Raw genomic sequence first — 459494 nt, forward strand, 5'->3', positions numbered from 1 at the left:
GGGGCCCCGGACCACCGGCCGGGCCAGGACCACCGGCCGGGCCAGGACCGACCGGGTGGCTGACCACGGCGGTACTGCCGCTGTCCCGAGCCGCCTATGCTGGCCTGAGGAGATCTCGCCGCAGTCCCTCGGTGCGCGTCACCGGGCCGCACCGCCCCGATCGCCCTCCGCTACCCCGTCAGGAGCCCGTCCACGATGACCCAGTTCCCCGCCGTGCCCACCTCCGGCCGGTCCGGTCCGGTCCGTGTCGGCGAGCGAGCCGCCCGTACCCTCGTCACCGAGCTCGCCCGCCGCAACGACCCGAAGCCCGCCCTGCTGGTCGGCGCGACCCCGGGAGCCGCGGTTCTCGCCGCCGCGTTCGAGTCGCTGCTCCCCGGCGACCAGCTCACCGTCGTACCCGCCGCCACGGTCACCGGTGCCGAGCTGCGCGAGCACGTGGCGGCCCAGGGCCGCTGGGTCGCCGACCGGGTACGCGTCGTGGACACCCTCGCCGAGGCCGACGCCGCCGAGGTGGTCATCGCGGCCGAGCCGCTGACCGGCACCGCCGACGAGGCCCGCGGTGTCGTCGACAGCCTGACCAAGTACCTGGCCGACGGGGCGGTGCTCTGCCTGGCGGTGCCCGCCGGGCCGGGACGTACCGACGGTGCGGCCGACGAGCTGGACCGGCAGGGCGTCCTCTTCGGCGTCGGCGTCGACCTGGTGCTGCGCAACCCGCCGCCGGTACGGGTGTACCGGTTGCGTTTCACGCCTGCCGCGGTCGGTCAGGCCGCCCAGCTCGCCCCGGCGTACCGACCGTCGAGCGTGCCGCTGACCCGCGGCATGCACCTGGACTCCAACGGGGTGGCGGCGGCCGGGATCGCCCTCGGGTTGGCGGCGGTGGCCCGGCTGACCCGGCCGAAGTCGAAGCTGTGGCTGGTGCCGGCGCTGGCCGCCGGGCCGGTGGCCGCCTTCTTCCGGGATCCGGAGCGGGACGTGCCGGAGGATCCCACCGCCGTGGTGGCCCCCGCCGACGGCCGGGTCCTCTCGGTACAGCGGCTGCACGACGAGCGGTTCGGCCCGGGCGAGTGGCTCCGGGTCGCGGTCTTCCTGTCGGTGCTGGACGTGCACGTCAACCGTTCCCCGGTGGCCGGCAAGGTGGTCGACTACTTCGTCGCCGACGGCGGTTTCGCCAATGCCATGAAGCCGGAGGCGGAGCACAACGTCGCCGCGTACACGGTGCTTGACACCGAACGCGGCACGGTGGTGGTGGCGCAGCGTACCGGCCTGATCGCCCGTCGGATCGTGCAGCGGGCCCCGGTCGGCGCGCTGCTGGCCCGGGGTGAGCGGTTCGGGCTGATCCGGTTCGGCTCCCGGACCGACGTCTACCTGCCGGTGGAGGCCGCCGAGCCGCTGGTCGGCCCCGGCGACAAGGTGATCGGCGGATCCACGGTCGTCGCCCGCTGGCGCTGAGACCGCGAGGACGCCGAAGGGGGCACCGCTCGCGCGGTGCCCCCTTCGGCGTCAGGGTCGTCGTCGGCTCAGGCCGCCCGGCGCTGGCGCAGCCGGGTGCTCAGGCCGCCCGGCGCTGGTGCAGCCAGAGCAGCGGGCCGCTGGCCAGGTAGCCCACCACGATCAGGGCGAAGGTGAGCCGGACATCGATCAGCGCACCGGTCACCGGCACCAGCAACACCCACGGCGGCAGCTTGACCAGCCGGGCGAGCTTGGCGTACGGGAAGCTGGAGACCATCGTGAACGCCAGCACCGCCACCCCGGCCACCTGCACCACGGCCGGCACCGGCAGGCCGATCAGGACCGCGAGCGCCATGACGGCGGCGGCCATCGTGGTGGGCACCCCGCAGAAGAACCGGCCGTCCTTCGGCGAGACGTTGAACCGGGCGAGCCGGATCGCCGCGCAGGCGGCGACGAGAGCGGCGGCCACCGCGGCGGCCGGCATGGGCGCCGAGCCGGCCAGCGAGGCGTAGACCACCACGGGCGCGGCGAGACCGAAGGAGCACATGTCGGCCAGCGAGTCCATCTGAGCGCCGAACGGGCTGGCGACACCGAGCTTGCGGGCCAGCATCCCGTCGAGGCCGTCGAAGGCCACGCAGGCGATCAGGAGCGCCGCCGCGATGCGTACGTCGCCCTGCATGGCCACGAAGATGGCGGTGATGCCGAGCATCAGGCTGGCCAGGGTGCACGCGTTGACAAGCGCGAACTTCATCCGACGGCTGGTGGTGCGGGCACCGGGCAGCAGCGGGATCGAGATCGCGGGCGACTCGTCGTCGACCGGTGTGCTGGGCGCGAGGGCCGGGCTGACCGGCGCGACGGCTGTCGCCTCGGTGTCCAGCGGCGGGACGGTTGTGGTCTCGGTCCGCGGGTAGCGGCCCAGACCGTAGCGGCGACGTGACCGTTCGAGATGACGCGGCTCGGGCAGCATCAGGTCCGTGCTGCCGGACGGGTCACCGTTCTGACGACCGACCCGTACCAGCAGCACCTGTCGGGCGAACGTGCTGCTGCGGCGCAACGGGCCCGCCCAACGACGTCCTGCGGGGCGCGGACTGTCAGTCGTACGACGCCGGCGCCAGGGGGCTCTCGGCACTGTTCCTCCATCACCGGATCGGCTCACCGCCACGGGGGGCGGGTGTCCGGCTGTCTCGTGCCGGACCTTCTTCTGGCCCGGCAGCCGTTTCAGCGGAGTACACAATCGCACAGGGAACGGCGGTTGGCGATAGCTGCCGGCGGTACTTATACCTCCCGTAACCGCACGAACCGCTCAGTTCTTCCCCTGTCGGGCAACCTGCCCGGTTTTCGCGCTGGTGTCCACGGTGATCGGACCGATGTTCGCGGCAAAAAGCCCGTTTTCACCAACAACTTTCACCTGCCGACTCTACCGGAGGTGGGCCAGATCGGCCTGTCGGGTGTACGCCGGGTCCGGTGTCCCCCGATCGCCCGGCTGGCGACTCCGGTCAGCCGCAGCCCGCCCACCTGCTGCGGGGTGAACCAGGCGGCCCGGGCCGTCGAGCCGCCGGCCGCCTCGGTCACCACCGCCTCGGTCGGGGTGTCGATGATCACTCGGAAGACCACCCGGACGCCGTGCCAGTCCAGCGGCCGGCCCTCGGGACCGACCGCCGCCGGGTCGTGCAGATTGTCCACGTCCAACAGCTCCAACACCCGCCCGAACTGGCCGGTCTCCTCGACCAACTCCCTCAGCAGCGCGGTGACCGGCTGCTCGCCGTGATCGGTACCGCCACCGGGCAGGTGCCAACGGCCGGCACTCGGGTACCCCTCGGCGATCATCGTGAGCAGGATCCGTCCGGCCGGGTCGGTGACCAGCCCGTACGCCGCGAAACGCTGCCGTTGGTCGGCCACGTCCCGCCCCGCCCCGGCACTCACCGGCACCGGCGGTGGCAGTGGCACCGGCGGTGGCAGCGCGGTGACGGGCAGGCCGAGCAGGTCGGCGGTGAACGGCATCAGCGGCACCCGGCCCGCCTCGTCCGGGGTGAACCAGGCGGCCTCGGCCACCCCGCCGTCGGCATCCACGCGCAGTACGCCGGGGCCGGCCTCGGCGTCGAAGAGGATCCGGTCGACGTGGCAGGTGCGGTCCGGCAGCCGGACGAGGTCCGCGACGGCGGCCCGGGGCCCGAGCACGTGGACGGTGAGGCCGGTTTCCTCCGCGACCCTGCGGACCAGCGCGTGCGCCGGGTGCTCGGCGTGCCGCGGTCCACCACCGGGCAGCTGCCACACGCCGGGAAAGTGGCACCGGGCCGAGCCCCGGACCAGCAGCACCCGGTCACCGTCGCGTACCAGCCCGTACGCCCCGATCCGCCGAACCGACTCCATCGGTGCAACCCTCCCCGCCCGTCCCGCCCCGTCGCTCAAGAGGCTAACCAGGGTCGAGGCCGGCGTGCCGCCCGGTCCGCTCCCCGACCGGCGGGCAGGGAGGGTGGGGACGGGCGGGGAGGGGGTCAGGTGAGCTGCGCGGCCTGGACGGCCTCGGCGGTGACCTCGGTCAGGCTGGTGGTGGGCAGCGCACCCAGCTCCTCCCGGGCGAACCAGCGCGCCTCGCAGGTGGAGCCACCGACGTCGGTGACGGCGCAGGGCGCCGGCTGGTCGACCATCACCCGGTAGAAGGCGCGGACGCCGTGCCAGTCGATCGGGTAGCCCTCCGGGCCGAGTGAGGCGGCGTCCCGGTGGCTGGCGACCCCGAGCAGCTCCACGAGTCGTCCGGTCTGCCCGGTCTCCTCGACCAGCTCCCGGATCAGCGCGGCACCCGGCTGCTCGCCGTAGTCCGTGCCGCCGCCGGGCAGGTGCCAGCAACCGGCGCCGGGGTAACCGTCGGAGACCCGGGTGAGCAGCACCCGGCCCGCCGGGTCGGTGGCCACCGCGTACGCGGCGAAACGCTGCGCCCGGTGCAGCCCGTCGGGGCCGGGCACGGCGTAGAAGGAGGGGAACTCGGGGGCCTCGTCGGGCACCACGTCGGCCGAGGAGGCGGGCAGGCCCAGCGCGCGGGCGGTGAACGACCGTAGCGGGAGCAGCCGGGCCTCGTCGAGGGTCACCCAGCGGACCAGGTCGGTCGGGCGGTCCACCCGCTCGGTGAGCGTGCCGCCGCGCACCGAGACGCGGTAGATCAGCCGGTCGGTGTGGATGGTGATGCCGCGGTCGGCCAGCGCCCGCATGTCGGCCAGCACGTCGGCCAGGCCGGAGACGGCGACGGAGAGGCCGGTCTCGGCGGCGGTCTCCCGGACGACCGTGTGGTTCGGGTCCTCGCCGTGGTCGACGGCTCCACCGGGCAACGACCAGGTGCCGGGGGTGCCGGAGCGCTCCGATGCGCGGACCAGCAACACTCGGCCGAGGGAATCAGCACAAACTGCGTATGCCGCGATCCTGCGGAGCGGCTCCAGCAAGGTGGTCACGGGGGGAAATTCTCCCCGGATGGCGTTACCGCAGCGGAACAGAGTCGGATTCCTGACTCTAACCTCGGCATTGAGGATCATTCAGGGTATGGCACGTCGGGGACCACTCAGGGTCGGGATCCGGGCCTTCACCGAGGTCGGCCCGGCTGCCGGCGTGGACCGTGGAGACATGACCTCGACGCACGCACCTCAGCCCCCGTACAAGCAACTCCGACGCCCGACGACCGACCGCATGCTGGCCGGGGTGGCCAGCGGGGTCGGCCGCTACTTCGCCGTCGACCCGACGCTGATCCGAGTGGTCTTCGCCGTGGCGACCCTGCTCACCGCCGGTGTCGCGGCGCTCGCGTACCCGGTGATGTGGTTCCTGATGCCCGAGGAGCCGGCGGGCGCGCCCGCCTGGCCGCACCAGACGGGCACCGCGCCACACCCGACGGGCCCGCCGCAGTGGCCCACCCCGGGCCCGTTCGGGCAGTCACCGCACGACCCGCCGGCCGCGCCGCCGGCAGCCACCACCCCACCGTCGGCGGCTACCGCGCCGGTGCCGCCGGCCGGCTGACGGTGGTCACTCCCACTCGATGGTGCCCGGCGGCTTGCTGGTCACGTCCAGCACCACCCGGTTGACCTCGGCGACCTCGTTGGTGATCCGGGTGGAGATCTTCGCGACCACCTCGTAGGGCAGCCGGGACCAGTCGGCGGTCATCGCGTCCTCGCTGGAGACCGGGCGCAGCACCACGGGATGCCCGTAGCTGCGCCCGTCACCCTGCACCCCGACGCTGCGCACGTCGGCCAGGAGCACCACCGGGAACTGCCAGACGCCCCGGTCCAGGCCCGCGGCGGTCAGCTCCTCGCGGGCGATCAGGTCGGCCTGGCGGAGCAGGTCGAGCCGCTCCTGGTCGACCGCGCCGATGATCCGGATGGCCAGCCCGGGGCCGGGGAACGGGTGCCGCCAGACCATCGCCTCGGGCAGGCCCAGTTGCAGGCCGAGCGCGCGGACCTCGTCCTTGAAGAGCGTACGCAGCGGCTCGACCAGGGCGAACTTCAGATCCTCAGGCAGCCCGCCGACGTTGTGGTGGCTCTTGATGTTGGCGGTGCCGGTGCCGCCACCGGACTCCACCACGTCCGGGTAGAGGGTGCCCTGCACCAGGAACTCGACGTCGCCGTGCGCGGCGACCTCCCGGGCGGCGGCCTCGAAGACCCGGATGAACTCCCGGCCGATGATCTTGCGCTTCTGCTCCGGGTCGGTCACCCCGGCCAGCGCACCGAGGAACCGGTCGGCCGCGTCGACCACCTTCAGCTTGATCCCGGTGGCCGCGACGTAGTCCTTCTCCACCTGCTCGGCCTCGCCGGCACGCAGCAGCCCGTGGTCGACGAAGACGCAGGTGAGCTGGTCACCGACGGCCCGGTGGACAAGCGCGGCGGCGACCGCGGAGTCCACCCCGCCGCTGAGAGCGCAGATGACCTCCTTGTCGCCGACCTGCGCCCGGATCCGGGCCACCTGCTCGTCGATGATGTTCTCCGGCGTCCAGGTGGGCTCGATGCCGGCGATGTCGTACAGGAAGCGGGTGAGCATCTCCTGGCCGTGCGCGGTGTGCCCGACCTCGGGGTGGAACTGCACCCCGGCCCGGCGACCGGCCAGGTCCTCGAAGGCCGCCACCGGCGCGCCCGCCGACTCGGCGGTCACCGTGAAGCCCGCCGGGGCCTCCGTCACGCAGTCGCCGTGACTCATCCAGACCGGCAGGTCCGCCGGCAGGTCCCGGAGCAGCACCCCGGGGTCGAGCAGCCGGGGACGCAGCGGGGTGCCGCCGTACTCCCGGTTGCCGGTCCGGGCGACCGTGCCGCCGAGCGCCTGCGCCATCGCCTGGAAGCCGTAGCAGATGCCGAAGACCGGCACGTCCGAGGTGAAGACGTCGGCGTCGATCCGCGGGGCACCGGGGGCGTAGACACTGGACGGGCCGCCGGAGAGGATGATCGCGGCCGGATCCTTGGCCAGCATCTCGGCGACCGGCATCGAGTGCGGGACGATCTCGGAGTAGACCCGCGCCTCACGTACCCGCCGCGCGATGAGCTGGGCGTACTGGGCTCCGAAGTCCACCACCAGGACAGGGCGAGGCGTGCTCATGGCGAGAAAGCCTACCCACAGCCGTTCCCCGGGTGGCGGGTGGCGTCGGATCGGGGAAACGGTGGCGTCCTGACCCTGGTTCTGCGAAAGCAGCACCCCACCGTGGCGGTTTTCGGGCGATCATGTCGGTTGGGCGCGGGGGAACCTCGACGCCGGGGGCGCTGCCGCGCCCGTACCGGAGAGGAGGCCCGGTGGCGTACCAGGTCTGGTCGTCCCACCGGCGGTGGTGGGTGGGGCTCGCGGCGTTGGCCGTGGTCGCCCTGCTCGCGGCCGGCACGGTGGTCACCGCCCGGCTGGTCGGCGGGTCCGGCGACAGCACCGCCCGGCCCACCGTCGGCCCGGGTGGTACCCCGACGCCGTCACCCACGCCCAGCCCGACGCCGCCACCGGGTGCCGACCTGACCGGGCCGTTGACGTTCCTGATCGTCGGGGTGGACACCCGGGTCAGCGTGCCCGACTGGGAACCGCACGCCGACGCCGTGCTCTTGCTGCACGTCGAGCGGGCACTCGACCGGGCGTACCTCTTCTCGCTCCCCCGCGACCTGCTGGTCGACATCCCGGCCTACCCGGTCGCCGGCTACCGGGGCGGGCGGACGAAACTCACCCACGCGATGAGCTACGGCAGCCGGGTGCCGGGCAGGCGCGAGCGACCCGACACCGCCCAGGGGTACGAGCTGCTGCGCCGGACGGTCACCGACTACACCGGGTTGCGCGTCGACGCCGGGGCGGTACTGACCTTCAACGGCTTCGACAAGCTGGTGGACTCCCTCGGCGGGGTGGACCTCTACATCGACCAGCGGACCGTCTCGCTGCACCGCAAGCCCGACGGCAAGCACCGGGATCCCGGTCCCGGCGGGTACGTCGGCCCGCAGATGGTCTACGAGAAGGGTGAGCGGCACCTCAACGGCTGGCAGGCGATCGACTACGCCCGCCAGCGGTACATCACCGGTGGCGACTACGCCCGGCAACGCCACCAGCAGCAGCTGATCCGGGCCCTGGTGACCAAGATCTACGACCAGGGCCTGGCCCGGCAGCCGGACCGGGTGGAGCAGGTGGTCGCCGCCCTCGGCGACACCCTGATCTACACCGGCGGCCCGCGGATCGTGGACGTGGCGTACGCCCTGGGTGCGCTGCCGCCCGACGCGCTGACCCTGGTCGGGCTGCCCGGCGACTCGGTCGGCAAGGGCAGCGGCTACCGGGGCGAGCAGCTCACCGACGTCGGCCGGTCGTTCCTCACCGAGCTGCGCGCCGGCCGGGTCCAGGAGTACCTCGCCGACCATCCGAAGCTGCGGGTGACCAACTGAGCCCCCGACGGTGAGCGGGGTTCCCCTCTCGACCGTAGGCGTTAAGCGGGGGCCCTTCCTTACTTCGGGGGTGGGGGGCGTTGGGTGCCGTAGAGCCAGGCGTCGAAGAGGTCGTCGAGCTGCTTGCCGGAGATCCGCTCGGCAAGCGCCACGAACTCGTCGGTGGTGGCGTTGCCGTCGCGCTTCTCCTCCGGCCAGGCCTTGAGGATCCGGAAGAAGGCGTCGTCGCCGACGGCCAGCCGCAGCGCGTGCACGGTCATCCCGCCGCGCTGGTAGACCGACTCGCTGAACAGGTTCTCCGGGCCGGGCCGGCCCGGCGGGGTGCGCCAGACCTGGGCGGACGCCCCGGCGTACCGGGCGTCGAAGGTCTGCTGCGCGCTGCGTCCGCCGTCGTGCTCCACCCAGAGCCACTCCGCGTAGGTGGCGAAGCCCTCGTTGAGCCAGATGTCGGACCACCTGGCCAGCGCCACGCTGTTGCCGAACCACTGGTGGGCCAGCTCGTGCGCGACGACCTCGGTGTTCTCGCCCCGGTTGAAGAAGCTCGCCCCGTACACCGGGCGGCTCTGTGTCTCCAGCGCGTAGCGGATCCGCTCGTCGGCGACGACCACCCCGCCGTACGCCTGCACCGGGTACGGCCCGAAGACGGTCTCCAGGTAGTCGGCGACCTCGACGGTGGCCGCGATCGACCGGTCGGGCGCGCCCTTGGGCAGCTTGGTGCTGACCGCGTGGTACACCGGGCGTCCCTTGTGTTCGCCGGTGGTCAGCCGGAATTTGCCGATCACCACCGTGCTCAGGTAGCTGGCCATCGGCACCCGCTCGGCCCACTTCCAGGTGGTCCAGCCGTCCGCGCTGGTCCTGCCCCCGGGCACGCCGTTGCTGACCGCGGTCAGCCCGTCCGGCACGGTGATCTCGAAGTCGTACGTCGCCTTGTCCGACGGGTGGTCGTTGACCGGGAACCAGGTGCTCGCCGACTCGGGCTGGCCGAGGGCGATGGCACCGTCGGAGGTGTGCAGCCAGCCACCCTCGCCGAGGACCTCGTTGTCGATCGGGGCCGGCTTGCCGTCGTAGCTGATCTCGGCGACGAAGCCGTTACCGGCGGTCAACCCGGTGGCCGGGGTGACGACCAGCTCGTTGTCGGTGCGGGAGTGCTTGGCCTCGGCACCGTCCACGGTCACCTTCCGGACCGTCAGGCCGGCCAGGTCGAGGTTGAACGCGGAGAGGTTGGCGCTGGCGGTGGCCTGCACGGTGGTGGTGCCGCTCAGCTCGTCCCGCGACGGGTCGTAGCGGACCCGCACGGTGTACTTCCCGACGTCGTACCCGCCGTTGCCGTACGTGGGGAAGTAGTCGTCGCCGGCCCCGGCGGCACCGGGTTCGAAGTCCCGCGACGCAGCCGACGAGGTGGTCGGGGCCGGTCGCTCGTCCTGCTCGGGGGCCGAGTCACAGCCGCTCAGGACGAGCGCGCCGACCAGCAGCAGGGCGCACCCGCGCTTCGCGGGTGCGTCGGGGCTGCCGTCCAGCCGTGGAACTCCCATCGAATCCTCCCCTGGCGGCACACCCGCGTCGGCGGTGACGTCGGTCCGGGTCAGCCTAGTGACCCCGGTGCCGGCTGCGGCGCGGGACCGGCCAGGCCGGGGCCGGTTTCCACCGGCAGCCGCCGGGTGCGGTGACGGAGCCGTCACGCGGCATAGTCGACGGTCCGATTCGTGGCAGTCGTCAGCATCCGTACCACCGGTGAACAGGCTTTCGTCAGGAAAGACAAAAGTTTGCTCCAATGGAGCCTTTCTTTTCGCAGCCGGCCGTGGCTATGGTCTGTCCCCAAGATGTAACGCGGACGCAACACTCTACTCGGACGCGCTACGACGACCTGGTTCACCGACCTGGTCGCCCCATCCCCCGGGGCGGCGAGCGTCCACCCGTGGCGGCGGCGTGGACCACCACCTTGTCAACCACATCGCGGACCGATGGTCCCCACCGGACACCTCCAGGGACCGGACGGCGCTCGGCGGCGCCTTCGACCTGTCCGCCGTACAGCTGCTGAACACCCCTCGACGGCTCCGGCCGTCACGGACGCTCGACGGCTCTGGCCGTCACGGAAGGTGCAGAAATGCCGGACCAGCCCGCTCACGACCCGTTCACCACAACCCCCGACGGCCGGCTCAGCCGCCGCCGGCTGCTGGCCGCCTCCGCCGGTGCCGCCGCCGCGATCGGCGCCGTCGGCCTGCCGGTCCTCGGCACCGCCGCCCCCGCCCTCGGCGCCGCCAAGGGCAGCGACCCGGACGCCGGCAGCAGCGGTCTGCGGGCCGCGCCGCTGATCCCGCCGACCAACCGGGGCATCATCCTCTACTCGGTGCGGGACCGGATCTCCGCCGCACCTGACGACAGCGGCGTGCCGTACGGCTTCGAGCGGGTCCTCGCCCGGCTGGCCGAGATCGGCTACAAGGAGATCGAGTTCGCCGGCTTCAACCAGAGCACCGAGATCCTGGGCCGGCAGATCACCCCGGCCGAGATCCGCAAGATCCTGGACGACAACGGCCTGGTCGCCAACGGCTGCCACACCTCCATCAACGCGACCAGCTTCCAGCAGCAGCTCGACATCGCCGAGACGCTGGGCATGAAGAACATCGGCACCGGCAGCGCCCCGACCAACAGCGCCTACAAGGCCGACTGGGACGCCGCCGCCGACGTCTGGAACGAGCTGGGCCGCCAGGCCAAGGCCCGGGGCATGCGGCTGTACACGCACAACCACGACGCGGAGTACAGCTTCCTGCTCGACGCCGGCCCCCGGGACTCCTCGGGCCGCCAGACCCGGTCCTCCGGCATCCGCCGGCTGGAGTACTTCTTCGGCCAGACCGACCCGCGCTACGTCTTCTTCGAGCTGGACATCTACTGGGCCTACGTGGCCCGGTTCAAGCACACCAAGTTCATCAACGCGAACGGGGTGGAGAAGACCAGCCTCTTCGACCCGATCCTCAACGTGGCCGACCGGACCAAGCGGTTCCCGCTGTTCCACGCCAAGGACGGCGACCGCCGTACCGACCTGGCCAACGGGTACGAGATGACGCCGCTCGGCGACGGCGACATCAACTTCCAGCAGTTCTTCCAGACCATCGGCGAGCGGCACTTCCACCACGCCAACTGGGAGATGGACACCGCCCCGGGCGGTACCGAGAACCGGGGTCAGTCGCTGGACTTCGCGGCCAAGAGCTACGAGAACATGGCCGACCTGAGCATCTACCTGCAGAAGTGACGTCCCGGCGGGGGTCGGCGCACGCCGGCCCCCGCCCGGGTGACCGGTCGGCCCAGCCACCGGTACGGATCCGCGCCGTCGGCGGCACGCGTGGGTCCTGTCCCGTGCCGCACGGCGGCGGCACCGAACCACACCCCGTGCCGCACGGCGGCGGCACCGAACCCCATCCGAGGTTCACCCCTCTCGCACCCGCGCCACCGGCGGTATCGCCGGTGATCCCGCGCGCCTGCCGACCCCCGGAGGAACCATGAAACACACGACCGGCCGACGATGGCTCGCCATCGCCGCTGGGTTCATGCTCACCGCCTCACTCGTCCCGCCCAACGCCGCCGCCGCCAACCCGGAGGCCGCCACGCCGCCGGAGGACATGGTCGCCGCCGAGAACGGCCCGGCCGCGCTCCGCTCCGACGTCCGGCAGCCGGCAGAGGACTTCCAGGTCCTGGTCTTCACCAAGACCGCCGGTGAGCGTCGCGCGTCCATCAAGGACGGCTCGCTCCTGCTGCGCAACCTGGGCAAGAACAACGGCTTCACCACCACGGTGAGCGAGGACGCCGCCCTCTTCACCACCGAGGAGCTGAACAAGTACCGCGCGGTGGTCTTCCTCAACACCACCGGTGACATCCTGAACTCCACGCAGGAAGCGGCGTTCGAGGAGTACATCAAGACCGGTGGTGGCTTCGTCGGCGTACACGCCGCCGCCGAGACCGAGCCTGACTGGGAGTTCTACCAGAACCTCGTCGGGGCCAAGGCCACCGGCGCGTCGGCGGTCGCCGAGGCGCTGATCGACGTCGACGACCGGGCGCACCCGGCCACCGAGACGCTCCCGCGCCAGCTCCAGCACACCGACCGGTGGTACAACTTCTCCGCCAACGTCCGGGGCAAGGCACACGTGCTGGCCACCGTCGACGAGAAGAGCTACACCGGTGGCTCGATGGGCTTCGACCACCCGATCACCTGGTGCCAGGACTACCAGGGCGGACGCTCGTTCTACACCGGGCTCGGCCACACCCCCGAGACCTACCGGTACAACCCGTTCCGCAAGCAGATCCTCGGCGGCATCCGCTGGGCCGCCGGCGTGGTCGAGGGCGACTGCGGTGCCACCGTGTACGGCAACTACGAGAAGGTCGTCCTCAACGACCAGCCCGGCGAGCCGATGAACCTGTCGGTGCTGCCCGACGGCCGGGTGCTGCACAGCACCCGTGGCGGTGAGGTCCGGCTCTACGACCCGGCCACCGGCGCCAGCCCGGTGATCACCACCATCCCGGTGTACACCCACGACGAGGACGGTCTCCAGTACGTCACCATCGGTCCGGACTTCGCCAAGGACAAGTGGGTCTACATCTACTACGCGCCCAAGATCCCGGGCACGAACGAGGGCACCGCGCCGGCCACCTCCGACGATCCGACGACCTGGGACCCGTACAAGGGCTACAACCAGCTCTCCCGGGTCAAGTGGGTGGAGGACCCGACCCCGCGCCTCGACCTGACCACCGAGCAGCAGATCCTGCGGGTGGACACCGACCGGGGCGCCTGCTGCCACGTCGCCGGTGAGATCAAGTTCGACGGCAAGGGCCTGCTGTACCTGGTCACCGGTGACGACACCAACGCCAGCGGATCGGACCAGTACTCCCCGATCCTGGAGATGCCCACCCAGGGCCCGGCGTACGACGCCCAGCGCTCCTCGGCCAACACCAACGACCTGCGCGGCAAGGTCATCCGGATCAAGATGAAGGACGACGGGACGTACAGCATCCCGCGCGGCAACCTCTTCCCGCCGGGCACCGAGAAGACCCGCCCGGAGATCTTCCTGATGGGTCTGCGCAACCCGTTCCGGTTCGACGTCTCCGCCGAGGGCTTCCTGTACATCGGCGACTACTCCCCGGACGCCCGGCTCCCCAACCCGGACCGTGGCCCGGAGGGCACCGGCCGGTGGATCGCCACCAACAAGGCGGGCAACTACGGCTGGCCGTACTGCAACAGCCCGGACCTGCCGTACATCGACTTCGACTTCGCCACCCGTACCCCCAAGGGCGCCTTCGACTGCGCCGCGCCGATCAACGACTCGCCGCGCAACACGGGTCTGCGGGAGCTGCCGAAGGTCGAGCCGGTGCAGTTCTGGTACACCTTCAACGCCACCACCCCGTGCCCCGAGGCGTACCTGCAGACCCCGGCCCAGGCCTGTGACTTCAAGTGGCCGGTGATCGGCACCGGCGGCGTCGGCCCGATGGGCGGGCCGATCTACTCCTACGACAAGGACCTGGAGTCCGAGGTCAAGTTCCCCGAGTACTACGACAACGCCGTGGTCTTCGGTGAGTTCACCCGCGACAAGATCTACATGATGCGGACCAACGGCCGGGACCGGCTGTTCGACGTGGAGGAGTTCCTCCCGGGCGTCGTCTTCGACAACCCGATGGACATGGAGTTCGGTCCGGACGGCTCGCTCTACGTCCTGGAGTACGGCGACGGCTTCTTCCGGGCCAACCCGGACGCCGCGCTCTCGGTGGTCCGGTACGTCAAGGGCACCCGGGCCCCGGTGGCCGATCTCGAGGCCAGCCCGACCTCGGGTCAGGCCCCGCTGACGGTGAACTTCGACGCGACCGAGAGCTACGACCCGGACCCGGGTGAGTCGATCTCCTACGCCTGGGACTTCACCAGCGACGGCACTGTCGACTCGGCCGACCCGGTCACCTCGTTCACCTACACCCAGAACGGCACCTACACGGCCCGCCTGACGGTGACCGACTCCAGCGGCAAGACCGCGGTGCTGACCCGGCAGATCACGGTCGGCAACACCGCGCCCACGGTGACGGTCACCTCGCCGGTGTCGGGCAGCTTCTTCTCCTGGGGTGACGACATCCCGTTCGTGGTCACCGTCACCGACCCGGAGGACGGCGAGATCGACTGCAGCCGGGTCACCGTCACCTTCGTCCTCGGCCACGACGACCACGGCCACCCGGACGGCTCCACCACCGGCTGCACCGGCACCATCCCCAGCCCGGCCGACGGCGCCGACCACGCCGGTGGTTACCTGTACGGCGGAATCAGCGCCTCCTACACCGACCTCGGTGGCGGCGGCCAGGGCGCGTTGACCGAGGTGGGTCAGGCGATCGTCCAGACCAACCGTCAGCAGGCCGAGTTCGCCCAGATCAAGCAGGGCGTCACGCTGGCCAACACCAACGACACCGGTGGTGGGCAGCACGTCAACGGGATCGACCCGGGCGACCACATCGCCTTCCGGCCGATCAACCTGGGTGACGTCAACTCCGTGACGCTGCGCCACTCCGGTGGCTCGGCCGCCACCGCCGGCCAGCCCCGGGCCGCGGTGGAGCTGCGGCTCGACGCGCCGGACGGGCCGCTGGTCGGCTCGGCGACGCTGAACGCGACGGCGGGTAACAACGCGTTCGTCGAGACCAACGTCGCGGTGGACCAGCCGACCGGATCGCACACGCTGTACCTGGTCTTCCGCAGTGTCGAGGGCGGACCGACCAGTGCCCTGTTCAACCTGAACTGGGTCAACTTCAACGAGGGCTGATCCTCCTGAGGTAAGCCGCAAAGAGCCGGCCCCGCCGAAAGGCGGGGCCGGCTCCTTCGTGTCGCGGTCCGCCCGGCCGACGCCCGGCGGACCTGCGGTCAGCGGTCCAGGACCAGGCTGACCTTCTGGAACTCCTTCAGGTCGCGGTAGCCGCACTTGGCCATCGCCCGCCGGACCGCGCCGAAGAGGTTGAGCTGGCCGTCCGGCTCGTCGGCCGGGCCGAAGAGCACCCGCTCCATCTCCCCGAGCGGCTCACCGGCCACCTCGAACGCACCCCGGGGCAGCGACGGGTGGCTGGCCGCCGAGTGCCACCAGGCACCACCGGCCGGGGCCTCCGCGCAGAGCGACAACGGCTCACCGAGCATCACGGCGTCGGCGCCGCAGCCGAGCGCCTTGGCGATGTCGCCGGAGGTCCGCAGGTCACCGTCGGCGATCAGGTGGACGTACCGACCACCGGTCTCGTCGAGGTAGTCCCGGCGGGCCGCCGCCGCGTCGGCGATCGCGGTGGCCATCGGCACCCGGATGCCGAGCACCGACTCGGTGGTGGACCACTCGTCGCCGCCGATGCCGATGATCACCCCGGCCGCGCCGGTCCGCATCAGGTGCAGCGCGGTCTTGTAGTCGGTGCAGCCGCCGACGATGACCGGCAGGTCCAGGTCGGCGATGAACTCCTTGAGGTTCAGCGGCTCGTCGGTGGTGGAGACGTGCTCGGCGGAGACCAGGGTGCCCTGGATGACCAGGATGTCCACGCCGGCGTCCAGGATCACCGGGGCCAGGGCCAGGGTGTGCTGCGGGGAGACCCGGACGGCGACCGTACCGCCACCGGCCCGCAGCTCGCGGACCCGCTCGGCGATCAGGTCGGGGCGGATCGGCTCGGCGTAGACCTCCTGGAGGCGCTTGGTGGCGCGGGCCTCCTCGTCGAGGCCGGCCAGCTCCTCCAGCACCTTGGTCGGGTTCTCGTACCGGGTCCAGAGCCCTTCGACGTTGAGTACGCCGAGCCCGCCGAGCTGGCCGAGCCGGACCGCCGAGGCCGGGCTCATCGTCGCGTCCGAGGGGTGCCCGACACAGGGGATGCCGAACGGGTACGCGTCGAGCTGCCAGGCGGTGGAGACGTCGTCGACGTCCCTGGTACGCCGGCTCGGCACGATGGCGATGTCGTCCAGGTGGTAACCGCGCTGCGCGGTCTTGCCCAGCCCGATCTCGACCACGTCACGCATGGGGACTCCAGGTGGTTGGGGGTGGTGGGGTCAGCGGGTGTGGTAGTTGGGCGCCTCGACGGTCATCTGGATGTCGTGCGGGTGGCTCTCCTTGAGCCCGGCCGCGGTGATCCGGATGAGCTGGCCCCGGGTGTGCAGGTCGGGAAGGTTCTCCGCGCCGGCGTACCCCATGGCGAGCCGCAGCCCGCCGATGAGCTGGTGGGCCACCCGGGACAGCGGTCCCCGGTAGGGCACCTGGCCCTCCACGCCCTCCGGGACCAGCTTGTCGTCGCTGAGCACGTCCTGCTGGAAGTAGCGGTCCTTCGAGTAGGACTTGGCCTGGCCCCGGGACTGCATCGCGCCGAGCGAGCCCATCCCCCGGTACGCCTTGTACTGCTTGCCGTTGACGAAGATCAGCTCGCCGGGGCTCTCCTCGCAGCCGGCCAGCAGGCTGCCGAGCATCACCGTGTCCGCCCCGGCCACCAGGGCCTTGGCGATGTCGCCGGAGTACTGGATGCCGCCGTCGGCGATGACCGGCACGCCGGCCGGGCGGGCGGCGCGGGCCGCCTCCATGATCGCGGTGATCTGCGGCACGCCGACCCCGGCGACGATCCGGGTGGTGCAGATGGCCCCCGGGCCGACACCTACCTTCACCCCGTCAGCCCCCGCGTCGACCAGGGCCTTGGCCCCGGCGTAGGTGGCCACGTTGCCGCCGACGATGTCGATCGTGACGTCCTTCTTGAGCTGGCGGACCATCTCCAGCACCGCCCGCTGGTGGCCGTGCGCGGTGTCCACGATGAGCACGTCCACGCCCGCGTCGACCAGGGCCCGGGCCCGCTTGTACGCGTCCTCGCCGACCCCGATCGCGGCGGCGACCCGCAGCCGGCCGGCGTCGTCCTTGCTGGCCTCCGGGTACTGCTCGCTCTTGGTGAAGTCCTTGACCGTGATCAGCCCGCGCAGCCGACCCGAGTCGTCGACGATCGGCAGCTTCTCCACCTTGTGCTGGCGCAGCAGGGCCAGCGCCTCGTCCTTGCTCACCCCGACCGGGGCGGTGACCAGCGGCGTCCGGGTCATGATCTGGTGGACCGGGGTGGCCGGCTCGGAGACGAACCGCATGTCGCGGTTGGTGACGATGCCGACCAGCTGCCCCTCACCGTCGACCACCGGCACACCGGAGATGCGGTACCGCCCGCAGAGCTGGTCGACCTCGGCCAGCGTGTCGTCGGGGCTGGCCGTCACCGGGTTGGTGATCATGCCGGACTCGGAGCGCTTGACCAGGTCGACCTGGAGCGCCTGGTCCTCCAGGGAAAGGTTGCGGTGCAGCACGCCGATGCCGCCCTGCCGGGCCATCGCGATGGCCATCCGCGCCTCGGTGACCGTGTCCATCGCGCTGGACAGCAGCGGCACGGTGAGCCGCACGTTGCGGGTGAGCCGGGTGACCGTGTTGACCCGGCTGGGCACCACGTCCGACTCGCCCGGCTGCAACAACACGTCGTCGAAGGTCAGCCCGAGCGGCACCACCCGCGCCGACCCGGCGGGCAGCTCCGGAAGATGGCCGCCCAGCTCGCCTCGATCGGCGTCGGCCGGAAGATCGGTGCTGGGCGAATTCTCCACGATTGCTCCCCTGAGCTGCTCGAACGGGCTTCAGCGAGGTGGCGCGCGGGCGGTACGGGCCCGCAGCGGCGGCGACACGTCGGTTCATCGTACCCAGTGACCTGCGGGCCCCGGGCCGGCGGCGGGGTGCCGGCACTCCACGTCGCCGTACCTGCCCGGGGAGAGCATCGAGCCGAGGTTGGGTCTACGGTGAGGAGGTGCACGAGGAGCCCATCGACCCGTTCAACGGCGACCCGGCCGATCCCGCTGCCGGGCTGCACGATCCGGGCGACGACGCCCCGCTCGACCCGCTGACCGAGGTCGAGCGGCAGGACGTGCTGGAGGACCTGGCCGACCTGGAGATCTACCAGGCGCTGCTGGCGCCGATCGGGGTCCGTGGGCTGGTCATCGAGTGCGAGGACTGCCGCGAGCCGCACTACTTCGACTGGGACCTGCTCCGGGGCAACCTGCGGCACCTGCTCAGCTCGGGCCGGCCCCGGGTGCACGAGCCGGCGTTCGACCCCGACCCGGACCACTACGTCACCTGGGACTACGCCCGGGGCTACGCCGACGGCGTGCACGACACGTTGACCGAGGGCACCGACGACGAGCCGGAGAGCACCGACTGATCCGTCCCGGCCCGGCCGACGGTGAGCTGAGCCGCCCTCGCGGGCTGTGGGGCTGAGCCGCCCCGGCCGACCGTGGGCTGACAGCGCCCCCCGGTTGACAGTGTCCGCCGGGTGACGGGTGTCCGCAGGGTGACGGGTGTCCGCCGGGTGACGGGTGTCCGCCGGGTGACGGGTGTCCGCCGGGTGACGGTTTGCGGCCGTTGTCGGGTCAGGCGACCAGGCCGGCACGGAAGCCGGCGGCCACCGCATGGGCCCGGTCCCGGGCACCCAGCTTGCGGAACAGCCGGCGGGCGTGGGTCTTCACGGTGTCCTCGGAGACGAACAGCTCCCGGCCGATCTCGGCGTTGCTCTTGCCCTCGGCCATGCCGAAGAGCACCTGCAGCTCCCGCTCGGTGAGCCCCACCGGGTTCCGGGCCGTCCGCCCCGTCGACCCGGGCCGCTGCCGGCTTGGCGTCGCCTCCCCCTGGGTGCCCTCCTCGGCGGCCTCGCCCTCGTCGTCCCCCCGCTGCACGGGTACCACGCCGGGGCTGCCGGCCGGGTTCTCACCCGGCCTCGACTGGGTAGGCCCGGTGCCGGCAGCCGGCGGCGGCGCGGCCGTCGGGCCCCGGCCGTCGACCCGGGTCGAGCCGCCGACGGTCGCGGTGTCCCGGACCGGATCGGTCACCCGGCTACGGGTCGCCCGACCAGGTACGGAGAGCAGCAGCAACGCCTTGGTCACCGCGCTGGTCAGATCGTGGTCGGTGCCCTGGATCAGGCCCCGGGCTCCGGCGCTGATGGTGGCCGCCGCCGCCTCCGCCTCCTCGGCACCGAGCAGCAGCACGGCGGCCTGCGGGGCACGGGCGAGCACCCGGCGGACGAAGCCGGCGCTGTCCGGTCGGGTAAGCGCCGTGTCGGCCAACACCACGTCCGCCGGCCGCTCGGCGAGCCGCAGCATCGCCTCGGAATCGGAGACGGCGGTCCGGACGATCGAGGTCAGGCCGAGACGCGCCGCGGCGGCGATCAGATGCTGGGCGGCGAGCGGTGTCCGAACGCACACGAGAACGGTACGCACTGTGTCTCCTCTCCGCACACGAGCAGACCATGGCGGGGTCGCCTCGGGAGGAGGTTCCCGGCAATCCTCCCAACTTTTCGGACTTATCGGTCATATGCCGCAAGTCGTTTCGGGTTTTCGATCACAGACGTGTGAGTGGTGAGTCATTCGGGTACCGGTGGTGTCAAGCCGGGGACGGTGCGCCAGCGCGGCCCGCCGCCCGGGGCCCGGCAGAAGGAACGCGCGGTGCCGCGCGGAAGGAGGGGTGCTGATGTCCAACGTACGTAGACTGCCCGGACCCATCGTCGATCTGTGGGACTGGCAGCGACTCGGCTCCTGCCGAGGACGGGACAGCGCCCAGTTCTTCCACCCCGACGGTGAACGTGGCTCGTCCCGCCTGCGGCGCGAGTCCGGTGCCAAGTCGGTCTGCCGGGCCTGCCCGGTCCGCGCCGAGTGCGCCGCGCACGCCCTGTCGGTGCGCGAGCCGTACGGCGTCTGGGGCGGGTTCAGCGAGTCCGAGCGGCTGCGCCTGCTCGCGATGGGCTGGGAGGACCTGGCCGACCGCCGGCACGCGCGGGTCGACGTCGCCCGGCTGGAGGCCCGCCTCGGCAGCGCCCACAAGTCGACCGTGCCGGCCCAGGCCACGCTGCCCGGCCAGTCCTCGCTCGCCAACGCGGCACCGCTGCCGGGCCCGACCCCACTGCCCAACCAGGCCACGCTGCCCAACCAGGCCAACCTGTCAGGCCAGGCCACCGTGCCCAGCCAGCGCAGCGTCGCCTGACCGACCACCCACCCGCCCCACCTGTAAGGAAGGGCACCTTGTTAACGCCTTCGGTAGAGAAGGGAACCCCTCTCACCGCAGGCCGTTAACAAGGGGCCCTTCCTTGCGTCCAGGGTTGCCGGCGCTGGACTCGGTCCGAACCCACCCCGCCCGTCCGGTGGCGGGTGACGCCTGCCAGGATCCGGCGGATGCGGATCGACATCGCGGCACCAGACCTGCTCTGGGCACGTTGGGGCGCGCTCGCCGCCGCCCTGACCGCCCTCGGCCACCCCGATGTGTACTGGTGTGACGCCGACGGCGCCCACCATGACGACCACGGCGGCAACTGGGCCCGGTTGGTGCTCGTCGAGGGTGGCCGGGCGGTCCTCTTCGGCTACGACCACGAGTACAGCGACACCGCCGGCCTGAGTCCACCCCTGGACCTGCTCGCCGGGGCGCCCGGCTGGCTGCCCTGGCCGGAGCTGGTCCGGCACGCCGCCGACGACCAGCTCGGCTACGTCTACTGGTACGACGGCGGCCACTGGTCCCGGGTGCCGTACCCCGAGTCGCAGGTGGCCGACGGCCTGCCGGAGACCGCCGGTGCCGTCCTCGACGATGCCCGCGCCCGGCAGGAACTGGGCGAAGTGGTCTTCTCCTGGGGCGGTCACCAGCCGGCGGACCTCCCGACGGAGCGGGCCGAGGTGGCGGTGGCGGCCGGTCGCCTGCTCGACGCCGCTGCCGGCGGCGTACTCGACGGGGTGGTGCTGGCCGGGCTACTCGGCCGGATCGATCCGACCGGCCCGGCTGACGGCGGACCTGGGGCGACCGGCCCGGCCGACAGCGGACCTGGGGCGACCAGCCCGGCCGACAGCGGACCTGGGGCGACCGGCGGGGTTGACCTGGCCGCCGGTCTCGCGGTGGCCGCCCGCGCCGGGCTCCGGGCGGACGGTGTCCGGCCGGTGGTGCCGGCGGCGGCCGGGCCTCCACCCCGGCGGATCCGGCGGCTCAGCGAGGACCAGCACGACCGCCTGGTATGGACGGCGATGCGGCAGGCCGAGGAGACCCCCCGCCCGGTCCCCGCGCCCACCCTGGAGCTGACCGCGCTGATCGAATGGGCCCGCGATCGCGCCCCGTCCACGCTGTCCTTCCAGGTCACCGACACCTCACTGAGCCAGCACCGGGACGGGGCGACACCCGCTGGCCGGCCCGGCGACGACGACTGGGCGGCCTTCCGAAAGGCCGGTGACCTGGTCCGTCGGCTCCGGCAGGCCGAGGCCGACCCGGCGTACGGCTGCTGGATCTTCCTCCGCGTCGCCGCCAGCGCCGACGGGGTCACCGTGACCCGGTGCTACGACTCGTGGCCCCGCTGGATCCCGCACGAGGACCGGGGCGGGCCCTGGCGCAGCCACCTGCGACCCGAGGTGGAGCGTCGGGCGGCGGCCTACCGACCGGCCTGGTCGGTGCTGCTGGATCCGGAGGTCGCCTACCTCGGCCCGCCGCCGCCCTTCGACACACTCCCCGTCGACTGAACCGGCCAGCCGCCCCGCTACTCGGCCGGGCTTGTCGGCCGGCCTGGTTCGGCGGCCTGGTTCGGCGGCCTGGCCCATCGGCCTGGCCCATCGGCCCGGCCCGGCGCTTGGTCCGTCCGCGTCGGTTGGTCCGTCGGTTGGTCAGCGCCCGCCGGCTGGCCTGGCCGGTTGGCCTGCCCGTCGCTCGGACCGTCCGCGTCGGCTGGTCCCTCGGATGGTTCGTCGGCTGGTCCGTCGGATGGTCAGCGGACGGTCACCCGGACCGTGTGCCAGCCGGTGGCCCCGTCCGGGGCGACCGGCCGGCGACGCTCGGTCTGGGTCTCCCCGGCGCTGTCGGTGGCCCGTACCTGCAGGGTGTGCTCGCCCACGGTGGCCGTCCAGCGCCACGACCACTGCACCCAGGTGTCCACCGACACGGCCGGGGCCAGCTCCGCCTCCTGCCACTGACCCTCGTCGAGGCGTACCTCCACCCGGCTGATGCCCCGGTGCTGCGCCCAGGCCACCCCCGCCACCGTCACCTGTCCGGCGGTAAGCCGGTTGCGCGGGCGGGGCGTGTCGATGCGCGACTGGGTCTTCACCGGCCCCTGCGCCGACCAGCCCCGCGGCACCCAGTACGCGTCGAAGTCGGCGAAACTGGTCAGCTCCAGCTCGGTGACCCACTTGCAGGCCGAGACGTAGCCGTACAGGCCCGGCACCACCATCCGGACCGGAAAGCCGTGCTCGACCGGCAACGGCTCGCCGTTCATCCCCACCGCCAGCAGCGCGTCCCGCCCGTCGCGCAGCACCGCGGTCGGGGTGCCGCAGGTCCATCCGTCGACCGAGCGCCCCACCACCTGGTCCGCACCCTGCTCCGGTTGCGCCTCGTCGAGCAGCTCCCGGATCGGCACCCCGAGCCACCGGGCGTTGCCGACCAGGTCCCCACCCACCTCGTTGGAGACGCAGGCCAGGGTGACGTACCGCTCGACCATCGGTCGGGCCAGCAACTCGGCGAAGCTCAACTCGATCGGGTTGCGGACCCGGCCGTGGATACGCAGCCGCCAGGTGTCCGGGTCGACCTGCGGCACCACCAGCGCGGTGTCGATCCGGTAGAACCCGATGTTCGGCGTGACGTAGGGGGCGAGTTGCGGCACCGACAGGTCCGCTCCCGCCGGTACCGCCGGCGCGGGCCCCACCGGCGCCGGTAGCACCACCGCCGCCCGGGCCTCCGACACCCCCCGCTGGCCGGCCAGCCACCGCCCGGCGAGCCCACCGACGGTCGCCGTGCCGATCAGCCAGCCCGCCCCGGTGAGGAAACGCCGCCGCCCCTCCACCGACATTCCCGCCGGGGCGGCCGGGGTCGCCGCGTCCGGTGGGGGTGCTGTCGCCGGTGACGAGGCCATCGCCGGTGGAGGTGTCGCCGTCGGTGACGATGTCGCCGCAGGTGGAGGTGCTGTCGCCGGTGGGGGTGCTGTCGCCGGTGGGGACCAGGGCCAGGGGTCGGGTTGCAGCGGGCCGGCGATCAGCAGCCAGAGCGCCAGCGCGCCGAGCCCGCCGCCGAGCAACGACGGCAGCGCGTCGGCCGGGCCCGCACCGGCCCGGGTCACCGCCGCGCCCACGCCGAGGGCGGCGAACACCCCGATGCCGGCGAGGCCGGCCACCAACCACCGGACCGCCAACACCCCGATCAGCGCGGCGAAGACGCCGAGCAACAGCGCCGTCCCCACCAACAGAGCGATCTTGTCGTACGTGCCGAAGAGCGCGATGCCGAACTGTTTCGCCGGCTCAGGGACGTGGTCCACCACCAGGCCCCCGACCGCGACCAGCGGAGCCGACCGGGGACCGGTGACCACCGCCACCAGTTCCGCCGAGCCGATCGCCACGACGGCGGCGGTGATCCCGGCCAGGGCCGCGTACCCGCGGGAGATGACAGTCACCCGACCGAGTCTGACCCACACTCCGCCGAGCGTCGACTCCCCGGAACGGCCGGTGATGACCCGCTCGCCCCGGTCACCGCGCCCCTGGTCCGCAACCGACCAGATTCTGGCCCATCCGAGAGCTGGACCAGGCAGCGGCCGACCCGGCCCGGTGAGAGCCGCCCTGATCCGTCGAACGCCCCGACCCCCGCCGTCGTTTCGCGGCTGAGGCGCGTTGCTGTCTCCGTACCCGACCGGCTTGGAGATCTTGGACACTTACCGTTCTATTTGGACGGTAAGTGTCCAAGATTCACCTCGGGGCCCGCTTCGGGCGGTGACGAGGGTACGTGCGTCGGTGGGGTGGCCGGGCAATAGAGCGGTTCTGCACTGATTTGCCCCTTTTTTACGCTTATGGGGTCTCTGCGCAACAAGAGTGACCTGGAAGAAGCCGGCCGCTGGAGGGGCACTTTGCTTCCAAGATCTTTGCACCGCCCGCCCGCGGTGCAAGGAAGGGCCCCTTCCTAACCGGATGAGCGTTAAGAAGGGGCCCTTCCTTGCACCTGCGGCGGGTGTTGGGTGCCGGGGTGCGGGTGGATCAGAAGCCGGGGCCGTGCTGGTGGCCGTGGCCGTGCGAGTGGCCGTGGCCACCGGCGGCGGCCGGCTCGGCCTTCTCCGGCTTCTCCACGACCAGGCTCTCGGTGGTCAGCAGCAGCCCGGCGATCGAGGCGGCGTTGGTCACCGCGTTGCGGGTCACCTTCACCGGGTCGATGATGCCGGACTTGGCCAGGTCGACGTAGGAGCCGTTGGCGGCGTCGAGACCCTGGCCCCACTTCTCGCCGACGACCTTCTGCACCACGACGTAACCGTCCTGGCCGGCGTTCTGCGCGATCCAGCGCAGCGGCTCGACCAGCGACTTGCGCACGATCGAGACACCGACCTTCTCGTCACCGGTGAAGCCGAGGTCGTCGTCGAGCACCGGCAGGATCTGCGCGAGCGCGGCACCGCCGCCGGGCACCGTACCCTCCTCGACCGCGGCCTTGGTCGCGGCGATGGCGTCCTCGATGCGGTGCTTGCGCTCCTTCATCTCGACCTCGGTCGCCGCACCCACCTTGATGACCGCGATACCGCCGGAGAGCTTCGCCAGCCGCTCGCCCAGCTTCTCCCGGTCCCAGTCGGAGTCCGAGGCCTCGATCTCCTTGCGGATCTGGGCGACCCGGTCGCTGACCTCGCTGGACTGGCCGCCACCATCGACGATGGTGGTGGTCTCCTTGTCGACCACGATGCGCCGGGCGGAGCCGAGCGCCTCCAGGCCGACCTGGTCCAGCTTGTAGCCCAGCTCGGGGGCGACCAGCTCGGCACCGGTGGCGATCGCCAGGTCCTGGAGCATCGCCTTGCGGCGGTCGCCGAACCCGGGGGCCTTGACCGCGCAGACCTTGACGGTCTTGCGGATGGCGTTGACCACCAGGGTGGAGAGCGCCTGCCCGTCGACGTCCTCGGCGATGATCAGCAGCGGCTTGCTGTCGGAGAGGACCTTCTCCAGCAGCGGCAGCAGCTCCTCGATCGCGGAGATCTTCTGCGTGGTGATCAGGATGTACGCGTCCTCCAGAACGGACTCCTGCGACTCCGCGTCGGTGACGAAGTTGGGCGAGATGAAGCCCTTGTCGAACTGGAGCCCCTCGGTGACGTCCAGCTCGGTGTGCAGGGCGGAGCCCTCCTCGACGGTGATGACACCGTCGCGGCCGACCCGCTCCATCGCCTCGGCGATCAGCTCACCGATGGTGGAGTCCTGCGCGGAGATGGTCGCGACGTGTGCGATCGACTTCTTGTCGTCGACCTCCACGGCCCGCTCCAGCAGCGCCTCGGAGACCTTCTGGGCGGCAGCGTCGACGCCACGCTTGAGCCCGATCGGGTTGGCCCCGGCGGTCACGTTGCGCAGACCCTCGCGGATCATCGCCTGCGCCAGCACGGTCGCGGTGGTGGTCCCGTCGCCGGCGACGTCGTTGGTCTTGGTCGCCACCTCCTTGACCAGCTGCGCGCCCAGGTTCTCGTACGGGTTGGTGAGCTCGATCTCCTTGGCGATGGTCACACCATCGTTGGTGATCGTCGGCGCACCGAATTTCTTGTCCAGGACGACGTTGCGCCCGCGCGGGCCGAGAGTGACCTTGACCGCGTCAGCGAGGGCGTTGACACCGTGCTCCAGCAGGTGTCGGGCGTCGTCCGAGAAGCTCAGGATCTTCGCCATGAATGTCCCTTCGAAGCGTGCTGCCCCGGCCCGGCGAGCCGGACCGGGGCAGCGACACTGATTCGGTTGGTTACTTCTCGATGACCGCGAGGACGTCGCGGGCGGAGAGCACCAGGTACTCCTCGCCGGCGTACTTGACCTCGGTGCCGCCGTACTTGGAGTAGAGGACGGTGTCGCCGACCTGCACGTCAACCGGGATCCGGTTGCCGCTGTCGTCGACCCGGCCCGGGCCGACGGCCCGGACGACGCCCTCCTGGGGCTTCTCCTTGGCGGTGTCGGGGATCACGATGCCGGACGCCGTCGTGGTCTCGGCCTCGTTCGCCTGGACCACGATGCGGTCCTCGAGCGGCTTGATCGCAACCTTGGTCGCGGTAGTCACGGGCATACCCTCCTGGGGTATTGGTTTCGTAGCCGGTCGAGAATCCGACCAGCGTCAATCTGCCTCATGCCACCGGGCGGGACCGTCGTCGCGGGTGCCGGTCCGCCTGGCGTGAGCACCCGTGCCGGGAAGGCCCGGGAGCTGGCACCCTCATGGCGAGAGTGCTAATCGCAGGTTATTCCTCGGCTAGCACTCCGTCAAGGAGAGTGCCAATCCGCCACGGTCGTGTCCGCCACTGTTCCCCCGCCGGCCACCCGCTGCGGAGATCCGAGGACCGGGCCCGGCAACGGTGGGAATCGGCGACGGCCGGCTCGGCGGTCATGGGACAGCCCGCGACAATGGCCGGGTGGATCTGGAACAGCTCGCCGCGCTGCGTACCCCCGAGGGGTCGGCGGCACTGGCCACGGCCGCGCGACTGGCCGGCGGTGACCCGCTGCGCGCGGCGGGTGCGCTGCGGGCCACCGGCGTACCCGCCGGGTTGGCCGCCGCCGCGCTGACCCAGGCGGAGCTGCGCCGCCGGGCGGTCGGCAAGTTCGGCCCGGTCGCCGCCGGGATGTTCTTCACCCGGGCCGGTCTGGAGCAGGCCACCCGGTCGGTAGTCGCCCGACGACGGGCCGAACGGTTACGGGCCGTCGGGGTGGACACCCTGGCCGATCTGGGGTGCGGCCTCGGTGCCGACGCACTCGCCGCCGCCCGTGCCGGCATCCGGGTGTACGGCGTGGAGGCCGACCCGCTCACCGCCGCGCTGGCCGCCGCCAACGCCGAGGCCGCCGGGCTGGCCGACCTGTTCACCGTGACCTGCGGCGACGCCACCGCCTTCGACGTGTCCGGGGTGGACGCGGTCTTCTGCGACCCGGCCCGTCGGCGGGCCGGCACCGGCCGACGGATCTTCGACCCGAACTCCTACTCGCCGCCCTGGGACTTCGTCACCGGTCTGGCGCACCGGGTGCCGAACACGGTGGTCAAGGTGGCCCCCGGCCTCGACCACGCGCTGATCCCGGCCGACGCGGAGGCGGAGTGGGTGAGCGTCGACGGCGACCTGGTCGAGGCCGCCCTCTGGTGTGGCCCGCTGGCCCACCTCCCCCGCCGCGCCACCCTGCTGGGTAAGGAAGGGCCCCCTGTTAACGCATACGGTCGAGAAGGGCACCCTTCTCACCCCAGCGAGCGCGAGGCCGCGCGGCAGCACGGCGGGGGCGAGGCGGCGCGGCAGCACGGCGGGGGCGAGGCGGCGCGGCAGCACGGCGGGGGCGAGGCGGCGCGGCAGCACGGCGGGGGCGAGGCGGCGCGGCAGCACGGCGGGGGCGAGGCCGCGCGGCAGACGGTGCACCAGTTGGGCGGTAGCGGCATGGCGGAGGCGGCGGTCGGGCCGGTACGGCGGTTCCTCTACGACCCGGACCCGGCGGTGGTCCGCGCCCACCTGGTCGCCGAACTCGGCGCCGAACTGGATGCCACGCTGGCTGACCCGAGCATCGCCTACCTGTACGCCGACACCGCCACGGTGACCCCGTTCGCCCGCTGCCTGGAGGTGACCGACGTGCTGCCGTTCTCGTTGAAACGGCTGCGTGCGCTGCTGCGGGAGCGACGGGTCGGCCGGGTGGAGATCCTGAAGCGTGGTTCCGCGTTGGAGCCGGAGCAGCTCCGCCGCGATCTGCGGCTCACCGGGGACCAGCCGGCGAGCCTGGTGTTGACCCGGGTGGCAGGTGCCCCGACCACCCTGTTGTGCCGCCCAGTGACCTGACCGGCGACCCAGGGTTGATCGCGCCGGGATGACATCCATGCTGCCCTTCCCATCACTCCCGGGATGGCGCACCCCCGGCTTTGATCCACTCGGTTGGGACGACATGGCGGTATCCGGGCCCGGCTGACCCCGCCATATCGCCCCAACCGAGTGGATCAACCGGCCACGCCACCCGCCGGGCGCGCCACCCGCCGGGCGGGTCGATCGAGGCGGAATCGGCGAGCGGCGGCAGGTCCACCGGTCTAGCCTGTCGGGCATGGCGGGACAGGGCACCCCGGCGACGGCGCTGCTGACCCGGCGGCGGATCGCTCACCGCACCCACGCGTACCGGGTCGCGCCGGATGCGCCGAACTACGGCGCGGTGGTCGCGCGGGCCCTCGGGGTGCCACCGGAGCGCCTGTTCAAGACCCTGGTCACCGAGGTCGACGGCGCGCTGGTGGTGGCGGTCGTACCGGTCACCGGCGAGCTGAGCCTCAAGGCCCTCGCGGCGGCGGTGGGCGGCAAGCGGGCCGGGCTGGCCGAGCGTACGGTCGCCGAGCGGGCCACCGGTTACGTGCGTGGCGGGATCAGTCCGCTCGGCCAACGCAGGCAGCTGCCCACGGTGGTGGACTCCTCCGCGCTGACCTTCGACACGGTCTACGTCAGTGCCGGCCGGCGCGGGCTGCAACTCGAACTCGCCCCCGCCGACCTGGTCGCCCTCACCGGGGCCACCATCGCCCCGCTCGGCTGACCGTCGCCCAGGGCCACCAACGCCCCGCCCGGCTGACCGTCGCCCAGGGCCACCAACGCCCCGCCGGGCAGCCGGGCAGCCGCCAGCGCCCCGCCGTGAAGCCGGGCAGCCGCCAGCGCCCCGCCCGGCAGCCAGGCAGCCGCCAGCGCCCCGCCCGGCAGCCGGGCAGCCGGCAACGCCCCGCCCGGCAGCCATCTACACCCCGCTCAGCTGACCGCAGCCGAGGCCGCCAGCGCCCCACGGCATGGCCCCCACGCTCCGGCCGGCCCGGTCGGGGGCCTGAGCAGGGCGCCGCGACGCCGGGAGCGACCCGGTTAGCTGGGTGGTTTCCGGGGCACGGCGGTGGCGTTGCTGAATTGTTACCGCCGCCAACAAATTCATGACCTCGGCGGTCTTGTGCGTGACGTGTGACGCGAAATACGTTGCCGGACACAACAAACCACACCCGGCAACCCCACCCCCGAAAGGAACCCCGCAGATGCGCAGAGGGATCCTCACCATCGCCGCCGTGGGCCTACTCGCCACCGGCGGTCTCACCGCCTGTGGCGACGACTCCGGCGACACCGAGGCCGGCGGCAACGAGAAGAAGCCGAAGATCGGCGTGATCCTGCCGGACAGCAAGTCCTCCGCCCGCTGGGAAACCGCAGACCGCAAGTTCCTCCAGGCCGCCTTCGAGGCCGCCGGTGTTGATTACGACATCCAGAACGCGCAGAACGACAAGAACGCCTTCCAGACCATCGCCGACCAGATGATCACGCAGGGGGCGACCGCCCTGATGATCGTCAACCTGGACTCCGGCACCGGCAAGGCCGTGCTGGACAAGGCCAAGGCGCAGGGCGTGGCGACCATCGACTACGACCGGCTCACCCTGGGCGGCTCCGCGCAGTACTACGTCAGCTTCGACAACGAGGCCGTCGGCAAGCTCCAGGGTGAGGGCCTGAGCAAGTGCCTGGCCGACCAGGGCACCAAGAACCCGGTCATCGCCTACCTGAACGGCTCGCCTACCGACAACAACGCCACCCTGTTCAAGAACGGGTACGACTCGGTGCTCAAGCCGAAGTTCGACTCCAAGGAGTTCGTCAAGGGCCCCGAGCAGTCGGTGCCGGACTGGGACCCGGCCCAGGCGACCACGCTGTTCGAGCAGATGCTGACCCAGACCAGCGGCAAGATCGACGGGGTGCTCAGCGCCAACGACGGCCTCGGCAACGCGGCCATCTCGGTGCTGAAGAAGAACAAGCTCAACGGCAAGGTGCCGGTGACCGGCCAGGACGCCGACCTGCAGGGTCTGCAGAACATCCTCGCCGGCGACCAGTGCATGACCGTCTACAAGGCGGTCAAGCAGGAGGCCGACGCCGCGGCCGAGCTGGCCATCGCGGTGGCCAAGGGTGAGCGGAAGGAGACCGGGCAGACGGTCAAGGACCCGGAGAGCGGTCGGGACGTTCCCGCCCGGCTGCTGGAGCCGAAGCTGATCTACAAGGAGAACGTCAAGGACGTGGTGGCCGACGGCTACGTCGAGAAGGACAAGCTCTGCGCCGACTCGTACGCCAAGCTCTGCGCCGACGCCGGCATCAGCTGACCGTACGCCCAGCCTCGCACCGAGGCTGACCGTACGCCCAGCCTCGTACCGGGGCTGACCACCCTTCGACGCAGCGCCGCCCGGCACGGTCACCCCGTGCCGGGCGGCGCCCCGCCGGAGGGCTCTGGAAGACCTCCCCTCCGTGACGAAGGAGACCCCCGTGTCCGCGACCCCCCTGCTGGAGCTACGCGGGATCGACAAGAGCTTCGGTCCCGTCCAGGTCCTGCGTGACGTCGCCCTCTCCGCCCACGCCGGGGAGGTGACCGCACTGGTCGGCGACAACGGCGCCGGTAAGTCCACGCTTGTCAAGTGCATCAGCGGCATCTACCCCACCGACGCCGGCGAGTTCCTCTTCGACGGCCGGCCGGTGAGCATCAACAGCCCTCGGGACGCCGCCGGGCTGGGCATCGAGGTCGTGTACCAGGATCTCGCGCTCTGCGACAACCTCGACATCGTGCAGAACATGTTCCTCGGTCGGGAGAAGCACAGCGGTCTGGTGCTCGACGAGCCGACCATGGAACAGATGGCCGCCGAGACCCTCGCCGGACTGAGCGTCCGGACGGTCAAGTCACTGCGTCAGCACGTCTCCAGCCTCTCCGGCGGGCAGCGGCAGACCGTGGCGATCGCCAAGGCGGTGCTCTGGAACAGCAGGTTGGTGGTCCTGGACGAGCCGACCGCGGCGCTCGGCGTGGCGCAGACCGCCCAGGTGCTGGAGCTGGTCCGCCGGCTGGCCGACAACGGCCTGGCCGTGGTGCTCATCTCGCACAACATGAACGACGTCTTCGCCGTCTCCGACCGGATCGCCGCGCTCTACCTCGGCCAGATGGTCGCCCAGGTCAGGACCACCGACATCACCCACTCCCAGGTGGTCGAACTGATCACCGCCGGCCGCTCCGGCAACCTCGGGCTCACCGCCGACGCGGCCCCGGGCGGCAACGGCACCGGCGCCCAGCCCGTCGCCACGAACCCAGGAGCCACGCGATGACCACCACCGTCGTCAAGCAGGAAGGCCCGGCGGCGGTCACCCCCGCACCGACCGTCGGCGCCCACGTCCGCAACTACCTGAGCCGGGTACGCGGTGGCGACATCGGCGCGCTGCCCGCCGTACTCGGGTTGGTGGTGCTCTGCACCGTCTTCTCGATCATGCGTCCCACCTTCCTCACCGCGGGCAACTTCGCGAACCTCTTCACCCAGGGCGCGGCGGTCACCCTGATCGCGATGGGGCTGGTCTTCGTCCTGCTGCTCGGTGAGATCGACCTCTCCGCCGGCTTCGCCAGCGGGGTCTGCGCGGCGATCCTGGCAAACGTCGCTACCGTGCTCGGCTACCCCTGGTACGTGGCGGCGCTGGCCGCCGTCGCCACCGGCGTGGTGATCGGCACCGTCCTCGGCTTCCTGGTCTCCAAGATCGGGATCCCGTCCTTCGTGGTCACCCTCGCCGGCTTCCTGGCCTTCCAGGGCATCGTGCTGCTCCTGATCGACCAGGGCAGCAACATCGCGGTACGCGACGACGTGCTGCTCGCCATCGCCAACCGCAACCTCACCCCGCTGCTCGGCTGGGTGCTGTTCGCGGTGGCGGTCGCCGGGTACGCGGCGGTGCAGCTCAACCGGTACCGCAGCCGGGCCGCCCGGGGTCTGGTCACCGACCCGATGCCGGTGGTGCTCGCCCGGATCGGGTCGGTGGCGCTGGTCCTCGGCATCGCCGTGTTCATCCTCAACCAGGAGCGCAGCCGCAACGTCCTGGTCACCTCGCTCAAGGGCGTGCCGATCGTGGTACCGATCATCGCGGTGCTGCTGATCTTCTGGACCTTCGTGCTCCAGCGCACCAGCTACGGGCGGCACGTCTACGCCGTCGGTGGCAACAAGGAGGCGGCGCGCCGGGCCGGCATCAACGTGGACCGGATCCGGATCTCGGTCTTCATGATCTGCTCCGGGATGGCCGCCGTCGGCGGTATCGTGGCCGCGAGCCGGGCCAACTCGGTCGACCCCAACACCGGCGGAAGCAACGTGCTGCTCTACGCCGTCGGCGCGGCGGTGATCGGCGGCACCAGCCTCTTCGGTGGCAAGGGCCGGGTGCTCGACGCGGTGCTCGGCGGTGCGGTGGTCGCCGTCATCGACAACGGCATGGGTCTGCTGGGCTACAGCGCCGGGACGAAGTACGTGGTGACCGGGGTGGTGCTGCTGCTCGCCGCGAGCGTCGACGCGCTGTCGCGGCGCCGCTCGGCCGCCACCGGCACCCGCTGACCACCGGCGAACCCGAAAGTACCCCAGAGCGATGCGCACCGGACCAAGTCAGGACGAGATCCGTCGACAGAACCTCGGTGCCCTGCTGCGGTACGTGCACGTCCACGGCGCGACCAGTCGAGCCGAGCTGACCAGCCGGTTGGGCCTGAACCGCAGCACCATCGGCGCGCTCACCGCCGACCTGGCCGGGGCCGGGCTGGTCAGCGAGGGAGCGCCCAAGGAGACCGGCCGGGCCGGACGACCGTCGCTGGTCGTCCGGCCCGAGTCGGACCGGGTCTACGCGTACGCGTACTCGATCGAGACGGACCGGCTGCGGGCCGCGCGGGTCGGTCTCGGCGGTGAGCTGCTCGACCGCCGGGAGCTGGACCGACCACCCGGCCTGCTCGTCGACGAGGTCGTGCCGCTGCTTGCGGCGGCGGTCAAGGAGATGCAGCAGAGCGTGCCGGCGGGCTCGATCCGGGTCGGTACCGGGGCGGCGGTCTGCGGGATGGCCCGCCGCGACGACGGGCTGGTCCGGCTCAGCCCGCACACCGGCTGGTCGGACGAGTCGCTGACCACCCGGCTCCGCGACGAACTCGGCGGCGGCCTGCCCGTGGTGACCGGCACCATCGCCGACCTGTCCGCCCTGGCCGAGCACGTCCGGGGCGTCGCGGCCGGCTACCACAACGTCATCTACCTGTACGGCGACGCCGGGATCGGCGCGGGCATCATCGCCGGCGGCCGGCGCATCACCGGCCACGGTGGACACGGCGGCGAGGTCGGCCACATGGTGGTCAACCCCGGCGGCCGGGTGTGCAGCTGCGGTTCCCGGGGCTGCTGGGAGACCGAGGTCGGCGAACTGGCCCTGCTGCGGGCCGCCGGCCGCGCCGGCCTCTCCGGCCAGGCCGCGGTGCTGGCCGTGGTGGACCCGGCGGCCCGCGGCGACGCCAACGCCCAGTCCGCGGTACGTCAGGTAGGCGACTGGCTCGGCTTCGGCGTCGCCAACCTGGTGAACATCTTCAACCCGGAGCTGGTCATCTTCGGTGGCACCATGCGCGACCTCTACCTCGCCGCGGCGGCGCAGGTCCGCAGCCGGTTGAACTCCAACGCGCTGGCCGCCTGCCGGGAACACGTCCGGCTGCGCACCCCGAAGCTCGGTGACGACGGCGCGTTGATCGGCGCCGCCGAACTCGCCTTCGAACGGCTCCTCACCGACCCGCTCGACGTGGGTTGACACCCGATCGCCGCACGCTGAACCTCTCGGCCCTCTGGTGCGTACCACTGGGCGGACGGCAGCCGGCGGCTGCCCGGACACCCCGCGTTTCGGTCCGGACCGAGGAGGCACCGCAGACATGGCACCGCTGGAATCCGCACACCGTCGGCCAGGACACCGGACCCACCGGGTGGCGGTGCTTCTCATCGCGCTCGTGGCGGGCATCGCTGTGCTACCCGGGGTCGCGGTCGCCGTACCCGCGCCGCAGCAGGCCCTCAACGCCGCCGACCAGGCCCTACTGGTCGGGGTCCGGCTCGCCGGCCTCTGGGAGATGCCGGCCGGACAGATGGCCGCCGACAAGGGCCAGTCCCCGGTCGTCCGGGAGATCGGCGCCGAGATCGCCAAGCAGCACGAGGAGCTGGACCGGCTCACCGTGGAGGCGGCCAACAAGCTGGGCGCGACGATCCCCTCTGACCCGACGGCCCAGCAGAAGGCCTGGCTGCTGGAGATGCAGAACAACAGCGGGGCCCGCTTCGACCAGATCTTCGTCACCCGGCTCCGGGAGGCGCACGGCAGTATCTTCCCGGTGATCGGCGCGGTCCGGGCCGCCACCCGCAACGCCACCATCCGCAAGCTCGCCGACGACGCCAACAAGTTCGTCTCGGCGCACATGGAGATGCTGGAGCGCACCGGCCTGGTCCGCTGGGAGCAACTGCCGCCCGCCGTGCTGCCCGCCTCGGGCAACGACTCGCTGATCGCACGGGCGTCGGCGAACACCGGCACCGGGATCGGGGTCAGCAGCACCGTGGTCTGGCTGGTCTTCCTGGCCGCCCTGGCCACCGGCGGCATCGCCACCTGGCGGGTGCTACGCCGCAACTGACGAACCGCACGTCACCAGACCACACTCCGGGCCGGGCCCCGGCGCGATTCGGGCGCGCCGGGGCCCGGTCGCGTCCGGGCCAACCGGGCCGGCGGGCCGGGAGCCCGACGGTCAGCGGTCGACCTGGGTGAAGTCCCAGGAGTGTGGCGGGCGGGCCACCAGCCGTGCCGGCGGCTCCGGCAGGCCCCGGGGGCTGCTGCGCCACTTCGAGATCACCACCACCCGGTGGTCGGTGGAGGAGAAGACCTCGCTGGCCACGTGCAGTGGATCGTGCTCGAACTCGGGCAGGGCGGTGTCGCAGACCCAGGTGATCAGGTCGGCGACGCCGTACGGCTCGGCCCGTGCCTCCCACATCCGGACGATCACGTCGGCTCCTCCTCCGTTCACACGCTGACCACGGTCAGTGGCATGGCCGAATCGGCCGGCAGGTCCAGCCGGCTCGGCGCGACACCGGCGGCCACCAGGTGCGAGCCGAGCGCCGCGACCATCGCCCCGTTGTCGGTGCAGAGCTTCGGCCGGGGCACCCGTACCCGGATGCCGTGCCTGGCGGCCCGTTGCTCGGCGAGGGCCCGCAGCCGTGAGTTGGCCGCCACTCCCCCGCCGATGACCAGGGTGTCGATGCCGTGGGTCCGGCAGGCGTCCAGCGCCTTGCTGGTCAGCACGTCGCAGACCGCCTCCTGGAAGGACGCCGCCACGTCGGCCACCGGCACCGGCTCACCGGCGCGCTGCCGGGCCTCGACCCACCGCGCCACCGCCGTCTTCAGGCCGGAGAAGGAGAAGTCGTACCGGTGCGCGGCCAGGTCCTTCGGGGCGGTCAGGCCGCGCGGGAAGCGGATCGCCTCGGCGCTGCCGACGCGGGCCTCCCGGTCGATCGGGGGGCCACCCGGGAACGGCAACCCAAGCAGCCGGGCCACCTTGTCGAAGGCTTCGCCGGCGGCGTCGTCGATGGTCGCGCCGAGCGGGGTGACGCCCCGGGCCAGGTCGTCGACGAGCAGCAGGGACGAGTGCCCGCCGGAGACCAGCAGGGCGATCGCCGGCTCCGGCAGCGGGCCGTGCTCCAGGGTGTCCACGGCGACGTGCGCGGCCAGGTGGTTCACCCCGTACACCGGCTTCTCGGCGGCCACCGCGTAGCCCTTGGCGGCGGCCACCCCGACCAGCAGGGCGCCGGCCAGCCCGGGACCGGAGGTCACCGCGATCGCGTCGATGTCGGCGATGGTCACCCCGGCGGAGGTCAACGCCCGGTCCATGGTCGGCACGATGGCCTCCAGGTGGGCGCGGCTGGCCACCTCGGGCACCACCCCGCCGAACCGGGCGTGCTGCTCCACGCTGGAGGCCAGCGCGTCGGCGAGCAGGGTGTGCCCGCGCACGATGCCGACCCCGGTCTCGTCGCAGGAGGTCTCGATGCCGAGGATCAGCGGTTCGTCAGCCATGCCCGTCGGTCCCTTCCCCGGTCGGTGTGGTGACCCGCTGCATGACCAGCGCGTCGGTGTTGCTCGGTTGGTAGTAGCCCCGGCGTACGCCGATCGGCTCGAACCCGTACCGGGCGTAGAGCCGCTGCGCGGGCGCGTTGTCGGCGGCGACCTCCAGCAGCGTGCTGCGGGCGTCCCGGCGGGCCGCCTCGGCGAGCAGCGCCTCCAGCAGGAGCCGGCCCACGCCCCGCCGCTGCGCCCGGCGGCGTACCGCGATGTTCTGCACCCAGGCCTCGTCGGGTGGGGCGACGGCGAGCCCGGCGTAGCCGAGCAGCCCGTCGTCGTCCACGGCGACCAGGTAGTGGTGGCCGTTGGCCAGCTCGCCCCAGAACATCCCGGCCGACCACTGCTCCGGGCCGAAGAGGTCCGCCTCGATCGACAACACCTCGTCGATGTGCCACCAGCGGAACCGGCCCAGGCGTACGCCGGTGGCACTCACGGCAGGACCGGCTTGCGGCTGGCCGCCGCCACCGCGTCCGGGCGGCGCAGGTAGAGCGGGGTGAGGCGCTCACCTTCCGTGCCGGCGCGGATCCGCTCGGCGGCCAGCAGCGCCAACGTGGTGGCGTCCGGGTAGCGCGGCTCGGCGCGTACCGGCAGGCCGAGCGCGTCGGCGTAGCGGTGCGCGCCGTCGCCGGCCGCCAGGCTCACGCCGAGGTCGCGGGCGTGGGCGGCGGCGACGGTGGGGGTGTCCACCGCCGGCCCGGCGATCCGCTCGCCGGTGCCGTCGTAGACCGCCCAGTAGATCTCCCGCCGGCGCGCGTCGCTGGCGGCCAGCACCGGCTCGCCGGTCGCCGCCGGGTGCCCGATGCCGTCCAGCGAACAGACCCCGTAGGTGGGCACGCCGAGCACCTGACCCATGGTGGCGGCGGTGACCAGGCCGACCCGCAGCCCGGTGAACGGCCCGGGGCCGAGCCCGGCGACGATCGCGCCGAGGTCGGCCGGGCGGGCGCCGGCCTCGGCCAGCACCGCGTCGACCTGCGGCGCGAGCAGCTCACCGTGCGCCCGGGCGTCGACCGCACACCGCGACGCCCGGGACGCGACACCGTCCGCCGAGACCTCCACCAGCGCCGCGGTCACCGCGGGGGTCGAGGAATCCACCACCAGTACGAGCACGGCTGCAACCCTAGCCGGCCCACCGCCGCCCCCGGTGACGCCCCACGGCGTTGCCGGGTGGTCAGCCGGCGGAACGGGCCCAGTCGACGGTCGGCAGACCGGCGTCGGCGAGGGCCTTGTTGGTCGCGCTGAACGGACGACTGCCGAGGAACCCGCGCGGATTCATCGGGCTGGGGTGGCCGGCCTCCAGCACCACGTGCTGCGGGTTGCCGACCAGGGTGGCCTTCTTGCGCGCGTACCCGCCCCAGAGCAGGAAGACCACCCGGTGCTCCAGCGCGTCCAGGGCCCGGATGGTGGCGTCGGTGAACTCCTCCCAGCCCTTGCCACCGTGCGAACCGGGCTTGGCCTGACGCACGGTGAGCACGGAGTTGAGCAGCAGCACCCCCTGCGCCGCCCAACCGCTCAGGTTGCCGCTGGTCGGCTTCGGCACGCCCAGGTCCTCGCCCAACTCCTTGAAGACGTTACGCAGCGACGGCGGCACCGCGACGCCGTCGCGCACACTGAAGCTGAGCCCGTGTGCCTGCCCGGCCTTGTGGTAGGGGTCCTGGCCGAGGATCAGCACCCGGCAGTCCTGCGGCGCGCAGAGCCGGTACGCCGAGAAGAGGTCCTCCACCGGTGGGAAGACCGTCTCGGTGGCGTACTCGTCGGCCACGAACCGGCCCAACGCGGCGGTGCCCGCCGGGTCGAGGTGCGGGGTCAGGACGGACTGCCAGGCCTCGGGGAGGTGCGCCGGCAGGTCGAGGGGCGGGACGTCGTCGGGCATGGGCCACCTTTCGCGCGAACGGTTCGGCTACTTCCTACCAGCCGGGTCCGACACCGTTACGCGGGGCGGTTGAGTACCCGTACCCAGCAAATTGGGTTCATCAGCGGATGCGCCGACCGCTCCGAGCTGGCCAAATGGACGGCATGACTCTCCAGGTGCACATCACCGGCTGCGCCTCGTACCTGCCCGGCGAGCCGGTGGGCAACGACGAACTGGTCGGGCTGCTCGGCGACGACGGCAGTTCCGCCGCGGCGGCCGTACGACGTCGGGTGCTCGCCGCCAACGGCATCCGGTCCCGGCACTACGCCCTCGACGCCGTCGGCCGGACCACCATGCTCAACGAGGAACTGGCCGCCGAGGCGGTGCTGCGGGCCGTCAAGTCCAGCGGTCGGGACGTCCGGGAACTCGGTCTGCTCGCCACCGGGACCACCCAGGGCGACGTGCTGGTGCCGGGCTTCGCCTCGATGGTGCACGGTCGGCTGGACGCCGGTCCGTTGGAGACCCTCTCGGCGGCCGGGGTCTGCGCGTCGAGCATGGCCGCGTTCCGGTCGGCGGTGGCCAGCGTCCGCCTCGGTGAGCACGACCTGGCCGCCGTCGTCGGCTCCGAGCTGATCAGCCGGGCCCTCAAGCAGAGCCGGTACGCCGCCGGCGCGTCCGGGCAGCGGGTCGGCTACGACGCCCAGTTCCTGCGCTGGACCCTCTCCGACGGCGCCGGGGCGGTGGTCCTCGAACCGGGTCCCCGACCGGACCGACCGAGCCTGCGGGTCGACTGGACCCACCTGGTCTCGCACGCCCACGAGCACGCCACCTGCATGCGCGCCGGGCTGGCCGACCGGCCCGGCGGGCAGCCGGCGGCCGGTGACACCTGGCTGGACCGGGCCACCGCCGCCGAGGCCGAGCAGGCCGGCCTGCTCCGGCTCCGCCAGGACGTACGGGCCCTGCCGGACCTCTTCACCGCCGGCGTCGGCGAGTACGTGCGGCTGGTCCGGGCCGGCCGGTTCGATCCACGCGAGGTCGACCACGTGCTCTGCCACTACAGCTCCGAGCACTTCCGGGCGGACATCTTCCGGCTGCTGCGCGAGGCGGACCTGATGATCGACGAGAAGCGCTGGTTCAGCAACCTGTCCACCCGGGGCAACACCGGCGCGGCGAGCATCTTCGTGATGCTCGACGAGGCGTGGCAGAGCGGGCGGTTCGCGCCCGGCGACCGGATCCTGCTGGTGGTACCCGAGTCCGGCCGGTTCTCGTTCGCCTTCGCCCACCTGACCTGCGTCGGCCCCGCCGACCGTCCGACCCCCACGTCCCGTTCCGGCCGTACCGGGCAGACGGCGACCGGGGCGACGGTGTCCGGGGCGACGGTGGACCGACCGGTGGCGACCGGCCAGACGGTCGGCCAGACGGGGACGGTCGAGGCGGCGACGGTCGAGGCGGGCGCGGTCGAGTCGCCGCTCGGGTCGCCTCGGGCCGACGACGACGAGGTCGTCCGGTGGACCGTGCTGGAGCTGGCCGGGGTCTGGGCCGACCTGGAGTCCCGGCTGCGCCGGGTGCCGGTGCTGCGCCGCCTCGACACCGGCACGGCCACCCTGGCCGACTACCGCCGGCTGCTGCTCACCCTGCGCCCCCAGGTGGTGGAGGGCGGCCGGTGGATCTCCCGGGCCGCGTCGAACTTCTCCGAGGAGTTGTTCGAGCTGCGCAGCGCCGCCCTGCACCACGCCCTGGAGGAGCACCGCGACTTCCGGCTGCTGGAAGAGGACTTCCAGTCCGTCGGCGGCGACCTCACCGAGATCCGTACCGCGCCGAAGAACGCCGGCTCGGAGGCGCTCTCCGCCTTCATGTTCCACCAGGCCAGCCAGCCCGACCCGGTGGACCTGCTGGGCGCGATGTTCGTCATCGAGGGCCTCGGCACGGCCAAGGCGGCCCGCTGGGCGGGCCAGCTGCGGGAACAGCTCGGGCTCGCCGAGGAGCAGTTGCGTTTCCTGCTCTACCACGGCGCCAACGACGACGACCACTTCGCCGCCCTGCGGGACGTACTCCGCTCGGGGTTGATCGACCGGCCCCGGGCCGAGCGGATCGTCCGGACGGCCCGGGTGGTGGCCCGGCTCTACGCTCTGCAGCTGGAGGAGATCGATGACTGAGCGAACCGGTACCCGCCGGAGGGAACCCTCGGTGTGGCAGGCGATCATGGCCGATCCCACCGTGCCGATCGGCCGGCGCACCCTGGAACTCGTCGTCGCCGACCAGCGGCGCTGGTCGCGGAGCTGGCTCTACCCGTGGGTACGGATCATGTCCCGGCTCGCGGTCACCCTGATCGGCGTGGTGAAACGGCTGCTGCCCTGGCAGCTACGCGCGCACGCCACGATGGACACCCTCTGCGTCTGGTTCCTCCGCCGGTTCGTCTCCCCGGAAGCCGGTGAGCTGCTGATCCGGCACTTCGTGGTGGAGACCCGCCTGCTCAACTTCGTGGTCCGCAACGCGGGCGTACCCGGGCTGCGGGAGGTGGAACTACTCCCGACCAACCTGCGGCAGCTGGGCGACCGGGCGGTGATCGAGCACGACCTCAACGTCTACGACGTGCTGATCGGCCTCGGCGACGCGGCGACCCCCCAGGGCGGACTGCTCCGCTACCTGGACCGACGCGGCGGCCCGCTGGACACCTCGATGCTCACCGTGCCGCCGCTGGACGCCGAGCCCGGCCGGCGTCGCCTGCTCAACCTGGACATCCAGACCGCGCTCTGCCTGATGAACATCCCCTTCGCGCTCTGCCTCACCCGGTCCGAGTACCGCCGGGCGGTGCACTCGATGCGGCTGGACACCTCGCTGCTGGCCCTGCTCACCCAGATCACCGGTGATCCGACGTTCCTGTCCTGGCGGCCGGCCGGCCCGGTGCTGCGGGTCGACTCCACGATCGACGTGCCGCAGGCGGTCTACGAGCACGCGGTGATCTGCGAGTACGCCTTCGCCCGGCTGATCGCCCTGGACACCGAGGTCACCGCGGCACCGACGACCCGCCCCACCCGCCGGCAGCGACCGTCAGAGCCGGGCCTGCGCAGTCGGCCGGTCCACACCCGGCACCGGGGCTGACTCCCGCCGACGGCTGCGGCTGCGGCTGCGGCTAGGCCGTGTTTCGTAGGGCGGCGTTGTTGGGGCGTGGCGGTGGTCGCTAATGGGAGAGGTCTCCGGTAGTTGGTTCAGCGACCAAGCTGGAACTTCACACCGGAGACCTCGTGCCGAGCGTAGCGGCAGCGAGGCGACATGACCTGACCGACGTGCAGTGGGCGGTCCTCGAGCCGTTGCTGCCTGCGGGAACGGGTCATGCTCGGCCGCGCAGATGGACCATGAGAGTGATCATCGACGGGATCCGGTGGCGGGTCCGGACCGGATCACCATGGCGGGACGTGCCCGCGTCCTACCCGCCGTGGCAGACCTTGTACCGGTGGTTCCGGCGCTGGCAGCGCGACGGCGTCTGGGCGCAGATCCTCACCTCGTTGCAGGCCATGGCGGACGCGGCGGGGTTGATCGGCTGGACGGTGAGCGTGGACTCGACCATCAGCCGTGCCCACCAGCACGCCGCTGGGGCCCGCCGTGACGGGCAGGCGCAGAAGGAGCCACCCGGTGGTGTGCAGACCGAGCCGGCAGATCACGGCCTCGGCCGGTCAAGGGGCGGCTGGACCACCAAGACCCATCTGGCCTGCGAGCAGGGCCGCAAACTGATGGCCATGGTGGTGACCGCCGGACAACACGGCGACAGCCCACAGTTCATCCCCGTACTGGCCAAACTACGTGTCCCCCGCGCCGGTGGCGGCCGGCCCCGGACCCGCCCCGACATGGTGCTGGCCGACAAGGCGTACACGTCCAAAGCCAACCGAGCCCACCTACGATCCCGGGGCATCCGAGCGTGCATCCCGAGCAAGGCCGACCAGGACGCGCACCGCAAGGCCAAAGGGTCCAAAGGCGGACGTCCACCCGCCTTCGACCCCGAGGTCTACCGCCTGCGTCACGCCGTGGAGTGCGGCATCAACCAGCTCAAACACCACCGCGCCATGGCCACCAGATACGACAAACTCGCCGTGCGCTACGAAGCCACCCTCACCATCGCCGCCATCAACCAATGGCTCCGCGCACTACGAAACACAGCCTAGATCCCGGCTCCAGTACCGCCTCGCGGCCGGTCGGCTACACCGCAACACCCCGTCCGCCTCGGTGTGACCCGGCACGGTGAGGTCGTTGAGGAGGATGGCCTGGTCGATCGGATTGTCGCGGAGGCAGCATGATTCGCACGCTCACCGCCGCTGTGCACCAGGAAGAGGACTGGTACGTCGCCCGCTGTCTGGAGCTCGACGTCGCCAGCCAGGGTGAGACGCTGGACCACGCGCTGACGAACCTACGCGAGGCAGTCGAGGTGTACCTCGACGAGGTCGCCCAACCGACCATCGAAACGACTCCGCTGGTCACCTCGTTCCAGGTCGGTCGGGCGGCGTGAGCCCCGCCCTCGCTGACCTTCCGCTACGGAAGGTCGTAGAGGCCTGAAGAACGCGGGCTTCGACCACGTACGCACAAAGGGCAGTCACGCGGTGTATCGAAACGGTGCCGGGAACGTCGTGGTGGTGCCACAGCACGCAACGATCAAACGCGGCACTCTGGCGTCGATCCTCCGTCAGGCCGGACTGACGCCGCATGAGTTCATCGGTCTGATCCGCTGACGTCAGGGCACTTGACGCAGTGGTAGGGCTCGCGTCGGCGTCAGGGCAGGTCGCGCAGGCGGTGGGCCCAGTCGCCGCCGACCGGCTCCAGTACCGCCTCGCGGCTGTCGTCGTCGTGCCGGTCGAGGCGGATCCGCAGGTGGGCGTCGGTCAACTGCTCGACCAGACCCTCCCCCCACTCGACCACGGTCACCGAGTCGTCCACCGAGGCGTCCAGGTCGAGGTCGTCGATCTCGGCACGCGGGTCGGCCGCGTCGCCCAGCCGGTAGGCGTCGGCGTGCACCAGCGCCGTGCCGCCACCCCGGGCCGGGTCCGCCCGGTGCACCCGGGCGATCACGAAGGTCGGCGAGGTGATGTCGCCGAGCACGCCGAGACCGGCCCCGATGCCCTGGGTCAGCGCGGTCTTACCGGCCCCGAGCGGACCGGTGAGCAGCACCAGGTCGCCGGGGCGCAGCAGCCGGGCGAGCCGGCGGCCGAAGTCGTACGTGTCGGCCGGCGTCGGCAGCCGCACGGCGTCACTCACAGATCCTCCCTGACACTCACAGGTCTTCCTCCGTTCACGACTGCGGGGCTCGCAGGTCCTCAAGGAAGCGTTCCAGCGCGGCGTTCACCTCGTCCGCGTGTTCCAGCATGACGACGTGCCCACTGTCGTTGATCTTGACGTACTCGGCGTGCGGGATGCGCCGGACGATCTCCTCGGAGTGGACCACCGGAGTGATCATGTCCTTGTCGCCGACCACCACCAGCACCGGGGCGCCGGCCAGCGCGGCCAGTGCCGGGTAGCGGGAATGGGTGGCGATGGTCCGCAGGTAGCGGGTCACCGTGTCGGCCGAGGTCCGCGAGTTCATCGTCTCCACGTACGACACCAGCGCGGGGCTGGGGTCAGGGGTGCCGAAGCCGTACCTGCGGGTGAGCAGCCAGGCCACGTTGGAGGTGGAACGACGGGCCTTGTCGATCACCGTGCCGCCGTACCGGGTGGCGTTGCTGACCATGTGCAGCACCGGCGCGCCGACCCGCCCGAGCAGGGCCGGCGCGACCAGTTTGGTCTCGGCCAGCAACCCGCCCGAGGTGGCGATCAGCACGGTGCCGGCCACCCGGTCGGCGAAGAACTCCGGGTAGAGCTCGGCCAACGCCATGATCGTCATCCCGCCGAGCGAGTGGCCGACCAGCACCAGCGGTCCGCTCGGTACGGTCCGGTCGATCACCCGACGCAGGGTCTGGCCGAGCGCGGTCAGGTCGTACTCGCCGCTCTCCAGGCGACCGGAGCGGCCGTGCCCCGGCTGGTCGTACGCGACGATCCGGTGCTCGCCGCGCTCGGCGAGCAGCTTGCGCTGGAAGTGGAAGGTCCCCATGTCCAGGCAGAAGCCGTGCACCAGCACCACTGTCGGGTTGCCCTCGACCGGCCGGGTCGGCTCCACCACCTCCACGTGGATGTCGGTGCCGTCCGGCATCTCCAGCCGGTACGCCTCGTCGTAGCGCAGCTGGTCGAAGACCTCGTCGGCGTACCTGTCGACGGGGTTGGCCTTGAGCCGGCGGACCAGGGCCCGCTCGGTGGCGACGCCGGCGGCGAGCCCGGCGGCGGCCACCCCGACCGCCGCGCCCACCATGCCGGCGACCTTCCCCGCCGCGCTGCGTGGGCGGGGCAGGCGCAGGCGTGGCGTGCTCACGGTCGTTGCCCGTCGTAGCCGCGCGGCACCCGGACCCCGCCGAACCGGGTCACGATCTCGTAGTTGATAGTGCCGACCGCCTCGGCCCAGTCGTCGGCGGTGGGCTCGCCGTCGGCTCCGCTGCCGAAGAGGGTCACCACGTCACCGGCGGCCACCGGGTCGTCGCCGCAGTCGAGGACGAACTGGTCCATGCAGACCCGCCCGGCGATGGTCCGCCGCCGACCGCCGAGCTGCACCGGGCCGACGTTGGAGGCGTGCCGGGGCACCCCGTCGGCGTAGCCGAGCGGCACCACGGCCAGGTTCGTCTCCCGCTCGGTCAGGTAGGTGTGCCCGTAGGAGACCCCCGTCTCGGCGGGCACCCGCTTGGTGAGCATGACCCGGGCCCGGGCGGTCATCGCCGGACGTAGTCCGAAGCGCTCACCGGCCACCGGCGACAGCCCGTAGACGGCGATCCCCGGCCGGACCAGGTCGAAGTGGGTGTCCGGGCGGGTCAGGGTGGCCGCCGAGTTGGCCAGGTGCCGGTAGCGGGGGCGCAGCCCGGCCCGCTCGACCATGGCCAGCCCCTCGTGGAAGACCGCGAGCTGCCGGTCGGTCGTCGGGTGGCCGGGCAGGTCGGCGTAGACGAAGTGGCTCCACACCCCGACCACCTCGACCAGGCCGTCGGCCTGCGCCTTGGCGGCGGCGTCGAGCAGCTCCGGCCAGTCGGCGGTGGTCGCCCCGCCCCGGGACAACCCGGTGTCGATCTTGAGGTGCAGCCGGGCCGGCCGCTCCGCCCGACGGCTCGCCTCGATCATCTCGTCGAGCTGCGCCAGGCTGGCCGCGCCCAGGTCGACCCCGGCGGCCACCCCCTCGTGCAGCGGCAGCCCCGGGGCGAGCAGCCAGGCCAGCACCGGCACGTCGATGCCGGCCCGGCGCAGCGTCAGCGCCTCGTCGAGGGTGCACACCCCCAGCCAGTCCGCCCCGGCGTCGAGCGCGGCGCGGGCGGCCGGGATCATCCCGTGGCCGTACCCGTCGCCCTTGACCACCGCCATCAGCTCGGCGCTGGTACCCGCCCGGAGCTGGGCCACGTTGTCACGGATCGCGTCGAGGTCGACGCGTACCTCGGCCTGCCACATGCCCCCACCTTACGTCCAGCATGATCCCCCAGCCCGCCGGTAAGGAAGGGCCCCCTGTTATCGCTTTCGGTATAGGAAGGGTCCCCTGCAAACAGACACCCACGGGTCAGCCGAGCCCGGCCAGCACCGGGCGCAGCGCCGCCGCCACGTCGGGCGCGGTCACCGGCCCACCCCGGGCCGCGGCACGACCGGCCAGCCCGTGCAGGTACGCCGCCGTCGCCGCGGCCCGGTCCGCCGGCACCCCGGCGGCGAGCAGCGACCCGAGCAGTCCGGCCAGCACGTCACCGGTCCCCCCGGTGGCCAGCGCCGGGCTGCCGGTCGGGTTCACGTACGCCCGGCCGTCCGGCATGCCGATCACCGTACGATCGCCCTTGAGCAGGACCACGGCGTTCATCCAGGCGGCCAGCCGCAGCGTGGCGGCGACCCGGTCGGCGCCCGGTTCCTCGCCGCAGAGCCGGGCGTACTCCCGGTCGTGCGGGGTGACCACGATCGGCGCGTCCCGGCTGCGCAACTGGTCGGCCATGCCGCCGTCCACCAGCAGGGTGAGCGCGTCGGCGTCGAGCACCACCGGCACCGGCGCGGCCAGCACCGCACGCAGTTCGGCGGCGGCCTCCGCGCCGGTGCCCAAGCCCGAGCCGCAGACCCAGGCCTGCACCCGCCCGGCATCGGCTACCCGCTCGGTGGCGATCACCGACGGGTGCTGGTGGACCACCTCGGCCCGCGCGCTCCCGGCGTACCGGACCAGGCCGGTCGGGCCGGCCAGGGCCCCGCCGACCGAGAGCACCGCCGCACCCGGGTACGTCGCCGAGCCGGTCGCCACCCCCACCACGCCCCGGGTGTACTTCTCGCTCGCCGGGCCCAGCGCCGGCCACCAGTCGCGTACGTCCGTGCCCTCGACCACCTGCAGGGCCGGGGTACCGCGCAGGAACGGCCCGAGCCCGATGTCGACCAGTTCCACCTCGCCGGTCAGCGCGGCGGCCGGCCCGACCACCAGCGCCGGTTTCCACGCGCCGAACGCCACGGTCACGTCGGCGCGGATCGCGTTCGGCCGGCCGGCGGCGGTCAGCGGCACGTCACCGGTGTCCACCGCGACCCCGCTGGGCACGTCCACCGCGACCACGGTCGCCCGGTCACCGTCGCGGCCCAGGTGCCGGGGGAGGCTGGCGGCCAGTTGCTCGGCGGGCTCCCGCAACCCGCCGGTGCCGCCGATGCCCACGATGCCGTCGAGCACCAGGTCGACAGTTGCCGGTGGGCGGTCCACCACCCGGCCACCGGCCAGGCGCAGCGCGGTCAGCCCCTCCGCGTGCGCCCGGGCGGGGTCGAGCAGCAGCGCCGAGACCGCCGCTCCCCGCCGAGCCAGCTGCGCCCCGGCGAACAGGGCGTCACCGCCGTTGTCACCGGAGCCGACCAGCAGCAACACCCGACCGCCGTACACCCCGCCCCGGTCGGCCAGCAGCAGCGCGCAGCGGCGGGCCAGGCCGGTCGCCGCCCGGCGCATCAGGGTGCCCGCCGGCAGGGTGGCCATCAGCTGCGCCTCGGCCGCCCGTACGTCGGCCACCCGCCACACCGGTCTCATGCCTGTGCTCCCGTCCGGTCCAGAATCGTGCGGTCCGCCGGTCAGCGTTCCGCTACCACCGCGCTCCCTCGGTCAGCGTTCCGCTACCACCGCGGTCCCTCGGTCAGCGTTCCGCGACCACCATCGCCGAGGCGATCCCGCCGTCATGGGACAACGACAGATGCCAGCGGTTCACCCCCCGCTCGCTGGCGGCCGACGCCACCGTGCCGGAGACCGTCAGCCAGGGCCGTCCGTCGGGGTCCGGCACGATCTCGCAGTCGTGCCAGCTCAGCCCGGCCGGCGCGCCGAGGGCCTTGGCCACCGCCTCCTTCGCCGCGAACCGGGCGGCCAGGGATTCCGGCGAGCGTGGGTTGCCCGAGGCGGTGTACCGCTCGCCCTCGGTGAAGAGCCGGTCGGCCAGCAGCGGGGTCCGGGCCAACGCACGGGCGAACCGGTCCACCAGAACCACGTCGATACCGACAGCCACGATCACCCAACCCACCCTACCGGCGGCAAAGCGCCGCAGATTACCCACCGGGTCCGCCGGAGGCAAGACCTGTGGAAAACCTCGCGGTACGACCACCGCCGGTTGTCCACAGGCGGTACCGCCGCTCCGGCGTACCGCCTAGCGTCATCGGTCGGGACGAAACAAAACGAGTCGATCCGACACAGAGCGATTCGAGCTGACGACCGGGCGAGGGTGCCGGAAGCCGGAGCGGTCGGGTCGACGCCGGGAGCGAGGAGTCGGTCAGATGGGCGAGGAGCCGTTCGAGGTGCACCCGGGCCTGCTGCGTGAGGTGGCGGGTGGGCTCACCGACCAGGCCCACCGGCTGGCGTACGGGCTGGCCGGGGCCCCGGGGTTGGTCGTGCCGGCACCCCGGTGGTCGGCCGCGGCGGCCCTGGCCGAGCTGGAGTGGGCGGTGCACCGCTGGTGTGGCGGGGTCGGTGCCCGGTTGGCCGAGAGTGCCGGGGCGCTCGGCACCGCCGCCGACGGTTACCAGGCGGTGGACGACCGGGCCGCCGGTCGCCTGACCCGGTTCTCCCGGTGAACTCCTACGCACGGCTCTGGGCGGCCGACCCCGAGGGCTGGCGGGGCGCCGGCGCCGCCTGGGGTGGGCTCACCGGCCGGTTCGACAGGTGGGGCGGTGAGCTGGCCACCGGTGCCGGTCGGTTGCGCGGCGGCTGGTCCGGTGATGCGGCGCGGGCTGCCGACGGACGACTCACCGGGTTGCGCGTCGAGCTGACCTCGGTCGTTCCCGCCCTGGTCGAGGCCGACCAGGTGCTCGCCGAGCTCGCCGGGCGGTTGCGCGCGGCCAAGGCCCGGCTGGCCGCCGCGGTCGAAGCGGCCGATCGCGGCGGGTTACGGATCGACAGGCACGGTCGGGTGTCGGCCGCCCCGTTCGGAGCCCTGCCGACAGCCCAGGTCGGGCCGGCGGTGGCGCAGGTGTCGCAGGCGGTGGGTGCCGCGTTGGCCATCGCCGATGCGGCCGACCGGGAGGCGACCCGGCGACTGGTCGAGCTGGCCGGTGCGGCCGGGTCGGGATGGAGCGCCGAGCCGCCGCCCTGGCGGCCGGGCCCGGACGCCGAGCCGGCCCTGGTCCGCCGGTGGTGGGCCGGGCTCACCCCGGCCCAGCGTCGCTGGCTGGTCCGGCACGAGCCCGGCCGGGTCGGCGCGCTGGACGGGGTGCCGGTGGCCGACCGGGACCAGGCGAACCGGCTGCTCCTCGCTGACCGGCGCGCGGAGCTGCTGGCCGAGCGGGGGCGGCTGCTGACCCGGTTCCCGCGGGGGCCGGCCGAGGTGGCCGGGTTACGCCGGGTGGCGGCGGCACTTACCGGGTTGAGCGCCCTGACCGACCGGTTGTCCGCCCGGGAGACCCCCCGGGCGTACCTGCTGGGTCTGCGCACGGGCGGGGAGGGGCGGGCGATCGTCGCGCTGGGCAACCCGGACCGCGCCGAGCACGTGCTCACCTACGTGCCGGGCATGACGGCGGGGCTGGCCGACGCCACCGGTGAGCTGGGGCGGGCGGGCCGGGTGCAGGCCAGGTGCGCCGCGCTCGCCCCCGGCGCCGAGACCGCCGCGGTGCTCTGGCTCGACTACGACGCGCCCGACTTCCTGCACGAGGCGTTCCGGGCCACCCAGGCCCGGGACGCCGGGCCGGCCCTGCACCGGTTCCAGGACGGGCTGCGGGCCACCCACGAGGGGCCGCCGGCCCGGCAGACCGTGCTCGGGCACAGCTACGGGTCGACGGTGGTCGGCACCACCGCCCGGGACCACGGGCTCGCCACCGACGCCCTGGTCTTCGTCGGCTCGCCTGGGGTCGGCGTGCAGCACGCCGGTGAGCTGCGGGTGCCCGCCGGGCAGGTGTGGTCGAGCACCGCGCCGGACGACCCCATCCGGCTGGTCCGCCCGCCGGACGACCTGCTCCGGCGGGCGGCGTCGGCGGTGCCCCCGTTCGGCCCGGTGGGCGGCCTGGTCGACCGGCCCGACGGCGGGCTGTGGTTCGGCCGTGACCCGAGCGACCCGGGGTTCGGCGGGCGGACGTTCGGCAGCGACCGGTCCGGTCACACCGGTTACTGGGAGGCCGACAACCCGGCGCTGGACGGCATGGCCCGGGTCGTGCTCGGCCGCTGACCTGGCCCCGCGTCGACGGACGCGCCGCCCTACTCCACGGTCACCGACTTGGCCAGGTTGCGCGGCTGGTCCACGTCGTGGCCCCGGGCGGCGGCGATCTCGGCGGCGAGCACCTGCAACGGCACCGTGGTCATCAACGGCGCCAGCAGCGTCGGGGTACGCGGCACGTAGATCAGGTGGTCGGCGTAGCGCCGGACGGCCTCGTCGCCCTCCTCGGCGATCACGATGGTCCGCGCACCGCGGGCGCGTACCTCCTGGATGTTGGAGACGACCTTGTCGTGCAGCATGCCCCGGCCGACCGGCGACGGCACGATGCAGATCACCGGGGTACCCGCGTCGATCAGGGCGATCGGGCCGTGCTTCAGCTCACCGGCGGCGAACCCCTCGGCGTGCATGTAGGCCAGTTCCTTGAGCTTGAGCGCGCCCTCCAGGGCCACCGGGTAGCCGACGTGCCGGCCGATGAAGAGCACCGTCGGCTCGGACTTGATCTCCCGGGCCAGTTCGCGTACCGGCTCGATGCGGGCCAGCAGCTCGCGCAGCTTGTCGGGCATCCGGTGCAGCTGCTCCACCACGGCCGCGACCTCGTCGGCGAACTTGATCCCGCGTACCTGGGCCAGGTGCAGGCCGATCAGGTAGCAGGCGACCAGCTGGGTGAGGAACGCCTTGGTGGAGGCGACCGCGATCTCCGGCCCGCCGTGGGTGTAGAGCACGGCGTCGGACTCGCGCGGAATGGTGGAGCCGTTGGTGTTGCAGATCGCCAACACCCGGGCCTTCTGCTCCTTGGCGTGGCGCAGCGCCATCAGGGTGTCCATGGTCTCGCCGGACTGGGAGATCACCACGATCAGGGTGGACCGGTCGAGCACCGGGTCGCGGTAGCGGAACTCGCTGGCCAGCTCCACCTCGCAGGGGATCCGGGTCCAGTGCTCGATGGCGTACTTGGCGACCATGCCCGAGTGGTACGCGGTGCCGCAGGCGACGATGAAGACCTTGTCGACGTCGCGCAGGTCCTGGTCGCTGAGGCGTACCTCGTCGAGCATGATCTCACCGGTGTCGGTGAGCCGGCCGAGCAGCGTGTCCGCGATGGCCTGGGGCTGCTCCTCGATCTCCTTGAGCATGAACCAGTCGTAGCCGCCCTTCTCGGCGGCGGAGGCGTCCCAGTCGATGTGGAAGTCCTTGCCGCTGGCGGGGCGGCCGGTGAAGTCGGTGATCTCGATGGTGTCCCCGGTGATCAGCACGATCTGGTCCTGGCCCAGCTCGACCGCCTCACGGGTGTGCTCGATGAAGGCGGCCACGTCGCTGGCGAGGTAGTTCTCCCCGTCACCCCGGCCGACCACCAGCGGCGAGTTGCGTCGCGCGCCGACCACCGCGCCGGGCACGGCGGCGTCCACGGCCAGCAGGGTGAAGGCCCCCTCCAGCCGCTGGCAGACCGCGCGCATCGCGGCGACGAGCAGCTGCGGGCCGTCCGGCTCGCCGGCCGCGCGCAGCTCGGCCAGGACGGCGGAGAGCAGGTGGGCGGCGCACTCGGAGTCGGTGTCGCTGGTGAACTGGACGCCGTCGGCCTCCAGCTCGCCGCGGAGCTTGGCGAAGTTCTCGATGATGCCGTTGTGGATGACCGCCACCCGGTTGTCGGGGGCGAGGTGCGGGTGGGCGTTGCGGTCGGTGGGGCCGCCGTGGGTGGCCCAGCGGGTGTGCCCGATGCCGGTGTTCCCGTCGGCGATGCCGACCGTGCCGGCCGCGCAGGAGCTGGGGTCGGTGGCCCGCTCGGCGAGGACCTTCTCGAGGTTGGCCAGCTTGCCGGCCTTCTTCTCGGTCAGCAGCTCGTCGTCGCAGACGATGGCCACCCCGGCCGAGTCGTAGCCGCGGTACTCCAGCCGCCGCAGCCCGTCGAGCACGATCCCCAGCGCCGGCCGACTGCCGGCATAACCCACGATTCCACACATGACCCGCAGCCTAACCCAGTTTCGCTCATGGCAACTGTTCGAAAGCCGGCCAAACGAACAGCGAAATTGAGTGATTGGGAGCACCCCGTGGCCCGCCCGGACAAACGTCCGAGCTCGTACGCCGCCGGTCGCGACGGGTGTACGGGTCCGGGGAGGGGTCGTACCCTGACGGGCGTGACGACGACCGCGAACGATCCACTGGTGGCCCGGATGCGGCCGTTCGGGACGACCATCTTCGCCGAGATGTCCGCTTTGGCCGCCCGCACCGGCGCGGTCAACCTCGGGCAGGGCTTCCCGGACACCGACGGCCCGTCGGAGATGCTCGCCGCCGCCGCCGAGGCGCTGCGCGGCGGCCAGAACCAGTACCCGCCAGGTCCGGGCATCCCGGCGTTGCGCGCGGCGGTGGCCGGGCACCAGCGTCGGTTCTGGGGCCTGGAGTACGACCCGGACGGCGAGATCGTGGTGACCGCCGGGGCCACCGAGGCGATCGCGGCAGCCATCCTCGCCCTCTGCGAGCCCGGTGACGAGGTGGTCTGCTTCGAGCCGTACTACGACTCGTACGCCGCCTCGGTCGCCCTGGCCGGTGCGGTCCGGCGGCCGGTCACCCTGCGTCCCGGCGACGACGGTCGGTACGGCTTCGACCCGGCGGCGTTGCGCGCCGCGTTCGGCAGGCGCACCCGGCTGGTGCTGCTGAACTCCCCGCACAACCCGACCGGCAAGGTCTTCACCCCGACCGAGTTGGCGCTGATCGCCGAGTTGTGCCAGGAACACGACGCGTACGCCGTCACCGACGAGGTGTACGAGCACCTGGTCTTCACCGACGCCGACCACCCGCACGTGCCGCTGGCCACCCTGCCCGGCATGCGCGAGCGGACCCTGCGAATCTCCTCGGCCGGTAAGACCTTCTCCTGCACCGGCTGGAAGATCGGCTGGGCCAGCGGACCGGCGGCACTGGTCTCGGCGCTGCTGCGGGTCAAGCAGTTCCTCACCTTCGTCAACGCCGCACCGTTGCAACCGGCGGTGGCGGTGGCGTTGGCCCTGCCCGACGCCTACTACACCGGTTTCCGGGACGACCTCCAGCAGCGTCGGGACCAGTTGACCGCCGGCCTCACCGGGGCCGGGTTCGAGGTGCTCACCCCGGAGGGGACGTACTTCGTCACGGCCGACATCGCCGGGCTGGGCGGCCGGGACGGCATCGAGTTCTGCCTGTCGCTGCCGGAGCGCTGCGGCGTGGTCGCTGTGCCCACCCAGGTCTTCTACGACGATGTCGAGGCGGGTCGACGGCTGGTCCGGTTCGCCTTCTGCAAGCGCCCGGAGGTGCTGGCCGAGGCCGTCACCCGGCTACACCGCCTCACCTGACCCAGCCACCCGCACCGGTCACCACCTGCGCCTGCGCCCGGCCGCCAGGTGAGGCGGCCGGGCGCAGGTGGTGAGAAGGGTGCCCCGCTATACCGAAAGCGTTAACAGGGGGCCCTTCCTTACACGGGGCTGGCGGTGCGGACGTGGGTGGCGATGCGCTCGGCGACGGTACGGGCGGTCTCCTCGGTGGCCGCCTCGACCATCACCCGGACCAACGGCTCGGTGCCGGAGGGGCGCAGCAGCACCCGGCCGGTCTCGCCCAGCTCAGCCTCGGCGCGGGCCACCTCGGCCCGTACGGTCGGGTCGGCGGCGCCGACGGTGCGGTCGGAGACCGGCACGTTGATCAGCACCTGGGGCAGCTTGGTCAGGACGGCGGCCAGCTCGGCGAGGGTCCGGCCGGTGGCGGCCATCCGGGCCATCAGGTGCAGCCCGGTCAGCACGCCGTCGCCGGTGGTGGCGTGCGCCGGCATCACGATGTGTCCGCTCTGCTCACCACCGAGGGCCAGGCCGGAGGCGCGCAGCTCCTCCAGGACGTACCGGTCGCCGACCTTGGTCTCGACCAGCCGGATGCCCTCGGCGGACATCGCCAGGCGCAGGCCGAGGTTGCTCATCACCGTGGCCACCAGGGTGTCCTCGGTGAGGGTGCCGGCCTCCCGCATGGCCAGGGCGAGGATCGCCATCAGCTCGTCGCCGTCGACCTCGACGCCGTCGGCGGTGACCGCGACGCACCGGTCGGCGTCGCCGTCGTGGGCGATGCCGAGGTGCGCGCCGTGCTCGACGACGGCCGCGCGCAGCGCGTCGAGGTGGTTGGAGCCGCAGTCGTCGTTGATGTTGAGGCCGTCCGGTTCGGCGTGGATGGCCACCACCTCGGCGCCGGCCTCGCGGTACACCACCGGGGCGACCTCGGAAGCCGCGCCGTTGGCGCAGTCGACCACTACCTTCAGCCCGTCGAGCCGGTGGGCCAGGGTGCCGACCACGTGCTGGACGTAGTGGTCGGCGCCGTCGAGCAGGTCGTGCACCCGTCCCACCCCGGCGCCGGTCGGCCGGTCCCAGGCGCTGGTGGCGTTGGCCGCCACGGCCGCCTCGATCTGGGCCTCGATCTCGTCGGGCAGCTTGTGCCCGCCGGCGGCGAAGAGCTTGATGCCGTTGTCAGGCATCGGGTTGTGCGAGGCCGACAGCATCACGCCCAGGTCGGCCTTGGCCTCGGCGGTGAGGAAGGCCACCGCCGGGGTGGGCAGCACGCCGACCCGGACCACGTTGGCCCCCGCGCTGGTCAGCCCGGCCACCACGGCGGCCTCCAGCATCTCGCCGCTGGCCCGGGTGTCCCGGCCGACCACGGCCAGCGGTGGGTGGCTGCGGTCGGACTCGGCGAGTGTGTGGGCGGCGGCGACCGCCACCACGAGCGCCAACTCGGGCGTGAGATCCACGTTCGCCCGTCCCCGTACGCCGTCCGTGCCGAACAACCGCCCCATACCCGCCAACCTCCGATGAAACCGCCAATATATGGACAAACGAAACGGCCGGTCCACCTCCCGATGGTAGGGGGGTGAACCGGCCGCTCGTCAGAAGAACAACGCGCTGCTGATGATCAGCGCTTCGAGTACTGCGGGGCCTTGCGGGCCTTCTTGAGACCGTACTTCTTGCTTTCCTTGACCCGGGCGTCCCGGGTGAGGAAGCCGGCCTTCTTCAGCGCCGGGCGGTCGTCGGGCTCGTTGACGATCAGCGCCCGGGCGATGGCCAGCCGGAGCGCACCGGCCTGGCCGGTGGTGCCGCCGCCACGCAGGTTGGCGATGACGTCGAACGCCTCGGGCTTCTCGGCGGTGACCAGCGGGTCCTTGATCAGCTGCTGGTGCACCTTGCTCGGGAAGTAGGCCTCAAGCTCCCGGCCGTTGCAGGTGATCTTGCCGGTGCCGGGGACGATCCGTACCCGGACGATGGCCTCCTTGCGGCGGCCGACGGTCTGGATCGGGCGGTCACCACGCGGCGCGCGGGCGACGGGCGCGGGCGCCTCGGTGGCCTCGGGGGCGACCTCGGTCTCGGTGATGTCGGTCATGCTGTTTCCTTCGCCCTCGCTCACTGCGCGATCTGCTTGATCTCGAACGGCACCGGCTGCTGCGCGCCGTGCGGGTGCTCGGCACCGGCGTAGACCTTCAGCTTCTTGATCAGCTTACGGCCCAGCTTGTTGTGCGGGAGCATCCCCTTGACGGCGAGCTCGATGGCCCGGTCGGGACGCTTGGTCAGCAGCTCGTCGTAACCGACCTGCTTGAGGCCACCGGGGTAACCGGAGTGCCGGTAGGCGATCTTCTGCTGGCGCTTGTTGCCGGTCAGCGCAACCTTGCCCGCGTTCACGATGACGACGAAGTCGCCCGTGTCGACGTGCGGCGCGAAAGTCGGCTTGTGCTTACCGCGCAGCAGCGTGGCGGTGTGGGTGGCCAGGCGGCCCAGCACGACATCAGAGGCGTCGATGATGTGCCACTGACGCTCGATCTCACCCGGCTTCGGGCTGTACGTACGCACAGGTCTACCTTGTCTCGTCGTCGGTCTGGGGTCGCGCGCCGAGGTGGACCAGCGCGCACGAACGACCAAGCGTACCTGAAACGGCACGCCACTGGATGTCGTACAACAGCAGGCAACGATACCCGGCGCCCGGTCGGCAGGTCAAAACGGGTCCACCCTTACCCGCCGAGGGGGTGCGGTGAGAGGAGTCTCACACCCCGGCGAGCCGGGTCCGACCGGGCCGCAGGTACACCACCCAGGTGAGCACGACGCAGAACCCGTACCAGCCGATGAACGCCAGGTAGGCGGCGTCGGCGTTGCCCGAGGTCAGGAAGGACTGCCGGAAGGCCACGTTGACCAGCACCCCGCCGGACGCGCCGACCGCACCGGCGATGCCGATCAACGATCCGGTCATCCGCCGGGCCCACCGCTCGGCCGCCGCCGGGTCCCGCCCGTGCTCATCGGCGGCCCGGGCCCGGAAGATCGCCGGGATCATCTTGTACGTCGAGCCGTTGCCGACCCCGGAGAGCACGAAGAGGGCCAGGAAGCCCACCAGGTAGAGCCCGAAGGACCGGTCCCGGGCGGCGTACAGCACCAGCGCGGCACCGGCCGCCATCGCGACGAAGTTCCAGAAGGTGACCAGCGCGCCACCGAGCCGGTCGGCCAGCTGACCGCCGAGCGGCCGGACCAGCGAGCCGATCAGCGGTCCCAGGAAGGTCAGCCAGGCGGCGTCGACCGGGGTGGGGAACCGCTCGGCGAACTGGAGCTGGAGCACCTGACCGAAGGCGAAACCGAAACCGATGAACGAGCCGAAGGTGCCGATGTAGAGCAGCGACATCACCCAGGTGTGCCGGTCGGCGGCGGCGGCCCGCAGCGCGCCGGGCGCGTTGCGCGCCGCCGGGATGTTGTCCAGCCAGCGGGCCGAGGCCAGCGCGGCCAGCACGATCAGCGGCAGGTAGACCGCCGGCACCAACCGGGGGTACGCCGCACCGGCGGTGGCCAGCACCGCCAGCCCGACCAGCTGCACCGCCGGTACGCCGAGGTTGCCGCCGCCGGCGTTGAGCCCGAGCGCCCGCCCCTTGAGCCGGTCCGGGAAGAACAGGTTGATGTTCGCCATCGAGGAGGCGAAGTTGCCCCCGCCGACCCCGGTGAGGCAGGCCAGCACCATCAGGGTGGAGTAGGAGACCCCGGGCTCCAGCAGCACCGTCATCGGCACGGTCGGCACCAGCAGCAGCAACGCGCTGACGATGGTCCAGTTCCGCCCGCCGAACCGGGCGACCGCCAGGGTGTACGGCAGCCGCAGCACCGCGCCCAGCGCGGCCGGTACGGCGGTGAGCAGGAACTTGCCGGCCGGGTCGATGCCGTACTCCGGGCCGAGGAAGAGCACGGTCACCGACCACAGGCTCCACACGGAGAACCCGACGTGCTCGGCGAAGATCGACACCCACAGGTTGCGGCGGGCGACGGGTGCCCCGGTGGTACGCCAGAAGGTCGGGTCCTCGGGTCGCCAGTCGTCGATCCGGTGCCGGCGACTGGTTCCCGGTGCCTCGGCGTCGGCTGCTGTCGGGGTGCGGGCGAGGGTGCTCACGACGGCTCCTCCTCATCGATGTGACCAGGACGAACGCTAGGGAGAGCGAATTTCCGCCCGGTGCCCGTCGCGGGTCGGCCCGGCTACGGAGAACGCACCGCCGCGCCGGGCCGGTGGTGAGGACGCAACGACGACGGTGCGGACCTCGGCGGCCCTGCCGCAGGCGGCAGCGGGGCTCAGAGCTGCTGCAGGATCCGCAGCGCCCGGCCGACGCGCTGCATCGTATCGGCGTCGGCCACTCCGACACAGGCGGTGAACCACTTCTTCATCGGCGAGGAGAGCCGGTCGGGCATGACCACCTGCTCGCCCATCCGCACCGCCAGCGGCGAGTCCCGTAGCAGCGCCTCGTCGACCACCTCGGCCACGATGACGATCGGCACGTCGGTGGCGTTGTAGACGTCGGAGCTGACGACCAGGCCGTACCGCTCCCGGGCCCCTTCGATCCGCCAGACCTCGCCCCTGCGCAACACCTACGCCCCGTTACGCGGCACGGGGGTGGCCGCCGAAGAGCGCGTCGTCGACCAGTTGCACCTCGCGGGCGTCGGCGAGCGCGGCGGACTCCAGGTCGAGACCGGCCCGCCCCACGGCGGCGGCGTGCGCGGTGAAGACCTCACGCAGCGCCTTCTCCCGGGCGGCCAGGTCCATCCAGGCCGACAGCGACAGCCCTTCCCGCTTGGCGAACCGGCGCGCCTGCTCGATCGTCTCGTCCGAGAACGACAACGTCACCTTGGCGGTCATGCCGCTGAGGGTACCCAGCGGTACGACCGTCAGTCATCCACCACCGGGTCAGCGGCGGCGGCCGGTCAGGGACCGGCGGCCGGTCAGTGGCGGTGGCCGGTCAGTGGCGGTGGCCGCCGAAGACGGCGAAGCGCCACTGCTTGAAGAAGCAGTCCACGTCGACCAGGCCCGCCGCTTCGAGCCAGGCGCACTGCGCGGCCACGGTCGCCGGCCGGTCGTGGCGCATCCGTCGGCGGGCGGCGGCGATCTCCTCGGCGTCGGAGCCGAGTTCGGTGATCCGGGCCGTCCAGACCTCGTCGTAGCGTCGGTCCAGCGCCGGGGTCGGGCCGGCGACCTGCTCGGCGTTGACGAACACACCGCCGGGGGCCAGCGCCTGCCCGGCCCGCCGGTACAGCTTCCGCTTGGCGTCGTCGTCGAGGTGGTGGATGGCCAGCGCGGAGACCACCGCGTCGTACCGGCCGGCGGGCAGCGGGTCGGTCAGGTCGGCGGCCACCACGCGGTGCGCCACGCCCCGGGCGGTGAGCTGCCCGGTGGCCACCGCGAGCATGCCGGGCGCGGCGTCGACCAGGGTCGTCCGCACGCCCGGCACCGCCGCGGTCAGCAGCAGCGAGAGCAGGCCGGTGCCCGCGCCCAGGTCCAACACCTCGGGGGTACGCCCCTCGGCCAGCGCCGCCCGCAGCGGCGGTGCGGCCACCTCGACGGCGGCGCCGTAGAAGTCGTCGAAGCAGGGCACGAGGCGACGCCTGGCCGCGTCGTAACTGCCCGCCACGGCGTCGAACGCATCCGCGACACTCATCGATCCGTCACCCACCCCAGCTCGATCTTCTCATCAAATGAGACAACTTTCCCACATTGTAAACCAGGCGAACCGGCCTGTTTCCCACGTGCGGTGTGAGCCGCTCTTGACAGGACCGAAACAAGGCAGACCCGGACCGGAAACCGCCCACCGGCACGCTTTGCGGACATGACAGACGGTGCACGCCCGGCGACACCAGCGGGAACCACGACCCGCGACGCCGCCACGCACTGCCCGTACTGCGCCCTCCAGTGCGCGATGACGCTGCGTCAGCGCGGGCAACGCGTCGAGGTCCTCCCCCGGCAGTTCCCGACCAACCTCGGCGGTCTCTGCCAGAAGGGCTGGACCGCCGCCGAGCTGCTCGACCACCCGGAACGGCTGACCACCCCGCTGCTGCGCGACACCGACGGCCAGCTGCGCCCGGCCGACTGGGACGCCGCCCTCGACCGGGTGGCCGAGGGGATCCGTGACGTCGCGGACCGGCACGGTCGGGACGCGGTCGCGGTCTTCGGCGGCGGTGGGCTGACCAACGAGAAGGCGTACGCGTTGGGCAAGTTCGCCCGGGTGGCGCTGGGCACCCGGCACATCGACTACAACGGACGCTGGTGCATGTCCTCGGCGGCGGCGGCCGGACTGCGCGCCTTCGGCGTCGACCGGGGCCTGCCCTTCCCGGTGGCCGACCTGGGCCGGGCGCAGACCGTGCTGATGGTCGGCGCGAACCCGGCCGAGACCATGCCACCGTTGATGCGCCACCTGACCGAGCAGCGCCGTCGGGGCGGCCGGCTGATCGTGGTGGATCCCCGGCTCACCGCCACCGCCCGCCAGGCCGACCTGCACCTGCAGCCGCTGCCCGGCACCGACCTGGCGATGGCCAACGCGCTGCTGCACATCGCGCTCACCGAGGGCCTGCTCGACCGGGCGTACGTCGCCGAACGGACCACCGGCTTCGACGAGGTGCGCCGGACCGTGGCCGGGTACTGGCCGGCCGAGGTGGAACGCCTCAGCGGGGTCCCGGTGGCCGATCTGGAGGCCACCGTACGGGCGCTGGCCGGTGTGGACCGGGCGGTCATCGTCACCGCCCGGGGCGCCGAACAGCATGCCAAGGGCGTGGACACGGTGACCGCGTACATCAACCTGGCGCTCGCCCTCGGGCTGCCCGGCCGCCCCGGCTCGGGGTACGGCTGCCTGACCGGGCAGGGCAACGGCCAGGGTGGTCGGGAGCACGGGCAGAAGGCCGACCAGCTCCCCGGGTACCGCCGGATCGACGACCCGGTGGCCCGCGCGCACGTGGCCGGGGTCTGGGGCGTCGACCCCGACTCGCTGCCCGGTCCGGGGGTGCCCGCGTACCAGCTGCTCGACTCGCTCGGCACCGCCACCGGCCCGAAGGCGATGCTGGTCTTCGGCTCCAACCCGGTGGTCTCCGCGCCCCGGGCGGCCCGGATCACCTCCCGGCTGCGCGACCTGGACCTGCTGGTGGTGGCCGACTTCGTCCGCTCCGAGACGGCCGAACTGGCCGACGTGGTGCTGCCGGTGGCCCAGTGGGCCGAGGAGGACGGCACGATGACCAACCTGGAGGGTCGGGTGCTGCGCCGCCGGGCGCTGCGCGAGCCACCCCCCGGCGTCCGCACCGACCTCGACATCCTCGCCACCCTCGCCACCCGCCTGCAAGGAAGGGCCCCCTCCTATCGTTTTCCGGATAGCAGGGGCCCCCGGCAAACCGGTTTCCCGACCGAGCCACGCGAGTGGTTCGAGGAGCTGCGCCGGGCCTCGGCCGGCGGGCCGGCCGACTACGCCGGGGTGAGCTGGGAACGGATCGAGGCCGACACCGGGGTCTTCTGGCCCTGCCCCGACCCGGACGGCCCGGACAGCCCCCGGCTCTTCGCTGACGGCTTCCCCACCCCGGACGGGCGGGCCCGGTTCCGGGCGGTGACCCACCGGCCGGCCGCCGAGCCGGTCTGCGCCGAGTACCCGCTGCACTTCACCACCGGCCGGGTGCTGGCCCAGTACCAGTCCGGCGCGCAGACCCGCCGGGTCGAGGCGCTGCGTCGGGCCGCTCCCGGAGGCTTCGTGGAGCTGCATCCCGACCTGGCCGACCGGCTCGGCGTCACCGAGGGGCAGCCGGTACGGGTGGTCTCCCGCCGGGGTGAGCTCTGCGCCCCGGCCCGGCTCAGCCCGACGATCCGCCCGGACACGGTCTTCGCGCCGTTCCACTGGCCGGGTGCCGCCCGCGCCAACTCGGTCACCAACGACGCGCTGGATCCGGTCTCCGGCATGCCCGAGTTCAAGATCTGCGCGGTCCGGCTGGAGCCGGCATGAGCATCGTGATCGTCGGGCACGGGATGGCCGGGGCACGCCTCGCCGCCGAACTGCACGCGCGGGGCGACGACCGTAAGGTCACCGTGTTCGGGGCCGAGCCGCACCGGGCGTACAACCGGATCATGCTCTCCACCCTGCTCGCCGGGAAGATCGACGAGCCGGACGTGGAGCTGACCGAGCTGGCCGGCCAGGGCGTGGACGTGCGCAACGGCCTGCCGGTCAGCGGGATCGACCGGGCCGCCCGCGAGGTGTGCACCGCCGACGGCGACCGGTTCGGCTACGAACACCTGGTGCTGGCCACCGGGGCCCGCGCGGTCGTGCCGCCGCTGCCGGGGCTGGACCCGCTGCCGGACCGGGTGGTGCCGTTCCGCACCCTGGACGACTGCCGGCGGATCCTCGCCGCCGCCCGGCACGCCCGCGACGTACTGGTGCTGGGCGGCGGGCTGCTCGGCCTGGAGGCCGCCCGGGGGTTGGCCGCCCGGGGCCTGGCCGTCACCGTGGTCCACCCCCACCCGCACCTGATGGAACGGCAGCTCGACCCGACCGCCGGCGCGGTGCTCGCCGGCACCCTGGAAGCCCTCGGGGTACGCACCGCGCTGGCGGTGCCGGCGGTCGGCGTGACCGCCGACGCCGACCGGGTCCGGCTCGACCTCGCCGACGGCCGTTCCCTCTCCGCCGACCTGCTGGTCCTCTCCTGCGGGGTACGCCCCGACACCGCGCTGGCCACGGCCGCCGGCCTGCGGGTGGCCCGGGGTGTGGTGGTCGACGACCGGTTGCGCAGCAGCGATCCGGCGATCTCGGCGATCGGCGACTGCGCCCAGCCCGACGGGGCGCTCACCGGCCTGGTCGCCCCGGCATGGGCCCAGGCCAGGGTGGTCGCCGACCTGCTCACCGGCGCCGACCCGGCGGCCCGCTACCGGCCCCGGCCGGTGGTGACCCGGCTCAAGGCCGCCGGCATCGATCTCGCCGCGATGGGCGACGTCACCGGCCCGACGCTCACCGGCGGCACCGGCGTCACGTCGACCACGCCCGGCGGTCCCGGCGGCGCGACGACACCCGGCGGCACCGGCGACGCGACGACACCCGGCGGCGACGGCGGCGCGACGACACCCGGCGGCACCGTCAAGGACGACCACGACGGTGTGGAGGAGCTGACCTTCACCGATCCGGCCCGGGGCACGTACGCCCGACTGCGCATCCGTGGCGACCGGCTGACCGGGGCGATCCTGCTCGGCGAGAACCCGGCGGTCGGCACGGTGGTGCAGCTCTTCGACCGGGGTGCCCCGGTGCCGGCCGACCGACGGTCGTTGCTGCTCGGCCGGGCGTACGGCGGCGGCGCGGCCACCCCGGCCACCTCGCCGGCGCTGATGCCGGACGCGACCACGGTGTGCCAGTGCAACGACGTCAGCAAGGGCGCGTTGGTGGCCTGCTGGCGTTCCGGTGCCCGGACCGGCGACGAGCTGTCGGCGACCACCCGGGCCGGCACCGGCTGCGGCGGCTGCCGCGACGCGCTCGCCGGCATCGTCGACTGGCTGGCCCAGTCGGACCCGGCGCCGATCCGATGAACCAGGTGACAGCCCGACCCAGTGGAGGTGCAGGGATGGTGAGTGGCGACAGACTGGTCGTCGTCGGCAACGGCATGGTCGGGCAACGCTTCGTCGAGGCGTTGCGGGCCCGCGACCCGCAGGGGCGTTGGCAGGTGACGGTGCTCGCCGAGGAGATCCGACCGGCGTACGACCGGGTGCGGCTGTCGGCGTGGTTCGACGGGGTCGACGCGGAGCAGCTCAACCTGTACACCGCCGACGACGGCGTGGACCTGCGGCTCGGCGAGCCGGTCACCGGGATCTACCGGGACCAGCGGGTGGTCACCACGGCGGCCGGCGCGTACCCGTACGACGCGTTGGTGCTGGCCACCGGCTCGTACCCGTTCGTGCCGCCGGTGCCGGGCACCGATCTGCCGGGGGTCTTCGTCTACCGCACCCTGGACGACCTGGCCGCGATCCGGGCGCACGCCGCCGGTCGGCGGACCGGGGCGGTGATCGGCGGTGGGCTGCTCGGGCTGGAGGCGGCGAACGCGTTGCGCCTGCTCGGCCTGACCACCCACGTGATCGAGTTCGCGCCCCGGCTGATGCCGGTGCAGGTCGACGAGGCCGGTGGGGCGATGCTGCGCCGGTACGTCGAGGAGCTGGGGGTGCGGACCCACCTGGGGGTGGCCACCACGGCGCTGCGCCCCGGCGCGGACGGCACCGTCGCCGCCCTCGACCTCTCCGACGGCAGCGTGGTCGACGCCGACCTGGTGGTGGTCGCCGCCGGCATCCGCCCCCGCGACGAGCTGGCCCGCGCCACCGGGCTGGAACTCGGCCCGCGCGGCGGGGTCCTGGTCGACGCCACCTGCCGCAGCGCCGACGAGCGGATCTGGGCGGTCGGCGAGTGCGCGGCGGTGGACGGCACCTGCCACGGCCTGGTCGCCCCCGGGTACGCGATGGCCGAGGTGGTCGCCGACCGGCTGCTCGGCGGGGCGGCCACCTTCGCCGGGGCGGACAGCGCGGCGAAGTTGAAGCTGCTCGGGGTGGACGTGGCGTCCTTCGGCGACGCCCACGGGCGCACCGAGGGCTGTCTGGACGTCACCTACACCGATCCGGCCAGCCGGTCGTACGCGAAGCTGGTCCTCTCCGACGACGCGCGGACGCTGCTCGGTGGGGTGCTGGTCGGGGACGCGAGCGCCTATCCGACGTTGCGGGCCAGCGTCGGTGGGCCGCTGCCCGGTCCCCCGCTGGCGTTGCTGGCCCCGGCCGACGGCGGCGGCGCGGGCGCGGCGACGCTGCCCGGCACCGCCCAGGTCTGCTCGTGCAACGCGGTGACCCGCGACGACGTCGACGCGGCGATCGCCGGCGGCTGCGCCGACGTGCCGGCGTTGAAGGCGTGCACCCGGGCCGGGACGAGCTGTGGTTCCTGCGTACCGATGCTCAAGCAGTTGCTGGACGCCGCCGGCGTGGCGCAGTCCCGGGCGCTCTGTGAGCACTTCGACGCCAGCCGGCAGGAGCTGTTCGACATCGTCCGGGTCCGGGGCGTGCGGACCTTCTCCCAGCTGATCGCCGAGCACGGCCGGGGCCGGGGCTGCGACATCTGCAAGCCGGTGGTCGCCTCGATCCTCGCCTCGCTGGGCAACGGGTACGTCCTCGACGGCGAGCAGGCCTCCCTGCAGGACACCAACGACCACTTCCTGGCCAACCTGCAACGCGACGGCAGCTACTCGGTGGTGCCCCGGATCCCCGGCGGGGAGATCTCCCCGGAGAAGCTGATCGTCATCGGCGAGGTGGCCCGGGACTTCCAGCTGTACACCAAGATCACCGGTGGGCAGCGGATCGACCTGTTCGGGGCCCGGGTGGAGCAGTTGCCGCAGATCTGGCGGCGGCTGGTCGAGGCCGGTTTCGAGTCCGGCCACGCCTACGGCAAGGCGCTGCGCACGGTGAAGTCCTGCGTCGGCGATACCTGGTGCCGGTACGGGGTGCAGGACTCGGTGGGCCTGGCCGTCGCGCTGGAGCTGCGCTACCGGGGGCTGCGCGCCCCGCACAAGCTCAAGTCGGCGGTCTCCGGTTGTGCCCGGGAGTGCGCCGAGGCGCGCAGCAAGGACTTCGGCGTCATCGCCACCGAGACCGGCTGGAACCTCTACCTCGGCGGCAACGGCGGCTTCCGGCCCCGGCACGCCGACCTGTTCGCCACCGACCTCTCCACCGAGGAGCTGGTCCGCACCATCGACCGGTTCCTGATGTACTACATCCGCACCGCCGACCGGCTGCAACGCACCGCGGCCTGGATCGAGGCGCTGGACGGCGGGCTGGCGCACCTGCGCGCGGTGATCGTGGACGACTCCCTCGGGCTCTGCGCCGACCTCGACGCCGCGATGGCCCGGCACGTCGGGTCCTACTCCGACGAGTGGCGGGACACCCTCGCCGACCCGGAACGGCTGCGCCGCTTCACCTCCTTCGTCAACGCCCCGGAGGTCCCCGACCCGTCGATCCGCTTCGAGACCGTGCGGGGTCAACCGGTGCCGGGCCGCGCCGCGCCGGAGCCGGCCACCGCCGGTGGCCGCCGGCAGCCGGTCACCTTGGGCATGCCGGAGGTACGGCGGTGAGCCGGGCGACCGTACTGACCTGGACCGTGGTCTGCCGGCTGGACCAGCTGGAGCCGGACCGGGGCGTCGCCGCACTGGTCGACGGGGTGCAGGTGGCGCTCTTCCGGACCGCCGACGAGCTGTTCGCGCTGGACAACCGGGACCCGGTGAGCGGCGCGTACGTGCTCAGCCGGGGCATCGTGGGCAGCCGCGGCGGCACGCCGACGCTGGCCTCACCCCTGCACAAGCAGGTGTACGACCTGCGTACCGGCGACTGCCTCGACCTGCCCGGGGTGCGCGTGCCCCGGCACGAGGCGCGGTGCCGGGACGGCCTGGTCGAGGTGCGGCTGCGACAGGAGGAATGATGCGCGAGGAACTGGCCGGCTTCACCATCGGGGTGACCGCCGACCGGCGGCGCGACGAACTCGCCGCGCTGCTGCAACGGCGTGGGGCGCGGGTGGTGCTCGCCCCGGCGCTGCGGATCGTGCCGCTCACCGACGACACCGAGCTGCGCGAGGCGACCCGGGCCTGCCTGGACCGGCCACCGGACATCGTGATGGCCAACACCGGCATCGGCATGCGCGGCTGGTTGGAGGCGGCCGAGGGCTGGGGCCTGGCCGAGCCGCTGCGCTCGGTGCTGACCGACGCGTACCTGGTGGCCCGGGGTCCGAAGGCCCGCGGTGCGATCCGGGCCGCCGGCCTGCACGACCAGTGGTCGCCGGCCTCGGAGAGCTGCGACGAGGTCGTCGACCACCTGACCCGGCGGGGGGTGGCCGGGCAGGTCGTCGCGATGCAGTTGCACGGGGACCGGCAGCCGGAGTGCACCATGGCGCTGGAGGCCGCCGGCGCGACCGTCATCGAGGTGCCGGTCTACCGCTGGGCGCCGCCCACCGACCCGGCCCCACTGCACCGGCTGATCGACCTGGTCGCCGGCCGGCTCGTCGACGCGGTCACCTTCACCTCGGCACCGGCGGCGGAGGCGCTGCTGCGGGCCGCCGGCGACCGTACCGACGCGGTGCTGGCGGCGCTGCGCGAGGACGTCCTGGCCGCCTGCGTCGGCGCGGTCACCGCCGAGCCGCTGCGCAGACACGGGGTGCCGGTCAGTGCGCCGGGCCGGGCCCGGCTCGGCGCACTGGTCCGCACCATCGTCGACGAGCTGCCCCGGCGCACCACCACCCTGAAGGCGGCCGGGCACCTGATCACCCTGCGTGGGCACGCCGCCGTGGTCGACGGGGAACTGCGCCAGCTCGCCCCGGCACCGATGGCGGTGCTGCGGGAGCTGGCCCGCTCCCCCGGCCGGGTGCTGTCGCGTACCGCCCTGCTGCGCACCCTGCCGCGCGGCGCGGACGAGCACGCGGTGGAGATGGCGGTGGCCCGGCTGCGCGCCGGTCTGCACGCCCCCCGGGTCGTGCAGACCGTGGTCAAACGCGGCTACCGGCTGCGCGTCGACTGAGCCCGGTCACCGGCCGGCCGGGCGACCGGGCGCACCTGGTCCTCACCACCGCCGGGGACGACCAGCCCGACCAGGGCACGCAGGAACGCCGAGGCGTGGTCGGCCTCGTCGAAGGAGATCTCCCGGAACAGCGCCGCCGCCTCGGCGTCACCGGCCGCGGCGGCGTGCCGGGCGAACGACGGGTACATCACGGTCGCCTCGTACACCTCACCGTCGATCGAGTGCCGCAGGTTGTCGGTGTTCGTGCGGACCAGGCCGTACAGGTTGGCCGTCTCGGCGAAGTGCTCACCCAGCTCCTGGTTGGCGGTGTTGGTCCAGAGTTCGGCCAACCGGGGCACCCCGGCGGCACGGGCGTAGAGCGTGTACTTCGCGTACGCGAACGCCTCACCGCGCAGCGTCTCGTACAGGTTCTCCCGGGTCTGGCCCGAGCACTGCGGCTGCACCGCCCGGATCGGGACCGGCTCGACCACCTCGCCCGTCGGGATCTCCGCCCCGGACCCGGGGTCGGTGATCGCCTCCAGCGCGGTGCGGAACCGCCCGGCGTGCGCCGCCTCGTCCCCGGCCAGTTCGGTGAAGAGGGCCACCGCCGGCGCGCAGCCGTCCCGGCGGGCCTGCGCGGCGAAGTCCGGGTAGGAGACGGTCGCCTCGAACTCCTCGCCGGCGATCGACTCCTCCAGATTCTCGACGTCGCTGCCGACGAAGCCGATCAGCTCGGCCTCGGCGGTGAAGTGGTCGTCGAGTTCGGTCGCGGCGGTGGCCCGGAACAACGCGGCGACCTCGGGCTCCCCGGTCCGCTCCGCCTCCTGCGCGTACGCCAGGTACGAGGCGTGGGCGAACGCCTCCCCGTGCATCGCCGTCAGCGTGTTCGCCCGGGTATCCGGGCTGACGTCGGCCGCGTACGCGACCTGTGGGCCGGCGAGGACCGTCAGTCCGGCAGCCATGGCACAGACACCCTTGACCATTCGCATGGATTCCTCCAACGGTTCACGCGATCAAACGATCACGCAGAGTCACGTAGCCGGAATCGTAAGTCTTCCCTGGTCAGCAGGGATACGGCCGGTCGACGGCCACAGCGTGCGGGCGGCGGAGCACACGCGGCACACCCGCCGGAAACGACAAATGGGAATTCGCGGGTCCGGTCCACGGCCGACGACCCGGGGAACGGGCGCAGCCCCTGCCGGCCGAGGCCGACAGGGGCTGCGGGAGTACCCGGGTTCAGCCGACCGGGGCGGGGAAGCCTCGGCCGTGCTCGGCCTCCAGGCGCATCATGGCGTGTTCCACCACGGTCACCAGCACCTGCTTGACCGACTCCCGGTCGCGGGCGTCGGTCCAGACCAGCGGCACGTCCGGCGAGATGGCCAGCGACTCCCGGACCTCCTCCAGCTCGTACTGCGACGCGCCGTCGAAGTGGTTGAGCGCCACCACGTACGGCAGCTTCCGGTTCTCGAAGTAGTCGAGCGGCGCGAAGGCGTCGGTGATCCGCCGGGTGTCCACCAGGACGGCGGCACCCACCGCGCCCCGGATGATCTCGTCCCACATGAACCAGAACCGGGTCTGGCCGGGGGTACCGAACAGATAGAGGATCAGGTCCTGGGCCATGGTGATCCGGCCGAAGTCCATGGCGACCGTGGTGGTCTCCTTGCCCGGCACCTTGGACGGGTCGTCGATACCGACGCCGGCCGCGGTCATCACCGCCTCGGTGGTCAGCGGAGTGATCTCCGAGATCGCACCGACCAGGGTCGTCTTGCCCACGCCGAAGCCACCCGCGACCACGATCTTCGCCGAGACGATTCCCCGGTTCTGGCGGGCCCCGGCGGGGTCATAGCCTGCGAAGTCCACTTAGCACCCTTCCAAGGATTTCCATTCGCTCCTCGAACCCGTCGGCGGGAGCGGCAGTGTGTAGCGTCAGCAGACCCTCGGCCACCATGTCGGCGACCAGCACCCGGGCGACGCCCAGCGGCATCCGGGTGTACGCGGCGATCTCCGCCAACGACTGCGCCCGCCCCTCACAAACCGAGGCGATCCGGTGCTTGTCGTGTCCGGCGAACCGCGACTCGGCGACCGCGGTGGGACTTGCCGTGAGCACCGCTTCGAGCGCGATGTCCTGGCGAGGCTCGGTACGGCCACGGGTGACCGCGTACGGCCTTACCAGCGCACCCCTCGGGTCCGCGCGCCGTTGGTCCACTCCGCGATCACCTCCTCTCGTCCGACACCGGATGGTGCCGGTTCACCTACGCGTGGGCGGGGGCACCCGTGCCGCCGGGTGCCCCGGCCCACCGCCTCATGATCGAACAGCATCCCGGGGCAGCGGCACCAGTGCCGCACCGACCCGTTCCACAAGCAGTGCCATTTCGTAGCCCACCTGACCGACGTCGCAACTGCGCGCGGCGAGCACGGCCATCGACGAGCCGTCACTGATCGACATCAGGAACAGGTATCCACTGTCCATCTCGATCACGGTCTGCAGCACCCCGCCGGCGCTGAACATCCGCGCGGCCCCCTCGGTCAGGCTGACCACGCCGGAGGTGATCGCCGCGAGCTGGTCCGCCCGGTCGCCCGGCAGGTCCCGCGAGGAGGCGAGCAGCAGCCCGTCCGCCGACACCGCCACCACGTGGGCGATACCCGCCACGCTGTCGGCGAAGTTGGTCAGGAGCCAACCCATGTCCTGCATAGCCGCTGGCCTGTTCATCGGCTCGTCTCCTTGGTCGAGGTGCTGTCCTGGTCGGCCCCGGCGGTACGTCCACGTTGGACGCCCCGATGGTAGGCGGAGAGCAGACCGCGTACTTCGTCCGGCGTACGCCGGCTCCGGTCCCGCCCGCTCTTGGGCTCGATCCCACCGGGAACGAGCTGGGCCTGCGGTACCCGCTTCGGCAGACCGGACCGGGTGGTTCCGGAGGGGGCCGGCTCGGCCGCCCGGCTGGCCCGGGACCAGCCGTCGTCGGCCGCGGTCCGCCAGGCCTCCGGCTCGATCGGTGCCGCCGCGGGCGGGGCCGGCGGCGGCGTGGCCGCAGCCGGTACGACGGGGGGCGCCGACACCGGAGGGGCCGTTGCCGCCGGGGGCGGCGTGTACGTCGGCGGTGCGCTCTGCGCCGGCGGCGTCTCGACCGCGCCCGGGGTCCGGGTCGGCAACGGCGGCCGGACCGGGGCGGCCGGGGCGGGGGTGGCGGCCGGTCGGGCACCGGCGCCCGGCGGCTGGTCGAAGCGGGGTCGGGTGAAGATGGCCGTCTCGTCGTTGCCGTGGGAACGGAACCAGACCGCCTCCATCTCCCGGAAGATCGGTGCCTCGGCGGGCTGGTCCCGCCGGCCGATGACCGGTGCGGCGGGCATCGCGTTGGACACCGGCGCGGCCGGGGCCGGCGGCGCGGCCGGCAACCCGGCGGTCGGACCCAGCGGCAACGCCGGCGCGGCGGGCCGGGGCGGCTCACCGGTCGAGCCGCGCCGGGGCAGCGGATCGATCGTGGGGTACGCGACCGTCGGCGAACCCACCGACACCCCGTTGGTGCCGGGGAACGCCGGCTCGGCGGGGGCGGACCGCGTCGGCTCCGGTGCGACCGGCGGGGTCGTCAGCGACCGGCCAGCGGCCTGCACCGGCGGTGCCGAGTCGCGCGCCTGGGTAGGAGTCTGCCAGGTAGGCGTGGGGGTGCTGGTCCGCCACTGGTCGGGCAGGGTGGCCGCCGAGGTCCGACCGGCACCGGCGAGCGAGTCGCCGAGGCTCACCGGGTTCAGCGGGCTCTGCTCGATCATCGGCTGGCGTGGCCGGCCGCCTACCTGGTCGCGGCCCCGGACGTTGGGCAGCACCACGGTCGCCGCCGGCAGCGTCACCTGGGCCACCGTGCCGCCCTCGACGTTGCGCCGCAGTTCGACCCGGATGGCGTACCGCGAGGCGAGCCGGCTCACCACGGCCAGACCCATCAGCCGGAACGCGGCGACATCCACCGTGGGCGGCGCGGCCAGCCGCTTGTTGAGCGAGTCCAACTGGTCGTCGCTGAGGCCGAGCCCCCGGTCCTCGATCTGGATCAGGACGTAGTCGCGGATCCGGCGACCGTCGGCCACCACCGTGGTGTTCGGCGCGGAGAACCGGGTGGCGTTGTCGAGCAGCTCGGCCACGAGCCGCACCACGTCGTTCACCGCGTGCGCGGCGACCGAGACGTCGGTGTCGACGGTGCCGAACTCGATCCGGTTGTACTGCTCCACCTCGGACTGGGCGGCGCGCAGCACGTCGACCAGGAGCGCGTCGTCGCGACGCGGCACGGCGGAGTCGGCACCGGCCAGCACCAGCAGGTTCTCGTCGTTGCGGCGCATCCGGGTGGCCAGGTGGTCCAGCTCGAAGAGCCGGGCCAACCGCTTCGGGTCCTCCTCGGAACGCTCGATGGCGTCCAGCTCACCGATCATCCGGTCGACCAGGGTCTGCGAGCGCCGGGCCAGGTTGAGGAACATCGCCGAGACGCTGGTCCGCAGCGCGGCCTGCTCGGCCGCGACCCGGACCGCCTCCTGGTGCACCACGTTGAAGGCCAGCGCGACCTGCCCGACCTCGTCGCGGTTGTTCAGCTTGATCGGGTCCCGGACCTGCCGGACGATCTCCTCCACACCGCCGTCGCCCACGTTGTTGATGTTCTGCAGCCGGGCGACCGCCTCCGGCAGGTCGTGGTTGGCCACCGAGAGGGCGCCCTCGCGCAGTCGGCGCAGCGACTGGTTGAGCGAGCGGGCGAGCACCACGGCCAGGCTGACGGCGATGATCAGCGTGAGCAGCACCAGCACCGACTCGACGATGGCCTGCCGGATCACGTCCGAGCGGACCTGTGCGGCGTCGGCGAGGAGGTCTTCCTGCAGCCGTACCTCGGCCCAGCGCATCAGGTCGTTGACGGCACCGATGGCGTTGGCCGCGTCGGCGGCCGAGACCAGCGGGCGCTGCCCGACCGAGCGGCTGATGTCGGAGGCGACCCCGTCGGCGAGCACCACCGCGTCACCGGAGACCGAGCTCTCCACCAGGGCGCGCTGGGCGGGGTCGGCGGCGAGCGAGAAGGCGAGCAGGGCTTCCTGCTGGCCGGTGAGGGTGGCGACGAAGGAGGAGAACTGCTCCTCGTCCAGGCGGCCGCCGACCAACGCGGTGAACGCGACCGACTCCTCCTCGGCGACGGCGCCCTTGGCCCGGCTGAAGGCGGCCACCGCGCGACGGCTGTCCGCGAGCCGCTCCTCGCCGGGCAGCTGGGCCAGCGTCTGACCGTACGAGACCAGGTCGGCGTAGATCACGCCGTAGCGCAGTGCCGCCGCGGCCACCGGCAGCTGCCGCTGGGCCAGCACCTCCTGCCGGGTGCTGCTCAGCGTGTCCAGGTGACTGTCGATGGTGTCGAGCCGGTCGCGCACCGCATCCGGTACGTCGCCGATCCGGCTCCGCTCGTCGCGGTACTCGGTGATCCGCTGGTCGGTACGGCGTACCCGCAGGTTGTACTCGTCGGGCGACTGGCCCGGCCGGGCCAGGAACGCCGAGGCCGCCATCCGCTCCCGGTGCATGTCCTGGGCCAGGGCCGAGACGTCGACGGAGAGCGCGGTGAGCGACTCGATGCGGTTGGCCTCGACGGCGCCCTCGCCGGTCGAGATGAGCCGGATGGTGGCCAGTGCGATCACCGCGGCCACCGGAACGACCAGGATCAGTGCCAGCTTCGACCGGATCCGGGCGTCCCGCAGCCGGGGTAGCCGACTCCGCAACCCGCCCTTGCTGGCCTCGCCGCTCTCGGGCAGGGTCGTAGGTCCGGTGCTCACGACATCGCCTCCGTCGTTTCTTCCACGCCTGACCCGCCGACCCGTGCCTGGTGCAGCGGACAGCGCCGCGCGCGGCACGGCCGCGATTTCATCAGAGAAGATCCGGTTTGGAAAGCCGGGATGAGAGACAGGAGGGTCGGGCACGACCCGACGTACGCACCGATCACCTGATACCGCCAATTCTCTACCGCCCCTGAGCAGGGCATATGATCCAGAGTGGTCGGATGAATCTGCAAAGTGAGCGTTTGTGAACGCTCGATTACCCCAGTATGTGGGACGGTCATCCCGAAACGCCGCCTGGTACCCGCGCTTGACCACAGGGCCCGGCATTGGCAAGGTTTTGCAGGCTTCGCGCACACCGTACGGCACATGATCCCCGATCCTCCACCGAGGACGGCAGAACCGGCGGTGACCGGGCCTCGGCCCGCGCCGCACCCTGGAGGACTGAGTTGAGCCCCATCCGCTCCGCGACCATCGCGGCGCTCGCATCGGCCGTCCTGGCCACCACGCTCACCGGCTGCCAGTTCGGCGCCGCGGAGCAGGACACTTCTCCGATCGTCATCGCCGCGGACCTGGAGATCTCCGGTGCCGCCGCCCCGGTCGGCAAGGCGTACCAGCGCGCCCTGGAGCTGAAGGTCGAGCAGCTCAACGCCTCTGGCGCGCTGGGCGGCCGGCAGATCGACCTGCGGGTGAAGGACAACCGCTCCGATGCCGCCGAGTCGCTGCGCAACATCACCGACTTCAGCAAGGACGGCAAGGTCAGCGCCATCATCATGGGCGGCTGCAACGAGTGCGCGGTCGGCGCGGTCCGGGCCGTCGGCGACGGCCGGATCCCCACCATCGCCCTCGCCGCGTCCAGCGAGGTCACCAACCCGGTGGCCGAACGCCGGTACATGTTCAAGCTGGCGCCGAACGCGGCGGACAGCGCCGCCGTGCTCGTCGACGAGCTGGGTAGGTCGGGCATCCGCCGGGTGGCGCTGCTGCACAGCGACGACAACTACGGCCGGGAGGGGCTGACCGCGCTCCGCAGCGAACTCGACAAGGCCGACATCCGGTTGGTACGGCGGTCCGCGGTGCCGACCACCGCGACCGACCTGAACGAGCCGGTCCGGCAGCTGACCTTCGGCAACATCGACGCCCTGGTCGTCTGGACCACGCCCGAGCAGGCGACGCTGGTCACCAACAGCGCCCAGCAGGCCGAGTTCCAGGGCAACCTCTACTTCGACGTGGTGGCCGGTGGCGACCTCTTCCTCGGCACCTCGACGCAGGCCAGCGCCCGGTCCACGCTGGTCTTCAGCCAGACGATGGCGATCGACGACGTGATCGCCACCACCCCGGCCAAGGCCGCCCGTCGGCAGTGGTTCCAGGACTACACGGCCCGGTTCGGCGGATACCACGGCTTCTCCTCGTTCGCCGCCGACGCGGTGCAGCTCATCGTGAACGCCGAGCTGCGGCGACCGGCCGGGACGCCCGGCCGGGTGGACCGGGACGGCATCCGCGACGTGCTGGAGACCTCGCAGCTGGACGGGCTCTCCGGCCCGATCCGGATGACGCCTGACAACCACTCCGGGCTGATGCCCCAGGCCCTCACCACGCTGGTCGCCCGGGGCGGCCGTTGGCGACTGGCCGGCTGACCCGCACGCCGTACGGCACCCGGCTGGCCGGCCTCCGTCCGCGGAGGCCGGCCAGCCGTAGGGTTCTCACCTGGCACCGGTGGACGGCCGCCCGGTCAGCGGTTCGAGGTGGTCTCGCGCACCCACGGCAGGGCGAGCCGTTCGACGACGACCAGCGCCGAGTAGAGCACGATGCTCACCAGGGCCACCAGCATGATGGCCGCCCAGGCGGTGGCGGTGTCGCCGATGCCGGCGTACTGCTGGATCACATAGCCGAGCCCGCCCTCGCCGGCCTGGAACTCGCCGATCACCGCTCCGATCGCGGCCAGCGGCATGGCGACCTTGAGCCCGACGAAGATCTGCGGCAGCGCGGCCGGGAACCGCACCTTGCGGAAGGCCTGCCACCAGGAGGCGTTCCAGGACCGCACCAGCTCCGCCAGGTCGGCCGGGGTGGTGGTCAGGCCGGTGGCGGTGGCGAGCACGATCGGAAAGAAACAGAGCAGGAACACCATCGTCAGGATGGGCCGCTGCCCCCAGCCGAGCGCCACCACCAGCAGCGGCCCGAGGGTGATCTTGGGCACTGCGTTGACCGCGACCAGCAGCGGGGTGAACATCCGCTCCACGGTCCGGGACGCGGCCAGGGACAGTCCGATCAGGATCCCGGCCGCCGCCGAGAGCGCGAAGCCGATCAGGATCTCCATTGTGGTGGTACCGGTGTGCTCCAGCATCTGCGCCGGCTTCTCGACGAACGCGGCCAGCACCGATCCCGGGGTGGGCAGCGCGGCCGGGTGGACCAGTTCCAGGCGGGAGACCAGCCACCACAGGCCGAAGGCGATCAGCAGGCCGGCCACCGGCAGCAACGTCGCCGAGGTGCCGGCGCGGAGCACCGCACCACCTCGTGCCGCCCGTCCCTCGGGGCCCGGGATCTGTGCTGTCCCCGGCGGTGTGGCCACCGCCGGGGACCGGACGTCGGTCATCTTGCACTCCTCAACCTCCGGCCCGACGGCCGGCACGGCAGGGGGGTACGCGCCGCCGGGGACACCGGCGGGGCGTACCCCCGTGTGACGGACTCTGATCAGGCCTTCGGCGCGAGGCTGAAGTCGATGATCTGGTCCGGGGTGATGTTCTGCTTCAACTGACCGGCGCCCTGCAGGATGGCGATGCTCTTGGCCACCCGGCCGTTGTCCAGGGTGCCGAGCGCGGTGCCGGAGTTGCTCGACCGGACGTACCCGGCCATCAGCTGCAGCTCGGCGGCGGCCGCGGCGGGCACGCTGGCCTCGACGTTCTTCTTCAGGATCTCGCCGGCCTCCTGCGGGTTGGCCAGGGCGTACTCCAGGCCCTTGAGCAGCGCGCCGGTGAACCGCTTGACCTTCTCCGGGTCCTCCTTGGCGATCTTGCTGGAGGTGATCAGCACGTTGCCGTAGAGGTCCTGCATCACGTTGCTGTACGGCAACATGACTGCCTTCTTCTTGGTGACCGTCTCGATGGTCGGCTGACCGACGACGAACTGGCCGATCCCGTCCACGCCACCCGAGGCCAGGGTGCCCATCAGGGTCTGCGCGTCACCGTTCACCCACTGCACCTTGGTGACGTCGACGCCGGCCAGCCGGGCGTAGGTCGGGAAGAGGTTGCGGACCACCGAGCCGGGGGTGTCGGCGAGCTTCTTGCCCTCCAGGTCCTTCGGGGAGGCGATGCCGTTGCCCTCGACCGTGGCGATGCCGGCCATGGTGCGCTGCTGGATCGCGGCCACCGCGACGAAGTCCTTGGCCAGGCCGTTGCCGACCTGCAGCAGACCACCGGTCAGGTCGATCGGGCCGAAGTCGGCCTTGCCGGCGACGACGGTCTGGATCACGCCACCGGTGCCCTGACCGGCCTGGATGTCGACGTCGAAGCCGGCATCCTTGAAGAAACCCTTCTCCTTCGCCACCCAGGCGTAGGAGTCCCGGCCGAAGTTTCCGAACGAGGTGAGATAGGTCACCTTCTCTAGTGACTGGCCGTCAGCACCCTGCGCCTCTCCGGAACCGTCCGAGCCACCGCTGCACGCGGTCACCAGGGCGAGGGTGGTAGCCAGCGCAGTGGCGGCGACCGTACGGGTCAGCCTTCTCATCAGTGCACCATGTCCTTTCCCACCAGGCGGGTTGTCCACCTGGGAGGGTCGTCGAGCCACGCCGGGTCGACCCAGGGGGAGATCGAGGCCGGCGATAGAGGGGGACGCTTTCGCGGGCACAGCGTACGAGACTCCCACCTCACGGTCACCAGTCACATCACGTTGCGAAACGAAAAACTTACCGGAGTCCACCCCGGACTGTTCTGATCCAACTCGCCTCGCTACCCTGGCCGGACCTGAGAACATCGCAGCTCAAGGAGGCTGGCCGGGCATGATCCGACTTTCCGGGGTGTCCCGAACCTTCACCGGGCGCACCGGTCGGGTCGAGGCCCTGCGCGGCATCGACCTGCACGTCGCCGAGGGCGAGTTCGTCGCGGTGCTCGGCCGCTCAGGCTGCGGCAAGTCCACTCTGCTGCGGATGGTCGCCGGCCTGCTGCCGGCGACCGCGGGCGAGATCACCGTGGGTGACAAGCCGATCACCAAGCCGCGCCGGGACATCGCCATGCTGTTCCAGCGGCCGGCGCTGCTGCCCTGGCGCACGGTGCTGGACAACGTCCTGCTGCCGGTGGAGATCTTCGGGTGGAGTCGGGCCAAGCACCGCGACCGCGCCCGGCAGCTACTGGAGCTGTCCGGCCTGGCCGGCTTCGAGAAGCGCCTGCCGCACGAGCTCTCCGGCGGCATGCAGCAGCGGGTGTCGCTGTGCCGGTCGCTGATCGGCGAGCCCCGGGTGATGCTGATGGACGAGCCGTTCTCCGCGCTCGACGCGCTCACCCGGGAGGAGCTCTCCGGTGAACTCCAGCGGGTGCACATGGAGACCCGGGCGACCATCGTCTTCGTCACCCACTCGATCGACGAGGCGGTGCTGCTCGCCGACCGGGTGGTGGTGCTCAGCCCGCGTCCCGGCCGGATTCGCAAGGTGGTCGAGGTGGACATCCCGCGCCCCCGCTCGCTGGGCCGCAACGCGCACCTGGCCGACGTGGCCCGGGTCAGCGCCGACCTGCACGAGCTGCTGATGGAACGGCACGCTCCCGACGAGGTCGCCGCGGTGGCGTCGGCCGGAGCGGAGGCATCGTGACCATGCGGGTGAGCATCTTCACCGAGCCGCACCGCGGCGCCAGCTACGACGACCAGCTCCGCTTCGCCCAGCTGGTCGAGGCCGGCGGGTTCGAGGGTTTCCTACGCGCCGACCACTACCAGTCGATGGGCGCCGAGCAGCCCCTGCCCGGTCCCACCGACGCCTGGCTCACCCTGGCCGCGCTGGCCCGGGAGACCAGCCGGATCCGCCTCGGCACGCTGGTCACCTCGGCCACCTTCCGGCTGCCCGGTCCGCTGGCGCTGATGGTCGCCCAGGTCGACCAGATGAGCGGCGGCCGGGTCGAGCTGGGCATCGGCGCCGGCTGGTACGAGCGGGAACACACCTCGTACGGCATCCCGTTCCCGGCCGTCGGTGAACGCTTCGACCGGCTCGCCGAGCAGCTCGAAGTGATCACCGGACTGTGGCGTACCCCGGTCGGCGAGACGTTCAGCTTCACCGGCGACCACTACCGGCTGGTCGACGCCCCCGCCCTGCCGAAACCGGTGCAGACGCCCGGCCCCACGGTCATCGTCGGTGGCAAGGGCCCCAAGCGCACCCCGGAGCTGGCCGCCCGCTTCGCCGACGAGTTCAACATGCCGTTCCGTACCGTCGCCGACACGGCCGCCACCTACGAACGGGTACGCGAGGCCTGTGACCGGGTCGGCCGCGCCGAGTCCGGGCGGGAGCCGCTGGTGCTCTCCGCCGGGGTAGTGGTGGCGATCGGACGTACCGACGCCGAGGCCGAGCGTCGGGCCGCCCCGCTGCACGTCAAGAGCGCGCTGCCGCCGGAGGACCCGGTGGTCGGCTCCCCCGCGCAGCTGGTCGACCGGCTCGGCGAGTTCGCCGCCGTCGGCACCACCCGGGTGCACCTGCGCCTGATCGACCTCGCCGACCTCGACCACCTGGAGCTCATCGCCGCCGAGGTGCTCCCCCAGTTGAACGGAGTCCGATGACCGACGTCAGCCAGGAGACCGAACTCGGCCCGGTCGGCCAGGAGATCGTGTACGAGAACGACCGGGTCCGGGTCTGGCACATCCGGCTGGAGCCGGGCGAGCGGCAGCCGTTGCACCGCCACGACCACCCGTATCTGGTGATCGCCGTACAGGGCGCGAAGAACATGGTGCAGACCGTCGACGGCACCCGGATCGACGCCGACGAGCCGACCGGTGGGGTGGTCTACCGCGATCCGGGTGCGGTTCACATGCTGACAAATGTCGGAGATACGACGTATCTCGCCCGCCTGGTCGAGCTCAAGTAGACCCGCCGCCGGACACCGCCGCGCCGCGCTTTCGCGGAGGTGGCGGTAGGTCCCACCGGGCCGTAACGTGCCGGACATGGCGTTTCGGACCTGGGGCAGGCTGCTGCTCGCCGCCGTCGGGGTGAGCGTGTTGACCGGCGCCGGTCAGCTCGGCATCGGGTACGCGTTCGGCATCATCCGCCTCACCGGCGTGCCCGTCGGCGACACCGTCAACCGGTGGCCCGCCCAGCTCGTCTGGGTCGGCTGGTGCGCGGCGCTCGCCGCCGCCGCCGGTGCCGCCCTCGCCGACCGGCTGCGCCGTGGCCGTGGGTTGCCCGCCAGCACGCCGGTGCACCTGTCGATCGCCGGTGTCGCCGGGCTCGGCGCCCTGGTGGTCGCCCCGCTCTGCATGCAACCGGCACGTAGCGCCCGACTCGACGGGGTCGACCCGGTCTGGGCCGTCGCCGTCTGCGCCGTGCTCGGTGCGGTCGTCGGCACCGCCGCCGCGCTCGCCCGGCAACTGCACCCGCCGCTGGGCTGGAACGTGGCGTCCACGGCCGGCCTGCTCTGGCTGCTCGCGCTGCTCTCGGTCGTACCGTCGATCTTCACGACCGGACCACTGACCACCGTACGGCTGGGCGTGCTGGAGCCGTCCTGGCTCGACGCCGCCGCCGCGCAGCGCCTTGCCCCGCTGCTGCTGCCCGTCCTGGCCCTGCTCGTCGGCGCGACCACCGGCGGGCTGGCCCGCCGGCATGGCCACCCGCCCCTGGTCGGCGTCACTACCGGAGTGGCCGGTCCGGTGCTGGTCGCCGGCGCCTATCTGGCCGCCGGCTCGGGTGCCGCCGTCGACCGGTACCAGGCCGCGCCGTACCTCGGTGCCCTGATCGCGGTCGCCACCGGCGCACTCGGTGCCACCGCGGCCGCCCTGCTGCCCTGGCCACCGACCGCCGCGTGGCGACCCGCCCTCGCCACCGCCCGGCGGCCCTGGTCGGCCTTTGCCACCCGGTCCGGCCAGGCGATCGAACCCACCGACATCCTCCAGCCCCTGCCCACCGCCACCGACCCGCCCACCGGCCCGACTACGGCGGCCGGCACCGACAGCCCGGCCGACCTGGTCACGGTCGGCACCGGATCAGGCCGGTCCACCGGTACGGCGATCGGTGATGATCCGGCGCTCGGCACCGGTGAGGGACCCGGGCCGGGGCCCCGCTCCGGCGACCCGTCGGTGCGGCCGGCACCTGCCCACTGGGACTGGCCGACCTCGGCCAGCACCGTCACCCCCCGTCCGACCCACACCGCCAGCTCACCCGAATCGCCGACCCCGGCTGCCCACTTCCCGCCGGCCGGCGAGGCTGTGACCAGCGGTACGTCGGACAGCGCGGCGGTGGCCGGCGAGGTTACGATCAGCGCAACGACGACCAGCGAGGCGACGATCAGCGAGCCCCCGACCACCGAATCCCCGGCCCCCGAATCTGCGGCCCCTGTGTTCCCGGCGCCCGAGTCCCTTCGCGAGGGGCCCACGGGCGGTGAGCCCACGGGTGACGGCTCTCCCGTCAGCGGTGCGCCCATGCCCGCCGAGCCCACGTTGACGGATGCCACGTTGACGGATGCCACGCTCGCCGATTCCACGTTCGCCGGGCCCGGTACTGTCGAGGAACCGGCTACCGAGCCCGCCACCAGCGGAATCGCCGCCGCTGAGGCCGACACCGTCGACCCCGGTGCCGTCAAGCCCACGGTGGCCGGGACCGCAGCCACCGAATCCGCCATCAGCGCAGAGGTTTCCGCCGGTGCCGCGACCGACGACGACCGGAGCCCAGCGGCCGCAACGGCGGGTTTCTTCTCCGGGCCCGGTGTCGAGACGGGACCGGTCGACGAGCTGGACCGGCCGGAACTGACCTGGCCGGCCCCCACCGGGGTGCCACTCGAACCGGCCGACGCCGCCGAGGTCGCGCCGTATCCCCGGCACCAGGTCGCGCGGCTGCCTGACCTGAGCGGCGTCAGCTCCTGGAACGCCTTCGTCCCGCCCCGCCGAACGGAGTGGCGGACGACCACACCGGACGCCACCGTCCCGGGAACCACCGTCCCGGGAACCAGCAGCCCGGACACCACCCTCCCGGGAACCAGCAGCCCGGACGCCACCAGCGCGGACACCACCAGCCCGGACACCACCAGCGCGGACGCCACCAGCGCGGGGAGCACCCCACCGAAGGCCGCCACGCCGCTGGCCGGTCCGGCAGCGGGTAGCGCACCGGCAGTCCCGGGTACGCCTACCCAACGCCCGGCCGAGCCGGGAACACCGGGCGCCGCGACCGGAGCGCCGGACACCGCGACCGGAACCGCCGAGACCTCGGCCGGACCACGGACGGGCCGGACCACGGTGGCCGGTGCCCGTGCCGGGGAGTCCGACACCGCTGACGCCGCCACCGAGCAGGACTCCGACGTCGACTCGGGCACCGGCCGCTTCCGTAACCGGCGGGGCCTGTTCGGCCTGATCCGGAACCGGACGGAGAAGGCCGCCTCCGCCGACCAGCCGGACGAGCGTGCGGAGCCGGCACTGCCGGCGCCCGACGAGGAGTACGTCGACTGGGTCGCCGGCCTCAGCCGCCCGGCCCCGGAGGACGGCCAGCGCTCACTGCGTTCCCCCGGCCGCCACCACCGCGACTAGACCCCCAACTCCCCTGCCAAAGCAGGCCCCGAGGTGAATCTTGGACACCTACCGTTCACATAGGACGGTAAGTGTCCAAGATCTACAACCCGGTCGGGTACGGAGCGAGAGCGAGGGTCCCGACGATCAAGAAGGTAACGGGGCGGACGTCAGGCGAGCGGCAGGTAGACGCGGGACCCGGCGGACTGGAACTCCGCCGACTTGTCCCGCATGCCACGGGCGGCGTACTCCTTCAGCTCCTGGGTGATCTTCATGGAGCAGAACTTCGGGCCGCACATCGAGCAGAAGTGGGCGGTCTTCGCCGGCTCCGCCGGCAGTGTCGCGTCGTGGTACGCGCGAGCGGTCTCCGGGTCCAGCGACAGGTTGAACTGGTCCTCCCACCGGAACTCGAACCGGGCCTTGGACAGCGCGTCGTCCCAGGCCTGCGCGCCCGGGTGGCCCTTGGCCAGGTCGGCGGCGTGTGCCGCGATCTTGTACGCGATCACGCCCGCCTTCACGTCGTCCCGGTCCGGCAGCCCGAGGTGCTCCTTCGGCGTGACGTAGCAGAGCATCGCCGTGCCGAACATGCCGATCATCGCCGCGCCGATGGCCGAGGTGATGTGGTCGTAGGCGGGCGCGATGTCGGTGGTCAGCGGGCCGAGGGTGTAGAACGGGGCCTCGTGGCACCACTCCTGCTGGAGGTCCACGTTCTCCTTGATCTTGTGCATCGGCACGTGCCCGGGGCCCTCGATCATCACCTGCACGTCGTACTCCCAGGCGATCCTGGTCAGCTCGCCGAGGGTCCGCAGCTCGGCGAACTGGGCCTCGTCGTTGGCGTCCGCGATGGAGCCGGGGCGCAGTCCGTCGCCGAGGGAGAAGGTCACGTCGTAACGGGCCAGGATCTCGCACAGCTCACGGAAGTTGGTGTAGAGGAAGTTCTCCTCGTGGTGCGCCAGGCACCAGGCGGCCATGATCGAGCCGCCGCGCGAGACGATTCCGGTGACCCGGTCCACGGCCAGCGGCACGTACGGCAGCAGCACCCCGGCGTGCACCGTCATGTAGTCCACGCCCTGCTCGGCCTGCTCGATCACGGTGTCCCGGAACACCTCCCAGCTCAGCTTCACCGGGTCGCCGCCCACCTTCTCCAACGCCTGGTAGATCGGCACGGTGCCGATCGGCACCGGCGAGTTGCGCACGATCGCCTCGCGGGTCTCGTGGATCCGCTTGCCTGTCGACAGGTCCATCACGGTGTCCGCGCCCCACCGGGTGGCCCAGGTCAGCTTCTCCACCTCCTCGGCCACCGAGGAGGTGACCGCCGAGGTGCCGATGTTGGCGTTCACCTTGACCAGGAACGCCTTGCCGATGATCGCCGGCTCGCACTCCGGGTGGTTGACGTTGAGCGGCAGCACCGCCCGGCCGGCGGCGATCTCGTCCCGGACGAACTCCGGCGCCAGCCCCTCCCGGATGGCGACGAACTCCATCTCCGGGGTCACCACGCCGGCGCGGGCGTAGGCGAGCTGGGTCGGCCGTCGGCCGTCCCGGCCCACCAGCGGCGTCCCCGCACCCCGTGCCGGAGCCACGTCGGCGCGTTCGGCGATCCACGGTCCACGCAGCGCCGGCAGCCCGACCTCCGGGTCGGAGCCCGGCCCCGACGTGTCGTAGAGCCGCAGCGGCGGGTTGTCCCCGGCCAATTCCACCTCGGCGAACGGCACCCGGACGTCCGGGCGGGACCCCTCGACGTAGACCTTGCGACGTGCCTGCATGACAGCCTCCCTGTCGATCAGTAAGGACGCGACGACGGGGCCGACGACCAGCCGAAGTGGTCCAACGGACCGGCTCCCGCGCCCAACTTCCAGTCCCGCCCACCGCTCAGCGCGCGGGCGACGTACTCCTTGGCGGTGGCGACCGCCGTCGGCACCGGGTCACCGGCGGCCAGCCGGACGACGATCGCCGCCGAGAACGAACAGCCGGTGCCGTGGTTGTTGCCGGTGGCCACCCGCGGTCCGCGCAGCAGGGTGGTGCCCCCGGCGTCGACAAGCACGTCCACCGACTCGCCGTCGGCGTCCACGTCGCCTCCGGTGACCACCACGTGGGCGGGTCCCCGGGCGGCCAGCGTCTCGGCGGCGGTGACCATCTGGTCGACAGTGGTCACCGGAGCGCCGGTCAGGGCCGCGGCCTCCGCGCAGTTCGGGGTCACCACCAGCGCGTACGGCAGCAGCCGCTCGACCGCCGCGGTGATCCCGAGCCGGTGTCCGCTGGTGGCCACCAGCACCGGGTCGACCACCAGCTGCGGCAGCCGCCCGGCTCGGGCGGCATCCGCGATCGCGTCGGCGACGGCCGGGGTGCCCAGCACGCCGGTCTTCACCGCCCGGACGGTGAAGTCGGCGAGTACGCTGTCGAGCTGCTCGACGACGGTCTGCGGGGGCAACGGCAGCACCCCGTCGACGCCCCGGGTGTTCTGCGCGGTGACCGCCGTGATCACGCTGGTGCCGTACGCGCCCAACGCGGCGAAGGTCTTCAGGTCGGCCTGGATGCCGGCACCCCCGCCGGAGTCCGAGCCGGCGATGGTGAGGACGGTCGTGGGGGTCACTCTGTTCCTCCGCGGGACGGGTACGGGCCGGGTACCTGCCGGACGGCGGCACCGAAGGCGTGGGTGAGGCGGGCCGCCGACTCGGCCGGATCGTCGGCGCGCATCACCGCGGCGAGCACCGCCACCCCCGCCGCGCCCGCCTCGACGGCGGCGGTCACCTGCTCGGGTGTCTGGATCCCGCCGAGGGCCAGCACCGGTACCGGGGCGGTCCGGACCAGCTCGGCGAGTCCGCGGGGACGCAGCGGTGGGCCGTACCCGGGTTTGCTGTCGGTCGGCCAGACCGGCGACAGGGTGACGTAGTCCTCGCTGGTCAGCGCGGCCAGTTCCGCCGCGTCGTGGCAGGACCGGCCGACGAGCCGGACCGGCGGTGGCGGGTACGGGCCGGCGGCGGGCAGGTGCACGGCGTCGCCGTCGAGCGCGTCGGCCCCGGCGACGACGAGCGTCCCGCCCACCTGGTCGAGGACCGGGCGCAGCGCGACCGCGAGGGCGACCCGCTCGGTGCGGGGCAGGTCCCTCTCCCGCAGCACCACCCACCGCACGCCCCCGGCCACCGCCGCCGCGACCACCTCGGGCAGCGGCCGTCGCGCCACCCGCCGGTCGGTGAGCACCACCACCCCCGACGGCACGGCGACGCCCGGTCCGGCGGCACGGGTAGGCGGGGTCACAGCTCGGGCCGTCCCTCGTCGGGGGTGGACGGCAGGGCGTGCGAGCGGCGGGGGATCCGGCCGGCCTGGTGGGCCAACCGGCCGGCGGAGATCGCGTACCGCATGGCGGTGGCCATCGCCACCGGGTCGACGGCCCGGGTGACCGCGCTGGCCAGCAGCACCGCGTCACAGCCCAGCTCCATCGCCAGCGCGGCATCCGAGGCGGTCCCGACACCGGCGTCCAGGATCACCGGTACGTCGACGCTCTGCCGGATCAACCGGATGTGGTGCGGGTTGCCGATGCCCAGGCCGGAGCCGATCGGCGAGCCGGCCGGCATCACCGCCGCGCATCCCACGTCGGCCAGCCGCCGGGCGAGCACCGGATCGTCACTGGTGTACGGCAGCACGGTGAACCCGTCGGCGACCAGCTCCTCGGCGGCGTGCAGCAGCTCCACCCCGTCGGGCAGCAGCGTCCGCTCGTCGCCGATCACCTCCAGTTTGATCCAGTCGGTGTCGAAGGCGTCCCGGGCCAGGTGGGCCACCTTGACCGCCTCGGCGGCGGTGTAGCAGCCGGCGGTGTTGGGCAGCAGCTGCACCCCGCACCGGTCGAGCAGGTCGAGCAGTCCACCGGCGGTGCCGGGCGCGGTGTCTACCCGGCGCAGCGCCAGGGTGACCAGGCCGGTGCCGGAGGCCCGGATCGCCTGCTCCAGCACGTGCAGGTTGGCCGCGCCACCGGTGCCGAGGATCAGCCTCGACCCGAAGGTCCGGCCACCGAGGACGAGGTCGGAGTCGTTCGACACCGCGCTCACCCGCCCTGCGCCGCGCTGAGCACCTCGACCCGGTCGCCGTCGCGCAGCGCCGTGTCCGGCCAGCCGGTACGCGGCACCACCTCGCCGTTGACCGCGACGGCCAGGCCGCGCTGCTGGGTGGTGACCTCCCGGACCAGATCGGCCACGCTCAGGCCGACGTCGACCGTCCGGGCCGCACCGTTCACCGTCACGTCCATCTCTCCTCCTCGATCGATCGGGCGTCACCGACCGCGACAGCCGCCACCGACCCAGCCCGCACCGACACCCCCGCCGGTGCAAGGAAGGGCCCCCTTTTATCGCTTTCTGAGGTAAAAGGGCCCCTTCCTAACACGACAGGCCCCGGAGCAGCTCGGCCGGGACCGACGACGAGGCAGGTGCCATCGACCCGACGGGTACGGTGAAGCGGTCGGCGCGGAACGGGGCGAGCAGCGGGTCGGCGACCCCGGTGGTCACCAGGTCGGCGATCAGGTCGGCGGTGACCGGGGTGAGCACGATGCCGTGCCGGTGATGCCCGGTGGCGGCGACCACGTCCGGCCGACCGGGCAACGGGCCGAGTACCGGGGCGTTGTCAGGCGTGCCGGGGCGCAACCCGGCGACCGTCTCCACCAGGTCGTACTCGGCGAGCTCGGGGACCAGGTCGACGGCGGCGCGCAGCAACCGCAGCACCGCGCCGGCGGAGACGGCGGTGTCGGAGCGCTCCTCGACGGTGGCGCCGACCACCACCTCCCCGTCGGCGCGGGGCACCAGGTAGACCGGCTCGCCGTCGGCGTACCCCCGGATGACGTGCCGGAAGCCCGGCGGAGCGCCGTCGGGCGCGCGGAGCCGGAGGATCTGTCCCTTCACCGGGCGGACCGGCAGCCCGGTCAACGCCGCCGCGCCGGTGCCGGCCGCCACCACGGTCACCCGACCGGGCCGCCGGGACAGCGCGGTGACCCCGCTGTCGACGATCTCGACCCCGGCCCGCTCGGCGGCGGTGCGCAGCGCGGCGACCAGCCGACGCGGGTCGACCTGGTGGTCGGTGGCGGCGAACGCCCCACCGCGGACCCGCAGGCTCAGCGCGGATTCGCGTCGGCGCAACTCCGAGGGGCGCAGCGGCGTGATCGGTAACCCCAACCCCTCCTGGTACGACCAGAGTCGTCGCGCCTCGGCCAGGTCGTCGCCGGTCAGCCCGACCACGAGGGTGCCGTCGGTGCGGTAGCCCAGGTCGACGCCGGTGGCCCCGGTCAGCTCGGCGGCGAATGCCGGCCAGCGGCGGGCCGAGTCGGCCAGCAGCCCGGTCAGCTCGTCCTCGCCGAAGTGCGCCTCGACGACCGGGGAGAGCATCCCGGCCGCGACGTGCGAGGCCCCCGACCCGGGCGCCGGATCGTGCAGCCTGACCCGCACCCCGCGCTGCGCACACCGCCACGCCACCGCCAGCCCGATCACCCCACCCCCCACCACCACCACCTCCTCGGGTGCAAGGAAGGGCCCCCTGTTATCGCTTTCTGTTGTAAAAGGGCCCCTTCCTAACACGACGGCCCCCGCACCACGCCCCGCACCACGCCCCGCAGCACGACGGGCAGCACGACGGGCCCGGCAGCGCGACTCACGACAGGCCCCGGAGCAGTTCAGCCGTGACGCGGGCCGGATCGGCGGCGGCGGAGAGCTCCCCCACCACCGCCACCCCGTACGCCCCGGCGGCCCGCAGCGCCGGCACCCGGGCCACGGTCACCCCGCCGATCGCGATCACCGGTACGTCGACCGCCGCGACCACGGCCCGTACGCCGGTCGGGCCGATCGGGTCGGGCAGCCCGTCCTTGGTGGAGGTGTGGTGGCAGGGGCCGACCCCCAGGTAGCTGGCCCCGGCGGCGACGGCGCTGCGGGCGGTGACCGGTTCCCGGGCGGTGGCCCCGAGCACCGCCTGCGGGCCGAGTACCCGACGGGCCGCGTCGACGGGCAGGTCGTGGGCGCCGACGTGCCCCCCGGCCGCGCCGATCGCCAGCGCCACGTGCAGCCGGTCGTTGACCAGGCAGGTCGCCCGGTACGGCGCGCAGAGCGCGAGCACCCGTCCAGCCAGGTCGTACGCCTCGCGGTCGGTGGCCTCGTCGGTCACCCGGACCTGCACGACGAGGTCGCTGCCGGCGACGCCGAGCGCGGCGCGCAGCACGGCCAGCGGGTGCCGCCCGGGGCGGGTGTCGGTGATCAGATGCAGTCGTCCCAGGGACGGCACGGCAACACTCCTCCCTGCGCCGGCATTACCCGGATCAGGTTCGACGGTCGGGGGCTGCAGCCCCCCTCTCAGCCCGGTACACCGGGCTCCCGTGGGTTCGTCGGGTGTCACCGTACGTCGTTTCCGCCGCTCCGCCAACCCCCACCCTGCCGCTCCGCCGGCTCCGACCCACAGTGAAAGCCGCCGCCACCCCCGCAGCGAAAGCCGCCGCCACTCCGCAGCGCCAGCGGCCTCCACTGAGGGCGGTCGGCCAGGTCCGGACCGCCGCCTGAAATGACAAAGATGGCGATCTGCATTGACTTGCACCAATTTCAGGCACAGTTGTTATCGAAACGTAACAACCAGGAACCTTGCTGGAAATTGATCGACGAACGCAAATTGAGGTGAATCGATTCGGCTTCGCGCCGCCGCGTACCCTCGCCCGCCCGGAACGAGCACTCGGATCGACTCGGAGTGACCCATCCACCACTCCAGCCCGTCCCGTACGGACAGAGGAGAACTCCGTGTCCCGATCTCGTCGTGGACGAGCAGCGCTCAGCCCCCTGCCGGTGGCGCTGCTCGTCCTCACCCTCACCCTGGGCGGTGCCCCGGCCCAGGCGAACACCGCCGCCGAGGCCAGCACCGTCCAGGCCAGCAGCACGATGACCGGCACCACGACAGCCGGCAGCACGACAGCCGCCAGCACGAAGGCCGAGCCGGCGGTGGCTGCCGCGGCGGACCCGTACGCCGTGCTGGTCTTCTCCAAGACCGCCGGTTTCCGGCACGACTCGATCCCGGCCGGGATCAGTGCGATCCAACGGCTCGGCGCGGCGAACAACTTCACCGTCACCAGCACCGAGGACGCCGCCGCCTTCACCGACGCCAACCTGGCCCGGTTCAAGGCGGTCATCTGGCTGTCGACCACCGGTGACGTGCTGAACGCCACCCAGCAGGCGGCCTTCGAGCGCTACATCCGGGCCGGTGGCGGCTACGCCGGCGTGCACGCCGCCAGCGACACCGAGTACGACTGGGCCTGGTACGGCCAACTGGTCGGCGCGTACTTCAACAGCCACCCGGCCAACCAGACCGCCACCGTGAAGGTCGAGGACCACCAGCACGAGTCCACCCGGCACCTGCCGGACCGGTGGTCCCGGTACGACGAGTGGTACAACTTCCGCACCAACCCCCGGGCCCGGGGCGTGCAGGTGCTGGCCTCGCTCGACGAGCGCAGCTACAGCCCCGGTGCCGGTGCGATGGGCGCGGACCACCCGATCGCCTGGTGCCAGAGCTTCGACGGCGGCCGGTCCTGGTACACCGGCGGCGGGCACACCCAGGACTCCTTCACCAACGCGGAGTTCCTGCAGCACCTGCTCGGTGGCATCCAGACCGCCGCCGGGGCGGTGCACGCCGACTGCGGTGCCGGTCGGGCGGCCAACTTCGAGAAGGTGACGCTGGACAGCAACACCAGCAACCCGATGGAGCTGGACATCGCCCCGGACGGCCGGGTCTTCTACATCGAGCGCGACGGACGGGTGCAGATCATCCAGCCGGACACCAACCGGACGGTCACCGCCCTGCGGTTGAGCGTCTTCGGCGGCAACGAGGACGGTCTGCTCGGCATCCGGCTCGACCCCAACTTCGCCAGCAACCGCTGGGTCTGGCTCTACTACGCGCCGAGCGCCGGCGGGTCCCGTAACCACCTGTCCCGGTTCACCGCCAACGGTGACACCATCGACCCGGCCAGCGAGAAGGTCGTCCTGCAGATCCCCACCCAGCGCAACACCTGTTGCCACATGGGCGGGAGCATGACCTTCGACTCGGCCGGCAACCTGTACCTGGCCACCGGGGACAACACCAACCCGTTCGACTCCGGCGGGTTCAGCCCGCTGGACGAGCGCAGCGGGCGGGCCGACTACGACGCGCAGCGTACCGCCGGCAACACCAACGACCTGCGCGGCAAGGTGCTCCGGATCCGGCCGCAGGCCGACGGCACGTACACCGTCCCGAGCGGCAACCTCTTCGCCCCGGGCACCGCCCGGACCCGGCCGGAGATCTACGCGATGGGCCTGCGCAACCCGTTCCGGATCGGCATCGACCGCAAGACCAACGTCCTGTACGTCGCCGACTACGGCCCGGACGCCGCCACCGCCAACCCGAACCGGGGTCCGGCGGGGCTGGTGGAGTGGAACATCGTCGACCGGCCGGGTAACTTCGGCTGGCCGTACTGCCACGGCAACAACCAGGCATACAACGACTACCAGTTCCCCTCCGGCCCGAGCGGCGCGAAGTTCAACTGTGCCGCGCCGGTGAACAACTCCCCCAACAACACCGGCCTGACCAACCTGCCGGCGGCGATCCCGGCGACTGTGGACTACGGCTACGGCGGTGACGCCCGCTTCCCGGAGATCGGCGGCGGCGGCGCGCCGATGGCCGGCCCGGTCTACCGGTACGACCCGAACCTGTCGTCGCGTCGGCAGTGGCCGGCGTACTTCGACGGCAAGGCGATGTTCGGTGAGTGGAACCAGTCGCGGATGTACACCTTCCAGGTCGCCAAGGACGGCAAGTCCCTGGTGGATATCAACCGGATCCTCGACCAGATGAGTTTCGTCCGGCCGATGGACTTCGAGTTCGGCCCGGACGGGGCGCTCTACCTCATCGAGTGGGGCAGCGGCTTCGGCGGCAACAACGACAACTCGGGTGTCTACCGGATCGACTACACCGCCGGGGCCCGCGCCCCGATCGCGGTGGCCGCCGCCACCCCGACCTCCGGCGCACCTCCCCTCAGCGTCACCTTCTCCAGCGCCGGCTCCCGGGACCCCGACGGCGGCACGCTCAGCTACGCCTGGACCTTCGGCGACGGCGGCACCTCCAGCCAGGCCAATCCGACCCACACGTACACCCGGTCCGGCAGTTACACCGCGCAGCTGCGGGTGACCAACCCGGCGGGGCGTACGGCGGTGGCGAACGTGCCGATCACCGTCGGCAACACCGCGCCCACCGTCACCATCGAGTTCCCGCCGGACGGCGGCTTCTACGACTGGGGCGACCAGGTCGCGTACACCATCAAGGTGACCGACCCCGAGGACGGCACGATCGACTGTTCCCGGGTCAACCTGCAGGTGCTGCTCGGCCACGACGAGCACGCCCACCCGCTGGAGCAGCGCACCGGCTGCACCGGCACGGTGCAGACCCAGCTCGCCGACGGGCACGGCGCCGAGGCCAACGTCTTCACCGTGCTGGAGGCGACCTACACCGACCGGGGCGGGTCGAACGGTGCGGAACCGCAGACCGGTCGGGCCCTGGAGATCCTGCAGCCCAAGCGGAAGCAGGCCGAGTACCACAGCGCCACCGGCCGGGTGGCCGGTGCCACCGGCGGCGGCGACCCGGGCGTGGTCCGGGAGGCCGGTTCCGACAGCGCCGGCGGCGGGCAGAACATCGGCTTCATCGAGGACGGCGACTGGTGGTCGGTCAGCCCGGCCAGCCTGACCGGCATCACCTCGGTACGCCTGCGGGCCGCCTCGGCCTCCTCCGGTGGCCGGATCGAGGTACGCGCCGGAGCCGCCGACGGCCCACTGCTCACCTCGGCCACCGTGCCGGCGACCGGGGCCTGGCAGACGTACACCGACGTCACCGCGCAGATCCCGAACGGCGCGGCGGCCCAGGGCAGCCTCTTCTTCGTCGCCCGGGACCCGAACCGGGGCACCGGCAGCCTGTTCAACGTCAACTGGGTGGACTTCGTCGGTCCGGGGATCAGCGGCAACTCGCCACCGACGGTGACCGCCTCGGCCACCCCGACCAGCGGGACCGCCCCGCTGACCGTGGCCTTCACGGGTACGGCGACCGACCCCGACGGCGACACCCCGTTGACGTACGCCTGGAGCTTCGGTGACGGTGGTACCGCCAGCACCCTCAACGCCAGCCGGACCTACACCACGCCGGGCACCTACACCGCCACCCTGACGGTCACCGACAGCCGGGGTGCGCGGGGCCAGGCGAGCGTGCAGATCCGGGTGGACGGCACGGGCACCCCGTCCTGCCAGGCGCTGCGCTCCGACGAGTTCACCGGCACGTCGCTGGACCGGCAACGGTGGTCCGGTGGGGTGCGGGAGAACCCGTCCTCGACCTCGGTCACCGGAGGCGTGTTGCGCCTGCCGACCAGCGCGGGTGACCTCTACGGCGCCCGCAACGACGCGACCAACCTGGTGCTCCAGCCCGCACCCAGCGGGGCCTGGCAGGCCACCACCCGCCTCACCCTGGCGGCCCGCGCCGACTACCAGCAGGCCGGCCTGCTGGTGTACGGCAACGACGACAACTACGCCAAGCTGGACCTGGTGTACGGCGGCAGCCGGCGGGTGGAGTTCATCCGGGAGAGCGGCGGTACGCCCCGCAACGAGTCGACCGACAGCACCGCGGCACCTACCGGTGACACCGTCCATCTGCGCCTGACCAGCGACGGGACGAACCTGACCGCGGCGTACTCGGCCGACGGGCAGACCTTCACCACCGTCGGCCGGTCTGCCGCGTTGGCCGGGATCAGCAACCCCCGGATCGGGCTGTTCGCGCTCAACGGCGGCACCACGGCACCGGTGGTCAACGCCGACTTCGACTGGTTCCGGATCACCCCGGACACCTCGACCGGCACGGTGCCGTCGGACGAGTTCACCGGCAGCAGCCTGGAGAAGTGCCGGTGGAACGCGGTGGTCCGGGAGGACACCGCCCGCTACCGGATGACCGACGGGTCGTTGCGTATCGACGTACCCACCGGTGACATCTACGGCACCGGCAACACCGGGCCGACGAACTTCATCCTGCAGAACGCCTCCACCGGCAACTGGACGGTGCAGACCCGGGTCGACGGCAGCACCTTCAACGAGCAGTACCAGCAGGGCGGCCTGTTGGTCTACGCCGACGACGACAACTACCTGAAGTTGAACTACGTCACGGACAACGCCGCAGGTCAGGCGGTTTCCCGCCGGATCGAGTTCCGTAGCGAGGTCGGCGGGGTGGTGCAGAGCACCCAACCCCAGGCGACCGGGCTGACCCAGGGGGTCTGGCACCTGCGGCTGTCGCGCAGCGGCACCAGCTACACCGCCGTTTACTCGGCCGACGGCACGAGCTGGACGACCCTGGGCACGTTGACCAGCACCGCCGTCGGAACCGCCCCGAAGGTGGGGCTGTTCACCCTGGGCGGCAACCAGACCGCGCCGAAGACGGCCGCCTTCGACTACTTCCGACTCACCTCCTGACCGGACCGGACGGCTTCACCGGTGCCCGCCCCCATCAGCGCCACGGGGGCGGGCACCGCCCGTCGACCCGGCCGCTCGTCTGCTTTGGAGGCACTCGCGGCTATTGCGGCGTAGCGTTACGCAACCGTTACCGGGCTGCACCTTGCCGGACATGGAGAGATCGGAACTAATTTGTTCATCGATTCGACAGAATCGCGGTCCGGTGGGTCGGCGCCCCCTGGTCAGCACTGTCGGGTCAGCTCGGAGCGGTCTTCGGCGGTCCGCTCCGACACCCGTCGTCCAGCCCGGACAGAGGAGACCTTGTGTCCCTATTCCGCCGTATCAGATCGTCGCGGGGCCCCCTCCCCGCGGCTCTGCTCACCCTCACCCTCACCACCACGCTCATCGGCGCGCCGGCCCAGGCCGCGCCCACCACCGCACTCACCGCCGCGAAGGCGGCCCCGGTCCTGGCCGCGCCCGCAACCCAGGCTGCCGAGCCGTACTCGGTGCTGGTCTTCTCCAAGACCGCCGGGTTCCGGCACGGCTCCATCCCGGCCGGCATCGCGGCCATCCAGCAGCTCGGCGCGGACAACGGTTTCACCGTCGACACCACCGAGGACGGCGCCGCCTTCACCGACGAGAACCTCGCCAGGTACAAGGCGGTCATCTGGCTATCCACCACCGGTGACGTGCTCGACGCCGGGCAGCAGGCCGCGTTCGAGCGGTACATCCAGGGCGGCGGCGGATACGCCGGCGTGCACGCGGCGTCGGACACCGAGTACAGCTGGGAGTGGTACGGCGACCTCGTCGGCGCCTACTTCTCCGGCCACCCGGCCAACCAGACGGCCACCATCAAGGTCGAGGACCACGCACACGACTCCACCGCGCACCTGCCGGAGCGCTGGTCCCGCTACGACGAGTGGTACAACTTCCGCACCAACCCGCGCGGTGACGTGCACGTGCTGTCCAGCCTGGACGAGACCAGCTACAACCCGGGCGCCGGCGCGATGGGCGCCGACCACCCGATCGCCTGGTGCCAGGAGTACGACGGCGGGCGGTCCTGGTACACCGGTGGCGGCCACACCAACGAGTCGTTCGCCGAGCCGGAGTTCCTCCGCCACCTGCTCGGGGGCATCCAGACCGCGGCCGGGGTGGTCGACTCCGACTGCGCCGCCTCGAAGACCTCCAGCTTCGAGAAGGTCACGCTGGACAGCAACACCAGCAACCCGATGGAACTGGACATCGCGCCGGACGGCCGGGTCTTCTACATCGAGCGCGACGGCCGGGTGCAGATCGTCAAGCCGGACACCGGCAACACGGTCACCGCGCTCACCCTGAGCGTCTTCACCGGCAACGAGGACGGCCTGATCGGCATCCGGCTCGACCCGGACTTCGCCACCAACGGCTGGGTCTTCCTCTACTACGCGCCCGCCGGCGGCGGGCCGCGCAACTACATCTCCCGGTTCACCGTCACCGGTGACACCATCGACCCGGCCAGCGAGAAGATCGTGCTGCAGGTCGACACCCAACGCAACACCTGCTGCCACGCGGGCGGAAGCATGGTCTTCGACTCGGCCGGCAACCTGTACCTGGCCACCGGGGACAACACCAACCCCTTCGAGTCCAGCGCGTACACCCCGATCGACGAGCGGCCGGGACGCCAGGACTACGACGCGCAGCGTACCTCCGGCAACACCAACGACCTGCGCGGCAAGGTGCTCCGGATCCACCCGGAGGACGACGGGACGTACACCGTCCCGGAGGGCAACCTCTTCCCACCGGGCACCGAGAAGACCCGCCCCGAGATCTACGCGATGGGCTTCCGGAACCCGTTCCGGATCGGCATCGACCCGGCCACCGACGTGCTCTACGTCGGTGACTACGGCCCGGACGCCGGCTCGGCCAACCCGAACCGGGGCCCGGCCGGGCTGGTGGAGTGGAACATCGTCGACCGGCCCGGCAACTTCGGCTGGCCGTACTGCCACGGCAACAACCAGGCCTACAACGACTACCAGTTCCCCTCCGGCCCCAGCGGCGCCAAGTTCGACTGCGCCGCGCCGGTGAACAACTCCCCCAACAACACCGGCCTGACCGACCTGCCGCCGGCCATCGCGGCCACCGTCGACTACGGCTACGGCGGGGACCCGCGCTTCCCGGAGATCGGTGGCGGCGGCGCGCCGATGGGCGGCCCGGTCTACCGGTACGACGCCGACAACCCCTCGCCGACCAAGTGGCCTGCGTACTTCGACAGCAAGGCCATCTTCGGCGAGTGGAACCAGTCGAAGATGTACACCTTCCAGGTCGCCAAGGACGGCAAGTCCCTGATCGACATCAACCAGTTGCTGGTCGGGATGACCTTCATCCGGCCGATGGACTTCGAGTTCGGCCCGGACGGGGCGCTCTACCTCATCGAGTGGGGCAGCGGCTTCGGCGGCAACAACGACAACTCGGGTGTCTACCGGATCGACTACGTCGCCGGTGACCGGGCCCCGATCGCGTCGGCCACCGCCGATCCGACCTCCGGGGCGGCCCCGCTGACCGTCACGTTCTCCAGTGCGGGTTCCCGGGACCCCGACGGCGGCACGCTCACCTACGCCTGGGCGTTCGGTGACGGGCAGACCTCGACCGAGGCCAACCCGACCCACACCTACGCCGAGGCCGGCAACTACACCGCGCAGCTCACCGTCACCAACCCGGCGGGGCGTACCGCGGTAGCGAACGTGCCGGTCACCGTCGGCAACACCGCGCCCACCGTCACCATCGAGTTCCCGCCGGACGGCGGGTTCTTCAACTGGGGCGACCAGGTCAAGTACACGATCAAGGTGACCGACCCCGAGGACGGGGAGATCGACTGCGCGAAGGTCAACCTGCAGGTGCTGCTCGGCCACGACGAGCACGCCCACCCGCTGGACCAGCTCACCGGCTGCACCGGCACGGTGCAGACCCAACTCGCCGACGGGCACGGCGCCGAGGCCAACGTCTTCACCGTGCTGGAGGCGACCTACACCGACGCCGGCGGCACCGGCGGTTCCGCCCCGCTCACCGGTCGGGCCCTGGAGATCCTGCAGCCCAAGCAGAAGCAGGCCGAGTACTACAGCGCCACCGGCCGGGTGGCCGGTGCCACCGGCGGCGGCGACCCGGGCGTGGTCCGGGAGGCCGGTTCCGACAGCGCCGGCGGCGGGCAGAACATCGGCTTCATCGAGGACGGCGACTGGTGGTCGGTCGACCCGGCCGACCTGACCGGCATCGAGCAGATCCGGTTCCGGGTGGCCGCACAGGGCGCCGGCGGTCGGATCGAGGTACGCGCCGGAGCCGCCGACGGTCCGCTGATCACCACGGCCACCGTGCCGACCACGGGTGCCTGGCAGACGTACACCAATGTCACCGCGGAGGTGCCGACGGACGCCGACACGGGCGGGTCGTTGTTCTTCGTGGCCCGGGACCCCGCCGGGGGTGCCAACAGCCTGTTCAACGTCAACTGGATGGACTTCGTCGGCAAGGGCGTCACCGACAACGCGCCGCCGACGGTGACCGCCACGGCCACCCCGCTCACCGGCACCGCGCCGGTCGAGGTCTCCTTCACCGGTACGGCCACCGACACCGAGGACGACACCCCGTTCACGTACGCCTGGGACTTCGGTGACGGCGGTACGGCGGACACGCTGAACGCCACCCACACCTACACCGTGCCGGGCACGTTCACCGCCACCCTGACGGTCACCGACAACCGGGGCGCGAAGGCGTACGCGACCGTCCAGGTCAAGGTGGAGGCGCCGAACACCTCCTGCTTCGGTGCCCGCTCGGACGACTTCCTCGGCAACGACCTGGACAAGGACCGCTGGACGGTGGTCCGGGAGAACCAGCTCTACTCCGTCTCCGGGGGCGCGCTGCGGCTGCCCACCGCCGTCGGTGACCTGTACGGCACCCGCAACGACGCGACCAACCTGGTGCTCCAGCCCGCACCCAGCGGGGCCTGGCAGGCCACCACGAAGGTCACCGTCCCGACCACGGCCGACTACCAGCAGGCCGGCCTGATCGTCTACGGCGACGACGACAACTACGCCAAGGTTGACCTGCTGTACGGCGGCAACCGCAAGGTGGAGTTCATCCGGGAGACCGCCGCGACGCCGCGCAACGAGGGTGCCGACGCGACCGCCTGGTCCGCCGGTGACACCGTCTACCTGCGCATGATCAGCGACGGGACGAACCTGACCGCGGCGTACTCCGCCGACGGGCAGACCTTCACCCCGGTCGGCCGCTCGGCCGCGCTGGCCGGCATCACCAACCCCCGGATCGGCGTCTTCGCCCTCAACGGCGGCACCACCGCGCCGGTGGTGGACGCGGTCTTCGACTGGTTCCAGGTCACGCCCGACGCTCCGGCCGAGCCGGTGACCCCGTCGGACGAGTTCACCGGGAACAGCCTGGACAAGTGCCGGTGGAACGCGATCGTCCGCGAGGACGCCGCCGCCTACCGGGTGACCGACGGCGCGCTGCGCATCGACGTGCCCAACGGTGACATCTACGGCACCGGCAACACCGGACCGACGAACTTCATCCTGCAGAACGCGCCGGCGGGCGACTGGACGCTGGAGACGAAGGTCGACGGCAGCCTGCTGAACGAGCAGTACCAGCAGGCCGGTCTGCTGGTCTACGCGGACGACGACAACTACCTCAAGTTCGACTTCATCGCGGACAACACCGCCGGGCAGGCAGTCTCCCGCCGGATCGAGTTCCGCAGCGAGGTCGGCGGGGCGGTGCAGAGTCCGCAACCGGAGGCCGCCAACCTGCCCCAGGCGGTCTGGCACCTGCGGCTGGCCCGTAGCGGCAACAGCTACACCGCCGCCTACTCGGCCGACGGCCAGGAGTGGACCACGCTCGGGACGCTGACCAGCACCGCCGTGGGGGCCACCCCGAAGGTGGGTCTGTTCACCCTCGGGGCCAACCAGACCGCCTCGAAGACGGCGTCGTTCGACTACTTCCGGGTCACCACCGGACAGGTCGACGACACCGCGCCGGTGACGACGGCCGAGGTGTCCGGCACCCCGGTCGAGGGCTGGTACACCGGCCCGGTGACGGTCACCCTGACCGCCACCGACGCCGACTCCGGCGTCGAGCGCACCGAGTACCAGCTCGACGGGGCCACCGAGTGGACCGCGTACACCGAGCCGGTGGAGATCACCGGGGACGGTGAGCACGAGCTGCGGTTCCGCTCGACCGACGAGGCCGGCAACGTCGAGGAGACGAAGACGGTCACGGTCAAGATCGACGCCACCGCGCCGGTCAGCTCCGCGCAGTTCGCCAACGCGAACGACGAGGGCTGGCACGACGGTACGGTCCCGGTGGTGCTCAGCTCGACCGACGCCGGTTCCGGGGTCAAGCTGCTGGAGTGGTCGCTGGACGGTGGGGACTGGACGCCGTACACCGAGGCGGTCCAGATCAGCGGGGACGGGCAGCACGAGCTGCTCTACCGGGCCACCGACAACGCCGGCAACGTGGAGGCGCTGAAGTCGGCGATCGTCAAGATCGACGGCACCAAGCCGACGCTGCTGGTCTCCGGCATCGCCGACGGTCAGCTCTACGGTGACAGCCAGGACGTACGGATCTCCTGGCAGGCGGTCGACTCGACCTCCGGCATCAAGACCGTCACCGGCGTGCTGGACGGCAGGACGTACGCCAGCGGGACGCTCCAGGCCATGTACGAGCTCACCCTCGGCATGCACGAGCTGACCGTGACCGCTACCGACAAGGCGGGCAACAAGACCACCTCGACGGTACGGTTCTTCGTCACCACCTCGTTCCGCGACATGCAGAACCTGATCGACCGGTTCAAGGCGACCGGGCGGCTCTCCAACAAGGCCCACCGCCAGCTGACCAACAAGCTGACGGCGGTCCGGACCTCGGAGGCTGCCGGCAACGACAAGCGGGCGGTCCAGCAGTTGACCGCGTTCCGTGCCCTCGCTGCCGACACCGCCCTGGTGACCGACGCCGAGGTTCGGGAAGCCCTGGTCCGGGACGCCGACGCCATGATCGTCCGGCTCGGTGGCACGGCCAGCAAGGCCGGAGTCAAGGCGAACGACGGCAACAAGGTCGACGGCGCTGGCCGCCTCGGGGAGGATCCGACCCGGATCGCCCCCGACGGCAAGCTCTGACCGACCCCGGGGTGCCCGTCCACTGCCAACCGGCGGTGGGCGGGCACCCCGCTCGTTTCCCCCGGACCCTTCTTCCCGCCCGCCCCGCCCTGACCAGCTCGTTTCACCTGAGGAGCGACATCATGCGTACCCGCTGGGGTTCCGCCACCGTCCTCGCCGGCCTCTGCCTGGCGGCTCTGACCGCCACCCCCGCGCCGCTGGTCACCACATCCACGATGCTGGCCGCCGAATCCACGACACTAGCGCCTGAATCAGGGAGAGTGCCCCCTCGATCTTCAGCCCTGGAATCGGTGGCCACTCAATCGGGGATGTTGGCCTCTGGATCAGGAACAGCGACCACTCAATCCACGATCCTGGCCCCTGAATCAGGGACGGTGGCCACTCGGACCGGGATGCTGCTGGTCGACGGGGTCGACGGGGAGCTGAAGCTGGTGGTGGCCGGGGACGGGGCGACCGGGATCACCGTCCAGGCCCGCTACGCCGACGACGACCGGCCATTGGACCATATGGTCCGGCTGGTGGTGACCGCCACGGGCGAGGGCGGACGTTCGCTCGGTCCACTGCAGATCGAGCCCTCCGGCGAGGGCCAGGGCTTCTACACCACCGGCCCGGTGCTTACTCCCGGCCGTTGGCAGGTGACAGTCACCGGGCCGGCCGCCAACCCCGGTAGCGCGACCGCCGAGGTCGAGGCCCGCCCGGCGGCCAGTCCGCCCCCGGCACCCGCCGTCGACAGCCGGCAGGCCGCGGTGGAGAACGGAAGTGGCCTGCTCCGGACCGTGGGACTGGCCGTGATCGTGCTCGTCGTCCTGGCCGTGGCCGGCATCCTGCTGACCGCCCGCCGCCGTGGTCACACCCCGGCCACCACTGACACCGCAGCCACCACCGACACCGACACCCGCACCACCGACCGCGCAGCCACCACCCCCGGTGCCACCCCCGGCACCACCGCTACCGCTACCGCTACCTCCACCGGCACCGGCACCGGCACCGGTGAGCGCACAAGCCCACACGCCACCCACCCGGACACCGCCGAATAGGACAGCACCGTCCCGATGCCGCCGTAACCGGTCAACGCCGTACCCGGTCAACGCCGTACCCGGTCAGAGTAGGGCGCGCAGGGCGGCCAGGTCGGCGGCGTCCGGCCGCCAGGCCCCGGCCTCGGCGTTGGCGCGTACCTGGTCGGCGGTGGTTGCCCCGGCGATCACCGAGGTCACCGCCGGCTGGGCGGCCAGTCCGCCGATGGCCACCTGGAGCATCAAGAGTCCCCGCTCGGCCGCGTACGCCTCGATCGCCTCGATGGTGTCCCAGTCGGCGGCGGCGAGGCGCTCGGCGTACCGGCCGCCGCCGGCCAGCCGGGTGCCCTCCGGGGGCGCCGAGCCACGCCGGTACTTGCCGGTGAGCAGCCCGTCGGCGAGCGGGAAGAACGGCAGCAGCCCGAGGCCGAACCGCTCGCAGGCCGGCACCACCTCCGCCTCGACGCCACGCTCCAGCAGGCTGTAGTGGTTCTGGGCGCTGATGAACGGGGTCATGCCGCCGGTGCGGGCGGTCCAGTCGGCATCGGCGATCTGCCAGCCGGTGAAGTTGGAGTTGCCCAGGTAGCGGACCTTGCCGGCGCGGACCAGGTCGTCCAGCGCCGCCAGGGTCTCCTCGATCGGCGTACCCGGATCGGGCTGGTGCATCTGGTACAGGTCGATGTGGTCGGTGCCGAGGCGGCGCAGCGACGCCTCCACCGCGCGGGCGACGTACCGGCGGGCGCCCCGGGCGTCGAAGTCCGGGCCGTTCATGCCGTGCATGTCCATGCCGAACTTGGTGGCCAGCACCACGTCGTCCCGGCGGCCCTTGAGCGCCTGGCCCAGCACCTCCTCGGAGGCGCCCTGCGGCTCGCCGTAGATGTCCGCGGTGTCGAAGAGGTTGATCCCCGCGTCGATCGCGGCGTCGACCACCGCCCGGGTGCCGTCGAGGTCCAGCTTGCGGCCGAAGTTGTTGCAGCCGATGCCCACCACGGACACCACGAGCCCGGAGTCGCCCAGCCTGCGATATGCCATCTCAGTCACCGCACCACCCTATGCGAGGTGTTAGGAAGGGGCCCCTGTACAACGTTTTGCGATAACAGGGGGCCCTTCCTTTCAGCTCACCAGGTGGGGGTGGGGGTTTCGACCACCTCGTTGTCGTCGCCGAAGAGCAGGAAGCGGTCGAAGGTGCGGGTGAACCACCGGTCGTGGGTGACCGCGACCACCGTGCCGTCGAAGGCGGTCAGCCCGGCTTCGAGCGCCTCGGCGGAGGCCAGGTCGAGGTTGTCGGTCGGCTCGTCGAGCAGCAGCAGGGTCGCCCCGGAGAGCTCCAGCAGCAGCACCAGGAACCGGGCCTGCTGACCACCGGAGAGGGTGCCGAAGCGCTGGTCGCCCTGGCCGGCCAGCTCGTATCGGCTGAGCGCCGCCATCGCGGTGTGCCGGTCCATCCCGGACCGGTGCTCGTCGCCCCGCCAGAGGATCTCGACAAGCGTCCGGTCCATCAGCTCCGGCCGGTCGTGGGTCTGCGAGAAGTGCCCGGGACGGACCCGCGCGCCGAGCCGGGCCACCCCGTCGTGGGCCACCGGGGCGAGCGCCGCCGCGCCGTCGACCGGCCCGTTGGCCGGGTCCGGGTCGGTGCCGCCGCGGGCCAGCAGCCGCAGGAAGTGCGACTTGCCGGTGCCGTTGGCCCCGAGCACCGCGACCCGGTCGCCGTACCAGAGCTCCAGGTCGAAGGGGTAGGTCAGGCCGTCCAGCTCCAGCTGCTCGCAGATCACCGCCCGCTTGCCGGTCCGCCCGCCGGTCAGCCGCATCCGGATGTCCTGCTCCTTCGGCGGTACGGGCGGCGGCCCGGCCTCCTCGAACTTGCGCAACCTGGTCTGGGCGGCCTGGTACCGGGAGGCCAACCCGTCGTTGTACGCCGCCTTCTGCTTGTACATCAGCATCAGCTCACGCAGCTTCTGGTGTTCCTCGTCCCAACGTCGGCGCAGCTCGTCGAGGCGGGCGTGCCGGTTCACCCGGGCGGCGTGCCAGTCGGCGAAGCCGCCCGGGTGCACCCAGGCGCTGCCACCCTCGACGGTGACCACCCGGTCGGCGGTCTGCGCCAGCAGTTCCCGGTCGTGCGAGACGTAGAGCACCGACTTCGGCGACTCCCGCAGCCGTCCCTCCAGCCAGCGTTTGCCGGGCACGTCGAGGAAGTTGTCCGGCTCGTCGAGCAGGAGCACCTCGTCGTCGCCGCGCAGCAGCAACTCCAGCGCGAAGCGCTTCTGCTGGCCACCGGAGAGGGTCCGGACCGGTCGGTGCCCGACCGCGTCCCAACCCTGGCCGAGCACGATGGTGGCCACGGTGTCGAAGAGCACCTCGGCGTCGTACCCGCCGGTCTCGCCCCAGGCGGCCAACGCGTCGGCGTACGCCAGTTGGGCCTTGCCGGCGGCGGTGCTGTGCGGGCCGCGCGCCTCGGCCGCCCGCATCGCGGCCTCGGTGTCGGCGAGTCGCCGGCCGGCGGCACGCAGGGCGGGTGGGGTGAGGGAGAGGGCCAGGTCGGCGAGGGTGGTGTCGTCACCGATCATGCCGATGAACTGGCGCATCACGCCCAGCCCGCCGGCCCGGGAGATGCTGCCGGTGGGCACCGGCAGGTCACCGGCGACCATTCTCAGCAGCGTCGTCTTGCCCGCGCCGTTCGGCCCGACCAGGGCCACCTTGGCCCCCTCACCCACCCGGAACGACACGTCCCGGAAGAGCTCCCGGCCGTCGGGCAGGACGTGCCCGACCGCTGCCACGTCCACGTATCCCACGTGCGAATCCTGCCCGAGTCGACCACCCGGGCGACATCGAATTACCGGGTGACCCGCAGCACCCGGTACCCCTTCTGGCTGGCCTGCCGGCCGACCTGCCACCCCTGGTCGACCAACCAGCGCTGCAGCGAGTCGCCGCCGAGGTGACGGGCGACCACCAGCCAGCCGACCCCGGCCGGGGCGAGCCGCGGCAACCAGCGTCCCAACAGCTCGTGCAACTCCGCCTTACCGATCCGGATCGGCGGGTTGGACCAGATCTGGGCGAAGGCGACGTCGTCGGGTACCTCATCCGGCGCGTGGACCCGTACCCGGTCGGCGACGCCGACCCGCACCGCGTTCGCGGCGGTGAGTTCCCGGGCCCGCGCGTTGACGTCGACCGCCCAGACGGTGGCCGACGGGGCACACGAGGCGAGCACGCAGGTGATCGGCCCGAACCCGCAGCCGAGGTCGAGCAGCGCGCCGGAGGTGGCGGCGCTGGGCAGGTCGGCCTTGCGCAGCAGCACCCCGGTGCCGGGGTCGAGCCGGGCGGCGGAGAAGACCCCGCCGGCCGAGGCCAGGGTCCAGTCCCGGCCGGCGGCGCTGAATTCCACCTCACGGGGCGCGGCAGCGGTCGTCGGCTCGGCGGTGAAGTAGTGGTCCCCGGTCGTCACGTCCGGCATTCTCGCACCGGGTGCCCGACAGCCCCTCGGGTGTCCCCGCGTGGTCGCTTGATTTTTCCGATTTATCCCCTAATGGGGCAATGGCCCCTACGCTACACATCATGGTCTATCGGTATGAGTCCGGTGAGGACAGCCACCTGGAGCACCCGCGGCCCGGCACCGAGCTTTCGGTGATCTCCGCCGGCCCGCCCGCCCGCCCCGGGCCCTCGCCGTCCCGTTTCCCCACGCCCACGCTGCCCCGGTCGAGCCGTCCGGCAACCGTCGGCCACCCGTCGGCATCGATGCGCGCCGCCCACTCCACCACCTACCGGGTACGCGGCCCGCAGTCCGCCGCCGAACCGTACCCGGCCGACGCCGCGCACCCGGCCGAACCGTATCCGCCGCAGACCGCACACCAGGCCGAACCGTATCCGCCGCAGACCGCACACCAGGCCGAACCGCTTCCGCCGCACACCGCGCACCAGGCAACCCAGTTCCCGCCGCGGGTCTCCCACCACACCGAGCCGATCCCGCCGCACACCTCGGGCCGTCCGGTCGCGCAGCCGCTCGGGCCGTCCCGCACCCGCTCGTCGGGCGGGCGGAACTGGCAGGTCCTCGTCGGTGGCGTCGCGGTGCTCGCGCTGCTCGCCCTCACCGGCCTGGGTGCCGCCGCCCTCGTCGTCGACAGGTCCTCGCCACCGACGGTGACCCCGGTGGCCGGCCCGGCCGCCTCCCCGTCGGCGAAATCCGAGCCACCGCAGGGCATCGACTCCCGGGAGACCGATCCGGCACCGCTGACCGCCAAGGAGGTCTTCGGCAGCCAGACGCTGACCCTCGGCTCCAGCGGGGCCTCGTACCAGGTGCTCAAGACCCAGTCCAGCGGCAGCTGCGCGGTCGCGGCCACCGACGAGATCGCCGACCTGCTGAGTCTGCTGGGCTGCAGCCAGGTGGTCCGGGCCACCCTGCGCTCCCCCGACGGCGAGCACCTGGCCACCGCCGGGCTGTTCAACCTGACCGACCTGCACACCGCCGAGCGGGCCAGGGACCGGATCCGTGAGCTCCTCGACGACCGGCAGGGACGGCTGCGGGGCATGCCCGCCGACGACGACGAGACGACGGTGCTCGCCACCGCCCCGGCCCGCGTCGGCTGGCAGGTACGCGGCCACTACCTGGCGTACGCCGTGGTCACCCGGGCCGACGGCGCGGCCGCCGACGCGGACGACCAGACGGTACGCAGCGTGCTGTTCGACCTGATCGAGCTGCACCTCAACCAGGACGTGCTGGAGCGGCGGGCCAACGCGGGGGCGGCCAACCAGCCCACCGCGAGCCCCACCGAGCGCGCCGGGTCGCCGGCTGCGGACCCGGACCTCACCGAAGACCGCGACGACGGCAACGGGTACGACCCGGAGGGCGCAGACCGCTCCGGCGACCAGGACTGAGCCGGGCTCTCCGGAGCCGGCGGTTCAGGCCTCGGCGGGGACGCGGAGCCGACGGGTGAGTTCGGCCCGCCGGGCGTACTCCGTCGGGTCGGTCGGGTAGCCGACCTCGACCAGGGTGAGCCCGTGCGCCGGGGCCACGGTGACCTCGCTGGACCGTTCCCGCCGGGTCAGCAGGCCGGCCGGCCACTCCACCGGCCGGCGGCCGTCCCCGGCGACCAGCATCGCGCCGACCAGGCTGCGCACCATGGCCTGGCAGAACGCGTCGGCCTGCACGGTGGCCACCAGCACCCCGTCGGCCTCCCGACGCCAGTCCAGCCGGGTCACCTCGCGCAGCGTGGTCGCGTTCTCCTTGCGCCGGCAGTACGCGGCGAAGTCGTGCTCCCCCACCAGTCCGGCCGCCGCGGCGTTCAGCGCGGTCAGGTCCAGCGGCCTGGGCCAGGCCAGGATCTCGTGCCGGCGCAACGGCTGGGCACCGTACGGGGCATCGGTCACCCGGTACTCGTAGCGGCGCCAGGTGGCCGAGAACCGGGCGTCGAAGTCGGCGGGCACCTCGGTCATCGTCCGGACCCGCACGTCGGTGGGGAGCAGCCGGGCCAGCCGGCGCAGCAGTGACCCGGCCCGCTCCTGCCACACCTCGGTGGGCAGCTCCAGGTGGCAGACCTGGCCGGTGGCGTGCACCCCGGCGTCGGTCCGTCCGGCCACCGTCAACCCGGTCGCGGTACCCGGGCCGAGCACCAGGTCGAGGTGTTCGGTCAACACCCCGGCGACCGTACGCCGGTCGGGCTGGGCGGCCCAGCCGGAGAAACCCGTGCCGTCGTAGGCGACGTCCAGTCGTACCCGGGTCCGCTCGTGCACCTCGTACCTCCGCCTCACGGTTCGGGCCCGGCACCCCACGAAGGGGTGCCGGGCCCGACGAAGCCTGTGCTCAGGCCTTGTTCTCGTTGACCTCGTCGCTGTCCTCGCGGGCGGCGGCGGTGTCACCGGAAGCCGAGACCGGAGCCTCGGCGTCCTGGTCGGTGTCGGTCTTGGCCTGCGGGGTCTCCTCCGCCGGCGCGAGCGCCTCCACCTTGTCCTGCTGCGCCGCCTTGCGGGCGGCGGTCTTGTTGTTCGCCTTCGGCTCGGCGACCTGGAGCTCCTCGACCAGCTCGATGACCGCCATCGGAGCGGCGTCACCCTTACGCGGGCCGATCTTCACGATCCGGGTGTAGCCACCCGGACGGTTCGCGTACCGCGGCGCGATCTGGTCGAACAGGGAGTAGACCACGTCCTTGTCCTTGACGACGCCCAGCACCCGCCGACGGGACGCGAGGTCGCCCCGCTTGGCCTTGGTGATGAGCTGCTCGGCCAGCGGACGCAACCGCCGGGCCTTCGTCTCGGTGGTCTTGATCTTGCCGTGCTGGAACAGCGCGGTGGCCAGGTTGGCCAGCATCAGCCGCTCGTGCGCGGGGCTGCCGCCGAGGCGGGGGCCCTTGGTGGGCGTGGGCATGCTAGGTGCTCCTCAGGTGTGGCGGCAGCGCGGACTAGAGCTGCTCGGTCTCGCGGTAGTCGTCGGTGTCGTATTCGGCCTCACCGAAGGCGTCCACGACGTGCGCCGGGTCGAAGTTCGGGGCCGAGTCCTTCAGCCCCAGACCCATCCCGGCGAGCTTCATCTTGACCTCGTCGATCGACTTCTGACCGAAGTTCCGGATGTCGAGGAGGTCGGCCTCGGTGCGCCCGATCAGCTCACCAACGGAGTTGATGCCCTCGCGCTTGAGGCAGTTGTAGGAGCGGACGGTGAGGTCCAGCTCCTCGATCGGCAGGGCCAGGTCCGCCGCGAGCTGGGCGTCCTGCGGGGACGGCCCGATGTCGATGCCCTCCGCGGTCTCGTCCAGCTCCCGGGCCAGCCCGAAGAGCTCCACCAGCGTCGAACCGGCGGAGGCCAGCGCGGTACGCGGGCCCATCGACGGCTTGGTCTCGACGTCGATGATCAGCCGGTCGAAGTCGGTACGCTGCTCGACCCGGGTCGCCTCGACGCGGTACGTCACCTTCAGCACCGGCGAGTAGATCGAGTCGACCGGGATCCGGCCGATCTCCGCGCCGGCCTGCTTGTTCTGCGCCGCCGTCACGTAACCGCGGCCCCGCTCGACGGTCAGCTCCATGTCGAGCCGGCCCTTGCCGTTGAGGGTGGCGAGCTTGAGATCGGCGTTGTGCACCGAGACCCCGGCCGGCGGCTGGATGTCGCCCGCGGTGACGTCACCGGGGCCCTGCTTGCGCAGGTACATGCTGACCGGCTCGTCGTGCTCGGAGCTGACGCAGAGCTCCTTGATGTTCATGACGAGCTCGACCACGTCCTCCTTGACCCCGGGGATCGTGGTGAACTCGTGCAGCACACCATCGATCTTGATCGAGGTCACCGCGGCACCCGGGATGGACGACAGCAGCGTACGCCGCAGCGAGTTGCCCAGGGTGTAGCCGAAGCCCGGCTCCAGCGGCTCGATGGTGAACCGGGAACGGGTCTCGTTGATCGCCTCTTCGGAGAGAGACGGTCGCTGGCTGATGAGCATTTCTTCTCTTCTCTTCCGGGACGCCCGCTATTTGACGTCCACGACAAAACCTGTTCCGGTGGCCCGCCCGAGCAGGCGGGCCACCGCAACGAGCCGCTACTTGGAGTAGAGCTCGACGATCAGCTGCTCCTGGACCTGGGTGTCGATCACCTGGCGGGCCGGGAGCGAGTGCACCAGCACCTTCATCTGGCTGGGGATGGCCTCGAGCCACGCCGGAACGGTCTTGGAACCGGCCTGGGCCTGCGCCACGACGAACGGGGTGAGCTCCTTGCTCTTGCCCCGGACCTCGATGATGTCGTGCTCCTTCACCCGGAACGACGGGATGTCGACCTTCTTGCCGTTCACGGTGAAGTGGCCGTGCTTGACCAGCTGCCGGGCCATGTCCCGGGAGTGGGCGAAGCCGGCCCGGTAGACCACGTTGTCCAGCCGCGACTCGAGGATCTGCAGCAGAACCTCACCCGTCTTGGCCTTCTTGCCCACGGCCTCCTCGTAGTAGCCGCGGAACTGCTTCTCCAGCACGCCGTAGACCCGACGGGCCTTCTGCTTCTCGCGGAGCTGGAGCAGGTACTCCGTCTCCTTGGTGCGGCCGCGGCCGTGCTGTCCGGGCGGGAAGGGCCGGGACTCGAACGGGCACTTCGGGCCATCGCACTTGCTGCCCTTGAGGAACAGCTTCATCTTCTCCCGCCGGCAACGGCGGCAGTCTGCACCGGTGTAACGAGCCATCTCTCTCTACCTCTCAGACCCGACGACGCTTCGGCGGACGGCATCCGTTGTGCGGCTGCGGGGTGACGTCGGCGATCTGGCCGACCTCGAGGCCCACGGCCTGCAGCGAACGGATGGCGGTCTCCCGGCCGGAGCCGGGGCCCTTGACGAACACGTCGACCTTGCGCATGCCGTGCTCCATCGCCCGACGCGCGGCGGCCTCGGCGGCCAGCTGCGCGGCGAACGGGGTCGACTTGCGCGAGCCCTTGAAGCCCACCTGGCCGGCGGAGGCCCAGGAGATGACCGCACCGGTCGGGTCCGTGATGGACACGATGGTGTTGTTGAAGGTGCTCTTGATGTGCGCCTGCCCGTGGGCGACGTTCTTGCGTTCCTTGCGCCGGACCTTCTTGACAGCGGCTCCGGCACGAGCCTTCGGTGGCATAAGTCTGTGCGCTCCTAGTTGACTTTCCGCAGCGGGTTGCGGCCCGGCCCGCCTCGGCGGCGGCCGCTCCCGTCATCCGGTTAAAGAACTACTTCTTGCCGGGCTTCTTCTTGCCGGCGACGGTCCGCTTCGGGCCCTTGCGGGTCCGCGCGTTGGTCTTGGTCCGCTGGCCACGCACGGGCAGGCCCCGGCGGTGCCGGATACCCGCGTAGCAGCCGATCTCGACCTTGCGGCGGATGTCAGCGGCGACCTCGCGGCGCAGGTCGCCTTCAACCTTGTAGTTGCCCTCGATGTGGTTCCGGAGCTGGACCAGCTCCTCGTCCGTGAGGTCCCGGGCGCGCTTGTCCGGCGAGATGCCGGTGGCGGCGAGCGTCTCCAGGGCACGGGTACGACCCATGCCGAAGATGTAGGTGAGCGCGATCTCCAACCGCTTCTCGCGGGGGATATCCACGCCGACTAGACGTGCCATGTGCGGGCGTACTCCTCGTGATGTGTGACGGAGGTGTGGACCCGTCCCTCCCCGCTACCGTCCGCCCCGTGCTGCCGGCGCGACCGCGCCGACGACCGGGAACGGTCGCTGCCCAAGCGGGCCCCGGCCTCCGACCGGGGGTCAACCACGAGAACGTACGCACTGCGTACCGCGCTCGGGGCTGGAACGAGCTGGTGAGGTGTTGGCTGGATCTGCCACGCCGGGACGAACGCTCGACCGACCGTCACCGGCCGGTCGGGCGGATCAGCCCTGGCGCTGCTTGTGGCGCGGGTCGGTGCAGATGACCATGACCCGGCCGTGCCGGCGGATAACCCGGCACTTGTTGCAGATCCTCTTGACGCTCGGCTTGACCTTCACGGTTGCCTTACTTCCCATCTGGCCCTGGACCGCGACGAGGCGCGGCCCGGACGTCGAAGACGGACACGGGACGCCCCGGCCGTCGTCAGGCTCGGTTACTTGTAGCGGTAGACGATGCGCCCGCGAGTCAGGTCGTACGGCGACAGTTCGACGACAACTCGGTCCTCCGGCAGGATACGGATGTAGTGCTGCCGCATCTTGCCGCTGATGTGAGCCAGGACCTTGTGGCCGTTCGCGAGCTCCACCCGGAACATGGCGTTCGGCAGGGGCTCGATGACCCGACCCTCGATCTCGATGGCTCCGTCTTTTTTCGGCATGTCCTCCGCTGTCCTGACGTCGGTTACTCCGGACGGCTCACAACGTCTTACACGGGCGACGGATGCAAGATCCGCCATCCCGCGCCAGCCGCGGCTCCGGCCCCACCGAAGCGCAGGGTGGGCATGCCGGAGTGGACGCTGTGCGCCGATCTGAAAGTGTACGCCCGCCCACCTGCGGACGCCAAACCGGCCACCCCGGTGTCCCCCGAACCGGACACCGCGGCCGGATCAGGCGTTGACTCCGCCGTCCCGCCGGTGCTCCCACCCGTCCGGGCGGAGCTGCGGGTCGTCGCCGGGTGGGCTGATCGCCGGTGCCTCCGGCAGCGCTTCCCGCCCCAGCGCCCGCCGCTCGGCCTTCAACTCCCGCCGGCGGGCCCGCTTCTCGGCCTTGCGCACCCGCTTGCGCTCCTGCTTCTCGGCCCACCGCTGCGGCTCACCCGTGCTGAGCCCGATCCCGGTCTGGACCAGCAGGACCACTCCCCACGGCCCGGCCACCCAGCCGGGCCAGAAGTAGAGCACGTCGCCGGAGATCACCGAGATCATCGCCCAGACCACCAGCGAGATGCCGACCGCGGTCAGGTACGGCTCCCAGTTCTCCGCCAGCCACCGCGCGGTCACCGACCGGCCGGCTGTCGACCTCCCGGGGACCACCGGGTCGGCGGGGACGGGCCCGGCCACCGTGGCACCACCGGGAGCCGCCGCGACGGGCAGGTCGATGACCACGGCATCCAGTTCGCCGTACGTCCGGGCGGTGTACGTCCGCTGCAACCGCTCGTCGTACTCGTGCAGGTCCAGCCGGCCCTCGTCGAGCGCCACCCGCAACCGGTCGGCCACCGCCTGACGGTCCGCGTCGGCGGCCCGCATCCCGTCGCGTTCGTCCATCCGCCAAGCATGCCACCGCCGGGCCACCCGGCCGCGCGGTGCGGCACCGCGCCCCGCGCCGGCCGGTCGGTCAGTCAGGCGGCCGGGGAGGTGGCGGGCTAGCGGGCGGTCACCAGGTCACCGAGCCGCTCCCGACCGCCGTCCGGCGCGGTCAGCACCCACACCCCGTCGGGCAGGATCGCCATCGAGTGCTCGACGTGCGCGGCGACCGACCTGTCCCGGGTCACCACCGTCCAGCCGTCGGAAAGCTCCACCGTACGCGGCGATCCCATCGTGATCATCGGCTCGATGGCCAGCGCCATCCCCGTCACCAGCCGGGGCCCCTTGCCCGGCCGGCCGTGGTTGAGCACGTGCGGGTCCTGGTGCATCTCGGTGCCGATACCGTGGCCACCGTAGCCGTCGACGATGCCGTACCGGCCGGCCTTGCGGACCGCGTTCTCCACCGCGTGGGAGATGTCGGTCAGCCGGCCCTTTCCGCTGGCCGCACCCCGCGCCGCGGCGGCGATCCCGGCCCACATCGCGTCCTCGGCCACCTCGGCCATCCGCAGCAGCGCCGGGTCGGCCTCGCCCACGCCGACCGTGATCGCGGCGTCACCGTGCCAACCGTCCAACACCGCACCGCAGTCGATCGAGATCAGGTCACCGTCCCGGAGCACCTGCTGCGGGCCGGGGATGGCGTGCACCACCTGCTCGTTGACCGAGGAGCAGATCGAGGCCGGGAAACCGTGGTAGCCCTTGAAGGACGGGACCGCCCCCGCCTCGCGGATCGTCGACTCGGCGATCGCGTCGAGATCGGCGGTGCTGACCCCCGGTGCCACCGCCTCCCGCATCCGCCGCAGGGCATCGGCGACCACCAGGCCGGCGGCCCGCATCTTCTCGATCTGCTCGGGGGTCTTCAGCTGGATGTCCAGCTGGTGACGGCGCATGGAGGGTCAACCTTTCGTTGCCGGAACCGCGGCCGACGCCGCGGGCCGTTGCCTCAGCCGCAGTGCCCGCCCACACGTACGTGGCCGGACCGCAAGCGTACGTCGCGCGTGGTCGCCGCCGCAGCGGTAGTCGGTCCGCGTCGGGGCCGGTCCGGAGACTCAGCCGCCGTACGAGCGCAGCGCGTCGATGGCCCGCACGGTGACGTCCTCCACCGGACCGGTGGCGTCGATGCCGACCAGCTTGCCCTGGGCGCCGTAGTAGTCGACGAGCGGAGCGGTCTTCTCGGCGTACTCCCGCAGCCGGGCGGCGATGGTCTCCGGCTTGTCGTCGTCCCGCTGGAACAGGTCGGCGCCGCACCGGTCGCAGATGCCGTCCCGGGTGGTGGCGTCGAACTCGACGTGCCAGATCTTGCCGCAGCCCCGGCAGGTACGCCGGCCGGAGAGCCGCCGGATCACCTCGTCGTCGTCGACGACCAGCTCCAGCACCAGGTCCAGCGCGGTGCCGAGATCAGCGAGGAGCTTGTCCAGCGCGGCGGCCTGCGGCGTGGTCCGCGGGAAGCCGTCGAGCAGGAAGCCCTCGCTGGCGTCCGGCTCGGCGAGCCGGTCCCGGACCATGTTGATGGTCACCTCGTCCGGGACCAGCTTGCCGGCGTCCATGTACCGCTTGGCCTCGACCCCCAGGGGCGTGCCCTGGGAGACGTTGGCCCGGAAGATGTCCCCCGTCGAGATCTTCGGCACCGAGAGGTGCGCGGCGATGAACTCTGCCTGTGTGCCCTTGCCCGCACCCGGCGGGCCAACCAGAACGAGTCGCATCTACCGCAGGAACCCTTCGTAGTTCCGCTGCATGAGCTGGCTCTCGATCTGCTTCACGGTCTCCAGACCGACACCGACCATGATCAGCACAGCGGTACCGCCGAACGGGAAGTTGACGTACTGCTCGCTGTCCAGCCAGATGAAGAAGAAGTTCGGCAGGATCGAGATGATCGCCAGGTACAGCGCGCCCGGCAGGGTGATGCGGCTGAGGATGAAGTCGAGGTAGTCGGCGGTCGGCTTGCCGGGGCGGATGCCCGGCACGAAACCGCCGTACTTCTTCATGTTGTCCGCGACCTCGGTCGGGTTGAACGTGATCGACACGTAGAAGTACGTGAAGAAGATGATGAGCAGGAAGTAGACCGAGATGTAGATCGGGCTGGTCGGGTTGACCAGGTTGTTCTGGATCCACGCCTGCGTCTTGCCCGGGTCGTTCTGGTCGAAGAACTGCAGGGCCAGCTGCGGCAGGTAGAGCAGCGAGGAACCGAAGATGACCGGGATGACACCCGCCTGGTTGACCTTCAACGGGATGTAGGTCGAGGTGCCGCCGTACATCCGCCGGCCGATCATCCGCTTGGCGTACTGCACCGGGATCCGGCGCTGCGCCTGCTCGATGAAGGTGACCGCGGTGATGACCACCAGGACCAGCGCGATGACCAGGGCGAACATCTCCCAGCCCTTGGTCTGCTTGATCTGCCAACCCTCGCTGGGCAGCCGCGCCGCGATCGAGGTGAAGATCAGCACGGACATGCCGTTGCCGACGCCCCGGTCGGTGATCAGCTCGCCCAGCCACATGACCACGCCGGTGCCGGCGGTCATCGTCATGACCAGGACGGTCAGGGTCAGCCAGTCCGGGATGCCCGTCCCGGTGGGGATGATCGGGAACTGGTCACACTGGTTGTTGAAGAGCTGACCGCTACGGGCCAACGCCACGAACGCCGAGGCCTGGAGCACGCCCAGACCCAGGGTCAGGTACCGGGTGTACTGGGTGATCTTCGCCTGGCCGGCCTGGCCCTCCTTGCGGAGCTGCTCCAGCCGGGGGATCACCACGGTCAGCAGCTGCAGGATGATCGACGCGGTGATGTAGGGCATGATGCCCAGCGCGAAGACCGAGAGCTGCAGAAGCGCGCCACCGGAGAAGAGGTTGAGCAGGTTCAGGACACCCGTCGCGCCGTTCTCCAGCGTGTCGAGGCAGCGTTGCACGTTGCCGTACGAGACGCCGGGGCTGGGGATAGTGGCACCGAGCCGATAGACCGCGATGATGCCTACTGTGAACAGCAGCTTCTTGCGCAGGTCAGGCGTACGGAACGCACTGAGAAAGGCGGACAGCAACTTCTTCCTCCTGCGCGAGGCGGGCCGCCGGTGAACCCTGGCGGGGCGGGGTGGGTGCCGGGCAGACGCCCGATATCCATAGCTGGGACAGGACTCTAACAGTCCTGTCCCCGTCTGGGCAGGTGTGCCCGGCTACATAAATCGATTCCGATGTTACCTGGCCCACATGGTCCGGGCGCACCATGGCGCCCGCCAGTTCGACAACTGACGGGCGCCACGGGTCCGGACCGTTCTACAGCTCGGTGACGCTGCCACCGGCGGCGGCGATCTTCTCCTTGGCCGACGCGCTGAACGCGTGCGCCGACACCTGGAGCGCCACCCCGCCGAGGTCCCCGGTGCCGAGCACCTTGACCGGGTGACCCTTGCGGACCGCGCCGGCCTCGACCAGCTCGACCGGGCCGATCTGGCCGCCGTTGGGGAACAGCTCGGCGAGCCGGTCCAGGTTGACCACCTGGAAGACCACCTTGAACTTGTTCTTGAAGCCCTTCATCTTCGGCAGGCGCATGTGGATGGGCATCTGCCCACCCTCGAACGCCGGCGAGATGTTCTTGCGGGCCTTCGAGCCCTTCGTACCGCGACCGGCGGTCTTGCCCTTGGAGCCCTCGCCCCGACCCACCCGGGTCTTGGCGGTCTTGGACCCCGGCGCCGGACGCAGGTGGTGGACCTTGATCGTCATTACTCGACCTCCTCGACCTTCACGAGGTGGCTGACCGTGAAGATCATGCCTCGGATCTCCGGCCGGTCCTCCTTGACCACCACGTCGTTGATCCGCTTGAGACCGAGCGAACGCAGCGACTCACGCTGGTTGCGCTTGGTCCCGATCTCGGACCGGAGCTGGGTGACCTTCAGGCGTGCCATCAGGATGCCACCCCCGCCCGCGACGCCAGCATGGCCGCCGGCGCGACGTCCTCCACCGGAAGACCACGACGGGCCGCGACAGCCTCCGGGGACTCGAGCCCCTTCAGCGCCGCCACCGTGGCGTGCACGATGTTGATCGGGTTGGACGAGCCGAGGCTCTTGGAGAGCACGTCGTGGATGCCGGCGCACTCCAGCACGGCGCGCACCGGACCACCGGCGATGACACCCGTACCGGCCGAGGCCGGCTTGAGCAGCACCACACCGGCGGCGTCCTCGCCCGTGACCGGGTGCGGGATCGAGGCACCGATCCGCGGCACCTTGAAGAAGTGCTTCTTGGCCTCCTCGACGCCCTTGGCGATCGCCGCGGGCACCTCCTTGGCCTTTCCGTAGCCCACACCGACGGTGCCGTCGCCGTCGCCCACGATCACCAGGGCGGTGAAGCTGAAGCGACGACCACCCTTCACGACCTTGGCGACGCGGTTGATCGCGACGACCCGCTCGAGGTGCGGGGTCTTCTCGACGGGCGCGTTTCCGCGGCCGCCCTCACGGCGGTTGTCGCGGCGACCACCCTCGTTGCCACCGGACCCGCCGCCACGGCGCTGTTGACCTGGCATCAGCAGCCTTCCTCTCTCTCGTGACGGGGTTTCTAGAACTCGAGCCCGGCTTCGCGGGCGGCGTCGGCAAGCGCGGCGACCCGCCCCGCGTACCGGTTGCCACCGCGGTCAAAGACGACCTTCGAGACGCCGGCGGCCTTGGCCCGGTCGGCCAGGAGCGCGCCGACCTTGCCGGCCAGGGCGCTCTTGTCGCCCTCGGTGCCGCGCAGCGACACGTCCAGGGACGAGGCCGACGCCAGGGTGTGACCCTTGTTGTCGTCGACGACCTGGGCGGTGATGTGCCGCAGCGAACGGGTGACCACGAGGCGGGGACGCTCGGCGGTGCCGCTGACGTTCTTGCGGACCCGGAAGTGCCGACGCGCACGCCCGACGGCGCGCTTGGCGGCAACGCCGCGGCGGCGCTTGAGCAGCGTGGCGCTCACTTCTTACCTGCCTTTCCAGCCTTGCGGCGGATGACCTCGCCCTGGTACTTGACACCCTTGCCCTTGTAGGGCTCCGGCGGGCGGATCTTCCGGATGTTGGCGGCGACCTCACCGACCTGCTGCTTGTCGATGCCGGCCACGTGGAACAGGGTCGGCCGCTCCACCGTGAAGGTGATGCCGTCCGGCGCGGGGACCAGCACCGGGTGCGAGAACCCGAGCGCGAACTCCAGGTCCTTGCCCTTGGCGGTGACCCGGTAACCGGTACCGGCGATCTCCAGGCTCTTGCGGTAACCCTCGGTGACGCCGACGATCATGTTGGCGACCAGGGTACGGCTCAGGCCGTGCAGTTCCTTGGCCTTGCGCTCGTCGTTCGGCCGGTTCACCAGCAGCTGGCCGTCCTCGGCCCGCTCCGCGGTGATCGGCGCGGCGAGCGTGTGCGACAGCTCGCCCTTCGGGCCCTTGACCCTGACGGTCTGCCCGTCGATGGTGATGTCGACGCCGGAAGGTACCGGGATCGACTTACGTCCAATACGCGACATTTCTACCTGTCTCCCGTTACCAGACGAAGGCGAGGACTTCCCCGCCAACGCTCCGCTTGCGGGCCTGCCGGTCGGTGAGCAGCCCCTGGGACGTCGAAATGATCGCCACGCCGAGGCCGCCGAGCACCCGCGGGAGCCCGTCCGACTTGGCGTACACCCGGAGACCGGGCTTGGACACGCGCTTGATGCCGGCCAGGCTCCGCTCGCGGTTCTGGCCGTACTTCAGCTCGACGACCAGTCGCTTGCCGACGGCACCCTCCTCGGGCTCCTCGACCGACCAGGTGGCGATGTAGCCCTCGGACTTCAGGACCTCGGCGATGTTCGCCTTGATCTTGGAGTAGGGCATCGTCACCTGGTCGTGGTACGCCTGGTTGGCGTTACGCAGACGCGTGAGCATGTCTGCGATCGGGTCGGTCATCGTCATGGATATCGTCAGCCTTTCTCGCCGGGGTTCCCGGGGCTCCAAGCCCCGGGCCTACGGCGAAGAGCAATACATGATCGGTGCAAGGGCCCCGGCGTGAGCCGGGGCGCGTTCGCCCTTACCAGGAAGCCTTGGACACGCCCGGCAGCTCACCGCGGTGAGCCATCTCCCGGATGCACACCCGGCAGAGACCGAACTTGCGGTAGACCGCCTTGGGGCGCCCGCACCGCTGGCAGCGGGTGTACGCGCGAACCGAGAACTTCGGCTTCGCGGCCGCCTTGAGGATCAGCGCCTTCTTGGCCATCTCAGTTCTCCTTGAACGGGAAGCCCAGGAGCTTGAGCAGCGCCCGGCCCTCGTCGTCGGTCGTGGCGGTCGTGACCACCGTGATGTCCATGCCCCGCTGCCGATCGATCTTGTCCTGGTCGATCTCGTGGAACACCGACTGCTCGGTCAGACCGAACGTGTAGTTGCCGTGCCCGTCGAGCTTGCGCCCGTCCAGACCGCGGAAGTCGCGGATACGCGGCAGCGCGATCGACAGCAGCCGGTCCAGGAACTCCCACATCCGGTCGCCCCGGAGGGTGACCTTCGCGCCAATCGGCATGCCCTCACGCAGCTTGAACTGCGCGATGGACTTGGTCGCCCGCCGTACCTGCGGCTTCTGGCCGGTGATGGTGGCCAGGTCCCGGACGGCGCCGTCGATCAGCTTGGCGTCCCGGGCGGCCTCGCCGACACCCATGTTGACGACGATCTTGACCAGCCGCGGCACCTGCATGGGGTTGCCGTAGCTGTGCTGCTCCTGCAGCTTGGCCACGATCTCGTTGCGGTACCGCTCCTTGAGGCGCGGCATGGTCGTGGTTTCGGTAGCCGTGGTCATCAGAGGTCCTTACCGGTGCTACGCGCGATGCGGACCTTCTGGCCACTGTCGTCGATACGGTAACCGACCCGGGTCGGCTTCCCCTCGGAGTCCAGGATCTGCACGTTGGAAACGTGGATCGGGGCCTCCTGGGTGACGATGCCACCGGTCTTGGCGCCGCGCTGGGTGGTGCTGACGCGGGTGTGCTTCTTGACCCGGTTCACGCCCTCGACCAGGACCTTGTCCTGCCGCGGGTAGGCCTGGATGACCTTGCCCTTGGCACCCTTGTCCTTGCCGGCGATGACGATGACCGTGTCGCCCTTCTTGATCTTCATGCCCGCGCCTCCCTGCGGTCGGCGCGCGCCTGAAGCTTGCACCTACTGAGCCTGTCGGTTCGCTCACGTCGCTCGCTCACGGTCACAACACCTCCGGAGCGAGAGAAATGATCTTCATGAACCGCTTGTCCCGCAGCTCCCGACCCACCGGGCCGAAGATACGGGTACCGCGCGGGTCGCCACCGTCCTTGATGATGACGGCGGCGTTCTCGTCGAAGCGAATGTACGAGCCGTCCGGCCGCCGCCGCTCCTTGGCGGTGCGGACGATGACGGCCTTGACGACGTCGCCCTTCTTCACACCGGCACCCGGGATCGCGTCCTTGACCGTGGCCACGATGACGTCGCCGATACTCGCGTAGCGCCGACCGGAGCCACCGAGAACCCGGATGCACAGGATCTCCCGGGCACCCGTGTTGTCGGCGACGCGCAGTCGCGACTCCTGCTGAATCACGTCTATCTCCTATGTCTGCCGGTTCTCCGGCCGCCTGCCGCAGCCGGAGCCTGGCGGAACCTGCGCCCGACTGACGCCGGGCGAGTTCGAGCCTTCGCTACTTGGCCTTTTCCAGGATCTCCACGATCCGCCAACGCTTGGTGGCGGAGAGCGGCCGGGTCTCCATGATCAGGACCCGGTCGCCGGTACCGGCGGCGTTCTGCTCGTCGTGCACCTTCAGCTTGCTGGTCCGGCGCATGATCTTGCCGTACAGCGCGTGCTTGACCCGGTCCTCGACCTCGACGACGACGGTCTTGTCCATCTTGTCGCTGACCACCAGGCCCTCACGGACCTTACGGCGCGCCCGCACGGGAGCCGCGGTGGTGTTGTCGGTCTCGCTCATGATGCAGTCACCTCAGTCGGCGCAGCCGAGAGCCCCAGCTCGCGCTCACGCATGATCGTGTAGATCCGGGCGATCTCCCGACGGATGACCTGCAGCCGCCGGTTGTTGTCAAGCTGCCCGGTTGCGGCCTGCACGCGGAGGTTGAACAGCTCCGCCTTGGCCTCCCGCAGCTTCGTGACCAGCTCCTCCTCGGAGAGCTCACGCAGCTCGGAGGCCTTAACGCCCGCTGCCATCAGGACTCACCCACTTCGCGCGTCACAATTCGGCACTTCATCGGGAGCTTGTGGATCGCGCGACGCATGGCCTCGCGCGCGATCTGCTCGTTGGGGAAGGACATCTCGAACAGGATCCGTCCCGGCTTCACGTTGGCCACCCACCACTCGGGCGAACCCTTACCGGAACCCATCCGGGTCTCGGCCGGCTTCTTGGTCAGGGCCTGGTCCGGGAAGACCGAGATCCAGACCTTGCCACCACGCTTGATGTGGCGGGTCATCGCGATACGCGCCGACTCGATCTGGCGGTTGGTCACGTACGCCGGCTCCAGAGCCTGGATCCCGAACTCGCCGAAGACCACCCGGTTACCGCCCTTGGACGCGCCACTGCGGTCCGGGTGGTGCGGCTTGCGGAAGCCCTTCGGGGGCTTGCGCGGCATCAGCATCTGTCAGCCCTCCTGCTGCGTTTCTGCCGGCTGAGTGGCGACCGCGGCGACAGCGGCGCTGTCGACCGGCTCGCCGCTCGGCGTCTCGGCCTGCTGCGCGACCGTGGTCGCGGCGGCGGCCCGGCCGGCCTCGGTACCGCCGGAGGTCGTGCCGGACGAACCGGACCGACCACGACGCGGCCGCTCGGGGCGGTCACCGCGGTCCCGGCGCGGGCGCGACGGAGCCTCGGCCGGAGTCTCCCGACCCGGCACCGCGTCACCCTTGTAGATCCAGACCTTCACGCCGATCCGGCCGAAGGTGGTACGGGCCTCGAAGAAGCCGTACTCGATGTTGGCCCGCAGCGTGTGCAGCGGCACCCGGCCCTCGCGGTAGAACTCGGTCCGGCTCATCTCGGCACCACCGAGGCGGCCCGAGACCTGGACCCGGATGCCCTTGCAGACCGGGTTCTTCATGGCCGACTGCATCGCCTTGCGCATCGCCCGACGGAAGCTGACCCGGCTGGAGAGCTGCTCGGCCACGCCCTGGGCAACCAGCTGCGCGTCCGACTCGGGGTTCTTCACCTCGATGATGTTCAGCTGCACCTGCTTACCGGTGAGCTTCTCCAGCTTGCCGCGGATCTTGTCGGCCTCCGCACCCTTACGGCCGATGACGATGCCCGGCCGGGCGGTGTGGATGTCGACCCGGACCCGGTCGCGGGTGCGCTCGATGTCGACCTTGGAGATACCGGCCCGCTCCAGCCCACTGGACATCATCCGGCGGATCTTGACGTCCTCGCCGATGTAGTCCTTGTAGAGCTTGTCCGCGAACCAGCGGGACTTCCAGTCGGTCGAGATGCCGAGCCGGAACCCGTGCGGGTGAACCTTCTGACCCATTACTCGGCGCCCTCCGTCTTGCTCTGCGTCTCCGCCGGCTCAGCCTGCTTCGTCTCGGCCGGCTCAGCCTGCTTGGCCTCCGCCTGCTTCACCGGAGCGGCCTTCTTCGCCGCGGACTTCTTCGGCGCAGCCGGCGCGACAGCCTCGACCGCCACGGTGATGTGGCAGGTCCGCTTGCGGATCCGGTACGCCCGGCCCTGGGCCCGCGGCTGGAACCGCTTCATCGTCGGGCCCTCGTCGACGTACGCCTCGCTGACGAGCAGCGCGTCGGGGTCCAGCCGCTCGTTGTTCTCCGCGTTGGCGATCGCGCTCGCGAGCACCTTGTACACCTGCTCACTCGCCGCCTGCGGCGCGAACTGCAGCACCGTGAGCGCCTCCTTCGCGGGCAGGCCGCGGACGAGGTTGACCACCCGGCGCGCCTTCATCGGCGAAATGCGCACGTGTCGCGCAATCGCCCGCGCGCCCGGAAGCACCGGAGCGTCGCCCTTTCCTGGCATCGCTGTAACCCCTTGATCCTCTATCCGTATGCCCGCGGCTTCAGCGCCGGCGGCTCTTCCGGTCGTCCTTCTCGTGACCCTTGAACGTACGGGTCAACGCGAACTCGCCGAGCTTGTGCCCGACCATCGCCTCGGTCACGAACACCGGGACGTGCTTACGTCCGTCGTGCACCGCGATCGTGTGCCCCAGGAAGTCCGGGGTGATCGTCGAGCGCCGCGACCAGGTCTTGATGACGTTCTTGGTGCCCTTTTCGTTCTGCAGCTCCACCTTCTTGAGCAGGTGGCCGTCCACGAACGGGCCCTTCTTCAGGCTGCGAGGCATCTTCTATCTCCCTCAGCCGCGCTTACGCGTGGCGTAGCGACGGCGGACGATCAGCCGGTCACTCGGCTGGCCCTTGCGACGGGTACGGCCCTCGGGCTTACCCTGCGGGTTGACCGGGTGGCGACCACCGGAGGTCTTACCCTCACCACCACCGTGCGGGTGGTCGACCGGGTTCATGGCGACACCACGGACGGTCGGGCGCTTGCCCTTCCACCGCATCCGGCCGGCCTTGCCCCAGTTGATGTTCGACTGGTCGGCGTTGCCGATCTCGCCGATGCTGGCGCGGCAGCGCACGTCGACCCGCCGGATCTCACCGGAGGGCATCCGCAGGGTCGCGTACGCGCCCTCGCGGCCGAGCAGCTGGATGCCGACGCCGGCCGAACGGGCCAGCTTCGCGCCACCGCCGGGCCGCAGCTCCACCGCGTGGATGGTGCTACCGACCGGGATGTTGCGCAGCGGCAGGTTGTTGCCCGGCTTGATGTCCGCGCCCGGACCCGACTCGACGGCGTCGCCCTGCTTCAGGTCCTTCGGCGCGAGGATGTAGCGCTTCTCGCCGTCGGCGTAGTGCAGCAGCGCGATCCGCGCGGTGCGGTTCGGGTCGTACTCGATGTGGGCGACCTTCGCCGGTACGCCGTCCTTGTCGACCCGCTTGAAGTCGATCAGACGGTACTGGCGCTTGTGCCCGCCACCGTGGTGCCGCGCGGTGATCCGGCCGTGGACGTTACGTCCGCCCTTCTTCGGCAGCGGAGCCAGCAGCGACTTCTCCGGCGTGGACCGGGTGATCTCGGCGAAGTCGGCGACGCTGGAGCCGCGTCGGCCCGGCGTCGTCGGCTTGTACTTACGGATAGCCATTGTCTACACCCCTCAGCTGACCGGGCCGCCGAAGGCCTCGATACGGTCACCGTCAGCCAGCTTCACGATCGCCCGCTTGGTCGCCTTGCGCTGACCGAAACCGGTCTTGGTGCGCTTGCGCTTGCCCTGGCGGTTGAGCGTGTTGACCGTCAGGACGCGGACGTTGAAGATCTGCTGGATAGCGATCTTGATCTCAGTCTTGTTCGCGTCCGGGTGCACCAGGAAGGTGTACCAGTTCCGGTTCAGCTCGCTGTAGCTCTTCTCCGAGACGACCGGCGCCACGATGATGTCGCGCGGATCGGCAATCGTGCTCACTTGCCACCCTCCTCGGTGGTCTCGGCGGGCACACCCAGGAACTCGTCCAGGGCGTCCTTGGTGAAGACCACGTCGTCGGCCACCAGCACGTCGTACGTGTTGAGCTGGCCGGCCTCGATCAGGTGCACCCGCGGCTCGTTGCGCAGGGACAGCCAGTTCAGCTCGTCGGTGGCGGCCAGCACGACCAGCACCCGGCGGGCCTCGGTCACCTTGAGCAGCGTGGCCAGGGCAGCCTTGGTCGACGGCTTCTCGCCCGAGACGAACGCCTCGACCACGTGCACCTGCCCGGCGCGGGCCCGGTCGGAGAGGGCGCCACGCAGGGCGGCGGCCTTCATCTTCTTCGGGGTCCGCTGACTGTAGTCGCGCGGCACGGGACCGTGGACCACGCCACCGCCGGCGAACTGCGGCGCGCGGATCGAGCCCTGCCGGGCCCGACCGGTGCCCTTCTGCTTGTACGGCTTCTTGCCGCCACCGGCGACCTCGCCGCGGGTCTTGGTCTTGTGCGTGCCCTGCCGGGCAGCCGCGAGCTGAGCCACCACTACCTGGTGCATCAGCGCGACGTTCGCCTGGACGTCGAAGATGTCGGCCGGCAGCTCGACGGAGCCGCTCTTGCTGCCTTCGACGGTGAGGACGTCAACGGTGGTCACTTGGCCACACCGCCCTTCTTCACCTTGGACTTGGCCGCCGAGCGGACCAGGACCAGCGCGCCCTTCGGGCCGGGAATGGCACCGCGGACGAGCAGGAGGTTGTTCTCGGTGTCGACCGCCTGGACGGTCAGGTTCTGAACGGTGTAGCGCACGCCACCCATCCGGCCCGCCATCCGGGTGCCCTTGAAGACGCGACCCGGGGTGGCGCAGGCGCCGATGGAGCCCGGCGAACGGTGCTTGCGCTCGACACCGTGGCTGGCGCGCAGACCGTGGAAGCCGTGCCGCTTCATCGGGCCGGCGTAGCCCTTGCCCTTGGTCTTGCCGGTCACGTCGATGACGGCCCCGGCCGGGAACGCCTCGACCGTGACCTCCTGACCGAGCGAGTAGTCGGCGGCGTCGTTGGTGCGCAGCTCGACGATGTGCCGGCGCGGCGCCACGTCCGCCTTCGCGTAGTGCCCGCTGACCGGCTTCTTCACCTTGCGCGGGTCGATCGTGCCGTACGCCAGCTGGACCGCTGAGTAACCGTCCTTCTCGGCGCTACGAACCTGGCTGATGACGCACGGGCCGGCCTGAACCACGGTCACGGGCACAACCTTGTTGTTGTCCCAGACCTGGGTCATACCGAGCTTGGCGCCCAGGATCCCCTTGACTTGCCTGTCCATTTGTCCGGTCCCTACAGCTTGATCTCGATGTCGACGCCAGCCGGCAGGTCGAGGCGCATGAGCGAGTCGACCGTCTTCGGGGTCGGGTCGATGATGTCGATCAGTCGCTTGTGCGTACGCATCTCGAAGTGCTCGCGCGAGTCCTTGTACTTGTGCGGCGAGCGGATGACGCAGAAACGGTTGATCTCCGTGGGCAGCGGCACCGGGCCCGCGACCTGCGCCCCGGTACGCGTCACCGTCTCGACGATCTTCCGAGCCGAGGAGTCGACGACCTCGTGGTCATAGGCCTTGAGCCGGATGCGGATCTTCTGTCCCGCCATGGTGGCTTCTGTTCCTTCTCTCGATGCCGCTGTGTTGCGGGTGCCCGTACCGGCTGGCACAGGCCCTCTTCGCCGACCCCCGCGGTCGGGCGTGTCGCGCCCAGTGGCCAGGCTCCGCCCCGGGATACCGGAGCGATCTGACCGCGCGTGGGTCAAGGCGCCGATCGCACTACCGCGACCTGAACGCCGTGCGAGGGTGGTTGGCAACCAGGGGTCGCCAACCACCCTACGCCCGACTGTCCCTCCGCCCGGCGATTCGGCAGAAACCGAACTCGGACGGCGAACCGTCGTTACGCAACCTGACTAGTATGCCGCAACACCGGCGGCGACGCTAATCGGGGTTACCCAGGTCACTTGACGATCTTGGTGACGAACCCGGCGCCGACGGTGCGGCCACCCTCGCGAATCGCGAACTTGAGGTTCTCCTCCATGGCGATGGGCTGGATCAGCTTCACCGACATCGAGGTGTTGTCACCCGGCATGACCATCTCGGTGCCCTCGGGGAGGGTGACGACACCGGTGACGTCCGTGGTACGGAAGTAGAACTGGGGACGGTAGTTCTGGAAGAACGGGGTGTGCCGGCCACCCTCCTCCTTGGAGAGGATGTAGACGGTCGCCTCGAACTCCGTGTGCGGGGTCGTGGTGCCCGGCTTGATGACCACCATGCCGCGCTCGACGTCCTCGCGCTTGGTGCCCCGCAGCAGCAGGCCGACGTTCTCACCTGCGCGGGCGTCGTCCAGGGTCTTGCGGAACATCTCGATCGCGGTGACCTTGGTCTTGAAGCCCTTCTCGCGGATGCCGACGACCTCGACGTCCTCGTTCGGGAGCAGCACGCCACGCTCGACACGACCGGTGACGACGGTGCCACGACCGGTGATCGTGAACACGTCCTCGACCGGCATGAGGAACGGCTTCTCGGTCTCGCGCTCGGGCTGCGGGATCGCGGTGTCGACCGCGCTCATCAGCTCGAGCAGCTTCTCGGTCCAGACCGGGTCGCCCTCGAGCGCCTTCAGCGCGGAGACCTGGACGACCGGCAGGTCGTCACCCGGGTACTCCTGAGCCGAGAGCAACTCGCGGACCTCGAGCTCGACGAGCTCCAGGAGCTCCTCGTCGTCGACCATGTCGCTCTTGTTGAGCGCCACGACGATGTACGGCACGCCGACCTGACGGGCCAGCAGCACGTGCTCGCGGGTCTGCGGCATCGGGCCGTCGGTCGCCGCGACCACCAGGATCGCGCCGTCCATCTGCGCGGCACCGGTGATCATGTTCTTGATGTAGTCGGCGTGCCCGGGGCAGTCGACGTGCGCGTAGTGCCGCGCCTCGGTCTGGTACTCGACGTGTGCGATCGAGATCGTGATACCGCGGGCCTTCTCCTCCGGCGCCTTGTCGATCTCGTCGAACGGCGTGTACGGGTTGAGGTCCGGGTACTGGTCGTGCAGGACCTTGGTGATGGCCGCCGTCAGCGTCGTCTTACCGTGGTCGATGTGACCAATGGTGCCGATGTTGACGTGCGGCTTAGTCCGCTCGAACTTAGCCTTCGCCACTGGTGTCCTCCTGTGGACTTCTTGGTTCGTACGCCCGGCACGCCTACTCGGCGCTCAGGACTCTGTCGACAGCCTTTCCGGCCTGGCGGCCGGAGAGCCTTGTGGGTTCTGCGGCGGTGAAGCCTACAGGCCCGGTCTCACGCAACCCGACCGTGGGGGCCACGGGCGGAAGGAACCTCCCGCGGCCACCGACGGATCATCGGATCTGCTCAGGTGAGTCACTCACCCGTCGCCTTGGCAATGATCTCCTTCGCGACGCTCTGGGGAACCTCGGCGTAGGAGTCGAACTGCATGCTGTAGCTAGCCCGGCCCTGGGTCTTCGACCGCAGGTCGCCGACGTAGCCGAACATCTCCGACAACGGCACCAGAGCGCGGACGACACGGGCGCCGTTGCGCTCCTCCATCGCCTGGATGATGCCGCGGCGGGAGTTGAGGTCGCCGATGACGTCACCCATGTTCTCCTCCGGAGAGGTGACCTCAACAGCCATCATCGGCTCGAGGAGTGCGGGATCGGCCTTGCGGGCCGCCTCCTTCATCACCATCGAGCCGGCGATCTTGAACGCCATTTCCGACGAGTCGACCTCGTGGTACTGGCCGTCCAGCAGCGTCAGCTTGACACCCACCAGCGGGAAGCCGGCGAGAATGCCGTACTGCATCGCGTCCTGGGCCCCGGCGTCCACCGACGGGATGAACTCCCGCGGGATACGACCACCGGTGACGGCGTTGGCGAACTCGTAGGTCGGAGCGTCGTTACCCAGCGGCAGCGGCTCGACGCTCACGATCACGCGGGCGTACTGGCCGGAGCCACCGGTCTGCTTCTTGTGGGTGTACTCGATCTTCTCCACCTTGCGGCGGACGGTCTCCCGGTACGCCACCTGCGGCTTGCCGATGTTCGCCTCGACGTTGAACTCGCGGCGCATCCGGTCGACCAGGATGTCCAGGTGCAGCTCGCCCATGCCGGAGATGACCGTCTGACCGGTCTGGTCGTCCAGCTTGACGCGGAAGGTCGGGTCCTCCTCGGCCAGCCGCTGGATGGCGGTGCTGAGCTTCTCCTGGTCGGCCTTGGTCTTCGGCTCGATGGCCACCTCGATGACCGGCTCGGGGAAGGTCATCGACTCCAGGATCACCGGCTTCGCCGGGTCGCAGAGGGTGTCACCGGTGGTGGTCTGCTTCAGACCCTGCACCGCGATGATGTCGCCAGCCTTGGCGGAGCTGCGCTCCTCCCGCTTGTTGGCGTGCATCTGGTAGATCTTGCCGATCCGCTCCTTGCGGTCCTTGGTGGAGTTGACCACCTGGGAGCCGGACTCGACCACGCCGGAGTAGACCCGGACGTAGGTGAGCTTGCCGAGGTGCTTGTCGGTCTGGATCTTGAAGGCCAGGCCGGAGAAGGGCTCGGAGGTCGAGGGCTTGCGCAGCAGCGGGGTCTCGCCGTCGGTCGCCGTACCCTCGATCGCCGGGATGTCCAGCGGCGAGGGCAGGAAGTCGATGACCGCGTCGAGCATCGGCTGGACGCCCTTGTTCTTGAACGCCGAACCGCAGAGCACCGGGTTGGCCTTGCTGGCGATGGTGGCCCGCCGGATGGCGGCCTTGATCTCCTCGGCGGAGATCTCCTCGCCCTCCAGGTACTTCTCCATGACCGAGTCGTCGACGTCGGCCAGGGTCTCCATCAGCTTCTCGCGCCACTCGGCCGCGGAGTCGGCCAGGTCGGCCGGGATCTCCTCGATCGCGTAGTCCTCACCCTTCTGGGTCTCCCCACGCCAGGTGAGGGCGCGCATGCCGATCAGGTCGACGACGCCGATGTGGTCGCCCTCGAGCCCGATCGGGATCTGGAGCACCAGCGGGGTGGCGTTGAGCCGGTCGATCATCATCTGCACGCAGCGGAAGAAGTCGGCACCGGTCCGGTCGAGCTTGTTGACGAAGCACATCCGCGGGACGTCGTACTTGTCGGCCTGGCGCCAGACGTTCTCCGTCTGGGGCTCCACGCCGGCGACACCGTCGTAGACCGCCACCGCACCGTCCAGCACCCGCAGCGACCGCTCGACCTCGACCGTGAAGTCGACGTGGCCGGGCGTGTCGATGATCTGGATCGTGTGGCCCTTCCACTCACACTTCGTGGCGGCGGAGGTGATGGTGATCCCCCGCTCCTGCTCCTGCTCCATCCAGTCCATGACGGCGGCGCCCTCGTGGACCTCACCGATCTTGTACGTGATGCCGGTGTAGAACAGGATCCGCTCGGTGGTCGTGGTCTTACCGGCATCGATGTGCGCCATGATGCCGATGTTGCGTACGTTGGCGAGCGCGTCTGCGGCGGCCACTTCAGTCCCTACTTATCGTCGTCCCGACACAACTGGTGTTGGTTCCGGCGCCGGTCCGGCGCCGGAACCAGGCTGTTACCAGCGGTAGTGCGCGAAGGCCTTGTTGGACTCCGCCATCTTGTGCGTGTCCTCGCGCCGCTTGACGGCGGCACCCAGACCGTTGCTCGCGTCCAGCAGCTCGTTCATCAGCCGCTCGACCATCGTCTTCTCCCGGCGGGCCTTGGAGTAGGTCACCAGCCAGCGCAGACCGAGGGTGGTCGCGCGCGCCGGGCGAACCTCGACCGGCACCTGGTACGTGGCGCCACCGACCCGGCGGCTGCGCACCTCGAGCGTCGGCTTGACGTTGTCCATCGCCCGCTTCAGGGTGACGACCGGGTCGGTGCCGGACTTCTCGCGGCAGCCCTCCAGGGCCGCGTACACGATGCGCTCGGCGAGCTGGCGCTTGCCGCGCAGAAGGATCTTGTTCACCAACTGGGTGACCAGCGGCGAGTTGTACACCGGGTCAGCGACCAGCGGCTTCCGCGGAGCGGGTCCCTTACGCGGCATGTCAGCTCTTCTCCTTCTTCGCGCCGTAGCGGCTGCGCGCCTGCTTGCGGTTACGGACACCCTGGGTGTCCAGCGAACCGCGAACGATCTTGTAACGCACGCCGGGGAGGTCCTTCACCCGGCCGCCGCGCACGAGCACGATCGAGTGCTCCTGCAGGTTGTGACCGACGCCCGGGATGTAGGCGGTCACCTCGATCTGGCTGCTGAGCTTGACACGAGCGACCTTGCGGAGCGCCGAGTTCGGCTTCTTGGGGGTGGTGGTGTACACGCGGGTGCACACCCCGCGCCGCTGAGGACTACCCTTCAGCGCCGGGGTCTTGGTCTTGGTCGTCTTGGCCTGGCGGCCCTTTCGGACCAGCTGCTGGATGGTGGGCACCGGGTTTCTCCGCTCCCTTCGGCCGCGTTCGCGGCCGCGCCGTTGCTCGTTGGCCGTCCTGCTGGGCGACCCTCCTACATTCCGGCCGGGGCCACCTCGCGGAGGTCCCGGCACCCGCGGTCGGGCGTGTCGCCCTCGCACGGCCCGGTGTCGGCGCTCACCCGCGCACCGGAGTGTTACCACCGCACCCGCGAATCACCGCCGGTACGGGTATGTGGCTTTGTCGTGTCGTCGCGCGATCACCGGGTCACCGGGTCCGACGCACACACGAGTTGCCCAGGCAGGCCTGAGCACAAGCGGAAATAGTACCTACCACAGGGGCACAGGTCAAAACGGAACGGTCCCGACCGGCCCGTCAGCCGGCCCGACCTGATAGCTCCGTCGAGCTGACAACGGCCCGAGCGCTCGGCTCGTCGTCCCCGCCCACCCACGATGGGCACCCACGACCGCAAGTGTAGCCGCTTGCCCCGCTGCCGGCTCAGCACCCCCGAGCCGGGCAGCCGAGCCGGTCAGGCGTAGGTGACCAGCAGGGCCACCGTCAGGCCGAGCAGACTGAGCAGCGCCCCCACCCCGCCACAGCTGATGCCGGCGATGGCGACGCCTCGACCGGTGAAGTGCACCGCGGGCGGTGCCGCCGGGCGACGGATCTGTCGCAGCCCGAGCAGACCCGCCACGGTCGCCCCCGCGCCGGCCAGGAAGCCCAGCAGGGTGAACGCGCCGGCGGCCCAGGCACCGCCCAGCTCCTGCGCGGCGATGCCCAGGCAGCCGACCAGCAACGACACCAGGATCGAGGCGATCCCGGCGACCAGCGCACCCACCGCCAGGCCGGAGGTCACCGGCGCGACGTCGAGGTGCACCACGCCGAAGGGCGTACCGGGCACCGGGTCGACCCGCTTCGGCGGCCGGAGAGCGTCGGGCGGTGGCGGTGGCACCCCGGGCCGCCCCTGGCCCGCACCCCCGCCGCCGGGCGGCGCCGGCGCCCACTGCTGGCCCACCGCTGCCGGCGGCCACTCCCCCGGCGGCGGTGCGGGCTGCCACGGCGACTGGGGCGCCGGTGGGGCGTACCCGGCCGGTGGGGCGTACCCGGCCGGTGGGGCGTCCGGGCGGGCCCACTGGCTCGGTCCGGCCGCCGGCTCGTCGGGTGACCCGGCGGACTGCCGCCCCGGCTCTGCTCCGGACGGCCACGCCGGTTCCGTCACCTGGTCCTCCTGTCGGAAAGTACAGCCTGTCGGGAAGTACGGCGGGTCGGGAAGTGTGGCGGGTCGGGAAGTGCGGCGGCCGTGCGGGGCGGCGACGGTCACCGGCCAGGTTACCGCCGCGGGCGGTACCGGTCCGCCCCGGTCGGGCGGCGTCACCCGGTCGCTCAGTCGATGTTCGGGGCGAAGTCCTGCCCCGTCGGGGCCTCGGCGAGCCGGACCAGCCCGGTCACCACCGCCGCGACCAGGGTCACCGCCACCAACACCAGGCCCGCCCAGGCCAGGCGTTCGCCCCGCCGTAGCCAGGCCGCGCCGGTGAGGAACCCACCCGAGGCGTACGCCTCCCGGCGGGCCTGGCGGGCCAGTTGCAGGGCCAGCGTGGCCGGGACCACGCCCCCGACGAAGAGCCCGGTGAGCGCGCCGACCAGCCCCAACGCGAAGACCGCACGGGCCTTCGTGGAGCGGACCGGTTCGGGGTCGAGCGGGTGGCGCGGCGGCTGGGGCGCGACGGGCACCGGCCCGGGTGCGGTCGTCATGTCTCCCATCATGCCCGCCCGCCCCGACGGTGTCGGCCGCAGTGCCGACGAGGCCCCCGGCAGGTGCCGGGGGCCTCGTGGTGAATCAACAGATCTAGCGGTACGACCCGAAGTCGAAGTCGTCCAGCGGAACCGCCTGCCCGCTGGCCGGTCCGAAACCGTAGTCGGTCTCCGGGTACCCGGTCATCGAGTAGACCTTGGCCTTCGCCTCCTCGGTCGGCTCGACCCGGACGTTGCGGTACTTGCTGATGCCGGTACCCGCCGGGATGAGCTTTCCGATGATCACGTTCTCCTTCAGGCCGATCAGCGAGTCGCTGCGGGCGTGGATCGCCGCGTCCGTCAGCACCCGGGTGGTCTCCTGGAAGGAGGCCGCCGACAGCCAGGAGTCGGTGGCCAGCGACGCCTTGGTGATACCCATCAGCACCGGACGACCGGCGGCGGGCTCGCCGCCCTCGCCGACGAGCCGGCGGTTCTCCGACTCGAACAGCGCCCGGTCGACAAGCACGCCCGGCAGGAACTCGGTCGAGCCGGAGTCGATGACCGTCACCCGCTTGAGCATCTGGCGGATGATGATCTCGATGTGCTTGTCGTGGATGAGCACACCCTGCGAGCGGTAGACCTCCTGGACCTCCTGGGTCAGGTGGACCTGGACCGCCCGCGGGCCGAGGATGCGCAGCAGCTCGTGCGGGTCGATGGTGCCCTCGGTGAGCTTCTCGCCGACCTCGACGTGGTCGCCGTCGTGGGTCCGCAGCCGGACCCGCTTGGAGATCTTGTCGTAGACGATCTCGTCGCTGCCGTCGTCCGGCACCACGATGATCTTCCGGGACCGCTCGGCGTCCTCGATCCGGACCCGGCCCGGGGTGTCGGCGATGGGCGCCTTGCCCTTCGGGATCCGGGCCTCGAAGATCTCCTGGACCCGCGGCAGACCCTGGGTGATGTCCTCACCCGCGACACCACCGGTGTGGAAGGTACGCATCGTCAGCTGCGTACCCGGCTCACCGATCGACTGGGCGGCGATGATGCCGACCGCCTCGCCGACGTCGACGGTCTTACCGGTCGGCAGCGACCGGCCGTAGCAGGCACCGCAGACGCCCAGCTTCGACTCGCAGGTGAGCACGCTGCGTACCCGCACCGTCTCCACCCCGGCGGCGACGATCCGGTCGACCCCGATCGAGTTGATGTCCTGACCGCGCTCGGCGACGACGGTGCCGTCCGGCCCCTTGATGTCGTCGGCCAGGGTCCGCGCGTGCACGCTGGTCTCGGCGTGCTCGTGGACGTACAGCTTGCCGTCGCGCCGCTCGCCGATCTGCATCGGGATGGCCCGGTCGGTGCCGCAGTCCTCCTCGCGGATGATGACGTCCTGCGAGACGTCCACCAGACGCCGGGTCAGGTAACCCGAGTCGGCGGTCCGCAGCGCGGTGTCCGCCAGACCCTTACGGGCACCGTGCGTGGAGATGAAGTACTCCAGCACGGACAGACCCTCCCGGTACGACGCCTTGATGGGTCGCGGGATGATCTCACCCTTCGGGTTGGCCACCAGACCACGGATCGCGGCGATCTGACGGAGCTGGAGCAGGTTACCGCGGGCACCCGAGTTGATCATCTTCCACAGCGGGTTCTCCTGCGGCAGCGCCGTGTCCATCTCCTTGGCGACCTCGTTCGTCGCCTTGGTCCAGATCTCGATGAGTTCGCCGCGTCGCTCCTCGGCGGTCATCAGACCACGCTGGTACTGCTTGTCGATCCGGTCGGCTTCCGTCTCGTACCGCTCCAGGATCTCCCGCTTGCGCGGCGGAGCGATGACGTCCTCCATGCCGATCGTCACGCCGGACCAGGTGGCCCAGTGGAAACCGGCCTCCTTGAGCCCGTCCAGGGTGGCCGCGAGAGCCACCTTGGGGAAACGCTCGGCGAGGTCGTTGACGATCGCGGAGAGCTGACCCTTGCGGATCTCGTAGTTCACGAAGCGGTAGCCGTGCGGCAGCGTCTCGTTGAACAGCACCCGGCCCAGGGTCGTCTCCACCGTCAGCGGGTCACCCTCGACCCAGCCCTCCGGGGAGACCCACGGCTGGGCACCGGCGCCGTTGTCGACGCCGACCACGCCCCGCAGCCGGATCTTCACCGGGGCCTGCAGGTGCAGCTCGCCGCTGTCGAACGCCATCCGGGCCTCGGCGTCGGAGCTGAACGCCCGACCCTCTCCCTGCTCACCGGGGGTGAGGTGGGTGAGGTGGTAGAGCCCGATGACCATGTCCTGGGTGGGCATGGTGACCGGCTTGCCGTCGGCCGGCTTGAGGATGTTGTTCGACGACAGCATCAGGATCCGCGCCTCGGCCTGGGCCTCGGCGGACAGCGGCACGTGCACCGCCATCTGGTCACCGTCGAAGTCGGCGTTGAACGCGGTGCAGACCAGCGGGTGGATCTGGATGGCCTTGCCCTCGACCAGCTGCGGCTCGAAGGCCTGGATGCCCAGCCGGTGCAGGGTCGGCGCCCGGTTGAGCAGCACCGGGTGCTCGCCGATGACCTCTTCCAGCACGTCCCACACGACCGGCCGCTGCCGCTCGACCATCCGCTTGGCGGACTTGATGTTCTGCGCGTGGTTGAGGTCCACCAGCCGCTTCATCACGAACGGCTTGAACAGCTCCAGCGCCATCTGCTTGGGCAGACCGCACTGGTGCAGCTTCAGCTTCGGGCCGACCACGATGACCGAACGGCCGGAGTAGTCGACGCGCTTGCCGAGCAGGTTCTGCCGGAAGCGGCCCTGCTTGCCCTTGAGCATGTCCGACAGCGACTTCAGCGGGCGGTTACCCGGACCGGTGACCGGCCGGCCCCGACGGCCGTTGTCGAACAGCGCGTCGACGGCCTCCTGGAGCATCCGCTTCTCGTTGTTGACGATGATCTCGGGCGCGCCCAGGTCGATCAGCCGCTTGAGCCGGTTGTTCCGGTTGATCACCCGGCGGTACAGGTCGTTCAGGTCGCTGGTGGCGAAGCGGCCACCGTCGAGCTGCACCATCGGCCGCAGGTCCGGCGGGATCACCGGTACGCAGTCCAGCACCATGCCCAGCGGGGAGTTGCGGGTGTTCAGGAACGCCGCGACGACCTTCAGCCGCTTGAGCGCCCGGATCTTCCGCTGGCCCTTGCCGGAGCGGATGGTCTCGCGCAGGCTCTCCGCCTCGGCGTCGAGGTCCATGTTCTGGACCAGCGCCTTGATCGCCTCGGCGCCCATGGCACCGGTGAAGTACTCGCCGAACCGGTCCCGCAGCTCGCGGTAGAGCAGCTCGTCGGTGACCAGCTGCTTCGAGTCCAGCTTGCGGAAGGTGTCCAGCACCTCGTCCAGGCGGTCGATCTCGCGCTGGGCCCGGTCGCGGATCTGGCGCATCTCGCGCTCTCCGCCCTCCTTGACCTTGCGCCGGACGTCCGCCTTCGCGCCCTCGGCCTCCAGCTCGGCCAGGTCGGCCTCGAGCTTGGCGGCCCGCTTCTCGATCTCCGAGTCACGGCTGTTCTCGGACTGCCGCTTCTCGGCCAGGATCTCGTTCTCGATGGTCGAGAGGTCCCGGTGCCGCGCCTCGGCGTCCACGCTCGTGATCACGTACGAGGCGAAGTAGATGATCTTTTCGAGGTCCTTGGGGGCGAGGTCCAGCAGGTAGCCCAGCCGGCTCGGCACGCCCTTGAAGTACCAGATGTGGGTCACCGGAGCGGCCAGCTCGATGTGCCCCATGCGCTCCCGGCGAACCTTGGAGCGGGTCACCTCGACGCCGCAGCGCTCACAGATGATGCCCTTGAACCGGACCCGCTTGTACTTACCGCAGTAGCACTCCCAGTCCCGCTGCGGACCGAAGATCTTCTCGCAGAAGAGCCCGTCCTTTTCCGGCTTCAGGGTGCGGTAGTTGATCGTCTCAGGCTTCTTGACCTCGCCATGCGACCACTGACGGATGTCGTCTGCGGTGGCGAGCCCAATGCGCAGCTCGTCGAAGAAGTTGACGTCGAGCACTTGGTTATCCCTCACATCAAGTCAGCTCGGTTGATGGTTCGGCGGATCGGGTGCGGCGGCGGGTAACCGTCGCCGCACCCGGCCCGATCAGACTTCGTCGACGCTGCTCACACCCTCGTTGGGGCGGCGGGAGAGGTCGATGCCGAGTTCCTCCGCCGCCCGGAACACCTCGTCGTCGGTCTCGCGCATCTCCAGGGCGACACCGTCGCTGGAGAGCACTTCGACGTTGAGGCAGAGCGACTGGAGCTCCTTGAGCAACACCTTGAACGACTCCGGAATGCCCGGCTCCGGAATGTTCTCGCCCTTGACGATCGCCTCGTAGACCTTGACCCGGCCCAGGACGTCGTCGGACTTGATGGTCAGCAGTTCCTGCAGGGCGTACGCGGCACCGTACGCCTGCATGGCCCAGCACTCCATCTCACCGAAGCGCTGACCACCGAACTGCGCCTTACCACCCAACGGCTGCTGCGTGATCATCGAGTACGGACCGGTCGACCGGGCGTGGATCTTGTCGTCGACCAGGTGGTTGAGCTTCAGGATGTAGATGTAACCGACCGCGATCGGGTCCGGCAACGGCTCGCCGGAGCGACCGTCGAAGAGCCGGGCCTTACCGCTGGAGCCGATCAGCTGCTTGCCGTCCCGGTTGGGCAGGGTCGACGCGAGCAGACCGGAGATCTCCTCCTCGCGGGCACCGTCGAAGACCGGGGTGGCCACGTTGCTGTCCGGCACGGACTCGTGCGCCTCGATCGAGCGCAGCTGGCGCTTCCACTCGGCGTCGTCACCGTCCACGCTCCACCCGGTCTTGGCCACCCAACCGAGGTGGGTCTCCAGGACCTGGCCGATGTTCATCCGGCTCGGCACACCGAGCGGATTGAGCACGATGTCGACCGGGGTGCCGTCCTCCAGGAACGGCATGTCCTCGATCGGCAGGATCTTGGAGATGACACCCTTGTTGCCGTGCCGGCCGGCGAGCTTGTCGCCGTCCTGGATCTTCCGCTTCTGGGCGACGTAGACCCGGACCAGCTCGTTGACGCCCGGGGGCAGCTCGTCGCCGTCCTCGCGGGAGAAGGTACGCACGCCGATCACCGTGCCGGTCTCGCCGTGCGGCACCTTCAGCGAGGTGTCCCGGACTTCCCGGGCCTTCTCACCGAAGATCGCCCGCAGCAGTCGCTCCTCCGGGGTCAGCTCGGTCTCGCCCTTGGGCGTGACCTTGCCGACCAGGATGTCGCCGGGGACGACCTCGGCGCCGATCCGGATGATGCCGCGCTCGTCGAGGTCGGCGAGCATCTCCTCGCTGACGTTCGGGATGTCGCGGGTGATCTCCTCCGGGCCGAGCTTGGTGTCCCGGGCGTCGACCTCGTGCTCCTCGATGTGGATCGAGGTGAGCACGTCCTGCTGCACGAGGCGCTGCGACAGGATGATCGCGTCCTCGTAGTTGTGGCCCTCCCAGCACATGAACGCCACCAGCAGGTTGCGTCCGAGCGCCATCTCGCCCTCGTCGGTGCAGGGACCGTCGGCGATGACCTGGCCGGCCTCGACCCGGTCGCCCTCGAAGACCACCGGCTTCTGGTTGACGCAGGAGCCGGCGTTGGAGCGGCGGAACTTGTGCAACAGGTACGTCCGGCGGTGGCCGTCGTCCTGGTGGATGGTGATGTAGTCGGCGCAGAGATCCTCGATGACACCACCGACCTCGGCGACCACCACGTCACCGGCGTCGACCGCGGCACGGTACTCCATGCCCGTACCCACCAGCGGCGACTCGGCCTTGACCAGCGGCACCGCCTGGCGCTGCATGTTCGCGCCCATCAGGGCCCGGTTGGCGTCGTCGTGCTCGAGGAACGGGATCATCGCGGTCGCGACCGAGGTCATCTGCCGCGGCGAGACGTCCATGTAGTCCACGGCGCCCGGGATCACGTCCTCGGTCTCGCCACCCTTACGGCGACACAGCACCCGGTCCTCGGCGAACGTGCCGTCGGCCCGCAGCGGGGCGTTGGCCTGCGCCTTGACGAACCGGTCCTCCTCGTCCGCGGTCAGGTAGTCGATCTGGTCGGTGACCCGACCCTCGATGACCTTCCGGTACGGCGTCTCGATGAAGCCGAACGGGTTGACCCGGGCGAAGGTGGAGAGCGCGCCGATCAGGCCGATGTTCGGGCCTTCCGGCGTCTCGATCGGGCACATCCGGCCGTAGTGGGACGGGTGCACGTCGCGGACCTCGAAGCCGGCCCGCTCCCGGGACAGACCACCCGGGCCGAGCGCGCTCAGCCGGCGCCGGTGGGTCAGGCCCGCCAGCGGGTTGGTCTGGTCCATGAACTGGGACAGCTGCGAGGTGCCGAAGAACTCCCGGATCGCCGCCACCACCGGGCGGATGTTGATCAGGGTCTGCGGCGTGATCGCCTCGACGTCCTGCGTGGTCATCCGCTCCCGGACGACCCGCTCCATCCGGGACAGGCCGACCCGGACCTGGTTCTGGATCAGCTCGCCCACGGTACGCAGGCGACGGTTGCCGAAGTGGTCGATGTCGTCGGCCTCGTAGCCCTCCTCACCGGCGTGCAGCCGGCAGAGGTACTCCACGGTGGCGACGATGTCGTCCTCGGTCAGGGTGCCGGTGGTGATCGGCACGCCCACTTCGAGCTTCTTGTTGAACTTGTACCGACCGACCTTGGCGACGTCGTACCGCTTCGGGTTGAAGAAGAGGTTGTCGAGCAGGGTCTGGGCGTTCTCGCGGGTCGGCGGCTCGCCAGGGCGCAACTTCCGGTAGATGTCGAGTAGCGCCTCGTCCTGACCGGCGATGTGGTCCTTCTCGAGCGTGGTCATCATCAGCTCGGACCAACCGAACCGCTCACGGATCTGCTCGGCCGACCATCCGACGGCCTTGAGCAGGACGGTGACGGCCTGCCGACGCTTACGGTCGATGCGGACGCCGACCGTGTCGCGCTTGTCGATGTCGAACTCCAGCCAGGCACCCCGGCTCGGGATGACCTTGACGCTGGACAGATCGCGGTCGGAGGTCTTGTCCGGCTCCTTGGAGAAGTACACGCCCGGCGAGCGGACGAGCTGGCTGACCACCACGCGCTCGGTGCCGTTGATGATGAAGGTGCCCTTCGGCGTCATCATCGGGAAGTCACCCATGAACACCGTCTGGCTCTTGATCTCGCCAGTGGTGTTGTTGGTGAACTCCGCGGTCACGAAGAGCGGAGCGCAGTAGGTCAGGTCCTTCTCCTTGCACTCCTCGATCGAGGCCTTGACCTCGTCGAAGCGCGGCGCCGAGAAGGAGAGCGACATGGTGCCGGAGAAGTCCTCAATGGGACTGATCTCGTCGAGGATCTCCGCGAGACCCGAGCGTGCGTGCGGGTCGTCCGCCGACCGGCCCTGCCAAGCCTCGTTGCCGACGAGCCAGTCGAAGGACTCGTTCTGGATGGCGAGAAGGTTGGGGACCTCGAGGTGTTCGGTGATCCTGCCGAAGGAAACTCGGCGGGGTGCGAAAGCGCTCGACGTACGACTGGTCTTCGCAGGGCGGGAAGCTGCCAAGATGCGTCCTTCCGAGGACCGGTGCTGCAGAACGGCTGGTACGCGTGCACTCCAATGACCCCACCGGAATTATCCAGAATCGGACATTCCGAGCAGGGGTCAAGTCGGAAGGCAGCGCAAACTAGCAGTGTAGCCGAACGGCTAACCGCTGTCCAGCCCAACCCACAGGTCGTCGCGGAGCGGTCCTCGGAACCCGCCGAAGCAGGGGTCCCGCGGGCGCTCGGAACGCGTCGTTCCTGCGGGCCGCCCGTGGTGTCACGGCCAACGGTGTCGCGGCGTGCGTCGCCGCTGCCACACCGGTGCCGCTGCCATTACCCACGTGATGGCCGTTGCAAGCGCGGAAGGTCTTGCTGTGTCTCAGCGTGCCTGTCGGGCCGGTGTCACGTCAAGGGCCGGCCCTACGGGTGAGAACTTCTTTCCCGCCGTGGACGTTCCCCGGACGTGACCCGGCTGCCCGATGCCCGGCACCGATGCCCTGGTCACGCCGCCGGCACCCGGGTGGACACCAACACGGCGGGCGGTGACCCGTTCCCGGATCACCGCCCGCCGTGACACGGTGTGCGCCGGCTCACGTCAGCCGGTCCACCGCGTCTGGTGGAACTCAGGTCACTTGAGGGTGACCTTGGCACCCTCGCCCTCGAGCTTGGCCTTGGCCTTCTCGGCGGTCTCCTTGTTGACCTTCTCCAGGATGGCCTTCGGCGCGGACTCGACCGCGTCCTTGGCCTCCTTGAGGCCCAGGCCGGTCAGCTCACGCACGACCTTGATGACCTGGATCTTCTTGCCACCGTCGGCCTCGAGGACGACGTCGAACTCGTCCTTCTCCTCCTCGGCGGGGGCGGCGGCACCACCGTCACCGGCGGCGGCGGCAACCGCGACCGGAGCCGCGGCGGTGACCTCGAAGGTCTCCTCGAACTGCTTCACGAACTCGGAGAGCTCGATCAGCGTCATCTCCTTGAACGCGTCGAGCAGCTCGTCGGTGCTGAGCTTCGCCATGTCTGGCGTCCTTTCTAAAGGTTGACTGAGAACGTGGGTACGCCGCGCGGCCTTCAGGCCGCCTCGGCGCCCTCCTGCTCGCGCTTCTTGTCCGCCAGGGCGGCCGCCGCGCGGGCGGCCTTGGAGAGCGGAGCCTGGAACAGGGCCGCGGCCTTGCTCAGGTTGCCCTTCATCGCGCCGGCCAGCTTGGCCAGCAGCACCTCACGGGACTCCAGGTCGGCGAGCTTCGTGACCTCGGCCGCGGAAATGGCCCGGCCCTCGAAGACGCCGCCCTTGATGACGAGCTTCGGGTTGGCCTTCGCGAAGTCGCGAAGCCCCTTCGCCGCCTCGACGACGTCGCCCGAAACGAAAGTCAGCGCGGTAGGACCGGTGAACAGCTCGTCGAGGCCGGAGATGCCCGCGTCCGTCGCGGCACGCTTGGCCAGCGTGTTCTTCGCGACCGTGTAGCTGGTCTCCTTGCCGAGCGTGCGCCGCAGCTGGGTGATCTGGGAAACCGTCAGACCGCGGTACTCGGTCAGCACGGTGGCGCCCGAGCTACGGAAGCTCTCGGTCAGCTCCGCGACGGCCGTGGCCTTGTCGGCCCGGATCGGCTTGTCCGCCATGTCCCTCCTCTCTCGTTGCTCGAGGCTGGTCACCGTCCCCGGCGGGTGCCGGGGACGGTGGCGGAGGCATCGCGGCAACAGAAAAGCCCCGGCGCAGGGCGCACGGGGCGAGGTCGGCGGAGATCATCGCGGTCTGCCGACCACGAGATGCTGCCGAAGTTCGCTTGCCGCCCTGCGCGGGTCGCCCGTCTTCGCGGGACCTTCGACCATGCCGGAGCATGGTGACCAGCGGTCTCTGGGTGGATCCTCATACACAACAACATGTACGACGCTGTGCAGCTTACGCGGCGTCATGCCGTTCCACCAAATGCTCCGACGTGTCCCCGCTCACGTGCCCGGACGCCGGACGCGGCTTCCGTCGGCCCTGCCCTGCCCGCGGCGCACTGCGGGGCGAGACGAAGCGGGGCCCCGCCACAGGTGGCGGGGCCCCGGTCATGCGACGTCGCTCAGGCCTCGGCCGAGTCCTCACGCAGGTTCTTCACCACGTTGGGGTCGATCGGGACGCCCGGCCCCATGGTGGTGGTCAGGGTGACCTTGCGCAGGTACTTGCCCTTGGCCGCGGACGGCTTGGCCCGCAGCACCTCGTCCAGGACCGCAGCGTAGTTGTCGATCAGCTGGGTGGCCGAGAAGGACGCCTTGCCGATGATCAGGTGCAGGTTCGAGTGCTTGTCCACCCGGAAGGCGATCTTGCCGCCCTTGATGTCCGTGACCGCCTTGGTGACGTCCATGGTCACCGTGCCGGTCTTCGGGTTCGGCATCAGGCCGCGCGGGCCCAGGATCCGCGCGATCCGGCCGATCTTGGCCATCTGGTCCGGCGTGGCGATCGCCGCGTCGAAGTCCAGCCAGCCACCCTGGATCCGGGCGACCAGCTCGTCGGTGCCCACCTCGTCCGCGCCCGCCGCGACGGCCTCCTCGGCCTTCGCGCCGGCGGCGAAGACGATCACGCGGGCGGTCTTGCCGGTACCGTGCGGCAGGTTGACCGTGCCACGGACCATCTGGTCCGCCTTGCGGGGGTCGACGCCGAGGCGCATGGCGACCTCGACCGTGGCGTCGAACTTGGCGCTGGTGGTGTCCTTGGCGAGCGTGATCGCCTCAGCCGGGTGGTAGAGCTTCGAGCGGTCGATGGCCTCGGCGGCCTTGCGGTAGGTCTTGCTGCGCTGCATGTCTGGTGTGCTCCTGTGGTTTCTGGCGGGCCGCGGTCACCGCGTGCCCTCCCACGGTCGGATCTGGTCTGCCGGCGTCAGCCGGCGGCTGCCCCACTGCCGACGTTCCGGCAGCGGGGCCTGATCACCGACGGCTGTCGGTCGGCCCGGTTGCCGACGCTCGGCCGGCGGGCCGGTCGAGCGACGTCAGTCGGCGACGTTCAGGCCCATCGACCGGGCGGTGCCGGCGATGATTTTCTCGGCGTGCTCGATGTCGTTGGCGTTGAGGTCGGCCATCTTCTTCTCGGCGATCTCCCGCAGCTGCGCGCGGGTCACCGAGCCGACCTTCTCCTTGTGCGGGACGCCCGAACCCTTCTGCACACCGGCGGCCTTGGCCAGCAGCCGGGCGGCGGGCGGGGTCTTCAGCACGAAGGTGAAGGACCGGTCCTCGTACACGCTGATCTCGGCGGGGACGACGTCGCCCCGCTGGGACTCGGTCTGCGCGTTGTAGGACTTGCAGAACTCCATGATGTTCACGCCGTGCTGGCCGAGCGCGGGGCCGACCGGCGGCGCCGGCGTGGCCTGGCCCGCCGGCAGCTGAAGCGTGAACGTCTTGACGAGCTTCTTCTTCGGAGGCATGTCACTTCCTGGGGCTTGAAACTGGGGAAAGCGCCGGCCGCGGGCGCGCACGGTCAGCACGATGCGACGACGGCGACGTTCTAGGGTAGCGCAGCATCCGCCACCCCTTACGCCGAGGTACGGCCTGGGGCCGGGACAGACGCGCCGGCGGTGGGTCACCCCACCGCCGGCACCGGTCAGATCTTGGCGACCTGGTTGAAGTTGAGCTCGACCGGCGTCTCCCGGCCGAAGATCGACACCAGCACCTTCAGCTTCTGCTGGTCGACGTTGATCTCACTGATCGTGGCCGGCAGCGAGGCGAACGCACCGTCGGTGACCGTGACCGAGTCGCCGACCTCGAAGTCGAGGACCCGGACCTCCGGCTTGGCCTTCTTCTGCTCGGTCTCGACCGCCGGGGCCAGCCACTTGAGCACCTCGTCGAGGCTCAGCGGTGCCGGCCGGTCGGCCCGGTCGGTCGCCCCCACGAAGCCGGTGACCCCGGGGGTGTTGCGGACGCAGGAGTAGGACTCGGCGGTCAGCTCCATCCGGACCAGGATGTAACCGGGGAAGACCTTGGCCTGGATCTGGGAACGCTTGCCGTTCTTGACCTCGACCTCCTCCCGGGTCGGCACCTCGACCTGGTAGATGTAGTCCTCCATGTCGAGGGACGTGATCCGGGTCTCGAGGTTGGTCTTCACCTTGTTCTCGTAGCCGGCGTACGAGTGCACCACGTACCAGTCGCCCGGCGCGTAGCGCAGCTTCTGCCGCAGCTCGGCAACCGGGTCGTAGTTCTCGTCCGGCTCGGGCTCGGTGGTCGGGAACTCCGGCTCGCTGGCGGCCTCGACCGACTCGTCACTCGCCGCCGTCGCCACCGCGGACTGCTCGTCCTCGGGTCTGGCGGTCTCGTCGTACTCAGGCACGCTCGCTCACTTCCGTCACTATCGGCTCAGTCGGCCGGTCAGCTGGGGTTACCGAAGACCCACAGCACGCCCTTCGCGAAGGCGAAGTCAAGCCCGGCCACGATCGTCAACATCACCGTGACGAAGACGACCACCACGGCGGTGTAGGTCAGCAACTCCTTGCGGGTCGGCCAGATGACCTTACGCAATTCGGCCACGACCTCGCGGAAGAACCGCGCCACGCGGCCGAACGGGCCGACCCGGTCGCCGTCGGACTTGGTCTTCGGCCGGCTCTCCGACGACTCGACCCGAGCCTTGGACGAGGTCGCACCAGCACCGCTGGCAACCGGCTCTTTAGCACCGGTGGCGTCGTCGCCGGCCACGTCGTCGCTGGCGGTCTCGTCGACGACGTCCTCGTCGTGCTGACGGTCGTCGCCGGCGTCCTCGCCGCGCCGCTTGTTCTCGGCCACTTCGCCCTCCGTCGCGGGAAATCGGGGTCGCACGCCGGATGGGCGTACGCGGCGCTGGTCACGCCAGCCGGACCACACCGTCCCGCGACGGGCCGCGGCCGGCGGACCGACCGGGTGGGTCCGTTGCTCGGAACCACCCCGCCGATGCCACCACCACGGGCCGGACGCCGCCGGAGGCGGCGCGACCCACGGAACGGTCAGGCCTGAGGCGCAGGGGTGACAGGACTTGAACCTGCAGCCTGCGGTTTTGGAGACCGCTGCTCTGCCAATTGAGCTACACCCCTGTGCGGCAACACTCGCCCCACCCGGCCACAGCAGACCGAGCAGGGGTCACATGCCCCACGGCGGACCAGTGTACGGGTACCGGCACCAGTTTCCCAACCGGTCTGGCCGCCACGCGTGGCGGCCCGCCGTCAGCGCCGGGTCCGTACCGTCGCCCGGGCCTGCGAGAGCACCTTCTCACCCTGGCATACCGCGGTCACGTCGAGCCTGGTGAGGCCCTCGTCGGTGACCTCACGGACCTTCGCCGACACCTCGATCTCGGTGCCCTGCTCGTCGTCCGGGACGACCACCGGGCGGGCGAACCGGACGTTGTACTCGACCACGGCGTCGGGGGCACCGGCCCACTCCGCCACGGCCCGGCCGACCAGGGCCATGGTGAACATCCCGTGGGCGATCACCCCCGGCAGCCCGACCTTCGTCGCGACCCGGTCGCTCCAGTGGATCGGGTTGAGGTCACCCGAGGCGCCGGCGTAGCGGACCAGATCCGCGCGGGTCACCCGGTACGTCCTGACCGGCAGCTCCATCTCAGCCCTCCCCACGTACGACGAACTTTGACCAGAGCGTGACCACCGGCTCGCCGGCGGCGGTGGCGATCTCGGTCCGGGTGGTCAGGAAGTCGTGCCCACCGCGCTGGGTGATCTCCTCGATGGTGGCCCGGCAGACCAGCTCGTCCCCGGCGACCACCGGGCGGGTGTAGACGAACCGCTGGTCGCCGTGGACCAGCCGGGAGAAGTCGACGCCGAGCTGCGGGTCGGTGAAGATCTGCTGGCTGGCGCGCTCGGAGACCACGACGGGGAAGGTCGGCGGGGCCACCACGTCGGGGTGGCCGAGCGACCGGGCGGCCTCCGGGTCGTGGTGGGCCGGGTCGTCGGCGCCGATCGCCGTGGCGAACTCGCGGATCTTTTCTCGGCCCACCTGATAGGGGGCGGTCGGCGGATAACTCCGGCCGACGAAGGACGGGTCCATGGGCATGTCGAGAACCTACACGGAACGCACGAAAGCCGATCCGGGGGCGGACGGGCGGGGAATCCGCGCATCCGTACCGGATCGGCGATCGGGTGTATCGGGCCGGCCGGCTCGCGCCGGCCGCAGGTCAGCGGGTCTCGCGGTGGACCGTGTGCTTGCCGTCCCGGGGGCAGAACTTCTTCAGCTCGATGCGGTCCGGGTCGTTACGGCGGTTCTTGCGCGTGATGTAGTTGCGCTCCTTGCACTCCACACACGCCAAAGTGATCTTCGGCCGGACATCGGTAGCCTTCGCCACGGCGGAGTGCCTTCCTCGCTAACGGAAACAACTACGGCGCATCAGTGTACGCGCTGACGGCCTGGACATGCAAAGCGGGCGCCCAGTGGCGCCCGTCCCATCGACCACCGGGAACGGACCTGATGGCCGAAAGTAGCGGTGGCCGGACTTGAACCGGCGACACAACGATTATGAGCCGTTTGCTCTACCATCTGAGCTACACCGCCGTGGGTGGGTCCAGCCGGACCCGTTGAGCCCCCTTACGGAATCGAACCGTAGACCTTCTCCTTACCATGGAGACGCTCTGCCGACTGAGCTAAGGGGGCCTGCGCGATCTCCCCGTGGGGCGCGCAGGGGTAAGAGTACACGGCCCGCCCCCGCAGGTGAAATCGGATCCCCCGGCCACCGTCGCCGGAAGCTCCGCCCCTGGTCAGAGCGGTTTATCGGCCGCCTCAGTGCACCGCGCGCAGCCGGGGCAGATCCACCGCCGCGGCGGTCTCCGGCTCGATCTGGGCACCGAACCAGGCGGCCAGCCGCTCGTACGGCAGCGGCCGGCTGAACAGGAAGCCCTGCCCGATCTCGCAGCCGATGTCCTGGAGCAGCTCCAGGGTCAGCTCGCTCTCCACCCCCTCGGCGACCACGGTCAGCCCGAACTGCTGGGAGAGGGTCACCACCGCGTTGACGATGGCCAGGTCACCCGGGTCGGTCGCCATGCCCTGGACGAACGAGCGGTCCACCTTCACCTCGTGCACCGGCAGCCGGCGCAGGTAGGCAAGCGAGGTGGCCCCGGTGCCGAAGTCGTCCACCGAGAGCCGTACCCCGAGGTCCCGCAGTCGACGCAGGGTGGGGATCGGCCGGTCGGTGCCGTCGAGCACCCCCGACTCCCGGATCTCGAAGGTGAGCCGATGCGGTGGCACGCCGTACTCGGCGAGCAGCTCGCGTACCTGGTCGGGGAAGTGCCGGTCGGTGAGCGTACGGGCGGAGAGGTTGACCGAGACGGCGAGCGGCTGGTCGGCGTGCGCCCAGTCCCGACTGCGCCGCAGCCCCTCCCGCAGCACCAGCTCGGTGAGCCGACCGAGCTGGCCGGTGTGTTCGGCGACCGCGACGAAGTCCTCCGGCGCGACCGCGCCGTGCGCCTGGTGCTCCCACCGGGCCAGGCACTCCACCCCGACCAGCCGGCGGTCCCGCAGCGTCACCTTCGGCTGGAAGTAGACCTGCACGTCCCCGTCGTCCAGCGCCCGGCGCAGGTCGCCGGCGAGGCCGAGCCGGTGCAGCGCCCGCGACTCCAACGCCGGGTTGAAGACCTGCACGTTCCCGGGTACGGACTTGGCCGCCATCGCGGCCAGGTCCACCCGTTGCAGCAGGGTCACCGCGTCGCTGCCGTGATCCGGGTGTACGGCGACCCCGACGGCCGTGTCGACGTCCAGGGTCAGCGCGTCGAAGACCATCTCGTCGCGGATCTGCTCCCGCAGGCTGGCGGCCAGCTCGACGGCGGCGTCCACGTCCTCCAGCCGGAGCGTGACCAGGAACTCGTCCCCGCCGGCCCGGCCCACCAGGGCGGCCGACGGGGCGCTGGCGCGCAGTCGCTCGGCCACCTCGGCGAGCACCTTGTCCCCGGCGGCGTGCCCGAGCGACTCGTTCACCTGCCGCAGCCCGTCCACGTCGAAGAGCAGCACGGCGACCACCTCGCCGGGGGCCCGGATCTTCACCGCCTCGCCGAGCGCCGCGGTGATCCGCCGCCGGTTGGGCAGCTTGGTCAACGTGTCGTGGTACGCGTCGTGCCGGAGCTGGTCGACCAGCCGGGAGTTCTCCAGCGCGACCGCGGCATGCGCGGCGACCGTCTCGAAGACGGGGATGTCGTCCGCGGTGAAGTGGTTGGTGTCCCCGAGCCGGTTGACCACCTCCAGGGTGCCGATGACCACCTGGCCGGAGCGCAGCGGGAGGATCACCACGTCCTTGATCCGTTCGACCCGCAGGCTCGCCCGCAGGTCGACCTCCCCGCGCAGCCGGGCGCCGACGGCGACCATCCGCGCCTCCCGCAGGGCCCGTTCCCGAAGCTCGGTCGGCGCCATCGCCACGTCCAACAGGCCGGCGTCGTCGGCCCGGGCGGTCAGCAGGACCTCCGGGTGCCGGCCCTGCGCGGGCAGCCAGAGGGTGGCGTACTCCGCCTGCATGACCCCCCGGACCCGGTCCAGCAGGGCGTCGACCAGGGTCCCGTCGTGCCCGCTCTCGGTCATCGCCCGGGTCAACTGGTAGAGGTCACCGAGCGTCCGGTGCTGGCGCAGGAACTGGGTGTAGGAGCGGTAGACCAGGCCGAGCGCCAGCGCGAAGGCCACCAGCAGGACGATCCCCCACCGGTCGGTGACCAGCGTGATGAGGACCAGCAGGCCGATCACCACGTTGATCAGCCCGGCCAGCAACGCCGGCGGCGAGGTACGGATCAGGTGCCAGCCGGCCTGCCAGCCCTGCACCACGGTGTTGACGGCGGCGACCGCCGCCAGGGTGACGAAGTGGTAGACACCGGTCGCCACCAGGAGCACGCCCCAGGTGGCCGGTCCGACACCCTCGTGCTCGGGCAGCGCCAGCAGGGCTATCTCGGCCAGCGACGTCGCCGCCGCGGCGAGGACGACGTTGAACCAGAACTTGACAGGCGCGAGCCGCCGCCACATCTGCACGATCAGCGCGGCCGACGTGTAGGCCAGCACCACGGAGAGCGGTGGCAGCAGATAGAAGGCCACCACGAGGGGAATCTCGGCAAGAATCACGCCGAACGCCTGCCGGCGGACGACGATACTGATGATCGGCAGTACCGCACCGATCATCACCACGAGCATTGCCAGGGTGGCTGGCCACTCCCCGACCGCCGGATCGGCCACCAACGCGAGAATCGTCGAACAGACGACCGCGATGACGGCCAACAGGCCAGTGATCAGCCAGGCGTTCTCGGTCGACCGGGATGACCGGGGCCGGCGTGCGACCATACCGTTCCCTCCGCCAGCGACGTCGAGCCGCGGCCAACCACCCTGGGCTGGCCCTGTGGGTATTACCGGAGCACCGAACCGCCAAGCGGCGCGGCCCACTCCCAGCCACCCTGAACATCAAAGTTCGCTCCGCCGGCCAGGACGGCCACAGCGGCGAGAGCGAGCAGGCAGCCAGCGAGACGGCTGACCCTTCGAGCAGACATGGTCGCTCCTGTCACGAGTACGTCGGAGTGAGTGAAGGTTCCACGATGGTGCCACACGGCCAGCAGGCGTAAAAGCGGAGAACGCCGCAGCCTGGCACCGTAGCCGGCTAAATCATCCGTTCGATGTCGGAGCCCGTCCCTCCGGCCCAGATCGCGTCACCGCAGGTCCGCCCCTTGCTACAGAACATGCAAATTGCGACCAGCACCTCGAACCGCGCGGATCCCGGCTCTGCTGCAGCTGCATCTGCCACCGCATCTGCAGATGCACCTGCACCACAGTGGACGGAACGCTTTAGTGGCATTATGACCAATTTGTACGATGATCTGGCTACGACGGCGCGGCGAGCCCCGCGCGCCGCATTGCTCCCGGTCATCGAATGAACCGCGACAGCGCATCTCCGGGCCCGGGACCCGCCCTGCCACTACCACGTTCAGTTGGCAGAGCAGGCCCCAACGGACCATCCTCGTCGTCGCGGGAGTACACACGCTCGGCTCGGTCGGCGCGGTCGACTACCTCACCCGCAATCTGCCCGATCTCTATGCCCAGGTCGGCACCCACTGCTTCTCTATGGTCGTCCGCAGCGAACACGACGGTGACACGGTGACCAGGAGCGAACTCGCATGCCCGCCACGAATCCACGCCCAGACGTAGTCACCGCCGAGCGGGCCGGACGAGACCGCCCCACCGAAGACCGCATCTTCACCACACCCGACGCCGTCATCGTGCTCGACGGCGCATCGCAGCCGGAAAAGACCAGCCGCGACGGCGGATGGCTGGCCGAGCAGGTCGGGCAACACCTTCGTCAACTCCTGACCGAACACCCCCGGGCCGATCTGACCGACACACTCGCCGAGGCGATCGGCCACGTCCGCGACGGGCACACCCTGCGACCCGGCAGCGGGCCGTCGACGACGGTGAGCATCGTCCGATGGACCAGCGACGACATCGACGTTCTGGTGCTCGGCGACAGCCCCGCCATCCTGCTCACCCGTGGCGGCGAGATCCACCAGGTCCGCGACGACCGGCTCTCCCGAGTCGCCTCCGACCAGCGGGCAGAGCTGTACAACGCCGTACGACGACGGGGTGGGTTCGGCTTTCAGCACGTCGCGGAGTGGACGGCGCTGGTCCAGGCGCAGCAGCGCGCCCGCAACACTCCGGGCGGCTACTGGATCGTCGAAGCCGACCCGGAGGCTGCCCGCCACGCTGTCCGTGCGAGTTGGCCGGTCAGCGACATCGCGGCCGTACTGACGATGACCGACGGCATGGATTCGTACCGGGTGCCGGCAAGTTGGACAGCGGCTTTCGCCCTCGCCGACGAGCACCCGACACTGCTCGTCGAGGCCGTGCACCAGGCCGAGGAGAATGATGCCGACGGACGACGTTGGCCCCGCAGCAAGCAGCATGACGACAAGGCGGTAGCCCTGATCCGGTTCAGGTGACCAGAGCGAGACTCATGGTTTACGACGGATTGCAGGACGTCCGTGATCTAGGCCGACTCAACGCGTACGATCTGGTGTTTCAGTCCCGCCGCCGGCCGCCAATCGACGCGCGGACCACTATCCGCCCATGCCCACAGTGAGTCAGTAGGAGCTCATCCAGCGGAACGCCGAGACGATCACCGCCAGGGTGGCGACGCCCCACACGATGTTCCGGCCGGTGCCGGCCCAGAACAGGTAGGCGACCTGAGCGACCACGAAGACCGCCGTCAGGGCCAGGTCGACGAAGAGCAGCACGATGGTGAGCGCCAAGCGCATCAGGAACCAGACGAAGCCAAGTCCGCACCACTTGCCGATGGTCGAGTCGTCGTAGGCCCAGCGGGTGAACACGAAGGGCTTGTACAGGGAGGAGTCCCAGCCCTTGTCCCACTTCGCGCCCACCTTGGACCAGTACGATTCGCCACCCTCCTTGACCGTCGCTTGATCCACCCGCTTGAACTGCACCTTCTTGACCGCGCCGTCGGTGACATCGATCAGGACTTGCCCGTCTTTCACCTGGATCGTGGTGGTTCCGTTGACGACCACGGTGAGCTGATCACCGCCGGCCTGAACCCTGAAGACCTGATCAAATCCGGACTTTCCCTTGCTGCGGTCGCGAAGCAGGACGTATATCGCATCCTTACCGCGCGACGGAAGGGAGTAGTCGGCACCGACCGAGAACTCACCGATCGGAGTGACGACACTCGGCGTCTCACCCTCGACAGCCACGCCGTTCGGTCCGACCGTCAACGCCACCGGCAGCAGCACGGGCTTGTAACGGACCTTGCCGGAGGTCTCTGGGTCACAGCCGGTGAGAACCAGGCACAACAGTACGAGGCTCACCCACACAGCATGATCGCGGGTCGAGCGCCGGCGCGGAGACGGCAAATCTGGCGGACGAGGCGTCAGCGATACCCCTTGCCGAGTAACGGCACCTACGGTCAACGCACACCGTCCACTTGACCTGCACAGATTGACGCCAGAGCAGTTACTGCACGCAGCCGCATGGTTACGAGTGTCTCGCAGGTGGTCAAGACGCGCTGCGCCCTGTGGCATCGCCCTCATCGAAGCGCGTCACCGATCTTATCGTTCATGGTGTCGCCGCCGTCGATCGTCGACGGAACGCGGGAGTGCCACACGGACCGCCCTCGGCCAGGGCCGGGGGAGTGTCAACCGAACCCGGGGCAGTCCCGCCAGCGAGATTGAGCGGGACTGAGTGAGACTCAAAGAAGAGGCCCCTGACCGGCGTTCGCGCTGGTCAGGGGCCTCTTCTTGCACCTGGTGGCGGGTAGAGGATTCGAACCTCTGAAGCTTTCGCGACGGATTTACAGTCCGCTCCCATTGGCCGCTCGGGCAACCCGCCAGGGCGTACCACCACGCTGTGCGCGGCGGCGGATGCAAGGATAGCGGTTGCTCCCGGCCCCGGCGCAACCGGGTACGGTCGGTGGGTCTGCCGCTGGCACCAGTGGGCAGGGATACGTGTACGAGACCGCCGGACAGCAGGAGCATGAGCATGGCAGCGAACCCGTCGTTCGACATCGTCAGCAAGGTCGACCGCCAGGAGGTCGACAACGCCCTCCGCCAGGCGGAGCGGGAGCTGTCGACGCGGTTCGACTTCCGGGGCACCGGTGCGGAGATCACCTGGTCGGGCGAGGAGGCGATCAGCCTCCAGGCGGAGACCGAGGAGCGGGTCGTGGCCGCCCTGGACGTCTTCAAGGAGAAGCTGGTCAAGCGGAACATCTCGCTCAAGTCGCTGGACGCCGGCGACCCGAAGCCCTCCGGCAAGATCTTCAAGCTGGACTGCAAGGTCGTCCAGGGTATCGAGTCGGAGAAGGCCAAGGCGATCAGCAAGAAGATCCGGGACGAGGGCCCGAAGGGTGTGCAGGCGCAGATCCAGGGCGACCAGCTGCGGGTGACCGGCAAGAAGAAGGACGACCTGCAGGCGATCATCGCCCTGCTCAAGGCCGAGGACTTCGGCATCGCCCTCCAGTTCACCAACTACCGCTGACGGGTTCACCACCTACCTACCGCCGACGGCGGAGCCGCCCAAAGATCTTGGAAGAAACCGGCCCATACGGACGGGCATAATCTTCCAAGATCTTTAGCCTGTTCCAGACACCCCACAGGCGCGCAAAAAGGGCAATCAGGCGCAAAGCCGGCAGCGATTTCCGGTCGGCCGCGCCACCCCATGCGCCCCCATCACCGCCGAAGCGGGCTCCGAGGTGAATCTTGGACACTTACCGTTCTATTTGGACGGTAAGTGTCCAAGATCTACCCCGATCGGGCTCGTCCAAGATCTTCAGGACCCGTCCAGGCTGACGAGGGCCAGGCAGGCCAATAAAGCCAGGCCAGCCGACAAGGGCCAGGCCAGCCAACAAGGGCCAGGTGGCTCAGGCGGGCTCGGGGGTGAGGGTGTCTTCGGGGCGTACCGGGGAGTGTTTTTCGGCTCGGGTGAGGGGGCCGGCCGGTAGCGCGGCGACCAGGGCTCCCACCGCGACCGTCGCGCCGGCGAAGAGGAACGCGCCGGGGACGCCGCCGCCGTGGTCGATGATCAGGCCGGCGCCCGCGCCGCCGGCCGCGCTGGCGCCGACCGACATGGTCACCACCCAGGTGTACGCCTCGTTCAGCATGCCGTTCGGGGTGATCCGGCCGACCAGGGTGTTCTCCAGGGTCAGCGCCGGGGCGATCAGCGCGCCTCCGACGACGAGGGCCACGCCCAGCGCGAGGGGTCCCGGCATCATCGCGAAGACGGCGAACGAGCCGGCCACCCCGGCGAGCAGCCAGGCGAAGAGGCGGGTCATGTTGGCCGCCGGTGCCCGGGTGCCGAACCAGACTCCCCCGACGGCACTGCCGATGCCCCAGACGGCCAGCAGGATGCCGGCCAGTCCCTCGGCCGCGCCGTCGCCGGCCTGGGAGCCGGCGTGGGCGCTGGCGAAGGCGGGGACGGTGACGCCGGCCGCGCCGAAGGCGGCACCGATGCCGGCGACGCAGACCAGCAGGGCCGGGAAGCCGGGTACGGCGAGCGGGCCGAGGCCCCGGGCGTGGTGCTCGCGGGCGTGCGGGCGCCAGCCGCGCATGACCCGGCCGAGCGCCACCACGAGCGTGCCGCCCAGGGTGACCACGGCCGCGCCGAGCAGGGCGGTGGCGGCGTCGGCGAGCAGGACGAAGGCGGCCACCAGCAGGGGCCCGAGCACGAAGACCAACTCGAAGAGGGTGGTCTCGGCGGCCAGGGCGGTGTTACGCAGGTGGTACCGGCCGGTGGCGGGGGCGGTGAGGTCGTTCCAGGCGCCCCGGATCGCGGCGGTGAGTGGCGGGTACGTCGCTCCGGCCACCGCCGAGGCCAGGTAGATCCAGGTCAGCGCCGCCGGCCCGGAGCGGCTGGCGAGCAGCAGCCCGACCAGGGCCAGCGGGTGGGCGACGGCGGTGAGCAGCAGGACCGGGGTGGGGCCGACCCGGTCGGCGATCCGGCCGGCGACCGGGCTGAGCACCGCACCGGAGAGCGCGTAGAGACCGCCGGCGACGGCGGCGAGCGAGTAGCGTCCGGTCACCTGTTCCACGACGAGCAGCAGGGCCAGCGGTGTCATGCCGATGCCGAGCCGGCCGACGATCCCGGTGACCAGCAGTACGGGTGCGCCGGGGATCTGCCACACCCTCAGGTAGCGACCGAACGCGGCCATGCGGACCCCCTGGTAATGAGCGAAAGACCGTACGACCCTAACGCCGGGGTGGCGTCGGGCGACATGGTTTTCTCGCTCACACACACTCCGCCCGCGTCCGGCCCGGGCCGGACGCGGGCGGAGGACGGTTGGTCGGTCGGTCGCCGCGGGGCACCGTCCGGACCAGCGCTGGAGGCTGGACTGGCGCGGTAGCCGATCAGCGCTGGACCGGCGCAGGAGCTGGTCAGCGCTGGAAGCGGACCGGCCCGCTGTTGGCTGCCATCTGCTCCAGGCGGCGTACCCGCTCCTCCATCGGCGGGTGGGTGGCGAACATGGCGGCCATCCCACCACCCTTCTTGAACGGGTTGTCGATCATCAGGTGGGCGGTGCTGGTCAGCTGGCCCTCGGCGGGCAGCGGCCGCAGTTGGGTACCCGCGTGGATCTTGCGAAGCGCGCTGGCCAGGGCCAACGGGTCACGGGTCAGTTCGGCGCCGGAGGCGTCCGCCTGGAACTCCCGGCTGCGGCTGATCGCCAGCTGGATCACCGTGGCGGCCAGCGGGCCGAGGATGATGGTGACCAGCAGCACCAGCGGGTTGGGGCCGTTCTCGTTGCGGCCGCCCAGGGGGATGAACAGGGCCAGGTTCGCCAGCATGGTGATGATGCCGGCCAGGCCGGCGGCGACGCTGGAGATCAGGATGTCCCGGTTGTAGACGTGCGACAGCTCGTGGCCGATCACGCCGCGCAGCTCGCGGTAGTCGAGGATCTCGGTGATCCCCTGGGTGACGCAGACCGCGGCGTTCTGCGGGTTGCGGCCGGTGGCGAAGGCGTTGGGCTGCGCGGTGGGGCTCAGGTAGAGCCGGGGCATCGGCTGGTTGGCCTCGGTGGCCAGCTCCCGCACCATCCGGTACAGCTCGGGGAACTGCGCCTCGCTCACCGGTTGCGCCCGCATCGAGCGCAGCGCGAGCTTGTCGGAGAAGAAGTAGGTGACGCCGTTCATCACCAGCGAGACGGCGACGGCGACGACCAGTCCGCCACTGCCGCCGAACCAGTAGCCCACCGCCAGGATCAGCGAGGTGAGCAGGCCCAGCAGGGCGGCGGTCTTCAGACGGTTGTGGTGCACGATCACTCCTTCGGTGCACGGATCGGACGCTCGATACCGCTGACCGGTGCAACAGACCGGTACCCCACAACAGTCCGTCTAATGACTGTGAGTTACCTGAGAGCGGTGAGCTCCAGCACCAGTTGGGGAGCCAGGCCGACCAGCACGGCCAGGACCGTCGCCACCGCCAGCGCGGCCAGCACCGAGGCCGCCGGCCGCCCCGACGACAACCCAGCGTGATCGTCGCCCGAGGCGGTCACAGGAGCCGACGCGGCGGGGGCGTACAGGGTGGCGGTCAGGCGCAGGTAGTACGCCAGGCCGATCACCGCGTTCAGCGCCACCACCACGGCCAGCGCGGCCGAGCCGCCGGTCAGCAACGACCGGACCACGGTCACCTTGGCGAAGAGGCCGGCCAGCCCCGGCGGCAGCCCGGCCAGCCCGACCAACGCCAGCCCGAACGCCGCCGCGACCCACGGATGCCGGCGGGCGGCACCCCGCAGGTCCCGCACCGTGCCGCCGTCCGCGCCCGCCGGGCGCAGCGCCACCAGCGCCGCGAACGCGCCGAACTCCAACAGCACGAAGAAGACCGCGTACGCCACCGCTGCCGCGTACGCCACCGCGGCGGCCTCCCCGGTGCGGCCGGTGGTCAGCGCGAGCGCCCCGAGCGGGGCCAGGATGTAGCCGGCCTGGGCCACCGACGACCAGGCGAGCAGCCGGACCGTCCGGCGTTGGCGCAGCGCCACCAGGTTGCCGACGGTCATCGTCAGCACCGCGAGCAGAGCCAGCACCGGCCCGGTGACGGTCGCCGGCAGCGCGTACTGGACCACGGCGAGCAGGGCCACCACGCCGCCCAGCTTCGAGGCGGTGGAGAGGTACGCGGCCACCGGCACCGACGCGCCGTCGTAGGTGGCCGGCGCCCAGGCGTGGAACGGCACCGCGGCCACCTTGAAGGCCAGCCCGAGCACCACCAGCGTCACCGCGGCGGTGGCCAACGGCAGCTCGGTCAGCTCCGGGCGCTCGGCGAAGACCGCGCCGAGCCGGTCCAGGTGCAGTCCACCGGTGACCGCGTAGAGCAGCGCCGCGCCGAGCAGGGTGAGCGTGGTGGCCACCACGCTGACCACGAAGAAGGTGACCGCCGCCTCGGCGCTGGCCAGGCTGCCCCGCCGCAGCCCGACCAGGACGTAGATCGGCAGGGTGAGCGTCTCCACCGCCACGATCAGGGTGATCAGGTCGCCGGCCGCGCCGAGCACCACCCCGCCGGTCATCGAGGCGGCCAGCAGGAAGGTGTACTCCCCCGTCGGCGACCGGCCGGCCCGCAGCAGTGGCCCGGAGAGCCCCAGCACACCGAGGGTGAGCAGGGCGAACACCCCGGCCACCAGGGCCGCCCGGTCGTTCATCACCCAGGAGCAGTCGGTGCCCACGCAGAACGTCCGCCGGGGCTCGCCGACGCCCACCACGACGGCGGCGAGCACCGTGCCGACCGCCCCGAGGGCGGCCACCGCCACCGTCACCCGGTCCCGCGACACCAGCAGGTCGGCCAGGAGCACCAGCACCGCCGTACCGGCCGCCAGGTACGCCGGCAGCAACGCCACGTGGTCGATGCTCTGCACCACACTCATGATCTACTCCTCCACCTTATGGTGCGAGCACCTCGACGAGGGCGGTCACCGGGGCGGCGGCCACGCCGAGGACCAGGGTGGGGGCCAGGCCGATGGCCAGGGCGAGCAGCACCAGCGGCGTCCAGGCGGTCAGTTCCGCACCGGCCAGGCGGGGCTCCAGCGCACCCACCGCCGGGCTGGGTCGGCCGTGGGTGACCCGGCGCAACAACCGCAGCAGGTACGCCGCGGTCAGCGCCCCGCCGACCGCCGCGAGCACGCCGAGGGTGATCCAGAACGCCCCACCCCGCTGTACGGCGGCGATCACCGCCAGTGCCTCCCCCCAGAAGCCGGCCAGGCCGGGCAGGCCGAGCGAGGCGACGGCGGCGAAGCCGAGCAGCCCGGCCAGCCGGGGCGCGGCGTCGCGCAGCCCGGACAGCTGCGCCAACGATCCGGTGCCGGTACGGTCCTTGACCGCCCCGGCCAGGAAGAACAGCAGCGCGGTGAGCACCCCGTGGGCGATGTTGCCGATCAGCGCCGCCTGGATGCCGGTGGCGGTGAGCGTGGCGATCCCGAGCAGCACGAAGCCCATGTGCCCGACGCTGGAGTACGCGATCAGCCGCTTCAACTCGTCCTGGGCCATGCAGATCAGGGCCCCGATCAGGATGGCGGCCACCGCCAGCACCCCGAGCACCGGGGCGACCTGCCGGGCGCCCTCCGGGGCGACTCCCACCGCGACCCGGATCAGGCCGTACGTGCCCATCTTGAGCAGTACCCCGGCGAGCACGACGCTGCCGACGGTGGGTGCCTGGGTGTGCGCGTCGGGCAGCCACGAGTGCAGCGGCCAGAGTGGGCTCTTCACCGCGAAGGCCAGCCCGAGCAGGATGAACGCGGCCAGCTGGGTGCCCCGGGACAGCCCGTCGCCGCCGGTGAGCGTGACCAGGTCGGCGGTGCCGGCGGCGGTGACCACGAGGTAGACCCCGACCAGCAGGAGCACCGAGCCGAAGAGGGTGTAGAGGGCGAACTTGCGACCCGCCGCCCGGGCCGCGTCCCGGGCCGACCGGCCGTCCCCGGTGGCGCTGCCGCCCCAGCCGACGATGATCGCGTACATCGGCAGCAGGACGACCTCGAAGAAGAGGAAGAAGAGCACCAGGTCCAGGGCGAGGAAGGTGCCCAGGATGCCCACCTCGACCACCAGCAACAGCGCCACCAACGCCCGGCCGCTGCCACCGGCCGGCACCTTCCAGACGGTGTACCCGCAGCAGAGCAGGGTGAGCAGGGCGGTCAGCACCACCAGGGGCCAGGAGATGCCGTCCACGCCGAGGTGGAACCGCAGCTCCAGGCCGGGCACCCAGGGCAGGTCGAGCTGGTGCCAGGGGCGTACCGCCGGGGCGTCGGCGGCCCAGGCCGTCCAGGTCCGCTCCCCGGTGGCCAGCAGCACCGCCGCGAGCAGGGTCAGGCCGGCGAAGACCGTACCGACCAGGCGGGCCGCCCGGTCCCGGGGCCACGCGGCGACCACCACCGCGCCGAGGGCCGGCACCGCCAGGACCGCGACCAGCAGCAACTCCCCGATCCTCATCCGGTCTCCTCGGCTCGCGACCGGCCGACCCGGCCAGTTGGTCGCCGGCCGGCCCGGCACTGGACCGGACCGCGCCCGGCCGGTCGGCACCGGACCGGCCGGCCCCGGCCGACCCGGCGCGGTGACGCGTTCGCGGTGGTCATGTCAGTCCGCCGATCACGATGGCGGCCAGGCCGAGCAGCAGCGCGCCGGCCAGGACGCCGGCGGCGGCCCGGGGCAGCGCGGCGCGGTGCAGTTGGGCCAGGCCGCCGCCCAGGCCCCGGGCACCCCGTCCGGTGCCCTCCACCGCGCCGTCGACCACCACCAGATCGGCGGTACGGGCCAGTCGGGCGAGCGCCCGGACCGGGCGTACCACCAGGGTCTGTTGGAGGTCGTCGAGGCGGAAGCCGGCGGCGAAGAGCGACCCCAGCGGACCGAGGGCGCGGGCCGGGTCGGCGGCCGGGTCGCCGCGCCAGCCGGCCCAGGCCAGCCCGGCCCCTACCAGCAGGAGCACGGTCGGCAGCAGCAACGCCGGCCCGAGGTGGACCAGCTCCCCGGCGGAGGCTGAGGCGGAAGCGGAGGTGCCGGCGGCGTCAGCGGTGGCCGGGGTGAACAGCCGGTCGGCGAAGGCCGGCCAGAACGCGGCCAGCCCGAGCAGCGCGGAGGGCACCGTCAGCAGCAGCACCGGCCAACGCAACACCGCCGGCGGGTCGTGCGGGTGCAGCAGCGGATCCCGCAGCTCGCCGAAGAAGACCCGCAGCAGCAGCCGGGTGGCGTACCAGGCGGTGACCACCACCCCGAGCAGCCCGGCCAGCCAGACCAGCCACGCCACCCAGCCCTGCGCGGGGCCGGTGCCGTCCAGCGCGGCGGTCTGGGCCACCGCGAGCACGCCGTCCTTACTCCAGAAGCCGGCCAGCGGGGGCACGCCGGCCAGCGCGCCCAGCCCGACCAGGGTGCACCAGAAGGTCACCGGCATGCTGCGGCGCAGCCCGCCCATCCGGGACATCGACGCGGTGCCCAGCGCGTGGATCACCACCCCGGCGGCCAGGAACAGCAGCGCCTTGAACGCGGCGTGGGTGAGCAGGTGGAACAGCGCCGCCGGGGGTGAGCCGACGGCGAGGGCTCCGGTCATGTAGCCGAGCTGGGAGACCGTCGACCAGGCGAGTACCCGCTTGAGGTCGTCCTGGGCGGTGGCCGCGAACGCGCCGAGCAGCAGGGTCACCGAGGCCATCACGCCGAGCACGACCAGCGCGGTCGGGCTGGCCGCGAAGAGCGGCCAGAGCCGGGTGAGCGCGTACACCCCGGCGGCGACCATGGTGGCGGCGTGGATCAACGCGGAGATCGGGGTCGGGCCGGCCATCGCGTCCGGCAGCCAGGTGTGCAGCGGGAACTGGGCGCTCTTGCCGGCCACCCCGGCCAGCAGCAGCAGGCAGGCGGCGGTGAGCGTGGTGGTGCTGTGCGAGTGGGCGAGCACGTCGGCGATCCGGAAACTGCCGGCGCTCACCCCGAGCAGCGCGATGCCGAGCAGGAAACCGACGTCGCCGACCCGGGTGACCAGGAACGCCTTCATCGCGGCGGCCGGGGCCTCGGGCAGCCGGCGGTCGTGGGCGATGAGCAGGTACGAGCAGATGCCCATCACCTCCCAGCCGACCAGCAGCATGACCAGGTCCCCGGCGACCACCACGGTCAGCATGGCGGCGGTGAAGAGGCTGATCTGCGCGGCGTACGGCGGGTACCGGTGGTCGACCTCGCCGTCGTCGGCGGGCCCCGACCGCAGGTAGCCGACCGAGTAGACCTGCACGGCCAGGGCGACGGCGGCCACCGCCACCGCGACCAGCGCGGCGGCACCGTCCAGGCGTACCCCGAGGGTGATCGTCAGGCCGCCCAGCTCCAGCCAGGTGGTGCTGGTCTCGGTCGGGCCGTCCAGGCCGACCAGCAGGGCGAGAGCGACGGCGAGGGCACCGGCCGCGCCGGCCACCCCCAGCCCGATCGCCACCGGCCGCGCCGGCCCCTCGCCGCGCGCCGCCGCGCCGCCGGCCGGACCCGGCGACGAGCCAGCCGCGCCGCGTGCAGACCCCGCCGCGCCGGTCGCGACGCGCGACGCGGGCGGCAGGAGCAACCCCGCCAACCCGGCGACCAGGGGTACGGCCGGCAGCAGCGCCCCGAGCAGTCCGTTCACCGGTCAGCCTCCCCGTGCGTGCCGGTGCCGCTCGTGGCCGCCTCGGTCGAGTGTGCGGTGGCCTCCAGCTCAGGGCCCTCGGTCAGCGGCACCTCGTCCACCGCGACGCTGGCCCGCAGCCGGTAGAACTGGAGCACGATGGCCAGCCCCACCCCGATCTCGGCGGCGGCGAGCACGATCACGAAGAGCGCGAAGACCTGACCGCTCTGCGGCAGCGTGGCCCGGACGGTGGTGTCCGCGGTGATCAGGACCAGGTTGACCGCGTTCAGCATCAGCTCGACGGCCATCAGCACCAGCACGGCGTTACGGCGGCGCAGTACGCCGTAGACGCCCAGACCGAACAGGAGCGCCGCGGTTACGTACGGGATGACCGGCCTCACCGTCGCCGCCCCCGACCGATGTCCGGGCGGGACAGCACGATCGCCCCGATCAGGGCGGACAGCAACAGCACCGAGAGCACCTCGAAGGGGAGTACCCAGCTGCGGAAGATCTGGTCGCCGAGCCGTTCGGCGGTACCCGCCTCGGGCAGGTCCACGGTCGACCACCGGTACGCGTCGACCATCAGCACGGTGAGCCCGAGTCCACTGCCGCCGCCGATCAGCGCGGCCGGCCAGCCCGGCCGGTCCAGGTCGTCGGAGGCGCCGATCGGGGCCCGGGTGAGCATCACCGCGAAGAGCAGCAGCACCACCACCGCGCCGACGTAGATCAGCACCTGCACCCAGGCGACCAGCTCCGCGCCGAGGACCAGGAAGATCCCGGCCACCGCGCCGAGGCAGACCACCAGGTACAGGCCGGCCCGGACCAGGTGGCTGGTCCCCACCACCAGCGCGCCGGCACCGACGGCCACCGCGCCGAGGGCCAGCAGTAGCACGTCCACCCCGGTCACGGGGCGGTGCCCTCGTCCGGACCCGGACCCTCCTGACCGGACGTCGCCGGGCGGGCTGGGGGCGTACCTCGGGGGGCGGTGGGGCGGGCGGGGGGCGCGGTGGGGGCGGCGGCCTTGCGCGCGGCGGCGGTCTCCTCCTTGGCCGGCTCGCCGTTGCGGTCGTGCGCGGGCGGCGGTGGCACGGTGGCCATCCACTCGCCCAGGTGGTCCTTGTCGTGCAGCAGGTCCTTGATGTCGTACTCGGCGTACTCGAACTCGGGTGACCAGTAGAGCGCGTCGAAGGGGCAGACCTCGATGCAGATGCCGCAGTACATGCAGAGCGAGAAGTCGATGTCGAAGCGGTCGAGCACGTTGCGCTGCCGGGGGCGGGCGGCGCCGGGCACCGCCACCTCCTCCTTGTGCGAGTCGATGTAGATGCACCAGTCCGGACACTCCCGGGCGCAGAGCATGCAGACCGTGCAGTTCTCCTCGGACAACGCGATCACCCCCCGGGAGCGGGGTGGCAGCTCGGGGGCCACGTCCGGGTACTGCTGGGTGGTCGAGCGGCGGGTCATCGTCTTGAGGGTGACCGCCAGTCCCTTCGCCAGGCCGGCGCCGGGCAGGCTGCGCTCGCTACGTTCGCCGGGCAGGCTGCGCTCACTGCGGTCACCGTGCTCGCTCATGTCGACCATCCTGCCCTGTGTGCCCGGCGCGCGCGACCACCACCCGACTCTTCGCGGCGGTACCGTACCGGTGGGGAGAACGACGCACCGGACGTGACCGCTGTGAGGAGTGACCGTCGATGACCGCCGCGCTGTCCAGCGAGCCGCCCGAGGGCGGGTGGACGACGGACGACCTCGACGCCCTGCCCGACGACGGGCGTCGCCGGGAACTGCTCGATGGAGTGCTGCTCGTGTCCCCCTCCCCCACCGCCGCCCACCAGACCATCGCCATGCGACTCGGCGTCGCGCTGGAGTCGGAGAGCCCCGACGACTACCAGGTGACCCAGGGGGTCGAGGTACGGATCAACCGTTCCCGCTGCTTCATCCCGGACGTCCTGGTCACCACGGCGACGGCGGCCCAGCGTCGCCCGGCCCGGTACGAGCCGCACGAGGTGGTGCTCGCCGTGGAGATCGTGTCACCGAGCACCCGCTCGATCGACCGGGTGCTGAAGCCCACCCTCTACGCCCAGGCCGGCATCCCGTTCTACTGGCGGATCGAGACCGAGAGCGGCGAGCTGGTGGTGCACACGCACCGGCTCGACCCGGTGGCCGAGGTCTACGCCGAAACCGGCCGGTGGACGAAGTTCGTCGACACCGGGGAGCCGTTCCCGGTGAACCTGTCCATCGCCCGGCTCACCCCCCGGTACCTCTGAGCCCACTGCCGGCGCCCCGGCGGTGGGCGGCCAAGGTCTCAGCGGCGGGCGGCCAGCCGGGTGAGGTGGGTGTCGATCTCGGCGCGGGCCTCGGCCGGGCTGAGCGCGGCGTAGAGCAGCCGTAGCGTCACCCCGTCCAGCACGGTGGCCAGCTCCCCGGCGGCCTGCGGCACGTCGACGTCGGCGGCGATGCTGCCGTCGGCGCGGGCCAGGTCGATCAGGCGGGCGAGGTTGGCGCGTAGCTCGACGGCGTTCTCCCGCATGATGGCCGCGATCTGCTCGTCGATCAGCGCCTCGGCGGTCAGCATCAGCCAGACCCGCGACTCGAAGATCCGCTCCTCGTCCAGCGGGACGAGCTGGACCACGGCCAGCCGCAGGGTCTCCAGCGCGCTCGGCCCGGTGGGCAGCGCCCGGGCCCGCCGGACCACCCGGTCGACCAGGTACGCCATGGCGGCCCGGACCATCAGCTCCCGGGTCGGCAGGTAGTGCTGGGCCGTCGCCAGCGGCATCCCCGCCTCGCCCGCGACGGCCCGGACGGTGGTGCCGGCCACGCCGGTACGGCTCAGCACGGCGCAGGCGGCCGCCCCGAGTCGGCTCCGACGCTCCTCGTGGTCCACGACCTTCGGCATGTCATGATCGTACGTGATCGGTCGCTTGACCGATATAGGTCAAGCGACTAATCTCCTCGCCATGACCGCCGACCTTGCCCCGAAAAGCCCCGCTACGACCCCCGGCTTCGCCCGGTTCACCTGGCCCGATCTGGCGATCGTGCTCGCGGTCGGCTTCGGTCTGGCCAACGCCCCGGTGGCGAACTTCCTCGCCCGGGGCCCGGCCGCCCTGGGCGCCTCCGAACTGCTCGCCAGCGGCCTCGCCTGGCTGCTGATCAACGGGGTCCAACTGCTGGTCGGCCTCGCCGTGACGTACCACCGCTTCGGCGAGATCCGCCGGCCGCTGCTGCTGACCCGGCCCACCGCCGGCAACCTGCGCGCCGCGACCTGGTGGGGGCTGGCCAAGGCCGCGCTCACCCTCGGCCTGCTCCTGGCACTGCCGGCGGCGCTCACCGCGGACGGCGGCGGCGAGGGCGGCTACCCGCCCGGCAGCCTGCTCGCCCAGTTCACCTTCGCCTTCTTCTTCGGCGCCATCGCCTCCCCGATCTACGAGGAGGTGCTCTACCGGGGCGTCTTCTTCCAGGGCCTGGCCGCCCGGCTCCCGGCGCTGGCCGCGATCGGGATCTCCGCCGGCTTCTTCGCGGTGATGCACCTGCCCCGGGTCTTCAACACCATCAGCGCGCTCTTCGCCGGCCTGCTCTTCGCCTGGCTGCTGCACCGCTACCGCAACCTCTGGGTGCCGATCCTCGCCCACACGGTGAGCAACGGGACCCTCATCGTGCTCGCCTTCGCCGCCCAGGTCGCCTGAGCCCCGGCCTTCCCGCCGTCCGCTGCCCGTACCGCGCGGTGAACCCTGGCCTGAGCGGCCCGAGCCTGCAGCACCGCGCGGCCTGAGCCCGTACCGCGCGGCCTGAGCCCGCGCCGCGGCCTGAGCGGGCCGGCCGGTGCCGGGTCGGCGGGGGCGTGGCCGAGGTCGCGGTGGGCGTTGCCGGGTCGCTGGGTAAGGGATCGGACATGATGGGACCGACTGGACCTGCAACGGTGGAGGACGACGCAATGGCGGAGAGCAACGGCGCGGCGACGCAGACCGGCGGCAAGTACGTCGAGCCGGGCGGCGAGTTCACCCGAGACCAGCGGTACATCGCCACCCGGATCACCGCCGACGGGCGGGACGGGTACCCGGTGGAGCCCGACCGGTACCGGCTGGTGGTCAGCCGGGCCTGCCCCTGGGCCAACCGCATGATCATCGTACGGCGGTTGCTCGGCCTGGAGGAGGCGCTGCCGATGGCGGTGGCCGGGCCGACCCACGACGCCCGGAGCTGGACCTTCGACCTGGACCCGGACGGGCGGGACCCGGTGCTCGGCATCGAGCGGCTGGGCGAGGCGTTCTACGCCCGGTTCCCCGACTACGACCGGGGGATCACCGTGCCGGCCATCGTCGACGTGCCGACCGGGCAGGTGGTCACCAACGACTACGCGCAGATGACCCTGGACCTCTCCACCGAGTGGACCGCGTACCACCGCCAGGGCGCGCCGCAGCTCTACCCGGAGCACCTGCGGGCCGAGATCGACGAGGTAAACAAGGTGGTCTTCGCCGACGTCAACAACGGCGTGTACCGGTGCGGGTTCGCCGGCAGCCAGGAGGCGTACGAGAAGGCGTACCGGCGGCTCTTCGAGCGGCTGGACTGGCTCAGCGACCGACTCACCGAGCAGCGGTACCTGGTCGGCGACACCATCACCGAGGCCGACGTCCGGCTCTTCACCACGCTGGTCCGCTTCGATCCGGTCTACCACGGCCACTTCAAGTGCAACCGGCAGAAGCTGAGCGAGATGCCGGTGCTGTGGGCGTACGCGCGGGACCTCTTCGCCACCCCCGGCTTCGGCGACACCATCGACTTCGACCACATCAAGCGGCACTACTACGAGGTGCACCGGGACATCAACCCGACCGGGATCGTGCCGCTCGGCCCCGACCTGGTCAACTGGCTCAGCCCGCACGGGCGCGAGGCGCTCGGCGGCCGGCCCTTCGGCGACGGCACTCCCCCGCCGCCACCCGCCCCGGCCGAGCAGGTCCCCCCCGCACACACCCCACTCGCCTGACCCCCCACCCCGAATGCAAGGAAGGGCCCCTTCCTAACGCTTTTTGTATAGGAAGGGGCCCTTCCTAACCACGCGGCACCGCCAGCCGGGGCGACCACTGAGAGCCATCACACATTCACCTTGCGTGTTCAATAGTTAACACGGCCGTCAATCGAACCTGGTCGACTTAGGGGGTCCGGCCCGGTGACCCACCGCCGGAGTCGGATCGGTCTGTCCATTGTGGACTCCCTGAGGAGGATCGAGCCTTGCGCAAGCTGGGTAGCAGAACCGCACGTCTGGGCGTACTCGCCGGGTTTCTCACCGGCGTACTCGTCGCCACCACCGCTCCCGCGAACGCGGTGCCGGGCACCGCGGAGCCGGGTCGGGCCACGCCCGCCCCGCTGCTGGCCGCCGGTGCGCCGGCCGCGCCGGACCGGTACGTCGTGGTGCTCTCCGAGAAGCCCGCCGACACCGCCCGATCCAGCCAGGCCGCCCGGTCGATCACGGTGGCCGAGGCCGCCGGCGGCACGGTACTCAACCGCTACACCCAGGTCCTCGACGGGTACGCCGCCCACCTGCCCCCGGCCGCTCTCGCAGCGGTCCGCAACGACCCGGCGGTGGCGTACGTCGAGCCGGACACGGTCGTCCGGGGTGGTCCGGTCAACCGGGTGTCGACCCCCCAGGCGGTGCAGCCGAACCCGCCGTCCTGGGGGCTGGACCGCATCGACCAGCACTACCTGCCGCTGAACAACAGCTTCGGGTACACCACCACCGGCAGCGGCGTCACCGCCTACGTCTTCGACTCCGGCATCCGCGCCACCCACGTCGACTTCGGCACCCGAGCCGCCGGGGCGTACGACGCGGTCGGTGACGGCAACGGCACCAACGACTGCCACGGGCACGGTACGCACGTCGCCGGCACCATCGGCGGCACCACGTACGGGGTGGCCAAGGCGGTGACGATCCGGGCGGTCCGGGTCCTGCAGTGCGACAACTCCGGCTGGACCACCGACCTCATCGAGGGCCTCGACTGGGTCGCCGCCAACCACGCCGCGGTCTCGGTGGCCAACTTCAGCCTCCAGGGCTACGGCACCGCCCCGAGCGTGGCCGTCGAGAACCTGATCGACTCGGGCGTCTACCCGGTCTTCATCGCCAACAACTTCAACACCGACGCCTGCACCAACGGCCCCCGGTCGACGCGCGGCATCACCGTGGCGGCGACCGACAGCACCGACAACCGGGCCTCGTTCTCCAGCTACGGCAGCTGCGTCGACGTCTTCGCCCCCGGGGTGGACATCACCTCCGCCGGCATCGCCTCGAACACCGCGGTCGCCGCCGGCTGGGGCGGCACCTCGATGGCCGCCCCGCATGTCACCGGCTGGCTGGCCCGCTACCGGCAGTCGAACCCGACGGCCACGCTGGCGACGGCCAAGTCCGCCCTGATCGCCGCCGCGACCACCGGCGTGGTGATCAACCCGGGCCCCGGCTCCCCCAACCGCCTCCTCTACGCCGCCCCTAGCTTGTAAGGAAGGGCCCCCTGTTAACGCTTTCGGTATAGAAGGGGACCCTTCTAACGCCTAACGGGCACCGCCTCAGCACACGGCACCGCCTCAGCGCACGGCACGGTGTGGCCTGGCCGAGGGAAGCCACCTCGGTCAGGCCACCCGCCCGCTGCCATCCGCCCGCTGCCGGTCGCGCGACCCGCTGCCGGCGTGAGAAAGGTTCCCCTCTATACCGGAAGCGTTAACAGGGGGCCCTTCCTTACAGGGCGAGGCGGACGGCGGCGGTGAGGACGAGCTGGGCGAGGGCGGCCGGCACCAGCACCAGCCAGCAGAGCCGCTGCAACTGGTCCTCACGCAGCCGCGGGTACGACACCCGCAGCCAGATGATCACGAAGGAGACGGCGAAGACCTTCAGCAGCGTCCAGAGCCAGCCGAGCTGGGCGTCGGCGAACGGCCCCTGCCAGCCACCGAGGAAGAGCACCGTGGTCAACGCGGCGATCACCACGATCCCGACGTACTCGGCGAGCAGGAAGAAGGCGAACCGCAGCCCGCTGTACTCGGTCATGTAGCCGAAGACCAGCTCGGAGTCGGCTACCGGCATGTCGAACGGGGGACGCCGGATCTCGGCCAGCCCGGCGACGAAGAACACGATCATCGCGGGGGCCTGCCAGAGCAGCCACCAGGGCTGCCACGCCTCGACGATCCCGGAGAGACTCAACGTGCCGGCCGCCATCGCCACCGACGCGGCGGCCAGCACCAGGGGCAGCTCGTAGCCGAGCAGCTGCGCCGCCCCCCGCAACCCGCCCAGCAGGCTGTACTTGTTGGCCGAGGCCCAGGCGGACATCAACACCGCGAGCACGCCGATGCCCACCACGGCCAGCACGAAGAACAGACCCACGTCCAGCGGCTGCCCGACCAGACCGCCCGGCCCGAGCGGGATCACCAACAACACCAGCAGGTACGGCACCAGCGCGACCACCGGCGCGAGCCGGAACACCGCCCGGTCGGCCTCCCGGGGAGTCAGGTCCTCCTTCTGCACGAACTTGACCCCGTCGGCGATCAACTGAGCCCAGCCGTGGAAGCCACCGGCGTACATCGGGCCGAGCCGACCCTGCATGTGCGCCATCACCTTGTGCTCGGCCTGCCCGACCAGCAGCGGCAGGGTGAGGAAGGCGACCAGCACGCCGACCACCCGGATCAGCAGCTCCAACCAGGCCGGCATCAGTCAGTACCCCCGTCGTCAGCCGGACGTCCGGTCGGGGGCCGACGGGCGGGTGGTTCTTCTCCGGCCGGCCGCGCCGGACGTTCCCCTCCGGCCGGACGCTCGCCCGGAGCCGGACGCTCGCCCGAGGCCGGGCGGGCCAGACGCTCGCCGGGAGCCGGACGCTCGCCCGAGGCCGGACGCTCCGCACGATCGCCCGGAGCCGGGCGGGCCAGACGCTCGCCCGGAGCCGGACGCTCGCCCGAGGCCGGACGCTCCGCACGATCGCCCGGAGCCGGGCGGGCCAGACGCTCGCCCGGAGCCGGACGCTCGCCCGAGGCCGGACGCTCCGCACGATCGCCCGGAGCCGGGCGGGCCAGACGCTCGCCCGGAGCCGGACGCTCGCCCGAGGCCGGACGCTCCGCACGATCGCCCGGAGCCGGGCGGGCCGGACGCTCGCCCGGAGCCGGACGCTCGCCCGAGGCCGGACGCTCCGGACGGTCGCCCGGGGCCGGGCGGGCCGGACGCTCGCGGGCGGGGCGGGCGGGGGTGCCGCCGCGCGGGCCCTCGCCCGCGCCGGCCGCCCCCGCCGGGGTGGGGACCGTGCCCCACTCCCCCGGTGCCGGTACGCCCGGCGGCCGGATCGGACGACGGCCGCCGCCGGCCTGGGACTCGCCGGGCTCCTTGGCGCCGGGCCACGGCTTGGCCACCCGGGAGGCCAGCACGAACTCCTTGCGCAGCGGATGCCCCTCGAACCCGGGCGGCAGCAGCAGCGGCTTCAGCCCGTCGTGGCCGGCGAAGTCGAGGCCGAACATCTCGTGCGTCTCCCGCTCGTGCCAGGCCGCGCCGGGGAAGATGTCGACCACCGAGGCCACCGTGGGGGCGTCCCGGGGTACCCGGGTACGCAGCAGCACCCCGTGCCGCAGCCGGGTCGACCAGAGGTGGACCACCACGTCGAAGCCGCCGGCCAGCTCGTCCACCGCCGACAACCAGTCGAAGAAGTCGCAGCCCAGCTCGGCGTCGGAGCGAGCCGCCCGCACCGCGTCCCGCCAGCTCGTCAGCGGTACGTCCACCGTCGCGCGGGCGTACCCCTGACCGCCGGAGACAGTGGCGGTGGCCTCGACGGGCGCGAGGAGCGCCACCACCCGCTGGCCGACCTCTTCCGGAGTCATGCGCCGATCCTATGGCCCGCGCGGCCCCGGGTCGCGGCACACGTCCCGGCGGAAAGCCGAATCGGAATCGGCAAAAGCGGCGTATCCGGGGCGAGGGCGGGAAGAATCCAGGGCGTGCAGGCCGTGACCGTCACCCCAGGAGTCCCCGGATCGCTGCGTCTCGTCGACGATCATCCCGAACCGAGCAGCGACGAGGGCGCGATCCTGGTGCAGGCGTTGGCCGTCGGGGTCTGCGGCACCGACCACGAGATCATCGAGGGAGCGTACGGCGAGGCCCCGCCCGGCGAGCGTGACCTGGTCCTCGGGCACGAGTCGCTGGGCCGGGTACTGGAGGACCCGACCGGCACCCTGCAACCGGGTGACCTGGTCGCCGGCATCGTCCGGCATCCCGACCCGGTGCCCTGCCCGAACTGCGCGGTCGGCGAGTGGGACATGTGCCGCAACGGCCGGTACACCGAGCACGGGATCAAGGCGCTGCCCGGTTTCGCCCGGGAACGCTGGCGGGTGCAGCCCCGGTACGCCGTCGGGTTGGATCCGACCCTCGCCGAGGTCGGCATGCTGCTGGAACCGGCCAGCGTGGTGGCGAAGGCCTGGGACCACATCGACCGGATCGGCGCGCGGGCGGAGTGGCAGCCGCGCAGCGTACTGGTCACCGGGGCCGGACCGATCGGCCTGCTGGCCGCGTTGCTGGCCAGCCAGCGGGGTCTCGACGTACACATGCTCGATCTGGCGGCCTCCGGTCCGAAGCCGGAGCTCAGCGCGGCGCTCGGCGCCACCTACCACAACGAGCCGGTCAACCAGCTCGACTTCGAGCCGGACGTGGTGGTCGAGTGCACCGGCGCGCCGGTGGTGGTGCTGGAGGCCATGTGCAAGGCCGCGCCGACCGGGATCGTCTGCCTGACCGGGGTGTCCAGCGGCGGCCGGACCATCGACTTCGACGCGGGCGCGCTCAACCGGGCCCTGGTGCTGGAGAACAACGTGGTCTTCGGCTCGGTGAACGCCAACCGGCGGCACTGGGACCTGGCCGCCGCCGCCCTGGCCCGCGCCGACCAGGGCTGGTTGGCCTCGCTGATCACCCGGCGGGTGCCGGTGAGCCGCTTCGCCGAGGCGTACCAGCAGGGGCCGGACGACATCAAGGTGGCCCTGGAGTTCGCCCGCTGACCGCGCCGGGAATACCCGCCTCGTCGGTAACCGACGGCGTCCTCCCGACATAGACAAGGGTATGAAGGACGTCAACGACCGGGGGACAGACTGGTTCCGCGGGCTCTACGCGCTGCATTTTCCGGACGTCGTCCGATACGGCCTGCGTCGACTCGACGGCATGGCAGCGGCCGAGGAACTCGCCCAGGAGGTCTTCCTGGTGACCTGGCGCCGGCGCTGGGAGGTACCGCTCCCGGCGTTGCCCTGGCTGTACGGGGTGGCCCGCCGCCTGTTGGCCAACCACTGGCGGGCCCAGCGTGTCGCGCCACCGGTGGCCGAGCTGACCGAGCGGGTCGCGTTGGACCGGCAGGACGGTGTCGTACGGCTGATGGATGTCCGCTCGGCGCTGGGCCGGCTCTCCGACGACGATCAGGAGATTCTTCGCCTGGTGGGGTGGGAGCAACTGTCGCCAGGCGAGGCAGCCCTGGTCCTGGGCTGCCACCCGACCACGGCCAAGGTGCGGTTGCACCGGGCCAGACGACGACTCAAGGCCCTGTTACGGGATCGACCCGAACAGGCATCGACGATCACGGGTGATCTGGGAGCGGTGCGATGAACCGGCGGATACCGGAGATGCTGGCGGATGCCGACCCGGCACGTGGGGTCGACGTGGGACCGGGTGACGTGGAGGCGCTGCTGGATCGCGCCCGTACCGACGTCACCTCGTACGCTCCGGTCGCGCCGGCCCGGTGGCGGCCGTCTCGGCTCGTACCGCTCGGGGCGTTTGCCCTTGTCCTGGTCGCGGCAGCGGTGTTCGCCGCCCTGCGACCGCCTGTCGTTTCGCTCACCCCGGGCACGCCCGGCATGCTGCCGGAGCCCACGGCGGTTCCGGCGCCCTGCCTGGTGACGATCGCCGACAGGTTGCAGGCCACCCGGTACGACGGCACGTCGGGACGGTACGAGTACCTGCACCTGGCAAGGTCGAGCGGGATGTCGATGGAGCTGCCAGGCGGTGGTGGCCGGTTCGCCTCCGCGCGGTATCCGGAGGAGACCACCCGGTGGCTCGCGGAGGACGGGTCCGGACGGGTGCACGAGGTCCGGGGTGCCCTGGCGTACCCGGACGAGGAGTCGCAGCAGTTCTTCTCGGCGAATCCGGGTCTGCGGCCCCGGACCGGGACGACAACGACGGTACTCAGTCCGGGCGAGGTCGCCCTGCTCCCACTGCCCGCCGCCGACCCGGACGCGTTCGATCAGGCGTTGTACCAGCCACGGGACAACGGCCCGTCGCACGCACTCGTCGGCGTCGCCGACCTGAACCGGGAACGGATCCTGGACGCCGCGCACCGGAGGGCTGTGTTGAGGTTCCTCGCCACCACTGACGGCGTGGTGTGCCGGGGTGAGCAGACGGATCCGGAGGGCCGCCCCGGCGTCGTGGTCTCGGCTGACCGGGGCCGCGGCCCCCGACCGAGCCCTGGTTACCAGGGCCGCGAGTATCTGCTCTTCGACCCGCACACCGGTGAACTGTTGGCCGACGGCAGCGGGGCGGACGCTACCGGCGCCGTGACCTGGTCGACCCGGTACCTCGAACGGGGACGCACCGACGTGCTCGGCTGAACCGTGAGAAGGGGCCCCTTCTCTACCGAAAGCGTTAAGAGGGGGCCCTTCCTTACACCTAGAGTTTGCCGTTGCGGAAGGCGTCCACGAAGAGCTGGTGGTCCTCGCGGGCGCGCAGGCCGTACGCGTGGGCGAACTCCACCAGGTGGGTGACGAAGCCCGGCTCGTCGGCCTCGACCGCCGCCACGATCGCCTCCTCGGTGGAGTAGTCGACCAGGTCGTGGCTGGACTCGTCGTCGGCGACCGAGTGCATCCGGGCCACCGCCCGGCCCAGGTCGGCCAGCACCCCGGCCAGTTCCTCCGGTTCGTTGACGTCGGCCCAGTCCAGGTCGGCGGCGTACGGGGAGACCTCGGCGACGAGTTGTCCGGCCCCGTCCAGCTCGGTGTAGCCCAGCCACGGGTCGGCGTGCGCCTGCAGGGCCCGCTGCGACTCGGCGGTGCGGTGCCCCTGGTGCCGGAAGTAGCCCCGGACCCGTTCGTCGTGGATGTGCCGGGCCACCGCCGGCACCTGGGCCTGCTTCATGTAGATGACGACGTCGTTCTCCAGGGCCTCGGTGTGCCCCTCCAGCAGCAGGTTGTACGACGGCAGCCCGGCCGAGCCGATGCCCACCCCCTTGCGTAGCACCACGTCCTTGATCTGCGCCGCGACCGGCCGCAGTGCCGCGCTGGACTCGGGCAGGGTGCCCAGGTACGCCTGGAAGGCGGCGCAGACCTTCTCCCGGGTCGCCGCGTCGATCTCGTAGATGCCGTCCCGGACGGTGAACCGGCGTTCGTAGTTGTCGATGGTGGTCTGCTGCTTCAGCAGGTCGACCCGGGTGTTCAGCCGGGCCTGCTGGAGCACCCGGCGCAGCACCCCGTCGGCGTTGTCCAGGGTGATCGAGCCGATCGCGTCGTCCCCGCCGTTGACGATGCCCCGCAGCTCGGTCAGGTACGCCTCGGCCAGCCCGGTGACCAGGTCGCTGATCACCTGGTCGGAGAGGGCTTTGGCGTACCCGATCAGGGCGACGCTGGCGGCGAGCCGCTTCAGGTCCCAGGTGAACGGCCCGACGTAGGCCTCGTCGAAGTCGTTGACGTTGAAGACCAACCGCCCGGAGGCGTTCATGTACGTGCCGAAGTTCTCCGCGTGCAGGTCGCCGTGGATCCACACCCGGCTGGTCTGCTCGTCGAGGAACCGGTCGTCGGCGAAGTCACCGAGCTGGTCGGCGTAGAAGAGCGCGGCACTACCCCGGTAGAAGGCGAACGGTGAGGCGGCCATCTTCCGGAATTTGCGGCGGAACGCCGCCGGGTCGAGCGCCATGGACGTGCCGAACTCCTCGATGAGCACGTCGACAAGGTGGGCGGAGCGTTGGTCCGCAGTCTGGTTCATGGCCGCACGCTAACCCCTGCCCGCCACCGGCTCGATGAGGCCACCACTCAGCCCGGCCGGATAGGATCGCCGTCCGCTTCGCCAGAGATTCGCCAGAAAGGGGTTGCTTCGTCGTGTCCGCTGCCAGCACCGAGGAGAACCTACGCGGGCTGCTGGACCGCCACGACCTGGCCGGGGTGCGACGCTGGCTCGACGCGTACCCGCCGCATGTGATCGCCGACGAGCTGGCCCGGCTCGACCGGGCCTCGGCCGGCGTGCCGTTCCGGCTGTTGGACAAGGATCGGGCGCTGGCCGTCTTCGAGGAGCTGGAGCCGGTCGACCAGCAGGCCATCCTCGCCGGGCTGCGGGACCAGGCGTTCCACGACCTGGTCGAGGCGATGGACCCGGACGACCGGGCCCGGATGCTGCGCGAGGCCCCGGCGAAGGTCGCCCAGCGGGTGCTGGCCGGCCTGTCGGCGCACGAGCGGGAGCTGACCGCCACGCTGCTGGGCTACCCGGCCGGCTCGGTCGGGCAGATCATGGCCCCGGAGGTGGTGGCGCTGCCGGGCCGGCTCACCGCCGGTCAGGCGTTGCACCTGGTACGCGAGACGGGCGCGGCGGCCGAGACCATCTACACCCTGCCGGTGGTCGACCCGGGCCGCTGCCTGGTCGGGGTGACCGGCCTCCGCGAGATCGTGCTCAGCCCGGCCGACCGTCCGGTCGCCGAGCTGGTCGACACCGACGTGCCCCGGGTGTACGCGACCGAACCGGCCGAGCAGGCCGCCCGGCTGATGCGCGAGACCAACGCCCTGGCGCTGCCCGTCGTGGACAGCGAGGACCGGCTGGTCGGGCTGCTCACCATCGACGACGCGGTGGAGGTCATCGAGGCCGCCGACACCGAGGACGTGACCCGCCAGGCCGCGTCCGGACCGTGGCCCGGTCACTACAGGTCGGTGAGCGTGTGGCGGCTGGCCCGGTCCCGTGCCCCGTGGCTGCTGCTGCTCATCGTCGCCTCGGTGTTGACGGTCAACGTGCTCCAGGTCTTCGAGAGCACCCTGGAGTCGGTCACCGCGCTGGCCTTGTTCATTCCGCTGCTGGTCGGTACCGGCGGCAACGCCGGCGCGCAGGCCGCCACCTCCGCCGTACGGGCGCTGGCCGTGGGCGAGCTGCGCGGCTCGGACCTGCCGGCGGTGATCTGGCGGGAGGCCCGGGTCGGTCTGCTGCTCGGCGGCCTGCTCGCCCTGGTCGGGCTCACCCTCGGCACCGTCCTCGTCGGCGGCGACGTCGCCCTGGTCGTCGGCCTCTCCCTGGTGGTCATCTGCGCCTGGGCGGCCACCGTCGGCGCGACCATGCCGATGCTCGCCAAGCGCCTGCGCATCGACCCGGCCGTGGTCTCCGCCCCGATGCTCACCACCCTGGTCGACGCCACCGGACTGATCATCTACTTCCTCGTCGCCCAGGCCGTCCTCGCCCTCTGACCGTCGACGTCACCTCGGCACCCGGACACCACCCCGCGCCGGCACCTGAGCGCCATCACGGGCCGACACCTGAGCGCCATCACGGGCCGGCGTCCGCGCGAGCGGCGCACTCCGGGCCGGGAGGCGGCGGGCCACGGTTGCCGGCGGGCCAGGGCTGAGCCACCGCAACCCCGCCCGCAACACGTACAACTCACGCTTGGCGACCGCCTCACCCTCGACGTTCAACTGGTACGCCTCGATCCAGGTCCAACCGTGGTACGTGTGCCGGTCGGTCAGCTGCCGGATCACCCGCACCACGATCGGTCGGACGAACTGCACGCTCGCCGCCCGGGTCAGGTGCAGCACGTCTCCGCCCTTGATCGCCCGCTCCGTCACCAGCGGCTGCGCTTCCGGAGCCAACCCGGGGCAGGCCGGCCGACCGGGAGGTAGCACCGGTCCGGGGAGCTGAACCGGTCCGGACAGGGTGCCCGCAGCCCGCACGAGCAGCGCCGCCACCACGATCGCCACGTCCGGCGATGCACCGGACCAAGGGGTACGAGTAGTGACTTTCGGACGATTCGCATCAACACAGCGTCACGCAGATCCGGTCACGCGTCAAGTACCCATGACGGGTAGTCGTAAGACAGGTTGACACGAGACCGCCGATCGAGTTTCTAACGTCGGACCATGACGCGGCTTCGACTGATGGGCACGCACGAGATCCGCGTACGCCTGGGCGGGATCAGCCGGCAGCGCGTCTACGAGTTGACGATGCGCCGCAACTTTCCCGAGCCGGTCGCCGAACTGGCCCAGGGCAAGGTATGGCTAGCCGAGGACGTCGACCGTTGGATCGCGGAGCATCGCCGCGAACTCACCGACAGCGAGGGCGACTCCTGACACACGACCTCACAAATAGATCGTGGATGGAAAAGGCCCCCATAGGGGCCTAAAAATTCCAAGATCTATCGCACGGGCAGCTCAACGTGTCACGCGCGCCAGCCGAGGGGCAGCGGGACTACGCTGCAGGGTATGGAACCGCTCCGCTCCGTCACCGGCTCACGGAGAGCATACGAGGCCCGCCCCGGCCGGCGAGCCGTCGTGGTTTCCAGCCTGGACGAGCTACGCGGCCCGGTCACCGGCACCGTCGAACTACCGCACCGATTGTTCTGGCAACCCGACCGACGGATCGACCTTGACGAGCCAGGTCTACTCGCCTGGATGTACGAAACCGTGCTCACCGAGGCTGCGCACTCCGACGAGCTGCGCGCCTGGTTACATGGGCCGACTCTCATCGGGCTCTGGCCGCAGCTGTATCTGCCCCGGGGTGTACGCCGGGCGTGGGAGGAGCACCACCCAGCGTTGCGCGCCCGGGAGATCGCCGCCTGATGGCACCCACACCCACGCCGGACCCATCCCAACACGCTGTGGCTCGGATCGCGCTTTCCGTCGCCAGCCGCCACGGGTTCGCCCTCGCGGGCGGGCAAGCTCTGATTGCCCATGGCATCGGTGCCCGCCCCACCGAAGAAATCGACCTGTTCACCGACCAGGACGGCGGTGTCGCCGCCGCTGCTGAGCTGGTCCGCAGCGCCCTACTCGACTCAGGTTTTCACGTCGAGACGATTGCCGACCCCACCGAACTGGATGACGTCTTCTACGGCTTCGAGCAGGAGATGACGGAATTCGAGGTCCATCGCGACGACCAGGCCGTACGCCTACAACTCGTGCGCTTCGCCCGCACCAACAGCCCTGTCGTGTTCGGCATCGGGCCCGTGCTGCACCTCGACGACGTCCTCGGCACCAAGGTCGCTGCCATGGTCACCCGAGCCCAGCCCCGCGACTACGTCGACGTCGCAGCGGCTTTACGCGACTGCACCAGAGATGACCTGATCGCGCTCGGCCGCCGCGCCGATCCCGATCTCGCGGACGACGAGATCCACGACTGCATGCGACGTCTCGACCGATTGCCGGACAGCGTCTTCGCCCTCTACCGCCTCAGTCCGACGCAGATCGAGACGGTTCGCGGGTCCTTTGCGGACTGGCCCCGGTCAGCCCGGCTCTGAGACCTTCGGTGCTCAGTCGGAGGCCGGATCTCTCCGGTCAGCGGCTCCGCTGGACGGAGGGCGGACCGGTGGGGCGGTCAGCGAGTCGACCGGGCGGGGCACGGCGACCGCCCCCGGGGCCGGCACCGGAGCGGCTGCCTCCGAGGGAACCGGCTCGGTGGATTCCAGGGCGCTGACGTCGGCCGACGGGGCGAGCGGGTCGACGCGGGGCACCCCGCCGAGGCCGGACTGCTCGGCGGCGATCTTCTCCTGAAGGCGCAGGATGCCGTGCAGCAGCGCCTCCGGCCGGGGCGGGCAGCCGGGCACGTAGACGTCCACCGGGATGAGCTGGTCGACGCCCTTGGTGACGGAGTACGAGTCCCAGTACGGGCCGCCGCAGTTGGAGCAGGCGCCGAAGGAGATGACGTACTTGGGCTCCGGCATCTGGTCGTAGAGCCGCTTGATCGCCGGGGCCATCTTGTCGGTGACGGTACCGGAGACCACCATCAGGTCGGCCTGTCGGGGGCCGTGCGCAAACGGGATCACGCCGAGCCGGATGAAGTCGTGCCGGCCCATGCTGGTCGCGATGAACTCGATGGCGCAGCAGGCCAGGCCGAAGTTGAAGACCCACAGCGAGTACCGCCGGCCCCAGTTGAGCACGAACTTGATCGGCTCGCCGAGCACATCCGGCAGCTGCACGAGCGCACCCCTCTCCTGTCCCCGACCGACAGTGAACCACAGCGGGCGGCCGCCGTCGGCCGGCCGTCAGTACGTCGGGCGTTGCAGCAGGCTGACGAACTCGACAAGCAGCCGCTCCCGCAGGGCGGGCGGTGCCGCGTCGAGCAGGGTGTTCACCGCCGCCATCCGCTCCGGCACCACCGCACCGCCCGCCCCGCGATCACCGCCGTCCGGGTCACCCGGGCCCACGCCGCCCGCCGACCCGACCGCACCGCCCGCTCCCGGACCGCCGAAGCCGAGGCCGGTGACCAGGGTGGCTACCAGGTCGGGGGTGAGCGCGTCCGGGGTGAGGGTGCCGGTGAGGGTGAGCAGTTCGGCGGGGAGCCGGACCGGGCCGGCGGCGCGGGTCGCCGCCACCGCGGCGGTCAGGTCGGGGCCGAAGGCGGGCACCGTCGGGGCCACCGAGGCGGTCACCGTGAGGTGGACGCTAGCCGGCAGGTCGCCGTACCGGAACTGGGGTTGGGTGTGCCAACCGCGCACCGTCAGCTCGTCGACCAGGGTGAACAGGTCGAGGGTCGGGTCGGTCGAGGTGAAGCAGACGACGGTGGACTCCGGTTCGGCGAGCAGCCGCAGGCCGTCGACGCGCCGCACCGCCTCGGCGAGTCCGGCGACTGCCTGGCGGGTCTGCCGGGCCAGCGAAAGGTAGCCGGCGTCGCCGAGGTGGCGGAGGGTGGCGTAGGCGGCGGCGATCGGGCCGCCGGAGCGGGTCGAGGCGATCACCGGGTTGATCATCGTGTAGCCGGGCCAGTCGGCGAAGGCGAAGTACTGCGGAGCGCGCAGGGTCGCGTCGCGGTGCAGCAGCACCGAGACGCCCTTCGGGGCGTACGCGTACTTGTGCAGGTCCACCGAGATCGAGGTGACGCCGGGCAGGCTCAGGTCGAACGGGGGTACCGGCGCGCCGAGGCGGCGCAGGTAGGGCAGGGTCCAGCCGCCGAAGCAGGCGTCCACGTGGCAGCGCACCCCGCGTTCGGCGGCCAGCGCCGCGATCTGTTCGACCGGGTCGATCACGCCGTGCGCGTACGAGGGGGCGGAGCAGGCGACCAGGACGGTCTCCGGCCGGATCGCGGCGGCCACGTCGGCCGGGTCAGGGCGCAGCGTCCGGGGTGAGACCGGCACGGTGTCCAGGGCCACCCGCAGGTAGTGGGCGGCCTTGGCGAACGCCGCGTGCGCGCTGACCGGCACCAGCAGGCGGGGCTCGGTGATCTGCGGGTTGCCGTCGCGGGCCGCCTTCACCGCGAGGATCAGCGACTCGGTGCCGCCACTGGTGAGGTTGCCGACCACCTCCGGCGCGGCCGTGCCGGGACCGCCGCCGAGCAGCCGGGCCGCCGCGCCGACCAGGGCGTTCTCCATGGTCAGCAGGGACGGGAAGGCGGTCGGGTCGAGCCCGTTGACGTGCGCGCTCGCCGCGTGGGCGGCGGCGGTCAACTCGTCCAGGCCGGGCACCGCCGGGTCGTAGACGTAGGCGAAGAGGCGTCCGCCGTGGGTGGCCCGGTCGGCCCCGCGCAGCGCCCGCAGCTCCGCCAGCACCCGATCCGCCGGTACGCCCTCAGCCGGCAACGCCGGCCGCTTCTCGTCGGTCATGTGGGGGAGCCGCCCTTCGGGGTGTCGGTGACCGCGCGAGCCAGGTCGGCGGCGGTGAGGTGGTACCCGCGTAGTGCAACGGCGGCCAGGCCGACCAGGAGCGCGGGCAGGACGGTGAAGCCGAGCAGGATGCCCAGCCGGGCGGTGTCGGACTGGGCCACCGGGCCGGTGGACGACGAGGCGTACCCGGAGATCTGCAGGACCAGGCCGAAGAGTCCGGGGCCGAGCGCCAGGCCGAAGGTCTCCCCGGCGGTCCAGAGGCCGGTGAAGACGCCCGCCTGCCGGCGGCCGGTGCGGGCGGTGTCGTAGGCGATGCAGTCGGGGAGCATGGCCAGCGCGAAGACCTGCTGGCCGGCGTACCCGCAGCCGATCAGGGCGACCAGCGCGTAGGTCGCCACCGCCGGCAGCACCGGCGCGGCGACCAGCGCGAACGCCGCCACCGCGAAGATCACCGAGGCGGTGACCAGTGCGGCGCGCTTGCCCAGCCGGGCACCGACCCGGGTCCAGACCGGCATGACCAGCAGCGCCGGCCCGACGAAGCAGGCGAAGAGGACGGTCGGCCCGGTCGCCGGGTCGCGCAGGATCTGGGCGGCGAAGTAGTTGACCCCGGCGAGGATGGTCGCCACCCCGACGGACTGCACCACGAAGCAGACCAGCAACGCCCGGAACGCCCAGTTGCGTCCGGCCACCGCCAGCTGGGCGCGCAGCGTCGGCTCACTCTCCGCGACGGTGCCGGTCGGGGCGGCGCGGGTGCCGAGGAACGCGCCGAGCGCGCCGACCGCGATCAGCGCCGCGACGAACAACCCCATCCACCGGTACCCGGCCAGGCCGTCGCCGCCGGCGGTCACCACCATCGGGGCGAGCGCCCCGGAGACCAGGATGGCCAGCGCCAGCACCGCGATCCGCCAGCTCATCAGCCGGGTACGTTCGGCGTAGTCGTCGGTCAGCTCGGCCGGCATCGCCACGTACGGCACCTGGAAGAAGGCGAACGCGGTAGCGGTCAGCAGGAACGCCACCGCGACGTACGCCCCGGCCGCCGGCCCGGTGCCGAACAGCCCGGCGAAGATCGCGGCGAACGACACCGCGAGCGCCAGCCCACCGAAGAGCAGGTACGGGCGGCGGGCACCCCAGCGGGTGCGGGTCCGGTCGGAGAGCCGCCCGACCACCGGGTTGACCAGCACGTCCCAGGCCTTCGGCCCGAGCACCAACAGGGCGGCCACCCCGGCGGCGACCCCCAGGGTGTCGGTCAGGTACGGCAGCAGGAGCAGCCCGGGGACAGTCCCGAAGGCACCGGTGGCCAGCGAGCCCAGGGCGTACCCGAGATGGACCTGGCGGGGCAGCGGACCCGGCGGCGCGTGCATGAGTTTGAATCTTACTCACGTTGTTCGTTGCGTCACATCCTCCGGGCCGGGCAGCCAACGTAGCTCGACCCGGCCCGGCGAATCCCCCACTACGCATGCGGCGGGGCCGTCAATAGCACTCCGCGGCGACCACGCAAAGCCCCTGACGCGTCGAGAAGGACCTCATCTGTGCGGCCGTCAACCCGACCCTTGGTCCGGCGGTCACCCAGGAGCTTTCGTTGGAGCGGTCAACATCGCTCGCGCCACCCGCCAGGCCAACCGCCGCCCACACGGCCTCATCGCCGCCGTGATCTGCAGTTACCGCAGAACGCAAGGCCCCTGGGGTGCTCGGACAGGTCCGGTGCGCGGATGCTGGGCGGTGAACCGGCGGGGGTGAAGGCACGTTAGGTGGTAGGCAACGAGACGACATCCGACCAGAAGGTGTGACCACAATGGGTAGAAAATGGACCGATGAACAGTACGCTCAGGCTCTCAACAGCCGCAGACCAGGCGACCTCCCCAAGCAGAACGACACCGATCCAGTGGAACTCGGCGGCCAGCCGGTGGAGGTCCCCACCGGCAGACTCCTGGCCAACCTCCGGGCCGAGGGTCGGGTCGACGGCCGCACAGATCCGGCCCTCTTCGACGCACTCACCCGGCACGGAATCAACCCCATCAGGAACCCGGCAAAAGACCCCGGCCGTTGGTACATCCCTCCCTCCGGCGCACTCATCAGGTGGACGGATGACATCTACGCGAAGGCTCTCAACAGCCGCAGACCAGGCGACCTCCCCAAGAACAGCGACACCGATCCAGTGGAAATCGGCGGCCAGCCGGTGGAGGTCCCCACCGGCAGACTCCTGACCAAACTCCGGGCCGAGGGTCGGGTCGACGGCCGCACAGATCAGTCCCTCATCGACGCATTGGCCCGGCACGGAATCAACCCCATCAGGAACCCGGCAAAAGACCCCGGCCGTTGGTACATCCCTCCCACCGGCGCAGTCATCAAGTGGACGGATGACATCTACGCGAAGGCTCTCAACAGCCGGCCGCCAGGCGACCTCCCCAAGAAGAACGACACCGATCCAGTGGAAATCGGCGGCCAGCCGGTGGAGGTCCCCACCGGCCAACTCCTGAACAACCTCCGGGACAAGGGTCGGGTCGACGGCCGCACAGGTCAGGTCCTCTTCGACGCACTCACCCGGCACGGCCTCGACATCGTCCATTCCCCGGAGCACCGCCGTTGGTGGGTTGAATCGCGGGCATCGGCGCCAACCCGACCCGCAGGCGTCACTCTCGGTGATATCGCGGCGATGACCGGCCCCCACCACAACGGCACGGGAAGCTCCTCCACTGCCCGGGCAGCAGGTGATGACCCCTCAGCGGCCTTGGCACGCAAGAAGCAACGCAGATAGGTGGGCGCGGCGGTCGGGGCGGGTAGCCGGCACGTACACGTCCACCGGGATCGGCTGGTTGACACCCTTGGTCACCGAGCCGCCTGCGTGGCCTACCCCTCGTACGGATCCCAGGCTGCCGACATCTCCACCCCGGCGGCCCGCAGCGGCGTGCCCTCGGCCCGCAATCGGGCCCGCGCCTCGACCTCGTGCCCCGGCGGCAGCCGCCCCGACGAGGTCACCACCCGGTGCCAGGGCACCCCGCCACCGTGCCGCGCCATGATCGAGCCGACCAGCCGGGCCGAGGCCCGCCCGGAGCGCTCGGCCAACGCGTCGGCCACCGCGCCGTACGACATCACCCGGCCCGGCGGGATCCGCTCCACAAGGTCGAGCACCGCCTCGACGTACTCCTCAGGGGTCACGACCGGCCACGATATGGGAACCGGCGCGGGACCACGCAGCGCCACCACGCAGAATGGTCGGGTGCGGGAAGCAGTCACGACGGCCCGGCGGGTCGTCGTCAAGATCGGATCATCCTCGTTGACCACCGCGACCGGCGGGCTGGCCACCGACCGGGTGGACACCCTGGTCGACGCGCTCGGCGCGCTCGCCGCGCAGGGACGCGAGGTCGTGCTGGTCTCCTCCGGCGCGATCGCCGCCGGGCTCGCCCCGCTCGGCCTGCCCCGGCGACCGCGCGACCTGGCCACCCAGCAGGCCGCCGCCAGCGTCGGGCAGGGCCTGCTGATCGGCAGGTACGCGGGCAGCTTCGCCCGGCACGGGCTGACCGTCGGGCAGGTGCTGCTCACCGTCGACGACGTGACCCGGCGGGCGCACTACCGCAACGCGTACCGGACCCTGCGCAAGCTGCTCGACCTGCGGGCGGTGCCGATCGTCAACGAGAACGACACGGTGGCCACCGAGGAGATCCGGTTCGGCGACAACGACCGGCTGGCCGCCCTGGTCGCCGCCCTGGTCCACGCCGACCTGCTGGTGCTCCTCTCCGACGTCGACGCCCTCTGGACCGGCGACCCGACCCGACCCGGCTCGACCCGGATCCGCGAGGTACGCGACGAGCGCGACCTGGCCGGGGTGACCGTCGGCGGGGCCGGCCGGTCCGGGGTCGGCACCGGCGGCATGGTCACCAAGGTCGAGGCGGCCAGGATCGCCACCGGCTTCGGCATCCCGGTGGTGCTCACCGCCGCCCCGCTCGCCCCGGCGGCACTGGCCGGCGAAGAGGTCGGCACCCTGTTCCACCCCGGGCGGACCCGCCCCACCGCCCGGCTGTTCTGGCTGGCCCACGCCACCTCACCCCGGGGCCGGCTGCACCTGGACCCGGGCGCGGTGCAGGCCGTGGTCGACCGACGCAAGTCGCTGCTGCCGGCCGGGATCACCGCCGTGGACGGCACCTTCACCGCCGGCGACCCGGTGGACCTGGTGGACACCGCCGGCGACCCGGTGGCCCGGGGGCTGGTCAACTACGACGCGGTCGAGCTGCCCACCCTGCTCGGCCGCTCCACCGCCGACCTCGCCGCCACCCTCGGCCCCGGCTACGAACGCGAAGTAGTCCACCGCGACGACCTCGTCCTGCTGTAAGGAAGGGCCCCTTGTTAACGCTTTCTGTTGTATAAGGGGCCCTTCCTTACACCCCCGTCAGTGAGCAACCCACCGCAAGGAGTGCACGATGAGCGTCACCGAGCAGGCTCGACGGGCCCGGGAGGCGGCCGGCGCGCTGGCCGTCGCCACGCGTACCGCCAAGGACGGCGCGCTGCACGCGATGGCCGACGCGCTGGTGGCGCGTACCCCGGAGATCCTGACCGCGAACGAGGCGGACCTGGCGGCCGGGCGCGAGGCCGGGCTGTCGGCGGCCATCCTGGACCGGTTGAAGCTGGACGGGCCCCGGGTGGCCGGAATCGCCGAGGCGCTGCGGCAGATGGCCGCGCTGCCCGACCCGGTGGGTGAGGTGGTCCGGGGCTCGACCCTGCCCAACGGGCTGGAGCTGCGGCAGGTCCGGGTGCCGTTCGGGGTGGTGGGGATCATCTACGAGGCCCGGCCGAACGTGACCGTGGACGCCGCCGGCATCTGCCTGAAGTCCGGCAACGCGGCCCTGCTGCGCGGCTCCTCCTCGGCGGCCCACTCCAACGCGGCGTTGGTGGCGGTGCTGCGGGACGCGGTCGCCGGTGCCGGGCTGCCGGCCGACGCGGTGCAGCTGCTCGACGCCACCAGCCGGGACTCGGTCAAGGAGCTGATGCGTGCCCGGGGTCTGGTCGACGTGCTGATCCCGCGCGGTGGCGCGTCGTTGATCCGCACGGTCGTGGAGGAGTCCACCGTCCCGGTGATCGAGACCGGGGTGGGCAACTGCCACGTGTACGTGGACGCCGCCGCCGACCTGGCCAAGGCCGTCGCGATCACGCTGAACTCCAAGACCCAGCGGCTGTCCACCTGCAACACCGCCGAGTCGCTGCTGGTGCACGCCGACGTCGCGGACGCCTTCCTGCCGGCGGTGCTGGCCGCCTTCGCCGAGGCCGGGGTGACCGTGCACGGCACCCCCGAGGTCGCCGCGCACTCCGCCGCGGTGGTCGCGGCCACCGACGAGGACCACCGCACCGAGTACCTGTCGGCGGACATCTCGGTCGCCGTCGTCGACTCGCTCGACGCCGCGATCGACCACATCAACAGGTACGGCACCGGGCACACCGAGGCGATCGTCACCGACTCGCAGTCGGCCGCCCGGGAGTTCGTGGCCCGCGTCGACGCGGCGGCGGTGATGGTGAACGCCTCCACCCGGTTCACCGACGGCGGCGAGTTCGGGTTCGGCGCGGAGATCGGCATCTCCACCCAGAAGCTGCACGCCCGGGGCCCGATGGGGCTGCCCGAGCTGACCAGCACCAAGTACGTCGTCACCGGCGACGGCCACCTGCGCGGCTGAGCCGGGCGGGTCGGTGGCGGCGTGCCCCGACCCGCCGCCGCTGTCGGCTGCCCGACACCTACTTTGATCAACAAGTGGTCGAATGTCCCGATGATCACCCCGACTCCCCTCATGGGCATCGTGACCGGTTACTGGGCATTCAAGACGCTTGCCGCCGCCGTCGAGCTGGATCTCTTCGGCCGGCTCGCCGGCGCACGCGTGATCACCCGTGCCGAGGCCGAACAGGAGTTCGGGCTGCCCGAGCGGCCGGCCGATCTGTTCCTCGCCGCGTGCGCCTCGCTGGGCCTGCTGGAGAAGGCCGGTGACGGGTACCGCAACACCGAGCTGGCCGAGCAGTTCCTGGTGCCCGGCCGGCCGCACTACTTCGGTGGGCAGGTGCGCTACTGCGACGAGCGCACCTACCTGCCGTGGCACCGGATCACCGAGGCGCTGCGTTCCGACAAGCCCCTCACCTGGGACCCCGCCACCCAGGAGTCCCTCTTCACCGATGTCGACGAGAAGATGCTGGCGCTGTTCTGGGCGGCGATGTACTCGACCTCCAGCTTCACCGCGCGGTCGTTGGGTGAGGCGTACGACTTCGGCGGGCACCGGCGGCTGCTCGACGTCGGTGGCGGGGCCGGGGCGTTCCCGGTGGCGCTGTGCGGGCGGTTCCCGGAGCTGACCGCGACCATCTTCGACCTGCCGCACGTCTGCGCGATCGCCGAGACCAAGATCGCCTCGGCCGGGCTGACCGACCGGATCGGCACCACCGCCGGGAACTTCCTCACCGACCCGGCCCTGCCGACCGGCCACGACGTGATCCTGCTCAGCATGATCCTGCACGACTGGGACGAGGCGCAGAACCGCTCGATCCTGGCCAAGTGCCACGCCGCGCTGCCACCGGGCGGGACCGTGGTCATCTCCGAGCTGCTGCTCAACGACGAGCGGACCGGACCGCCGGCGGCCGCCCTGATGGGGCTGAACATGCTTGTCGAGACCGAGGGCGGGCGGAACTACTCGGCCGCCGAGTACGGCACCTGGCTCACCGACGCCGGCTTCACCGACGTGCGTACCGTCACCTTCGACGGACCGGGCGCCAACGGCGCGGTACTGGCCACCCGCGCCTAGGTTGGGGTCCAGCATCCCGGCCTCGCACCTGCGAGGGACGACGGAGGGACGAACACCGTGCCGAAAAGCAGAGACGAGACAGCCTGGCGGAACTGGGAACGCCATTATGATGAATTGGCCGACCGAGGCGCTTTCCAGCGCGATTCCACCGGGAAGTTACACAGCAAAGGAATACAGAACGCCGAAGAAAGGACCGTCGCCAACGAGATCGTGAGCTACAACAATCCGAAAAGGGTAGCGTACGGCGGCGGCAAAAGTATGCCTGAACTCCTCCGGCAGAAGCTGATCGATAATGGGCACGTTCCAGATGTCCCACGGAGGACTGGCAGCGCAAATAAGGTCCACCGGACCCGAGAGGAGTGGGCGCTGGCCATGCGCGAGGCCGGCCGGCAGCCGGTCCCCAAGAAAATCAGCGTGCTGCCAGCGTATTGGCCGGTCGAGGTGGAAGGGATCGGTCTCGTCGACATCGGGCCCCGACTTCGGGAGATCCGAGCCGGCCGCATTCAGCCATCCGATTCGGAGTTGATGGTCATGCATCAGAACGGATGGGACGACTTCGCCCCGAGGGAGGGTACCGCGGCGCACCTGCGGTACCAGGCACTGAAGAACAATGCCCCCGTCGCCCTTCCCATGCAGGGATCGTCCGCCGCGATCGGTCCACCGCCCCCCGGGCACCCGTCCGACCCGCACCTGAGCGACTATCCTTCGCCGACGGCGACCGCCCTGGTCGCCAGCATGACCTACGGCCATGGCTACGGCGCCCAGCCCTCCTCAAGTTCCGCCCCACCACCACCCTGGGACCAGGGCCCGGCCCAAAATCAGGGCAGAAGCAGACTGGGGGGCTGAGAGATCCTGCCGCTGACCGCGGTGGGACGGTCAGCGGCAGGCGCGGATGGCGGCGAGGGTGGTGTGCACGTCGAAGCGGTGCCCGTCGTCGCTGTCCCAGCCGCCGTCGGCGCGCTGCGTCTCACCGAGCCGGCGGCGGGCGGCGGCCAGCAGCCCCTGCTGGTCGTCGAGGCCGACCCGGCGCAGCGTGGCGGCCAGCCAGGCCACGTCGGCCGGGGACATCTCCGGCAGCCGCGCGCCGAGCACGGCCTGGATCCCGGCCGCCGGCTCGGACATCCGTTGCCGGTGCAGCACGGCCGCGCTCAGCCAGCCCGCGGCCAGGAACGACGGCCAGCTGCCGTCCGGGGCGAGCTGCCCGGCCAGGGTCTGCGCGGCGGCCTGCACCACCCCGGCGTACGCGCCGCCGACCCGGTCGTCCAGCGGCCCGGCGGCGCGGGCGTCGAGGCCGGCCACGGTGAGCCAGAAGCCGGCGTACGCGGTGAGGTAGAGCCGGGCCGCCGGGTCACCGGGCCGGGCCCACTCGGGTGCCGCCTCGGCCAGCGCCGGGTCCTCTTCCCAGCCGCCGTCGGGCAGTTGGCGGGCGGCGAGCCAGTCCAACGCCCGGCGGGCCGCCGGACGGCCGAGCGCACCGAGGTCGTCCAGTTCGGTCAGCCGGAAACAGGTGGCCTCCACCGAGGCGGCCTCGCCACCCTGTACGGCCGGCCAGCCACCGGCGGGGAGCTGTCCGTTCTCGACGGTGTCGAGCAGCTCCGGTGCCGGCTCCGGCCCGCCGCGCAGCCCGGAGAGCCTGGCCCGGTCCACCACGTCGCCGTGTGCCACGACGAACCCGACTGCCGCTTCCAAGTCGACCACGCAGGCCACGCTACCGGCGCAAACACGATTCCGCCTCGGCTAGCGTGGCCGATACTGCCGCCGGTCGGCCCCGGCTGACCAGCGGCGCAGCGGCGCAGCGCCGCAGCGGCCGAATCGACCCGCCGCACCGTGGGCGGCGACAGCAGGGGGCAGTGGCATGGTGCCAGGCAAGGACTGGAACACGTGGTTCGAGGTCTACCAACGGATGCACGAACGGGGTTCCATCACCCGAGAACCCGGTGGCCGAATGATGCTGGTCAACATCGCGGGCTAACCGGAACTCGCCGTCCGAAGGGACCTGTACGCGTACAACAACCAGCCAGCACACCGCATGTACGGCGGCCCCAAGACGATGCCCGAGCTTATTCGGGAGCAGCTCATTCAGAACGGCCACCTACCGAGGGTGTCCCGGGCGGTCGTCGGGGCGAAAAAAACATTCCACCAGCGGGAGATCTACGCCCTGGCCATGGACGTACTCGAAGAGGAGGTTCGCCGCAATGGCGCGCAGCGGCCCACCAAGTCTTACCCCCCGGTACAGGTCGGAGAGTACGGGCTGGTCGACTCCGCCCACCGACTCTCCAACATCAGGGACGGCATCGTCAAGAATCCATCCGACTCGGAACTGATGAAGATCTACCAGAAGGGGTGGGAGTACTTCGCCCCGAAGGAAGGGACCTACGCGCGACAGCGGTACGACGAGCTCAAGGCGAACGCTCCCGACCTCTCGGCGCCCGATCGGCAGCGACCGGCAGCGGGGCAGCAGCCGGACCACACCGTGATCGCCCAGGCCGCGCGCCTCGGCTACGGACCCGGCTCCGGTGCCCAGCCCTCGTCGAGTTCCGCCCCGCCACCGCCGGAGTGGGGCCAGCGCCCCTCCCCGGGCCGGGGCGGACCGGGCGGCCCCTGAGCCGGCGACGCCCCCGGAGCTGTGAGAAGGGGCCCCTTCTCGACCGTAGGAGTTAAGAAGGGGCCCTTCCTTACCGGGTCAGTACGTGGGCAGCGACGGGTCGATCTGCTTGACCCAGGAGAGCACCCCGCCCTGCAGGTGGACGGCGTCCCGGAAACCGGCGGCCTTCAGCGCGGCCAGCGCCTCGGCGGAGCGCACCCCGGACTTGCAGTGCAGCACCACCTGCTTGTCCTGCGGCAGCCTGGCCAGCGCCTCGCCGGAGATGATGTCGCCCTTGGGGATCAGGGTGGCCCCGGGGATCGAGACGATCTCGTACTCGCCCGGCTCCCGGACGTCGACCAGGAAGATGTCCTTGCCGGCGTCCTGCCAGTCCTTCAGCTCGGCGGCGGTGATCGTCGAGTCGACCACCGCCTCCTGGGCCTCCACCGAGACCGCGCCGCAGAAGTCCTCGTAGTCCTCCATCAGGTCGGTCAGGGTGGCGTTCTCCCCGCAGAGCACGCAGTTCGGGTCCTTCCGGACCTTGATCTTGCGGTACTCCATCTCCAGGGCGTCGTAGACCATCAGCCGGCCGACCAGCGGCTCACCGACCCCGGCGAGCAGCTTGATCGCCTCGTTGACCTGGATCGAACCGATCGAGGCGCAGAGCACCCCGAGCACGCCGCCCTCGGCGCAGGAGGGGACCATGCCGGGCGGCGGGGGCTCCGGGTAGAGGCAGCGGTAGCAGGGGCCGTGCTCGGCCCAGAACACCGACGCCTGGCCGTCGAACCGGTAGATCGACCCCCAGACGTACGGCTTGCCGAGCAGCACCGCCGCGTCGTTGACCATGTACCGGGTGGCGAAGTTGTCGGTGCCGTCGACGATCAGGTCGTACCGGGAGAAGATCTCGCGGACGTTCTCCCGGTCCAGCGCGGTGTTGTGGATCTCGACGTTGACCAGCGGGTTGATCTCGCGGATCGACGCGGCGGCGGACTCGGCCTTGGACCGGCCGACGTCGGAGACGCCGTGGATGACCTGCCGCTGCAGGTTCGACTCGTCGACGGTGTCGAAGTCGATGATGCCGAGCGTGCCGACCCCGGCGGCGGCCAGGTACAACAGGGCCGGCGAGCCGAGGCCACCGGCGCCCACGCAGAGCACCCGGGCGTTCTTCAGCCGCTTCTGCCCGGTCACCCCGACGTCCGGGATGATCAGGTGGCGTGAGTAACGGCGGATCTCGTCAACGGTCAGCTCGGCGGCGGGCTCGACGAGCGGGGGCAACGACACGGTGGACTCCCCGGGATCGGCTTCGGTGTGCCGCGCCATTGTTGCTCGCCGGGGCGGGCATCGGCCATGAGCAGGGCCACGTCGTCCGACATGCGGGAGCGGGAATAACGTCAGATGCCCGGTACGGGCTCCCCGGCGTGGCGCACCCCGTCGAGGTACGGCCAGGCGTTGGCGACGCAGCCGTCCAGCCCGTACGTCTGCTGCTGCATCACCGGGGCCGGCTCGCCGGGGCCGGGGCAGGCCTCGTGGCCCGCGCCCAACTCGTGGCCGATCTCGTGGTTGACCACGTACTGCTGGTACGTCTCCACCGGCGCGCCGTAGTCCGGCACCGCCTCCAACCAGCGGGCCAGGTTGATGATCACCTGTCCGGGCAGCCGGCAGGAGGTGTACCGCTCGGTGCTCAGCCCGCCCCGGGCACACATCCGCTCCGAGGTGACCGGGGTGGCCAGGTAGACGGTGAAGTCGGCCACGCTCGCTTCGGCGACCCGTTGCACCCGCAGGTCACCCGAGGCGATCCAGCTGCGCGGGTCGGCCAGCACCTCGTCGACCGTGCCGGCGAAGGCGGCCACGTCCTGACCGGCGCCCTGCTCGACCGCGACGTGGTAGCGGCGTACCCGGCCGCCGGTGCCCCGTACCGGGGACTCGCCGTCGGCGGTGACGAAGCCGCCGGTGCCGACGGACGGTGTCGTGGTCGGCGGCTGTTCGCCGGTGGCACCGTCGTCGCTCCCGCCACCATCGTTACCGAGGCCACCTTCGTTACCAGGGTCACCGTCGTTACCAGGGTCACCGTCGACACCAGGGTTGTCGTCGCCGGCTCCTCGGGTGTGGTCGTCGCCGGTGCCGGCACCGTGGCCGAACCGGTCACCGGGGATCAGCCGGGCCGGGTCGAGCGCGGGGCCGTGCAGGCCGGGCAGTGGACCGGTGAGGGCCACCGCCGCGAGCAGCAGCGTGCCGGGCAGGACCGCCCATCGCCACCCGCGCCCGGCCGAGGCGCGGGCGTGCCGACCACGCCGCGCGGACCACGCCCGGAACCGGTACGCCCGGCCCGGTCGAGGACCCCGGCTGCCGTGCCGGGGTGACCCGGCGCGGTCGGAAGGGGACGAGAAGCTCACCCGGCCAGCGTGCCACGCTTTCCGGACTTATGACCGCTTTTGCCGCGAAAAGCGCGAGGATGTTTCACCTGACCCAGTGGTCAGAGCCGGGGACCGGCGTACCGCTTTCCGTCCCGATACGGCCACGGGTTGGCCAGGCAGCCCTTGAGGAAGATCGTCTGCTGCATCATCACCGGCGCCGGTCGCCCCGAACCCGGGCAGCGTTCGTGCCGGTGCCCCAACTCGTGGCCGACCTCGTGGTTGACCACGTACGTCCGGTACACGCCCAACGGCACCTCGGCACTGACGAAGTGCGGCACGGACGACCGCCAGCGATCCAGGTTGATGATCACCTTGCCGGGGGCCCGACAGGACGTGTATGGGCGGCCACCGATCCGGATGTCCACCCCTCCGGCGGCACACATCCGGGCCGCCGTACGGGCCGTGGCCAGGTAGACCGTGAAGTCGTGGGCGGCCGACCCGGGGACCTGGCGCAGCCGCAGCCGGCCGCCGTCGATCCAGCTGCCCGGCCCGACCAGCGCGGTGTGCACGGCGGCACCGAATCCGCCCGCGTCCTCCCCGGCACCGTGCTCCACGGCGACCCGGTACCGCCGCAGCTCACCGGAGCGCCCCAGCACCGCGCCCCTCCGGTCGTCGTACCCGAAGGTGCCCCGCCCCTTCGCCGGGGTGGGCCCCGCCAGCCGCAGCACCGTCGCGGGGTCCGGCGCGGCCGGTCCGACGATGCCCGCCGGTTCCCCGATACCGTCCGGTTCCCCGATACCGTCCGGTTCTACGATGCCCGCCGGTCCGACCAGGCCCGCCGCGCCGGGCGACCCGGCCGACTCGGGAACTACCGCCGGACCCGACGGTGCCGCTCGCCACTGCTCGGCGGTGCGTACCTCCGCCACATCAGCCGACTCGGGCCGCTGCGCGACCACGAGGATCGCCGCGCCGACCGCCAGGGCCAGCACCAGCAGCCCCGCCGCGGTCCGTCGCCGCCGGAGACCTGGCGGTACGACACTCCCGGCGGATCCACCCGCCGTCGGTGCTGGTGCCGGCGGTGGAGTTGTCGTCGGCGTCGCGGTCGGAGTCGGCGCGGCGGGTGGGCGAGGGGTGGCAGGCACCCGGTCAGCCTGCCACGGTCACCCGATCACCGGGATCTCCGACGCGGCGTGCCGTCGCGGCCGACCGGTGCCCCGCCGGCCGCAGCCGGCACGGGATTCAGCCGGCCGCAGCCGGCACGGGATTCAGCCGGCTGCGACGGAACTGGCGGAGGTTCAGCCGGCCTGGCCTGCCCCGGCCCGACCTGGCCGCACCCGGGCCGGCCCGGTCTCTTCCGGCCCCACCTCGGCCGGCCCCACCTCGGCCGGTCCGGTCTCGGCCGACTCGGTGAGGAAACTGAGCGCGGCGCGGGCGACGACCCGGGGCACCTCCAACTGCGCCACGTGACCGACGCCCCGCAGCATGATCAGTCGGCTGTCCGGAATCACCCGGGCCGTCTGCGGTCCCACCAGGGGATCGACCAGCCGGTCCTGGAGCCCGCCGATCACCAGCGTGGGGGCACGGATGGCCGCGGCCAACCGCCACAGCGAACCGGACCCCGGCAGGTACGACCGCAGGAAGCTGCTGACCAGGCCCCGGAACGTCCGGACGTACGCGGCGGCGTAGTGCGCGGCCTCGTTGCGGATCCGGATCTCCTCCAACGCCTCCGCCCGGCGCTGGTCGCTGATCCGGCTGAGGTCGGCGACGCACGCCTCCATCGCCTGCCGGGCCATCACCTCCGGGGCGATCCGGGCCAGCCGCCAGGCGGCCAACTGCTCGCCCCGGGGGATCGCCAGCAGGGGCAGCATCCGGCCCTGCAACGAACGGCGGAAGTCCAGGAAGGGCAGCGCCGGGGAGATCAGCGTCAACGTCCGGACCAGGTCCGGGCGGAGCCCGGCCACCTGGACGGCGACCGAACCGCCAAGCGAGTTGCCGAACAGGTGCACCGGCCCACGTCCGGTGTGCTCGATCCAGCGGACCACCCGGTCGGCGAAGGACGGGATGGTGTACCGCAGGCCCGGCTCACTGCGCCCGAAGCCGGGCAGGTCGATGGCCTGGCCGTCGAGGCGGTCCGCCAGCAGCCCGGCCAGGTCCGTCCAGTTCTGCGAGGAGCCGCCGAGACCGTGCACGTAGAGCGCCGGCTCCGCGTCCGGCCCGGTGGCGGGGGTCTCCCGCACGTACGTGACCGAGCCGTCGAGGCGTACCGGGCGACCGGGCCACGGCGGCGGGGTGCGGTGTTCGGGCAGGAGATGATCCGGCCAGAGGGTGGCGCGCTTCATCACTCCAGTCTGCCCGGGCCGCGCCCGGACGGCACCACGGCCCAGCCCCGGCCCGGCAACATCACTCGCGATCCGGCAAGCCACCCAGGATCCGGCAGGCACCGCCCAGGATCCGGCAAGCACCGCCCGGGAGCCGGCAAGCACCGCCGCGTGGTACCGGTCGACCCGCCGTCGGCTCAGGCCAGCAGAGCCTCCAGCCGCCGGTTCACCGCGGCCAGGGTGGCGCGTACCACCGCCTGTCGGGGGTCCCCGGCCACCAGGGCCGAACCGGCGAGCTGCTCCACCCAGCCGTCGCAGACCAGCAGCACGACCACGGTGGCCACCTCGCAGTTGCCGAACGGCACCACCGCCGCGTGCTCGACGAAACACCGGCCACGATCGCCCACCTGGTCGTCACCGCGTAGCAACTCGTCCACGGCCGCACCGGCCGCCACCGCGCAGAGCCGCAGCACGTACCCGTCAACCGCCGGGCCGGTGGCGAACCCGGCCGAGCTCTCCCCCGCCGCCAGCAGGCGTACCTCGACGTTGGCATCGAGGCCGAACGTGCTGACCTGCACGTGATCGATGATCACCCGGGGGCCGGGCACTCCGCCCGTGTCCAGGGGCCGGGACGGGGCGGTCTCGGTCGTGGTCATCTGCCCACCGGAGTACGACGCCGCGAGCGTGGCCGGGCTTCCGGTGGCCATCCCCTCCGGCACCGGCGAGGCCGTGGCGTGTTCGGTACCGGCCCGTCCCCGGCTGCCGCCCGAGCGCCGACGACGCGCCGTCTCCGCGCCGGCCACCGGCTCCACTCCGCCCGGTGCCTGCGGTCCGCCCGGTGCCTGCGGTCCGCCCGGTGCCTGTGGTCCGCCGGCCACTGCCGACCCGACCGGCGGTACCGATCCGGCAGGTGCCTCGTCCCGGGACCGGACCGGGCCGGCCGGCCCGGCGCCACCCGCAACCGCCCCTGCCGGTCCACCCGGTACCCCCGATCCGCCCGGCATCGCCGGCCCAGCCGACATCGCCGATCCAGCCGACATCGCCGATCCGCCCGGTACCGCCGTACTGGTCGGCCCTGTCGTTCCGATCTGCGGGCCTGGTCCGGCCGTCGCGTCCGGGGCAGTCGCGGGCGTCGAACCAGGTGCTGCCGCCGAACCGGTCGGGGGGATCGTGCCGCTCGGGGAGATGGTGCCGGTCGGTGGCGTCGTGCCGGTCCACGAGGCCCGGCCGGTCGTGGACGGCGGCGGGCCGCCCGGTGCCGCCGGACCAGCCGACGACGGCGTACCGGCCGGCTCATCCCCCCAGGCCGGTTGCCGGGGCTCCAGGGTACGACGGCGCACCGGTGGTGGCGGCGGGCCCGGCAGCCCGGGCAGGTCCTGCGGGGCGGCGGCCAACCCCATCCGATCCTGGAGCAGCCGAGCCACCTGCCGGCTCACCTCGGCCGGGTCCGCGCCGTCGGCGAGGTCCAGCCGGAGGCTGTGCGCACCGGCGGGGGTACGCCGCAGCGAGGCGTCCCGGACCCCGGCGACCCCTCGGACCGCGTCCAGGATCGCGTCGACGTCGAACCCCTCGGGCCGGTCCCGGGGCGGGGCGGGCTCGTCGTCCCGGCGCAGATGGGTGGCGATCCGGGCGAGTTCGGGAGATTCGGCGGGTGGGTCCACGGCTGGCGGCTCCGGCACTACGGGCACGTCCGGTTCGGCGGGGACGCGCTGCGGCAGCATCGCCGACGTACGGTCCTCGGCGGGCGGCTGGGCCGCAGGTGCCGGTTCGGGGGCCGATCGACGCGCCGCGTAGGGGGGTGCGCTCGCGGGTGCGGGCGCGGAACTGTTGCGATCGAGGCGTCCGATCCCGCTCGTGACGGAGTCGACGAGCGGGGCCGAGGAACGGTCTTCCCCGTACGCACGGGGATCGGGCTCGATCCGGTCGGGACGCCGTTCCGGCTCGCCCGGTTCCGGACGGAGGCGGAACGGCCGGACCACCCGGTCCTCGGCGTGCGCCGGGTCGGCAGAGGTCACCTCGGTGCTGGCCGGCGGGGCACTGGCCGGAAATTGGCTGGCCGGCGGCCCACTGGCCGGAGACGAGCCGGCGGAGAACCCACTGGCCGGTGGCGCGCTGGCCGGAGACCTGCCAGCGGGAGGCGCGCTGGTCGGGGGTGCGCCGGCAGGCGACGGACCCACCGGTTCGTCGAGCGCCCACGGCGGGGTTCGAGATTCACGCGGGGCGGGCGGGCGGTACGCCGACCAGGAGTCCGGCTCCGGCCGGGCGGACTCGTAGTCCCGGGAGTCGTACCCCGCTGACGACGCGTGCCCGGGCCGCGGTTCGTACCCCGCCGGCGACTCGTACCCGGGTGGCGGTTGGTAGGCGACCGGCGACCCCGGGCCCACGGCACCCAGCGGCGGCTCGTCAGCGGTTGGGTCGTAACCACGGGGTGCATCAGAGCCACGGGGTGGGTCGTAGGCGCGGGCCGACTCCGAACGGACCGCCTGGTAGGGCCGGCTCGGTTCGGAGCGTACCGGCTCGTACGGTCGGTGCACCTCGGCGACCGGCGGCTCGTACCGCCGGCCGGGCTCGGTGCCTGCCGGCTCGTACGGTCGGACGACCTCGGCGGCGGGACGCTCGTACGGTCGATCCGGCGGTTCACCGGTGACCGGGGGGCGTTCCCGCGGCGCGGACAGGGACGGGTACGACCGGTCGGGGTCGGCCGTCGGCGCCGGGCGTTCTGCCTCCGGCGCCCACTCGGCCCCCGCCTCGGATCGGGTACGCCCCGGCCGCGCGGCCCGACGGCCGGCCGGCTCGTCGCTCTCCCGCGCCCAGGGCGGTGCCCATCCCTCGCTCCAGCTGGGTCGGTTCCAGTTGGGACCGTCCCAGGATGGCTCGTCCGCTGCCGGGGTCGGCGGTCGGTCCTGCGCTGTCGGGGTGAACTCTTCCGCGTGGTCCTGGTCCTGAGCCCACCGGCTCGACCGGGCGGCCAAAGACTCGTCGGAGGCGTGCCGGGGATTCGTGGAGTCCTCCTCTTCCGCGGCGGCTGACGCCCCGACGGTGTGGTCACCAACCGGGGCGGGGCGTTGGGCCGGCACCGCCAGTCGGTCGCCTCCGTCGGCGTCCCGGCGCTGCTCGGCACGCGGACCGGGCGGCGCGCTCACCGGGAGCCGAGCACCCGGAGGGGCACTCACCGGAGCCTGACGCGCACTCGGCGGCCCGCTCACCGGGGCCTGGCGTGCGCCTGGCGGCGCGCTGACCGGGGTGTGGCGCGCGCCTGGCGGTGCGCTGACCGGGGCGTGGTGACCGTTCGACGACTCACCGCCGGGGTGTCCGAAGCCGTTCAGGTGATGACCGTTGGACCTCGTCGGCGGCTTTTCGTCGGATCGGCCGGGAAGTGGTGCGGGCAGGTCTGCGTACCGGGGCGACGAGCTGGCCCAGCCGGTGGCCGGATCGGACCGCTGCCACCGGGTGCCGTGCTCCCGGTCACCCGGGGAAGCCTCATCCGCGGGCCAGCCGGCGGTGAAGGGCGCCCACCCGCTGCCGGAACGGGCCAGGTCGTCCTGCTGACCTGTCCCGTCGCCGTGCTCTCCCGGGATGGCGGCTCCGGGTTGCCCTGTTTCACTCACCGCGCGCTCCTTGGTCGCCCTCGCTGAGGCTACCGTGTGGTGACAGTGGCGATAAGTTACAGCGGCGGGCCAATTCCGGAACGGGGTCGCACCCCGACCGGTTCGGGTGGTTGATGCCGGCTCGTACGGAGAAACTCGGAGGTTCCCATGACCGCGTTGGGGAACGGTGCCCAGACAGCCGGTCGACCCACGCGCCTACCTCGGTCGGCGCGGCGTAAGCAGCTGCTCGCGGCGGCCCAGGAGGTGTTCGTCGCGCAGGGGTACCACGCGGCGGCGATGGACGACATCGCCGAGCGGGCCGGGGTTTCCAAGCCCGTGCTGTACCAGCACTTTCCGGGCAAGATGGACCTCTACCTGGCATTGCTGGACACCCACTGCGACGCGATCGTGGCCAAGGTGCACGACGCGATGCGCAGCACCACCGACAACAAGGAGCGGGTCGGCGCCTCGGTGCAGGCGTACTTCGACTTCGTCGACCACGAGAGCGAGGCGTTCCGCCTAGTCTTCGAGTCGGACCTGCGCAACGATCCGGCCGTCCGGCAGCGCGTGGAGCGGGTCGAGCAGGGCTGCATCGCGGCGATCACCGACACCATCATCTCCGATACCGGAGTCAGCCGGGCCCACGCCGAACTGCTCGCCTCGGGCCTGGTCGGCGCGGCCGAGACCGCTGCCCAGTTCTGGCTGGCCGGGGGCCGGCAGGTGCCCAAGGCCGAGGCGGAGGCGTTGGTGACCGCCCTCTCCTGGCGCGGCATCGCCAGCTTCCCGTTGCAGGGTGAGCCGGCCTGAACCACGTCAGCCCGAACACCGGCTGCCCGAATCGGATAGCCTTCGTCCGGCGGTTCTTTCGCCCCAGTTGAGGAGGAACAGTGGAGGTCAAGATCGGCGTGCAGTACGCGCCGCGCGAGCTGGTGTTGGAGAGCGCTCAGTCGCCGGCCGAGATCGAGCAGATCGTGACCGAGGCCATCGCCCACGACGGAACGCTGTCCCTGACCGACGAAAAGGGCCGACGGATCATCGTGCCGGTCGGCAAGGTCGCCTACGTCGAGATCGCCGAGGCGTCGCCCCGCGCGGTCGGATTCACCGTTCGCTGATTCGGTCCGGGGCCCGGTCACCGGGCCCCGCCCCGGCCCCCCTGCCCGGCTCGGCCGCACCCCTGCCCGGCCGCACCCCCTGCCCGGCCGCACCCCTGAACGGCCGCACCCCCTGACCGGCCGCACCCCCTGACCGGCCACACACCTGACCGGCCCGGATAGGGGCTTGAAGATGCTGGCAGGAAAGTGCCCCCGAGGGTCGAATCCTCCAAGTCACCCTCTCTGCCGCAGACACCTCCCATGCGTCAAAACGGGGCAAACCTGCCCTGCGCCCCCACCCCCACCCGCCGCCTAACGCCCCCGTCACCACCCGAAGCGGGCCCCGAAGTGAATCTTGGACACTTACCGCTCAAATAGAACGGTAAGTGTCCAAGATCTACTCCCCGATCGAGTGCGGAGAGAGCGAGTCTCCTTAGTTGCGAAGGATGGCGGGAGCGGGAGGGCGGGCGGGAGCGGGAGGGAGGGAGGGCGGGAGCGGGAGTAGGGGGAGGGAGCGCGGGGGGCGGGAGTAGGGCGGCGCACGAGGCCGCACGGAGGCCGCATCCACGCCGCATCGGAGGCCGCACGGAGTTGCCACCGTGGATAAGGCCAGATCCGGGCGGCTCAGGTAGTATGGAGCAGTTGCCGTGGGCGCCGATTCGGTCGAAGCACTGCCTACGGCGCGCGTGCGGCCCGGTCCGGCTCGGCGGTTCAGCCCCCGACCGTGTGGCCCGCGCCATACCGAGAGCGCCCTGAGGACATGACGGGGCGCACCACGAGAGGGCACCCCGACATCCATATGAGCGAACAGAACGAGACCCACACAGACGATCCCAAGATCCACGACGAGATCCCAACCGAGCAGACCCAGGCCAAGCAGGGCAAGGCCGAGCAGGTCCAAGCCGAGCAGGTCCAAGCCGAGCAGGGCAAGGCCGAGCAGAGCCCGGCCGAGCAGGTCCAAGCCGACCAGGCCAAGGCCGAGCAAGCACAGGCCGAGCAGGGCAAGGCCGACGGCATCGACGCCCCGGACACCGAGGCGCAGGAGTTGGCTCCCACCGCCCCGGTCCGCCCGGAGGCACCGACCTTCGCCGAGCTGGGCGCCCGCGAGGAGACCGTGGCGGCCCTGGCTGCCGCCGGCATCCACCGGGCCTTCGCCATCCAGGAGTACGCGCTGCCGATCGCGCTGCGCGGCACCGACCTGATCGGCCAGGCACCGACCGGCACCGGCAAGACCCTCGGTTTCGGCGTACCCCTGTTGGAGCGGGTCTTCGCCCCCGGCGAGGGCAGCGACGGGGTGCCGCAGGCGCTTGTCGTCGTCCCCACCCGTGAGCTGGGCATCCAGGTCGCGAAGGACCTCGCCGCCGCCGGCCGGACCCGGGGCGTCCGGGTGCTGCCGATCTACGGCGGGGTGGCGTACGAGCCGCAGATCGACGCGCTGCGCAAGGGCGTCGAGATCCTGGTCGGTACCCCGGGCCGGCTGATGGACCTGCAGAAGCAGAAGCACCTGCGGCTGGACCGGATCCGCGCGCTCGTCCTCGACGAGGCGGACCGGATGCTCGACCTGGGCTTCCTCGACGACGTCGAGAAGATCCTGGCGATGCTGCCGGAGGATCGGCAGACCATGCTCTTCTCGGCCACCATGCCGGACCCGATCGTCACCCTGTCGCGGCGGTTCCTGCGTCGCCCGGTGACGATCCACGCCGGCCACACCGCCGAGACCGGCCCGTCGCCGCAGACTCAGCAGCTGGCCTACCGGACCCACTCGATGAACAAGATCGAGATCGTGGCCCGCATCCTCCAGGCGGAGGGGCGTGGGCTGACCATGATCTTCACCCGGACCAAGCGGGCCGCCGACCGGGTGGCGGAGGACCTGGACTTCCGGGGCTTCGCCGTCGCCGCCGTCCACGGTGACCTGGGCCAGGGGGCCCGGGAGCGGGCGCTGCGGGCGTTCCGGGCTGGCAAGATCGACACTCTGGTCGCCACCGACGTGGCCGCCCGGGGCATCGACGTCAGCGGGGTCACCCACGTCATCAACTACGACTGTCCGGAGGACCAGGACACCTACACCCACCGGATCGGTCGTACCGGTCGGGCCGGTGCCACGGGTGTCGCGGTGACCTTCGTCGACTGGGACGACATGCCCCGGTGGCGGATCATCGACAAGACCCTCGGGCTCGACATGCCGGAGCCGCCGGAGACGTACCACACCTCTCCGCATCTCTACTCCGACCTGGCCATCTCCACCGAGATGACCGGCACGCTGCCGACTGCGGAGCGGACCCGGGCCGGGCTCTCCGCCGAGGTCGAGGAGGACCTCGGTGGTGGGCGGCCCCGACGGGGTGACGGCCCGGGCCGGCCCCGTCGCGGCGAGAGCCGCAGTGAGGGCCGTGGCGAGGGCCGCCGTGAGGGTCGTGGCCGGCGCGGCCGGGGTGACGCCGAACGCGGCGGCGAGCACGGTGGCACGCCGATCCCCGACGCCGCCGGTACGGATGCTGGCGAGGAGGGCGGCCGGACTCCGCGTCGCCGTCGTCGTCGGCGCGCCGGTGAGGTGGTCCCCGCCGAGCAGGGCACGGTGACCACGGCCACCACCGGCGTGGCTCCGCTCTTCGTCAGCCCGGCCGACCACGCCGGCGCAACGCCGGCCGCCGAGGGCACCGCCGGCCCCGAGGCCAGCGGCAGGTCCGAGGGCGGTGCCAGGTCCGAGGGCGGTGGCAAGCCGCGCCGTCGGCGTCGTCGCCGCAGCGGCGGCGGTGGCTCCGACGCCCCGGCCGAGGCGACCGCCGACTGACCACCGACTCAGCTGATTCGACGTCCCCCGTACCCGATGGGTGCGGGGGACGTCGCGGTCCGGCCCCGCTCCGGGGTACGCCCGACCGACGGGGATGGGTCCGGCCCCGCTCCGGGGTTCGCCTGGCCGACGGGGATGATGGAGCGATGCCGGAACCGTTGGACGCCGCCCTGACCGAGGTACGGGCGTTGCTGCTGGACCCCGCCCTGACCCGGGCGGTCGCCGCGGGCCGTCGTCGCGGCCGCCGGCCGTCGGTGGTCCGGGCCGAACTGCGTCCGGTGACCCTGAAGGCGGGACCACGGTTGCAGATCGCCACCTCCGACGGCTCCCGCCCGTACACCCGGAACGTGGCGTCCGGTCCGGAGGCCGACGCGGCGGTGGACGCGTTGCTGGCCGAGCCGTTCGGCAACTGGCACGTGGAGACCGCCGACGCGACGGTGCAGGTGCGGGTGACCAAGTCCGGCGAGGCCCAGGTGCACCGGTCGGCGGCGAGCCGGCCGCCGACCGAGCCCGGCGGCCACGACCGGGCCAAGGAGTACCTGCTCGACCCGGGGGATCCGCTCTTCGCCGAGATCGGTGGTTCGGCGGCCAAGCGACGGCAGGTCGACGCGTTCCTGCGGGCGCTCGCCGCCACGCTGCCCGACGAGCTCACCGGTCCGCTGCGGGTGGTCGACCTGGGCTGCGGCAACGCGTACCTGACCTTCGCCGCCTACCGGTACCTGACCCGGCGGGGGCTCGACGTCGAGCTGGTCGGGGTGGATGTCCGGGAGGACCAGCGGCGACGCAACTCCGAGCTGGCCGAGCGGCTCGGCTGGGCCGACCGGGTCAGCTTCGTGGCCGGTACGATCGCCGACGCCGTCGTCACGCCCGCCCCCGACCTGGTGCTCGCCCTGCACGCCTGCGACACCGCCACCGACGAGGCGCTGGCCCGCGCGGTGCGCTGGTCGGCCCGCTGGGTGCTGGCCGCCCCGTGCTGCCACCACGACCTGGCGGTGCAGCTACGGGCCCGGCCGACGCCGGCCCCGTACGGGTTGCTGACCCGGCAGGGCATCCTGCGGGAACGCTTCGCCGACGTGCTCACCGACGCGCTGCGGGCGGGGCTGCTGCGGCTGCACGGGTACCGGGCCGAGGTGGTGGAGTTCGTGGACTCGCAGCACACCCCCCGCAACCTGCTGATCCGGGCCCGCCGCACCGGTGGGGAGCCGACCGCCGACCACCGCGCCGAGTACCGGGACCTGGTCGACCAGTGGCAGGTCACCCCCCGCCTGGCGACCCTGCTGACCACTCCCGAGACCGGAGCCGCGAGCGGGAGCGGAGGCGGGAGCAGGGCCGGAGCCGGAGCCGCGAGCGGGACCGGAGCCGGGAGCGGGAGCGACGACAGCTAGCGGGGCAGGCTAGCGGTGCCGGTCGGTGCGGCTCGGCGTCCGACCTCCGTCGGGGGGCGAGGTCGGGAACGGCACGACGGTACCGCTCGACTCGGCGTCACCGGCCGCCGCGAAGGCGTTCCAGGAGATGTCCACCAGCAGCCGCTTCAGCTCGGCGTGCCGGAGCGCGGCGTTGCGTTGCAGGGCCAGCCGGGCACCGAGCACCACACCGACCAGCGTGGTGGTGATCGCCCCGGTGGCGGCCAGGAGCTGGACCCCGGTCACCTCGTCGCCGGTGAGCACCGCGATCAGCAGCCACGTCCAGCAGGCGACGGCGAAGACCCCCGCCTTGGCCACGAAGAAGACGCTTACCGCACCCGGGCGGTGCGGCGGTTGACGGTCGGACTCGGCCATGCTGCTCCTTCTCGGGCACGATGCGGCCCCGCGGCGGCACCACCGCGGCGAGGACCACCGCTGCGGGACCACCGCGGCACGACGACAGGCCTCAATAGTGCCGGTCACCCGAGGGTTCCGCACGGCTACCCACCGCTGATTCGGGCCGGTGGGGGCCCGGTTCCGGACAATAGGTTCGGTCGGTCGGTTGCCTCCACCGACGGCCGTACTACCCTCGAAGACGCACCGTCCGGTGCTCGGCTGGCAGGAAGAAGACCTCACAGGGATGGGTTCGGCACAGGTTTCGCCGCAGAACGCGTTCGCCCGCTTCGTCCGTCGCGCCATCGACGACGCCCGCGAGACACGCGGCTGGACCGTGACCGACCTGGCCACCCACACCGGCGTGGGCCGCTCCACCGTGTTCCGCTGGTTGGCCGGCGACTGGCAGGACTACCCCGAGCTGGCCAAGGTGCGCAGCTTCTGCACCGCCCTGGACCTGCCGGTCACCGCGGCGTTCCGCGCGCTGGGCCTGCCCGAGGCCGGCCGGGTCGGTGGCCAGCGGCGGGGCGAGGAGGCCCCGGTGGAGGCGGACGTGCGGGTGATCCTGGACCGGCTGGCCGATCCGACGATCGCCGCCGAGGAGAAGCACCACATCCGGGACCTGCTGCGTTACCTGGCCCACCGGCCGGTCGGCGGGCGGGCCGACGACGTCAGGCGACGGTCAGCGTGAACTCGGCGGTCCGCACCTCGCCGGCTACCTGGAAGTCCAGGTAGAGCCGGTAGCTGCCGGGGCCGGGCGCGGTCACCCAGAACTTCACCGCGCCGGCGTCCAGCTCCGGCTCGGGGTGCACGTGCAGGTAGCCGAGGTCACCCGACCGCAGCGCCACCAGGTGGCCGTACGCGCCGAGGTACCGCTCCAACGTCGGCACCGCGCCGTCCGCACCCTCGATGGTGAAGACCAGGGGTACGGCGACGCCGGGCTTCGGCTCACCCTGGTAGGAGACGGTGAACCCGTCCGCGATGGTCTGCTGGGCCGGCGCGGGCAGCGGCACCGGCGCGTACTGCCCCGGGGCGGTCAGGTCCACGCCGAGGGTGACTGCGGTCTGGAGTCCGTCGTCGGCGACGGCGGTGAAGTCGGCGTACATCCGCCAGACGCCCGGCTGGGTCAGGGTCAGCGGGATGGACCAGGTGCCGTCGGGGGCCATCGTCGGGTGCAGGTGCTGGTAGCCGCTCAGGTCCCGGCGGACCACGATCAGGTGCAGCGGCTTGTCGTGCACCACAGCGAACCGGGTGACCGGCTTGCGCTGCCCGTCGTGCACCTGGAAGCGCAGCTCACCGGCCTGCCCGGCGGGCAATTCCGGGGTCGACGGGACCAGGGTGTAGCCGGCCGAGGTGACCGACAGCCCGGTGGCGTCGTCCGGGTCGGCCCCGTCGTGCTGGTGCGCGCCGGTGCCGGGGGCGTGGCTGTGCCCGCCGCCCGCCGCCGCGCCGCCGACCGTCCCGCCGGCCGGGGTCATCGGGCCGGCCACCGTCTCGCGCGGGTTGATCCGCCCCAACCCGAACCCCAGGAGTACGGCCAGCAGCAGCCCGCCCACCACCAACGCCATCCGTACGGTCGAGGGGTCGACCACGGTGGGGGCCACCGTCCCGGCCGGCTCGGAGGCCGAAGCGGGGACGGGGGCCTCGTCCTCGACGGTGCTGGGCTGCTCAGGCATGCCGCCACGGTACCGCCACGACGTGCGGTGGCCGGAGGTGGACGGCGGCCGGATCCGTCGGCCGACCCCGGTGGGGCTGGCGAACGCACCACCGGTCTCGTCGCGCCTACCTCGCCGGCGCGCTTCGCATGTTCGGCTCCGAACGCGTCCGGTGCGGCACCGCCCCGGCCGACGCCAGGCTCTGCTGCGGGGAGCCCGCCGCGGGACCGACGTACGACAGCCGGGCAGCGGCGAGATCGGACACGGCCGGGCGGTTCTCGTCGGGGCCGGCGGCCCGGTCCCGCCCGACTGCCGACGTCGACGGGTTGACGGGTGCCGGCCGTACCAGGGACCGCTGTTCGAAGTTCGCCGCCACCCGCAGGGAGTGGACGGTCGCATCGGCCATGTCCCAGGCTGCGGTACGGGTTCCCGGGCCTTCGGAGGCTCGACCCGACAGGAACGCAAGCCCCTTCTCTGCCCCGTCCAGGGCGGCGATGTTGCGGCGCAGCACCTCACCGACAACCTGCTGGGCGTGGTGGACGGTCTGCAGGTCGCCGCGTTGGGGTTCGCCGGGATTCTTCAGCTTCTGGTCGATGACCTCAAGAAGACGATCGTTGACGGCCTTCAGCTTCTCGGTTTCCGGCACGAACTTCGCGAATGACACCCGGGCCAGTTCCCGCCCGACCGCCTGCTGGACACCGGCGATCTTTTCCTTGGTCGCGGCACTCGTCGGGGCGGGTTCTTCCCGGCGTACTCCGGGCTTCGCCGCCGCCAGCGCCCACATGGCTGCGCTGGAGGTTCCGCGCAGCTCATCGATGGTCTGCAGGTACCGCTCGATCTTCCCGACGCGGTCGACGTGTGGCTGGATCGACCGGGCGAGCCGGCGCGCCCCACCCAGGATCTCCTGCTGGAGGGCGCGGATCGTCTCCCCCTCCGGGCCCAGGCGGTCCGCCGTGGGCATCAGCCGCCTCAGCACCCTCGGCAACGGCAGGAGGTCGCCGGTTACGCGGTAGCCACGATCGTCCGTACTTCCACTGGCGATTGACGTGTCGGATTCGTAGCCCGCATCGAGGTCCCGACGGTCCTGCCCGGTGCCGACCTCCCGTCGGGCCGGCTCGAGTTCTCGGATCTGCCCACTGATCGCCCTGACCGAACTCTCCAGGGACTGCTGCACGTAGAGGTTTCCGACAGCGCCGGCGTTGACCCCGTCGAGGGCGTGTGCCGAGTATTCGACGGCGCCGGCCAGCTGACCCAGCCTCTTCCGGATATCGAGTTGGTTCTTGCGGACCATCCGCAGGTCGGGATGCCGGACCTCCGTCCCGGGCCGCCCGCCGGATTCCTTGATCGCCCGGTCCAGGCGGTCGAGCAGCGCCTCGTTCCGCTTCTTGGCGGCCTCCACCTCCCCGGCCAGCGCCCGGGGATTCGAATCCTGCCAGTGTTCCGCCAACCGTTCGGGGAGCTGGCCGAACCGCCGCTCGCCCCGCTCGCCGATGTCGCCCACGCTGCCGCGCCGGGTGAAAGGTGACTCGTCGCGCCCCAGGAAGTACGCGTCGATGACCCTGTGGTCCAACTCCTTGGCGTAACCGACCAGGCGGTCGAGCTGCAGGGTGAGTTCGCCCAACTGCCGGTGGATCTCCGGGCCGGCCGGCCCGAGGTCGAGCGGTGCCGCGCTCCGCGCCGGCGACTCGACTGTCTGCTCCGGGATCCGCAGCACCGTCACGACCGAGTCGGCGTCGCTGTCGCTGTGGGCCATCTCCACCTCCAGTAGATTGCCGTCGGCTCGATCTACGGAGCGCCGCAGCGACCGTTCGGTAACTTGACGTCGACGATCTGTGGAACTTGTCACAGTCGTCGATGGCCCGGCTCAGCCGGCCACGGCGAGGGTGAGGGGCAGCACCCCCGGCGCACCGGCCTGACGCAGCAGGCGGGCGACGAGGGTAAGGGTCCAGCCGGTGTCGGCCAGGTCGTCCACGAGCAGTACCGGCCCGTCCAGCCCGGCGAGGGCGGCGGCCAACTCCGCATCGACGGTGAAGGCGTCGTGCAGGGCGCGTACCCGCTGGGCGCTGTTGCCGCGCGGACCGGTGCCGGTGGGCGGGCCGACCGGGGCGACCTGGCCGAGCAGCGGGAGCCGACCGACGGAGGCGATCCGCTCGGCCAGCGAGCCGACCAGCGTCGGCCGGCGGCGGGAGCCGACCGCGACCACCCCGACCGGGCGGGCCGACCACCGGTCGTCGCCGTGTGCCCAGGCCTTGAGCACCTCGACCACGGCGGCGGCCACGTCGTCGGGGACCGGCCCGTCGGCGGCGTCCGGCCCGAGCAGGCCGCGCAGCCGGCCACCCCAGCCGAGGTCGGAGAGCCGCCCCACCGCCCGGCCGGGCAGCGCCTGCTCACCGGGCGGAATCCGACCCTTCAGCGGTACGCCGACCGCGTCCAGCCCGGTCGGCCAGAGCTTCTTGGGCGGCAGGTCGACCCCGGGTCGGCCGAGGAAGGTCCGCGCGGCGGTCAACGCGGTGTCGGAGACCGCCGGGGTGAACAGCGGTTCGGCACAGCGGTCACACCGGCCGCAGTCGGCCGCCTCGGCGTCGTCCAGGCATTCCCGCAGGTAGCGCAGCCGACAGCCGGGTGTGGCGGCGTACTCCCGCATGGCCTGCTGCTCGGCGGTGCGGGCCTGGGCGACGCGCCGCAACCGGGCCTCGTCGTAGACCCAGGGCTCGCCGGTGGCGAGCCAGCCGCCGCGCACCCGGCGGACCGCGCCGTCCACGTCGAGCACCTTGAGCATCAACTCCAACCGGGTACGCCGCAGGTCGACGATCGGCTCCAGGGCCTGGGTGGACAGTGGCCGGTCGGGGTGCAGTGCGGCCAGCACGGCCCGCACCTGCTCCTCGGGCGGGAAGGCGAGCGAGGCGAAGTACCGCCAGATCGCGGCGTCCTCGACCCCGGGCAGCAGCAGCACCTCGGCGTGCGCCACCGCCCGACCGGCCCGGCCGACCTGCTGGTAGTAGGCGATCGGCGACGACGGCGCCCCGAGGTGCACCACGAACCCGAGGTCCGGCTTGTCGAAGCCCATGCCCAGCGCGCTGGTGGCGACCAACGCCTTGATCTTGTTGTCCAGCAGGTCCTGTTCGGCGGCCCGCCGGTCGGCGTCGTCGGCCTGCCCGGTGTAGGAGGCCACCGACCAGCCGCGCGAGCGGAGGAACTCGGCCGTCTCCTGGGCCGCCGCGACGGTCAGCGTGTAGACGATCCCCGAGCCGGGCAGCCGGTCCAGGTGGTCGGCGAGCCAGGCCAGCCGGTGCGCCGGGCTCGGCAGATCGAGTACGCCCAACCGGAGCGACTCCCGGTCCAGGCTGCCCCGCAACACCAGCACGTCCGGCCGCCCGCCGCCCCCGCCGGCCGCCTCGGTGCCGGTGGTCGGTCCGGTGCCGGTGGCCGGTTCGGTGCCGCCGCTCGGCTCGGTGCCGCCGCTCGGCTCGGTGTCGGTGGTTGGCTCGGTGCCCAGTTGTTCGGCGACGTCGGCGGTGACCCGGGCGTTGGCGGTGGCGGTGGTGGCCAGCACCGGGGTCCGCTCGGGCAGCCGGCCGAGGAAGGTCCGCAGCCGCCGGTAGTCCGGCCGGAAGTCGTGGCCCCAGTCGGAGACGCAGTGCGCCTCGTCCACCACCAGCAGCCCGGTGGTGGCGGCGAGCCGGGGCAGCACGCTGTCCCGGAAGTCCGGGTTGTTGAGGCGTTCCGGGCTGATCAGCAGCACGTCCACCGCACCGGCGTGGATCTCGCCGGTGATCTCGTCCCACTCGTCGAGGTTTGCCGAGTTGATGGTCCGGGCCCGGATGCCGGCGCGGGCGGCGGCCTCGACCTGGTTACGCATCAACGCCAGCAGCGGCGACACGATCACCGTCGGCCCGTACCCACCGGCACCGTCGGTGGCGCCGGGACCGTCGGAGGCGTTCGCGGCTTCGGAGGTGCTGGCACCGTCGGTGGCGCGGAGCAGGGCGGTGGCGACGAAGTAGACAGCCGATTTGCCCCAACCCGTGCGCTGCACGCAGAGCACCCGCCGCCGGTCGACCACCAGCGCCTCGATCGCCCGCCACTGGTCCTCGCGCAGCCGGGCGTGCTCACCGGCCAGCCGACGCAGCACCGCCTCGGCTCGCTCACGTACCGCCGTCCGATCCACACTCATCCGGCATTCCTACCAGCCGACCCGACCCCGGCAAGCCCGGCCAGAGTGTTCCGGGTCACAGATGAATGGCTCGTTAACCCTCGAACCACCCACCATCGACCTCCGTAGTTCGGATGCGTCCGGTCGCTCACCGACAGCAGCCCAGCCCGACGCCTCACCTGACCGAGCGGAGCAGCCAGTGGACAGGCCCAAGAGTTCGTACCCGATCGCGGACGCTCGCAACAGCCAGTACGTGACGGCGGCGTTCCTGCGGGTAAACGCGGAGACCGGCTTCGAGTACTCCCGGGAGAGAAGCGCCGAGAACGCACTGACCGCCCTGGGCAAGATCCAGGCGGTGCGAGGAGACCTCGACAAAGAGATGGAAAGGGATCCCCGCCCAGGCAAGTCGCCTCGGTGGGAGCGGCTCTACGAGACCGACGACCACATGATGACGGCCGAGATCCATCAGAAGAGGGTCGTCGAGCTGCTGTACCAGAACGAGCCGCACAGCAGGCTCCAGCACCACCAGGACAAGGCGATCGACGCGACCTCGCAGGCGTTCCGGATGACGCCCGGTGGCATCAGCCAGTCGACGGTGAGCACGGCGGCGGGGCTGGCCTCCCCCACGCCCGCCGGCCACCGGCCGGCCGGATCTGGCGATCACGGGAGCAGCGCGACTCCTGCGGCACCCGCGCGAACCGAACGTTGGTTGACCCCGCCTTCGAACCGGCCCGGCAGGAGTGCCGGATGAGACCCCCGAACCCGATGGAGTCGGCGATAGGTTCGGCACAGGCAGTGGTACGGAGCGCGCAGAACGCCGCCCAGGTGACCGAGGCCGGCGGCTCGGCGCTCACCACCGCGCTGGAGCAGATCGAGCAACGTCTGGGCCGCTTCACTACCGAATTCGAAGCGGCTCGGCAGACCCTGCCGCCCGCGGGTACGGACCGACGGCTGGACAGCGCGCTACGACAGGCCGAAGAGGGTCGTCGCAACGCCACCGAGGAGTTGGCGAAGGCCAGGGCGGGGGCGAACGACCCGACGAAGTTCGAGGTGACGCTGGCAGGCGTGGGGCAGGTCGCCGTGGATCTCGACGGCGCGGCCCAGGCACTCACCGGGGCCGGCGAGCACCTCGCCGCGCAGGCCAGGCGGGAGACCGGGCCGACAGTCGTCGCCGCTCCGCCGACGGTGACCGAGGCGGCGCTGCTGGGCAGCCCGCACCGCCCGGATGCCTCGTCGCAGGCAGGCCGGGACGGTGGATACGCTTCCCGCCCGGCCGGTCACGCCCCGGCACCACCGGGCCGGACGAGAGGCAAGACCTGACGAGGACGTGGAGCAGGTACGGCGGCCCGGCGAATCGCCGTACCGCTGTGCGCCAGTAGGACATGGGGCCGGTCCGACGTCAGTGACGCGATCGCCGATTGTTCGACGATGATCCGGGTGCCGGGTCGTACGGCGCATACCCAGCCGGCGCATGCTGCGACCTGGCAGCGGGCGGAACAAGGGCGGCAGCTGTGGCAACACCACCGGCCTGACCAGGCCAGGCCGACAGCCCCGAAACCCCCAACCCCTGCACCAACTCCGGATCCAAATCCAAATCCATCTCCGGCTGCGGCTGCGGCTGCGGCTGCGGCTGCGGCTGCGGCTGCGGCTGCGGCTGCGGCTGCGGCTGCGGCTGCGGCTGCCGCTTCGGCATGCTACCCGCCGGCCCCCGCCCGAAAGCGCCGGCCGCAGACTGAGACTCGATCAAATCGCTCGTCGCCACCGGACAATCCTTCGGATAACCACGATGCCGAATATTGCTCAGGATCTGGTTGAGATCCACCTCCATGTCGCCCACCGGAACCTTCGTGGACGACGGTTGCCCGAAACGGTTGGCGACGTGATACTCGACAGCGGCATGAACAACCGCCCAACCCGACTCACCCCGCCTGGCACTACCTCCCCTGGAGAAGGCACCCATATCGCGGTACAACTCGATCAAATCTCTCGTCGCCGCCGGACAAGCCTCCGGAAAACCCTGCCGCCGAATATTGCTCAAGGCCTTGCTGAGATCGACCTCGATGCCGTTCACCGGCACCTCCGTGGACGGCGGTTGCCCGAAACGGTTGGCGACGTGATACTCGACAGCGGCATGAAGATCCGCCCAACCCGACTCGCCCCGACGCCCACTTCCCTTGGGGAAGGCACCCATGTCGCGGTACAACTCGATCAAATCTCTCGTCTCCACCGGACAGGCCTTCGGAAAACCAAGACGCCGAATATTGGTCAGGATTTGGCTGAGATTGACCTCGGTGCCGTTTACCGGCACCTTCGTGGACGGTGGTTGCCCGAAACGGTGGAGGAAGTGGTACTCGACAGCGGCATGAATATTCGCCCACCGTTGGCTCTCCGGATTTTTCGGCATGACCACTCGACGGGCCGGACTCACACACGGTTCAACCCGCACCGAACCCCCCAAAGTGACACTCGCCACACCCAGCACGGGGACCCGTCCAACACAACGACCCCCAGCATCCACGTTCAGTGACGCGACCGCCCATTGTTCGACGACGACCCGGGTGCCGGGTCGTACGGCGCATACCCCGACGGCGCATACCCAGACGGCGCATACCCGGCCGGCGCATGCTGCGACCCGGCAGCGGGCAGAACAAGGGCGGCAACTGTGGCAACACCACCGGCCTGACCAGGCCAGGCCGACAGCCCCGAAACCCCCAACCCCTGCACCAACTCCGGATCCAAATCCAAATCCATCTCCGGCACCGGCTGCGGCTGCGGCTGCGGTTGCCGCTTCGGCATGCTACCCGCCGGCCCCCGCCCGAAAGCGCCGGCCGCAGACTGAGACTCGATCAAATCGCTCGTCGCCACCGGACAATCCTTCGGATAACCAGTTAGCCGAATATTGGCCAAGACCTGACTGAGGTTGACCTCGATGTCACCCACCGGCACCTTCTTGGACGGCGGTTGCCCGAAACGGTTGGCGACGTGATACTCGACAGCGGCATGAACATCCACCCAACCCGACTCGCCCCGCGCGGTCCTGCCTCTGTTGGGGAAGGCACCCATATCGCGGTACAACTCGATCAAATCCCGCGTCTCCGCCGGACAAGCCTCCGGAAAACCGTGCCGCCGAATATTGCTCAAGGCCTTGCTGAGATTGACCTCGATGTCGCCCACCGGCACCTTCGTGGACGGCGGTTGCCCGAAACGGTGGAGGAAGTGATACTCGACAGCGGCATGAATATTCGCCCACCGTCGGTTTCCCGGATTGTTCGGCATGACCACTATACGGGCCGGACTCACGCACGGTTCAACCCAGACCGGACCACCCAAAGTGACACTCGCCACACCCAGTACAGGCGGCCCGTCCAACACGACGGCCCTCAGCGCCCACGTTCAGTGATGCGATCGCCGATTGTTCGACGACGATCCAGGTGCCGGGTCGTACGGCGCATACCCAGACGGCGCATACCCGGCCGGCGCATGCTGCGACCCGGCAGCGGGCAGAACAAGGGCGGCAGCTGTGGCAACACCACCGGCCTGACCAGGCCAGGCCGACAGCCCCGAAACCCCCAACCCCTGCACCAACTCCGGATCCAAATCCAAATCCATCTCCGGCACCGGCTGCGGTTGCCGCTTCGGCATGCTACCCGCCGACCCCCGCCCGAAAGCGCCGGCCGCAGACTGAGACTCGATCAAATCGCTCGTCGCCACCGGACAATCCTTCGGATAACCACGCTGCCGAATATCGCTCAAGATTGTACTGAGATCAACCTCCATGTCGCCCACCGGCACCTTCTTGGACGGCGGTCGGCCGAAACGGTTGGCGACGTGATACTCGACAGCAGCATGAACATCCGCCCAACCTGACTCGCCCCGCTTGGCAGTGCTCCCCATAGGGAAGGCACCCATATCGCGATACAACTCGATCAAATCCCTCGTCCCCACCGGACAAGCCTTCGGAAAACCCTGCCGTCGAATATGGTTCAAGACCTTGCTGAGATTGACCTCGATGTCGTTCACCGGCACGGCCTTGGATGGTGGTTGCCCGAAATGGTTGGCGAAGTGATACTCGACAGCGGCATGAACATCCACCCAACCCGACTCGCCCCGCGCGGCCCGGCCTCCCTCGGAGAAGGCACCCATATCGCGGTACAGCTCGATCAAATCCCTCGTCTCCGCCGGAAAATCCTTCGGAAAACCACGCTGCCGAATACTCCTCAAGGCCTGGCTGAGATCAGCCTCGGTGCCGTTCACCGGCACCTTCGTGGACGGCGGTTGCCCGAAATGGTTGGCGACGTGATACTCGACAGCGGCATGAACATCCACCCAACCCGACTCGCCCCGCTTAGGGAAGGCACCCATATCGCGGTACAACTCGATCAAATCCCTCGTCTCCGCCGGACAAACCTTCGGATAACCACGTTGCCGAATATGGCCCAGGATTTGGCTGAGATTGACCTCGGTGCCGTTTACCGGCACCTTTGTGGACGGTGGATGCCCGAAACGGTGGAGGAAGTGGTACTCGACAGCGGCATGAATATTCGCCCACCGTTGGCTCTCCGGATTTTTCGGCATGACCACTCGACGGGCCGGACTCACACACGGTTCAACCCGCACCGAACCCCCCAAAGTGACACTCGCCACACCCAGCACGGGGACCCGTCCAACACAACGACCCCCAGCACCCACCTTCAGTGACGCGACCGCCCATTGTTCGACGACGACCCGGGTGCCGGGTCGTACGGCGCATACCCAGACGGCGCATGCTGCGACCTGGCAGCGGGCAGAACAAGGGCGGCAGCTGTGGCAACACCACCGGCCTGACCAGGCCAGGCCGACAGCCCCGAAACCCCCAACCCCTGCACCAACTCCGGATCCAAATCCAAATCCATCTCCGGCACCGGTTGCGGCTGCGGCTGCGGCTGCGGCTGCGGTTGCCGCTTCGGCATGCTACCCGCCGGCCCCAGCCCGAAAGCGCCGACCGCAGACTGAAACTCGATCAAATCGCTCGTCGCCACCGGACAAGCCTCCGGAAAACCGTGCCGCCGAATATCGCTCAAGGCCTGGCTGAGATTGACCTCCATGTCGCCCACCGGCACCCTCTTGGACGGTGGTTGCCCGAAAAGGTTGGCGACGTGATACTCGACAGCGGCACGAACATCCGCCCAACCCGACTCACCCCGCCTGGCACTACCTCCCCTGGAGAAGGCACCCGTATCGCGGTACAACTCGATCAAATCCCGCGTCTCCGCCGGACAAGCCTCCGGAAAACCGTGCTGCCGAATATTGCTCAAGGCCTTGCTGAGATTGACCTCGATGTCGCCCACCGGCACCTTCGTGGACGGCGGTTGCCCGAAATGGTTGGCGACGTGATACTCGACAGCGGCACGAACATCCGCCCAACCCGACTCGCCCCGACGCCCACTTCCCTTGGGGAAGGCACCCATATCGCGGTACAACTCGATCAAATCCCGCGTCTCCACGGGACAAGCCTCCGGATAACCCTTCCGTCGAATATTGCTCAAGGCCCGGCTGAGATCGACCACGATGCCGTTCACCGGCACCTTTGCGGACGGTGGTTGCCCGAAACGGTTGGCGAAGTGATGCTCGACAGCGGCATGAATATTCGCCCACCGTTGGCTCTCCGGATTGTTCGGCATGACCACTCGACGGGCCGGAACCCCGCACGGTTCAGCCCGTACCGGACCACCCAAAGTGACAGTTGCCACACCCGCCGCGACATCCACCGCCGTTCCTGATCACCAAGGCGCCGAAACCGATGGTTCCGAGGACCGCGCCCGTCGGGAGAACCATCGAGGTCAGCAGTCGCCTGGGTGGCCGGCGCGTCCGGTGCAGCGTCGGCCGTTGCCGAGGAGTCGGTCGCAGAAGATCCGGTGGTGTACGCCCTGTTCGTCTTCGTACGACACGGTGGTTTCGGTGCGGTCGACGTTGCCGAGGAAGCTGACGGCGCGGGTGATGACGCGGGCGTAGCGGCGGGCGGTGTCGAGGTTGTCGGCGACCACGGGTAGGTGGACGACGAAGCGTTCGGTGCTCATCGGTTGCCCCCGGGGGTGAACTGGGACTGCCAGGTGCGTAGCGCCGTCTTGATTCGGGTGTTCTCCTCGGTGGCGGTGGTCAGGGCGTGGCGGGTGGTGGCGAGTTCGCTGGCGACGCGGTGGAGGTGGGCGTACACGTCGGTGGGGTGGAGGCCGCGGCGGACGGTGCGGAAGTGTCGGTTGCGGATCTGGGTGATGGTGAGGCGGGGGCAGGAGTCGGCGCGGTACCAGCCGTCGTGCGGTGATCGGCGTCCGGCGGGTGGTGCCGGTGGGTGGTGCGGCGTGGGTGGTGTCGGTGGGTGGGTGGCTCGCCGGAGTCGGGTGAGCAGGGTACGCATGACGCCGCCTTCCTGGGCCGGGGCCCGTGTGTCGTGGGTGGAGGCGGCCCGGTCCGGGGCGGGGGAAGCGGACCGGGCCGCCGGCCCCGTGACCGCAGCCCTGATCGGCGGTACGGCCCCGGAGCCAACCTGGTTGTCCACGCTCGGAAGGGTTTGCCGAACCAACCGGAGCCGGACACTCAGGAACCTACTACAACAGTTACAGCAGGTCGACCCCGGAGCGTCATGTCGAACTTACTTGTTGCAGCAGCTCTAGCAAGTCGGGCATGATCAGTGGTGCCGAACCGACCGGAGTCCTCACCATGCCCACAGCACAGCCGTCGTTCCGCCGCATCGTCGACGAGATCGTCGCCAAGATAGCCAGTGGCGAGCTGAAGCCCGGCGACAAGCTGCCGTCGACCAGCCAGCTCGCCGTCCAGTACGAGGTCAGCACTGGCACGGTCTACCGTGCGCTCTCCCTGCTCCACGATCGGGAGTTGATCATCGGTCAGCCCGGCCGCGGCACCTACGTCGCGCAGCGGCCGGAGCGGTAGGGCCAGGACCGGACCGACCCGCCGTACCCGGTCCACCTGCCACCGGGGAGTCACCCGCCGTCGCCGGACGACCGGGGCGTCGTCGGCGTGAGACCGCGATCACCTGACCTACGATCGAACCGAGGGGCCATCGCGCCCGTCGTGAACCGGGACGACGCGACAGGCGACGACGATCGCCCCGGTGAAGGGTTCGACGAATGCAGTACGACACACAACCGCTGGACGAGTACCTGAGCGCACTGGAGGCGAATCTCGCCAAGTCGGAACAGGCACGCCGAAGCAGTGGCCAGATCGCCTACCCGGCCGAGACCCCGCCCCCGTCCACCAGCCAGGTTCTCGGATCCTTGACCGACATTGCCCGAGCGCGCCAGCGAGCTGCCGCGACCGAGCTGACCACCGCGGCGGGCTACCTCGCCGCCACCGACAAACAGCTGTCGGAGCTGCCGCCGGCGCGCATGACACCGTTCCAGCTCGACTCGGCCCTCGAGAGCCGACGGAGAGCCGAGGCCCCGCTGCGCGTCGCGCTCGACGCCCAGGACACCGCCCAGAGCCAGATCTGGGAGGCGGTCCACACGCTGCGCTCCGCCGACCCGGGCAGCGCGCAGCCGTTCGAGGCCGCAGCGCACCAACAGATCAAACTGATCCGCGAGTTGGTGGCGGTCACCCGCGAGCTTCACCACGGCCCGGACCTGGAGCCTCACCGCGACCCGGCCAGGGAGGTCGCCGCGTCCCGGCAACCCGCCGCAGCCGGACGCGAATCGCAGTTTGCGATCGACGCCGCCCTGACTGAGCACTGGAACAACGGGGCCCGCCTGCAGCGGGAAGCGCGCCTCCCTGGCCTGCCCGACGCTGCCCGTGCCGCACAGCAGCACATCCGCGTGAACCTCGCGGAAATCAAGGCGCTGACGGAACGGCAGCGGCAGGCAACCGAGCAGTTCACGACGCTCAGCCAAACCGTCCTGAGCCGGCAGGCGGCCCTCCTCCGACCGGCGCAGCCCACCCAGCCGACGACGACGAACAGTTCCACCCCGGCCAACCAGGCCTTCCACCTGCCCAACCGACAGGCCAAGGCGATGGGACCACGATGAGCTACCCGGACCGGAACCAGCAGGACTTCCCCATCCACGAGCCCAGGACCCCGCAGACCACCCGAGGCATGGTGCGGGACCACGGCGTGGATGCCGTGCGGCAGAACCTGCTCCCGGCGGATCGCCAAGCCTTCGACGAGGCCAACCCTCGGAACGAAGCCCTGCGGGCCGCCCAGGACGTCAGAGAGCACCGCCGGGAACTGGAACGACACGACGCGAGGACGATGGCGGACCTGCCGCGCAACGCCACCGAAGAGCAGGTCCGAGCGGTACGCGAAGCAGCAGCACCGAGCCGCGGTTACACCGAGGAGGACCTGGCGGAGGTCCAACAGGTGGTACGGAGCTACCGGAACAACCTCATCGAGCACGTCGACAACCGCAACCTGCTGCCGGGCGTCATCACCCGGTCGCAGCTCTACAGCACGCCAGCACCGAGTGTGGCGGACGTCGCCCCCCTCCAGTCGCCGGGCGGCAGCAGGTCGAACCAGCAGCCCCGGTCCGGGCACAGCGACAGCAGCCCCCGTCCGCCGCTGGGCGAGTCCCGGGGCGACCGACTCCAGGCCCGGCCCCCGTCCAGGTGACCCCCCCCGTGACCGATGTTGACCACCAGGGAAGAGGCGACGATGAGTTACCCCAACAGCGGGTCGGACTTCGACATCCACATCGACTGGCGGGATCGTTCGCTACGCCACGACTACACCATCGAAGCCATCCGGGATGCTCTGCCAGCTGACGTACGGAACGACTTCGACCGGGTGCACCCGTGGAGTCTGGTCGAGCAGAGCGACGCGCAGGCGGCGGAACGCCGGGCCGCGCTGGCAGACTTCGACCGGAGACAGGTCCCTTACGAACAACTCGATGCCTTCATGGCCGCCAGGCAAGAGCTGGTCAACCTCCAGACACAGGCCGACAAGCACGCGAACGACAGTCGCCACGAGTACCGGGAGAACCTGATCAACTACGTCAGTAGTCGCGGTGTGACCCTGACCTTCAGGGAGCCGTCGAGGCTGCCCCAGGAGGCGGGGGCGGGTTTCGCGCCGTACGCCACGCTGGAGTCCCCGAGCCAGGGTCGACGCGACCGGCCTCGCCGTGAGGGCGGCAGCGGACAGGCCAGCAGGCCGCCGATCGAGCCGCCCCCGCAGCGGCGCGGCCAGTTCCGCTGAGGAGAGCCGGGCCCTCGCTGGTGGCCCTCCCGCCACCGGCTCCGCCACCACTGTCCACTTGAGACAGTAATCACACGCAACCCCTGCCGCATCGAGGAATCATCGCCCCGGTCACGTCGCTGCCAATAGGAAAGGCAACGAGACAGGGGGATAAGTCGATGACTCACCCGAACCCAGAAGGCTCGTACGGTCAACAACCTGCCGCACCGCAACCACGCAACGGGCAGGAGCTGCTTGCCCAGTACGACTACCTCACGGTCCGCGACTACGGCATGACTCAGGAGCAGCGAGACCGCTACGACCGGCAGTACTACCCGCCGGTTGAGCGGGCGAACCAGCGCCTGGACAACGCCCACACGGCTCTGGAGGACTACCAGGGGTGGATGGAGATGTACCCCACGAACTCCTCCCGCGAGCGTCAGCAGCGGGCCGAAGAAGTCCAGAACCGGACCATGGAGGTCCGGAATGCCCAGCAGAACCTTATAGCCACGCAGGATGGGTACGAGCGGAACATCGTCCCCTTCATCGACCAGAACAACCTGGCCGGGCAGATGCACAACAGGATCGCCACCGGCACCTGGAGCCCGACGATGTCGGAGGTGGCGTCGCTGCGCAGCCCGGGACGCGGCAGTCAGTCCCCGGACAACAGCAGCACCCGACCGGCCCTGGCACCAACCTCCGGGAACGTCCGCCGAAACGCCCGCGGAGGCGGAGGCGGAGGGTAGCACCGGCGGTGCGCCCGACGACCGGCCGACGCCAGGTCGCCGGCTGAGCGGTACGGACGGAACGGTCGGGCCGGCCCGTCGATCCGGTGGGGCGGATCGACGGGCCCGCTGGTTCAGCGCCGCCGAGGTGAGACGGCGGCCACCGAGGCTCCGGTCGAACCGGGAGCCGTCGTTCCCGTCGTACGAGGCGGTGCTCCGAGGGGTGAACCGACCGGGCGGACGGCACTTCATGCGACTGAGCCCGCCAAGCGAATCCGCCGACCATCGTCCCGACAGGAGCCGACCGGAGTGAACCGAGACGACCAACAAACGGCCAGTACCGGGCCCCCGCGGAAATGCCGGCCAGTCGCCGGGCCCGACGATCGTGACCGACCGATGTCCCCAGGCGCGTACCGCCCCGGGGTTGCCGCCTTCCGCCGCCCGACGGCCCTACACCTGTCGTAACCGATCCCCGGCGCGCCGGGTGCGCAACTCGGCGAAGGTGCCAGAGCAGACAGGTCGCCGTTGAGCGCGAGGGTCGGCGGCTGGCCGGCAGATGAAACCCGGTCGGCGAAGCCCGGCGCGCGGCACTGCGAGTTTGCCGAAAGATCGAACCGATCAAGGTGACCGGACGTTGTGCGGAGGACCAACGGCCGAGTGACGCGGCCCCGGTCCGCCGTCGGGCCCCGTCGTCAGATCAAGGAGCCGCCCACGACGGCGGGAATCGACGGAAGCGCTATCTGGAGGAGAACGAGTGCCGGAAATACCACCGACGGAGATCGCTTATGTACAGCATCTCCTGGACGGACGTCGGGCACAGTTGCGGCAGGATCTGACCGCGCTGCCCGCGACCCTGGCGAAGCTGTCACCTGACGAAAGAAACCTCAACAGGTACGAGGAGCTTCTCGAGAGGTACCGCTTCGTCGACGAGATGCGAAACCGCAAATTTGCGGATCGGCCAGCGTACGACTCACCGGAGTCGCTGCGCTTCGATGCATACCAGCGGAACCTCCGGGCCGAGGTCGACAACCCGCTGCGGCAGTTCCTGCAGTCCGCCCGCGACCACGCCCGACAGAACCCGCACCTGGTCACCCCACCCGAGCAGGAACTCTTGGGGCGAGCCGCAGGCGTTTTCGCGCAGGTACATGCCATGGAGAACGACCTGCGGGACGCCCGTCTCAAATTCGGCCGTGCAGCTGCGACGGCAGCTCGGGAGGGGTTCGTCCCGGTAAATCAGGTGGACGAGTTCGTCCGATCTGCTGGCACCAGCACCATGAACGCGGAGCGGGTCTTGGACCCCGAGGATGCCATTCAGGATTCCGATCTCGACACCATGCGCGGCCAAGTGGCAAACCTCGCTCGGGCGGTCGGTGGAGGAAAGTGCGGAAATTACTCGGCAGAGATCGTAACCCTGGTCCAATCGCAACTGTACGACAGTAGACGGAACATCGGCGACCAGATCACCGTCATCGACTTTTTGGCCGCCAGGGGCCAGAACGGCAAAGACGTCGGTTTCGATCACGTCGCCCCGGTCATCGGCCCGCCTTTCCACCCGGAGTCCGTCGTGGTCGACGCCTGGACGAAGGAACCCACGGTGACCAGCGTCCTCAACTACTCGGTCGCGCAGATGCGTGCCTTCGACCGCGAGTCATTCGATCGGGCGGACGGCCGAGACTACAAAGCTATCGCCGCGCGGGACCACTCACCGGAGGCGTGGCTCCGGGACAATCCGCCTGAGCGGATCTCGTTGGACCCGGCTGCGGCGAGCCGGTTCCGCGAGACGATGGCATCCCACCCCCACGCCGACAGCGTCTACGACATCCAGCACGGCTACTACAACCGCATGGCCAACCCCGCTGCGGGGCGGGCGCTGACCCTGGAGAACTTCGAACTCACCGCCGCCAACGGGTTCGCGCGTTCCCGAAGCCAGTCGCCGGCACCCGCTCTCAGCGAGGTCCTGCAACAGACCAGCAGCTTCCTCCAGAACCGGAGCAGCCAGGGGGCGCCCGCGTCCAGCTCGGCGGCACCACCCGCGCCCACCCAGCAGAACCGAGGGACGTCGCCACGCAGGTAGCAGCCGCCGGGGCCGCCCGGAGTTGCCGGCCGCCCACAGCCCTCCCTCGCAGCTGTAAGGAGGGGACCCTTCTCGACCGTATGCGTTAAGAGGGGGCCCTTCCTTGCAGTTTGGGGGGCGGGGGCGGGGGCGGGTGGACAAGATGGGCTGGTGCGCCGGTTCTTCCGTCATCCGGTCCGGCTGGTGCCGGTGGGGTTCCTGGTGGCGATCCTGCTCGGCACCGGCCTGCTGATGCTGCCCCAGGCCTCCGCCGAGTACGAGTACACCCCGTTCACCGTGGCGCTCTTCACCGCCACCTCCGCCGTCTCGGTCACCGGCATGAGCGTGGTCGACACCCCCACCTACTGGAACGAGTTCGGGCTGATCATGATCACCGTGCTCACCCAGGCCGGCGGGTTGGGCATCCTGACCGGGGCGGCCCTGGTGATCCTGGTGGTGGCCCGGCAGCTCGGCCTGCGCAACCGGCTGCTGGTGCAGGCCGAGACCGCCGAGTACGGCCTCGGCAACGTCCGCGGGCTGCTGCTGCGGATCGCGGCGATCGCCCTGGTCAGCGAGGCGGTGATCACGCTGGTCCTGGCCGGTCGGCTCTGGCTCGGCTACGACTACCCGCCCGGTCGGGCCCTCTGGTACGGCCTGTTCCACGCCGTCCAGGCCTTCAACAACGGCGGGTTCGCGCTCTACCCGGACAGCATGCTCAGGTTCGCCCGGGACGCCTGGGTCTGCCTGTCGGTGGCCGCCGGCACCATTATCGGTGGGCTCGGCTTCCCGGCCATCTTCGACGCCAGCCGCACCTGGCGACAGCCCGGCCGCTGGGGGGTGGCCACCAAGCTGACCATCTGGGGCAGCCTGGCGCTGCTGGTGGTGGGCTTCGTCGGGCTGCTCGCCGCCGAGTGGGGCAACCCGCACACCATCGGCCCGTACGGCTGGGCGGACAAGATGCTCACCGTCGGCACCCAGGACGCGGTGCTGCGTACCGGCGGTTTCGAGTTCATCGACATGGCCGCCCTGGACGAGGAGAGCTATCCCCTGCTCCTCGGGCTGATGTTCATCGGTGGGGGCAGCGCCAGCACCGCCGGCGGGATCAAAGTCGCCACCTTCTTCCTGCTCGCCTTCGTGATGTGGGCCCAGCTCCGCGGTGAGCCGGACGTCACGGTGGGCCGCCGCCGGGTCGCCAGCACCAGCCAGCGGCAGGCACTGACCGTGGCGCTGCTCAGCGTGGCGCTCGTCGCCGCCGGCACGACCGGGCTGGTGGCGTTGGCCGAGAACGTCCGGGACTACCGGGCGTTGTTCGAGGTGACCAGCGCGTTCAGCACCACCGGGCTCAGCGTCGGGCTGGCCACGACCCTCGGTGAGCCCGGTCGTCTGGTCCTCACCGTCCTGATGTACGTCGGCCGGGTCGGGCCGCTCACCCTCGGCTCGGCGATCGCCCTGAACACCCGACGTCGGCTTTACCGGTACCCGGAGGAGCAACCCATTGTCAGCTAGGCGCAGGCGGGACACCGAAGGGGTGGTGGTGATCGGGCTGGGCCGGTTCGGTTGCCACCTGGCCACCTCGCTCACCCAGTTGGGGCACGAGGTGCTGGCCATCGACCGCAATCCGGACCGGGTGCAGAAGTGGTCGCCGACCCTCGACCGGGTCGTGCAGGCCGACGCGACCGAGGTGGGGGCGCTGCGGCAACTCGGGCTTGCCGACTTCGCACGGGTGGTGGTCGCCATCGGGGCGTCGGTCGAGGCCAGCGTGCTCAGCGTGCTGGGCCTGGCGGAGCTGGGCGTACCGCAGATCTGGGCCCGGGCCACCTCGGAGCAGCACGCCCGGATCCTGGCGGCGGTCGGTGCCCAGCAGGTGATCTTCCCCGAGGCGGAGACCGGGGAGCGGGTGGCGCACCTGATCGTCAGCCGGATGCTCGACTACATCGAGTTCGGCGACGACTTCGCCATCGCCAAGGTCCGCGCGCCGGAGGCGCTGTTCGGGCGGACCTTGCGCGAGCTCGGCCCGATCGACAGGTACGGGGTGATGGTGGTCGGCGCCAAACTGCCCGGGGAGCCGTTCCGGTACGCCGCCGGGGACACCGTGCTGGCCCCGGGCAGCATCCTGATCGTGGAGGGCAGCATCGAACAGGTGCAGCGCTTCGCCGCCCTCACCTGATCGATACCGGTCAACGGCCACCCTTGGCCGGCTTGGCACCACCGGCGCCCTTCGCGGCCGGCTTCGGGTCGGGCTTCTGCGGAGCGGCGGACTTCTTGGCCTCGCTGGCCTTCGGGTCCGGCTTCTTCGGAGCGGCCTTCTTCGCGTCAGCAGACCCCTTGGCGGCGGCCTTCTTGGCCGGCTGCTTCTTGGCGGCGGAGCCGCCTGAGCCGCCTGAGCCGCCCGAGCCGACGGACTTCTTCGTCGCGGCCTTCGACTTCGCCTTGGCGGCCGGCGGCTTCGTCGCCGGTGCCGTGCCGGCCACCCCGGCCACCTGCACCCCGCACCGGGTCTCGCCGAGGCGGAACTCCACAGGCAGCGGGTTCACCCCGGTGTAGGTGCCGGTCAGGGCGACCTTCTCCGACTTGCCCGGCGCCACCGCCGGCCGGTTGGCAGCCGGCCGGACCAGCACCGTCTCGCCCTGCTGGCGAACTGTCGGGGCGGGCCGGGTCAGCTTCTGCTCGGCCGGGAAGCTGAAGTGCACGGTCCAGTCGCGCAGCTCCCGCCGGCCGGTGTTGGTGAGCGTCAGGTCGGCGGCGAACTCCCGGCCGTTGTCCGACCGCAGGGTGTAGGCCACCGCGCAGCTCACCGGCGGCTCCAACCCCATCCGGGCCTCCGTCGGCTGCTCCGCGCCCCCACTGGCCGGGCTGTGCTGCGACGCCACCCCCCACATCGCGGCGGTGACCGCGACGAACCCGGCCGCGACCAGCCCGGCCTCCACCCGCCGCCGCCGGGCGCTGACCCGAGGGCCACCGCTCAGCCTGCCACCGCTCTGGCGGCCACCGTCCAGCCCGCCACCGACCGGTAGGCCGTTGACCGGCCCGTTGTCGACCGACCCGCCCATGAGCCGCCGGCCGATCAGCCCGCCGCCGGCCCGCCGGCCGAGCAGCCCGCCGCCACCGTGCCGACCGCCGCCGGCCCGCCGGCCGAGCATCCGCCGGCCCCGCCGGGCCTCGGTGAAGGGCAACGCGTCGGTGTCGACCCGCCAGGGCAGGATCGTGGTACCGGCGTTCGCCAGCACCCCGGGATCCACCGAGGCGGCCGGCGAGACCGGCACGATCGCCGGCACCCCGGCAGCGTCGGCCAGGGTACGGGCCAGCTCGGCGGTGCCCGGCCGGTCCTCGGGGCGCTTGGCCAGACAGCGCCCGACCAGCTCGGTGACCGCGTCCGGCAGGCCCGGCACGGGTGGCAGCGGCTCGGGATCCTGGAACATGTGCGCCCGCAACAGCTGGGTGGTGCTGGACGCGTCCCAGGGCAGTCCGCCGGTGAGCATCCGGTAGAGGAGCAGGCCGACCGCGTACACGTCGGTGGCCGGCAGGACCTGGCCGTCGTCGAGCCGCTCCGGGGCGACGTACGCCGGGGTGCCGAAGACGGTGCCGTCGGCGCCCTGCTCGCTCACCCCGACCAGCGCGGAGATGCCGAAGTCGACCACCTTGACCCCGGTCGCGGTGAGCATCACGTTGCCCGGACTGACGTCCCGGTGCACCACCCCGCGGGCGTGTGCGGCGGCCAACGCCGAGGCCACCTCGGCTCCGATGGTCACCGCCTCCCGCCAGGGCAGCCGGGCGTCCCGGCCGAGCCGGGCGCTCAGCGGGACGCCGTCGACCAGCTCCATCACCACGTACGGCACGGTCAGGCCGACCTGCACCGACTCGCCGTAGTCGTACACGCCGGTGATGTTGGGGTGGGCCAGCCGCGCGGCGGCCTGCGCCTCGATCCGGATCCGGTGCCGGAAGGCCCGGTCGCTGGCCAGCCGGGAGGCGAGCACCTTCACCGCCACCTGCCGGCCGAGCACCTCGTCGTAGCCACGCCACACGACGGACATGCCGCCCGCGCCGAGCTGCTCGACCAACCGGTACCGCCGACCGAGCAGCTGTGCGCCGTTACGGACCACTCCACCCATGGTCGGAGGAGTTGCCCGACAAGCCCCGGGCTACACCTGGATGATGGCATTCGGTCAGGGATGTCACCTGATCAGGCGGTGTCGCCCCGATCCGCCGACGCCTACCCGGTCGGCCGGCCCCGGCGGGGCGCAGCTGGTCAGGCGGTGGCCAGCAGCTGGTCCACCGGGGCGTAGTCGTCGGTGAGCACCAGCGCGTCGTCCACGAACTCGGCCAGCTCCGCCCCGGACAGCAGGCGTACCGGCTCGGTCAGGGTGCCCAGCTGGTTCTGCAGCGCGGGCAGCGGCAGCGGTGAGTCCGAGGCGACGATGACGAAGTTGCTGCCCTGCCGCCCGGCCAGCGAGGCCGGCGGGGCGATCAGCGCGACGTGCTCGAACTCGGCCGCGACGGTGGCCAGCTCGGCGCGGATGAACCGCAACGGCGGATAGTCGATGACGTTCTGCACGTAGGTACCGCCGGGGCGCAGCACCCGCCGGATCTCGGCGGCCATCTCCCGGGTCGCCAGGTGCCACGGCACCACGAGGTGCCCGAACGCGTCCCCGACCACCAGGTCCCGGCTCGCGCTCGGCTCGGCGGTGAGCAACATCCGGGCGTCACCGACCCGCACCCGGAACTGCGGGCCGGTCCGCAGGTCCAGCTCCGCCCGGCTCAGGTCGACCAGGCCACCGTCGATCTCGAACACCAGGTTGTCGGTGCCCGGCCGGGTGGCCGTCAGGTACCGGGGGATGGTGAACCCGCCCCCGCCCAGGTGCAGGGCGTCGACCCGGTCCCCCACCGGCGCGACCACGTTCGCCGCCGCGCCGAACCACTTGGTGTACTCGTACTCCAGGTGGGTCGGATCGGCCAGGTCGATGTACGAGTGCTGGGCGGAGTTCAGCAGCAGGGTCCGCCCGCTCTCCCGCGCCGGGTCGGCCTCCACGCTCGCGCAGTGGTACGCGGTCTCGATGTCGCACGGGTTCGGCGCGATCGTGGTCAGCCCCGCCCCGACCAGCCCCAACACCGTCAACGCCACCCGGGTACGCGCCGGACCGGGCAGCCGGCCCGCCTGGTCCTGCCGGCGCAGGTGCACCCAGAGGCCGATCCCGACCACCGCCAACGCGACCGCCGTGGCGAGCACGATCGTCGTGCTGGTGAGCGTGGCCACCAGCACGAACCCGGTGGCCAGGGTGGCCGTGATCCCACCCAGGGTGCCGATCCCGGAGAGCTTGCCGACCACCTGGCCGGTGCGGCGCAGGTCAGCGAGCTGGAGCTTGACCACCAGCGGGGTGATCGCCGAGAGCAGCATCGCCGGCACGAAGACGGCCAGCGCGGTGAGCAGCAGTACGGCGCTCTCCGCGCCGCCGCGCAGCGACTCGCCGGCGTACCTGACGATCGGCAGGGTGACCGCGGTGGCGATGGCCGAGAGCACCAGCGCCGGGGCCAGCAGCGGACGCGGATCACGCCGGTCGGCGATCCAGCCGCCCGCCCACGCCCCGTACGCGATGGCGGCCAACGCCACCGCGATGACCGAGCTGGTGACCTGGAGGGTCACCCCGACGTACGGGCCGACCAGACGCAGGGCCACGGTCTCCAGCACCAGCACGGCACCGCTGGAGAAGAAGACCAGGAAGGCGGCGAGACCCGCCGGCAGGGCGCGCACCGGCGGCGGACCGGCCTCGGCCGGTGGATCCACCACCTCGGGAGTTGAGCTGCTCATCGCTGCGATGGTACGCACCCGGACGGACGCATCAGTGCATCGAGGTGTGAACGTGGTTCGTGTGGTCGGCGGCCGGGCTGCCGCTGCCGCTGTAGGACCGCCAACCGGTGCCCGGGTGCCAGATCTGCCGGTACCAGATCACGTAGAGGATGCCGAGGCGGCTGGCGTTGCGGACCTGCCAGGCGGCCAGGCTGTCGCCGTACGACTTGTCCCCGCCGGTCGCGGTCTTGTCCTGGAAGCCACCGGCGGCGGCCGAGAAGTCACAGGCCCGGCCCTTCGGGTGCTCGCCCGACCCGCCGCTACGGAAACACGACGCGTACCGCTTGTAGCCGGCCGCCTTGGTCTCCTGCAGCATGTTGAGCGTCCGGGGGGTGATGCAACCGTTGGCCGGCGTCGGGTCGTTCACCGAGCAGGACTCCCCCGGCCACGACCCGTCGGAGTTACGCGGCGCCGGGCGGGCCGAGGAGGAACTTCCGCCGCTGAACCCGGCGCTGGTGCCGGTGCTGACCGCGGCGAGCGCCCGCTCGGCCTCCTTCTTCTTCTTCGCCATCGTGGCGACCTGCTTCTGCTGCTCCCGGACCTCGGCGTCGATCCCCTTCTTGGCCTCGGCAGCCTCGGCCCGGGTCTCGATCAGGGTGGCCAGCCGCTTGCTGTCCCGCTGGGCCATCACGTCCAACGCGGCCACCCGGTCCAGGAAACTGTCCGGGGTGTCGGCGTTGAGCAGCATCGCCGGGGCGGTCAACCGACCCGTCCGGTACGACTGCGCGGCCACCTCGCCAACCTGCTCGGTCAGCCCGACCAGCCGCTGCTCGACCGTCTTCAGGTCGGCGGTCAGCTTCTTCTGCCGCTTCTGGGAGGCCTCCAGCTTGTTCTTCGCCTCGATGTGCCCCTTGGCGGTGCTCTCCAGGGCGTCCCGCAGCTTCTTCGTCCCGCCCTCGTTCGGCTCGGCGTACGCCGGCACCGCGCCGACACCGAGCAGCACCGTCACGGCGGTCAGCAGGGCGACCAGCAGCCGGCCGCCCCGACGCCGGATGACCATCGTCCTCGGCACGAGAGTGTCCTTCCGTCAGCCGTCGGTGGCCCCGCATCGGCAGGGCCGAGATGGCGATCGATCCGATCGAGGACCCCGCCCGGCGCCGTCCGGCGGCCCACTGGCGGTGACCGCAGGTCACGATACCGGACCTCGCGCCCCGGACCCGCCCGCAGAACCCTCCCCCCGCAAAACATCAACCCAACGCACTCCCCCCCTCACCGTAAGGAAGGGCCCCCTGTTAACGCTTTTGGTCGAGCGGGGCACCCCTCTCACACCTCGGGTCGGGGTAGCACGGGGCGAAGCGAGGCCGGCGGGGGCGGGTCAGTCGGCGAGGAGCGCCGCGTGGGCCTCGGTCCAGACGTCCTCGGAGATCGCGACCAGCAGGCCCTGGTGCTCGTCGGCCGGGTGGTAGTCGGTGCCGTCGAAGCGACGGGCGACCCCGCCGGCCTGGCGGACCAGCAGCGTGCCGGGGACGTGGTCCCAGGGCAGGGTACGCCAGAAGAGGACGAAGTCCCGCTCACCGGTGAGCAGGTCGAGGTACTCCCGACCGGCGCAGTGCTGCCCGGGGAGCAGCCCGCCGAGCCGTTCACCGCCGGCGGAGACCCGGGCCCGGGTGGCCGGCGGCAGGAACCAGGTGGTCGCGCTGCCGCGCAGCCCGCCCGGCGTACGCCCGGTGGTGCGTGGGGTGACCGGCTGGCCGTCGAGGCGGGTGCCCTCGCCCACCCGGGCGACCGCGAGGTTGTCGGCCAGCGGGTCGAGGATCCAGGAGGCGACCGGATCGCCGTCGGTCAGCAGGGCCACCATCAGCGCGAACGGTCGCTTGCCGGCGGCGAAGTTGGAGGTGCCGTCGACCGGGTCGACCACCCAGACGTCACCGGTACTCCGGACGTGCCGCAGCAGGGTCGGGTCGTCGGCGACCGCCTCCTCGCCGACCACCACCGAGCCGGGGCGCAGCCGACGCAGGCCGGCGGTGATCGCCTCCTCGGCGCGCTGGTCGGCGATGGTGACCAGCTCGCCGGGGGCCTTCTCGGTGACGTCTGCGGCGTCCAGCTTCCGGAACAGGGGCAGGACGATCTCGGCGGCGGTGTCCCGCAGCAGCTCGCCGACGTCGTCCAGGAGCAGGTCAGCCACGCGGCGGCAACTTGACCACGCTGACGAAGAACTCGTCGATCTGGCGTACCACGGAGATGAACCGCTCGAAGTCGACCGGCTTGGTCACGTAGGCGTTGGCGTGCAGCTGGTAGCTGCGCAGGATGTCCTCGTCGGCCTGCGAGGTGGTGAGTACCACGACCGGGATCCGGCAGAGGTGCTCGTCCTTCTTGATCTCCTCCAGCACCTCCCGGCCGTCCCGGCGGGGCAGGTTCAGGTCGAGCAGGATCAGGTCCGGGCTGACCGCGTCCGCGTACCGGCCCTCCCGACGCAGGTACGCCAGCGCCTCGGCGCCGTCGGAGACGACGGTCAGCCGGTTGCGGAGCTTGTGCTCCTCGAACGCCTCCTGGGTCATCAGGACGTCCCCCGGGTCGTCCTCGACCAGCAGCACCTCGATCGGGCTCTTGCCGTCCGCCGGCGCGGTCATCGCACTGTCTCCTTCGTGCCGTCCGTACCGCCGTCGCCTGAGGCCCGCGCGGTGTCCTTCCGTGCCGTCTGCCGCCCCACCGGCCCAACCGACTCCGGCCCGGCCGACTCCGGGTCGGCGGCCGTCGAGCCGGTACCGCCAGCAGTCGCCCCGTCCGCACCGGTCCCGCCCGGCGCAGCCGGGCCACCCGGGGCTGCCGACTCACCTTCCGCAGCTGCCTCACCACCGGTCGTACCGTCGGCGGTTGTCTTCACCGTGGCGGCCTCGACGTCCTCGGCGGTGGCCGGGACGGTGAACCGGATCGCCGTGCCCTGCGGGCTGTCGGTGTCGACCCAGACCCGGCCACCATGGTATTCCACGATCTTCTTGACGATGGCCAGACCGATCCCGGTGCCCGGGTAGGCGTCCTTGGAGTGCAGCCGCTGGAAGATCACGAAGATCTTGTCGGCGAACTCCGGCTCGATCCCGATGCCGTTGTCCTGGCAGCTGATCTCCCACTCGCCGTCGACCAACTTCGCCGAGACGTGCACCTTCGGCGGTACGTCGGGACGCCGGAACTTGATCGAGTTGCTGACCAGGTTGGCCAGCAGGTTGGTCAGCAACGGCTCCTCGCCCCGGATCACCGGCAGCTCGTCCCAGGTCAGCTCGGCGTCGGCGTACTGCCGGGCGGCCTCGGTCTGGCCGGCCACGTCCCCCATCACCTTGTTCAGGTCGACCTCGGTGAAGCCGGTGGTGAGCCGCCCGATCCGGGAGAACGCCAGCAGGTCGTTGATCAGACGCTGCATCCGCTGCGCACCGTCCACCGCGAAGGCGATGTACTGGTCGGCCCGCTCGTCCAGCTGCCCCGCGTACCGGCGTTGCAGCAACTGGCAGAAGCTGGCCACCTTGCGCAGCGGCTCCTGCAGGTCGTGCGAGGCCACGTAGGCGAACTGCTCCAGGTCACGGTTGGAGCGCACCAGCTCCTCGGCCTGCTTCTGGAGCTGGCTGTTGACCCACTCGATCCGCTCCCGGGCCTCCCGGACCTCGTCGAGGTCCCGGGCGATCTTCTGCCGCATGGCGTCCACGTCGTCGGCGAGCCCGAGGAACTCCGGCGGCCCCGCACCACTGATCCGGTGCTGGTAGTCGCCGTCGGCGACCTCCCGTACCTGACCGGCCAGCGAGGTCAACGGTCGGATGACCATCTTCTCCAGCGACAACAGCAGCACCGCGCCGGCCACCGCGACCACCACCGCCGCGATGATCAGGAGCAGCACCAGCAGGTCACCGGTACGCTCGATGTTGGCGACCACCGTCGCGCGGGCGGTGAGGATCTCGGCCTGCAACGCGTCGATCGCGGACCTTATCCCGTCGAACCGCTGCCGGGCCTGGTCGTTGAGGAGCGCCTGACCGGCTGCCGTACCGGCGGTCTCCGTCGTGTTGATCACCGGCTCGGCCACCAGCCGCCGCCACTGTTCGGCCTGCTCCTCGACCGCGCGGAGCTCCTGCGCGATCTCCGGGTAGTCGTCGATCAGCTCGGTCATCTCGGCGGTGACGGTCCGCTCCTGGCGCACCCCCTCCTCGTACGGGACGAGGTCGGCCCGGTTGCCGCTGACCGCGTACCCGCGGATCGAGGTCTCCTGGTCGAGCAGGGCGCTGAGCAGCTGCTGCCCGTGCACCCGCAGCGGGCCGGTCTCGGTGAGCGCCGCCTCGGTGTAGTTCCGGTTCTGGGTGGCGACCACCGCCTCGGCCCCGGCCAGCGCGACCAGCGCCACCCCCACCACGGTGAGCATGGCGACCACCCGGCGGCGCAGGGTCCAGCCACGTCCGGCCCCGGTCACCGCCCACCACCCCGACTGACCAGCAGCATCGCCACGTCGTCGGCGAGCGGACCGCCGTTGATCTGCTCGGCCCGCCCGACCAGCCAGGCGGGCAACTCGGACAGCGGCACCGCGTGGTTGGCCGGCTCGTCCAGCAGACCCACCAGGCCGGGCACGTCCAGCCGCTCGTCGCCGCCGTCCACCCGCCCCTCGATCAGGCCGTCGGTGTACATCAACAGGGACCAGTCATCGGTGTCGAACTCCAGGTCGAAGGCCACGGGCCGGCGGGGTCGTACGCCGAGCAGCAGTCCGCCCGGTGCCGGCACCGGCGCGACCTTACCGCCGGCGAGCAGCAGCGGTGGCGGGTGCCCCGCCAGGCGTACGGTCGCCCGGTTGGCGGCGAGGTCCAGCCGGGCGGTGGCCACCGTCGCGAAGATCTCCTGGAGCCGGCGCTCACTCATCAGCACCTGCTCCAACGCCGGCAGCACCTCGTCGTCGGGCACCCCGGCCAGGATCAGCGCCCGCCAGGCGACCCGCAGCTCGACACCGAGGGCGGCCTCGTCCGCCCCGTGCCCGCAGACGTCGCCGACGATCAGGTCCACCCGGTCCGGCCGGGTCTGCACCACGTCGTAGAAGTCCCCGCCGATCAACGCGGCGTGCCGGCCCGGCCGGTAGAAGGTGTTGACCCCGATCTCCTCGGTGGACATCAGCGGCTGGGGCAGCAGGCCGCGTTCCAGTCGGGCCGACTCGGCCTGGCGCAGCTCGACCTCACGCAGCCGGCGGGCGTTCTCGTCGGCCCGTTTCCGCTCCACCGCGTAGCGCAGCGCGCGGGTCAGCAGGACCCCGTCGACCTGCCCCTTGACCAGGTAGTCCTGGGCTCCCTCGGCAACCGCGACGATGCCCAGGTGCTCGTCGGAGCGGCCGGTCAGCACACACACCGCCGCACCGCTGGACATCTCCAGCACCTGCCGCAGCCCGTCCAGACCCTGCGCGTCGGGCAGCCCCAGGTCGAGCAGGACGCAGTCCACGCCCATCACCCGCTTGCGGGCCTCGCTCAGGCTGGTGGCCACCAGCAGGTCGATCATCGAGTTGGTCTCGGCGAGCAGCTCACCGACCAGGAAGGCGTCGCCCTCGTCGTCCTCGACCAGCAGCACCCGCAACCGCTCACCCGGCGGCAGGTTGGGGTGGGGCCCGTAACCGCCGTGCGGGTACGACGACTCGACCGCGGGACCGGCCCGGCCGGCCATCCGGGGTGACCGGGTGGCCTCCGCGAGGCGCGGGAGATCGCTGGTGATGTCAGGCTCCTTCCGAGTCCTCGCCGAGCATGTATTAGACAACGGTCGCACACAACGCGCCCGCGCCGGCACCGGCATGTCCCGCAGTGGGCCAGGATGGTGCCCACCCCCACCCCCGAGGAGACCCAGTGGGCGTACCCCGTACCCACGCCGAGGACCGGGCCCTGGCCCGACCCCGCAACCGTCCGCTCGCCGCGCTGCTCGCGCTCCTCGCCCTGGTGGCGGTGGGTGCGGGCAGCCTGCTCGACCTGCGTACCCCGACGCCCCTACCGGCCGACGCACCGGTCGACCAGTTCAGTGCCGGCCGGGCGTTCCCGCACGTCGAGCAGGTCGCGGCCGAGCCGCACCCGGCCGGCAGTCCGGCCAACGACCGGGTACGCCAGCACGTCGAGGGCACGCTGCGCGCGCTGGGCCTGGAGACCGAGGTGCAGGACCTGGTCGCCCCGGAGGCCGGCCAGCTCAGCGGGGCGGCTGCCGGGGCCACCCTGGCCCGGGTACGCAACGTGGTGGCCCGGCTACCCGGCACCGATCCGACCGGTCGGGTCTTCCTGGTCGCGCACTACGACTCGGTGCAGACCGGGCCGGGCGGCAACGACGACGCGGCCGGCACCTCGGCGATCCTGGAGGTGGCCCGCGCGCTGACCAGCGGAGACCGCCCCCGCAACGACATCGTCTTCGTGCTCACCGACGCCGAGGAGGCCTGCCTCTGCGGCGCGGCGGGGTTCGCGGCCGAGCATCCGCTGGCCGCCGACGGTGGCGTGGTGATCAACCTGGAGGCGCGCGGCTCCACCGGGCCGGTGATCATGTTCGAGACGTCCCGGGACAACGCCGCCCTGGTCGACGTCTTCGGCCGGGCCGCACCCCACCCGGTCGGCACCTCCTTCGCGGTGGAGGTCTACCGGGCGCTGCCCAACGACACCGACTTCACCGCCTTCCTCGACGCCGACTTCGTCGGGTTGAACTCGGCGTACATCGACGGTGGGGCGATCTACCACACCCCGCTGGACACCCCGGCCGCGCTGGACCGGGGCAGCCTGCAACACCACGGCGACAACGCGCTCGGCCTGGCCCGGGAGTTCGGCCGGATCGACCTGACCGACCTGGGCGCCGACCACGACGCCACGTACTTCCCGGTGCCGGGCGGACTGGTCCGCTACCCCGGCTGGCTGACATGGCCGCTGGCGCTGGCCGCGCTCCTGGCCGTCGCCGCGCTGGGCTGGTTCGCCCGACGGCGGGGCCGGGCCACCGGACGCCGGCTCGTCGCCGCCTTCGGGTTGGCGCTCGCCCCGCTCGTCGTCGCCCCGCTGGGCGCGCAGGGGCTCTGGCTGGGCATCACCGCACTACGTCCGGGCTACGCCGAACTGCTCGACCCGTACCGGCCTACCTGGTACCGCCTCGCCGTGCTCACCCTCGCCGTGGCGGTGGTGTCCGGCTGGTACGCGCTGCTGCGCCGGTGGGCCGGACCGGCCGCACTGGCCGTCGGCGTACTCGGTTGGCTGGCCCTGCTCGGGGTGGTCTTCGCGGCGCTGGCCCCCGGTGGGGCGTACCTCTTCACCCTGCCGGCCCTGGTCGGCGCGCTCGGCGGCCTGATCGCGCTGGCCACCCGGGTCGACGGCCCGTGGCCGGTGATCGCGGCGACCGTCGTCGCGGCGGTCGGCGTGATCGTGCTGCTACCCACCGCGATCCTGCTCTTCCCGGCCCTGGGCATGGCGATGGGCGGGGTGGCCGCGCTGGTCACGGTCCTGCTCGGCTTCGCCGCGCTGCCCGTGGTGGACCTGCTGCACCCACCGGCCGGCGGCGCCCGCGGCCTGACCGCGCTACGCCACCGCCGCCTGGGCCTGCTGCCCACCCTCGCCGCCGGCCTGGCCGCCGCGATCTTCGCCGGGGTCGGCCTGGCCGTCGACCGCTTCGACGCCGACCACCCCGTCCCCACCCACCTGATGTACGCCCTCGACGCCGACACCGGCACCGCCCGCTGGCTCAGCCGCGAGACCGACCCCCAACCCTGGACCGCCGGGTACGTCGCCGACACCGGCCCGGTCGACGGCTTCCCCGGCCTCGGGGCGGGCGACCTGCGCACCGGCCCGGCCCCCGCCGCCGACCTGCCCGCCCCGAAACTGGAGGTACTCGCCGACACCGGCACCGGTCCGGCCCGCACCCTGCGGCTGAAGCTCACCCCGCAACGCCCGGTCCGGCTGGCCAGCCTGCACGTCGACCTGGACACCGCAACGGTCACCAGCCTCACCGTGGCCGGCCGCCCGGTGCCGCTGGGCCGCCCGGAACACCGCTGGAACCTCGGCGTCGTCTTCCACGCCCCACCACCGGAGGGCATCGAGATCACCCTGACCGTCTCGTCCAAGCCGGGCCGTCAGCTGGCACTACGCGTGATGGACGGCAGCGACGGGCTGGACGCGCTACCCGGCTTCCGCCCCCGCCCGCCCGACGTGGGCGTGGTCGGCTCACACAGCTCCGAACTCCTAGCCATAGCCCGCACCTACTCGGTGTAAGGAAGGGCCCCCTGTTAACGCTTTAGGTAGAGCGGGGCACCCCTCTCACACCCCGGGACGAGGCTCGTCGGTATGAGGCTGGGGTTCGTCGGGCGTCGGGGCGAGGCTGGCCGGGGCTCGTCGGGGTCGGAGCGGGGTTGGCCGGGGCTCATCGACGTCGGGTCGGGCTGCTACGGGCTCGTCGACGTCGGCTGCGCCCGGCCGGACCGCCGGTGTCAGGGCCGGGATTCAGCGGCTCGGGAGCAGGGCCGGCCGGACCGCCGGTGTCAGGGCCGGGATTCGGCGGCTCGGGAGCAGGGCCGGCCGAAGTCATGGCACTTTCATCAGAGGCGAGCAGGACCGCACAACGGTGACCATGCACCCAAAGGCATAGACGAAATGAAATGCCCAGCTCCGAAGGAGCGACGAAAGTGCGCTTCCCACAAAGGGCCGAACCACCCATCGCGCTGACCAGAACACCCGACAGGCCAGAGAAACACGGCACAAACACCACCAAGATCGCCCTCAACCACTCCGGGTGGCGCGAGACGGGTGGGTGGGGCGGTTCCCCTCCTGCGTGAACGCGTTGCCGACGTGCTTTTTTGGGGATGTGGTGGTCTCGGGCGGGCCGCATGCAACTACATCCCCGAAATTGCGCGGGGAGGGTGGGTGGGAGGGAGGGAGCAAGGGAGGGAGGGGCGCTATTTCCAGCGGAAGTGGACGAAGAGGCGGCCGAAGTTCTTGGAGTCCTTCTCCACCCGGTGGTAGAGCTGTTTGACGTCCTTCTGGTCGAGGAACCGCAGCACCCGCTTCTTGAGCTGGCCGGAGCCCTTGCCCGGGATGATCTCGACGAGAGTGGCCTTCTTCGCCACCGCCTCGTCCATGATCCCGCGCAGCGCCCGGTCGATGTCCTGGCCCCGGTTGAAGATGTCGTGCAGATCCAGCTTGAGCTTCATACCCCGCCCACCGTCATGCTCCGCCCACCGTCCGCTCAGCTCCGCCGCGTGGCAGGCCGGTGGAACCGACCCGCCACGACAGGCGGCGTTCAGCCGCCCTGACGACCCATGGTAGGGCCGTTGACCCGGGACTCGACCCGGCGCAGGGCGGTGAGGTAGTCGTCGTTGGTGCCGTGCATGGCAGCTGCGATGCGCAGGTGCCGCAGGGCGTCCGCCGGCCGGTTCAGCCGCTCCAGGGTACGGCCCAGCACGTGGTGGGCGTAGTGGTCGGCGGGGTCCCGGTCGACCATCTCCCGCAGCTGCTCCTCGGCCCGGCTGAGCTGGGCGGACTGGAAGTACGCCCGGGCCAGCAGCTGCCGTACGGAGGAGTTGTCCGGCTCGGCCGCGACGATCGGCTCCAGCAGCCGGGCCGCCCCGGTCGCGTCACCGGCCTCGAAGAACACGGTCGCCCGCCGGTACTCGGCCAGAAAGTCCATCCGACCCACCTCCTGGTGTCCAGGTCGCCACTTCACCGACGCTGGCACAACATCGCCCCGACCGCGAGTGTTCCCGCAAGGGAACTTGCCGGGTCAGGAGGTCGGGTCGTACCGGTCGGCGGCCAGGCCCCAGGCGCGGACCCCGCCGACGATGCCGGCGGTGTTCGGCACCACCACCACGTCGTCGCCCATCCGGGCCAGTTGCTCGGGGCGGATCAGCCGGGAGTTGCCGCCGCCCAGGTAGAGCCGGTCCCAGCGGAACACCGGCCGCAGCCCCTCCACCACCTGCCGGATCCGGCGGGACCAGAAGGCGTCGCCGAGGCGGCGGCGTTCCGGCTCGCCGACGTACGTGTCGTAGGTGGTGCCCCAGCGCACCGGGGCGTGGGACAGCTCCAGGTGCGGGGCGAGCACCCCGCCGTCGAAGAGCGCGCTGCCCAGCCCGGTACCGAGGGTCAGGACCAGCTCACAGCCGGTGCCCGCGACCACCCCGGCGCCGTGCACCTCGGCGTCGTTGAGCACCAGCACGGGTACGCCGAACGCCTCGGCGAGCGCCGACCGGGCGTCGTACCCGGACCACTCGGCGAAGAGCGTCGGATCGGTCCGGGAGCGGGGGCCGGAGCGGGTCACGTAGTGCGGGGTGGCCACCACCACGCCGTGCCGGATCATGCCGGGCATCCCGACGGTCACCCGGTCCGCCGTGGGCAGCCGGGCACCCAGCTCGGTCAGGGTCCGCACGAAGAGTTCCGGCGGCAGCGGGTACGGGGTGGGCACCCGCAACGGCCGGGCCCGCATCGTCCCCGCGCCGTCGAGCACCGAGGCCTTGATCCCGCCGCCCCCGCAGTCGATCGCCAGTGTGGTCACCACCCCGGTGAGTCTGCCTCGTGTCCGGTGGACACCGACGACCGGTGGCCGAAACCCGCTGGCGTGGACCGTTAGGCTCGGGATTCTGATGAGTGCCACGATGATCGTCAAGGACCTCGCCGCCGGGCACGGTGACCGGCCGCTCTTCGCCGAGTTGGAGCTGGTGGTCGCCCCCGGTGACGTGGTCGGCCTGGTCGGGGCGAACGGCGCCGGCAAGTCGACGCTGCTGCGTACCCTGGCGGGGTTGGCCCCGGTGGAGGTCGGCAGCGTCGCGTTGAGCCCGCCCACCGCGACCGTCGGGCACCTGCCGCAGGAGCCGGAGCGACGGCCCGGCGAGACGGTACGCGACTTCCTGGCCCGCCGGACCGGGGTGAGCGCCGCGCAGGCCGCGCTGGACGCCGCGACGGAGGCGCTGACCGTCGGCGCGGCCGGAGCCGACGACGGGTACTCGGCGGCGTTGGAGCGGTGGCTCGCCCTCGGCGGCGCGGACCTGGCCGAGCGGGCCGAGCAGGTGAGCGCGGACCTGGGTCTCACCGTCGACCTGGACCATCCGATGACCGGGCTCTCCGGCGGGCAGGCGGCCCGCGCCGGGCTCGCCTCGCTGCTGCTCAGCCGGTACGACATCTTCCTGCTCGACGAGCCGACGAACGACCTGGACCTGGCCGGACTGGCCCGGCTGGAGGAGTTCGTCACCGGGCTGCGGGCGGGCACCGTGCTGGTCAGCCACGACCGGGAGTTCCTCACCCGGACGGTGACCCAGGTGCTGGAGCTGGACCTCGCCCAGCAGCAGATCCGGCACTACGGCGGCGGTTACGCGGCGTACCTGCAGGAGCGGGAGGTGGCCCGCCGGCACGACCGCGCCGAGTACGACGAGTACGCCGACACCCGGGCCGCCCTGCAGGCCCGCGCCCGCACCCAACGGGCCTGGATGGAGAAGGGCGTGAAGAACGCCCGGCGCAAGGCCACCGACAACGACAAGATCGGCCGCAAGTTCCGCGCCGAGGCGACCGAGAAGCAGGCGGCGAAGGCGAAGCAGACCGAACGGCTGATCGAGCGGCTGGAGGTGGTCGAGGAGCCGCGCAAGGAGTGGGAGCTGCGGATGGAGATCGCCGCCGCACCCCGCGCCGGCGCGGTCGTGGCCACCTGCCGGGGCGCGGTGGTACGCCGGGGCGACTTCACCCTCGGGCCGGTGGACCTGCAGATCGACTGGGCCGACCGGGTGGCGGTGACCGGGGCCAACGGGTCCGGCAAGTCCACCCTGCTCGGCGCGCTGCTGGGGCGGCTGCCGCTGGACGCCGGACACACCGCGCTCGGCCCCGGGGTGGTCGTCGGCGAGGTCGACCAGGCCCGGTTGCTCTTCCTCGGCGACCAGCCCCTACTGGAGGCCTTCCGGCTGGCCGTACCGGACCTGTCACCGGCGGACGCACGGACCCTGCTTGCCAAGTTCGGCCTGCGGGCCGGACACGTGCTGCGTCCGGCGGCCACCCTCTCCCCCGGCGAGCGGACCCGGGCGGCGCTGGCGCTGTTGCAGGGGCGTGGGGTGAACCTGCTGGTGCTGGACGAGCCGACCAACCACCTGGACCTGCCGGCGATCGAGCAGCTGGAGACGGCGCTGGCCAGCTACCCGGGCACGCTGCTGCTGGTCACCCACGACCGCCGGATGCTCGACGCGGTGCACACCACCCGCCGCCTGCACGTCGACGCAGGCCGAGTCACCGAACTGGTGTAAGGAAGGGCCCCTTGTTAACGCTTTCGGTAGAGAAGGGTTCCCCGCTCACCGCAGCCCGTTAACAAGGGGCCCTTCCTTGCAATGGGGGGAAAGTGGGTTGAGGGGGGCATGTCGGGCGGGTTACCGGGTATCGGGCCGGCCGGAGGTGGCCATGGTCGCGCTGTCGCAGAGTCCGCCCTCGGCCGAGCGGCTGCGGGCGGTCGACGGGTTCCTCGCCGAGGCGTGGGTGGAGCAGGTGGCGTACGACGCCCGGCTGCGTGACCTCGGGGTCCAAGTGCGCTTCGACCGGGGGGTGGCGCACCTGACCGGCGAGGCGGTCGACGCCGGGCAGCTGCGGCTGGTGCGGGAGCTGGTGGGCCGGCTCGCCGGGGTGTACGGGGTCTGGGGGCGGGTCGGGGTGGCCGGGCGGGCGCCGGTCGTGGTGGACCTGGGCTGCGGCGGCACCAAGCAGTACCCGGGCAACCTCGGGTTGGACATCTTCCCCGCTCCCGGGGTGGACGCGGTCGCCGACCTGTCCGGGTCGTTGCCGCTGGCCGACGACTCGGTGGACGTGCTCTTCGCGGTGCACATCCTGGAGCACCTGATCGACTTCCTGCCGCTGGTGGACGAGTGTCACCGGGTGCTGCGGCCCGGCGGCGTCCTGCATGTGATGAGCCCCTGGTGGGGGCATGTGAACGCGGTCGCCGACCCGACCCACGTCCGGCTGCTGGACGTACAGACAATCAAGGGGATCTGTCTGCAACGGCCGCCGGGCAGCCCGCGCTGGTACCCGCTGCACGCCGGCTGCGACGGGGCCAGCATCTTCGCCGATCTCACCCCGCTGGCCCCGGACGCCGACCCACCCTCCCCCACCCACCTGGCCCGCTTCTTCTCCTGAGCAGCGACCGATGCTCACGGAACAGCGCCCGACCCTCGCGGAACAGCACCCGACCATCGCGGAACAGCGACCGACCATCGCGGAACAGCGACCGACCATCGCGGAACAGCGACCGAGCCTCCCGAGCAGCGACCGACCCTCGCTGAACGAGGACAAACCAGCGTCACCAGCCACTGGGACGCAACGACGAACATCTCTCTCGGCGCGGTACAACATCCGGACGGGATGACCACGCAGCGGCGAGAGAGGTGGTACGCGGTGCGGAACGCGCAGCTCACGATCGACCCGGCCTTCGCGGTGGGGCCGGCCGACCGCCGGCTCTTCGGCTCCTTCGTCGAACACCTGGGCCGCTGCGTGTACGGCGGGATCCACGAGCCGGGCCACCCCCGCGCCGACGCCCGGGGGCTACGCGGTGACGTGCTGGAGCTGACCCGGGAGTTGGGTGTCTCGGTGGTCCGCTACCCGGGCGGCAACTTCGTCTCCGGCTACCGTTGGGAGGACGGCGTCGGTCCGGTAGCCGACCGGCCGCGCCGGCTCGACCTGGCCTGGAAGACCGTCGAGACCAACGCCTTCGGCCTGGACGAGTTCATGAGCTGGGCGGCGACCGCCGAGGTCGAGCCGATGATGGCGGTCAACCTCGGCACCCGGGGGGTGCAGGAGGCCTGCGACCTGCTGGAGTACGCCAACCATCCCGGGGGCACCGAGTTGTCGGACCGACGTCGCCGGCACGGCGCCGAGCAGCCGTACGGGATCCGGCTCTGGTGTCTCGGCAACGAGTTGGACGGTCCCTGGCAGGTCGGCCACAAGACCGCCGACGAGTACGGCCGGCTCGCCGCCGAGACCGCCCGCGCGATGAAGCTGATCGACCCGTCGATCAGCCTGGTGGCCTGCGGCAGCTCCGGCCGGGGAATGCCCACCTTCGCCGCGTGGGAGGCGACCGTGCTGGAGCACACGTACGAGCACGTGGACTACATCTCCGCGCACACCTACTACGATCCGTCCGACGGTGACCGGGCCAGCCTGCTGGCCTCGGCCGTGGACATGGACGCCTTCATCACCGAGGTGGTCGCCACCGCCGACCACGTGGCGGCCCGGCAGCGGCAGACCCGCAAGCTCAAGATCTCCTTCGACGAGTGGAACGTCTGGTACCAGTCCCGGGTCCAGGCCGACCTGGACCGGCGCGGCTGGGTGGAGGCGCCGGCGCTGATCGAGGACGATTACACCGCGGTCGACGCGGTGGTCGTCGGCGACCTGCTGATCACCCTGCTCCGGCACGCCGACCGGGTCGGGGTGGCCTGCCAGGCGCAACTGGCCAACGTGATCGCCCCGATCCGGACCCGTACCGGTGGGCCGGCCTGGCGGCAGAGCATCTTCCACCCGTTCGCGTTGACCGCCCGGTACGCCCGGGGCACGGTGTTGCGCACCGAGCCGGTCGGCCCGACGTACGCCACGAAGCGGTACGGCGACGTGCCGGTGCTGGACACCGTCGCGGTACGGCACGACGAGACCGGCGAGCTGGCGGTCTTCGCGGTGAACCGGGACGAGACCGACCTGCGCCTCGACGTCGACCTGCGGGGCCTACCGGCACTGGCCGGCACCGCCCACACGGCGATGACCGCGCGGGACGATCCGGCGGCGGTCAACACCGAGGCCGAGCCCGACCGGGTGGTACCCCGCGACCTGCCCGTACCGAAGGCGGACGGCGGCCGGTGCACCGTACGCCTGCCCGCGCTCTCCTGGAACCTCCTGCGCTTCACCCCACCTGAGGGGTAAGGAAGGGCCCCCTCTTAACGCCTACGGTAGAGAGGGGTTCCCTTCTCACCGCCCGCCCCGCCCCGCCCCGGCCCGGCCGGGCCGGGGCGGGGCGGGGCGGGCCGGAGCGGGTGCCCCGGCCCGGGCGGAGTCAGTGCTCCTGTCGGGCGAGCCGGTTGCGGCGTCGGCCGTACCCGACGTAGATGAGCCCGCCGAGCAGCAGCCAGGCCAGGAAGCGCAACCAGGTCTCCACGGAGAGGTTCAGCATCAGGTAGACGCAGGCCAGCGCGGAGACGATCGGCAGCACCGGGGAGAACGGCACCCGGAACGGACGCTTGAGGTCGGGGCGGCTGCGGCGGACCAGCGGCACCGCGATCGAGACGATCACGAAGGCGAAGAGCGCGCCGATGCTCACCAGGTCGGCCAGGGCCGACAGGGGCAGGAAGCCGGCGAGCACCGCCACCAGCACCGTCATCGCGATGGTCACCCGGTACGGGGTGCCCCAGCGGGGGTGGATCGCGCCGATCCCCGTCGGGATCAGGCCGTCCCGGGCGATGGCGTAGCCGATCCGCCCCATCGCCACCAGTTGGACCAGGATCACGCTGGTCAGCCCGGAGACCGCGGCGATCGACACGAGCACCGCGGCCCAGCCTGCGCCGACCGCGTTGAAGGCCGCCGCGATCGGCGCTCCCCGGTCGATCTCGGTGTACGGCACCATGCCGACGATCACGAAGGAGACGCCGATGTAGAGCACGGCGGAGACGGCCAGCGTGCCGAGCACCCCGAGCGGCAGGTCCCGGCCGGGCCGCCGGGTCTCCTCGCCCAGGTTCGCCACCGCCTCGAAACCGGTGTACGCGAAGAAGACCACCGCCGCCGCGCTGAGCACCCCGGCGATGCCGAAGACCGACGGCTCCAGTCCGAAGAGCACCTGGGTCAGCGGCTGGGTCAGGCCGGACTCGTCGCCGGGTGGTGCCTCGGCCGGCGGGACGAACGGGGTGAGGTTGGCGGCGGAGATGAAGAACAGCCCGGCGACCACGACGAAGATGCAGATGGCGACCTTCACCACGACCAGCACGTTGGTGATCCGGGCGGACTGCTGGATGCCGATGGTGGCCACCACGCCGAGCAGCAGCACGATGGCGATCGCGCCGACGTTGACCACGCTGCCCTCTTCACCGAACCAGGCGGTCGGCAGGCCGAACAGTTCGGCAAGGTACCCGGACCAGCCCCGTGCGACCACCGCCGCGCCGAGGGCGAACTCCAGCAGCAGGTCCCACCCGATGATCCAGGCGACCACCTCGCCCATGGTGGCGTACGCGTAGGTGTAGGCGCTGCCGGCGGTCGGCACGCTGGCGGCCAGCTCGGCGTAGCAGAGCGCGGCCAGCAGGGCGACCACCCCGGCGACGGCTCTGGGCGATCACGTCCTTGATCGGTTTGGTGCGCAGCACGGACACCGCGAACACCCACCCTCCCCACCGTGGCCACCCCCGTGGTGGCCGGTGACCGGCGTTGCTACCCAGCCGCCCGGTCCACCAATCACCACTGTCGATATCGATGCCGACGGGACCGGACGCGCCGCGACGAAACGTCGCTTTCCGCGCATGTCACCAAGTTCTTTCCCGGCGGAAGATCCATGGCAGGCGATGCAACAACCTGGTCATCATCCGGTGACCCGCCGGTAACACCACACCCCCGCCGCCCTCGGGAGGTTCCCATGTCCCGCCGCCTCGCCACCCGCCTCGCCGCCGCCACCCTGGCCGTGCTGGGTGCGGTCGCCGTCGCCTCGCCCGCAGCCGCCGCCGTCACGCCCCAGCAGAAGCTGACCGTGCTGTCCAGCTGGACCCAGACCAGCGCCACCAGCTACGGAAACTGGAACTCCGCCCGCCTCAACCAGGCCGCCTGGGCGGGCTACTCCTTCAACTGGACGACCGACTACTGCTCGTCCAGTCCGGACAACCCGCTCGGGTTCAAGTTCGACCTCTCCTGCTACCGGCACGACTTCGGCTACCGCAACTACAAGGCCGTCGGCCAGTTCCCCGCCAACAAGGCCCGCCTGGACAGCGCCTTCTACGAGGACATGAAGCGCTCCTGCGGCACGTACAACTCGGTGGTCCGGCCGGCCTGCTACAGCCTGGCCTGGACCTACTACGAGGCGGTCCGGATCTTCGGCTCGGTCGCCGCGGTGCAACAGTCCGACCTCGACCGCGCCGCGCGGATGAAGGCCGACGCCGAACGGAAGGCCGCCGCCGAGCGACAGGCCGCCGCCGAACGGAAGGCCGCCCCGCGCGGCTGAGGCGCACCCCGGGGCCGGCCGTCCCGCCGGCCCCGGGCCGTCGAACCCGGGCCCGTCCGCGCCACGCCCGCCGGCACCGGCCCGCCGACCCCAACCAGCGGTACGACGGGCAGGCTCAGGGCAGGATCGGCGGCGCGGTCTCGGTGTCGAAGCGCAGCGAGTCGGCGGCCAGGTCGGGATGCTCCACCCGCAGCGCCAGCTCCGCCGCCTCCTCCAGGCTCAGCTCGCTGCCCTCGGTGTAGGTGGCGTCGAAGACCGTCTCACCGAGCAGCGCCCGGACCTCCGCCTGCCGGGCCGTCCAGTACTCGTCGTGGATGCCGGGGGTGGAACGCAGACTCGCCCGGGTCGCGTGCGCCGCGCCGAAGAACCGGGCCGCGAGGTGCGGTTCACCACCGGCCGCGCAGCGTACGGCGATCGCGTCCAGGGTGTCGCAGGCCCGGCCGTGGAAGCCGTGACTGATCCGGGAGCGCAGCGCCACCAGCAGGTGCTCGTGCGCGGCCACCAGGTCGCCCCGGGCCAGCGCCACCATGCCGAGCAGCATGTCGACCGACCGGCGGCCCCGCTCCACCGGCCGACCCGCCTCGATCGGGCGGGCCGCCCCCAACAGCTCGGCCGCCTCGTCCAGGGCACCACGCCGCCAGAGCAGCTCGGCCAGGCTGAAGACGGCGAAGAGCGCGTCGGCGACCACCGCCTGCTCGTGTGCCCAGTCGATGACCTCCCGGCAGACCCGTTCCGCCTCGTCGAACTGCCCCATGTCGATCAGCGGCGCGGCCCGACCGGCCAGTACCCGGGCCAGCAGGCCCGCGTCGCCGGCCTGCCGGGCCGCCGCCTCGGCGCGCTGCGAGAAGCGCAGCTCCTCGGCGACCTCACCGTCCGCACCGGCATGCAGCGAGTGCATGTGGTACGCCGCCGCCAGCTCGGCCTCCGGAATCTCCTCCCCCGTCTCGGCGATCCGCCCGTAGAGCCGGAACAGCCATAGTCGACCCTCCCGGGCCAGGCCCCGTTCCCGCCACCACTGGTCCAGCCCGCCGGCCAGCCGCAACCCGGCCCAGGCGCTGCCGCCGGTGGCACACCAGCGCAGCGCGGCCCGCAGCTCACCGGCCAACGGGTCCAGGGAGCACAGCGACAGGGTGACCGGTAGCCCGTCCGGGCCGAGGTGGGCCCGTTCCAGGGCATGCGTCGACCAGGCGACGTGCCGTTCCCGGGCGGTCCGCTCCTCACCGGCCTGGGCCAGCCGGCGGGCCGCGTACGCCCGGATCGGATCGAGCATCCGGTACGTGCTGCCGGCGGCCCGGGGCTCGGCCAGGATCATCGACTTGTCGACCAGCACGGAGAGCGGGTCGAGCGGATCGTCGTTCAGCAGCCACTGCATGGTGGGCAGGTCGACCGGCCCGGCGAAGACCGACAGCCAGCGCAGCAACCGGGCGGCCCGTGGCCCCAGGGTCCGGTACGACCAGGTGACCGTGGCCTGCATGGTGACGTGCCGTTCGGCGGCGGACCGGCGGACCGCCCGACTGGCGGCGGTGGCCGGGACACCGCCGGCTGCGGCGGCCACCAGGTCGACGGTGTCCTGCTGGTTGCCGGTCCAGTCCCGCCCGTGCGGGCCCGGATCCGGGTCCTCACGGCCGGCGTCCAACGTGCTGAGCACGTCGTCGAGACGCTCGGCGAGCTGACCGGCGGAGAGCACCCGCAGCCGGGCCGCGGCCAGCTCTATGGCCAGCGGCAGACCGTCCAGCCGCTGCACCACCCGCCGCAGGTCGGCCGTTTCCGCCGGGTCCGGCTGCCGACCCCCCCGGGCGGCCATCGTCCGGTCCAGCAGCAACGCCACCGCGTCGCTCTGCGCGCCGTCGGGCCTCGGATCCACCGACAGCGGCGGGATCCGCCACACCACCTCGCCGGGCAGGCCGAAGGATTCCCGGCTGGTGGCCAGCACCCGTACCCCGCCGCTGCCGGCCAGCAGCCGGGAGATCACCTCGGCCGAGGCGGCGGGCTGGGCGTCGCAGGTGTCCAACACGACCAGCATGCGGCGGGCGGCAGCGTACTCGACAAGGGTGTCCACCATCGGCCGGCCCGGCTCGGGACGCAGGCCGAGCACGGCGGCGACCGCGAAGGCCACCAGGCCCGGGTCGGTCACCGTGGCGATGTCGACGAACCAGACCCCGTCCGGGTACGCCTCGACCATCCCGGAGGCCAGCTCCACCGCGAGCCGGGTCTTGCCGGCGCCCCCCGCCCCCAGCACGGTGACCAGGCGGTGCCGCTGCATGAGCCGGAACAGGTCGGCCCGTTCGGTCTCCCGGCCGACGAACGAGGTGACCTGGGTGGGCAGGTTGTGCGTCACCGTGTCGGCGGTACGCGGACGGGGGAACTGCCGCTCCAGACCGGGGGCCACCAGCTGGAACAGCCGCTCCGGGTCGTCGAAGCCGCGCAGCCGGTGCAGGCCGAGGTCGATCAGGGACGCCCCGGCCGGCAACGGGTCGGCGTGCCGGGCGGTCGCCGCCGAGCAGAGCACCTGTCCACCGTGGGCGGCGGCGGCGACCCGGGCGGCCCGGTGCACCTCCGGGCTGGCGTACTCGCCGTCGCCGGGCTCGGCGTACCCGGTGTGCAGCCCCATCCGCACCTTCGGGGCGGAGTCCGGAGTGGGCCACTCGTGCCCGGCCAACGCGAGCTGCGCGGTCAGGCACGCGGTCAGCGCGGCGGTCGCGTCCGGGAACGCGATGAAGAACGAGTCGCCCTCGGTGAGCAGCTCCGCCCCGTCGGTGGCGGCGAGCGTGTCACGCAGCAGTCGGCGGTGCTCACGCAGCACCGGGCGGTAACCCGGCCCGAGCATCTGGGCCAACCGGGTCGACCCCTCGATGTCGGTGAACACGAAGGTCACCAGCCCGCTCGGGAGGTCGATCGGTGGCGACATGCGTGGAACCTCCGCACCTCACGTCGGTGTCGTGCTCTCCGGGGTCACCGGTATCCGTCGGCTCGACGGTTACCGGTTCAGACCCAAAGGTGCCACTCGGCCTGCTTCCGGGCAAGGTCAGCGGGCCGACAACTGACCACTGGGGACAGTGGAGATCAGCAACCGCACCCGCCGCCGCAGCATCCACCCCCGCCCGCGGCGGGCGCGGAACCGGTCGGGCCGACTCCGCCCCGACCGGTCACCGCGACCGCAGAGAGCAGCTTGACCGTGTCGTCGTGCCCGGCTGGGCAGGCCGCCGGTGCGGCTGCCTGCGCCATCGGGCGGTTGACCTCGAAGGTGTCGCCGCACGCGCGGCAGCGGAACTCGTACCGGGGCATGACACCCAGGGTACGACCGCACCTGACTATCGCTGCGACATGGGTGATACTCGACGGGTGGCGGACGGTGAGGAAGATTCGACGACCCGGCCCCTGCGTGCGGCCGTACCCTCGGCCGAGCCCGGGGCCCAGGCCCCGGAGCCGGCGTCGACGCGGGTGCCCCGCCCCCGACGCCCGTGGCTCGACAAGCTGTGGCACGAGCGTCGCTCCACCGCCCCAGGCTCCGACCCCGGCCCGACGGTGAAACCCGAGCCGACCTCGACCACCGCACCCGCCCCGCTCACCACGAAGGCCGACACCACGAAGGTCGACAGCCCGAAGGTCGACAGCGCGCCGGTGGCCACCGGGACCGACATCGCGCCGACCGGAAGCACGTCGCCCACCACCACGGCCGGCGACGCCAAGGCCAGCGACCACGCGGCGGCACGCAACACCAAGGCCGGTGACGCCAAGACCGGCGACGCCAAGACGAGCGACGCTGAGACCGGCGACGCCAAGACCGGCGACGCTGGGGGTACGAAAGCCGGGGACGCTGCGGCCGGTGGGGATGCGCCGGTGGCCGGGGCGGTCGGGGCCGTACCGCCGGTGGTGAAGCCCGGGGACCCACCGGCCGGTGCCGCCGGCGCAACGCCGAAGGGCGGCCGACGGCGGCGGATGCAGTTCGCCCACGCGATGCGGGTGCCGCCACGTCAGGCGGCGGTCACTGCGGCCCGCGCCACCCGGGAGTGGTCGCAGCGGCCCAGCGGTCGGCTCACCCTGCCCGGGGTGTTCCTGCTCGCGCTGGTCGGTGCGACGGCTGCGGCCGGCGCGCTGCTGGTGCCGGCCGCGACCCGGGACGCCCGGCCGGTGGCCGCCGACGTCTCCGTCGACCCGACCGGCGGGTGGCCGGGACTGCCCGGTGCCACCGCGGTACCGACCGCACCCGGCGGTACGCCTCTGCCCGGCCTGCCCGGCGCCACCGCCGGTCCCGGCCTGCCCGGCGCCGGTCCGGGCCTGCCCGGGGTGACCCCGGGCCCCGACGGGGTGCTGCCGTCGGGACCGGCTGCCGGTCCGGTGGCCACCGGACGTCCCGCCGACGCGCTCACCGCCTGGGCCCAGACCACCGGCGCGAAGGTGGGCATCTCACCGGTGGCCATGCAGGCGTACGGCTACGCCGAGCTGGTCCTCGCCGAGACCGAACGCGGCTGCGGGCTGAGCTGGACCACGCTGGCGGCGATCGGGTTCGTCGAGTCCCGACACGGGCAGGCCAACGGGGCGACCCTGAAGTCCAACGGCCGGGCCGAGGACCCGGTGATCATCGGCCTGCCGCTGGACGGCAACGGTGGCCGGATGCGGATCGCCGACACCGACCAGGGCCAACTCGACGGGGACACCACCTACGACCGGGCGGTCGGTCCGATGCAGTTCATCCCGACGACCTGGGAGGAGATCGGGGCGGACGCCGACAACGACGGGGTCAAGGATCCGCACAACCTGCACGACGCGGCGCTCGCCGCCGGCCGCTACCTCTGCAAGGGTGGCCGGAACCTGACGATCCCCGGTGACTGGTGGGAAGCGATCCTGTCCTACAACGACGTCCGCCGGTACGCTCAGGACGTCTTCGACACGGCGAACCGGTACGGACAGGCCAGCCGCACCTGACGTGCGTTCCGGTGTACTTTGGCGGACCGGAGGCTTCCGTCAGCCACCCGATGCCGGCAAGCTGTAGGCGTGATGGTGCGCGAGTGGGATCCCAGGTCCGCGTCCTCCGCCGAGATCGCGTCGCTGCTGGACACCCTGAACGCGGTCCTGGCGACCGACCTGCCGCAGGACCCGGCCTGGTCGGGGGCGTCCATGCGGGAGTATCTCGCCGAGGTGATGCCGGGCGAGCGGCGGATCTCCTGGATGGTCCAACCCGAGTCGAGCGACGAGGGACCGCCCGGTGCGGTCCTGGGGCACGTCCACGTGCTGCTCCTCGGCGACATCGGGGTGCTGGAGCTGCTGGTCCATCCGTCGGTACGCCGCACCGGGCTGGGCCGCCGGTTGGTCCGGCTGGCCGCCCACCGGGTCTATCAGGAGGGTTTCCAGTCGATCGGGGTCGAGGTGGCCGGCGACACCCCGGCGATCGGTTTCTACACCTCGCTCGGCTTCAGCCGGGACTACGTCGAGACCCGCAGCGTGCTCGAACTCTCCGGGGTGGACTGGCCGGCGCTGGCCGACATGGCCACCGGCGTCGGGACGGGTTACCAGCTCCAGTTCCACCCGGGCGGGCCGCCGGACGAGCTGATCGAGGCGTACGCCAAGGCCAAGGCCGAGGCACGCGACGTCGAGGATGGTGAGCTGCGGCCCAGCTCGTACGATCCGCAGCGGCTCCGGGACAGCCTGGACTGCCTGCACCGGCGCGGGATGCAGCCGTACATCGTGCTGGCCCTGCACGAGCGGACCGGTGAGGTGGCGGGGCTGACCGAGGTGGTGGTGCCGGCGCAGCATCCCACCCGGGCCGACCAGTACGACACGATCGTGGCGCTGGAGCACCGGGGCCACGGCATCGACCGGGCGATCAAGGCGCGGATGCTGCTCGAACTCCGCTCGGCCGAGCCGCAACTGACCGAGGTGCAGACCTGGAACGCCCAGGCCAACGAGGCGATGTTGAAGGTCAACGCCGAGCTGGGCTACCAGCCCGACCGGGAGTGGTGCGAGTACGGCGCGGACGTGGGGGCCCTGGTGCACCGCCTGGACGCCCGGGGCTGACCCGGCGGCCCGGGGCGCGGCTGACCCGGGTCGACCCGGCGGCCCGGGGCTGACCTGCCGGCCCGGGGCGTGGGCGGCCCCGGGAGCACCGGCGGCGCGCCGGGGGTCAGTAACGCTCGCGGAGCAGCCGGGCGGCCTCGGTGGCCCAGTAGGTGAGGATGACGCCCGCACCGGCCCGCCGGATCGAGGTGAGCGTCTCCAGGATCACCCGTTCCCGGTCGATCCAGCCGTTCGCGGCGGCGGCCTCGACCATCGCGTACTCGCCGGAGACCTGGTAGGCGGCGACCGGGACGTCCACCGCGGCCCGGACCGCGGCGACCACGTCCAGGTAGGGCAGGGCCGGCTTGACCATGACCAGGTCGGCGCCCTCGGCGACGTCCAGCGCCACCTCGCGCAGCGACTCCCGCAGGTTCGCCGGGTCCTGCTGGTAGGTGCGCCGGTCGCCCTCCAGCGCCGACTCCACCGCGTCCCGGAACGGACCGAAGAACGCCGAGGCGTACTTGGCGGCGTAGGCCAGCACCGCGACGTCGGCGTGCCCGGCCGCGTCGAGCGCCCGGCGGACCACCCCGACCTGGCCGTCCATCATCCCGGACGGGCCGACCACGCCGACCCCGGCGGCGGCCTGGGCGACCGCCATCTCCGCGTAGGCGGCCAGGGTGGCGTCGTTGTCGACGTCACCGTCCGGGCCGAGCAGGCCGCAGTGCCCGTGCGAGGTGAACTCGTCCAGGCAGAGGTCGCTCATCACCACGGTCGCGTCACCGACCTCGGCGACCACGTCCCGGATGGCCACGTTCAGGATGCCCGCCGGGTCGATGCCGCCCGAGCCGGTGGCGTCCCGCTCGGCCGGCACCCCGAAGAGCATGATCCCGCCGACCCCGGCCTGGACCGCCTCGACGGCGGCCTTGCGCAGCGAGTCCCGGGAGTGCTGGAACACCCCCGGCAGCGAGGCGACCGGCCGTGGCTCGGCCAGCCCCTCCCGGACGAACATCGGCAGCACCAGCTCGGCCGGGGCCACCCGGGTCTCGGAGACCAGCCGGCGCACCGCCGGGGTGCGGCGCAGCCGGCGGGGCCGGATCTCGGGGTACGGCATGCGGACCTCCGTGAACGACTAGCGGAACCTGAGGGCTGGAGCCTGAAGGCTGGTGGAACCTGAGGGCTAGCGGAACCTGAGCGCGGTGGGGCCCTGCACCTTGGAGCCGCGACGCTGCTTGGCCGGCATGGCGGCCAGCTTCTCGCGCAACTCCACGGCGTAGGCGGCGAGCGCCTCCACCAGGTCGGGGACCGAGGCGTGCGGCGGCTGCACGTCGACCCGCAGGCCGAACTCGGTGGCGGTCTCCGCCGTCTTGGGCCCGATGACAGCGACCACGGTACGCGCGTGCGGCTTGCCGGCGATACCCACCAGGTTGCGCACGGTGGAGGACGAGGTGAAGAGCACCGCGTCGAAGCCACCCGACTTGATCGCGTCGCGGATCTCGGCCGGCGGCGGCGCGGCCCGCACCGTCCGGTACGCGGTCACGTCGTCGACCTCCCAGCCCCGCTCGGTGAGGCCGGCGGCCAGCGTCTCGGTGGCGATGTCGGCGCGCGGCAGCAGCACCCGGCCGACCGGGTCGAGGATCTCGTCGTGCGGGGAGAACTCGGCAAGCAGCCCCTCGGAGGACTGCTCACCGGCCGGGACCAGCTCGGGCTGGATGCCGAAGGCGCGGACCGCCTCGGCGGTGGCATCCCCGATACAGGCGATCTTGACGCCGCCGAAGTGCCGGGCGTCCAGACCGTGCTCGGCGAACTTCTCCCAGACCGCCCGCACCGCGTTGACCGAGGTGAAGATGACCCAGGCGTACCTGCCGTCGACCAGACCCTTGACCGCCCGCTCCATCTGCGCCGGGGTCCGCGGCGGCTCCACCGCGATGGTCGGCACCTCGCACGGGATCGCCCCGTACGCGCGCAGCCGGGCACTCATCACCCCGGCCTGCTCCTTGGTCCGGGGGACCAGCACCTTCCAGCCGTACAGCGGGCGGTTCTCCCACCAGCTCAGCTTGTCCCGCTGGCCGACCCCCGCACCGAGGGTGAGCACCACCCGGCCGGTGAAGCCGAGCGCCGCGGCGACGAAGCTGTCCACCGTCGAGGCGGTGGTGTACTGGGTCTCCCCGGTGCCGTCGCCGGTCACCCCGACCGCGGTCGTCCCGTCGACCCCGGCGGCGAGCAGACCGTCGCGGATCGCGGCCAGGTCACCGGCGTCGACCGCCAGCGCCAGCGAGCCCCGGGACACCGCGGCGGCGAGCGCCTCGAAGTCCAGCGTGGCGACGTCGGAGACGTCGGCGGCGGTACGCACCCCGGGCAGCGGCACACCGGCGTAGGTGGCCACCCCCTCGGCCTGGCTGACCCCCGGCACCACCTCGAAGTGCGCGGCGGTACGCGCCACCGCCTGCACCTCCTTGACCACCGAGTCGTGCCCGAACGGGTCGCCGGCGACCAGGTGCACCGCGTTCAACCCGGAGCGGGCCGCCGAGATCAGCACCTTCGCCACGTCCCCCGGCACGCCCTCCGCCGGGCTGAACTGGGTGTCGGGCCGGGCCTGGGTCCGCACGGCGGTGAGCAGCGACTCGGGGACCCCCCGGTCGTACACCACCTGGTCGGCGTCGACCAGGGCGTCGAACGCCCGGCGGGTCAGCAGGCCCGGGTCGCCGGGTCCAGCCCCGACGAACGCGATACGGCCTGCGGGCTTACGGGTGCGGGTCATTCTGTGCTCCCAATGTGCTGGGTCCCCGGGGCGGCAGGTCCGTCCTGGCCGAGGATCGAGTCGGCACCGAGGTCGAGGAGTTCGGCGGCGAGGGCCTTGCCGATCTCCGCCGCCTCGGCGGGCGTACCGGTGCGGGACAGCCGGAGGTCTCGGGTGCCGTCCGGGCTGATCACCGCCCCGCGCAGGTAGATCTCCTCGCCCTGCTCGCCCTCGGCGAGCACGGCGTAGGCGGCGACCGGGGCGGAGCACCCGGCCTCCAGGGTGGCCAGCAACGCCCGTTCCGCGGTGACCGCGGCGCGCGACGGTGCGTGGTCGAGCACGGTGAGCAGCTCCACCAGTTCCGGGTCGTCGGCCCGGCACTCCACCGCCAGCGCGCCCTGGGCGGGCGCGGGCAGCATCAGCATCGGGTCGAGCGTCTCGGTGATCTCGTCGGCGCGGCCCAGTCGGGCCAGCCCGGCCCGGGCCAGCACCACCGCGTCGAGATCGGCCTGTGGGCCGAGCACCCGCCGCAGGCGGGTGTCGACGTTGCCCCGGATCGGGGTCACCTCCAGCTGCGCCCCGAGCGCGTGCAGCTGGGCGGCCCGACGCAGCGCGCCGGTGCCCACCCGGGCTCCGGCCGGCAGCTCGGCGAGAGTACGTCCGCCCGTGGCGACCAGCGCGTCGCGCGGGTCCTGCCGGGGCGGCACCGCCGCGATGTGCAGTCCGGCCGCGTCCGCGGTGGGCAGATCCTTGTAGGAGTGCACCGCGAAGTCGATGGTGTGCGCGGTGAGGGCGTCGCGCAGGGCGGAGACGAAGACACCGACGCCGAGCGAGGCCACCGGTGCGGTCGAGCGGTCCCCGGCGGTGACCACCTCGACCAGCTCGACCGCGCGCCCGGTGGCGGCGGTGAGGGCCTCGGCGACCTGCCCGGACTGGGCCATCGCCAACGCGCTGCCCCGGGTACCGAGGCGCAGCGGCCTGGTCATCGTTCACCTCCGAAGTGCGGGACGGTGTCGGTGGCGACCACGTCGGGGACGGGTTCGGTGTCGGCGTCGACCACGTCGGGGACGGTGCCGACCGGTGCGGTCTGCGGCACCTGAAGGTCGAACAGCTCGCGCAGCAGGGCCGTGTACTGGTCGCCGCCGGGCTCCGCGGCCAACTGCCGCACCCGCACGGTGGGCTGGTGCAGCAACCGCTGGACCACCCGGTGCACCGTACGCGCCACCTCGGCCCGCTGCTCGTCGCTGAGATCCGGTCGACGCTGCGCCAGCCGCCGCAGTTCCACGCTGACCACGTCGTCGGCCCGGCCCCGCAACGCGGCCACGGTGGGCGCCACGTCGGCACCGCGCAGCCAGGTGAGGAAGGCCTCGACCTCGGCGGCGACGATCCGCTGCACCGCGGCGGTGTCGTGGGCGGCCGGGCCGTCGGCCAGGACGGCGGCCATCCGGTCGATGTCGATCACTTCGACGCCGGCCAGCTCGGCGACGCCGGGCTCCACGTCCCGGGGAACGGCCAGGTCGAGCAGGACCAGTGGCCCCCGGGCCGGATCCCGGTCGGCCAGCGCCCGAGCGACCACGGCCCGGGTGAGGACCGGTTCGGTGGCCGCCGTGGCGGCCACTACGATGTCCACTGTGGAGAGCGCTGCGGTCAGGTCGGCGATCGGCGCCGCGTTAGCCCCGTACGACTCGGCCAGCCGGACGGCCCGGTCGGCCCCCCGGTTGGTCACCGTCAGCGGACCGGCGCCCAGGCGGGAGAGGGTCGCCACGCCGAGGGCACCCATCGCGCCGGCCCCGACCACCAGGGCCGGCCGGGCGGCGAGGTCGCCGTCGAGGTGCCCCGCGGCCAGCCCGAGCGCGGCGGTCACCACGCTCTGGCCGGCCCGGTCGATGCCGGTCTCGGCGTGCGCCCGCTTGCCCACCCGCAGCGCCTGCTGCATCAGCTCGTGCAGGAGCCGGCCGGCGGTCTCCGCCCCGCTGGCCCAGTGGTACGCGTCACGCAGCTGGCCGAGGATCTGCGCCTCGCCCACCACCATCGAGTCCAGGCCGGCGGCGACCCGGAAGACGTGCTCGACCGCGGCGGCGTCGAAGTGCACGTAGAGATGGTCGGCGAGCGCGGCGGGCAGGCAGCCGGCCTGCTCGGCGAGGACCGCGCAGATGTCGTCGAGGCCACCGTGGAAGCCGGACACGGCGGCGTACACCTCCACCCGGTTGCAGGTGGAGACGAGCACCGCCTCGGCCACGAACGGCTGGGCGACCAGGCGGTCCAGGGTGCGGGTGAGGTCGGCGGGACCGACCGCTACCTGTTCCAGGACGGCGACCGGAGCGGTGCGGTAGGACGCACCGACGACAAGCAGTCTCACGTGCCGATCGCCTCCTGGGTGTCGGGGGCCGCGAGCCCGCCGGGCAGCGCGGTGAGGGTGGACCCGCCAGCGGCGGCCAGTCCGGTGCGGGACGCCTTACGGTGCTCGTGGAAGGACAGGATCTGCAACTCGATGGCGAGGTCGACCTTGCGCACGTCGACCCCCGCCGGCACCGAGAGTACGCACGGAGCGAAGTTGAGGATGCTCGTCACGCCGACGGCGACGAGCTGGTCGGCGACCGCCTGGGCGGCGGGGGCCGGGGTGGCGATCACCCCGATCGCGATGGCCTCCTCGGCGGCGATCCGGGGCAGCTCGTCGACGTGCCGGACGACCAGCCCGTTGATCTCCTCACCGACGCGTTGCGGGTCGGCGTCGAGCAGGGCGGCGATCCGGAAACCCCGGCTGACGAAGCCGTCGTACCCGGCCAGGGCGTGACCGAGATTACCCACCCCGACCAGGGCGACCCCGCGTCGCTGGGTGAGCCCGAGCACGTACTCGATCTGCTCGATCAGCAGCGCGACATCGTAGCCGACGCCCCGGGTGCCGTACGAGCCGAGCTGGGAGAGATCCTTGCGGAGCTTGGCCGAGTTGACCCCGGCGGCCGCGGCGAGCCCTTCGCTGGAGACCGTCTCGTGTCCGCTTTCGGCGAGGTTGTGCAGGGCCCGGAGGTACTCGGGGAGTCGCGCGACCGTCGCTTCGGGTAGGTCCGGAAGCGACGGTACGACACCGGCGCGGCCGGACGCGCCAGGGTGACGATGCTGACTCATGAGACTCCGTGCGGTGCGATCCTCTGCCGGCTTTCGTCGCCGGCCGTTTCGGGACTCCCGCCTGCAACCGGTCTGGCCGGCTGTGCTAGCAGGGCGCGTCGGACCTCAAGAGTAGGCGCTTGTGAAGACGTGCACAAATCGCGATCTTGCTGATCGGCCACGGTCGAGCCGTCCGGACCCCATTCCACAAGATCGATCACACCGACCGTAGACCCCGGCGGACCGGCCCATGGACGGCCGGGACGTCGCTGGCCAGAGTGCGGCGGGGCCTGGCTCGCCAGAACTGCGGGCGAGGCCCTGCCCGCTAGAGCTGCGGAGTGGTGAGGTCGCGCAACAGCCGCTCCTCCTCCACCCGCCAGTAACCGTGCTCCTTGCCGTCCAGCAGGACCACCGGCAGTCGCTCGCCGTACTCCCGTTCCAACTCGATGTCGCCGCTGACGTCCTTCTCGATCCACTTGTCACCGGTCACCGCCACCACCCGGTCCAGCGCCGCCTTGGCGTCGTCACACAGGTGACAGCCGGGGCGGGTGATCAGGGTGAGCCGGGCGTCGGTGGACATCGGTTACCTCCGGTGGCGGACGGTCGTCGGCCGAGTGTGGCACAGCACCGGCCCGACAGTTCGTGCGAACCCCGCACAGGCACCGCGAGCAGGCACGATTCACGTATCAACCACCCCGGGAAAGTCAAACGCCCCCGACGGACAAACGGTCCGGCGGGGGACCGACAGGGACGGAATACTTCCGCTCTGTGTAACGGACTTACCACGCACGGGTGACGTCGGCCCTTATCATCACTCGGGTCGACTCACCCCATTTGCCGTGAGTTGACACCCCTCAGCCCGAGGAGGCCCCCGTGCCTGTGAGCGCATTGAACCATCACCTCATGGGGATCTGCCGTGCGTCGGCGTACCCCGGAGCAGTGCTACCCGACCGACCGGTCGGCCCCGGCGCGGTGCCGCGCGTCGTGGCCCGGTACGCCGGGACCGGACCGGGAGACGCCCGGTGACCGCCTCGGGCTGGGTCGAGCCACCCACCGGGCTCAGCGCCCCGGCGGTGCGGGCCGCCCTCAACGAACGGCTGGTCGCGGCCCGTACGTCCGTGGACGACATGCTCAGTCGCCCGGCGCACGAGGAGGACGCGGCCCGGCAGTCTCGCAACCGACCACATCACAACGAGTCCGCTGCCCGACCCGGGTTACCCGGCGGGAACGCCAAGCCGACCGGTGGTGGTCGGGTGGCGGTCCCCGCCCGACCGACCATGCCCGTGCAGGGGCGTCGGGGTAGCGAGCAGCCGCCCCCGGCCGACCCGGCCGCCGCCGAGACCACGGTCCTGCCGGCGGTACCGGCCGCCGACCCCACCCCGGGCCAGAGCAACGGCAACGGCAACGGCAACGGCTTCCCGAGCCGCCCGGACCCCTCCGACCCGGCCACCGCGGTCTGGAGCCTGGTCGAGCGCGCCCAGGCCGGTGAGTCCGAGGCGTTCGGCCTGCTCTACGACCGGTACGTGGACACGGTGTTCCGGTTCGTCTACTTCCGGGTCGGCAACCGCCAACTGGCCGAGGACCTGACCTCGGACACCTTCCTGCGGGCGCTGAAACGCATCGGCAGCGTCACCTGGCAGGGCCGGGACCTGGGTGCCTGGTTGGTCACCATCGCCCGGAACCTGGTCGCCGACCACTTCAAGTCCGGCCGGTACCGGCTGGAGGTGACCACCGGCGACGTGCTCGACGCCGACCGCGAGGACCGCGGGCCGGAGGGCAGCCCGGAGGCGGCGGTGGTCGAGCACATCACCAACGTCGCCCTGCTCAGGGCGGTCAAGCAGCTCAACCCCGAGCAGCAGGAGTGCATCGTGCTCCGGTTCCTGCAGGGCTTCTCGGTCGCCGAGACCGCCCGCGCGATGGGCAAGAACGAGGGCGCGATCAAGGCCCTCCAGTACCGGGCGGTACGGGCGCTGGCCCGGCTCCTGCCGGACGGTTTCCAGCCGTGACCCCTGCTCCGACGGGCGGCCGGACGACCGGGGCGATTTCGTGACCCCGGGTCCCGTAACCGGGACCCGGGGCGCACCGTTTTTCCGGGTGCGACCGGTGGTTGCCTCGGCAGCCCGCCGGGCCCCATGGTCCGGCAGCACCGCCGGCAACGGCCTCGTACGTCGGTGTTCCGCTGCCCCCGGTCGCTGGTAACGACCACGGCCGACCGGCCGTGAGCAGCGAGAGGGGGTGCCTGCGGTGGACACGGACCTCTTCTTGCGTCGACGCGCTGAGCGCTTCGCCCAGCTTCTCGACGAAGCCAACGGCGGCCGTCGGCACCACGTCCGGTCCCGGGTGGACGATCAACTCACGACGCTGGTCGGGGTCGGGCGACAGCTCGCCGCCGACCCCCCCGTCGTCGAGGTCGACCCCGGCTTCCGGACCGGCCTGCGCGCGATGCTGATCGCCACCGCCGAGCGGGAGGGGATCGGTGCGACGGTGATCGCGCCCGCCGAGACCGTGCCGGCCCGGCGGCAGCCGACCGCCGCCGCGCCCACCCGGATGCCGCTGCTGCCGGCGGTCACGGCACGCCGGGCCCGGGCCCGGTTGGCGATCTTCGCCGGTATCGCCGCCGGCGCCATCGCCGTCTCCGGCATCTCCGCGGCCAGCGAGAACGCCGTACCCGGTGATCCCCTCTACGGCATGAAGCGCTCCACCGAGCGGGCCCAGCTCGCGCTCGCCAGCTCGGACCTGAGCCGGGGCCAGCTCTTCCTCGACTTCGCCCGGACCCGGACCGACGAGGCCGCCACCATGCGCGGCGACAAGATCGGGTTCGACCGGGTGCTCGACGACATGGACGACGACACCCGCGAGGGCCTCCGGCTGCTCTTCACCACCGTCGCGCAGCGCGCCGATCCGGCCGGTCTGGCGGCGGTGGACAGCTTCCGCAGCGGGCAACGCCGATCGATCAACGGCCTGTTCCACGGTGCCTCCCGCACCGAACGGGAACGGATCCGCCAGTCCGTCGCCCTGCTGGACACCGCCGGGAAGCGCGCCGACGCGTTCCGCGAGGCGATCGGCTGTGGCCTGCCGATGACGGCCCACACCGACAGTCTCGGTCCCGTCCCCGCTACCTGCCGCTGACCAGCGGCCGACCGACACCTCGGTCGGCCGCCGGCACAGCGGCCGGCGGACCTGCCGGGGCGGGCCCGATCCGGCCCGCCCCGGCACCGCCCGCCCCGCCCACCGCCCGCCCCGGCCCACCGCCCGCCGGGCGCTCCCGCCCAGCGCGCTCCCGACGGTCCCGCTCGTCGCCAGCTGGGCGTTCCGGCCCGCCGGCCGGGGGCCTGTCGTCGCGGTCCGGCCGGTTGCCTCGCGGATCACGCTAGGCTCTCAGGTGCAGGCCTCGCGGTCGTCGAGCGGAGGGAGCTGACGGTGGCCGACAACGGCAAGGTCACGATCAGCACCGACGTCCACGGGCACACCGCCGGTTGGGCCGAGAGCGGGCTGGCGCCGCCGGCCCCGCCGGAGGCCGACCCGGGTGCCGCGGCCTTCTTCGACGTGGACAACACCATGATGCAGGGCGCCTCGCTCTACTGGTTCGCCCGGGGAATGGCCGCCCGCAAGTACGTCACCACCGGCGACCTGGCCCGGTTCGCCTGGCAACAGCTCCGGTTCCGGGTGCTCGCCACCGAGCACGCCGGGGACATGTCCCAGGCCAAGGAGGCCGCCCTCGCCTTCATCGAGGGCTGGCGGGTAGCCGATGTGGAACGCCTCGCCGAGGAGATCTTCGACGAGCTGATGGCCCCCCGGATCTGGGCCGGTACCCGCCGCCTCGCCGAGCGCCACCTCGCCGACGGCCAGCGGGTCTGGCTGGTCAGCGCCGCCCCGGTGGAGATCGGTCGGGTGATCGCCGCCCGGCTCGGGCTCACCGGCGCGATCGGCACGGTGGCGGAGGTCGCCGACGGGGCGTACACCGGCCGGCTGGTCGGCGACCTGATGCACGGGCCGGCGAAGGCCGAGGCGGTCGGGCAGCTCGCCACCGTCGAGGGGCTGGAGCTGTCCCGCTGCGCCGCGTACAGCGACTCCGCCAACGACCTGCCGATGCTCTCGGCGGTCGGCCGGGCGGTCGCCGTCAACCCCGACGCCACCCTGCTGCGCCAGGCCCGCCGACGCGGGTGGGAGGTGCGCGACTTCCGCACCGGCCGCCGCGCCGTGAAGATCGCGGTACCGTCGACGGCCGCCGCCGGGCTACTCGCCGGAGCGGTCACCGCCGGGCTGGCCCTGAACCGACGCCTGCGCACCAACTGACGGGCTCAGGGGCCGAACGGGTCCGGGCGCCGTTCGAGTAACTGGTGCACGGTCTGCTGGATGGTCTCCCGCACCTGGTCGGCGAGGTTGAAGACCACCAGCGGATCGTCGGCGGCTTCCCGTAGGTGCGCGGTGGGGATCGGCGGGCAGAACTCGATCAGCCACTTGCTCGGCAACGGCACCATGCCCAACGGCCCCAGCCAGGGGAAGGTAGGCGTCACCGGGAAGTACGGCAGCTTGAGCAGCCGGGCCAGCGGCTTGATGTCGGCGAGCATCGGATAGGTCTCCTCCGCCCCGACGATCGCCACCGGCACGATCGGGGTGCCGGTGCGCAGGGCCGCCGAGACGAACCCGCCCCGACCGAACCGTTGCAGCTTGTACCGGTCGGAGTAGAGCTTGCCGATGCCCTTGTACCCCTCGGGGAAGACCCCGACCAGCTCACCGGCGCCGAGCAGGCGCTCGGCGTCCGGGTTGCAGGCCACCGTGGCACCGGACTTGCGGGCCAGCTCGGAGACCACCGGCATCCGGAAGACCAGGTCGGCACCGAGCAGGCGAAGAAAACGGCGGGCCGGATGCTGGTCGTGCAGGGCGGCGGAGAGGATCAACGCGTCCAGCGCCACCGTGCCGGAGTGGTTGCCCACCACCAGCCCGGCGGTGTCGGCCGGGACGTGTTCCATCCCGGTGACCTCGGTGCGGAACCAGTCCCGGTACAGCAGGCGCAGCAGCGGGTGGAGGACCTTGCCGGTCAGCTCGGGGTCGAAGCCGAACTCGTCGACCTCGTAGTCACCGGAGAGCCGTTTGCGCAGGAACGCCAACCCGGCGGCCACCCGCCGGTCCCAGTCGTCCGCCGGCCGGTCCGGCACCGACCGGGACGTCCCACCACCGGGCTGACCTTCCGCCACCCCGTTGCCACCCGGGTCCGCGCTGACCGCCGGGTCCGCGCCGGACGCGGCAGACGGCTCCGCCCCGGACACGGCGGCCGGCTCCGCGGCGGCGGTCGGCTTCGCGGCGGCCGGCTCCACGGCGGTCGGCTCCGCGGCGGCCGGGTCCGCGGTGAGGCGGTGTCCGTTGCGGCGCGCCGGCTCCGCGTCCGGTTCCGCCACGGTCAGCGGTACGTCGAAACGTCGGCCCCGGGTGCCGTCCCCCGACTGCCCCGCCCCGGTCACGAGCGCTCCCGTACGGCTGCTCGCACCTGGCGGATGCCCTCCAGGACGGACTGTTCCGCGGCGGCCAGCCGGTCCCGGGTGACCAGCACCCCGCCCTGGTGGGCGCGGATGAAGTCGTCGAAGGCGGCGGCGGTGCTGCGCGGCGTGAAGGCGTACTCCTGCTCCAGCCGGCTGGTGTCGACCACCCGGCCGTGCACGAAGAGGTCGACCTGGTCGAGCCCGTAGCGGCCGAAGCCGAGGCTGCGGGCGAGCGCGGCGGCCCCGGAGAGGCCGGGCTCCAGCACCGGTACGGCGACCCGGCCGGCCCGGCGGATCGCCTGGGAGAGTGAGAGCACCCCGGAGCCGGCGACGTTGTAGGTGCCGGGGTGGTCCTCGACGATCGACCGGTACAGCACCTCCAGCGCGTCGTCGAAGTGCACGAACTGCAACCGGGCGTCCCGGCCGAAGATCGTCGGCACCAGCGGCTGGGAGAAGTACCTGGTGAGCGTGGTGTCGGCGGTGGAGCCGATGAACGGGGCGAAGCGCAGCACCGTCGCGGTCACGTCGGGCCGACGGCGCCGGAAACCCCGGACGTACCCCTCGATGTCGAGGATGTCCCGGGCGAACCCGCCGCGCGGCACCTCGCGCGGCTCGGTGTCCTCGGTGAAGACGGCCGGGTCGCGGAACGACGCGCCGTAGGCGGCGGTCGACGAGCGGACCACCAGCTTGCGCAGCCGGGGCGCCCGCTGGCAGGCGGCGAGCAGCTGCATGGTGCCGATGACGTTCTGGTCCTTCATCGCCGCCCGGCCGCCGTGCTGCTTGTCGGGCGCGCTGACCAGGGCAAGGTGCACCACCGCGTCGACGTCCAGGTCGCCGAGGAGTCCACCGAGGTCACCCGGTACGACCCGGACCCGCTCCACCCGGTCCAGCACACCTGCCAACTCGGCGCTGGGCGGGGCCGAGTCCACCCCGATCACCCGGGCCACGCGGGGGTCGGCGGCCAACCGGGCCGCGACGTGTGCGCCGAGGTACCGCCCGACGCCGGTCACGACGACGACCCCCGGCACGCCTGACTCGGCACCGGGGGTCATGTCGTGCACCTGACCCGGCAGCCGGGACCGAGCCGGGAGTTCCGCGGCCTGATCACCTGAGCCTCCGGGGATCGACAGTAGGCAAGTGTCACCGGGAGCCGGGCCGAAGCCCGGCACCGGTCACTTGCCGAGACGACGACGCTGGACGCGGGTCTTGCGCAGCAGCTTGCGGTGCTTCTTCTTTGCCATGCGCTTGCGACGCTTCTTGACCACCGAGCCCATACGACAGCCTTTCGATGCAACGTGCGGGGCGGACCGGAAGACACCATCGGGTGGCGTCGGCGACCGCTTACGGACAACGAACCGGACCTGCCAGGTGGCATCGGGGCACACCGCACTGCGGTCTCGGTCGAGTCCCAGGGTAGCCGCAGACGATCAGCAGGACCAACGCGCCCCCGTCGATGCCCGTTACGTCGCCCTCCACCACACCGACCGTCACTCTCGGTGACGAACCCGTCCGGTAAGGTCAGGCGGTTTCCTGGAACGCACCCCGGAGGTACTCGTGCACCGCGTGCTCCGGCACCCGGAACGAGCGACCCACCCGGACGGCGGCCAGCTCACCGCTGTGCACCAACCGGTAGACGGTCATCTTCGACACCCGCATCACCGTCGCCACCTCGGCAACGGTGAGGAACCTGACGTCCGACAGCCGACCGTCGGACTGCGATCCGGCCATGGCCCACCGACCCATCCCATGCCCGGCGCGCGCCGTACCGACGGCTCCCCCACCGGCCCGGCAACGCGCGTGTTACCAGTACCGTAGCGGGACGGCTGTGACCGGCGCGATCCCTTCCCCAACTCATCCCCCCGTAGTGCAAGGAAGGGCCCCCTGTTAACGCTTACGGTCGAGCGGGGTACCCCACTAACAGGCCAGGAAGGGCTCAGCCCATCCCGCGAGGGGCAGCAGCACGTCGAGCGGCGGCAGGGCGGGACCACTGCCCGGGCTACCGACCAGGCCGCTCGGCGACGTAGGTGCCTCGGCCGGGCTGCCCGGTGATGAGCTCCCGGTCGTGAAGCAACGAAAGCGCACGCGAGGCCGTGTTCATGTGGACCTGGTACGCCTCGGCGAGGTCCCGGGTCGAGGGCAGCTTGTCGCCGGGCTTGAGTTCACCGCTCTTGATCTGCGTCCGGCTCCGGTTGGTTCGGCAAACCCTTCCGAGCGTGGACAACCAGGTTGGCTCCGGGGCCGTACCGCCGATCAGGGCGACACCACCCACGCCGCACCACCCACCGGCACCACCCGCCGGACGCCGATCACCGCACGACGGCTGGTACCGCGCCGACTCCTGCCCCCGCCTCACCATCACCCAGATCCGCAACCGACACTTCCGCACCGTCCGCCGCGGCCTCCACCCCACCGACGTGTACGCCCACCTCCACCGCGTCGCCAGCGAACTCGCCACCACCCGCCACGCCCTGACCACCGCCACCGAGGAGAACACCCGAATCAAGACGGCGCTACGCACCTGGCAGTCCCAGTTCACCCCCGGGGGCAACCGATGAGCACCGAACGCTTCGTCGTCCACCTACCCGTGGTCGCCGACAACCTCGACACCGCCCGCCGCTACGCCCGCCTCATCACCCGCGCCGTCAGCTTCCTCGGCAACATCGACCGCACCGAAACCACCGTGTCGTACGAAGACGACCAAGGCGTACACCACCGGATCTTCTGCGACCGACTCCTCGGCAACGGCCGACGCTGCACCGGACGCGCCGGCCACCCAGGCGACTGCTGACCAAAACGCTGGCCCGATTACCACTTCCCACAGCCTATCCGGCTCGGAACTCCAGAAAATACTCACAATTATCTTCGTCCCACACCAGCAAACACGATGCCATCAAGCCCAGGAGATGAATACCGGAGATCGGGAACGAGTCCCCCCGCAAATTTGGATGCCACCCAACATACCCAGCAACCACATCGTCATCGATGAGTTGCGGCATGCGAACCTCTGACACCAGCGCATCGCCCCGACGCTCAAACGCGAGAAGAAACCAACTCATCGAGGGCACGCCCGTCCCGCACTCGGTCCCTTGATACGACCTTGTGAATCCATCATCGATCACCGACAGACCGCCACCCCTTTGGTCCGGAATACCTGACATAACGCACTTTGCTTCCAGGTACGCTCCCCGACGCCCATTGCTTCGCCGCTGCGTTCTGGTGCGGTTGCGCCGATAGCCGCCGTGCACTCTTGACGGCAAACCCGCGCAGCCAGTCAAAGCCGACTTGGTCTCCGGCTTGCCCGGCAAGCTTCGTGGCCCCTCCGAAGGCCGCACCTCCGGTGGGATCGGTCGCGACCACCCGGGTCATCGCGTGCGGCGGGTGGTGACCGCCAGGAACTCGACGAGTTGGGCGGCGGTGGCGGCCGGCTGGTCGGCGTGCGGGTAGTGACCGGAGTCGGCGATCATGCGGGCCTCGGCGGTGCGGAACCGGCGGCGGGCGGCCCGCGCCTCGGCACCCGGGTCACCGAAGTCCGGGTCCCTCGTCCCCATCAGGATGAGCACCGGCTGGCGTACGGCGGCGGCCCGCTCGGTCCAGTGTGGCGCGACCGGCGCGACCACCCCGCGTACCGCGGCCATCCGCCCGCGCAGCCCGGCCACCAACCGCGCCCGGTACGCGGCGTCGTCGGGCGGCCGGGCGGCCGGGAAGAGCGTGCGGTGGAACCGGCCGAACAACCGGGGGCTGCGCAGCACGACGGCCTGGGCCAGTCGCCGCACCAGGTTCGGCCTCGGTACGGCGACGAACGGGGCCACCTGCACGATCCCGTCGACCAGGTCGGGGGCCTCGACGGCGGCGAAGACCACGGCCGCACCGCTGGACGAGCTGCCGACCAGGGTGGCCGGGCCGCCGAGGGTACGTACCACGGCCAGCAGGTCGCCGCCGACCTCGGCCGGGGCGTACGACGGCCAGTGCGGGCTGGATTCGCCGTGGCCCCGTACGTCGACCGAGGCGACCCGGTAACCGGCCCGGACCAGCAGCGGCACCAGGTGCCGGAAGGAGGCGCGGTCCTCCCCCATGCCATGGGCGAGGACCACCAGGTGGCCGGCCCCGTGCACCTCGTAGGCAATGGTCCCGTCGCCCCGCGCCAACCGCATGCCGGAGGTTACTTCTTCGAGGCGAGGGCGCGGCCGAAGAAGGCCAGGTTGGCGGGGCGTTCGGCGAGGCGGCGCATCAGGTAGCCGTACCAGTCCTGGCCGTAGGGCAGGTAGGTGCGCACGGTGTGGCCCTCCGCGACCAGCCGGGCCTGCTCCTCGGGTCGGATGCCGTACAGCATCTGGAACTCGAACCGGTCCGGGCCCCGGTCGAACCAGCGGGCCCGGTCCTCACCGATGGCGATCATGCGCGGGTCGTGGGTGGCCAGCATCGGATAGCCGTCGCCGGCCATCAGGATGTTCAGGCAGCGGACGTACGACTTGTCGACGTCCCGGGCGGCCTGGTAGGCCACCGACTCCGGCTCCTTGTAGGCGCCCTTGCACAGCCGGACCCGGGAACCGGCGGTGGCCAGGTCACGACAGTCCGACTCGGTACGCCGCAGGTACGCCTGGAGCACCGCGCCGGTCGACGGATGGTCCTCGCGCAGCCTGGCCAGGATGTCCAAAGTGGAGTCGGTGGTGGTGTGGTCCTCCATGTCCAGGGTGACCGTGGTGCCCGCCTCCTGGGCCGCCACGCAGACCGCCTTGGCGTTGTCGTAGGCCAGCTGTTCGTCGACCCGCTGGCCCAGCGCCGAGAGCTTGACGCTGACCTCGGCGGCCGGGGTGAGCCCGGCAGCCCGCAACACCCCCAGCAGGGTGCGGTACTCGTCGCGGGTGGCGGCGGCCTGCTCGGCGGTGACCACGTCCTCACCCAGGTTGTCCAGGGTGACGGTCAACCCGTCGGCGACGAGCTCCCGGGTCGCGCGCAACGCGTCGTCGGTGCCCTCCCCGGCGACGAACCGGCGGACGACGTCCCTGGTGAACGGGGCCGTCGCGACGAGCCGCTCGACCCGGGTCGAGCGGGACGCGGCGAGAATGACCGAACGGAGCATGAGCCGAGCGTAACCCTCGGCGGGACCCCCCGCCCCCGGGGCAGCACGCTTGTAAGGAAGGGCCCCCTGTTAACGCCTTCGGTAGAGCGGGGTGCCCCTCTCACCGGCCGGGGACCCATGTCACGGCCGGGACGTGTCGGCAAGCCCGTCGGCGCGGGGCGCAGGACCGGACCACGCCGCGCAGGACCGGACCACGCCGCGTAGGACCCGCCAGGCTGCGCAGGACCGGACCACGCCGCGTAGGACCCGCCAGGCTGGGCAGAACCGGACCACGCCGCGTAGGACCGGACCACGCCGCATAGGACCCGGCCAGGCTGGGCAGGACCAGGCCAGGCTGGGCAGAACCGGGCGGACATCGACGTATCGCTACCTTCGCCGGACATCGACGGGCCGGTGTTCCGCACGTCGTCTACCGTTGGGGGGTGAACTTCGACGCGTACGCCCGGACCGGCGTTGACCTGGTCAACGCCCGGCTGGACGACCTCGACACCGTACGGGGTCTGATCCCGGACGAGAACGCCTGGATGCGTGACGAAATCGCGGACCGCGATCTGACGATCTTCCGGCGGGCCCAGAAGCGATTACGTGACGTCTTCGAGTACGGCACCGCCGGGCGGGACGCCGAGGCGGTGGCCGAGCTGAACGCGCTGCTGGCGGCGTATCCGGTGCAGCCACGCATCTCCGGTCACGACTCCAGTGACTGGCACATGCACGTGACCGGTCGGGGCGCGTCGGTGAGCGCGGAGTACCTGGCCGGCGCGGTGTGGGGTCTGTCGGTGTGGCTCTGCGAGTACGGCAGCGCCCGGTTCGGGGTCTGCGCCGACGAGCGGTGCGGCAACGTCTACCTGGACACCTCGTCGAACTGCTGCCGGCGGTTCTGCTCGGAGCGCTGCGCCACCCGCTCCCACGTGGCCGCCCACCGCGCCCGCAAGCGCGCCGCGGTCGGCGAGCAGCCCACCGACTCCCTCACCCCCGCCCGCTGACCCACCCGACCGGCCCGGTCGGGAACCACAAGGCCACGCCCTGCGGTCCCGATCAACCCGGCCCCTCCCGCGAGCCGACGGCCCCTCCCGCGAGCCGACGGCCCCTCCCGCCGGTGAGAAGGGCACCCCTCTCTACCGAAAGCGTTAACAGGGGGCCCTTCCTTACACAACCTCAGACGTCGGCGGGGGACGGGGCGGTGAGGTTGGCGCGGGCGAAGTCCAGCGCCTCCCGCAGGTCGGACTCGCGGTCCGCCCGGCTGCGGACGCCCCGGGTGGAGACCTCGACCGCTACCGAGCCGGTGAAGCCCCGGCCGGCCAGCGACCGGAGCAGCTCGGCGCAGGGCTGGTTGCCGCGTCCGGGCACCAGGTGCTCGTCGCGCCCCTCGCCGGTGCCGTCACCTAGGTGTACGTGCGCCAGGCCGTCCCCCATCCGGTCGGCCATCGCCAGGGCGTCGGTGTGCGCGGCGGCGGAGTGCGACAGGTCCAGGGTGTACGAGGCGTACCCGACCTCGGTGGGATCCCAGCCGGGGACGTACGGGACGAACTGCCGGCCGGCCATCCGGACCGGGTACATGTTCTCCACCGCGAAGCGGATCCCCTCGTACCGGCCGGCGATCTGGTCGACGCCCTCGGCGAACCCGCGGGCGTACTCGCGTTGCCAGCTGAACGGCGGGTGCACCACGACGGTGGAGGCCCCCAGGGTCTCGGCCATCTCGGCCGAGCGGCGCAGCCGCTCCCACGGGTCGGGGCTCCACACCCGCTGGGTGACCAGCAGGCACGGGGCGTGGACGGAGAGCACCGGTACGCCGTAGTGGTCGGCGAGGCCGCGCAGCGCGCCGGCGTCCTGGCTGACGGCGTCTGTCCAGACCATCACCTCGATGCCGTCGTAGCCGAGCGCGGCGGCCAGTTGGAAGGCCGCAGCGGTCCGTTCGGGGAAGACGGAGGAGGTGGACAACAGCACCGGGACGCGGGTAGTCACACCGTCGAGGGTAACGCGCGCCCGTTGCGACATCGTGACGAGAGGTCACAAACTGTGGCACCACGCCCACCGAGGGTCACATCGGTCCGAGTTGGTCCAGTCGGCGCAGGATCACGCCCTCGCGCAACGCCCACGGGCAGATGTCCACCGCGTCCACGCCGAGCCGGCGCATCACCGCCTCGGCCACCACCGCGCCGGCCAGCAGCTGGTGGGAACGGCCGACGCTGACCCCCTCCAACGCGCTGAGCTGCGCCGGTGGGATGTGCCGGATGAAACCCGTCACCTGCCGCAGGCCGGTCCGGGTCAGGCTGCGCCGGGCCCAGAGGCCCGCGCCGGAGGGGGCCGCGCCGGCGAGCCGGGCCAGGGTACGGAAGGTCTTCGAGGTGGCCACCGGCCGCTCCCAGCCCACCCCGGCCATCCGGGTCGCCACCGGGTCGAGCAGGTCGTCGACGTACGCCCGGAGTTGCTCGACCTGCTCGGCCGAGGGCGGCGCGGCGGCGTCCGGGGTGATCCGCAGCCGGTCCCGGGTCAGCCGGCCCGCGCCCAGCGGCAGCGACACGGCCACGTCCGGGTCCTCGTCGATGCCCGCCGCGATCTCCAGCGAACCGCCGCCGATGTCCAGCACCAGCAGCCGGCCGGCGGACCAGCCGAACCAGCGCCGCACCGCGAGGAACGTCATCCGCGCCTCGTCGTCACCGGCGAGCACCTCCAGCCGTACGCCGGTGGTGTCCCGGACCCGGGCGAGCACCTCGGCGGCGTTGGTGGCGTCCCGGACGGCGGAGGTGGCGAAGGCGACCAGCTCACCGGCGCCCAGCGCGGTGGCCGAGTCACGGGCCGCCGCAACCGCCTTGACCAGGGATTCCGCGCCGAACTCGGTGAGCGCCCCGTCGGGGCCGAGCTGTTCGGCCAGCCGGAGTACCACCTTCTCGGAGTGCGCCGGCCAGGGGTGCGCGCCGTGATGGGCATCCACCACCAGCAGATGCACCGTGTTCGAACCCACGTCGAGGACACCCAGTCGCATGCTGGCACCCTATTCGCCGGCTGTCCGGATCGCGCGGGCGTACCCTGGTCCGGTGACGATCGAGATCCGGGCGCTGGTCGACGACCCGCAGGAGCCGCGCAGCCGGGAGGTCGGGCTGGACTTCCCCCGCGAGTGGATCGAGTTCGTCGATCCGGCCGACGGCAGCCACCTGGTCCGGGCCGACCTGACCTGGCTGCTCTCCCGCTGGACCTGCATCTTCGGTCAGGGGTGCCACGGCATCGTGGCGGGCCGCGCCGCCGACGGTTGCTGTTCGCACGGCGCGTTCTTCACCGACTCCGACGACGAGCGCCGGGTACGCGCCGCCGTCAAGCGGCTCACCCCGCAGACCTGGCAGCACTACCGCCGCGGCTTCAAGAACTGGACCGAGAACGACACAGTCGACGGTACGACCCCGGCCCGGCGGACGGCCACCCGCAGCGCCGACGGCCCGTGCGTGTTCCACAACGACGCGAGCTTCCCCGCCGGTGGCGGCTGCGCCCTGCACGCCCAGGCGTTGCGCGACGGGGTGCACCCGCTGGAGTACAAGCCCGACGTCTGCTGGCAGCTGCCGGTCCGCCGGGACCAGGACTGGCACACCCGGCCCGACGACACGAAGATGCTGGTCACCACCCTCGCCGAGTTCGACCGGCGGGGCTGGGGCGCGGGCGGGCACGACCTGCACTGGTGGTGCACCTCGTCCACCGACGCGCACGTGGGCACCGAGGCGATGTACGTCTCGTACGCCCCGGAGCTGACCGCGCTGATCGGCGCCCCGGCGTACGCGAAGCTCGCCGAGCTCTGCGCCGCCCGGCTCCGGCAGGGCCAGGTCGCCCCGCACCCGGCCGGCGGCTGAGCCCTCGGCGCGACCGCGCCGGGCAGCTCGCCCAGGCCACGGCCGGTGGCTCGGCCTACGGCTCGAACTTGTAGCCCAGGCCCCGGACGGTGACGATGTAGCGCGGCGCGGACGGCTCCGGCTCGATCTTGGAGCGCAGTCGCTTGACGTGCACGTCCAGGGTCTTGGTGTCCCCGACGTAGTCGGCACCCCAGACCCGGTCGATCAGCTGCCCCCGGGTGAGCACCCGGCCGGCGTTGCGCAGCAGCAGCTCCAGCAGCTCGAACTCCTTCAACGGCAGCTGCACCGCCGCGCCGTCGACGGTGACCACGTGCCGCTCGATGTCCATCCGTACCGGGCCGGCGGCCAGCGTCGGCGCACCGGACTCGCCGCCCTCGTTGGTCTGTCGGCGCAGCACCGCCCGGATCCGGGCCACCAGCTCGCGGGGAGAGTACGGCTTGGTCACGTAGTCGTCGGCCCCGATCTCCAGGCCGACCACCTTGTCGATCTCGCTGTCCCGGGCGGTGACCATGATGATCGGTACGTGCGAACGCTGCCGCAGCTGCCGGCAGACCTCGGTGCCGGACATCTCCGGCAGCATCAGGTCCAGCAGCACGATGTCGGCGCCGGTCCGGTCGAACTCGGTAAGGGCGGAGGTGCCCGTCGGCGCGACGGAGACGTCGAAGCCCTCCTTGCGCAGCATGTACGACAACGCGTCGGAGAACGACTCCTCGTCCTCGACGACCAGAACGCGGCTCACAGGGTGTTCCTCTCCATCGCTGTCAGGCCTGCCGTAGCTCGGCCGGACCGGGTTCGATCCCAGCCGACGAAAGTGTCGCCGCCAGGTCCTCCGGGGGGCGGGCGGGCAACCGGAGGGTGAACGTCGACCCACCCCCAAGAGTGCTGGACACCTCGACCCGTCCGCCATGGTTGCTGGCGATGTGCTTGACGATGGCCAGCCCGAGCCCGGTACCGCCGGTGGAGCGGGAGCGGGCCTGGTCGGCGCGGTAGAACCGCTCGAAGATCCGGTCGACGTCGTTGGGGGCGATGCCGATGCCCTGGTCGGTCACCGCGATCCGGATGTCGTCGTCGGCCGCGCAGGCGACCACCCGTACGACGGTCTCCTCGGCGGAGTAGTTGATCGCGTTCTCCACCAGGTTGGCCACCGCCGTGGCGAGCTGGGTGTCACTGCCGTGCACGGTCAACCCGGGCTCCGCCTCCACCTGCACGTCCACCCGGCGGGCGGCGGCGCTGGTCCGGGTCCGGTCCAGCACCTCGGCGAACACCCACTCCACGGTGACCGGCTCCGGCGGCGGCTGCGGCTCGGCGCCCTGCAACCGGGTCAGCTCCAGCAGCTCCTGCACCAGCCGGCCGAGCCGGGTCGACTCGTGCTGGATCCGCTCGGCGAACCGCCGCGCCGCCACCAGGTCCTCGGACAGGTCGGGCACGTCGGCACCGGCCGGCTCGGTGGCGTCCAGCAGCGCCTCGGCGAGCAGTTGCAGGGCACCGATCGGCGTCTTCAGCTCGTGGCTGACGTTGGCCACGAAGTCCCGGCGTACCCGGGCCAGCCGGTGCGACTCGGTCACGTCCGCCGCCTCGACGGCGACGAACCCGCCGCCGATGCCCATCGCGCGCAGGTGCACGCCGAGCGGGTCCGGGCCGGCGGTGGCGCGGCCACGCGGCAGGTCCAGCTCGATCTCGCGCCGCACGCCCGTGCGCCGCACCTGCCCGGCCAGGGTACGGATCAACGGATGGGCGGCCATCGTGCCGGGCCGGGCACCCGCGCGCAGCAGACCCATCGCCCGGGCGGCCGGGTTCACCAGCACCGGTACGTCGTCGGGGCCGAGCACCACGACACCGGCCCGCAGCGAGTCGATCGTCCTGCGGCCGAGTCCGGAGACCTCGACCTGGTGGTCGTCGGCGATCGTGGGCCTCCCCCTGCCGAAGATCGAATCCCTGCCGGACCGGACGGTCGCACCCGACGCGGCTCGGCCACGCCGCGTCGACCTCACCCTGGGCAGCAGCAACCCGGCGACCAGGCCGACCGTCAGGCCGACGGCCACCGCGACCGGTACCGCCCACTCCACCTGGCGATCGTAGGGTCATTGTTCACCTGAGGGCCCGCAGGCAGGGACGAATCACGCTCACTTCCGGAAGAGTTAACCCTTCGGCTCCGCACAGTTCATCGGGGCACCATCGGGACCCGTGGTGACCGACCTACCGTGGTCGCGCACCTGTACGACCACCCCCGCCGGCGCCGGCCCCCGGCCTCGGCGGCACCGACCACGGGACGTGACCATGCGCAACGAGTTCCACGCCGACCTGCAGACCGTCAGCCAGCTGCTGGTGGAGCTGGCCCAGGAGGTACGGGCGGCGATGCGGCAGGCCACCAGGGCCCTGCTGACCGCCGACCGTCGGGCGGCCGAGGCGGTCATCGCCGGGGACCGCGACATCGACCACCGGTACCGCGACGTCGAGGAACGGGTCTGTGAGCTGCTGGCCCGGCAGGCACCGGTCGCCTCCGACCTGCGCGCCATGATCACCGCACTGCACGTCGCCGCCGACCTGGAACGCATGGGTGACCTCGCCGACCACGTGGCCAAGACCGCGCTGCGCCGGCACCCCTCACCGGCCGTACCGGCGGAGCTGCGGCCGGTCTTCACCGACATGGCCGGGGTGGCCGACCGGATGGCCGAGAAGATCGCCACGGTGCTCGCCAGCCCCGACGCCGAGCTCGCCGCCGAGCTGGACCGCGACGACGACGCCATGGACGAGCTGCACAAGGGCCTGTTCGGGGTGGTGCTCGGCGCGGACTGGCCGTACGGGGTGGAGACGGCGATCGACGCCACCCTGCTCGGCCGCTTCTACGAGCGGTTCGCCGACCACGCGGTCAACGCCGGCGAACACGTCGTGTACCTCATCACCGGCCACCCCACCCCCTCATGAAGGAAGGGCCCCCTGTTAACGGCCCCGGGTGAGAAGGGTGCCCTTCTCTACCGAATGCGTTAACAGGGGGCCCTTCCTTACACCTCAGCGGCCTTGGTTGGCTACGGCGGCGGCGGCTTCCTTGGCTGCGGTCGGGTCCAGGTAGGTGCCGCCCTGCGTGATCGGGCGCAGGTGCGCGTCCAGGTCGTAGCGCAGCGGGATGCCGGTCGGGATGTTCAGCTTGGCGATCTCGGCATCGGAGACCTGGTCGAGGTGCTTGACCAGGGCACGCAGCGAGTTGCCGTGCGCGGCCACCAGCACGGTACGGCCGGCCAGGATGTCCGGCACGATCGAGTCGTACCAGTACGGCAGCATCCGCTCGACGACGTCCTTGAGGCACTCGGTACGCGGCATCAGCTCGGTGGGCAGCAGCGCGTACCGGGGGTCGCCGACCTGCGACCACTCGTCGTTGTCGTCGATCGGTGGCGGCGGGGTGTCGTACGACCGGCGCCAGAGCATGAACTGCTCCTGGCCGTACTCCTCCAGGGTCTGCTTCTTGTCCTTGCCCTGCAGGGCACCGTAGTGGCGCTCGTTGAGCCGCCACGAGCGGCGTACCGCGATCCAGTGCCGGTCGGCGGCGTTGAGCGCCAGCTCGGCGGTGCGGATCGCCCGGCGCATCAGGCTGGTGTGCACCACGTCCGGCAGCAGGTCGTGCTCGCGCAGCAGCTCGCCGCCGCGCCGCGCCTCGGTCTCCCCCTTGGCGGTCAGGTCGACGTCGACCCAGCCGGTGAAGAGGTTCTTGGCGTTCCAGTCGCTCTCGCCGTGCCGCAGCAGGACCAGCGTCCCGACGGTGGGCCCTTCGCTAGCAGTCATGCCGGTCATCCTGCCCGAAGGCCGGAACGGACATGCGGGCAGTGCCGGGTGACGACCACCACGTGGACAGCGAAGGTGCCGGACGCGGACCACACGGGGTGACCGGACGCGACGACGCCCACCACGGTGGTGACCGTGGTGGGCGTCGTACCCCTCGCTGTGCCCGGCGGCGGCGGGCGACTCTCACCCCCGTAAGCGTCGCCCGCTCGCGCCGCCGGTCCGACAGGTGGAACCGTCCCCCAACGGTTTGACCCACCCGCCCCATCGCGTACCGCTCGGTGCGCGGATCTGCTCGATCCGCCGCTCCCCCGAACGTTTCCGAGCGGACGCGGTGCAATAAAGTTAGTTCGCCCAGTTTGCGGATTCAACCCGGATCGACTGTCTCGCCGATCACATACCGCCTCGTCCGGCCTGGGCCCTTCCCGGCTGACCTGCGGATACCCGGCCCGTCCCGAGGTAAACGCCTCACCCGTCGGAACGTTGCGGAGACTCGGTCCGGAAGAAGTTGCTCTGCCGTCCGTCGCGCAACTGCTCCTGGAAGATCAGGTTCAGCCGACGGCTGTCGAAGGTGCGGAACCACTCGTCCCAGGTGATCTCGCGGATCCGGCTGCTCTCCCGGTACCCCGGGAAGTTGAAGGTCAACACCCCCGGCCGGCCGGCGCGCTCGGTGCCGGCGATGGTCGCCGGCTTCGCGCTCCGGGCCCGGGCCCACCGGCGGATCACCTCGTGGTTGGTGGTGACCAGGCTCCGACCGGGACGCTCCGGCTGGTCCGCCGGCGAGCCGATCCGCTGGGAGGACCGCACCGAGCGGGAGGTCGCCGGCCCGGTCCGGATCCCACTGGCCGACCCGGTGGCCGCTCTGCCGGCCGACGTCGACCTACGCGCGGGTGCCGACCTGCCGGCCGTCGTCTTCCGCGTCGTCGAGGCCGCAGCCGGCCGGCGGGCCGAGGCCGAGGCGACCTTGCGGGCCGACGCCGGAGCGACCTTGCGGGCCGACGCCGGAGCCGCCTTGCGGGTACGGGCCGGAGCGGCCTTGCGGGCCGACGCCGAGGTCGCCTTGCGGGCCGACGCCGAGGCGACCTTGCGGGCCGACGCCGGAGCCGCCCTGCGGGCCGACGCCGAGGTCGCCTTGCGGGCCGAGGCCGGGGCGGCCTTGCGGGTACGGGCCGGGGCGGCCTTGGCCCGCGTCGACTTCGCTCCCGTCGTCGCGCGGGCACCGGAACGCGCGGCCCGGCCGGCCGGGCCGGTGCTGGTGCGCCCGGCACCGCCGGACCGGCGCGCCGAACGCATCGCGCGGGCCAGGGCCTTCACCAGCTCCGGCTTGCGCAGCCCGGAGACTCCGGAGACCCCGTGTCGGCGGAGCCGGATCCGGAGTTCGTCGACCCGCATCCGCGCGATCGCGGTCTCGGAGATCTCCGGGGTACCCGGTGTCCGGTTGCCCACCTGCCGTTTCGTCCTGGTCGCGGTCCCACCGCGACCTGAGCTGTTGCGCTGAGCCATGGGTGTTCACGCTCCTCGACAGTCCGACTGGGTCACGGTGGAGGCGAACCACGCCACACCGCGCGCTGCCGCATACCCGCGACCAACCCGTCGAACCCGCCCGGAGAGCGTCAGTTACCGGTGTCCGCGCCGGTGGAGGGCTCGAAGAGGTGGGCGAAGGCGGCCAGGTTCGCGGTGGACTCGCCCCGCTTGACCCGCCACTGCCACTCCCGCCGGATCGCGGTGCCGAAGCCGATCTCCAGCATCGAGTCGAACGACTCGTCGGCGTAGGTGAGCACCGAGCCGAGGAGGCGGTCCATCTCGTCGGCGTCCACCCCGCCCAGGTTCACCCGGCCGGTCAGGTAGACGTCGCCGACCCGGTCGATGGAGAAGGCGACCCCGTACATCCGGGAGTTGCGTTGCAGCAGCCAGGCCCAGAGCTCCTCACGCCGCTCGTCCGGCTGGCGCATGACGAACGCCTCGATCCGCAGCGCGTGCTCCCCGACGATCAGGTTGCAGATCGTCTTGAGCTTGTGGGTGCCGGGCAGGGTGACCGCGTACGTGGCGTCGCCGGTGGCCTCCCAGTCCAGCTCCCGCTCGGTACAGACCGATTCGATCAGGGCGGCAACGTCGCTCTTCGCGCTCATCGGCCCCACTGTACGACCGACCGCCGGGTCACCAGGAGCAGGCGAGGGCGGGGTCGCCGGCCAGTCGGGCGGCCCGTCGGGCCCGGTGCTCGACGATCGTCTCGCCGTAGACCTGGAGCAACCCGGCGGCGGTGTGGTGCCAGGAGAAGTTGCGGGCGTGCCGGGCGGCCCCCCGGGAGAGGGTGTCCAGGCGGGAGACGTCCGGCAGTAGCCGGCCGAGCGTACGGGCCCAGTCGACCGGGTCGTGTCCGTCGATGAGCACCCCGCTGACCTGGTCCCGGACCGCGGTGACCAGTCCGCCGACGGCGGCGGCGAGCACCGGCGTACCGCAGGCCTGGGCCTCCAGGGCGACCAGGCCGAACGACTCGTTGTACGAGGGCACGGCGACCAGGTCGGCGGCCCGGTACACGGCGGGCAGCCCGTCACCGGTCTGCGGCGGCAGGAAGCGCACCCGCGCGCTGATGCCGAGGGACGCGGCCAGTTCGATCAGGGCGGTCGGCCGGTCCAGGCCGCTGCCGCTCGGGCCACCCACGATCAGCACGGTGAGCTGGTCGGCGAGGAGCGGGTCGCGGTCCCGCAGCGCCGCAGCCGCCCGGATCAGCACGTCCGGGGCCTTCAGGGGCTGGATCCGCCCGACGAACGCCACCACGTGGCCCTGTTCCGGCAGGCCGAGCCGGCGGCGGGCGGCGGCCCGGCCCGCGGCGCGACCGACCGCCGGTGGGCGGAACCGGTCCAGATCGACGCCGGGCTGGACCACGACCACCCGGTCGGGGTCGGCGTCGTAGCAGGCGATCAGGTCACCTGCCTCGACCCGGGTGTTGGCGACCAACCGGTCGGCCTCGGCGACGACCTGCTCCTCGCCGATCACCCGGGCCTTGGGCTCGGGGCGGTCCCCGATGGCCAACCGGGAGTTCTTGACCTTGGCCAGGGTGTGCGCGGTGTGCACCAGCGGCACCCCCCAGCGCTCCTTGGCCAGCCAGCCGACCTGGCCGGAGAGCCAGTAGTGCGAGTGGATCAGGTCGTAGTGGCCGGGCGGGCGGGCCGCCTCGGCCCGCAGCACCCCGGCGGTGAAGGCGCAGAGCTGGCCGGGCAGCTCCTCCTTGGTCAGCCCCTCCAGCGGGCCCGACATCACGTGCCGGACCTGCACCCCCGGTGCGACCTCGACCACCGGGGGCAGGTCGCCGGAGGTCGCCCGGGTGAAGATCTCCACCTCGACGTCGGCCTCGGCCAGGCGGCGGGCGATCTCCAGCACGTAGACGTTCATTCCGCCGGCGTCACCGGTGCCGGGTTGGTGCAACGGTGAGGTGTGCAGCGAGATGGTGGCGATCCGTCGAGGCCGGGGCCACGGTCGGGCACCTCGCTGACGCCCGACGCCGGTGTGCGTCTCCGCCATGTCCGCTCCTTTTGTCACGGTTTCATGCCGTCCGCGTCGACCGGCGCTTTTCGGACAACGTCCGCGCTCACCTTCATCTTCCCGGTCCGGTGCCGGTGATGCGTCGGGGCCACCGCCAGGCGTGACGGACCTCATCGACCGGCGCACCCCGCCCGGCGGTGGATTCCGGCGGCACCGAGCAGAATGGCCGGATGACCCCCGTCGCGATCGTCACCGGAGCCTCCAGCGGGATCGGCGCCGCCACCGCCCGTCGGCTCGCCACCGAGGGCTTCCACGTGCTCGCCGCCGCCCGGCGTACCGACCGGTTGGCGCAACTGGTCGCCGGCATCGTCGAGGCCGGTGGCGCGGCGACCGCCGTGGCCTGCGACGTCACCTCCGACGAATCGGTGGCCGCACTGGCTACGGCCGCCACCGCGGCGCCGGGCCCGGTGACCCTGCTGGTAAACAACGCCGGCGGGGCACGCGGTCTCGACCCGGTCGAGTCCGGCTCGGTCGGCGACTGGCAGTGGATGTACGACACCAACGTGCTCGGCACGCTGCGGGTCACCCAGGCGCTGCTGCCCGCGCTGGAGGCCTCCGGCGCCGGCACCATCGTGATCGTCAGTTCCACCGCCGGCTTCACCGTGTACGAGGGCGGCGGCGGCTACAGCGCGGCCAAGCACGCCCAGACGGCGGTGGCCGGCACGCTCCGGCTGGAGCTGTCCGGCCGGCCGCTCCGGGTGATCGAGATCGACCCGGGCATGGTCCGTACCGACGAGTTCAGCCTGCACCGGTTCGACGGCGACACCGAGCGGGCCGACGCCGTCTACGCCGGGGTGCCCGACCCGCTGGTCGCCGACGACGTCGCCGACTGCATCGCCTGGTGCGCGACCCGGCCACAGCACGTCAACGTGGACCGGCTGGTGGTCCGCCCGCTGGCCCAGGCCGCCCAGCACAAGGTGCACCGGATCTGAGGTGCCCGCGTTGACCCGACAGAGCCCCGTTGGGGTGGTGACCCGGGGGACGACCAACCCGAACCGGCTGCGCCGGGTGGACAACTGGATCGTCGAGAGCTGTGGTGACGTCGTGGCCTCGGCCGCCGACCCGCTGGTGGTCGACCTCGGTTACGGCGCCACCCCGACCACCGCCGTCGAGCTGCGCGCCCGGCTCGCCGCGCGGGTCCGCGCCGACGTGCGACTGGTCGGCCTGGAGATCGATCCGGTACGGGTGGCCGCCGCCGAACCGGCCGCCGAGCCACCCGGGTTGACCTTCGCCCGGGGCGGCTTCGAGCTGGCCGGGTTGCGCCCCTGCCTGGTCCGCGCGTTCAACGTGCTCCGCCAGTACGACGAGAGCGAGGTTCCCGCCGCCTGGCAGACGATGACCCGGGCACTGGCCCCCGGTGGTCGACTCGTCGAGGGCACCTGCGACGAGCTGGGCCGGCTCGGCGGTTGGCTGCTGATCGACGCCACCGGCCCACGCACGCTGACCCTGGCCGCCCGCCTCGACACCCTGGAGTCGCCGGCCCGGTTCGCCGAACGCCTACCCAAGGCGTTGATCCACCGCAACGTGCCCGGTGAACGCGTACACGACCTGCTCCGGGCCATGGAGGAGGCCTGGCGGGCCACTGCCGGGTACGCCCCGTACGGCCCCCGGCAACGCTGGTCGGCCACGGTCGGTACGGTCCGGGCGGCCGGCTGGCCGGTGCTGGACCGCCCGCGCCGCTGGCGCCTCGGGGAGATCACCGTCCCCTGGCACACCGTCGCCCCGAACCCGTAGGCCGGGGCCAGACGGTCAGGCCGGGGTCAGACGGTGCAGTTGATCAGGACCGGCTCGGGGTGCAGGGTGACGCCGAACCGCTCGTGCACGCCGTCGCGGATCCGGCGGGCCAGGGTGACCAGGTCGGCGGTACGGGCGGTGCCGCTGCGGTTGGTGAGCGCGAGGGTGTGCTTGGTGGAGATGGCCACCCCCGCCGGACCCGGGTGCCCCTTGGCGAACCCGGCCTTGTCGATCAGCCAGGCCGCGCTGATCTTGACGACGTCCCCGGTGCCCGGCCACGCCGGCGGCTCGCCGAACTCCGCCGCACGCGCCCGGAACAGCTGGTACGCGGCCTGGTCGAGGACCGGGTTGGTGAAGAACGAGCCGACCGAACGGGTGTCCGGGTCGCTCGGGTCGAGCACCATGCCCTTACCGGCGCGCAGCCGCAGCACGGTGGCCCGCGCGTCGGCCAGTGGCACCCGCTGACCCACCTCGACCCCGAGGGACCGGGCCAGCTCGGCGTAGCGGACCGGGCCGGACAGCGGTGAGCGGGTCAGCCGGAAGTCGACCGAGAGCACCGCCCAGCGGTCGCTGTACTTGAAGATGCTGGACCGGTACGCGAACCCGCAGTCCGCGGCGGCGATCCGGCCCAGCTCGCCGGTGTGGCGATCGTACACCTGGACGCCGGTGATCGTCTCGGCCACCTCCTGGCCGTACGCGCCGACGTTCTGGATCGGGGTGGCCCCGGTGGAGCCGGGGATCCCGGAGAGGCACTCCAGTCCGGACCAGCCGTTGGCGAGAGTCGCGGCGACCAGCTCGTCCCAGGGCTCGCCCGCCTCGACCCGTACGGTGACGGTCTCGGGGTCCTCGGCGACCACCCGCAACCCCCGGGAGCGGACCAGGACGACGGTGCCGGGGAAGCCCTCGTCACCGATCACCACGTTGCTGCCGCCCGCGAGAATGAGGACCGGCTCGTCCCGCGCCTGCGCTTCTCGTACTTTTTGTACGATTTCACCGGAGCTGGTGGCGGTCTCGATACGAGCCGCCGCTCCGCCGAGGCACAACGTGGTGAATTTCGCCAACGAACACGCGTCGGCAGGTTGGATTTCAGGGGTCGGCTGGGCACTAACGTCGGACACGCCTTTCACCCTAGGCTGAAGAGGACCCGTGGCACCCACTGGTGGCCCGGTCGCCCAGGAGGACGCATGAGCAGACTGCACGGCACGAAGGACTTCTGGATCGGCGCGCTGCGGGCCGAGGGCCCCGCGTTCGCCGCCGCCGTGGCGGAAGCACCCCCTGAGACACCGGTCCTGTCCTGCCCCGGCTGGACGGTGAACGACCTCACCCTGCACCTCGCCGGGCTCTACCGGTGGGTGCACTCCTTCGCCGGCTCCGGTGCCACCGCCGCGCCGCCGCGCCGCGAGGAGACCGAACTGCCGCCGGGCACCAGCGCGCTGCAGCTCTGGCAGCAGTCGTACGACCAGCTGATGACCCTCTTCGACGGCCTCGACCCGGAGGCCCCCGCCTGGAACTGGGCCCCGCAGCCCAAGAAGGCCGGCTTCTGGCCCCGCCGGATGGCCCACGAGACGGCGGTGCACCGCTGGGACGCCCAGCTCGCCATCGCCGCCGGTGACCCGGTCGAGGCGAAGCTCGCCGCCGACGGGGTCAGCGAGGTGCTGGACACCTGGCTGCCGGCCGGCCGCCGGGCGAAGACCGGCCAGTGGCGCGGGGTGGTCCAGCTGACCGCCACCGACGCCGCCCAGGAGTGGTACCTGCGGCTGCGCGGCGAGGGGGTGGCCCTGCTGGACACCGACACGATCCTCGACCACGACGACCACCACGCCCGGGTGCAGGTCTCCGGCACCGCCAGCGACCTGCTGCTGGCCCTCTGGGGCCGGATCGCCTTCGACACCCTGTCCGTGACCGGCGACCCCAGCCTGCTGCCCGGTCTGCGTACCGGGTGACCGCCGGTACCAAGGGGTGATCTCCCGCACCGGGCGGTGAGCCGGGCTGGGATCATCGACGACCATGGCGCAACGTCCCACGTTGGAGGAGGTGGCCCGGCGAGCCGGGGTCTCCCGGGCCACCGTGTCGCGGGTGGTCAACGGCTCGACCACGGTCGCCGGGCCGATCCAGGAGGCGGTCCGGCGGGCCGTCGCCGAGCTGGGGTACGCCCCGAACCTGGCCGCCCGGAGCCTGGTCACCCACCGGACCGACTCGATCGCCCTGGTGATGCCGGAGGCGGCCACCCGGGTCTTCTCCGACGACCAGGTCTTCCCCGGCATCATCCACGGGGTCAGCCAGGAACTGGAGGCCGCCGACAAGCAGCTCGTGCTGATGCTCGCCGGCTCACCGGCCGGGCACGCCCGGGTACGGCGTTACACCACCGGTAGGCACGTCGACGGGGTCCTCTTCGCCTCGCTGCACGGTGCCGACCCGCTGCCCGGCACCCTGGCCGCCCTCGGTATCCCGACGGTGTGCAGCGGCCGTCCGCTCGGCGAGCAGTCGGTGCCGTACGTGGACGTGGACCACGCGGGCGGGGTGGCCCGCGCGGTGGCCCACCTGATCGACTCCGGCCGGCGGCGCATCGCCACCATCGCCGGGCCGCAGGACATGGTCGCCGGCATCGAACGCCTCACCGGGTACCGGGACGCACTCGCCGCCGCCGGGCTGCCGACGCTGGTCGCCTACGGCGACTTCACCCGGGACTCCGGGGCGGCGGCCATGCGGGAACTGCTCGACCGGCGACCCGACCTGGACGCCGTCTTCGCCGCCTCCGACCTGATGGCGCACGCCGCCCTGCGCACCCTGCGGGACAGCGGGCGGCAGGTGCCGCAGGACGTGGCGGTGGTCGGCTTCGACGACATCTCCTCCGCCGCCTACACCGAACCGCCGCTGACCACCGTCCGGCAGCCGATCCGGCAGATCGGCCGGGTGATGACCCGCCTCCTGCTCCGCCTGGCCGCCGGCGAACAGATCGACCAGGCCACCATCCTCCCCACCACCCTCATCCCCCGCGCCTCCACGTAAGGAAGGGCCCCCTGTTAACGCTTTCGGTATAGCGGGGTCCCCTTCTCACCTCCGGCAGCGGGCACCGCGCGGAGCGGGCGGGCGGGCGGACACCACAGGGAGCGCGCGCGGGCGGACACCGCGGGGAGCGCGCGGGCGCCGCGCGGGAAACGGGTCGCGGGAAACAGGGCGCGGGAAACAGGCGCGGGAAACGGGGCGCGGGAAACGGGGCGCGGGTGGGTGGTGGTCGCGGTTAGCCTGCCGGGGTGCCGGATGCCGTCTCGCTGCTGCGCGTACCCGAACTGAGCGACACCGCCCAGTACGCCTACCTGGCCACCGTCGCCCCGGGATCCCGGCTGGTGTTCACCGCCGGTGCCTGCCCCCTCGACTCCACCGGGGGTGTCGTCGCCCCCGGCGACCCGGTCGGCCAGGCCCGGCAGGTCATGGCGAACCTGGTGACCGCCCTGGCGGCGGCCGACGCCCGGCTCACCGACGTGGTCAAGACCACCGTGTACGTGGCGTCGAGCCGGCAGGCCGACCTGGTGTCGGTCTGGCGGGTGGTCCGGGACGCCTTCGGGGACCACGATCCGCCCAGCACCCTGCTCGGGGTGACCGTGCTGGGCTATCCGGACCAGCTCGTCGAGGTCGAGGCGGTCGCCGCGGTCCCGGCGAGGCCCTGACCCGACCGACAGGGACGCTGCCATGACGACCACCGACCGGCCTGACGTACTGGTCCGGGTCGCCCGGGCCGACGACGCACCGGCGGTCGTGGCGTTGCGGGCCCGGGTCTACCCCTTCCTGGTACGCGGGGTCGCGACTACCCGGCGTACGATCGTCGATCCGCCGCCCGGTGAGCAGCTGGCCGCCCTGGTCGCCGAGGTGGACGGGGAGGTCGTCGGATGGGTGTCGGCGTACCGCAACGGGCGTACCGCCCGCGGTGACACCGGCGAGGTGTCCACCCTGCACGTGCACCCGGAGCGACGGGGCCGGGGCATCGGCGGCGCACTGCTGGGGCGGGCCCTGGGCCACCTCACCGCGTTGGGCGTGCGCACGGTCCGGGCCCGGGTGCTGCCCGACTCGCTGCCGTTCGCCCGGCGGCATGGCTTCGACCCCGGTCGCGAGCAGCGGTACTCCGCGCTCGACCTGCGACCCGCACCGCCGTCGCCGGTCGCCCCGACCGGGGTACGCCTGCTCCGGCTGGCCGACGTCGACCCCGGGCAGGTGTACCGGGCCGAGGCGGCGACGGTCGCCGACGTGCCCGACGACGTACCGGCCGACACGTTGACGTACGAGTTCTGGCGGTACGACGTCTGGGACGATCCCGGGCTGGACCACGACAGCAGCACGGTCGCCTGGGTCGACGGCGGGGTCGCCGCGTACAGCCTGGTGCAGGTCGACGGCGACCGGATGTGGTCGGACTACACCGCCACGGTTCCCCGGTACCGGGGGCGTGGGCTGGCCCGGCTGGTCAAGCAGGCGGCGCTGCACCGGGCGGCCCACGCCGGCGTCCGGATCGCGTACACCGCCAACGACGAGGCCAACGCGCCGATGCTGGCGGTCAACACCCGGGTCGGTTACCGGGCGGTGGGCAGCCAGTGGTCCTGTCTACGACGGCTCGACTGACCGCTGCCCGCCCCGGCTCAGCACGGTCGGTTGGCCGAGACTCCGGCGGGCCAGCAGCGCCGCGCCGGCCACCGCCGCCGGCATGATCAGGACCGCGCCGAGCGGGATCAGGAAACAGAGGAAGACCGCCACCCCGAAGCCGAGCGCGGTGGGCCGGTCCGCCTTGAGCGCCGCCCGACGCTGCGCCAGTCCCTTGCCCCGGCGGTAGAAGGGCGCCCCGACCAGCTCGGTGGCGAGCAGCCAACCACCGATGGTGGCCCCGACGACCGGTACCACGGTCTGCCCAAGCACCGGGATGAACCCGGCGGCGAAGAGCGCGATACCGATCGGTACCGAGATCGCCAGCAGCCGCAGCGAGTCGGCGGTGCTGCGCCGCAGTGAGGCCCAGAACGGCACCTCCACCGCGTCCGGGGTGCCGCCGCAGCGCTGCTCCACCCGTTCGGAGATCTTCTCGTAGAACGGGTCGCCGACGACCAGGGTGACCGCGGTGAAACCGAGCACCCCGACCATGCCGGCGAGCCCCAGCAGGGCCAGTCCGGCGATCACCCGGGTCAACCGCCGGGCGGTCGCCGACCAGTCGTCGGCGAACGGGGTGACCGCCGCCGTCCAGTCGTCGACGAAGTAGATGAGCGCGAAGAAGGCCAGGCCGAAGAGGACGGCGGTGATCAACGCCGGGATGACGCCGAGCAGCATCAGGCCGGGGCTGCGGACGTAGAGGCCGAGCCCGCGCAGCAGCAGGCCGGCCCCGGCGAAGAACCGGCCGACGGCGCCGGTGACCGGCGCGGTGATCCTGGGTGCGTTCACGAGGGGGGAGCCTAGTTCCCCCCGGCCACCACCGCCGCCGACCCGACCGACCCACGGGCCGACCGCCCGCACCCGCCGGGCGGCTGCGGCATCAACCAGTTGGTTGACCGGATCGCTCCACCCCGGGCGGTGGCGGGTCCCGCCGGCTGGTCGATCCGCCCGGCCGCCGCGCCCGGCAGGCTTTCCCCAGGTACGACGACAAGCGCGGGGAGGCGGCATGGCACCGGTCATCGAGGTGACGGACCTACACAAACGGTACGGCGATCTGGTGGCGGTGCGGGACGTCTCGTTCACGGTGGACGCCGGGGAGATCTTCGGCGTACTCGGTCCGAACGGGGCCGGCAAGACCACCACCGTGGAGTGTGTCGCCGGCCTGCGCGTACCGGACGGGGGCGGGGTGTCGGTCCTGGGGGCCGACCCCCGCCGGGACGCGGCCCGGCTCCGGCAGGTGGTCGGGGTCCAGTTGCAGGAGAGCCAACTGCCCGACCGGCTCCGGGTCGCCGAGGCCCTCCGGATGTACGCGTCGTTCTACCGCGACCCGGCCGACCCGGAGCAGTTGATCGAGGAGTTGGGGCTCGGCGCGAAGCGGAACACCCCGTACAAGAGTCTCTCCGGCGGGCAGAAGCAGCGGCTCTCCATCGCGCTGGCGCTGGTCGGTAACCCGCAGATCGCCATCCTGGACGAGCTGACCACCGGGCTGGACCCGCAGGCCCGCCGGGAGACCTGGGAGCTGATCGAACGGATCCGGGACCGGGGCGTGACGATCGTCCTGGTCACCCACTTCATGGCCGAGGCGGAACGGCTCTGCGACCGGGTGGCGGTCATCGACGGTGGCCGGGTGGTGGCGCTGGACACCCCGGCCCGCCTGGTCTCGGCGGTGGCCCCGGAGCAGCGGGTCCGGTTCCGGCCGTCGGCGCCGGTGGACGACCGGCTGCTCACCGCCCTGCCCGAGGTCGCCTCGGTACGGCACAGCGGGGCGCACCTACTGGTGACCGGCACCGGTGACCTGCTGCACGCGGTCACCTCGGTGCTGGCCCGTAACCAGATCGTCGCCGCCGACCTGCGGCTGGAACAGTCCACCCTCGACGACGCCTTCGTCGAGCTGACCGGGCACCGCCCGGCCGAGTGAGGAGAGGCACCGTGTCCGCCTTCCGGCAGATCCTCAAGACCGAGACGAAGCTCTACCTGCGGGACGTACCGACGGTGTTGGCCGTGGTCGGCATCCCGGTCCTGGTCCTGGTCGTCCTCGGGTTGATCCCCGCGACCCGGGAACCGAACCCGGACTTCGACGGACAGTCGTTCGTCACCTACTTCGCCCCGTCGCTGCTGGTGATCACCCTGGCGGTGGCGGCGGTGAACGGCCTGCCGACCATCCTGGCCACCTACCGGGAGCGCGGGGTGCTGCGTCGGCTGGCGACCACGCCGGCCAGCCCGGCGGCGCTGCTCGCCGCCCACCTGGTGGTCACCCTGGTGGCGATCCTGGCCAGCGCGGTGCTGCTGGTGGTGGTCGCCCGACTCGCCTTCGGGGTGCCGCTGCCGAAGCATCCGTTCGGCTTCGCCGTCGCCCTCGTGGTGGGTACGGCGGCACTGCTGGCGCTGGGGCTGCTCGTCGCGGCGCTGGCCCGGACGACCCGGGCGGCGCAGGCCATGGCCGTACCGCTGTTCATGGTGGTGATGTTCTTCGGTGGGGTCTACCTGCCCCGGTTCCTGCTGCCCGACTTCCTGGCCACCGTCGGCGAGTGGACGCCCCCGGGCGTGCAGGCGCTGCTGGACTCCTGGACCGGGACCGCCCCACAGCCGTTGCCGCTGGTCATAATGGCGGTCATCGCCGTGCTCGCCGGCACGGTCGCCGCCAAGCTGTTCCGCTGGGAGTGAGCCGGACGTGACCAGCGCCGCCGAGCAGGTCGCCGGGCTCGCCGCGTGGCAGGCCCACGAGGCCCGACTGCACCGCGTGGTGCCGTACGCGGGACTGGTCCTGGGGTCGGTGTTGAGCATCTTCGCGGCGGCCCCCGGCAGCCTCCCGCTGACCGTGTCGCTGCCCGTCGCCCTGGTGGCCGCCGGCTGGGTCGGCTGGTTCGTCGACCTGCATCCCGGCTGGCGGCAGCGGCGCCGGCTGATGGCCGGGTACTACCTCGGGCTGCTCGCGTTCGCCGCCGTGCTGATCGTCGCCAGTCCCTGGTACGGCTTCTTCGCCTGGGCCGGTTTCCTGCACGCCGGCCTGGCGCTACGCGGCCGGTGGCGGCTCGCCGGGGTCGGCGCCTGCGCGGTGCTGGTCGCCACCGCGCAGAGCGCCGGCCCACCCGACTCCCTGGCACACTGGCTGCTCTGGGCGGTGCTGGTGCTGTTCAACGTGGGGGTGGCCGGCGGGGTCACCTGGTTCAGCACGCTCAACGACCGGCAGCACGCCCTACGCAAGAAGCTGGTCGAGGAACTCGCCGAGGCGAACCACCGGCTGGCCGAGACCATGCGGGAGAACGAGGGGCTGCACGCCCAGCTGCTCACCCAGGCCCGGGAGGCCGGCGTGCTGGACGAACGGCAGCGGATGGCCCGGGAGATCCACGACACCCTGGCCCAGGGGCTCACCGGTATCATCACCCAGCTGGCCGCCGCCGGCCAGGCCCGGGACCGGCCCGCCGACTGGCAGCGGCACGTGGACACCGCGGTCGCGCTGGCCCGGGAGAGCCTCACCGAGGCCCGCCGCTCGGTCCGGGCGGTACGCCCCGAACCGCTGGAGACGGCCCGGCTCCCCGAGGTCCTGACCGACCTGGTACGCCGCTGGTCGACGATCAACGAGGTGCCCGGTGAGGTGCACACCACCGGTACGCCCCGCCCCCTGCACCCGGAGGTCGAGGTGACCCTGCTGCGGGCCGCCCAGGAGGCGCTGGCCAACGCCGCCCGGCACGCCGATCCGACCCGGGTCCGGCTCACCCTGTCGTACATGGCCGACGAGGTGACCCTGGACGTACGCGACGACGGCAAGGGCTTCGACGACGACGGCGATCGGACCACGGCGGACGGTGGCTTCGGGCTGGCCGCCATGCGGCAACGGGTGACCGGGGTGGGTGGCCGGCTGGCCGTCGAGTCCGAGCCGGGCGTCGGGACCGCCGTCTCGGCCAGCGTGCCCGCTCTACCAGGCGCGGTCGGATGATCCCCGGCGGCCCGGCCGGGGACCGGCAGGCGGGTCCCGGCGGCCCGGCCGGGGACGGTGGGACGGGTCCCGGCCGCCCGGCCGGGGACGGTGGGACGAGTCCCGGCCGCCCGGCCGGGGACGGTGGGACGGGTGCCGGCTCCGGTGGTGGTGCCGGGCCGGATCCGGTACGCCTGCTGATCGTCGACGACCATCCGGTGGTCCGGGACGGCCTGCGCGGCATGTTCGCCGGCGACCCGGGGTTCGAGGTCGTCGGCGAGGCCCGGGACGGTGCCGAGGCGCTCGCCCTGGCCGCCACGTACCACCCGGACGTGGTCCTGATGGACCTGCGGATGCCGGGCATGGACGGAGTCACCGCGATCGGCCGGCTGGCCCGGTCCGCGCCGACGGTCCGGGTACTCGTGCTGACCACGTACGACACCGACGCCGACGTGCTGCCGGCGATCGAGGCCGGGGCCACCGGGTACCTGCTCAAGGACGCGCCCCGGGACGAGCTGGTCCGGGCGGTACGGGCGGCGGCCCGGGGCGAGTCGGTGCTCTCCCCCACCGTCGCCGGACGGCTCATGGGCCACCTGCGCGCCCCGGCCGCCGAGCCACTGAGCCAACGGGAACTGGAGGTGCTGACCCTGGTGGCCCGGGGCTCGTCGAACCGGGAGGCCGCCGCCCGACTGTTCATCAGCGAGGCCACGGTCAAGACCCACCTGCTGCACGTCTACGCCAAACTCGGCGTCAACGACCGGGCCGCCGCAGTCGCCGCCGCCTACGACCGCCGCCTCCTAACCCCCCGCTCCTGGTAAGGAAGGGCCCCTTGTTAACGCATTCGGTAGAGCGGGGCACCCCTCTCACGACCGCCCGTTAACAAGGGGCCCTTCCTTCACAATGGGTGGGTGCGGGCGGCCAGGTTGATCTCGATGGTGTTGCTGTTGCAGGCGCGGGAGACGATGACCGCCGCCGAACTGGCCGAGGAGCTGGAGGTCTCCGAGCGGACCGTGTACCGGGACGTGTTGGCGCTCTCCGCGGCCGGGGTGCCGGTCTACGCCGACCGGGGGCCCTCCGGCGGGTACCGGCTGCTCGGCGGGTACCGCACCCGGCTGACCGGGCTCAGCCGGGACGAGGCGGAGGCGCTTTTCCTGGCCGGGCTGACGGGGCCGGTCAGCGAGATGGGGCTCGCCGAGGCGGTTGCCGCCGCCGAGTTGAAGCTGCTCGCGGCGCTTCCGCCCACCCTGCGCGACGCTCCGGCCCGTACCGGTCAACGTTTTCACCTCGACGTACCGGGCTGGTTCCGGGAGTCCGCCGCACCACCGTGGTTGACCGAGCTGGCGCGGGCGGTCTGGCAGGACCGGATCGTCGCGCTGCGCTACCGGCGCGGCGACCGGGAGGTGCTCCGCAGCGTGCAGCCGTACGGCCTGGTGCTCAAGGGCGGGATCTGGTACCTCGTCGGGCGGGTCGGCACGGCGCTGCGGACGTACCGGGTGGACCGGGTGACCGACGTCGAGGTGGGTGCGGAGACGTTCGACCGGGACGAGGGGTTCGACCTGGGCGCGCACTGGCGGGAGCGAGCCGCCGGGTTCCTGCGGCAGATGCTGTCCGAACGGGTCACCCTACGGGTCAGCCCGACCGGCGTACGGATGCTGCACCACCTGGTGGACGCCCCGTTCGTCTTCGCCGAGGCGGTCGCCGCCGCCGACGGGCCCGACGGGCAGGGCTGGGCGGTGCTGCGGCTGCCCGTCGAGTCCGTGGAGGTGGCGTACCACCAGTTGTTGGGCCTGGGCCCGGAGGTGGAGGTGCTGGACCCGCCCGAGTTGCGCGACCTGTTCGCCGACGCGGCCCACCGGTCAGCACGACTGTACGGAGTTTGAAGCGCGGCTTACGGAGCGGCAGTAGCCCGCGGCACTACGCACCGGCGGTAGCGCGCGGCACTATGCACCCGGCAGTAGCGCGCGGCGCTGAGCACCCGGCGGTAGTGCGCGGCACTGCGGAGGTTAGAAGGGGCCCCTTCTATACCGAAAGCGTTAACAGGGGGCCCTTCCTTACCGGTAGCCGGTGGGGTTGGCGGGGTGGCCGGGCTCCTGGACCTCCAGCATGTAGCGCCAGGCGTCGGGGCGGCTGCCGTCGAGGTCGGTGAAGCCGTACACCTTGGCCAGCTCGCCGCTGGACGTGGACCGCCCGTTCCACCGGGCCCGGTCGGGGTCGGCGGCGAGGGCGGCCACCGCCCGGCCGACGAAGGCGGGGCTCTCCGAGATGACGAAGTGCGGCTCCCTGGCGGCGGCGTCCCGCCAGTTGCTCTCGGTGACACCGAAGTGGTCGAGCATCGCCTCAGACCGTAGCCAGCCGGGGGTGACCGCCACGGCGGTGCAGCCGTGCGGCTCCAGCTCCTTGGCCTGGGCGAACGCGAGCCGGTTCACCGACGTCTTGGCCAGGTCGTAGAAGACCGAGAGGCGGTAGTTGGCCTCGTTGTACTCGGTGGTGCCGTCGCCGATCTCCACCAACATTCCGCCCGGGTTGCGGATCAGCAGGGGCAACGCGAAGTGGCTGGTGATCAGGTGGGTGTCGACGGCCAGCCGGAGGGTGCGCAGGCCGGCGTCGAGTGGCTGTTCCCAGACCGGCCGCTCCCAGGTGATCAGCGGGTCGGCCCCCCAGATGTCGTTTACCAGGACGTCGAGCCGGCCCTGTTCGGCGTCGATCCGCTCGACCAGGGCGCGTACCTGGTCGGGCTCCAGGTGGTCGACCACGACGGCGATGCCGGTGCCGCCGGCGGCGGTGACCAGTTCGGCGGTCTCCTCGATGGTCTCCGGCCGGTTCAGCTCGGAACGGCCGGCCCGGCTGCTGCGTCCGGTGGCGTAGACGGTGGCGCCGGCCGCCCCGAGCTGAACCGCGATCTGTCGGCCGGCGCCCCGGGTCGCCCCGGCGACCAGGGCCACGGCACCGGTGAGTGGTTGTGCTGTCATACCGGCGACGATGCCAGGGGTACCTGACAGACCACGTCAGTCTTTGTGCGCGGCCTCGTTGAGAAATTCGGAGATCCTGGCGCGCAGGTCGGCACGTTCGGACCAGAGCACCCCCGGTCGGTCGTACACGTGCAGCTCGGCGCCGGGCAGGGCGGCGGCCAGCTCCTCGGCGACCGGCACCGGGTGCAGGTCGTCACCGGCGCAGCCGATCACCAGCGCCGGCGCGGTGACCGCCGACAGCGCCGCCCGGTCGGGCAGGGGCACCTGGTCGGCGAGGGTGGCCAGGCCCGGCGCGAGACCGTCGCGCAGCAGGTGGTCGAGGCGTTGACGCAGGTACGACCAGCCGGCCGGGGTGTTACGCACCGCCGGCGGCAGCTCGACCGAGACCACCTCGGCGACCACCGAGGCGTCCCCGCTGGCGACCGCGTCGAGCAGGTCGGTGATCCGTTCCCGGGCCACCGCGCCGCGCGGCTGGTCGAGGGCCGCGGGCAGGAAGAGGACCAGCCGGTCGAAGCGCTGCGGGCTCTCGGCCAGCAGCCGGCAGAGCGCTCCCGCGCCCAGGCTCGCCCCGAACGCCCGCGTCGCGCCGCCCAGGTCGGCGATCGCGCGCAGGTCCCGGGCCAGATCGTGGTACGTCCAGGTGCCCGGCGGCGCGTCGGAACGGCCGTGTCCCCGGAACTGGAAGAAGATCCGGCGACCGGTCACCCCGCTGCCGAACGGCCGGGTGGTGGCGATGCCGTTGCCCAACCCGTGCGCGAAGACGGTGACCGGCGTGCCGGTGCCGGTGGTCAACTGCTCCAGGCGTACGCCGTGTGGCGTGGTGACCAGGTCGGTGTCCGGATCGGGCAGGGCGGGTCGACCGGTACGCGGGCCACCAGGGCCGGGGCCGGCGAGGCGCGGGCCGCCGTCGGGCGGAGGCGGCCAGCGGAAACCTCTCACCAGGACCCTCGACCGCCGTCGCTCAGGTCGCGCAACCCGACCCGGACGTCCAGCAGGTAGATGAGGCCCGCCGCGATGCCGACCAGGCCGAAGAGGCTGATCGGGCCGAAGCCGAGCAGGGTCAGCACCAGGCAGACCGCCAGGATGGCGATCCAGCCCCCCTTGGGCAGCGTGCCGATGGCGGGGAACGCGTCGGACCGCTGGGTGATGGCGTGCACCAACGCGACACCCTGGACGATCAACGCGAAGACGAGCAGGATCAGCTCGATCACGTCGCGGACGTGGAGAAAGAAAATCGGCGCGGCGTAGGCCATGCCGGCAAGCTTATGCCGACGACCCCGGAAACGTCCCACCTGACGCTTCCGGGGTCACCGGTGTGACGCTGCTATTCGGCGGCCGGGCGGGTCCGCTTCGTACCCTTGGCGGGCTTCGCCGGGGCGGTGTCCCCGGCCGCCGCACCGGCAGCCCGCGCCCGGGTGGTCCCGGTGGTGGCCGACCTGCCGGCCGACTTGCCACCGCTCTCCGTCGTGCCCTTGGTCGTGGTGGCCTTGGCCCGCGTGGCCTTGGTCGTGGCGGACTTCGAGGCGTCGGCCTTGGCAGTGGCGGACTTGGTGGTGTCGGACTTGGTTTTCACGGCCTTGGTGGCCGTGGTGACCCGGGTCCGGCCGGCCTTCGCGGCGGCCGGCTTGGCGTCCACCACCTCCGCCACGGCGGCCGGCGTGGGCACCTCGCCCGGCGCGGCGGCTGGCGCGGACTTCCCAGCCGGCGCGGTGGCCGGCTTCGTCGCGCTGGTGTCGACGGCGCTCTCGGTCGCCTCGATGTCGGCGTTCACCGTCTCGGCGGCCTCCAGCACGCCGGTGCCGACGACCCGTTCACCCCGGGCGACCAGCGCACCGTACGCGGCCAGCGCCCGCTGCTGGGCGGTGACGAACGCCACGGCCGCGTTGCGGGTGGCCGCCTCGCGCAGCCGGTCCACGTCCGCCGCGTGCCGCAACCGGTCCAGGTCGGCGACCTCGCGCAGCCGGACCGGGTCCGCCACCTCACGCAACCGGTCCGGATCCGCCAACTGTCGCAGCCGGTTGACCTCGGCCATCCCGCGCAGCCGGTGCTGGTCCACGGTCTCCCGCAGCCGGTCCAGGTCGACGGCCTCCCGCAGCCGGTCCAGGTCGGCCGGGGAGACGCCCTTCTCGCGGAGACCGGCGGCGGTCTGGTTGGCCGTCCGGAACGTCTCGGTGGCCTTCGCACGCAGCTCGAATCCGGTGACGACGGCCTTGCCACCCAGCTCGGCGGCGACCCGACCGCCCAGGTCGGACACCACCGTCGGCAGCTTGCGCAGCTGCTGGTACGCCAACTCGCCGGCGCCGGCGGCGGCGTAGAGCGGGGCCGGGATGCGGTTGGTCTTCGGCTGGGTCATCACTTCTCCTCCTCGGCCGCCGAGGCGGCCTGCTCGTCGGTCTGCTTCGCGGACGTACCGCGGGTGGTTCGGCCGGCTGCCCCGATCGGGCCCGACGCGGCGGCGGAACTGGCCGTTTCGGCCTGGCTGGACGGTTCGGCCTGGCTGGACGGTTCGCGCTGGTCCGACGTGGGGGCGGGTGCCTGGCCGGCCTCGCTCACCGCCACCGACTCCAGGACCGCCTCGGTCGGCGTACCCGCCGGGGTGGTGGGTCCGGTCGCCGCCGGCGTCACGGTCGCCGGAGCCGACGGCGCGGCAGCCGGCACCACGGTCTCCCCGGGCGTCGCGGCCTCGGCCGGCGCCGCCTGGGCCGGCGCCGCCTGGGCCGACGCTGCCTCGGCCGACGCTGCCTCGGCGGGCGCTGCCTCGGCGGGCGCTACCTGGGCCGACGCTGCCTCGGCGGGCGCTACCTGGGCCGACGCTGCCTCGGCGGGCGCTGCCTCGGCGCGGACCGTCTCGGGCCGCGCGACGGGCGTCGCCCCGGACTCCGTGGCCGCGGGCTGTGCCACCCCGGATCGCGCGGCCTCGGACTGGGCAGCCTCGGACTGGGCGGCGGCGGTGGCCTCGGCGAGGCGGCTGTTCTCCCGCCGGAACGTCTCGTAGATCTGGGTCAGCGACTGCTTCTGCGCCATCGTCAGATCGGCGTCGACCGCGATCGCCGCGAGCACGCCCTGCCCCTCCTTGTCGTCGAGGAGCCCGGCCCGCAGGTACATCGCCGGCGTGGAGACCCGCAGCGCGCTGGCGAGTTGCTGGAGCACCTCGGCGCTGGGCTTGCGTAGCCCGCGCTCGACCTGGCTGAGGTACGGGTTGCTCACCCCGGCCTGCTCGGCGAGTTGACGTAGCGAGATCTTCGCGTTGTGGCGCAGGTCGCGAATGAATCCGCCGACGTCGGGAAGGTCCTTTCCAGTGGCCATGACCTCGACGCTAGCGACCCGCGCTAGCTCCTGCAAGCAAAACGCTAACCTCAGTTAGCAAGGTCTCAGGGCCCGCCGGATCCCGCCCTTGCGAACCACCCGATCGGGTACGTACCGTCCACCGGTGCCCAAGATCGACGTCAACGGTGCCCGGCTCGGATACGACGACACCGGTACCGGAACACCCCTGGTGCTGCTGCACGCCGGCATCGCCGACCGGCGGATGTGGCGGGAGCAGCTTCTCGCCCTGGCCGACCGGTACCGGGTGATCGTGCCCGACCTGCGCGGGTACGGGGAATCCGAGCTGCCGCAGACGGAGTTCGCCCACCACGACGACGTGGCGGCGCTGCTGGCCGCGCTCGACATCCCACGGGCGGTCCTGGTGGGCTGCTCGTTCGGCGGGGCAGTGGCGATCGACACCGCGCTGGCCCACCCGGAGCGGGTCGCCGGCCTCGCCCTGTTCGGTACCGCCGTCTCCGGGCACGAGTGGTCCGAGGAGACCAACGACCTCTGGGAGGAACTGGTAGGCGAGGTCGACCCGGCGGACCTCGCGGCCAACGCCGCCGCGGAGGTGCGGTTCTGGGTGGTCGGCCCGGGCCGACGCCCCGAGCAGGTCGATCCGGGACTCCTCGCCCTCGCCGAGGAGATGGACCGGCGCGCCCTCGCCGCCGAGCTGGCGCTCAGCGCCGTCGACCTGGCCGAACTCGACCCACCGGCGATCGGGCGCCTCGCCGACCTGCGGGTACCGGTGCTGGTCACCGCCGGCGCGGCGGACGTACCGGAGATCAGCCGGCTCGCCGACCGGATCGCCGCCGAGGCCCCGTACGCGCTGCGCCGCCCCGACGTCCCCGACGCCGGCCACCTGCTGCCCCTGGAACGCCCCGAGGCGGTCAACCACATCCTGCTCGACTTCCTCACCGGCATCGACCGGGCCTGAGGCGAGGAGCCCGGGTACGTCACCGGAGGGGCCAGGCCGCCCCACCGGCACGACCCGGGTACGTCACCAGAGGGGCCGGACCGCCCCCACCGGCACGCCGCCGCCGAAGAGGGGCAGTTCGGCGTACTCCTGCAGGATCGGAGCAGCCACCCCGAGCCGGTGCAACGCCGAGACCAGCACCGGCATCCGGGGCCGCCCCGCCCCATCGTCGATTTTGAGGGCGACCGCTCCGACGTCCGGCAGTGCCACGGCGATCACGCCTTCCGCGCCCACCTTCGCCAGCGCACCGGGCACGCCCCGCATCAGCCGGGTGTCCTCGGCCTCGGTACCGCCGACCAGCTCGGGGTGGGCCCGCATCGCGTCGGCGACGGCCCGTTCGGCCGAACCCGGCTCGGCGTGGACCAACCGCAGGTACGCGCCGGCCAGCCCGGTCAGCGAGAACGCGTGCACCGGCGCACCGCAGCCGTCGACCCCGACCGCGGCGACCTGCTCACCGGTGAGCTCCTCGACGGTGGCGCGCAGCCGTTGCTGCAGCGGATGCCCCTCCCGCCAGTACCCGTCCAGCGGCCACCCGGCGGCGAGGCAGGTGAGCAGCATCCCGGCGTGCTTGCCCGAGCAGTTCATCTGCACCCGGGTCGGCCCACCGCCGGCCCGCAGCACAGCCTGCCGGGCGGCCTCACCGACCGGCAACTCCGGTGGGCAGTGCAGCGCCGACGGCTCCAGCCCGCCCCCGCGCAGCAGCCCGCCGACCCGGGCCAGGTGGAACTCCTCCCCGGCGTGACTGGCCGCCACCAGCGCCAGATCGGCCGGGTCGGTCAACCGCAGGCCGGCCCGGAGCATCCCGACCGCCTGCATCGGCTTGCTCGCCGACCGCGGAAAGACCGGCGAGGTCACGTCCCCCGCACCGGCCAGCACCGCACCCGCGGCGTCGAGCACCACCACCGAGCCGCGGTGCGACCCCTCCACGAAACCGGAGCGGACCACCTCGGCCAGCGGCACGCCACCCTCATACGTCTTCGCCACAAGCCAAAACGCTACCCACCGCCCCCGCACCCCCCGCACCCAAGGTAAGGAAGGGCCCCCTGTTAACGCTTTCGGTAGAGCAGGGTTCCCCTCTCACATCGCCAGCGCCCTGGTGCCCGACTTCGCCGAGCGCGACGACGGGAGCCCGGAGACAGCGGTGGCAACGCAGCGTCAGAGGCCGAGCAGGGCGCGTGCCCCGGTGGTGTCCAGCGGGGGACGCTGGGCCAGTTGGGCGAAGCCGACCGCGCGGGCGACGAGCTGCATGTTCGACTCGACCGGCCGTCCCTTGGCGTACGTCACGGTGTCCTCCATGCCGACCCGCAGGTGCCCGCCGGCCGACAGGGAGGCCAGCAACACCGCGATGGTGCTGCGACCGATGCCGGTGGCCGAGAACGTGGTGCCCTCCGGCAGGTCACGCAGCGCCTGGCGGCACGCCACCAGCGCCTCGGTGGTGCCCGGCATGCCGCCCGGCACGCCCATCACGAAGTCGACGTGCACGTGCCCACCGGCGGGCAGACCGTACCGGTCGAGCAGCCGCCGCAACGTGCTCAGGTGACCTAGATCGAAGATCTCGTACTCCGGCACGATGCCGCGCTCCTGCATCCGGGTGTGCAGGTCCACGACGAACTCCCACCGGTTGAGGAAGACGCCGTCGCCGAAGTTGACCGTTCCCATCGTGCAGGAGGCCATATCCGGCGCGGCGTCCAGGACGGCGAGCCGGGCGGCCTCCGGGTCGGTGACCGCGCCCCCGGTGGAGAGCTGCACGATCAGGTCCGTGCTCTCGCGCAGCGCGGTGACCGTCTCCCGCAGCCGGCCCGGGTCGAGCGTCGGCCTCGCGTCGTCGTCACGGACGTGGACGTGGATCACGGCGGCGCCGAGCGCCTCGCACTCCCGGGCGGTCAGCAGTAGCTCGTCGAGGGTCACCGGCAACGCCGGGACCTCCGCCTTCGCCGACTCCGCACCGGTCGGGGCAACCGTGATCAACGTCCCTGTCGTCATGCCGGCGATCCTAGACGCCCCACCCGGAGCCGGCCTCCCACCGCACCGCCCGTACGGAGCCGCCACCCACCACGGCCCCGGCCCGCGCCGCGCATCCAGCACCCCCGCCGCAAACTCAGCCCGCCCGGCGTTAGAAGGGGCCCCTTCCTATACAGAAAGCGTTAACAGGGGGCCCTTCCTTACACAGGGTCGATGGCGGCGGCGGTTTGGGCGACCAGGAGGTGGGCGTCGTCGGGGACGTTGCGCTTGAGCACCGCCAGGGCGACCTGGCCCAGCTCGTAGTGGTGCACGGCGGTGCCGACGAAACCGACCGGGCGGCCGTCGAGGGTCACCGGGGTGCCGGCGGCCGGCGGCTGGTCGGTGGTCACTCCGTCCAGGTGCAGCAGTACGAGTCGACGGGGCGGCCGGCCGAGGTTGTGCACCCGGGCCACCGTCTCCTGCCCCCGGTAGCACCCCTTCTCCAGGTGTACGGCGCGGGCGATCAGGTCCACCTCGGCCGGGATGGTCCGGTGGTCGGTGTCCACCCCGATCCGGGCCCGACGGGCGGCCACCCGGACCGCCTCGTACGCCCACAGCCCGGCCACCGGCACTCCCGCGTCCCGCAGGTCGGCGGCCACCTGTGCCATGGTGGCCCGGGGCACCAGCAGGTCCACGCCGAGCGGCACCCGTCGGGCCCACCCGCCGGCGGGCAGCGGCGCGACGGCGTACCGGACGGTCGGTCGGGCCGGCAGCTCACCGGTGCGGAACTTCGGACCGGGCACCGCGACGGCGTCGGGCTCGGCCAGCCCGCTCACGCCCAGCGTGGTGAGCGCACCGGTGGCCTGCGGCCCGACCAGGCTCAGCAGTGCCCACTCGGCGGTGGCGTCCCGCGGCTCGACCTTGCTGAAGAACCGCATCCGCTCCAGGTACGCCAGCAGGCCGGCGGTCATCCCGGGCTCGGTGTCCAGCCAGGTGGTCTCGCCGTCCTCGGCGACCATGGCGTGCTGCTCGACGTGCCCGTGCGGGGAGAGCACCAGCAGCTCGGTGCCCTCACCGGCGGTCAGGTCGGCCAGGTGCTGCGAGGTGAGGGTGTGCAGCCAGCTGGCGCGTTCCTCGCCGGGCACCGCGATCACTCCCCGGTGGGACCGGTCGACAAGTCCCACCCCGGTGGAGAGGGTCCGCTGCTCGCGCATCGGGTCGCCGTAGTGGGCGGCCACCGGCTGCACGCCGGCGGCGGCGTGCGCCGGGTCGGGCTGGTCCCGGGTCTGTTCGTCGATGGCCTCGGTGCTCACCGCTCCGGCGATGTCGATCATTTCTGGACCCCGTTCTGGCAGCGTACGCAGACGCCGAAGAGTGACACGTGGCCGATGTCGACGACGAACCCGCGCTCGGCGAGCAGCTGGTCGGCGAGCGGGCCGAAGTGCGCCGGGTCGACCTCGTCGACCGCCCCGCACTCCCGGCAGACCAGGTGCACGTGCTGGTGTTCACCGGCCGCGTGGTAGGTCGGCGAGCCGTGCGAGAGGTGGGTGTGGGTGACCAGGCCGAGCCGTTCGAGCAGCTCCAACGTCCGGTAGATGGTGGTGATGTTCACTCCGGCGGCCACCTCACGGACCGCCGTGTGCACCTGCTCCGGGGTGGCGTGCCCCAGGTCCAGCACCGCCTGGAGGACCAGTTGGCGCTGCGGGGTCAGCCGCAGCCCGCGGGCCCGCAGCAGGTCGGCCAGGGAGGATTCGGACACCGTCCGATCATAGTTCGGCCCACGCCGGGCGGCCGGCCCGCGCAACGCTCCCGCCGGGCCACCGGACCGTACGGCGGGGGCCCGGCGAGGCTCGGCGAGCGGACCGGACCGTACGGCGGGCGGACCGGACAGCGGGCGGACCGGTGCGGCGAGCGGACCGGACAGCGGGCTGACCGGTGCGGCGGTACCGGTGGCACGCCGGTACGCTCGGCGGTCGTGACGGCGGCGCGGGTGGCGGTGCTCGGTCGGGGGCTGGTACCCACCGGTGAGCCGGTGCTGCGCGGCGACGACCTGGGCGTACTGCACGGTGACGGCCTCTTCGAGACGATCCACCTGCGCGCCGGTCGGCCGTGGCTGCTCGACGAGCACCTGGACCGGTTGGGCCGGGCCGCCGTCCGGATGGCCCTGCCACTGCCGCCCCGGGAGGCCCTGGTCGAGCTGCTCGCGGCGGTCGCCGCCGGCTGGCCGGTCGAGGTCGAGGGGGCGTTGCGCCTGGTCTGCACCCGGGGCCCGGAGGGCGGCGGCCCACCGTCGGTGTTCGCCACCCTGGCTGAGGTCCCACCGGCGGCGCTGCGGGCCCGCCGCACCGGCATCGACGTGGTCACCCTCGCCCTGGGGGTACCGGCCACCGTCCGCCCCGACCTGGCCTGGCTACCGTCCGGCGTCAAGTCCACCTCGTACGCCGTCAACAGCGCCGCCCGCCGCTGGGCCGCCGGGCACGGCGCCGAGGACGTGCTCTGGGTCTCTACCGACGGGTACGCCCTGGAGGGGCCGAGCGCGAACGTGGTCTGGCTGGTCGGCGACATGCTGTGCACGGTGCCGGCAGACCGGACCGGGATCCTGCCCGGGGTGACCGCCCGTTGGCTGCTCGACCAGGCGCCGACGATCGGGCTCAGCCCCGCCGAACGCCTGGTCACCCCAGCGGAGCTGCGGGCCGCCGACGCCGTCTGGTTGACCTCGTCGGTGCGGGGCCTGGCCGAGGTCCGTACCCTCGACGGCCGGCGTCTCCCCCGCGCCCCGCAGGCCGTCGCCGACCTGGTCCACCCACCCACCTGACCGCCGACCCCGACAGGTGTCGGGCCTCGCCCGCCGTTGATCGACTCGGGAAGAGGCGGCGCGGAAGCGGGGAGAGGCGGCGCGGGAGCGGTGGGTGGTGGGTGGTGGCGCGGGAGCGGTGGGTGGTGGGTGGTGGCGCGGGAGCGGTGGGTGGTGACGGTCAGCCCGCGACGCGGACCAGTCGGGCGGAGAGGTGCGGGGAGAGCGGATGGCCCACCCCGGCCATCTCCTGGGCGTAGAGCAGGGCACCGTCGACGATGCCGAAGAGGCGCTGCCCGGCGGTGACCTCCTTGGCGGTCGCGGTCCGGACCACCGCGTCGGTGACGAACTCGATCTGGGTGCCCTTGCGCTTGCCGACGTGCAGCTCCATCACGCCGGTCGGCACCGACATCAGCGCCTCCAGCTCGTCGGTGACCCGGTCGCCGTCCAGCACCGGTCGCCACCAGCCGACCTCCCGCCCGGCCGGGCGTACCGGCTGGCTCTGCTCGTCCAGCAGCCAGGCCCGGGACTCGTAGAACAGGAACGGCCGGCCGTCGTGGCTGATCCGGATCTCCTGCGCGAAGTCGAAGTCCTCGATGGTGGGGAAGCCGCCCCGGCCCCGGCCCCGCCAGACACCGACGTACGGCAGCAGAGCGTCCAACGAGGGGTGCAGCTTGGGACCGACCCGCAGGTCGTGGCTCTCCTCGTACGGGTACGGGTCGACCGGTGGCGCGTTCAACCACGGCGGCTGCAACGGATTCGCGTCACTCACAGGTTACTCTCCGTTCGCGACTGCGGGGCTCGCAAAACCGGCTCGCTCCTCGCGCTCACAGGGCCATCTTCATTCGCGACTGCGGGGCTCGCAAAACCGGCTCACTCCTCGCGCTCACAGGGCCATCTTCATTCGCGACTGCGGGGCTCGCAAAACCGGCTCGCTCCTCGCGCTCACAGGTTGCCTCTCGAAATGCGGACCGCCAGGTAGACCAGGCCGCCGGCGAGCGCGCCGAGACCCGCGACCAGCAGGCTGACGAACCCGATCTCGGTGACCATGCCGGCCATCCTATGCTGGGCGCCATGGCCCGCACTCTCGTCGTCAAGGCCACCGCCGGGGCGGACGCCCCGGAGCGGTGTGCCCAGGCTTTCACGGTCGCAGCCACCGCCGCCGCGGCCGGAGTGGACGTCTCGCTCTGGCTGACCGGCGAGTCCACCTGGTTCGTGCTGCCGGGGCGGGCCGCGCAGTTCGAGCTGCCGCACTCGGCGCCCCTGGCCGAACTGCTGCACGTCGTCCTCACCACCGGCCGGGTCACCGCGTGCACCCAGTGCGCCGCCCGCCGGGACATCGGCCCGGACGACGTGCTGCCGGGGGTACGCATCGCCGGTGCGGCGGTCTTCGTCGAGGAGATCATGGCCGACGACACCCGGTCGCTCGTCTACTGATCCCGAGCTGGGCTTTCGTCCCGCGGGAGAGTGTCGATACCGGCCCGGCGCGACGCCCGGCTGCCTACCATTCAACGGTGACCGAGGCGACGGAGAGGTTCTTCGCATCGTTGCCGGAACGTGCTCCGGCGGTGCTGCGCAGCCCGGTCCACGGCACCATGCAGATCGACCTCGACCACGGCGAGCAGACCGAGCACTGGCAGGTCGTGCTGGCACCGGGCAAGGCCGAGGTACGCCGGGGGCAGACCGAGTCGGACACCACCTGGTTCTGCTCCGCCGACCTCTTCGAGCGGCTGGTCACCGGTGAGCGGCAGAGCATCGCCGCGATGTTGCGCAGCGAGACCACCATCGTCGGCAACGTCGTACTCTTCCTGGCCTTCCGGGGGTTCTTCCCGAGCCCGCCGGGTACCCGCGACCCGCGGGACACCGCCCGGGAACTCCGCGACCGCGAGCAGCGGGCCAGCTCGGGTGGGCGGGACCGGTGAAGGAACGGGTACGCATCCTGGACGGCAACACCTTCCTGGTAAGTGACCGGGTAGGTGACATCGAGCCCTCCGTGGACTTCCCGACCGGGATGTTCTCCTTCGACACCCGCTTCCTGTCGACCTGGTTGCTGAAGCTGGACGGTCAGCGGCTGCACGAGTTGTCGCTCGACGACACGGAGTCGTACCAGACGCGGTTCTTCCTGGTCCCCGGCGAGCCGACGCACTACCTCGACGCCAAGGCCTCGGTGATCCGGGAGCGGTCCATCGGCGGCAGCCTGGACGAGCAGCTAAGCGTCTTCAACCACACCCGGGCCGAGGTCGGTTTCACGGTCCGGATCGAGATGGGCGCCGACTTCGCCGACCTGTTCGAGATCAAGGACCTGCAGCACAAGAAGGGACGGGTCACCGCGATCCCCGGTGTGAACGAGCTGCGGCTGGCCTACCAGCGGGAGACCTTCCGTCGGGAGGCGATGATCAGCAGCACCGCGCCCGCCGAGGTCGACGAACGCGGGATGACCTTCCGGATCCGGGTCGGGCCCCAGTCGGAGTGGAACACCCGGCTGCGGGTGGTGCCGGTCATCCGCAGTTCCCGGGGTCAGGACTTCCGGGCCGTGCTGCCGATCGCCGGGCTGCGCGACGTCGAGGCCATCCGCAGCGAGCAACGGGAGTTCGTCGAGCGGGCGCCCAAGCTCGGCTGCGACTGCGGGCCGCTGGCCGGGGCGTACCGGCGCAGTCTGGACGACCTCTCCGCGCTGCGGTACGAGTCGATCTCGCTCGGGGTCCGGCTGGTCGCCGCCGGGCTGCCCTGGTTCATGACCCTCTTCGGGCGGGACAGCATCTTCACCTCGTTGCAGGTGCTGCCCTTCCTGCCGGAGCTGGTGCCGCCGACGATCACCCTGCTGGCCGGTCTGCAGGGCACCCGGCTGGACGACTTCCGGGACGAGGAGCCGGGCAAGATCCTGCACGAGCTGCGCTACGGGGAGACCTCCGGCTTCGAGGAGCAGCCGCACTCGCCGTACTACGGGGCCGCCGACTCCACCCCGCTCTTCGTGATCCTGCTTGACGAGTACGAGCGGTGGACCGGCGACGACCAGTTGGTCCGGCGGTTGGAGACCTCGGTGCGGGCCGCGCTGGCCTGGATCGACAGCTACGGCGACCTGCTCGGCACCGGCTATGTCTGGTACCACAGCCGCAACCCGGGCACCGGGCTGGAGAACCAGTGCTGGAAGGACTCCTGGGACGGCATCCCGTACCGCGACGGGCGGCTGCCGGGTTTCCCCCGGGCCACCTGCGAACTACAGGGGTACGCCTACGACGCGAAGTTGCGCGGTGCCCGCCTGGCCCGGACCTTCTTCGACGATCCCGAGTACGCCGACCGGCTGGAACGGGAGGCGGCGGAGTTGAAGGCCCGGTTCAACCGGGACTTCTGGGTGGCCGACGGTGGGTACTACGCGCTCGCCCTGGACGCCGACGGCGCGCAGGTGGACGGGCTCTCCTCCAACCTCGGCCACCTGCTGTGGAGCGGGATCGTCGACGAGTCCCGCGCCCCCCAGGTGGCCGAACACCTGCTCTCCCCGGAACTCTTCTCCGGCTGGGGCATCCGGACCCTGGCCACCGGCCAGGCCCGGTACAACCCGATCGGGTACCACGTCGGCACGGTCTGGCCGTTCGACAACTCGTTCATCGCCTGGGGGCTGTGGCGGTACGGCTTCCGCAGCGAGGCCGGGCGGCTCGCCGAGGCGGTTCTCAGTGCGTCCCGCCACTTCGGCGGGCGGCTGCCGGAGGCGTTCGCCGGGTACCCGCGCGAGTTGACCGACTATCCGGTGGAGTATCCGACGGCGTGCAGCCCGCAGGCCTGGTCGGCGGGTACGCCGCTGTTGCTGCTGCGGGTGATGCTCGGGCTCCAGCCGCAGGGTGAGCATCTGATCATCGATCCGGCGGTGCCGGAGGGGATGGGTCGGATCGAGCTGCTGGACATCCCCGGCCGCTGGGGGCGGGTGGACGCCCTCGGCCGCAGCCGGAGCCCGCGCGACCCCGACCGCGGCCACTGACCCGGCCGAGGCCGGGCGGAGCCACTGACCCGGCCGAGGCCGTGCAGAGCGACCGCAGGAGGACGGGTCAGCCGGCGCAGCCGGTGGTGGCGGCGAGGCGTACCCGGTCGTCGAGGCGCTCGGCGACGACGGTGGTCGGGCCGCTGCGGTAGGCGTACACCTCGGGGGTTTCCAGCAGCACGGCGTCGGAGGCCAGCGGGGCGAGCGCGACCGTCGGGTCCGGGCCGGGGCCGGTCTCGGCGCGGACGGTACGCAACTGACGGTCGCCGCCGGGGCAGGCCGCGGTGAGCACCTCCCGCGCGACCGGGGCCTGCTCACCTAGGGCGGTCAGGGCCTTGAGCAGCGCCCCGTCCTGCGGACCGGCCGGCGACGCGGCGGGGGGCAGGTCGCCGCCGACCGGACGGCAGCCGGTGTCGGCGGTCAACCGGAGCCGCCCCGGGCCGCTCGGCTCGCCCTCGACGGTGACGAACTCACCGGCGTCGGCGTAGAGCCGCAGGCCCCGGTCGCTCACCCGGACGCCGGCCCGGTAGTCGGCCGGCAGCCCGGCGGCGATCCGCTCCAGCAGGGGGCGCAGCTCGCTGTCGGAGGCGACGAGCAGCTCTACCGTCCGGCGCAGGGTCGCGCCGTCGTCGAACGGGGTGATCCGGCAGCCCCGGTCGAGCCGGTCCGGGCCGAGCAGGACCACCGGTACGTCCCCCGCGGCGGCCACGATCTCGCCGACGGCCCGGTCGACCACCGGCCCGGCCTGGGCCAGGGTGCGCTGCTCGCGGACGGTCGGCTCGTCGTCACTCACCGAGCGCCAGGTGAGCGCGGCCAGCAGCACCGCCCAGACGACAGTGGCGGCCACCAGCCAGCGCGGCCAGCGGGGGGCCGGCGGCGGTGCCCAGCGCGGGCCGGGCGGCGGCCAGGGGGGCGGGTTGTGCCCGGTCGGAGCGGCGACGTTCACCTGGTCATCGTGTCACGGGCCGGCGACGGTACCCCGCCTGCGGTCGCCTCCGGCGGGATCGACGGGACAGCACATCGACGGGGCTCACAGGTTCCGTTTCGTCGATCCATTCTGACCGATTGTCGACAGACACCAGCCATTGATCGATTTCTCTCGGAGCAAGAACATGACTCTGGGCGGCACCCCGCCCGCCATCGTGGGGAGGCACAGTGTTCGACAGAACCACCGGACGGTCCACCCTGTTCAGAGCGTCGGTCGCCGTCGCGGCGGCCGTGCTGGCGCTCACCGCGCAACCCGCCGTCGCCACGGCGGCCCCGGCACCGACCGCCGGGCACGCCGAGGTCGACCGGGAGGTGGTCCGGCAGCTCGACACCACCGGGACCGCGACCTTCCTGGTCTACCTGCGCGAGCGCGCCCCGCTTGCCGACACCGCGAAGCTGCGCGACGCCGACGGCCGGGCCCGGGCGGTGCACCGCCTGCTGACCAGCACCGCCGAGCGGACCCAGCAGGGCCTGCGGACCCTGCTGGACGAGCACAAGGCCTCGTACACCGCGTACTGGATCGCCAACGCGCTGCGGGTCCGGGGCGACCGGGCGCTGCTCGACCAGATCGCGGCCCGTCCCGAGGTGGACCGGGTCGCGCCGACCCGCAGCTACCCGCTGGTCCGCCCCGAGCCGGCCGGCACCGACCGCTCCGGCGTCAAGGCCGTCGAGTGGGGGCTGAGCAACATCCGCGCCCCACAGGTCTGGGGCTCCTTCGGCACCCGGGGCGAGGGCGTCGTGGTCGCCAACATCGACAGCGGCGTGGAGTACGACCATCCGGCGCTGGTCGGCTCGTACCGGGGCAACCTCGGCGCGGGCGGGTTCGACCACGCGTACAACTGGTTCGACCCGGCCGGGATCTGCCCCGGCACCGCACCCTGTGACAACAACGACCACGGCACCCACACGATGGGCACGATGGTCGGCGACGACTCCGCCGGCAACCAGATCGGGGTGGCGCCCGGCGCGAAGTGGATCGCCGCGAAGGGCTGCGAGAGCAACTCCTGCTCCGACGCCAGCCTGCTGGCCGCCGGTCAGTGGGTGCTCGCCCCGACCGACGCCAACGGGCAGAACCCCCGCCCTGACCTGCGCCCCGACATCGTGAACAACTCCTGGGGCGGTGACGGCGGCGACCCGTGGTACCAGCAGACCATCGCCGCCTGGCGGGCCGCCGGCATGTTCCCGGTCTTCTCCGCCGGCAACGACGGTCCGGCCTGCGGCAGCGCCGGCTCCCCCGGCGACAACGCCAACGCGTACGCGGTCGGCTCGTACACCTCCACCAACGCGATCTCCAGCTTCTCCGGACGGGGTGACGCCACCGACCCGGCCGGGTTCAAGCCGAACATCGCCGCACCGGGCAGCAACGTGCGCTCCAGCGTCCCCGGGGGCGGGTACGCCGCGTTCAACGGCACCTCGATGGCCGCGCCACACGTCGCCGGGGCGGTCGCCCTGGTCTGGTCGGCCGCACCGGCCCTGCTCGGGGACGTGGCGGCCACCGAGGCGCTGCTCGACGCGACCGCCGTCGACACCGACGCCACCACCTGCGGGGGCACCGCCGCCGACAACAACGTCTTCGGCGAGGGGCGGCTGGACGCGTACGCGGCGGTCGAACAGGCCCCGCGCGGCGCGACCGGCCGGATCACCGGCACCGTCACCGACGTCGCCGACGGCGACCCGCTGCCCGGCGCGACCGTGACCGCCGGCGCGCGCACGGCCACCACCGACGCCGCCGGCCGGTACGCGCTGACCGTGCTGGCCGGTGAGGTCGCCCTGACCGTGAGCGCGTACGGCTTCACCGACCAGAGCGCGACCGTCACCGTCGCCGAGGGCGCCACGGTGGTGCGCGACTTCGCCCTGCGGGCCACCTCGACGGTCACCGTCTCCGGTCGGGTCACCGACGCCTCCGGGCACGGCTGGCCGTTGTACGCCTCGATCGAGATCGCCGGCCGTCCCGGCGCACCGGTCTTCACCGACCCGGTCACCGGCCGGTACTCGTTCACCGTGCCGGGCCAGGCCAGCTACCGGCTCACCGTCACCGCCCGGTACCCGGGTTACCGCAGCGTGCAGCGGGAGCTGACGGTTGCCGACGAGGCGGCCACCCTCGACGTCGGCGTACCGGTCGAGGCGGCCTGCACCGCCGCCGGCTACACCGGCAGCCTCAGCGCGCCACTGCTCACCGAGGGCTTCGACGGGGCCACGAAACCGGCCGGCTGGACGGTCACCAACCGCACCGACAAGGGCGGCTGGGCCTTCGACGACCCGGGCCGGCGCGGCAACCTGACCGGTGGCGGCGGCACCTTCGCCATCGTCGACTCCGACAAGCTCGGTGCCGGCAACACCCAGGACACCGACCTGATCTCCCCGCCGGTGGACCTCTCCGGGGCCGGCGCGCCGGTGCTGCGCTTCAACAGCGACTGGCGGGCGGTCGGCATCAGCGACACCGCCGACCTGGACGTCTCCACCGACGCCGGGGCGAGCTGGACGAACGTCTGGCACCAGACCGCCAGCCGGCGCGGGCCACGGGTCGAGGAGGTCCCGTTGACCCCGGCCGCCAACGCGGCGAGCGTCCAGGTGCGGTTCCGGTTCAAGGGGACGTTCGCCTGGTGGTGGCAGGTGGACAACGTGCAGTTCGTCAACCGTGACTGCACGCCGACCCCGGGCGGACTGGTGGTCGGCACGGTCACCGACCGCAACACCGGCTCGGCCGTGGTCGGGGCGACGGTGACCAGTGACGACCGGCCCGAGGACCGGGCGGTCACGGTGGCCACCCCGGACGACGCGAACCTGCCGGACGGGTTCTACCACCTCTTCTCCGGGCTGACCGGGGCGCACCCGTTCACCGCCACCCGGACCCCGTACCCGCCCCTGACCCGGTCGGTCACCGTCGTCGCCGACGACACCAGGCGGGCCGACTTCGCCCTCGCCGCCGGCCGGCTCACCGTCACCCCGGCCACCGTCGAGTCCCACCAGCCGTACGGCAGCACCCGGAGCACCCGGGTGACCGTCCGCAACACCGGCACCGCCCCGGCCACCGTCGAGTTGCTGGAACGCGGTGGCGGCTTCGAGACGCTGAGCGCCGCCGAGGGCGCGCCCCGCCGGGACGTCCCGGTCAAGGGGATCAGCAAGGCCCGCACCGGCACCGGGTACGGCGGCGGGGTGGTCCAGGCCGACCCGGCCGAGGCCTGGCAGCCGATCACCAAGCTGCCCGCGGCGATCTTCGACAACGCGGCGGCGAACCTGGACGGCCGGATCTACTCCGTCGGCGGTGGCGGCGGCACCGGCCTGGAACGCAAGGCCTGGGTGTACGACCCGGCGGCGGCCACCTGGGCGGCGCTGCCGGACCTGCCCAACGCCCGGTCCAAGCCGGTCGCCGCAGCGGTCGCCGGCAAGCTCTACGTGCTCGGCGGGTGGGGTGCCGACGACGACCCGGTCGCCTCGGTCGACGTCTTCGACCCGGCCGCCGGCACCTGGAGCACCCTGGCCGGGGCGGTCAACCCGGCACCGGCCGCGGCGGCCGGCGGCGCGGTGGTCAACGGAAAGATCCACCTGGTGGGCGGCTGTCTCGACGCCACCTGCACCGACTCGAACCGGCTGGTGGTCTTCGATCCGGCGGCCGGCACCTTCGCCACCCGGGCGGCGTACCCGCACAGCGTCTCCTGGGTGGGCTGCGGCGGGGTCGGTGGCGCGGTCTACTGCGCCGGTGGCACCGGTGCCACCGAGTACACCGACGCCTGGCGGTACGACCCCGGTGCCGACACCTGGACCCGGCTGGCCGACCTGCCGGTGGACCTGTGGGGTACGCAGGCCACCTCGGCCGGTGGGCTGCTGGTGCTGGCCGGCGGGGTGACCGGCGGGTCCACCGCCGTCACCAACTTCACCCTCGGCTACGACCCGGTGGCCGGCGCCTGGCAGGACCTGCCGAACGTCGGGTTCGCCCGGTACCGGGGCGCGGCGGCGTGCGGGGCGTACAAGATCGGCGGTTCGCCCAGCTCCTTCGTCGGCTCGGCGGACAGCGAGCGGCTCGACGGGCTGGCCGACTGCACCGAGGCCACCGACCTGCCCTGGCTGAGCAGCGACCCGACCAGCTTCACCCTGGCCCCCGGGGCGTCCCGGACGGTGACCGTCACGCTCACCGCCACGGCGGCGGCGGGCGTCATCCAGCCCGGTGCCTTCACCGGTGAGCTGGGCTTCGTCGCCAACACCCCGTACCCGGTGTCGCCGGTCGCGGTGGAGATGAACGTCGCTCCCCCGGCCAGCTGGGGCAAGATCCAGGGCACCGTCACCGGGCAGACCTGCGGCGGTGAGACGGTCGGGATCCCGGCCACCGTCCGGCTCAACCTGGTCGACTCGACCACCGGGTACACGCTGACCGCCGACCCCCGGGGCCGGTACGTCTGGTGGCTGCCGCGCGGCCGGTACGACGTGATCGTGGCCAAGGACGGCTGGGTGCCCGAGGTGCACCGGACCAGGATCGACGCGGGCATCACCCACTCTCTCGACGTCGACCTGACCCCCGCCTCCACCTGCACCCGAGCGACCGGCCGGTAAGGAAGGGCCCCTTGTTAACGCCTGAGGTATAGCGGGGTTCCCCGCTCACCCTCGACCGGGGCGGTGAGCGGGCGGATGTTCGGAACGCGTGGCCGTCGACCCTGACCAGGGTCGGCGGCCACCGTCGTTGTGGGCCGAGCGGCCCCGGCACGGCTCGGCCGAACGGCTCAATACCGAACTCACACTTGGCGGCTCGCGGATTATCACTTAGCGTTACCAGCGCGCCCCAACGTGAGTGGTGCTCACAAACCCCCTTTGGCCTGTGGAATGAGCCTTCCATGCGGGAAGCTTTCCTGATCACCTCGATCACTCTGGGTGCTGTTGTCCTGTTGTTGATCGTCGTCGCGTTCCTCTACGGACTGATCCGCCCCGAGCGGGTCGAGCAGGCCCGGCACCGCGCCCCCGCCCACCCCCGGTACCGCCCGGTGTCCGGCGTCGACCAGGTCGCCGTCCTGATCGCCTGCCGCAACGGCGCCGCCACCATCGCCGGCACGGTCCGCGCCGCCCGCGCCACCGGCGCACCCGTGTACGTCGTCTCGGACGCCTCCACCGACGACACCGCCGCGCTGGCCCGTACCGCCGGGGCGCAGGTGCTGGAGCTGACCGAGAACGTCGGCAAACCCGCCGCGCTGCACGCCGCGTACGCCGGTTTCGGGCTGGGTGCGGCCTACCGGGCGGTGGCCATCCTCGACGACGACGTGTTGATCGCCCCGGACTTCGTCACCGTCGCCCTGGCCGAGCTGGAGACCGAGGTCGCCATCGTGGTCGGGCACAACGTGACCTGGTGGCCGCCGGAGCACCGGTGGAACATCTGGCTGGCCAAGCGCGCCTACAGCTACTGGATGTACCAGGCGGTGATCCGCCGGATCCAGAGCCACTTCAACGTCATGAACTGCATCTCCGGCTCCAACTCGATCTACCGCACCGAGTTGTTGGACGTGCTGCTGCCGCAGCAGCCGCCGTACATCGTCGACGACACGTACTGGGTGCTGGAGACCCACCGACGGCACCTCGGCAAGGTGGTGTACGCGCCCCGGGCGGTCGCCCAGCTCCAGGATCCGACCACCGGCCGGGACTGGTACCGGCAGAACCTGCGCTGGCTCTGGGGCACCTTCCAGGGCATCATCGGCCACCGGGTGGGCCGCCGCAACAGCCGCTTCGACCACGCGTACCTGCTGTTGATGACGCACTGGACGCTCTACGTACTCGGTGGTCCACTGACCCTGTGGCTGCTGGCCACCGCCGGTCCCGGGCTGGTGCCGGGCCTGTTGCTGCTGCTCGCCGGGCAGTCGCTCTGGGTCGGGCTGGCCGCCTGGCGGCTGCGCCGCCCCCGGTTGCTGCTCTTCCTCCCCGCGATCACCCTGGCCGACCTGCTCTACCGGGTCGTCCTGGTGCACGCGCTGGTGAAGGCGATCCGGCAGCCCACCGTCGAGCGGTGCGTCTGGGCCTCACCGGCCCGCATCGCCGTCCCGTCCGGTACGAGCGTGTGAGGGGGTGAATATGTCCGCGAACCAGGATCTCCCGCTCACCGGGGCCTCGACGGCGGCAGCCGGTCTGCTCGGCGCGCTGCTGCTCGGTGTCGGTGCCCTACTGGTCACCGTCGCCAAGTGGGGCGCCAAGACGCGCCGCCGCTCCAGCTGACCGATCGCGTCCAGGGCCCGTCAGGCCCTGGACGCCCCTTCCGCCATGCGCGCACGCCATCAGACCCGGCAGCCCGGCAGCCCGGCAGCCCGGCAGCCCGGCAGCCTAAAGATCTTGGAAGGAATCGGCCCGAGGGGCATTTTTCTTCCAAGATCTTTTGGTGTCGCGGGTCAGGGTTTGCGCAGCCAGGTGCTGGGGTCAGTCACGAAGACCCCCTTACCCTGGTACCGGTCGACAACCTCCAACGCCTCCAACCGGATGTACACCTGCTGAATGGTGGACGCGCCGACCCGGTACCGCACACGAAGTTGGGCGATCGACGGCAGCTTGTCGCCGGGTTTCAGTTTCCCACTACGAACGTCGTCCATGATCGCGTTCGAAATCCGCAGGTAGTCGGGCATAGCAGGCATGACACTCCTCGCGTGGCACCACGAATTCGATCACGCGGAGCCAGCTCGGACAAGTAGCCGTAGGGACACGCTTACTCTGGGTTGACTATTCCGGGATGTGCGAATAAGTTGGCTGCCGAGCCCCCCTCGCGTGGCAACGGGTGGTGCTCAGCCCACGGCCGGGGTGGGTCCACCATGGCCCCACCCCGGCCCCGACGACCGCGCCCGGCCAGGGCAACCACCCACACCCGGGTACGCGGTCCGCGCCGAAGGGCGATCGACGATGTGCAACCCGTTCCGGTACCCCCGACCGCGTCCACGACACGACCGGCAGCGCAGCGGCACCTCGGGAGGCCGGTCGTGACCGTGTTCGACGAGAGCGAGCCATCCCGATTCGTCGTTCATCTCACCGTGCGGGTCGCCGACCTGAGCGCCGCGCACGTGTTCGCCCGGGCGGTCACCCGCTCGCTGTCGTACCTGCCGGAGTTGGTGCTCGGCGAGACGACGCTCTCCGCGGAGGGCCTACCGAACGTGCAGCACCAGGTCTTCTGTGACCGCCTGTTGGGCAACGGCCGCCGGTGTGTACTGCGCCCGGCCCACTACGGCGACTGCGCCCGCCGCCTCCCCCGCTGACCGCCCCGCATCCCACCAGCCGATCCACACGATTCCGGGGCAGATCACCGCGCTGACCAACCCGCGCCAGCCACAGCGTTGATCGACCCGGGGCCGGCCACGGCGCTGATCGACTCGGTTGAGCCGATATGGCGGCATCAACCGGCCCCGGACACCGCCATTTCGGCCCAACCGAGTCGATCAAGCTCGTCCGGCCGAGCCCAGGGAGCCCACAGAGCCCACGACACCCGGGCCGGGCGGTCAGAAGCGTCCGCCGCCGCCCCGCCGGCCACCACCACCGCTGCGCCCGGAACCACCACTGCGCCCACCGCTGGAGCCCCCGCTGCGCCGGCCGCTCGAATACCCGCCGCTGCTACGCCGGGAGCGGCTGCTGCTCCCCCCGTACCCGCCGCCCCAACTGCCGCCGGACGACGAGTTGCCGGAGAGGATGCCGCCGATCAGCGCCCCCCAGAAGGCGTCCGAACCGGAGCCGCCGCCACCGAACCCACCGGAGCCACCGAACCCACCGGAGCCACCGAACCCACCGGGCCCGCCCGACCAGCCGGAACCCCCCTGCGACCAGGCGTTCGCGTCGGAGCGGGCCGAGCGGCTGGCCCAGCCGGCCAGTTTCGCCGCTTCCTGGGCGGCGGCCAGCGCGGTCACCGGGTCGGCCTCGGCCAGCGCCCGCGCCCGGTCCAGGTGCTGTCCGGCGTCGGCGAGCCAGACCCGGGACTGCTGACCGACGGCCGCCCGCCGGGTGTGCACGAACCGACTTGCCGCGTCGATCTCGGCCGCCGCCGTCTGGATGCTCCGGCCGAGCAACGCCTGCGCCCGCCGTACCCGCTGGGCCGCCTCGATCGAGCTGGCCAGCGCCCGGTCCAGGGCGGCGTCCGCCTCCTCCAGCCGGTGCAGGGCCGCCTGCGGGTCCGGGGTCGCGCCGGCAAACTCCGCGCGTACGGCCGCAGCCACCTGCTCCGCCCCGGTCACCGCGGCGGTCAACTCGGCCTGCCGCTCCGGCGGAAGAGCAGCACCGGGTACGCCGCCCGGCAGGACCGGCCCACCGACCTGACCTCCCGGCGCACCGAGCCCGCCGGAAGGCGTACCTGGCGCACCGAGCCCACCAGAAGGCGTACCGGCTGCGCTGGAAGGCGTACCCGGCGCACCGAGCCCGCCGGAAGGCGAGCCCGGCGCACCGGCTGCGCCGGAGGGCGTACCCGGAAGGGGTTCGGGGTTGCCGGCGAGCAGGGCGCGGCCCTGGGTGATCTCGGTGTCCAGCTCGGCCAGCAGGGCGTCGGCGGCCTCCCGGGCGGTGGTCAGGTCGCCGTCGAGCCGTTCGATCCCGTCCAGCAGGGTCTCCACCTGGCCCAACGCCTCCTCGGTGGTGCGTACCCCGAGGGCGGCCCGGGGCAGGTCCGACTCACCGGCGGCGGCACCGGCGGCGTCCAGTGTGGTGCCGGCGAAGGCCAGCCGTTCCCGGGCGCCGGTCAGGTCGTCGGCGACGGTGGCCAGTGCCGTGGGCGCGTACCGGCGGTGCAGGTCGACCATGGTCGCCTCGGCCCGCTCCACCCGCTGGTCGAGGGTGGTCCGCCGGGCGGCCAGCTCGGTCAGGGCCTCGGGTACCCGAAGCTCGATGGCCCGCAGTTTCTCGAACGCCTCCGCTTCGGCGTCGAGCACCTGGTCGGCCCGCTCACACCGCTCGACGATCTCCAGCAGCCGCTGCCGGCGGGTGGCGTCGTCGACGTTCTCCTCCTGGTCCAGGCTGATCCGCAGCCGGAACGCCTCGGCCAGCTCGGTGCGCGCCTGCGCCACGGCGGCGGTGAACGCGGCGGTAGCCTCCGGACCGTACTGCCCGGTGGCCAGGGTCAGCTCCTGCTCGCTGGCGCGCAGCTCGTTGTCCAGCTCGACCAGCAGGCCGTTGGCCCGCGCCGCGATCTCGTCGGTCCGGGCCCGGGCCAGCTCAGCCGCCGCCCGCGCCTGCTTGCGCCGCCGGTGCCGGGGCACCAACCACAAGGCCAACAACCCAATAATGATCAACACCAGGGGTACGAGCACCAACGCCACCGAGCCGGCCCGTTCCCCACCCGACGGGGTGTCCGGCGGGCCGGGCTGGATCGCCGGCGCCGGGATGCTGTCCCCGTCGACGGCCGCCCGGTATCCGTTGGCGGCTCCGATCGCCGCGCCGGCCCAGTCGTTCGCGCCGAGCGCCGGCTCGATCGCCACCCGGGCCACCTCGTCGAGCTGCCCGTCGGTCAGCGGATAGTTCTGGTCGAACGAGTACGCGTACGACCGGTCCCGGGTGGCGACGGCGAGTAGCGCGTCCCGGGTGCCCAGGTCGCTGCGTTCGGCGGTGTCGTCGGCCCAGTTCTGCCCGCTCCGGCCGCTGAACGTGTGCACGTAGACCACGAAGAGCTGGAGCCCGGTCCGTTGGCGCAGCTCCTGGAGCGCCTGCTGCACCTCGCCACGGCGGTCGCCCAGCACGTCCGCCTCGTCGACGAGCTGGCTGTCGAGCCGCATCGGCCGCTCGGCCCGTACCCCGGCGGCCACCACCGCACCGCCCCGACCCCCACCGGTCCCGGTGGCCGCCGCGCTCCCGCCGGACGCGGACCCAGCCGGCACGGACCCGTCGGACGCGGCGGGAGCGGACACTCCGCTGGTCGCGGACCCGGTGGCTGCGGCCGGCAGGGCCGGCACGGTCGAACCCAGGATCAGGACGCTCACGAACAGGGCCGCCCGGCGCAACATGAACATTTCCCCAGGTTAGACGCCCAGCTCAAGCTCTCCTGCCGCCCGCCCGGGGAGGAGTCCGGGTGGTGGGCACGGCGGCGGTCACCCCAGTGGCGATGCGGGGCACATCCCGCCGCCGGTGGTCGGCGGCGACGTGGGCACGCAGACGGCTCGGGCCGGCCGCCCCGGTGAGGGGGTGGCCGGCCCGAGCCGCGTAGACCGTCAGCCGGTGGTGAGAAGGGTGCCCCTGTAGACAGAATGCGTTAACAGGGGGCCCTTCCTTACGCCTGGACGGTGATGGTCACCTCGTTGATGCCTCGGGCGGCGGTGACGGCGGTGTCGCCGTTGCCGTGCCGGGAGAGCGCCCGCAGGGTCCAGTTGCCCGGCGCGGCGAAGAAGCGGAACTGGCCGGCCGGTGAGGTCACCACCTCGGCGGTGAACTCACCTGTGGAGTCGAGCAGGCGCACGTAGGCACCCGGCACGACCTCACCGGAGTCGGCGGTCACCAGACCGGTGATGACGGTTTCCTTCTCCAGGTCGAGGCTGGCGGGCAACGGCGCGGCCTGGTCGGGCGCGGCGCAGCCGGCGGCGGTGGGAGCAGTCATGGCGATCAGGCCTCCCCGGGCTCGTCGCCGAGCGCCACCGGCACACCGACCAGCGAGCCGTACTCGGTCCACGAGCCGTCGTAGTTCTTCACGTTCCGGTGACCGAGCAGCTCCTGCAGGACGAACCAGGTGTGCGAGGAGCGCTCACCGATCCGGCAGTACGCGATGGTCTCCTTGCCGTCGTCCAGCCCGGCGTCACCGTAGATCTTGAGCAGGTCGTCGTCGGACTTGAAGGTGCCGTCCTCGTTGGCGGCCTTGGACCACGGCACGCTGATCGCGGTGGGGATGTGCCCGGCGCGCTGGGCCTGCTCCTGCGGGAGGTGGGCCGGGGCGAGCAGCCGACCGGCGAACTCGTCGGGGCTGCGCACGTCGACCAGGTTCTTGACCCCGATGGCGGGGACGATCTCGTCGCGGAAGGCCCGGATGGTGTTGTCCGGCTCCTGCGCGACGTAGGTGGTGGCCGGGCGGGTCACCGCGTCGGTGACCAGCGGACGGGCGTCCAGCTCCCACTTCTTGCGGCCGCCGTCGAGCAGCTTGACGTCGCCGTGGCCGTAGAGCTTGAAGTACCAGTACGCGTACGCGGCGAACCAGTTGTTGTTGCCGCCGTACAGCACGACGACGTCGTCGTTGCTGATGCCCCGCTCGGAGAGCAGCGCCTCGAACTGGCTCTTGTTGACGAAGTCCCGCCGGACCGGGTCCTGCAGGTCGGTCTTCCAGTCGAGCTTGATGGCACCGGCGAGGTGGCCGGTGTCGTAGGCCGAGGTGTCCTCGTCGACCTCGACGAAGACGACGCCCGGGGCGTCGAGGTTCTTCTCGGCCCACTCGGCCGAGACGAGTGCGGTGTCGCGACTCATCAGATCACTCCCTGGTGAGGATGGATGGTGAGCCTGCGCGCGGAGATCGTGGTTGCCTCTGTCACACCACGCGCGGGACCCATGGGACGGACGGATCACGGGTTCGTGCGACGGCGCCGCTGCCGGGCGTTGGGAAGCAGGAAGGGTACGCGGACCCTGCGTGCCGGTGGCCGCTAGGCGACCTTGGACAGCCCCGCCGTCAGATGACGGGGCGACACAGGCAGGTGGCCACGCGGCACAGGTCGACCGCGCGCCGTTTGGTGAGGAGCGTCCCCATGAGCAGGGAGCCTACCAGCGATCCCGCCGAGCACCAGGGGCCCGACCACCATCCGGGACGCAGCTCACCACGGGCCACCTGGCGGGCGGTGGACGCTCAGCCGGCGGTCTGGTTGATCGGTACGTCCCGGGCGTCGGCGGTGACCGCGAGCCCACCGGGCAACGGCCGGACCTCCCGCACGGTCAGCCCGAAGGGCAGCTCCGGCAGGGGTACGGCGATGGAGATGCCCTGGGCGTACTGGTTGAGCAGGCTACGGGCCAGCGGTACGGCGGGCAGCCCCTCGGCGTCCAGGTCGTTGACCTTGAGGGACACCTCGCCCTGCTCGCTGACGACCACCTCGACGACGCCGTTGACGGTCAACCGCTGACCGAGGATGTCCACCGGCGCGGTGACGGCGAGCTGCCCGTCCCGCTCGCCGAGCTTCAGCCCTGGCCGGTCGAGCAGGGCGGCGAGGCTGTCGTAGCTGATCGTGCCGGTGCCGTCGACGGTCCGGGCGACCACGTCGCCCTGCCCGGTGCGCAGCGTGTCCAGCGAGGCGCGCACGTCCCGGGCGTCGACGTCGAGCTGGGGCAGCCGGACCGCGTTGCCCTGCACCGAGCCCTGCACGTCGCGCAGGCGGATGGAGATGCGGTCGTACCGGCCGGCCACCACCTGGTCGAGGAAGGGGAAGCCACCGACCTCCACCTCGGGGGCGGCGGACTCGACCTGCTGGTTGGCCACCTCCTGGCGGACCTGGTCGGCGATGGTCCGCTCGGCGACCGCCACGGCGACCCGGTCGGCGACGGCCAGCAGCCCGCCCAGGACCAGCAGCAGCACGACGAGCGTGACGAGCACCTTGCGCCCACGTCGCCGGGGTCGTACCTGCCTCGCCGGGTAGCTGTCTGCCACGCCGCCTCCTGTCGTCGTCGTGCCGGTCTTACCCGAGGTGAGGAAACCTCAACCGTCCGGTCAGAGCAACAACCGACACATCACGTACGCGGCCGGCGCGGCCATCGCGAACCCGGCGAGCGGGCCCTGCAGGTGCCGGGCGATCCACATCGTCGGCAGCTCACCGGCCATCAACCGGCCCGCCTCGGCGTACCCGACGGCCAGGTCGGCCAGGACGGCGGTGACCGCGGCGACCAGCCCGAACAGCGCGGCCCGGACCGGGGTGAACGGGGTCACCAGGAAGCTGCCGAAGACGGCGCTGACCAGCGTACCGACCATCGCGCCGATGACCACGCCGGCGGCTCCCCGGGGGACCTGGGGGGCCAGTCGGGGCCAGGGCAGCACCGCGTCGGTGAGCCGGGCGACGGTGAGCGCGACACCGGCCGCGGTCAGGCAGACGGTGATCGCCTGGGTGCCGGCGGGGATCCGACCGAGCAGGATCAGGATGGCGAAGGCGGTCACCCCGAGCACGGTCGTCACGGTGGTGCCGAGCGAGTCGGTCAACCGGGCCCGGTCGACCCGGCGGAAGAGCTGACCGACCACGGCCAGGACGCAACCGGCCACGACGACGACGCCCAGGGGCAGCAGGGCGGCGTCGGCGGAGCGTACCGCCATGACGTCGGCCGCCACCGCGACGCCGGCGCCGACTGCGGCGACCACCAGCAATGCCGGCGGGCGGACCGCCATCGTCCGGGCCAGGATGTAGAGCAGTTGTACGCCGAGCACGATGATCGCGAAGGGCAGCCGGTGTCCCGGCCCGGCGGTCTGCGCGCCGAGGACCAGGCCGACACCGAGCAGCGCGGCGAAAGCGGCGACGGTGAGCGAGAGCGGCCGGCGGATCTCGACCGGCGGTTCCTCCTCCTCGTCCTCCATCTCGACCTCGTCGTCGGCTCGGCGGGCTGGTTCGCTGCTCTTGCGGAACCGCCGGGGTCGCCCGCGCCCGCGCCGCTCGTCGGCGGCGTCGTCGTCGGGACCGGTACGCGCAGCCGGCGGCCGACCGGCCGGATCGTCGTCGTCGTCGGCCCACGGTTCGCGACCGGTCTCGGGCGAGGTGGAGGGATACACGCCCCGATCGTGCCAGACTTGTGGACCGTTCCGGGGAGCACGGTTTCGGCCAGGTTAAAACCTGTTCCGCGATAAGGGGCAGAACGCGCAAAGAGGATAAGCCTGGAGGGGTCGGCGAGGGTCGTCGGTTAGGCTCAACGCGTTACCCGCCCGCCAGCGACGCCGGGACCAGACGTCAGTCTCTGACGCCGGGCCAACGTCAGTTCTCAGCGCCGCGTCCTGAGGGACGCCGCTGGTCGCGTGCGGTCAGTGACCGCCGGGACGGAGGTGATCGTGTGGAGATCCTGCTGCTGGTGACCGCACGCGCAGGCGAACCATCCGCGGTTCTGCCGGCGCTCGACCTGCTACCACACTCGGTCCGCACCGCGCCACGCGACGTGCGCACCCTGGTCGCCGGGCCCAGCCCGGACGCGGTGCTGGTCGACGCCCGCTCCGAGCTCAGCGAGGCCCGGGCGACCTGCCGGATGCTGCACGCCACCGGGCTCGGCGTGCCGCTGGTGGCCGTGGTCACCGAGGCCGGCCTGATCGCACTCAACGCCGACTGGGGCGTGGACGACGTCATCCTCGCCTCGGCCGGGCCGGCGGAGGTCGAGGCCCGACTGCGGCTGGCGGTCGGCCGGTTGAGCAACACCACCTCGGGTGCCGGCGGCTCGATCCGCGCCGGCGAGCTGACCATCGACCCGGACACCTACGCCGCCCGACTCAAGGGCCGCCCGCTCGACCTCACCTACAAGGAGTTCGAGCTGCTCAAGTTCCTCGCCCAGCACCCCGGCCGGGTCTTCACCCGCGACCAGCTGCTGCGCGAGGTCTGGGGCTACGACTACTTCGGCGGCACCCGCACGGTCGACGTGCACGTCCGGCGGCTGCGGGCCAAGCTCGGCTCGGAGTACGAGTCGATGATCGGCACGGTCCGCCAGGTGGGTTACAAGTTCGTCGTGCCGCCCTCGCGGTCGCTGCCGGACGTGGAGCACGCGCCCATACCAGTCTGACCCTCCGCTCGGGAGGTTATACCGATACGCCCCTTTCACGAATCTAGTCGGTTTTATCCTGACTATCGGATTCGTGAGAGGGGCGGCGGTGTACACGTTCAGCACGGGGGTCAGGGCCACAGTCTCGGGACAGGGCACCTGATGCGGCCCACGGTGCCCCGGTCGGCCGGCGCCGGCCGGACCGCCAGCGTCCTCACCCTGCTGGTGCTCGCCCTGCTGGGCTCGGCCTACGCGCTCGGCCGCACGCTCGTGCCGGACCCGACCGGGCACCAGCCGCCGGTCCTGGGGGCCGGGGCCACCGGCCCGCAGTACGCCGACCAGCCTCCGGCCACCGGCACCGGCGCTCCGGCCCCCACCAGCCCGACCGGGCCGACCTCCGCCCCCTGGGGTGAGGCCGGTCAGGAGGGTGGCCCGACCACCGTCGAGGAGGGCCCGTACGGCACCCAGGTCACCAGCGGCACCGCCGAGGTGGCGCTTACCTTCGACGACGGCCCCGACCCCAACTACACCCCGCAGGTCCTGCAGGTGCTGCGTGAGTACCAGATAAAGGCCACCTTCTGCGTGGTCGGTGAGAACGCACAGAACCATCCGGACCTGGTCCGGGACATCGTGGCCGAGGGGCACACCCTCTGCAACCACTCCTGGAACCACGACGTCCTGCTGGGCAAACGCTCCCCCGACGTGATCCGGGCCGACCTGATCCGCACCAACCAGGCCATCCGGGCGGCGGCCCCGAACGCCCCGATCGTGTGGTTCCGGCAACCCGGCGGCGCCTGGACGTACCCGGTCGTCTCGGTGGCGCAGGAGCTGGGCATGGTCCCGCTGCACTGGAACGTCGACCCGTCGGACTGGCGCGCGCCGGGAGCGAACCGGATCGCCACCGTGCTGCACACCTACGTTGCCCCCGGCGCGGTGGTCCTGTTGCACGACGCCGGTGGCAACCGGCAGGGCACCGTCGACGCGCTGCGCTCCGCCCTGCCGACGCTTACCAGCCGGTTCCGCTTCACCGCCCTGCCCACCGGCGCGACCTGACCGCCGCTACCGTGACGGGGTGAGCACCGAGCCGACGACCGACCAGGTGAACCGGGCCGACCGGTTGACGCCCGCCGAGGTGACCGAGGTGCTCGCGCTGGCGCGCGCCGCCGGTGACACCGACGGGGCGGACCCGCTGGACGAGCACGTCCTGCTGCGGCTGCGCGACCCGGCCGCGCCCGCCACGCACCTCACCGCCCGTGCCGCCGACGGCACCCTGACCGGGTACGCCCACCTGGACACCACCGACGTGACCACCGGTACCGGGGTGGAGCTGGCGGTCCATCCGGCGTACCGGCGTCGGGGGGTCGGCCGGGCACTGGCCCGGGAGGTGCTCGCGGCGGCCGGTGGTCCGCTGCGGGCCTGGGCGCACGGTGACCACCCGTCGGCCGCCGCGCTCGCCGTGGACCTCGGCTTCACCCGCGCCCGGGTGCTCTGGCAGCTGCGCCGGTCGCTGGCCGCGCCGGTGGACCCGCCGCGGCTGCCGAACGGGGTGGCGCTGCGCGCCTTCCGGCCCGGCCTGGACGACGCCGCCTGGCTCGCGGTCAACGCCCGCGCCTTCGCCGACCATCCGGAGCAGGGCCGCTGGACCCGGGACGACCTGCGCACGCGCTTCGCCGAGCCGTGGTTCGACCCGGCCGGGTTCCTGCTCGCCGTGGAATCCGCAAGCGACCGGCTGCTCGGCTTCCACTGGACCAAGGTGCACGAGCGTCCCGGCTCGGCCCGTACCGGTGAGGTGTACGTGGTGGGCGTCGACCCGGCGGCGCACGGCGGCGGGCTGGGTCGGGCGCTGACCACCGCCGGCCTGGCGTACCTGCGGGACCGGCGCGGCCTGGACCGGGTGATGCTCTACGTCGACGAGTCCAACACCTCCGCCATGGCCCTCTACCGACGGCTCGACTTCGCCCCCTGGTCCGCCCACGTCAACTACCACCACCGGTGACCTCGGCACGGATCTGACGCCAGCGGCGGGCCTGCTCCGGGCCGAGCCAGTAGAAGGTGCCGGTCTCACCGTCCAGGGAGCTGGGGACGTACCGGTTCAGCGGCAGGCCGAGATCCCGGTAGCCGGGGTGGGACCGCAGCATCCGGCTCACCCCGGCCAGCGCGCCACCGAGCTGCTGTCGGGGCACCCGGATGGTGGCGCAGACCTCCTCGGCGGAGAGCCACTGCCCGGGTCGGGTGGCCAACAGGTCGAGCATCCGCAGCACGGTGCCGTGGCTCTTGGACCGGCCGCTGGCGAACCGCCGCAGGTCCGCGACCGGCCACTGCACGGACTCCGGCGGCTGGGGGCGGGGTTGCCGGGGCACCGGGCGCACCGCCTCGCCCCAGCCGTCCAGCTCGGCCAGGAGCGCCGCGACGTGCGGCAGGTACGCCGCCGGCACGGCGATGTGGACGAGTTCGGGGCCGGCCCCGTCAGGCATCGACCGGTCAGCCGAAACGGCCGGTGATGTAGTCCTCGGTCCGCTTGTCCCCCGGGTTGGTGAAGATCCGCGAGGTCTGGTCGAACTCGACCAGGCGGCCGTGGCGTACCTGCTTCTCGTCGACCTCGGCGGTGAAGAAGGCGGTGTAGTGGCTGACCCGGGCGGCCTGCTGCATGTTGTGCGTGACGATGACGATCGTGTACGACTTCGACAGCTCGTACATCAGGTCCTCGACCTTGCTGGTGGCGATCGGGTCCAGTGCCGAGCAGGGCTCGTCCATCAGGATCACGTCCGGCTTGACGGCGATCGTCCGGGCGATGCAGAGCCGCTGCTGCTGACCACCGCTGAGGGCCAGCCCGCTGCTCTTGAGCTTGTCCTTCACCTCGTCCCAGAGGGCGGCCCCGGTGAGCGCCTCCTCGACGTGGTCGTCGAGCTTGCCCTTGATCCCGTTGATCCGCAGCCCGTACGCCACGTTGTCGTAGATGGACTTGGGGAACGGGTTGGGCTTCTGGAAGACCATGCCGATCCGCCGCCGGACCTGGATCGGGTCCACGCCCTTGGCGTAGATGTCCTGCCCGTGGTAGCTGACCGTGCCGGTGACCCGGGCACCGGGGATCAGGTCGTTCATCCGGTTCAGCGAACGCAGGATCGTCGACTTGCCGCAGCCGGACGGGCCGATCATCGCGGTGATCTGGTTCTGCCGGATCGGCATCGAGGTGCCCCGGACCGCCTCGTAGCTGCCGTAGTGGACGCTGACGTCGGCCAGGTCCATCACGGTGGTGCTGCCGCCCGGGTTGTCCAGGCCGGCGTCCTGCCAGCCCGCCGAGGGTGCGCTGACGGAGACCGAGGGGTGCGAGGTGACGGTACCGGCGGGGGTGTTCGTGGTGGCCATGGTTCAGCGCTCCTTCAGGGCGAATCGGTTGGCGATGATTCGGGCGACGACCGTGAAGACGACCACGATCACGATCAGGGTCAGCGCCGCTCCCCAGGCCCGGTCCTGGGCGCCGACGAAGGGCTGACTGGCGTTGCGGAAGATCTGTGCCGGCAACGCGGTGTTGGAGCCGTCGAAGAGGTTGGTGTTGGTGGAGAAGACGATGCCGGTGACGATGACGATCGGCGCGGTCTCGCCGGCCGCGCGGGCCACCGCCAGCAGCGAACCGCTGGTGATGCCGGAGATCGCGGCGGGCAGCACCACGGTCAGGATGGTCCGCCACTTGCGGGCCCCCAGCGCCAGGCTGGCCTGGCGCAGCTCGTCGGGGACCAGCCGGAGCATCTCCTCGCTGCTGCGGATCACCACCGGCAGCATCAGGCAGGCCAGCGCCAGCGCCCCGGCGAAGCCGCTGAACTTGCCCACCACCAGCACCCAGGCGATGTAGATGAACAGCCCCATCACGATCGACGGGACACCGGTCATCACGTCGGCCATCAGCCGGATGATCCGGGCCAGCGGCTTCTGCTTGCCGTACTCGTTGAGGTAGATCGCGCCGAAGACGCCGAGCGGGATGGCCATCAGCGAGGCCGCGCCGGTGATCAGCAGGGTGCCGACGATGGCCGGGCCCATCCCCGGGCCCTCCCGGCGGTACGAGTTGGGGATGTCGGCATTGAGGAAGTCCAGGCTCATCACCCCGGCGCCCCGGCTCAGCACGGTCCACATCACCAGGCCCAGCGGGATGATCGCCAGGACCAGGGCGAGGTAGATGCCGCCGGAGGCGACGTGGTTGACGATCCGCCGTCGCAGCGACAGCGCGCCCCGGCTCAGGTCCGGCGCGCCCCGACCACGGTCGGTGGCGGGCGGCGTCGCGGTGGCGGTCACGCCACCCCTCCCCTCATCTTGGCCTCCGCCCGGCGGACGATCCGCTGGGCGACCAGGTTGATCAGCACGGTCATCGCGAAGAGCACCACGCCGAGCCCGATCAGGGCGGCGGTGAACGTGCCTGTCGACTCGCCGAACTGCTGCACGATCACGGCGGCCATGGTGTTGCCGGGCTCGAAGACGTTCGCGGAGATGTTGGTGGCCCCGCCGACGACCAGCGCGACGGCGATGGTCTCGCCCATCGCCCGGCCGAGGCCGAGCATCACCGCGCCGGTGATCCCGCCGAAGCTGTGCGGGAAGACCGCGCCCCGGATCATCTCCCAGCGGGTGGCACCGAGCGCCAGGGCGGCGTCCTTGTCGGCCTGCGGCACGGTGCCGAAGACCTCCCGGCAGATGGAGGTGATGATCGGGGTGACCATGATGGCCAGGATCAGCCCGGCGGTCATGAAGTTACGCCCGCTGGCCGCCTCACCGAAGACGCTGCCGAGCACCGGGATGCCGCCGAGCAGGTCGTGCGTGCCCCGGTAGAAGTCGACGAGCACGGGGGCGAGGACCAGCACCCCCCAGAGCCCGAAGACCACCGACGGTACGGCGGCCAGCAGGTCGATCACGGTGACCGCGGTGGTACGCAGCCGGCGCGGGGCCAGCTCGGTGATGAACAGCGCGATCCCGATGGAGACCGGGACGGCGATGATCAGCGCGATCAGGGAGGTGACCGCGGTGCCGTACATGAAGGAGAGCGCCCCGAAGACGGCCGCCCCCTCGGCGGGGTTCGGGTCCCAGGTGCTCTCGGTGACGTACCGCAGGCCCATCTCGGCGAAGGCCGGCCAGGCCTCCCGGACGGTGGTGATCAGGATGAGGGCGAGGATCGCCAGCACCAGCAGCCCGGTGCCGAGGGTCCACCAGGAGAAGGCACGGTCGGCCAGCAGCCCACCCCGCTGCGGGGCCAGGCTGGGCCGGGTCTCGGGTTTGCGCTCTGTCAGGGTCATCTCGTCTCCAGCGGTCCGGGGTCTCCAGCGGCTTGCCGAGCCGGGGTGGCTCCGGCTGGCCGGGCGGGGACGGGGCCTGGTCGGCCCCGCCCCCGTCCGGCATCGCCTCGGGCGATCTCGGTCCTGATCAGCTCTGGATCTTCTCGACCTGGGCCAGGGCCTTCTCCTTCAGCGACGCGGGCAGCGGCGCGAAGTCGACGTCCTTGGCCAGGTCCTGGCCGTCGTTGAGCAGGTACGTCACGAAGGCCTTGACCAGTTCGGCCTTCTTCGGGTCGTCGTAGCTGGTCTTGACCAGCAGGAAGGTCGGGGCGGTGATCGGGTACGCGTTGGCCCCGGCCGCGTCGAGCGGGTTGTAGCTCAGGTCCTCGGCGACCTGCGCGCCCTCCAGGCCGGCGGTGGTCCCCTCGATCGACGGCGCGACGTACTGGCCGTCCTTGTTCTTGATCGCGGCGAACGTCAGCTGGCTGGCCACGGCGTCGCTCAGGTCGACGTACCCGATGCCGCCGTCGGCCTGCTTGACGATCTGCGCCACGCCGGTGTTCTTCTCGCCGCCCTGGGTGTTGGACGGCCAGTTCACCGTGTCACCGCTGCCGAGCTTCCAGGTGTTCGGCGCGGCGGCGGCGAGGTACTTGGTGAAGTTGCTGGTGGTGCCGGAGCCGTCGGACCGGTGGGCCACCGTGATCGGGGTGGCCGGCAGGCTCACGCCGGGGTTGTCGGCGGCGATCGCCGCGTCGTTCCAGGTCCTGATCTCCGACTGGAAGATCTTGGCCAGGGTGTCCGGGCTGAGCTGGAGCTTGTCCACGCCCGACAGGTTGTAGCTGACGGTGATCGGCGCGGCGACGGTCGGCACGTAGAGGTAGCTGCCGGCGGCCGGGCCGTCAGTGTCCTTGACCAGGCTGTCGGTGCCGGCGAAATCGGTCAGGCCCTCACCGAACTGCTTCTTGCCGGTGCCGGAGCCGGTGGCGTTGTAGTTGATGGTGACGTTCGGCGCGGCCTCCTTGAAGGCCGTGATGACCTCCTGGTAGTACGCGTCGGGGAAGCTCGCGCCGGAGGCCTTCAGCTCACCGGAAAGGTCGGCGTAGTCGCCTCCGGCGTTGTTGCCGGCGCCCGGGGTGTCGCTGTCGCTGTCGCTGGTGCCACAGCCAGTGAGCGCGAGTGCGGCGAGCGCTACGCCGGCGAGGACGCGCCGCGAGAGCACGTTGCGGTTCACCTCAGAATTGCCTCTCTCTAGGGGTCGTCGGGTCTTCCTCGACCTGACGCCACCGACGCTAGGAGCGGCAGGTAGCCGGATTCCCGGCACTTGGTGAACCGCAGGTGAACAGGTCCCCCGGCCCAGGTGGCCGGCAACTGAGGACGAAATGTCAGGAACATGAACGTACTGACGCGTGTGCCCGGCCCGGCGCTCCCGGCTCTCCCGCCCGGCGCTCCCGGCTCTCCCGCCCGGCTCTCTCGCCCAGGTCTCCCGGCGCGGCGCGGGCCGCTCGTCGATACGGGACCTCGTGGATCGTTGCCTACGCTTGGGGGCATGAGCCGGTACACGCACCTGGCAGACTTCGACCAGTTGGCAGGAATGTTGGCGGTGGCCGGGCGGGAGCTGTGTCCGGTGATCCGGTCGGCGAGCCGGGCCCTGCTGGAGGCCGACGCCGAGGCCGCACGGGCGGTACGCGCCGAGGTCGCCGCCGCCCGCGGACTGCACGACCGGATCGAGAGCTGGGTGCCGGCGGTGCTGGCCCGCCGCCAACCGGTCGCCTCCGACCTGCGGCTGCTCGTGGCCGGGCTGCGGATGAACGGGGACATGCGCCGGATGGGGGTGCTCGCCGGGCACATCGCCGGGGTGGCCCTCAGCCGGTACCCGGACCCGGTCCTGCCGGCCCAGGTGCGCCCCACCTTCGTGGCGATGGCCGACGCGGCGGCCCGGCTTGCCGACAAGGCCGCCCTGGTGATGGCGACCCGGGACCGGGTGGACGCGATCCAGACCGGCCTGGACGACGACGAGCTGGACGCGCTGCAACGCTCGCTCTTCACCGTGCTCACCGACGACTGGCCGTACGGCATCCCCGCCGCCGTCGACGTGGCGATGCTCGGCCGCTACTACGAACGCTTCGCCGACCACGCCGTCGGGGTGGCCCGCCAGGTCGCCTACCTGATCGACGGCAACCGCTGAGCCAGCCGCAACACCTCCGCCGGCACCGCACCGCCGCGCAGTACGGCGGCGAGCACCGTACCCGCGAACGGCCGGGACCGCAGCTCGTCCGGGGCGGTCCGGTCCAGCTCGACAAGCGTCCGCCCGGCCGCCGGCACGTCACCGACCAGCAGGAACGCCCGCGCCACGTCGACCAGGTACGCGCCCCGGTGTTCGGCCGGCAACCGCCGCCACTCCGCCAGTAGGGCGGCGCGGTCGAGCAGCTCCTCGGCGCGGGACCGGTCACCGCAGTTGGCAGCGGCGAAGGCCCCCTCGACCAGCAGCGTTCCGCGTACCGACAGCTCGGCACCGGACGGTGACCAGAGTTCGGTGCCGGGCAGCGCGTCGGCGGCGGCCACCGTCGCGGCGAGCGCCAACCGGCCCCGGCCGAGGGCCCGCAGCGCCGCGCCGAGCGGGATCGCCGCGACGGCGGCGCGCAGGGGGTCACCGGCGGCCATCGTCATCGCCCGGTCGGCGGCCAACCAGGCCAACTCGGCCGCGCCGAGTTTCACCAGCACCGCCGCCGTCACCCGGTACACCTCCCCCGCCGGCTCGGCCCGGACCGGCCGGACCGTGTCCAGCAACGCCGGCAGCGTCCGCAACAGCTGCGGATAGTGCGCGTGCTGGTAGGCCAGCCAGGCGTGGGCCACCTGCCGGTCCAGCTCGGCGGCGGTCGGTGCCGGCCGAACGGCCGGAGCGCTGTCGTACCGGGCGAGCGCGGCGCGTACCTCCTCCACGCCGTCGGCGGCGGGAGTCACGGTCGGCGGCTCGGGGCGACCGAGCAGCAGCACCGGGTCGACCCGCAGCACCCGGCCCAGATCCTGGATGACCGAGTACCGGTCGAGGGTGCGGATCCCCCGCTCCACCTTGTCCACCCAGCTCTTCGACTTACCGAGCCGGTCGGCGAGCATCTGCTGGGTCAGCCGCCGCCGGATCCGCCACTGCGCCACCCGCCGCCCGATCGGCAACTCCCGCAGCTCACCCTCGATCACGCCGCCACCGCCTCGTCCATCGCCGGCCACCGGTTCGCCGGTCACCGGTAGAGGGCGTACCGGTCGCACCACCGGGTCTGCTCCGACTGCCAGCGCCGCAGCGCCTCCTTGACCTGGTACGCCTCACCGCGCGCCCGCTCGGCCGCCTCCTGCGCGGCGGCCAGCTCGCCCGCGACCCGGTCCACGAAGCGCCGCACCTCCGCCGGGTCCAACCCGCGTCGACCGAACCGGGTACGCCCGAAGCGCCACTGCCGCACCTGCGTCGGCAGCAGCGGTACGCAGTTCCGCGACCGGTACACGGCCCCGGTGGTCCCGGCGGCGCTGTCGGGCCGGCCAGGGGCGACACCCCGTCGATGCCGAGCGGGACGACGGCGGGTCAACCACCCGAGAACCTGTCTCACGTTTCCACCTTCCGAGACGTGTGGTGAAGGGCAGCTCCGGCCACGGAAGCTTCGGTTCTCGTAGCCGGAGCGCCTACTTTGAGTCCTCATTGGTTTGCCGACCGTGAGGACTGGAACCAACCTGCCATGGCTATCTATTGCTAGTCAAGCTCTCTCCATGGATGGTTCACTCTCACTGCCGACCGTGAGAGGAACAACCAGTGCCACCGCAGTACGCCTACCAACGCGTTGCCGACGACCTGACTCGACGGATCGAATCCGGGGAGTTCCCGCCCGGGTCCCGACTGCCCAGCCGGGCTGAGCTGTGCACGGAGTACGAGGTCTCCAGCTTCGTCGCCGACCGGGTCTTCCTCATCCTCAAGATGAACGGGCTCACCGAGTCGCTGCCCGGTGCCGGGGTGTACGTCAAGGAGAGCAGCCAGCCTGCGGGCTGAGCCCGACCCGACACCCCTGAGGAGGCACCGGCCGTGGACCTGGTTGCCCTGTCGGACATCGCGAGGATGCTTGGCGACCCGTCTCGGACCCGAACGACCGAGATCACGAACCGGAAGGGCTTCCCCGACCCGGTGGCGACGGTGGCCAACGGGCGGTTGCGCATCTGGCGGCGAGCCGACGTCGACCGCTGGATCCGGGAGCACCGACCCCACCAGGCGGACTGACCGATGCCCGGTGCCGGGGTCTTGTCAGGAAGTGAGCCCGGCTGGCATCGACGTACCCACCGCCTATCGTCCGACCATGGGCCATCGAAGAAGAAGACTGTACGGCGCACAGGAGCTTCGTGAGCGCCTGGGTGTCTCTCGCACCCGCGTACTCCAACTCGTCGCACGACCCGACTTTCCAGCACCGTACGAACGCTTGACCGGTGGGGCGATCTGGTTGACGGAAGACGTGGAACGCTGGATCGCCGAGCACCAGCCGTGGAAACTCGACGAGAACCCCGACGAAGAACCGTGAGCCCGAAGGACGTAGGCATCACAGGCAGCCTCAGCCGTCATCGTCGGAGGTCGGCCAGAGCTGCCGCTCGATGATCTCCCGAGCCCGCTCGTCCTCGGCTTCCAGCCGCCGCTTCCGGGACTGCTCTTCGCTCGTCCGCCGAGGTGCCTGCCGACCTTCCCGGTCGTCAGTACCACCGTGCTCATCCATGCCGAGCCACCCTTCTCCAACCCACGGCGAAAGTGTGACTACCCTCGGTTAGTCAACTCCACTATGGGGGTTGACTACCGGGCGCCTGAGATGGTCGTCGACGTGCCTCGTCATCCACTGCTGCGCGTGATGGGTGCCGCTGAGATCGCGGAGTACCTCGGCGTGTCCCGGCAGTGGGTGGAGGTGCTCAGCAAGCGCCGGGACTTCCCCGAACCGTCGGCGACGCTGAAGGCCGGTCGCATCTGGCGTACCGAGGACATCGAGCAGTGGGCGGCCGAACACCGCCCCCAACCCGAGCCCGACGAGTCCTCCTAGCCAAACCCGTCATACCGAACCACCAGAAGGGCGCTGTCCGAGTCAGCCGGTCTTCCGGCAAATCAGGTCGGTGGTGGAAGCTCACCAGGTGACGTCAGCCCATTCTCTTCGGCCCACCTGGCGAAACCGCCCGGACCGAATGGCAACCGGTACGAGTTCTCCAAGAGGTCGTCGGCGACCGCTGAGACCAGCGGCACCGTGAGCAGCTTTTGGCGTATCGCGTCACATAACAGTCCCAGCGTGCGGCGGATCTCAACTTTCCGACTCTTGGCAGCGTTCACCGCCACCCGGTCGTCGACAACGGCCACCGCGCCGGACAGCGTCTCGGCCAATGCCAGCACGCCACATTCACCTATGTTCCGCCCGTCGGATCCGACGAGGCGCCGTTCGTAGTAGGTGAATGCGGTCAACTGATCCGTACTGTTGAGCGGGACGACCTCGATCCAGTCGGCGTCCAGGACGCTTGACAAGTACCCGTGTTGCACGACGCCGTTTCGCAACTCGGCTTCGACGACATCGGGAATCACCACCCGTGCGTCTCGAAGCACGACCTTGAGTATGTTGAGCCACTGGCTCTTGGCGAAGTGGCTCAGTGGACCGGTGTCGAGAACATAGACGGGGCGGTCGTCGGTCACGAGGTGACGGCCCAGATCTCGGCGTCGGACAGCGGCGGCCGGTCGGGCAGCGCGTCCTCGTCGAAGGTGCCCAGCAGCAGGCTGAGTGCGCGGTCGACAGTCACGGTCTCACTTCGATACAGCCGCAGGACTGCTTGCTCATAACTCCGGGGCAGCGCCACGGGCTCCAACTCGCGGGCGACGACCAGGTTCTTCTCGACGATGTCGGCCTTCTTCGTGCGAGCCTGCCGGACGTTGTTGGCCTGCGCCCCGTCGACGAGACCGAGTTCCTCCAGCCGTCGGGCGAGGGTCGCCATGTCCACCTGATAGTGGCTCCCAGCGCGGACCGCCGCATCCCGCAACGTCTCGTCGGCGTTGTCGGTCCAATGCGCCCATCGCCCTCGGAGATCACTCTCGGGGAGAAGAAGGGCGCGGGCGAAGCGATCCAGGCGGGCCTCCAGCGCGTCGGCCTCGGCCGTGGCCACCCGCCAGTCCGTGGTGTACGGGTCCGCGATCAGGTAGTGGCCCAGCTCGTGAGCGAGCGCGAGCCGACGTCGACCGACCCGCAGATCGCCGTTGACGACACTCACCCCGCCGGTTCGCAGGAGCACAGTTCCCGCGTCGGCTCCCTCACCCAACGGCACCGCGAAGGGCAGCAACCCCACCTCGGTGACCAGCTGGGACAGCTTCTGCGCGGGCTCATCGGAGCCGAGCTTCAGCAGCGTACGCGCCCGGACGGCCAACTCGTCCGCAGCCGCCATCGAGGTGGGCGTCGGCAGTGCCGCCGGCTGCGCCGCGACGAGTTCGGGCACCTCGCCGGCGACGAACTCGACGTCCCGGGCGAGCCGGTCCAACTCGTCGTCGACAGACTGGGTGGCCAGTCCAGACCTGCCGGCACGGTAGGAGACGATAGCGGGCGGCCCTGGGTCGACGAACCACTCCACGCGACGCCGCAGTTCCCTGGCGATTCCGACCAATTCGACTGCGGACACTCCCCGCATCCCGTTCTCGATCTTCGCAAGCGCGCTCCGGGCCAGGCCAACGGCCGCAGCCAGCTGAGCCTGGGTCAGCCCGGACTCTGCCCGTGCCTCCGCGATCCGCTCCCCCAACCCCATGTGTTCGATTCTAGAACATCACCTCGGCTCTGGGTCAGTCGACTGCTCACGAATCCATTCGGGCCACGCCGAACGTGAAGCCGCATGGGGCGAACCGGAACCGGTCCGCGTACGTAGAGCGAGCGGGAAGTAGACCAGCGGTGAGGGAGAACGGGCTGTGCCTGGGGAGAACGAGTCGTCGAGCGAGGAAGATCGGATCAGGCGTGACCTCGGCAGGTTGCGGGAAGTGCTCGCCGATGACGTCCGGCGGGACTTCGACGGGTTGCCGGCGGACGTCCGCCGGGAGGCGGTGCAGATGCGGCACGTCGTGGCAGCCCTCGACGCACTCGACAAGCACACTCACGATGTGAGCGTGGACCCCCGCGATTTCCGATATTCGCCTCACGATCTGCTCCGCGCACGGTTCCAGCGCACCGCCGCGCCGGAACTGTTCCGGCACCAGCACCGGGAGCTGAACCGGTACGTACGGGAGTGCATCGACGCCATGACCGGCGCACAGCCCGGACCCGCCACGCCGCCTCCGACGACGACGGCGGCCACCGCCGAGTACGCCGCACTGAGCATCGCACCGGCAAGCCGGGACGGTCGGCAGCCGCCGGTCAGCCCACCGCCGGGCTTCGAGGGTGTCCCCCGGCAGCAGCGCTCCGATCAGGGTCGGGACCACCGACCGGGGGCCCGCCGAAGCGGGCCCTGAGGCCGGTCTCCGAGGTGGTGGCGGCGCTCAGTCGAGCAGGAAGCGGGGCGTCTCGCCGTCCAGGTCGACCAGGCGGGGCATGACCGGGGTGGCCGGGTCGCGACCGGCTGCGGCGCGTACCAAATGGGGTAGGTCTGCCGACGCCGCGACCTCAGCGAGCGTCACCCGGGTCGGGGGGAGCATGGTCAGCTCCCCGGCGTCGGCCCGGCGGACCGCCTCGGCCGGCGGCAACCACAGCGTGTGGTCGGCCTCACCGGAGACGTCCCGGGTCCGCTGTCCCGGCGGCAACAACGCCACGAAGAAGTACGTGTCGAAGCGGCGCGGCTCGAACTCCGGGGTGACCCACCGGCTCCACGGCAGCAGCAGGTCCGACCGGAGCGTCAGGCCCCGACCGCGCAGGAACTCGGCGAACCCGGTACGACGCTGCTCCAGGGCGACCCGGTCGGCCTCCCAGTCGTCCCCACTGACGTCACCGACCACGGCGGCCGGCGCACCACCGACCAGCCCCGCCCCGACAGCCCGCGCACCACCGACCAGCCCGGCACCGTCGACCGGCGTGCCGGTGACAGCGCTGGTCGGGGTCGGGCCGGCGAGCAGGACCCCCGCCTCCTCGAAGACCTCCCGGGCGGCGGCGCAGACCACCGCACGGGCCGCCTCGGCGGGCAGCGCCAGCCGTCGACCCCACTGTTCGGGGGTGGGGCCAGCCCAGCCGGGATGCGTCTGCGCGTCCGACGGGTCGACGCCGCCGCCGGGGAAGGCGTACATCCCGCCGAAGGTCATCGCGGCGACCCGGCGGATCAGGTACACCTCGAAACCGGCGACGGCCTCCCGCAGCAGCAGCACCGTCGCGGCGACCCGGGGTACGGCCGGCACGCCCCCCTCGGCACGGAACCGCCGCGCGTGCTCGATCAGCCTCGCCGGGGCGGCGAAGCTCAGCGGCGGGCCGGCGGAGCTGTCACGATCGGAGATCATGACGCGAGCCTAAAGGCCGGCAGTCCCCCACCCACCAAGCGTCCCCCACCCGCCGACGCGGGACCCCAAGTGAATCTTGGACACTTACCGTTCTATTTGGACGGTAAGTGTCCAAGATCTAGACCCGATCGGGTACGGAGCGAGTGCGGCGGGGGGTGCGACGAGGCAGCCATGCCGCAAAAGGGGCAAGTCGCTGCTAGGGGGTTCGGTTCTGCGGGCAGATCCTTCTCGGTGCCGCTGGGAGCGCTACCGTGACCTGGGCTAGCGTCGCGGCATGACACGTTGGGGCATTCTCGCCACCGGAAACATCGCCGCCCGCTTCGCCGCCGACCTGAAACTGGTGCCGGGGGCCGAACTGGTCGCGGTCGGCTCGCGCAGCACCGCCAGCGCCGAGACCTTCGCGCGGACGCACGACATCGGGCGGGCGTACGGCTCCTGGGCCGAACTCGCCGCGGACGACGACCTGGACGTGGTGTACGTCGCCACCCCGCACTCCGCCCACCACGAGGCCACCACGATCTGTCTCGACGCGGGCCGGGCGGTGCTGGTGGAGAAGCCGTTCACCCTCGACCTGGCCGACAGCACCGAGCTGGTCGAGACCGCCCGCGCCAAGGGGATCTTCCTCATGGAGGCGATGTGGATGCGCTGCAATCCGGTCGTACGCCGAGTGTGTGAGCTGGTCGCCGACGGCGCGATCGGGGAGCTGACCACCGTGCGGGCCGATTTCGGGGTCGCCGGGCCGTTCCCGCCGGAGAGCCGGATGCGGGCCCGGGCCCTCGGTGGTGGGGCCCTGCTCGACCTGGGGGTGTACCCGGTGAGCCTGGCGCACCTGCTGCTCGGCGTGCCGCAGCACATCCGTTCCTGGGCGAAGATCAGCCCGGAGGGGGTGGACGAGAACACCGGCATCGTCTTCGGCTACGACAACGGCGCGGTCGCCACGCTGGGCTGCGGCATCCTCGGACACACCCCGGCGAACGCGGTGATCGGCGGGACCACCGGCCGGATCGAGCTGGCCGACCCGTTCTTCCGGCCCGGCACGGTGACCGTGCACCGGGCCGGGGCCGAGCCGGAGACCATCGTCGCCGAGCACGTCGGGTCGGGCTACCAGGACGAGGCGGCCGAGGTGCAGCGCTGCCTCGCCGAAGGGCTGACCGAGAGCCCACTGGTCCCGCACTCGACCACGCTGGAGGTGATGGGCCTGCTGGACACCGTCCGCGCCCAGATCGGCGTCACCTACCGCTGACCACCCCACCCCCAGGCTGACCACCGCCCGGGCAGACCACCGTAAGGAAGGGCCCCTTGTTAACGGGCCGGCGTGAGAGGGGAACCCCTCTCTACCGAAAGCGTTAACAAGGGGCCCTTCCTTACACCCGTCAGCTGAAGAGGGGGCGGACGGCGAAGTACATCAGGGCGCCGATGCTGCCGGCGGCCGGGAAGGTGAGGATCCAGGCGCCGACGATGTTGCCGGCCACGCCCCACCGGACGGCGGAGAGCCGCTTGGTGGCGCCCACGCCCATGATGGCCGAGGTGATGGTGTGGGTGGTGGAGATCGGTGCGCCGAGCACCAGGGCGTTGAAGTAGAGCACGCCGCTGGCGACGGTCTCGGCGGCGAAGCCCTCCGGCGGACGCAGGTCGATGATCTTGCGGCCGAGGGTCCGGATGATCCGCCACCCACCGGCGTACGTGCCGGCGGCCAGCACCGCCGCCGAGGTCCAGAACGCCCACTCGGGGATGTGACTCGGGTCGTCCTGGTACCCGCCGACGAAGAGGGCGAGCACCACGATGCCGATGGTCTTGGCGGCGTCCTGCATGCCGTGGCCTACCGACATCGCGGCGGCCGAGGCGGTCTGCGCCCAGCGGAAGCCGCGGTTCAGCTTGGCCGGCTGCCCCTTCCGGAAGATCCACAGGACGGCGATCATCGCGATGTAGCCGAGCACGAAGCCGACCATCGGGGAGAGCACCATCGGGATGATGACGTCCCGGCCGATGCCGTCCCAGAGGACCGTGCCGGAGGCGGCGATGGTGGCCCCGACCAGGCCGCCGATCAGCGCGTGCGAGGAGGACGAGGGCAAGCCGAAGTACCAGGTGATCAGGTTCCAGACGATCGCGCCGATCACCCCGGCGAAGACGATGCCGAGGCTGGCCCGGCCGGTGGGGAGGCTGACCAGCCCGCTACCGACGGTCTTGGCCACCTCCGCGCCGAAGTGCGCGCCGATGAAGTTGCCGACCGCGGCCATGGCCAGTGCGACCCGGGGGGTGAGCGCCCGGGTGGAGATGCTTGTCGCGATCGCGTTGGCGGCGTCGTGGAAGCCGTTGGTGTAGTCGAACACCAGGGCCACCCCGATCACCGCCAGCACGGCGATGAGTTCGGGACTCACGGGGCTCAGGACTCCTTGACCGCGATGGTCTCGACGGTGTTCGCCACGTGCTCGAAGGCGTCGCAGGCGGCCTCCAGCTCGTCGGCGACCTCCTTCATCTTGAGCACCGTCAGCGCGTCGTACTCGCCGGAGAAGAGCCGGACCAACAGCATCCGGTACGCCTGGTCACCCTCGTTCTCCAGCCGGTTGCACTCGATCCAGTAGTCCTCCAGGTCCTTCATCGCCTTCAGCCGCGGCATCGCGTCGGCGGTCAGCTTCGCCTGCTGGTCGAGGACGTTCACCAGCTCGTGCATCTCCCGGGGCAGCGAGGGCAGCTGGGTGAGGCCGTAGAGGTAGAGCAGGTTGCCGACCGCCTCCAGGTGGTCCATCACGTCGTCGAGCAGCGACCCGAGGCGGTAGATGTCCTCCCGGTCGAACGGGGTGACGAACGTCGAGTTGATCTTCTTGTAGAGGTCGTGGGTGATCTGGTCGCTGTCGTGCTCGACCTCGGTGAGCCGCTCGCTCACCGACTGCACCTCCACCCCCGGCAGGGCCAGCTCGTTGAGCAGCTCGGTGCCCTTCACCAGGTTCTGCGCCGCCCTGGTGAAGAGCTCGTAGAAGGCGCCCTCGTTCGGGCGGAAGGAAAACTTCACAGCACGGACCTCGTCGTGTCGGGTGATAGGGGTGGCCGGCGTCCGCAGGGGTGCCTGCAAGTGGAGATGCTAGGAGGCCACCGATCGAGGTCTACGCCGGCCCACCCCTGATCAGACGCCATTCATTGGCCGTTCACCTGCCGTTCATCTAGGCTGCGGAGCCGCCGCCAGCTCCCCCGCCAGCCGCTGGCGTTCCCGGGCCACGTCGAAGTCCGCCGCCGGATACCCCAGGGGCAGCTCCGCGAACGTCTCCCGGAGCAGGTGGGCCACCGCCCAGTCCCGGTACCACTTGCGGTCCGCCGGCACCACGAACCAGGGTGCGGCCTCCGTGCCGCACCGGCGCAACGCCTCGGCGTACGCGGCCTGGTAGTCGTCCCAGCGGGCCCGGGCGTCGACGTCGGCCGGCTGGTACTTCCAGTGCTTGCGCGGGTCGGTCAGCCGCTGCATGAGCCGCTCACCCTGCTCGGCGTGGGAGATGTGCAGCATCACCTTCACGATGCTCACCCCGTCGGCGGCCAGCTCCCGCTCGAAGGCGTTGATCTCGTCGTACCGGGTCCGCCAGGTCGCCTCGTCGACAAGCGACTCCACCCGGGCGATCAGCACGTCCTCGTAGTGTGACCGGTTGAACACCCCGACGTACCCGGGCGGCGGCAGCGCCCGGCGGATGCGCCAGAGGAAGTCGTGCCGCAGCTCCTCGTCGGTAGGTGCCCCGAAGGACCGGATGTGCAGGCCGAGCGGGTTCATCGCGCCGGCGACCCGCTTGATCGTGCCGTCCTTGCCGCCGCAGTCCATCGCCTGCAACACCAGCAGCACCCGCCGGCCCGGACCGGCCTCGGCCGGCAGCCCGGCGGTCCGCGCCTGGGCAGCCGCCGTGGCGAAGAGCATCTCCTGCTGCCGGGCCAGCTCCGCGCCGACCTGCCGGACCTGCCCGCGGGCCCACCCCTTGCGGTCCGCGCCGGTCACCGCCACGCCGGGCAGCCCGGGGGTGGACCGGGCGTCGATCGTGGCGAGGTCCACCGGCGTCGCGGCCGGTGCGACCCGCAGCAGCTCACGCATGCTCGCGCCGACAGGGGGCAGGATCTGCGATCCGACAGGTGCGCTCATCCTGCGATCATGACCCACCGTCGCACCCCCGGCGACCGGTGCGGGCGAAGGCGGGGCCGGCGGGCCTCAGACCACCAGGGCCAACCATTTCCGGTACGCCGTGGCGAACGGCTCGGTGCCGTCGCCGAGCGCGCCGAGCAGCCACCGCGCCGCCGCCTCGGCCTCGGTCACCAGGTCGTCGGGGTAGCCGAAGCGCTCCCGGTGCTCGGCGAACTCGTCCTCGTCGCGCAACTCGACCAGCCCGGTGCTCCGCCGGCGCACCACGTCGAGGTCCAGGTCGACCAGGTGGACGGTGTGGTCGGCCTCCCAGCGGGCCGGGGTGGCGATGTCGCAGTAGACCTCGCTGGTGCGCGGCTGCGGGTTGAACATCCCGGTCCACCAGGCGTGGTGGGGCACCAACAGGACGAACGGGATCTGCTCGACGGAGGGGCGGCCGTGGTAGATCGACTCGGTGCCGGCGGTCACGCCCACCCAGACGCCGAGGTCGTCCTCGGCCAGCCGGCGGGCCGGGTAGTCCCGGTGCATGGTGCCGTCGTACTTGCGGTAGATCACACGGACGACGTCACTCGGCATGAGTCCCCACCCTAGCCGATAACCACCCAGGAGTCGCTTGCCGAAAACAACCGGACAGTGCGGTTCAGGTCACCCGTTGATGCCGTACGGTGACCCGCCCACACCCGGACTGACGCGACCGGTGTCGGTGCCGACCGGTACGGTCGCATCGTGACTCCGCCCCCCGCCGCCACCGGATCCGCCACCGCGAGGGGTCGGGGCTCCCGTCGCCGGGGCAACCGGGTAAGTGGCCCGGACCTGCTCGCCGCCGCCGTCGGCGCGGTGCCCGGCGGGGCCGCCCGCCCGGGTCAGCAGCAGATGGCCGAGGCGATCGCCGCCAGCGTCGACACCGGTGAGCACCTGCTGGTGCAGGCCGGCACCGGCACCGGCAAGTCCCTGGCGTACCTCGCCCCGGCGTTGACCGTGGACGGGCCGGTGGTGGTCTCCACCGCCACCCTGGCCCTGCAGTCCCAGCTCGTCGAGCACGACCTGCCCCGGCTGGCCGACGCGGTCACCCCGTTGCTGGGTCGCCGGCCGACCTTCGCCGTGCTCAAGGGCCGGCACCACTACCTCTGCCTGGCCCGGTTGGACAACTCGACCGAGGACGAGCCCACCGACACCCTCTTCGACGCCCCGGCGGAACGGCCCGGTGGCGGGACGAAGTGGTTGGGTGAGGCGGGTCGCCTCGGCAAGCAGATCCAGCGGCTGCGCGACTGGGCGATGGAGTCCGACACCGGCGACCGCGACGAGCTGGACCCCGGCGTGGACGACCAGGCCTGGCGGCTGGTGTCGATGCCGGCGCGGGAGTGTGTCGGCGCGGCCCGCTGCCCCTTCGGCGACGAGTGTTTCGCCGAGGCGTCCCGGGCCCGGGCCCGGGAGGCCGACATCGTGGTCACCAACCACAGCCTGCTCGCCGTGGACATGCTGGCCGGCCGGCACATCGTGCCGCCGCACAAGCTGCTCATCGTGGACGAGGCGCACGAGCTGGCCGACCGGGTCTCCTCGGCCGCCCAGGCGGAGCTGACCCCGGAGTTGATCGACCGCTCCGGCCGGCGGGCCCGGCCGCTGCTCAAGCCGGAGACCGCCGAGGCGTTGACCGAGGCCGGCGACGCGCTGGCGGTCGGGCTCGGTGAGACCCCGGCCGGGCGGCTGACCGGCGGGCTGCCGGCCGCGCTGCGTGAGGCGTGCACGCTGCTCGACGCGGCCACCCGCAGCGCCCTGGAGGCGCTCGGCGACGTCAAGGCCGACGACCCGGACCCGGTGCGCAAACAGCAGGTCAAGGCGGTGCTCGACGAGCTCTCCGGCACCGCGCAGCGGCTGCTGGAGGAGGCCGAGCACGACGTGGCCTGGGTGGAGAAGCACGACCAGGGCTCGCGGCGGGCGCTGGTGGTCGCCCCGCTCTCCGTCGCCGGCACCCTCGCCACCCACCTGTACGACGAGCGCACCGTGGTCGCCACCTCCGCCACCCTGGCGCTGGGCGGCCGGTTCGACACGGTGGCCCGCGCGTTGGGGCTGGAGACGTCACCCCCGGCGCCCCCCAGCCCGGCCGCCACCGCGTTGGCCCGCACCACCGACGGTCGGCAGTCCCGGGGCGCTCCGGCCGCGCCGGACGGGTCGGGCTCCGCTGCGGCGGTCACCCCGGTGACCGAGGGTCCGGGGTGGCGCTCGCTCGACGTGGGTTCCCCGTTCGACTACGCCCGGCAGGGCATCCTCTACGTCGCCGCGCACCTGCCCCGGCCCAGCGTCTCCGGGCTGCCCGAGGCGGCCGGCGCGGAGCTGCTCACGCTGGTGCGGGCGCTCGGTGGTCGTACCCTCGGGTTGTTCTCGTCGCGACGGGCCGCGCAGCAGGCCGCGGAGCTGCTGCGGGCGCAGACCGACCTGCCGGTGCTGCTGCAGGGCGAGGAGGCGCTGCCGCTGCTGGTCCGCCGGTTCCGGCAGGAACGGGAGAGCTGCCTGTTCGGGGTGATGTCGCTCTGGCAGGGCGTGGACGTGCCCGGCGACTCCTGCCAGCTGGTGGTGATCGACCGGCTGCCCTTCCCCCGCCCCGACGAGCCGCTCGCCGCGGCGCGGGCCGCCGCCGTGGACGCCGGCGGCGGTTCCGGATTCGCGGCGGTGAGCGTGCCGATCGCGGCGGTCCGGTTGGCCCAGGGGGTGGGCCGGCTGATCCGGGCCACCGGCGACCGGGGGGTGGTCGCGGTGCTCGACTCCCGGCTGGAGACGGCCCGGGGCTACGGGCCCTTCCTGCGCCGGTCGCTGCCGCCGTTCTGGTACACCACCCGGCCCGAGGTGGCCCAGGGGGCGCTGGAACGGCTGGCCAAGAGCTGACCCGCCCCCGCTGTGTCGGGAGCGGGTCAGCGGACGGTCAGGGGGCCTGGGAGGCCACCACCACGGCGTCCGGCGGGGTGTCCGGCACCCGTCGGGCGGCGAGCCGGCGCACGGCGGTGTTGAGCACCGCGATCAACGGCACCGCCACCAGCGCGCCGACGATGCCGGCCAGCACCACCCCGGCGGTCACCGCGATGACCACCGGAAGCGGGTGGATGGAGACCGCCCGGCCCATGATCAGCGGCTGGAGGACGTTGCCCTCCACCTGCTGCACGCCGATCACCGCGGCCAGGATGATCAACGCGGTCACCGGACCGCTGTCGACCAGCGCCACCAGGACAGCGACCGCCCCGGAGAGGGTGGCACCGACGATCGGGATGAACGCGCCCAGGAACACCAGCGCGGTCAGCGGGAAGGCGAACGGGATGTCGAAGGCGACCAGGAAGATGCCGATGCCCACCGCGTCGATGAAGGCCACCAGCACGGTGGCCCGCACGTAGGCCACCAGGGTCTCCCAGGAGGCCCTGCCGGCGTCGTCGACCTTCCACCGGGCGGCGACCGGCAGCAGCCGGACCAGGAACCGCCAGATCTTGTTGCCGTCGCGCAGGAAGAAGAACATCGCGAAGAGCACCAGCAGCGCGCCGGTCAGCATCTCGACCACGGTGGCGGCCGTGGCCAGCGCACCGCTCGTCAACGAGCTGGTGTTCTGGTTGACCCAGCTCTGGGCCTCCTCGATGTACCGGTTGAGTTGCCCGTCGGAGAGGTGCAGCGGCCCGTCCCGCAGCCAGTCCTGGATCTGCCGGACCCCCTGCGACGACTTCTCGCTCAGCTCCGGCACCCCCTTGATGAACTCGTTGACCACCAGGGTCAGCGTGCCGACCACCCCGGCCAGGCCACCGACCAGCACCACCGCCGTGGCCAACGACCGGGGCACCCGGGCCCGCAACAGCCAGCCGACGGCCGGCGCGAGCAGCGCCGAGAGCAGCAACGCGATCGCCAACGGAATGATCACGATCCGGACCTGGCCGACGATCCGGATCAACGCCCAGAGCACGACGCCGATGACGATGAGCCGCCACGACCAGGCGGCGGCGATCCGCAGCCCCTTCGGCACGTCCTCGTCGTCCCGGCTGACGGTGGAGGCCGCCGGCGGCGACGCGCCGACCACCGTCGTGGCGGGCGAGGCCACCGGACCGGGCGAGGTCGGCGAGGCCACCTCCGCCTCGTCGGGAAGATCAGGAGAGGGGGTACGCGCGGCACGGATCGACTCCCGACCCGACTCGTACGCGCGGCGCAGCCGCCCGCGTATCCGCTCGAAGCGGCTCAAGCGCACCTCCTGGGCAGTGGTTCGGGCAGGATGGTTCGGGCAGGTGGTTCGGGCAGCCCCCGACGACAGGCAGACAGGGTACGTCCGCCAGGGCCACCGTAGGGCAGGTGAGCCACACAGTGCCCAACCCGAGGTGAACCGTAACCCCGCAGGCCCGCCGGCCCGGTATCGCGCGGCACGGTACCGTCTGCGACGTGACCTCGGACCCGAACCTCGACACCGGCCTGCCGATCCGACTGCTGCACGACCGGGTGCTGGTCCGGACGGAGGGTGCCGACGGCGAGCGGCGGTCCAGCGCCGGCATCGTCATCCCGGCGACCGCCGCCGTGGGCAAGCGGCTGGCCTGGGCCACCGCGGTCGGCGTCGGGCCGCACGTACGCTCGATCGTCGCCGGCGACCGGGTGCTCTTCGACCCCGACGACCGTTCCGAGGTCGAGTTGCACGGCCGGGCGTACGTCCTGCTGCGCGAACGCGACGTACACGCGGTGGCCGCCGAGCGGGTCGAGGAGAACTCCACCGGCCTGTACCTCTGACCCGCCCGCGCCCGTCCACGGGCGCCCGTTGATCCCCGCGCCCGTCCACGGGCGCCCGATGGTCCCCGCGCCCGTGCCGGGCGTTGTTCGCCACGCGCCCGCGCCCTCGCGCCGTTTGCTTCGTGCTCCGCTGGGAAGCCAGGCTCATCCGCCGGCCCTGGGGAGGGACGATGCCGGTAGTCATCAAGAGAGTGCTGGCCTGGGGAAGTCTCGCGTTCCTGATCTACTTCATGGCCTTCCGCCCGGAGGCGGCGGCGCAGATGTTCAAGTCGATCGGGGTGGCCCTGGTGGCGATGGCCCAGGGCCTCGGCGACTTCCTCACCGGCCTGATGACCTGACGGTCCCGGCCCACCGTCACCGGTACCAGCCGGGGTGCCCACCGTGCCCCGGGTGACCGCCGCCGTAACCCGGGGCACCGCCGTGACCTTGGTGAACGCCGTAACCCGGATGGCCGCCGTAGCCCGGATGGCCGCCGTAGCCGTGGTGGACCGGGGGCGGGGTCAGCACCACCGGGATCGGCACCACCGGCTCGTCCGGAGCGGCCACCGCCCGCTGTGAGCCGTCCGGGAAGCGCAGGTGGTAGCGGTCGCCGTCCCAGAGACCGACCGGGGCCTGCGGATCCCGACCGACGAAGAACGACCGGTACCGGGCGATCGAGTCGAGCAGTTCCCGCTCCTCCTGGGCGGTGCGTTCCCGGTCGGCCGGTTTGACGTCCAGCCCACGCCGCATGCCGTCCCGCAGCAGGGCCAGCCGGGTGGCGGCGAACTGGTATCCCCGCATGGCTCGTACCCCGCCGTCACCGGCCACCCGACGGGCCCAGGAACGGGCCGCGTGCCGGCGGCCCAGACTGCCCAGCGCGGCCACCTCGGGCGGGGTGAGCCAGCCGGCCCGCACGTAGTCCGGCAGCGTGCGCTCGGTCAGCCGGCCCTCCCAGGCACGCACCCAGACGGCCACCCCGACCATGGCGAAGAAGATCGGGAACATCACGCCGACGAAGCCGAACAACGCGATCGCCGGCCGCCCGACGGCCGCACCCAACGTGGGCAGCAGGTTCCAGGCGCCGTGCAGCATCATCGCCAGCAGCAGACCGGCGGCCGGGGCCAGGAACCGGACCCGCCGGTCGGCCGTCCGGGCGGCGATGCCCAACCCGACACCGGTCATCGAGGTGAACAGCGGATGGGCGAAGCCGAAGAGCAGGATCCGGACGATGAAGATGGCGATCACCTGCTGCGCGCCGGTGGCCGGGCCGTACTCGTCGACGCCGGTGGCATAGCCGTACCCGCCGAGGTAGAGGATGTTCTCCACCATCGCGAAGCCGACCGCGGAGAGCCCGCAGTAGACCAGCCCGTCGGTGATCCCGGACCACTCCCGCCGCCGGAAGACCAGCAGCAGGATCGGCCCCAACGCCTTGGTCAGCTCCTCGATGAAGGGTGCCACCAGCACGGCGGTCAGCGCGGCCGGCAGGCCCCAGTCGGCGAACCGGGCGGCGAAGAACTCGTTGACCGTCAGCGAGGCGGCGGTGGAGACGAACGCGCCCCAGGCGAAGCAGAAGATCAGGTACTTGAGCGGTTCCGGCTCGTACCGGTCCAGCCAGAGGAAGCAGGCGACCAGCACCGGCACCGGCAGGATCGCCGCCACCAGACCGATCAGCAGCGCCTCCGCGCCCAGGCTGGCCCCCAGCGTGATCACCATGAACAGCGCGCACGCGGCGATCAGCAACACCACCCCGGCCAGGACCAGGAACCGTCGCCAGCCCAACCGGCGGCGGGGCATCGACCCGGCGTCCCCCGGCGGGGTGCCCGGCGACCAGCCCGACGGCGGCCCACCACCCGGCGGAGCCGACTGCGGGCCGGACCAACCCGGCGGAGCCGACTGCGGGTCGGACAAACCCGGCGGGGCGGACTGCGGGCCGGACAAACCCGGCGGAGCCGACTGGGGGGCGGCGGACCACCCGGGTGGAGTCGACGAAGGCGGGGTGACGGCCATGCGGTCAGGGTAACCATCCCGCGCCGGACCGGCCGGCCGCATTCGGCTCCACCGCATCCGGCTCACCCCAGCGGCGGCGCGGTGGGCGGGGCCGGCGCGGGCCTGCCCTCGGCCGGGCCGCTGGCCGCCTCGGGCTCACCGAAGGCCTCCCGGACCAGCCGGTTGGCCTCCTGCTGCTCCACGCCGGAGGCCACCAGCAGGTCACTGGCGGTGGTCCGGACCTGGGCGATCACCACGCTGCCGGAAAAGCCGACCCCCATCGCGTACGCCCGGCCGGCCTCGCTGACCGCCCGTAGCGAACGCTCCCGGGCCCGCTGCGGCTCCTCTCCGACGGCGAACTCGTGCTTGAGCAGACGTACCGAATCGGCCAGGTGCCCCACCGCGTCCGGCATCGGTTCCGGCACCGCCTCCTCGTCCTCGATAAGCGTCACCGACCGGCGGATCAGGGTGCCGCTGTTGCGCATCGCCCGGTCGATCGGATCCGCCGCCTCGGCGTAGTGGGTCAGCTCGTTGCGCCGGTGCCAGCGGGCCGGCGAGATCGTGATGGTCTCCTTGGCGCCGTCGATCGCGTCGACGAAGTCGGTCAACTCCGCCTTGTTGTCCCGGAGCCGCTCCAGGGCGGCGTGGGCGGCGTCGCTGTTGCGTTCGCGCAGCGCGTCGGCGGTCCGGTCCAACTGGTCGGCGAGCAGGTCGAGCGCCGGCCGGGCGGCCCGGTTGATCACCCGTAGCGGGTTGAGCGGCAACAGCAGGGCGGTCACCAGCAACGCGGTTCCGCCGCCGACCAGGGCGTCGACGAACCGGGGGATCTCCAGGTCCGCCCCGGACGGGCTGAGCGTGACGATCAGTACCGCGGTCGCGGCGGCCTGGATCACCACCGCCACCGAACCGCCGAAGAAGATGGTCACCAGGATGGCCAGGGTGACGATCAGGCCGAGCTGCCAGGCACCGGTACCGAGCAGGTAGATCAACAGGTCACCGACGGCCACTCCGAAGCCCACCCCGAGGATCACCTCGAAGGTACGGCGCAGCCGTTGCCCGACCGAGGCGGCCAGGGTGCCGACCGCCGAGATGGGGGCGAAGACCGGTTCCGCGTTGCCCAGCAGCTCGTGGGCGATCAGCCAGGAGAGCGCGGCGGCCAGCCCGGCCTGGAAGGCGAGGATCGAGGTGGCGCGCAACCGGTGCCACCGGTCGCGCAGGGTGGTGTGCCCCTGGTGCTTCAGGTGGGACATCGCCTTGGCGATCCGGTCCGAGTCGGCGTCCGGCATGCCCTCGGCGGGCACCCGCCACAGCCACGATATTCCTCGGTTCCGGGCCACGGCGGGGACTACCCGCGTTGCTGCCGGCGAATCCTCGCCCGCGGTGCCGGTGGGGCAGACTCGCAGTCGTGGGAGACCTGATCCAGCGGTGGCGGGCGGCGGCCCGCGGTGCCGGCGCGCCGGACACCGCCGAGCTGACCGCCGCGGGCGACCGGTTACTGGCCCGCTGGCGGGAACCGCACCGGCACTACCACACCGTCGGGCACCTGAGCGCCGTCCTCGACGTGGTCGACCGGTACGCGGACCACGCCGGGCACCCCGACCTGGTACGGCTGGCCGCCTGGTGCCACGACGCGGTCTACGACCCGCGCGCCCCCGGTGACACCAACGAACGCGACAGCGCCGCGCTGGCCGGCACCCTGCTGACCGAGGTCGGGTTGCCGTCGGCGGCGGTGGCCGAGGTACGCCGGCTGGTGCTGCTCACCGCCGGGCACACGGTCGCCGCCGGCGACCGCGACGGCGCTCTGCTCTGCGACGCCGACCTGGCGATCCTGGCGGCCCCACCACCGGAGTACGACCGGTACGCCGCCCGGATCCGCCGGGAGTACGCCCACGTCCCCGACCCGGCGTTCCGGGCCGGCCGGACCCGGGTGCTGACCGCCCTGCTCGCCCTGCCCACCCGGTACCGGCTGCCGGAGCCGGCCCGGCACTGGGAGCACCGCGCCCGGGCGAACCTGACCCGGGAACTCGTCATCCTACGGGGGTGAGTGTGGGTAGCCGGGTGGGTGCGGAACTCCTGACCAGGTGCTTCGGTCGACGCAGACCGGATTCGCGGAGCAGCCGGACCAGTTCCCTGCTGGGCAGCACCCGGGCGCCCAGCCAGACCGCCATCTCGAACCGTTCGGCCGGGATGTCGTAGTGGTCCCGGTCGAAGGCCCGCCGGGGCGCGCCGAGCATCTCGGCGAAAACGTGCAGCTCGGCCAGGGAGACGTCGCTGATCAGATGCGACCACAGCCGCCCCCGCCAGGGCCAGGCCGGCCGGTCCAGATACACCACGGCGTCGAATCTAGCCGGTGGAGCCGTACCGCTTCGGACCACCGGAGGTGATCAGGGCGTGGGCGAAGCGCCGAGGGGCGGTTAGCCTTCCCGGCATGGCCGGAACCCCCCTGCTGGACGAGCTGCGCGCCGCCCTCGGCACCGACGCGGTGTTGACCGACCCGGACCTGCTGCGGACCCACCAGCGCGACGAGGCGGACCTCTGTCCGGCCGGTACGCCCCTGGTGGTGGTCCGGCCGCGGGACACCGGGGAGGTGGTGGCGGTGCTGCGCGCCGCCGCGCGGCACGGCGTACCGGTGGTGCCGCAGGGGGCCCGGACCGGGCTGGCCGGGGCGGCGAACGCCGTCGACGGCGCGGTGCTGTTGAGCACGGCCGCGATGACCGAGATCCGCGAGATCGACCCGGTGGCCCGGATCGCCGTGGTGCAGCCGGGAGTGGTCAACGCCACGCTGGCCGGCGCGGTGGCCCGGCAGGGCCTCTACTACCCGCCCGACCCCGGATCGTGGGAGTCGTCCACCATCGGCGGCAACGTGGCCACCAACGCCGGTGGGATGTGCTGCGTCAAGTACGGCGTGACCGGCGAGTACGTCCTCGGCCTGGAGGTGGTGCTCGCCTCCGGTGAGGTGCTGCGCACCGGCCGCCGGACCGCCAAGGGCGTCGCCGGGTACGACCTGACCCGGCTCTTCGTCGGCTCGGAGGGCACCCTCGGGGTGATCACCGAGGTGACCGTGGCGCTGCGGCCGGCCCCGCAGGAGTCGCTGACCCTGGTCGCGGTCTTCGACTCCACGGCCGCGGCGGGTACGGCGGTGGCCCGGATCGCCGCCGACGGGCTCACCCCGAGCCTGCTGGAGCTGCTCGACCAGATCCACCTGCGGGCCATCGAGGCGTACCAACCGATGGGGTTGCGTACCGACGCGCAGGCGTTGCTGCTGGCCGCCGTCGACACCGGCTCCCGGGCCGCGGACGACCTGGCCCGGATCGCCGAGGTCTGCACGGCCGCCGGGGCCGCCGAGGTGTACTCGGCCACCGACGCGGTCGAGGCGGCGGCCCTGCTCCAGGCCCGGCGGCTGGCCCACGCGGCGATGGAACGGTACGCCGCGCGGACGTACCCGGAGGGCAACGGCGGCCTGATCATCGACGACGTGGCGGTGCCGCGCGGCGCGCTGGCGGAGCTGCTGGACGGGGTGGCCCGGATCGCCGCCGAGTGCGCCGTGCCGATCGGGGTGGTCGGGCACGCCGGTGACGGCAACATGCACCCGAACATCGTGGTGGACCGGGCCGACCCGGCGAGCGTCGAGCGCAGCCGACGGGCCTTCGACGAGATCATGCGGCTGGGGCTGGCGCTCGGCGGCACCTGCACCGGCGAGCACGGCGTCGGCCTGCTCAAACGGGACTGGCTGGCCCGGGAGATCGGCCCGGTCGGCGTCCGGGTGCACCAGGCGGTGAAGGCCGCGCTCGACCCCACCGGCCTGCTCAACCCCGGCAAGGTCCTCTGACCCGGTCGGCGACCACCCGATCCCGGACAACGGCCACCCGGGCCCGGCCAGCAGCAGAGCCCCGGTCAGCGGCGGGGCCCCGGTCAGCGTGCGGACGGGAGTTCGGCCGGATCGCCGTCGGTACCCCGGTCGGCGGCGAAGCCCCGCACGTCGGGCGCGCCGAGCCGGGCCGCGTCGGCGGTGGCGTCGTCCGGCATGGTCTGCGACTGCCGCTCCGCCGCCACCCGGGCCCGGTAGTGGTCGACCTCGCGGGCCCGGGTCTCGGCGTCCCAGCCCAGCACCGCGCCCATCAGCTCGGCCGTGTGCTCGGCCGACTCCAGGCCGCGGTGGGCGGTCTCGAACGAGATCCGGGTACGCCGGGTCAGCACGTCCTCCAGGTGCAGGGCGCCCTCGGCGCGGGCCGCGTACGTCACCTCGGCGGCGAGGTACTCCGGGGCCCCGGCCAGCGGGGAACCGAGCAGCGGATCGGCGTCGATCAGGGCGAGCAGCTCCAGGGTGAGGGTGCCGTACCGCTCCAGCAGGTGCTCCAGCACCCCGACCGGCATGCCGTGCCGGCGGGCCAGGTCGGCCCGGTCCCGCCACATCGCCGCGTACCCGTCCGCGCCGAGCAACGGCAGGTCGGCGGTGCGCGACCGGCGTACCCCGCCGAGCCGGCGGGCGGCCTGGTCCACCACGTCGGCGGCCATCACCCGGTACGTCGTGTACTTGCCCCCGGCGACCACCAGCAGCCCCAGCATCGGCTCGAAGACGGCGTGCTCCCGGGAGAGCTTGGAGGTGCTGTCCGCCTCGCCGGCCAGCAGCGGGCGCAGCCCGGCGTAGACGCCCTCGATGTCGGCGGTGGTCAGCGGCCGTTCCAGCACCGTGTTGACCTGGTCCAACAGGTACGCGATGTCCCGCGCGGAGGCCGCCGGGTGGGACCGGTCGAGCCGCCAGTCGGTGTCGGTGGTGCCGATGATCCAGTGCCCACCCCACGGGATGACGAAGAGCACCGAGGTGGGGGTGCGCAGGATCAGCCCGGTCTCCCCGGTGATCGCCGAGCGGGGCACCACCAGGTGCACCCCCTTGGAGGCCCGGACCCGGATCCCGGGCCGTACCCCGACGTCGTCGAGCATCCGGGACAGGTCGTCGCTCCACACACCGGTGGCGGCGATGACCGTGCGGGCGCGTACCTCGAACTCGGCGCCCGCGCCGTTGGGTGCCTCCAGGTCCCGGACCCGGACCCCGGTGACCTCCCGGGCCTGCCGGATCAGCCCGACCGCGCGGGCGCTGGTGACCACGGTCGCGCCGAGGCTGGCGGCGGTGCGGGCCAGGGTGACCACCAGCCGGGCGTCGTCGACCTGCCCGTCGTGGTAGCGGATCGCGCCGGCCAGGGCGTCGGCGCGCAGGCTCGGGAAGAGCCGCCGGGCGCCCTCCCGGCTCAGGTGGCGGTGCAGCGGCATCCCCCGGTCACCGCCGAGCAGGCCGGCGAAGGCGTCGTACGCCGCGACACCCAACCCGTAGTACGCCCGTCGCCAGGCACGGGCGGGCAGTCCGCGGGCACCCGGCTCGCCGGGCAGCGGCACCAGGATCGGCACCGGCCGGACCAGGTGCGGAGCCAGCCGGGTGGCGAGCAGGCCGCGCTCGGTGAGTGCCTCGTGCACCAGCCCGAACTCCAGCTGCTCCAGGTAGCGCAGGCCACCGTGGATCAGCTTGCTGGACCGGCTGGAGGTGCCGGCGGCATGATCACGGGCCTCGACCAGGGCCACCTTGAGCCCTCGGGAGGCGGCGTCGAGAGCAGCCCCCGCCCCGGTGACACCACCGCCGATGACCAGCACGTCGAACCGCTCGGCGCGGAGGCGACGCAGGTCGGCGGCGCGGCGTTGCGGGGAGAGTTGGCCGGCCAGGGCGCGGGAGAGGTTGGGGTCACGCACCCGTCCACGGTAACCGTCCCGGGCGAGCGGCAGCAGGTGCCGTCCGGCCCGTACTGTCGGAGAATGGAGGCCGGCCACCCACCACCCGCAGGTCCGCCCGCGTCGCCCGGCCCGGTGCCACCCGGCGGTCCACCCACGCCGCCCGCCGGCCCGATGCCGCCCCCCGGCCCGCCCGCCAGCCCGGTGCCGCCCGGGTGGCCGCCGACCGCCGGCCCGATGCTGTCCGGCCCGATGCCACCCGCCAGCCCGATGCCGCCCGGCCCGATGCCGCCCGCCGGGCCGGTACCGCCCGGGTGGCCACCGACCGCCGGGCCAGGACCGGGCCGGTCGGGTTCCGGGCCGTGGCCGGTGGTGCTGGCGGCGCTGGTCGGGCTCTGGACCGTCGGGTTCGTCGTGGTCGGTCAGGCCGGCGGCTGGCTGGTCGACCAGGTGGTGCTCGCCACCGGCCTGCACCGGCTGGTCGGGCTCTGGCCGGGTCTGGCCCTGGGCACCGTGGTCGTGCTCGGCACGCCCACGCTGCTGCTCGCCCTCTTGCCACGCTCCCCGGCGGTCCGGGCCACCGGCCGGGTCTGGCTGGCCGGCACGCTGAGCCTCGGCGTGCTGCTCCTGCTGCGGGCCGTCCCGCCCGTGCACCACGAGGCCTACCTGGCCCTGCTGGCCGGCACCGCCGCGCTGCTCGCCCTGGTCGGCGGCCGTGTCCTGCGCCGCGCCGGACTGCCCGCCGGGCCCGGCCGATCCGCCGGAACCCAGCAGCCCGCCGAGCCCCGCCAGCCCGCCCAGGTACAGCAGCCCGCCGAGCCCCGCCAGCCCGCCCAGGTACAGCAGCCCGCCGAACGCCACCGTCCGGCCGGGCCATGGCGACCGGGGGCGGTCACCCTGCTCGCGGCCGCTGCCGGGTTGCTCCTGCTGCTCCCCTGGGTCTGGGTGGGTGCCCTCGGTGGCCTGCTGGAGACGGCCCTCGCCGCCCTGGCGGCGGCAGCGGTCGGTGCCCTGGCCGGGGTGCTGCTCGATGCCGGCTTCTGGGCCCGGTTCACCGTCGGCACGCCACCCCGGGCGGCCCGGTTGGTGCTGGTCGGGGGCCTGGTGGCCGGGGTGGCCCTGCTGCTGCTGGCGGCCGGTACCGGCCAGTCCGGTGCGCAGCTGCCGGCGCTGTTCACGCTGCCACCGGTCGGATTCGTGCTGGCCGCGCTGCACGCGGCGGCGCTGCGCTCGGGCCGACCGTCCGGCTCCGCCGCGACCCGCTGGCTGGTCGGGCTCGGCGTGTTCGGTCCGCTTGCCTACGCCGACCCGGAGGAGATCACGCTCCTGCTGGCCGACTCCCGCGACGTGCCGTTCTGGGTCGCGGTGGCGACCGCGGCCGGGCTGGCCGTCGCGGTCGCGCTGGCCATCGGGTACGGCGTCGTGCTCGGCCGGGCCCGCCGTGCCCACCCGGCGCGGCGGGTCGCCGTCGCCGCCGTCGCGGTCGGGCTGGCCGCCGTCGCGGTGGTCGGTCTCGGCCCCGGCCAACCCGGGCTGCACGGCGAACGGCTGCTGGTGGTGCTGCGCGAGCAGGCGGACCTGACCGACCTGCCGGCCGCCGCGCCGGGTCGTGCCGGCCGGGACGCCCGCGTCACCGAGGTGCACCGCCGACTGGTCGACACCGCCGAGCGGACCCAGGTCGACCTGCGCCGGGAGCTGCGTCGGCTGCGGCTGGCACCCACCCCCTACTACCTGGTCAACGCCATCGAGACCGACGGCGGGCCGGCGGTACGGGCCTGGCTGAGCCGCCGGCCCGAGGTGGCCCGGGTACTGGTCAGCCAGCGGCTGCGACCGCTACCGGCGGCGGTACCGGCCAACCGCGGCGACCAGAGCGCGCCGGCCGGGCCGGCCTGGAACATCTCGCTGATCGGTGCGGACCGGGTGTGGAGCGAGTTCGGGGTGACCGGTGCCGGGGTGGTGGTGGGCAGCTCCGACTCCGGGGTGGACGGTGCCCATCCGGCGCTCTCCGCCGGCTTCCGGGGCGGCGACGACTCCTGGTACGACCCGTGGGCCGGCACCCCGGCCCCGACCGACCGCAGCGGACACGGCACCCACACGCTGGGCAGCGCGGTCGGCCGCAGCGGGATCGGGGTGGCCCCCGACGCCAGGTGGACCGGCTGTGTCAACCTCAACCGCAACCTCGGCAGCCCGGCCCGGTACCTGGACTGCCTCCAGTTCATGCTGGCCCCGTTCCCGGTAGGCGGGGACCCGTTCCGCGACGGTCGCCCCGCACGCGCCCCGGACGTGCTCACCAACTCGTGGGGATGTCCGCCGATCGAGGGCTGTGACCCGGGGCTGCTCCGGCCGGCCACCGCCGCGCTGGAGGCGGCGGGCATCTTCGTGGTGGCCGCCGCCGGCAACACCGGCCCGTCCTGTGGCTCGATCGAGGACCCGCCGGCGACGTACCCGGATGTGTTGACCGTCGGTGCGGTGGACCGGCAGCGGCAGGTGACGATCTTCTCCAGCCGGGGGCCGGCGGCCGGCGGCGCGGCCAAGCCTGACCTGGTCGCGCCCGGCGCGGGGGTGCTCTCCGCGATGCCCGGCGGCGGATACGCCACCCTGGACGGCACCTCGATGGCCACCCCGCAGGTGGCCGGCGTGGTGGCGCTGATGTGGTCGGCCAACCCGGACCTGGTCGGCGACGTCGACCGGACCCGGCAGCTGCTGCGGGACACCGCGACCCCGGCCCGGCCCGACCCCGACCAACCGGCCGGCGGGTGCCCGGGTGCGGACCGCGCCGGTGCCGGCGTGATCGACGCCTACGCCGCCGTCCAGGCCGCCCGGGGCTGACCCGGCTGAGCTGTGCGGCTGGCCCGGGCTGGGCTGCCCGGCTGCGGGCTGGCCCGGGCTGGGCTGCCCGGCTGCGGGCTGGCCCGGGCTGGGGCTGCCCGGCTGCGGGCGACGGTGTGGGGGCTGGACAGCGGAAGGGGCGGGCCGCTGACGCGGCCCGCCCCTTCCGGCGTTCGTGGAGCTGGACTCAGAAGTCCATCTCCCCGCCACCCGGAGCAGCCGGGGCGGCCGGGTTCTTCTCCGGCTTGTCCGCCACGACGGCCTCGGTGGTGAGGAAGAGCGCCGCGATCGACGAGGCGTTCTGCAGCGCCGACCGGGTCACCTTGGCCGGGTCGATGATGCCCGCGGCCAGCAGGTCGACGTACTCGCCGCTGGCGGCGTTGAGGCCGTGCCCGGCGTCCAGGTTGCGGACGCGCTCGACGACCACGCCACCCTCCAGACCGGCGTTCACGGCGATCTGCCGCAGCGGGGCGTCCAGCGCGATCTTGACGATCTGCGCACCGGTCGCCTCGTCACCGGCCAGGTCCAGCTTGTCGAAGGCGGTCTTGCCGGCCTGCACCAGCGCGACGCCACCACCCGGGACGATGCCCTCCTCGACGGCGGCCTTCGCGTTGCGAACGGCGTCCTCGATGCGGTGCTTGCGCTCCTTCAGCTCGACCTCGGTGGCCGCGCCGACCTTGATCACCGCAACGCCACCGGCCAGCTTGGCCAGCCGCTCCTGCAGCTTCTCCCGGTCGTAGTCCGAGTCGCTCTTGTCGATCTCGGCCCGGATCTGGTTCACCCGGCCCTGGATCTGGTCGGCGTCACCGGCACCGTCGACGATGGTGGTCTCGTCCTTGGTCACCACGACCTTGCGGGCGCGGCCCAGCATCTCGATGCCGGCGGCGTCGAGCTTGAGGCCGACCTCCTCGCTGATGACCTGGCCACCGGTGAGGATGGCGATGTCGGTCAGCATGGCCTTGCGGCGGTCACCGAAGCCCGGCGCCTTGACGGCGACCGACTTGAAGGTGCCCCGGACCTTGTTGACCACCAGGGTGGCCAGGGCCTCGCCCTCCAGGTCCTCGGCGATGATCAGCAGCGGCTTGCCCGACTGCATGACCTTCTCCAGGATCGGGAGCAGGTCCTTCACCGACGAGATCTTGCTGTTCGCGATCAGGATGTACGGGTCGTCGAAGACGGCCTCCATACGCTCCGGGTCGGTCATGAAGTAGGCCGAGATGTAGCCCTTGTCGAAGCGCATGCCCTCGGTGAGCTCAAGCTCAAGCCCGAAGGTGTTGCTCTCCTCGACGGTGATGACGCCTTCCTTGCCGACCTTGTCCATCGCCTCGGCGATGATCTCGCCGACGCTGCTGTCACCAGCGGAGATGGAGGCGGTGGAGGCGATCTGCTCCTTGGTCTCGACGTCCTTGGCGAGCTTGGACAGCTCCTCCGAGACGCTGGAGACCGCGGCCTCGATGCCCCGCTTCAGGGCCATCGGGTTGGCGCCGGCGGCCACGTTGCGCAGGCCCTCACGGACCAGGGCCTGGGCCAGGACGGTCGCCGTCGTCGTGCCGTCGCCGGCCACGTCGTCGGTCTTCTTGGCGACCTCCTTGACCAGCTCAGCGCCGATCTTCTCGTACGGGTCCTCGAGCTCGATCTCCTTGGCGATGCTCACACCATCGTTGGTGATGGTGGGGGCACCCCACTTCTTCTCGAGCACGACGTTGCGGCCCTTCGGGCCGAGCGTCACCTTCACGGCGTCGGCGAGCTGGTTCATGCCCCGCTCGAGGCCGCGGCGCGCCTCTTCGTCGAACGCGATCATCTTGGCCATACGGCGTTGTCCTCCTGGACACTCACGGGCCACCCGAGTGTGAGTCCCGGATGGGCCGCCTGGTGTACGCACCTTGGGACGTCGCCGTCGAGTGACAGCGACATCCTTCGGCCGGGCCGGATAGCCCGCGACGACCGGCCATGTGCCGCGTACCGTCTCCAACGGCGTACGACCGTGGCCCTACCGCCCCGACCATTGGCACTCACCGTACGCGAGTGCCAATGACTTGTTTAGCACTCTCCCCTGCCGAGTGCAAGCACGATGCCGCCGATCAGACCGGATCCGGGCCCTCGCCCAGCCGGACTTCAGGCGCTTGACCTGCGCGGATTCCGCTCCTGGTCAGCCGAGTTCGGCTGCCAGTCGGGCGCTGTTCACCGGCGCCTCGTGGATCCGTTGCTCGGCGTAGGTCACCACCAGCCCGACCAACTGGATGAGGTGGGCCGGCAGACTCAGCAGCGCGGAAAGGGAGACCACCACGATCGCGCCCACGGTCAGCTGCGGGGAGGTCATCGGGTCGTCCCCGAACGGCAGCATGCCCACCGACTCCAGCAGGTCGAGAAGCACGGCGATGCCGAAGACCACGGCCCCCAGCAGTGCCACCCGCCCGAGCATCATGCCGAACCGGTCGTGGAACATCCGGAAGGACCGCCCGATCGGGTTGCTCCGCTCGAACAGGTAGACCGGCCCGGCCAGGCTCAACGCGGCGGCCAGATAGATCCCGGGCAGAATGCAGAAGCAGACTCCCACCAGGATCAGCAGACCCAGCACCAGGGTCCAGCCCCACAGCCCCAACGCCCGGCGCAGGCCGTAGCGCAGGGCCGTGGCGAAGTCCACCGGTTCGCCGGCCGCCTGCCGGGCGATCACCCAGCTACCGGCCGCCCAGCCGATGCTCTGCACCAGACCCACCAGCACGGTGGCGGCCAGCAGGGTGATGCCGAAGACCACCATGTCCCGGGTGAACCCGTCGGGCAGCACCGGCAACGCACCGGGCGCCGGCTCCTCGATCCCGAACGTCGGGTCGAGCAGCAGCGTCACCACCGAGATGATCAACGTCGGCAGCACCTGGGTGAGCAGCGTCAGGGGCAGCAACACCGGCCAGCCCCGGCGTACCGCGCCGACGCACCGGGAGAACCAGCCGCCCAGGCCCGCGCCGGGCGGGTTGACAAGCAGATCCCGCGGGTCCCACCCACCGGGCTGCCCGGGCCCGGCATAGGCCTGCCCGGGGTAGGGCTGACCCGGGTACGGCTGACCCGGATAGGGCTGCCCGGGATACGGCTGACCCGGGTAAGGGTGCCCGGGATACGACTGACCCGGGTAAGGGTGCCCCGGGTACGCCTGCCCGGGGTAGGACTGCCCGGGGTGGGACTGCCCGGGGTGGGACTGCCCGGGGTGGGACTGCCCGGGGTGGGACTGCCCGGGGTGGGACTGCCCGGGGTGGGACTGACCCGGGTACGGCTGGCCGGGGTGTTGCTGCCCGGGATACGGCTGGCCGGGGTGTGCTGGCGGGTTGCCCCCGTACGGTGGTTGGCCGGCGGGGGAACCGGCACCGGGCGGCGTACCGGGTGGGTAGCCCCCGGCCGGCGGGACCACGTGGGCCGGGGGGCCCGGTACGGGCGGCTCCGGACTGGACTGCCCCGCCCCCGACGGTCCGTGCGCCATCGCCCCCGGACCGAGCTGGCCCGGCCCACCAGTCCTCGACCCGGCCTGACCCGGGCCTGCCGCCCCTGCCCCGGCCTGGCCCGACGCTGCCGCCTCCGGCTGACCCGACGCGCCCGCTCCAGGCCCGGCCGGCGCACCAGCGCCGGGCTGACCCGACCCCTGCGGGCCCGGGACGGAACCGTCCGCCCCGGAACCGGATCGATCCAGCCCGCCAGGGTCCGCACCGGCCTGTCCCGGCGCATCCAGACGCGAGCCGGACCGGCCCGGCGCACCCGGGTCGGGGTCGGGCGCGGAGGGGTCCGAGCCCGGCCAGACCGCAGTCGGATCCAACGGAGGCCGCGGAATCGAACTGTCCGGCGACTCGGACGACTGCGGCCCCGGCGACCCCGGCACGGCGGCACGCCCCGGCTCGAAGTGCTCCGGTCGCGATCGGTCGGTCATGGGGCCTCCTCAGCAACGACGGCTGGATCGGCTCATGATCCTCCACAACGCGCGCAACAACCGCATCACCGGTGTGGTGGAATCACCGCCCCCGATGGCCGAGGGCGGTGTCGGAGTGAGGCGGTCAGGCGACGACCCGTACCCGCTCGGCCTGGGGCCCCTTCTGCCCCTGGGCGATCTCGAACTCCACCCGCTGGCCATCGTCCAACGCCTTGTAGCCGTCCATCTCGATGGCGGAGAAGTGAACGAAGACGTCCTGTCCGCCGTCGACGGCGATGAAGCCGTAGCCCTTCTCGGCGTTGAACCACTTCACGGTGCCCTGTGCCACGGTGCACTTCCTCACTCTGCGCGGCGCTCCACAACCTCGCGGACGCCGGGCACGGCCGAGCGTCCGGATCGCCCCCTTTTCGATCGATGCGAACCGACGAAATCTGGCGATCGAAATCGCACGGTACACGAACCATCACGCTGGCGCACGACCGCAAAAGGTGCAAATCACTACGATCACCGACCCGACCCGCATCGGTGTGCATCGTTGCGGTATAGATCCCAGATGACCACCTTCCCGGCCGCCACCGGCACCCGTGAAGCCACCGTCCGCCGGGTACGGCCCGAGGACGCGGCCCGGATGCGGGCATTGCGGTTGGAGATGCTCGCCGACTCGCCCCTGGCCTTCCTGGAGACCCTCGCCGAGGCGGCTGCCCGATCACACACCGAGTACGCCGAGCGGGTCGAGTACTGCTCGACCGGCAGCGAGTGGGCCCAGTTCGTCGCCGATCCCACGCCACCCCGGGCCCCTCGGCCCGCTGGTGCGCCGACCGGAAACCGGACCGGGAACCGGCTCGTCGGGAACCGGCTCGTCGGGCACGCCGGCGGGACCGCACTGCCGGACGAGCCCGAGGTGACGGTGATCTACGCCGTCTACGTCACCCCGGCCTGGCGGGGCAGCGGACTGCTCGCGCAACTGGTGGACCGGGTGGCGGACTGGTCACGGGCGTGTGGCCGGCCGGACCTGATGCTGGAGGTGGTCGTGGGCAACGACCGGGCGCTCCGGGCCTACCAACGGCTGGGCTTCACCGACACCGGCGTACGGGTGCCCCACCCGAAGATCCCGGCCCTGACCGAGCTGCAACTCCGCCGCCCCGCCTGAGGTGTAAGGAAGGGCCCCCTATTAACGCTTCCGGTAGAGAGGGTGCCCCTTCTCACCACCCTTGCCGCCAGCCCGGGTGCCAGCGCGACACCCCTTGATCGACCGGTGCCGGGTGCCCGGTACGCCGGTAGCACCACGTCGCCGATCGTCCCGGACCCGCATCGCTTCCGAGCGATGCCGTGTTCCCTGCCGTCGTTGCCAAGCCCGCACCGTCCACCTGCCACGAATCCGGCAGGTGGACGGTGAGAAGGGCACCCCTCTATACCGGAAGCGTTAATAGGGGGCCCTTCCTTACACCTCAGGTGGGGCGGCGGGACTGGACGATGCGGAAGCGGTTGGCCACGTACGCGCCGTCGGTGAGCGCGGCGTTGGCCGCCGGGTTGGCGCCGCTGCCGTGGAAGTCGGAGAACGCCGCCGACTGGTTGACGAAGACGCCGCCGGTCAGGTTGCCGGACAGGTGTACCCCGACGTCGACCGCGACCGCCTCGGCGGCGTCGAGGACCGCCTCGTCGGTGGAGTAGACCGCCGCGGTCAGCGCGCCCTTCTCGCCGACGGTGGTGCGCAGGATCTCCAGGCTGTGCGTGGTCGAGTCGGTGGCGATGACGAACGAGATCGGCCCGAACCACTCCCGCCCGTACGTGCCGGTGTCCTCGGCGGTGAGCTTGACGATGGTGGGCGTCCGGACCACCGCGTCCGGGAAGGCGGGGTGCTCGACGGTCCGCGAGGCCAGCACGGTCTCGCCGACCCCGGTCACCTCGGTGAGGCGTTCCAGTACCCCGTCGTTGACGATCGCCCCGGTCAGCTCGACCCCCCGGGCCGGATCAGCGGTGATCTTGCCGACCGCCGCGGCGATCCCGGCGGCCACCTCGTCGAAGCTCTTGTGCCCCTGGTCGGTGTCGATGCCGCCGGCCGGGACCAGGATGTTCTGCGAGGTGGTGCACATCTGCCCGCTGTAGAGGCTCAGCGTGAAGCCGAGGTTGCGACACATGCCGGCGAAGTCGTCGGTGGAGTCGACCACCACCGCGTTCAGCCCGGCCTTCTCGGTGTAGACGGCCGCCTGCCGGGCGTTCGCCTCCAGCCAGTCGCCGTACTCGCTGGAGCCGGTGAAGTCGACGATCTTCACGGCCGGGTGCAGGGCCAGGTCGGTGGCGAGCTTCTCGCCGGGGGCCTCCGGGGCGAGCAGCACCAGGTTGGGGTCGAAGCCGGCCTCGGCGAGCACCTCCCGGGCGTACCGCACGGTGATGGCCAGCGGCAGCACCGCGCGCGGGTGCGGCTTGACGACCACCGGGTTGCCGGTGACCAGCGAGGCGAACAGTCCCGGGTACGAGTTCCAGGTCGGGAAGGTGTTGCAGCCGATGACCAGCGCCACCCCACGCGGTACCACGTGGAACGTCTTGGTCATCCGCAGCGGGTCACCCTTGCCGGCGGCCTTCTCCCAGGCTGCCGTGCGCGGGTGCCGGCTCATCTCCGCGTACCCGTAGGCGACCGCCTCCAGCGCCCGGTCCAGCGCGTGCGCGCCACCGGCCTGGAAGGCCATCACGAACGCCTGCCCGGTGGTGAACTGCACCGCGTTGGCCAGCTCGAAGACGTGCTTGTGCAGCCGGTCGAGAATCTCCAGGCAGACCCCCGCGCGGGTCTGCGGGCCGGCGTCGCGCCAGGCCGGCAGCGCCGCCGAGGCCGCGGTGACCAGCTCGTCGACCGACGCGTGCGGGTACCGCACGCCGAGCTTCAGCCCGAACGGGCTCGCCTCGGTCGCGATCCGCTCGCCGCCGCCCGGTTGGTCGAGGGGAAAATCACCATCCAGGTACGCCTCGAAGGCGGCGTGGCCGTCGGCGGCGGCGGTCTCGCCGTACACCCGGGGGCTGGGTGACTCGGGGTAGGCAGACCAGTACGCCCGCTCGGTGATCGCGGTCAGCGCCCGCTGGAGCGTGTCGGCGTGCCTGCTGTACAGGGGATGCGGGGTCTCCGTCATGCCCGCCATCATGCCTGAGCCCTCCACCCAACGGTAAGGCCGCAAGGAAGGGCCCCCTGTTAACGCATGGGGCGGATTCTCGGGGCACCCTTCTCACCCATAGGTGCCGACAGCGCGCCGTTCTCGCGCGAGACCAGCCCCGGCGGCCACGCCGCGCGGAAAGGGCCGCCATGCCGCGCGAAGAGACCGCCACGCCGCGCGGAAAGGGCCGCCATGCCGTCCGGCGAGACCGCCACGCCGCGCGAGAAGACGCCACGCCGCGGGACCAGCAGGGCCGCCACGCCGCACGACAAGGCCGCGATACTGCGCGGAACTGCGGTCAGAGGGTCAGTTGCCAGTCGGTCCAGTTGTCGACGGGGCGGTAGCCGAGCTGTTCGTTGATGGCGATCATGTGCTGGTTGGTAGTCGCGTTCCAGGTGTCGACCACGCGCAGCTGCGGCTCGTGGGTCATGGCGTACCGCAGATTCTCGATCTTGACGATCAGCCCGAGCCGGTGGCCACGGTGGGCCGGGTCGACGAGGGTGATCTGCTGGAAGGCGTGCCACGACGCGTCCGGGTCGACATCCAGCAGCGTCCAGGCGACCACCCGGCCGCTGGCGACGTGGACGACGCCCTGGTGGTAGCGGCGGCGACCCCGGGCGTCCAGCGCCCGTTCGGCGCCCCGGACCCGTTCGGCGTCCACCGCCTCCGGCTCCCACTCCAGGTCCCCGAGCGGGGCGTCCATCATCAGCCGCCCGTCGAGGTAGGCGATGTCGGCGACGTACTCCTCGGGGGTGTTCTGCCGCCAGCCGACCAGGCGGTAGCCGTCGGCCCGGGTCCAGGCCTCGGCCAGGGCGGCGTCCAGCGCCGCCTGCTCCACCGTGGTGACGTCGAGCCGGCGACGCGCCTCGACCAGGACCGGGGCCGCACCGGTCGAGGCGGCGAAGGCGCTGCCGGCCGGCGACCGGGACGGGCCACCGGGTAGGGCGTCGACGGCCATGCCGACCAGCCGTTTCCGGCCCCGCTCCCGCAGCAGGCCCAGGGCGTGCGCGTGCAGGGCGCGCCCCACCCCACGACGTCGGTACGCCGGGTGCACGACCAGGTCGATGGTGGCGTTGTCGGTGTTGTCCAGCTGCGGCAGCTCGACGGCGTAGTAACCGGCCGGTACCCCGTCCAGCCGGGCCAGCGCCCAGACCGGAAGGTTACCGGGCATCGGATGTCGCAGGGCACCCTCGAAGCGTCGGCGCACGACGGGCAGGTCCGGCAGGTCCGCGTCGCCGGCGGCGACCCCGATCCGGTACGCCTCGTCGATCGTGGCCTGGTCGTGGGCTTCGATGGGGGTGATGGCGATGCTCATGGCTGTCGAGGGTGCGGCCCGGAACGACTTCGGGCCAGCGAATTTCTCGCTGGCCCGAAGGAGGTTGGTCGGGAGGGACGATCGCACAACGCCTCCGGCGTTGGGTCGTAAGAGCTTCAAAAGTCTTCGGCGAAACGCCCTCCCGCACCGAGCATTTTGCGCCGCCTGGTTCCTGCCGTCAAGTCCTCGGAGACTGGTTTCCCGTACGGAGGGCAAAAAGTCGGTTACCCGCCGGAACAGCCGGATCTTCGGACCGGCCGGGGCCGGCCCCGCTCAGCCGAGCAGGCCGGCATCCCGGGCAGCACGCAGCGACGGCTTGATCCGGTGGGTCGGGCCGACCTGACCGGCGACCGCGTCGATGGTCTTCAGCCCCTCGCCGGTGTTGAAGACCACGGTCTCCGCCGTCGGGTCGAGCCGACCGGACTCCACCAGCTTGCGCAGCACCGCGACGGTCACCCCGCCGGCCGTCTCGGCGAAGACCCCGGTGGTACGGGCCAGCAGCCGGATGCCCTCGCGGATCTCGTCGTCGTCGACGTACTCCATCCAGCCGCCGGTGCGGCGGACCGCCTCCAGGGCGTAGAGGCCGGCGGCCGGGTCGCCGATGTTGAGCGACTTGGCGATGCCGGTCGGCTTGACCGGCACGATGGTGTCGGTCTCGCCGTGCAGGGCGGTGGCGATCGGGTTGCAGCCGGCCGACTGGGCGCCGAAGACCTTCCAGCCGCCGGCCGGCGCCTCGACCAGGCCGATCTCGACCAGCTCGCTGAACGCCTTGTCGACCTTGGTGAGCAGCTCACCGGAGGCCATCGGGATGACCACCTGGGCCGGGATCCGCCAGCCGAGCTGCTCGGCCACCTCGTACCCGAGGGTCTTGGAGCCCTCGGCGTAGTACGGCCGGACATTGACGTTGACGAAGGCGGTGTCCTCGAACTCGTCGGTCTCCACCAGCTCGCCGCAGAGCCGGTTCACGTCGTCGTACGAGCCGTCGATGGCGACCAGCTCGCCCCCGTACACGGCGGTGGTGACGATCTTGCCGGGCTCCAGGTCGCCAGGGATGAAGACGACCGAGGGGACCCCGGCGCGGGCCGCGTGGGCGGCGACCGAGTTGGCCAGGTTGCCGGTCGAGGCACAGGCGAACCGGGTGAAGCCGAGCTGACGGGCGGCGGTCAACGCGACCGAGACCACCCGGTCCTTGAACGAGTGGGTCGGGTTGGCGCTGTCGTCCTTGACCCAGAGCGGCGCGGTGATGCCCAACTCGGCGGCGAGGTTACCGGCGGCGACCAGCGGGGTCAGGCCCGGGTCCAGACTGACCCGGGTGGCCGGGTCCTGCCCGGCGGGCAGGAGTGCGGCGTACCGCCAGATGTTCTGCGGGCCGGCCTCGATCTGCTCCCGGGTGACGGCGGCCAGCGCGGCGGCGTCGTAGTCGACCTCCAGCGGCCCGAAACACTCGTAACAGGCGTGCTGGGCGGCCAACGGGTAACGCGCCTGACAGGCCCGACAGACCAGGGCGCGGGCGGGGCTGTTGGTGGTGTCGAGGCCGGAGGTGGCGAGGGTCGACGTCATGTCGAGGAAGTCCTCTCATCTTTCCCCGCATCGCACCCTGCGGCGGGGACGGAATTGGCACCTGCCCGCGATCCGACTCGTCGTCGAGCGTGCGGGTGGTTGCCGGGGCGTCGTCGGGCCGTATCCCTCAGCCCCTCTGGATGAGGTATTCAGTTGTGCCCCCGAGTTTACGACGGGGTGGGGCAACCGCCACCCGAGGTCCCACCGGGTGAGCAGCGCCGCTCGACCGAGCCGATCATGTCCACACGTACGGTGTCAACACGGCGACTCGAAGTGAGAGCCGGATCCCACCGGTCCACAACCTGCACGAACAGCGCCCCAGCCCGTGATGCGTCCTACTTCAATCCCCGCCCCTGGGGCTGCGCCTGGTTACTGCCGGGCCGCGGTGGCGGTCCCATGAGACCCGGGGCGGCGGCGGTGGTCGGGGCCTGCGGGTCTCGGTAGCCCGCCACGAAGGCAATCATCTGCTGCTGCGACGCAGGCCCGGCCGATGGCCCCGGAACCGACTGCCGACCAGAGGACTGCTGCTGGGCGAAGTACCTGTCCGTCTCTTCACGGATCTGTGCTGTCGCCTGCGCGACGTACCCGATTGGTCGAGGAGTGTCGATGTGCTTCGCCACTGTCGAGTTGAGGGCAAAGCGAGCATTGACCCGTTCGATCTGGGCGTCCGTCAGTGCCAACTGTCCGGCGGGCCCGGCCAGACTGCGGTCGGCGCGCTCCAGCCGGTCAAGAGCCTCGATCACATCCCGCTGCTGGGTGATCATCAGGGCACCGTCCAGCGTCATCGAGGTCTGCAGGGCAACCTTGGTCGCTGGGTCCAGGTTTGCAACCATCCGGTTCACGGCGCGGGTGGTGGGGTCCTCGTCTGCCATCGGCCTTCTCCCAACTCGTAGCGGTTTGGTCCTACTACGTCGACTGTCGCCCATGGTTCAACTGACCGGGCAACATTCCGGGCGGGTGGCCCGTACCAGCCGCACTTCGGTTGGCCTGGCCTTTCTAGGCTGACGAGGTGACCTACCCTCCCCCGCCCGGCACGCCCGGAGGCCCGCCGAAGGCCGCCGGGCTCGGCCGCACCGCCAAGCTCCTGATCGTGGTCGCCGCCCTGGCCACCCTGCTCTGCTGCTGCGGCGGACTGGCCGGCGGCGGATTCTGGCTCTACCGCACGGTGCAGGACGCCACCGCCGGCCCCCGCGACGCCCTGACCGGCTACCTGGCGGACGTGCGCGCCGGCAACTACCCGGCCGCCTACGACCGGCTCTGCGAGCTCCTGCGCAACCGCACGACCGAGGAGGAGTTCACCCGGGAGCGGGCCGCCGAGCCACCGCGCGGTGCCGACCGGATCACCAACACCACGGTACGCACCAGCAACGGCCGCTCCCGGGCAGAGGTGCACGTGGTCTCGGACAACGGCCCGGCCGAGGTCTTCCAACTGGTCCACGAGGGCGACCAGTGGCGGGTCTGCAGCTGACCGCCGCCCCACCGCCCCGTCGGCGGGCGCTGGGCACTGGGCACCGGACGTCTTCTGATGTCGGCGATGATCCGCCGTGGCCCGGCGGCCGGTGAAGGTCCCACCGGCCGCCGGGCCCGACCGCGCGCCATCCGGCTCACCCGTCTCCGCGCCGGTCGGGCCCGGGTGGTCACGGGGTGGCGAGGGCCTCGGTGGGCGAGAGCCGGCTGGCCCGGATCGCCGGGTAGAGCCCGGCCAGCGCGCCGATCGCGATGGTCGCCCCGATGCCGCCGGCCACCACCCAGAGCGGTACCACCGTCGGCCACCCCTGCGAGCTGGCGTAGCCGGCGGTGACCAGGCCACCGAGCAGCACCCCGCCCACCCCGCCCAGGGCGGACAGCAGCAGCGACTCGGCGAGGAACTGGGTCCGGATCTGCCCCCGGGTGGCGCCCAGCGACCGGCGCAGCCCGATCTCGGCCCGCCGCTCGATCACCGAGATGACCATGGTGTTGGCCACCCCCACCCCGCCGACCAGCAACGCCACCGCGCCGAGCCCGAGCAGCAGGCCGGTGAACGCCTCGTCGGTGGCCTGCTGGGCGGCGAGCGCGTCGGACGGCCGGGAGACCTGGATCTCGTTGGACTGCTCCGGGTTGGCCGTCGCCGCCAGCACCGCCCGGACCGCCTCGACGTGCTGCTCGGCCGAGCGGGTGTAGATCCGGGTCGGGTGCCCGTCCAGGCCGAGGTAGGTGGTCGCGGCCGACCAGCCGACCAGCGCCGACGAGTCGAGTTCCGGGGCGAGTGGGACCGGCCGCAGGATGCCGATCACGGTGAACGACCGCCCGTGCAGGTAGACCTGGGTGTCCGGCCCGGCCGCGCCGAGCCCGAGCCGCTCGGCGGCCACCGACCCGAGGACCGTGGCCGGGTATTGCGCGGTGGCCTCGTTGAGCCAGGTCCCGCTCTCCAGCGCGCCGCCGACGGTGTCGAGCAGGTCCAGCTCGACCGCCTGGGTGCCCAGCCCGCCGGTCTCCGCCGCCGGAATCCGGTCCGACCGGTAGACCGGGGTGTCGCCGAGCTGGGCGGTGGCCGACACCTGGCGTACCGGGCCGATCCGGCTGATCATGCCGGCCGCCTCGACGGGCAACTGGGCGTCGGCACCGAACAGGGTGCTGCCCGGGGCGACGGTGAGCAGGTTGGTGCCGAGGGCGGCCAGCGTCCGGTCCAGGTCGGCCCGGGACGACGAGGAGATGCCGACCACGCTGATCATCGCCGCGATGCCGATGGCGATGCCCAGGGCGGACAGGAACGCCCGCAACGGCCGGGTACGCAGCCCCACCCCACCGACCCGCAGCACGTCCCGTGGGCTCAGCCGGGCCGGCCGCAGCCGCTCCGGCCGCGCGGCACCGGCCCGCCGCGCCGAGCCGGTCGGCCGCAGCGGTGTCGTGGTCATCGCGGTACCCCCTCGGTCGGGGCCGCGGAGTCGACCACGATCAACCCGTCGCGCATCTGCACCTGCCGGGGCAGGCTCGCCGCGATCTCCCGGTCGTGGGTGATGACCACCACGGTGGTGCCGGCCGCGTGCAGCTCGTGCAGCAGCTCCATCACCCCCGCACCCGAGCTGGAGTCGAGGTTGCCGGTCGGCTCGTCGGCCAGCAGCAGCGGCGGTTCGCCGACCACCGCCCGCGCGATCGCCGCCCGCTGCCGCTCACCGCCGGAGAGCTGGTGCGGCCGGTGGTCCAGCCGGTGTCCCAGGCCGACCCGCCGCAACGCGACCTCCGCCCGCCGCCGCCGCTCCCGCCGGGCCACCCCGGCATAGAGCAGGCCGTCCGCCACGTTCTCCACCAGCGGTACGCCGGCAGCCAGGTGGAACTGCTGGAACACGAAGCCGATCCGGCTGGCCCGCAGGGCGGACAGCTCCCGGTCGGACAACCGGGCGGCGTCGTACCCGTCGATGTGGACCGCGCCCGAGCTGGGCCGGTCCAGCGTGCCGATCACGTTGAGCATGGTGGACTTCCCCGACCCGGACGGGCCGACGATGGCCACCAGGGCGCCCCGGTCGATGGTCATCGACACCCCGCCGAGGGCAGCGACCGTGTCGCCGTATCGTTTCGTCACGTCACGCAGTTCGACCACGCGGTCGGGTGGGGCGGTCAGGGGTGGCTCAGTCACCGGGCATCCCCACGGTCAGCCCCTCGGTGACCTCCTCACCGGAGACCTCCACCCGGCCGTCCGCGAAGAGCCCGGTCCGCACCGCGACGATCCGGGTGCCGGTCTCCTCGACCACCTCCAGTCCGTACCCGCCCTCGGCGAGGGTGAGCAGCGCCGCGACCGGCACGGTGAGCACGTCGGCGCGTTCCGAGGCGACGAAGCCGACGTCCACGGCCGCCTTGTCGTAACCGGCCAGCACCTTCGGGTCGTCCCCGGTAACGGTGACCTCGATCTTGGTCTCGGTCTGCGCGTCCTGGCCGGTCGATGCCGCCGAGGTCTGCACCACCGTCTCGACCGTGTCGACCTTTCCGGTGCTCCGGGTGCCGTCGGGCAGGGTGACGGTCACCTTCGCGCCCTTGACGGCCAGCCGCTGGTCCTCGACGTCGAGAGTGCAGGTGACCTGCCGGGCGGTGCCGGTGGTCGAGAGGACCACCTTGCCCGCGCCGACCGTGTCGCCCACCTCGACGCCGTGGCTCTCCACCCGTACCTCGCCCGGGGCGTAGACGATCCGGGCCGGGTCGACCTGGCCGGTCTCCGGCAGGCCCAGGTCCTCCTGCCACTCCCGGACGGCGGCGGCGGTCGCCGAGGTGAAGTCCTCGTCGACGGTGAAGCCGGTGTACCCGAGCGCGGCGAGGTTCCGCTCGAACTGCTTGACGTCGTTACCGCTCACCCCGGAACGCAGCGTCCGGTACGCCGGCAGACCGCCGTAGAGCAGCACCACCGGTTCGTCGTCGACCCGGTAGAGGGCCTTGCCCCGCTTGACCGTCGCGCCACCCCGGGCCAGCCAGGTGACCGTCCCGCTCAGCCGGCTGTCCCTGGCGCGCGGGGTGCCGTACCCCAGCTCGCCGTTCTTGGTCTCCCGGTCCACCAGGCTCTGCCGGGTGACCTGGGTGCTCGACGGTGGCCGCCGGTCGACCGACGCCGCCCGGTCGGCCTGGCCGTCGGTGGCGAAGGCGACCGCCGTCCCGGCGGTCGCCACGACGAGCACCGCCACCGCGCCGGCCAGGAGCGCGGGTCGTCGGCGGCGTCGGGACGGTGCCCCGTCGGGTTCGGCGGCGGCCACCTCGACGGGTCGGGGCGCGGTGCTCATGACGCCCCCCGACGGCCACCGAAGTTGGGTACGGTCTCCTGGCACTTGTCGAACGCGGCCCGCACCGCGGGGTCGTTGAACTCGATGCCGGCCGGGCCGGGCTGCATGCGCCCGTCGGGGGCCGGGTCCGGGAAGTTCGGTACGCCGTTCTCCCGCATGCACTTGGCCAGCTTGCGGACCTGCTCGACCTGGCTGGCGTCGAGTTCCCGGGGCTGCCCGCCGTTGGGGGCGAACTCGCGGCACTGCTCGAAAGCCGCCTGCATCTTGCTCCGGTCCACCTCCGCCCCGGAGTTGAACCGTGGCCCGTTCTGCCCCGGCTGCGGGTCCGGCACGTCGAGCCCCTGCTCCCGCAGACACGCGGCGAACTTGAGCCCACGCTCGTCGTCGCTCATCGCGGCGGCGGAGGGCGAAGGCTGCGCACCGCCACCACCACCTGCGGTGGCCACCCCGGAGTCGCCGGAGTCGTCGGCCTGACAGCCGGCCAGGGCCAGGACCGCCACCACGGGCAGGGCCAGGAACAGGCCCCACGGATGTCGTCGCATCGATCGTCACTCCCTTCCCGCCGGCAGAGAACCGGCACTGGGGGACAACTCAACTCCTCGGGCTGTATCCAGGGCATAAGCGTGCTGTTTATTCGGTGGTTACGCCGCCATGGGTGAGGATGGCCCGGTGCGCGTACTGGTATGCGAGGACGAGAAGCTGCTCGCGGATGCGATCGCCGAATGGCTGCGTCGGGAGTCGTTCGCGGTCGACGTCGCGTACGACGGCGACGCGGCCCTGGAACGCATCGGCGTCAACGGGTACGACGTGGTGGTGCTCGACCGGGACCTGCCGGTGGTGCACGGCGACGACGTCTGCCGGGCCCTGGTCGACACCGAGCGGGACACCCGGATCCTGATGCTGACCGCCGCCGCCGCCGTCCGGGAGCGGGTCGCCGGCCTGGCCATCGGTGCCGACGACTATCTCACCAAGCCGTTCGCGTTCGTCGAGCTGAGCGCCCGGGTGCACGCGCTGACCCGGCGCACCCGACCGGCCGTACCGCCGAAGTTGACCCGGGCCGGGATCGTCCTGGACCCGGCCCGACTGGAGGTCACCCGCGACGGGCACCTCGTACCACTGTCCCGCAAGGAGTTCGGTGTGCTGGCCGAGCTGCTGCGGGCCGACGGCGCGGTGGTCTCCGCCGAGGAACTGTTGGAGCGGGCCTGGGACGAGCACATCGACCCGATGACCAACGTGCTGCGGGTCACCGTGATGAAGCTGCGGCGTAAGCTCGGCGATCCGCCGGTCATCGACACGGTGCCGGGAGTGGGGTACCAGATCCGATGAGAAAAGCGACCATCCGCGCCAGGCTGACGCTCATCTACGGCGGCCTGTTCCTGCTCGCCGGCACGGTGCTGCTCGCCGTGACGTACGTGCTGGTCGACCAGCGACTCGCCCACGGCTTCGGGTTCACCATGCGCGGAACGGGTGGCCGGGAGTCGGTCTCCTTCCCCCAGGGTGCTCAGATCAACGCCGACCAGGCCGAACACCTGCGCGACATCGTCCGACAGGTGCAGGAAGACGCCCGGCGGGACGCCCTGGACTCGCTGCTCACCCAGGGCGGGGTGGCCCTGGCCGTGGTGACCCTCGTCGCGGTGGCCTTCGGCTGGCTGGCCGCCGGCCGGGCGTTGCAGCCGTTGCAGCAGATCACCGGCACGGCCCGCCGGATCGCCGGGGCGGACGGCGCCGGCCGGGGGCTGCACGAACGGATCGCCCTGGCCGGCCCGACCGACGAGGTGAAAGAGTTGGCCGACACGTTCGACCTGATGCTCGAACGGCTCGACCGCTCCTTCGACGGGCAACGGCGCTTCGTCGCCAACGCCTCACACGAGCTGCGTACCCCGTTGGCGATCAACCGGTCCCTGGTCGAGCTGGCGATCACCCGCCCGGACGCCCCGGCGGAGCTGCGGCAGCTCGGTGAGACCCTGCTGTCGGTAAACGAACGGCACGAGCGGCTGATCGACGGGCTGCTCACCCTCGCCGACTCCGAGAACGCGCTCGCCGAACACGCCGAGGTGGACCTCGCCGAGATCGCCGGTCACGTAGCCGAGCAGACCGCCCGGTCGACCGCGCTCGGCGTCACCCGCGAGCTGGCTCCGGCCCGTACCGTCGGCGACCCGGTCCTGCTGGAACGGCTCACCCAGAATCTGGTGGAGAACGCGGTCCGGCACAACATCGGCGCGGACGGCTGGCTCTCGGTCGCCACGGCCGTGGTCGACGGCCATGCCACCCTGACGGTCAGCAACAGCGGGCCGGTGGTGCCGGGGTACGAGATCGAGACCATGTTCCTGCCCTTCCGCCGGCTCAACCGGGAGCGGGTCGCCGGTCACCGGGGCTTCGGCCTGGGGCTGTCCATCGTCCGGGCGGTGGCGCGGGCACACGGCGGCACGGTACGGGCGACCCCCCGCCCCGACGGTGGCCTGGTGGTCACCGTCTCCCTCCCCACCACCGCCTGACCGCCCCCGCCCCGCCCCGCCCCGTCCCCGTCCCCGTCCCCGTCCCCGGAATGGTGTGAATCTTGGACACTTACCGTCCAAATACGACGGTAAGTGTCCAAGATTCACACCGGCACTCGCTTCGAACGGTGAGTGGGCGGTTGAGGGACGTATCCGAGCGGTGCGGGTCATCCTCGGCTACTGCCAACTAGGACGAGCCAGCGCCCGCGCCGTTCCGGACATAGACGCCTCGACCTTGATGGCCCTCCACCAGCCCTTCGGCACGTAGGACGAGCATCGCTGAGCGGATCACCTGGGTCGACACTCCGTACTGCTGGCACAGCTGGGAGATGGACGGCAACTTGTCCCCAGGCTTCAACTCGCCGGACCTGATCCGGTCCCGGAACTCTGTGGCGATTCGCTCGTAGAACGGCGTGACAGACATCGTGGTGCTCCCTCGTCGGCACCACAATCTGACCATCTCAGGCTTGTGACATCAAGTTCTTGGAATGCCAGGCTTGCGCTAGAGACACTAGGCATCATCTCTTGTCGAAGAGGCAGCCCTCTTCGGCAAAACAGGGCATGCCCTCGCCCTCGGGTGCCCCCATCCGAGGCGGTGTCGGGGCGGCGTAACCCCTCCAGTCGATCAGCCAGACCTACGGCTGACATCGCCCCGACACCACTGCCCCGGAAGGCTCGTCGAGCTAGGAGGAGCGACAGATGGCAGCAACGACGTCACCACAAGAGGCATCACCCGGCCTGTCGGAGGTCGAGCGGGTGGGTGGGGAGTTGCGGGAGGCGTACCTGGCGGTGGCGGCGGCCGGGGCGGCGCTGGAACGGACCGCCGCCGGTTGCGCGCATCCGGCGATCCGGCAGGCCAGACGCTGCGGCGAGGACGCTCTCGACCTGGCCGCCGAGGCCGAGCGGATGCTCTCCGACGGGGCGCACCGGCTGCGCGCCCACACCGGGCACCAGGTGCCGGCGAGCATCGGGGCGCTGATCGAGGTGCTGGAGACCACCCGGAGGCAGCTCGACGCGGCAGCCGACCAGGTCCGGGAGTTCCCGGCGCGCGTCACCACCGCCAGGCAACAGCTGCTCGACTCCGCAACCGCCGGAGAGGCCACCGACCGGGTGGCCGAGAAGTGGGAGCAGGCGGCCGGCGAACTGGGCCTGATGACCGCCAGCCTGGCTGCGGCGGCGGGCGCGCTGACGACGTACACCAGGGGTCTGTCCGCCCTGACCAGCTGACACCGGAGCACGGCCCGGACCGCCGGGCTCCGACCGGCACGCCACGCGCGGGCCGCGCCGGCCGACCCCGCCCGCCCCGGTGCCACCGCGACGGGCCCCGAAGGCGAGGAGAATCATGATCCACCGCGCCAGGCAACGACTGCTTCCGCAGTACGTCCGCGCCGCCACCTTCGACAGTCGGTGGCGCGGCCTCGACCCCGACCAGGTGTACGCCTACCTCGACCAGGTCGCCGACGAACTGGAACGACTAACCCGTGACCTCGCCACCACCACCACCGAGGGCGAGCGTATCCGGGGTGCCCTGCGCCAGTGGGGTTCCCGGCACCACGGCTGCCACCACCCGAGACCGACCAACAACCGGTGGTCCCGGTGACCGGCCCGCACTGGATCATCCATCTGCCCACCACGCTGACCAGCCGCGACCAGGCGATCGCCCTGGCCGGGGCGTTACGCCGCTCGCTCGGTCACGTCGACGCGCTCGACTTCGGTGAGACCAGCGTGTCCGAAGAGGACGCCCAGCAGCTGCGTACCCGAGTCTGGTGTGACGCCCGGGTCGTCGGTGCCGGCCGCTGCCCCCTGCCGCACGCCCACGACGGCCCCTGCCGGGCCTGATCGAAGCCGGCCCGGCAGCGGCCACGCTCAGGCGACCACCGGGCTGGGTTGCTCCACCGCGCCGGGTCGGGCCACCGCCCGACGCTGCCGGAGCAGGTTGTCGACGGCCCAGCGGCCGGGGCCCAGCGCGGCGATCAGGACGAACGACCAGCAGAAGAGCGCCGCCAGCTCACCGCCGTTGTGCATCGGGAGCAAAGCGTCGGGCTGGTGCACCACGAAGTACGCGTACGCCATCGAGCCGGAGGCGAGCAGCGCGGCGGGCCGGGTGAGCAGGCCGACGAGCACCAGCCCACCGCAGAGCGCCTGGATCAGCGCCGCCCACCAGCCTGGCCACTCACCGATCGGCACCGCGTTGCCGGTGCCCCGGCTGCCGCCGAAGACGCCGAACAGGGACGCCGCGCCGTGGAAGAGGAACAGCAGACCGATGACCATGCGGAACAGGGACAGCGCCGGCTGGGCGAACCGATCGGGGTTCATCTGACACCTCCGTGACAGGAATCTGACCTGGAGTTGACAGAATGCCGCGCCGATTTAACCGCGTCGATGTAATCCCTCTCCGTGGGAACGCTCCCACGCATAGTGTGGGACGGACAGACCGGCAAGAAGGGGCCCCTTCTCTACCGGAAGCGTTAAGAAGGGGCCCTTCCTTACACGTCAGCTGGTGATGTCCTTGCGGGTGAAGCGCCAGAAGGCCAGGCCCCAGAAGATGGTGGCGTAGCTGATCGCCGAGACGGTTCCCCGGACCAGGTCGTCGGTCTGCACCGGGGTGGAGAGCAGGCCCAGCCAGGCGTTGGCGTAGTGGGTCGGCAGGAAGTCACGCACCGCGCCGAGCGCGGTGATCTGGTCCAGGATGCTGGACAGGATCCAGAGCAGCACCGCGCCGCCGACCGCGCCGAGCGCGGCGTCGGTGACCACCGAGAGCAGGAACGCCAGACCCGCCACCACCAGCAGTACGACCGCCAGGTAGCCGAGCACGGCGAGCAGCCGCAGCAGCCCCTCGCCCGGGTCGAGCTGGGCGGCCACCGTGCTGCGCAGCGGCGACCAGCCGTAGCGCAGGGTGCCGATCAGCAGGGCGGTGCCGGCGAGCAGCAGCAGCGACAGCCCGGAGTAGGTAAGCGCGACCAGCAGCTTCACCGCCAGCAGCCGGGCCCGGGGCACCGGCACCGCCAGCAGGTACCGCAGGCTGCCCCAGCTCGCCTCGCTGGCCACCGTGTCGCCGCAGAACAGCGCCACCACCACGACCAGCAGGAAGGACGCCGAGACGAAGATCGAGAAGAGGGTGAAGTTAAGCCCGCCCGAGGTGGCCAGCTCGACCAGGCTGGAGAACTCGCCCCGACCATTGTCGTCGTCGCCGCCGGTGTCGAACTGGAACGCGATCAGGATGATCAACGGCAGCAGCACCATGAAGCCGAGCGCGAGCTGGGTCCGGCGGCGCGCGGCCTGCCGGCGGAACTCCGCGCCGAACGGCAGGGTCGCCGCCGGCCGGTAGCCGGCCGCCGCGCCGGAGGGCGCCTCGGTCGCTTTCGCCCGGGTGTCGGCACCCGTCGGGGACTCGCCCATCACCGGTCTCCGCTTCCTCGTGAGTTCTCGCCGACCAGGGTGAGGAACGCGTCCTCCAGGCGACGTCGGGGCACCACCCGGTCCACGCCGATGCCGGCCCGGACCAGCTCTGCGACGACCTCGCTGCGCGCGGTGTCGTTGGTGTCGACCACCAGCCCGTCGGTGCCCTCGGGCAGGACCCGGACCCCCGCCAGGCGGTCCAGTACGGCCCGGGCGGCGACCGGGTCGGTCACCTCGAAGAGGGTGCTCGGCGACTCGCCGACGATCTCCTCGACCGGGCCGGAGGCGACGATCCGCCCCTTGTTGACCACCACCGCGTGGGTGCAGGTCTGTTCCACCTCGGCCAGCAGGTGGCTGGAGACCAGCACCGCGCGGCCGTCGGTGGCGTACCGCTGGAGCACCCGGCGCATCTCGGCGATCTGCGGCGGGTCCAGCCCGTCGGTCGGCTCGTCGAGCACCAGCAGCTCCGGCAGGCCGAGCATGGCCTGGGCGATGGCCAGCCGCTGCCGCATGCCGTGGCTGTACTTACGGGTCTTGCGGTGCACCGAGTCACCCAGGCCGGCGATCTCCAGTGCCTGCTCGAAGTGCGCGTCCTCCCACGGCCGTCCGGTGGCCCGCCAGTACGCCTTCAGGTTCTCCAGCCCCGACAGGTGCGGCAGGAACCCGGGCCCCTCCACCAGCGAACCGATCCGGGACAGCACCGGCGAGCCGGGCACCAGCCGGTGGCCGAAGACGTAGATCTCCCCGGCGGTGGGCTGGGTCAGCCCCATCAGTACCCGCAGCGTGGTGGTCTTGCCGGCGCCGTTCGGCCCGAGCAGGCCGACCACCTGACCGGGGTGCACCTCGAAGTCGACGTTGGAGACGGCGACGAAGCCGTCGGCGTACTCCTTGCGTAGCTGCCGGACGGCCAACGGGGTGTCGGCGTACTCCGGGTGGATCGAGGTGTCCTGGCGACGGTGCCGGCGGCGCAGCACGGCGACGACCACGACGAGCCCCACCACGATCGCGGCGAGCAGCCCGGCCAGGATCCAGCGCCAGAGCACCGCCTCGGTCGGGATCGGGTCGGCGTCCACGGTGGGCAGGCTCACCGGCGCGTCGCCCAGCGCCACGGTGTGCAGGGTGGGCTCGGTCGGCGTGGTGTACGCCTGGTCCGAGGTGGCCACCACCAGCCGCAGTCGGTGGCCGGCCTCGACCCGGTGCACGATCGCCGGCAGGGTGACGGTGACCGGCTGGGCCCCCTCGGCGGTCGCCGGCAGGTCGGTCAGCCGGATCGGGGCGACCAGTCCGCTGGGCAGCGTGGCCGCCCCCTCCGGATCGACGTCGTAGAGCTTGGCGAAGAGCACCGCCTCGCCGCTGGCCGAGCCCACCCGGAGCTGCACGGTCGGCGAGCCGACCACGTCGACCGCCTCGGGCAGCGCCTCGGACTCGAACCGGGCGTGCTGGCCGGGAATGTCCCCGGCCACCCCGCCGAGCAGGGAACTCAACGAGCCGGCGAACGGCACCGAGGAGATCGCGGCGGGGTTGCCGCCGGGCGGGTTCGCCACCGGCTGCGCCGGTCCGGCCAGCGCCACGTCGCGGCGGGCGGTCCCGGTCAGCCCCGGATAGTCGGTACGGCGGTACCCGGTCGCCACCAGCCCCCGGTCCATCGCGTCGAAGCCGGCGATCCGGGAGAAGGTGAAGTCGTCGCCGGGGGCGTCCCCCTCGCTCGCGACGTAGTGGTCGAGCCACTGCGCGGTCAGGAACTTCACCCGGTCGGAGTCGGTCTGCGGGCCCTGCCCGCCGTCGTGGCCGCCGGTGAACCAGGCGAGCCGGACCGGGGTGCCGTTCGCGGCGATCCCCCGGGCGTTGGCGTCCGCCTCGGCCAGCGGGAAGAGGGTGTCGGCCGCGCCCTGCACCAGCAGGGTGGGCGCGGTGATCCGGTCCAGCACCCCGGCCGGGCTGGAGCGCCGCAACAGGTCGACGGCGGCCTGGTCGGCCCGTCCGGTGGTGGCGATCCGCTGGTACGCCGCGCAGACGTCGGCCGCGAACCGGCCGCAGGAGACGTCACCGATGGCCGCCGTGGTCGGTGCCCCCGGTGCGGTACCCGGGCCGCCGCCCGGTGCCGGGCTGGGCGGGCCGGCCGAGGCGGGGGCGCCCTCGGGCTGCTCGGCGGCGGTGTTGCCGGAGATCCCGGCCGGGCCGGAACCGACGCTGCCGCCACCGCCGAAGAACAGGCCGGCCCAGCCGGACTTGAAGACGCCGTCGGTGGGCTCGCCGCCGGTGCTCTCGGGCAGGAAGGAGCGGGCCAGGTCGTTCCAGGTGATCATCGGGACGATCGCGTCGACCCGCTGGTCCTGGGCGGCCAGCAGCAGCGCCAGCCCGCCGCCGTACGAGCCGCCGACCACCCCGACCCGGGGGTCGCCCTCGGCGTCGGTACGGATCTCCGGCCGGGCGGCGAGCCAGTCCAGCAGTCGCTGGCCGTCGCGTACCTCGTGGTCGGGGCTGTCCAGGTGGATCTGGCCGCCGCTGCGGCCGAAGCCCCGGGCCGTCCAGGTGAGCACGGCGTACCCCCGGTCGGCGAGGTCCTCGGCGTCCAGGCGGACCGACTGCTTGGTGCCGCCGAAGCCGTGGGCCAGCAGCACCGCCGGGACCTTCCGGTCGGCCGAGGCGTCCCGCGGCAGGTACAGCGTGGTGTCCAGGTCGACCGGCTCGTCGCCGGTGGGGCCGGAACGCACCGTCACCATCGCGGATTCGGTCCGGAAACTCGGCCGGTCCGGCCAGACCGCCCAGACCACCAGGGCCGCCAACAGGGCCACGACGACCGACGTGGCAACGGCCCGGCGGCCGGTGGGCAGGGCACGGCGCAGCCGCGCGGCCGGGAACGGCGATCTCATGCGGCACACGGTACGGCGCGCAACCTGAGCGTTGGCTGAGATCCGCCGTACGTCCGCCCCGATCGGCCGATCGTCAGTCCCAGGAGGTCGACCGCCCAGCGTCGCCCGGCGTTCCCTCGGCGCGAGTTCGGATCCCGTGAATTCACGTGATAAGGCGGAAATCATCTTTGATCATGTGATGTCGCCTGGAAGAAGACACGTACCGTGCCGAGCCGGTGAACCTTGCGTGACACCACCGCAAGTGACGCGAAACTGACTGGTCAACGCCACTTCCGACGATGCCTGGTCGATTAGTTTCCGGTCCGGCGCACGGGACCCGATTCGTCGACAGCACCGTCTGCGAACCCGCGCCGTCGCCGGAGGAGACCACCATGACCGTTCCCGCTCAGCGGGTCCGTCGACTTCCCTGGGCACCGGGCCGGCTGCTGCCGCTGCTGCTCGCCGCGGCGCTGCTGCTACCGGTGGTGTTCCTCGCCGTCCAGGCCGACCGGCTGCTCGACGCCGACCGGGAACTGGCCGAGCGGGAACGATTCGGCGTCGAGTACCTGCGCGCGCTCGGACCGGTCACCGAGGCGGTCGTGCAGGCGCAGTCCGCGGCGGTCGCCGGCCAGCCGGCCAGCCGGGACACCCTGAACCGGGCGGTCGAGGAGGCCGCCGCGGTGGACGCGCGGGTCGGCGGGGAACTGCGCAGCAGCGAGCGCTGGGCCGGTCTGCGGGCCAAGCTGGAGGCGCTGCCCGAGCGGGCGCTGGCCGATCCGGAGGCCGCCTTCACCGCGTACGGGGAGGTCACCGACCTGATCCTGGCCCTGCACGACAAGGTCCGCGAGACCGCCGGGCTGGTCCAGGATGCCGGCACCCACTCGTACTTCATGCAGGACGCCGTCGGGGAGGAGATGCCGGAGGCGATGGTCGCCGCCGGTCGTCTCGCCGACCTGGCGGTGCTGATCGGGCAGCGACCCGCCGCCGAGCGGACGACCTCCCTCGGTGAGCTGGCCACCATCCGGTTCACCGCCCTGCAGCCCGCCGGTGCCCTGGTGCGCAACCTGCAGTCGGCGGTGGAGGACACCGCCAGCACCGACTTCGGCGCGAACGTGCTCGCCCCGCTGGACCGGTACCAGCGGGCCGTCGCGACGCTGGCCGCCGTCTCCGTACCGCAGGGTCGCCCGGCAACCGTCGACGCGGCGCGGATCGCCACCGCCCGGACGCAGGCGCAGAGCGCCGCCCGGGAACTCCAGCCGGTCATCCTCGGCGAGATCGACCGGATCCTGACCGACCGGATCGACGGACTGGAGCGGGAGAACTGGTTGGTGTACGGGGCCGCCGGGCTCGCCGGGCTGCTGCTGGTGGTCCTCGCCGCCACCGGCTGGGTGTCCCCCGACAGAGCCCCGTCGGCGGCCGACGACGCCACCGGCACCAGCGACCCGGCCGGCACCGTCGGCGGCGGATCGAGCGGCACCGGATCGGGTGGCACCGCCGTCGACAGCCCGGGAGGCAGGTCGGGCGGCACCGTCAGCGGCGGGTCGGACCGGTGGGCCCCGTCGACCGGACGGGCCGGCCGGCAACCGACCGAGCCGGCGCCCGGCGGGCAGCCGGTCGGCCAGCCCCGCGAAGCCGACCGGTGGAGGCCCTTCGATGCTGCTCGGTAGGCTCCGGATCCGGGGCAAGCTCGCCCTGCTGGTGACCATTCCGCTGCTCTGCATGGCCGTGCTGACGGTGCCGGTGACCTGGGAACGGGTCGCCGCCGCGCAACGGGCCGACGAGATCGCCCGGACCGTCCAGGTGGCCGGCCGGGTCGGCTCACTCCTGCAGCGTCTGCAGCGCGAGCGGCTGTTCGCCATCGGGGTACTGCTCGGGCAGACCCAGCGCACCGAGCTGGTGCAGGCCATCGCCGAGGTGGACGACCGCGTCACCGACCTGCGCGCCGAACTCGGCGACGAGTTGCCGGCCGAGGTCGGCATCGCCCTGAACGGGGTACGGCAACTGGCCGAGGTACGCACCGCCACCCTGGCCGGTCGGGCCGACCCGGAACAGGTCATGGGCGGGTACGCGCCGGTGCACAAGGCCCTGATCGACGCGCTGCGGCTGCCCTACGACGTGGACACCCGCACCCCGGCCGGGCAACAGGTGCTGGCACTGGACAGCATCCTGCGCAAGAGCGAGGGGCTCAGCGCCGGCGCCACCCTGATCGTGCTGGTCGCCGCCCGCCCCAACCAGCAGACCGCGATCGCCTTCGTGGCCAACATGGCCACCCTGACCCTGGAGAGCCAACGGCTGCTCGGCCTGCTCACCAAGGAGCAGCAGACCCTGGTGACCTTCGAGGGGAACGCCGTGGCCGAACGGACCAGCCCGGAGTTCCTCGACCAGAGCGCCCGGGACCCGGTGGCCGCGATCGCCGGGCTGGAGGTGTCGACGCTCTTCGACTCCATCTCGTCGATGATCACGCTGGGTCAGTTCGTGGAGAAGAAGCTCGTCGCCGACGTCACCACCGAGGTACGCGCCGACCGGCAGCAGGCGCTGACCACGGCGTACCTGGTGGGTGGGGTGACCACGCTGATCCTGGTCGCGGTCCTGCTGCTCAGCGCGGCCGTCGGCCGGACGGTGGCCCGGCCGCTGACCCGGCTCACCCGGTCAGCCGACCGGGTCGCCCGGGTCGCCGAGTCCGAGCTGGTCCGGGTCACCGACGACGAGACCGAGGCCGCCCAGCCGGTCCGGCTGGACCCGATCGACGTGGGGGCCCGGGACGAGATCGGTGACCTGGCCCGCGCCTTCGAACGGGTCCAGACCACCGCCGCCCGGCTGGTGGAGCGGCAGGTGGCGAGCCAGCGCAACGTGGCCCAGATGTTCGGCCACGTCGGTCGGCGTACCCAGAACCTGGTCGGCCGGCAGCTCGCACTGATCGACCGGTTGGAACGGCAGGAGACCGACCCGGGCCGGTTGGAGCACCTGTACCGGCTCGACCACATCTCCAGCCGGCTGCGCCGCAACGCGGGCAGCCTGGTGGTGCTCTCCGGCGCGGCCGGTGCCGACGCGCACGTCGCGCCGGTGCCGTTGGCCGACGTGGTCCGGCTGGCGCTCGGTGAGATCGAGGACTACCCCCGGGTGGACGTGCAGATCCCGGGCGGGGTCGCGGCGGCCCCGGCAATCGTCGGTGACCTGGTGTTGGCGCTGGCCGAGCTGATGGAGAACGCCACCGTCTTCTCGCCGCCGCACACCCGGGTGGTGGTCGCCGGTGAGCTGACCGACGACGGCGCCCGGCTGACCGTGACCGACCACGGTATCGGTATGAGCGAGCAGCGGCTGGCCGAGGAGAACGCCCGGCTGACCCGGCGGGAACGGCTGGACCTGGCCCCCACCGAGGTGCTCGGCCTCTTCGTGGTGGGCCGGCTGGCCCGCCGGCACGGCTGGACGGCGACGCTGGTCCCGACCACCGGCGGCGGGGTGACCGCCACCCTGGAGATCCCCCGGTCCGCGCTGGCCTACGGCACGGGTCAGCCCACCGCCGTCGCCCGGGCGGCCCTGCCGGCCCGCCCGGGTGCCGCCCCGGTCGACCGGGCGGGTCCGGCCACCCCGCCGCGCCGGCAGCCGGCAGCGGATTCCCCGGCCGGCGCCGGACGGGCGCTGGTCGCGGGCACCGCCGAGCCGCCGGGCGGGCCGGTGATCGACGCCACCGCGCTGCCCGGGTTCGACCCCACGTTGCTCACCCGGGCCACCCGGGCCACGGCAGACGGCGAGTCCTGGGACGCCTTCGGCAAGGTCCTCGACCCACCGGCCGGCACCGGCCGCCCCACCGACGCCGACCAGCCCACCACCCCTGGCCAGCCCACCGCCCCTGGCCAGGCCCTCGCCCCTGGCCAGCCCGCCGAGACCGGCCAGCCCACCGGCGTCGACCGGCCGGTCGCGGCCCGGCCAGCCACGGCCCGGCCCGGCCCGGTCGGCTCCCCGACCGCCGGTGCGGTCCGGCGGCGGGTGCCGGGAGCCAGCCTGACCCGGGCGACTCCGGCGGTCGGACCGGTGGACGCCACCGGGGCCGACCCGGCCGCCGCGCGGGCCCTGATCGAGCAGTTCGAATCGGGGGTACGCCGAGCCGAGCTGACCCGCTCGGAGCCGGGCCCGCAACCCGACGAACCGGCTGCCCCACCGAAGCGGTCCATCCTGAGCCGGCGGGTACCGGGAGCCAACCTGACCGTCGGACCGCCCCGACAACCACCCAGTGAGAACCCGGGCGACCCGGCCGAGGTCCGCGACCTCATCAACGCGTTCGAGACCGGTGTCGCCCGGGCTCTGCGCGAAGTCAGTCCCGACCGCAGCAACCACGAAGGGCCACCACGTTGACCAGCCCCTACCTGCACGAAAACATCGATCACCAGAACCACTCGGTAGGTGAGCTCAGCCCGGAGGCACGAACCTTCAACTGGTTGCTGGACTCGTTCACCTCCAGCACGGCCGGGGTGCTGGAGGCGATCGCGGTCTCCTCGGACGGGCTGCTGATGGCGATGTCGGCGATCAAGGACCGGTCCAACGCCGAGCGGCTCGCCGCCGTGGTCTCCGGCATGACCAGCCTGGCCGGCGGCGCGGCAAGCTGGTACGAGTTGGGTGGACTCAACCGCGTCATCGTGGACATGGCCGACGGGTACCTGCTGATCAGCGCGATCAGCAGTGGTTCGGTGCTCGGGGTGGTCGCCGACCGGTCGGCCAACCTCGGCACCGTGGCGTACGAGATGACGCTCTTCGCCGGACGGGCCGGCGGAGCGCTCAGCCCGCGACTGATCGCCGAGTTGAAGAACGCCGTCCAACAGTGACCCCGGACGTCCCCGACGAGGAACCGGAGCCCGAACCGTCGATCCGGATCCGGCCCTACCTGCAGGCCCCGCCCCCGGCCACCGACGGTGCACCGCCGTACGGCGCACGACCGGTCCGGCCCGCGGAGGGCAACCGGCCGTACCCGGCCGCCGAGGGCAACCGGCCGTACCCGGCCGGTGACGACCCGGGTCTGTTCCCGGCCGACGAGGGCCCGGCGCCGTTCCCGGTGGTGGGCGACTCGACGCCGGACGCGCCGGACCCGGTCCTCGGCCACCGCAGCGAGCTGCGCCCCTTCGTGCTCACCGCCGGTAGGGTGACCGGCGCCGACCCGGAGATCGGGCTGGAGACCCAGGTCACCACCCGGGTGGCCGACGGTGCCTGGGGGGTCGACCCGATCGCCCGACTCACGCCGGAACTCCAGGCGATCATCGCGGTCTGCGTCGAACCGACCTCGGTCGCGGAGATCTCGGCCCGGACCCGGTTGCACCTCGGTGTCACCCGGGTCCTCGTCGGTGACCTACGGGCCGCCGGCCATCTCGACGTGCACGTCAGCGATGTCCCGGACGTCCACGACCCCGACCTCATCCTGCGAGTGATTGATGGACTACGTGCGATCTCCTGAATGGCCGGTCACACCGCCGGGCGGGCTCGTCGCGAACGGCGCTCCCGGCCGGTACGCCACACCGAGCGGCCCGGCCACCGGACGGGCCGCCCTGCCGAGCCCGGAGCCGCCGACCGACCGGGCGGTGCTGCCCGTGCCCGGGGCGCCACCGCCGTACCGGTCGGCGGCCACCGCCGCGCCCGGCACCGGCCGGTCCGGACCGCCGCCGATCCCGGTCAAGATCGTGGTTGCGGGCGGCTTCGGGGTGGGCAAGACCACCACGGTGGGTGCGATCTCCGAGATCGTCCCGCTGACCACCGAGGCCGAGATGACCAGCGCCGGGATCGGGGTCGACGACCCCGGCATCGGCTCGGACAAGACCACCACCACGGTGGCCATGGACTTCGGTTGCGTCACCATCGACCGCAGCCTCAAGCTGTACCTGTTCGGCACGCCCGGTCAGGCCCGCTTCGGCTTCATGTGGGACGACCTGGCCCGGGGGGCACTCGGCGCGCTCGTGGTGGTGGACAGCGGGCGGCTCGACGACTGTTATCCGGCGATCGACTACTTCGAGCGGGCCGGGTTGCCGTTCGTGGTGGGGGTGAACGCCTTCAACGGCCGGCTGGAGCACGACCTCGACTCGATCCGGTGGGCGTTGGCCATCGGTGAGCAGGTGCCACTTGTGCAGTTCGATGCCCGGGACCGGCTGTCGGTACGGGACGCCCTGCTGGTGGTCCTGGACCGGGCGCTGGACCGGGCCACCCGGGACACTAGAGCGTGAACTGCCCGGCCGGGCCGTCGTGGAAGAGGTGAGTCGTGCGAGGCGATCTGGACGAGACCCTGGCCCGGATGGCCCGGCGCGAGGAGGCACTCCGGCGGGCCAACGATCCGGTAGGTGGCCGCAACGCCCGACCGGGAGCCGAGCGGCACGATCCGGTTCCCGGACCGCCCACCGAGCGGGACGAACCGGCCGGCTCCGGCGTGGCCACCGTCGGCGGCCCGGATCCGGTGCAGGCGGTCGTCGAGGCGGTGAGCCGGGTGGTCGCCGCGCATCCGGGAGTCGCGGTCAGCCTGCGGGTGGAGCACGCCGGGCAGGCGTACCCGGTGCGGGTCGGCTGGTCCGACCGGGGTGTGACGGTGGGTACCGAGAACGAGGCCGTGCCCCCGCCGGTGTGGCCCATGCCGGCGCGGACCGAACCGGCCTGGACGAACGCACCGGAGGGCGCCGCACCCGATCCGGCGGCCCGGCTGGCCGAGATGATCCGCCGGGACCCGTCGCTGCTGCGCGACGACGGCGGTCCCCGGTGACCGGGCGGCCGGTGACCGGGCGACCGGTGCTGGCGGCGGCTACTGTCGGGCGGTGGCGCAACCCGACCTGACTCTTACCGCGAGCCTGCGACCAGCGGCGCTGGACGCCCGACGGGGCATCGTCCGGCTGCACCCGGAGGTGCTGACCGCGTTGGGGCTACGCCCCGGCGACCCGGTGCGGCTGGCCGGCCGACGGACCACCGCCGGCATCGTGGCGAAGGCCGAACAGACCGCCAGCGCGGCCCTGCTCTACGCCGACGACCTGATCCTGGGCAACCTCGGCATCCGCAACGGCGGGCAGGTCACGGTCAGCCCGCTCCCGGTCACCGCCGCCCGTCGGGTGACGGTCACCGGCGCGGCAGAGGTCGCCGCGGTGGTCTCCCCGGAGATGCTGCGCCTCGCCCTGCTCGGCAAGGTGGTCACCGTCGGCGACGACGTGTCGCTGCTCCCCCAGGACGTGTCGCCCGACGCCGCGGTCCGCACCCTGGTCGAGGCCGCCCGCCGCAGCCTCGCCAACACCGTCGGGTACGCCTGGACCAGCACCCTGCTCACCGTGGTGGGCGCCGAGCCGGAGACCGGGTCGCTGGTCACCATGGACACCATGGTCGGCTGGGAACACGGCCCGACCACCCACGGCTCGACCGGCCCCGGCACGTCGTCGCGGACCGGCGTCGGTGCCGGCTTCGGGGCAGGTTCCTCGTTCGAGGCGGGCTCGCTGGCCGGGGCGGGCTCCTCGTCCGGGGCCGGCGCCGCAGGCGGAGCTGGTGCCACGGCCGAGGCTCAGCTGGCGGGGCTCGCCGGCCGGCGCGGCACCGTGGGCGTGCAGAGCACCGTGGGCGCGCAGGGCGGCGTGTCGCCGGGTGCCGAGGAGACGGCTACCGAGTGGGCGCCCTCGATCGACGAACTGCCCGGCCTGCGCGGCCAGGCCGAACAGCTCACCGAGCTGCTCGATCTCGGCTTCCACCACCGGGAGGTGCTGGGTCGGCTGGGCACCACGGTCTCGCTCGGCGTACTGCTCAGCGGGCCGGCGGGCTCCGGGAAGTCGGCCCTGGTCCGGGCGGTCGCCGCCGGGGTACGGGCCCGGGTCCGCCCGCTCTGGGCACCCGAGATCGCCGCGCTGAGCAACCAGGCCGCCGCCGAACGGCTACGCGCCGCCGCCGCCGAGGTGACCGCCGAGGGACCGGCCGTGCTGCTGGTCACCGACGTGGAGGCGCTGGCCCCCGCCGACGAGCCGGGCCCGGTGGCCACCGTGTTCCGGCAGTTGCTCGGCGAGATCCTGCGGGCCGGGGTGGCGGTGGTCTGCACCACCGGCCGTCCCGAGGCGGTCGACCCGGGGCTACGCGCCCCGGACCTGCTCTCCCTGCGGATCAGCGTGTCGCTGCCCGACTCAGCGATGCGCCGGGAACAGCTGAGCGTGCTCACCCGACAGGTCGCGCTCGCCGAGGACGTACGGCTGGAGGAGGTCGCGGGGCGTACCCCCGGGTTCGTCGCCGCGGACCTGGCCGCGCTGGTCCGGGAGGCCGGGGTACGCGCGGCGCTGCGGCAGAAGACCGAGACCACCCCGACGGTGGCGATGGCCGACTTCACCGCCGCGCTGGAGGTGGTCCGGCCGACCACCATGGCCTCCTCGACGCTGGAGGTCGCCAAGGTCACCCTGGACGACGTCGGTGACCTGGTCGAGGTGAAGGAGCAGCTGACCGAGTCGGTGCTCTGGCCGCTGACCTACCCGGACACCTTCGCCCGGCTGGGCGTGCAGCCGCCGCGCGGGGTACTGCTCTACGGGCCGCCGGGCTGCGGCAAGACGTTCCTGGTCACCGCGTTGGCCGGATCGGGTCGGGCCAACGTGCTGTCGGTCAAGGGCGCGGAGCTGCTGTCGAAGTGGGTGGGCGAGAGCGAACGGGCGGTCCGGGAGCTGTTCCGCCGGGCCCGGGAGGCCGCGCCGACCCTGGTCTTCCTGGACGAGGTGGACGCTCTGGCCCCGACCCGGGGTCAGGCCACCGACGGGGGCACCACCGACCGGGTGGTCGCCGCCCTACTCACCGAGCTGGACGGGGTGGAGTCGCTGCGCAACGTGGTGGTGGTCGGCGCCACCAACCGGCCCGACCTGATCGACCCGGCGCTGCTGCGTCCCGGCCGGCTGGAGCGGCTGGTCTACGTACCGCCACCGGACGCCGAGGCCCGCGCGGCGATCCTGACGGCCGCCGCCCGCAACGTGCCGCTCGCCGAGGACGTGGAGTTGGCCGCGCTCGCCGAACAGCTGGACGGCTTCTCGGCGGCGGACTGCGCCGCGCTGGTCCGGGAGGCGGCGCTGGCCGCGATGCGCGAATCGCTGACCGCCTCGACGGTCACCGCCGCACACGTGGCCGCCGCCCGCGACAAGGTCCGCCCCTCCCTCGACCCCGCCCAGGTAGCCGCCCTGGCCGCCTACGCCACCCGACGCGGGTAAGGAAGGGCCCCCTGTTAACGCATTCGGTATAGCGGGGCACCCCGCTCACCTCGGTCCGGGGGATACCCGCTGGCTTGTCCCGGCGTCGGGGGCAAGAATCGCGTGGTGACGCTGCACCAGGACGAGGTTCCCATCGACGAGACGATCGTCAGGTCGCTGCTGGCGGAGCAGGGCCCGCAGTGGGCCGGTCTGCCACTGTCGCCGGCGGGTGCCGGCACCGACAACGTGATGTACCGGCTCGGCGAAGAACTGCTGGTACGGCTGCCGCGTACCGCCGAGAAGGCCGGACCGTTGCGCAAGGAGCAGCAGTGGTTGCCGCGGCTGGCGCCGCTGCTGGCGTGTGTGGTCCCCGAGCCCCGGCACGCCGGCACGCCCACCAGCGCGTACCCGTTGCCGTGGTCGGTCTACCGGTGGATCGACGGCACCGAGGCCGGACCGGACACCGTCGCGGACTGGTCGTCCTTCGGCAGCGACCTGGCAGCCGTCGTCCGCGAGCTGCACGGCATCGATCTGATGGGGGCGACCCGCACGGGCGACCTGGGCGGGTACCGGGGAGGCAGCATGCGGGCCTGCGACGAGTGGGTCGGCAGCGCCCTCGCCGACTGCCGGGCCCTCGTCGGCGGGGAGCTCGACGTCGAGACCCTGCAACGGTGGTGGCGGGCCGCGCTCACCCTGCCCGAGCCGTCCGGGCCGCAGGTCTGGTTGCACAGCGACCTCAAACCCACAAACCTCCTGGTACGCGCCGGCAGGCTGCACGCGGTCATCGACTTCGGTGGCCTGTCGATCGGTTTTCCCGACGCCGAGCACGCCCCGGTCTGGGATCTACCCGCCCCGGCCCGTCACGCGTACTGGGATGCCCTCGCCCTGGACGAGCTGACCTGGGCCCGGGCCCGCGCCTGGGCCATCGCGGTCGCCGCCAGCGGCATCCCGTACTACTGGCACCGCAACCGCCTGGCGGCGATCCTCGACCACTGAACTCAGTCATCTCCCGTAAGCTCGCCTCGTGACGACCCAGGGAGGGCAGACGGGGCAGGTCATGCGTGACTCCACCCTGGTCACCCTGTCGGATGTTCCGGTCGATGCGGTCGAGCACGGCGGGGTGGGGTTCGACGACCTGGACGGCCTCGATCTCGGCTCACCCAGCCCAACTGACCTGCCGCTGTTCCTGCAGCAGCACGAGAACGAGAAGGCCCGTAAGCGGGCCACCGAACGTCGGCGCTACGCGCGGGTACGAGCTGCGCTCAAGGGCGAGGAAGCCGACCCGGCGGTGGCCCTACGCCGTACCCCTCGGGACGACACCGATCCGCAGGTCGTCACCGCACGGGCCGCCCTGCGACGGCACCTGGCCCGCAAGGAGGCCGCACGCGACGGCCAGGACCCCGATCCGGGTGCGGCGCTGCGCCGCAGACCCAACGGCGCAACGCCCGAACCGAGCGGCGTTCGCCGTCGTCAACGACGTGACGACGACGACCCGAAAGTGGTCGCCCGGCGGGCGACGATGCGACGACACTTCGCGCGCAAGCGAGCCGCACTCACCGGCGATCCACCCGACCCGGACATTGCCCTGCGCATCAAGCGGCGCGACGCTGGCGCCGGCCCGGCGTCCGCCCCGAGTACCGCCACCGCAGAGCGGCCGGAGAGCACCACGCCCGTCGCTCTCGCCGCCGCCCTCACCAGCCCCGGGCAGAACCGGACCGGCTCCCGGCCCGCCCCGGCCAGGCCCCCGCAGTCGGCTGCGACGCCGAGCGGCACGGTGGGTCGCCGGATGTCTGTCGGACGGTGAGGTTGGCGGCGGCGATCCGCATTCAGGGCTGCGGGGTGTCCAGGGAGATCTCGGCGTGCACCCGGTCGCCGTCCTCGCGGAGTTTCGCGCCGAGTTTGCGCAGTACCGCGAGGGCGTGGACGTTGTCCGGGGTGGTCTCGGCGACCACGGTGTGCATGCCGGCCGCCGCGGCGGCGTGGAGCAGCTCCCGTAGGGCTGCCGCGCCGAGGCCCTGACCGCGGGCCGAGCGGCCGAGCCACATCCCGGTCTCCACCGTCCCGGGCCCGTCGCGGCGGGCCATCCGGACCATGCCGACGACCTCACCGGCGGCGAGGATCGCGTACATCCGGGTGCGGGTGGGGCCGTCCAGGCCGCCGAAGCTGGCCCGGTGGAACTCGCGGAACGCGTCCCGGCGGGCCAACGACCAGCCGGCCGGAGCGGCCACCGGGGGCATGACGTCCTCGGGGTCGGCCTCGGCCGCCGCCACCGAGAGCAACGGCTCCAGGTTGCGCTCGTCCACCGGCTCCAGCCGTACCGCACCCGCCACGTGCCGCAGTCTGCCGCGCCGGGTCGCCGTCGTCCACCCCGACACCCACCGTCTGCCGGTACGGCGAGGGTGATACGGCCGGTCGGACCAGGCGTGTTCCCCCTCACCCTCCGGTGGCAAAAGCCGATTCACGGATTAACCTACTAACCCGATAGGCATTATCGGAAGTCATGTCCGTTCCCGAAACACACCGACGAGGACCCCACGTGATCGAGTTGGACGGGCTGCGCCGGACGTACCGCGCCAAGGGGCGCCCGGTCGTCGCGGTCGACGGCGTCGACCTCGCCGTACGCGCCGGTGAGGTCTTCGGCGTGGTGGGCCGCAGCGGAGCTGGTAAGAGTACCCTCCTGCGCTGCGTCAACCTGCTGGAACGCCCCGATGAGGGCCGCGTCACGGTCGACGGGGTCGAGCTGACCGGGTTGGCCGGTGACCGGCTGCGCGCCGCCCGGCAGCGGATCGGCATGATCCACCAACACTTCGCACTGCTCAGCTCGCGTACCGCCGCCGGCAACGTGGCCTTCGCCCTGGAAGTGATGGGCGTGGGCCGGGCGGAACGGGCCCGTCGGGTGGCCGAACTGCTCGACCTGGTCGGGCTCGCCGACCGGGCCGACGCCTACCCGGCGCAGCTCTCCGGCGGGCAGAAGCAGCGGGTGGGCATCGCCCGCGCCCTCGCCGGCCGCCCCAAGGTGCTCCTCTCCGACGAGGCCACCTCGGCGCTGGACCCGGAGACCACCCGGTCGATCCTCGGCCTGCTGCGCGACCTCAACCAGCGCCTGGGCCTGACCATCCTGCTGATCACCCACGAGATGGACGTGGTGAAGCGGCTCTGCGACTCGGCCGCCGTCATGCGCGACGGCCGGCTCACCGAGTCCGGCCCGGTCACCGAGCTGATCGCCCGACCCGGTTCGGAGCTGGCCGCCGAGGTGTTCCCGCTCGGCCCGCCGCCGGTCCTGCCGGACACCACGGTCGTCGACGTCACCGTCACCTCCGACGACCAGCCCTTCGTCGCCGACCTCGCCCGCCGGTACGACCTGGACGTACGGATCCTGGGCGGCGCGGTGGAGCAGCTCGCCGGTGGCCGGGCCGGACGGCTACGCCTGGCGCTGCCCGGCAACCCCGAACAGACCGCCCCCGCCGTGGCCCACCTGCGGGCCACCGGGCTGACCGTGGAGGTGCCGGCATGATCGCCCCGGACCTGGTCGAGCTGCTCTGGCAGGGGCTGCGCGAGACGGCGTACATGGTGGGGGTGGCGGCCCTGCTCGCGGCGCTCGGCGGGCTGCTGGTCGGCGTCGGACTGGTGCTCACCGATGCCGGCGGCCTGCTGGCCGCCCGGCCGGTGAACGTGCTGCTCGGCATCGTGGTCAACATCGGGCGTTCGCTGCCGTTCATCATCCTGCTGGTGGCGATCATCCCGTTCACCCGGGCGGTGGTCGGCACCACCATCGGCACCACCGCGGCGATCGTGCCGCTGACGGTCAGCGCGATCCCGTTCTACGCCCGGATCGTGGAGACCGCCCTACGCGAGGTGGACCGGGACGTCGTCGCCGCCGCCCACGCGATGGGCGCCAACCGCCGGCAGATCGTCGGCAAGGTGCTGCTCCGCGAGGCCCGGCCGGGCCTGGTCGCCGGGCTCACCCTCACCGTGGTCGCGCTGATCGGCTACTCGGCGATGGCCGGGGTTATCGGCGGCGGCGGCCTCGGTGACCTCGCGCTGCGCTACGGCTACCAGCGCTTCGAGAACGACATCATGATCGCCACCGTGGTGCTGCTGGTGGCGTTCGTCCAACTCGTCCAGATGGTCGGCGACATCCTCGCCCGCCGCCTGGCCCACCGATAGACCAACTCCGAAGAAGGGCACCCATCGTGCGACGCCTCACCGCAGTACTCGCCGCGACCACGCTCGTCCTGGGCCTCGCCGCCTGCGGATCCGACGACTCCGACAGCAGTGCGGCGTCGCCGGACGCCCCGCTGAAGGTCGGCGTCAGCCCGGTGCCGCACGGCGAGATCCTCACCTACATCAAGGACAACCTGGCCGCCGGAGCCGGACTCAACCTGGAGATCGTCGAGTTCACCGACTACGTGCAGCCCAACCGCGCGCTCGAGGAGAAGCAGCTCGACGCCAACTACTTCCAGACCGTGCCGTACCTGGAGACCGAGAAGCAGGCCAAGGGCTACCAGTTCACCGCGCTCTCCCCGGTGCACATCGAACCGCTCGGCCTGTACTCGAAGAAGACCGAGACCCTGGCCGAGCTGCCGGAACGCGCGGTGGTGGCGATCCCGAACGACCCGACCAACTCCGGCCGGGCGCTCAACCTGCTCGCCCAGCACGGGGTCATCACCCTGCGCGACGGGGCCGGGACCTCCGCGACCCAGCGGGACGTCACCGACAACCCGAAGCAGCTCCAGTTCCGGGAGCTGGAGGCGGCCCAGCTGCCGCGCAGCCTGGACGACACCGACGCCTCGGTGATCAACGGCAACTACGCCATCGAGGCCGGGCTGAAGCCGGCCACCGACGCGCTCGCGCTGGAGAAGGCCGAGAACAACCCGAACGCCAACCTGGTGGTGGTCCGCGACGGCGACCAGGACGACCCGCGCGTGGTGAAGCTGGAGGAGCTGCTGCACTCCGCCGAGGTCAAGACGTTCATCGAGGGCAAGTACCAGGGCTCGGTGCTGCCCGCCTTCTGATCCGGAGCGGGAGGTCCGCCCGCTGCCGGGTATCCGCACCGGCGCCTGGGCACCCCGCCGCCCCTCGGACATCGGCCGGAGACGGGAAAGCCGCAACTATCGGCTGCCGATCGATGACGGAAGGTAACGTCAGTCTCGGTCGGCAGCCTCGCCGCGGTTCGGCGGGAAGCCAGTTCGTCGCGACGGGGGGGAGAACGCAGATGCTGGAGCGGCTGCACGAGTCCGGGTTCAAGGCCGAGCACGCATACCTGGCGGGTTTCGTCAGCATCGGTCTCTCCTTCACCAGCTGGTTCCTGTCGAAGCACCTGGAGCGGGCCGGGGTCTCACGGGCCGACCGCTGGGGCATCTTCATCGGCGAGTGGGCCCCGACGTTCTTCGCGATCGGTAACGGCCTACGCAGCTACGAGAAGCACTGACGGTCAACGACGCCGGTTGCGGGCCCGCGAGGAGCGCAACCGGCGCAGCCGGCCGATCAGCAGCGGCTCGGCCGCGAGCGCGGCCGGATTGTCCAGCAGCCCGTTGAGCAACTGGTAGTAACGGGTCGCGGAGAGGCCGAAGGAATCCCGGATCGCCTGCTCCTTCGCGCCGGCATGCCGCCACCACTGCTGTTCGAACGCGAGGATGCGCATCTCCCGCTCGTTGAGCGCGGGGGCGGGCTCAGCGCCCGCCGAGGTCGAGGTCGCCTCGACGGTACGACCGGCAGTTTGCGCGACCTCGGCGCTGGCCGCGGGAACCTGCTCGGCGTCGGGGGCGGTGCGGGGTGGTGGGACGCTGACCCCGGTGGTCGGAGCGGCGTCGGGGGGCTGCATGGCGCTCCTCACGAGAGACGGGACCGGCCGGCACAGGCCACGCCAACCGGTGATGACCAGCGTAACCAGGGCAGACCCCGAACGCATCAGCCGGCACGGCGGGACGCCGCCAGGCGGTTCCCCGGTCGATCAGGGAACCGCCTGGCGCCAACTGTCAGGCGATGTCGCGCCGACGCATCGTCCAGAGCGCCGCGCCGAGGATCACCACCAGGCCGACGGTGAACAGGACCGAGGAGTGCTGCCAGGTGACGTCGAAGGTGGCCGGCTCACACTCACCGGTATAGCTGGCACTGCACGCCTGCCAGTCCTGCAGGGTGACCTTCTGCTGCAGCCAGGCCACCGCGTACGTCGGCAGCAGCCACGCCTCGACGAACCGTACGTTGGCCATGGCGAGCAGGATGCCCAGGCCGGACTGGCCCACCACCACCAGCCCGATCGCCCCGCCGAGGGCCATCGCGGTGTGCCGGCCCAGCGAGGCCAGTCCGAATCCGCACGCCGCCACGACCAGCACCAGCAGCAGTGCGCGCAGCCCGGTCAGGGCGAACGACTGCCACACCCCCGAGGTCATCTGCTCGGTGCTGCCCCGGAAGGTGGCGGTCAGCCACAACCCGGCGGTCCAGAGCAACGCGGTGGGCACGGTCACCGCCAGCACCCCGGTGAGCAGCGCCGCCAGCTTGGTGAGCAGTACGGTCAGCCGTCGCGGTCGCCACAGCAGCAGGTTCATCATGCCGCCGCTGCTCCACTCCGCCCCGACGAACGACGCCCCGACGGCGAACCCGACCATCGCCAGGATCCCGGTGAACGCCACCGCCAGTTCCTCGAAACTGCCGCGCAGGTCGAACGTGGCGGGCAGGAACCACTCCGTCTCGAAGCTCTCCCGGGGCGGTGCCTCGATGGCCGCGCAGTCCGGCGGGTACCGCTCGTCGTCGGCACCGCTGGCCCTGGCCCGCTCGCAGTCGGCGCGTTCCCGCTCGGCCCAGCGGACCTGCTCCTGGTAGTTCTGCTCCGCCTGTCGTTCGGCCCGCGCGAGCTGCTCCGCGCCGATCTTCTGGTTGGTGGCGAACAGCCCCACCACCACCGCGGCCAGCACCAGCAGGCCGAGCAGCGTCATGTACCGGGTGAACCGCCGCTTGACCAGCCGGCGCAACTCCGTACGGTAGAGGCTCACGCGCCCCACCCTCCCCCCGCGCCGCCGACCTTCGTGGACTCGTCGACCTGCCGGTGCTGACCGGGAACCGGTGCCGTGGCGGTCAGTTCGAGGAAGACGCTCTCCAGGTCCACGGCGACCGGAGCCAGCTCGCTGACGTAGAGGCCCTGCTCGGCCAGGAGCCGGCTGACCATCGCCGGCTTGTCCACCCCGGCCAGCATCAGGTGGTCGGGGTGGCCGGTGACGGTGACTCCGGCGCGTACCAGGGTGTCGGTGGCGACGGGCAGGTCGCTGGCGGCCTCCAGGCGGACCCGGAGCGCGGCGGTGGAGTGCTGCGCCAGCACCTGCTCGACCGGGCCGAACGCGACCCGGCGGCCCAGCGAGATGATGGTGACCGAGTCGCAGATGAGCTGGATCTCGCCGAGGATGTGGCTGGAGAGCACCACCGTCATCCCGGACTCGGCGAGGTTGCGGGTCAGGGTCCGCATCTCCCGGATGCCGCCGGGGTCGAGGCCGTTGGCGGGCTCGTCGAGGATCAGCAGCTTCGGGTTCTTGAGCAGTGCCGAGGCGACCGCGAGGCGCTGCTTCATGCCCAGCGAGTACGTCTTGACCCGCTCGCCGGCGCGGTCGCGCAGCCCGACCAGTTCCAGCACCTCGTCGACCCGCTGCTGCGGCACCTCGCCCGCGCCGGCCAGCAGCGACAGGGTGTCCCGGGCGGTGAAGTGCGCGAAGAACTGCGGGCTCTCCACGATCGCGCCGACCTGGCCGGCGACCGCGGCCAGCGCCGCCGGCACCTCGTGGCCGAGGATGCCCATCCGGCCGCCGTCGGGGCGGATCAACCCGAGCAGGGTACGCAGCGTGGTGGTCTTGCCCGACCCGTTGGGCCCCAGGAAGCCGTGCACCTGGCCCGCCTCGACCCGCATGTCGAAGCTGTCGAGCGCGTGGCGGGTGCCGCGTCGACGACTTCGGTACGTCTTACGGAGTCCCTCTATCTCCAGGACAGCCGGCAAGGCTGCACCTCCCCCGATCAAGCGTTGGTGACGACGGACACCATACGCGGTATGCAGGTGATGGCAATACTCGGTATGCATCGGCGCGTCGGGGAGGAGTGAGCGGGGTACCCGGCTCTACCGAAAGCGTTAAGAAGGGGCCCTTCCTTAACGGTCAGGCGCAGATTACGGTTACGCCGGCGTTGCGGAAGCTCTCCACCAGCTCCGGGGCCGCGCCGGCGTCGGTGATCAGGGTCTCCACCCGGTCGACGGGGCAGATCCGGGCGAACGCGTGACCGCCCAGTTTGGACGAGTCGGCGATGATCACGACGCGCTTGGCCCGGGCCACCATGAGGTTGTTCATCGCCGCCTCGCCCTCGTGGTGGGCGGCGGCGCCGAGCTGCGGGTCGATCGCGTCCACCCCGAGCAGGGCGACGTCCAGGGTCACCTCCCGCAGCAGCGCCCCGCCCAGCGGGCCGACCAGCTCGAAGGACTTGGGTCGGACCACCCCGCCGGCCACCACCACCTTCATCCGGGAGCGGACCAGCAGCTCGTTGGCGATGTTCAGGGCGTTGGTGACCACGGTCAGCTGGGCGCCCTCGGCACTGGTGTTCAGGTCGGGGCGGACGGCCAGCGCCCGGGCCACCTCGGTGCTGGTGGTGCCGCCGTTGAGGCCGACCACGGTGCCGGGGGAGACCAGCGCGGCGGCGGCGGCCCCGATCCGCTGCTTCTCGGCGGAGTGCTTGGCGGTCTTGTACCGCAGCGGCAGGTCGTACGAGACGCCGTTGGCCACCGCCCCACCCCGGGTACGCGTGATCATCTGCTGCTGGCCGAGCTGGTCGAAGTCCCGCCGGATGGTGGCCTGGGAGACGTCCAGCCGCTCGGCGGCCTCCTCGACGCTCACCCGGCCGTTCTCGGTAAGCATCTCCAGCAGGGCGTTCCATCTGGCGTAGCGGTCCACCCCGGGGCCTCCCAGTGACGGCGCGTTCGGTGATTGCTCGCGTGCACAGTAGTGCGCGAAACTAGCCGGGTGCAAAACCCTGACCTGCGCGATCGGTCTCCCGGTTGCCACGGTCACCCCACTTCGCGCAGAATAACGCGCGAAAGACGGTGGTATTGAACCGTATTGCGCACTACCTCCGTGATGAGGAGAGTCCCTGATGGCGTACGCCGCCGGCCGGCCCGAGGACGTCGTCGTCGCGCTCGACGTGGGCGGCACCGGGATGAAGTGCGCCCTGGTCCGCCCGGACGGCACCGCTGTGCACACCGAACGACACCCCACCGACGCCGGGCGCGGCCCCGACGCGGTGATCGCCACCATCCTGGACGTCGCCGAGGCGCTGGCCCACCGGGCCCGGGCCGGCGGGTTCACCCCGGTCGCGGTCGGCCTCGCCGTCCCCGGGGTGGTGGACTCCGCCCGGGGGGTCGCGGTCTGGTCGGCGAACGTCGGCTTCCGGGACGTACCCCTGCGGGAGCTGGCGGAGAAGCGGCTCGGACTGCCCGCCGCGCTCGGCCACGACGTGCGGGTGGGCGCCCTGGCCGAGGCCCGGCTCGGGGCCGGCCGCGACGCCGGGCACGTGCTCTTCGTCGCGGTGGGCACCGGCATCGCGGGCGCGCACGTGGTCGACGGGACGGCCGCCGCCGGCGCGCACGGCGCCGCCGGGGAGATCGGCCACATCCTGGTACGTCCCGACGGCCCGCCCTGCGGCTGCGGGCGCGTCGGCTGTCTGGAGGCGATCGCCTCGGCCGCCGCCATCGCCCGCCGGTACGCGCAGCTCTCCGCCCCGAACGGGGCGGACGATCCGGCACGGACGGCCGGCGCGGCGGCACTGCCCGGGGCGAGCGAACCGACCGGCGCGGCGGGCCAGCCCGCGGTGAGCACCGCCGAGGTGGCCGCGCGGGCCGCCGCCGGCGAGGAGCTGGCCGGGTGGGTCTGGCGGGAGGCGGTCGAGGCGCTCGCCGACGGCCTGGCCACCGGGCAGGCGCTGCTCGACGTGCGGACCATCGTGCTCGGCGGCGGCCTGGCCCGCGCCGGCGACCAGCTCTTCACGCCGTTGCGCGCGGCACTGCGGGACCGGCTGACCTTCCACCGGGAGCCGCACCTGGTGCCGGCCGCTTTGGGCGACCAGGCCGGCTGCCTCGGCGCGGCCCTGCATGCCCTGGACGTCCTGCACGCCGGCGGGCCGGCCGGCTCGTCCGCCGGGGCCGGCGACACCCTCGACACCGAGCAGACCAGACCCAGCGACGACAGACAGGAGCCCTTATGACCCTGCGGGTGAACGGCAAGGTGGTGACTCCGACCGGGGTGATCCGGCAGGGGTGCGTGGAGATCGACGGAGACCGGGTCACGGCGGTCGCCGAGTACCCGTCGGCGCGCGACGGGCACTGGATCCTCCCCGGCTTCGTGGACATGCACACCCACGGCGGTGGCGGGCACACCTTCACCACCGGCGACGCCGACTCCGCCCGCCAGGCAGCGGGGTTCCACCTGCGCCACGGCACCACCACCCTGCTGGCCAGCCTGGTCAGCGCGCCGTTCGAGCAGCTGCGGGCGGCGACCGTGGCGTACGCGCCGCTGGTCGACGAGCAGGTGCTGGCCGGCATCCACTTCGAGGGCCCGTACCTGTCGGGTGAGCGGTGCGGGGCGCAGAACCCCGAGTACCTGCGCGACCCGTCCACCGAGGAGCTGGCCGAGCTGATCGAGCTGGGCGCCGGCGCGGTCCGGATGGTCACCCTCGCCCCGGAACGCGAGGGGGCGCTGGCCGCGATCAGCCTGCTCACCGGGCACCGGGTGGTCGCCGCGATCGGGCACACCGACGCCACGTACGAGCAGACCCGGACGGCGGTGGCGGCCGGGGCGAGCGTCGGCACCCACCTGTTCAACGGGATGCGCCCGATCCACCACCGTGACCCCGGCCCGGTGACGGCGCTGCTGGAGGCGCCGCACGTGGTCTGCGAGCTGATCCCCGACGGGGTGCACCTGCACGACGCCACGCTGACCTTCGCCACCTCGGTCGCCGGCCCGGAGCGGACCGCCCTGGTCACCGACGCGATGGCCGCCGCCGGCATGCCCGACGGCAGCTACGAGCTGGGCGGCCAGGCGGTCACCGTCGTCGACGGCACCGCCCGGCTCGCCGGGGCGGGGGCCGGAGCCGGGGCGATCGCGGGCAGCACGTTGACCATGGCCGGTGCCCTGCGGCACGCCGTCGCCGCCGGGCTGCCCATGGTCGACGTGGCCCGGATGGTGGCCACCACCCCGGCCCGGGCGATCGGCCTCGGCGACCGGGTGGGCGCCCTCCAGGCGGGGCTGCGTGCCGACCTGGTGGTGCTGGACGACAACCTGGACGTGGTACGGGTGATGCGGGCCGGCGCCTGGGTGGACTGAGCGCCGGCTCAGCCCGTGCCGGTGAGGTCGACGCCGAGCACCGCCTGCTCGTCGGGGCGGTGCACCAGCACGTCGGCCAGGAAGCCCTGCACCGCCGGGGCCATCCCCACGTCCCGGCCGGCCTGCTCCGACAGCAGCCACTTGTGCTCGATGATCTGCGCGAAGAGTTCCTGCGGCTCCAGCTTGCGGCGCAGGTGCGTGGGCACCGCCCGGACCACCGGCTCGAAGACCTCGGTCAGCCACCGGTGGGCGGCCTGCTGCTCGTCGATCGGGTCACTCTCGGCGCGGTAGGCGTCCAGGTTGTTCAGCAGCTTGCGGGCCTGGTTCTCCTCCGCGTCGAGGCCGGTCAGCCGGAGCAGCCGCCGGGTGTGGTAGCCGGCGTCGACCACCTTCGGCCGGACCAGGTACCGCCCGTCGTCGATTGTCGACATCGCCACCTCGGCGACGTCGAACCCCAGCTCGTTGAGGCGACGGATCCGCCCCTCGATGTCGTGCCGGGCCTCCCGTTCGATCCGCTGCTCGTAGGTGATCTCGTGCCAGAGCCGCTCGTAGCGTCGGACGACCTCCTCGCAGACCACCTCCGGGTCGATCGACTCGTGCAGCAGCCCGGCGGCCTGCAGGTCCAACGCCTCGCCGAAGATGTTGACCCGGGCGATCTCCAGGTCCTCGCCACGCTGGCCGTTGGAGAGCGACCGGTGCAGCGCCCCGGTCTCCGCATCCACCAGGTACGCGGCGAACGCCCCGGCGTCCCGGCGGAACAGCGTGTTGGACAGCGAGCAGTCACCCCAGAAGAAACCGGTCAGGTGCATCCGGACGATCAGCGCGGCGAGCGCGTCGAGCAGCCGGCCCATCGTCTCCGGGCGCAGCGTGTGCGAGAAGAGCGCCCGGTACGGCAGGGAGAACTGCAGGTGCCGGGTGATCAGCACCGGGTCCAGCGGCTCCCCGTCGTCGCTCTGCCGGTCCGCCACGATGGCGATCGCCTCGACCGAGGGGAAGTCGATCCGTTCCAACGCCCGCAGCAGGTCGTACTCCCGCTCGGCGACCCGCTCGCCGGTCTCCTTCACGGCGTAGACGTACTCGCCGAGCCGGACGAACCGGACGATGTGCCGGGAGATGCCCTGCGGCAGCGCGACCAGGTGCTGCGCAGGCCACTGCTCCAACGGCGTCGACCACGGCAGGTCGAGCAGCGCCGGGTCCACGAGGGCTGAGGTGATCCGCACGCAGACCAGTTTGACGGCTGACCGCAGACATCGCCCTCAATCGTGGTTCGGCACACAGCCACGCACCCGGTCACCGCCCGACCCCGGCCGCCCGGCACCGCCCACCGACCGGGGCCGGTAGCGTGGTCGGGTGCGAGACACCCCGACGGTACGACCCGGAGCCCGGCTGCGCCCGGTCCGCCCGGCCGGGTGGTGGTTCGACGTACTCCTGCTCGTCGGGTTCGTGGCGATCACCGTGGCGCTCGCCAACGGCCTGCTGTTCGGGCTGGACCGGGCGGTCGACCAGTGGGCCGCCGGGCACCGGCCGCCGGCCGCCTTCCACACCGCGGTGGTCTTCAACTACCTGGGGCAGGGTGGCCCGTTGACGCTGCTCGGGGCGGGGCTGGCGGTGCTGTTGGCGGTCCGGCTCCGCTCGGTGCGCCCGCTGCTGGTGCCGGTCGCCGCGTTCGCGCTCACCACGTTCACCATCGGCCCGCTGAAGGTCTGGACGGCCCGCCCCGCGCCGAGCGCCAGCGTCAAGGAGCCGTACCTGCCGGTCGAGCGGACCCTGCCGCTCTTCGCCGACGACCTACCGGTGCGGTTCGCCCAGTCGTACCCGTCCGGGCACGTGGCCAATGCGATCGTCTGGTACGGCGTGCTGGCGCTGCTGCTCGCCCCGCTGCTGGCCACCCTCGGCCGGCGGATGCCGCCCCGACTGGTGCTGGCGTTGCGGATCGGGCCCCCGGTGGTGGTCCTGTTCACCACCACCTACCTGGGCTGGCACTGGCTTACCGACTCGGTCGCCGGGCTGCTGCTCGGGCTGCTGCTGGACCGGCTACTGCACCGGGTGCCCTGGGACGACCTGCCGCTGCCCGGGCGGTTACGGGAATTCGACCGCCCGTTCACCACCGCGCCTTAGCCTGCCTCCGTGACACAGTTGGCCCGCCGGTTGGGCGTACCCGACGCGGTGGTCGTCGGGTTGGGGGCGATGCTCGGCGCGGGCGTCTTCGTGGTCTTCGCCCCGGCCGCCGCCTCCGCCGGGGCGGCCGGGCTGCTGGTCGCGCTGGTCCTGGCCGGTTTCGTCGCCTTCTGCAACGCCACCAGCTCGGCCCGGTTGGCCGCCCGCTACCCGGAGTCCGGCGGCACCTACGTGTACGGGCGGGAGCGGCTGAACCCGTACGCCGGTTTCCTGGCCGGTTGGGGGTTCGTGGTCGGCAAGACGGCCAGCTGCGCGGCGATGGCGCTGACCATCGGGGCGTACCTCTGGCCGGGGCGGGCCCGGCTGGTCGCGGTCGGGGCGGTCCTGGTGGTGACCGGGGTGAACCTGCGCGGCATCGGCCGGACGGCGGCGGTCACCCGCATCCTGGTCGCGCTCACCCTGGGCGTGCTGGCCACCGTGGCGGTGGTCGGGCTGACCGGCGGCGACTTCGGCGCGGACCGCCTCGGCGACCTCGGCGGCACCGGCGTGCGCGGCGTGCTCACCGCCGCCGGGCTGCTCTTCTTCGCCTTCGCCGGGTACGCCCGGATCGCCACCCTCGGCGAGGAGGTCCGCGACCCGGAACGGACCATCCCCCGGGCGGTGCCGCTGGCGCTGGCGCTGGTCCTGGTGATCTACCTGGTCCTGGCGGTGGTGGCACTCGGGGTGCTGGGCGTCGACCGGCTCGCCGGGTCCGCCGCCCCGCTGGCCGAGGTGGTCGGCGTCGCCGGGTTGCCCGGTCTGGCCTGGCTGGTCCGGGTCGGGGCCACGGTCGCGGTGACCGGGGTGCTGCTCTCGCTGCTCGCCGGGGTGTCCCGGACCCTGCTGGCGATGGCCCGCCGCCGCGACCTGCCCGGGGCGCTGGCCGCCGTGCACCCGCGCCACCGGGTCCCGCACCGCGCCGAGCTGACGGTGGCCGCGGTGGTGATCGTGGTGGTGGCCCTCGGTGACGTCCGGGGCGCGATCGGCTTCTCCGCCTGCACGGTGCTGGTCTACTACGCGATCACGAACGCCGCGGCGCTGACCCTGGGCCGCGATCCGGCCCGGCGGCTGCCGGTACGACTGCTCGCCGTGTCGGGGCTGGTCGGCTGCCTGGTGCTGGCGGTCAACCTACCGCCGGTCAGCGTGCTCGCCGGCTTCTGCGTGCTCGCCCTCGGCACCGCCTGGTACGCCCTCACCCGTCACGCCGTCTCCCGGGGGTGACCGGTGCCGGCGTAGGTCAACCAGGCCACCCGCCGGCTGTCATCGACGAGATACCAGATCCGGCCGCCGCCGGTCACCTCGTACTGCCAACGCTCGCATACCTCGCCCTTCCAGAGGCCCGAGCCCAGTGAGCCCTTCAGGCGGTGGTGCCGATCGGGAGAGACCCTGGATCGGGGATCCGTCCTGATTGTCTCGAATGCCCGCCGGAGGTTCGTCGGTGCCTGGCGAGCCAGTTGCTCCCACCCTTCGGCCGCAGCCGCACTGGCGAAACGCAACTCGAACTCGTTCCCGACGGCCGGCGGGGCGGCCCGGTCTCCCCGCTTGGGACTCACTGACGGCCCTCCGGCACGGGCACCGGTCCGAGGTCGCCGTCAGACTCCCGGGTGACCAGCTCAAGCAGGGTCGGATCGGCGTAGACCTCGGCGGTGTGTCGCCACTGGGTCAGCAGCACCGCGACCGGGTTGAGCGTCTCCAACGAAGCTGCACCCTGCGCCACCGCGATCAGCTCGTTGAGCAGTTGATCCACGTCCTCGGCAGGCAGGAACGCCACCCACGGGAGGGCCTCACCCAGTACCCGACGGACCACCTCGTGCGACTCCGAACGCACCAGCCCGGCCAGCAGCCGCGAGGTGAAATCGATGACTACCGCGTCGCGCTCAAGCTGGTCGGCGTGGGTGAGGGCAAGATCGCTGGCGTCCCGCCGCCGGAGCCGTAGCGCACGGACCGACTGGAGCCGGTCGGCGGCAGCCGCCGGCCGATGCAGGAACTCACTGAAGGGAAGTTCCTCATACGCCGCCGTCATGACCTCCACACTACCGTGGAAGTCGCTCGTCACGGAGCTTCCGGACGAGTTCGGTCGGGGCCCGGGGTGCGGGGTGCGGGTGGGGTGGAGGGAGTCGGCGGGAGCACCGGCGGGGGTGGAGAGGTCTGCCGCAGCAGCCAGCTCAGCCCGGCCCGGCGGGCCACCACGGTCAGCCGGTCCCCCGCGTTGATCACCATCCGGGCGTCGGGTGACCAGTCCACGCCGGACTGGCCGACCTGACCGGCCGGGGTGTGACCGATGAGGCGTACCCCCTCGGGTTGGTCGACCTCGGCCAGCGGGGCCCCGTCGAGCGCGGCACCGGCAGCCACCGGCACCTCGGCGACGACCAGCACGTGCCGCTCCAGCGGGATGGTGGCGATCACCACCCGGTTCAGCAGGGCACCGGTGAACGAGGGCGCGGCCAGGTAGGAGACGCTGCGGGAGATGCCGATGTCGAAGGCGCTGGAGATGCGTTCGGCGAAGTCGTCGTCGAAGAGGCGCAGCACCACCCGCAGGTCGTCGTTGACCGCCCGGCCGTTCAGCGCGGCCTGCAGGTTGGCCACGTCGTCGGTGGAGACCACCACCAGCGCCTGGCAGGTCTGCACCCAGGCCGCGCGCAGGGTCTCCTCCAGCGCCGCGTCCCCCTCGATCAGCGGCACCCCGAGCCGGCGGGCCAGAGCGGCACCCCGGGCCTCCGGGTCCTTGTCGATCGCCACCACCTCGACGCCGAAGTCCCTGAGCTGGGCCATCACCCGGGTGCCGACGTTGCCCAACCCCACCACCACCACGTGGCCCGAGCGTTCCGCCTCGGCCCGCCCGGCGTGCAGGGCCAGCCGGGCGTTGACGATCCCGTCGACCACCACGGCGGTGATCAGCGGGATCAGCGCCAGTCCGGCCAGGTTCAGCACCACCTGCATGATCTGCGCGGCGGCGTCCTTGCCGGTGTCCGGGTCGGCGCCGCTGAGCGTGGTGACCAGGGTCAGGTAGAGCGCCTCGCCGGGCGACACCTCCTCGGCCCGGGAGATCAGGTAACCGAGCAGCGCGATGACGCCCAGCACCGCGATGGTGGCGATGCCGAGCTTGCGGCTGGCGAAGCTGCGCAGCGCCCGTACCGTCATCAGCAGCGGCCGGCGACGGCGGGCCGCGACCAGCCGACGGGCGGCCAGCTCGGTGCCGGTCGGCTGGCCGGTCGCCTCGGCCAGCACCACGTCCGCGGTGGACTCGTCGGCGGGCAGCACCCGGACGAACCGGGGGTCACGCATGTCGGCCACCCCGCACACCACGTCCTCCGGCCGGACGTCGGCCCGCCGGGCCACCTGCAGGGTGCGCCCCTGGTGCCGGAAGTACGTCGGGGCGACCTCACCGAGCGCGGCGGCCACGAACGCCGGGGCGGCCATCGACGCGTCGGAGAGGACCGCCGAGGAGGGGAAGAGCTGCCGTACACCGCCGGCCAACCGGGTGTTGAACATCCGCAGGACCAGCCGGACCTCCGGGTCGACGGCCTGGGCACAGTACGCGGCGTGGATGTTGCCCACGTCGTCCTGGTGCAGCAGGGCCAACCCGTCCGCGCCGACCAGCCCGGCCCGACGGAACGTCTCCTCGTCCAACCGGTCGGCCCTGACGATCCGGATGCCCCGTACCGAGCGGATGTCCGGGCCGTCGGAGCCGCCCCGCTGCGTCACGACCACGGTGACCCGGACGGTGCCGGCCCGCAGCTCGGTGGCGAGCAACTGCTTGACCACGTGGTACGCCAACGCGTCCTGGCCGCAGACCACGTAGTGCGGGCGGGGGTCGCCGTTACCCCGCCGCCGCCACCCCGACTCGACCGCCCGGCGGGCGAGATCCCGCAACGGCTCCGACATGCGCCGCATCCTAACCCGAAGGAAGGGCCCCCTATTAACGCATTCGGATGTACAAGGGACCCTTCCTAACGCGTGCGGCAGACTGGAGATCCAACAGCGGGAAGGTGCACATGACACTGTCGCAGCAGCTCGGGCGGCTCATCGGGGTACGCGAACACCAGGTCGACCCGGGTGGCGGCGGCCCGCGCCGGGTCCGGCACCCGGTCGAGGCGGTGGTGGTCGGCGGCGGTATCGCCGGCATGTCGGCGGCGGTGGTGCTCGCCGAGCGCGGCGTACGGGTGACCGTGTTGGAGGCCGCGCCGACCCTCGGTGGGCGACTCGGCGCGTGGCCGGAGACGCTTGCCGACGGCACCCGCCAGATGAACGAGCACGGCTTCCACGCCTTCTTCCGGCAGTACTACAACTGGCGGTCGATCCTGCGTCGGATCGATCCCGGACTGGGTTTCCTCAAGCCGATCCCGGGCTACCCGATCCTGAGTGCGCAGTGGCCGACCGAGGAGTTCGGCAAGTTGCCGCCCGCCCCGCCGCTGAACCTGCTCAGCCTGCTGGCCCGCAGCCCCAGCCTGCGCCTGGGCGATCTGCGGCAGATGGACCGGGACGCCGCGTTGCCGTTGCTCACCTACGATCCGGTGCGCACGTACGCGGAGCTGGACGGCACCACGGCCGAGGAGCTGCTCGACTCGTTGAAGTTGCCGGACCGGGCCCGGGCGATGCTCTTCGAGGTCTTCTCGCACTCGTTCTTCAACCACGAGGCGCAGATGTCGGCCGCCGAGATGGTCGCCCAGTTCCACTTCTACCTGCTCGGCAACTCCGAGGGGCTGGCCTTCGACTGCCCGGACGAGGACTACGCCACGGCGATCTGGCAGCCGTTGACCCGGCACGTCGAACGGCACGGCGGACAGGTGCTCACCGGCTCGGCCGTGACCACGCTGCGTCGCGACGGTGACCGGTGGCAGGTGGAGAGCGCCGACGGCACGACGTACCCGGCCGGGCACGTGGTGCTCGCGGTCGACCCGCCGGCCCTGGCCGCGCTGGTCAAGGCCTCCCCCGGGCTGGCCGACCAGGCACCCGGGCTGGTGGAGCGGATGCCCGCGTTCGGCACCCCCGGTCCGCCGTACGCGGTGGCCCGGTACTGGCTGGAGGGGGACGTCTCGCAGCGGCGGGCGGTGTTCAACGGGGTGTCCCGGCAGGCCACCCTGGACTCGGTGACCCTGTACCACCGGCTGGAGAACGAACCGCGCATCTGGGCCCAGCGCACCGGCGGATCCGTGGTCGAGCTGCACGCGTACGCCTGCGAGCCCGGGGTGCCGGCCGAGGAGCTGGCCGAACGGATGCGGGCGGAGCTGGGCGTCCTCTGGCCGGAGTTCGCCGGCCTGCGGGTCCGCGAACTGCGGGCCCGGGTGGAGGCGCAGGCCCCCGCCTTCACGCCGAACAGCCACGCCACCCGCCCCGGGGTACGCACCGACGCCGACGGCCTCTATCTGGCCGGCGACGGCATCGCCACGGATTTCCCCAGCGCGTTGATGGAGCGGTCCGCGGCGACCGGGATCATCGCGGCGAACCACATCCTGCGGGCCGAGGGCGGCGCGGCCGAGCCGGTCCGCTCGATCCGCCCGCGCGGCCTGCTCGCCGGCCGCAGCTGAGCGGGGCACCCCCTCGGCGAATACTCATCCCATTTGCCGGAATTTTACTACCATCGGAGGGACGGAGACCGAGTCAGCGCCACCGGGGGAGAGCGCGTGAACCTCACCGGCCAGCGCCGGCTGGGCCTGCCCACCCGGGTCGACGACGCCAGCGGCGGGCGGCCGGCGGTGACCGGTGGTGGCGGGCAGCCGGCACACCGCGACGATCGGGCCGCCGTGGTCACCGCGCTGCGCCTCGGCTGGTGGCTCGCCGACGCCTTCCACCAGGTACGGTGCCCGGACGCCACACCCCGACCGGGTACGCCGACGCCCGGCCGCCGGCCGCACAAGCTCTCCAACTTCACCGAGATGCCGGTACCGCAGCGGATGCGGATGTACCTGGACGGCGTCGACGTGGCCCTGACCGAGCTCGCCGGACTGACCCGACCGGGTCGTCCCGTGCCGTCGACCGCAGCCACCTGGGCCCGCCTCGACGCCGCCGATCCGGCGATCACCGCAGGCCCGGCGGGTCCGGCCGCCCCGGAACACCCGGCCGACCCGGTGACCACCGGCTGGGCCGGGGACATGTTGGAACTCCTCGACGAGTTGAACCTCGCCGTGCTACAGACGGCAGCCGAGCGGGACGACGAGCTGGCGGCCCTCGGCGCCGAACTGCGCGACCAGGGCGAGCTGTGGCGCGGCGTGCTGACCGGCGGCCTGCACCCCCGCGACCTGCTCGACGAGGACGACTACGCCCAGGTCGCCCGCAATCTGATCATCCGGGACCGCCGGCTGGTGGTCCAGGCGGCCCGGGGCATCTTCGTACCGGTGCTCGTACCGCTGCTCGCCGTGCTGCTCGTCGTGGTCGGGGTGAGCGCGTTCGCGGCCAGCGGTTCGCCGACCACCCGGGGCGCGGTGGCCCTGGTCGGGTTGGGCGCCGGGCTGGCGGCGATCTGGCGGTCCGTCTCGGCGTCGGCACTCGCCGTCGCCGGTGAGGTCAACCGACCGCTTGTCGACAGCGAGTTGACGGTACGGATGGCCGACCGGCTGAGCCGGCCGCTGCACCGTCCCCCGGCGACGACCACCCCGACCAGCAGCGGCCCGTCCACCGGCCGGGTCCGGTCCCACACCAGGCCGCGCGGTAAACCTGCCGGTGCTGTGCCCTTCATCTATGGTCGCCGCCGGTCCGACGGGTGAGCATGGCTGACATGACTCGTGCACTGATCGCGCTGACCAGCCACCGCCAGCTCGGCGACACCGGTCGGGAGACCGGCTACTTCGTCGGCGAGGCCGCCGAACCGTGGGAGGTCTTCCGGGCCGCCGGCTACCAGGTCGACCTGGTCTCGGTGGCCGGCGGGGAGCCGCCGGTCGACGGACACGACCCCGACGACCAGACCCAGCAGACCTTCCTCGCCACCGCCGGGGTGACCGACACGCCCGCCGCCGCCTCGGTGGATCCGACCGGATACGACATCGTCTTCTTCGCCGGTGGCCACGGCACCATGTGGGACTTTCCGGACAACCCGCACCTGGCCCGGATCGCCACCTCGGTGTACGAGCGCGGCGGCGTGATCGGCGCGGTGTGCCACGGACCGGCCGCGCTGGTCAACCTCACGCTCTCCGACGGCCGGCACCTGCTGGCCGGCAGGCGGGTGGCCGGGTTCACCAACGACGAGGAGGCCGCCGTCGGCCTGACCGACCAGGTACCGTTCCTGCTCGCCGACAAGCTGGTCGAGGCCGGTGCCCGGCACGTGCCCGCGCCGAACTTCACCGAGCAGGTGGTCACCGACGAGCGCCTGGTCACCGGCCAGAACCCGCAGTCCGCCCGGGCCACCGCCGAGGCCGTCGTGCAGCTGGTCGGCAGCTGACCGGCCGGCCGACGGCCGTCAGAACCGCAACTCCGGCGGCAGGCCGGTGCCGCGCAGTTCCCACGGCAGGTGCCCGGTGTCGTTGAAGGCGAGCAGCGTCGGCGGCCGGTCCGGCCGGTACAGGATCGCGGTCAGCCCGCAGTTGTGGCTGTTCAGCCCCAGCCAGCGCGGCGGCGGGGCGGCCAGGGCGTGCCGGACCAGCCAGGCGATCAGGAAGTTGTGCGTGATCACCAGCTCCCGTCGGTCACCCTCGGCAGGTACCGACGTGAACCGGCGGACCGCCTCCGCCGCCAGGCCCGGCCCGTCGGTCCGCTCCCGCTCGGAGAACCCACTCAGAAACTCCGCGTACGCGGGCGGCAGACCGGTCGGGTCGGTGTCGTCGGGCAGGTAGTCCCCGGCCAGCTCCGAGGCGTACCCGGGCAGGTCCGGCCGGGCGGAGACGACCAGCTCGGCGGTCTCGGCGGCCCGGCGTAGCGGACCGTGGCAGACGGCGTCGAGCGGGAGGTCGCGCAGCCGCTCGGCGAGAAACCGGGCCTGCCGCCGGCCCCGCTCGGAGAGGCCGGTGTGCGCGGGGTCGACCGCGGCGGAGCCGCCGGGCGGACGGTCCTGCTCGCCGTGCCTGGCCAGGTAGAGCAGACGACTCGGCACGGACACCTCACGCGGTCGGGAACCGTCGAGCGTAGTCCGACCCTGCCGTGCGCAGGGACCACCGGCGGGTGGCGGAGTGTGAAGTTGAGCCCCCGGCCGGGATCGAACCGGCGACATCTCGCTTACAAGGCGAGTGCTCTGGCCAGCTGAGCTACAGGGGCGCGATCGGAGCAGGATCGCCCCCGAGCCGATCGTTCGCCCGTCAGCATAGCGACTGACGTCGCGATATCCCGCCTTGCTGACCCGTCCCACCACCGGAAACGTCGATTTCCCGATCCGGTGTAACGGATCGTGAACCATCGACGCTGCAATTGCACCGTGCGATTGATGCCACGCCGTGCCCGAGTGCCCGAAATGCCCCTGGCAAAAGTCCCATCGACGAACTCTCTCCTTGGCAGGTGGGCGAAAGCCGTTTACCGTGCAGTGACACGGACGACACCTCGGTGCCGTCCGTGGACCGGTGCGGGCACCGTGCCGGTCGCTCCTTCACTCGGATCGTCCGGCACGTTCCTGCCGGTGAGAGGAAGCACCCCTTCATGGCTACGGTCACGTACGCAAAGGCCTCCCGGATCTACCCGGGCACCGAACGGCCCGCGGTGAACCAGCTCGACCTCCAGATCGGCGACGGCGAGTTCCTCGTCCTGGTCGGCCCCTCCGGTTGTGGTAAGTCCACCAGCCTGCGCATGCTCGCCGGCTTGGAGGACGTCGACGACGGTGCCATCTACATCGACGACCGCGACGTCACCCACCTGCCCCCGAAGGCCCGCGACATCGCGATGGTCTTCCAGAACTACGCTCTGTACCCGCACATGTCGGTGTACGAGAACATGGCGTTCGCGCTCAAGCTGCGCAAGACCCCGAAGTCGGAGATCGACCGGCGGGTGAAGGAGGCGGCGGCGCTGCTCCAGCTGGAGGAGTACCTCAGCCGTAAGCCGAAGGCGCTCTCCGGTGGTCAGCGCCAGCGGGTCGCGATGGGTCGGGCCATCGTCCGCGAGCCGCAGGTCTTCCTCATGGACGAGCCGCTGTCGAACCTCGACGCCAAGCTGCGCGTGCAGACCCGTACCCAGATCGCCTCGCTGCAGGCCAAGCTCGGCGTCACCACGGTCTACGTGACGCACGACCAGGTCGAGGCGATGACCATGGGTCACCGGGTGGCGGTCATGCTCGACGGTGTCCTCCAGCAGGTGGACACCCCCCGGGCGCTCTACGACACCCCGGCCAACGTCTTCGTCGCCGGCTTCATGGGCTCCCCCGCCATGAACATCAAGACCGTGCAGCTCAGCGACCGGGGTGCGGCCTTCGCCGAGATGCTGATCCCGCTCACCCGGGAGCAGGTCGAGGCGGCCCGCGCCGAGGGTGGCAACGACAAGGTCACCGTGGGATTCCGTCCGGAGGACTGCGAGATGGTCAGCCCGACCGAGGGCGGTATGCCGGTCGTGGTCGAGCTGGTCGAGGACCTCGGCTCCGACGCCAACATCTACGGCCACGCCGCCCTGGAGGGCGCCAACGAGCGCTTCGTGGTCCGCACCGACCGGCGGAACATGCCGAACATGGGTGACACCGTGTTCGTCAAGCCGCACGCCGGCCGCAGCCACGTCTTCAACGCCGCCTCCGGCCTGCGGATCTAGTAGCAGCACCGACGAGGGGGCGGTCCACGGTACGTGGTGGACCGCCCCCTTCGTCGCACCCGGATGACGTCGGCGGGCCGCCCCCAGACCTGGGGACGGCCCGCAACGGCACTGCTCTGAAGTCACACCCGCAGGCGCGGGCTCAGGCCTCCACGGCCCGGCGGCGGGCCACCTCGGCGAGGGTCACGGCGGCGGCGACGCTGGCGTTGAGCGACTCGACATCGGAGACCATCGGGATGCTCACGGTCAGATCGCAGGTCTCCCCGACCAGGCGGGACAGGCCGCGCCCCTCCGAGCCGACCACCACCACCAGCGGGCCGACCGCGGCCTCCAGGTCGTACAGGTCGGTGTCGCCGTCGGCGTCCAGACCGACCACCATGAAACCGGCCTCCTGGCAGGCCTTCAGCGCGCGGGTCAGGTTGACGACCTGGGCCACCGGCACCCGCGCCGCCGCGCCGGCACTGGTCCGCCAGGCGGTCGCGGTGATCCCCGCCGCCCGCCGCTCCGGTACGAACACGCCCTGCGCGCCGAAGGCGGCGGCCGACCTGATCACCGCGCCGAGGTTACGGGGGTCGGTCACCCCGTCCAGCGCGATCAGCAGCGGGGCGGTCTGCTCCAGCGAGGTCGCCACCAGGTCCTCGAACGACTCGTACGCGAACGGCGGCACCTGCAACCCGATGCCCTGGTGCAGCACACCACCGGTCATCCGGTCCAGCTCGGCCCGGCTGACCTCCAGGATGGCGATCCCCCGGTTGGCGGCGGTCCGGACGATCTCGTTGATCCGGTCGTCGGCCTCCAGGCCCTGGGCGGTATAGAGCGCGGTCGCCGGCACCTGGGCACGCAGCGCCTCCAGCACCGGATTCCGGCCGACCATCAGCTCCGGACCGTCCTTGCTCGGGTTGGACCGGCGTCCGGGCGCGACCCGGGGACCGGACCGACCGGGGGCACCGCCCCGGGACGCGGCACCACCCCGGGACACGGCACCCCGGCCGCCGGGAACGCCCCGGCCACCGCCCCGACCCCAGGTGGTGTCCTTCGAGCCGGGCTGGCCGATCTTCGGGGCCCGGCCCTCCTCGGCGGCGGCCCGCCGCTCCTTCTCCTGCTTCCAGGCGGTGCGCTCGGGCAGCTTCTCGGTGCCCGAGTACCCCTTGTGCCACGGCCGTTCGTCGGCCGGCAGGGTCCTGCCGCGCCCGGCCAGGGAATCCCGGTTCTTGCCCCCGGAGCCCTTGACGGCACCCTTCTTCGACGTCAGTCGCCGGCCACGGCGCTGCGAATTGCCGGCCATCAGTCCTGCTCTCCAATAGTCCAACGCGGCCCCTGCGGGGTGTCCTCGACCACCACACCGGCCTGCTTGAGCTGGTCACGTACCGCGTCGGCGGCGGTCCAGTCCTTGCGGCTGCGGGCCTGGGCGCGCTGCTCAAGGGCCAACGCGACCAGGGAGTCCACCACGTCGCGCAGGTCGTCCGTCCGGCCGCCACCGGTCCAGGCCGGGTCGAGGGGGTCGACCCCGAGGATATCCAGCATCGCGCGGACGTCGGCCAGCGCGGTGCGTACGGTCACATCGTCGCCGGCGGCCAACGCGTTGTTGCCGTCCCGCAGCACCTCCTGGAGCACGGCGAGCGCGGCGGAGGTGTTCAGGTCGTCGTCGAGCGCGGCGACGAAGCCGGCGGGCAGTTCCCCGAGCTGCCCGGCGCCGACGCGTTCCGCCGCCCGCTGCACGAACCCCTCGATCCGGCGGTAACCGCCGGCCCAGTCCCGCAGGTTGTCCTCGGTGTAGTCGATCCGGGACCGGTAGTGCGCGGCGGCGAAGTAGTACCGCAGCTCGACCGGGCGGACCCCCAGCGAGGCGACGTACGCCAGGTCGAGGGCGTTGCCGGTGGACTTGCCCATCTTGGCCCCACCGAGGCTGAGCAGCCCGTGGTGCACCCAGTACCGGGCGAAGGGCAGCCCGGCCGCCTGGGACTGGGCGATCTCGTTCTCGTGGTGCGGGAAGGTGAGGTCCAGCCCGCCACCGTGGATGTCGAACTCGTCGCCGAGGTAACGCCAGCACATCGCCGAGCACTCGATGTGCCAGCCGGGCCGGCCCCGACCCCACGGCGACGGCCAGTAGGCGTCGGTCGGCTCGTCGGCCTTGACCCCCTTCCAGAGGGCGAAGTCCCGCGGGTCGCGCTTGCCCCGGTCAGGGGCGTCCCCGGCGGACTGCATGTCGGCCGGGGACTGGCCGGAGAGCGCACCGTACGCCGGCCAGGAGGCCACGTCGAAGTAGACGTCACCGGAGCCGTCGGTGGCCGGATAGGCGTGCCCGGCGGCGATCAGCGTGGCGATCAGCTCGTGCATCTCCGGGATGTGCCCGGTCGCCCTCGGCTCATACGTCGGCGGCAACACGTTCAGTGACCGGTACGCCTCGGCCAGGACCAGCTCGTTGGCGTACGCGATCGACCAGAAGGTGCGACCCTGCTCCTGGGCCTTGGCCAGGATCTTGTCGTCGATGTCGGTGACGTTGCGGATGAAGGTGACCTCGAAACCCTTGGCCGTCAACCAGCGTCGCAGCACGTCGTAGTTGACCCCGGAACGAAGGTGGCCGATGTGTGGCGGGGCCTGGAGGGTGAGGCCACACAGGTAGACCCCCACCTTGCCGGCTTCCCGGGGGACGAAGTCCCGGACCGTTCGAGTGGCGGTGTCATACAGGCGTAGCGTCACCGTACAAGGGTAGCCGTCCGTGCATTTCCCGGTTGGCCCGAGCCGGCCTGCGCTGCCCGACCGGCCAACCCGGCCGTACGCTGCGTGCTGTGGACACGACGGCCTCCCCCGGCGGACCCGGGCATCCGGCGGACCCGGCCGACCCCCGGCCCGGAGCCGACGCGACCCGGCCCGGAGCCGACGCGACCCGGCCCGGGACCGACGCGACCCGGCCCGGGACCGACGCGACCCGGGTTGGAGCGGACGCGACCCGGCCCGGAGCCGACGCGACCCGGCCCGGGACCGACGCGACCCGGCCCGGGACCGACGCGACCCGGCCCGGGACCGACGCGACCCGGGTTGGAGCGGACGCGACCCGGAGCCGAGCGGACGCGGCTCGGGCCGGCACCGACGCGGCTCGGAGCGGCACCGACGCGGCCCGGGGCGGGGAGACGGCGCAGACCCTGGACCGGGGGCTTCGCCTGCTGCACCTGGTGGCCGACGCGCCGGCCGGGCTGACCGTCACCGAGGCGGCGAACCGGTTGGGCATCGGCCGGGCCGCCGTGTACCGGCTGGTCGGCGCGCTGACCGGGCACGGCATGCTGCGCCGCGGCGACGACGGCCGGCTACGCCTCGGGGTGGGGGTCCTGCACCTGGCCCGCCGGGCTCAGCCCCTGCTCGCCGAGGGGGCACTACCCGCCCTGCGCCGCCTCGCCGAACAGGCCGGAGCGACCGCCCACCTCACCGTGGTGGAGGCCGGCGAGGGGGTGGCGCTCGCCGTGGTGGAGCCCAGTTGGACGTCCTTCCACGTGGCGTACCGGACCGGGGCGCGGCACCCACTGGACCGGGGCGCGGCCGGACGGGCCATCCTCGCCGGGCGCACCGGTGACCCCGCCCCGGTGAGCAGTGCCGGCGAGTTGCAGTCGGGGGCGTACGGGGTGGCCGCACCGGTGCTCGGCGTAACCGGGCTGGAGGCGAGCGTCGGGGTGGTGTCGCTGGCCCCGCTGGCGACCGAGGTGATCGGCGCCCAGGTGACCGCCGCCGCCCAGGCCATCGCCACCGCCCTCGCCTGACCAGCCCACTCCCATCCTCACCTGACCACCCGCACCGTCACCCTGACCACCCGCACCGTCACCTGACCACCCGCACCCTCGCCCGACCAGAGGCACCCGCACCCTCGCCGGACCACCCGCACCCTCGCCCGACCAGCCGCACCCTCGCCGGACCAGCCGCAGCCCTGCCTGACCAGCCGCGACTTCGCTTGACAACCAGCCGCTCGCTTGGTCAGCCCACCCTCGCCCCAACCCTGACCGACCGCACGAGACCCGGCCGACCGGCCGGCCGGCGAGGTGCATGATCGACTCGGTTGGGCAGAAATGGCTGGGTCGGAGGCGCCTTGATGCCGCCATATCGGCCCAACCGAGTCGATCAAGAGCACGATCACCGGCCTTATACCACGATTCGGGACACCGAGGCGTGTTGTCCACAGGGGGCTGCCGGTCGGAGGTCGCCGGCTGTCCACAGGGCTGGTGCGGGACGACCGGTGGGCCCGAGGCTGGGTTCATGCCACCCGTACCGCATCGCCCCGCCGCTCTCGCCTGGCAGGTCTTCCGTGGCTCGGACGCGCTCCGGGGCAAGCTGCTCACCCGGTCACAGTTGCGCGGCGCTTCCTGGATTCACCTGTGTCAGGACGTCTACGCCGACACCCGCCTCGAACGGGATCACGCTCTCGCCTGCCGGGCGGTCCTGCTGACGTTGCCTGCCGGGACGACGATCGCCGGTCCGTCAGCGGCGTACCTGCACGGGGTGAAGCACGCGGCCCGATTCGACGACGACGTGCACGTTCTCGTACCCCGCGAAACGCGGGTACGTTCCCGCCGCGGCCTGCGGGTCCACTCCACCGCGCTCGGCCTGTCCACCACGCCCGGTCCCTCCATCACGCCGGGCTCGTCCACCGCGCTCGGCCCGTCCACCGCGCTCGGCCTGCCGGAGCCCGCTCCGCTCAGCTCGGCGGCTCCCGTCCCCCGGCGGGCACCGGTCACCCCCGGCGCCTCGGCGTGCGGGCTCACCTGGCCCTGGTCCAGTCCCACGCTCGCCTCCTGGGAGACGGCAGCCTGGCTTGAGCCGGTACGGGCGGCCGGCATCATCGACACCCTGCTCGGCAACGGGCTGACCACCCGCGTCCAGCTCACCGGGATCGGGAGGCGCCTCGCGGGCCGGCCCGGGGGCCGGCGGGCCCAGCTTGCGTTCGAGCTAGTCGATCCGGCTGCCCAGTCGCCGCCGGAGTCACACCTGCGGGTCCGACTGGTACTGGCCGGCCTACCTCGGCCGGTGGCGCAACATCCGGTACGCCTGCCCTCCGGCGCGGTGTTGCACCCCGATCTCGTCTGGCCGGAGTTCCAGGTGGCGGTGGAGTACGACGGCCAGTGGCACGCCGATGCCGAGCAACTGCACCACGACCGTCGACGCCTCAACCAGCTGCTGACCGCCGGGTGGATCGTCCTGCACGTGACCAGCCGTCGACTACGGTACGACTTTCCCGCCGTCGTTCGGGAGATCCGCGCCGCCCTCGCCCTGCGCGGCTCGCAATGTTGATCGACTCGGTTGGGTCGATGTGGCGGCATCAAGGCCGCTCCGACCCAGCCATTTCCGCCCAACCGAGTTGATCAAGAGGCTGATCGTCGGCAGGCGGGGTTGCGCGCCTCGTACTCCACCTCGCCGTGTTCCGTACCCGGGATCGGGTCGTCGAAGTGCAGGTGGAAGGTACGCACGTAGCGCAGACCGGCGCGCTCCAGCACCGCCCGGGACCGGGTGTTGACCGCCATCGTCTGCGCCCACACCCGTCGTACGCCCACCGTGTCGCAGGCGTACCGGAGCAACGCCCGGGACCCCTCGGTGGCCAGCCCACGCCCCCAGGCCACGCGGCGGAGCCGGTAACCCAACTCCGCCGCCACGCCGTCCTCGCCCCGATCCCGCACCGGGCCGCCGGACGGCACCGTGCCGCCCTGCACCGCGCCGGACGGAACCGGGTCAGACGGAACCGGGTCGATCAGCGTCGAGCCATCGAATGTCGAGCCATCGGGCGTCGGGTCGAGGGCGAGCCAGCCCAGGAACTCGCCGGTCACGCGGTCCTCGGCGGCCCAACGCCCGAGCCCGGGGTGGCGCTGGTACTGGTCGAGCAGCCGGGGCAGCTGCTCGTCCCGGACGACCTCGACCGGGGTCGGCCGCCCGCCGGTCAGGTAACGCATCACCTCCGGGTCGGCGTCCAACGCCACCAACTCGTCCACGTCGTCCACGGTGAGGCGACGCAGCCGCAACCGCTCCGTCTCCAACCGCACGACACTCCCCGTCCCGGACTCGGCGATGCTCCCCGTACCAGCCGATCCTGCCACCGCCAGCGTGCCAGTGCCGAGGGGTTTTCGGCGGCGCACCGACGACCCCGACGCGGGGATCGGCCTATATCACATTCGATGCACTTCCGGTCGGTTGTCCACAGGGGACGCACCGGGGGTGGCATCGGTTATCCACAGGGGGTTCCGGTGGACGGGTGGGCACCCGCACCCTGTTCGGTATGCCTCGCATCGCCAACCGGCCGACCCCACTCGCCTGGCAGGTCTTCCGTGGTTCCGAAGCGGTCCAACGCAGCCTGCTGACCGAGCACCAGCTGCGCGGCTCCGCCTGGACGCAGGTGCGCCACGACGTCTACGCCGACGCCCGACTCGACCGCGACCACGCCTTGGCCTGTCAGGCGGTGGTGCTGCGACTGCCGCCCGGGGTGATGATCGCCGGCCCGTCGGCCAGCTTCCTGCACGGCGTCGACCACGCTGCCTCGTACACCGACGAGGTGCACGTCCTCGTACCGCGGTCGGTGCGGGTCGGCACCCAACGCGGCATCCGCGTCCACTCCTCCCCCCTCGACCCCCCGAGCCCTGACCCGTCCCGATCCGGCGTGCCCGGCTCCCGTCCGCAGCACGCCACCCTGCTGCGGTCCGGCCCGACTGAGGCGGCCTGGGAGACGGCCGTCTGGCTGGAGCCGGTCCGCGCGGTGGGCATCGTCGACACCCTGCTCGCCCGCCACCTGACCGACGCCGACGCACTCCGGGCGATCGTCTCGGCCAACGAGGGACGACCCGGCAACCGGCGGGCCAGCTGGGTGTTCGACCTGGCCGATCCCGCCGCCCGGTCGCCGTCCGAGTCGCACCTGCGGATCCGGCTGGTCCTGGCCGGGCTCCCCCGCCCGGTGGCCCGGCATCCGGTGCGGCTGCCCACCGGCCGGCTGCTGCATCCGGACCTGGCCTGGCCGGAGTTCCGGGTCGCCGTCGAGTACGACGGGCAGTGGCCCGCCGACGCCGACCGGTCGCACCCGGATCGGGACCGCCTCCAGCAGTTGGCCGCCGCGGGCTGGCTCGTCCTGCCCGCCCCTGCCCACCGGCTGCACCGCGACTTCCCCGCGCTGGTACGGCAGGTACGGTCCGCCCTGACGGCTCGTGGCTGGCGCACCACCCGTGGCCGGTGAGCCAGCGCAGCCGGTCGCCTACGGTTGCCGGCTGCGGCCGGCGCACGCCGACCGGCCGGACGGGACGGATGCGGGACTCCTGAGGTCAGGCTTCGGGCCGGGCCAGCGCCGGGGTCGACGGCGGGCCGGCGGGGACGGCGGGGGCGTTGTCGATCGCCGGCGCAGTGCGCAGTTCGGCCAGGCGGACCACGGCGACGCCGACCACGATCAGCGTGCCGCCGAGCAGTTGGACCACGGTGGGCAGTTCGTTCAGCACCAGCCAGGCGATCAGCACCGCGAAGAGCACCTCGGTCAGTCCCACGAAGGATGCCAGCCGGGCCCCCAGGATCCGGGTGCCGGCGACCCCGGCCAGGTACGCGACGACGGCGGCGAGCAACGCCAGCCCGGCGATCGGCACCAACCAACTGGTACGCCAGCCGGCGAAGTCGACCTGCCCGAAGGTCGCCTCCAGGGAGAGCAGTCCGGTCGCCCCGAGCAGCCCCAGCGCCGCCGCGCCGGTGGCCATGCCGAAGCTGGCCAGGGTCACCGAGGGCAGGTCGTCGTCGATCCGGCCGGCGAGCACGAAGTATCCGGCCAGGCCGACCGCCGCCCCCAACCCCCAGAGCACCCCGACCGGGTCGAGCCGGGTGCTGCCGGTCAGGTCCAGCACGAACACCAGGCCGAGCAGGGCGAGCACCGCACCGACCACGGTCAGCCGGCGGGGCCGCTGGCCGTGCGCCAGCCACATCCAGCCGACCACCAGCACGACTCCGAGGTACTCCAGCAGCAGGGCCACCCCGACCGGCAGGTACCGCACCGCGTTGAAGAAGCAGGCCTGCGCGGTCGCCACCCCGAGCAGCCCGAAGAGACCGATCGGGACGAGGTTGCGCCGCAGCACCGGCCACCGTCCCCGCAGGGCCACCAGCGCGGGTACGGCGAGCACGACGGCGGCGATGCCGACCCGGGCGATCACCGCCGCCTCGGCGGACCACCCGGCGTCGATCAGGGACCGGGCGAAGGTGCCGGAGGTGGCGAAGGTGAGCCCGGAGAGCAGCAGCAGACCGAGGCCGAGCCCGGTGGCGGGACGGGGACGCATCGAATCTCCTCGACTCGGCAGTGTCATGAGTGAACTAGGATTTCGATGATGACGGTAGACGGCCCTCACGACAGGAGTCAACGTGCTTTTCGCTCATGACACCGAGGCTGCCCTGATCAGCGCCGCCGCCCTGGTCAACACCATCGACGAGGGCGAGGGCCTGCCCGACATCTCCGCGCTGGGTCGCTTCCTCGCCGAGCACCGCTACAGCGGCCGGCACGACCGGACCGAGGCGGAACTCCGGTCGGTACGCGAGCTGCGGCCCCGGCTCCGCCGGATCTGGTCCGCCGACGAGGACGAGATCGTCGGGATCGTCAACGGGCTGCTCCACGAGGCGAAGGCGTTGCCACAGCTCATCCGGCACGACGACGAGCCGTACCATCTGCATGCCGTGCCCCGGGACGCGCCGCTGGCCCGGCGGATGGCGGTGGAGGCCGCGATGGCCCTGGCCGACCTGGTTCGCAGCGGCGAGCTGAGCCGGCTGCGCCGCTGCGCCTACCCGGACTGTGACAACGTGCTGGTCGACCTGTCGAAGAACCGGTCCCGACGGTTCTGCGACGCCGGCTGCGGCAACCGCGCGGCGGTCAACGCCTACCGCGCCCGCAAGGCCGCCGCCGATCGCCCCTGACCAACCCGCCCGACTCAGGGGTGGGTCATCCGGAGCACGTCGAGCGCCTCGTCGAGCTGCTCCTCGGTGAGCTTGCCGTTGTCGACGTGTCCCCGGGCGAGCACCACCTCGCGGATCGACAGCTCCTTGGCCAGCGCCTCCTTGGCGATCGACGCCGCCTCGTCGTACCCGAGGTGACGGTTGAGCGGGGTGACGATGGACGGCGACCCCTCGGCGTACCCCAGACAGACCGCTTCGTCCGCGACCAGGCCGACCACCAGGCGGTCGGCGAAGAGCCGGCTGGACGCGGCCAGCAGCCGGATCGACTCCAACAGGTTGCGCCCCATCACCGGCAGCATCACGTTCAGCTCGAAGTCGCCCTGCGAACCGGCGAACGCGACCGTGGCGTCGTTGCCGACGACCTGGGCGCAGACCTGGCGCATCGCCTCGGCGACCACCGGGTTCACCTTGCCCGGCATGATCGACGAGCCGGGCTGCAGGTCGGGGATGCGCAGCTCACGCAGGCCCGCCCGGGGCCCGGAGCCCATCCACCGGATGTCGTTGGCCACCTTATAGAGGCCGACCGCGACGGTACGCAACTGCCCGGAGGTCTCCACCAACGCGTCCCGGGCGCCCTGCGCCTCGAAGTGGTTACGCGCCTCGGTCACCGGCAGGTCGGTGGAGGCGCGCAGCTTGGCGATCACGGCGGCGGCGAACCCGAGCGGGGTGTTGATGCCGGTGCCGACGGCGGTGCCGCCCAACGGCAGCTCGGCCAGCCGGGGCAGGGCCGACTCCAGCCGCTCGATGCCGTACCTGACCTGCGCGGCGTAGCCGCCGAACTCCTGACCGAGGGTGACCGGGGTGGCGTCCATCAGGTGGGTACGCCCGGCCTTCACCACGGTCTCGAACTCGGCCGCCTTCGCCTCCAGCGCCCCGGCCAGGTGCTCCAGCGCCGGCAGCAGGTCCCGGGCCACCGCCTCGGTGGCGGCCAGGTGGATCGAGGAGGGGAAGACGTCGTTGCTCGACTGGGAGGCGTTGACGTCGTCGTTGGGATGCACGTCCCGGCCCAGCTTCCGGCCGGCCAGGCTGGCGATCACCTCGTTGGTGTTCATGTTGGACGAGGTGCCGGACCCGGTCTGGAAGACGTCGATCGGGAACTGGTCGTCGTACCCACCGGCGGCCACGTGCGCGGCGGCGGTGGCGATCGCGGCGGCCACCTCCGCGTCGATCACCCCCAGCTCGCCGTTGACCTCGGCCGCCGCCCCCTTGATCTGGGCCAGCGCCCGGATCTGGGCCGGCTCGATGCCCCGCCCGGAGATCGGGAAGTTCTGCACCGCGCGCTGCGTCTGCGCCCGCCACAGCGCGTCGGCGGGCACCTCCACCTCACCCATCGAGTCGCGTTCGATCCGGTATGCCGTTGCCTCTGGAGTCGTCACGCATACCATCCTGCCGCGCCCACCGGCGGCACGCAGATGATCGCACCGACCGATCAGGTCACACCGGTCGGCGACGCTTCGGGGCGGTTCCGTTGAGGAGAACGCCGCGACGAGCTAATCTGCTAGATAGCTATAGCTGATGGAAGTGGACCCGGCAGCCTTCCGGACGGTGGGTGGGCCGGGTCTCGCGCTGTCCGGGCTCAAACTTCCCGACCTTGCCTGATCATGGATCAGCCACCACCGGCCTCGCCGGACTCCACCCCGCCGGCCCGCAGTATGCGTCGCACCTGTTCACGGCCGTAGCCGGTGACCCGGGCGATCTCGCCGACCCGCCGCCCATCCCGGTACGCCGACACGATCTCGGCGGCGAGCCGTTCCCGCACCTTCGGCACGTCCGCCCGGGCCGACGCAACCTCAGCGAGCCCATCCTGCACCCGCTGGCGCGCCGCCCGGTATGCCTCCGAGGCTGCCTCAAGCTCAGACATCCGGTTGGCGTGCCGCTTCGATGTTCAGGGCCTCCGGGCTCCTTCAGGCGTTGTCCTCTGCGCTCCGGATGATCTGCCGGATCCGCTCCCGGCTGTACCCGGTCGCGGCCACGATGTCCACCTGGCGTGCCCCGTCCCGGTCGGCGGCCCGGATCGCCTCGGCCAACTCGGCCCGAGCGGCCTCCACCCGGGCGCGAGCCTCCGCGATGAGGCGGGCGGCTCGCTGCTCCGCACCTGGCACCCCAGCCTGCGCCGCACGCAGCTTCCGCACCGCCGATTCCAGGTCAGCCACTTGGCCATCGTCCCCGCCTAAGCCCTAGGCCAACTCAAATGTCCCCCACATAGGCCTAGTTACCATGCTGCCATTTGGCCAACCTTGCTGTGCAATAGTTGGCATTGGCTCAGCCCCGCGAGCATGGAGGAGGGCATCATGGAAACCGGCGAGATACTGGCAGTAGGTCCACGGGAGTTGCCGCAGAACGGCACGGTTCAGGTGTGGGTGGACGCCGGCAGCGGCAGCAGCGGACAGCGCATCGTCGTCCCCGTCACGAGCCTTCAGCCGGACGACAACGACCACGGGGAGGGCAAGACTGCCCTATACATCCTTCGGATGCACCCGTAACAGCACTGAACCTGCCCGCGCACCCCGCAGACTCACACCACGACGCTCCTCGGCGCGCACGTTCCTGGAAATAGTGGCCTCGATCAGCCTGGAGGCCACTACTTCCGCGATCTAGCGAGCCCCACGCAGGTGCGGGGGTGATCAGGGTCAGCGGGTGGCGATGGTGAGGACGGGTTTGGTTACTTCGGCGAAGAAGTCGTTGCCCTTGTCGTCGACCACGATGAAGGCCGGGAAGTCCTCCACCTCGATCTTCCAGACCGCCTCCATGCCCAGCTCGGCGTACTCCAGCACCTCGACGTGCTTGATGCAGTCCTGGGCCAGTCGGGCGGCCGGGCCACCGATCGAGCCGAGGTAGAAGCCGCCGTGCTGCTGGCAGGAGCGGGTCACCTGGCCGGAGCGGTTCCCCTTGGCCAGCATCACCTGGGAGCCGCCGGCGGCCTGGAACTTCTCCACGTACGCGTCCATCCGGCCGGCGGTGGTCGGGCCGAACGAACCGGAGGCGTACCCCTCGGGGGTCTTGGCCGGGCCGGCGTAGTAGACGGCGTGGTCGCGCAGGTACTGCGGCATCGGCTCACCGGCGTCGAGCCGCTCGGCGATCTTGGCGTGGGCGATGTCCCGGGCGACGACCAGCGGGCCGGTCAGCGACAGCCGGGTCTTCACCGGGTACTTCGACAGCTCGGCGCGGATCTCGTCCATCGGCCGGTTGAGGTCGACCCGGACCACGTCGGAGGCGTCCAGCGTCTCGTCGGTGACCTCGGGCAGGAAGCGCGCCGGGTCGGTTTCGAGTCGCTCCAACCACACCCCCGACGGGGTGATCTTGGCAACCGCCTGCCGGTCGGCGGAGCAGGAGACCGCGATGGCCACCGGGCAGGACGCACCGTGCCGGGGCAACCGGACCACCCGTACGTCGTGGCAGAAGTACCGGCCGCCGAACTGCGCGCCGATGCCGAAGTTGCGGGTCAGCTCCAGCACCTGCGCCTCCAGCTCCAGGTCGCGGAAGCCGTGCGCGCTCATCGAGCCCTCGGTGGGCAGCGTGTCCAGGTACTTCGCCGAGGCGTACTTGGCGGTCTTCAGGGCGTACTCGGCGGAGGTGCCGCCGATGACCACGGCCAGGTGGTACGGCGGGCAGGCCGCGGTGCCGATCAGCCGCAGTTTCTCCTCCAGGAACTGCATCATCCGGGTGGGGTTCAGCAGCGCCTTGGTCTCCTGGTAGAGGTACGACTTGTTGGCCGAGCCGCCGCCCTTGGCCATGAAGAGGAACTTGTACCCGTCGGGGTGCCCGTCCGGGTCCTCGGCGTAGAGCTCCACCTGGGCCGGCAGGTTGCTGCCGGTGTTGCGCTCGTCCCACATGGTCAGCGGGGCCAGCTGCGAGTACCGCAGGTTCAGTTTCGTGTACGCCTGGTAGACGCCCCGGGAGATCGCCTCGGCGTCGCTGCCGTCGGTGAGCACGTGCCGCCCGCGCTTGCCCATCACGATCGCGGTGCCGGTGTCCTGGCACATCGGCAGCACGCCACCGGCGGCGATGTTGGCGTTGCGGAGCAGGTCGAGGGCGACGAACCGGTCGTTCGGCGAGGCCATCGGGTCGTCGATGATCGCCCGGAGCTGGGCCAGGTGCGCCGGGCGCAGGTAGTGGGCGATGTCGTGCATCGCCTCGGCGGTCAGCGCGGTCAGCGCCGCCGGCTCCACGGTGAGGAAACGACGCCCCCCGGGGCCGTGTACGACGTCCACGCCCTCGTCGGTGACCAGGCGGTACTCGGTCTGGTCCGGGCCGGTCGGCAACAGGGGAGCGTAGGAGAAGTCGGCGGCACTGCTCATGAGGCGAAAGCCTAGGCCAGTCGGATCGATCAGTCCCACCCGCCGGGTGGGTCCTGGGACGCCACGCTGATCCGTACCGATCGGTGGGATCGTTCTGCGGCCTTCGGGCCCCGCGGGATCAGCCGTCCTTGTCCCGTTCGGCCTCCGGACACGCCTCCTGCTTCGGGCCGCAGTCGCGCTGGTCACCCTGGCCGCCGGGCGCGTCGGGGCCACCGGGTGCGCCGGGTGCGCCGTCACCCGCGCCCGGCGCGCCGCCGCCCGGCGGAGCGTTCGACGCGCCGAACCGGACGTACCCGATCTCCCGGCCCTCACCGATGATCATGCCGCCGGGCCCCACCGCCAGCGCGTTCGCCGCGGTCCGCAGGCTCACCAACTCCCGCCCGGTGCGCGGCTCCACCACCGCCAGCCGGGAGGGTTTCTCGTCCGAGACCACCGCACCGTACGGGGTGAGCATGGCCCTGGTCCGGTCGTTGGCGGGTCGGGTCCAGCGTTCCCGGTCGACGTCCAACTCCCGGCCGACGATCGAGCGCTGGTCGGCGCTGCGGGTCACCGTGTACCGGTCGTCGACCGCGAGCAGCTTCTCGTCGACGGCGTTGACCTGCAACAACCGACCGCTGTACCCGTCGAGCACCGCCTCCCGGCCGTCGGAGCCCATGCCGATCAGCACGTTCCGGGCGCCCTGCGGATCCTCCCGCTGGGCGCAGCCGGCGCTGTCGGCGGTACGCAGGTTGATCCCGGTCCGCCGCCACACCTGCTGGCCGGTCGCCGGATCCCCGGCGGTGACGGTGAACAGGCAGGCGCCCTCGGCGGAGCGCGCGGTGATCCGGACCAGCCGGCCGCCGACCACGGAGAGTCGTTCGTCCCGGCCGGGTTGGACGTCCTGCAGGACCCGGCCGGTAGCGGTGTCCACCACGTGCACCCGGCCGTCGACCGGGAAGCCGAGCAGCGGCGGTACCGGCTCCGCGCCGGCCACCCCGTCGTCGACCCGGGTGGCGGTGAGCCGGCGGGTGTCCAGCACATCCGGGTTGTCGGCCAGCCAGGAGGTGCTGACCCCGGGCAGGAACGCCGTCCACAGTGGCTGCTCGCCGCGCGGCTCCCAGGCCGACAGGGTGCAGTCGGTGGCCCCGGCACAACGCGCGTCGAGCAGCAGGTTCTGGTACGTCCAGACGGCCACCGCGTCGTCGACCCGGCGACGTACCGCACCGGTGTTCGGATCGAGCAGGTCGTACCCCTTGACCAGGAGCTTGCCCACGGCGACCACCGCGTCCCGGTCGCCGCCGGCCACCGCGGCCCAGTCCGCCTTACGCTCCCAGAGTTGTACGCCGGTGGCCAGGCTGCGCGCCTCGACCCGGGTACGCTGCTCGACCACGACGGCGTCCCCGGCGATGGTCACGCTCTGCGGGGTACCGCCGATGCGCTCCTGCCAGATGACGTCCGGCTCGGAGATGGGCTTGCTGCGCTTGACCCAGTCCCACATGCCGGGGAACGGGTTCCAGAGCCCGGTGGCGGCCAACACCACCACCGCGACGAGGGCGAGCAGCAGGACGCCCTTGACGCCGGGGCCCTTCTGGTTCGCCACACGGACACGGTAGTCACGATCACCGCCACGCCCGACACCCGCACGCCCGTGTCGCCACCCTTTCTCCCCCGCCCCGGGTGTAAGGAGGGGGCCCTTCCTATACAAAAAGCGTTAGGAAGGGGCCCTTCCTTGCAGCTGGGAGGCGGAGCGGACCAGGGGGAGGGTGCGGTACGGGATCGCCTCGGCCAGGGCGATGATCGTCGACGCCCGGGTGATGCCGGCGAAGGAGACGATCTGGTCGATCACCCGTTGCAGGTCGGTGTTGGAGCGGGCGACGATCCGGCAGAGCAGGTCGCTGGAGCCGGTGATGGTGTGCGCCTCCAGCACCTCCGGGATGACCGCCAGGTGCGTGGTGACCGGGTCGTGGCCGTGCCGTTGACTGATCTCCAGGGTGACGAAGCTGGTCACCCCGAAGCCGATCGCGGCCGGGGAGATGTCCGGCCCGAAGCCGCCGATCACGCCGCGCCGGGTCAGCTTGTCCAACCTCGCCTGGACTGTGCCCCGGGCCACCCGGAGTCGACGGGAACACTCCAGCACCCCGATCCGGGGCTCCTCGGCGAGCAGCGCGATCAGGAGGGCGTCCACCTCGTCCAGCTGTACAGACTGCTCAGTGGTCATGGGTGAACATCGTACCGATTGCGCAACCTGACCAGGAGGAACGCTGACAGTTGCCCAGCCGGGCCCCGACCGCGATCCTCGCCACAGAGGTACCGGACGGTCGCCCACGAGGTGACCGGCGAGGAGGGAGTGCGCGATGACCCAGGCGATCGACCGACCCCAGTCGACCGGAGAGGTCGACGTCGACGAACTCGTCGGCGCCGTCGACCACGACATCAGCCGCGACCCGTTCCCGGTCCGGGGGCTGGACCACCTGACCTTCGTGGTGGGCAACGCCAAGCAGGCGGCGCACTACTACTCCACCGCGTTCGGCATGACCTGTGTCGCGTACCGGGGGCCCGAGCAGGGCTACCGGGACCACGCCGACTACGTGCTGACCAGCGGTTCGGCCCGGTTCGTGCTGCGCGGGGCGGTCAGCCCGACCGCGCCCGAGGTCGAGTTCGTCACCCGGCACAGCGACGGCGTGGCCGACATCGCGCTGGAGGTGCCCGACGTCGACGCCGCGTACGCCCACGCCACCGCACAGGGCGCGACCGGCCTGCTCGACCCGCACGACGTCACCGACGAGAACGGCACGGTCCGGATGGCCGCCATCGCCACCTACGGCGACACCCGGCACACCCTGGTCGACCGCTCCCGCTACACCGGGCCGTTCCTGCCCGGCTTCGTGGCCCGGGGCCCGATCGTCGACCGGCAGCCCATGATCGACGCCAAGCTGCAGCCCAAGCGCTTCTTCCAGGCCGTGGACCACGTGGTCGGCAACGTGGAGCTCGGCCGGATGGACGAGTGGGTGGAGTTCTACAAGCGGGTGATGGGCTTCTCCAACATGGCGGAGTTCATCGGCGACGACATCGCCACGGACTACTCGGCGCTGATGAGCAAGGTGGTCGCCAACGGCACCCGCAAGGTCAAGTTCCCGCTCAACGAGCCGGCGGTGGCCCGCAAGAAGTCGCAGATCGACGAGTACCTGGAGTTCTACCAGGGCCCCGGCGCCCAGCACATCGCGGTGGCCACCAACGACATCCTGGCCAGCGTCGACGCCATGCGCGCCGCCGGTGTCGAGTTCCTGGAGACCCCGGACTCGTACTACGACGACCCGGAGCTGCGGGCCCGGATCGGCAACGTCCGGGTACCGATCGAGGAGCTGAAGGCCCGCAAGATCCTGGTCGACCGGGACGAGGACGGTTACCTGCTGCAAATCTTCACCAAGCCGGTGCAGGACCGACCCACGGTCTTCTTCGAGCTGATCGAACGGCACGGCTCCCTCGGTTTCGGCAAGGGCAACTTCAAGGCCCTCTTCGAGGCGATCGAGCGGGAGCAGGAACGACGCGGCAACCTGTGACCCCGGTAGGGCCCGCATGTTCGACGTGTCGGGCCCGTCCCGGCACCCGCGCCGTCGCCGGTGGGCGATCCACCACCGGCGGCGGCGCACCGCTGCCCGGCCTGCCCGTCGGCGTCGTCGTTAAGGTGTGCAGGTGAGCGAGCACAGCGAACGGACCGTCCGGACCAGCGCGACGCCGGCCGACGGCTACGCCGGGGTGGCGCCGTGAGCGTCGCCCCCGGCTGGTACGTCGACCCCGCCGACCGGGACACCCGACGGTACTGGGACGGTGGCGGCTGGATCGGCGCACCCATCCCGGTCGACGCCGAGGTGCCGGAGGGCCCACCCGAGCCCGAGCCGGAGCCCACCCCCGCCCAGGAGTCCACCTCGGGCGGCCCGGCCAGCGGTCCCCCGGCAGCGACCGGCAGCACCGGTACCGGGTCCGGTTCCCCGCAGTACGGCCCCGGCCAGCCCGGAAGCGGTCCGGCGCCGGGCGGCGCTGGTCCGGCACAGGGCGGCCCGGCCTGGCCCGGAGCTGGCTCCCCACCGGCCGGCCCCAGCTGGCCCGGAGCCGACGCGACCGGCCCTGGGCAGGGCGGTCCGGGGCAAGGCGGCCCGGGGCAGGGCGGGCCGGGGCAGGGCGGGCCGGGGCAGGGCGGGCCGGGGCAGGGCGGGCCGGGTGGTCCCGGCTGGCCCGCACCGGGCCCGGGGCAGCCGCCCTGGACCGGACCGGGGACACCGCCCGGCTGGCCGCAGCAGGCCTGGCTGAGCCGGCCGCCCGAGCCCCGGCCGCACGGCTTCCCGTTGGCCGGGCACGGCGCCCGACTGGTGGCCCGAGTGATCGACTTCGGTGTGCTGTTCGCACTGAACGCCGTGGTGAACGGCTGGTTCGTCTGGCGCTACATCCAGGAGGTCACCCCGTACTGGCGGGAGGTGATGAGCCGGGCGATGGCCGGCGACTCCTCCACCGACGGGCTCCCCCAGCCCGGTGACCAGGCCGGTGGCCTCCAGGTTGCCATCCTGCTGATCGCCACCGCGCTCTGGTTCGCCTACGAGGTGCCGGCGATGGCGGCCAGCGGGCAGACCTTCGGCAAGAGGGTGGCCCGCATCCGGGCCGTGCCGATGGCGCAGGACCAACCGCTCGGCTTCGGCCGGTCGTTGCGCCGGTGGAACACCCTCGGCCTGCCCACCCTGCTCTGGTACTGCTGCGGGCTCGGGCTGATCCTCCAGCTCGTCGACGCGGTGTCCCCCCTCTTCGACCATCCGCTGCGGCGGGCCCTGCACGACAAGCGCGCCCAGACCGTGGTGATCCAGGTGCCCCCTGCCACTCCCCCGACCGCGCCCACCCCCCCGGGAGAAACCCCATGACGGAGACCTCACGTCACCAGCCGGCGCTGCGGCTGACCCGTGCCGACCTCGACGTGCTGCCCAACTACGTACCCGGTCGCAGCCCGGCCGACCTGGCCCGTGAGCTGGGCCTGCCCGAGGCGATCAAGCTGGCCAGCAACGAGGTCCCCTACGGGCCACTGCCCGGCGTGGTGGAGGCGGTGACCGAGGCCGTCGCCGGCACCCACCGCTACCCGGACATGGGGGTGGTCGCGCTACGCGAGGCGCTGGCCGAGCGGTACGACGTCGACGTCGACCGGATCGCCACCGGCTGCGGTTCGGTGGCGCTGGCCGAGCACCTGGTCCGGGCCACCTGCCTGCCCGGGGACGAGTTGCTCTACTCGTGGCGCTCGTTCGAGGCGTACCCGATCATCGCGGCGACCAGCGGCGCGACCAGCGTGCGGGTGCCCAACGACGCCGGCCACGGGCACGACCTCGCCGCGATGGCGGCGGCGGTGACCGACCGGACCCGGATGGTGCTGGTCTGCAACCCGAACAACCCGACCGGTACGGCGGTCGGCCGCGCCGAGCTGGACCGGTTCCTCGACACCGTCGGCGAGGACGTGCTGGTCGTGATCGACGAGGCGTACCGGGAGTTCGTCACCGACCCGGCGGTGCCGGACGGGCTCACCTACCTGGACCGGCCGAACGTGGTGGTGCTGCGCACGCTGTCCAAGGCGTGGGGGCTGGCCGGGCTGCGGATCGGTTTCCTGGTCGCCGCGCCGGCCGTGGCGGCGGCGGTACGCAAGGTGGTCACCCCCTTCTCCACCAGCCTGGCCGCCCAGGCCGGCGCGCTCGCCGCACTCGCCCAGGCCGACGAGGTGCAGCGCCGCTGCGCGCTGATCGTGGCCGAGCGGGAGCGGGTCACCGAGGCGCTGCGCAAGCGCGTCCCGGACGTGCCGACCAGCCAGGCGAACTTCGTCTGGCTGCCGCTCGGCGACCGGGCGGCCGAGTTCGGCCGGGCCTGCGAGAAGCGTGGCGTGATCGTCCGCCCGTTCGCCGGCGACGGGGTCCGGGTCACCATCGGCACCCCGGCCGAGAACGACGCCTTCCTGGCCGCCGCCGAGTCCGCCCTCACCTGACGTGCAAGGAAGGGCCCCTTGTTAACGCTTTCGGTAGAGCGGGGCACCCCGCTCACCCCGCCCCGTTAACAAGGGGCCCTTCCTTCGCGCAGGGGGCGGTCAGGTGGCGGCTAGGACGAGGGCTTCGCCGGTGAGGAAGTAGCGCTGGTCCTCGGCCTCCGGGGCGACCGGCGGCTTCAGCCGCTCCACGGCCAGGTAGCCGTCCACCGCGTACGCGTAGCCGGGTTCCCAACCGAGGCCGTCGCGCCCCACGGTGAGCACGAACCGGGAGCGCTGCGCGCCGGTGCTCGGGTCCAGGGTCACCAGCTCGCTGGTCTCGGTGAGCAGGTGGACCCGGCCCGGCTGGGCCGCCAGGATCCGGACCGACCCGAGATCGGCCCGACGCCAGAGCTCCTCCCCTGTCCGGGGCGAGCGCCCGGTGACCCCGCCGGGGATCACCCCGACCACGTGCTCGCCGACGAGTTCGGTGTCCGGACGGTCCAGGGCGGGGGCCGCGACCGGCTCGCCGGCGCCGAGCAACCAGCCCCGGCCCGTGCCGTCGCCCTCGGAGGTGGTGCGCAGCCCTCGGCACTCCGACCGGGGGGACTGGCAGCCGGTCAGCGTCGCCACCAGGGCGTCGGTGGTGCCGGGCGGTCGCCACCGGGTGGCTACCGCGCCGGTCACCGCGTCGCGCAGCTCGACCGCCGGCTCGTCACCGCAGGCGTCCACCGTGGCGACCTGCCCGGCGAGCGTGGTGCCCAGGTCGGTGCGGCACTCGGCGGTCGCGTCGGCCCGCCACAGCTCCCGGCCGTCGGCCAGGTCGAACCCGCGCTGCTGCCGGTCCCCGGTGACCACCAGCACCGGGCGGCCGTCGGTGCCCCGGGTGACGTGCAGCCCGCGCGGGTCCCAGACGGTCGCCGCACCGGTGCGCCGGACCCGCCGGTCCTGCCCGGGTGCCCGCTCCGGCCCGGCGTGCTCGGCCGCCGGTTCCGGTCCGTCGGCCCGCCAGCTCACCTGTCCGGTACGCGCGTCCAGCGCCACCAGCTTCCCGTCCGACCACCGGCTGAGCACCGTCGTGCCTTTGGCCAGGACCCCGTCGAGCCGGGCCGGCCAGCGCCGGTACGACCAGTACGGGGTGCGCCGGTTCTTGCCGGTCACCGGCTGGTCGGCGTAGACCTGCCGGTCGGCGGCGTACACCCGGAGGCGACCGTCGACGATCAGCGGGGCGACGGGCAGCCGGCCGATCACTCCGACGTCGGAGTTGGCGACGTCCGGGTAGGCCGCCTGCGCGGGGGTGCTGACCTCGGCGGGCGCGAGCACCCGGTACGCCGTGGCGGCCACCACGACGGTCACCAGCAGCGCCCCGGCCACGACCACCATCCGTCGCCGGCCCTTCGCGAACCCCATGCGCACCTCCGCCCGGCACCCTACCCAGCGGAAGTCGCCGGCTGGGCCGGCGGGCCGGACAACCCCCCGGGTCAGGCCGCTTCGACGGTGCCGGCCCGGTCGACGGCGGCGGCCAGGTCGGCGAGGTCACGGCGCAGGGTGCCCTCGACCGCGCGGGCGGCCAGGCCGCCGAAGAGCAGTCCGATCACCCGGCCGTACCCGGCGGTGGGGAGGGCCTGGTGCTCGACGGTGACCGCCGTGCAGCCCCGACGACGGCGACGCACCTGCCGCAGGGCCCAGGTGGTCCGGTAGTCGACCCCGGTGCCGGGCGAGCTGAGCACCAACCGGTCGGGTGCGCGGGCCTCCAGCACGAGAAACTCCTCGGCCAGGGTGCCGCCGTCGGGACGGGAGCGGACCTCCCGCCACGCGGTGCCCGCGCCCAGTCGTCCGGCGGTGAGCACCTCGACCGCGCCGACGGCGGTGAGCCAGTCGGCGCGGACGGACAGGTCGACCAGGAGACGCCACACGTCGACGGGGGGTGCCGCGATGAACCCGGTGACCGTGACCGTCGACATGACACCTCCCGTGTCGTCCACCGTACGGTGGGTGCGCGTGACGCGGGGGGCGGGTGTGGGGATTCCGCCGCTCGGCGTGGCGGGCTCTCCCCGTTCGGCCGGCGGCGGAACGGGGTCAGCGGCGGAACCCGCCGGCCCGGATGCCGCCGACGAAGGCCGACCAGTCCAGCGGGCCGATCTCCAGGCTGGGCCCGCTGCGGTCCTTGGAGTCGCGCACCCCGACCACCCCGAGGGTGGCGACCAGGTTGTCCGCCACCTCCACGCAGAGCCCCTGGTCGTTGGAGCGGCTGCTGGTCCGCCAGATGGCACCCGTGAGCTCGTTCATCGTGTTGCTTCCTCTCCGATCGAAACGGCACCGCCACGCCCGGCGTTCCGGGCGGGGTGCCCGGGTACCGGCGCGTGGCTGGCGATGAGTCCGGTCGATCAACGAGAGGAGCCACGGTCCCCGGTCGCACCCGATGTGCGACCGGGCGGGTCAGCGGGCCGGGCGGATGGTCCCGGTCACCTCACCGAGGGCGATGGTGGTGCCGTCCGGCCCCGGCGCGGTGGCCCCGATGGTCACCGTGTCACCGTCGGCGAGGAAGGTACGACTCTGGGTGCCGACCGTGACCGGCTCGGTGCCGCCCCAGGTCAGTTCCAGGAACGACCCGACCTGGGTACGTTCGGGGCCGGAGACGGTGCCGGAGGCGTACAGGTCGCCGGTGCGCAGCGACGCCCCGTTGACGGTCAGGTGGGCCAACTGCTGTGCCGGGGTCCAGTACATGGTGGCGAACGGTGGCTCGCTCACCCGTTCGCCGTTCCACTCGACCGTCAGGCGCAGATCCAGCCCCAGGTGGGGCACGTCCCGCAGGTAGTCGACGACCGGCGGGTCCTGCTCCGGCGCGGGTACGAAGGCCGCGCCGAGCGCCTCCAGCGGGGTCACCCAGGCCGCGACCGAGGTGGCGAAGGACTTGCCCAGGAACGGGCCGAGTGGCTGGTACTCCCAGGCCTGGATGTCCCGGGCGGACCAGTCGTTGACCAGCACCACCCCGAAGACGTGGTCGGCGAAGTCGTCGACGCCGACCGGTCGGCCCAGCGGGCTGGGCACCCCCACCACGAAGCCGACCTCGGCCTCGATGTCGAGGCGTACCGAGGGGCCGGTGACCGGGCCGTCGGCGGTGGCCCGCTGGCCCCGCGGCCGGACCACCGGGGTGCCGGAGACCACCACCGTGCCGGCCCGGCCGTGGTACCCGATCGGCAGGTGCTTCCAGTTGGGCAGCAGCGGTGGCTGGCCGGGGCGGAAGATCTGCCCGACGTTCGACGCGTGGTGTTCGGAGGAGTAGAAGTCGACGTAGTCGGCCACCTCGAAGGGCAGCAGCATTTCCACCTCGGCCAGCGGCACCAGCAGCGGCTGCACCGCCGCCCGGTGGGCTTCGTCGGTGAGCAGTTCGGTCACCCGCTGCCGGACCGCCGTCCACTGCGGGCGCCCCAACGCCATGAACTCGTTGAGGGTGGCCCGGGAGAGCGCCCCACCGGCGAGCACCAGGTCGGCCGCCTCCGCTGCGGCGAGGTCGAACACCTGGTCGGCGATCCGTACCCCGATCCGTGGCTCCCGCCCCTCGGTCCGGAACACCCCGTACGGCAGGTTGGTCACCCCGTACGGCGAGCCGTTCGCGCCGGTCACCCAGGTCATTGTTGGTATCCCCCGTTCACCAGCCCCAGCCGGATCAGATCGGTAAGTGGTTCCGAGACGCTGCACGAACCGAACCCGACCCACCACGGCCGGTCGCCGGCCAGGTCGGCGCGGACGCGTTCGGCCACCGGTAGCGGGTCGGTCGAGGCGAGCCGTGCCGCGACGGTGTCCACGGTCTCGCCGTCGGCGGCGACGAGTACCGCCGCCAGCACGTTACCGAAGCCGTGGTGGGTGAACCCGGTCTCCGGGTCGAGGTGGCGGACCGCGTGGTGCAGCCCGGCGGTCAGCTTGAAGGGCAGGTCCCGGTCCCGGCAGGCGCAGATCACCGCGGCCAGCTCGGCCGGGCGGGGGAAGAGTTCGGCGGCCAGCCCGCCGGTGCGGAACTTCGCCGCGACCGGCTGCCCGGCCTGCCGGGCGGTGGCCAGGGTGTCCAGCGCCGCCATCAGCCCGAAGGTCAGCGGGATCTCGGCGTACCGGTCGATGCCGTCGGCGCGGGCGAGCAGCGCGGCCAGGCCGGGAGCCGGGTCCTCCCCCCGCTTGCCGACCGCCGCCTCGACCTGCCGGACCACGATCCGCCGGTCGGCCTCGGCGAGGGCCCGGTCGAGCTGGTCGATCGGCAGGTCACCGATCACCCCGACCTCGATCGGGGTGTCGTCGAGCAGCCCGGCCAGCGCCGGCAGGGCGCTCGCCGGCACCAGGAGCGGGCCGACCAGGTCGGCGTACCAGGCGGTGCGGTGGGCGCGGTGCGCGCGAACCGCGTCGGGCAGGGCGGCGCTGCCGGGCGGGAAGACGGCGGCGTCGTCGACGAGTCCGGTCAGGAGGCGGGGCACCTGCGTTGACACGAGACAAGAATGTACGGGACCCTACAAGGAACGGACAACAGCGTCCGATTACCGGACGCGGCGCCACAGCTGATGCGGTGCGACGAGATACGCCGCACTCGATCCGAGTCACGGAGGCGACATGCCGTACTACCGCCGCGTCGGCGAGGTACCCCGTAAACGGCACACCCAGTTCCGCCAGCCCGACGGCAGCCTCTACGCCGAGGAGCTGATGGGCCAGGAGGGCTTCTCCGCCGACTCGTCCCTGCTCTACCACCGGTACCCGCCGACCGCGATCGTGGCCGCCGAGGAGTTCCGCCCGCCGACCACCACCACCCGGCTGCCGAACCTACCGCTCAAGCCCCGCCACCTGCGTACCCACAAACTCGACGGCACCGGGGCCGACCCGGTCCTCGGCCGGCAGGCGCTGCTGGCCAACGACGACGTACGGATCTCCTACGTGCTGGCCGACCGGCCCGGCCCGCTGTACCGCAACGCCACCGGCGACGAGTGCCTCTACCTGGAGTCCGGCGGCCTGCGGGTGGAGTCGCCGTTCGGCGTGCTGGAGGCGGTCGCCGGCGACTACGTCGTCATCCCCACCTCCACCATCCACCGGCTCGTACCGACCGGCAGCGAGCCGACCCGGCTGCTGGCCATCGAGGCGACCGGCCACATCGGCCCGCCCAAGCGGTACCTCTCGGTCCGTGGCCAGTTCCTGGAGCACTCCCCGTACTGCGAGCGCGACGTCCGGGGACCGGACGCGACGCTGCAGGTCGACGACACCGACGTGGAGGTGCTGGTCCGACACCGCTCCCGGGCCGCCGGCCCGGGCGGCGACGGCACCGCCTGGACCCGGTACGTCTACGCCCACCACCCGTTCGACGTGGTCGGCTGGGACGGCCACCTCTACCCGTGGGCGTTCTCCATCCACGACTTCGAGCCGATCACCGGCCGGATCCACCAGCCGCCGCCGGTGCACCAGACCTTCCAGGGCCCGAACTTCGTGATCTGCTCGTTCGTGCCGCGCAAGGTGGACTACCACCCGCAGGCCATCCCGGTGCCGTACAACCACCACAACGTCGACTCCGACGAGATGCTCTTCTACACCGGCGGCAACTACGAGGCCCGGCGCGGCTCCGGCATCGAGCAGGGCTCGATCTCGCTGCACCCGTCCGGCTTCACCCACGGCCCGCAGCCCGGGGCCGCCGAACGGTCGATCGGGGTCGACTACTTCGACGAACTGGCGGTCATGGTGGACACCTTCCGTCCGCTCGACCTCTGCGACGCCGCCCGGGCCTGCGAGGACGACGCCTACGCCTTCACCTGGGCCCGCCCGTAGACCGTCAACTGGGCCACCGCGGTGGCGACGATCGAGAGCACCAGCGGCCAGGGGGAACCGAACACCGCGTAGAGCAGGATCAGCACCGGTGCGGCGGCCACCGCGTACACGGCCACCGCGACCATCCGGTCGGAGCGCGCCAGGCCGGGAAGGACGGTGCTGGTCAGCCCGGGTAGCCGGGTGGCGTACCGCCACACCACCAGCCCGCAGCCGAGCGCCGCCGCCAGCGCGAGCAACCGGGACAGCCCGCCGTTGTCGGCCGCCACGCAGGCCACCAGCACCGTGCCGATCAACGACCAGCCGGCGCCGTGCAGGACCAACCGGCGCAGCCCCTCGGAGATGGTCCGGCGGTTCCCGGCCACTACCGGCATCGCTGGGTTCCCGGCCGGCTCCGGTGCCACTGTCGGCGCCGCCGCCTCGGCCAACTGCTCCAGCTCCTCGGCGTACCGCCGCTGTTCGAGCCGGAGGACACCGACGTCGTACCGGGCCTCGGCCAGCTGCGGGTTCAGCCGCAGCGCCTCCCGGTAGGCCCGCTCAGCCAGGTCGAACAGGCCCAGCCGGGCCGCCACCAGCCCGAGCACCAGGTGCGCCTGCGGCTCCTCGACCGCCAGCTCCACCCCGCGCCAGGCCGCGTTCAGCGCCGGCTGGCCGTTGCGCGCGCCGGCCAGCACCGCCGCGGCGCTCCGCTGGGCGTACGCGTCGTCCGGGCCGAGCGCCAGGATCTCGTCGGCGGTCCGGGCCGCCTCGGCGAACTCCCGCAGGTCGATCAGGGCCAGCGCCCGTACCACCAACGGCGCGAGGGCCCCGGGTGCGACCGCCACCGCCTGCTCGGCCACGGTACGCGCCTGCGCCGGCTGGTCGGCGGCGAGCCGTACCCGGGCCAGCATGGTCAACGCCGCCGCGCTGCCCGGGTCGAGGGTGACGGCGAACCCCAGTTCCGCCGCCGCCTCGTCGTACCGGCCCAGCTCGGCCAGGAGCTGGGCCCGCTGGAGGTAGCCGTCGGCGGACTCGTCGGAGGTGGGGTCGCTGGACATCGCGCGAGCCTAGGCCGACTCGGCCGGGTACACCAGGGCCACCGCGATACCGGTGAGCCCCTCGGCACGGCCGGTGAAGCCGAGCCCGTCGGTGGTGGCGGCGGAGACGGTCACCGGCGCGCCGACCGCCGCCGAGAGCACCCGCTGGGCCTCCTCCCGCCGCGGTCCGATCTTGGGGCGTACCCCGACGACCTGCACCGAGACGTTGCCGATCTCGAACCCGGCCGCCCGCACCCGGCGGGCGCTCTCGGTGAGCAACGCGACGCCGGAGGCACCCGCCCACTCCGGCTCACCGACGCCGAAGTTGGACCCCAGGTCACCGAGGCCGGCGGCGGAGAGCAGCGCGTTGCAGGCGGCGTGGGCGGCGACGTCGGCGTCCGAGTGCCCGGCCAACCCGTCCTGGCCCGGCCAGTGCAGGCCGGCGACCCAGCAGGGCCGACCGGGCTCGAAGGCGTGCACGTCGGTGCCGATGGCCACCCGGGGAACGATCATCAAAACAGGGTACGTGCCACGGAGCTGTCCGACGCTACGCCGTCGGCGGCGAGCAGGTGCTCGGCGAGGGTCAGGTCGAACGGTCGGGTGATCTTCAGGGCGTACTCCGAACCGGGGACGCACCGCACCGGCACGCCCTGCTTCTCGACCAGGCCCGCGTCGTCGGTGAGTGGGTCACCCGCGCCGGCGTGGGCGGCGGCCAGCACGGCCCGACGGAAACCCTGGGGAGTCTGCACCGCGCGCAGGGCCGACCGGTCGACCGTACCGAGGACCCGCTCCTCGGAGTCGACCTCCTTGACCGTGTCGACCACCGGGAGAACGGGGATCACCGCGTCAGCGCCGGCACGCACGGCCGCGGCCACCGACTCGATCAACTCGGCCGGGGTGAGCGCGCGGGCCGCGTCGTGGACCAGGACGATCTCCGGTCCGGCGGGTACGGCGGCCAGGGCGGCGGCCACCGAGGCCTGCCGGTGCGCGCCGCCGGGGACCACGCTGACCGGGGCCACCGGGGCGAGCAGGTCCCGGACCGCCTCGACATCGGCGACCGGGGCGGCCACCACGATGGTGTGCACGGACGGCGCGGCGGCGAGCCGGCGTACCGCGTGCACCAGCAGGGGCTCGCCGGCGAGCAGTCGCAGTGCCTTGGGACGGCCGGGACCGAGGCGTACCCCGGCACCGGCCGCAGGCACGAGGACCGCGACGTCACCGCGCGGGTTGAGCTGCGCGGTCACGTCGCGGTCCTCGGATTCTTTTGCTGCAAGGTGGGTACGACGATGCTGCGGGGACTAGGCCTCGGTCAGCACCTTGTCGAGCAGCGTCTCCGCCTCGTCCTTGGTGCTCTTCTCCGCCAGCGCGACCTCACCGACGAGGATGTCGCGGGCCTTGGCGAGCATCCGCTTCTCACCCGCGGAGAGGCCCCGCTCCCGCTCCCGACGCCACAGGTCGCGGACGACCTCGGCGACCTTCAGCGGGTTACCCGAGGCCAGCTTTTCCAGATTTGCCTTGTAACGTCGCGACCAGTTGGTCGGCTCCTCGGTGTGCGGAGCCCGGAGAACGTCGAAGACCTTGCCGAGGCCCTCTTCGCCGACCACCTCACGCACGCCCACGATCTCGGCGTTCTCAGCGGGCACCCGGACGGTCAGGTCACCCTGTGCGACCCTCAGGACGAGGTACTGCTTGGGCTCGCCCTTGATGACCCGAGTCTCGATTGCCTCGATGAGTGCGGCCCCGTGGTGGGGGTAAACAACGGTCTCGCCGACACTGAAAACCATAGGTTCGAAACCCCTTTCGCTGTGTCTAGGGTAACACGCTCAGGCACCGATGTCTCACCGCTGACCTGACCGTTGGCGCAGCTCAGAGGCCCTGTGAGAGGTATTTCTTCGGCTTGACAAGGGGCCGATTCGATGGATCGAACACGCTGCGTGACCGCCAAATGCCTTCCCGGTGAAGGGTGGTCGGAGCTGTCGACCCCCCTTGGCGGCTGTGCTCTTGCGCCCTGCCGTGCCGTCGCCGCCCTTGAGCCAGGTCGGCGCACGGTTCCATGATATCCCCCAGATCTCACCTCCGCTCAGGTGTGGCGTCAGACCGCCCGGTACGGGACGCTGGAGAGGCACCGCTGAGCGCTCAGGTTCGTCAGGGGGTGGTTCGATGGGCATGCCGGACGCAGAGGGCCCCGGGCCCACCGACGGACTGCCCGACCTGCCGGCCGAGTGGGGCCGGGTGGTCGTCCCCGACGATCCCTCCGCGCTCGCCGCCGAGACCGCACTGGTCCGGCGCGAGCTGCGCGGCCAGGCCCGCCGTCGGCGCTGGCAGCGCCGACTCGGTGGCTCCGGCCACCGGATGCTGGGCCTGCCGGTGCTGATCCTGCTGGTGGTCGCGCTGATCACCACCGGCGCGCTGCTGGCCGGCACCTGGCCCCGACCCTCCCGCGGCGGAGACCGGCCGACCGTGGTGCCGTACCCGACCCCACCCACCGGGCTGGCCGGCCGGTCGCTGCCGGCCCTGGACCTGGTCGACGCGGAACAGTCGCCGGTGTCGCTGCGTGGCCTGCTGCCGGCGGTGATCATCCTGGTGGACACCTGCGAGTGCGCGGACCAGGTGGCCGAGGCCGTCGCCGCCGCCCCGCCCGAGGTCTCCGTCGTGCCGGTCACCGGCGACCGCACGGGCCCACCCACCACCGCCCCGCCGGTACGACCACTCGCCGACCCGGCCGGTGGCCTGCGCGCCTTCCTCCGCCTGCCGGGGCGGCCCGGCAGCGCCACCGTGCTGCTGGTGGACCGCTCGGGCACCCTGCTGCGGGTGGTCGCCGAGGTCCGGACGGTCGAGGACTACCGCAGCGACCTGGCCGCCCTGACCCGGTGACCGTCGACCCCGCTCAGGGCAGGGTGACCAACTGGATCTGCACCTCGGCCGGAGCCGGCCCGGAGACCGCCAACCGCAGCCGCAGCCGACGGCCCTCCCCCGACAGCTCCAGCCCGGTCAGGGAGCCGTCGCAGGTCGACCGCTCGGCCTCGGAGGCGCGCCCCCGGGACGCCCAGACCACCAGTTGGCCCGCCCCGGTGCAGCGGTACTGCAGCAGGTACCGCCGGCCCTCCCGGGAGTCGAAGTCCCAGCGGACCGGGTCGTCCGGTCGGATGGTCACCCGGTCCCGCCAGACGGTCTCGGCGAACCGGGCCAGCCCGACCCCCGGGTACCCGTCGTAGACCAGCACCCGGCGCGGCCCGTCCACCACCTGACCGGTCCCGGGGTCGACGGTGACGACCTGAGAGGTCCGGCCCGGCTCCGACCGGGTCAGCTCCGAGGGGCCGACAGTGGCCGGACCCGGGGCGTTGGCCTGCCACCACACGCCACCGGCGACCAGGGTGACCAGCGCCAACCCGGTCAGCAGGGCACCGCGAAGCCCGTCACCCGCCGCACCGCTCACCCGTCGAGGGTAGCCAGCCGACGGCACCGGTCCCACCGTCGAGCCCGGCCGGGCGGTCAGTCGTGCCGTTCGAGCAGGGCCGTGTAGAGGGTCAGCCCGGGGCCGAAGGCGAGCAGCACCACCCGGTCCGGTGGAGAGACCGCCCGACGCAGCCGGTCCAGGATCAGCAGCACCGTCGGCGACGAACAGTTGCCGTGTTCGGCCAGGGTGGCCCGGGAGGCCGCCAGGGCCTCCGGTGGCAGCGCCAGCTCCCGCTCGACCACGGTGAGGATGCGCGGCCCACCGGGATGCACCGCCCAGCCGTCCACCTCGGACAGTTTGGTGCCGTGCCGGGTGAGCAGCTCCTCGACCAGGCCCCGCACGTGCCGGGAAAGCACCTGCGGCACCTTCGCCGACAGCCCCATCCGGAAGCCGGTGTCGGTCACGTCCCAGGTCATGTGGTCGGCCGTCGAGGTGTCGGTGACCGAGGCGACCTCACGCAGGGCGTACCCCCGGGCGTTCGGCACGACCACGGCGGCGGCTGCGGCGTCGGAGAAGAGCGCGTGACAGATGACCTGCTGGGTGTCCATCCGGGCGGTGGACGGCTGCAGGTGCAGGCTGGTCAGCTCGGCGCAGAGCAGCACCGCCGGCCGGCTGCGGGCGGTGACGAAGTCGCTGGCGGCACCCAACCCCGGCAAGGCGGCGTAACAGCCCATGTGCCCGACGAACATCCGCTGCGTGTCGGCGGCCATGCCGAGGTCCCGGGCGAGCAGGATGTCCAGCCCCGGAGTGGCGTACCCGGTGCAGGAGCAGACGACGAAGAGGCCCACGTCGGCGGCGGCGAGGCCGGCCGCGGCGAGCGCCCGCTCGACGGCCTGCCGGCCCAACGGCAACGCCTCCACCTGGTACCGGCGCATCCGGCTTTCGGTGGGCCACTGCGAGACGTCCTCCAGCAGCGGGTTCACCACCGCCTGCCGCTGGTGCACCCCGGAGTTGGCGAAGACCCGCCGGCCCAGCTCCCGGGTGGCACCGGAGAAGTGCCCGGCGAAGAAACCCGTCCACAGCTCGTCCTGCGTGGACGACGGCGGGTGCGCCGTCCCGAGCCCCGTGATCACCGGAACGGCCACCATGCCCACCTCTCGTCAGCCCTGCCGCGTCGGCGGTCACCACCGCGGTGTCGATCGGCGGCGCTCACCACCGCGGTGTCGCGGTGTCGCGGTCCGGGTCCCCGCCCAGTGCCGCGATGCCGAGCCAGTCGGCGCAGACGTCCGAGGTGGCCGGGTGCAACGAGCCGCACCGGGCATCCCGGTAGAGCCGCTCCAGCGGATGGCCCCGCCGGGTCGCCGAGGTGCCGGCCGCCTCCACCATGCTCGCCGCGACCTCGGCCGCGGTCGTACCGGCCAGCAGTTTCGCCCGCCACACCCAGCGGTTGGTCTCGGCGTCGCCCGGGGCCTCGTCCACCCGGCGGGCGGCTTCGGCCACCGCCAGCGACGCGGCGGCCACCGCCGCGTCGGCCCGCCCGAGCCGGGCCCGTACCGCCGGCAGGCCGGCCAGGTCACGGGCGTTGAGGTGCGCGGCCGCCGCCTCGACCGCGGCCCGGGCCACCCCGGTGTAGACCGCGGCGTAGCTGGCGACCAGCCAGTGCGGCATCAGCTGGGCAATCACCAGCGCCAACCCCTCCACCCCGCCGAGCAGCCGGTCGGCCGGGACGGTCACGTCCAGGTGCAGGTCGTGCGAGGAGGTCGCGCGCATACCCATGGAGTCCCAGGTCGGCTCCACCCGCAGGCCGTCACCGGTCGCCGGCACCAGGAACTGGGAGACCACCGACGAGTCCGCCGCGCTGCGCGCCGCCACCAGGTACCCGTCGGCGTGCCCGGCACCGGAACAGAAGGTCTTGCTGCCCTTGAGCTGCCAGCCACCGTCCACCGGCTGGTACTCCGTGCTGAGCTGGGACAACCGGGCACCGGCGCCGCGTTCACTCATCGCCACCGCGTACCAGGCCCCCTCGGCCGCCGCGCGCAGCAGGGCGTCCCGGGCGGCCAGCGCCTCGTCGGGTACCCCCAGCGCCTCGGCCAGGTCCTCGTCGACCGCGCCGAGCGCACCGGTGACGGAGGCGTGCATGTTGAACACCAGCGCGGTCGCGCCGTTGCCCCGGGCCAACTCGGCGGCGACCGCGGCGTACTCGGCGAAGGTCGCACCCGACCCGCCCAGCTCGACCGGGACCATCAGACCGAACAGGCCCGCCTCGCGGAGGTCGGCGAAGTCCGCGACCGGGAACGTCCCGTCCCGGTCGTGCCCGGCCGCCCGGGCGGCGAACCGGGGTGCCAACCGGCGGGCCGCCTCCAGCGCTTGCTGCGTCATCGTCGTTCCTCCTCGACGTCACCACTACCCCGTGACGTCGGCGCTATCCGCGCCGGACGCCCCGCCCCTGGTACAACACGGCGGTGGACCAGGTAGGCACGATCCGGGGTGGACGGCCACCCGGGCCCTCGGTGGCCACCAGCCGCCGGGCCAGCCAGCCGATGAGCCCCGACACCTCCGGCCGGACCCCGCGGACCCGTAGGTCGACGCCGTGCCGGGCACACTCGGCGAGCAGGGCGCGATGGTCCACGAACAACCGTGGGTCGTGAATGCCCCGGGGGACGGTGGGCAGCCGCTCGGCGACCCCGACCGCGACCAGCCGGCTCAACGCGGTGTCGTTGAGGGTGTCGAGCACCAACAGGCCGCCCGGCCGCAGCAGGCGGCACGCCTCGCCGACCGCCCGCCGCCAGTCCGGTACGTGTTCCAGCAGTTCCCCGGCGGCCACCACGTCGGCGCAGCCGTCGGCGAGCGGTACCGCCGTGGCGTCGGCGTTGACCACGGTCACCCCGTGGGTGCGGGCCTGCTCCAGCGCGGATCCGGTGAGGTCCACCCCGACGTGCCGGTAACCCTTGCCGGCCAGGTGCGGGGCGAGCAGCCCGGCGCCGCAGCCCAGGTCGACCAGGAGCGCGTCGGGGCGGGACGCCGGGGGCACCAGCGCGGCCCGGGCCCGGGCCAGCCAGTGCAGCATGGCGAACGCGCCGTCCGGTCGCCACCACTCGCCCGCGAGTTCGTCGTACTGCCGGGGGTCGTTGCGGGGCAGCGGCCCGGCGGGGACGGCGGGCGGTGTCGGACCGGCGGGTGGCATGCCACCGAGCGTGGCACGACTCCCCGGTAACGACCAGACTTCCCTTATGTCGCGATTGGTGTTAGGGCTGGTCAGAGCGAGTCACCCGGAGCCGGCGGCGGCGGTGACGGTGGCCGCCGGACTGCTCGCCTGGGGGGTGGGGCACCGACCAGCCGGGGTGCTCGCGGTGCTGGCCACGGTGGGGGCCAGTCAACTGGCGACCGGATGGGCCAACGACGCGCTCGACGCCGGGCGGGACACCACGGTGGGGCGTACCGACAAACCGGTGGCCTCGGGCGCGGTCGGCCGAGGGACCGTCGCCCTGGCCGCCACGGCTGCCGCCCTGGCCACCCCGCTGTTCGCGCTGACCACCAACCGCACGGCGGCGTTCTGGATCACCGCCGCCCTGGTCTCGGCCCTGCTCTACGACTGGCCGCTGAAGGCCACCGCCGCCTCGGTGCTGCCGTACGCGTTCTCCTTCGGGGCGCTGCCGGCGTTCGTGGTGCTGGCGCTGCCCGGCGCGCCCACCCCGCCGGTCTGGCTGGTCGCCGCCGGGGCCTGCCTGGGCGCCGGCGCGCACTTCGCCAACGTCCTGCCCGACCTGGCCGACGACGCGCGTACCGGCATCCGTGGCCTGCCGCACCGGATCGGTCCGGTGGGCAGTTGGCTGGCCGCCGCCGGGCTCCTGCTGGCCGCGACCGTGATCCTGGTCTTCGGGCCGCCCGGGCCCCCGTCGGTCGGCGGGCTCGCGGCGGTGGTCACCGCCGCCGTGGTGCCACCGCTGAGCTGGTACGGCGAGCGCCGCGCCGGCCGGGAGCCGGGCCGGCCGGTGGCCGCCTTCCGGGCGGTCCTGCTGGTGGCGTTGATCGATGTGGTGCTGCTCGTGGCGAGCGGGCGGGTGGTCTGAGCACCCCGGCATTCCCGGGTCGCCGTGCGACGGTCGCCGTGGCCCAACTACCCTGGAGCGCGGTCTGCGCGGGTATGGCCACCGCGCCCGGCGTGCGCCCGGGCCGGGATCGTAACGAGGAGGACCGACGTGACGCGCTCGATCAGGGGATCCCGACGGGCGGCCGTGCTGCTGGCCGGTCTGGCGGCGACGACCAGCCTGGCGGCGGGCTGCGGCACCGGCCAGGTCTCGGAGACGGCCAACAAGGTGCCGTCGGTCCAGGGCGTGAACATCCAGACCCCCGACGACGGCTTCAAGATCCGCGGCCTGGTCGTGGCGTACCCCGACGGCGAGGGCTACTCCGCCGGAGCGAACGCCCCGCTGAGCGCGATCCTCTACAACGACACCGCCAGCCCGGTCACCGTCACCGTCAGCACCGACAGTGCCCGGGAGGTCGTGCTGGTCGGCGGGGCGAACGCCACGGCCAACCCGACGCCCTCGCAGTCCCCGGGCAGCCCGCCCTCGCCCGGCCAGACCGCCAGTGGAGAGGCATCGCCGTCACCGGAGGGGTCCGCGTCGCCCGAGGGGTCCGCGTCGCCGACCCCGGCGGGCAGCGAGTCGGCCTCGCCCGGCCCGGACGAGTCGGCCTCGCCCAGCCCGTCCGGTCCCGCCGGGGCGCCGGCCCGCTTCGAGATCCCGGCACTGAGCTACCTGCAGCTCACCGGGGGCGACGCCGGCCAGCTCCAGTTGGTCGGTCTGAACGAGGCGCTGCGCGCCGGCCAGCAGGTGAACCTGGTCTTCGACCTCGGCAACGGCCAGACCCTCAGCACCCCGGCACCGGTCGCCGTGCCGCTCACCCCGGCCGCACCGCCCTCGCCGATCATCGAGCGTGAGTTCGGTATCGAGGGCGAAGGACACTGACCTCCGGATCCGTACCGTTCGACCGACCGCCGGCGTGGTGACCACCACGCCGGCGGTTTTTGGTCGTAGCGGACGGATAGCGTTCTGGTCGTGACGACCTCTCGATCGAGCCTGCCAGCGGGCGGCCCGGCCGCCGGCCGGGCAAAGAGCGGCACGGCCATGGGCCGCAGCCGGGCCGGTGGCCGGGAGCCCCGCCCGGCGTACGAGTGCGACGCCTGCGGCCACCAGCCCCCCAAGTGGGTGGGGCGCTGCCCGGAGTGCGGCGAGTGGGGCTCGGTGGTCGAGTCGACGGTGACCGGCCCGACGGTGGCCGGACGGGTGGTCAGCTCCCGGATGCCGGCCGAGCCGGCCCGCCCGATCGCCACCATCAGCGCGGCACCGGCTCGGGCCCGGCCCACCGGCGTCAGCGAGCTGGACCGGGTCCTCGGCGGCGGGCTGGTCCCCGGCGCGGTGGTGCTGCTGGCCGGTGAGCCCGGCGTCGGCAAGTCGACCCTGCTGCTCGACGTGGCCCAGCAGTGGGCGGCCGGCGCGGGCAGCCCGTCCCTGGTGGTCAGCGGCGAGGAGTCGGTCAGCCAGGTGCGGTTGCGTGCCGAGCGGATGGGCGCCCTGCACGAGCAGCTCTACCTGGCCGCCGAGAGCGACCTGAGCGCGGTGCTGGGCCATCTGGACGCGGTCGAGCCGGGTCTGCTGGTGCTCGACTCGGTGCAGACCATCTCCACCACCGGCACCGAGGGGGTGCCGGGCGGGGTCACCCAGGTCCGGGCGGTCACCGCCGCACTGGTCTCGGTGGCCAAGGAACGCGGCATCGCCACCGTGCTGGTCGGGCACGTGACCAAGGACGGTCAGGTGGCCGGCCCCCGGGTCCTGGAGCACCTGGTCGACGTGGTGCTGCACTTCGAGGGGGACAAGCACTCCTCGCTGCGGATGGTGCGCGGCGTGAAGAACCGCTTCGGCGCCGCCGACGAGGTGGGCTGCTTCGAGATGCACGAGGGGGGCATCAGCAGCCTGGCCGACCCGTCCGGGCTCTTCCTGACCCGCTACTCCGAGCCGGTGCCGGGCACCTGTGTCACGGTGGCCATGGAGGGGCGGCGGGCACTGGTCACCGAGGTGCAGGCGCTGATCGGCGCGACCGTCGCCGGGTCGCCCCGACGGACGGTCTCCGGGCTGGACGGTGCCCGGCTGGCGATGGTGCTGGCGGTGCTCCAACGGCGTACCGAGCGGTTGACGCTGCACGACCGGGAGGTCTTCGCCGCCACCGTGGGAGGCATCCGGGTGGTGGAGCCGGCCGCCGACCTCGCCGTCGCCCTCGCCGTCGCCTCCGGCGGGCTCAACCTGGCCATCGACCCGCACCTGGTGGCCATCGGCGAGGTCGGACTGACCGGGGAGGTACGCCGGGTCGGTGCGGTTCCCCGGCGGCTGGCCGAGGCGGCCCGGCTCGGCTTCCGCTTCGCGCTCGTGCCGCCCGGGTGCGGGCCGGAGTCGACCGGGGCCGGCCCGGAGAACATGCGAGTGGTGGAGGTCACCCACCTGCGGGCCGCGTTGCAGGCGGCCGCTCGGGCGTCGGCCGGGTGAACTGTCCGGGTACGTCGACGAGAAAGGGCCGGTCAGGTGACGCATCACAGTAACCGCGACAGCACCCAACGCAGGGCGTTCCGTAGACTGTGCCCGTGCCGACCGACCGCGATGCCACCAAGCCTGCCGGCGCGACACCTCACGTCCGTACGGGTGCCGTGGGTTCGCCCACCCGTCCCATCAGCGTCAGCGTGACCGGCGGTTCCGCCGGCACCGGCGGCGACCCGCTCCGCGCCAATCTGGCCCTGATGGCGCCGGGCACCGCGCTGCGCGACGGCCTGGAACGGATCCTGCGCGGCCGCACCGGCGCGTTGATCGTCCTCGGCTACGACAAGGTCGTCGACCAGATCTGCACCGGCGGCTTCCCGATGGACGTCGAGTTCTCCGCCACCCGGGTCCGGGAGCTGTGCAAGATGGACGGCGCGGTGGTGCTCTCCAGCGACGGCACCCGGATCGTCCAGGCCGGCGTGCACCTGATGCCGGACCCGTCGATCCCCACCGAGGAGTCCGGCACCCGGCACCGCACCGCCGAGCGGGTGGCCCGGCAGACCGGCTATCCGGTCATCTCGGTCAGCCAGTCGATGCGGATCATCAGCCTCTACGTCAACGGCCAGCGGCACGTGCTTGACGACTCGGCGGCCATCCTGTCCCGGGCCAACCAGGCCCTGGCCACCCTGGAGCGCTACAAGCTCCGGCTGGACGAGGTCTCCGGCACGCTCTCCGCCCTGGAGATCGAGGACCTGGTCACCGTCCGGGACGCGGTGGCCGTGGTGCAGCGGTTGGAGATGGTCCGGCGGATCGCCGACGAGATCGCCGGCTACGTGGTCGAGTTGGGCACCGACGGTCGGCTGCTCGCCCTTCAGCTCGACGAGCTGATGGCCGGCGTGGACGCCGACCGCACCCTGGTCATCCGGGACTATCTGCCCACCGGCCGCAAGTCCCGCACCCTGGACGAGGCACTGGTCGAGCTGGACCTGCTCGGTGCCACCGAGCTGATCGACCTGGTGGCGGTGGCGAAGGCGATCGGCTACCCGTCGGTCTCGGATGCCCTGGACGCGGCGGTCAGCCCGCGCGGCTTCCGTCTGCTGGCCAAGGTGCCGCGCCTGCCGGTGCCGATCGTCGACCGGTTGGTGGTGCACTTCGGCAGCCTGCAACGACTGCTCGGCGCGACCGTCGAGGACCTGCAGGCCGTCGACGGCGTCGGCGACGCCCGGGCCCGTGGGGTCCGGGAGGGCCTCTCCCGGCTCGCCGAGGCGTCCATCCTGGAACGGTACGTCTGAGGACGCCGGCTCCGGCACCGGACGCGACGGACCGCGCGTCGGGGTGTCGTCGACGGCGGCCCGGTTCCGCGCGCTGCCGGCGGCGGCCCGGTTCCGCGCGCTGCCGGCGGCGGCCCGGGGCCCGGCGTCGGCCGGCGGCGTGCCGGGATCCGGCGTCGCTGACGGTCGGGCCAGGGCCGGGGTCAGCTCTCGACGATGGTGAGTCGCACCGGGTCACTCAGCTTGGTGCCGAGCCGACCGAAGAGCTGGTACGACCCGGCCTTCGCGAAGGGGCCGGCGGCCAGCCCGTCGGCGCACCGGGTGGTGTCCCGACCGTTCCAGGCGACCCGGTAGGCCCGTTCGAAACCGGGGGCGAAGGACTGCACGTCGGAGCCCTTGGCCAGACCGCAGGTGTCGGACGACCAGACCCGCTCCGCGCCGGCCTTGATGAACAGCTCCTGGAGATCGGCACCGACGTCGCGGTTACAGGTCCGCTCCGACAGGTTCTTGATCTTGATCTCCAGATCGACCACGGTGCCGCTGCGGGCCTCCGTCGGTGCCGCCACCGGGGTCACCACGATCTCGGCGTCGGTGCAGCCACCGTCGCTCGCCGGGGCCACCGGCCCTCCGGGGCCGCCCGAGTCGCCCGAGCCCGAGTCCCCCGACCCACCCTGGCTGCCCGAACCACCGGGCCCCGAACCACCGGGCCCCGAGCCGCCCGGGGCGGCACCGGGCCCGGCACCGTCCGATCCGGAACCGCCCGGACCCGCGCCGCCCGGACCGGCACCGCCCGGATCGCCCTCGCCGCCGGGGCCTCCCGGCGCCTCCGGGCCCGCGGAGGGCCCGCCGGTCTGCGGGGTCAGCACCGATTCGGTAGGCGCCGGAGACGGCCCACCCTCCGGTGTCCCGGCGGTGTTGTCCGACCGGTCGCAGGAATAGAGCAGCACAATCAGGAGAAGAAGCCCCGCTCCGAGTACGACGGCGCGACGCCGCCAGTAAACGGCGGATGGCAGGGGACCGACCGTCAGACGCATGATGCCCCCACGGTAGCGGCGTACCGCACCCGCGTCCGGCAGGACGCGCCGGACCACCGACGCCTCACCGCGACGACCTTCCACTCACGACCCGGCCGCCCCCCTCACAGGTACACCTTGCGCTGGTGGATCGCGTGCGCCCCGGCCACCCGGTCGAGGAAGAGCAGACCGGCACAGTGGTCGATCTCGTGCTGCAACGCCCGCGCCTCGAAGGCGTCGGTCACCAGCCGGACCGTCCGACCGACACCCGGCAGTTCACCCTCCACCACGAGCCGGCTGGCCCGCTTGACGTCCCCGGTCAGGTCGGGCACCGACATGCAGCCCTCCCGGCCGGCCTTCCAGCGGGTCGCCTCGACCACCCGGGCGTTGCAGAGCACGAAGGTGCCGTGCACCGTCACCGCCTTCGGGTGCCCGGTCACGTCGACCGCGAAGACCTGTGCCGCGACCCCGATCTGCGGCGCGGCCAGCCCGACGCAGCCCGGTGCCACCCGCATGGTGGCGACCAGGTCGGCGGCGAGCCGTACCGTCTCCGCCGAGTTCGGGTCGACCTCGGCGCCCGCCCGGCTGAGCACCGACTCGGGGGCGCAGACCACCGGCCGTACCTCCCCCGGGACCGCCAGCGCCTGCGGGGTCCAGTCACCGAGGCCGGTCACAGCAGATCCGGGTCGGCCGGCCGGAGGGTCGCCTCGACACCCAGCTCGGCGGCGGTCCGGGTCAGCTGCGCGGTCAGCTCCGAAGCGGTCCCCGACGGCAGCTCCACCTCGGCGACCACCACGTAGAGCGAACCGGCCAACCGGGTACTGAGATCGGTGACGTTGCCTCCGGCTTCGGCGATGACCCGGGTCATCGCCGCGACGATGCCCATCCGGTCGGCGCCGTGCACCGCCAGCACGTACGGCTCACCGGCCGGTGCGGTGACCCCGTCCGGCGTGACCGCGCGTACGGTCGCCAGGAGCTGACCGTCGGCGGCGAGCGGGGCCAACGCGGCCTCGGCCTCGGCGGCGGTCGGGCCGACACAGATCAGGGTCATCGCGAAGTGCCCGCGTAGCCGGGTCATGGTGGAGTCGGTCAGGTTGGCACCGAGCCGGGCGAGCACCTCGGCGACGTCGGCCACGATGCCGGGCCGGTCCCGGCCGATGACAGTGATCGCGAGCTGGTTCATTGGGGCATTCTCCCCGAACCGTCCGACCAGCCGGCGACGCCCCCGTCCGGCCCGCCCATCCTGCGGGAAGGTGGGCCGTGACATCATCGACGCGCGATGTCTGAGCCAACGTTCGCCACCCTGGTCAGCCGGTGGTACTCCGAAACCGCCCGGGACCTGCCGTGGCGCCACCCCGGCGTGTCGCCGTGGGCAATCCTGGTCAGCGAGGTCATGCTCCAGCAGACGCCGGTGGTCCGGGTGGTGCCGGCCTGGCAGGCGTGGCTGGAGCGCTGGCCCACCCCCGCCGCGCTGGCCGAGGACACCCCGGCGGAGGCCATCCGGATGTGGGGGCGGCTCGGCTACCCCCGCCGGGCGGTCCGGTTGCGCGAGTGTGCGGTGGCGATCGTCGAACGGCACGCCGGAGTGGTACCGGACCGGTTGGACCAGCTTCTGGCGCTACCCGGGGTGGGCACCTACACGGCGCGGGCGGTGGCGACGTTCGCGTACGGGCAGCGGCACCCGGTGGTCGACACGAACGTGCGTCGGGTGGTCTGCCGGGCCATCGCCGGGGAACCGGACGCCGGGCCCACCACCCGCCCCGCCGACCTGGTCGCCACCGAGGAGCTGCTCCCCGTCGAGCCGGCCGACGCGGCGCTGGCCAGTGCGGCCATCATGGAGCTGGGCGCGGTGCTCTGCGTGGCCCGGTCGCCCCGCTGCGACCGCTGCCCGGTGGCCTCGATCTGCGCGTGGCGGACCTCCGGCCAGGCCGCCCCGACCGGCCCGAGCCGCCGCCCCCAGCGGTACGCCGGCACCGATCGACAGGTACGCGGTCTGCTGCTGGGCGTACTCCGGGAGACCACCGGCCCGGTCGACCGGCAGCGGCTCGACCAGGTGTGGGCCGACGACGTGCAACGGGCCCGAGCGCTGGCCGGACTGGTCACCGACGGGCTGGTCGAGCCGGTCGGTACGGCGTCGTTCCGGCTGGCCGGCGACGGCGGCCCGCCCGCGCCGGCCGTGGTCTGACCGCTTCACGGAGAACGGCGTCGGCCCGGTGGCAGCTGCCACCGGGCCGACGCCGTTCAGTCGTTCGCCCTACTCGTCCGCACCTGCCGCGGCCGTGCCGCCCAGGTCGGCCGGGACGGCGTCCGGAACCTCCACCGGCTTGTCCGCGCCCGTGAAGATGAGCTTGGACTTGTCGATGTCCTCCGGGTCACCCTCGCAGTCCACCACGACGATCTGACCCGGGGTCAGCTCGTTGAAGAGGATCCGCTCGGAGAGGTTGTCCTCGATGTCGCGCTGGATCGTGCGACGCAGTGGACGCGCTCCGAGCACCGGGTCGAAGCCCTTCTTCGACAGGTACTTCTTGGCGTTGTCGGTCAGCTCCAGACCCATGTCCTTGTTGCGGAGCTGGGTCTCGATCCGCTGGATCATGATGTCGACGATCTGCAGGATCTCGTTCTGGCGGAGCTGGTGGAAGACGATGGTGTCGTCGATCCGGTTCAGGAACTCGGGCCGGAAGTGCTGCTTGAGCTCGTCGTTTACCTTCTGCTTCATCCGCTCGTAGTTGGAGTCCGAGTCCTCGGACGCCTGGAAACCGAGCGACACCGCCTTGGCCACGTCCCGGGTGCCCAGGTTGGTGGTCAGGATGATGACGGTGTTCTTGAAGTCCACGATCCGGCCCTGGCCGTCGGTGAGCCGACCGTCCTCCAGGATCTGGAGCAGGGTGTTGAAGACGTCCGGGTGGGCCTTCTCGATCTCGTCGAAGAGGACCACCGAGAACGGCCGACGCCGCACCTTCTCGGTCAGCTGGCCACCCTCGTCGTAGCCGACGTAGCCGGGAGGCGCACCGACCAGCCGGGAGACCGTGTACCGGTCGTGGAACTCCGACATGTCCAGCTGGATCAGAGCGTCCTCGGAGCCGAAGAGGAACTCGGCGAGCGCCTTGGAGAGCTCGGTCTTACCGACACCGGAGGGACCGGCGAAGATGAACGAGCCCGACGGGCGCTTCGGGTCCTTCAGGCCGGCCCGGGTCCGCCGGATCGCCTTCGAGACCGCCTTGACCGCGTCCTCCTGGCCGATGACGCGCTTGTGCAGCTCGTCCTCCATGCGCAGCAGGCGCGAGGTCTCCTCCTCGGTCAGCTTGTAGACCGGGATGCCGGTCCAGTTGCCGAGCACCTCGGCGATCTGCTCGTCGTCGACCTCGCTGACGACGTCCAGGTCACCGGCCTTCCACTCCTTCTCCCGCTGGGCCTTCTGGCCGAGCAGCTGCTTCTCCTTGTCGCGGAGCTGGGCGGCCCGCTCGAAGTCCTGCGCGTCGATCGCGGACTCCTTGTCCCGCCGCACCTGGGCGATCCGCTCGTCGAAGTCACGCAGGTCCGGCGGAGCGGTCATCCGGCGGATCCGCATCCGGGCACCGGCCTCGTCGATCAGGTCGATCGCCTTGTCCGGCAGGAACCGGTCGGAGATGTACCGGTCGGCAAGGGTCGCCGCGGCCACCAGCGCGGCGTCGGTGATGCTCACCCGGTGGTGCGCCTCGTACCGGTCACGCAGGCCCTTGAGGATCTCGATGGTGTGCGCCAGCGACGGCTCACCCACCTGGATCGGCTGGAACCGGCGCTCCAGCGCGGCGTCCTTCTCCAGGTGCTTGCGGTACTCGTCCAGGGTGGTCGCGCCGATGGTCTGCAGCTCGCCCCGGGCCAGCATCGGCTTGAGGATGCTCGCCGCGTCGATCGCGCCCTCGGCGGCACCCGCACCCACCAGGGTGTGGATCTCGTCGATGAACAGGATGATGTCGCCCCGGGTGCGGATCTCCTTGAGGACCTTCTTCAGGCGCTCCTCGAAGTCACCGCGGTAACGGGAACCGGCCACCAGTGCACCGAGGTCGAGCGTGTAGAGCTGCTTGTCCTTGAGCGTCTCGGGCACCTCGCCCTTGATGATCTTCTGGGACAGCCCCTCCACCACGGCGGTCTTGCCGACGCCGGGCTCACCGATCAGGACCGGGTTGTTCTTGGTACGGCGGGAGAGCACCTGCATGACCCGCTCGATTTCCTTCTCGCGCCCGATGACCGGGTCGAGCTTGCCCTCGCGGGCGGCCTGGGTGAGGTTGCGGCCGAACTGGTCCAGCACCAGGCTGGTCGACGGCGCGGCCTCGCCCGGCGCGGCACCGGCGGCGGCCGGCTCCTTGCCCTGGTAGCCGGAGAGGAGCTGGATCACCTGCTGGCGGACCCGGTTGAGGTCGGCGCCGAGCTTGACCAGCACCTGGGCGGCGACGCCCTCGCCCTCACGGATCAGGCCGAGCAGGATGTGCTCGGTACCGATGTAGTTGTGGCCGAGCTGCAGCGCCTCACGCAGCGACAGCTCCAGCACCTTCTTGGCCCGCGGCGTGAACGGGATGTGCCCGCTCGGCGCCTGCTGACCCTGGCCGATGATCTCCTCGACCTGCTGGCGGACGCCCTCCAGGGAGATGCCGAGGCTCTCCAGAGCCTTGGCCGCGACGCCCTCACCCTCGTGGATCAGGCCCAGCAGGATGTGTTCCGTACCGATGTAGTTGTGGTTGAGCATCCGGGCCTCTTCTTGGGCCAGGACGACAACCCGTCGCGCTCGGTCGGTGAACCGCTCGAACATGCCCTCGTGCTCCTCACGTGCCGTGCGCCTTGACCGTCAGAATCTTGGCGGGGCCGGTGCGCGGACGTCCGGGACGGGCGTCCGTGCCTCCTTACTCTATCGCCGCGGGCCGACTCCGCTGAGGTCGTGTGTCTCCGGCGGCCGCCGCTCGCGCGTCGTTTCACCCAACCGTCCGCGCTCAGGGCCTGTTCCGGGCCCTGCGGCTGTACGCGTAGAGCGAAATTCCGCGCGTCCGGTGGACGGGTGTCCGGGCACCCGCGTCGGTTGTCCACAGGCTGTGGACAGACTTTCCACCGGCTGTGGACAACGCCCGTCCGGGCCGGATCCTTCCCGTTCGGGCCGCCCTCCCGCCGCACCGCGGGCCGGCCCTCCCGCCGCGCCGTGGGCCGGCCAGCCACGGCAGCCCCGCCCGGTGTGGCCGGCCGCCGGGCCACAGCGGCCGGGCGCGCGTCGCGGAGACGGCGACGCTGGGCCGGGGATCAGCCCCGGCCCAGCGTCAGGTCGCCCGGACCACCGTCAGCGGCCGGCCTTGGCGTGGAACTCGTCCACGATCTCCTGGGGGATGCGCCCCCGGTCGGAGATGTCCTTGCCCTGCCCCTTGGCCCAGTCCCGGATCGCCTTGTTCTGCTCCCGGTCGGAGGTGGCACCACCCCGGCCCCGCGCGGCCCGGCCACCGACCACCACACCGCCGCGCCCCACCTTGGTGCCGTGGGCGACGTAGGTGGCGAATACCTCACGCAATTTCTCGGCGTTCGAACTCGACAGGTCGATCTCGTACTGAACGCCGTCGAGGGCGAACTTGACGGTCTCGTCGGCGTCTCCGCCGTCCAGGTCATCGACCAGCTTGTGAATGATCTGCTTGGCCACGTCGCACAATCCTTTCGAGCAGGGTCTCCTGCCAGAAGCACAATAGCCCGCTCGATGCTTGTCACGTCAATAGGACCCGGAAAAAAGTCCGTCGGCGGCGCGTGAACTACTCCGGCCGGACCAAGGGGAACAGGATCGTTTCCCGAATACCCAGGCCGGTCAGCGCCATCAACAGGCGGTCGATTCCCATTCCCATACCACCGGCCGGCGGCATTCCGTACTCCATGGCCCGGAGAAAGTCCTCGTCGAGCCGCATCGCCTCGTCGTCGCCCCGGGCCGCCAGCTGCGCCTGGGCGACCAACCGCTCCCGCTGCACCACCGGGTCGACCAGCTCGGAGTACGCGGTCCCCAGCTCGAAGCCGAGGACGTACAGGTCCCACTTCTCGGCCAGCCCCGGCTCGTCACGGTGGGACCGGGTCAGCGGGCTGGTCTCCTCCGGGTAGTCCCGGACGAACGTGGGCTCCCGCAAACCAGGCACGACCAGTTCCTCGAACAGTTCCTCGGCCAGCTTGCCCGGCCCCCACTTGGGGTCCACCGCGAGGCCGACCTTGTCGGCGTACTCCACCAGGCGGGCCCGGTCGGTCCGCACGGTGACCTCCTCACCGAGCGCTTCCGAAAGGACACCGAACAGTGTCACCGAGCGCCACTGCCCGCCCAGGTCGAACTCCTGGCCATCGGCGTGGGTCACCACCGTCGACCCGCCGACCGCGATCGCCGCCCGCTGTACCAGATTCCGGGTGAGCGTGGCCATGGTGTCGTAGTCGCCGTACGCCTGGTAGGCCTCCAGCATCGCGAACTCGGGCGAGTGCGAAGAGTCGACTCCCTCATTACGGAAGTTGCGGTTGATCTCGAAGACCCGGTCGACCCCACCGACCACGGCCCGCTTCAGAAACAGTTCCGGAGCGATTCGGAGATACAGATCGGTGTGCAACGCATTGCTGTGGGTCACGAATGGGCGGGCCGCCGCGCCGCCGGGCAGCAGCTGCAGCATCGGCGTCTCCACCTCGACGAAGTCCTGCTCGTGCAACGCCTCCCGCAGACTCCGGACGGCCGCCGCCCGGGTCCGTACCATCTGGCGGGCCTGTGGCCGGACGACCAGGTCCACGTACCGCTGCCGGACCCGGGCCTCCTCGCTGAGCGGCTTGTGCGCCACCGGCAGCGGACGCAGCGCCTTGGCGGTCACCGCCCACTGCTCGGCCAGCACCGACAGCTCACCGCGCCGGCTGGTGATCACCTCACCGGTGATGCCGACGTGGTCACCGAGGTCGACCAGGCGCTTCCAGTCCGCCAACCGCTCGGGGCCGACCCGGTCCAGGGAGAGCATCGCCTGCAGCTCGGTCCCGTCACCGTCGCGCAGGGTGGCGAAGCAGAGCTTGCCGGTGTTGCGTACGAAGATCACCCGACCGGTGACCGCGACCCGGACGCCGGTGGCGGTGTCGGTGGGCAGCTCCGCGTACTCGGCCCGGATCCGGGCCAGCGTGCTGGTCCGGGGGTAACCGGCCGGGTACGCCTCGACGCCCTCGGCGAGCATCCGGTCCCGCTTCTCCCGGCGGACCTTCATCTGCTCCGGAAGGTCGTCGGCGGGGTCGACTGGCACGGGGTTCTGCTCGGTCACGGCACGCTTCCTCAGCTAAGGATTCCGGCGGGGTCAGCCCCCGAGCGTACTCAAGCCCTCCCGCGACCGTTACGGGTTAACCTGCCCGGCATGACCGATCCCACTCACCGGCTCTGCTTCGGCGCCGCCGCCGAGGCGTACGACCGGTTCCGCCCGACCTACCCTCCGGCGGCCGTACGCTGGGCGCTGGACGGTCTGCCCGCCCCGGCCCGGGTGGTGGACCTCGGCGCGGGGACCGGCCTGCTCACCCGGGTGGTCCTCGATCTCGGCCACCAGGTGCTGCCGGTGGAACCCGACCCGGGCATGCGGGCGCAACTGGCCGCCACCACCCCCGGCGTCACCCCGCTGGCCGGCAGCGCCGAGGCGGTGCCGCGCCGACTTCGGGCCCGGGTTCGGCCCGGTGGAGATGGCCGAGTTCCCGTACCACGTCACGGTCACCCCGGACGAGTTGGCCGGACTGGTCCGGACCCGCTCGCACTACCTGGTCGCCGAGGCGCCGCAGCGGCAGACCATCAACGACGGCGTACGCGATCTGCTCGCCACCCATCCGGACCTGGCCGGTCGGGAACGGATCGAGCTGCCGTACCGCACCTTCGTCTTCCGCGCCCCCCGCGCCGGCGCCCCCGCATCGTGGGGGTGAGCGGGGAACCCCGCTCTACCGTAGGCGTTAAGCGGGGGCCCTTCCTTACCGCTCAGGTGTTGCGGTCGTAGACCATGCGCAGGCCGATCAGGGTGATCATCGGCTCGTGGTGGGTGATGGTGCGGCACTCGCCGATCACCACCGAGGCGAGTCCACCGGTGGCGATGACCGCCTGAACCCCGCCCAGCTCCTCGGCCATCCGCTCGACGATCCGGTCCACCTGACCGGCGAAGCCGAAGTACAGACCCGCCTGGAGACACTCCACGGTGTTCTTGCCGATCACCGAGCGGGGCCGGGTCGCCTCGACCTTGCGCAACTGGGCCGCCCGGGCGGCCAGCGCGTCGAAGGAGATCTCGATGCCCGGGGCGAACGCGCCGCCCAGGAACTCACCCCGCCCGCTGATCACGTCGAAGTTCGTGGTGGTGCCGAAGTCGACAACGATCGACGGCCCGCCGAAAAGGGTGTACGCCGCGAGGGTGTTCACCACCCGGTCGGCCCCGACCTCCTTGGGGTTGTCGATGGCCAACTGCACCCCGGTGCGGACCCCCGGCTCGACGATGACGCTGGGCAGGTCGGCGTAGTACCGCTCCAGCATGGTCCGCAGCGAGCGCAGCGCGGCCGGCACGGTCGAGCAGGCCGCCACCCCGGTGATCTCGACGGCGTCCCCGGCGAGCAGACCCCGGAACATCAGGCCCAGCTCGTCCGCGGTCGACCGGGCGTCGGTCTTGACCCGCCAGGAGTGCACCAGCTTGTCGCCGGCGAAGGTGGCCAGCACGGTGTTGGTGTTTCCGATGTCGATGCAGAGCAGCACGTCCGAAGCCTAGACAACCACGGTCGGTCAGCGTCCCCGCAGGTCCATCGCGATGTCCAGGATCGGCGCGGAGTGGGTGAGCGCGCCGACCGACAGATAGTCCACCCCGCTCGCCGCGTACTCGGCCGCCACCGCCAGGGTCAGCCCGCCGGTGGCCTCCAGCTCGGCCCGGTCCCCCACCGCCGCCACCACCTCGGCGAGCAGCGCCGGTGTCATGTTGTCGCAGAGCAGGAAGTCCGCGCCGGCCTCGACCGCCTCCACCGCCTCGGCCAGCGTGGTCACCTCGACCTGCACCGGCACCTCGGGGAAGGCCTCCCGGACCCGCCGGTAGGCGGGTGCGACCCCGCCGGCCGCCAGCTTGTGGTTGTCCTTGATCATGGCGACGTCGTAGAGCCCCAACCGCTTGTTGGTGCCGCCGCCGGCCCGCACCGCGTACTTCTCCAACGCCCGCAGGCCCGGGGTGGTCTTGCGGGTGTCCAGCACCATCGCCTTCGTCCCGGCCAGCGCGTCGGCCCAGGCCCGGGTGTGGGTGGCCACCCCGGACATCCGGCAGAGCAGGTTCAGCGCCGTACGCTCGGCGGTGAGCAGCAGCCGGGTCGGCCCGGTGACCGTGGCCAGCACGTCGCCGCGGGCCACCCGCTCACCGTCGGCCGCCAGCACCGACACCTCGACGGTACGCGCGCCACCCGCCGGCGCCCCCTCGGTGGCACCGGTCGCCACCTCGGCGACCAGCTCGAAGACCGCCGCCGCCACGGCCAGCCCGGCCACCACCCCGTCGGCCCGGGCCACCAGGTCGGCGGTGTCGGTCTGGCCGGCCGGAATCGTGGCCACGCTGGTGACGTCGAGCAGCCGGGGACCGAGATCCTCGGTCAGCGCGTCGTCGATCACCCGCCGGACCCGGTCGGGGTCCAACCCGCCGGCCCGCAACACCTGTTCCGTCGACTGCCTCATCCCGGTTCCCTCCGCACTCATGCTGACCGTTCCCACCGCTGCGCCAACCGCCCCTGGGCCCCGATCGAGGCGAGCAGGTGGCCGTGCCACCGCTCGTCGGCCGTGGGAAATTCCTCCCGCCAGTGGCACCCGCGGGTCTCCTGCCGGGCGTAGCCGGCCGCGACCAGCGCCGACGCCACGGTGAGCAGGTTCGTCGCCTCCCAGTCGGCGGTCCGGGGCCGTCCACGCCGCTCGCCGAGCCCGGTCAGGGTCGCGGCGGTCTCGGTGAGCGTCTTCGCCGAGCGGAGCACCCCGGCACCCCGGGTCATCGCCCGTTGCAGCGTCGGGGTGGCCTCCGCCGGCGCCACCCAGCCGGCGCCGCCGGTCCAGGCGCCGGTCGGCGCCGGCTGGGCCTGCTCGGGCAGACCGGCGGCGATGTCCTCGGCGATCCGCCGGGAGAAGACCAGCCCCTCCAGCAGCGAGTTGCTGGCCAGCCGGTTCGCGCCGTGCACGCCGGTGCAGGCCACCTCGCCGCAGGCGTACAGGCCGGGGATGGAGGTCCGGCCGTGCAGGTCGGTACGGACCCCGCCGGAGGCGTAGTGGGCGGCCGGGGCGACCGGGATCAGATCGGTCGCCGGGTCGACCCCGATGGCCAGGCAGGAGGCGACGATGGTGGGGAACCGGCGGGCGAGGAACTCCCCACCGAGGTGCCGGGCGTCGAGGAAGACATGGTCCGCGCCGGTGGCCAGCAGCACCCGGTGGATGCCCTTGGCGACCACGTCCCGGGGGGCCAGCTCGGCCAACTCGTGCTGACCGACCATGAACCGCTTGCCGTCGGCGTCGACCAGGTGGGCGCCCTCGCCGCGCAGCGCCTCGGAGACCAGCGGTTGCTGGGCCAGACCGGCCCCGGGCACCCGGGCCCGTTCCGGCACGATCAACGCGGTCGGGTGGAACTGCACGAACTCCACGTCGGTGACGACCGCGCCGGCGCGCATCGCCAACGCCACCCCGTCGCCGGTGGAGACCGCCGGGTTGGTGGTCGCCGCGAAGACCTGCCCCATCCCGCCGGTGGCCAGCACGACCGCCCGGGACAGGATCGCGCCCACCCCGTCCTCGCTGCCCTCGCCGAGCACGTGCAGGGTGAGCCCGCAGGCCGGGCCGAGGCCGTCCGGGCCGTCGCCGGGCGCCCGGAGCAGGTCCAGCACCAGGGCGTGCTCGAACAGCCGGATCCACGGGTCCCGGCGGACCGCGGCGTGCAGCGCGCGCTGCACCTCCGCCCCGGTCGCGTCGCCGCCGGCGTGCACGATCCGGTCCGCCCGGTGACCACCCTCCCGGGTGAGCATCAGCGAACCGTCCGGATGCCTGTCGAACTCGGCACCGATGCGCATCAGCTCCCGCAGCCGGGTCGGTCCCTCCGCCACCAGGACCCCTACCGCGGCCGGGTCGCAGAGCCCCACCCCGGCCAGCTCGGTGTCCGAGGCGTGCGCCGCCGGGGTGTCCTGCGGATCGAATACGGCGGCGATGCCGCCCTGCGCCCACCGGGTCGACCCCTCGTCCATGTCGACCTTGGTGACCACGGTGACGTGCAGTCCGGCCTCCCGCAGATGCAGGGCGGCGGTGAGGCCGGCGACCCCGGAACCGACCACGATCACGTCGGTGGTCTCCACCCAGCCGGGTGCGGGCGCGGCCAGCAGTCCGGGCAGGGTCGGCAGGTCGACGGGCGAGGAGTCCATGACCACAGTCAACCGCGCCGTGGCCACGAGCGGGCCCCGGGGTCGGAGTGTGTGGTTCCGACTACCCTGTCCAAACCGGTAGACCGGCCGGGCCGGCACCCGCCAGCGAGCCGGTCGTCGTGCGGTGGCTCAGCCACAGGTAGCAACGGACCCCCCGGTCACCGGCGCGCCACCGGCCGGCGGCGGGCGGGCGGACCACCACACCGCTGCGCACCGTCAGCCGGATGTCGTCCGGCACCCCGACGTACCGGGCGAGGACGGTACGGCAGCCGGTGTAGAACGGGGCCCACTCGGCGTCCCGGGCGGGGTAGGGGCGGTCCGGGGCCGCCCACACGCCCACGTACTCGGCGTTGTGCCGTTTGTCGCAGCTCACCGGGCTCAGTGTCGAGACGCCGCCACCCCGGCCCGTGGCAGCCTGCTGGCAGCCCAGTTTCAACGGCGAGGGACCTCGTAGCGCACCGCGCAGGCTGCCGGTCCGGAGCACCGTGCCGGCTCCGGCCTCCACCGTCGTCACCTCGGTCAGGTCGCACCGGTACCAGCGGGCACCGCCCGACCAGCCGTCCGGGGAGGGGATGGCCACCCCCAGCCGCAGCCGGGCACCGCGCCACTCGTGGCCGACGTAACCGGTGGCCCGGGTGTCACAGTCGGCGAAGGCCGTACGCAGCTGCGCAGACCCGGTAGGCGGCCTCGGCCGGTCCGCCGGGAAGGTCCCCACGTGCGCCGTCTCCACCCGGTGCGCCCCGGCACAGTCCACCGGCTGGTACGCCGTCAGGCTGACCACCTCGGTGAAGTCGGCCTCGTGGCAGGTGGCGGCGGCCGGGGTGAACGGTACGGGTGGGGCCAGCGCCGCCCAGTCGTCGGTCAGGTCGGCGTCCAGTCCGGAGGTGGCCGCGCAGCCGGTCAGCACGAGCGTCGCCACCACGACCACGCCCAGAACCGCCCGCGCACCGGGCAGCACCGTTCTCGCACTGCTCATCGCGGCCTCCCCAGGCACCGGCACGAGGGCGGCTCCAGAGTAACCGGTCATGACCATCCGGTGACAGACCGGAATCCACGGCCACGTCACGCATTCCGCCCAGGCGGTACGGTCGGGCCCGGAAAGGACCGTCAGACGGGTACCGCGTAGGCGGCGCGTACCGGGTCACCGGCCATCCCCGCGACGGCGGCGGTGGGGTCGGCACCCAGCTCGATGATCCGGTTCTCCCCGTCGACGTGCACGATCCGCGGCTGGTACGACCGCGCCTCGGCGGCGTCGAACTGCCCGTACGAGATCAGGATGACCAGGTCACCGGGGTGCACCAGGTGCGCGGCGGCACCGTTGATGCCGATCACCCCGCTGCCCCGCTCGCCCGGGATAACGTACGTCTCCAGGCGGGCCCCGTTGGTGACGTCCACGATCGCGACCTGCTCGCCAGGCAGCAGGTCGGCGGCGTCGAGCAGATCCTGGTCCACCGTCACCGAACCGACGTAGTGCAGGTCGGCCTGGGTCACCGTGGCCCGGTGGATCTTCGACTTCAGCATGGTCCGCAACATGGTGGTGCCTTTCGCAGAACGAACAGGGTGGTGGTCAGGGGCGCGGCGCGAGCCGGATCGCCAGGTTGTCGATCAGCCGGACGCCACCGAGCGAAGCCGCGATCAACAGCCGGGCCTCGCCGGCCACCGGCCCCGGCTCCAGATCGGGATCGGTGAGCACCAGATAGTCCAGTTCGACGGTCGGATCGACCGCCCCGAAGGCCCGGTGCGCGGCGGCGAGCACCGCACCGGCGTCGAGACCGGCCTCGGCCGCCTCGGCACCGGCCCGCAACGTGGCGGAGAGCCCCAGCGCGGCCTGCCGCTGCGTCGGGGAGAGGTAACGGTTGCGGCTGGAGAGCGCCAGTCCGTCCGGCTCCCGTACCGTCGGCACGCCGACGATCCGTACCGGCACGTTCAGGTCCCGCACCATCCGCCGGACCACGGTCAACTGCTGGTAGTCCTTCTCCCCGAAGAAGGCCAGGTCCGCCCGGGTGAGCTGGAGCAGCTTCAGGACCACGGTGAGCACGCCCTGGAAGAAGCCCGGTCGGCTCAGCCCTTCCAGGTCCGCGCCGGGCCGCCCCGGGTCGACGCGGATCTCGGGTGCCCCGTCCGGGTACAGGTCCGGCACGGAGGGGGCGAAGACCAGGTCGACCCCGGCCCGGCGGCACACCGCCAGGTCCTCGTCGAGCGTGCGCGGGTACCTGTCGAAGTCCTCGTTCGGGCCGAACTGCAACGGGTTGACGAAGATCGTCACCAGGACGTGGTCGGCCTGCTCCCGGGCGGCCCGCAACAGTGTCTCGTGCCCGGAGTGCAGGGCGCCCATGGTCATCACCACGCCGACGGTCCCGGTCAGCCGGGCCCGGGCGACCGCCAACTCCGCCGGAGTGTGCACCAGCTCGCTCATGCCGCCACCTGCCGTGGAGCCCGATCCGGCACGTCGAGCTGCTGCTGGGCCCGGCCCAGCACGTCGAGTTGCTGCTGGGCCCGGCCCAGCACGTCGAGCAGAGGCTCGGCGTCCCGCGGGCGCAGCCGGCCGGCGGCGATGGCCCGGTCCGCGGTCCGCCGGGCCAGCACCAGGTACGCCGGCACGGACTCGGGCGCGGTCGCCGCCAGGCGGTCCAGGTGCCGGCGGACCGTACCCGCGTCACCCCGGGAGACCGGACCGGTCAGCGCGTCGTCACCCAGACTCAGCGCGTTGGTCAGCGCGGCCCCCAACAGCGGGCCGAGGACCTTCTCCGGCTGGGCCACCCCGGCGTCGCGCAGCCGGTCGGCGGCCTCGTTGACCAGGGTGACCAGATGGTTCGCCCCGTGCGCGAGCGCCGCGTGGTAGAGCGGGCGATCCACCTCACCTACCCATTCCGGCACCCCGCCCAGGTCGGCCACGAGCCGGGCGGCCAGCACCCGCAGCCCGGCGGGGGCGGTCACCCCGTACGAGATGCCGGCGAGCCGGGACAGGTCGTCGGGAGTACCGGTGAAGGTCATCGCCGGATGCAGGGCGAGCGGACGGGCCCCGACGGCGACCGCCGGGGCGAGCACGGCCAACCCGTGCGCGCCGGAGGTGTGCGCGACCACCTGACCCGGGTGCAGCGCCCCGGCGCCGGCCAGCCCGGCGACCACCCCGGCCAGGGCGTCGTCCGGTACCGCGAGCAGCAGCAGGTCGGTGGCGGACCGGGCGACCGAGGCGGCGGTGCGGTTCGGCGTCCCGGGCAGCAACAACGCGGCGCGGGCCCGGCTGGCCCCGGCCCCACCGGAGGCGGCGACCACCCGGTGTCCGGCGGCGACAAGCGCGGCGCCCAGGACGGCGCCGACCCGGCCGGTGCCGACGACACCGACGGTCAGGCGGGAGGTGGCGGACGAGTAGGCGCCCGATGGCGCGACGGCCCCGAGCGGGGCGGCCGGGCGCGGGCGCGACGGTGCGCTCATAGCATGATCCAGTCCTCGAAGGGGGTACCGGTCGATCGCAAGTATGCTCCGCCGTGACAGACCTGAAACAAGCAGTTGTGAAAACCTTCACCACCCACCCCCATGCAAGGAAGGGCCCCTTGTTAACGCTTTCTGTATAGGAAGGGTCCCCTCCAAACCGGCGGGTGACGCGAGCGGGCGGGCGGGCGGCGCATAGGGTCGGCGGGTGACCGACGTCGGACGAGGGGACGGGTCGCCGATCCGTTGGCGGATGGCGATGAGCCGGGCGCTCTACGGCCCCAACGGCTTCTTCGTCTCCGGCACCGGTCCGGCCGACCACTTCCGTACCAGCGTGCACGCCTCCCCCGCGTTCACCTCGGCGTTGCTCCGGTTGGTCGAGCGGGTCGACGCCGCGCTCGGCCACCCCGCCCGGCTGGATGTCGTGGACGTGGGCGCGGGCCGCGGCGAACTGCTCCGGACCCTCGCCGTCCAGCTGATCGGCGCGGACAGGCACTCACCGGGCGACGCGCCCAGGACGGGCGGCAGCCCGCCCGCTGCACCGCTCGCCCGACGGCTACGCCTGACCGCCGTCGAACTCGCCCCACCCCCGGCCGAACTGCCGCCCGGCATCGACTGGGTCGATCGGGTCCCGGCCGGGATCACCGGCCTACTGGTCGCCACCGAGTGGCTCGACAACGTACCGCTCGACGTGGCCGTCCGGGTCGGTGACGGCTGGCGGTACCTCGTGGTCGACCCGGCGACCGGCACCGAGACCGTCGGTGACCTGGTCGACCCGGCCGATGCCAGCTGGCTCGCCACCTGGTGGGCCGGCACCGGTGGGCCCGTCCCTGTTCGCGGCCGACCGGACGACGGTCCGGCCCGGCCCCTGGCGCGGGACACCGGGCGGACCGGGAACAGTCCGATCGTCGGACCGCGCGCGGAGATCGGCCGGAGTCGGGACGAGGCCTGGGCCGACGCGGTACGCCGGATCGACCGGGGACTCGCCCTGGGCGTCGACTACGGGCACCTGAGCGACGACCGGCCGGCGACCGGCAGCCTGACCGGCTACCGTGCCGGGCGGCAGGTGCCACCGGTACCCGACGGGTCCTGTGACCTCACCGCCCACGTGGCGGTGGACGCCGTCGCCGCGGCCGGCGCGGCGGTCGCCGGGTCGGCGTACTCGCTGGTCAGGCAGCGTGACGCGCTGCGGGCGCTCGGGGCCGACGGCGGCCGGCCACCGCTCACCCTGGCCTCGACCGACCCGACCGGGTACGTCCGCGCGCTCGCCGCCGCCTCGGCGGTGGCCGAACTGACCGACCCGGCCGGCCTCGGCGGACACTGGTGGTGGGGTCAACCGGTCG

The 459494-nt window shown here is 72.1% G+C and carries 422 protein-coding genes, 5 tRNA genes, 14 pseudogenes and 2 riboswitches (1 of these 443 cut by a window edge); of the genes and pseudogenes, 168 read left to right on the forward strand and 273 right to left on the reverse strand.

Annotated features, from left to right (window positions below; all coding sequences use genetic code 11):
- Positions 1–195: 195 nt before the first annotated feature.
- A complete protein-coding gene (locus ACN28G_RS21685) occupies positions 196–1449 on the forward strand; it encodes a phosphatidylserine decarboxylase (RefSeq protein WP_091443712.1) in 1254 nt (417 codons plus the stop codon).
- A 100-nt stretch (positions 1450–1549) separates the two neighbouring features.
- On the opposite strand, the gene ACN28G_RS21690 is transcribed toward ACN28G_RS21685, so the two are convergent.
- The 3 genes from ACN28G_RS21690 to ACN28G_RS21700 all read right to left on the reverse strand — a co-directional run bounded on the left by ACN28G_RS21690 (position 1550) and on the right by ACN28G_RS21700 (position 4892).
- Positions 1550–2503 carry a CDP-alcohol phosphatidyltransferase family protein gene (locus tag ACN28G_RS21690; RefSeq protein ID WP_091443715.1) on the reverse strand — a complete coding sequence of 318 codons (954 nt, stop codon included), beginning with the start codon at positions 2501–2503 and terminating at the stop codon, positions 1550–1552.
- Between the two features lie 350 nt (positions 2504–2853).
- A complete protein-coding gene (locus ACN28G_RS21695) occupies positions 2854–3819 on the reverse strand; it encodes an NUDIX hydrolase (RefSeq protein WP_421480226.1) in 966 nt (321 codons plus the stop codon).
- 125 nt (positions 3820–3944) lie between these two features.
- Complete coding sequence (locus tag ACN28G_RS21700) at positions 3945–4892, reverse strand: NUDIX hydrolase (RefSeq protein WP_091443722.1); 948 nt, start codon at positions 4890–4892, stop codon at positions 3945–3947.
- A 169-nt stretch (positions 4893–5061) separates the two neighbouring features.
- On the opposite strand from ACN28G_RS21700, the gene ACN28G_RS21705 reads away from it, so the two are divergent.
- Positions 5062–5448 carry a PspC domain-containing protein gene (locus ACN28G_RS21705; protein WP_091447334.1) on the forward strand — a complete coding sequence of 129 codons (387 nt, stop codon included), beginning with the start codon at positions 5062–5064 and terminating at the stop codon, positions 5446–5448.
- A gap of 6 nt (positions 5449–5454) precedes the next feature.
- Here the strand turns inward: ACN28G_RS21705 and guaA are convergent, their stop codons facing one another.
- Positions 5455–7011, reverse strand: a complete 1557-nt coding sequence (gene guaA / locus ACN28G_RS21710) for a glutamine-hydrolyzing GMP synthase (RefSeq protein WP_421480227.1) — start codon at positions 7009–7011, stop codon at positions 5455–5457.
- A gap of 191 nt (positions 7012–7202) precedes the next feature.
- On the opposite strand from guaA, the gene ACN28G_RS21715 reads away from it, so the two are divergent.
- Positions 7203–8315: an LCP family protein gene (locus ACN28G_RS21715; RefSeq protein WP_421480228.1), complete on the forward strand. Its 1113-nt coding sequence runs from the start codon at positions 7203–7205 to the stop codon at positions 8313–8315.
- Positions 8316–8374: 59 nt separating this feature from the next.
- On the opposite strand, the gene ACN28G_RS21720 is transcribed toward ACN28G_RS21715, so the two are convergent.
- Positions 8375–9847 carry a M1 family metallopeptidase gene (locus tag ACN28G_RS21720; protein ID WP_421480229.1) on the reverse strand — a complete coding sequence of 491 codons (1473 nt, stop codon included), beginning with the start codon at positions 9845–9847 and terminating at the stop codon, positions 8375–8377.
- A gap of 572 nt (positions 9848–10419) precedes the next feature.
- On the opposite strand from ACN28G_RS21720, the gene ACN28G_RS21725 reads away from it, so the two are divergent.
- Both ACN28G_RS21725 and ACN28G_RS21730 read left to right on the forward strand, forming a co-directional pair.
- Complete coding sequence (locus ACN28G_RS21725; protein WP_091443737.1) at positions 10420–11562, forward strand: sugar phosphate isomerase/epimerase family protein; 1143 nt, start codon at positions 10420–10422, stop codon at positions 11560–11562.
- A 247-nt stretch (positions 11563–11809) separates the two neighbouring features.
- Positions 11810–15094 carry a ThuA domain-containing protein gene (locus ACN28G_RS21730; RefSeq protein WP_091443739.1) on the forward strand — a complete coding sequence of 1095 codons (3285 nt, stop codon included), beginning with the start codon at positions 11810–11812 and terminating at the stop codon, positions 15092–15094.
- A 98-nt stretch (positions 15095–15192) separates the two neighbouring features.
- Here ACN28G_RS21730 and ACN28G_RS21735 read toward each other — a convergent pair whose 3' ends face one another.
- A complete protein-coding gene (locus ACN28G_RS21735; protein ID WP_091443742.1) occupies positions 15193–16311 on the reverse strand; it encodes a GuaB3 family IMP dehydrogenase-related protein in 1119 nt (372 codons plus the stop codon).
- Between the two features lie 30 nt (positions 16312–16341).
- A complete protein-coding gene (gene guaB, locus ACN28G_RS21740) occupies positions 16342–17904 on the reverse strand; it encodes an IMP dehydrogenase (RefSeq protein WP_091443745.1) in 1563 nt (520 codons plus the stop codon).
- Between the two features lie 197 nt (positions 17905–18101).
- Here guaB and ACN28G_RS21745 point away from each other — a divergent pair, with 197 nt between their 5' ends.
- Positions 18102–18512, forward strand: coding sequence for a DUF5319 domain-containing protein (locus ACN28G_RS21745; RefSeq protein ID WP_091443749.1), 411 nt, complete (start codon positions 18102–18104; stop codon positions 18510–18512).
- A gap of 208 nt (positions 18513–18720) precedes the next feature.
- Here the strand turns inward: ACN28G_RS21745 and ACN28G_RS21750 are convergent.
- Positions 18721–18924, reverse strand: a pseudogene (locus ACN28G_RS21750) (response regulator transcription factor); the annotation flags it as partial.
- A 203-nt stretch (positions 18925–19127) separates the two neighbouring features.
- Positions 19128–19563: pseudogene (locus ACN28G_RS21755) on the reverse strand (helix-turn-helix transcriptional regulator); the annotation flags it as partial.
- A gap of 250 nt (positions 19564–19813) precedes the next feature.
- Between ACN28G_RS21755 and ACN28G_RS21760 the strand changes: the two are divergent.
- Both ACN28G_RS21760 and ACN28G_RS21765 read left to right on the forward strand, forming a co-directional pair.
- A pseudogene (locus ACN28G_RS21760) lies at positions 19814–20191 on the forward strand (WhiB family transcriptional regulator); the annotation flags it as partial.
- A 320-nt stretch (positions 20192–20511) separates the two neighbouring features.
- On the forward strand, positions 20512–21831 hold the full coding sequence (locus ACN28G_RS21765; RefSeq protein ID WP_421480230.1) for a hypothetical protein: 1320 nt from the start codon (positions 20512–20514) through the stop codon (positions 21829–21831).
- A 242-nt stretch (positions 21832–22073) separates the two neighbouring features.
- Here the strand turns inward: ACN28G_RS21765 and ACN28G_RS21770 are convergent, their stop codons facing one another.
- From ACN28G_RS21770 to groES, 3 genes are all read right to left on the reverse strand, one after another.
- Complete coding sequence (locus ACN28G_RS21770) at positions 22074–23744, reverse strand: molybdopterin-dependent oxidoreductase (RefSeq protein ID WP_421480231.1); 1671 nt, start codon at positions 23742–23744, stop codon at positions 22074–22076.
- A 574-nt stretch (positions 23745–24318) separates the two neighbouring features.
- The gene (gene groL, locus ACN28G_RS21775) at positions 24319–25965 is read right to left on the reverse strand and encodes a chaperonin GroEL (protein ID WP_091443772.1); all 1647 of its coding nucleotides are present in this window, start codon (positions 25963–25965) and stop codon (positions 24319–24321) included.
- 70 nt (positions 25966–26035) lie between these two features.
- On the reverse strand, positions 26036–26350 hold the full coding sequence (groES, locus tag ACN28G_RS21780; RefSeq protein WP_091443775.1) for a co-chaperone GroES: 315 nt from the start codon (positions 26348–26350) through the stop codon (positions 26036–26038).
- A 340-nt stretch (positions 26351–26690) separates the two neighbouring features.
- Here groES and ACN28G_RS21785 point away from each other — a divergent pair.
- From ACN28G_RS21785 to ACN28G_RS21820, 8 genes and pseudogenes are all read left to right on the forward strand, one after another.
- Positions 26691–27509: pseudogene (locus ACN28G_RS21785) on the forward strand (methyltransferase domain-containing protein); the annotation flags it as partial.
- A 357-nt stretch (positions 27510–27866) separates the two neighbouring features.
- Positions 27867–28082: pseudogene (locus ACN28G_RS21790) on the forward strand (THUMP-like domain-containing protein); the annotation flags it as partial.
- A 256-nt stretch (positions 28083–28338) separates the two neighbouring features.
- The gene (gene ybaK / locus ACN28G_RS21795) at positions 28339–28812 is read left to right on the forward strand and encodes a Cys-tRNA(Pro) deacylase (RefSeq protein WP_091443781.1); all 474 of its coding nucleotides are present in this window, start codon (positions 28339–28341) and stop codon (positions 28810–28812) included.
- 478 nt (positions 28813–29290) lie between these two features.
- A complete protein-coding gene (locus ACN28G_RS21800; RefSeq protein WP_091443784.1) occupies positions 29291–30388 on the forward strand; it encodes a sugar ABC transporter substrate-binding protein in 1098 nt (365 codons plus the stop codon).
- A gap of 160 nt (positions 30389–30548) precedes the next feature.
- Positions 30549–31373 carry an ATP-binding cassette domain-containing protein gene (locus ACN28G_RS21805; protein WP_091443788.1) on the forward strand — a complete coding sequence of 275 codons (825 nt, stop codon included), beginning with the start codon at positions 30549–30551 and terminating at the stop codon, positions 31371–31373.
- Positions 31370–32629 carry a sugar ABC transporter permease gene (locus tag ACN28G_RS21810; RefSeq protein WP_421480232.1) on the forward strand — a complete coding sequence of 420 codons (1260 nt, stop codon included), beginning with the start codon at positions 31370–31372 and terminating at the stop codon, positions 32627–32629. Before ACN28G_RS21805 ends, ACN28G_RS21810 begins: the two co-directional genes overlap by 4 nt.
- Positions 32630–32660: 31 nt before the next feature.
- Complete coding sequence (locus tag ACN28G_RS21815; protein ID WP_421480233.1) at positions 32661–33842, forward strand: ROK family transcriptional regulator; 1182 nt, start codon at positions 32661–32663, stop codon at positions 33840–33842.
- A 118-nt stretch (positions 33843–33960) separates the two neighbouring features.
- Complete coding sequence (locus tag ACN28G_RS21820) at positions 33961–34701, forward strand: DUF4142 domain-containing protein (RefSeq protein ID WP_091443796.1); 741 nt, start codon at positions 33961–33963, stop codon at positions 34699–34701.
- Positions 34702–34812: 111 nt separating this feature from the next.
- Here the strand turns inward: ACN28G_RS21820 and ACN28G_RS21825 are convergent, their stop codons facing one another.
- From ACN28G_RS21825 to ung, 5 genes are all read right to left on the reverse strand, one after another.
- The gene (locus ACN28G_RS21825; protein ID WP_091443799.1) at positions 34813–35067 is read right to left on the reverse strand and encodes a hypothetical protein; all 255 of its coding nucleotides are present in this window, start codon (positions 35065–35067) and stop codon (positions 34813–34815) included.
- A gap of 17 nt (positions 35068–35084) precedes the next feature.
- Positions 35085–36131, reverse strand: a complete 1047-nt coding sequence (tsaD, locus tag ACN28G_RS21830) for a tRNA (adenosine(37)-N6)-threonylcarbamoyltransferase complex transferase subunit TsaD (protein WP_091443802.1) — start codon at positions 36129–36131, stop codon at positions 35085–35087.
- Positions 36124–36609, reverse strand: a complete 486-nt coding sequence (gene rimI / locus ACN28G_RS21835; RefSeq protein WP_421480234.1) for a ribosomal protein S18-alanine N-acetyltransferase — start codon at positions 36607–36609, stop codon at positions 36124–36126. The genes tsaD and rimI overlap by 8 nt, the downstream gene beginning before the upstream one ends.
- A complete protein-coding gene (gene tsaB, locus ACN28G_RS21840; RefSeq protein WP_091443811.1) occupies positions 36606–37283 on the reverse strand; it encodes a tRNA (adenosine(37)-N6)-threonylcarbamoyltransferase complex dimerization subunit type 1 TsaB in 678 nt (225 codons plus the stop codon). Before tsaB ends, rimI begins: the two co-directional genes overlap by 4 nt.
- A gap of 61 nt (positions 37284–37344) precedes the next feature.
- Complete coding sequence (ung, locus tag ACN28G_RS21845; RefSeq protein WP_091443814.1) at positions 37345–38046, reverse strand: uracil-DNA glycosylase; 702 nt, start codon at positions 38044–38046, stop codon at positions 37345–37347.
- A 134-nt stretch (positions 38047–38180) separates the two neighbouring features.
- Between ung and ACN28G_RS21850 the strand changes: the two genes are divergently transcribed.
- From ACN28G_RS21850 to ACN28G_RS21870, 5 genes are all read left to right on the forward strand, one after another.
- Positions 38181–40181: a 3-oxoacyl-[acyl-carrier-protein] synthase III C-terminal domain-containing protein gene (locus tag ACN28G_RS21850; RefSeq protein WP_421480235.1), complete on the forward strand. Its 2001-nt coding sequence runs from the start codon at positions 38181–38183 to the stop codon at positions 40179–40181.
- Positions 40174–41127, forward strand: coding sequence for a DUF6999 family protein (locus tag ACN28G_RS21855; protein WP_175440653.1), 954 nt, complete (start codon positions 40174–40176; stop codon positions 41125–41127). Before ACN28G_RS21850 ends, ACN28G_RS21855 begins: the two co-directional genes overlap by 8 nt.
- 143 nt (positions 41128–41270) lie before the next feature.
- Positions 41271–42185: an IS5 family transposase gene (locus ACN28G_RS21860; RefSeq protein WP_421478084.1), complete on the forward strand. Its 915-nt coding sequence runs from the start codon at positions 41271–41273 to the stop codon at positions 42183–42185.
- A gap of 128 nt (positions 42186–42313) precedes the next feature.
- On the forward strand, positions 42314–42526 hold the full coding sequence (locus tag ACN28G_RS21865) for a type II toxin-antitoxin system HicB family antitoxin (RefSeq protein WP_091443818.1): 213 nt from the start codon (positions 42314–42316) through the stop codon (positions 42524–42526).
- A 91-nt stretch (positions 42527–42617) separates the two neighbouring features.
- The gene (locus ACN28G_RS21870) at positions 42618–42746 is read left to right on the forward strand and encodes a type II toxin-antitoxin system HicA family toxin (protein WP_421480236.1); all 129 of its coding nucleotides are present in this window, start codon (positions 42618–42620) and stop codon (positions 42744–42746) included.
- A gap of 40 nt (positions 42747–42786) precedes the next feature.
- On the opposite strand, the gene tsaE is transcribed toward ACN28G_RS21870, so the two are convergent.
- From tsaE to ACN28G_RS21895, 5 genes are all read right to left on the reverse strand, one after another.
- Positions 42787–43269, reverse strand: coding sequence for a tRNA (adenosine(37)-N6)-threonylcarbamoyltransferase complex ATPase subunit type 1 TsaE (tsaE, locus tag ACN28G_RS21875; RefSeq protein ID WP_091443822.1), 483 nt, complete (start codon positions 43267–43269; stop codon positions 42787–42789).
- A 34-nt stretch (positions 43270–43303) separates the two neighbouring features.
- Complete coding sequence (locus ACN28G_RS21880) at positions 43304–44353, reverse strand: alpha/beta fold hydrolase (protein WP_373868403.1); 1050 nt, start codon at positions 44351–44353, stop codon at positions 43304–43306.
- A 56-nt stretch (positions 44354–44409) separates the two neighbouring features.
- On the reverse strand, positions 44410–45528 hold the full coding sequence (gene alr / locus ACN28G_RS21885) for an alanine racemase (RefSeq protein WP_421480237.1): 1119 nt from the start codon (positions 45526–45528) through the stop codon (positions 44410–44412).
- A 106-nt stretch (positions 45529–45634) separates the two neighbouring features.
- On the reverse strand, positions 45635–47104 hold the full coding sequence (locus ACN28G_RS21890; RefSeq protein ID WP_091443834.1) for an NAD(P)H-hydrate dehydratase: 1470 nt from the start codon (positions 47102–47104) through the stop codon (positions 45635–45637).
- 103 nt (positions 47105–47207) lie between these two features.
- On the reverse strand, positions 47208–47576 hold the full coding sequence (locus tag ACN28G_RS21895; protein ID WP_091447337.1) for a holo-ACP synthase: 369 nt from the start codon (positions 47574–47576) through the stop codon (positions 47208–47210).
- Positions 47577–47835: 259 nt separating this feature from the next.
- Between ACN28G_RS21895 and ACN28G_RS21900 the strand changes: the two genes are divergently transcribed.
- Positions 47836–48132 carry a type VII secretion target gene (locus ACN28G_RS21900; RefSeq protein ID WP_091443843.1) on the forward strand — a complete coding sequence of 99 codons (297 nt, stop codon included), beginning with the start codon at positions 47836–47838 and terminating at the stop codon, positions 48130–48132.
- Entirely contained in the window at positions 48129–49715 is a 1587-nt protein-coding gene (locus ACN28G_RS21905) for an alpha/beta hydrolase (RefSeq protein WP_091443847.1), read from the forward strand. Before ACN28G_RS21900 ends, ACN28G_RS21905 begins: the two co-directional genes overlap by 4 nt.
- A gap of 29 nt (positions 49716–49744) precedes the next feature.
- Here ACN28G_RS21905 and glmS read toward each other — a convergent pair whose 3' ends face one another.
- Positions 49745–51655: a glutamine--fructose-6-phosphate transaminase (isomerizing) gene (glmS, locus tag ACN28G_RS21910; RefSeq protein WP_091443853.1), complete on the reverse strand. Its 1911-nt coding sequence runs from the start codon at positions 51653–51655 to the stop codon at positions 49745–49747.
- Positions 51656–51829: 174 nt separating this feature from the next.
- Between glmS and ACN28G_RS21915 the strand changes: the two genes are divergently transcribed.
- The gene (locus tag ACN28G_RS21915; RefSeq protein ID WP_091443857.1) at positions 51830–53014 is read left to right on the forward strand and encodes a pyridoxal phosphate-dependent aminotransferase; all 1185 of its coding nucleotides are present in this window, start codon (positions 51830–51832) and stop codon (positions 53012–53014) included.
- Positions 53015–53133: 119 nt separating this feature from the next.
- Here the strand turns inward: ACN28G_RS21915 and glmM are convergent, their stop codons facing one another.
- The 7 genes from glmM to ACN28G_RS21950 all read right to left on the reverse strand — a co-directional run bounded on the left by glmM (position 53134) and on the right by ACN28G_RS21950 (position 58632).
- Positions 53134–54486 carry a phosphoglucosamine mutase gene (gene glmM / locus ACN28G_RS21920; RefSeq protein WP_421480238.1) on the reverse strand — a complete coding sequence of 451 codons (1353 nt, stop codon included), beginning with the start codon at positions 54484–54486 and terminating at the stop codon, positions 53134–53136.
- 116 nt (positions 54487–54602) lie between these two features.
- Positions 54603–55067: a 30S ribosomal protein S9 gene (gene rpsI / locus ACN28G_RS21925; RefSeq protein WP_091443866.1), complete on the reverse strand. Its 465-nt coding sequence runs from the start codon at positions 55065–55067 to the stop codon at positions 54603–54605.
- A 20-nt stretch (positions 55068–55087) separates the two neighbouring features.
- The gene (gene rplM, locus ACN28G_RS21930) at positions 55088–55531 is read right to left on the reverse strand and encodes a 50S ribosomal protein L13 (protein WP_091443870.1); all 444 of its coding nucleotides are present in this window, start codon (positions 55529–55531) and stop codon (positions 55088–55090) included.
- A 190-nt stretch (positions 55532–55721) separates the two neighbouring features.
- The gene (locus ACN28G_RS21935; protein WP_421480239.1) at positions 55722–57098 is read right to left on the reverse strand and encodes an MFS transporter; all 1377 of its coding nucleotides are present in this window, start codon (positions 57096–57098) and stop codon (positions 55722–55724) included.
- 176 nt (positions 57099–57274) lie between these two features.
- Positions 57275–57568, reverse strand: a complete 294-nt coding sequence (locus ACN28G_RS21940) for a type II toxin-antitoxin system PemK/MazF family toxin (protein ID WP_091443878.1) — start codon at positions 57566–57568, stop codon at positions 57275–57277.
- Positions 57569–57578: 10 nt separating this feature from the next.
- The gene (locus tag ACN28G_RS21945; protein ID WP_091443881.1) at positions 57579–57836 is read right to left on the reverse strand and encodes a DUF6364 family protein; all 258 of its coding nucleotides are present in this window, start codon (positions 57834–57836) and stop codon (positions 57579–57581) included.
- Positions 57837–57936: 100 nt separating this feature from the next.
- On the reverse strand, positions 57937–58632 hold the full coding sequence (locus ACN28G_RS21950; protein ID WP_421480240.1) for a class I SAM-dependent methyltransferase: 696 nt from the start codon (positions 58630–58632) through the stop codon (positions 57937–57939).
- Positions 58633–58800: 168 nt separating this feature from the next.
- On the opposite strand from ACN28G_RS21950, the gene ACN28G_RS21955 reads away from it, so the two are divergent.
- From ACN28G_RS21955 to ACN28G_RS21975, 5 genes are read left to right on the forward strand one after another with little or no spacing between them, the layout of a single operon-like run.
- Positions 58801–60948, forward strand: coding sequence for a molybdopterin oxidoreductase family protein (locus tag ACN28G_RS21955; protein ID WP_091443888.1), 2148 nt, complete (start codon positions 58801–58803; stop codon positions 60946–60948).
- Positions 60945–62513, forward strand: a complete 1569-nt coding sequence (locus ACN28G_RS21960; RefSeq protein ID WP_421480241.1) for an FAD-dependent oxidoreductase — start codon at positions 60945–60947, stop codon at positions 62511–62513. The genes ACN28G_RS21955 and ACN28G_RS21960 overlap by 4 nt, the downstream gene beginning before the upstream one ends.
- A 38-nt stretch (positions 62514–62551) precedes the next feature.
- The gene (gene nirB, locus ACN28G_RS21965) at positions 62552–65083 is read left to right on the forward strand and encodes a nitrite reductase large subunit NirB (RefSeq protein ID WP_421480242.1); all 2532 of its coding nucleotides are present in this window, start codon (positions 62552–62554) and stop codon (positions 65081–65083) included.
- Positions 65080–65427 carry a nitrite reductase small subunit NirD gene (gene nirD / locus ACN28G_RS21970; protein ID WP_091443893.1) on the forward strand — a complete coding sequence of 116 codons (348 nt, stop codon included), beginning with the start codon at positions 65080–65082 and terminating at the stop codon, positions 65425–65427. Before nirB ends, nirD begins: the two co-directional genes overlap by 4 nt.
- Positions 65427–66515, forward strand: coding sequence for a uroporphyrinogen-III synthase (locus ACN28G_RS21975; RefSeq protein WP_421480243.1), 1089 nt, complete (start codon positions 65427–65429; stop codon positions 66513–66515). The genes nirD and ACN28G_RS21975 overlap by 1 nt, the downstream gene beginning before the upstream one ends.
- Here ACN28G_RS21975 and ACN28G_RS21980 read toward each other — a convergent pair.
- From ACN28G_RS21980 to ACN28G_RS22000, 5 genes are all read right to left on the reverse strand, one after another.
- Positions 66494–67456, reverse strand: a complete 963-nt coding sequence (locus ACN28G_RS21980; protein ID WP_421480244.1) for a ferritin family protein — start codon at positions 67454–67456, stop codon at positions 66494–66496. The genes ACN28G_RS21975 and ACN28G_RS21980 overlap by 22 nt on opposite strands.
- Positions 67457–67730: 274 nt before the next feature.
- Positions 67731–68354: a GTP-binding protein gene (locus ACN28G_RS21985; protein ID WP_091443900.1), complete on the reverse strand. Its 624-nt coding sequence runs from the start codon at positions 68352–68354 to the stop codon at positions 67731–67733.
- Positions 68335–68700, reverse strand: coding sequence for a DUF742 domain-containing protein (locus ACN28G_RS21990; protein WP_091443903.1), 366 nt, complete (start codon positions 68698–68700; stop codon positions 68335–68337). Before ACN28G_RS21990 ends, ACN28G_RS21985 begins: the two co-directional genes overlap by 20 nt.
- Positions 68701–68796: 96 nt before the next feature.
- Positions 68797–69204, reverse strand: coding sequence for a roadblock/LC7 domain-containing protein (locus tag ACN28G_RS21995; RefSeq protein ID WP_007465177.1), 408 nt, complete (start codon positions 69202–69204; stop codon positions 68797–68799).
- Positions 69201–72275: a nitrate- and nitrite sensing domain-containing protein gene (locus ACN28G_RS22000; protein ID WP_421480245.1), complete on the reverse strand. Its 3075-nt coding sequence runs from the start codon at positions 72273–72275 to the stop codon at positions 69201–69203. Before ACN28G_RS22000 ends, ACN28G_RS21995 begins: the two co-directional genes overlap by 4 nt.
- 449 nt (positions 72276–72724) lie before the next feature.
- Between ACN28G_RS22000 and ACN28G_RS22005 the strand changes: the two genes are divergently transcribed.
- Entirely contained in the window at positions 72725–73909 is a 1185-nt protein-coding gene (locus ACN28G_RS22005) for an ABC transporter substrate-binding protein (RefSeq protein ID WP_091443910.1), read from the forward strand.
- A 95-nt stretch (positions 73910–74004) separates the two neighbouring features.
- Here ACN28G_RS22005 and ACN28G_RS22010 read toward each other — a convergent pair whose 3' ends face one another.
- Together ACN28G_RS22010 and ACN28G_RS22015 are read right to left on the reverse strand one after the other, a co-directional pair.
- Positions 74005–74865: an ABC transporter permease gene (locus tag ACN28G_RS22010; RefSeq protein WP_421480246.1), complete on the reverse strand. Its 861-nt coding sequence runs from the start codon at positions 74863–74865 to the stop codon at positions 74005–74007.
- A gap of 98 nt (positions 74866–74963) precedes the next feature.
- Positions 74964–75995: an ABC transporter substrate-binding protein gene (locus tag ACN28G_RS22015; RefSeq protein ID WP_091443916.1), complete on the reverse strand. Its 1032-nt coding sequence runs from the start codon at positions 75993–75995 to the stop codon at positions 74964–74966.
- Between the two features lie 271 nt (positions 75996–76266).
- On the opposite strand from ACN28G_RS22015, the gene ACN28G_RS22020 reads away from it, so the two are divergent.
- From ACN28G_RS22020 to ACN28G_RS22035, 4 genes are all read left to right on the forward strand, one after another.
- The gene (locus ACN28G_RS22020; protein WP_091443920.1) at positions 76267–77070 is read left to right on the forward strand and encodes an ABC transporter ATP-binding protein; all 804 of its coding nucleotides are present in this window, start codon (positions 76267–76269) and stop codon (positions 77068–77070) included.
- A 2-nt stretch (positions 77071–77072) separates the two neighbouring features.
- Entirely contained in the window at positions 77073–78023 is a 951-nt protein-coding gene (locus ACN28G_RS22025) for an LLM class F420-dependent oxidoreductase (RefSeq protein ID WP_091447348.1), read from the forward strand.
- Entirely contained in the window at positions 78020–78328 is a 309-nt protein-coding gene (locus ACN28G_RS22030; RefSeq protein ID WP_421480247.1) for a cupin, read from the forward strand. Before ACN28G_RS22025 ends, ACN28G_RS22030 begins: the two co-directional genes overlap by 4 nt.
- A gap of 76 nt (positions 78329–78404) precedes the next feature.
- Positions 78405–80972, forward strand: a complete 2568-nt coding sequence (locus ACN28G_RS22035; protein ID WP_421480248.1) for a hypothetical protein — start codon at positions 78405–78407, stop codon at positions 80970–80972.
- A gap of 149 nt (positions 80973–81121) precedes the next feature.
- Here the strand turns inward: ACN28G_RS22035 and thiC are convergent, their stop codons facing one another.
- The 7 genes from thiC to thiE all read right to left on the reverse strand — a co-directional run bounded on the left by thiC (position 81122) and on the right by thiE (position 87203).
- A complete protein-coding gene (gene thiC, locus ACN28G_RS22040; protein ID WP_091443935.1) occupies positions 81122–82714 on the reverse strand; it encodes a phosphomethylpyrimidine synthase ThiC in 1593 nt (530 codons plus the stop codon).
- A gap of 17 nt (positions 82715–82731) precedes the next feature.
- Positions 82732–83541 (reverse strand): bifunctional hydroxymethylpyrimidine kinase/phosphomethylpyrimidine kinase, encoded by an 810-nt coding sequence (gene thiD / locus ACN28G_RS22045; protein ID WP_091443942.1) that lies wholly within the window; start codon positions 83539–83541, stop codon positions 82732–82734.
- Positions 83538–84206 (reverse strand): thiamine phosphate synthase, encoded by a 669-nt coding sequence (locus tag ACN28G_RS22050; RefSeq protein ID WP_421480249.1) that lies wholly within the window; start codon positions 84204–84206, stop codon positions 83538–83540. The genes thiD and ACN28G_RS22050 overlap by 4 nt, the downstream gene beginning before the upstream one ends.
- Entirely contained in the window at positions 84203–84994 is a 792-nt protein-coding gene (locus ACN28G_RS22055) for a thiazole synthase (protein ID WP_421480250.1), read from the reverse strand. Before ACN28G_RS22055 ends, ACN28G_RS22050 begins: the two co-directional genes overlap by 4 nt.
- Positions 84991–85191, reverse strand: a complete 201-nt coding sequence (thiS, locus tag ACN28G_RS22060) for a sulfur carrier protein ThiS (RefSeq protein ID WP_091443949.1) — start codon at positions 85189–85191, stop codon at positions 84991–84993. Before thiS ends, ACN28G_RS22055 begins: the two co-directional genes overlap by 4 nt.
- A gap of 127 nt (positions 85192–85318) precedes the next feature.
- Positions 85319–86506 (reverse strand): glycine oxidase ThiO, encoded by a 1188-nt coding sequence (gene thiO, locus ACN28G_RS22065; protein WP_421480251.1) that lies wholly within the window; start codon positions 86504–86506, stop codon positions 85319–85321.
- A 73-nt stretch (positions 86507–86579) separates the two neighbouring features.
- Positions 86580–87203, reverse strand: coding sequence for a thiamine phosphate synthase (gene thiE / locus ACN28G_RS22070; protein ID WP_091443953.1), 624 nt, complete (start codon positions 87201–87203; stop codon positions 86580–86582).
- A riboswitch (TPP riboswitch) is annotated at positions 87198–87306 on the reverse strand. (Overlaps the previous gene by 6 nt.)
- A gap of 538 nt (positions 87307–87844) precedes the next feature.
- Here thiE and ACN28G_RS22075 point away from each other — a divergent pair.
- The 3 genes from ACN28G_RS22075 (at position 87845) to ACN28G_RS22085 (ending at position 99593) form a co-directional block, all read left to right on the forward strand.
- Positions 87845–92428, forward strand: coding sequence for a ThuA domain-containing protein (locus ACN28G_RS22075; protein WP_421480957.1), 4584 nt, complete (start codon positions 87845–87847; stop codon positions 92426–92428).
- A 302-nt stretch (positions 92429–92730) separates the two neighbouring features.
- Positions 92731–98556, forward strand: coding sequence for a ThuA domain-containing protein (locus ACN28G_RS22080; protein ID WP_421480252.1), 5826 nt, complete (start codon positions 92731–92733; stop codon positions 98554–98556).
- A gap of 374 nt (positions 98557–98930) precedes the next feature.
- Positions 98931–99593: a hypothetical protein gene (locus ACN28G_RS22085; protein ID WP_421480253.1), complete on the forward strand. Its 663-nt coding sequence runs from the start codon at positions 98931–98933 to the stop codon at positions 99591–99593.
- Positions 99594–99656: 63 nt separating this feature from the next.
- On the opposite strand, the gene ACN28G_RS22090 is transcribed toward ACN28G_RS22085, so the two are convergent.
- The 3 genes from ACN28G_RS22090 to ACN28G_RS22100 form a co-directional block, all read right to left on the reverse strand.
- A complete protein-coding gene (locus ACN28G_RS22090; RefSeq protein WP_421480958.1) occupies positions 99657–100601 on the reverse strand; it encodes an aldo/keto reductase in 945 nt (314 codons plus the stop codon).
- An 86-nt stretch (positions 100602–100687) separates the two neighbouring features.
- Positions 100688–102358 (reverse strand): ABC-F family ATP-binding cassette domain-containing protein, encoded by a 1671-nt coding sequence (locus ACN28G_RS22095; RefSeq protein ID WP_421480254.1) that lies wholly within the window; start codon positions 102356–102358, stop codon positions 100688–100690.
- Between the two features lie 41 nt (positions 102359–102399).
- The gene (locus ACN28G_RS22100) at positions 102400–103017 is read right to left on the reverse strand and encodes a class I SAM-dependent methyltransferase (RefSeq protein WP_421480255.1); all 618 of its coding nucleotides are present in this window, start codon (positions 103015–103017) and stop codon (positions 102400–102402) included.
- Between the two features lie 101 nt (positions 103018–103118).
- On the opposite strand from ACN28G_RS22100, the gene ACN28G_RS22105 reads away from it, so the two are divergent.
- The gene (locus ACN28G_RS22105; protein ID WP_175440656.1) at positions 103119–104435 is read left to right on the forward strand and encodes a hypothetical protein; all 1317 of its coding nucleotides are present in this window, start codon (positions 103119–103121) and stop codon (positions 104433–104435) included.
- Between the two features lie 24 nt (positions 104436–104459).
- On the opposite strand, the gene truA is transcribed toward ACN28G_RS22105, so the two are convergent.
- From truA to ACN28G_RS22375, 54 genes are all read right to left on the reverse strand, one after another.
- Positions 104460–105290: a tRNA pseudouridine(38-40) synthase TruA gene (gene truA / locus ACN28G_RS22110; protein WP_091443976.1), complete on the reverse strand. Its 831-nt coding sequence runs from the start codon at positions 105288–105290 to the stop codon at positions 104460–104462.
- A gap of 70 nt (positions 105291–105360) precedes the next feature.
- Positions 105361–105921, reverse strand: a complete 561-nt coding sequence (gene rplQ, locus ACN28G_RS22115; RefSeq protein WP_091443980.1) for a 50S ribosomal protein L17 — start codon at positions 105919–105921, stop codon at positions 105361–105363.
- A 34-nt stretch (positions 105922–105955) separates the two neighbouring features.
- Entirely contained in the window at positions 105956–106978 is a 1023-nt protein-coding gene (locus ACN28G_RS22120) for a DNA-directed RNA polymerase subunit alpha (protein WP_091443984.1), read from the reverse strand.
- 96 nt (positions 106979–107074) lie between these two features.
- Positions 107075–107701, reverse strand: coding sequence for a 30S ribosomal protein S4 (gene rpsD, locus ACN28G_RS22125; protein WP_091443987.1), 627 nt, complete (start codon positions 107699–107701; stop codon positions 107075–107077).
- Positions 107702–107714: 13 nt separating this feature from the next.
- Positions 107715–108122: a 30S ribosomal protein S11 gene (rpsK, locus tag ACN28G_RS22130; RefSeq protein WP_030329919.1), complete on the reverse strand. Its 408-nt coding sequence runs from the start codon at positions 108120–108122 to the stop codon at positions 107715–107717.
- A gap of 88 nt (positions 108123–108210) precedes the next feature.
- Positions 108211–108591: a 30S ribosomal protein S13 gene (gene rpsM, locus ACN28G_RS22135; protein WP_091443990.1), complete on the reverse strand. Its 381-nt coding sequence runs from the start codon at positions 108589–108591 to the stop codon at positions 108211–108213.
- Positions 108592–108855: 264 nt separating this feature from the next.
- Positions 108856–108969 (reverse strand): 50S ribosomal protein L36, encoded by a 114-nt coding sequence (gene rpmJ / locus ACN28G_RS22140; protein ID WP_012184307.1) that lies wholly within the window; start codon positions 108967–108969, stop codon positions 108856–108858.
- 95 nt (positions 108970–109064) lie between these two features.
- Entirely contained in the window at positions 109065–109286 is a 222-nt protein-coding gene (infA, locus tag ACN28G_RS22145; RefSeq protein ID WP_007073013.1) for a translation initiation factor IF-1, read from the reverse strand.
- A 228-nt stretch (positions 109287–109514) separates the two neighbouring features.
- The gene (locus ACN28G_RS22150; RefSeq protein WP_091443993.1) at positions 109515–110168 is read right to left on the reverse strand and encodes a DUF1707 SHOCT-like domain-containing protein; all 654 of its coding nucleotides are present in this window, start codon (positions 110166–110168) and stop codon (positions 109515–109517) included.
- Between the two features lie 98 nt (positions 110169–110266).
- Positions 110267–111094, reverse strand: a complete 828-nt coding sequence (gene map, locus ACN28G_RS22155) for a type I methionyl aminopeptidase (protein ID WP_421480256.1) — start codon at positions 111092–111094, stop codon at positions 110267–110269.
- Between the two features lie 159 nt (positions 111095–111253).
- Positions 111254–111907 (reverse strand): adenylate kinase, encoded by a 654-nt coding sequence (locus ACN28G_RS22160; RefSeq protein WP_007073015.1) that lies wholly within the window; start codon positions 111905–111907, stop codon positions 111254–111256.
- Entirely contained in the window at positions 111908–113236 is a 1329-nt protein-coding gene (gene secY, locus ACN28G_RS22165; RefSeq protein ID WP_091443998.1) for a preprotein translocase subunit SecY, read from the reverse strand. It abuts the gene before it with no gap.
- A 232-nt stretch (positions 113237–113468) separates the two neighbouring features.
- A complete protein-coding gene (gene rplO, locus ACN28G_RS22170) occupies positions 113469–113912 on the reverse strand; it encodes a 50S ribosomal protein L15 (RefSeq protein WP_091444000.1) in 444 nt (147 codons plus the stop codon).
- On the reverse strand, positions 113912–114094 hold the full coding sequence (gene rpmD / locus ACN28G_RS22175) for a 50S ribosomal protein L30 (protein WP_091444005.1): 183 nt from the start codon (positions 114092–114094) through the stop codon (positions 113912–113914). The genes rplO and rpmD overlap by 1 nt, the downstream gene beginning before the upstream one ends.
- On the reverse strand, positions 114094–114708 hold the full coding sequence (gene rpsE / locus ACN28G_RS22180; RefSeq protein ID WP_091444013.1) for a 30S ribosomal protein S5: 615 nt from the start codon (positions 114706–114708) through the stop codon (positions 114094–114096). The genes rpmD and rpsE overlap by 1 nt, the downstream gene beginning before the upstream one ends.
- A gap of 32 nt (positions 114709–114740) precedes the next feature.
- The gene (gene rplR / locus ACN28G_RS22185) at positions 114741–115118 is read right to left on the reverse strand and encodes a 50S ribosomal protein L18 (protein ID WP_373868405.1); all 378 of its coding nucleotides are present in this window, start codon (positions 115116–115118) and stop codon (positions 114741–114743) included.
- A gap of 8 nt (positions 115119–115126) precedes the next feature.
- Positions 115127–115669, reverse strand: a complete 543-nt coding sequence (gene rplF, locus ACN28G_RS22190) for a 50S ribosomal protein L6 (RefSeq protein WP_091444022.1) — start codon at positions 115667–115669, stop codon at positions 115127–115129.
- Positions 115670–115685: 16 nt separating this feature from the next.
- Positions 115686–116093 carry a 30S ribosomal protein S8 gene (gene rpsH, locus ACN28G_RS22195; RefSeq protein WP_091444025.1) on the reverse strand — a complete coding sequence of 136 codons (408 nt, stop codon included), beginning with the start codon at positions 116091–116093 and terminating at the stop codon, positions 115686–115688.
- Between the two features lie 115 nt (positions 116094–116208).
- On the reverse strand, positions 116209–116394 hold the full coding sequence (locus ACN28G_RS22200) for a type Z 30S ribosomal protein S14 (RefSeq protein ID WP_007073023.1): 186 nt from the start codon (positions 116392–116394) through the stop codon (positions 116209–116211).
- A 1-nt stretch (position 116395) separates the two neighbouring features.
- Positions 116396–116965 (reverse strand): 50S ribosomal protein L5, encoded by a 570-nt coding sequence (gene rplE, locus ACN28G_RS22205; RefSeq protein ID WP_091444029.1) that lies wholly within the window; start codon positions 116963–116965, stop codon positions 116396–116398.
- Positions 116965–117279: a 50S ribosomal protein L24 gene (gene rplX / locus ACN28G_RS22210; protein WP_091444032.1), complete on the reverse strand. Its 315-nt coding sequence runs from the start codon at positions 117277–117279 to the stop codon at positions 116965–116967. The genes rplE and rplX overlap by 1 nt, the downstream gene beginning before the upstream one ends.
- Positions 117280–117361: 82 nt before the next feature.
- The gene (gene rplN / locus ACN28G_RS22215) at positions 117362–117730 is read right to left on the reverse strand and encodes a 50S ribosomal protein L14 (RefSeq protein ID WP_023358185.1); all 369 of its coding nucleotides are present in this window, start codon (positions 117728–117730) and stop codon (positions 117362–117364) included.
- A gap of 97 nt (positions 117731–117827) precedes the next feature.
- Positions 117828–118112, reverse strand: a complete 285-nt coding sequence (gene rpsQ / locus ACN28G_RS22220) for a 30S ribosomal protein S17 (RefSeq protein ID WP_091444035.1) — start codon at positions 118110–118112, stop codon at positions 117828–117830.
- The gene (rpmC, locus tag ACN28G_RS22225) at positions 118109–118345 is read right to left on the reverse strand and encodes a 50S ribosomal protein L29 (RefSeq protein ID WP_007073028.1); all 237 of its coding nucleotides are present in this window, start codon (positions 118343–118345) and stop codon (positions 118109–118111) included. The genes rpsQ and rpmC overlap by 4 nt, the downstream gene beginning before the upstream one ends.
- Positions 118345–118770, reverse strand: coding sequence for a 50S ribosomal protein L16 (gene rplP / locus ACN28G_RS22230; protein WP_067359618.1), 426 nt, complete (start codon positions 118768–118770; stop codon positions 118345–118347). Before rplP ends, rpmC begins: the two co-directional genes overlap by 1 nt.
- A 3-nt stretch (positions 118771–118773) precedes the next feature.
- Entirely contained in the window at positions 118774–119643 is an 870-nt protein-coding gene (gene rpsC, locus ACN28G_RS22235; protein WP_091444039.1) for a 30S ribosomal protein S3, read from the reverse strand.
- On the reverse strand, positions 119643–120140 hold the full coding sequence (rplV, locus tag ACN28G_RS22240) for a 50S ribosomal protein L22 (RefSeq protein ID WP_091444042.1): 498 nt from the start codon (positions 120138–120140) through the stop codon (positions 119643–119645). Before rplV ends, rpsC begins: the two co-directional genes overlap by 1 nt.
- A gap of 40 nt (positions 120141–120180) precedes the next feature.
- Entirely contained in the window at positions 120181–120462 is a 282-nt protein-coding gene (rpsS, locus tag ACN28G_RS22245) for a 30S ribosomal protein S19 (protein ID WP_091444045.1), read from the reverse strand.
- 12 nt (positions 120463–120474) lie between these two features.
- Positions 120475–121314, reverse strand: coding sequence for a 50S ribosomal protein L2 (rplB, locus tag ACN28G_RS22250; protein WP_091444050.1), 840 nt, complete (start codon positions 121312–121314; stop codon positions 120475–120477).
- A 12-nt stretch (positions 121315–121326) separates the two neighbouring features.
- The gene (rplW, locus tag ACN28G_RS22255; RefSeq protein WP_007465304.1) at positions 121327–121629 is read right to left on the reverse strand and encodes a 50S ribosomal protein L23; all 303 of its coding nucleotides are present in this window, start codon (positions 121627–121629) and stop codon (positions 121327–121329) included.
- Entirely contained in the window at positions 121626–122276 is a 651-nt protein-coding gene (rplD, locus tag ACN28G_RS22260; RefSeq protein WP_091444054.1) for a 50S ribosomal protein L4, read from the reverse strand. Before rplD ends, rplW begins: the two co-directional genes overlap by 4 nt.
- The gene (gene rplC / locus ACN28G_RS22265) at positions 122273–122938 is read right to left on the reverse strand and encodes a 50S ribosomal protein L3 (RefSeq protein WP_091444056.1); all 666 of its coding nucleotides are present in this window, start codon (positions 122936–122938) and stop codon (positions 122273–122275) included. The genes rplD and rplC overlap by 4 nt, the downstream gene beginning before the upstream one ends.
- An 11-nt stretch (positions 122939–122949) precedes the next feature.
- Positions 122950–123258 (reverse strand): 30S ribosomal protein S10, encoded by a 309-nt coding sequence (gene rpsJ / locus ACN28G_RS22270; RefSeq protein ID WP_007073037.1) that lies wholly within the window; start codon positions 123256–123258, stop codon positions 122950–122952.
- Between the two features lie 350 nt (positions 123259–123608).
- Positions 123609–124802, reverse strand: coding sequence for an elongation factor Tu (gene tuf / locus ACN28G_RS22275; protein WP_091444060.1), 1194 nt, complete (start codon positions 124800–124802; stop codon positions 123609–123611).
- Positions 124803–125020: 218 nt separating this feature from the next.
- A complete protein-coding gene (gene fusA, locus ACN28G_RS22280; RefSeq protein ID WP_091444066.1) occupies positions 125021–127117 on the reverse strand; it encodes an elongation factor G in 2097 nt (698 codons plus the stop codon).
- 75 nt (positions 127118–127192) lie between these two features.
- Entirely contained in the window at positions 127193–127663 is a 471-nt protein-coding gene (rpsG, locus tag ACN28G_RS22285) for a 30S ribosomal protein S7 (RefSeq protein WP_091079418.1), read from the reverse strand.
- Between the two features lies 1 nt (position 127664).
- Positions 127665–128039 carry a 30S ribosomal protein S12 gene (gene rpsL / locus ACN28G_RS22290; protein WP_007465318.1) on the reverse strand — a complete coding sequence of 125 codons (375 nt, stop codon included), beginning with the start codon at positions 128037–128039 and terminating at the stop codon, positions 127665–127667.
- Positions 128040–128548: 509 nt separating this feature from the next.
- On the reverse strand, positions 128549–128920 hold the full coding sequence (locus tag ACN28G_RS22295) for a hypothetical protein (RefSeq protein ID WP_091444069.1): 372 nt from the start codon (positions 128918–128920) through the stop codon (positions 128549–128551).
- A 482-nt stretch (positions 128921–129402) separates the two neighbouring features.
- Positions 129403–129771, reverse strand: a complete 369-nt coding sequence (locus tag ACN28G_RS22300) for a hypothetical protein (protein ID WP_091444072.1) — start codon at positions 129769–129771, stop codon at positions 129403–129405.
- 94 nt (positions 129772–129865) lie between these two features.
- Positions 129866–133753: a DNA-directed RNA polymerase subunit beta' gene (locus ACN28G_RS22305; protein WP_091444075.1), complete on the reverse strand. Its 3888-nt coding sequence runs from the start codon at positions 133751–133753 to the stop codon at positions 129866–129868.
- 87 nt (positions 133754–133840) lie between these two features.
- Entirely contained in the window at positions 133841–137281 is a 3441-nt protein-coding gene (locus tag ACN28G_RS22310; RefSeq protein ID WP_091444078.1) for a DNA-directed RNA polymerase subunit beta, read from the reverse strand.
- A gap of 606 nt (positions 137282–137887) precedes the next feature.
- Positions 137888–138274, reverse strand: coding sequence for a 50S ribosomal protein L7/L12 (rplL, locus tag ACN28G_RS22315; protein WP_091444082.1), 387 nt, complete (start codon positions 138272–138274; stop codon positions 137888–137890).
- Between the two features lie 53 nt (positions 138275–138327).
- Positions 138328–138876, reverse strand: a complete 549-nt coding sequence (gene rplJ, locus ACN28G_RS22320; RefSeq protein WP_091444086.1) for a 50S ribosomal protein L10 — start codon at positions 138874–138876, stop codon at positions 138328–138330.
- A gap of 446 nt (positions 138877–139322) precedes the next feature.
- On the reverse strand, positions 139323–140039 hold the full coding sequence (gene rplA / locus ACN28G_RS22325) for a 50S ribosomal protein L1 (RefSeq protein ID WP_091444089.1): 717 nt from the start codon (positions 140037–140039) through the stop codon (positions 139323–139325).
- Positions 140040–140225: 186 nt separating this feature from the next.
- Positions 140226–140657, reverse strand: coding sequence for a 50S ribosomal protein L11 (gene rplK, locus ACN28G_RS22330; protein ID WP_091444093.1), 432 nt, complete (start codon positions 140655–140657; stop codon positions 140226–140228).
- A gap of 176 nt (positions 140658–140833) precedes the next feature.
- Positions 140834–141556 carry a transcription termination/antitermination protein NusG gene (gene nusG, locus ACN28G_RS22335; protein WP_091444096.1) on the reverse strand — a complete coding sequence of 241 codons (723 nt, stop codon included), beginning with the start codon at positions 141554–141556 and terminating at the stop codon, positions 140834–140836.
- A 38-nt stretch (positions 141557–141594) separates the two neighbouring features.
- Positions 141595–142005 (reverse strand): preprotein translocase subunit SecE, encoded by a 411-nt coding sequence (gene secE, locus ACN28G_RS22340; protein ID WP_091444098.1) that lies wholly within the window; start codon positions 142003–142005, stop codon positions 141595–141597.
- A 211-nt stretch (positions 142006–142216) separates the two neighbouring features.
- Positions 142217–142289 (reverse strand) — tRNA-Trp (locus ACN28G_RS22345).
- 129 nt (positions 142290–142418) lie between these two features.
- Positions 142419–142811, reverse strand: a complete 393-nt coding sequence (locus ACN28G_RS22350; protein WP_091444101.1) for a MaoC family dehydratase — start codon at positions 142809–142811, stop codon at positions 142419–142421.
- A 1-nt stretch (position 142812) separates the two neighbouring features.
- Entirely contained in the window at positions 142813–143259 is a 447-nt protein-coding gene (locus ACN28G_RS22355) for a MaoC family dehydratase N-terminal domain-containing protein (RefSeq protein WP_091444104.1), read from the reverse strand.
- Positions 143260–143380: 121 nt separating this feature from the next.
- Positions 143381–143548, reverse strand: coding sequence for a 50S ribosomal protein L33 (gene rpmG, locus ACN28G_RS22360; protein WP_013288652.1), 168 nt, complete (start codon positions 143546–143548; stop codon positions 143381–143383).
- Positions 143549–143681: 133 nt separating this feature from the next.
- Positions 143682–143754: transfer RNA gene (locus ACN28G_RS22365), tRNA-Met, on the reverse strand.
- A 26-nt stretch (positions 143755–143780) separates the two neighbouring features.
- Positions 143781–143853, reverse strand: a tRNA-Thr gene (locus ACN28G_RS22370).
- A gap of 126 nt (positions 143854–143979) precedes the next feature.
- Positions 143980–146508, reverse strand: a complete 2529-nt coding sequence (locus ACN28G_RS22375; protein WP_421480257.1) for an EAL domain-containing protein — start codon at positions 146506–146508, stop codon at positions 143980–143982.
- Between the two features lie 824 nt (positions 146509–147332).
- Between ACN28G_RS22375 and ACN28G_RS22380 the strand changes: the two genes are divergently transcribed.
- Positions 147333–148151, forward strand: a complete 819-nt coding sequence (locus ACN28G_RS22380; RefSeq protein ID WP_421480258.1) for a protein phosphatase 2C domain-containing protein — start codon at positions 147333–147335, stop codon at positions 148149–148151.
- Between the two features lie 141 nt (positions 148152–148292).
- Here the strand turns inward: ACN28G_RS22380 and ACN28G_RS22385 are convergent, their stop codons facing one another.
- Complete coding sequence (locus tag ACN28G_RS22385; protein ID WP_139135761.1) at positions 148293–149030, reverse strand: hypothetical protein; 738 nt, start codon at positions 149028–149030, stop codon at positions 148293–148295.
- 436 nt (positions 149031–149466) lie between these two features.
- Positions 149467–149550 (reverse strand) — tRNA-Tyr (locus tag ACN28G_RS22390).
- Between the two features lie 150 nt (positions 149551–149700).
- On the opposite strand from ACN28G_RS22390, the gene ACN28G_RS22395 reads away from it, so the two are divergent.
- Positions 149701–150195 (forward strand): YajQ family cyclic di-GMP-binding protein, encoded by a 495-nt coding sequence (locus ACN28G_RS22395; RefSeq protein ID WP_091444126.1) that lies wholly within the window; start codon positions 149701–149703, stop codon positions 150193–150195.
- 382 nt (positions 150196–150577) lie between these two features.
- Here ACN28G_RS22395 and ACN28G_RS22400 read toward each other — a convergent pair whose 3' ends face one another.
- The 8 genes from ACN28G_RS22400 to ACN28G_RS22435 form a co-directional block, all read right to left on the reverse strand.
- Entirely contained in the window at positions 150578–151864 is a 1287-nt protein-coding gene (locus ACN28G_RS22400; RefSeq protein ID WP_091444129.1) for an MFS transporter, read from the reverse strand.
- Between the two features lie 223 nt (positions 151865–152087).
- A complete protein-coding gene (htpX, locus tag ACN28G_RS22405; RefSeq protein ID WP_421480259.1) occupies positions 152088–152963 on the reverse strand; it encodes a zinc metalloprotease HtpX in 876 nt (291 codons plus the stop codon).
- A 92-nt stretch (positions 152964–153055) separates the two neighbouring features.
- On the reverse strand, positions 153056–154561 hold the full coding sequence (locus ACN28G_RS22410; protein WP_091444131.1) for an NADH-quinone oxidoreductase subunit N: 1506 nt from the start codon (positions 154559–154561) through the stop codon (positions 153056–153058).
- Positions 154562–154577: 16 nt separating this feature from the next.
- Positions 154578–156116, reverse strand: coding sequence for a complex I subunit 4 family protein (locus ACN28G_RS22415; protein ID WP_421480260.1), 1539 nt, complete (start codon positions 156114–156116; stop codon positions 154578–154580).
- Between the two features lie 139 nt (positions 156117–156255).
- Complete coding sequence (locus ACN28G_RS22420) at positions 156256–158274, reverse strand: NADH-quinone oxidoreductase subunit L (protein ID WP_421480261.1); 2019 nt, start codon at positions 158272–158274, stop codon at positions 156256–156258.
- Positions 158271–158654, reverse strand: coding sequence for an NADH-quinone oxidoreductase subunit NuoK (nuoK, locus tag ACN28G_RS22425; protein WP_229688564.1), 384 nt, complete (start codon positions 158652–158654; stop codon positions 158271–158273). Before nuoK ends, ACN28G_RS22420 begins: the two co-directional genes overlap by 4 nt.
- On the reverse strand, positions 158651–159160 hold the full coding sequence (locus ACN28G_RS22430; protein WP_091444135.1) for an NADH-quinone oxidoreductase subunit J: 510 nt from the start codon (positions 159158–159160) through the stop codon (positions 158651–158653). The genes nuoK and ACN28G_RS22430 overlap by 4 nt, the downstream gene beginning before the upstream one ends.
- A complete protein-coding gene (locus tag ACN28G_RS22435; protein WP_421480262.1) occupies positions 159157–159822 on the reverse strand; it encodes a NuoI/complex I 23 kDa subunit family protein in 666 nt (221 codons plus the stop codon). Before ACN28G_RS22435 ends, ACN28G_RS22430 begins: the two co-directional genes overlap by 4 nt.
- A 119-nt stretch (positions 159823–159941) precedes the next feature.
- Here ACN28G_RS22435 and ACN28G_RS22440 point away from each other — a divergent pair, with 119 nt between their 5' ends.
- On the forward strand, positions 159942–160514 hold the full coding sequence (locus ACN28G_RS22440; RefSeq protein WP_091444137.1) for a Uma2 family endonuclease: 573 nt from the start codon (positions 159942–159944) through the stop codon (positions 160512–160514).
- A gap of 38 nt (positions 160515–160552) precedes the next feature.
- Here the strand turns inward: ACN28G_RS22440 and ACN28G_RS22445 are convergent, their stop codons facing one another.
- Positions 160553–161143, reverse strand: a complete 591-nt coding sequence (locus tag ACN28G_RS22445; RefSeq protein ID WP_421480263.1) for a TetR/AcrR family transcriptional regulator — start codon at positions 161141–161143, stop codon at positions 160553–160555.
- A gap of 61 nt (positions 161144–161204) precedes the next feature.
- On the opposite strand from ACN28G_RS22445, the gene ACN28G_RS22450 reads away from it, so the two are divergent.
- From ACN28G_RS22450 to ACN28G_RS22460, 3 genes are all read left to right on the forward strand, one after another.
- On the forward strand, positions 161205–161930 hold the full coding sequence (locus tag ACN28G_RS22450; protein WP_421480264.1) for a CPBP family intramembrane glutamic endopeptidase: 726 nt from the start codon (positions 161205–161207) through the stop codon (positions 161928–161930).
- 248 nt (positions 161931–162178) lie between these two features.
- The gene (locus tag ACN28G_RS22455) at positions 162179–163222 is read left to right on the forward strand and encodes a glutathione S-transferase family protein (protein ID WP_091444152.1); all 1044 of its coding nucleotides are present in this window, start codon (positions 162179–162181) and stop codon (positions 163220–163222) included.
- 245 nt (positions 163223–163467) lie between these two features.
- Positions 163468–164727, forward strand: coding sequence for a S8 family peptidase (locus ACN28G_RS22460; RefSeq protein ID WP_091444154.1), 1260 nt, complete (start codon positions 163468–163470; stop codon positions 164725–164727).
- 235 nt (positions 164728–164962) lie between these two features.
- Here the strand turns inward: ACN28G_RS22460 and nuoH are convergent, their stop codons facing one another.
- Together nuoH and ACN28G_RS22470 are read right to left on the reverse strand one after the other, a co-directional pair.
- Positions 164963–165925 (reverse strand): NADH-quinone oxidoreductase subunit NuoH, encoded by a 963-nt coding sequence (gene nuoH / locus ACN28G_RS22465; protein ID WP_091444161.1) that lies wholly within the window; start codon positions 165923–165925, stop codon positions 164963–164965.
- Positions 165926–166476: 551 nt separating this feature from the next.
- Positions 166477–167076 (reverse strand): annotated as a pseudogene (locus tag ACN28G_RS22470) (NADH-quinone oxidoreductase subunit C); the annotation flags it as partial.
- 114 nt (positions 167077–167190) lie between these two features.
- Between ACN28G_RS22470 and ACN28G_RS22475 the strand changes: the two are divergent.
- From ACN28G_RS22475 to ACN28G_RS22485, 3 genes are all read left to right on the forward strand, one after another.
- Positions 167191–168237, forward strand: coding sequence for a glucose 1-dehydrogenase (locus ACN28G_RS22475; protein WP_175440657.1), 1047 nt, complete (start codon positions 167191–167193; stop codon positions 168235–168237).
- Between the two features lie 61 nt (positions 168238–168298).
- A complete protein-coding gene (locus tag ACN28G_RS22480; RefSeq protein ID WP_091444167.1) occupies positions 168299–168832 on the forward strand; it encodes an RNA polymerase sigma factor in 534 nt (177 codons plus the stop codon).
- Positions 168829–169830, forward strand: coding sequence for a hypothetical protein (locus ACN28G_RS22485; RefSeq protein WP_091444172.1), 1002 nt, complete (start codon positions 168829–168831; stop codon positions 169828–169830). The genes ACN28G_RS22480 and ACN28G_RS22485 overlap by 4 nt, the downstream gene beginning before the upstream one ends.
- Positions 169831–169888: 58 nt before the next feature.
- On the opposite strand, the gene ACN28G_RS22490 is transcribed toward ACN28G_RS22485, so the two are convergent.
- Positions 169889–171196: a DUF2252 domain-containing protein gene (locus ACN28G_RS22490; protein WP_091444175.1), complete on the reverse strand. Its 1308-nt coding sequence runs from the start codon at positions 171194–171196 to the stop codon at positions 169889–169891.
- A gap of 113 nt (positions 171197–171309) precedes the next feature.
- Here ACN28G_RS22490 and mgtE point away from each other — a divergent pair, with 113 nt between their 5' ends.
- The gene (mgtE, locus tag ACN28G_RS22495) at positions 171310–172653 is read left to right on the forward strand and encodes a magnesium transporter (protein ID WP_421480265.1); all 1344 of its coding nucleotides are present in this window, start codon (positions 171310–171312) and stop codon (positions 172651–172653) included.
- Between the two features lie 75 nt (positions 172654–172728).
- On the opposite strand, the pseudogene ACN28G_RS22500 reads toward mgtE, so the two are convergent.
- Positions 172729–173013 (reverse strand): annotated as a pseudogene (locus ACN28G_RS22500) (hypothetical protein); the annotation flags it as partial.
- A 306-nt stretch (positions 173014–173319) separates the two neighbouring features.
- Here ACN28G_RS22500 and ACN28G_RS22505 point away from each other — a divergent pair.
- From ACN28G_RS22505 to ACN28G_RS22515, 3 genes are all read left to right on the forward strand, one after another.
- On the forward strand, positions 173320–173529 hold the full coding sequence (locus tag ACN28G_RS22505) for a helix-turn-helix transcriptional regulator (protein WP_091444177.1): 210 nt from the start codon (positions 173320–173322) through the stop codon (positions 173527–173529).
- A gap of 132 nt (positions 173530–173661) precedes the next feature.
- Positions 173662–174018, forward strand: coding sequence for a hypothetical protein (locus ACN28G_RS22510; protein ID WP_091444182.1), 357 nt, complete (start codon positions 173662–173664; stop codon positions 174016–174018).
- A gap of 38 nt (positions 174019–174056) precedes the next feature.
- The gene (locus ACN28G_RS22515; RefSeq protein ID WP_421480266.1) at positions 174057–174692 is read left to right on the forward strand and encodes a nucleotidyl transferase AbiEii/AbiGii toxin family protein; all 636 of its coding nucleotides are present in this window, start codon (positions 174057–174059) and stop codon (positions 174690–174692) included.
- A gap of 12 nt (positions 174693–174704) precedes the next feature.
- Here the strand turns inward: ACN28G_RS22515 and ACN28G_RS22520 are convergent, their stop codons facing one another.
- The 3 genes from ACN28G_RS22520 to ACN28G_RS22530 all read right to left on the reverse strand — a co-directional run bounded on the left by ACN28G_RS22520 (position 174705) and on the right by ACN28G_RS22530 (position 178351).
- On the reverse strand, positions 174705–175370 hold the full coding sequence (locus ACN28G_RS22520; protein ID WP_091444189.1) for an NADH-quinone oxidoreductase subunit B: 666 nt from the start codon (positions 175368–175370) through the stop codon (positions 174705–174707).
- Between the two features lie 66 nt (positions 175371–175436).
- A complete protein-coding gene (locus ACN28G_RS22525) occupies positions 175437–176990 on the reverse strand; it encodes a pyridoxal phosphate-dependent decarboxylase family protein (protein WP_421480267.1) in 1554 nt (517 codons plus the stop codon).
- A complete protein-coding gene (locus ACN28G_RS22530; RefSeq protein WP_421480268.1) occupies positions 176987–178351 on the reverse strand; it encodes an MFS transporter in 1365 nt (454 codons plus the stop codon). The genes ACN28G_RS22525 and ACN28G_RS22530 overlap by 4 nt, the downstream gene beginning before the upstream one ends.
- A gap of 431 nt (positions 178352–178782) precedes the next feature.
- On the opposite strand from ACN28G_RS22530, the gene ACN28G_RS22535 reads away from it, so the two are divergent.
- Positions 178783–179745, forward strand: coding sequence for a hypothetical protein (locus ACN28G_RS22535; RefSeq protein ID WP_421480269.1), 963 nt, complete (start codon positions 178783–178785; stop codon positions 179743–179745).
- A gap of 92 nt (positions 179746–179837) precedes the next feature.
- On the opposite strand, the gene ACN28G_RS22540 is transcribed toward ACN28G_RS22535, so the two are convergent.
- Positions 179838–180146 (reverse strand): MGMT family protein, encoded by a 309-nt coding sequence (locus ACN28G_RS22540; RefSeq protein ID WP_091444202.1) that lies wholly within the window; start codon positions 180144–180146, stop codon positions 179838–179840.
- A gap of 13 nt (positions 180147–180159) precedes the next feature.
- Here ACN28G_RS22540 and proB point away from each other — a divergent pair, with 13 nt between their 5' ends.
- From proB to ACN28G_RS22560, 4 genes are all read left to right on the forward strand, one after another.
- Entirely contained in the window at positions 180160–181317 is a 1158-nt protein-coding gene (gene proB / locus ACN28G_RS22545) for a glutamate 5-kinase (protein WP_091444207.1), read from the forward strand.
- A gap of 88 nt (positions 181318–181405) precedes the next feature.
- Positions 181406–182650, forward strand: a complete 1245-nt coding sequence (locus ACN28G_RS22550; protein WP_091444210.1) for a glutamate-5-semialdehyde dehydrogenase — start codon at positions 181406–181408, stop codon at positions 182648–182650.
- A 90-nt stretch (positions 182651–182740) separates the two neighbouring features.
- Positions 182741–183757, forward strand: coding sequence for a methyltransferase (locus ACN28G_RS22555; protein ID WP_091444215.1), 1017 nt, complete (start codon positions 182741–182743; stop codon positions 183755–183757).
- 57 nt (positions 183758–183814) lie between these two features.
- Entirely contained in the window at positions 183815–184603 is a 789-nt protein-coding gene (locus ACN28G_RS22560) for a hypothetical protein (RefSeq protein WP_421480270.1), read from the forward strand.
- A 30-nt stretch (positions 184604–184633) separates the two neighbouring features.
- Here the strand turns inward: ACN28G_RS22560 and ACN28G_RS22565 are convergent, their stop codons facing one another.
- A complete protein-coding gene (locus ACN28G_RS22565; RefSeq protein WP_229688421.1) occupies positions 184634–185464 on the reverse strand; it encodes a prenyltransferase/squalene oxidase repeat-containing protein in 831 nt (276 codons plus the stop codon).
- Positions 185465–185858: 394 nt separating this feature from the next.
- Here ACN28G_RS22565 and ACN28G_RS22570 point away from each other — a divergent pair, with 394 nt between their 5' ends.
- On the forward strand, positions 185859–186362 hold the full coding sequence (locus ACN28G_RS22570; RefSeq protein ID WP_421480271.1) for a hypothetical protein: 504 nt from the start codon (positions 185859–185861) through the stop codon (positions 186360–186362).
- Between the two features lie 78 nt (positions 186363–186440).
- On the opposite strand, the gene moeZ is transcribed toward ACN28G_RS22570, so the two are convergent.
- The 5 genes and pseudogenes from moeZ to ACN28G_RS22595 all read right to left on the reverse strand — a co-directional run.
- Positions 186441–187661, reverse strand: coding sequence for an adenylyltransferase/sulfurtransferase MoeZ (gene moeZ, locus ACN28G_RS22575; RefSeq protein WP_421480272.1), 1221 nt, complete (start codon positions 187659–187661; stop codon positions 186441–186443).
- A 71-nt stretch (positions 187662–187732) separates the two neighbouring features.
- A complete protein-coding gene (locus ACN28G_RS22580) occupies positions 187733–188734 on the reverse strand; it encodes a DUF3152 domain-containing protein (protein WP_421480273.1) in 1002 nt (333 codons plus the stop codon).
- 80 nt (positions 188735–188814) lie between these two features.
- Complete coding sequence (locus ACN28G_RS22585) at positions 188815–189684, reverse strand: DUF3152 domain-containing protein (RefSeq protein ID WP_421480274.1); 870 nt, start codon at positions 189682–189684, stop codon at positions 188815–188817.
- Positions 189685–189990: 306 nt separating this feature from the next.
- Positions 189991–191034, reverse strand: a complete 1044-nt coding sequence (locus ACN28G_RS22590; protein WP_091444224.1) for an alpha/beta fold hydrolase — start codon at positions 191032–191034, stop codon at positions 189991–189993.
- Positions 191035–191210: 176 nt separating this feature from the next.
- Positions 191211–191954, reverse strand: a pseudogene (locus ACN28G_RS22595) (hypothetical protein); the annotation flags it as partial.
- A 1078-nt stretch (positions 191955–193032) separates the two neighbouring features.
- On the opposite strand from ACN28G_RS22595, the gene ACN28G_RS22600 reads away from it, so the two are divergent.
- The 5 genes from ACN28G_RS22600 to ACN28G_RS22620 all read left to right on the forward strand — a co-directional run bounded on the left by ACN28G_RS22600 (position 193033) and on the right by ACN28G_RS22620 (position 199864).
- Positions 193033–193287 (forward strand): hypothetical protein, encoded by a 255-nt coding sequence (locus ACN28G_RS22600; protein WP_421480275.1) that lies wholly within the window; start codon positions 193033–193035, stop codon positions 193285–193287.
- A 1481-nt stretch (positions 193288–194768) separates the two neighbouring features.
- Complete coding sequence (locus ACN28G_RS22605; RefSeq protein ID WP_091444228.1) at positions 194769–195407, forward strand: TetR/AcrR family transcriptional regulator; 639 nt, start codon at positions 194769–194771, stop codon at positions 195405–195407.
- Between the two features lie 80 nt (positions 195408–195487).
- A complete protein-coding gene (locus tag ACN28G_RS22610; protein ID WP_091444231.1) occupies positions 195488–195712 on the forward strand; it encodes a DUF3107 domain-containing protein in 225 nt (74 codons plus the stop codon).
- Between the two features lie 778 nt (positions 195713–196490).
- On the forward strand, positions 196491–198479 hold the full coding sequence (locus ACN28G_RS22615; protein ID WP_421480276.1) for a DEAD/DEAH box helicase: 1989 nt from the start codon (positions 196491–196493) through the stop codon (positions 198477–198479).
- Positions 198480–198625: 146 nt separating this feature from the next.
- Positions 198626–199864 (forward strand): class I SAM-dependent methyltransferase, encoded by a 1239-nt coding sequence (locus ACN28G_RS22620; RefSeq protein ID WP_421480277.1) that lies wholly within the window; start codon positions 198626–198628, stop codon positions 199862–199864.
- Positions 199865–199873: 9 nt separating this feature from the next.
- Here the strand turns inward: ACN28G_RS22620 and ACN28G_RS22625 are convergent, their stop codons facing one another.
- Positions 199874–200257: a hypothetical protein gene (locus ACN28G_RS22625; protein WP_091444244.1), complete on the reverse strand. Its 384-nt coding sequence runs from the start codon at positions 200255–200257 to the stop codon at positions 199874–199876.
- A gap of 265 nt (positions 200258–200522) precedes the next feature.
- On the opposite strand from ACN28G_RS22625, the gene ACN28G_RS22630 reads away from it, so the two are divergent.
- Positions 200523–200966: a helix-turn-helix domain-containing protein gene (locus tag ACN28G_RS22630; RefSeq protein WP_091444247.1), complete on the forward strand. Its 444-nt coding sequence runs from the start codon at positions 200523–200525 to the stop codon at positions 200964–200966.
- Here ACN28G_RS22630 and ACN28G_RS22635 read toward each other — a convergent pair.
- From ACN28G_RS22635 to ACN28G_RS22650, 4 genes and pseudogenes are all read right to left on the reverse strand, one after another.
- The gene (locus tag ACN28G_RS22635) at positions 200947–201951 is read right to left on the reverse strand and encodes a hypothetical protein (RefSeq protein ID WP_421480278.1); all 1005 of its coding nucleotides are present in this window, start codon (positions 201949–201951) and stop codon (positions 200947–200949) included. The genes ACN28G_RS22630 and ACN28G_RS22635 overlap by 20 nt on opposite strands.
- Before the next feature lie 106 nt (positions 201952–202057).
- The gene (locus tag ACN28G_RS22640; RefSeq protein ID WP_139135766.1) at positions 202058–203683 is read right to left on the reverse strand and encodes a hypothetical protein; all 1626 of its coding nucleotides are present in this window, start codon (positions 203681–203683) and stop codon (positions 202058–202060) included.
- 111 nt (positions 203684–203794) lie between these two features.
- Positions 203795–205300 (reverse strand): annotated as a pseudogene (locus ACN28G_RS22645) (helicase-related protein); the annotation flags it as partial.
- A gap of 120 nt (positions 205301–205420) precedes the next feature.
- A pseudogene (locus ACN28G_RS22650) lies at positions 205421–206101 on the reverse strand (DEAD/DEAH box helicase); the annotation flags it as partial.
- 178 nt (positions 206102–206279) lie between these two features.
- Between ACN28G_RS22650 and ACN28G_RS22655 the strand changes: the two are divergent.
- On the forward strand, positions 206280–206831 hold the full coding sequence (locus tag ACN28G_RS22655; protein ID WP_091444258.1) for a hypothetical protein: 552 nt from the start codon (positions 206280–206282) through the stop codon (positions 206829–206831).
- Positions 206828–207400, forward strand: a complete 573-nt coding sequence (locus ACN28G_RS22660) for a hypothetical protein (protein ID WP_139135767.1) — start codon at positions 206828–206830, stop codon at positions 207398–207400. The genes ACN28G_RS22655 and ACN28G_RS22660 overlap by 4 nt, the downstream gene beginning before the upstream one ends.
- Before the next feature lie 79 nt (positions 207401–207479).
- Here the strand turns inward: ACN28G_RS22660 and ACN28G_RS22665 are convergent, their stop codons facing one another.
- The 6 genes from ACN28G_RS22665 to ACN28G_RS22690 all read right to left on the reverse strand — a co-directional run bounded on the left by ACN28G_RS22665 (position 207480) and on the right by ACN28G_RS22690 (position 212615).
- Positions 207480–208484 carry a hypothetical protein gene (locus ACN28G_RS22665; protein WP_421480279.1) on the reverse strand — a complete coding sequence of 335 codons (1005 nt, stop codon included), beginning with the start codon at positions 208482–208484 and terminating at the stop codon, positions 207480–207482.
- Between the two features lie 116 nt (positions 208485–208600).
- Complete coding sequence (locus tag ACN28G_RS22670; RefSeq protein WP_421480280.1) at positions 208601–209254, reverse strand: hypothetical protein; 654 nt, start codon at positions 209252–209254, stop codon at positions 208601–208603.
- Between the two features lie 219 nt (positions 209255–209473).
- Positions 209474–210655, reverse strand: a complete 1182-nt coding sequence (locus tag ACN28G_RS22675; RefSeq protein WP_421480281.1) for a hypothetical protein — start codon at positions 210653–210655, stop codon at positions 209474–209476.
- Between the two features lie 116 nt (positions 210656–210771).
- The gene (locus ACN28G_RS22680) at positions 210772–211740 is read right to left on the reverse strand and encodes a hypothetical protein (RefSeq protein WP_421480282.1); all 969 of its coding nucleotides are present in this window, start codon (positions 211738–211740) and stop codon (positions 210772–210774) included.
- A 159-nt stretch (positions 211741–211899) separates the two neighbouring features.
- Complete coding sequence (locus ACN28G_RS22685; RefSeq protein ID WP_091444268.1) at positions 211900–212136, reverse strand: hypothetical protein; 237 nt, start codon at positions 212134–212136, stop codon at positions 211900–211902.
- Positions 212133–212615, reverse strand: a complete 483-nt coding sequence (locus ACN28G_RS22690; protein WP_421480283.1) for a DivIVA domain-containing protein — start codon at positions 212613–212615, stop codon at positions 212133–212135. The genes ACN28G_RS22685 and ACN28G_RS22690 overlap by 4 nt, the downstream gene beginning before the upstream one ends.
- 125 nt (positions 212616–212740) lie before the next feature.
- Here ACN28G_RS22690 and ACN28G_RS22695 point away from each other — a divergent pair, with 125 nt between their 5' ends.
- The 8 genes from ACN28G_RS22695 to ACN28G_RS22730 all read left to right on the forward strand — a co-directional run bounded on the left by ACN28G_RS22695 (position 212741) and on the right by ACN28G_RS22730 (position 220182).
- Positions 212741–213007 carry a GntR family transcriptional regulator gene (locus ACN28G_RS22695; RefSeq protein WP_421480284.1) on the forward strand — a complete coding sequence of 89 codons (267 nt, stop codon included), beginning with the start codon at positions 212741–212743 and terminating at the stop codon, positions 213005–213007.
- Between the two features lie 197 nt (positions 213008–213204).
- Entirely contained in the window at positions 213205–214095 is an 891-nt protein-coding gene (locus ACN28G_RS22700; protein ID WP_421480285.1) for a hypothetical protein, read from the forward strand.
- On the forward strand, positions 214092–214676 hold the full coding sequence (locus ACN28G_RS22705) for a hypothetical protein (RefSeq protein ID WP_421480286.1): 585 nt from the start codon (positions 214092–214094) through the stop codon (positions 214674–214676). The genes ACN28G_RS22700 and ACN28G_RS22705 overlap by 4 nt, the downstream gene beginning before the upstream one ends.
- A 15-nt stretch (positions 214677–214691) precedes the next feature.
- On the forward strand, positions 214692–215258 hold the full coding sequence (locus tag ACN28G_RS22710; protein WP_091444284.1) for a hypothetical protein: 567 nt from the start codon (positions 214692–214694) through the stop codon (positions 215256–215258).
- Positions 215259–215416: 158 nt separating this feature from the next.
- Positions 215417–215983, forward strand: coding sequence for a hypothetical protein (locus tag ACN28G_RS22715; RefSeq protein WP_139135771.1), 567 nt, complete (start codon positions 215417–215419; stop codon positions 215981–215983).
- A 733-nt stretch (positions 215984–216716) separates the two neighbouring features.
- On the forward strand, positions 216717–218036 hold the full coding sequence (locus ACN28G_RS22720) for a hypothetical protein (RefSeq protein ID WP_421480287.1): 1320 nt from the start codon (positions 216717–216719) through the stop codon (positions 218034–218036).
- A gap of 150 nt (positions 218037–218186) precedes the next feature.
- The gene (locus ACN28G_RS22725; protein WP_421480288.1) at positions 218187–219521 is read left to right on the forward strand and encodes a TrkH family potassium uptake protein; all 1335 of its coding nucleotides are present in this window, start codon (positions 218187–218189) and stop codon (positions 219519–219521) included.
- 28 nt (positions 219522–219549) lie between these two features.
- On the forward strand, positions 219550–220182 hold the full coding sequence (locus ACN28G_RS22730) for a potassium channel family protein (RefSeq protein ID WP_373868367.1): 633 nt from the start codon (positions 219550–219552) through the stop codon (positions 220180–220182).
- Between the two features lie 10 nt (positions 220183–220192).
- Here ACN28G_RS22730 and ACN28G_RS22735 read toward each other — a convergent pair whose 3' ends face one another.
- From ACN28G_RS22735 to ACN28G_RS22765, 7 genes are all read right to left on the reverse strand, one after another.
- Complete coding sequence (locus ACN28G_RS22735; RefSeq protein ID WP_421480289.1) at positions 220193–222115, reverse strand: protein kinase domain-containing protein; 1923 nt, start codon at positions 222113–222115, stop codon at positions 220193–220195.
- 146 nt (positions 222116–222261) lie between these two features.
- Positions 222262–223818, reverse strand: coding sequence for a fused MFS/spermidine synthase (locus ACN28G_RS22740; protein WP_091444300.1), 1557 nt, complete (start codon positions 223816–223818; stop codon positions 222262–222264).
- A gap of 31 nt (positions 223819–223849) precedes the next feature.
- Positions 223850–224857 (reverse strand): coiled-coil domain-containing protein, encoded by a 1008-nt coding sequence (locus tag ACN28G_RS22745; protein ID WP_175440822.1) that lies wholly within the window; start codon positions 224855–224857, stop codon positions 223850–223852.
- Positions 224858–225172: 315 nt separating this feature from the next.
- Positions 225173–225982: an inositol monophosphatase family protein gene (locus tag ACN28G_RS22750; protein ID WP_421480290.1), complete on the reverse strand. Its 810-nt coding sequence runs from the start codon at positions 225980–225982 to the stop codon at positions 225173–225175.
- On the reverse strand, positions 225975–226427 hold the full coding sequence (locus tag ACN28G_RS22755) for a response regulator (protein WP_091444308.1): 453 nt from the start codon (positions 226425–226427) through the stop codon (positions 225975–225977). Before ACN28G_RS22755 ends, ACN28G_RS22750 begins: the two co-directional genes overlap by 8 nt.
- On the reverse strand, positions 226424–228244 hold the full coding sequence (locus ACN28G_RS22760) for a sensor histidine kinase (RefSeq protein WP_421480291.1): 1821 nt from the start codon (positions 228242–228244) through the stop codon (positions 226424–226426). Before ACN28G_RS22760 ends, ACN28G_RS22755 begins: the two co-directional genes overlap by 4 nt.
- Entirely contained in the window at positions 228241–229470 is a 1230-nt protein-coding gene (locus tag ACN28G_RS22765) for a PP2C family protein-serine/threonine phosphatase (RefSeq protein ID WP_229688426.1), read from the reverse strand. The genes ACN28G_RS22760 and ACN28G_RS22765 overlap by 4 nt, the downstream gene beginning before the upstream one ends.
- A 176-nt stretch (positions 229471–229646) precedes the next feature.
- Between ACN28G_RS22765 and ACN28G_RS22770 the strand changes: the two genes are divergently transcribed.
- Entirely contained in the window at positions 229647–232025 is a 2379-nt protein-coding gene (locus tag ACN28G_RS22770; RefSeq protein WP_421480292.1) for a M28 family peptidase, read from the forward strand.
- A gap of 680 nt (positions 232026–232705) precedes the next feature.
- Here ACN28G_RS22770 and ACN28G_RS22775 read toward each other — a convergent pair.
- The 3 genes from ACN28G_RS22775 to ACN28G_RS22785 all read right to left on the reverse strand — a co-directional run bounded on the left by ACN28G_RS22775 (position 232706) and on the right by ACN28G_RS22785 (position 234300).
- A complete protein-coding gene (locus ACN28G_RS22775; RefSeq protein ID WP_007073137.1) occupies positions 232706–232960 on the reverse strand; it encodes a Smr/MutS family protein in 255 nt (84 codons plus the stop codon).
- A gap of 89 nt (positions 232961–233049) precedes the next feature.
- The gene (locus tag ACN28G_RS22780; RefSeq protein ID WP_091444332.1) at positions 233050–233436 is read right to left on the reverse strand and encodes a tetratricopeptide repeat protein; all 387 of its coding nucleotides are present in this window, start codon (positions 233434–233436) and stop codon (positions 233050–233052) included.
- A 93-nt stretch (positions 233437–233529) separates the two neighbouring features.
- Positions 233530–234300: an ROK family protein gene (locus ACN28G_RS22785; RefSeq protein ID WP_091444336.1), complete on the reverse strand. Its 771-nt coding sequence runs from the start codon at positions 234298–234300 to the stop codon at positions 233530–233532.
- A gap of 85 nt (positions 234301–234385) precedes the next feature.
- Here ACN28G_RS22785 and ACN28G_RS22790 point away from each other — a divergent pair, with 85 nt between their 5' ends.
- From ACN28G_RS22790 to ACN28G_RS22800, 3 genes are all read left to right on the forward strand, one after another.
- Entirely contained in the window at positions 234386–236026 is a 1641-nt protein-coding gene (locus tag ACN28G_RS22790; protein WP_421480293.1) for an ABC-F family ATP-binding cassette domain-containing protein, read from the forward strand.
- A gap of 151 nt (positions 236027–236177) precedes the next feature.
- Complete coding sequence (locus ACN28G_RS22795) at positions 236178–236903, forward strand: methyltransferase domain-containing protein (protein WP_091447448.1); 726 nt, start codon at positions 236178–236180, stop codon at positions 236901–236903.
- A 258-nt stretch (positions 236904–237161) separates the two neighbouring features.
- Positions 237162–238676, forward strand: a complete 1515-nt coding sequence (locus tag ACN28G_RS22800; RefSeq protein ID WP_091444344.1) for an alpha-N-arabinofuranosidase — start codon at positions 237162–237164, stop codon at positions 238674–238676.
- Between the two features lie 130 nt (positions 238677–238806).
- On the opposite strand, the gene ACN28G_RS22805 is transcribed toward ACN28G_RS22800, so the two are convergent.
- Positions 238807–240051 (reverse strand): amino acid permease, encoded by a 1245-nt coding sequence (locus ACN28G_RS22805; protein WP_421480294.1) that lies wholly within the window; start codon positions 240049–240051, stop codon positions 238807–238809.
- A gap of 318 nt (positions 240052–240369) precedes the next feature.
- Here ACN28G_RS22805 and ACN28G_RS22810 point away from each other — a divergent pair, with 318 nt between their 5' ends.
- A complete protein-coding gene (locus tag ACN28G_RS22810; RefSeq protein ID WP_421480295.1) occupies positions 240370–240948 on the forward strand; it encodes a phospholipase in 579 nt (192 codons plus the stop codon).
- A gap of 115 nt (positions 240949–241063) precedes the next feature.
- On the opposite strand, the gene ACN28G_RS22815 is transcribed toward ACN28G_RS22810, so the two are convergent.
- Complete coding sequence (locus ACN28G_RS22815; protein WP_421480296.1) at positions 241064–243856, reverse strand: ATP-binding protein; 2793 nt, start codon at positions 243854–243856, stop codon at positions 241064–241066.
- Between the two features lie 155 nt (positions 243857–244011).
- Complete coding sequence (locus ACN28G_RS22820; RefSeq protein WP_091444357.1) at positions 244012–244233, reverse strand: FmdB family zinc ribbon protein; 222 nt, start codon at positions 244231–244233, stop codon at positions 244012–244014.
- Positions 244234–244272: 39 nt separating this feature from the next.
- Here ACN28G_RS22820 and ACN28G_RS22825 point away from each other — a divergent pair, with 39 nt between their 5' ends.
- Both ACN28G_RS22825 and ACN28G_RS22830 read left to right on the forward strand, forming a co-directional pair.
- Positions 244273–245874 carry a lytic murein transglycosylase gene (locus tag ACN28G_RS22825; RefSeq protein WP_421480297.1) on the forward strand — a complete coding sequence of 534 codons (1602 nt, stop codon included), beginning with the start codon at positions 244273–244275 and terminating at the stop codon, positions 245872–245874.
- Positions 245875–245946: 72 nt separating this feature from the next.
- The gene (locus ACN28G_RS22830; protein ID WP_091447455.1) at positions 245947–246963 is read left to right on the forward strand and encodes a GNAT family N-acetyltransferase; all 1017 of its coding nucleotides are present in this window, start codon (positions 245947–245949) and stop codon (positions 246961–246963) included.
- A gap of 106 nt (positions 246964–247069) precedes the next feature.
- On the opposite strand, the gene hemB is transcribed toward ACN28G_RS22830, so the two are convergent.
- The 6 genes from hemB to ACN28G_RS22860 all read right to left on the reverse strand — a co-directional run bounded on the left by hemB (position 247070) and on the right by ACN28G_RS22860 (position 253364).
- Positions 247070–248053: a porphobilinogen synthase gene (hemB, locus tag ACN28G_RS22835; protein WP_091444361.1), complete on the reverse strand. Its 984-nt coding sequence runs from the start codon at positions 248051–248053 to the stop codon at positions 247070–247072.
- A gap of 66 nt (positions 248054–248119) precedes the next feature.
- A complete protein-coding gene (locus tag ACN28G_RS22840; RefSeq protein WP_091444363.1) occupies positions 248120–249700 on the reverse strand; it encodes a uroporphyrinogen-III synthase in 1581 nt (526 codons plus the stop codon).
- Entirely contained in the window at positions 249697–250665 is a 969-nt protein-coding gene (gene hemC / locus ACN28G_RS22845) for a hydroxymethylbilane synthase (RefSeq protein WP_091444365.1), read from the reverse strand. The genes ACN28G_RS22840 and hemC overlap by 4 nt, the downstream gene beginning before the upstream one ends.
- Entirely contained in the window at positions 250662–252038 is a 1377-nt protein-coding gene (locus ACN28G_RS22850; protein ID WP_091444368.1) for a glutamyl-tRNA reductase, read from the reverse strand. Before ACN28G_RS22850 ends, hemC begins: the two co-directional genes overlap by 4 nt.
- Positions 252035–252805 carry a redox-sensing transcriptional repressor Rex gene (locus tag ACN28G_RS22855; protein ID WP_091444372.1) on the reverse strand — a complete coding sequence of 257 codons (771 nt, stop codon included), beginning with the start codon at positions 252803–252805 and terminating at the stop codon, positions 252035–252037. Before ACN28G_RS22855 ends, ACN28G_RS22850 begins: the two co-directional genes overlap by 4 nt.
- Before the next feature lie 304 nt (positions 252806–253109).
- A complete protein-coding gene (locus ACN28G_RS22860; protein WP_421480298.1) occupies positions 253110–253364 on the reverse strand; it encodes a glutaredoxin family protein in 255 nt (84 codons plus the stop codon).
- A 592-nt stretch (positions 253365–253956) separates the two neighbouring features.
- Here ACN28G_RS22860 and ACN28G_RS22865 point away from each other — a divergent pair.
- The 3 genes and pseudogenes from ACN28G_RS22865 to ACN28G_RS22875 all read left to right on the forward strand — a co-directional run.
- Positions 253957–254790, forward strand: a pseudogene (locus ACN28G_RS22865) (ECF subfamily RNA polymerase sigma factor, BldN family); the annotation flags it as partial.
- Positions 254791–255028: 238 nt separating this feature from the next.
- Positions 255029–255913, forward strand: a complete 885-nt coding sequence (locus ACN28G_RS22870; protein WP_091444385.1) for a DUF5667 domain-containing protein — start codon at positions 255029–255031, stop codon at positions 255911–255913.
- A 174-nt stretch (positions 255914–256087) separates the two neighbouring features.
- Positions 256088–257080, forward strand: a complete 993-nt coding sequence (locus ACN28G_RS22875) for an HAD family hydrolase (RefSeq protein WP_373868369.1) — start codon at positions 256088–256090, stop codon at positions 257078–257080.
- A gap of 5 nt (positions 257081–257085) precedes the next feature.
- Here the strand turns inward: ACN28G_RS22875 and ACN28G_RS22880 are convergent, their stop codons facing one another.
- The 5 genes from ACN28G_RS22880 to ACN28G_RS22900 all read right to left on the reverse strand — a co-directional run bounded on the left by ACN28G_RS22880 (position 257086) and on the right by ACN28G_RS22900 (position 260533).
- A complete protein-coding gene (locus tag ACN28G_RS22880; protein WP_421480959.1) occupies positions 257086–257982 on the reverse strand; it encodes a lysophospholipid acyltransferase family protein in 897 nt (298 codons plus the stop codon).
- Positions 257983–258242: 260 nt separating this feature from the next.
- A complete protein-coding gene (locus ACN28G_RS22885; protein ID WP_091444396.1) occupies positions 258243–259316 on the reverse strand; it encodes an NAD-dependent epimerase/dehydratase family protein in 1074 nt (357 codons plus the stop codon).
- 120 nt (positions 259317–259436) lie between these two features.
- Positions 259437–259538 (reverse strand): 30S ribosomal protein bS22, encoded by a 102-nt coding sequence (locus ACN28G_RS22890; protein ID WP_007465623.1) that lies wholly within the window; start codon positions 259536–259538, stop codon positions 259437–259439.
- Positions 259539–259782: 244 nt separating this feature from the next.
- Positions 259783–259992, reverse strand: coding sequence for a helix-turn-helix domain-containing protein (locus tag ACN28G_RS22895; protein WP_067367634.1), 210 nt, complete (start codon positions 259990–259992; stop codon positions 259783–259785).
- A 268-nt stretch (positions 259993–260260) separates the two neighbouring features.
- The gene (locus tag ACN28G_RS22900) at positions 260261–260533 is read right to left on the reverse strand and encodes a GntR family transcriptional regulator (RefSeq protein WP_373868364.1); all 273 of its coding nucleotides are present in this window, start codon (positions 260531–260533) and stop codon (positions 260261–260263) included.
- Between ACN28G_RS22900 and ACN28G_RS22905 the strand changes: the two genes are divergently transcribed.
- Together ACN28G_RS22905 and ACN28G_RS22910 are read left to right on the forward strand one after the other, a co-directional pair.
- A complete protein-coding gene (locus ACN28G_RS22905; RefSeq protein ID WP_229688432.1) occupies positions 260478–260819 on the forward strand; it encodes a DivIVA domain-containing protein in 342 nt (113 codons plus the stop codon). The genes ACN28G_RS22900 and ACN28G_RS22905 overlap by 56 nt on opposite strands.
- Positions 260816–261052, forward strand: a complete 237-nt coding sequence (locus ACN28G_RS22910; RefSeq protein ID WP_421480299.1) for a hypothetical protein — start codon at positions 260816–260818, stop codon at positions 261050–261052. Before ACN28G_RS22905 ends, ACN28G_RS22910 begins: the two co-directional genes overlap by 4 nt.
- A 574-nt stretch (positions 261053–261626) precedes the next feature.
- Here ACN28G_RS22910 and ACN28G_RS22915 read toward each other — a convergent pair.
- Both ACN28G_RS22915 and ACN28G_RS22920 read right to left on the reverse strand, forming a co-directional pair.
- Positions 261627–262415: an alpha/beta fold hydrolase gene (locus ACN28G_RS22915; RefSeq protein ID WP_421480300.1), complete on the reverse strand. Its 789-nt coding sequence runs from the start codon at positions 262413–262415 to the stop codon at positions 261627–261629.
- Positions 262416–262423: 8 nt separating this feature from the next.
- Positions 262424–263344, reverse strand: a complete 921-nt coding sequence (locus ACN28G_RS22920) for a proline dehydrogenase family protein (protein ID WP_091444445.1) — start codon at positions 263342–263344, stop codon at positions 262424–262426.
- Between the two features lie 422 nt (positions 263345–263766).
- On the opposite strand from ACN28G_RS22920, the gene ACN28G_RS22925 reads away from it, so the two are divergent.
- Positions 263767–264327 (forward strand): CGNR zinc finger domain-containing protein, encoded by a 561-nt coding sequence (locus ACN28G_RS22925; protein WP_091444455.1) that lies wholly within the window; start codon positions 263767–263769, stop codon positions 264325–264327.
- Between the two features lie 172 nt (positions 264328–264499).
- Here ACN28G_RS22925 and ACN28G_RS22930 read toward each other — a convergent pair whose 3' ends face one another.
- Positions 264500–265306 (reverse strand): sugar phosphate isomerase/epimerase family protein, encoded by an 807-nt coding sequence (locus tag ACN28G_RS22930; RefSeq protein WP_421480301.1) that lies wholly within the window; start codon positions 265304–265306, stop codon positions 264500–264502.
- Between the two features lie 76 nt (positions 265307–265382).
- Positions 265383–266327: a Ppx/GppA phosphatase family protein gene (locus ACN28G_RS22935; protein ID WP_091444461.1), complete on the reverse strand. Its 945-nt coding sequence runs from the start codon at positions 266325–266327 to the stop codon at positions 265383–265385.
- Between the two features lie 52 nt (positions 266328–266379).
- On the opposite strand from ACN28G_RS22935, the gene ACN28G_RS22940 reads away from it, so the two are divergent.
- Positions 266380–267180 (forward strand): hypothetical protein, encoded by an 801-nt coding sequence (locus ACN28G_RS22940; protein WP_421480302.1) that lies wholly within the window; start codon positions 266380–266382, stop codon positions 267178–267180.
- Positions 267181–267235: 55 nt separating this feature from the next.
- Here ACN28G_RS22940 and ACN28G_RS22945 read toward each other — a convergent pair whose 3' ends face one another.
- Positions 267236–267919 carry a response regulator transcription factor gene (locus tag ACN28G_RS22945; protein ID WP_091444468.1) on the reverse strand — a complete coding sequence of 228 codons (684 nt, stop codon included), beginning with the start codon at positions 267917–267919 and terminating at the stop codon, positions 267236–267238.
- A gap of 22 nt (positions 267920–267941) precedes the next feature.
- On the reverse strand, positions 267942–269246 hold the full coding sequence (locus ACN28G_RS22950) for a sensor histidine kinase (RefSeq protein WP_091444472.1): 1305 nt from the start codon (positions 269244–269246) through the stop codon (positions 267942–267944).
- A gap of 211 nt (positions 269247–269457) precedes the next feature.
- Between ACN28G_RS22950 and phoU the strand changes: the two genes are divergently transcribed.
- Positions 269458–270105, forward strand: a complete 648-nt coding sequence (phoU, locus tag ACN28G_RS22955; protein WP_091447468.1) for a phosphate signaling complex protein PhoU — start codon at positions 269458–269460, stop codon at positions 270103–270105.
- Between the two features lie 84 nt (positions 270106–270189).
- On the opposite strand, the gene ACN28G_RS22960 is transcribed toward phoU, so the two are convergent.
- The 4 genes from ACN28G_RS22960 to mshA form a co-directional block, all read right to left on the reverse strand.
- Positions 270190–270957: a phosphoglyceromutase gene (locus ACN28G_RS22960; protein WP_091447472.1), complete on the reverse strand. Its 768-nt coding sequence runs from the start codon at positions 270955–270957 to the stop codon at positions 270190–270192.
- Between the two features lie 465 nt (positions 270958–271422).
- Positions 271423–272346: a hypothetical protein gene (locus ACN28G_RS22965; protein WP_421480960.1), complete on the reverse strand. Its 924-nt coding sequence runs from the start codon at positions 272344–272346 to the stop codon at positions 271423–271425.
- A 221-nt stretch (positions 272347–272567) separates the two neighbouring features.
- Entirely contained in the window at positions 272568–273083 is a 516-nt protein-coding gene (locus ACN28G_RS22970; protein WP_421480303.1) for a YbjN domain-containing protein, read from the reverse strand.
- 28 nt (positions 273084–273111) lie between these two features.
- Complete coding sequence (mshA, locus tag ACN28G_RS22975) at positions 273112–274476, reverse strand: D-inositol-3-phosphate glycosyltransferase (protein ID WP_421480304.1); 1365 nt, start codon at positions 274474–274476, stop codon at positions 273112–273114.
- 191 nt (positions 274477–274667) lie between these two features.
- Between mshA and ACN28G_RS22980 the strand changes: the two genes are divergently transcribed.
- Positions 274668–275429 carry an SDR family oxidoreductase gene (locus ACN28G_RS22980; protein WP_091447476.1) on the forward strand — a complete coding sequence of 254 codons (762 nt, stop codon included), beginning with the start codon at positions 274668–274670 and terminating at the stop codon, positions 275427–275429.
- Positions 275430–275439: 10 nt separating this feature from the next.
- Positions 275440–276231 carry a class I SAM-dependent methyltransferase gene (locus ACN28G_RS22985; RefSeq protein ID WP_421480305.1) on the forward strand — a complete coding sequence of 264 codons (792 nt, stop codon included), beginning with the start codon at positions 275440–275442 and terminating at the stop codon, positions 276229–276231.
- A 26-nt stretch (positions 276232–276257) separates the two neighbouring features.
- Here the strand turns inward: ACN28G_RS22985 and ACN28G_RS22990 are convergent, their stop codons facing one another.
- Positions 276258–277349 (reverse strand): UDP-N-acetylmuramate dehydrogenase, encoded by a 1092-nt coding sequence (locus ACN28G_RS22990; protein ID WP_421480306.1) that lies wholly within the window; start codon positions 277347–277349, stop codon positions 276258–276260.
- Between the two features lie 66 nt (positions 277350–277415).
- On the opposite strand from ACN28G_RS22990, the gene ACN28G_RS22995 reads away from it, so the two are divergent.
- From ACN28G_RS22995 to ACN28G_RS23010, 4 genes are all read left to right on the forward strand, one after another.
- Entirely contained in the window at positions 277416–278174 is a 759-nt protein-coding gene (locus ACN28G_RS22995; RefSeq protein WP_421480307.1) for a maleylpyruvate isomerase family mycothiol-dependent enzyme, read from the forward strand.
- 64 nt (positions 278175–278238) lie between these two features.
- Positions 278239–279240, forward strand: a complete 1002-nt coding sequence (locus ACN28G_RS23000; RefSeq protein WP_091444497.1) for a LacI family DNA-binding transcriptional regulator — start codon at positions 278239–278241, stop codon at positions 279238–279240.
- Between the two features lie 245 nt (positions 279241–279485).
- Positions 279486–279899, forward strand: a complete 414-nt coding sequence (locus tag ACN28G_RS23005; RefSeq protein ID WP_421480308.1) for a RidA family protein — start codon at positions 279486–279488, stop codon at positions 279897–279899.
- A 22-nt stretch (positions 279900–279921) separates the two neighbouring features.
- Positions 279922–280842, forward strand: coding sequence for a GNAT family N-acetyltransferase (locus ACN28G_RS23010; RefSeq protein WP_421480309.1), 921 nt, complete (start codon positions 279922–279924; stop codon positions 280840–280842).
- On the opposite strand, the gene ACN28G_RS23015 is transcribed toward ACN28G_RS23010, so the two are convergent.
- Positions 280825–281646: an EI24 domain-containing protein gene (locus ACN28G_RS23015; protein ID WP_091447480.1), complete on the reverse strand. Its 822-nt coding sequence runs from the start codon at positions 281644–281646 to the stop codon at positions 280825–280827. The genes ACN28G_RS23010 and ACN28G_RS23015 overlap by 18 nt on opposite strands.
- A gap of 217 nt (positions 281647–281863) precedes the next feature.
- Between ACN28G_RS23015 and ACN28G_RS23020 the strand changes: the two genes are divergently transcribed.
- The 5 genes from ACN28G_RS23020 (at position 281864) to ACN28G_RS23040 (ending at position 286653) form a co-directional block, all read left to right on the forward strand.
- On the forward strand, positions 281864–282775 hold the full coding sequence (locus tag ACN28G_RS23020) for an ABC transporter ATP-binding protein (RefSeq protein ID WP_421480310.1): 912 nt from the start codon (positions 281864–281866) through the stop codon (positions 282773–282775).
- An 11-nt stretch (positions 282776–282786) separates the two neighbouring features.
- Positions 282787–283521: an ABC transporter permease gene (locus tag ACN28G_RS23025; protein WP_421480311.1), complete on the forward strand. Its 735-nt coding sequence runs from the start codon at positions 282787–282789 to the stop codon at positions 283519–283521.
- 7 nt (positions 283522–283528) lie between these two features.
- A complete protein-coding gene (locus ACN28G_RS23030; RefSeq protein ID WP_091444514.1) occupies positions 283529–284794 on the forward strand; it encodes a sensor histidine kinase in 1266 nt (421 codons plus the stop codon).
- Between the two features lie 173 nt (positions 284795–284967).
- Positions 284968–285591: a response regulator transcription factor gene (locus ACN28G_RS23035; protein ID WP_421480961.1), complete on the forward strand. Its 624-nt coding sequence runs from the start codon at positions 284968–284970 to the stop codon at positions 285589–285591.
- A gap of 114 nt (positions 285592–285705) precedes the next feature.
- Positions 285706–286653: a helix-turn-helix transcriptional regulator gene (locus ACN28G_RS23040; protein ID WP_175440824.1), complete on the forward strand. Its 948-nt coding sequence runs from the start codon at positions 285706–285708 to the stop codon at positions 286651–286653.
- A gap of 171 nt (positions 286654–286824) precedes the next feature.
- On the opposite strand, the gene ACN28G_RS23045 is transcribed toward ACN28G_RS23040, so the two are convergent.
- From ACN28G_RS23045 to ACN28G_RS23065, 5 genes and pseudogenes are all read right to left on the reverse strand, one after another.
- Entirely contained in the window at positions 286825–287742 is a 918-nt protein-coding gene (locus tag ACN28G_RS23045) for an SDR family oxidoreductase (RefSeq protein ID WP_421480312.1), read from the reverse strand.
- Between the two features lie 36 nt (positions 287743–287778).
- Positions 287779–288681, reverse strand: a complete 903-nt coding sequence (locus ACN28G_RS23050; protein WP_091444523.1) for an alpha/beta fold hydrolase — start codon at positions 288679–288681, stop codon at positions 287779–287781.
- Positions 288678–288995 carry a DUF2516 family protein gene (locus ACN28G_RS23055; RefSeq protein ID WP_091444526.1) on the reverse strand — a complete coding sequence of 106 codons (318 nt, stop codon included), beginning with the start codon at positions 288993–288995 and terminating at the stop codon, positions 288678–288680. The genes ACN28G_RS23050 and ACN28G_RS23055 overlap by 4 nt, the downstream gene beginning before the upstream one ends.
- A gap of 821 nt (positions 288996–289816) precedes the next feature.
- Positions 289817–290098, reverse strand: a pseudogene (locus ACN28G_RS23060) (hypothetical protein); the annotation flags it as partial.
- A 506-nt stretch (positions 290099–290604) separates the two neighbouring features.
- Positions 290605–291048: pseudogene (locus tag ACN28G_RS23065) on the reverse strand (helix-turn-helix domain-containing protein); the annotation flags it as partial.
- A gap of 124 nt (positions 291049–291172) precedes the next feature.
- On the opposite strand from ACN28G_RS23065, the gene ACN28G_RS23070 reads away from it, so the two are divergent.
- On the forward strand, positions 291173–291985 hold the full coding sequence (locus tag ACN28G_RS23070; RefSeq protein WP_421480313.1) for an alpha/beta fold hydrolase: 813 nt from the start codon (positions 291173–291175) through the stop codon (positions 291983–291985).
- A 63-nt stretch (positions 291986–292048) separates the two neighbouring features.
- Here the strand turns inward: ACN28G_RS23070 and ACN28G_RS23075 are convergent, their stop codons facing one another.
- From ACN28G_RS23075 to ACN28G_RS23090, 4 genes are all read right to left on the reverse strand, one after another.
- The gene (locus ACN28G_RS23075; protein ID WP_421480314.1) at positions 292049–293008 is read right to left on the reverse strand and encodes an asparaginase; all 960 of its coding nucleotides are present in this window, start codon (positions 293006–293008) and stop codon (positions 292049–292051) included.
- Between the two features lie 171 nt (positions 293009–293179).
- The gene (locus ACN28G_RS23080) at positions 293180–294007 is read right to left on the reverse strand and encodes a 3-keto-5-aminohexanoate cleavage protein (RefSeq protein ID WP_091444536.1); all 828 of its coding nucleotides are present in this window, start codon (positions 294005–294007) and stop codon (positions 293180–293182) included.
- A 179-nt stretch (positions 294008–294186) separates the two neighbouring features.
- Positions 294187–295299, reverse strand: coding sequence for a YgfZ/GcvT domain-containing protein (locus ACN28G_RS23085; protein ID WP_091444539.1), 1113 nt, complete (start codon positions 295297–295299; stop codon positions 294187–294189).
- Entirely contained in the window at positions 295296–295724 is a 429-nt protein-coding gene (locus ACN28G_RS23090; RefSeq protein ID WP_091444543.1) for a Fur family transcriptional regulator, read from the reverse strand. The genes ACN28G_RS23085 and ACN28G_RS23090 overlap by 4 nt, the downstream gene beginning before the upstream one ends.
- A gap of 216 nt (positions 295725–295940) precedes the next feature.
- Between ACN28G_RS23090 and ACN28G_RS23095 the strand changes: the two genes are divergently transcribed.
- On the forward strand, positions 295941–296780 hold the full coding sequence (locus ACN28G_RS23095) for an aminotransferase class IV (protein WP_421480315.1): 840 nt from the start codon (positions 295941–295943) through the stop codon (positions 296778–296780).
- A 160-nt stretch (positions 296781–296940) separates the two neighbouring features.
- On the opposite strand, the gene ACN28G_RS23100 is transcribed toward ACN28G_RS23095, so the two are convergent.
- On the reverse strand, positions 296941–297531 hold the full coding sequence (locus tag ACN28G_RS23100; protein ID WP_091444547.1) for an FABP family protein: 591 nt from the start codon (positions 297529–297531) through the stop codon (positions 296941–296943).
- A 173-nt stretch (positions 297532–297704) separates the two neighbouring features.
- A complete protein-coding gene (gene mtfM, locus ACN28G_RS23105; protein ID WP_268239705.1) occupies positions 297705–297809 on the reverse strand; it encodes a small membrane protein MtfM in 105 nt (34 codons plus the stop codon).
- 12 nt (positions 297810–297821) lie between these two features.
- Between mtfM and ACN28G_RS23110 the strand changes: the two genes are divergently transcribed.
- From ACN28G_RS23110 to ACN28G_RS23120, 3 genes are all read left to right on the forward strand, one after another.
- On the forward strand, positions 297822–298196 hold the full coding sequence (locus ACN28G_RS23110; protein ID WP_091444551.1) for a DsrE family protein: 375 nt from the start codon (positions 297822–297824) through the stop codon (positions 298194–298196).
- Between the two features lie 77 nt (positions 298197–298273).
- Positions 298274–298681 (forward strand): SCP2 sterol-binding domain-containing protein, encoded by a 408-nt coding sequence (locus tag ACN28G_RS23115; RefSeq protein WP_091444555.1) that lies wholly within the window; start codon positions 298274–298276, stop codon positions 298679–298681.
- Positions 298678–300732: a glycogen debranching N-terminal domain-containing protein gene (locus ACN28G_RS23120; RefSeq protein WP_421480316.1), complete on the forward strand. Its 2055-nt coding sequence runs from the start codon at positions 298678–298680 to the stop codon at positions 300730–300732. Before ACN28G_RS23115 ends, ACN28G_RS23120 begins: the two co-directional genes overlap by 4 nt.
- Before the next feature lie 67 nt (positions 300733–300799).
- On the opposite strand, the gene ACN28G_RS23125 is transcribed toward ACN28G_RS23120, so the two are convergent.
- Positions 300800–301678 (reverse strand): hypothetical protein, encoded by an 879-nt coding sequence (locus ACN28G_RS23125; RefSeq protein WP_421480317.1) that lies wholly within the window; start codon positions 301676–301678, stop codon positions 300800–300802.
- 209 nt (positions 301679–301887) lie between these two features.
- Between ACN28G_RS23125 and ACN28G_RS23130 the strand changes: the two genes are divergently transcribed.
- The 3 genes from ACN28G_RS23130 (at position 301888) to ACN28G_RS23140 (ending at position 307908) form a co-directional block, all read left to right on the forward strand.
- On the forward strand, positions 301888–306267 hold the full coding sequence (locus ACN28G_RS23130) for a S8 family serine peptidase (RefSeq protein WP_421480318.1): 4380 nt from the start codon (positions 301888–301890) through the stop codon (positions 306265–306267).
- A gap of 278 nt (positions 306268–306545) precedes the next feature.
- Positions 306546–307757 (forward strand): glycosyltransferase family 2 protein, encoded by a 1212-nt coding sequence (locus ACN28G_RS23135; protein WP_421480319.1) that lies wholly within the window; start codon positions 306546–306548, stop codon positions 307755–307757.
- 10 nt (positions 307758–307767) lie between these two features.
- Positions 307768–307908, forward strand: a complete 141-nt coding sequence (locus ACN28G_RS23140; RefSeq protein ID WP_139135775.1) for an LPXTG cell wall anchor domain-containing protein — start codon at positions 307768–307770, stop codon at positions 307906–307908.
- Between the two features lie 170 nt (positions 307909–308078).
- Here the strand turns inward: ACN28G_RS23140 and ACN28G_RS23145 are convergent, their stop codons facing one another.
- A complete protein-coding gene (locus ACN28G_RS23145) occupies positions 308079–308318 on the reverse strand; it encodes a winged helix-turn-helix domain-containing protein (protein WP_091444567.1) in 240 nt (79 codons plus the stop codon).
- A gap of 339 nt (positions 308319–308657) precedes the next feature.
- Between ACN28G_RS23145 and ACN28G_RS23150 the strand changes: the two genes are divergently transcribed.
- Entirely contained in the window at positions 308658–308930 is a 273-nt protein-coding gene (locus ACN28G_RS23150; protein ID WP_373868365.1) for a hypothetical protein, read from the forward strand.
- Between the two features lie 240 nt (positions 308931–309170).
- Here the strand turns inward: ACN28G_RS23150 and ACN28G_RS23155 are convergent, their stop codons facing one another.
- The 6 genes from ACN28G_RS23155 to ACN28G_RS23180 all read right to left on the reverse strand — a co-directional run bounded on the left by ACN28G_RS23155 (position 309171) and on the right by ACN28G_RS23180 (position 315361).
- Complete coding sequence (locus tag ACN28G_RS23155; protein ID WP_421480320.1) at positions 309171–311657, reverse strand: TPM domain-containing protein; 2487 nt, start codon at positions 311655–311657, stop codon at positions 309171–309173.
- A gap of 257 nt (positions 311658–311914) precedes the next feature.
- On the reverse strand, positions 311915–312238 hold the full coding sequence (locus ACN28G_RS23160) for a DUF1416 domain-containing protein (protein WP_091444573.1): 324 nt from the start codon (positions 312236–312238) through the stop codon (positions 311915–311917).
- A 5-nt stretch (positions 312239–312243) separates the two neighbouring features.
- Positions 312244–313092, reverse strand: a complete 849-nt coding sequence (locus ACN28G_RS23165; protein ID WP_421480321.1) for a sulfurtransferase — start codon at positions 313090–313092, stop codon at positions 312244–312246.
- A gap of 199 nt (positions 313093–313291) precedes the next feature.
- Positions 313292–313369, reverse strand: a complete 78-nt coding sequence (locus ACN28G_RS23170; protein WP_311202345.1) for an Ms5788A family Cys-rich leader peptide — start codon at positions 313367–313369, stop codon at positions 313292–313294.
- 96 nt (positions 313370–313465) lie between these two features.
- The gene (locus tag ACN28G_RS23175) at positions 313466–314257 is read right to left on the reverse strand and encodes a DUF2993 domain-containing protein (protein WP_091444579.1); all 792 of its coding nucleotides are present in this window, start codon (positions 314255–314257) and stop codon (positions 313466–313468) included.
- Positions 314258–314317: 60 nt separating this feature from the next.
- Positions 314318–315361, reverse strand: a complete 1044-nt coding sequence (locus ACN28G_RS23180) for a hypothetical protein (RefSeq protein ID WP_091444583.1) — start codon at positions 315359–315361, stop codon at positions 314318–314320.
- 275 nt (positions 315362–315636) lie between these two features.
- Between ACN28G_RS23180 and ACN28G_RS23185 the strand changes: the two genes are divergently transcribed.
- The 3 genes from ACN28G_RS23185 (at position 315637) to mshD (ending at position 318325) form a co-directional block, all read left to right on the forward strand.
- A complete protein-coding gene (locus ACN28G_RS23185; protein WP_091444586.1) occupies positions 315637–316350 on the forward strand; it encodes a winged helix-turn-helix transcriptional regulator in 714 nt (237 codons plus the stop codon).
- Between the two features lie 141 nt (positions 316351–316491).
- Positions 316492–317382, forward strand: a complete 891-nt coding sequence (locus tag ACN28G_RS23190) for a polysaccharide deacetylase family protein (protein WP_091444590.1) — start codon at positions 316492–316494, stop codon at positions 317380–317382.
- A gap of 19 nt (positions 317383–317401) precedes the next feature.
- Positions 317402–318325, forward strand: a complete 924-nt coding sequence (gene mshD, locus ACN28G_RS23195) for a mycothiol synthase (RefSeq protein ID WP_091444593.1) — start codon at positions 317402–317404, stop codon at positions 318323–318325.
- Here the strand turns inward: mshD and ACN28G_RS23200 are convergent.
- The 5 genes from ACN28G_RS23200 to pstS form a co-directional block, all read right to left on the reverse strand.
- Entirely contained in the window at positions 318306–318803 is a 498-nt protein-coding gene (locus ACN28G_RS23200) for a hypothetical protein (RefSeq protein ID WP_091444597.1), read from the reverse strand. The genes mshD and ACN28G_RS23200 overlap by 20 nt on opposite strands.
- 7 nt (positions 318804–318810) lie before the next feature.
- The gene (gene pstB, locus ACN28G_RS23205; RefSeq protein ID WP_091444600.1) at positions 318811–319695 is read right to left on the reverse strand and encodes a phosphate ABC transporter ATP-binding protein PstB; all 885 of its coding nucleotides are present in this window, start codon (positions 319693–319695) and stop codon (positions 318811–318813) included.
- A 3-nt stretch (positions 319696–319698) separates the two neighbouring features.
- A complete protein-coding gene (pstA, locus tag ACN28G_RS23210) occupies positions 319699–320616 on the reverse strand; it encodes a phosphate ABC transporter permease PstA (protein WP_091444604.1) in 918 nt (305 codons plus the stop codon).
- Entirely contained in the window at positions 320613–321605 is a 993-nt protein-coding gene (pstC, locus tag ACN28G_RS23215) for a phosphate ABC transporter permease subunit PstC (protein ID WP_091444608.1), read from the reverse strand. Before pstC ends, pstA begins: the two co-directional genes overlap by 4 nt.
- A gap of 127 nt (positions 321606–321732) precedes the next feature.
- On the reverse strand, positions 321733–322803 hold the full coding sequence (gene pstS, locus ACN28G_RS23220) for a phosphate ABC transporter substrate-binding protein PstS (protein WP_229688435.1): 1071 nt from the start codon (positions 322801–322803) through the stop codon (positions 321733–321735).
- Positions 322804–323130: 327 nt separating this feature from the next.
- Between pstS and ACN28G_RS23225 the strand changes: the two genes are divergently transcribed.
- Positions 323131–323769, forward strand: coding sequence for a phosphate signaling complex PhoU family protein (locus ACN28G_RS23225; protein WP_091444615.1), 639 nt, complete (start codon positions 323131–323133; stop codon positions 323767–323769).
- Here ACN28G_RS23225 and ACN28G_RS23230 read toward each other — a convergent pair.
- Entirely contained in the window at positions 323745–324824 is a 1080-nt protein-coding gene (locus ACN28G_RS23230; protein WP_229688436.1) for a helix-turn-helix domain-containing protein, read from the reverse strand. The two genes, ACN28G_RS23225 and ACN28G_RS23230, sit on opposite strands and share 25 nt — an antisense overlap.
- Positions 324821–325159: a DivIVA domain-containing protein gene (locus ACN28G_RS23235; RefSeq protein WP_373868370.1), complete on the reverse strand. Its 339-nt coding sequence runs from the start codon at positions 325157–325159 to the stop codon at positions 324821–324823. The genes ACN28G_RS23230 and ACN28G_RS23235 overlap by 4 nt, the downstream gene beginning before the upstream one ends.
- Before the next feature lie 221 nt (positions 325160–325380).
- Here ACN28G_RS23235 and ACN28G_RS23240 point away from each other — a divergent pair, with 221 nt between their 5' ends.
- Together ACN28G_RS23240 and ACN28G_RS23245 are read left to right on the forward strand one after the other, a co-directional pair.
- Positions 325381–325614, forward strand: coding sequence for a winged helix-turn-helix domain-containing protein (locus ACN28G_RS23240; protein WP_091444620.1), 234 nt, complete (start codon positions 325381–325383; stop codon positions 325612–325614).
- 33 nt (positions 325615–325647) lie between these two features.
- Positions 325648–325839 (forward strand): hypothetical protein, encoded by a 192-nt coding sequence (locus ACN28G_RS23245; RefSeq protein ID WP_421480322.1) that lies wholly within the window; start codon positions 325648–325650, stop codon positions 325837–325839.
- Between the two features lie 325 nt (positions 325840–326164).
- Here ACN28G_RS23245 and ACN28G_RS23250 read toward each other — a convergent pair whose 3' ends face one another.
- Complete coding sequence (locus ACN28G_RS23250; protein WP_175440664.1) at positions 326165–326323, reverse strand: hypothetical protein; 159 nt, start codon at positions 326321–326323, stop codon at positions 326165–326167.
- A gap of 102 nt (positions 326324–326425) precedes the next feature.
- Between ACN28G_RS23250 and ACN28G_RS23255 the strand changes: the two genes are divergently transcribed.
- Entirely contained in the window at positions 326426–326638 is a 213-nt protein-coding gene (locus tag ACN28G_RS23255; RefSeq protein ID WP_229688438.1) for a helix-turn-helix transcriptional regulator, read from the forward strand.
- A 62-nt stretch (positions 326639–326700) separates the two neighbouring features.
- Here ACN28G_RS23255 and ACN28G_RS23260 read toward each other — a convergent pair whose 3' ends face one another.
- Both ACN28G_RS23260 and ACN28G_RS23265 read right to left on the reverse strand, forming a co-directional pair.
- Positions 326701–327273 (reverse strand): hypothetical protein, encoded by a 573-nt coding sequence (locus ACN28G_RS23260; RefSeq protein WP_091444626.1) that lies wholly within the window; start codon positions 327271–327273, stop codon positions 326701–326703.
- Positions 327270–328367, reverse strand: a complete 1098-nt coding sequence (locus tag ACN28G_RS23265; RefSeq protein ID WP_091444629.1) for a helix-turn-helix domain-containing protein — start codon at positions 328365–328367, stop codon at positions 327270–327272. Before ACN28G_RS23265 ends, ACN28G_RS23260 begins: the two co-directional genes overlap by 4 nt.
- Positions 328368–328524: 157 nt before the next feature.
- Between ACN28G_RS23265 and ACN28G_RS23270 the strand changes: the two genes are divergently transcribed.
- Positions 328525–329061 carry a hypothetical protein gene (locus ACN28G_RS23270; protein ID WP_421480323.1) on the forward strand — a complete coding sequence of 179 codons (537 nt, stop codon included), beginning with the start codon at positions 328525–328527 and terminating at the stop codon, positions 329059–329061.
- Positions 329062–329088: 27 nt separating this feature from the next.
- Here the strand turns inward: ACN28G_RS23270 and ACN28G_RS23275 are convergent, their stop codons facing one another.
- Positions 329089–330033 carry an NUDIX hydrolase gene (locus ACN28G_RS23275; protein ID WP_421480324.1) on the reverse strand — a complete coding sequence of 315 codons (945 nt, stop codon included), beginning with the start codon at positions 330031–330033 and terminating at the stop codon, positions 329089–329091.
- A 274-nt stretch (positions 330034–330307) separates the two neighbouring features.
- On the opposite strand from ACN28G_RS23275, the gene ACN28G_RS23280 reads away from it, so the two are divergent.
- Complete coding sequence (locus ACN28G_RS23280) at positions 330308–331276, forward strand: Gfo/Idh/MocA family protein (protein ID WP_421480325.1); 969 nt, start codon at positions 330308–330310, stop codon at positions 331274–331276.
- Between the two features lie 130 nt (positions 331277–331406).
- Here the strand turns inward: ACN28G_RS23280 and ACN28G_RS23285 are convergent, their stop codons facing one another.
- The 4 genes from ACN28G_RS23285 to ACN28G_RS23300 form a co-directional block, all read right to left on the reverse strand.
- Positions 331407–332411: an inorganic phosphate transporter gene (locus ACN28G_RS23285; RefSeq protein WP_091444641.1), complete on the reverse strand. Its 1005-nt coding sequence runs from the start codon at positions 332409–332411 to the stop codon at positions 331407–331409.
- A gap of 5 nt (positions 332412–332416) precedes the next feature.
- A complete protein-coding gene (locus tag ACN28G_RS23290) occupies positions 332417–333043 on the reverse strand; it encodes a DUF47 domain-containing protein (protein WP_091444644.1) in 627 nt (208 codons plus the stop codon).
- A 144-nt stretch (positions 333044–333187) separates the two neighbouring features.
- Positions 333188–334147: a PPK2 family polyphosphate kinase gene (locus tag ACN28G_RS23295; RefSeq protein WP_229688439.1), complete on the reverse strand. Its 960-nt coding sequence runs from the start codon at positions 334145–334147 to the stop codon at positions 333188–333190.
- 66 nt (positions 334148–334213) lie between these two features.
- Complete coding sequence (locus ACN28G_RS23300) at positions 334214–334720, reverse strand: DUF402 domain-containing protein (RefSeq protein WP_091444651.1); 507 nt, start codon at positions 334718–334720, stop codon at positions 334214–334216.
- Positions 334721–334870: 150 nt separating this feature from the next.
- On the opposite strand from ACN28G_RS23300, the gene ACN28G_RS23305 reads away from it, so the two are divergent.
- Positions 334871–337024 (forward strand): ATP-dependent DNA helicase, encoded by a 2154-nt coding sequence (locus tag ACN28G_RS23305; RefSeq protein WP_421480326.1) that lies wholly within the window; start codon positions 334871–334873, stop codon positions 337022–337024.
- A gap of 37 nt (positions 337025–337061) precedes the next feature.
- Here the strand turns inward: ACN28G_RS23305 and ACN28G_RS23310 are convergent, their stop codons facing one another.
- Positions 337062–338420: an AI-2E family transporter gene (locus ACN28G_RS23310; protein WP_308472684.1), complete on the reverse strand. Its 1359-nt coding sequence runs from the start codon at positions 338418–338420 to the stop codon at positions 337062–337064.
- Positions 338421–338545: 125 nt separating this feature from the next.
- Between ACN28G_RS23310 and ACN28G_RS23315 the strand changes: the two genes are divergently transcribed.
- Both ACN28G_RS23315 and ACN28G_RS23320 read left to right on the forward strand, forming a co-directional pair.
- Complete coding sequence (locus tag ACN28G_RS23315) at positions 338546–338884, forward strand: GroES family chaperonin (protein ID WP_091444662.1); 339 nt, start codon at positions 338546–338548, stop codon at positions 338882–338884.
- Positions 338885–339054: 170 nt separating this feature from the next.
- The gene (locus ACN28G_RS23320) at positions 339055–339222 is read left to right on the forward strand and encodes a hypothetical protein (RefSeq protein ID WP_175440666.1); all 168 of its coding nucleotides are present in this window, start codon (positions 339055–339057) and stop codon (positions 339220–339222) included.
- Between the two features lie 16 nt (positions 339223–339238).
- Here the strand turns inward: ACN28G_RS23320 and ACN28G_RS23325 are convergent, their stop codons facing one another.
- Both ACN28G_RS23325 and ACN28G_RS23330 read right to left on the reverse strand, forming a co-directional pair.
- A complete protein-coding gene (locus tag ACN28G_RS23325) occupies positions 339239–340912 on the reverse strand; it encodes a PrsW family intramembrane metalloprotease (protein WP_421480962.1) in 1674 nt (557 codons plus the stop codon).
- A 20-nt stretch (positions 340913–340932) separates the two neighbouring features.
- Positions 340933–342135, reverse strand: a complete 1203-nt coding sequence (locus tag ACN28G_RS23330; RefSeq protein WP_091447517.1) for an FUSC family protein — start codon at positions 342133–342135, stop codon at positions 340933–340935.
- 119 nt (positions 342136–342254) lie between these two features.
- Between ACN28G_RS23330 and ACN28G_RS23335 the strand changes: the two genes are divergently transcribed.
- Entirely contained in the window at positions 342255–342893 is a 639-nt protein-coding gene (locus ACN28G_RS23335; protein WP_421480327.1) for a metal-dependent phosphohydrolase, read from the forward strand.
- Here ACN28G_RS23335 and ACN28G_RS23340 read toward each other — a convergent pair.
- On the reverse strand, positions 342877–343182 hold the full coding sequence (locus tag ACN28G_RS23340; protein WP_091444676.1) for a DUF4031 domain-containing protein: 306 nt from the start codon (positions 343180–343182) through the stop codon (positions 342877–342879). The two genes, ACN28G_RS23335 and ACN28G_RS23340, sit on opposite strands and share 17 nt — an antisense overlap.
- 95 nt (positions 343183–343277) lie before the next feature.
- Between ACN28G_RS23340 and ACN28G_RS23345 the strand changes: the two genes are divergently transcribed.
- Positions 343278–344678, forward strand: coding sequence for an FAD-binding oxidoreductase (locus tag ACN28G_RS23345; RefSeq protein WP_421480328.1), 1401 nt, complete (start codon positions 343278–343280; stop codon positions 344676–344678).
- Between the two features lie 83 nt (positions 344679–344761).
- On the opposite strand, the gene ACN28G_RS23350 is transcribed toward ACN28G_RS23345, so the two are convergent.
- A complete protein-coding gene (locus ACN28G_RS23350; protein WP_421480329.1) occupies positions 344762–346588 on the reverse strand; it encodes a glycerol-3-phosphate dehydrogenase/oxidase in 1827 nt (608 codons plus the stop codon).
- A gap of 216 nt (positions 346589–346804) precedes the next feature.
- Here ACN28G_RS23350 and ACN28G_RS23355 point away from each other — a divergent pair, with 216 nt between their 5' ends.
- On the forward strand, positions 346805–349396 hold the full coding sequence (locus ACN28G_RS23355; RefSeq protein WP_421480330.1) for a S8 family serine peptidase: 2592 nt from the start codon (positions 346805–346807) through the stop codon (positions 349394–349396).
- A 187-nt stretch (positions 349397–349583) separates the two neighbouring features.
- On the opposite strand, the gene groL (ACN28G_RS23360) is transcribed toward ACN28G_RS23355, so the two are convergent.
- The 3 genes from groL (ACN28G_RS23360) to ACN28G_RS23370 form a co-directional block, all read right to left on the reverse strand.
- On the reverse strand, positions 349584–351206 hold the full coding sequence (groL, locus tag ACN28G_RS23360; RefSeq protein WP_091444684.1) for a chaperonin GroEL: 1623 nt from the start codon (positions 351204–351206) through the stop codon (positions 349584–349586).
- 339 nt (positions 351207–351545) lie between these two features.
- Positions 351546–352298, reverse strand: a complete 753-nt coding sequence (locus tag ACN28G_RS23365; RefSeq protein ID WP_091444687.1) for a hypothetical protein — start codon at positions 352296–352298, stop codon at positions 351546–351548.
- A 1132-nt stretch (positions 352299–353430) separates the two neighbouring features.
- Entirely contained in the window at positions 353431–353634 is a 204-nt protein-coding gene (locus tag ACN28G_RS23370) for a cold-shock protein (protein ID WP_007073263.1), read from the reverse strand.
- Positions 353635–353859: 225 nt separating this feature from the next.
- Between ACN28G_RS23370 and ACN28G_RS23375 the strand changes: the two genes are divergently transcribed.
- A complete protein-coding gene (locus tag ACN28G_RS23375) occupies positions 353860–354456 on the forward strand; it encodes a GNAT family N-acetyltransferase (RefSeq protein ID WP_091444690.1) in 597 nt (198 codons plus the stop codon).
- 298 nt (positions 354457–354754) lie between these two features.
- Here the strand turns inward: ACN28G_RS23375 and paaN are convergent, their stop codons facing one another.
- From paaN to ACN28G_RS23395, 4 genes are all read right to left on the reverse strand, one after another.
- Positions 354755–356428, reverse strand: a complete 1674-nt coding sequence (paaN, locus tag ACN28G_RS23380) for a phenylacetic acid degradation protein PaaN (RefSeq protein ID WP_175440667.1) — start codon at positions 356426–356428, stop codon at positions 354755–354757.
- A 319-nt stretch (positions 356429–356747) separates the two neighbouring features.
- On the reverse strand, positions 356748–357764 hold the full coding sequence (locus ACN28G_RS23385) for a GNAT family N-acetyltransferase (protein WP_091444697.1): 1017 nt from the start codon (positions 357762–357764) through the stop codon (positions 356748–356750).
- A 273-nt stretch (positions 357765–358037) separates the two neighbouring features.
- Positions 358038–359324 carry a threonine synthase gene (gene thrC / locus ACN28G_RS23390; protein ID WP_091444701.1) on the reverse strand — a complete coding sequence of 429 codons (1287 nt, stop codon included), beginning with the start codon at positions 359322–359324 and terminating at the stop codon, positions 358038–358040.
- A gap of 12 nt (positions 359325–359336) precedes the next feature.
- A riboswitch (SAM riboswitch) is annotated at positions 359337–359471 on the reverse strand.
- A gap of 188 nt (positions 359472–359659) precedes the next feature.
- On the reverse strand, positions 359660–360196 hold the full coding sequence (locus tag ACN28G_RS23395; protein WP_421480331.1) for a hypothetical protein: 537 nt from the start codon (positions 360194–360196) through the stop codon (positions 359660–359662).
- A 137-nt stretch (positions 360197–360333) separates the two neighbouring features.
- Here ACN28G_RS23395 and ACN28G_RS23400 point away from each other — a divergent pair, with 137 nt between their 5' ends.
- On the forward strand, positions 360334–360792 hold the full coding sequence (locus ACN28G_RS23400; protein WP_091444708.1) for a hypothetical protein: 459 nt from the start codon (positions 360334–360336) through the stop codon (positions 360790–360792).
- A gap of 169 nt (positions 360793–360961) precedes the next feature.
- Here ACN28G_RS23400 and ACN28G_RS23405 read toward each other — a convergent pair whose 3' ends face one another.
- From ACN28G_RS23405 to ACN28G_RS23420, 4 genes are read right to left on the reverse strand one after another with little or no spacing between them, the layout of a single operon-like run.
- The gene (locus ACN28G_RS23405) at positions 360962–362218 is read right to left on the reverse strand and encodes an ABC transporter permease (RefSeq protein ID WP_091444711.1); all 1257 of its coding nucleotides are present in this window, start codon (positions 362216–362218) and stop codon (positions 360962–360964) included.
- Positions 362215–362901 (reverse strand): ABC transporter ATP-binding protein, encoded by a 687-nt coding sequence (locus ACN28G_RS23410; protein ID WP_217628955.1) that lies wholly within the window; start codon positions 362899–362901, stop codon positions 362215–362217. Before ACN28G_RS23410 ends, ACN28G_RS23405 begins: the two co-directional genes overlap by 4 nt.
- Positions 362902–362929: 28 nt before the next feature.
- A complete protein-coding gene (locus tag ACN28G_RS23415; protein ID WP_091444714.1) occupies positions 362930–364066 on the reverse strand; it encodes a peptidoglycan-binding protein in 1137 nt (378 codons plus the stop codon).
- A complete protein-coding gene (locus ACN28G_RS23420; protein ID WP_229688441.1) occupies positions 364063–364608 on the reverse strand; it encodes a hypothetical protein in 546 nt (181 codons plus the stop codon). Before ACN28G_RS23420 ends, ACN28G_RS23415 begins: the two co-directional genes overlap by 4 nt.
- A gap of 127 nt (positions 364609–364735) precedes the next feature.
- Between ACN28G_RS23420 and ACN28G_RS23425 the strand changes: the two genes are divergently transcribed.
- Both ACN28G_RS23425 and ACN28G_RS23430 read left to right on the forward strand, forming a co-directional pair.
- Positions 364736–365392, forward strand: a complete 657-nt coding sequence (locus tag ACN28G_RS23425; protein WP_175440668.1) for a response regulator transcription factor — start codon at positions 364736–364738, stop codon at positions 365390–365392.
- On the forward strand, positions 365389–366561 hold the full coding sequence (locus ACN28G_RS23430) for a sensor histidine kinase (RefSeq protein ID WP_091444722.1): 1173 nt from the start codon (positions 365389–365391) through the stop codon (positions 366559–366561). The genes ACN28G_RS23425 and ACN28G_RS23430 overlap by 4 nt, the downstream gene beginning before the upstream one ends.
- Positions 366562–366748: 187 nt before the next feature.
- On the opposite strand, the gene ACN28G_RS23435 is transcribed toward ACN28G_RS23430, so the two are convergent.
- Complete coding sequence (locus ACN28G_RS23435) at positions 366749–366985, reverse strand: winged helix-turn-helix domain-containing protein (protein WP_091444725.1); 237 nt, start codon at positions 366983–366985, stop codon at positions 366749–366751.
- Between the two features lie 275 nt (positions 366986–367260).
- Here ACN28G_RS23435 and ACN28G_RS23440 point away from each other — a divergent pair, with 275 nt between their 5' ends.
- The 3 genes from ACN28G_RS23440 to ACN28G_RS23450 all read left to right on the forward strand — a co-directional run bounded on the left by ACN28G_RS23440 (position 367261) and on the right by ACN28G_RS23450 (position 368400).
- Positions 367261–367788: a hypothetical protein gene (locus ACN28G_RS23440; protein ID WP_091444729.1), complete on the forward strand. Its 528-nt coding sequence runs from the start codon at positions 367261–367263 to the stop codon at positions 367786–367788.
- Positions 367789–367903: 115 nt separating this feature from the next.
- Entirely contained in the window at positions 367904–368161 is a 258-nt protein-coding gene (locus ACN28G_RS23445; protein WP_091444733.1) for a DivIVA domain-containing protein, read from the forward strand.
- The gene (locus ACN28G_RS23450; protein ID WP_175440669.1) at positions 368149–368400 is read left to right on the forward strand and encodes a hypothetical protein; all 252 of its coding nucleotides are present in this window, start codon (positions 368149–368151) and stop codon (positions 368398–368400) included. Before ACN28G_RS23445 ends, ACN28G_RS23450 begins: the two co-directional genes overlap by 13 nt.
- Positions 368401–368427: 27 nt before the next feature.
- Here the strand turns inward: ACN28G_RS23450 and ACN28G_RS23455 are convergent, their stop codons facing one another.
- The 3 genes from ACN28G_RS23455 to ACN28G_RS23465 all read right to left on the reverse strand — a co-directional run bounded on the left by ACN28G_RS23455 (position 368428) and on the right by ACN28G_RS23465 (position 372833).
- Complete coding sequence (locus tag ACN28G_RS23455; RefSeq protein WP_091444736.1) at positions 368428–368877, reverse strand: DoxX family protein; 450 nt, start codon at positions 368875–368877, stop codon at positions 368428–368430.
- A gap of 177 nt (positions 368878–369054) precedes the next feature.
- Positions 369055–369960 (reverse strand): ABC transporter permease, encoded by a 906-nt coding sequence (locus ACN28G_RS23460; RefSeq protein ID WP_091444740.1) that lies wholly within the window; start codon positions 369958–369960, stop codon positions 369055–369057.
- A complete protein-coding gene (locus ACN28G_RS23465) occupies positions 369960–372833 on the reverse strand; it encodes an alpha/beta fold hydrolase (RefSeq protein ID WP_421480332.1) in 2874 nt (957 codons plus the stop codon). Before ACN28G_RS23465 ends, ACN28G_RS23460 begins: the two co-directional genes overlap by 1 nt.
- Positions 372834–373204: 371 nt before the next feature.
- On the opposite strand from ACN28G_RS23465, the gene ACN28G_RS23470 reads away from it, so the two are divergent.
- The 9 genes from ACN28G_RS23470 (at position 373205) to ACN28G_RS23510 (ending at position 383771) form a co-directional block, all read left to right on the forward strand.
- Positions 373205–374479 carry a hypothetical protein gene (locus tag ACN28G_RS23470; RefSeq protein ID WP_421480333.1) on the forward strand — a complete coding sequence of 425 codons (1275 nt, stop codon included), beginning with the start codon at positions 373205–373207 and terminating at the stop codon, positions 374477–374479.
- Positions 374466–377165, forward strand: a complete 2700-nt coding sequence (locus ACN28G_RS23475) for an ATP-binding protein (RefSeq protein ID WP_421480334.1) — start codon at positions 374466–374468, stop codon at positions 377163–377165. Before ACN28G_RS23470 ends, ACN28G_RS23475 begins: the two co-directional genes overlap by 14 nt.
- Positions 377162–377632 carry a roadblock/LC7 domain-containing protein gene (locus ACN28G_RS23480; protein ID WP_091444755.1) on the forward strand — a complete coding sequence of 157 codons (471 nt, stop codon included), beginning with the start codon at positions 377162–377164 and terminating at the stop codon, positions 377630–377632. Before ACN28G_RS23475 ends, ACN28G_RS23480 begins: the two co-directional genes overlap by 4 nt.
- On the forward strand, positions 377629–378255 hold the full coding sequence (locus ACN28G_RS23485; RefSeq protein WP_421480335.1) for a DUF742 domain-containing protein: 627 nt from the start codon (positions 377629–377631) through the stop codon (positions 378253–378255). Before ACN28G_RS23480 ends, ACN28G_RS23485 begins: the two co-directional genes overlap by 4 nt.
- Positions 378233–379015 carry an ATP/GTP-binding protein gene (locus ACN28G_RS23490; protein ID WP_421480336.1) on the forward strand — a complete coding sequence of 261 codons (783 nt, stop codon included), beginning with the start codon at positions 378233–378235 and terminating at the stop codon, positions 379013–379015. The genes ACN28G_RS23485 and ACN28G_RS23490 overlap by 23 nt, the downstream gene beginning before the upstream one ends.
- A 35-nt stretch (positions 379016–379050) precedes the next feature.
- The gene (locus ACN28G_RS23495; protein ID WP_421480337.1) at positions 379051–379542 is read left to right on the forward strand and encodes a hypothetical protein; all 492 of its coding nucleotides are present in this window, start codon (positions 379051–379053) and stop codon (positions 379540–379542) included.
- A gap of 52 nt (positions 379543–379594) precedes the next feature.
- Positions 379595–381988, forward strand: coding sequence for an AAA family ATPase (locus ACN28G_RS23500; protein WP_421480338.1), 2394 nt, complete (start codon positions 379595–379597; stop codon positions 381986–381988).
- 105 nt (positions 381989–382093) lie between these two features.
- Positions 382094–382963 (forward strand): aminoglycoside phosphotransferase family protein, encoded by an 870-nt coding sequence (locus ACN28G_RS23505; protein WP_421480339.1) that lies wholly within the window; start codon positions 382094–382096, stop codon positions 382961–382963.
- A gap of 28 nt (positions 382964–382991) precedes the next feature.
- Positions 382992–383771: a hypothetical protein gene (locus ACN28G_RS23510; RefSeq protein WP_139135777.1), complete on the forward strand. Its 780-nt coding sequence runs from the start codon at positions 382992–382994 to the stop codon at positions 383769–383771.
- Between the two features lie 22 nt (positions 383772–383793).
- Here the strand turns inward: ACN28G_RS23510 and ACN28G_RS23515 are convergent, their stop codons facing one another.
- Positions 383794–384297 (reverse strand): GNAT family N-acetyltransferase, encoded by a 504-nt coding sequence (locus ACN28G_RS23515; RefSeq protein WP_421480340.1) that lies wholly within the window; start codon positions 384295–384297, stop codon positions 383794–383796.
- Positions 384298–384503: 206 nt separating this feature from the next.
- Between ACN28G_RS23515 and ACN28G_RS23520 the strand changes: the two genes are divergently transcribed.
- The 4 genes from ACN28G_RS23520 to ACN28G_RS23535 all read left to right on the forward strand — a co-directional run bounded on the left by ACN28G_RS23520 (position 384504) and on the right by ACN28G_RS23535 (position 387398).
- Positions 384504–385481, forward strand: a complete 978-nt coding sequence (locus ACN28G_RS23520; protein WP_421480341.1) for a methionine ABC transporter ATP-binding protein — start codon at positions 384504–384506, stop codon at positions 385479–385481.
- Entirely contained in the window at positions 385478–386134 is a 657-nt protein-coding gene (locus ACN28G_RS23525) for a methionine ABC transporter permease (RefSeq protein WP_091444776.1), read from the forward strand. Before ACN28G_RS23520 ends, ACN28G_RS23525 begins: the two co-directional genes overlap by 4 nt.
- A gap of 26 nt (positions 386135–386160) precedes the next feature.
- Positions 386161–386982 (forward strand): MetQ/NlpA family ABC transporter substrate-binding protein, encoded by an 822-nt coding sequence (locus ACN28G_RS23530; protein ID WP_091444779.1) that lies wholly within the window; start codon positions 386161–386163, stop codon positions 386980–386982.
- A gap of 200 nt (positions 386983–387182) precedes the next feature.
- On the forward strand, positions 387183–387398 hold the full coding sequence (locus tag ACN28G_RS23535; RefSeq protein WP_421480342.1) for a hypothetical protein: 216 nt from the start codon (positions 387183–387185) through the stop codon (positions 387396–387398).
- A 3-nt stretch (positions 387399–387401) separates the two neighbouring features.
- Here the strand turns inward: ACN28G_RS23535 and ACN28G_RS23540 are convergent, their stop codons facing one another.
- The 4 genes from ACN28G_RS23540 to ACN28G_RS23555 form a co-directional block, all read right to left on the reverse strand.
- Positions 387402–387791, reverse strand: a complete 390-nt coding sequence (locus ACN28G_RS23540; RefSeq protein ID WP_421480343.1) for a DUF3263 domain-containing protein — start codon at positions 387789–387791, stop codon at positions 387402–387404.
- A gap of 154 nt (positions 387792–387945) precedes the next feature.
- A complete protein-coding gene (locus tag ACN28G_RS23545) occupies positions 387946–388959 on the reverse strand; it encodes an ABC transporter permease subunit (protein WP_091447550.1) in 1014 nt (337 codons plus the stop codon).
- Entirely contained in the window at positions 388956–389861 is a 906-nt protein-coding gene (locus tag ACN28G_RS23550) for an ATP-binding cassette domain-containing protein (RefSeq protein ID WP_175440825.1), read from the reverse strand. The genes ACN28G_RS23545 and ACN28G_RS23550 overlap by 4 nt, the downstream gene beginning before the upstream one ends.
- Before the next feature lie 241 nt (positions 389862–390102).
- Complete coding sequence (locus ACN28G_RS23555) at positions 390103–390888, reverse strand: DeoR/GlpR family DNA-binding transcription regulator (protein ID WP_421480344.1); 786 nt, start codon at positions 390886–390888, stop codon at positions 390103–390105.
- Positions 390889–391087: 199 nt separating this feature from the next.
- On the opposite strand from ACN28G_RS23555, the gene ACN28G_RS23560 reads away from it, so the two are divergent.
- Positions 391088–392194 carry an ROK family protein gene (locus ACN28G_RS23560; RefSeq protein WP_421480345.1) on the forward strand — a complete coding sequence of 369 codons (1107 nt, stop codon included), beginning with the start codon at positions 391088–391090 and terminating at the stop codon, positions 392192–392194.
- Positions 392191–393312 carry an N-acetylglucosamine-6-phosphate deacetylase gene (gene nagA / locus ACN28G_RS23565; RefSeq protein WP_091444799.1) on the forward strand — a complete coding sequence of 374 codons (1122 nt, stop codon included), beginning with the start codon at positions 392191–392193 and terminating at the stop codon, positions 393310–393312. The genes ACN28G_RS23560 and nagA overlap by 4 nt, the downstream gene beginning before the upstream one ends.
- Positions 393313–393320: 8 nt before the next feature.
- Here nagA and ACN28G_RS23570 read toward each other — a convergent pair whose 3' ends face one another.
- Positions 393321–394532 carry a DUF4032 domain-containing protein gene (locus tag ACN28G_RS23570; RefSeq protein WP_421480346.1) on the reverse strand — a complete coding sequence of 404 codons (1212 nt, stop codon included), beginning with the start codon at positions 394530–394532 and terminating at the stop codon, positions 393321–393323.
- 130 nt (positions 394533–394662) lie between these two features.
- Between ACN28G_RS23570 and ACN28G_RS23575 the strand changes: the two genes are divergently transcribed.
- Entirely contained in the window at positions 394663–395430 is a 768-nt protein-coding gene (locus tag ACN28G_RS23575; protein ID WP_421480347.1) for a phosphatase PAP2 family protein, read from the forward strand.
- A gap of 9 nt (positions 395431–395439) precedes the next feature.
- Complete coding sequence (locus tag ACN28G_RS23580; RefSeq protein WP_421480348.1) at positions 395440–396690, forward strand: APC family permease; 1251 nt, start codon at positions 395440–395442, stop codon at positions 396688–396690.
- A gap of 328 nt (positions 396691–397018) precedes the next feature.
- On the opposite strand, the gene ACN28G_RS23585 is transcribed toward ACN28G_RS23580, so the two are convergent.
- Both ACN28G_RS23585 and ACN28G_RS23590 read right to left on the reverse strand, forming a co-directional pair.
- Positions 397019–397492: a hypothetical protein gene (locus ACN28G_RS23585; RefSeq protein ID WP_091447553.1), complete on the reverse strand. Its 474-nt coding sequence runs from the start codon at positions 397490–397492 to the stop codon at positions 397019–397021.
- Between the two features lie 29 nt (positions 397493–397521).
- Complete coding sequence (locus ACN28G_RS23590; RefSeq protein ID WP_091444814.1) at positions 397522–399354, reverse strand: potassium channel family protein; 1833 nt, start codon at positions 399352–399354, stop codon at positions 397522–397524.
- Positions 399355–399464: 110 nt separating this feature from the next.
- Between ACN28G_RS23590 and ACN28G_RS23595 the strand changes: the two genes are divergently transcribed.
- From ACN28G_RS23595 to ACN28G_RS23605, 3 genes are all read left to right on the forward strand, one after another.
- Positions 399465–400997: a hydroxysqualene dehydroxylase gene (locus ACN28G_RS23595; protein WP_421480349.1), complete on the forward strand. Its 1533-nt coding sequence runs from the start codon at positions 399465–399467 to the stop codon at positions 400995–400997.
- Between the two features lie 96 nt (positions 400998–401093).
- Entirely contained in the window at positions 401094–402173 is a 1080-nt protein-coding gene (locus ACN28G_RS23600) for a hypothetical protein (protein ID WP_421480350.1), read from the forward strand.
- Between the two features lie 11 nt (positions 402174–402184).
- Positions 402185–402844: a type 1 glutamine amidotransferase domain-containing protein gene (locus tag ACN28G_RS23605; RefSeq protein ID WP_229688443.1), complete on the forward strand. Its 660-nt coding sequence runs from the start codon at positions 402185–402187 to the stop codon at positions 402842–402844.
- An 18-nt stretch (positions 402845–402862) separates the two neighbouring features.
- Here the strand turns inward: ACN28G_RS23605 and ACN28G_RS23610 are convergent, their stop codons facing one another.
- Both ACN28G_RS23610 and ACN28G_RS23615 read right to left on the reverse strand, forming a co-directional pair.
- A complete protein-coding gene (locus ACN28G_RS23610) occupies positions 402863–403492 on the reverse strand; it encodes a histidine phosphatase family protein (protein WP_175440670.1) in 630 nt (209 codons plus the stop codon).
- A gap of 87 nt (positions 403493–403579) precedes the next feature.
- Positions 403580–403653 (reverse strand) — tRNA-Thr (locus ACN28G_RS23615).
- A 375-nt stretch (positions 403654–404028) separates the two neighbouring features.
- Between ACN28G_RS23615 and ACN28G_RS23620 the strand changes: the two genes are divergently transcribed.
- The gene (locus tag ACN28G_RS23620; RefSeq protein ID WP_421480351.1) at positions 404029–405120 is read left to right on the forward strand and encodes an ABC transporter ATP-binding protein; all 1092 of its coding nucleotides are present in this window, start codon (positions 404029–404031) and stop codon (positions 405118–405120) included.
- Positions 405121–405262: 142 nt separating this feature from the next.
- Here ACN28G_RS23620 and rlmB read toward each other — a convergent pair whose 3' ends face one another.
- Together rlmB and cysS are read right to left on the reverse strand one after the other, a co-directional pair.
- A complete protein-coding gene (gene rlmB, locus ACN28G_RS23625) occupies positions 405263–406405 on the reverse strand; it encodes a 23S rRNA (guanosine(2251)-2'-O)-methyltransferase RlmB (protein ID WP_091444936.1) in 1143 nt (380 codons plus the stop codon).
- Entirely contained in the window at positions 406405–407820 is a 1416-nt protein-coding gene (gene cysS / locus ACN28G_RS23630) for a cysteine--tRNA ligase (protein WP_421480352.1), read from the reverse strand. Before cysS ends, rlmB begins: the two co-directional genes overlap by 1 nt.
- A gap of 443 nt (positions 407821–408263) precedes the next feature.
- Here cysS and ACN28G_RS23635 point away from each other — a divergent pair, with 443 nt between their 5' ends.
- Positions 408264–408872, forward strand: a complete 609-nt coding sequence (locus tag ACN28G_RS23635; protein WP_091447574.1) for an IclR family transcriptional regulator — start codon at positions 408264–408266, stop codon at positions 408870–408872.
- Between the two features lie 490 nt (positions 408873–409362).
- On the forward strand, positions 409363–410394 hold the full coding sequence (locus tag ACN28G_RS23640; RefSeq protein WP_421480353.1) for an endonuclease domain-containing protein: 1032 nt from the start codon (positions 409363–409365) through the stop codon (positions 410392–410394).
- A gap of 71 nt (positions 410395–410465) precedes the next feature.
- On the opposite strand, the gene ACN28G_RS23645 is transcribed toward ACN28G_RS23640, so the two are convergent.
- The gene (locus tag ACN28G_RS23645; RefSeq protein WP_421480354.1) at positions 410466–411137 is read right to left on the reverse strand and encodes a GNAT family N-acetyltransferase; all 672 of its coding nucleotides are present in this window, start codon (positions 411135–411137) and stop codon (positions 410466–410468) included.
- Between the two features lie 233 nt (positions 411138–411370).
- Here ACN28G_RS23645 and ACN28G_RS23650 point away from each other — a divergent pair, with 233 nt between their 5' ends.
- Positions 411371–412315, forward strand: a complete 945-nt coding sequence (locus tag ACN28G_RS23650) for a hypothetical protein (protein ID WP_091447580.1) — start codon at positions 411371–411373, stop codon at positions 412313–412315.
- Positions 412316–412400: 85 nt separating this feature from the next.
- Here the strand turns inward: ACN28G_RS23650 and ACN28G_RS23655 are convergent, their stop codons facing one another.
- Positions 412401–413390 (reverse strand): EamA family transporter, encoded by a 990-nt coding sequence (locus tag ACN28G_RS23655; RefSeq protein WP_091444945.1) that lies wholly within the window; start codon positions 413388–413390, stop codon positions 412401–412403.
- Positions 413391–413472: 82 nt separating this feature from the next.
- On the opposite strand from ACN28G_RS23655, the gene ACN28G_RS23660 reads away from it, so the two are divergent.
- A complete protein-coding gene (locus ACN28G_RS23660) occupies positions 413473–414018 on the forward strand; it encodes a CGNR zinc finger domain-containing protein (RefSeq protein ID WP_091444947.1) in 546 nt (181 codons plus the stop codon).
- Between the two features lie 14 nt (positions 414019–414032).
- Here ACN28G_RS23660 and ACN28G_RS23665 read toward each other — a convergent pair whose 3' ends face one another.
- The 3 genes from ACN28G_RS23665 to ACN28G_RS23675 all read right to left on the reverse strand — a co-directional run bounded on the left by ACN28G_RS23665 (position 414033) and on the right by ACN28G_RS23675 (position 416210).
- Positions 414033–415442 carry a class II fumarate hydratase gene (locus ACN28G_RS23665; RefSeq protein ID WP_421480355.1) on the reverse strand — a complete coding sequence of 470 codons (1410 nt, stop codon included), beginning with the start codon at positions 415440–415442 and terminating at the stop codon, positions 414033–414035.
- Between the two features lie 221 nt (positions 415443–415663).
- Positions 415664–415918: a helix-turn-helix domain-containing protein gene (locus tag ACN28G_RS23670; protein ID WP_139135789.1), complete on the reverse strand. Its 255-nt coding sequence runs from the start codon at positions 415916–415918 to the stop codon at positions 415664–415666.
- A 43-nt stretch (positions 415919–415961) separates the two neighbouring features.
- Positions 415962–416210 carry a hypothetical protein gene (locus ACN28G_RS23675; RefSeq protein ID WP_091444952.1) on the reverse strand — a complete coding sequence of 83 codons (249 nt, stop codon included), beginning with the start codon at positions 416208–416210 and terminating at the stop codon, positions 415962–415964.
- A 123-nt stretch (positions 416211–416333) separates the two neighbouring features.
- Between ACN28G_RS23675 and ACN28G_RS23680 the strand changes: the two genes are divergently transcribed.
- A complete protein-coding gene (locus ACN28G_RS23680; RefSeq protein ID WP_421480356.1) occupies positions 416334–416540 on the forward strand; it encodes a hypothetical protein in 207 nt (68 codons plus the stop codon).
- Positions 416541–416687: 147 nt separating this feature from the next.
- Here the strand turns inward: ACN28G_RS23680 and ACN28G_RS23685 are convergent, their stop codons facing one another.
- The 3 genes from ACN28G_RS23685 to ACN28G_RS23695 form a co-directional block, all read right to left on the reverse strand.
- Positions 416688–418355: a fumarate hydratase gene (locus ACN28G_RS23685; RefSeq protein ID WP_091444956.1), complete on the reverse strand. Its 1668-nt coding sequence runs from the start codon at positions 418353–418355 to the stop codon at positions 416688–416690.
- A gap of 118 nt (positions 418356–418473) precedes the next feature.
- Entirely contained in the window at positions 418474–419898 is a 1425-nt protein-coding gene (locus tag ACN28G_RS23690; RefSeq protein WP_421480963.1) for a hypothetical protein, read from the reverse strand.
- Positions 419899–420045: 147 nt separating this feature from the next.
- Positions 420046–420552, reverse strand: a complete 507-nt coding sequence (locus tag ACN28G_RS23695) for an Lrp/AsnC family transcriptional regulator (RefSeq protein ID WP_421480357.1) — start codon at positions 420550–420552, stop codon at positions 420046–420048.
- A gap of 136 nt (positions 420553–420688) precedes the next feature.
- Between ACN28G_RS23695 and hppD the strand changes: the two genes are divergently transcribed.
- From hppD to hisC, 3 genes are all read left to right on the forward strand, one after another.
- Entirely contained in the window at positions 420689–421894 is a 1206-nt protein-coding gene (hppD, locus tag ACN28G_RS23700) for a 4-hydroxyphenylpyruvate dioxygenase (RefSeq protein ID WP_091444960.1), read from the forward strand.
- A 204-nt stretch (positions 421895–422098) separates the two neighbouring features.
- Positions 422099–423241 (forward strand): RDD family protein, encoded by a 1143-nt coding sequence (locus tag ACN28G_RS23705; protein WP_421480358.1) that lies wholly within the window; start codon positions 422099–422101, stop codon positions 423239–423241.
- Positions 423238–424341 carry a histidinol-phosphate transaminase gene (gene hisC / locus ACN28G_RS23710; RefSeq protein ID WP_091444964.1) on the forward strand — a complete coding sequence of 368 codons (1104 nt, stop codon included), beginning with the start codon at positions 423238–423240 and terminating at the stop codon, positions 424339–424341. Before ACN28G_RS23705 ends, hisC begins: the two co-directional genes overlap by 4 nt.
- 99 nt (positions 424342–424440) lie before the next feature.
- Here the strand turns inward: hisC and ACN28G_RS23715 are convergent, their stop codons facing one another.
- The 5 genes from ACN28G_RS23715 to ACN28G_RS23735 all read right to left on the reverse strand — a co-directional run bounded on the left by ACN28G_RS23715 (position 424441) and on the right by ACN28G_RS23735 (position 428795).
- A complete protein-coding gene (locus ACN28G_RS23715) occupies positions 424441–425727 on the reverse strand; it encodes a PQQ-binding-like beta-propeller repeat protein (protein ID WP_091444966.1) in 1287 nt (428 codons plus the stop codon).
- Between the two features lie 71 nt (positions 425728–425798).
- Positions 425799–426281: an SRPBCC family protein gene (locus ACN28G_RS23720; protein WP_091444967.1), complete on the reverse strand. Its 483-nt coding sequence runs from the start codon at positions 426279–426281 to the stop codon at positions 425799–425801.
- A gap of 115 nt (positions 426282–426396) precedes the next feature.
- On the reverse strand, positions 426397–426606 hold the full coding sequence (locus ACN28G_RS23725) for a DUF397 domain-containing protein (protein WP_091444969.1): 210 nt from the start codon (positions 426604–426606) through the stop codon (positions 426397–426399).
- 150 nt (positions 426607–426756) lie between these two features.
- Complete coding sequence (fahA, locus tag ACN28G_RS23730) at positions 426757–427953, reverse strand: fumarylacetoacetase (RefSeq protein WP_421480359.1); 1197 nt, start codon at positions 427951–427953, stop codon at positions 426757–426759.
- Complete coding sequence (locus tag ACN28G_RS23735) at positions 427950–428795, reverse strand: hypothetical protein (protein ID WP_091444973.1); 846 nt, start codon at positions 428793–428795, stop codon at positions 427950–427952. Before ACN28G_RS23735 ends, fahA begins: the two co-directional genes overlap by 4 nt.
- Positions 428796–428916: 121 nt before the next feature.
- On the opposite strand from ACN28G_RS23735, the gene ACN28G_RS23740 reads away from it, so the two are divergent.
- Positions 428917–430113 (forward strand): homogentisate 1,2-dioxygenase, encoded by a 1197-nt coding sequence (locus tag ACN28G_RS23740; RefSeq protein ID WP_421480360.1) that lies wholly within the window; start codon positions 428917–428919, stop codon positions 430111–430113.
- On the opposite strand, the gene ACN28G_RS23745 is transcribed toward ACN28G_RS23740, so the two are convergent.
- The 4 genes from ACN28G_RS23745 to ACN28G_RS23760 are packed head-to-tail and all read right to left on the reverse strand — an operon-like array spanning position 430086 to position 432910.
- Positions 430086–431147: a tetratricopeptide repeat protein gene (locus ACN28G_RS23745; RefSeq protein ID WP_421480361.1), complete on the reverse strand. Its 1062-nt coding sequence runs from the start codon at positions 431145–431147 to the stop codon at positions 430086–430088. The two genes, ACN28G_RS23740 and ACN28G_RS23745, sit on opposite strands and share 28 nt — an antisense overlap.
- A 9-nt stretch (positions 431148–431156) precedes the next feature.
- Positions 431157–431642: a 2-C-methyl-D-erythritol 2,4-cyclodiphosphate synthase gene (ispF, locus tag ACN28G_RS23750; RefSeq protein ID WP_091444980.1), complete on the reverse strand. Its 486-nt coding sequence runs from the start codon at positions 431640–431642 to the stop codon at positions 431157–431159.
- Positions 431639–432370: a 2-C-methyl-D-erythritol 4-phosphate cytidylyltransferase gene (ispD, locus tag ACN28G_RS23755; protein ID WP_091444982.1), complete on the reverse strand. Its 732-nt coding sequence runs from the start codon at positions 432368–432370 to the stop codon at positions 431639–431641. The genes ispF and ispD overlap by 4 nt, the downstream gene beginning before the upstream one ends.
- 54 nt (positions 432371–432424) lie before the next feature.
- Positions 432425–432910 carry a CarD family transcriptional regulator gene (locus tag ACN28G_RS23760; RefSeq protein WP_007073334.1) on the reverse strand — a complete coding sequence of 162 codons (486 nt, stop codon included), beginning with the start codon at positions 432908–432910 and terminating at the stop codon, positions 432425–432427.
- A 376-nt stretch (positions 432911–433286) separates the two neighbouring features.
- Between ACN28G_RS23760 and ACN28G_RS23765 the strand changes: the two genes are divergently transcribed.
- Positions 433287–434000 carry a hypothetical protein gene (locus ACN28G_RS23765; RefSeq protein ID WP_091444984.1) on the forward strand — a complete coding sequence of 238 codons (714 nt, stop codon included), beginning with the start codon at positions 433287–433289 and terminating at the stop codon, positions 433998–434000.
- Positions 434001–434013: 13 nt separating this feature from the next.
- On the opposite strand, the gene ACN28G_RS23770 is transcribed toward ACN28G_RS23765, so the two are convergent.
- The 4 genes from ACN28G_RS23770 to ACN28G_RS23785 are packed head-to-tail and all read right to left on the reverse strand — an operon-like array spanning position 434014 to position 437707.
- Positions 434014–434562, reverse strand: a complete 549-nt coding sequence (locus ACN28G_RS23770; protein ID WP_091444986.1) for a hypothetical protein — start codon at positions 434560–434562, stop codon at positions 434014–434016.
- Positions 434563–434618: 56 nt separating this feature from the next.
- Positions 434619–435677 carry a type III polyketide synthase gene (locus ACN28G_RS23775; RefSeq protein WP_175440684.1) on the reverse strand — a complete coding sequence of 353 codons (1059 nt, stop codon included), beginning with the start codon at positions 435675–435677 and terminating at the stop codon, positions 434619–434621.
- Positions 435678–435732: 55 nt separating this feature from the next.
- Entirely contained in the window at positions 435733–436902 is a 1170-nt protein-coding gene (locus ACN28G_RS23780) for an acyl-CoA dehydrogenase family protein (RefSeq protein WP_421480362.1), read from the reverse strand.
- A gap of 43 nt (positions 436903–436945) precedes the next feature.
- On the reverse strand, positions 436946–437707 hold the full coding sequence (locus ACN28G_RS23785) for a methyltransferase domain-containing protein (protein ID WP_091444989.1): 762 nt from the start codon (positions 437705–437707) through the stop codon (positions 436946–436948).
- A gap of 46 nt (positions 437708–437753) precedes the next feature.
- Between ACN28G_RS23785 and ACN28G_RS23790 the strand changes: the two genes are divergently transcribed.
- The 4 genes from ACN28G_RS23790 to disA all read left to right on the forward strand — a co-directional run bounded on the left by ACN28G_RS23790 (position 437754) and on the right by disA (position 442345).
- Positions 437754–438593: a UbiA family prenyltransferase gene (locus ACN28G_RS23790; RefSeq protein ID WP_091444991.1), complete on the forward strand. Its 840-nt coding sequence runs from the start codon at positions 437754–437756 to the stop codon at positions 438591–438593.
- Between the two features lie 129 nt (positions 438594–438722).
- On the forward strand, positions 438723–439493 hold the full coding sequence (locus ACN28G_RS23795; protein WP_091444994.1) for a hypothetical protein: 771 nt from the start codon (positions 438723–438725) through the stop codon (positions 439491–439493).
- 90 nt (positions 439494–439583) lie between these two features.
- The gene (gene radA, locus ACN28G_RS23800) at positions 439584–441065 is read left to right on the forward strand and encodes a DNA repair protein RadA (RefSeq protein WP_373868441.1); all 1482 of its coding nucleotides are present in this window, start codon (positions 439584–439586) and stop codon (positions 441063–441065) included.
- Positions 441066–441160: 95 nt separating this feature from the next.
- Positions 441161–442345 carry a DNA integrity scanning diadenylate cyclase DisA gene (gene disA / locus ACN28G_RS23805; protein WP_091445000.1) on the forward strand — a complete coding sequence of 395 codons (1185 nt, stop codon included), beginning with the start codon at positions 441161–441163 and terminating at the stop codon, positions 442343–442345.
- A 182-nt stretch (positions 442346–442527) separates the two neighbouring features.
- Here disA and ACN28G_RS23810 read toward each other — a convergent pair whose 3' ends face one another.
- The 3 genes from ACN28G_RS23810 to ACN28G_RS23820 form a co-directional block, all read right to left on the reverse strand.
- Complete coding sequence (locus ACN28G_RS23810) at positions 442528–443358, reverse strand: hypothetical protein (protein WP_091447591.1); 831 nt, start codon at positions 443356–443358, stop codon at positions 442528–442530.
- Between the two features lie 104 nt (positions 443359–443462).
- A complete protein-coding gene (locus ACN28G_RS23815) occupies positions 443463–444011 on the reverse strand; it encodes a peptide deformylase (RefSeq protein WP_421480363.1) in 549 nt (182 codons plus the stop codon).
- On the reverse strand, positions 444008–444520 hold the full coding sequence (locus ACN28G_RS23820) for a glycine cleavage system protein R (RefSeq protein WP_091445006.1): 513 nt from the start codon (positions 444518–444520) through the stop codon (positions 444008–444010). Before ACN28G_RS23820 ends, ACN28G_RS23815 begins: the two co-directional genes overlap by 4 nt.
- 96 nt (positions 444521–444616) lie before the next feature.
- Here ACN28G_RS23820 and ACN28G_RS23825 point away from each other — a divergent pair, with 96 nt between their 5' ends.
- Positions 444617–445522 carry an A/G-specific adenine glycosylase gene (locus ACN28G_RS23825; protein WP_091445009.1) on the forward strand — a complete coding sequence of 302 codons (906 nt, stop codon included), beginning with the start codon at positions 444617–444619 and terminating at the stop codon, positions 445520–445522.
- Positions 445523–445591: 69 nt separating this feature from the next.
- Here ACN28G_RS23825 and ACN28G_RS23830 read toward each other — a convergent pair whose 3' ends face one another.
- The 3 genes from ACN28G_RS23830 to lysS form a co-directional block, all read right to left on the reverse strand.
- Positions 445592–448123: an ATP-dependent Clp protease ATP-binding subunit gene (locus tag ACN28G_RS23830; RefSeq protein ID WP_091445011.1), complete on the reverse strand. Its 2532-nt coding sequence runs from the start codon at positions 448121–448123 to the stop codon at positions 445592–445594.
- Positions 448124–448639: 516 nt separating this feature from the next.
- Positions 448640–448990 (reverse strand): histone-like nucleoid-structuring protein Lsr2, encoded by a 351-nt coding sequence (locus ACN28G_RS23835; RefSeq protein ID WP_091445012.1) that lies wholly within the window; start codon positions 448988–448990, stop codon positions 448640–448642.
- Positions 448991–449096: 106 nt separating this feature from the next.
- Positions 449097–450605, reverse strand: a complete 1509-nt coding sequence (gene lysS / locus ACN28G_RS23840) for a lysine--tRNA ligase (protein WP_421480364.1) — start codon at positions 450603–450605, stop codon at positions 449097–449099.
- Positions 450606–451005: 400 nt separating this feature from the next.
- On the opposite strand from lysS, the gene ACN28G_RS23845 reads away from it, so the two are divergent.
- A complete protein-coding gene (locus tag ACN28G_RS23845) occupies positions 451006–451245 on the forward strand; it encodes a hypothetical protein (protein ID WP_421480365.1) in 240 nt (79 codons plus the stop codon).
- A gap of 52 nt (positions 451246–451297) precedes the next feature.
- Here ACN28G_RS23845 and ACN28G_RS23850 read toward each other — a convergent pair whose 3' ends face one another.
- The 7 genes and pseudogenes from ACN28G_RS23850 to ACN28G_RS23880 form a co-directional block, all read right to left on the reverse strand.
- Complete coding sequence (locus ACN28G_RS23850; RefSeq protein ID WP_091445017.1) at positions 451298–452056, reverse strand: type III pantothenate kinase; 759 nt, start codon at positions 452054–452056, stop codon at positions 451298–451300.
- Between the two features lie 27 nt (positions 452057–452083).
- Positions 452084–453007 (reverse strand): carboxylating nicotinate-nucleotide diphosphorylase, encoded by a 924-nt coding sequence (gene nadC, locus ACN28G_RS23855; protein WP_091445020.1) that lies wholly within the window; start codon positions 453005–453007, stop codon positions 452084–452086.
- Between the two features lie 17 nt (positions 453008–453024).
- A complete protein-coding gene (locus ACN28G_RS23860; protein WP_421480366.1) occupies positions 453025–454719 on the reverse strand; it encodes an L-aspartate oxidase in 1695 nt (564 codons plus the stop codon).
- A gap of 61 nt (positions 454720–454780) precedes the next feature.
- A complete protein-coding gene (locus tag ACN28G_RS23865) occupies positions 454781–455695 on the reverse strand; it encodes a septum formation family protein (protein WP_421480367.1) in 915 nt (304 codons plus the stop codon).
- 131 nt (positions 455696–455826) lie between these two features.
- A complete protein-coding gene (panD, locus tag ACN28G_RS23870; RefSeq protein WP_091445022.1) occupies positions 455827–456252 on the reverse strand; it encodes an aspartate 1-decarboxylase in 426 nt (141 codons plus the stop codon).
- Positions 456253–456286: 34 nt separating this feature from the next.
- A complete protein-coding gene (gene panC / locus ACN28G_RS23875) occupies positions 456287–457135 on the reverse strand; it encodes a pantoate--beta-alanine ligase (protein WP_421480368.1) in 849 nt (282 codons plus the stop codon).
- A gap of 80 nt (positions 457136–457215) precedes the next feature.
- Positions 457216–458154, reverse strand: a pseudogene (locus tag ACN28G_RS23880) (Rossmann-like and DUF2520 domain-containing protein); the annotation flags it as partial.
- A gap of 256 nt (positions 458155–458410) precedes the next feature.
- Here ACN28G_RS23880 and ACN28G_RS23885 point away from each other — a divergent pair.
- Positions 458411–459494, forward strand: partial view of an SAM-dependent methyltransferase gene (locus tag ACN28G_RS23885; protein ID WP_280519285.1) — the 5' portion only. 41 nt of this gene lie beyond the right edge of the window; the window shows 1084 of its 1125 coding nt (coding positions 1–1084); the start codon lies at positions 458411–458413; its stop codon lies beyond the right edge, outside the window.

This window comes from Micromonospora sp. WMMA1923 (assembly GCF_049179195.1).
Classification (GTDB): domain Bacteria; phylum Actinomycetota; class Actinomycetes; order Mycobacteriales; family Micromonosporaceae; genus Micromonospora; species Micromonospora yangpuensis.

What these genes read in the sequence shown, in the direction of transcription:
- ACN28G_RS22840 (WP_091444363.1), bottom strand. Translation starts at nt 249,700, where the DNA reads ATGACCCGCACCCGTAAGCCCGCAGGCCGTATCGCGTTCGTCGGGGCT.
- ACN28G_RS23665 (WP_421480355.1), bottom strand. Translation starts at nt 415,442, where the DNA reads ATGGTATGCGTGACGACTCCAGAGGCAACGGCATACCGGATCGAACGC.
- ACN28G_RS22680 (WP_421480282.1), bottom strand. Translation starts at nt 211,740, where the DNA reads ATGCCGAACAATCCGGAGAGCCAACGGTGGGCGAATATTCATGCCGCT.
- ACN28G_RS23085 (WP_091444539.1), bottom strand. Translation starts at nt 295,299, where the DNA reads ATGATCGACATCGCCGGAGCGGTGAGCACCGAGGCCATCGACGAACAG.
- ACN28G_RS22625 (WP_091444244.1), bottom strand. Translation starts at nt 200,257, where the DNA reads ATGGCCGAGTCCGACCGTCAACCGCCGCACCGCCCGGGTGCGGTAAGC.
- ACN28G_RS23725 (WP_091444969.1), bottom strand. Translation starts at nt 426,606, where the DNA reads ATGAACGAGCTCACGGGTGCCATCTGGCGGACCAGCAGCCGCTCCAAC.
- ACN28G_RS23745 (WP_421480361.1), bottom strand. Translation starts at nt 431,147, where the DNA reads ATGTCCAGCGACCCCACCTCCGACGAGTCCGCCGACGGCTACCTCCAG.
- ACN28G_RS22855 (WP_091444372.1), bottom strand. Translation starts at nt 252,805, where the DNA reads ATGAGTCAGCATCGTCACCCTGGCGCGTCCGGCCGCGCCGGTGTCGTA.
- rpsI (WP_091443866.1), bottom strand. Translation starts at nt 55,067, where the DNA reads ATGACCGACATCACCGAGACCGAGGTCGCCCCCGAGGCCACCGAGGCG.
- thiS (WP_091443949.1), bottom strand. Translation starts at nt 85,191, where the DNA reads ATGGACGTGACGGTGAACGGTGCGGCCCGGACGGTCGACGTCGGCCTG.
- ACN28G_RS23605 (WP_229688443.1), top strand. Translation starts at nt 402,185, where the DNA reads ATGACTCGTGCACTGATCGCGCTGACCAGCCACCGCCAGCTCGGCGAC.
- ACN28G_RS22350 (WP_091444101.1), bottom strand. Translation starts at nt 142,811, where the DNA reads ATGGAGCTGCCGGTCAGGACGTACCGGGTGACCCGCGCGGATCTGGTC.
- ACN28G_RS22790 (WP_421480293.1), top strand. Translation starts at nt 234,386, where the DNA reads ATGAGTGCCACGATGATCGTCAAGGACCTCGCCGCCGGGCACGGTGAC.
- ACN28G_RS23055 (WP_091444526.1), bottom strand. Translation starts at nt 288,995, where the DNA reads ATGGCCTACGCCGCGCCGATTTTCTTTCTCCACGTCCGCGACGTGATC.
- ACN28G_RS22705 (WP_421480286.1), top strand. Translation starts at nt 214,092, where the DNA reads ATGAGCTACCCGGACCGGAACCAGCAGGACTTCCCCATCCACGAGCCC.
- ACN28G_RS23355 (WP_421480330.1), top strand. Translation starts at nt 346,805, where the DNA reads ATGCTGTCCGGCCCGATGCCACCCGCCAGCCCGATGCCGCCCGGCCCG.
- ACN28G_RS23865 (WP_421480367.1), bottom strand. Translation starts at nt 455,695, where the DNA reads ATGAGCAGTGCGAGAACGGTGCTGCCCGGTGCGCGGGCGGTTCTGGGC.
- ACN28G_RS21955 (WP_091443888.1), top strand. Translation starts at nt 58,801, where the DNA reads ATGACAGACGGTGCACGCCCGGCGACACCAGCGGGAACCACGACCCGC.
- ACN28G_RS22415 (WP_421480260.1), bottom strand. Translation starts at nt 156,116, where the DNA reads ATGAGGATCGGGGAGTTGCTGCTGGTCGCGGTCCTGGCGGTGCCGGCC.
- ACN28G_RS23680 (WP_421480356.1), top strand. Translation starts at nt 416,334, where the DNA reads ATGGAGGAGGGCATCATGGAAACCGGCGAGATACTGGCAGTAGGTCCA.
- ACN28G_RS23720 (WP_091444967.1), bottom strand. Translation starts at nt 426,281, where the DNA reads ATGTCGACGGTCACGGTCACCGGGTTCATCGCGGCACCCCCCGTCGAC.
- guaA (WP_421480227.1), bottom strand. Translation starts at nt 7,011, where the DNA reads ATGAGCACGCCTCGCCCTGTCCTGGTGGTGGACTTCGGAGCCCAGTAC.
- ACN28G_RS22480 (WP_091444167.1), top strand. Translation starts at nt 168,299, where the DNA reads ATGAAGGACGTCAACGACCGGGGGACAGACTGGTTCCGCGGGCTCTAC.
- ACN28G_RS23040 (WP_175440824.1), top strand. Translation starts at nt 285,706, where the DNA reads ATGGTGTTGCTGTTGCAGGCGCGGGAGACGATGACCGCCGCCGAACTG.
- rplQ (WP_091443980.1), bottom strand. Translation starts at nt 105,921, where the DNA reads ATGCCCACGCCCACCAAGGGCCCCCGCCTCGGCGGCAGCCCCGCGCAC.
- ACN28G_RS22375 (WP_421480257.1), bottom strand. Translation starts at nt 146,508, where the DNA reads ATGGTCGCACGCCGGCCCCGGTCATCCCGGTCGACCGAGAACGCCTGG.
- ACN28G_RS22935 (WP_091444461.1), bottom strand. Translation starts at nt 266,327, where the DNA reads ATGCGACTGGGTGTCCTCGACGTGGGTTCGAACACGGTGCATCTGCTG.
- rpsM (WP_091443990.1), bottom strand. Translation starts at nt 108,591, where the DNA reads ATGGCACGTCTAGTCGGCGTGGATATCCCCCGCGAGAAGCGGTTGGAG.
- ACN28G_RS22890 (WP_007465623.1), bottom strand. Translation starts at nt 259,538, where the DNA reads ATGGGCTCGGTGGTCAAGAAGCGTCGCAAGCGCATGGCAAAGAAGAAG.
- ACN28G_RS23860 (WP_421480366.1), bottom strand. Translation starts at nt 454,719, where the DNA reads ATGGACTCCTCGCCCGTCGACCTGCCGACCCTGCCCGGACTGCTGGCC.
- ACN28G_RS22395 (WP_091444126.1), top strand. Translation starts at nt 149,701, where the DNA reads ATGGCAGCGAACCCGTCGTTCGACATCGTCAGCAAGGTCGACCGCCAG.
- ACN28G_RS21880 (WP_373868403.1), bottom strand. Translation starts at nt 44,353, where the DNA reads ATGGTGGGCGCGGCGGTCGGGGTGGCCGCCGCCGGGCTCGCCGCCGGC.
- ACN28G_RS23695 (WP_421480357.1), bottom strand. Translation starts at nt 420,552, where the DNA reads ATGACCACTGAGCAGTCTGTACAGCTGGACGAGGTGGACGCCCTCCTG.
- ACN28G_RS22630 (WP_091444247.1), top strand. Translation starts at nt 200,523, where the DNA reads ATGGGTTCGGCACAGGTTTCGCCGCAGAACGCGTTCGCCCGCTTCGTC.
- ACN28G_RS23140 (WP_139135775.1), top strand. Translation starts at nt 307,768, where the DNA reads ATGTCCGCGAACCAGGATCTCCCGCTCACCGGGGCCTCGACGGCGGCA.
- groL (WP_091444684.1), bottom strand. Translation starts at nt 351,206, where the DNA reads ATGGCCAAGATGATCGCGTTCGACGAAGAGGCGCGCCGCGGCCTCGAG.
- rpsC (WP_091444039.1), bottom strand. Translation starts at nt 119,643, where the DNA reads ATGGGTCAGAAGGTTCACCCGCACGGGTTCCGGCTCGGCATCTCGACC.
- ung (WP_091443814.1), bottom strand. Translation starts at nt 38,046, where the DNA reads ATGCCCGACGACGTCCCGCCCCTCGACCTGCCGGCGCACCTCCCCGAG.
- panC (WP_421480368.1), bottom strand. Translation starts at nt 457,135, where the DNA reads ATGAGCGAGCTGGTGCACACTCCGGCGGAGTTGGCGGTCGCCCGGGCC.
- ACN28G_RS23045 (WP_421480312.1), bottom strand. Translation starts at nt 287,742, where the DNA reads ATGACAGCACAACCACTCACCGGTGCCGTGGCCCTGGTCGCCGGGGCG.
- rplO (WP_091444000.1), bottom strand. Translation starts at nt 113,912, where the DNA reads ATGACGATCAAGGTCCACCACCTGCGTCCGGCGCCGGGGTCCAAGACC.
- rplL (WP_091444082.1), bottom strand. Translation starts at nt 138,274, where the DNA reads ATGGCGAAGCTCAGCACCGACGAGCTGCTCGACGCGTTCAAGGAGATG.
- ACN28G_RS22120 (WP_091443984.1), bottom strand. Translation starts at nt 106,978, where the DNA reads ATGCTCATCAGCCAGCGACCGTCTCTCTCCGAAGAGGCGATCAACGAG.
- map (WP_421480256.1), bottom strand. Translation starts at nt 111,094, where the DNA reads ATGCGCCGTCACCAGCTGGACATCCAGCTGAAGACCCCCGAGCAGATC.
- ACN28G_RS22780 (WP_091444332.1), bottom strand. Translation starts at nt 233,436, where the DNA reads ATGGACTTTCTGGCCGAGTACCGGCGGGCGACCGTGTTCTTCGAGGCC.
- ACN28G_RS22035 (WP_421480248.1), top strand. Translation starts at nt 78,405, where the DNA reads ATGGCGTTTCGGACCTGGGGCAGGCTGCTGCTCGCCGCCGTCGGGGTG.
- ACN28G_RS22885 (WP_091444396.1), bottom strand. Translation starts at nt 259,316, where the DNA reads ATGACCCCCGGTGCCGAGTCAGGCGTGCCGGGGGTCGTCGTCGTGACC.
- ACN28G_RS22410 (WP_091444131.1), bottom strand. Translation starts at nt 154,561, where the DNA reads ATGAGTGTGGTGCAGAGCATCGACCACGTGGCGTTGCTGCCGGCGTAC.
- ACN28G_RS22710 (WP_091444284.1), top strand. Translation starts at nt 214,692, where the DNA reads ATGTTGACCACCAGGGAAGAGGCGACGATGAGTTACCCCAACAGCGGG.
- ACN28G_RS22590 (WP_091444224.1), bottom strand. Translation starts at nt 191,034, where the DNA reads ATGAAGCGCGCCACCCTCTGGCCGGATCATCTCCTGCCCGAACACCGC.
- ACN28G_RS21725 (WP_091443737.1), top strand. Translation starts at nt 10,420, where the DNA reads ATGCCGGACCAGCCCGCTCACGACCCGTTCACCACAACCCCCGACGGC.
- ACN28G_RS22400 (WP_091444129.1), bottom strand. Translation starts at nt 151,864, where the DNA reads ATGGCCGCGTTCGGTCGCTACCTGAGGGTGTGGCAGATCCCCGGCGCA.
- ACN28G_RS21950 (WP_421480240.1), bottom strand. Translation starts at nt 58,632, where the DNA reads ATGAGTGTCGCGGATGCGTTCGACGCCGTGGCGGGCAGTTACGACGCG.
- ACN28G_RS23715 (WP_091444966.1), bottom strand. Translation starts at nt 425,727, where the DNA reads ATGGGGTTCGCGAAGGGCCGGCGACGGATGGTGGTCGTGGCCGGGGCG.
- rlmB (WP_091444936.1), bottom strand. Translation starts at nt 406,405, where the DNA reads ATGGCCGGCAATTCGCAGCGCCGTGGCCGGCGACTGACGTCGAAGAAG.
- ACN28G_RS21945 (WP_091443881.1), bottom strand. Translation starts at nt 57,836, where the DNA reads ATGACCGCCAAGGTGACGTTGTCGTTCTCGGACGAGACGATCGAGCAG.
- ACN28G_RS23740 (WP_421480360.1), top strand. Translation starts at nt 428,917, where the DNA reads ATGCCGTACTACCGCCGCGTCGGCGAGGTACCCCGTAAACGGCACACC.
- ACN28G_RS22715 (WP_139135771.1), top strand. Translation starts at nt 215,417, where the DNA reads ATGACTCACCCGAACCCAGAAGGCTCGTACGGTCAACAACCTGCCGCA.
- rplX (WP_091444032.1), bottom strand. Translation starts at nt 117,279, where the DNA reads ATGAAGATCAAGAAGGGCGACACGGTCATCGTCATCGCCGGCAAGGAC.
- ACN28G_RS23170 (WP_311202345.1), bottom strand. Translation starts at nt 313,369, where the DNA reads ATGGGGACGCTCCTCACCAAACGGCGCGCGGTCGACCTGTGCCGCGTG.
- infA (WP_007073013.1), bottom strand. Translation starts at nt 109,286, where the DNA reads ATGCCGAAAAAAGACGGAGCCATCGAGATCGAGGGTCGGGTCATCGAG.
- ACN28G_RS22980 (WP_091447476.1), top strand. Translation starts at nt 274,668, where the DNA reads ATGACCCCCGTCGCGATCGTCACCGGAGCCTCCAGCGGGATCGGCGCC.
- ACN28G_RS22450 (WP_421480264.1), top strand. Translation starts at nt 161,205, where the DNA reads ATGACCGCCGACCTTGCCCCGAAAAGCCCCGCTACGACCCCCGGCTTC.
- ACN28G_RS21810 (WP_421480232.1), top strand. Translation starts at nt 31,370, where the DNA reads ATGACCACCACCGTCGTCAAGCAGGAAGGCCCGGCGGCGGTCACCCCC.
- ACN28G_RS22755 (WP_091444308.1), bottom strand. Translation starts at nt 226,427, where the DNA reads ATGACCGCGCCGGCGGACGGCAAGAGCCCGATCGAGGTGCTGCTGGTC.
- ACN28G_RS21975 (WP_421480243.1), top strand. Translation starts at nt 65,427, where the DNA reads ATGCGCGAGGAACTGGCCGGCTTCACCATCGGGGTGACCGCCGACCGG.
- nagA (WP_091444799.1), top strand. Translation starts at nt 392,191, where the DNA reads ATGACCCTGCGGGTGAACGGCAAGGTGGTGACTCCGACCGGGGTGATC.
- ACN28G_RS21820 (WP_091443796.1), top strand. Translation starts at nt 33,961, where the DNA reads ATGGCACCGCTGGAATCCGCACACCGTCGGCCAGGACACCGGACCCAC.
- panD (WP_091445022.1), bottom strand. Translation starts at nt 456,252, where the DNA reads ATGTTGCGGACCATGCTGAAGTCGAAGATCCACCGGGCCACGGTGACC.
- mshA (WP_421480304.1), bottom strand. Translation starts at nt 274,476, where the DNA reads ATGGCGGAGACGCACACCGGCGTCGGGCGTCAGCGAGGTGCCCGACCG.
- ACN28G_RS22915 (WP_421480300.1), bottom strand. Translation starts at nt 262,415, where the DNA reads ATGCGGTTGGCGCGGGGCGACGGGACCATTGCCTACGAGGTGCACGGG.
- ACN28G_RS23595 (WP_421480349.1), top strand. Translation starts at nt 399,465, where the DNA reads ATGACACTGTCGCAGCAGCTCGGGCGGCTCATCGGGGTACGCGAACAC.
- ACN28G_RS23080 (WP_091444536.1), bottom strand. Translation starts at nt 294,007, where the DNA reads ATGACGACAGGGACGTTGATCACGGTTGCCCCGACCGGTGCGGAGTCG.
- ACN28G_RS23330 (WP_091447517.1), bottom strand. Translation starts at nt 342,135, where the DNA reads ATGCCGGACGCCGACTCGGACCGGATCGCCAAGGCGATGTCCCACCTG.
- ACN28G_RS22685 (WP_091444268.1), bottom strand. Translation starts at nt 212,136, where the DNA reads ATGAGCACCGAACGCTTCGTCGTCCACCTACCCGTGGTCGCCGACAAC.
- ACN28G_RS23470 (WP_421480333.1), top strand. Translation starts at nt 373,205, where the DNA reads ATGACCGTTCCCGCTCAGCGGGTCCGTCGACTTCCCTGGGCACCGGGC.
- ACN28G_RS23275 (WP_421480324.1), bottom strand. Translation starts at nt 330,033, where the DNA reads ATGATCTCCGATCGTGACAGCTCCGCCGGCCCGCCGCTGAGCTTCGCC.
- rplF (WP_091444022.1), bottom strand. Translation starts at nt 115,669, where the DNA reads ATGTCGCGTATTGGACGTAAGTCGATCCCGGTACCTTCCGGCGTCGAC.
- rpsD (WP_091443987.1), bottom strand. Translation starts at nt 107,701, where the DNA reads ATGGCTCGTTACACCGGTGCAGACTGCCGCCGTTGCCGGCGGGAGAAG.
- ACN28G_RS23420 (WP_229688441.1), bottom strand. Translation starts at nt 364,608, where the DNA reads ATGCGACGACATCCGTGGGGCCTGTTCCTGGCCCTGCCCGTGGTGGCG.
- ACN28G_RS23550 (WP_175440825.1), bottom strand. Translation starts at nt 389,861, where the DNA reads ATGCGGGTCGAGGCGGGCCAGGTGCACGGCTTCCTGGGGCCCAACGGG.
- ACN28G_RS23790 (WP_091444991.1), top strand. Translation starts at nt 437,754, where the DNA reads ATGTCGCGATTGGTGTTAGGGCTGGTCAGAGCGAGTCACCCGGAGCCG.
- ACN28G_RS23620 (WP_421480351.1), top strand. Translation starts at nt 404,029, where the DNA reads ATGGCTACGGTCACGTACGCAAAGGCCTCCCGGATCTACCCGGGCACC.
- proB (WP_091444207.1), top strand. Translation starts at nt 180,160, where the DNA reads ATGGGAACCGGCGCGGGACCACGCAGCGCCACCACGCAGAATGGTCGG.
- ACN28G_RS23590 (WP_091444814.1), bottom strand. Translation starts at nt 399,354, where the DNA reads ATGTCGGAGCCGTTGCGGGATCTCGCCCGCCGGGCGGTCGAGTCGGGG.
- ACN28G_RS23405 (WP_091444711.1), bottom strand. Translation starts at nt 362,218, where the DNA reads ATGACCACGACACCGCTGCGGCCGACCGGCTCGGCGCGGCGGGCCGGT.
- groL (WP_091443772.1), bottom strand. Translation starts at nt 25,965, where the DNA reads ATGGCGAAGATCCTGAGCTTCTCGGACGACGCCCGACACCTGCTGGAG.
- ACN28G_RS22555 (WP_091444215.1), top strand. Translation starts at nt 182,741, where the DNA reads ATGATCACCCCGACTCCCCTCATGGGCATCGTGACCGGTTACTGGGCA.
- ACN28G_RS23445 (WP_091444733.1), top strand. Translation starts at nt 367,904, where the DNA reads ATGATCCACCGCGCCAGGCAACGACTGCTTCCGCAGTACGTCCGCGCC.
- ACN28G_RS22815 (WP_421480296.1), bottom strand. Translation starts at nt 243,856, where the DNA reads ATGTCGCCACCGATCGACCTCCCGAGCGGGCTGGTGACCTTCGTGTTC.
- ACN28G_RS21730 (WP_091443739.1), top strand. Translation starts at nt 11,810, where the DNA reads ATGAAACACACGACCGGCCGACGATGGCTCGCCATCGCCGCTGGGTTC.
- ACN28G_RS23135 (WP_421480319.1), top strand. Translation starts at nt 306,546, where the DNA reads ATGCGGGAAGCTTTCCTGATCACCTCGATCACTCTGGGTGCTGTTGTC.
- ACN28G_RS23765 (WP_091444984.1), top strand. Translation starts at nt 433,287, where the DNA reads ATGGGCATGCCGGACGCAGAGGGCCCCGGGCCCACCGACGGACTGCCC.
- ACN28G_RS22825 (WP_421480297.1), top strand. Translation starts at nt 244,273, where the DNA reads ATGGGTGATACTCGACGGGTGGCGGACGGTGAGGAAGATTCGACGACC.
- ACN28G_RS22105 (WP_175440656.1), top strand. Translation starts at nt 103,119, where the DNA reads ATGGTCTATCGGTATGAGTCCGGTGAGGACAGCCACCTGGAGCACCCG.
- ACN28G_RS22745 (WP_175440822.1), bottom strand. Translation starts at nt 224,857, where the DNA reads ATGGTCATCCGGCGTCGGGGCGGCCGGCTGCTGGTCGCCCTGCTGACC.
- ACN28G_RS21850 (WP_421480235.1), top strand. Translation starts at nt 38,181, where the DNA reads ATGGACGGCATGACTCTCCAGGTGCACATCACCGGCTGCGCCTCGTAC.
- ACN28G_RS22695 (WP_421480284.1), top strand. Translation starts at nt 212,741, where the DNA reads ATGATCAGTGGTGCCGAACCGACCGGAGTCCTCACCATGCCCACAGCA.
- ACN28G_RS22765 (WP_229688426.1), bottom strand. Translation starts at nt 229,470, where the DNA reads ATGGCCGGCCGGGCCGGTCCCGCGGTCGAGTCGTCGTACCCGCACGGC.
- alr (WP_421480237.1), bottom strand. Translation starts at nt 45,528, where the DNA reads ATGTGGCAGGCCGAGGTACGCGTCGACCTCGACGCGATCCGTGACAAC.
- ACN28G_RS22510 (WP_091444182.1), top strand. Translation starts at nt 173,662, where the DNA reads ATGGAACCGCTCCGCTCCGTCACCGGCTCACGGAGAGCATACGAGGCC.
- ACN28G_RS23395 (WP_421480331.1), bottom strand. Translation starts at nt 360,196, where the DNA reads ATGGCAGACGAGGACCCCACCACCCGCGCCGTGAACCGGATGGTTGCA.
- ACN28G_RS22665 (WP_421480279.1), bottom strand. Translation starts at nt 208,484, where the DNA reads ATGCCGAAAAATCCGGAGAGCCAACGGTGGGCGAATATTCATGCCGCT.
- ACN28G_RS22485 (WP_091444172.1), top strand. Translation starts at nt 168,829, where the DNA reads ATGAACCGGCGGATACCGGAGATGCTGGCGGATGCCGACCCGGCACGT.
- hemB (WP_091444361.1), bottom strand. Translation starts at nt 248,053, where the DNA reads ATGCCGTACCCCGAGATCCGGCCCCGCCGGCTGCGCCGCACCCCGGCG.
- ACN28G_RS23225 (WP_091444615.1), top strand. Translation starts at nt 323,131, where the DNA reads ATGAGCCGGTACACGCACCTGGCAGACTTCGACCAGTTGGCAGGAATG.
- rpsK (WP_030329919.1), bottom strand. Translation starts at nt 108,122, where the DNA reads ATGCCACCGAAGGCTCGTGCCGGAGCCGCTGTCAAGAAGGTCCGGCGC.
- glmM (WP_421480238.1), bottom strand. Translation starts at nt 54,486, where the DNA reads ATGGGGCGGTTGTTCGGCACGGACGGCGTACGGGGACGGGCGAACGTG.
- ACN28G_RS21735 (WP_091443742.1), bottom strand. Translation starts at nt 16,311, where the DNA reads ATGCGTGACGTGGTCGAGATCGGGCTGGGCAAGACCGCGCAGCGCGGT.
- ACN28G_RS22440 (WP_091444137.1), top strand. Translation starts at nt 159,942, where the DNA reads ATGACCGCCGCGCTGTCCAGCGAGCCGCCCGAGGGCGGGTGGACGACG.
- ACN28G_RS22490 (WP_091444175.1), bottom strand. Translation starts at nt 171,196, where the DNA reads ATGAACCAGACTGCGGACCAACGCTCCGCCCACCTTGTCGACGTGCTC.
- ACN28G_RS22090 (WP_421480958.1), bottom strand. Translation starts at nt 100,601, where the DNA reads ATGGCATATCGCAGGCTGGGCGACTCCGGGCTCGTGGTGTCCGTGGTG.
- ACN28G_RS21980 (WP_421480244.1), bottom strand. Translation starts at nt 67,456, where the DNA reads ATGGCTGCCGGACTGACGGTCCTCGCCGGCCCACAGGTCGCGTACGCG.
- ACN28G_RS23540 (WP_421480343.1), bottom strand. Translation starts at nt 387,791, where the DNA reads ATGCAGCCCCCCGACGCCGCTCCGACCACCGGGGTCAGCGTCCCACCA.
- ACN28G_RS22435 (WP_421480262.1), bottom strand. Translation starts at nt 159,822, where the DNA reads ATGAGCGAGCACGGTGACCGCAGTGAGCGCAGCCTGCCCGGCGAACGT.
- ACN28G_RS21960 (WP_421480241.1), top strand. Translation starts at nt 60,945, where the DNA reads ATGAGCATCGTGATCGTCGGGCACGGGATGGCCGGGGCACGCCTCGCC.
- ACN28G_RS22675 (WP_421480281.1), bottom strand. Translation starts at nt 210,655, where the DNA reads ATGCCGAAAAATCCGGAGAGCCAACGGTGGGCGAATATTCATGCCGCT.
- ACN28G_RS21815 (WP_421480233.1), top strand. Translation starts at nt 32,661, where the DNA reads ATGCGCACCGGACCAAGTCAGGACGAGATCCGTCGACAGAACCTCGGT.
- ACN28G_RS22775 (WP_007073137.1), bottom strand. Translation starts at nt 232,960, where the DNA reads ATGAAGCTCAAGCTGGATCTGCACGACATCTTCAACCGGGGCCAGGAC.
- ACN28G_RS23190 (WP_091444590.1), top strand. Translation starts at nt 316,492, where the DNA reads ATGCGGCCCACGGTGCCCCGGTCGGCCGGCGCCGGCCGGACCGCCAGC.
- ACN28G_RS23810 (WP_091447591.1), bottom strand. Translation starts at nt 443,358, where the DNA reads ATGCGTCTGACGGTCGGTCCCCTGCCATCCGCCGTTTACTGGCGGCGT.
- ACN28G_RS22640 (WP_139135766.1), bottom strand. Translation starts at nt 203,683, where the DNA reads ATGGCCCACAGCGACAGCGACGCCGACTCGGTCGTGACGGTGCTGCGG.
- ACN28G_RS23535 (WP_421480342.1), top strand. Translation starts at nt 387,183, where the DNA reads ATGCTGGAGCGGCTGCACGAGTCCGGGTTCAAGGCCGAGCACGCATAC.
- rpsG (WP_091079418.1), bottom strand. Translation starts at nt 127,663, where the DNA reads ATGCCGCGTAAGGGACCCGCTCCGCGGAAGCCGCTGGTCGCTGACCCG.
- ACN28G_RS22700 (WP_421480285.1), top strand. Translation starts at nt 213,205, where the DNA reads ATGCAGTACGACACACAACCGCTGGACGAGTACCTGAGCGCACTGGAG.
- ACN28G_RS22530 (WP_421480268.1), bottom strand. Translation starts at nt 178,351, where the DNA reads ATGCACGCGCCGCCGGGTCCGCTGCCCCGCCAGGTCCATCTCGGGTAC.
- ACN28G_RS23820 (WP_091445006.1), bottom strand. Translation starts at nt 444,520, where the DNA reads ATGAACCAGCTCGCGATCACTGTCATCGGCCGGGACCGGCCCGGCATC.
- ACN28G_RS21855 (WP_175440653.1), top strand. Translation starts at nt 40,174, where the DNA reads ATGACTGAGCGAACCGGTACCCGCCGGAGGGAACCCTCGGTGTGGCAG.
- rplJ (WP_091444086.1), bottom strand. Translation starts at nt 138,876, where the DNA reads ATGGCGGACAAGCCGATCCGGGCCGACAAGGCCACGGCCGTCGCGGAG.
- ACN28G_RS22100 (WP_421480255.1), bottom strand. Translation starts at nt 103,017, where the DNA reads ATGCCGGACGTGACGACCGGGGACCACTACTTCACCGCCGAGCCGACG.
- ACN28G_RS23525 (WP_091444776.1), top strand. Translation starts at nt 385,478, where the DNA reads ATGATCGCCCCGGACCTGGTCGAGCTGCTCTGGCAGGGGCTGCGCGAG.
- ACN28G_RS23415 (WP_091444714.1), bottom strand. Translation starts at nt 364,066, where the DNA reads ATGAGCACCGCGCCCCGACCCGTCGAGGTGGCCGCCGCCGAACCCGAC.
- hisC (WP_091444964.1), top strand. Translation starts at nt 423,238, where the DNA reads ATGACGGAGACCTCACGTCACCAGCCGGCGCTGCGGCTGACCCGTGCC.
- ACN28G_RS23160 (WP_091444573.1), bottom strand. Translation starts at nt 312,238, where the DNA reads ATGACTGCTCCCACCGCCGCCGGCTGCGCCGCGCCCGACCAGGCCGCG.
- ACN28G_RS22795 (WP_091447448.1), top strand. Translation starts at nt 236,178, where the DNA reads ATGGTCGCGCTGTCGCAGAGTCCGCCCTCGGCCGAGCGGCTGCGGGCG.
- ACN28G_RS23280 (WP_421480325.1), top strand. Translation starts at nt 330,308, where the DNA reads ATGACACGTTGGGGCATTCTCGCCACCGGAAACATCGCCGCCCGCTTC.
- ACN28G_RS22380 (WP_421480258.1), top strand. Translation starts at nt 147,333, where the DNA reads ATGCCCGCCACGAATCCACGCCCAGACGTAGTCACCGCCGAGCGGGCC.
- ACN28G_RS21890 (WP_091443834.1), bottom strand. Translation starts at nt 47,104, where the DNA reads ATGAGACCGGTGTGGCGGGTGGCCGACGTACGGGCGGCCGAGGCGCAG.
- ACN28G_RS22605 (WP_091444228.1), top strand. Translation starts at nt 194,769, where the DNA reads ATGACCGCGTTGGGGAACGGTGCCCAGACAGCCGGTCGACCCACGCGC.
- ACN28G_RS23780 (WP_421480362.1), bottom strand. Translation starts at nt 436,902, where the DNA reads ATGACGCAGCAAGCGCTGGAGGCGGCCCGCCGGTTGGCACCCCGGTTC.
- ACN28G_RS22020 (WP_091443920.1), top strand. Translation starts at nt 76,267, where the DNA reads ATGATCCGACTTTCCGGGGTGTCCCGAACCTTCACCGGGCGCACCGGT.
- rplP (WP_067359618.1), bottom strand. Translation starts at nt 118,770, where the DNA reads ATGCTGATGCCGCGCAAGCCCCCGAAGGGCTTCCGCAAGCCGCACCAC.
- ACN28G_RS22015 (WP_091443916.1), bottom strand. Translation starts at nt 75,995, where the DNA reads ATGAGAAGGCTGACCCGTACGGTCGCCGCCACTGCGCTGGCTACCACC.
- rpsJ (WP_007073037.1), bottom strand. Translation starts at nt 123,258, where the DNA reads ATGGCGGGACAGAAGATCCGCATCCGGCTCAAGGCCTATGACCACGAG.
- rpsE (WP_091444013.1), bottom strand. Translation starts at nt 114,708, where the DNA reads ATGCCAGGTCAACAGCGCCGTGGCGGCGGGTCCGGTGGCAACGAGGGT.
- ACN28G_RS22820 (WP_091444357.1), bottom strand. Translation starts at nt 244,233, where the DNA reads ATGCCCCGGTACGAGTTCCGCTGCCGCGCGTGCGGCGACACCTTCGAG.
- ACN28G_RS23430 (WP_091444722.1), top strand. Translation starts at nt 365,389, where the DNA reads ATGAGAAAAGCGACCATCCGCGCCAGGCTGACGCTCATCTACGGCGGC.
- ACN28G_RS22830 (WP_091447455.1), top strand. Translation starts at nt 245,947, where the DNA reads ATGGTGCGCGAGTGGGATCCCAGGTCCGCGTCCTCCGCCGAGATCGCG.
- ACN28G_RS23000 (WP_091444497.1), top strand. Translation starts at nt 278,239, where the DNA reads ATGGCGCAACGTCCCACGTTGGAGGAGGTGGCCCGGCGAGCCGGGGTC.
- glmS (WP_091443853.1), bottom strand. Translation starts at nt 51,655, where the DNA reads ATGTGTGGAATCGTGGGTTATGCCGGCAGTCGGCCGGCGCTGGGGATC.
- ACN28G_RS23110 (WP_091444551.1), top strand. Translation starts at nt 297,822, where the DNA reads ATGCTGGGCGCCATGGCCCGCACTCTCGTCGTCAAGGCCACCGCCGGG.
- ACN28G_RS23440 (WP_091444729.1), top strand. Translation starts at nt 367,261, where the DNA reads ATGGCAGCAACGACGTCACCACAAGAGGCATCACCCGGCCTGTCGGAG.
- pstB (WP_091444600.1), bottom strand. Translation starts at nt 319,695, where the DNA reads ATGGCCACCACGAACACCCCCGCCGGTACCGTCACCTCGCACCCCTCG.
- ACN28G_RS22025 (WP_091447348.1), top strand. Translation starts at nt 77,073, where the DNA reads ATGCGGGTGAGCATCTTCACCGAGCCGCACCGCGGCGCCAGCTACGAC.
- rplA (WP_091444089.1), bottom strand. Translation starts at nt 140,039, where the DNA reads ATGCAGCGCAGCAAGACCTACCGCAAGGCCGCCGAGGCCATCGACCGC.
- rpmC (WP_007073028.1), bottom strand. Translation starts at nt 118,345, where the DNA reads ATGGCAGCGGGCGTTAAGGCCTCCGAGCTGCGTGAGCTCTCCGAGGAG.
- ACN28G_RS23155 (WP_421480320.1), bottom strand. Translation starts at nt 311,657, where the DNA reads ATGTTCATGTTGCGCCGGGCGGCCCTGTTCGTGAGCGTCCTGATCCTG.
- ACN28G_RS22030 (WP_421480247.1), top strand. Translation starts at nt 78,020, where the DNA reads ATGACCGACGTCAGCCAGGAGACCGAACTCGGCCCGGTCGGCCAGGAG.
- ACN28G_RS23650 (WP_091447580.1), top strand. Translation starts at nt 411,371, where the DNA reads ATGCCTCGCATCGCCAACCGGCCGACCCCACTCGCCTGGCAGGTCTTC.
- ACN28G_RS23265 (WP_091444629.1), bottom strand. Translation starts at nt 328,367, where the DNA reads ATGGGGTTGGGGGAGCGGATCGCGGAGGCACGGGCAGAGTCCGGGCTG.
- groES (WP_091443775.1), bottom strand. Translation starts at nt 26,350, where the DNA reads ATGCCCGTGACTACCGCGACCAAGGTTGCGATCAAGCCGCTCGAGGAC.
- ACN28G_RS22920 (WP_091444445.1), bottom strand. Translation starts at nt 263,344, where the DNA reads ATGCTCCGTTCGGTCATTCTCGCCGCGTCCCGCTCGACCCGGGTCGAG.
- ACN28G_RS22995 (WP_421480307.1), top strand. Translation starts at nt 277,416, where the DNA reads ATGAGCAGACTGCACGGCACGAAGGACTTCTGGATCGGCGCGCTGCGG.
- ACN28G_RS23475 (WP_421480334.1), top strand. Translation starts at nt 374,466, where the DNA reads ATGCTGCTCGGTAGGCTCCGGATCCGGGGCAAGCTCGCCCTGCTGGTG.
- ACN28G_RS23685 (WP_091444956.1), bottom strand. Translation starts at nt 418,355, where the DNA reads ATGAGCAGTGCCGCCGACTTCTCCTACGCTCCCCTGTTGCCGACCGGC.
- rplC (WP_091444056.1), bottom strand. Translation starts at nt 122,938, where the DNA reads ATGGACAGGCAAGTCAAGGGGATCCTGGGCGCCAAGCTCGGTATGACC.
- ACN28G_RS23490 (WP_421480336.1), top strand. Translation starts at nt 378,233, where the DNA reads ATGGACTACGTGCGATCTCCTGAATGGCCGGTCACACCGCCGGGCGGG.
- ACN28G_RS21720 (WP_421480229.1), bottom strand. Translation starts at nt 9,847, where the DNA reads ATGGGAGTTCCACGGCTGGACGGCAGCCCCGACGCACCCGCGAAGCGC.
- ACN28G_RS23200 (WP_091444597.1), bottom strand. Translation starts at nt 318,803, where the DNA reads ATGCCTGACGGGGCCGGCCCCGAACTCGTCCACATCGCCGTGCCGGCG.
- ACN28G_RS22455 (WP_091444152.1), top strand. Translation starts at nt 162,179, where the DNA reads ATGGCGGAGAGCAACGGCGCGGCGACGCAGACCGGCGGCAAGTACGTC.
- ACN28G_RS22550 (WP_091444210.1), top strand. Translation starts at nt 181,406, where the DNA reads ATGAGCGTCACCGAGCAGGCTCGACGGGCCCGGGAGGCGGCCGGCGCG.
- ACN28G_RS23385 (WP_091444697.1), bottom strand. Translation starts at nt 357,764, where the DNA reads ATGAGCATCGCCATCACCCCCATCGAAGCCCACGACCAGGCCACGATC.
- ACN28G_RS23165 (WP_421480321.1), bottom strand. Translation starts at nt 313,092, where the DNA reads ATGAGTCGCGACACCGCACTCGTCTCGGCCGAGTGGGCCGAGAAGAAC.
- paaN (WP_175440667.1), bottom strand. Translation starts at nt 356,428, where the DNA reads ATGACGGAGACCCCGCATCCCCTGTACAGCAGGCACGCCGACACGCTC.
- ACN28G_RS23670 (WP_139135789.1), bottom strand. Translation starts at nt 415,918, where the DNA reads ATGTCTGAGCTTGAGGCAGCCTCGGAGGCATACCGGGCGGCGCGCCAG.
- ACN28G_RS22525 (WP_421480267.1), bottom strand. Translation starts at nt 176,990, where the DNA reads ATGACCGACGAGAAGCGGCCGGCGTTGCCGGCTGAGGGCGTACCGGCG.
- ACN28G_RS23585 (WP_091447553.1), bottom strand. Translation starts at nt 397,492, where the DNA reads ATGACGGCGGCGTATGAGGAACTTCCCTTCAGTGAGTTCCTGCATCGG.
- ACN28G_RS22445 (WP_421480263.1), bottom strand. Translation starts at nt 161,143, where the DNA reads ATGCCGAAGGTCGTGGACCACGAGGAGCGTCGGAGCCGACTCGGGGCG.
- ACN28G_RS23465 (WP_421480332.1), bottom strand. Translation starts at nt 372,833, where the DNA reads ATGAGATCGCCGTTCCCGGCCGCGCGGCTGCGCCGTGCCCTGCCCACC.
- ACN28G_RS22075 (WP_421480957.1), top strand. Translation starts at nt 87,845, where the DNA reads ATGACCGGCACCACGACAGCCGGCAGCACGACAGCCGCCAGCACGAAG.
- ACN28G_RS23455 (WP_091444736.1), bottom strand. Translation starts at nt 368,877, where the DNA reads ATGAACCCCGATCGGTTCGCCCAGCCGGCGCTGTCCCTGTTCCGCATG.
- tsaD (WP_091443802.1), bottom strand. Translation starts at nt 36,131, where the DNA reads ATGGCTGACGAACCGCTGATCCTCGGCATCGAGACCTCCTGCGACGAG.
- moeZ (WP_421480272.1), bottom strand. Translation starts at nt 187,661, where the DNA reads ATGGCGCGGCACACCGAAGCCGATCCCGGGGAGTCCACCGTGTCGTTG.
- ACN28G_RS22300 (WP_091444072.1), bottom strand. Translation starts at nt 129,771, where the DNA reads ATGACGACCGCACCCGGGCCGGTGCCCGTCGCGCCCCAGCCGCCGCGC.
- ACN28G_RS23785 (WP_091444989.1), bottom strand. Translation starts at nt 437,707, where the DNA reads ATGCCACCCGCCGGTCCGACACCGCCCGCCGTCCCCGCCGGGCCGCTG.
- rplV (WP_091444042.1), bottom strand. Translation starts at nt 120,140, where the DNA reads ATGCCAGGAAAGGGCGACGCTCCGGTGCTTCCGGGCGCGCGGGCGATT.
- ACN28G_RS22895 (WP_067367634.1), bottom strand. Translation starts at nt 259,992, where the DNA reads ATGGCCGGATCGCAGTCCGACGGTCGGCTGTCGGACGTCAGGTTCCTC.
- ACN28G_RS23640 (WP_421480353.1), top strand. Translation starts at nt 409,363, where the DNA reads ATGCCACCCGTACCGCATCGCCCCGCCGCTCTCGCCTGGCAGGTCTTC.
- nadC (WP_091445020.1), bottom strand. Translation starts at nt 453,007, where the DNA reads ATGAGGCAGTCGACGGAACAGGTGTTGCGGGCCGGCGGGTTGGACCCC.
- ACN28G_RS23345 (WP_421480328.1), top strand. Translation starts at nt 343,278, where the DNA reads ATGGCCGGAACCCCCCTGCTGGACGAGCTGCGCGCCGCCCTCGGCACC.
- ACN28G_RS22660 (WP_139135767.1), top strand. Translation starts at nt 206,828, where the DNA reads ATGAGACCCCCGAACCCGATGGAGTCGGCGATAGGTTCGGCACAGGCA.
- ACN28G_RS23435 (WP_091444725.1), bottom strand. Translation starts at nt 366,985, where the DNA reads ATGTCTGTCACGCCGTTCTACGAGCGAATCGCCACAGAGTTCCGGGAC.
- ACN28G_RS22505 (WP_091444177.1), top strand. Translation starts at nt 173,320, where the DNA reads ATGACGCGGCTTCGACTGATGGGCACGCACGAGATCCGCGTACGCCTG.
- ACN28G_RS22535 (WP_421480269.1), top strand. Translation starts at nt 178,783, where the DNA reads ATGGGTAGAAAATGGACCGATGAACAGTACGCTCAGGCTCTCAACAGC.
- rplK (WP_091444093.1), bottom strand. Translation starts at nt 140,657, where the DNA reads ATGCCTCCGAAGAAGAAGCTCGTCAAGACGTTCACGCTTCAGCTGCCG.
- ACN28G_RS23375 (WP_091444690.1), top strand. Translation starts at nt 353,860, where the DNA reads ATGACCACCTTCCCGGCCGCCACCGGCACCCGTGAAGCCACCGTCCGC.
- ACN28G_RS22860 (WP_421480298.1), bottom strand. Translation starts at nt 253,364, where the DNA reads ATGTCCACCGACGCCCGGCTCACCCTGATCACCCGCCCCGGCTGTCAC.
- mtfM (WP_268239705.1), bottom strand. Translation starts at nt 297,809, where the DNA reads ATGGTCACCGAGATCGGGTTCGTCAGCCTGCTGGTCGCGGGTCTCGGC.
- thiC (WP_091443935.1), bottom strand. Translation starts at nt 82,714, where the DNA reads ATGCAGGCACGTCGCAAGGTCTACGTCGAGGGGTCCCGCCCGGACGTC.
- ACN28G_RS22160 (WP_007073015.1), bottom strand. Translation starts at nt 111,907, where the DNA reads ATGCGACTCGTTCTGGTTGGCCCGCCGGGTGCGGGCAAGGGCACACAG.
- hemC (WP_091444365.1), bottom strand. Translation starts at nt 250,665, where the DNA reads ATGACCAGGCCGCTGCGCCTCGGTACCCGGGGCAGCGCGTTGGCGATG.
- ACN28G_RS23830 (WP_091445011.1), bottom strand. Translation starts at nt 448,123, where the DNA reads ATGTTCGAGCGGTTCACCGACCGAGCGCGACGGGTTGTCGTCCTGGCC.
- phoU (WP_091447468.1), top strand. Translation starts at nt 269,458, where the DNA reads ATGCGCAACGAGTTCCACGCCGACCTGCAGACCGTCAGCCAGCTGCTG.
- ACN28G_RS22150 (WP_091443993.1), bottom strand. Translation starts at nt 110,168, where the DNA reads ATGGACGAACGCGACGGGATGCGGGCCGCCGACGCGGACCGTCAGGCG.
- ACN28G_RS21900 (WP_091443843.1), top strand. Translation starts at nt 47,836, where the DNA reads ATGGGCGAGGAGCCGTTCGAGGTGCACCCGGGCCTGCTGCGTGAGGTG.
- ACN28G_RS22740 (WP_091444300.1), bottom strand. Translation starts at nt 223,818, where the DNA reads ATGAGCAGCTCAACTCCCGAGGTGGTGGATCCACCGGCCGAGGCCGGT.
- ACN28G_RS22635 (WP_421480278.1), bottom strand. Translation starts at nt 201,951, where the DNA reads ATGCCTGAGCAGCCCAGCACCGTCGAGGACGAGGCCCCCGTCCCCGCT.
- ACN28G_RS22010 (WP_421480246.1), bottom strand. Translation starts at nt 74,865, where the DNA reads ATGACCGACGTCCGGTCCCCGGCGGTGGCCACACCGCCGGGGACAGCA.
- ACN28G_RS21765 (WP_421480230.1), top strand. Translation starts at nt 20,512, where the DNA reads ATGCGGATCGACATCGCGGCACCAGACCTGCTCTGGGCACGTTGGGGC.
- ACN28G_RS21685 (WP_091443712.1), top strand. Translation starts at nt 196, where the DNA reads ATGACCCAGTTCCCCGCCGTGCCCACCTCCGGCCGGTCCGGTCCGGTC.
- ACN28G_RS22200 (WP_007073023.1), bottom strand. Translation starts at nt 116,394, where the DNA reads ATGGCCAAGAAGGCGCTGATCCTCAAGGCGGCCGCGAAGCCGAAGTTC.
- ACN28G_RS23460 (WP_091444740.1), bottom strand. Translation starts at nt 369,960, where the DNA reads ATGGGCGAGTCCCCGACGGGTGCCGACACCCGGGCGAAAGCGACCGAG.
- ACN28G_RS22615 (WP_421480276.1), top strand. Translation starts at nt 196,491, where the DNA reads ATGAGCGAACAGAACGAGACCCACACAGACGATCCCAAGATCCACGAC.
- thrC (WP_091444701.1), bottom strand. Translation starts at nt 359,324, where the DNA reads ATGACGTCGACCCTCGCCACCTCCGGCCTCGACACCACCAACAGCCCC.
- ACN28G_RS23145 (WP_091444567.1), bottom strand. Translation starts at nt 308,318, where the DNA reads ATGCCTGCTATGCCCGACTACCTGCGGATTTCGAACGCGATCATGGAC.
- ACN28G_RS22960 (WP_091447472.1), bottom strand. Translation starts at nt 270,957, where the DNA reads ATGACTGCTAGCGAAGGGCCCACCGTCGGGACGCTGGTCCTGCTGCGG.
- hppD (WP_091444960.1), top strand. Translation starts at nt 420,689, where the DNA reads ATGACCCAGGCGATCGACCGACCCCAGTCGACCGGAGAGGTCGACGTC.
- pstC (WP_091444608.1), bottom strand. Translation starts at nt 321,605, where the DNA reads ATGACCCTGACAGAGCGCAAACCCGAGACCCGGCCCAGCCTGGCCCCG.
- ybaK (WP_091443781.1), top strand. Translation starts at nt 28,339, where the DNA reads ATGGCGGGACAGGGCACCCCGGCGACGGCGCTGCTGACCCGGCGGCGG.
- ACN28G_RS22810 (WP_421480295.1), top strand. Translation starts at nt 240,370, where the DNA reads ATGTCCCGCCGCCTCGCCACCCGCCTCGCCGCCGCCACCCTGGCCGTG.
- ACN28G_RS21865 (WP_091443818.1), top strand. Translation starts at nt 42,314, where the DNA reads ATGATTCGCACGCTCACCGCCGCTGTGCACCAGGAAGAGGACTGGTAC.
- ACN28G_RS23325 (WP_421480962.1), bottom strand. Translation starts at nt 340,912, where the DNA reads ATGCGGCCGGCCGGTCCGGCGCGGGATGGTTACCCTGACCGCATGGCC.
- ACN28G_RS22620 (WP_421480277.1), top strand. Translation starts at nt 198,626, where the DNA reads ATGCCGGAACCGTTGGACGCCGCCCTGACCGAGGTACGGGCGTTGCTG.
- ACN28G_RS23760 (WP_007073334.1), bottom strand. Translation starts at nt 432,910, where the DNA reads ATGGTTTTCAGTGTCGGCGAGACCGTTGTTTACCCCCACCACGGGGCC.
- fahA (WP_421480359.1), bottom strand. Translation starts at nt 427,953, where the DNA reads ATGACCTGGGTGACCGGCGCGAACGGCTCGCCGTACGGGGTGACCAAC.
- rpsH (WP_091444025.1), bottom strand. Translation starts at nt 116,093, where the DNA reads ATGACGATGACCGACCCGATCGCAGACATGCTCACGCGTCTGCGTAAC.
- ACN28G_RS23020 (WP_421480310.1), top strand. Translation starts at nt 281,864, where the DNA reads ATGGCACCGGTCATCGAGGTGACGGACCTACACAAACGGTACGGCGAT.
- ACN28G_RS23560 (WP_421480345.1), top strand. Translation starts at nt 391,088, where the DNA reads ATGGCGTACGCCGCCGGCCGGCCCGAGGACGTCGTCGTCGCGCTCGAC.
- ACN28G_RS23295 (WP_229688439.1), bottom strand. Translation starts at nt 334,147, where the DNA reads ATGAGCGCACCTGTCGGATCGCAGATCCTGCCCCCTGTCGGCGCGAGC.
- rplE (WP_091444029.1), bottom strand. Translation starts at nt 116,965, where the DNA reads ATGACCACGGCTACCGAAACCACGACCATGCCGCGCCTCAAGGAGCGG.
- ACN28G_RS23250 (WP_175440664.1), bottom strand. Translation starts at nt 326,323, where the DNA reads ATGGATGAGCACGGTGGTACTGACGACCGGGAAGGTCGGCAGGCACCT.
- ACN28G_RS21705 (WP_091447334.1), top strand. Translation starts at nt 5,062, where the DNA reads ATGACCTCGACGCACGCACCTCAGCCCCCGTACAAGCAACTCCGACGC.
- ACN28G_RS22355 (WP_091444104.1), bottom strand. Translation starts at nt 143,259, where the DNA reads ATGCCCATGGACCCGTCCTTCGTCGGCCGGAGTTATCCGCCGACCGCC.
- ACN28G_RS22965 (WP_421480960.1), bottom strand. Translation starts at nt 272,346, where the DNA reads ATGCGGGTCGACGAACTCCGGATCCGGCTCCGCCGACACGGGGTCTCC.
- rpsS (WP_091444045.1), bottom strand. Translation starts at nt 120,462, where the DNA reads ATGCCTCGCAGCCTGAAGAAGGGCCCGTTCGTGGACGGCCACCTGCTC.
- ACN28G_RS21995 (WP_007465177.1), bottom strand. Translation starts at nt 69,204, where the DNA reads ATGAACAGGCCAGCGGCTATGCAGGACATGGGTTGGCTCCTGACCAAC.
- rplB (WP_091444050.1), bottom strand. Translation starts at nt 121,314, where the DNA reads ATGGCTATCCGTAAGTACAAGCCGACGACGCCGGGCCGACGCGGCTCC.
- ACN28G_RS22910 (WP_421480299.1), top strand. Translation starts at nt 260,816, where the DNA reads ATGAGCACCGAACGCTTCGTCGTCCACCTACCCGTGGTCGCCGACAAC.
- rpsQ (WP_091444035.1), bottom strand. Translation starts at nt 118,112, where the DNA reads ATGAGCGAGACCGACAACACCACCGCGGCTCCCGTGCGGGCGCGCCGT.
- ACN28G_RS23320 (WP_175440666.1), top strand. Translation starts at nt 339,055, where the DNA reads ATGCCGGTAGTCATCAAGAGAGTGCTGGCCTGGGGAAGTCTCGCGTTC.
- ACN28G_RS21800 (WP_091443784.1), top strand. Translation starts at nt 29,291, where the DNA reads ATGCGCAGAGGGATCCTCACCATCGCCGCCGTGGGCCTACTCGCCACC.
- ACN28G_RS23825 (WP_091445009.1), top strand. Translation starts at nt 444,617, where the DNA reads ATGTCTGAGCCAACGTTCGCCACCCTGGTCAGCCGGTGGTACTCCGAA.
- ACN28G_RS23010 (WP_421480309.1), top strand. Translation starts at nt 279,922, where the DNA reads ATGACGACCACCGACCGGCCTGACGTACTGGTCCGGGTCGCCCGGGCC.
- rpmD (WP_091444005.1), bottom strand. Translation starts at nt 114,094, where the DNA reads ATGGCACGCCTGAAGGTCACCCAGCTCCGGTCCGAGATCGGGACCAAG.
- ACN28G_RS23300 (WP_091444651.1), bottom strand. Translation starts at nt 334,720, where the DNA reads ATGCCGAGTGACGTCGTCCGTGTGATCTACCGCAAGTACGACGGCACC.
- ACN28G_RS22970 (WP_421480303.1), bottom strand. Translation starts at nt 273,083, where the DNA reads ATGAGCGCGAAGAGCGACGTTGCCGCCCTGATCGAATCGGTCTGTACC.
- nuoH (WP_091444161.1), bottom strand. Translation starts at nt 165,925, where the DNA reads ATGCCGGCCTGGTTGGAGCTGCTGATCCGGGTGGTCGGCGTGCTGGTC.
- ACN28G_RS21695 (WP_421480226.1), bottom strand. Translation starts at nt 3,819, where the DNA reads ATGGAGTCGGTTCGGCGGATCGGGGCGTACGGGCTGGTACGCGACGGT.
- ACN28G_RS23655 (WP_091444945.1), bottom strand. Translation starts at nt 413,390, where the DNA reads ATGCGTCCCCGTCCCGCCACCGGGCTCGGCCTCGGTCTGCTGCTGCTC.